This is a genomic window from Serratia sp. K-E0102, assembly GCF_029962625.1.
GTDB lineage: Bacteria > Pseudomonadota > Gammaproteobacteria > Enterobacterales > Enterobacteriaceae > Serratia > Serratia sarumanii.
Window position 1 is genome coordinate 3,732,402 of sequence record NZ_CP124754.1, and the last position, 461,373, is coordinate 4,193,774.

The 461,373-nt window shown below is 60.2% G+C and carries 414 protein-coding genes, 5 tRNA genes, 3 rRNA genes, 1 other RNA gene, 3 pseudogenes and 1 riboswitch (2 of these 427 running past the window's edge); of the genes and pseudogenes, 173 read left to right on the forward strand and 253 right to left on the reverse strand.

Annotated features, from left to right (window positions below; translation table 11 throughout):
• The 5 genes from maeB to SSARUM2_RS17845 all read right to left on the reverse strand — a co-directional run.
• Positions 1-1,792, reverse strand: partial view of an NADP-dependent oxaloacetate-decarboxylating malate dehydrogenase gene (gene maeB, locus SSARUM2_RS17825; RefSeq protein ID WP_033635475.1) — the 5' portion only. Its footprint begins 488 nt before the window's first position; the window shows 1,792 of its 2,280 coding nt (coding positions 1-1,792); it begins with the start codon at positions 1,790-1,792; its stop codon lies off the left edge, out of view.
• A 212-nt stretch (positions 1,793-2,004) separates the two neighbouring features.
• Entirely contained in the window at positions 2,005-2,178 is a 174-nt protein-coding gene (locus tag SSARUM2_RS17830; protein WP_033635476.1) for a hypothetical protein, read from the reverse strand.
• Positions 2,159-2,539, reverse strand: coding sequence for a DUF2570 family protein (locus SSARUM2_RS17835; RefSeq protein WP_033635477.1), 381 nt, complete (start codon positions 2,537-2,539; stop codon positions 2,159-2,161). The genes SSARUM2_RS17830 and SSARUM2_RS17835 overlap by 20 nt, the downstream gene beginning before the upstream one ends.
• Positions 2,536-2,937: a M15 family metallopeptidase gene (locus tag SSARUM2_RS17840; protein WP_021505638.1), complete on the reverse strand. Its 402-nt coding sequence runs from the start codon at positions 2,935-2,937 to the stop codon at positions 2,536-2,538. Before SSARUM2_RS17840 ends, SSARUM2_RS17835 begins: the two co-directional genes overlap by 4 nt.
• The gene (locus tag SSARUM2_RS17845) at positions 2,927-3,253 is read right to left on the reverse strand and encodes a phage holin, lambda family (RefSeq protein WP_004936551.1); all 327 of its coding nucleotides are present in this window, start codon (positions 3,251-3,253) and stop codon (positions 2,927-2,929) included. The genes SSARUM2_RS17840 and SSARUM2_RS17845 overlap by 11 nt, the downstream gene beginning before the upstream one ends.
• 292 nt (positions 3,254-3,545) lie before the next feature.
• Here SSARUM2_RS17845 and SSARUM2_RS17850 point away from each other — a divergent pair, with 292 nt between their 5' ends.
• Positions 3,546-5,045 carry a glycosyl hydrolase family 18 protein gene (locus SSARUM2_RS17850; RefSeq protein ID WP_049195469.1) on the forward strand — a complete coding sequence of 500 codons (1,500 nt, stop codon included), beginning with the start codon at positions 3,546-3,548 and terminating at the stop codon, positions 5,043-5,045.
• Between the two features lie 85 nt (positions 5,046-5,130).
• Here SSARUM2_RS17850 and SSARUM2_RS17855 read toward each other — a convergent pair whose 3' ends face one another.
• On the reverse strand, positions 5,131-6,072 hold the full coding sequence (locus SSARUM2_RS17855) for a LysR family transcriptional regulator (RefSeq protein WP_033635481.1): 942 nt from the start codon (positions 6,070-6,072) through the stop codon (positions 5,131-5,133).
• Between the two features lie 404 nt (positions 6,073-6,476).
• Here SSARUM2_RS17855 and SSARUM2_RS17860 point away from each other — a divergent pair, with 404 nt between their 5' ends.
• The 3 genes from SSARUM2_RS17860 to tkt all read left to right on the forward strand — a co-directional run bounded on the left by SSARUM2_RS17860 (position 6,477) and on the right by tkt (position 10,291).
• Positions 6,477-7,070, forward strand: a complete 594-nt coding sequence (locus tag SSARUM2_RS17860) for a lytic polysaccharide monooxygenase (protein ID WP_060438421.1) — start codon at positions 6,477-6,479, stop codon at positions 7,068-7,070.
• Between the two features lie 257 nt (positions 7,071-7,327).
• On the forward strand, positions 7,328-8,278 hold the full coding sequence (tal, locus tag SSARUM2_RS17865) for a transaldolase (protein WP_033635484.1): 951 nt from the start codon (positions 7,328-7,330) through the stop codon (positions 8,276-8,278).
• Between the two features lie 18 nt (positions 8,279-8,296).
• A complete protein-coding gene (tkt, locus tag SSARUM2_RS17870; protein ID WP_060418201.1) occupies positions 8,297-10,291 on the forward strand; it encodes a transketolase in 1,995 nt (664 codons plus the stop codon).
• A 50-nt stretch (positions 10,292-10,341) separates the two neighbouring features.
• On the opposite strand, the gene nudK is transcribed toward tkt, so the two are convergent.
• Complete coding sequence (gene nudK, locus SSARUM2_RS17875) at positions 10,342-10,917, reverse strand: GDP-mannose pyrophosphatase NudK (RefSeq protein WP_033635486.1); 576 nt, start codon at positions 10,915-10,917, stop codon at positions 10,342-10,344.
• Between the two features lie 235 nt (positions 10,918-11,152).
• Between nudK and SSARUM2_RS17880 the strand changes: the two genes are divergently transcribed.
• From SSARUM2_RS17880 to SSARUM2_RS17890, 3 genes are all read left to right on the forward strand, one after another.
• Positions 11,153-12,799 (forward strand): M60 family metallopeptidase, encoded by a 1,647-nt coding sequence (locus tag SSARUM2_RS17880; RefSeq protein ID WP_125460803.1) that lies wholly within the window; start codon positions 11,153-11,155, stop codon positions 12,797-12,799.
• Between the two features lie 260 nt (positions 12,800-13,059).
• Positions 13,060-14,736 carry a nitrate/nitrite two-component system sensor histidine kinase NarQ gene (narQ, locus tag SSARUM2_RS17885; RefSeq protein WP_060439484.1) on the forward strand — a complete coding sequence of 559 codons (1,677 nt, stop codon included), beginning with the start codon at positions 13,060-13,062 and terminating at the stop codon, positions 14,734-14,736.
• A gap of 161 nt (positions 14,737-14,897) precedes the next feature.
• Positions 14,898-15,530, forward strand: coding sequence for a response regulator (locus SSARUM2_RS17890; RefSeq protein ID WP_033635488.1), 633 nt, complete (start codon positions 14,898-14,900; stop codon positions 15,528-15,530).
• 32 nt (positions 15,531-15,562) lie between these two features.
• Here SSARUM2_RS17890 and SSARUM2_RS17895 read toward each other — a convergent pair whose 3' ends face one another.
• On the reverse strand, positions 15,563-15,841 hold the full coding sequence (locus SSARUM2_RS17895) for a helix-turn-helix domain-containing protein (RefSeq protein ID WP_004941750.1): 279 nt from the start codon (positions 15,839-15,841) through the stop codon (positions 15,563-15,565).
• A 293-nt stretch (positions 15,842-16,134) separates the two neighbouring features.
• Between SSARUM2_RS17895 and acrD the strand changes: the two genes are divergently transcribed.
• Positions 16,135-19,272 carry a multidrug efflux RND transporter permease AcrD gene (acrD, locus tag SSARUM2_RS17900; RefSeq protein ID WP_033635489.1) on the forward strand — a complete coding sequence of 1,046 codons (3,138 nt, stop codon included), beginning with the start codon at positions 16,135-16,137 and terminating at the stop codon, positions 19,270-19,272.
• 126 nt (positions 19,273-19,398) lie between these two features.
• Here the strand turns inward: acrD and ypfM are convergent, their stop codons facing one another.
• Positions 19,399-19,458 (reverse strand): protein YpfM, encoded by a 60-nt coding sequence (gene ypfM / locus SSARUM2_RS24380; protein ID WP_100396732.1) that lies wholly within the window; start codon positions 19,456-19,458, stop codon positions 19,399-19,401.
• Between the two features lie 284 nt (positions 19,459-19,742).
• On the opposite strand from ypfM, the gene SSARUM2_RS17905 reads away from it, so the two are divergent.
• The 6 genes from SSARUM2_RS17905 (at position 19,743) to SSARUM2_RS17930 (ending at position 23,881) form a co-directional block, all read left to right on the forward strand.
• Positions 19,743-20,174, forward strand: coding sequence for a GNAT family N-acetyltransferase (locus SSARUM2_RS17905; protein ID WP_033635490.1), 432 nt, complete (start codon positions 19,743-19,745; stop codon positions 20,172-20,174).
• Positions 20,175-20,705: 531 nt separating this feature from the next.
• On the forward strand, positions 20,706-21,257 hold the full coding sequence (locus SSARUM2_RS17910; protein ID WP_033648805.1) for a LuxR family transcriptional regulator: 552 nt from the start codon (positions 20,706-20,708) through the stop codon (positions 21,255-21,257).
• Between the two features lie 254 nt (positions 21,258-21,511).
• A complete protein-coding gene (locus SSARUM2_RS17915) occupies positions 21,512-21,898 on the forward strand; it encodes an ArsC family reductase (protein ID WP_033654592.1) in 387 nt (128 codons plus the stop codon).
• Complete coding sequence (gene dapE, locus SSARUM2_RS17920; RefSeq protein WP_033648807.1) at positions 21,895-23,022, forward strand: succinyl-diaminopimelate desuccinylase; 1,128 nt, start codon at positions 21,895-21,897, stop codon at positions 23,020-23,022. Before SSARUM2_RS17915 ends, dapE begins: the two co-directional genes overlap by 4 nt.
• Positions 23,019-23,693: a M15 family metallopeptidase gene (locus SSARUM2_RS17925; protein ID WP_033635494.1), complete on the forward strand. Its 675-nt coding sequence runs from the start codon at positions 23,019-23,021 to the stop codon at positions 23,691-23,693. The genes dapE and SSARUM2_RS17925 overlap by 4 nt, the downstream gene beginning before the upstream one ends.
• Positions 23,694-23,695: 2 nt before the next feature.
• Entirely contained in the window at positions 23,696-23,881 is a 186-nt protein-coding gene (locus SSARUM2_RS17930; RefSeq protein WP_004941720.1) for a YpfN family protein, read from the forward strand.
• A 30-nt stretch (positions 23,882-23,911) separates the two neighbouring features.
• Here the strand turns inward: SSARUM2_RS17930 and ypfH are convergent, their stop codons facing one another.
• The 6 genes from ypfH to dapA all read right to left on the reverse strand — a co-directional run bounded on the left by ypfH (position 23,912) and on the right by dapA (position 30,698).
• Positions 23,912-24,601, reverse strand: coding sequence for an esterase (gene ypfH, locus SSARUM2_RS17935; protein WP_049194842.1), 690 nt, complete (start codon positions 24,599-24,601; stop codon positions 23,912-23,914).
• Positions 24,602-24,721: 120 nt separating this feature from the next.
• Entirely contained in the window at positions 24,722-26,734 is a 2,013-nt protein-coding gene (locus SSARUM2_RS17940; protein ID WP_041036222.1) for a GNAT family N-acetyltransferase, read from the reverse strand.
• Positions 26,735-26,790: 56 nt separating this feature from the next.
• The gene (locus tag SSARUM2_RS17945) at positions 26,791-27,654 is read right to left on the reverse strand and encodes a neutral zinc metallopeptidase (RefSeq protein ID WP_033635497.1); all 864 of its coding nucleotides are present in this window, start codon (positions 27,652-27,654) and stop codon (positions 26,791-26,793) included.
• A 209-nt stretch (positions 27,655-27,863) separates the two neighbouring features.
• Positions 27,864-28,577 (reverse strand): phosphoribosylaminoimidazolesuccinocarboxamide synthase, encoded by a 714-nt coding sequence (gene purC, locus SSARUM2_RS17950; RefSeq protein ID WP_041036224.1) that lies wholly within the window; start codon positions 28,575-28,577, stop codon positions 27,864-27,866.
• 170 nt (positions 28,578-28,747) lie between these two features.
• Complete coding sequence (gene bamC / locus SSARUM2_RS17955) at positions 28,748-29,800, reverse strand: outer membrane protein assembly factor BamC (RefSeq protein WP_033648812.1); 1,053 nt, start codon at positions 29,798-29,800, stop codon at positions 28,748-28,750.
• Between the two features lie 16 nt (positions 29,801-29,816).
• On the reverse strand, positions 29,817-30,698 hold the full coding sequence (gene dapA, locus SSARUM2_RS17960; RefSeq protein ID WP_043147806.1) for a 4-hydroxy-tetrahydrodipicolinate synthase: 882 nt from the start codon (positions 30,696-30,698) through the stop codon (positions 29,817-29,819).
• A gap of 146 nt (positions 30,699-30,844) precedes the next feature.
• Here dapA and SSARUM2_RS17965 point away from each other — a divergent pair, with 146 nt between their 5' ends.
• Together SSARUM2_RS17965 and bcp are read left to right on the forward strand one after the other, a co-directional pair.
• Positions 30,845-31,414 (forward strand): glycine cleavage system transcriptional repressor, encoded by a 570-nt coding sequence (locus tag SSARUM2_RS17965; protein ID WP_015378708.1) that lies wholly within the window; start codon positions 30,845-30,847, stop codon positions 31,412-31,414.
• A 2-nt stretch (positions 31,415-31,416) separates the two neighbouring features.
• On the forward strand, positions 31,417-31,881 hold the full coding sequence (gene bcp, locus SSARUM2_RS17970) for a thioredoxin-dependent thiol peroxidase (RefSeq protein WP_033654587.1): 465 nt from the start codon (positions 31,417-31,419) through the stop codon (positions 31,879-31,881).
• Between the two features lie 43 nt (positions 31,882-31,924).
• On the opposite strand, the gene SSARUM2_RS17975 is transcribed toward bcp, so the two are convergent.
• The gene (locus SSARUM2_RS17975) at positions 31,925-33,001 is read right to left on the reverse strand and encodes an AI-2E family transporter (protein WP_033635501.1); all 1,077 of its coding nucleotides are present in this window, start codon (positions 32,999-33,001) and stop codon (positions 31,925-31,927) included.
• Positions 33,002-33,855: 854 nt separating this feature from the next.
• On the opposite strand from SSARUM2_RS17975, the gene SSARUM2_RS17980 reads away from it, so the two are divergent.
• Positions 33,856-34,068 (forward strand): hypothetical protein, encoded by a 213-nt coding sequence (locus tag SSARUM2_RS17980; RefSeq protein ID WP_033648813.1) that lies wholly within the window; start codon positions 33,856-33,858, stop codon positions 34,066-34,068.
• Positions 34,069-34,140: 72 nt separating this feature from the next.
• Here SSARUM2_RS17980 and SSARUM2_RS17985 read toward each other — a convergent pair whose 3' ends face one another.
• Positions 34,141-36,336 (reverse strand): TonB-dependent siderophore receptor, encoded by a 2,196-nt coding sequence (locus tag SSARUM2_RS17985; protein WP_120151026.1) that lies wholly within the window; start codon positions 36,334-36,336, stop codon positions 34,141-34,143.
• A 56-nt stretch (positions 36,337-36,392) separates the two neighbouring features.
• Complete coding sequence (locus tag SSARUM2_RS17990; protein ID WP_060423107.1) at positions 36,393-37,475, reverse strand: YncE family protein; 1,083 nt, start codon at positions 37,473-37,475, stop codon at positions 36,393-36,395.
• A 392-nt stretch (positions 37,476-37,867) separates the two neighbouring features.
• On the opposite strand from SSARUM2_RS17990, the gene SSARUM2_RS17995 reads away from it, so the two are divergent.
• The gene (locus tag SSARUM2_RS17995) at positions 37,868-38,320 is read left to right on the forward strand and encodes a GNAT family N-acetyltransferase (protein ID WP_033635504.1); all 453 of its coding nucleotides are present in this window, start codon (positions 37,868-37,870) and stop codon (positions 38,318-38,320) included.
• 20 nt (positions 38,321-38,340) lie between these two features.
• Here the strand turns inward: SSARUM2_RS17995 and SSARUM2_RS18000 are convergent, their stop codons facing one another.
• On the reverse strand, positions 38,341-38,958 hold the full coding sequence (locus SSARUM2_RS18000) for a LysE family translocator (protein WP_033635505.1): 618 nt from the start codon (positions 38,956-38,958) through the stop codon (positions 38,341-38,343).
• A 193-nt stretch (positions 38,959-39,151) separates the two neighbouring features.
• Here SSARUM2_RS18000 and SSARUM2_RS18005 point away from each other — a divergent pair, with 193 nt between their 5' ends.
• A complete protein-coding gene (locus tag SSARUM2_RS18005) occupies positions 39,152-39,613 on the forward strand; it encodes an Lrp/AsnC family transcriptional regulator (RefSeq protein ID WP_033635506.1) in 462 nt (153 codons plus the stop codon).
• A gap of 34 nt (positions 39,614-39,647) precedes the next feature.
• Here SSARUM2_RS18005 and SSARUM2_RS18010 read toward each other — a convergent pair whose 3' ends face one another.
• Positions 39,648-40,856, reverse strand: a complete 1,209-nt coding sequence (locus SSARUM2_RS18010) for an FAD-dependent oxidoreductase (RefSeq protein WP_049194848.1) — start codon at positions 40,854-40,856, stop codon at positions 39,648-39,650.
• A gap of 158 nt (positions 40,857-41,014) precedes the next feature.
• Complete coding sequence (locus SSARUM2_RS18015) at positions 41,015-41,554, reverse strand: Rrf2 family transcriptional regulator (RefSeq protein WP_004941666.1); 540 nt, start codon at positions 41,552-41,554, stop codon at positions 41,015-41,017.
• 339 nt (positions 41,555-41,893) lie between these two features.
• On the opposite strand from SSARUM2_RS18015, the gene SSARUM2_RS18020 reads away from it, so the two are divergent.
• The 4 genes from SSARUM2_RS18020 to SSARUM2_RS18035 all read left to right on the forward strand — a co-directional run bounded on the left by SSARUM2_RS18020 (position 41,894) and on the right by SSARUM2_RS18035 (position 44,727).
• Positions 41,894-43,363: a M48 family metallopeptidase gene (locus SSARUM2_RS18020; protein ID WP_033635508.1), complete on the forward strand. Its 1,470-nt coding sequence runs from the start codon at positions 41,894-41,896 to the stop codon at positions 43,361-43,363.
• Positions 43,364-43,383: 20 nt separating this feature from the next.
• Positions 43,384-43,737, forward strand: coding sequence for an arsenate reductase (glutaredoxin) (arsC, locus tag SSARUM2_RS18025; RefSeq protein WP_033648817.1), 354 nt, complete (start codon positions 43,384-43,386; stop codon positions 43,735-43,737).
• 200 nt (positions 43,738-43,937) lie between these two features.
• Positions 43,938-44,168, forward strand: coding sequence for a hypothetical protein (locus SSARUM2_RS18030; RefSeq protein ID WP_033644019.1), 231 nt, complete (start codon positions 43,938-43,940; stop codon positions 44,166-44,168).
• A gap of 13 nt (positions 44,169-44,181) precedes the next feature.
• A complete protein-coding gene (locus SSARUM2_RS18035) occupies positions 44,182-44,727 on the forward strand; it encodes a DNA-binding protein (protein ID WP_041036242.1) in 546 nt (181 codons plus the stop codon).
• A 7-nt stretch (positions 44,728-44,734) separates the two neighbouring features.
• Here SSARUM2_RS18035 and hda read toward each other — a convergent pair whose 3' ends face one another.
• The gene (gene hda, locus SSARUM2_RS18040) at positions 44,735-45,436 is read right to left on the reverse strand and encodes a DnaA inactivator Hda (protein ID WP_025159568.1); all 702 of its coding nucleotides are present in this window, start codon (positions 45,434-45,436) and stop codon (positions 44,735-44,737) included.
• 272 nt (positions 45,437-45,708) lie between these two features.
• Between hda and SSARUM2_RS18045 the strand changes: the two genes are divergently transcribed.
• Together SSARUM2_RS18045 and SSARUM2_RS18050 are read left to right on the forward strand one after the other, a co-directional pair.
• Complete coding sequence (locus tag SSARUM2_RS18045) at positions 45,709-46,224, forward strand: hypothetical protein (protein WP_049233030.1); 516 nt, start codon at positions 45,709-45,711, stop codon at positions 46,222-46,224.
• Positions 46,225-46,257: 33 nt separating this feature from the next.
• Positions 46,258-46,506, forward strand: a complete 249-nt coding sequence (locus SSARUM2_RS18050) for a GlsB/YeaQ/YmgE family stress response membrane protein (protein ID WP_033635514.1) — start codon at positions 46,258-46,260, stop codon at positions 46,504-46,506.
• A 36-nt stretch (positions 46,507-46,542) separates the two neighbouring features.
• On the opposite strand, the gene SSARUM2_RS18055 is transcribed toward SSARUM2_RS18050, so the two are convergent.
• The 3 genes from SSARUM2_RS18055 to upp all read right to left on the reverse strand — a co-directional run bounded on the left by SSARUM2_RS18055 (position 46,543) and on the right by upp (position 49,294).
• Positions 46,543-47,193, reverse strand: coding sequence for a YetF domain-containing protein (locus tag SSARUM2_RS18055; protein ID WP_033648818.1), 651 nt, complete (start codon positions 47,191-47,193; stop codon positions 46,543-46,545).
• A gap of 108 nt (positions 47,194-47,301) precedes the next feature.
• Positions 47,302-48,591 carry a uracil permease gene (gene uraA, locus SSARUM2_RS18060; protein WP_021504398.1) on the reverse strand — a complete coding sequence of 430 codons (1,290 nt, stop codon included), beginning with the start codon at positions 48,589-48,591 and terminating at the stop codon, positions 47,302-47,304.
• A gap of 76 nt (positions 48,592-48,667) precedes the next feature.
• Positions 48,668-49,294: a uracil phosphoribosyltransferase gene (gene upp, locus SSARUM2_RS18065; RefSeq protein WP_004941642.1), complete on the reverse strand. Its 627-nt coding sequence runs from the start codon at positions 49,292-49,294 to the stop codon at positions 48,668-48,670.
• Between the two features lie 255 nt (positions 49,295-49,549).
• Between upp and purM the strand changes: the two genes are divergently transcribed.
• The 4 genes from purM (at position 49,550) to SSARUM2_RS18085 (ending at position 52,307) form a co-directional block, all read left to right on the forward strand.
• Complete coding sequence (gene purM, locus SSARUM2_RS18070; protein WP_025303843.1) at positions 49,550-50,587, forward strand: phosphoribosylformylglycinamidine cyclo-ligase; 1,038 nt, start codon at positions 49,550-49,552, stop codon at positions 50,585-50,587.
• Complete coding sequence (gene purN / locus SSARUM2_RS18075) at positions 50,587-51,225, forward strand: phosphoribosylglycinamide formyltransferase (RefSeq protein WP_049194849.1); 639 nt, start codon at positions 50,587-50,589, stop codon at positions 51,223-51,225. The genes purM and purN overlap by 1 nt, the downstream gene beginning before the upstream one ends.
• 114 nt (positions 51,226-51,339) lie before the next feature.
• Complete coding sequence (speG, locus tag SSARUM2_RS18080) at positions 51,340-51,891, forward strand: spermidine N1-acetyltransferase (RefSeq protein ID WP_004941631.1); 552 nt, start codon at positions 51,340-51,342, stop codon at positions 51,889-51,891.
• A gap of 200 nt (positions 51,892-52,091) precedes the next feature.
• Positions 52,092-52,307 (forward strand): hypothetical protein, encoded by a 216-nt coding sequence (locus SSARUM2_RS18085; protein WP_060419990.1) that lies wholly within the window; start codon positions 52,092-52,094, stop codon positions 52,305-52,307.
• 119 nt (positions 52,308-52,426) lie between these two features.
• Here SSARUM2_RS18085 and SSARUM2_RS18090 read toward each other — a convergent pair whose 3' ends face one another.
• The 6 genes and pseudogenes from SSARUM2_RS18090 to SSARUM2_RS18115 form a co-directional block, all read right to left on the reverse strand.
• Entirely contained in the window at positions 52,427-52,693 is a 267-nt protein-coding gene (locus tag SSARUM2_RS18090; RefSeq protein WP_049213429.1) for a hypothetical protein, read from the reverse strand.
• A pseudogene (locus SSARUM2_RS18095) lies at positions 52,690-54,048 on the reverse strand (DUF637 domain-containing protein); the annotation flags it as partial. The gene SSARUM2_RS18090 and the pseudogene SSARUM2_RS18095, both read right to left, overlap by 4 nt.
• 165 nt (positions 54,049-54,213) lie before the next feature.
• Positions 54,214-54,597 (reverse strand): hypothetical protein, encoded by a 384-nt coding sequence (locus tag SSARUM2_RS18100; protein WP_043140454.1) that lies wholly within the window; start codon positions 54,595-54,597, stop codon positions 54,214-54,216.
• Positions 54,594-55,271 carry a deaminase domain-containing protein gene (locus tag SSARUM2_RS18105; RefSeq protein WP_220668750.1) on the reverse strand — a complete coding sequence of 226 codons (678 nt, stop codon included), beginning with the start codon at positions 55,269-55,271 and terminating at the stop codon, positions 54,594-54,596. The genes SSARUM2_RS18100 and SSARUM2_RS18105 overlap by 4 nt, the downstream gene beginning before the upstream one ends.
• A gap of 72 nt (positions 55,272-55,343) precedes the next feature.
• Positions 55,344-59,966, reverse strand: a complete 4,623-nt coding sequence (locus tag SSARUM2_RS18110) for a DUF637 domain-containing protein (RefSeq protein ID WP_060453045.1) — start codon at positions 59,964-59,966, stop codon at positions 55,344-55,346.
• A 60-nt stretch (positions 59,967-60,026) separates the two neighbouring features.
• Positions 60,027-61,694, reverse strand: coding sequence for a ShlB/FhaC/HecB family hemolysin secretion/activation protein (locus SSARUM2_RS18115; protein ID WP_060453046.1), 1,668 nt, complete (start codon positions 61,692-61,694; stop codon positions 60,027-60,029).
• A 376-nt stretch (positions 61,695-62,070) separates the two neighbouring features.
• Between SSARUM2_RS18115 and SSARUM2_RS18120 the strand changes: the two genes are divergently transcribed.
• Entirely contained in the window at positions 62,071-63,525 is a 1,455-nt protein-coding gene (locus SSARUM2_RS18120; protein WP_049194856.1) for an SIR2 family protein, read from the forward strand.
• Complete coding sequence (locus SSARUM2_RS18125; RefSeq protein ID WP_033654571.1) at positions 63,522-64,013, forward strand: TIR domain-containing protein; 492 nt, start codon at positions 63,522-63,524, stop codon at positions 64,011-64,013. The genes SSARUM2_RS18120 and SSARUM2_RS18125 overlap by 4 nt, the downstream gene beginning before the upstream one ends.
• A 69-nt stretch (positions 64,014-64,082) precedes the next feature.
• Here SSARUM2_RS18125 and pstB read toward each other — a convergent pair whose 3' ends face one another.
• Genes pstB through SSARUM2_RS18140 form a run of 3 tightly spaced genes read right to left on the reverse strand, consistent with a single transcriptional unit; the run spans position 64,083 to position 68,741 of the window.
• A complete protein-coding gene (gene pstB / locus SSARUM2_RS18130) occupies positions 64,083-64,895 on the reverse strand; it encodes a phosphate ABC transporter ATP-binding protein PstB (RefSeq protein WP_019452422.1) in 813 nt (270 codons plus the stop codon).
• 28 nt (positions 64,896-64,923) lie between these two features.
• Positions 64,924-66,573: a phosphate ABC transporter permease PstA gene (gene pstA, locus SSARUM2_RS18135; RefSeq protein WP_033648825.1), complete on the reverse strand. Its 1,650-nt coding sequence runs from the start codon at positions 66,571-66,573 to the stop codon at positions 64,924-64,926.
• Positions 66,570-68,741, reverse strand: a complete 2,172-nt coding sequence (locus tag SSARUM2_RS18140; protein ID WP_060453047.1) for an ABC transporter permease subunit — start codon at positions 68,739-68,741, stop codon at positions 66,570-66,572. The genes pstA and SSARUM2_RS18140 overlap by 4 nt, the downstream gene beginning before the upstream one ends.
• A 396-nt stretch (positions 68,742-69,137) precedes the next feature.
• Between SSARUM2_RS18140 and ppk1 the strand changes: the two genes are divergently transcribed.
• The 6 genes from ppk1 to SSARUM2_RS18170 all read left to right on the forward strand — a co-directional run bounded on the left by ppk1 (position 69,138) and on the right by SSARUM2_RS18170 (position 78,721).
• Complete coding sequence (gene ppk1 / locus SSARUM2_RS18145; protein ID WP_033648827.1) at positions 69,138-71,201, forward strand: polyphosphate kinase 1; 2,064 nt, start codon at positions 69,138-69,140, stop codon at positions 71,199-71,201.
• Between the two features lie 10 nt (positions 71,202-71,211).
• Positions 71,212-72,762, forward strand: coding sequence for an exopolyphosphatase (ppx, locus tag SSARUM2_RS18150; RefSeq protein ID WP_033635528.1), 1,551 nt, complete (start codon positions 71,212-71,214; stop codon positions 72,760-72,762).
• 181 nt (positions 72,763-72,943) lie between these two features.
• Entirely contained in the window at positions 72,944-73,126 is a 183-nt protein-coding gene (locus SSARUM2_RS18155; RefSeq protein WP_004941600.1) for a YfgG family protein, read from the forward strand.
• A 103-nt stretch (positions 73,127-73,229) separates the two neighbouring features.
• On the forward strand, positions 73,230-74,663 hold the full coding sequence (mgtE, locus tag SSARUM2_RS18160) for a magnesium transporter (protein ID WP_033654569.1): 1,434 nt from the start codon (positions 73,230-73,232) through the stop codon (positions 74,661-74,663).
• Between the two features lie 185 nt (positions 74,664-74,848).
• Positions 74,849-78,175 (forward strand): diguanylate cyclase, encoded by a 3,327-nt coding sequence (locus SSARUM2_RS18165; protein ID WP_060453048.1) that lies wholly within the window; start codon positions 74,849-74,851, stop codon positions 78,173-78,175.
• Between the two features lie 192 nt (positions 78,176-78,367).
• The gene (locus tag SSARUM2_RS18170) at positions 78,368-78,721 is read left to right on the forward strand and encodes a DNA-binding protein (RefSeq protein ID WP_033635531.1); all 354 of its coding nucleotides are present in this window, start codon (positions 78,368-78,370) and stop codon (positions 78,719-78,721) included.
• A gap of 9 nt (positions 78,722-78,730) precedes the next feature.
• Here SSARUM2_RS18170 and alkA read toward each other — a convergent pair whose 3' ends face one another.
• The gene (alkA, locus tag SSARUM2_RS18175; protein ID WP_060439454.1) at positions 78,731-80,221 is read right to left on the reverse strand and encodes a DNA-3-methyladenine glycosylase 2; all 1,491 of its coding nucleotides are present in this window, start codon (positions 80,219-80,221) and stop codon (positions 78,731-78,733) included.
• A 164-nt stretch (positions 80,222-80,385) separates the two neighbouring features.
• Here alkA and yegD point away from each other — a divergent pair, with 164 nt between their 5' ends.
• Positions 80,386-81,738: a molecular chaperone gene (gene yegD, locus SSARUM2_RS18180; protein WP_033648831.1), complete on the forward strand. Its 1,353-nt coding sequence runs from the start codon at positions 80,386-80,388 to the stop codon at positions 81,736-81,738.
• 51 nt (positions 81,739-81,789) lie between these two features.
• Entirely contained in the window at positions 81,790-82,356 is a 567-nt protein-coding gene (locus tag SSARUM2_RS18185; RefSeq protein ID WP_060453049.1) for a GNAT family N-acetyltransferase, read from the forward strand.
• Here the strand turns inward: SSARUM2_RS18185 and SSARUM2_RS18190 are convergent.
• Complete coding sequence (locus SSARUM2_RS18190) at positions 82,353-82,970, reverse strand: pyridoxamine 5'-phosphate oxidase family protein (RefSeq protein WP_060439452.1); 618 nt, start codon at positions 82,968-82,970, stop codon at positions 82,353-82,355. The genes SSARUM2_RS18185 and SSARUM2_RS18190 overlap by 4 nt on opposite strands.
• Before the next feature lie 61 nt (positions 82,971-83,031).
• Complete coding sequence (locus SSARUM2_RS18195; RefSeq protein WP_041036271.1) at positions 83,032-83,985, reverse strand: aldo/keto reductase; 954 nt, start codon at positions 83,983-83,985, stop codon at positions 83,032-83,034.
• 272 nt (positions 83,986-84,257) lie between these two features.
• Here SSARUM2_RS18195 and SSARUM2_RS18200 point away from each other — a divergent pair, with 272 nt between their 5' ends.
• The 6 genes from SSARUM2_RS18200 to baeR are packed head-to-tail and all read left to right on the forward strand — an operon-like array spanning position 84,258 to position 95,243.
• Positions 84,258-85,511 (forward strand): MdtA/MuxA family multidrug efflux RND transporter periplasmic adaptor subunit, encoded by a 1,254-nt coding sequence (locus SSARUM2_RS18200; RefSeq protein WP_049234949.1) that lies wholly within the window; start codon positions 84,258-84,260, stop codon positions 85,509-85,511.
• A complete protein-coding gene (locus SSARUM2_RS18205; protein WP_060453050.1) occupies positions 85,511-88,630 on the forward strand; it encodes an MdtB/MuxB family multidrug efflux RND transporter permease subunit in 3,120 nt (1,039 codons plus the stop codon). The genes SSARUM2_RS18200 and SSARUM2_RS18205 overlap by 1 nt, the downstream gene beginning before the upstream one ends.
• Positions 88,627-91,707, forward strand: coding sequence for a multidrug efflux RND transporter permease subunit MdtC (mdtC, locus tag SSARUM2_RS18210; protein ID WP_047570975.1), 3,081 nt, complete (start codon positions 88,627-88,629; stop codon positions 91,705-91,707). The genes SSARUM2_RS18205 and mdtC overlap by 4 nt, the downstream gene beginning before the upstream one ends.
• 10 nt (positions 91,708-91,717) lie before the next feature.
• Positions 91,718-93,148 carry an MFS transporter gene (locus tag SSARUM2_RS18215; RefSeq protein ID WP_060453051.1) on the forward strand — a complete coding sequence of 477 codons (1,431 nt, stop codon included), beginning with the start codon at positions 91,718-91,720 and terminating at the stop codon, positions 93,146-93,148.
• Entirely contained in the window at positions 93,145-94,527 is a 1,383-nt protein-coding gene (gene baeS / locus SSARUM2_RS18220) for a two-component system sensor histidine kinase BaeS (RefSeq protein WP_033635541.1), read from the forward strand. Before SSARUM2_RS18215 ends, baeS begins: the two co-directional genes overlap by 4 nt.
• Positions 94,527-95,243, forward strand: a complete 717-nt coding sequence (gene baeR / locus SSARUM2_RS18225) for a two-component system response regulator BaeR (protein WP_033635542.1) — start codon at positions 94,527-94,529, stop codon at positions 95,241-95,243. Before baeS ends, baeR begins: the two co-directional genes overlap by 1 nt.
• A 7-nt stretch (positions 95,244-95,250) precedes the next feature.
• On the opposite strand, the gene SSARUM2_RS18230 is transcribed toward baeR, so the two are convergent.
• On the reverse strand, positions 95,251-95,640 hold the full coding sequence (locus SSARUM2_RS18230; protein WP_060453052.1) for a type II toxin-antitoxin system VapC family toxin: 390 nt from the start codon (positions 95,638-95,640) through the stop codon (positions 95,251-95,253).
• Positions 95,641-95,643: 3 nt separating this feature from the next.
• Positions 95,644-95,907, reverse strand: a complete 264-nt coding sequence (locus SSARUM2_RS18235) for an AbrB/MazE/SpoVT family DNA-binding domain-containing protein (RefSeq protein ID WP_004941563.1) — start codon at positions 95,905-95,907, stop codon at positions 95,644-95,646.
• Positions 95,908-96,246: 339 nt separating this feature from the next.
• Here SSARUM2_RS18235 and SSARUM2_RS18240 point away from each other — a divergent pair, with 339 nt between their 5' ends.
• The 12 genes from SSARUM2_RS18240 (at position 96,247) to gutQ (ending at position 106,896) form a co-directional block, all read left to right on the forward strand.
• On the forward strand, positions 96,247-96,585 hold the full coding sequence (locus SSARUM2_RS18240) for a YegP family protein (protein ID WP_033648841.1): 339 nt from the start codon (positions 96,247-96,249) through the stop codon (positions 96,583-96,585).
• 180 nt (positions 96,586-96,765) lie between these two features.
• The gene (yegQ, locus tag SSARUM2_RS18245) at positions 96,766-98,118 is read left to right on the forward strand and encodes a tRNA 5-hydroxyuridine modification protein YegQ (protein ID WP_033635545.1); all 1,353 of its coding nucleotides are present in this window, start codon (positions 96,766-96,768) and stop codon (positions 98,116-98,118) included.
• Positions 98,119-98,584: 466 nt separating this feature from the next.
• Positions 98,585-99,490: a lipid kinase YegS gene (yegS, locus tag SSARUM2_RS18250; RefSeq protein ID WP_033635546.1), complete on the forward strand. Its 906-nt coding sequence runs from the start codon at positions 98,585-98,587 to the stop codon at positions 99,488-99,490.
• 289 nt (positions 99,491-99,779) lie between these two features.
• On the forward strand, positions 99,780-100,829 hold the full coding sequence (gene fbaB, locus SSARUM2_RS18255) for a class I fructose-bisphosphate aldolase (RefSeq protein ID WP_033635553.1): 1,050 nt from the start codon (positions 99,780-99,782) through the stop codon (positions 100,827-100,829).
• 337 nt (positions 100,830-101,166) lie between these two features.
• Positions 101,167-101,694, forward strand: coding sequence for a hypothetical protein (locus SSARUM2_RS18260; RefSeq protein ID WP_033648847.1), 528 nt, complete (start codon positions 101,167-101,169; stop codon positions 101,692-101,694).
• Positions 101,695-101,952: 258 nt separating this feature from the next.
• Complete coding sequence (locus tag SSARUM2_RS18265; RefSeq protein ID WP_004941528.1) at positions 101,953-102,501, forward strand: PTS glucitol/sorbitol transporter subunit IIC; 549 nt, start codon at positions 101,953-101,955, stop codon at positions 102,499-102,501.
• A gap of 15 nt (positions 102,502-102,516) precedes the next feature.
• On the forward strand, positions 102,517-103,497 hold the full coding sequence (locus tag SSARUM2_RS18270; protein WP_033635556.1) for a PTS glucitol/sorbitol transporter subunit IIB: 981 nt from the start codon (positions 102,517-102,519) through the stop codon (positions 103,495-103,497).
• A 22-nt stretch (positions 103,498-103,519) separates the two neighbouring features.
• Positions 103,520-103,882, forward strand: a complete 363-nt coding sequence (srlB, locus tag SSARUM2_RS18275; RefSeq protein ID WP_021504438.1) for a PTS glucitol/sorbitol transporter subunit IIA — start codon at positions 103,520-103,522, stop codon at positions 103,880-103,882.
• A 10-nt stretch (positions 103,883-103,892) separates the two neighbouring features.
• Positions 103,893-104,672, forward strand: coding sequence for a sorbitol-6-phosphate dehydrogenase (gene srlD, locus SSARUM2_RS18280; protein WP_033648848.1), 780 nt, complete (start codon positions 103,893-103,895; stop codon positions 104,670-104,672).
• Between the two features lie 46 nt (positions 104,673-104,718).
• Positions 104,719-105,075, forward strand: coding sequence for a transcriptional regulator GutM (gutM, locus tag SSARUM2_RS18285; protein ID WP_060439442.1), 357 nt, complete (start codon positions 104,719-104,721; stop codon positions 105,073-105,075).
• Between the two features lie 83 nt (positions 105,076-105,158).
• Positions 105,159-105,932, forward strand: a complete 774-nt coding sequence (locus SSARUM2_RS18290; protein WP_033635559.1) for a DNA-binding transcriptional repressor — start codon at positions 105,159-105,161, stop codon at positions 105,930-105,932.
• Positions 105,925-106,896, forward strand: coding sequence for an arabinose-5-phosphate isomerase GutQ (gene gutQ, locus SSARUM2_RS18295; protein ID WP_047570967.1), 972 nt, complete (start codon positions 105,925-105,927; stop codon positions 106,894-106,896). Before SSARUM2_RS18290 ends, gutQ begins: the two co-directional genes overlap by 8 nt.
• Positions 106,897-106,935: 39 nt before the next feature.
• Here the strand turns inward: gutQ and SSARUM2_RS18300 are convergent, their stop codons facing one another.
• The 4 genes from SSARUM2_RS18300 to SSARUM2_RS18315 form a co-directional block, all read right to left on the reverse strand.
• Positions 106,936-107,394: an inhibitor of vertebrate lysozyme family protein gene (locus tag SSARUM2_RS18300; RefSeq protein ID WP_033648850.1), complete on the reverse strand. Its 459-nt coding sequence runs from the start codon at positions 107,392-107,394 to the stop codon at positions 106,936-106,938.
• Positions 107,395-107,478: 84 nt separating this feature from the next.
• Positions 107,479-108,279 carry a bifunctional hydroxymethylpyrimidine kinase/phosphomethylpyrimidine kinase gene (gene thiD, locus SSARUM2_RS18305; protein ID WP_033648851.1) on the reverse strand — a complete coding sequence of 267 codons (801 nt, stop codon included), beginning with the start codon at positions 108,277-108,279 and terminating at the stop codon, positions 107,479-107,481.
• On the reverse strand, positions 108,279-109,070 hold the full coding sequence (gene thiM / locus SSARUM2_RS18310) for a hydroxyethylthiazole kinase (RefSeq protein ID WP_060431325.1): 792 nt from the start codon (positions 109,068-109,070) through the stop codon (positions 108,279-108,281). Before thiM ends, thiD begins: the two co-directional genes overlap by 1 nt.
• Positions 109,071-109,105: 35 nt before the next feature.
• A riboswitch (TPP riboswitch) is annotated at positions 109,106-109,202 on the reverse strand.
• 91 nt (positions 109,203-109,293) lie between these two features.
• Entirely contained in the window at positions 109,294-109,908 is a 615-nt protein-coding gene (locus SSARUM2_RS18315; RefSeq protein WP_049194890.1) for a TetR/AcrR family transcriptional regulator, read from the reverse strand.
• 217 nt (positions 109,909-110,125) lie between these two features.
• On the opposite strand from SSARUM2_RS18315, the gene SSARUM2_RS18320 reads away from it, so the two are divergent.
• The 5 genes from SSARUM2_RS18320 (at position 110,126) to SSARUM2_RS18340 (ending at position 114,669) form a co-directional block, all read left to right on the forward strand.
• Positions 110,126-110,389, forward strand: coding sequence for a YtcA family lipoprotein (locus SSARUM2_RS18320; protein ID WP_060439440.1), 264 nt, complete (start codon positions 110,126-110,128; stop codon positions 110,387-110,389).
• A gap of 10 nt (positions 110,390-110,399) precedes the next feature.
• On the forward strand, positions 110,400-111,422 hold the full coding sequence (mdtN, locus tag SSARUM2_RS18325; RefSeq protein WP_282488501.1) for a multidrug transporter subunit MdtN: 1,023 nt from the start codon (positions 110,400-110,402) through the stop codon (positions 111,420-111,422).
• Positions 111,423-111,426: 4 nt separating this feature from the next.
• A complete protein-coding gene (locus SSARUM2_RS18330; RefSeq protein WP_060453053.1) occupies positions 111,427-113,391 on the forward strand; it encodes an FUSC family protein in 1,965 nt (654 codons plus the stop codon).
• Between the two features lie 70 nt (positions 113,392-113,461).
• Positions 113,462-113,887, forward strand: a complete 426-nt coding sequence (locus SSARUM2_RS18335; RefSeq protein ID WP_060439435.1) for a GNAT family N-acetyltransferase — start codon at positions 113,462-113,464, stop codon at positions 113,885-113,887.
• 101 nt (positions 113,888-113,988) lie between these two features.
• Positions 113,989-114,669, forward strand: coding sequence for a class I SAM-dependent methyltransferase (locus SSARUM2_RS18340; protein WP_060439433.1), 681 nt, complete (start codon positions 113,989-113,991; stop codon positions 114,667-114,669).
• On the opposite strand, the gene SSARUM2_RS18345 is transcribed toward SSARUM2_RS18340, so the two are convergent.
• Positions 114,646-115,875 (reverse strand): MFS transporter, encoded by a 1,230-nt coding sequence (locus SSARUM2_RS18345; RefSeq protein ID WP_060453054.1) that lies wholly within the window; start codon positions 115,873-115,875, stop codon positions 114,646-114,648. The two genes, SSARUM2_RS18340 and SSARUM2_RS18345, sit on opposite strands and share 24 nt — an antisense overlap.
• A 95-nt stretch (positions 115,876-115,970) precedes the next feature.
• Here SSARUM2_RS18345 and SSARUM2_RS18350 point away from each other — a divergent pair, with 95 nt between their 5' ends.
• Positions 115,971-116,420 (forward strand): helix-turn-helix domain-containing protein, encoded by a 450-nt coding sequence (locus SSARUM2_RS18350; RefSeq protein WP_033648951.1) that lies wholly within the window; start codon positions 115,971-115,973, stop codon positions 116,418-116,420.
• 6 nt (positions 116,421-116,426) lie between these two features.
• On the opposite strand, the gene SSARUM2_RS18355 is transcribed toward SSARUM2_RS18350, so the two are convergent.
• Together SSARUM2_RS18355 and SSARUM2_RS18360 are read right to left on the reverse strand one after the other, a co-directional pair.
• Positions 116,427-116,687 carry a DUF1158 family protein gene (locus SSARUM2_RS18355; RefSeq protein WP_060439428.1) on the reverse strand — a complete coding sequence of 87 codons (261 nt, stop codon included), beginning with the start codon at positions 116,685-116,687 and terminating at the stop codon, positions 116,427-116,429.
• A 55-nt stretch (positions 116,688-116,742) separates the two neighbouring features.
• Complete coding sequence (locus tag SSARUM2_RS18360; RefSeq protein ID WP_060439427.1) at positions 116,743-117,123, reverse strand: putative T6SS immunity periplasmic lipoprotein; 381 nt, start codon at positions 117,121-117,123, stop codon at positions 116,743-116,745.
• A gap of 212 nt (positions 117,124-117,335) precedes the next feature.
• Here SSARUM2_RS18360 and rluF point away from each other — a divergent pair, with 212 nt between their 5' ends.
• Positions 117,336-118,205, forward strand: a complete 870-nt coding sequence (gene rluF, locus SSARUM2_RS18365) for a 23S rRNA pseudouridine(2604) synthase RluF (protein ID WP_039568501.1) — start codon at positions 117,336-117,338, stop codon at positions 118,203-118,205.
• Between the two features lie 116 nt (positions 118,206-118,321).
• Here rluF and SSARUM2_RS18370 read toward each other — a convergent pair whose 3' ends face one another.
• From SSARUM2_RS18370 to SSARUM2_RS18385, 4 genes are all read right to left on the reverse strand, one after another.
• On the reverse strand, positions 118,322-118,774 hold the full coding sequence (locus SSARUM2_RS18370) for a DUF943 family protein (RefSeq protein ID WP_072270156.1): 453 nt from the start codon (positions 118,772-118,774) through the stop codon (positions 118,322-118,324).
• The gene (locus SSARUM2_RS18375; protein ID WP_033655342.1) at positions 118,767-119,570 is read right to left on the reverse strand and encodes a DUF3289 family protein; all 804 of its coding nucleotides are present in this window, start codon (positions 119,568-119,570) and stop codon (positions 118,767-118,769) included. The genes SSARUM2_RS18370 and SSARUM2_RS18375 overlap by 8 nt, the downstream gene beginning before the upstream one ends.
• A 181-nt stretch (positions 119,571-119,751) precedes the next feature.
• Positions 119,752-122,814: an autotransporter outer membrane beta-barrel domain-containing protein gene (locus tag SSARUM2_RS18380; protein ID WP_049213330.1), complete on the reverse strand. Its 3,063-nt coding sequence runs from the start codon at positions 122,812-122,814 to the stop codon at positions 119,752-119,754.
• A 195-nt stretch (positions 122,815-123,009) separates the two neighbouring features.
• The gene (locus SSARUM2_RS18385) at positions 123,010-123,324 is read right to left on the reverse strand and encodes a hypothetical protein (protein WP_041036313.1); all 315 of its coding nucleotides are present in this window, start codon (positions 123,322-123,324) and stop codon (positions 123,010-123,012) included.
• A gap of 175 nt (positions 123,325-123,499) precedes the next feature.
• Between SSARUM2_RS18385 and SSARUM2_RS18390 the strand changes: the two genes are divergently transcribed.
• Positions 123,500-124,132 (forward strand): response regulator transcription factor, encoded by a 633-nt coding sequence (locus SSARUM2_RS18390; RefSeq protein WP_060439424.1) that lies wholly within the window; start codon positions 123,500-123,502, stop codon positions 124,130-124,132.
• Positions 124,129-125,910, forward strand: a complete 1,782-nt coding sequence (locus SSARUM2_RS18395) for a hybrid sensor histidine kinase/response regulator (protein WP_033654272.1) — start codon at positions 124,129-124,131, stop codon at positions 125,908-125,910. The genes SSARUM2_RS18390 and SSARUM2_RS18395 overlap by 4 nt, the downstream gene beginning before the upstream one ends.
• 14 nt (positions 125,911-125,924) lie before the next feature.
• Here SSARUM2_RS18395 and SSARUM2_RS18400 read toward each other — a convergent pair whose 3' ends face one another.
• Positions 125,925-126,758, reverse strand: a complete 834-nt coding sequence (locus SSARUM2_RS18400) for an enoyl-CoA hydratase/isomerase family protein (RefSeq protein ID WP_060420034.1) — start codon at positions 126,756-126,758, stop codon at positions 125,925-125,927.
• A 122-nt stretch (positions 126,759-126,880) separates the two neighbouring features.
• On the opposite strand from SSARUM2_RS18400, the gene SSARUM2_RS18405 reads away from it, so the two are divergent.
• Entirely contained in the window at positions 126,881-127,243 is a 363-nt protein-coding gene (locus SSARUM2_RS18405; RefSeq protein WP_060439422.1) for a helix-turn-helix domain-containing protein, read from the forward strand.
• 206 nt (positions 127,244-127,449) lie between these two features.
• Here the strand turns inward: SSARUM2_RS18405 and SSARUM2_RS18410 are convergent.
• Positions 127,450-127,584, reverse strand: a pseudogene (locus SSARUM2_RS18410) (type II toxin-antitoxin system Phd/YefM family antitoxin); the annotation flags it as partial.
• Positions 127,585-128,230: 646 nt separating this feature from the next.
• Here SSARUM2_RS18410 and SSARUM2_RS18415 point away from each other — a divergent pair.
• Together SSARUM2_RS18415 and SSARUM2_RS18420 are read left to right on the forward strand one after the other, a co-directional pair.
• A complete protein-coding gene (locus SSARUM2_RS18415; RefSeq protein WP_060453104.1) occupies positions 128,231-132,007 on the forward strand; it encodes a hypothetical protein in 3,777 nt (1,258 codons plus the stop codon).
• Between the two features lie 653 nt (positions 132,008-132,660).
• A protein-coding gene (locus SSARUM2_RS18420) for an IS3 family transposase (RefSeq protein WP_120151028.1) occupies positions 132,661-133,781 on the forward strand; the annotation gives its coding sequence in 2 pieces (ribosomal slippage) (positions 132,661-132,913 and positions 132,913-133,781; 1,122 coding nt in all).
• Between the two features lie 28 nt (positions 133,782-133,809).
• Here the strand turns inward: SSARUM2_RS18420 and SSARUM2_RS18425 are convergent.
• The 3 genes and pseudogenes from SSARUM2_RS18425 to guaB form a co-directional block, all read right to left on the reverse strand.
• A pseudogene (locus tag SSARUM2_RS18425) lies at positions 133,810-133,902 on the reverse strand (integrase); the annotation flags it as partial.
• A gap of 306 nt (positions 133,903-134,208) precedes the next feature.
• Positions 134,209-135,786 (reverse strand): glutamine-hydrolyzing GMP synthase, encoded by a 1,578-nt coding sequence (guaA, locus tag SSARUM2_RS18430; protein WP_060423171.1) that lies wholly within the window; start codon positions 135,784-135,786, stop codon positions 134,209-134,211.
• Between the two features lie 102 nt (positions 135,787-135,888).
• Positions 135,889-137,352: an IMP dehydrogenase gene (gene guaB / locus SSARUM2_RS18435; protein ID WP_033635581.1), complete on the reverse strand. Its 1,464-nt coding sequence runs from the start codon at positions 137,350-137,352 to the stop codon at positions 135,889-135,891.
• Positions 137,353-137,522: 170 nt separating this feature from the next.
• Here guaB and xseA point away from each other — a divergent pair, with 170 nt between their 5' ends.
• On the forward strand, positions 137,523-138,899 hold the full coding sequence (xseA, locus tag SSARUM2_RS18440; RefSeq protein WP_031299944.1) for an exodeoxyribonuclease VII large subunit: 1,377 nt from the start codon (positions 137,523-137,525) through the stop codon (positions 138,897-138,899).
• A gap of 3 nt (positions 138,900-138,902) precedes the next feature.
• On the opposite strand, the gene SSARUM2_RS18445 is transcribed toward xseA, so the two are convergent.
• Both SSARUM2_RS18445 and SSARUM2_RS18450 read right to left on the reverse strand, forming a co-directional pair.
• The gene (locus SSARUM2_RS18445) at positions 138,903-141,269 is read right to left on the reverse strand and encodes a glycoside hydrolase family 31 protein (RefSeq protein ID WP_060453055.1); all 2,367 of its coding nucleotides are present in this window, start codon (positions 141,267-141,269) and stop codon (positions 138,903-138,905) included.
• Positions 141,270-141,280: 11 nt separating this feature from the next.
• Positions 141,281-142,591, reverse strand: coding sequence for an MFS transporter (locus SSARUM2_RS18450; protein WP_033635583.1), 1,311 nt, complete (start codon positions 142,589-142,591; stop codon positions 141,281-141,283).
• Between the two features lie 358 nt (positions 142,592-142,949).
• Between SSARUM2_RS18450 and SSARUM2_RS18455 the strand changes: the two genes are divergently transcribed.
• The 3 genes from SSARUM2_RS18455 to SSARUM2_RS18465 all read left to right on the forward strand — a co-directional run bounded on the left by SSARUM2_RS18455 (position 142,950) and on the right by SSARUM2_RS18465 (position 145,461).
• A complete protein-coding gene (locus SSARUM2_RS18455; protein WP_033654276.1) occupies positions 142,950-144,032 on the forward strand; it encodes a LacI family DNA-binding transcriptional regulator in 1,083 nt (360 codons plus the stop codon).
• Positions 144,033-144,094: 62 nt separating this feature from the next.
• Positions 144,095-145,120 carry a M4 family metallopeptidase gene (locus SSARUM2_RS18460; protein ID WP_033648910.1) on the forward strand — a complete coding sequence of 342 codons (1,026 nt, stop codon included), beginning with the start codon at positions 144,095-144,097 and terminating at the stop codon, positions 145,118-145,120.
• Positions 145,120-145,461, forward strand: a complete 342-nt coding sequence (locus tag SSARUM2_RS18465) for a protealysin inhibitor emfourin (RefSeq protein ID WP_033648911.1) — start codon at positions 145,120-145,122, stop codon at positions 145,459-145,461. The genes SSARUM2_RS18460 and SSARUM2_RS18465 overlap by 1 nt, the downstream gene beginning before the upstream one ends.
• 4 nt (positions 145,462-145,465) lie before the next feature.
• Here the strand turns inward: SSARUM2_RS18465 and SSARUM2_RS18470 are convergent, their stop codons facing one another.
• The 22 genes from SSARUM2_RS18470 to trmJ form a co-directional block, all read right to left on the reverse strand.
• Complete coding sequence (locus SSARUM2_RS18470; RefSeq protein WP_060439414.1) at positions 145,466-145,687, reverse strand: zinc ribbon domain-containing protein; 222 nt, start codon at positions 145,685-145,687, stop codon at positions 145,466-145,468.
• Between the two features lie 12 nt (positions 145,688-145,699).
• The gene (locus tag SSARUM2_RS18475) at positions 145,700-146,656 is read right to left on the reverse strand and encodes an AEC family transporter (protein WP_047730075.1); all 957 of its coding nucleotides are present in this window, start codon (positions 146,654-146,656) and stop codon (positions 145,700-145,702) included.
• A 99-nt stretch (positions 146,657-146,755) separates the two neighbouring features.
• Complete coding sequence (der, locus tag SSARUM2_RS18480; protein WP_004941442.1) at positions 146,756-148,246, reverse strand: ribosome biogenesis GTPase Der; 1,491 nt, start codon at positions 148,244-148,246, stop codon at positions 146,756-146,758.
• A 131-nt stretch (positions 148,247-148,377) separates the two neighbouring features.
• Positions 148,378-149,559: an outer membrane protein assembly factor BamB gene (gene bamB / locus SSARUM2_RS18485; protein WP_033648914.1), complete on the reverse strand. Its 1,182-nt coding sequence runs from the start codon at positions 149,557-149,559 to the stop codon at positions 148,378-148,380.
• Between the two features lie 11 nt (positions 149,560-149,570).
• Positions 149,571-150,191: a YfgM family protein gene (locus tag SSARUM2_RS18490; protein WP_033635592.1), complete on the reverse strand. Its 621-nt coding sequence runs from the start codon at positions 150,189-150,191 to the stop codon at positions 149,571-149,573.
• Between the two features lie 13 nt (positions 150,192-150,204).
• Entirely contained in the window at positions 150,205-151,479 is a 1,275-nt protein-coding gene (hisS, locus tag SSARUM2_RS18495; protein WP_033635593.1) for a histidine--tRNA ligase, read from the reverse strand.
• 139 nt (positions 151,480-151,618) lie between these two features.
• A complete protein-coding gene (ispG, locus tag SSARUM2_RS18500; RefSeq protein ID WP_016929756.1) occupies positions 151,619-152,740 on the reverse strand; it encodes a flavodoxin-dependent (E)-4-hydroxy-3-methylbut-2-enyl-diphosphate synthase in 1,122 nt (373 codons plus the stop codon).
• Between the two features lie 47 nt (positions 152,741-152,787).
• A complete protein-coding gene (gene rodZ / locus SSARUM2_RS18505) occupies positions 152,788-153,762 on the reverse strand; it encodes a cytoskeleton protein RodZ (protein WP_060453056.1) in 975 nt (324 codons plus the stop codon).
• The gene (gene pilW / locus SSARUM2_RS18510) at positions 153,752-154,501 is read right to left on the reverse strand and encodes a type IV pilus biogenesis/stability protein PilW (RefSeq protein ID WP_060453105.1); all 750 of its coding nucleotides are present in this window, start codon (positions 154,499-154,501) and stop codon (positions 153,752-153,754) included. Before pilW ends, rodZ begins: the two co-directional genes overlap by 11 nt.
• Before the next feature lie 98 nt (positions 154,502-154,599).
• Positions 154,600-155,796, reverse strand: coding sequence for a bifunctional tRNA (adenosine(37)-C2)-methyltransferase TrmG/ribosomal RNA large subunit methyltransferase RlmN (locus SSARUM2_RS18515; protein ID WP_004941426.1), 1,197 nt, complete (start codon positions 155,794-155,796; stop codon positions 154,600-154,602).
• 232 nt (positions 155,797-156,028) lie between these two features.
• Positions 156,029-156,454: a nucleoside-diphosphate kinase gene (gene ndk, locus SSARUM2_RS18520; RefSeq protein WP_004941424.1), complete on the reverse strand. Its 426-nt coding sequence runs from the start codon at positions 156,452-156,454 to the stop codon at positions 156,029-156,031.
• 162 nt (positions 156,455-156,616) lie between these two features.
• Entirely contained in the window at positions 156,617-157,447 is an 831-nt protein-coding gene (sseB, locus tag SSARUM2_RS18525) for an enhanced serine sensitivity protein SseB (RefSeq protein ID WP_060443639.1), read from the reverse strand.
• Positions 157,448-157,536: 89 nt separating this feature from the next.
• Positions 157,537-158,832 (reverse strand): aminopeptidase PepB, encoded by a 1,296-nt coding sequence (gene pepB, locus SSARUM2_RS18530; RefSeq protein WP_060453057.1) that lies wholly within the window; start codon positions 158,830-158,832, stop codon positions 157,537-157,539.
• 300 nt (positions 158,833-159,132) lie between these two features.
• Entirely contained in the window at positions 159,133-159,333 is a 201-nt protein-coding gene (gene iscX / locus SSARUM2_RS18535) for a Fe-S cluster assembly protein IscX (RefSeq protein ID WP_049234866.1), read from the reverse strand.
• 32 nt (positions 159,334-159,365) lie between these two features.
• Positions 159,366-159,701: an ISC system 2Fe-2S type ferredoxin gene (gene fdx / locus SSARUM2_RS18540; RefSeq protein WP_004941417.1), complete on the reverse strand. Its 336-nt coding sequence runs from the start codon at positions 159,699-159,701 to the stop codon at positions 159,366-159,368.
• Positions 159,702-159,703: 2 nt separating this feature from the next.
• The gene (hscA, locus tag SSARUM2_RS18545) at positions 159,704-161,554 is read right to left on the reverse strand and encodes a Fe-S protein assembly chaperone HscA (RefSeq protein WP_033648918.1); all 1,851 of its coding nucleotides are present in this window, start codon (positions 161,552-161,554) and stop codon (positions 159,704-159,706) included.
• A 32-nt stretch (positions 161,555-161,586) separates the two neighbouring features.
• Positions 161,587-162,108 carry a co-chaperone HscB gene (gene hscB, locus SSARUM2_RS18550; protein ID WP_060453058.1) on the reverse strand — a complete coding sequence of 174 codons (522 nt, stop codon included), beginning with the start codon at positions 162,106-162,108 and terminating at the stop codon, positions 161,587-161,589.
• A gap of 62 nt (positions 162,109-162,170) precedes the next feature.
• Positions 162,171-162,494: an iron-sulfur cluster assembly protein IscA gene (iscA, locus tag SSARUM2_RS18555; protein ID WP_004941410.1), complete on the reverse strand. Its 324-nt coding sequence runs from the start codon at positions 162,492-162,494 to the stop codon at positions 162,171-162,173.
• 54 nt (positions 162,495-162,548) lie between these two features.
• On the reverse strand, positions 162,549-162,935 hold the full coding sequence (gene iscU, locus SSARUM2_RS18560) for a Fe-S cluster assembly scaffold IscU (protein ID WP_033635600.1): 387 nt from the start codon (positions 162,933-162,935) through the stop codon (positions 162,549-162,551).
• A 24-nt stretch (positions 162,936-162,959) separates the two neighbouring features.
• Positions 162,960-164,174, reverse strand: a complete 1,215-nt coding sequence (gene iscS, locus SSARUM2_RS18565; RefSeq protein ID WP_033654284.1) for a cysteine desulfurase — start codon at positions 164,172-164,174, stop codon at positions 162,960-162,962.
• A 54-nt stretch (positions 164,175-164,228) separates the two neighbouring features.
• A complete protein-coding gene (iscR, locus tag SSARUM2_RS18570) occupies positions 164,229-164,723 on the reverse strand; it encodes a Fe-S cluster assembly transcriptional regulator IscR (protein ID WP_004941404.1) in 495 nt (164 codons plus the stop codon).
• 193 nt (positions 164,724-164,916) lie between these two features.
• Complete coding sequence (trmJ, locus tag SSARUM2_RS18575) at positions 164,917-165,651, reverse strand: tRNA (cytosine(32)/uridine(32)-2'-O)-methyltransferase TrmJ (RefSeq protein ID WP_025303916.1); 735 nt, start codon at positions 165,649-165,651, stop codon at positions 164,917-164,919.
• 119 nt (positions 165,652-165,770) lie between these two features.
• Here trmJ and suhB point away from each other — a divergent pair, with 119 nt between their 5' ends.
• Positions 165,771-166,574, forward strand: coding sequence for an inositol-1-monophosphatase (gene suhB / locus SSARUM2_RS18580; protein WP_049234860.1), 804 nt, complete (start codon positions 165,771-165,773; stop codon positions 166,572-166,574).
• Positions 166,575-166,629: 55 nt separating this feature from the next.
• Here suhB and SSARUM2_RS18585 read toward each other — a convergent pair whose 3' ends face one another.
• Positions 166,630-167,652: a nickel/cobalt transporter gene (locus SSARUM2_RS18585; protein ID WP_016929766.1), complete on the reverse strand. Its 1,023-nt coding sequence runs from the start codon at positions 167,650-167,652 to the stop codon at positions 166,630-166,632.
• Positions 167,643-168,278, reverse strand: coding sequence for a DUF1007 family protein (locus tag SSARUM2_RS18590; RefSeq protein ID WP_033651572.1), 636 nt, complete (start codon positions 168,276-168,278; stop codon positions 167,643-167,645). Before SSARUM2_RS18590 ends, SSARUM2_RS18585 begins: the two co-directional genes overlap by 10 nt.
• Positions 168,279-168,460: 182 nt before the next feature.
• Between SSARUM2_RS18590 and csiE the strand changes: the two genes are divergently transcribed.
• A complete protein-coding gene (csiE, locus tag SSARUM2_RS18595) occupies positions 168,461-169,726 on the forward strand; it encodes a stationary phase inducible protein CsiE (protein ID WP_049234857.1) in 1,266 nt (421 codons plus the stop codon).
• Here csiE and SSARUM2_RS18600 read toward each other — a convergent pair whose 3' ends face one another.
• Both SSARUM2_RS18600 and glyA read right to left on the reverse strand, forming a co-directional pair.
• The gene (locus SSARUM2_RS18600) at positions 169,727-170,872 is read right to left on the reverse strand and encodes a 3-phenylpropionate MFS transporter (RefSeq protein WP_060453060.1); all 1,146 of its coding nucleotides are present in this window, start codon (positions 170,870-170,872) and stop codon (positions 169,727-169,729) included.
• Between the two features lie 156 nt (positions 170,873-171,028).
• Positions 171,029-172,282 (reverse strand): serine hydroxymethyltransferase, encoded by a 1,254-nt coding sequence (gene glyA / locus SSARUM2_RS18605; RefSeq protein WP_004941389.1) that lies wholly within the window; start codon positions 172,280-172,282, stop codon positions 171,029-171,031.
• Positions 172,283-172,639: 357 nt separating this feature from the next.
• Between glyA and hmpA the strand changes: the two genes are divergently transcribed.
• Positions 172,640-173,830, forward strand: a complete 1,191-nt coding sequence (gene hmpA, locus SSARUM2_RS18610) for an NO-inducible flavohemoprotein (protein WP_060453061.1) — start codon at positions 172,640-172,642, stop codon at positions 173,828-173,830.
• A gap of 37 nt (positions 173,831-173,867) precedes the next feature.
• Here the strand turns inward: hmpA and SSARUM2_RS18615 are convergent, their stop codons facing one another.
• From SSARUM2_RS18615 to purL, 15 genes are all read right to left on the reverse strand, one after another.
• Complete coding sequence (locus SSARUM2_RS18615; protein WP_041036352.1) at positions 173,868-175,052, reverse strand: cytochrome c; 1,185 nt, start codon at positions 175,050-175,052, stop codon at positions 173,868-173,870.
• Positions 175,049-176,959 carry an FAD/NAD(P)-binding protein gene (locus SSARUM2_RS18620; protein ID WP_041036354.1) on the reverse strand — a complete coding sequence of 637 codons (1,911 nt, stop codon included), beginning with the start codon at positions 176,957-176,959 and terminating at the stop codon, positions 175,049-175,051. Before SSARUM2_RS18620 ends, SSARUM2_RS18615 begins: the two co-directional genes overlap by 4 nt.
• Before the next feature lie 85 nt (positions 176,960-177,044).
• The gene (patD, locus tag SSARUM2_RS18625; protein ID WP_033648927.1) at positions 177,045-178,469 is read right to left on the reverse strand and encodes an aminobutyraldehyde dehydrogenase; all 1,425 of its coding nucleotides are present in this window, start codon (positions 178,467-178,469) and stop codon (positions 177,045-177,047) included.
• A gap of 35 nt (positions 178,470-178,504) precedes the next feature.
• Positions 178,505-179,311 carry an ABC transporter permease gene (locus SSARUM2_RS18630; protein WP_004941378.1) on the reverse strand — a complete coding sequence of 269 codons (807 nt, stop codon included), beginning with the start codon at positions 179,309-179,311 and terminating at the stop codon, positions 178,505-178,507.
• Complete coding sequence (locus tag SSARUM2_RS18635; RefSeq protein WP_041036356.1) at positions 179,301-180,245, reverse strand: ABC transporter permease; 945 nt, start codon at positions 180,243-180,245, stop codon at positions 179,301-179,303. The genes SSARUM2_RS18630 and SSARUM2_RS18635 overlap by 11 nt, the downstream gene beginning before the upstream one ends.
• A gap of 1 nt (position 180,246) precedes the next feature.
• Positions 180,247-181,275 carry an ABC transporter ATP-binding protein gene (locus SSARUM2_RS18640; protein ID WP_033648930.1) on the reverse strand — a complete coding sequence of 343 codons (1,029 nt, stop codon included), beginning with the start codon at positions 181,273-181,275 and terminating at the stop codon, positions 180,247-180,249.
• A 53-nt stretch (positions 181,276-181,328) separates the two neighbouring features.
• Positions 181,329-182,483: a putative ABC transporter substrate-binding protein YdcS gene (ydcS, locus tag SSARUM2_RS18645; protein ID WP_033648931.1), complete on the reverse strand. Its 1,155-nt coding sequence runs from the start codon at positions 182,481-182,483 to the stop codon at positions 181,329-181,331.
• Positions 182,484-182,556: 73 nt separating this feature from the next.
• Positions 182,557-184,020 (reverse strand): gamma-aminobutyraldehyde dehydrogenase, encoded by a 1,464-nt coding sequence (locus SSARUM2_RS18650; protein WP_060453062.1) that lies wholly within the window; start codon positions 184,018-184,020, stop codon positions 182,557-182,559.
• Between the two features lie 115 nt (positions 184,021-184,135).
• A complete protein-coding gene (locus tag SSARUM2_RS18655; protein WP_004941365.1) occupies positions 184,136-185,059 on the reverse strand; it encodes a LysR substrate-binding domain-containing protein in 924 nt (307 codons plus the stop codon).
• 218 nt (positions 185,060-185,277) lie between these two features.
• The gene (gene glnB / locus SSARUM2_RS18660) at positions 185,278-185,616 is read right to left on the reverse strand and encodes a nitrogen regulatory protein P-II (protein WP_004847623.1); all 339 of its coding nucleotides are present in this window, start codon (positions 185,614-185,616) and stop codon (positions 185,278-185,280) included.
• 11 nt (positions 185,617-185,627) lie between these two features.
• On the reverse strand, positions 185,628-187,250 hold the full coding sequence (locus SSARUM2_RS18665; protein WP_025303930.1) for an NAD+ synthase: 1,623 nt from the start codon (positions 187,248-187,250) through the stop codon (positions 185,628-185,630).
• Between the two features lie 129 nt (positions 187,251-187,379).
• On the reverse strand, positions 187,380-188,720 hold the full coding sequence (gene glrR, locus SSARUM2_RS18670) for a two-component system response regulator GlrR (RefSeq protein ID WP_049194940.1): 1,341 nt from the start codon (positions 188,718-188,720) through the stop codon (positions 187,380-187,382).
• Positions 188,717-189,589: a two-component system QseEF-associated lipoprotein QseG gene (qseG, locus tag SSARUM2_RS18675; protein ID WP_072270159.1), complete on the reverse strand. Its 873-nt coding sequence runs from the start codon at positions 189,587-189,589 to the stop codon at positions 188,717-188,719. The genes glrR and qseG overlap by 4 nt, the downstream gene beginning before the upstream one ends.
• 3 nt (positions 189,590-189,592) lie before the next feature.
• The gene (locus tag SSARUM2_RS18680; protein ID WP_033635614.1) at positions 189,593-191,029 is read right to left on the reverse strand and encodes a HAMP domain-containing sensor histidine kinase; all 1,437 of its coding nucleotides are present in this window, start codon (positions 191,027-191,029) and stop codon (positions 189,593-189,595) included.
• An 887-nt stretch (positions 191,030-191,916) separates the two neighbouring features.
• Positions 191,917-195,810, reverse strand: coding sequence for a phosphoribosylformylglycinamidine synthase (gene purL / locus SSARUM2_RS18685; RefSeq protein WP_170310567.1), 3,894 nt, complete (start codon positions 195,808-195,810; stop codon positions 191,917-191,919).
• Between the two features lie 274 nt (positions 195,811-196,084).
• Between purL and mltF the strand changes: the two genes are divergently transcribed.
• Positions 196,085-197,545: a membrane-bound lytic murein transglycosylase MltF gene (gene mltF, locus SSARUM2_RS18690; protein ID WP_041036366.1), complete on the forward strand. Its 1,461-nt coding sequence runs from the start codon at positions 196,085-196,087 to the stop codon at positions 197,543-197,545.
• Here the strand turns inward: mltF and tadA are convergent, their stop codons facing one another.
• A complete protein-coding gene (gene tadA / locus SSARUM2_RS18695; protein WP_033648933.1) occupies positions 197,546-198,052 on the reverse strand; it encodes a tRNA adenosine(34) deaminase TadA in 507 nt (168 codons plus the stop codon). It abuts the gene before it with no gap.
• Between the two features lie 117 nt (positions 198,053-198,169).
• Here tadA and SSARUM2_RS18700 point away from each other — a divergent pair, with 117 nt between their 5' ends.
• On the forward strand, positions 198,170-199,234 hold the full coding sequence (locus SSARUM2_RS18700; protein WP_033654295.1) for a DUF2157 domain-containing protein: 1,065 nt from the start codon (positions 198,170-198,172) through the stop codon (positions 199,232-199,234).
• A gap of 24 nt (positions 199,235-199,258) precedes the next feature.
• Here SSARUM2_RS18700 and yfhb read toward each other — a convergent pair whose 3' ends face one another.
• The 3 genes from yfhb to murQ are packed head-to-tail and all read right to left on the reverse strand — an operon-like array spanning position 199,259 to position 202,198.
• A complete protein-coding gene (yfhb, locus tag SSARUM2_RS18705) occupies positions 199,259-199,915 on the reverse strand; it encodes a phosphatidylglycerophosphatase C (protein WP_060453064.1) in 657 nt (218 codons plus the stop codon).
• Positions 199,916-199,918: 3 nt separating this feature from the next.
• Positions 199,919-201,286, reverse strand: a complete 1,368-nt coding sequence (locus SSARUM2_RS18710) for a PTS transporter subunit EIIC (RefSeq protein ID WP_049234851.1) — start codon at positions 201,284-201,286, stop codon at positions 199,919-199,921.
• An 18-nt stretch (positions 201,287-201,304) separates the two neighbouring features.
• Positions 201,305-202,198, reverse strand: a complete 894-nt coding sequence (gene murQ, locus SSARUM2_RS18715) for an N-acetylmuramic acid 6-phosphate etherase (protein WP_049234850.1) — start codon at positions 202,196-202,198, stop codon at positions 201,305-201,307.
• A gap of 167 nt (positions 202,199-202,365) precedes the next feature.
• On the opposite strand from murQ, the gene SSARUM2_RS18720 reads away from it, so the two are divergent.
• Both SSARUM2_RS18720 and SSARUM2_RS18725 read left to right on the forward strand, forming a co-directional pair.
• Positions 202,366-203,214 carry a MurR/RpiR family transcriptional regulator gene (locus tag SSARUM2_RS18720; protein ID WP_033648938.1) on the forward strand — a complete coding sequence of 283 codons (849 nt, stop codon included), beginning with the start codon at positions 202,366-202,368 and terminating at the stop codon, positions 203,212-203,214.
• Between the two features lie 51 nt (positions 203,215-203,265).
• On the forward strand, positions 203,266-203,526 hold the full coding sequence (locus SSARUM2_RS18725) for a YfhL family 4Fe-4S dicluster ferredoxin (protein ID WP_039568565.1): 261 nt from the start codon (positions 203,266-203,268) through the stop codon (positions 203,524-203,526).
• Between the two features lie 45 nt (positions 203,527-203,571).
• Here SSARUM2_RS18725 and acpS read toward each other — a convergent pair whose 3' ends face one another.
• The 7 genes from acpS to lepA form a co-directional block, all read right to left on the reverse strand.
• Positions 203,572-203,952, reverse strand: a complete 381-nt coding sequence (gene acpS, locus SSARUM2_RS18730; protein WP_004929169.1) for a holo-ACP synthase — start codon at positions 203,950-203,952, stop codon at positions 203,572-203,574.
• The gene (gene pdxJ, locus SSARUM2_RS18735; protein WP_025303943.1) at positions 203,952-204,683 is read right to left on the reverse strand and encodes a pyridoxine 5'-phosphate synthase; all 732 of its coding nucleotides are present in this window, start codon (positions 204,681-204,683) and stop codon (positions 203,952-203,954) included. The genes acpS and pdxJ overlap by 1 nt, the downstream gene beginning before the upstream one ends.
• Before the next feature lie 71 nt (positions 204,684-204,754).
• Positions 204,755-205,486, reverse strand: a complete 732-nt coding sequence (gene recO / locus SSARUM2_RS18740; RefSeq protein WP_004929165.1) for a DNA repair protein RecO — start codon at positions 205,484-205,486, stop codon at positions 204,755-204,757.
• 6 nt (positions 205,487-205,492) lie between these two features.
• Complete coding sequence (era, locus tag SSARUM2_RS18745) at positions 205,493-206,401, reverse strand: GTPase Era (protein ID WP_004929162.1); 909 nt, start codon at positions 206,399-206,401, stop codon at positions 205,493-205,495.
• Positions 206,398-207,078 (reverse strand): ribonuclease III, encoded by a 681-nt coding sequence (gene rnc, locus SSARUM2_RS18750; RefSeq protein ID WP_004929158.1) that lies wholly within the window; start codon positions 207,076-207,078, stop codon positions 206,398-206,400. The genes era and rnc overlap by 4 nt, the downstream gene beginning before the upstream one ends.
• A gap of 236 nt (positions 207,079-207,314) precedes the next feature.
• Positions 207,315-208,292: a signal peptidase I gene (gene lepB / locus SSARUM2_RS18755; protein WP_033635624.1), complete on the reverse strand. Its 978-nt coding sequence runs from the start codon at positions 208,290-208,292 to the stop codon at positions 207,315-207,317.
• Positions 208,293-208,324: 32 nt separating this feature from the next.
• Positions 208,325-210,124: a translation elongation factor 4 gene (gene lepA / locus SSARUM2_RS18760; protein WP_033648940.1), complete on the reverse strand. Its 1,800-nt coding sequence runs from the start codon at positions 210,122-210,124 to the stop codon at positions 208,325-208,327.
• Between the two features lie 519 nt (positions 210,125-210,643).
• Here lepA and SSARUM2_RS18765 point away from each other — a divergent pair.
• Positions 210,644-211,480, forward strand: a complete 837-nt coding sequence (locus SSARUM2_RS18765; protein ID WP_049233112.1) for a hypothetical protein — start codon at positions 210,644-210,646, stop codon at positions 211,478-211,480.
• On the opposite strand, the gene rseC is transcribed toward SSARUM2_RS18765, so the two are convergent.
• From rseC to rpoE, 4 genes are read right to left on the reverse strand one after another with little or no spacing between them, the layout of a single operon-like run.
• Complete coding sequence (gene rseC, locus SSARUM2_RS18770; RefSeq protein WP_033635627.1) at positions 211,477-211,953, reverse strand: SoxR-reducing system protein RseC; 477 nt, start codon at positions 211,951-211,953, stop codon at positions 211,477-211,479. The genes SSARUM2_RS18765 and rseC overlap by 4 nt on opposite strands.
• Positions 211,950-212,909: a sigma-E factor regulatory protein RseB gene (gene rseB, locus SSARUM2_RS18775; RefSeq protein WP_033635628.1), complete on the reverse strand. Its 960-nt coding sequence runs from the start codon at positions 212,907-212,909 to the stop codon at positions 211,950-211,952. Before rseB ends, rseC begins: the two co-directional genes overlap by 4 nt.
• Complete coding sequence (gene rseA, locus SSARUM2_RS18780) at positions 212,909-213,562, reverse strand: anti-sigma-E factor RseA (RefSeq protein ID WP_016929795.1); 654 nt, start codon at positions 213,560-213,562, stop codon at positions 212,909-212,911. Before rseA ends, rseB begins: the two co-directional genes overlap by 1 nt.
• A gap of 30 nt (positions 213,563-213,592) precedes the next feature.
• The gene (gene rpoE, locus SSARUM2_RS18785) at positions 213,593-214,168 is read right to left on the reverse strand and encodes an RNA polymerase sigma factor RpoE (protein WP_004929136.1); all 576 of its coding nucleotides are present in this window, start codon (positions 214,166-214,168) and stop codon (positions 213,593-213,595) included.
• Positions 214,169-214,382: 214 nt separating this feature from the next.
• Between rpoE and nadB the strand changes: the two genes are divergently transcribed.
• Positions 214,383-215,984 carry an L-aspartate oxidase gene (gene nadB, locus SSARUM2_RS18790; RefSeq protein ID WP_019452310.1) on the forward strand — a complete coding sequence of 534 codons (1,602 nt, stop codon included), beginning with the start codon at positions 214,383-214,385 and terminating at the stop codon, positions 215,982-215,984.
• A 38-nt stretch (positions 215,985-216,022) separates the two neighbouring features.
• Here the strand turns inward: nadB and SSARUM2_RS18795 are convergent, their stop codons facing one another.
• Positions 216,023-216,802 (reverse strand): methyltransferase, encoded by a 780-nt coding sequence (locus SSARUM2_RS18795; RefSeq protein ID WP_060453065.1) that lies wholly within the window; start codon positions 216,800-216,802, stop codon positions 216,023-216,025.
• Between the two features lie 99 nt (positions 216,803-216,901).
• On the opposite strand from SSARUM2_RS18795, the gene srmB reads away from it, so the two are divergent.
• Positions 216,902-218,224 (forward strand): ATP-dependent RNA helicase SrmB, encoded by a 1,323-nt coding sequence (srmB, locus tag SSARUM2_RS18800; RefSeq protein WP_025303951.1) that lies wholly within the window; start codon positions 216,902-216,904, stop codon positions 218,222-218,224.
• A 51-nt stretch (positions 218,225-218,275) separates the two neighbouring features.
• Here srmB and SSARUM2_RS18805 read toward each other — a convergent pair whose 3' ends face one another.
• From SSARUM2_RS18805 to grcA, 3 genes are all read right to left on the reverse strand, one after another.
• A complete protein-coding gene (locus tag SSARUM2_RS18805) occupies positions 218,276-219,031 on the reverse strand; it encodes an ankyrin repeat domain-containing protein (protein WP_060453066.1) in 756 nt (251 codons plus the stop codon).
• Positions 219,024-219,986: a DUF2974 domain-containing protein gene (locus SSARUM2_RS18810; RefSeq protein ID WP_060453067.1), complete on the reverse strand. Its 963-nt coding sequence runs from the start codon at positions 219,984-219,986 to the stop codon at positions 219,024-219,026. Before SSARUM2_RS18810 ends, SSARUM2_RS18805 begins: the two co-directional genes overlap by 8 nt.
• 183 nt (positions 219,987-220,169) lie before the next feature.
• A complete protein-coding gene (gene grcA / locus SSARUM2_RS18815) occupies positions 220,170-220,553 on the reverse strand; it encodes an autonomous glycyl radical cofactor GrcA (protein ID WP_004929114.1) in 384 nt (127 codons plus the stop codon).
• 346 nt (positions 220,554-220,899) lie between these two features.
• Here grcA and ung point away from each other — a divergent pair, with 346 nt between their 5' ends.
• A complete protein-coding gene (gene ung, locus SSARUM2_RS18820; RefSeq protein ID WP_033635636.1) occupies positions 220,900-221,583 on the forward strand; it encodes a uracil-DNA glycosylase in 684 nt (227 codons plus the stop codon).
• Between the two features lie 56 nt (positions 221,584-221,639).
• On the opposite strand, the gene grpE is transcribed toward ung, so the two are convergent.
• Positions 221,640-222,224, reverse strand: coding sequence for a nucleotide exchange factor GrpE (gene grpE, locus SSARUM2_RS18825; RefSeq protein ID WP_025159545.1), 585 nt, complete (start codon positions 222,222-222,224; stop codon positions 221,640-221,642).
• A 125-nt stretch (positions 222,225-222,349) separates the two neighbouring features.
• Between grpE and nadK the strand changes: the two genes are divergently transcribed.
• The 3 genes from nadK (at position 222,350) to bamE (ending at position 225,555) form a co-directional block, all read left to right on the forward strand.
• Positions 222,350-223,228 carry an NAD(+) kinase gene (gene nadK, locus SSARUM2_RS18830; protein ID WP_019452304.1) on the forward strand — a complete coding sequence of 293 codons (879 nt, stop codon included), beginning with the start codon at positions 222,350-222,352 and terminating at the stop codon, positions 223,226-223,228.
• Positions 223,229-223,314: 86 nt separating this feature from the next.
• A complete protein-coding gene (gene recN, locus SSARUM2_RS18835) occupies positions 223,315-224,976 on the forward strand; it encodes a DNA repair protein RecN (protein WP_038870807.1) in 1,662 nt (553 codons plus the stop codon).
• A gap of 240 nt (positions 224,977-225,216) precedes the next feature.
• Positions 225,217-225,555: an outer membrane protein assembly factor BamE gene (bamE, locus tag SSARUM2_RS18840; RefSeq protein WP_004929101.1), complete on the forward strand. Its 339-nt coding sequence runs from the start codon at positions 225,217-225,219 to the stop codon at positions 225,553-225,555.
• 118 nt (positions 225,556-225,673) lie between these two features.
• Here the strand turns inward: bamE and SSARUM2_RS18845 are convergent, their stop codons facing one another.
• Positions 225,674-225,958, reverse strand: coding sequence for an RnfH family protein (locus SSARUM2_RS18845; RefSeq protein ID WP_004929098.1), 285 nt, complete (start codon positions 225,956-225,958; stop codon positions 225,674-225,676).
• Entirely contained in the window at positions 225,951-226,385 is a 435-nt protein-coding gene (locus tag SSARUM2_RS18850) for a type II toxin-antitoxin system RatA family toxin (protein ID WP_033648948.1), read from the reverse strand. The genes SSARUM2_RS18845 and SSARUM2_RS18850 overlap by 8 nt, the downstream gene beginning before the upstream one ends.
• Positions 226,386-226,546: 161 nt before the next feature.
• Here SSARUM2_RS18850 and smpB point away from each other — a divergent pair, with 161 nt between their 5' ends.
• Both smpB and ssrA read left to right on the forward strand, forming a co-directional pair.
• Entirely contained in the window at positions 226,547-227,029 is a 483-nt protein-coding gene (smpB, locus tag SSARUM2_RS18855; protein WP_033654311.1) for an SsrA-binding protein SmpB, read from the forward strand.
• A gap of 49 nt (positions 227,030-227,078) precedes the next feature.
• Positions 227,079-227,442: a transfer-messenger RNA gene (gene ssrA / locus SSARUM2_RS18860) on the forward strand.
• Positions 227,443-227,576: 134 nt separating this feature from the next.
• Here the strand turns inward: ssrA and SSARUM2_RS18865 are convergent.
• From SSARUM2_RS18865 to SSARUM2_RS18875, 3 genes are read right to left on the reverse strand one after another with little or no spacing between them, the layout of a single operon-like run.
• A complete protein-coding gene (locus tag SSARUM2_RS18865; protein WP_060439379.1) occupies positions 227,577-228,713 on the reverse strand; it encodes an HlyD family secretion protein in 1,137 nt (378 codons plus the stop codon).
• Between the two features lie 9 nt (positions 228,714-228,722).
• Positions 228,723-229,067 (reverse strand): DUF3302 domain-containing protein, encoded by a 345-nt coding sequence (locus tag SSARUM2_RS18870; protein WP_060423316.1) that lies wholly within the window; start codon positions 229,065-229,067, stop codon positions 228,723-228,725.
• Positions 229,068-229,105: 38 nt separating this feature from the next.
• Positions 229,106-229,759 (reverse strand): DUF3313 domain-containing protein, encoded by a 654-nt coding sequence (locus SSARUM2_RS18875; protein WP_060439377.1) that lies wholly within the window; start codon positions 229,757-229,759, stop codon positions 229,106-229,108.
• Positions 229,760-229,894: 135 nt separating this feature from the next.
• Between SSARUM2_RS18875 and SSARUM2_RS18880 the strand changes: the two genes are divergently transcribed.
• A complete protein-coding gene (locus tag SSARUM2_RS18880) occupies positions 229,895-230,830 on the forward strand; it encodes a LysR family transcriptional regulator (protein WP_060423319.1) in 936 nt (311 codons plus the stop codon).
• A 54-nt stretch (positions 230,831-230,884) separates the two neighbouring features.
• Here SSARUM2_RS18880 and SSARUM2_RS18885 read toward each other — a convergent pair whose 3' ends face one another.
• The 3 genes from SSARUM2_RS18885 to SSARUM2_RS18895 form a co-directional block, all read right to left on the reverse strand.
• The gene (locus SSARUM2_RS18885) at positions 230,885-232,546 is read right to left on the reverse strand and encodes a DUF2534 family protein (RefSeq protein ID WP_060439375.1); all 1,662 of its coding nucleotides are present in this window, start codon (positions 232,544-232,546) and stop codon (positions 230,885-230,887) included.
• Between the two features lie 71 nt (positions 232,547-232,617).
• The gene (locus tag SSARUM2_RS18890; RefSeq protein ID WP_185744072.1) at positions 232,618-233,034 is read right to left on the reverse strand and encodes a DUF2946 domain-containing protein; all 417 of its coding nucleotides are present in this window, start codon (positions 233,032-233,034) and stop codon (positions 232,618-232,620) included.
• 117 nt (positions 233,035-233,151) lie between these two features.
• Positions 233,152-233,604 carry a GNAT family N-acetyltransferase gene (locus SSARUM2_RS18895; RefSeq protein ID WP_080437573.1) on the reverse strand — a complete coding sequence of 151 codons (453 nt, stop codon included), beginning with the start codon at positions 233,602-233,604 and terminating at the stop codon, positions 233,152-233,154.
• A 98-nt stretch (positions 233,605-233,702) separates the two neighbouring features.
• On the opposite strand from SSARUM2_RS18895, the gene SSARUM2_RS18900 reads away from it, so the two are divergent.
• Positions 233,703-234,437: a methyltransferase domain-containing protein gene (locus tag SSARUM2_RS18900; RefSeq protein WP_049232519.1), complete on the forward strand. Its 735-nt coding sequence runs from the start codon at positions 233,703-233,705 to the stop codon at positions 234,435-234,437.
• A 62-nt stretch (positions 234,438-234,499) separates the two neighbouring features.
• Here SSARUM2_RS18900 and SSARUM2_RS18905 read toward each other — a convergent pair whose 3' ends face one another.
• Positions 234,500-234,997 carry a GNAT family N-acetyltransferase gene (locus SSARUM2_RS18905; protein WP_033649791.1) on the reverse strand — a complete coding sequence of 166 codons (498 nt, stop codon included), beginning with the start codon at positions 234,995-234,997 and terminating at the stop codon, positions 234,500-234,502.
• An 85-nt stretch (positions 234,998-235,082) separates the two neighbouring features.
• Here SSARUM2_RS18905 and SSARUM2_RS18910 point away from each other — a divergent pair, with 85 nt between their 5' ends.
• Positions 235,083-236,009 carry a LysR substrate-binding domain-containing protein gene (locus SSARUM2_RS18910; protein WP_049232518.1) on the forward strand — a complete coding sequence of 309 codons (927 nt, stop codon included), beginning with the start codon at positions 235,083-235,085 and terminating at the stop codon, positions 236,007-236,009.
• On the opposite strand, the gene SSARUM2_RS18915 is transcribed toward SSARUM2_RS18910, so the two are convergent.
• Positions 236,004-236,519, reverse strand: coding sequence for a DUF1543 domain-containing protein (locus SSARUM2_RS18915; RefSeq protein ID WP_049232516.1), 516 nt, complete (start codon positions 236,517-236,519; stop codon positions 236,004-236,006). The genes SSARUM2_RS18910 and SSARUM2_RS18915 overlap by 6 nt on opposite strands.
• A gap of 120 nt (positions 236,520-236,639) precedes the next feature.
• Here SSARUM2_RS18915 and SSARUM2_RS18920 point away from each other — a divergent pair, with 120 nt between their 5' ends.
• Positions 236,640-236,822: a DUF2158 domain-containing protein gene (locus SSARUM2_RS18920; RefSeq protein ID WP_025303973.1), complete on the forward strand. Its 183-nt coding sequence runs from the start codon at positions 236,640-236,642 to the stop codon at positions 236,820-236,822.
• A gap of 32 nt (positions 236,823-236,854) precedes the next feature.
• Here SSARUM2_RS18920 and SSARUM2_RS18925 read toward each other — a convergent pair whose 3' ends face one another.
• Both SSARUM2_RS18925 and SSARUM2_RS18930 read right to left on the reverse strand, forming a co-directional pair.
• Positions 236,855-237,133 carry a GNAT family N-acetyltransferase gene (locus tag SSARUM2_RS18925; RefSeq protein WP_033654325.1) on the reverse strand — a complete coding sequence of 93 codons (279 nt, stop codon included), beginning with the start codon at positions 237,131-237,133 and terminating at the stop codon, positions 236,855-236,857.
• 1 nt (position 237,134) lies between these two features.
• Positions 237,135-237,365 (reverse strand): (4Fe-4S)-binding protein, encoded by a 231-nt coding sequence (locus tag SSARUM2_RS18930; protein ID WP_033654326.1) that lies wholly within the window; start codon positions 237,363-237,365, stop codon positions 237,135-237,137.
• Positions 237,366-237,557: 192 nt separating this feature from the next.
• On the opposite strand from SSARUM2_RS18930, the gene SSARUM2_RS18935 reads away from it, so the two are divergent.
• On the forward strand, positions 237,558-237,971 hold the full coding sequence (locus tag SSARUM2_RS18935; RefSeq protein ID WP_033635670.1) for a DoxX family protein: 414 nt from the start codon (positions 237,558-237,560) through the stop codon (positions 237,969-237,971).
• Positions 237,972-238,021: 50 nt separating this feature from the next.
• On the opposite strand, the gene smrA is transcribed toward SSARUM2_RS18935, so the two are convergent.
• A complete protein-coding gene (smrA, locus tag SSARUM2_RS18940) occupies positions 238,022-238,594 on the reverse strand; it encodes a DNA endonuclease SmrA (RefSeq protein ID WP_033635671.1) in 573 nt (190 codons plus the stop codon).
• Positions 238,595-238,778: 184 nt separating this feature from the next.
• On the opposite strand from smrA, the gene SSARUM2_RS18945 reads away from it, so the two are divergent.
• Positions 238,779-239,114, forward strand: a complete 336-nt coding sequence (locus SSARUM2_RS18945) for an MbeD/MobD family mobilization/exclusion protein (RefSeq protein ID WP_033635672.1) — start codon at positions 238,779-238,781, stop codon at positions 239,112-239,114.
• A 67-nt stretch (positions 239,115-239,181) separates the two neighbouring features.
• Positions 239,182-239,628 (forward strand): DUF1198 family protein, encoded by a 447-nt coding sequence (locus SSARUM2_RS18950; RefSeq protein WP_025303978.1) that lies wholly within the window; start codon positions 239,182-239,184, stop codon positions 239,626-239,628.
• A 25-nt stretch (positions 239,629-239,653) separates the two neighbouring features.
• Here the strand turns inward: SSARUM2_RS18950 and SSARUM2_RS18955 are convergent, their stop codons facing one another.
• The 3 genes from SSARUM2_RS18955 to SSARUM2_RS18965 form a co-directional block, all read right to left on the reverse strand.
• Positions 239,654-239,992 (reverse strand): DUF2002 family protein, encoded by a 339-nt coding sequence (locus SSARUM2_RS18955; protein ID WP_016929830.1) that lies wholly within the window; start codon positions 239,990-239,992, stop codon positions 239,654-239,656.
• 91 nt (positions 239,993-240,083) lie between these two features.
• Positions 240,084-241,265 carry an MFS transporter gene (locus tag SSARUM2_RS18960; protein ID WP_072270160.1) on the reverse strand — a complete coding sequence of 394 codons (1,182 nt, stop codon included), beginning with the start codon at positions 241,263-241,265 and terminating at the stop codon, positions 240,084-240,086.
• A gap of 98 nt (positions 241,266-241,363) precedes the next feature.
• Positions 241,364-242,260 (reverse strand): LysR family transcriptional regulator, encoded by an 897-nt coding sequence (locus SSARUM2_RS18965; RefSeq protein WP_060439369.1) that lies wholly within the window; start codon positions 242,258-242,260, stop codon positions 241,364-241,366.
• Between the two features lie 105 nt (positions 242,261-242,365).
• Between SSARUM2_RS18965 and SSARUM2_RS18970 the strand changes: the two genes are divergently transcribed.
• Complete coding sequence (locus tag SSARUM2_RS18970; protein ID WP_060453069.1) at positions 242,366-243,748, forward strand: MFS transporter; 1,383 nt, start codon at positions 242,366-242,368, stop codon at positions 243,746-243,748.
• Positions 243,745-244,125: a DUF4440 domain-containing protein gene (locus tag SSARUM2_RS18975; protein ID WP_039568646.1), complete on the forward strand. Its 381-nt coding sequence runs from the start codon at positions 243,745-243,747 to the stop codon at positions 244,123-244,125. Before SSARUM2_RS18970 ends, SSARUM2_RS18975 begins: the two co-directional genes overlap by 4 nt.
• Positions 244,126-244,320: 195 nt before the next feature.
• On the opposite strand, the gene asr is transcribed toward SSARUM2_RS18975, so the two are convergent.
• On the reverse strand, positions 244,321-244,671 hold the full coding sequence (gene asr / locus SSARUM2_RS18980; protein WP_004928953.1) for an acid resistance repetitive basic protein Asr: 351 nt from the start codon (positions 244,669-244,671) through the stop codon (positions 244,321-244,323).
• A gap of 230 nt (positions 244,672-244,901) precedes the next feature.
• Between asr and SSARUM2_RS18985 the strand changes: the two genes are divergently transcribed.
• Entirely contained in the window at positions 244,902-245,210 is a 309-nt protein-coding gene (locus tag SSARUM2_RS18985; protein ID WP_004928950.1) for a YqjD family protein, read from the forward strand.
• Between the two features lie 61 nt (positions 245,211-245,271).
• Here SSARUM2_RS18985 and SSARUM2_RS18990 read toward each other — a convergent pair whose 3' ends face one another.
• Complete coding sequence (locus tag SSARUM2_RS18990; RefSeq protein WP_060439365.1) at positions 245,272-246,705, reverse strand: PLP-dependent aminotransferase family protein; 1,434 nt, start codon at positions 246,703-246,705, stop codon at positions 245,272-245,274.
• Positions 246,706-246,800: 95 nt separating this feature from the next.
• Here SSARUM2_RS18990 and SSARUM2_RS18995 point away from each other — a divergent pair, with 95 nt between their 5' ends.
• From SSARUM2_RS18995 to nrdF, 5 genes are all read left to right on the forward strand, one after another.
• Positions 246,801-247,232: a carboxymuconolactone decarboxylase family protein gene (locus SSARUM2_RS18995; RefSeq protein ID WP_041036428.1), complete on the forward strand. Its 432-nt coding sequence runs from the start codon at positions 246,801-246,803 to the stop codon at positions 247,230-247,232.
• Positions 247,233-247,505: 273 nt separating this feature from the next.
• Positions 247,506-247,736 (forward strand): glutaredoxin-like protein NrdH, encoded by a 231-nt coding sequence (nrdH, locus tag SSARUM2_RS19000; protein WP_033635681.1) that lies wholly within the window; start codon positions 247,506-247,508, stop codon positions 247,734-247,736.
• 9 nt (positions 247,737-247,745) lie between these two features.
• On the forward strand, positions 247,746-248,150 hold the full coding sequence (gene nrdI / locus SSARUM2_RS19005; protein WP_049211738.1) for a class Ib ribonucleoside-diphosphate reductase assembly flavoprotein NrdI: 405 nt from the start codon (positions 247,746-247,748) through the stop codon (positions 248,148-248,150).
• On the forward strand, positions 248,132-250,276 hold the full coding sequence (gene nrdE, locus SSARUM2_RS19010) for a class 1b ribonucleoside-diphosphate reductase subunit alpha (protein ID WP_072270161.1): 2,145 nt from the start codon (positions 248,132-248,134) through the stop codon (positions 250,274-250,276). Before nrdI ends, nrdE begins: the two co-directional genes overlap by 19 nt.
• An 8-nt stretch (positions 250,277-250,284) precedes the next feature.
• Positions 250,285-251,256, forward strand: a complete 972-nt coding sequence (gene nrdF / locus SSARUM2_RS19015) for a class 1b ribonucleoside-diphosphate reductase subunit beta (RefSeq protein ID WP_033635683.1) — start codon at positions 250,285-250,287, stop codon at positions 251,254-251,256.
• A gap of 62 nt (positions 251,257-251,318) precedes the next feature.
• Here nrdF and SSARUM2_RS19020 read toward each other — a convergent pair whose 3' ends face one another.
• The 3 genes from SSARUM2_RS19020 to SSARUM2_RS19030 all read right to left on the reverse strand — a co-directional run bounded on the left by SSARUM2_RS19020 (position 251,319) and on the right by SSARUM2_RS19030 (position 253,423).
• Entirely contained in the window at positions 251,319-251,522 is a 204-nt protein-coding gene (locus SSARUM2_RS19020; protein WP_033654334.1) for a DUF1289 domain-containing protein, read from the reverse strand.
• A gap of 64 nt (positions 251,523-251,586) precedes the next feature.
• Positions 251,587-252,327: an SDR family oxidoreductase gene (locus SSARUM2_RS19025; RefSeq protein ID WP_048321886.1), complete on the reverse strand. Its 741-nt coding sequence runs from the start codon at positions 252,325-252,327 to the stop codon at positions 251,587-251,589.
• Positions 252,328-252,478: 151 nt separating this feature from the next.
• Positions 252,479-253,423 carry an MBL fold metallo-hydrolase gene (locus tag SSARUM2_RS19030; protein ID WP_060439361.1) on the reverse strand — a complete coding sequence of 315 codons (945 nt, stop codon included), beginning with the start codon at positions 253,421-253,423 and terminating at the stop codon, positions 252,479-252,481.
• A gap of 206 nt (positions 253,424-253,629) precedes the next feature.
• Here SSARUM2_RS19030 and SSARUM2_RS19035 point away from each other — a divergent pair, with 206 nt between their 5' ends.
• Positions 253,630-254,601 carry a patatin-like phospholipase family protein gene (locus tag SSARUM2_RS19035; RefSeq protein WP_033649775.1) on the forward strand — a complete coding sequence of 324 codons (972 nt, stop codon included), beginning with the start codon at positions 253,630-253,632 and terminating at the stop codon, positions 254,599-254,601.
• Positions 254,602-254,699: 98 nt separating this feature from the next.
• Here the strand turns inward: SSARUM2_RS19035 and SSARUM2_RS19040 are convergent, their stop codons facing one another.
• Positions 254,700-256,055 (reverse strand): 2-hydroxycarboxylate transporter family protein, encoded by a 1,356-nt coding sequence (locus SSARUM2_RS19040; RefSeq protein ID WP_033635692.1) that lies wholly within the window; start codon positions 256,053-256,055, stop codon positions 254,700-254,702.
• 326 nt (positions 256,056-256,381) lie between these two features.
• Here SSARUM2_RS19040 and SSARUM2_RS19045 point away from each other — a divergent pair, with 326 nt between their 5' ends.
• Positions 256,382-257,974: a sensor histidine kinase gene (locus SSARUM2_RS19045; RefSeq protein WP_060453071.1), complete on the forward strand. Its 1,593-nt coding sequence runs from the start codon at positions 256,382-256,384 to the stop codon at positions 257,972-257,974.
• Between the two features lie 32 nt (positions 257,975-258,006).
• Positions 258,007-258,693, forward strand: coding sequence for a response regulator (locus SSARUM2_RS19050; RefSeq protein ID WP_033635694.1), 687 nt, complete (start codon positions 258,007-258,009; stop codon positions 258,691-258,693).
• 16 nt (positions 258,694-258,709) lie between these two features.
• Here SSARUM2_RS19050 and SSARUM2_RS19055 read toward each other — a convergent pair whose 3' ends face one another.
• On the reverse strand, positions 258,710-258,868 hold the full coding sequence (locus tag SSARUM2_RS19055; protein ID WP_154610457.1) for a hypothetical protein: 159 nt from the start codon (positions 258,866-258,868) through the stop codon (positions 258,710-258,712).
• Between the two features lie 232 nt (positions 258,869-259,100).
• Between SSARUM2_RS19055 and proV the strand changes: the two genes are divergently transcribed.
• The 3 genes from proV (at position 259,101) to proX (ending at position 262,474) form a co-directional block, all read left to right on the forward strand.
• Entirely contained in the window at positions 259,101-260,303 is a 1,203-nt protein-coding gene (gene proV, locus SSARUM2_RS19060; protein WP_033635695.1) for a glycine betaine/L-proline ABC transporter ATP-binding protein ProV, read from the forward strand.
• Positions 260,296-261,402, forward strand: a complete 1,107-nt coding sequence (proW, locus tag SSARUM2_RS19065) for a glycine betaine/L-proline ABC transporter permease ProW (RefSeq protein WP_060439359.1) — start codon at positions 260,296-260,298, stop codon at positions 261,400-261,402. The genes proV and proW overlap by 8 nt, the downstream gene beginning before the upstream one ends.
• 70 nt (positions 261,403-261,472) lie before the next feature.
• Complete coding sequence (gene proX, locus SSARUM2_RS19070; RefSeq protein ID WP_033635697.1) at positions 261,473-262,474, forward strand: glycine betaine/L-proline ABC transporter substrate-binding protein ProX; 1,002 nt, start codon at positions 261,473-261,475, stop codon at positions 262,472-262,474.
• A gap of 29 nt (positions 262,475-262,503) precedes the next feature.
• On the opposite strand, the gene SSARUM2_RS19075 is transcribed toward proX, so the two are convergent.
• Positions 262,504-263,382 carry a LysR family transcriptional regulator gene (locus SSARUM2_RS19075; protein WP_033649770.1) on the reverse strand — a complete coding sequence of 293 codons (879 nt, stop codon included), beginning with the start codon at positions 263,380-263,382 and terminating at the stop codon, positions 262,504-262,506.
• Positions 263,383-263,487: 105 nt separating this feature from the next.
• Between SSARUM2_RS19075 and SSARUM2_RS19080 the strand changes: the two genes are divergently transcribed.
• The 7 genes from SSARUM2_RS19080 (at position 263,488) to emrB (ending at position 270,803) form a co-directional block, all read left to right on the forward strand.
• A complete protein-coding gene (locus tag SSARUM2_RS19080) occupies positions 263,488-264,687 on the forward strand; it encodes an MFS transporter (RefSeq protein WP_060453073.1) in 1,200 nt (399 codons plus the stop codon).
• Between the two features lie 121 nt (positions 264,688-264,808).
• The gene (locus tag SSARUM2_RS19085) at positions 264,809-265,555 is read left to right on the forward strand and encodes an AzlC family ABC transporter permease (RefSeq protein WP_060439355.1); all 747 of its coding nucleotides are present in this window, start codon (positions 264,809-264,811) and stop codon (positions 265,553-265,555) included.
• Positions 265,545-265,892 (forward strand): L-valine transporter subunit YgaH, encoded by a 348-nt coding sequence (gene ygaH, locus SSARUM2_RS19090; RefSeq protein WP_033649768.1) that lies wholly within the window; start codon positions 265,545-265,547, stop codon positions 265,890-265,892. The genes SSARUM2_RS19085 and ygaH overlap by 11 nt, the downstream gene beginning before the upstream one ends.
• A gap of 161 nt (positions 265,893-266,053) precedes the next feature.
• A complete protein-coding gene (gene mprA / locus SSARUM2_RS19095) occupies positions 266,054-266,572 on the forward strand; it encodes a transcriptional repressor MprA (RefSeq protein ID WP_004928879.1) in 519 nt (172 codons plus the stop codon).
• 27 nt (positions 266,573-266,599) lie between these two features.
• Positions 266,600-268,051: an efflux transporter outer membrane subunit gene (locus SSARUM2_RS19100; protein ID WP_033635706.1), complete on the forward strand. Its 1,452-nt coding sequence runs from the start codon at positions 266,600-266,602 to the stop codon at positions 268,049-268,051.
• A gap of 23 nt (positions 268,052-268,074) precedes the next feature.
• Positions 268,075-269,247, forward strand: a complete 1,173-nt coding sequence (gene emrA, locus SSARUM2_RS19105) for a multidrug efflux MFS transporter periplasmic adaptor subunit EmrA (RefSeq protein ID WP_033649764.1) — start codon at positions 268,075-268,077, stop codon at positions 269,245-269,247.
• 17 nt (positions 269,248-269,264) lie between these two features.
• Entirely contained in the window at positions 269,265-270,803 is a 1,539-nt protein-coding gene (gene emrB / locus SSARUM2_RS19110) for a multidrug efflux MFS transporter permease subunit EmrB (protein WP_060453074.1), read from the forward strand.
• Positions 270,804-270,861: 58 nt separating this feature from the next.
• On the opposite strand, the gene SSARUM2_RS19115 is transcribed toward emrB, so the two are convergent.
• On the reverse strand, positions 270,862-271,950 hold the full coding sequence (locus SSARUM2_RS19115) for a tRNA/rRNA methyltransferase (RefSeq protein ID WP_004928870.1): 1,089 nt from the start codon (positions 271,948-271,950) through the stop codon (positions 270,862-270,864).
• Between the two features lie 207 nt (positions 271,951-272,157).
• On the opposite strand from SSARUM2_RS19115, the gene trxC reads away from it, so the two are divergent.
• The 4 genes from trxC (at position 272,158) to pssA (ending at position 277,586) form a co-directional block, all read left to right on the forward strand.
• A complete protein-coding gene (gene trxC / locus SSARUM2_RS19120) occupies positions 272,158-272,577 on the forward strand; it encodes a thioredoxin TrxC (RefSeq protein WP_004928868.1) in 420 nt (139 codons plus the stop codon).
• 114 nt (positions 272,578-272,691) lie between these two features.
• Positions 272,692-273,381 (forward strand): tRNA-uridine aminocarboxypropyltransferase, encoded by a 690-nt coding sequence (locus SSARUM2_RS19125; RefSeq protein ID WP_033635710.1) that lies wholly within the window; start codon positions 272,692-272,694, stop codon positions 273,379-273,381.
• A gap of 48 nt (positions 273,382-273,429) precedes the next feature.
• The gene (locus SSARUM2_RS19130) at positions 273,430-276,078 is read left to right on the forward strand and encodes a bifunctional acetate--CoA ligase family protein/GNAT family N-acetyltransferase (RefSeq protein WP_033654341.1); all 2,649 of its coding nucleotides are present in this window, start codon (positions 273,430-273,432) and stop codon (positions 276,076-276,078) included.
• A 152-nt stretch (positions 276,079-276,230) separates the two neighbouring features.
• Positions 276,231-277,586, forward strand: a complete 1,356-nt coding sequence (gene pssA, locus SSARUM2_RS19135; RefSeq protein ID WP_060439353.1) for a CDP-diacylglycerol--serine O-phosphatidyltransferase — start codon at positions 276,231-276,233, stop codon at positions 277,584-277,586.
• Positions 277,587-277,622: 36 nt separating this feature from the next.
• Here the strand turns inward: pssA and SSARUM2_RS19140 are convergent, their stop codons facing one another.
• The 6 genes from SSARUM2_RS19140 to gmhB all read right to left on the reverse strand — a co-directional run bounded on the left by SSARUM2_RS19140 (position 277,623) and on the right by gmhB (position 285,475).
• Positions 277,623-278,933 (reverse strand): MFS family transporter, encoded by a 1,311-nt coding sequence (locus SSARUM2_RS19140; protein ID WP_033654343.1) that lies wholly within the window; start codon positions 278,931-278,933, stop codon positions 277,623-277,625.
• A 513-nt stretch (positions 278,934-279,446) separates the two neighbouring features.
• Positions 279,447-279,562, reverse strand: a 5S ribosomal RNA gene (gene rrf / locus SSARUM2_RS19145).
• Positions 279,563-279,666: 104 nt separating this feature from the next.
• Positions 279,667-282,574: ribosomal RNA gene (locus SSARUM2_RS19150) — 23S ribosomal RNA — on the reverse strand.
• 239 nt (positions 282,575-282,813) lie between these two features.
• Positions 282,814-282,889: transfer RNA gene (locus tag SSARUM2_RS19155), tRNA-Glu, on the reverse strand.
• A gap of 88 nt (positions 282,890-282,977) precedes the next feature.
• A 16S ribosomal RNA gene (locus tag SSARUM2_RS19160) occupies positions 282,978-284,519 on the reverse strand.
• Together the 16S, 23S and 5S rRNA genes with 1 tRNA gene alongside form the textbook arrangement of a ribosomal RNA operon.
• A 392-nt stretch (positions 284,520-284,911) precedes the next feature.
• Complete coding sequence (gene gmhB, locus SSARUM2_RS19165) at positions 284,912-285,475, reverse strand: D-glycero-beta-D-manno-heptose 1,7-bisphosphate 7-phosphatase (RefSeq protein WP_060438372.1); 564 nt, start codon at positions 285,473-285,475, stop codon at positions 284,912-284,914.
• 188 nt (positions 285,476-285,663) lie between these two features.
• Here gmhB and metN point away from each other — a divergent pair, with 188 nt between their 5' ends.
• The 6 genes from metN to proS all read left to right on the forward strand — a co-directional run bounded on the left by metN (position 285,664) and on the right by proS (position 291,258).
• Positions 285,664-286,695 (forward strand): methionine ABC transporter ATP-binding protein MetN, encoded by a 1,032-nt coding sequence (gene metN / locus SSARUM2_RS19170; protein ID WP_004932012.1) that lies wholly within the window; start codon positions 285,664-285,666, stop codon positions 286,693-286,695.
• Positions 286,688-287,341 (forward strand): methionine ABC transporter permease MetI, encoded by a 654-nt coding sequence (locus SSARUM2_RS19175; protein ID WP_004932010.1) that lies wholly within the window; start codon positions 286,688-286,690, stop codon positions 287,339-287,341. Before metN ends, SSARUM2_RS19175 begins: the two co-directional genes overlap by 8 nt.
• 39 nt (positions 287,342-287,380) lie before the next feature.
• Complete coding sequence (locus SSARUM2_RS19180; protein ID WP_033635716.1) at positions 287,381-288,196, forward strand: MetQ/NlpA family lipoprotein; 816 nt, start codon at positions 287,381-287,383, stop codon at positions 288,194-288,196.
• A gap of 114 nt (positions 288,197-288,310) precedes the next feature.
• The gene (gene rcsF / locus SSARUM2_RS19185) at positions 288,311-288,715 is read left to right on the forward strand and encodes an Rcs stress response system protein RcsF (RefSeq protein ID WP_025304011.1); all 405 of its coding nucleotides are present in this window, start codon (positions 288,311-288,313) and stop codon (positions 288,713-288,715) included.
• Positions 288,712-289,419 carry a tRNA (N6-threonylcarbamoyladenosine(37)-N6)-methyltransferase TrmO gene (gene tsaA, locus SSARUM2_RS19190; RefSeq protein ID WP_060438373.1) on the forward strand — a complete coding sequence of 236 codons (708 nt, stop codon included), beginning with the start codon at positions 288,712-288,714 and terminating at the stop codon, positions 289,417-289,419. Before rcsF ends, tsaA begins: the two co-directional genes overlap by 4 nt.
• A 120-nt stretch (positions 289,420-289,539) precedes the next feature.
• Positions 289,540-291,258, forward strand: coding sequence for a proline--tRNA ligase (gene proS / locus SSARUM2_RS19195; protein ID WP_033655309.1), 1,719 nt, complete (start codon positions 289,540-289,542; stop codon positions 291,256-291,258).
• Positions 291,259-291,318: 60 nt separating this feature from the next.
• On the opposite strand, the gene nlpE is transcribed toward proS, so the two are convergent.
• Genes nlpE through SSARUM2_RS19210 form a run of 3 tightly spaced genes read right to left on the reverse strand, consistent with a single transcriptional unit; the run spans position 291,319 to position 292,997 of the window.
• Positions 291,319-292,002: an envelope stress response activation lipoprotein NlpE gene (gene nlpE, locus SSARUM2_RS19200; RefSeq protein WP_033655310.1), complete on the reverse strand. Its 684-nt coding sequence runs from the start codon at positions 292,000-292,002 to the stop codon at positions 291,319-291,321.
• Positions 292,003-292,031: 29 nt separating this feature from the next.
• Complete coding sequence (gene arfB / locus SSARUM2_RS19205) at positions 292,032-292,445, reverse strand: alternative ribosome rescue aminoacyl-tRNA hydrolase ArfB (protein ID WP_049233542.1); 414 nt, start codon at positions 292,443-292,445, stop codon at positions 292,032-292,034.
• A 3-nt stretch (positions 292,446-292,448) separates the two neighbouring features.
• Positions 292,449-292,997, reverse strand: a complete 549-nt coding sequence (locus SSARUM2_RS19210; protein ID WP_025304016.1) for a YaeQ family protein — start codon at positions 292,995-292,997, stop codon at positions 292,449-292,451.
• 213 nt (positions 292,998-293,210) lie between these two features.
• On the opposite strand from SSARUM2_RS19210, the gene SSARUM2_RS19215 reads away from it, so the two are divergent.
• Positions 293,211-293,411 (forward strand): YaeP family protein, encoded by a 201-nt coding sequence (locus tag SSARUM2_RS19215; protein ID WP_004931993.1) that lies wholly within the window; start codon positions 293,211-293,213, stop codon positions 293,409-293,411.
• A complete protein-coding gene (rof, locus tag SSARUM2_RS19220; RefSeq protein WP_004931991.1) occupies positions 293,398-293,661 on the forward strand; it encodes a Rho-binding antiterminator in 264 nt (87 codons plus the stop codon). The genes SSARUM2_RS19215 and rof overlap by 14 nt, the downstream gene beginning before the upstream one ends.
• 50 nt (positions 293,662-293,711) lie before the next feature.
• On the opposite strand, the gene SSARUM2_RS19225 is transcribed toward rof, so the two are convergent.
• From SSARUM2_RS19225 to SSARUM2_RS19255, 7 genes are all read right to left on the reverse strand, one after another.
• Positions 293,712-294,026 (reverse strand): c-type cytochrome, encoded by a 315-nt coding sequence (locus SSARUM2_RS19225; RefSeq protein ID WP_033635721.1) that lies wholly within the window; start codon positions 294,024-294,026, stop codon positions 293,712-293,714.
• Complete coding sequence (tilS, locus tag SSARUM2_RS19230; RefSeq protein ID WP_060438374.1) at positions 294,026-295,357, reverse strand: tRNA lysidine(34) synthetase TilS; 1,332 nt, start codon at positions 295,355-295,357, stop codon at positions 294,026-294,028. The genes SSARUM2_RS19225 and tilS overlap by 1 nt, the downstream gene beginning before the upstream one ends.
• Positions 295,358-295,413: 56 nt before the next feature.
• A complete protein-coding gene (dtpD, locus tag SSARUM2_RS19235; RefSeq protein WP_049213637.1) occupies positions 295,414-296,865 on the reverse strand; it encodes a dipeptide permease DtpD in 1,452 nt (483 codons plus the stop codon).
• 68 nt (positions 296,866-296,933) lie between these two features.
• Positions 296,934-299,072: a lysine decarboxylase CadA gene (gene cadA / locus SSARUM2_RS19240; protein ID WP_043139919.1), complete on the reverse strand. Its 2,139-nt coding sequence runs from the start codon at positions 299,070-299,072 to the stop codon at positions 296,934-296,936.
• A 95-nt stretch (positions 299,073-299,167) separates the two neighbouring features.
• A complete protein-coding gene (gene cadB / locus SSARUM2_RS19245; protein ID WP_033649814.1) occupies positions 299,168-300,511 on the reverse strand; it encodes a cadaverine/lysine antiporter in 1,344 nt (447 codons plus the stop codon).
• 369 nt (positions 300,512-300,880) lie between these two features.
• Positions 300,881-302,434 (reverse strand): lysine decarboxylation/transport transcriptional activator CadC, encoded by a 1,554-nt coding sequence (cadC, locus tag SSARUM2_RS19250; protein ID WP_060429307.1) that lies wholly within the window; start codon positions 302,432-302,434, stop codon positions 300,881-300,883.
• Between the two features lie 89 nt (positions 302,435-302,523).
• Positions 302,524-302,913 carry a VOC family protein gene (locus SSARUM2_RS19255; RefSeq protein WP_060388405.1) on the reverse strand — a complete coding sequence of 130 codons (390 nt, stop codon included), beginning with the start codon at positions 302,911-302,913 and terminating at the stop codon, positions 302,524-302,526.
• 227 nt (positions 302,914-303,140) lie between these two features.
• Between SSARUM2_RS19255 and SSARUM2_RS19260 the strand changes: the two genes are divergently transcribed.
• Entirely contained in the window at positions 303,141-303,593 is a 453-nt protein-coding gene (locus SSARUM2_RS19260) for an SgcJ/EcaC family oxidoreductase (RefSeq protein ID WP_072270112.1), read from the forward strand.
• A 27-nt stretch (positions 303,594-303,620) separates the two neighbouring features.
• Here SSARUM2_RS19260 and SSARUM2_RS19265 read toward each other — a convergent pair whose 3' ends face one another.
• The 18 genes from SSARUM2_RS19265 to rpsB form a co-directional block, all read right to left on the reverse strand.
• The gene (locus SSARUM2_RS19265) at positions 303,621-305,759 is read right to left on the reverse strand and encodes a lysine decarboxylase LdcC (protein ID WP_060452445.1); all 2,139 of its coding nucleotides are present in this window, start codon (positions 305,757-305,759) and stop codon (positions 303,621-303,623) included.
• 111 nt (positions 305,760-305,870) lie between these two features.
• Positions 305,871-306,830 (reverse strand): acetyl-CoA carboxylase carboxyl transferase subunit alpha, encoded by a 960-nt coding sequence (gene accA, locus SSARUM2_RS19270; RefSeq protein ID WP_004931972.1) that lies wholly within the window; start codon positions 306,828-306,830, stop codon positions 305,871-305,873.
• A gap of 12 nt (positions 306,831-306,842) precedes the next feature.
• On the reverse strand, positions 306,843-310,331 hold the full coding sequence (gene dnaE, locus SSARUM2_RS19275; RefSeq protein WP_060452447.1) for a DNA polymerase III subunit alpha: 3,489 nt from the start codon (positions 310,329-310,331) through the stop codon (positions 306,843-306,845).
• Positions 310,332-310,413: 82 nt separating this feature from the next.
• Positions 310,414-311,007 carry a ribonuclease HII gene (gene rnhB / locus SSARUM2_RS19280; protein WP_060438376.1) on the reverse strand — a complete coding sequence of 198 codons (594 nt, stop codon included), beginning with the start codon at positions 311,005-311,007 and terminating at the stop codon, positions 310,414-310,416.
• Positions 311,004-312,152, reverse strand: coding sequence for a lipid-A-disaccharide synthase (lpxB, locus tag SSARUM2_RS19285; RefSeq protein WP_033635734.1), 1,149 nt, complete (start codon positions 312,150-312,152; stop codon positions 311,004-311,006). Before lpxB ends, rnhB begins: the two co-directional genes overlap by 4 nt.
• A 3-nt stretch (positions 312,153-312,155) precedes the next feature.
• Positions 312,156-312,944 (reverse strand): acyl-ACP--UDP-N-acetylglucosamine O-acyltransferase, encoded by a 789-nt coding sequence (gene lpxA, locus SSARUM2_RS19290; RefSeq protein WP_004931964.1) that lies wholly within the window; start codon positions 312,942-312,944, stop codon positions 312,156-312,158.
• A gap of 3 nt (positions 312,945-312,947) precedes the next feature.
• Positions 312,948-313,403 carry a 3-hydroxyacyl-ACP dehydratase FabZ gene (gene fabZ, locus SSARUM2_RS19295; protein ID WP_004931962.1) on the reverse strand — a complete coding sequence of 152 codons (456 nt, stop codon included), beginning with the start codon at positions 313,401-313,403 and terminating at the stop codon, positions 312,948-312,950.
• A 160-nt stretch (positions 313,404-313,563) separates the two neighbouring features.
• Positions 313,564-314,586: a UDP-3-O-(3-hydroxymyristoyl)glucosamine N-acyltransferase gene (gene lpxD / locus SSARUM2_RS19300; RefSeq protein ID WP_033635735.1), complete on the reverse strand. Its 1,023-nt coding sequence runs from the start codon at positions 314,584-314,586 to the stop codon at positions 313,564-313,566.
• Positions 314,587-314,589: 3 nt separating this feature from the next.
• Positions 314,590-315,087, reverse strand: coding sequence for a molecular chaperone Skp (skp, locus tag SSARUM2_RS19305; RefSeq protein WP_004931958.1), 498 nt, complete (start codon positions 315,085-315,087; stop codon positions 314,590-314,592).
• 156 nt (positions 315,088-315,243) lie between these two features.
• Positions 315,244-317,670 carry an outer membrane protein assembly factor BamA gene (gene bamA / locus SSARUM2_RS19310; protein WP_033635736.1) on the reverse strand — a complete coding sequence of 809 codons (2,427 nt, stop codon included), beginning with the start codon at positions 317,668-317,670 and terminating at the stop codon, positions 315,244-315,246.
• A 35-nt stretch (positions 317,671-317,705) separates the two neighbouring features.
• Positions 317,706-319,061, reverse strand: a complete 1,356-nt coding sequence (rseP, locus tag SSARUM2_RS19315; RefSeq protein WP_004931952.1) for a sigma E protease regulator RseP — start codon at positions 319,059-319,061, stop codon at positions 317,706-317,708.
• A 27-nt stretch (positions 319,062-319,088) separates the two neighbouring features.
• Entirely contained in the window at positions 319,089-319,931 is an 843-nt protein-coding gene (cdsA, locus tag SSARUM2_RS19320) for a phosphatidate cytidylyltransferase (protein WP_033644875.1), read from the reverse strand.
• Positions 319,932-319,940: 9 nt separating this feature from the next.
• Positions 319,941-320,699, reverse strand: a complete 759-nt coding sequence (gene ispU, locus SSARUM2_RS19325; protein ID WP_033635737.1) for a (2E,6E)-farnesyl-diphosphate-specific ditrans,polycis-undecaprenyl-diphosphate synthase — start codon at positions 320,697-320,699, stop codon at positions 319,941-319,943.
• Between the two features lie 277 nt (positions 320,700-320,976).
• Positions 320,977-322,173, reverse strand: coding sequence for a 1-deoxy-D-xylulose-5-phosphate reductoisomerase (ispC, locus tag SSARUM2_RS19330; protein ID WP_049195375.1), 1,197 nt, complete (start codon positions 322,171-322,173; stop codon positions 320,977-320,979).
• A gap of 157 nt (positions 322,174-322,330) precedes the next feature.
• A complete protein-coding gene (frr, locus tag SSARUM2_RS19335; RefSeq protein ID WP_004931943.1) occupies positions 322,331-322,888 on the reverse strand; it encodes a ribosome recycling factor in 558 nt (185 codons plus the stop codon).
• 119 nt (positions 322,889-323,007) lie between these two features.
• Entirely contained in the window at positions 323,008-323,733 is a 726-nt protein-coding gene (gene pyrH, locus SSARUM2_RS19340) for a UMP kinase (protein WP_004931940.1), read from the reverse strand.
• A 148-nt stretch (positions 323,734-323,881) separates the two neighbouring features.
• The gene (gene tsf / locus SSARUM2_RS19345; RefSeq protein ID WP_033654122.1) at positions 323,882-324,733 is read right to left on the reverse strand and encodes a translation elongation factor Ts; all 852 of its coding nucleotides are present in this window, start codon (positions 324,731-324,733) and stop codon (positions 323,882-323,884) included.
• A 129-nt stretch (positions 324,734-324,862) separates the two neighbouring features.
• Positions 324,863-325,588 (reverse strand): 30S ribosomal protein S2, encoded by a 726-nt coding sequence (rpsB, locus tag SSARUM2_RS19350; RefSeq protein ID WP_016929891.1) that lies wholly within the window; start codon positions 325,586-325,588, stop codon positions 324,863-324,865.
• A 345-nt stretch (positions 325,589-325,933) separates the two neighbouring features.
• Here rpsB and map point away from each other — a divergent pair, with 345 nt between their 5' ends.
• The 4 genes from map to SSARUM2_RS19370 all read left to right on the forward strand — a co-directional run bounded on the left by map (position 325,934) and on the right by SSARUM2_RS19370 (position 330,851).
• Entirely contained in the window at positions 325,934-326,728 is a 795-nt protein-coding gene (map, locus tag SSARUM2_RS19355; protein ID WP_004931936.1) for a type I methionyl aminopeptidase, read from the forward strand.
• A gap of 73 nt (positions 326,729-326,801) precedes the next feature.
• On the forward strand, positions 326,802-329,465 hold the full coding sequence (gene glnD, locus SSARUM2_RS19360; RefSeq protein ID WP_033649826.1) for a bifunctional uridylyltransferase/uridylyl-removing protein GlnD: 2,664 nt from the start codon (positions 326,802-326,804) through the stop codon (positions 329,463-329,465).
• Positions 329,466-329,507: 42 nt separating this feature from the next.
• Positions 329,508-330,332 (forward strand): 2,3,4,5-tetrahydropyridine-2,6-dicarboxylate N-succinyltransferase, encoded by an 825-nt coding sequence (dapD, locus tag SSARUM2_RS19365; RefSeq protein ID WP_004931932.1) that lies wholly within the window; start codon positions 329,508-329,510, stop codon positions 330,330-330,332.
• 129 nt (positions 330,333-330,461) lie between these two features.
• Entirely contained in the window at positions 330,462-330,851 is a 390-nt protein-coding gene (locus tag SSARUM2_RS19370; RefSeq protein WP_004931929.1) for a DUF3461 family protein, read from the forward strand.
• Positions 330,852-330,908: 57 nt separating this feature from the next.
• Here the strand turns inward: SSARUM2_RS19370 and SSARUM2_RS19375 are convergent, their stop codons facing one another.
• The 5 genes from SSARUM2_RS19375 to SSARUM2_RS19395 form a co-directional block, all read right to left on the reverse strand.
• Positions 330,909-331,361, reverse strand: a complete 453-nt coding sequence (locus SSARUM2_RS19375; RefSeq protein WP_016929894.1) for a flavodoxin — start codon at positions 331,359-331,361, stop codon at positions 330,909-330,911.
• A gap of 33 nt (positions 331,362-331,394) precedes the next feature.
• Positions 331,395-332,165: a tRNA pseudouridine(65) synthase TruC gene (truC, locus tag SSARUM2_RS19380; protein WP_060438377.1), complete on the reverse strand. Its 771-nt coding sequence runs from the start codon at positions 332,163-332,165 to the stop codon at positions 331,395-331,397.
• Positions 332,166-332,225: 60 nt separating this feature from the next.
• Positions 332,226-334,574, reverse strand: coding sequence for a penicillin-binding protein 1C (gene pbpC, locus SSARUM2_RS19385; protein WP_047570726.1), 2,349 nt, complete (start codon positions 334,572-334,574; stop codon positions 332,226-332,228).
• Between the two features lie 49 nt (positions 334,575-334,623).
• Positions 334,624-340,599 (reverse strand): alpha-2-macroglobulin, encoded by a 5,976-nt coding sequence (locus SSARUM2_RS19390; RefSeq protein ID WP_060452449.1) that lies wholly within the window; start codon positions 340,597-340,599, stop codon positions 334,624-334,626.
• Positions 340,600-340,745: 146 nt separating this feature from the next.
• Positions 340,746-341,072: a YqcC family protein gene (locus SSARUM2_RS19395; protein ID WP_033638567.1), complete on the reverse strand. Its 327-nt coding sequence runs from the start codon at positions 341,070-341,072 to the stop codon at positions 340,746-340,748.
• A 178-nt stretch (positions 341,073-341,250) separates the two neighbouring features.
• On the opposite strand from SSARUM2_RS19395, the gene SSARUM2_RS19400 reads away from it, so the two are divergent.
• On the forward strand, positions 341,251-342,489 hold the full coding sequence (locus tag SSARUM2_RS19400; RefSeq protein WP_060422201.1) for an MFS transporter: 1,239 nt from the start codon (positions 341,251-341,253) through the stop codon (positions 342,487-342,489).
• Positions 342,490-343,099: 610 nt separating this feature from the next.
• Here the strand turns inward: SSARUM2_RS19400 and syd are convergent.
• Positions 343,100-343,648, reverse strand: coding sequence for a SecY-interacting protein (gene syd, locus SSARUM2_RS19405; protein WP_033649801.1), 549 nt, complete (start codon positions 343,646-343,648; stop codon positions 343,100-343,102).
• 63 nt (positions 343,649-343,711) lie between these two features.
• Between syd and queF the strand changes: the two genes are divergently transcribed.
• From queF to xni, 3 genes are all read left to right on the forward strand, one after another.
• A complete protein-coding gene (queF, locus tag SSARUM2_RS19410; protein ID WP_033649800.1) occupies positions 343,712-344,557 on the forward strand; it encodes an NADPH-dependent 7-cyano-7-deazaguanine reductase QueF in 846 nt (281 codons plus the stop codon).
• Positions 344,558-344,749: 192 nt separating this feature from the next.
• Positions 344,750-346,114 carry a nucleotide 5'-monophosphate nucleosidase PpnN gene (ppnN, locus tag SSARUM2_RS19415; protein ID WP_019455737.1) on the forward strand — a complete coding sequence of 455 codons (1,365 nt, stop codon included), beginning with the start codon at positions 344,750-344,752 and terminating at the stop codon, positions 346,112-346,114.
• A gap of 52 nt (positions 346,115-346,166) precedes the next feature.
• Positions 346,167-346,925 carry a flap endonuclease Xni gene (xni, locus tag SSARUM2_RS19420; protein WP_033635747.1) on the forward strand — a complete coding sequence of 253 codons (759 nt, stop codon included), beginning with the start codon at positions 346,167-346,169 and terminating at the stop codon, positions 346,923-346,925.
• A 39-nt stretch (positions 346,926-346,964) separates the two neighbouring features.
• Here xni and rlmM read toward each other — a convergent pair whose 3' ends face one another.
• The 4 genes from rlmM to SSARUM2_RS19440 form a co-directional block, all read right to left on the reverse strand.
• Positions 346,965-348,068: a 23S rRNA (cytidine(2498)-2'-O)-methyltransferase RlmM gene (gene rlmM, locus SSARUM2_RS19425; protein ID WP_033635748.1), complete on the reverse strand. Its 1,104-nt coding sequence runs from the start codon at positions 348,066-348,068 to the stop codon at positions 346,965-346,967.
• A complete protein-coding gene (locus SSARUM2_RS19430) occupies positions 348,061-348,456 on the reverse strand; it encodes a DUF423 domain-containing protein (RefSeq protein ID WP_004931896.1) in 396 nt (131 codons plus the stop codon). The genes rlmM and SSARUM2_RS19430 overlap by 8 nt, the downstream gene beginning before the upstream one ends.
• 51 nt (positions 348,457-348,507) lie before the next feature.
• The gene (locus SSARUM2_RS19435) at positions 348,508-349,425 is read right to left on the reverse strand and encodes a transcriptional regulator GcvA (RefSeq protein ID WP_025304049.1); all 918 of its coding nucleotides are present in this window, start codon (positions 349,423-349,425) and stop codon (positions 348,508-348,510) included.
• 386 nt (positions 349,426-349,811) lie between these two features.
• Positions 349,812-350,036: a YgdI/YgdR family lipoprotein gene (locus SSARUM2_RS19440; protein WP_025304050.1), complete on the reverse strand. Its 225-nt coding sequence runs from the start codon at positions 350,034-350,036 to the stop codon at positions 349,812-349,814.
• A gap of 196 nt (positions 350,037-350,232) precedes the next feature.
• Between SSARUM2_RS19440 and csdA the strand changes: the two genes are divergently transcribed.
• Both csdA and csdE read left to right on the forward strand, forming a co-directional pair.
• On the forward strand, positions 350,233-351,438 hold the full coding sequence (gene csdA / locus SSARUM2_RS19445) for a cysteine desulfurase CsdA (RefSeq protein WP_043147957.1): 1,206 nt from the start codon (positions 350,233-350,235) through the stop codon (positions 351,436-351,438).
• Between the two features lie 19 nt (positions 351,439-351,457).
• A complete protein-coding gene (gene csdE, locus SSARUM2_RS19450; RefSeq protein WP_033654114.1) occupies positions 351,458-351,892 on the forward strand; it encodes a cysteine desulfurase sulfur acceptor subunit CsdE in 435 nt (144 codons plus the stop codon).
• On the opposite strand, the gene tcdA is transcribed toward csdE, so the two are convergent.
• Together tcdA and mltA are read right to left on the reverse strand one after the other, a co-directional pair.
• Positions 351,883-352,689 (reverse strand): tRNA cyclic N6-threonylcarbamoyladenosine(37) synthase TcdA, encoded by an 807-nt coding sequence (gene tcdA / locus SSARUM2_RS19455; protein WP_060438379.1) that lies wholly within the window; start codon positions 352,687-352,689, stop codon positions 351,883-351,885. The two genes, csdE and tcdA, sit on opposite strands and share 10 nt — an antisense overlap.
• Positions 352,690-352,773: 84 nt before the next feature.
• Positions 352,774-353,910, reverse strand: coding sequence for a murein transglycosylase A (mltA, locus tag SSARUM2_RS19460; protein WP_047570717.1), 1,137 nt, complete (start codon positions 353,908-353,910; stop codon positions 352,774-352,776).
• A gap of 216 nt (positions 353,911-354,126) precedes the next feature.
• Here mltA and SSARUM2_RS19465 point away from each other — a divergent pair.
• The 3 genes from SSARUM2_RS19465 (at position 354,127) to SSARUM2_RS19475 (ending at position 354,479) form a co-directional block, all read left to right on the forward strand.
• Positions 354,127-354,203: transfer RNA gene (locus SSARUM2_RS19465), tRNA-Met, on the forward strand.
• A 58-nt stretch (positions 354,204-354,261) separates the two neighbouring features.
• A tRNA-Met gene (locus tag SSARUM2_RS19470) sits at positions 354,262-354,338 on the forward strand.
• Between the two features lie 64 nt (positions 354,339-354,402).
• A tRNA-Met gene (locus SSARUM2_RS19475) sits at positions 354,403-354,479 on the forward strand.
• Between the two features lie 90 nt (positions 354,480-354,569).
• Here SSARUM2_RS19475 and amiC read toward each other — a convergent pair.
• Positions 354,570-355,823, reverse strand: coding sequence for an N-acetylmuramoyl-L-alanine amidase AmiC (gene amiC / locus SSARUM2_RS19480; protein ID WP_033635752.1), 1,254 nt, complete (start codon positions 355,821-355,823; stop codon positions 354,570-354,572).
• Between the two features lie 221 nt (positions 355,824-356,044).
• Here amiC and argA point away from each other — a divergent pair, with 221 nt between their 5' ends.
• Complete coding sequence (argA, locus tag SSARUM2_RS19485) at positions 356,045-357,388, forward strand: amino-acid N-acetyltransferase (RefSeq protein ID WP_049232224.1); 1,344 nt, start codon at positions 356,045-356,047, stop codon at positions 357,386-357,388.
• A 37-nt stretch (positions 357,389-357,425) separates the two neighbouring features.
• Here argA and recD read toward each other — a convergent pair whose 3' ends face one another.
• From recD to rppH, 12 genes are all read right to left on the reverse strand, one after another.
• The gene (recD, locus tag SSARUM2_RS19490; RefSeq protein WP_060438380.1) at positions 357,426-359,276 is read right to left on the reverse strand and encodes an exodeoxyribonuclease V subunit alpha; all 1,851 of its coding nucleotides are present in this window, start codon (positions 359,274-359,276) and stop codon (positions 357,426-357,428) included.
• A complete protein-coding gene (gene recB, locus SSARUM2_RS19495) occupies positions 359,273-362,824 on the reverse strand; it encodes an exodeoxyribonuclease V subunit beta (protein WP_060438381.1) in 3,552 nt (1,183 codons plus the stop codon). The genes recD and recB overlap by 4 nt, the downstream gene beginning before the upstream one ends.
• Positions 362,821-365,709: a pitrilysin gene (ptrA, locus tag SSARUM2_RS19500; protein ID WP_060438801.1), complete on the reverse strand. Its 2,889-nt coding sequence runs from the start codon at positions 365,707-365,709 to the stop codon at positions 362,821-362,823. Before ptrA ends, recB begins: the two co-directional genes overlap by 4 nt.
• 231 nt (positions 365,710-365,940) lie before the next feature.
• Entirely contained in the window at positions 365,941-369,312 is a 3,372-nt protein-coding gene (gene recC / locus SSARUM2_RS19505; protein ID WP_060438382.1) for an exodeoxyribonuclease V subunit gamma, read from the reverse strand.
• Positions 369,313-369,344: 32 nt separating this feature from the next.
• A complete protein-coding gene (locus tag SSARUM2_RS19510) occupies positions 369,345-369,701 on the reverse strand; it encodes a prepilin-type N-terminal cleavage/methylation domain-containing protein (protein WP_060438383.1) in 357 nt (118 codons plus the stop codon).
• Positions 369,691-370,137 carry a YgdB family protein gene (locus SSARUM2_RS19515; RefSeq protein WP_049194757.1) on the reverse strand — a complete coding sequence of 149 codons (447 nt, stop codon included), beginning with the start codon at positions 370,135-370,137 and terminating at the stop codon, positions 369,691-369,693. Before SSARUM2_RS19515 ends, SSARUM2_RS19510 begins: the two co-directional genes overlap by 11 nt.
• Positions 370,134-370,712, reverse strand: a complete 579-nt coding sequence (locus SSARUM2_RS19520; protein WP_041036506.1) for a prepilin peptidase-dependent protein — start codon at positions 370,710-370,712, stop codon at positions 370,134-370,136. Before SSARUM2_RS19520 ends, SSARUM2_RS19515 begins: the two co-directional genes overlap by 4 nt.
• A complete protein-coding gene (locus SSARUM2_RS19525; RefSeq protein ID WP_049212619.1) occupies positions 370,706-371,209 on the reverse strand; it encodes a prepilin peptidase-dependent protein in 504 nt (167 codons plus the stop codon). The genes SSARUM2_RS19520 and SSARUM2_RS19525 overlap by 7 nt, the downstream gene beginning before the upstream one ends.
• A gap of 174 nt (positions 371,210-371,383) precedes the next feature.
• On the reverse strand, positions 371,384-372,178 hold the full coding sequence (gene thyA, locus SSARUM2_RS19530; RefSeq protein ID WP_060427140.1) for a thymidylate synthase: 795 nt from the start codon (positions 372,176-372,178) through the stop codon (positions 371,384-371,386).
• Between the two features lie 7 nt (positions 372,179-372,185).
• Positions 372,186-373,058 (reverse strand): prolipoprotein diacylglyceryl transferase, encoded by an 873-nt coding sequence (gene lgt, locus SSARUM2_RS19535; protein ID WP_033649501.1) that lies wholly within the window; start codon positions 373,056-373,058, stop codon positions 372,186-372,188.
• A 222-nt stretch (positions 373,059-373,280) separates the two neighbouring features.
• A complete protein-coding gene (ptsP, locus tag SSARUM2_RS19540; RefSeq protein WP_033635762.1) occupies positions 373,281-375,527 on the reverse strand; it encodes a phosphoenolpyruvate--protein phosphotransferase in 2,247 nt (748 codons plus the stop codon).
• 12 nt (positions 375,528-375,539) lie between these two features.
• A complete protein-coding gene (rppH, locus tag SSARUM2_RS19545; RefSeq protein WP_004931849.1) occupies positions 375,540-376,067 on the reverse strand; it encodes an RNA pyrophosphohydrolase in 528 nt (175 codons plus the stop codon).
• A gap of 696 nt (positions 376,068-376,763) precedes the next feature.
• Here rppH and mutH point away from each other — a divergent pair.
• From mutH to SSARUM2_RS19565, 4 genes are all read left to right on the forward strand, one after another.
• On the forward strand, positions 376,764-377,450 hold the full coding sequence (gene mutH, locus SSARUM2_RS19550) for a DNA mismatch repair endonuclease MutH (protein WP_033635764.1): 687 nt from the start codon (positions 376,764-376,766) through the stop codon (positions 377,448-377,450).
• Positions 377,451-377,553: 103 nt separating this feature from the next.
• Positions 377,554-378,270, forward strand: coding sequence for a TerC family protein (locus SSARUM2_RS19555; RefSeq protein WP_033635765.1), 717 nt, complete (start codon positions 377,554-377,556; stop codon positions 378,268-378,270).
• A 159-nt stretch (positions 378,271-378,429) separates the two neighbouring features.
• Entirely contained in the window at positions 378,430-378,648 is a 219-nt protein-coding gene (locus SSARUM2_RS19560; RefSeq protein ID WP_033635766.1) for a YgdI/YgdR family lipoprotein, read from the forward strand.
• Positions 378,649-378,854: 206 nt separating this feature from the next.
• Positions 378,855-379,895 carry an NADP(H)-dependent aldo-keto reductase gene (locus SSARUM2_RS19565; RefSeq protein ID WP_060438385.1) on the forward strand — a complete coding sequence of 347 codons (1,041 nt, stop codon included), beginning with the start codon at positions 378,855-378,857 and terminating at the stop codon, positions 379,893-379,895.
• Positions 379,896-379,928: 33 nt separating this feature from the next.
• On the opposite strand, the gene lplT is transcribed toward SSARUM2_RS19565, so the two are convergent.
• The 3 genes from lplT to SSARUM2_RS19580 form a co-directional block, all read right to left on the reverse strand.
• The gene (gene lplT, locus SSARUM2_RS19570) at positions 379,929-381,113 is read right to left on the reverse strand and encodes a lysophospholipid transporter LplT (RefSeq protein ID WP_033635770.1); all 1,185 of its coding nucleotides are present in this window, start codon (positions 381,111-381,113) and stop codon (positions 379,929-379,931) included.
• The gene (aas, locus tag SSARUM2_RS19575) at positions 381,110-383,266 is read right to left on the reverse strand and encodes a bifunctional acyl-ACP--phospholipid O-acyltransferase/long-chain-fatty-acid--ACP ligase (RefSeq protein WP_033635771.1); all 2,157 of its coding nucleotides are present in this window, start codon (positions 383,264-383,266) and stop codon (positions 381,110-381,112) included. Before aas ends, lplT begins: the two co-directional genes overlap by 4 nt.
• A gap of 348 nt (positions 383,267-383,614) precedes the next feature.
• Positions 383,615-385,873 (reverse strand): molybdopterin guanine dinucleotide-containing S/N-oxide reductase, encoded by a 2,259-nt coding sequence (locus SSARUM2_RS19580; protein WP_060452451.1) that lies wholly within the window; start codon positions 385,871-385,873, stop codon positions 383,615-383,617.
• Positions 385,874-386,093: 220 nt separating this feature from the next.
• On the opposite strand from SSARUM2_RS19580, the gene galR reads away from it, so the two are divergent.
• From galR to SSARUM2_RS19595, 3 genes are all read left to right on the forward strand, one after another.
• The gene (galR, locus tag SSARUM2_RS19585; protein ID WP_033649496.1) at positions 386,094-387,113 is read left to right on the forward strand and encodes an HTH-type transcriptional regulator GalR; all 1,020 of its coding nucleotides are present in this window, start codon (positions 386,094-386,096) and stop codon (positions 387,111-387,113) included.
• A 159-nt stretch (positions 387,114-387,272) separates the two neighbouring features.
• Positions 387,273-387,617, forward strand: coding sequence for a type II toxin-antitoxin system RelE/ParE family toxin (locus tag SSARUM2_RS19590; protein ID WP_041036518.1), 345 nt, complete (start codon positions 387,273-387,275; stop codon positions 387,615-387,617).
• Positions 387,618-387,622: 5 nt separating this feature from the next.
• Positions 387,623-387,925, forward strand: a complete 303-nt coding sequence (locus SSARUM2_RS19595; protein ID WP_004931828.1) for a helix-turn-helix domain-containing protein — start codon at positions 387,623-387,625, stop codon at positions 387,923-387,925.
• Positions 387,926-387,952: 27 nt separating this feature from the next.
• On the opposite strand, the gene lysA is transcribed toward SSARUM2_RS19595, so the two are convergent.
• Positions 387,953-389,215 carry a diaminopimelate decarboxylase gene (lysA, locus tag SSARUM2_RS19600; RefSeq protein ID WP_060452456.1) on the reverse strand — a complete coding sequence of 421 codons (1,263 nt, stop codon included), beginning with the start codon at positions 389,213-389,215 and terminating at the stop codon, positions 387,953-387,955.
• A gap of 133 nt (positions 389,216-389,348) precedes the next feature.
• Here lysA and SSARUM2_RS19605 point away from each other — a divergent pair, with 133 nt between their 5' ends.
• Positions 389,349-390,272 carry a LysR family transcriptional regulator gene (locus SSARUM2_RS19605; RefSeq protein ID WP_033649494.1) on the forward strand — a complete coding sequence of 308 codons (924 nt, stop codon included), beginning with the start codon at positions 389,349-389,351 and terminating at the stop codon, positions 390,270-390,272.
• Between the two features lie 27 nt (positions 390,273-390,299).
• Here SSARUM2_RS19605 and SSARUM2_RS19610 read toward each other — a convergent pair whose 3' ends face one another.
• Positions 390,300-391,208, reverse strand: a complete 909-nt coding sequence (locus SSARUM2_RS19610; RefSeq protein WP_015378928.1) for a LysR family transcriptional regulator — start codon at positions 391,206-391,208, stop codon at positions 390,300-390,302.
• A 108-nt stretch (positions 391,209-391,316) separates the two neighbouring features.
• On the opposite strand from SSARUM2_RS19610, the gene SSARUM2_RS19615 reads away from it, so the two are divergent.
• The gene (locus tag SSARUM2_RS19615) at positions 391,317-392,201 is read left to right on the forward strand and encodes an MBL fold metallo-hydrolase (protein WP_039567352.1); all 885 of its coding nucleotides are present in this window, start codon (positions 391,317-391,319) and stop codon (positions 392,199-392,201) included.
• A gap of 68 nt (positions 392,202-392,269) precedes the next feature.
• Positions 392,270-392,917, forward strand: a complete 648-nt coding sequence (locus tag SSARUM2_RS19620; RefSeq protein ID WP_039567349.1) for a DsbA family protein — start codon at positions 392,270-392,272, stop codon at positions 392,915-392,917.
• A 32-nt stretch (positions 392,918-392,949) separates the two neighbouring features.
• Here the strand turns inward: SSARUM2_RS19620 and SSARUM2_RS19625 are convergent, their stop codons facing one another.
• Complete coding sequence (locus SSARUM2_RS19625; RefSeq protein WP_282488506.1) at positions 392,950-393,657, reverse strand: tetratricopeptide repeat protein; 708 nt, start codon at positions 393,655-393,657, stop codon at positions 392,950-392,952.
• A 205-nt stretch (positions 393,658-393,862) separates the two neighbouring features.
• Between SSARUM2_RS19625 and SSARUM2_RS19630 the strand changes: the two genes are divergently transcribed.
• Positions 393,863-395,590, forward strand: a complete 1,728-nt coding sequence (locus tag SSARUM2_RS19630) for an ABC transporter ATP-binding protein/permease (RefSeq protein WP_049212612.1) — start codon at positions 393,863-393,865, stop codon at positions 395,588-395,590.
• A 36-nt stretch (positions 395,591-395,626) separates the two neighbouring features.
• On the opposite strand, the gene agaF is transcribed toward SSARUM2_RS19630, so the two are convergent.
• From agaF to agaR, 6 genes are read right to left on the reverse strand one after another with little or no spacing between them, the layout of a single operon-like run.
• Positions 395,627-396,061 (reverse strand): PTS galactosamine/N-acetylgalactosamine transporter subunit IIA, encoded by a 435-nt coding sequence (gene agaF, locus SSARUM2_RS19635; protein WP_033649491.1) that lies wholly within the window; start codon positions 396,059-396,061, stop codon positions 395,627-395,629.
• A gap of 10 nt (positions 396,062-396,071) precedes the next feature.
• Positions 396,072-396,965 carry a PTS system mannose/fructose/sorbose family transporter subunit IID gene (locus SSARUM2_RS19640; protein WP_033635783.1) on the reverse strand — a complete coding sequence of 298 codons (894 nt, stop codon included), beginning with the start codon at positions 396,963-396,965 and terminating at the stop codon, positions 396,072-396,074.
• Positions 396,955-397,734, reverse strand: a complete 780-nt coding sequence (gene agaW / locus SSARUM2_RS19645; protein WP_033635784.1) for a PTS N-acetylgalactosamine transporter subunit IIC — start codon at positions 397,732-397,734, stop codon at positions 396,955-396,957. Before agaW ends, SSARUM2_RS19640 begins: the two co-directional genes overlap by 11 nt.
• Before the next feature lie 14 nt (positions 397,735-397,748).
• Complete coding sequence (agaV, locus tag SSARUM2_RS19650) at positions 397,749-398,225, reverse strand: PTS N-acetylgalactosamine transporter subunit IIB (RefSeq protein ID WP_019455696.1); 477 nt, start codon at positions 398,223-398,225, stop codon at positions 397,749-397,751.
• Position 398,226: 1 nt separating this feature from the next.
• Complete coding sequence (locus tag SSARUM2_RS19655) at positions 398,227-399,510, reverse strand: D-tagatose-bisphosphate aldolase, class II, non-catalytic subunit (RefSeq protein ID WP_049212611.1); 1,284 nt, start codon at positions 399,508-399,510, stop codon at positions 398,227-398,229.
• 23 nt (positions 399,511-399,533) lie between these two features.
• Entirely contained in the window at positions 399,534-400,307 is a 774-nt protein-coding gene (agaR, locus tag SSARUM2_RS19660; RefSeq protein WP_033649488.1) for a transcriptional repressor AgaR, read from the reverse strand.
• Positions 400,308-400,810: 503 nt separating this feature from the next.
• Between agaR and SSARUM2_RS19665 the strand changes: the two genes are divergently transcribed.
• Positions 400,811-402,031, forward strand: a complete 1,221-nt coding sequence (locus SSARUM2_RS19665; protein WP_049194773.1) for an MFS transporter — start codon at positions 400,811-400,813, stop codon at positions 402,029-402,031.
• Between the two features lie 183 nt (positions 402,032-402,214).
• On the opposite strand, the gene SSARUM2_RS19670 is transcribed toward SSARUM2_RS19665, so the two are convergent.
• Both SSARUM2_RS19670 and SSARUM2_RS19675 read right to left on the reverse strand, forming a co-directional pair.
• On the reverse strand, positions 402,215-402,328 hold the full coding sequence (locus SSARUM2_RS19670; protein ID WP_049232362.1) for a YmiA family putative membrane protein: 114 nt from the start codon (positions 402,326-402,328) through the stop codon (positions 402,215-402,217).
• A 387-nt stretch (positions 402,329-402,715) separates the two neighbouring features.
• Complete coding sequence (locus SSARUM2_RS19675) at positions 402,716-404,368, reverse strand: multidrug ABC transporter permease/ATP-binding protein (protein WP_033654093.1); 1,653 nt, start codon at positions 404,366-404,368, stop codon at positions 402,716-402,718.
• A 367-nt stretch (positions 404,369-404,735) separates the two neighbouring features.
• Here SSARUM2_RS19675 and SSARUM2_RS19680 point away from each other — a divergent pair, with 367 nt between their 5' ends.
• Positions 404,736-405,287: a tyrosine-type DNA invertase gene (locus SSARUM2_RS19680; protein WP_033649485.1), complete on the forward strand. Its 552-nt coding sequence runs from the start codon at positions 404,736-404,738 to the stop codon at positions 405,285-405,287.
• 228 nt (positions 405,288-405,515) lie between these two features.
• On the opposite strand, the gene SSARUM2_RS19685 is transcribed toward SSARUM2_RS19680, so the two are convergent.
• The 17 genes from SSARUM2_RS19685 to SSARUM2_RS19765 form a co-directional block, all read right to left on the reverse strand.
• Positions 405,516-406,199: a response regulator transcription factor gene (locus SSARUM2_RS19685; protein ID WP_004931798.1), complete on the reverse strand. Its 684-nt coding sequence runs from the start codon at positions 406,197-406,199 to the stop codon at positions 405,516-405,518.
• A gap of 45 nt (positions 406,200-406,244) precedes the next feature.
• Entirely contained in the window at positions 406,245-406,940 is a 696-nt protein-coding gene (locus SSARUM2_RS19690; protein ID WP_033649483.1) for a response regulator transcription factor, read from the reverse strand.
• A 50-nt stretch (positions 406,941-406,990) separates the two neighbouring features.
• Positions 406,991-407,518 carry a fimbrial protein gene (locus tag SSARUM2_RS19695; RefSeq protein WP_033649482.1) on the reverse strand — a complete coding sequence of 176 codons (528 nt, stop codon included), beginning with the start codon at positions 407,516-407,518 and terminating at the stop codon, positions 406,991-406,993.
• A 57-nt stretch (positions 407,519-407,575) separates the two neighbouring features.
• A complete protein-coding gene (locus SSARUM2_RS19700; RefSeq protein ID WP_079656753.1) occupies positions 407,576-408,637 on the reverse strand; it encodes a fimbrial protein in 1,062 nt (353 codons plus the stop codon).
• Positions 408,638-408,644: 7 nt separating this feature from the next.
• A complete protein-coding gene (locus tag SSARUM2_RS19705) occupies positions 408,645-411,194 on the reverse strand; it encodes a fimbria/pilus outer membrane usher protein (protein WP_033649481.1) in 2,550 nt (849 codons plus the stop codon).
• Between the two features lie 105 nt (positions 411,195-411,299).
• A complete protein-coding gene (locus SSARUM2_RS19710; protein WP_033635793.1) occupies positions 411,300-411,977 on the reverse strand; it encodes a molecular chaperone in 678 nt (225 codons plus the stop codon).
• Between the two features lie 97 nt (positions 411,978-412,074).
• Positions 412,075-412,596: a fimbrial protein gene (locus tag SSARUM2_RS19715; RefSeq protein WP_033635794.1), complete on the reverse strand. Its 522-nt coding sequence runs from the start codon at positions 412,594-412,596 to the stop codon at positions 412,075-412,077.
• Between the two features lie 482 nt (positions 412,597-413,078).
• A complete protein-coding gene (locus tag SSARUM2_RS19720; RefSeq protein ID WP_033635795.1) occupies positions 413,079-413,627 on the reverse strand; it encodes a tyrosine-type DNA invertase in 549 nt (182 codons plus the stop codon).
• Between the two features lie 554 nt (positions 413,628-414,181).
• Positions 414,182-414,424 carry an acyl carrier protein gene (locus SSARUM2_RS19725; RefSeq protein WP_033649480.1) on the reverse strand — a complete coding sequence of 81 codons (243 nt, stop codon included), beginning with the start codon at positions 414,422-414,424 and terminating at the stop codon, positions 414,182-414,184.
• Between the two features lie 11 nt (positions 414,425-414,435).
• Positions 414,436-415,689, reverse strand: a complete 1,254-nt coding sequence (locus SSARUM2_RS19730; RefSeq protein ID WP_060452460.1) for a beta-ketoacyl-[acyl-carrier-protein] synthase family protein — start codon at positions 415,687-415,689, stop codon at positions 414,436-414,438.
• 2 nt (positions 415,690-415,691) lie between these two features.
• A complete protein-coding gene (locus tag SSARUM2_RS19735; RefSeq protein WP_060452462.1) occupies positions 415,692-417,071 on the reverse strand; it encodes an efflux transporter outer membrane subunit in 1,380 nt (459 codons plus the stop codon).
• Positions 417,068-419,020: an ABC transporter permease gene (locus SSARUM2_RS19740; protein WP_060452052.1), complete on the reverse strand. Its 1,953-nt coding sequence runs from the start codon at positions 419,018-419,020 to the stop codon at positions 417,068-417,070. The genes SSARUM2_RS19735 and SSARUM2_RS19740 overlap by 4 nt, the downstream gene beginning before the upstream one ends.
• Positions 419,010-420,149, reverse strand: coding sequence for an efflux RND transporter periplasmic adaptor subunit (locus SSARUM2_RS19745; protein WP_079656757.1), 1,140 nt, complete (start codon positions 420,147-420,149; stop codon positions 419,010-419,012). The genes SSARUM2_RS19740 and SSARUM2_RS19745 overlap by 11 nt, the downstream gene beginning before the upstream one ends.
• 28 nt (positions 420,150-420,177) lie before the next feature.
• Positions 420,178-422,301 carry an ATP-binding cassette domain-containing protein gene (locus tag SSARUM2_RS19750; protein WP_060452464.1) on the reverse strand — a complete coding sequence of 708 codons (2,124 nt, stop codon included), beginning with the start codon at positions 422,299-422,301 and terminating at the stop codon, positions 420,178-420,180.
• Between the two features lie 19 nt (positions 422,302-422,320).
• Positions 422,321-423,265 (reverse strand): hypothetical protein, encoded by a 945-nt coding sequence (locus SSARUM2_RS19755; protein ID WP_060446093.1) that lies wholly within the window; start codon positions 423,263-423,265, stop codon positions 422,321-422,323.
• Positions 423,265-423,930, reverse strand: coding sequence for a DsbA family protein (locus tag SSARUM2_RS19760; RefSeq protein WP_060452466.1), 666 nt, complete (start codon positions 423,928-423,930; stop codon positions 423,265-423,267). Before SSARUM2_RS19760 ends, SSARUM2_RS19755 begins: the two co-directional genes overlap by 1 nt.
• A 175-nt stretch (positions 423,931-424,105) precedes the next feature.
• Positions 424,106-424,309, reverse strand: coding sequence for a DUF4762 family protein (locus SSARUM2_RS19765; protein ID WP_033635804.1), 204 nt, complete (start codon positions 424,307-424,309; stop codon positions 424,106-424,108).
• Positions 424,310-424,736: 427 nt separating this feature from the next.
• Here SSARUM2_RS19765 and SSARUM2_RS19770 point away from each other — a divergent pair, with 427 nt between their 5' ends.
• The 3 genes from SSARUM2_RS19770 to lldD all read left to right on the forward strand — a co-directional run bounded on the left by SSARUM2_RS19770 (position 424,737) and on the right by lldD (position 428,746).
• On the forward strand, positions 424,737-425,657 hold the full coding sequence (locus SSARUM2_RS19770) for a LysR family transcriptional regulator (RefSeq protein ID WP_033654085.1): 921 nt from the start codon (positions 424,737-424,739) through the stop codon (positions 425,655-425,657).
• A gap of 323 nt (positions 425,658-425,980) precedes the next feature.
• Positions 425,981-427,564 carry an L-lactate permease gene (locus SSARUM2_RS19775; protein ID WP_060424027.1) on the forward strand — a complete coding sequence of 528 codons (1,584 nt, stop codon included), beginning with the start codon at positions 425,981-425,983 and terminating at the stop codon, positions 427,562-427,564.
• A gap of 42 nt (positions 427,565-427,606) precedes the next feature.
• Complete coding sequence (gene lldD, locus SSARUM2_RS19780) at positions 427,607-428,746, forward strand: FMN-dependent L-lactate dehydrogenase LldD (RefSeq protein ID WP_033654083.1); 1,140 nt, start codon at positions 427,607-427,609, stop codon at positions 428,744-428,746.
• Position 428,747: 1 nt separating this feature from the next.
• Here the strand turns inward: lldD and SSARUM2_RS19785 are convergent, their stop codons facing one another.
• Both SSARUM2_RS19785 and SSARUM2_RS19790 read right to left on the reverse strand, forming a co-directional pair.
• Positions 428,748-429,557, reverse strand: a complete 810-nt coding sequence (locus SSARUM2_RS19785) for a MoaF C-terminal domain-containing protein (RefSeq protein WP_033635808.1) — start codon at positions 429,555-429,557, stop codon at positions 428,748-428,750.
• Between the two features lie 36 nt (positions 429,558-429,593).
• Complete coding sequence (locus SSARUM2_RS19790; RefSeq protein WP_060452468.1) at positions 429,594-430,859, reverse strand: MFS transporter; 1,266 nt, start codon at positions 430,857-430,859, stop codon at positions 429,594-429,596.
• 654 nt (positions 430,860-431,513) lie between these two features.
• Here SSARUM2_RS19790 and SSARUM2_RS19795 point away from each other — a divergent pair.
• Positions 431,514-431,945 carry a glyoxalase/bleomycin resistance/dioxygenase family protein gene (locus SSARUM2_RS19795; protein ID WP_060388381.1) on the forward strand — a complete coding sequence of 144 codons (432 nt, stop codon included), beginning with the start codon at positions 431,514-431,516 and terminating at the stop codon, positions 431,943-431,945.
• Between the two features lie 6 nt (positions 431,946-431,951).
• Here the strand turns inward: SSARUM2_RS19795 and SSARUM2_RS19800 are convergent, their stop codons facing one another.
• Positions 431,952-433,496: a BCCT family transporter gene (locus SSARUM2_RS19800; RefSeq protein ID WP_060452470.1), complete on the reverse strand. Its 1,545-nt coding sequence runs from the start codon at positions 433,494-433,496 to the stop codon at positions 431,952-431,954.
• Positions 433,497-433,654: 158 nt separating this feature from the next.
• Here SSARUM2_RS19800 and betI point away from each other — a divergent pair, with 158 nt between their 5' ends.
• Complete coding sequence (gene betI, locus SSARUM2_RS19805; protein WP_033649464.1) at positions 433,655-434,251, forward strand: transcriptional regulator BetI; 597 nt, start codon at positions 433,655-433,657, stop codon at positions 434,249-434,251.
• 9 nt (positions 434,252-434,260) lie between these two features.
• Here betI and SSARUM2_RS19810 read toward each other — a convergent pair whose 3' ends face one another.
• A complete protein-coding gene (locus SSARUM2_RS19810) occupies positions 434,261-436,030 on the reverse strand; it encodes an ABC transporter ATP-binding protein/permease (RefSeq protein WP_060452672.1) in 1,770 nt (589 codons plus the stop codon).
• A 181-nt stretch (positions 436,031-436,211) separates the two neighbouring features.
• Here SSARUM2_RS19810 and SSARUM2_RS19815 point away from each other — a divergent pair, with 181 nt between their 5' ends.
• Positions 436,212-437,069 (forward strand): AraC family transcriptional regulator, encoded by an 858-nt coding sequence (locus tag SSARUM2_RS19815; RefSeq protein WP_033635812.1) that lies wholly within the window; start codon positions 436,212-436,214, stop codon positions 437,067-437,069.
• Positions 437,070-437,103: 34 nt separating this feature from the next.
• Here SSARUM2_RS19815 and actS read toward each other — a convergent pair whose 3' ends face one another.
• Together actS and SSARUM2_RS19825 are read right to left on the reverse strand one after the other, a co-directional pair.
• Complete coding sequence (gene actS, locus SSARUM2_RS19820) at positions 437,104-437,856, reverse strand: amidase activator ActS (RefSeq protein WP_033635813.1); 753 nt, start codon at positions 437,854-437,856, stop codon at positions 437,104-437,106.
• 159 nt (positions 437,857-438,015) lie between these two features.
• The gene (locus SSARUM2_RS19825; RefSeq protein WP_033635814.1) at positions 438,016-438,693 is read right to left on the reverse strand and encodes a hydrolase; all 678 of its coding nucleotides are present in this window, start codon (positions 438,691-438,693) and stop codon (positions 438,016-438,018) included.
• Between the two features lie 272 nt (positions 438,694-438,965).
• Between SSARUM2_RS19825 and SSARUM2_RS19830 the strand changes: the two genes are divergently transcribed.
• The 7 genes from SSARUM2_RS19830 to betT all read left to right on the forward strand — a co-directional run bounded on the left by SSARUM2_RS19830 (position 438,966) and on the right by betT (position 445,612).
• Positions 438,966-439,829: a LysR substrate-binding domain-containing protein gene (locus tag SSARUM2_RS19830; protein ID WP_185744076.1), complete on the forward strand. Its 864-nt coding sequence runs from the start codon at positions 438,966-438,968 to the stop codon at positions 439,827-439,829.
• A gap of 119 nt (positions 439,830-439,948) precedes the next feature.
• Positions 439,949-440,440 carry a DUF308 domain-containing protein gene (locus SSARUM2_RS19835; protein WP_282488507.1) on the forward strand — a complete coding sequence of 164 codons (492 nt, stop codon included), beginning with the start codon at positions 439,949-439,951 and terminating at the stop codon, positions 440,438-440,440.
• Positions 440,441-440,575: 135 nt separating this feature from the next.
• A complete protein-coding gene (locus SSARUM2_RS19840; RefSeq protein WP_060438400.1) occupies positions 440,576-440,914 on the forward strand; it encodes a hypothetical protein in 339 nt (112 codons plus the stop codon).
• A gap of 259 nt (positions 440,915-441,173) precedes the next feature.
• Complete coding sequence (locus SSARUM2_RS19845; RefSeq protein WP_223182037.1) at positions 441,174-441,788, forward strand: 2OG-Fe dioxygenase family protein; 615 nt, start codon at positions 441,174-441,176, stop codon at positions 441,786-441,788.
• Complete coding sequence (locus SSARUM2_RS19850) at positions 441,785-443,017, forward strand: cysteine desulfurase-like protein (RefSeq protein ID WP_060452476.1); 1,233 nt, start codon at positions 441,785-441,787, stop codon at positions 443,015-443,017. Before SSARUM2_RS19845 ends, SSARUM2_RS19850 begins: the two co-directional genes overlap by 4 nt.
• Before the next feature lie 128 nt (positions 443,018-443,145).
• Positions 443,146-443,460: a hypothetical protein gene (locus SSARUM2_RS19855; protein ID WP_033638573.1), complete on the forward strand. Its 315-nt coding sequence runs from the start codon at positions 443,146-443,148 to the stop codon at positions 443,458-443,460.
• A 196-nt stretch (positions 443,461-443,656) separates the two neighbouring features.
• Positions 443,657-445,612, forward strand: coding sequence for a choline BCCT transporter BetT (gene betT, locus SSARUM2_RS19860; RefSeq protein ID WP_282488693.1), 1,956 nt, complete (start codon positions 443,657-443,659; stop codon positions 445,610-445,612).
• A gap of 166 nt (positions 445,613-445,778) precedes the next feature.
• On the opposite strand, the gene SSARUM2_RS19865 is transcribed toward betT, so the two are convergent.
• From SSARUM2_RS19865 to xerD, 6 genes are all read right to left on the reverse strand, one after another.
• Positions 445,779-445,852 (reverse strand) — tRNA-Gly (locus SSARUM2_RS19865).
• A 147-nt stretch (positions 445,853-445,999) separates the two neighbouring features.
• Complete coding sequence (lysS, locus tag SSARUM2_RS19870) at positions 446,000-447,517, reverse strand: lysine--tRNA ligase (RefSeq protein ID WP_033649459.1); 1,518 nt, start codon at positions 447,515-447,517, stop codon at positions 446,000-446,002.
• A 9-nt stretch (positions 447,518-447,526) separates the two neighbouring features.
• Positions 447,527-448,625 (reverse strand): peptide chain release factor 2 gene (gene prfB / locus SSARUM2_RS19875; RefSeq protein WP_096242572.1). Its coding sequence is split into 2 segments (ribosomal slippage): positions 447,527-448,549 and positions 448,551-448,625, totalling 1,098 coding nucleotides; the frame shifts between segments, so codons are not numbered across the junction.
• Positions 448,626-448,791: 166 nt separating this feature from the next.
• Entirely contained in the window at positions 448,792-450,525 is a 1,734-nt protein-coding gene (gene recJ / locus SSARUM2_RS19880) for a single-stranded-DNA-specific exonuclease RecJ (protein WP_060431440.1), read from the reverse strand.
• 6 nt (positions 450,526-450,531) lie between these two features.
• Positions 450,532-451,248, reverse strand: coding sequence for a bifunctional protein-disulfide isomerase/oxidoreductase DsbC (dsbC, locus tag SSARUM2_RS19885; protein ID WP_041036552.1), 717 nt, complete (start codon positions 451,246-451,248; stop codon positions 450,532-450,534).
• 26 nt (positions 451,249-451,274) lie between these two features.
• Positions 451,275-452,174 carry a site-specific tyrosine recombinase XerD gene (gene xerD / locus SSARUM2_RS19890; RefSeq protein ID WP_033638574.1) on the reverse strand — a complete coding sequence of 300 codons (900 nt, stop codon included), beginning with the start codon at positions 452,172-452,174 and terminating at the stop codon, positions 451,275-451,277.
• 106 nt (positions 452,175-452,280) lie between these two features.
• On the opposite strand from xerD, the gene fldB reads away from it, so the two are divergent.
• Complete coding sequence (gene fldB, locus SSARUM2_RS19895) at positions 452,281-452,799, forward strand: flavodoxin FldB (protein WP_033635825.1); 519 nt, start codon at positions 452,281-452,283, stop codon at positions 452,797-452,799.
• Positions 452,800-452,836: 37 nt separating this feature from the next.
• Here the strand turns inward: fldB and creD are convergent, their stop codons facing one another.
• The 5 genes from creD to sdhE form a co-directional block, all read right to left on the reverse strand.
• Positions 452,837-454,201, reverse strand: a complete 1,365-nt coding sequence (gene creD, locus SSARUM2_RS19900; RefSeq protein ID WP_041036554.1) for a cell envelope integrity protein CreD — start codon at positions 454,199-454,201, stop codon at positions 452,837-452,839.
• Between the two features lie 80 nt (positions 454,202-454,281).
• Positions 454,282-455,700: a two-component system sensor histidine kinase CreC gene (gene creC / locus SSARUM2_RS19905; protein ID WP_033654070.1), complete on the reverse strand. Its 1,419-nt coding sequence runs from the start codon at positions 455,698-455,700 to the stop codon at positions 454,282-454,284.
• On the reverse strand, positions 455,697-456,392 hold the full coding sequence (gene creB, locus SSARUM2_RS19910; RefSeq protein ID WP_049232287.1) for a two-component system response regulator CreB: 696 nt from the start codon (positions 456,390-456,392) through the stop codon (positions 455,697-455,699). The genes creC and creB overlap by 4 nt, the downstream gene beginning before the upstream one ends.
• Complete coding sequence (locus SSARUM2_RS19915; protein ID WP_033649453.1) at positions 456,392-456,814, reverse strand: protein YgfX; 423 nt, start codon at positions 456,812-456,814, stop codon at positions 456,392-456,394. The genes creB and SSARUM2_RS19915 overlap by 1 nt, the downstream gene beginning before the upstream one ends.
• A complete protein-coding gene (gene sdhE / locus SSARUM2_RS19920; RefSeq protein WP_004931679.1) occupies positions 456,795-457,061 on the reverse strand; it encodes an FAD assembly factor SdhE in 267 nt (88 codons plus the stop codon). Before sdhE ends, SSARUM2_RS19915 begins: the two co-directional genes overlap by 20 nt.
• A 320-nt stretch (positions 457,062-457,381) precedes the next feature.
• On the opposite strand from sdhE, the gene ygfZ reads away from it, so the two are divergent.
• Entirely contained in the window at positions 457,382-458,374 is a 993-nt protein-coding gene (ygfZ, locus tag SSARUM2_RS19925; RefSeq protein WP_049194803.1) for a tRNA-modifying protein YgfZ, read from the forward strand.
• A 38-nt stretch (positions 458,375-458,412) separates the two neighbouring features.
• On the opposite strand, the gene SSARUM2_RS19930 is transcribed toward ygfZ, so the two are convergent.
• Together SSARUM2_RS19930 and SSARUM2_RS19935 are read right to left on the reverse strand one after the other, a co-directional pair.
• Positions 458,413-458,910, reverse strand: coding sequence for a DUF2165 domain-containing protein (locus tag SSARUM2_RS19930; protein ID WP_033649451.1), 498 nt, complete (start codon positions 458,908-458,910; stop codon positions 458,413-458,415).
• Positions 458,911-459,060: 150 nt separating this feature from the next.
• Positions 459,061-459,735, reverse strand: coding sequence for a hemolysin III family protein (locus tag SSARUM2_RS19935; RefSeq protein WP_038871224.1), 675 nt, complete (start codon positions 459,733-459,735; stop codon positions 459,061-459,063).
• Positions 459,736-459,918: 183 nt separating this feature from the next.
• On the opposite strand from SSARUM2_RS19935, the gene SSARUM2_RS19940 reads away from it, so the two are divergent.
• Entirely contained in the window at positions 459,919-460,527 is a 609-nt protein-coding gene (locus SSARUM2_RS19940) for an HD domain-containing protein (protein WP_025304127.1), read from the forward strand.
• Between the two features lie 32 nt (positions 460,528-460,559).
• On the opposite strand, the gene rbsK is transcribed toward SSARUM2_RS19940, so the two are convergent.
• Positions 460,560-461,373, reverse strand: the 3' portion of a protein-coding gene (gene rbsK / locus SSARUM2_RS19945) for a ribokinase (RefSeq protein WP_033635835.1). It continues 113 nt past the right edge of the window; the window shows 814 of its 927 coding nt (coding positions 114-927); the start codon falls outside the window, past its right edge; the stop codon is at positions 460,560-460,562.

The window sequence follows — 461,373 nt, forward strand, 5'->3', positions numbered from 1 at the left end:
TGTCGGCGATAAAGGTGTTGCCGCTCGGCAGCAGCAGCGCGTTCATCGCGCCGGCGACGTGCGCGCCTTCACGGAAGCCGAACACGTTCTTCACCACATCGTAATGCTCGTGGTAGCTGCCGATGGTGCCGCAGATCATCGCGTCCGCTTCGCCGCGGTGCAGCATGATGGCGGCGATCAGCGTCGGGTTACCGATCACCGCGCGGCGCGCCTGCTCTTGCGAGACGCCGCGGCGTTTCATGATCTGGTAGTACTCGCCCCAGTATTCGTTAAAGCGCGGATCCGACTCGTTGTTTACCACTTCGAAATCCTTGCCCGGCGTCAGCTGCAGACCCAGCTTTTTCAGGCGCATTTCGATCACGCTCGGGCGGCCGACCAGGATCGGGAAGGCCAGCCCCTGTGACACCAGTTCCTGCGTGGCGTGCAGCACGCGCTCTTCCTCGCCTTCCGCCAGCACCACCCGCTTCACCTCTTTGCGCGCCTGCGAGAAGATCGGCTTCATGAACAGGTTGGTTTTGTAGACGAACTCCGCCAGCTTCTCGACGTAAGCGTCGAAGTCTTCGATCGGGCGCGTCGCCACGCCGGAGTCCATCGCCGCCTTGGCTACCGCCGGCGCGATCTTGACGATCAGGCGCGGATCGAACGGTTTCGGGATGATGTATTCCGGCCCGAAGGAGAGATCCTGGTCGTCATAGGCGGAAGCCACCACGTCGCTCTGCTCCGCCAGCGCCAGATCGGCGATGGCGTGCACGCAGGCCAGCTTCATCTCTTCGTTGATGGTGGTCGCGCCCACGTCCAGCGCGCCGCGGAAGATGAACGGGAAGCACAGGACGTTGTTCACCTGGTTCGGGTAATCGGAACGGCCGGTACAGATGATGGCGTCCGGGCGCACCGCTTTGGCCAGCGGCGGCAGAATTTCCGGTTCCGGGTTGGCCAGCGCCATGATCAGCGGATCGCGCGCCATGGTTTTCACCATATCCTGCGTCAAGACGCCCGGGCCGGAGCAGCCGAGGAAGATGTCGGCGTTCGGGATGGCGTCGCCCAGCGTGCGCTGGCCGTTATCCTCGATGGCGTAGGCGGCTTTGGTCTGCTCCATATTGGCGTCGCGGCCTTTATAGATGACGCCCTTGGAGTCGCAAACGGTGATGTTCTGTTGCCGCAGCCCCAGCGCCACCAGCAGGTTCAGGCAGGCGATGGAGGCCGCGCCGGCGCCGGACACCACCAGGCGTACGTCGGAGATATTCTTCTTCACCACGCGCAGGCCGTTGAGCACCGCCGCAGTGGTGATGATCGCCGTGCCGTGCTGGTCGTCGTGGAACACCGGGATCTTCATGCGCTCGCGCAGTTTCTGTTCGATGTAGAAACACTCCGGCGCCTTGATGTCTTCCAGGTTGATGCCGCCGAAGGTCGGTTCCAGCGCGGCGATAATGTCGATCAATTTGTCAGGGTTATGCTCATCCACTTCGATATCAAACACATCGATACCGGAAAACTTCTTGAACAAAACGCCCTTGCCTTCCATCACCGGCTTACCGGCCAACGCGCCGATATTGCCCAGACCCAGTACCGCCGTGCCGTTGGAAATCACCGCCACCAGGTTGCCGCGCGCGGTGTATTTGTAGGCTGCCAACGGATCTTCGGCGATCTCGAGGCAAGGCGCGGCGACGCCCGGCGAATAGGCCAACGCCAGATCGCGTTGGGTCGCCAACGGTTTGGTGGGGGAAACCTGGATCTTCCCTGGGACAGGAAACTGATGGAAATCAAGGGCACTCTGTTTGAGCTGTTCGTCCATTATGGATTCCTTTGTTTTTTGCTTTTATGTTGAGGTAAGGCTTTGAGGCTGCGCCCTGCCGTGGGCCGTGGCGCCCAAGTACAATGACAGGGCGCAGCCTTGAAGTATAGTGAGAGAAACATCACAAACTTTGAAGCGCGCCATAACCTTGGCCGAAAGACCGTTTTAAAAGTAAAAAAAGGATCGCGAGACGAGTCGAAGAAGCGCCGCCGTCAGCGTGGCGGCAGCGTGGCGCGCCAAGCGTTGAGCGTCTCCACCTGGCCGGCGCAAATGTGTAACGAGGTTTGTAACGCCAGGGTATAGCTTACCGCATCGCCCCAGGTCTCCCCTTGCAGCTGCGGTTGCTCACAGGGCGCGAACACCGATTCAGGGGGCAACAGCGGCACGGCCTGCGGCGCCGGCGGCCGGGCGCAGGAGCTCAAGCACAGCGCCAGGCAGAGGCTGAGCGGCGCAGGGATCGTTTTTAATCGCTTCACGGTATTTCCTCTGATAAGCCTCGTGTTGTTGGCGCAGCTGCCGTTCCTGCCGCTGCTGCGCCGCCATCAGCGCGCGGTTTTGCGCATCCTGGGTCTGCAGGGTGGCGATCAGCCCGGCCTGCTGCGCCAGGCTTTTCTGTAGCTCCGCCGCCTGTTGGCGCGCGGACGCCAACTGGTGCGACAGCAGCGAGCTGTAGCCGCCGAGGCAGATGGCCGCCAGCAACAGCAGCAGCAACCCGCCCTGCATCAGTTTTTGCAGCCAGCCGCTCATGCCGGATAGTCCCGGAACGCCAGCTGGAAGTGCGGGCCATCCTTGAGGGTTTTCCACTCGCCGCCCCATTCGACGTTGATGCCGCATTCACGCGCCGCGCGCCGCACCGCCACCGCAATCTGCGCGTAGTAATCCCACTCCCAGGAGACCACACCCGCCGGCATCGCCACCACGTCCACCGCGTGGCCGGTCAGATGGCGGCTGCGCAGCGTTTGGCTGCTGCCGGCGCGCACCATTTCCCGTTGGCGCGCCATGCTGCGCAGCCCCTCGCTGACGGAAAACGGCACCAGCGAATAACGCAGCGCCAGACGAATAACGCGCACCAGATCCGGGTGCACGCCGCGCAGGTTCTCTTCGCTGCGGGCGGTAAAACGAATCTCTTCGATGTCATTTAACATTTTTAAACCCCGTCTTTTTGCCGATGAACTTTTTAATTAAGGCGTTGATGTAATCTGCCCCCATAAAGCCAATCAGTACGCTGGCCAAATTCGCCCACTTTAATTCCAGGCCCATCAGCGCCAGCGCATCGCGCACCGTCCAGGCCAATAACGCGCACATCGCCGCATTCAATAAACGGCGCCGAATGCCCACGTTGCGGTAAGCGCCGTGCAATAGCGCCATAACGCCGGCCAAAATGGCGTTTAATACCGGCTGAAGATATTCACATACTCGCTGGACTATTAAGCCAACAGCGTCAGGCTCTATGCTGGACATAGCTCATCTCCTTTTTTATTTTTAATTAAATGCCAATCACGGCCGGTGGGACATCGGATAATCAGAATCTAGTTAAGGATGCTATTACAAAGCAAATGAATAAATACAGGCCCTATGGTCGAATTCATTCATGCTGAGCGTTGGCACAACGCATAAGCGCCAATGTTGACGGCAATGAATAAATTTTCATTGTTATCGTGATTTATTTCGACTTTCGTTTTCACGAAAAATAAACATTAATGGCTGCGGGAAATATGTCCCATCTTAAAAACATCCACTCTGGAGAAATACCATGTCCACACGCAAAGCCGTTATTGGGTATTATTTTATTCCGACCAACCAAATCAATAATTACACCGAGTCCGATACGTCCATCGTGCCGTTCCCGGTATCCAACATCACGCCGGCCAAAGCCAAACAGCTGACGCACATCAACTTCTCGTTCCTGGATATCAACAGCAACCTGGAATGCGCCTGGGATCCGGCCACCAACGATGCCAAGGCGCGCGATGTGGTCAACCGCCTGACCGCGCTCAAGGCGCACAATCCCAGCCTGCGCATCATGTTCTCCATCGGCGGTTGGTACTACTCCAACGATCTGGGCGTGTCGCACGCCAACTACGTCAACGCGGTGAAAACCCCGGCCTCGCGCACCAAGTTTGCCCAATCCTGCGTGCGCATCATGAAGGATTACGGCTTCGACGGCGTGGACATCGACTGGGAGTACCCGCAAGCATCAGAAGTGGACGGTTTCATCGCCGCGCTGCAAGAGATCCGCACCCTGCTGAATCAGCAAACCGTCGCCGACGGCCGCCAGGCGCTGCCGTATCAGTTGACCATCGCCGGCGCCGGCGGCGCCTTCTTCCTGTCGCGCTATTACAGCAAGCTGGCGCAGATCGTCGCGCCGCTCGATTACATCAACCTGATGACCTACGATCTGGCCGGCCCCTGGGAGAAGATCACCAACCACCAGGCGGCGCTGTTCGGCGACGCGGCCGGGCCGACCTTCTACAACGCGCTGCGCGAAGCCAATCTGGGCTGGAGCTGGGAAGAGCTGACCCGCGCCTTCCCCAGCCCGTTCAGCCTGACGGTCGACGCCGCGGTGCAGCAGCACCTGATGATGGAAGGCGTGCCGAGCGCCAAGATCGTGATGGGCGTCCCCTTCTACGGCCGCGCCTTCAAGGGCGTCAGCGGCAGCAACGGCGGCCAGTACAGCAGCCACAGCACGCCGGGCGAAGATCCGTATCCGGGCACCGATTACTGGCTGGTGGGCTGCGAAGAGTGCGTGCGCGACAAGGATCCGCGCATCGCCTCCTATCGCCAGCTGGAGCAGATGCTGCAGGGCAACTACGGCTATCAGCGGTTGTGGAACGACAAGACCAAAACCCCTTACCTGTATCATGCGCAGAACGGGCTGTTCGTCACCTATGACGATGCCGAAAGCTTCAAATACAAAGCGAAGTACATCAAGCAGCAGCAGCTGGGCGGCGTGATGTTCTGGCATCTGGGGCAAGACAACCACAACGGCGATCTGCTGGCCGCGCTGGATCGCTATTTCAACGCCGCGGACTACGACGACAGCCAGCTGGATATGGGCACCGGCCTGCGTTACACCGGCGTCGGCCCCGGCAACCTGCCGATCATGACCGCGCCGGCCTACGTGCCGGGCACCACTTACGCGCAGGGCGCGCTGGTGTCCTATCAGGGTTACGTCTGGCAGACCAAATGGGGTTACATCACCTCGGCGCCCGGCTCCGACAGCGCCTGGCTGAAGGTGGGCCGCGTAGCGTAAACCATAAAAAAACCCCGTAGCCGAGCGCTGCGGGGTTTTCATTGAGTTAACCGTTTGATTTTCGCGTCCCTTCGTCTCTATTCCTTCAGTTGTGGCACCAAGGATAGCCGCCATCCCGCACCACTTCGCGGCCCATCAGGCTGTAAACATCGCTTTTGCGCGTCAGCCGCTCATGCCACCAGTTAAACCCGGCGCCCTTGCTGGCCGGATGCCACGCCAGCCAAATCATTTCGTCGCCCTTTTGCATCTCCACCGGCACCGTCACCAGTTCGCCGCTGGCCAGTTCCTTTTCGATCAGCGACGGCGGCAGAAAAGCGTGGCCGATGCCGCGTTTGAGCAGCGCCAGGTTGCTTTCCACGTCGCACACCACCAGTTGGCGCTGCAAAGGCAACGTGCCGTGATTGCGTTTGGGCAGTTCATGGCTGCTGTCGGCGATCGCAACCACGATGTCGTTCAAGCGCTGCTTCTTGCACACCGGCTTTTTCTGCGCCGCGAACGGATGCGAGGGCGACACGCACAGCACAAAGTTGAGCTTGCCGAGCATCAGGGTTTTGGCCTGTACGCTGTCGGGGATTTGGCCGATGGCGATGATCAGATCCGCCCGGTTGTTCTTCAGCGCATCCCAGGTGCCGTTCAGCGCTTCCCGCTGCACCGAGATATTGGCGTTCGGGCAATGCTGAATATAGTCGCGGATATCCTGCGTCAGGGTCTCCAACGGGAAGAAGGTATCCACCGCCAGGCGGATATTATTGTCCAGCTTGGGGATGTTTCTTACCCGGCTTTCCAGATCCTGCACCGCATTTAATATCCAGCTGCCCTCCTGCAGGAGAAATTCCCCTTCATCCGTCAGGGTAATCATGGGGCCATTGCGATGAAAAAGTTTCACGCAGAGTTTGCTTTCAATATTGGAAACCCGATAAGAGATTGCCGAAGGCGTTTTATGCAGCGCCTCCGCCGCCATAGAGAAAGAGCCGGTGCTCTTAATGGTGCTGATTATTTTAATAGCGTCCAGGGATAATCTAGTCATACAAATTCCTCTTTAAAATAAAACAAGAAAAATGACACTAAATTCCCAAGGTGGTGGCGCACAAAAATCGATCAAATCGAACAAGGATACTCAAGGCAACAAGCAATATACTTCATAAATGAGAGCGCTATCTTAAATACTATTCATCACGACCTGATATAAAATTCATCATAGCGCTCTATTTTTGCATTGTGACAGTTAAATAAATTCAGCCTAACGATCAAAGATCGTCATCATAATAATTTTCGTTAATAGCCGTTAAAACATTCCGCTCTGCCGCACGACCAGAATGATAAAAATAAAACAAGCCGACAAGAAGGGTTATTTCCAATTACGTTATTAGCCTCTCATTTTGTCGGTGAAATACGCTCAACTTACAACATAATTTCAGTCAGGAGTGACTTATGAACAAAACTTCCCGTACCATATTCTCTCTGGGCCTGCTGAGCGCAGCCATGTTCGGCGTTTCGCAACAGGCGAATGCTCACGGTTATGTCGAATCGCCGGCCAGCCGCGCCTATCAGTGCAAACTGCAGCTCAACACCCAGTGCGGCAGCGTGCAGTATGAACCGCAGAGCGTCGAAGGCCTGAAAGGTTTCCCGCAGGCCGGCCCGGCTGACGGCCACATCGCCAGCGCCGACAAATCCACCTTCTTCGAACTGGATCAGCAAACGCCGACGCGCTGGAACAAGCTCAACCTGAAAACCGGCCCGAACTCCTTTACCTGGAAGCTGACCGCGCGTCACAGCACCACCAGCTGGCGCTATTTCATCACCAAGCCGAACTGGGACGCTTCGCAGCCGCTGACCCGCGCCTCCTTTGACCTGACGCCGTTCTGCCAGTTCAACGACGGCGGCGCCATCCCTGCCGCACAGGTTACCCACCAGTGCAATATACCGGCAGATCGCAGCGGTTCGCACGTGATCCTTGCCGTGTGGGATGTAGCCGACACCGCCAACGCCTTCTATCAGGCGATCGACGTCAACCTGAGCAAATAATCGGCCAAATGAGGCCATCTTTGAGGGTTCAGCCTGGCGCTGAACCCTTCTTTTTTTGGCTCTCGCGCCACCGCCCCCCTCGCCTCCCCCGCCGTAAACCGCGCCCCGCCTGGGTTTACTCGGCATTCATTGTTATTATCCATCGCAACAATCAGAAAAAGCGCATTTTCATTCCCGACCCGATGATGCAGTGTGTTCCCCCTATGATGAAAAAGGTTCTCATTTCCCTACGTTGAGCTTGGTCAAGGAGCTTATCAATGAATCAATTAGACGCACTCAAGCAGCTGACCACGGTGGTCGCCGACAGCGGCGATATCGAATCCATCCGCCAGTTCGAACCCCAGGACGCTACCACCAACCCTTCGCTGATCCTGAAAGCCGCCGCGCTGCCGCAGTACAAGGCGCTGATCACCGAAGCGCTGGACTATGCCCGCCGCCAGGGCGGCAGCAAGGAAACCCAGCTGATCAACGCCAGCGATAAGCTGGCGGTCAATATCGGCGTCGAGATCCTCAAAAGCGTGCCGGGCCGCATCTCCACCGAAGTGGACGCCCGCCTGTCGTTCGATCGCGGCATGTGCGTCGCCAAAGCGCGCAAGCTGATCGCCATGTATCAAGAACAGGGCATCGACAAATCGCGCATCCTGATCAAACTGGCTTCCACCTGGGAAGGCATCAAAGCCGCCGAGGAGCTGGAAAAAGAAGGCATCAACACCAACCTGACGCTGCTGTTCTCCTTCGCCCAGGCCCGCGCCTGCGCTGAAGCCGGCGTGTATCTGATCTCGCCGTTCGTCGGCCGCATCTATGACTGGTATCAGGCCAAACAGCCTGCCGCCGACTACGACGCCGAGCAGGATCCGGGCGTGAAATCGGTGCGCACCATCTATGAATACTACAAGCGTCATCGTTACCAGACGGTGATCATGGGCGCCAGCTTCCGCAAGGTTGAGCAGATCCTGGCGCTGGCCGGCTGCGATCGCCTGACCATCGCGCCGAACCTTTTGGAACAGCTGAAAAACAGCGACCAGCCGGTCGAGCGCAAGCTGACCCCGTCCACCGAGGGCTTCCACCAACCGGCCCCGTTGGCCGAAGCGGAGTTCCGCTGGCTGCACAACCAGGACGCCATGGCGGTGGAAAAACTCGCCGAAGGCATTCGCCTGTTCGCCGTCGACCAGCAGAAGCTGGAAGACATGTTGGCCGCTCAACTGTAACCGCACTGGAGTTTCGTTATGTCTTCTCGTAAAGAGCTTGCCAACGCCATCCGCGCACTCAGCATGGACGCCGTACAAAAAGCCAATTCCGGCCACCCGGGTGCCCCTATGGGCATGGCGGACATCGCCGAAGTCCTGTGGCGTGACTACCTCAACCACAACCCGACTAACCCGCACTGGGCTGACCGCGACCGTTTCGTGCTCTCCAACGGCCACGGCTCCATGTTGATTTACAGCCTCCTGCACCTTACCGGCTATGACCTGCCGATGCGCGAGCTGGAAAACTTCCGTCAGCTGCATTCCAAAACCCCGGGCCACCCGGAGTACGGCTACACCCCGGGCGTTGAGACCACCACCGGCCCGCTGGGCCAGGGCATTGCCAACGCCGTCGGCTTCGCCATCGCCGAACGCACCCTGGCGGCGCAGTTCAACCGCCCGGGCCACGACATCGTTGACCACCACACCTACGCCTTCATGGGCGATGGCTGCATGATGGAAGGCATCTCGCACGAAGTCTGCTCTCTGGCCGGCACCCTCAAGCTCGGCAAGCTGACCGCTTTCTACGATGACAACGGCATCTCCATCGACGGCCACGTCGACGGCTGGTTCACCGACGACACCGCCCTGCGCTTCGAAGCCTACGGCTGGCACGTGGTGCGCAACGTCGACGGCCACAACCCGGACGCCATCAAGGCCGCGATTGAAGAAGCCCGCAAGGTGACCGACAAGCCGTCGCTGCTGATGTGCAAGACCGTTATCGGCTTCGGTTCGCCGAACAAGGCCGGCACCCATGACGTGCACGGCGCCGCGCTGGGCGCCGCCGAAGTGGCCGCCACCCGCGAAGCGCTGGGCTGGAAATACGCCGCCTTTGAAATCCCGCAGGACATCTACGCCCAGTGGGACGCCAAGGAAGCCGGTCAGGCCAAAGAAGCGGCCTGGAACGACAAATTCGCCGCCTACGCGAGGGCCTTCCCGGAGCTGGCCGCCGAGTTCAAGCGCCGCATGAACGGCGAGCTGCCGGCCGACTGGAAAGCCGACGCCAAGGCGTTCGTGGAAAAACTGCAGGCCAACCCGGCCAACATCGCCAGCCGCAAGGCGTCGCAGAACGCGCTGGAAGCGTTCGGCAAGGTGCTGCCGGAGTTCCTGGGCGGCTCTGCCGACCTGGCGCCGAGCAACCTGACCATGTGGTCCGGTTCGAAAGCGCTGAACGTTGACCCGGCGGGCAACTACATTCATTACGGCGTGCGCGAGTTCGGCATGACCGCCATCACCAACGGCATCGCGCTGCACGGCGGCTTCCTGCCGTACTCGGCGACCTTCCTGATGTTCGTGGAATACGCCCGCAACGCGGTGCGCATGGCGGCGCTGATGAAGCTGCGCAACGTGTTCGTCTACACCCACGACTCCATCGGTCTGGGCGAAGACGGCCCGACCCACCAGCCGGTGGAGCAGTTGGCAAGCCTGCGCGTGACCCCGAACATGAGCACCTGGCGCCCGTGCGACCAGGTGGAATCGGCGGTGGCGTGGCAGTACGGCATCGAGCGCAACGACGGCCCGACCACCCTGGTGTTCTCGCGCCAGAACCTGACCCAGCAGCCGCGCAGCGCAGAGCAGCTGGCGAACGTGTACCGCGGCGGCTACGTGCTGAAAGACTGCGCGGGCACGCCGGACGTCATCCTGATTGCCACCGGCTCCGAAGTGGGCATCACGGTGGAAGCGGCGGACAAGCTGACCGCGGCGGGCCGCAAGGTGCGCGTGGTGTCGATGCCGTCGACGGACGCGTTCGACAAGCAGGATGCGGCGTACCGCGAGTCGGTGCTGCCGGCGGCGGTAACGGCGCGCGTGGCGGTGGAAGCGGGTATCGCGGACTACTGGTACAAGTACGTGGGGCTGAACGGCGCCATCGTGGGCATGACCACCTTCGGTGAGTCGGCGCCGGCGGAGCAGCTGTTCGCCGAGTTCGGCTTCACCGTGGACAACGTGGTGGCCAAGGCGCAGGCGCTGCTGAAGTAAGCGGCCTGGCACCAGCCAATAAGAAAGCCGGTCATCGTGACCGGCTTTTTTTATGCCATCACCCGATGGATCTGCAAATACTGCAGCAGCATGATGGTCTTGCCGTCTTTAATGCGGCCGTCGGCGATCATCGCCACCGCTTCGCTGAACGGCAGTTCGATCACTTCAATATCTTCATCTTCAATGCCGCCGCCGGCCGCGCGCCGCTCATCGTCATGGTATTCGGCGATAAAGAAGTGCACGATCTCGGTCACGCCGCCCGGCGACATGTAGGCTTCGAAGATTTTCTTGACCTCGCCCACCTGAAAACCGGTCTCTTCCACCGCTTCGCGGCGCGCGCACTGCTCCGGAGAATCGGCGTCCAGCAGGCCGGCACAGGCCTCGAGCAGCATGCCGCTCTCGTTGCCGTTGACATAGGTCGGCATGCGGAACTGGTTGGTCAGCACCACCGTGCCCTTGGCGCGGTTGTACAGCAAAATGGTGGCGCCGTTGCCGCGATCGTAGACCTCGCGCATCTGTTGCACCGAACCGCCGTTTTTGCGTTTCAGATCGAACGTATACTTATGCAGCACATACCAGTTGTCCGACAGCAGCTCTTTCTTCACATTCTCAATTTTCGACGACATGACCCTTTTTCCTTGAGTTGCAACCTGAAGATCATACCGCGATTACGCCGCGCCGCGGCAGACGATTTGCAACAAAACATCATCGGCCCCGGCGGCGGCCCGACCTGAAATCATCTTAAAGTAAGCACATCTAAGTAGCGGAAACCCTGAAAAAAAACCATAAGGGATAGCGCCAATATCATCCTAATAACACGCGCCTATTTTACTTTTCAACGCCTCTTTAGGGAAAACCAACGTGAAACTGACTCATCGCTGCTTGTTACCATTAAGCCTTTTATTGATGGCCAGCGCCGGCGCTCAGGCGGCGGACTGCGCCAACGTGCCGGAATGGGCGGCTAAAACCTACGCCATCAAAGGCACGCAGGTCATAAAGGACAATACGCTGTTCGCCAATAAATGGTGGGCAGAAAAACACCATATCCCCGGCGTAGCCGGTTGGGTCGGCGAACCCTGGCAAAACCTCGGCCAGTGTGCCGCCCAGGAGACTCCCTGGTGGCAAGCCTATGCCGAGCAGGAGGGATTCAACGATGCGCTGCGTTACATCGGCACCAGCCTGGATGCGCTGAATCAGGACGCCGAACAGGCGCTGGCGGACTCGCAAGATGCCCGCACGCCGCTGTATTGGCTCAAACGCACCATGCAGATGTACCCGTCAGACACGCCAAATGTCTACCGGCTGCCGATCGTTCACGCCGCCAGTTGGTACAACTCCTTGTATGGCAGCATGGCGCGCGGAATTTTCTTCTACACCCGCACGCTGGGGAATCAGGGCGACAGCGTCACGATAAAAGCCGGAACTATTCCGGCAGGCAGCTCATGTTTTGCGGCGACCAGCGCCCGTTTCGATAACGTTGACAACATCTACTCGAACAAACGAAAGCTTGATGCCAACAAGGAGACCACTTATACCTTCGCGCAAACCGGCGTCCTGGCCTTAGGCTGCAGCCATCCGCAAAAACAGCAAAACGGCGAATTTGTCCGGTTAGAGGTGAGCGGCGGTGGCGACAGTAACCTGCACATTCTCGGTCAGAATACGCAAGGCGACTGGGAGCAACAGAAGGCCGGCGCCGGCATCCTGGGCGGCGCCGTGTTGTATGACGGTAAATCCAACCACTTCGTACCGAAGAAAATCACCGACAAAACGCAGGAGATCATCAATAAATCGCTGGGGGAAAGCCTCAGCATCGCCGCGCTGTATGAAGCGGTGAACGGCATGGACGGCACCCACGAGATGTTCACGGCATCACAGGGTTCCCTGTTCCTCAACTACAGCAAATGCTGCAGCGCCGAATACCGCGAGGGCGCGGTCAACGTCGGTTTCTTCGCCGACAAGACCACCCGCGCCAACGCCGCCCACTGGGGACTCTGGCACGAACTGGGGCATGAGAACGAACCGCAGTGGGAATACAACGTATTCCCCGAAGTGCAGGTCAACCGTTATTCGGTACTGGCTTGCCGCCTGTTGTCGGAACGCAACGATTTCGACTATGGCCCAACCTGCAAACTGGGCGCCGACAAGGAGTGGGATCGGGATGCGGTGCGTAAGTTCCTCGCATCAGAAGTGCGCTATGACGAATTCCCGAAGAAGCAGCATGATGTCGCGCTGGGGTTTTTTACCCATCTGTTGCACGCTTATGATGAATCCTTCTTCCCGCGGATTAATCAGGAACGGCTGAAGCAGACTTTCGCGGCGCCGGGTAACACCATGCAGGATAAGTATAAATACGTTTTCGGCACGCCGCAGAAGGTCATCGACTTCAGCGTGGTCGTCTACAGCCGGGAGGCGGGGCAGGATCTGCGCGAGTACTTCACCCGCTGGGGGCTGCGCTTCAGCGACCACGCAGCGAAGCAGGTGGCCGCGATGAATCTGCCGACACCCTGAAGCGCGGCAATAAAGCGCCCCCAGAAACAGGGGGCCTTCTGCCTGATTTCATCCTCGCTAAAGGCAAATCTTCAGAGAAAACCGGCCCGCCGCTGAACATCGGCGGGCATTTCGCTATTCATTTGATTACACAACGACAATTGTTCCCGTTTTGTTGACAACTTGATACAAATCGCGGTGCAATTTAGTTGCAAAAGTTATAGTTTTGCTTTCGAATGAAACTGGCGAAGCGCCTCACCTGAGAGAAAAGGATTCCGTGATTGCTTGTTAAACGTTCCGTGACCGGCAGCCTGGCCAGAGCGCTGTTCGGCATCGTGATACTGTCGGTGCTCGCCACCGGGTTGGCGTTGACGACCGTCGCCGGCAGCCAGAGCGATGCCGAGGCGATCAACATTGCCGGTTCGCTGCGCATGCAAAGCTACCGCTTGGCCTTCGATCTCGAGCGGCAGAGCCCGGAGTTGGAGCTGCACCTGCAGCAGTATCGGCAATCTTTGCAGGCGCCCGCGTTGCAAAAGCTGGCGCGCTTTTACGTCCCGGCCGAGGTGCGCAACCACTATCTGGCGCTGCAACGAACATGGCAAACGATGGAGCGGCAGATCCGCGACGGGCAGGCGGCCGCCTACCGGGCTGAGGTCGCCGGCTACGTCAACCGCGTCGATCATTTCGTTTCCGCTCTGCAGCGTTATTCCGAGTTGAAACTCACCCTGGTGGCCGCCGTCAGCGTACTGGGCTACGCCGCCATCATCGGTCTGGTGCTGTTCTGCATCCGCTTTATGCGCCGCCAGGTGGTCACGCCGCTGCAGCATCTGGTCGACGCCAGCCAGCGCGTGCAACAGCGCGACTTTCGCCATCCGCAGCTGGACGTGGCGCTGCCGAACGAGCTCGGCGTGCTGTCGCAAACCTTCAGCGCCATGTCTGACGAGCTGGCCCGCCTCTATCAGTCGCTGGAGCTGAAAGTGCAGGAAAAGACCCAGCGCCTGCAGCAGGCCAACGACACGCTGGAGGTGCTCTATCGCTGCTCGCAGGCGCTGAGCGTGCGTCAGATCGATCAGCAGGCGTTCGAAAATGCGCTGCGCATCGTGCGCCAAAGTGAACGACTGCGCTGCATCCGGTTGAACGTGGCGGACGATCATGGCCAGTGGCAACTGAACGAAGGAGAGCCGGCGCCGGCGCAAACCTGGAGCGCGCTGCCGATCACCCAAGGCGATAAACTGCTGGGCGAGTTGCGATGGCAGCCCGAAGCGCAGCCGCCGCATCCTCACCTGATGCAGAGCCTGGCCAACATGCTGGGGCGCGGCGTCTACTTCAACCGGGCGCAAAAGCAGCACCAATATCTGCTGTTGATGGAAGAGCGTGGAACCATCGCACGCGAGCTGCACGATTCGCTGGCGCAGACGCTGTCGTTCCTGCGCATCCAGCTGACGCTGCTCCGGCGCGCCGCCGACGATCCGGCGGCGCAGGCGATTATCGACGATTTCGATCGCACGCTGGCCGATGCCTATCGCCAGCTGAGAGAATTACTGGCCACCTTCCGCCTCAACATTCAGGAGGCGGACCTGAATGCCGCGCTGGAGCAACTGTTGCAGCCATTAAAGGCGCTAACCCCCGCGCGGATTCAGTTACACTGTCGGCTGCCCTCGCAGGCGCTCAACGCCCAGCAGCAGGTGCACGCGCTGCAGATCGTGCGCGAGGCGGTGCTCAATGCCGTCAAGCACGCCGGAGCGAACGAGATCGCGGTATGTTGCGAGGTCAACGCCGCAGGCGACAACGTATTCAGCATTACCGACGACGGTTGCGGCATCGCCAGTCTGGAAGAACCGGAAGGGCATTACGGCTTGACCATCATGAGCGAACGCGCGGCGCGACTGGGAGGAACGCTGCGCATCCGGCGCAGAAGCGGCGGCGGCACGGCGGTCTGCCTGACATTCTCGCCCTGACCTTACGGCTGTTCACTCTGCGTTACGGTTGCCGCCGGCCTGAAGGCCGCCCGGAGAGGTTTGCGGTGCAGAATGCCGCTATTTTTGAAGAGACAGTCCCACTGTGAAGCACGCCTCCGGGCGCGTTTGAGTGGCTTTACTTGCTACAGGGAGCATATTTCATGGTGATGAAGCAATACCGAGTCATGATCGTTGACGATCATCCGTTGATGCGGCGCGGCATCAAACAACTGCTGGGACTGGATGCGCGATTTGGCGTGGTGGCAGAGGCCGGCAACGGCAGCGAGGCGGTTGCGCTGGCGCTGCAGCACGCTCCGGACGTGATCTTGTTGGATCTGAACATGAAGGGCATGTCGGGGCTGGATACGCTGCGGGCCCTGCGCGACGAAGGCGTGGACGCGCGCATCATCGTGCTGACGGTCTCCGACGCGCGCAGCGATCTGTATGCGCTGATCGACGCCGGCGCCGACGGCTATCTGCTGAAAGACAGCGAACCCGAACAACTGCTGGAGCACATCAGCGCCGCCGCCGAGGGCCAGAACGTGATCAGCGACGCGATGGCCGACTATTTGCTGGCGCGCAGCGAGCAGCGCGATCCCTTCGCCGCCTTGACCGAACGCGAACTGGACGTCCTGCAAGAGGTGGCGCGCGGCCTGTCCAACAAGCAGGTGGCGGCGCAGTTGCATATCTCTGAAGAAACCGTGAAGGTACACATCCGTAACATACTGCGCAAGCTGGACGTGCGTTCTCGCGTGGCGGCGACGGTGATGTACCTGGAGTACAAAAGCCACTGATCGCCCCGCCCCGGCCGATCCGCCGGGGCCGCTTACTCGATGGCGCTGAGCAGCGCCTGATGATGCTGGTGTACCCAGCTCTTGTTGAACGGCCCCCAGCTTTCCAACTGATAGAAACCGTCGTTGTTGCGCACGCCCTGCTGCACGAACTGCAGCTCGACGCCCATGCCGGGCAGCGCCTTCAGCACATCCTGCAACGTACGGCGCGGCCAGCCGGTCAGCGCCATCAACCGCGGCACATTGGGCCGCTCACTGTGGCTGATCAGCCAGCATAAATAAAGCCGACGGGCAAATACCGGGTTAATTCCCATGCCAAGCTCCTGCTGTAAGGTGAGGCCAGTTTTTACTTTTCGATTCCCTGCGGCGAAAAAATGCGCAAGGCCTTTGATAGTAATAAAAATGTCTTAATAGCGTACAATTACCGACGCCGATACGCCCACGCCGTTTTCCGCTACCGTTATTTACACTATCTCCTTTTTTTCTCCACGCTTTCCTCGGCTATCCCGAGTAAAGTGCAATAGCGCCGGAATCCTTCCCTGCCGCTGAAATGCATATTTCCGATGCGTTTTAAAGATAGAACAAGTCATAACGAGGTTCGCGCTGCATGGCCAATTTTTTTATTGATCGCCCGATTTTCGCCTGGGTGCTGGCAATTATTCTTTGCCTGACCGGGGCGTTGGCGATTTTTTCTTTACCGGTAGAACAATACCCGAATTTGGCGCCGCCGAACGTGCGCATCAGCGCAACTTACCCAGGTGCTTCGGCGCAAACGCTGGAAAACACCGTTACCCAAATCATTGAACAGAATATGACCGGCCTCGACAACATGATGTACATGTCGTCGCAGAGCACCAATACCGGCCAGGCGACCGTGACGCTGACGTTCGAAGCCGGCACCGATCCCAACGAGGCGATGCAGCAGGTGCAAAACCAGCTGCAGGCCGCGATCAAACGCCTGCCGCAGGCGGTGCAAAATCAGGGGGTGACGGTCTCGAAATCCGGCGACACCACGCTGATGATGGTGGCGTTCGTCTCCACCGATGGCAGCATGGACAGGCAGGACATCGCCGATTACATCGTCTCCAACCTGCAGGATCCGCTCAGCCGCATCAACGGGGTCGGCAGCATGGACGTGTATGGCTCGCAATACGCCATGCGCATCTGGCTCGATCCCAACAAGCTCAACAGCTACCAGTTGACCACCCAGGATGTGGTCAGCGCCATTCAGTCGCAGAACGCCCAGGTCGCGGTCGGCCAGTTGGGCGGCACGCCATCGGTCGATAAGCAGGCGCTGAACGCCACCATTAACGCCCAGTCGCAGCTCCAGACGCCGGAACAGTTCCGCCAAATCACCCTGCGGGTCAATCAGGACGGTTCGCTGGTGACGCTGGGCAACGTTGCCACCGTCGAACTGGGCGGCGAAAACTACAACTACCTCAGCCGTTACAACGGCATGCAGGCCGCGGGCATGAACATCAAGCTGGCCTCCGGCGCCAACGAACTGCAGACCGACCAGTTGGTGAAAGACAAGATCGCCGAGCTGTCGCAATACTTCCCGCACGGGCTGGAGGCCAAAGTGGCCTATGAAACCACCCCCTTCGTCAAAGCCTCGATCAAGGACGTGGTGAAAACGCTGCTGGAAGCCATCCTGCTGGTGTTCCTGGTGATGTATCTGTTCCTGCAGAACTTCCGCGCCACGCTGATCCCCACCATCGCCGTGCCGGTGGTGCTGCTGGGCACCTTCGCCATCCTTTCCGCCTGCGGCTTCAGCATCAATACCCTTACCATGTTCGCCATGGTGCTGGCGATCGGCCTGCTGGTGGACGACGCCATCGTGGTGGTGGAAAACGTCGAACGCGTGATGAGCGAAGAAGGCCTGCCGCCGCGTGAAGCCACGCGCAAATCCATGGGGCAAATTCAGAGCGCGCTGGTCGGCATCGCCCTGGTGCTGTCGGCGGTGTTCGTGCCGATGGCGTTCTTCGGCGGCACCACCGGCGCCATCTATCGCCAGTTCTCCATCACCATCGTTTCCGCCATGGTGTTGTCGGTGCTGGTGGCGATGATCCTGACCCCGGCCCTGTGCGCCACGCTGCTCAAACCGATCGCCAAGGGGCACCATCACGGCAAGCGCGGCTTCTTCGGCTGGTTCAACCGCATGTTCAACCGCAACGCCGAACGCTATGAGCGCGGCGTGGGGCGCATTCTGCACGCCAGCGGCCGCTACATGGTGATTTATCTGCTGTTGCTCGGCGGCATGGCGCTGCTGTTCATCAAGCTGCCGACCTCGTTCCTGCCGCAGGAAGACCGCGGCATCTTCACCGTACAGGTACAGCTGCCGGCGGGCTCGACCCTGCAGCAAACCTCTAAAGTGGTGGAAAAGGTTGAGCAGTATTTCCTCACCGAAGAGAAACAGGACGTGTTGTCGGTGTTCGCCATCATCGGCTCCGGGCCGGGGGGCAACGGCCAAAACGTGGCGCGTCTGTTCGTTCGGCTGAAAGACTGGGATCTGCGCACCTCGGGCGCCAACAGCTCGTTCGACATCATCGATCGCGCCACGCTGGCATTCAACAAGATTAACGAAGCGCGAGTGATCGCCAGCAGCCCGCCGGCGATCACCGGCCTCGGCAACTCCTCCGGCTTCGACATGGAACTGGAAGATCACGCCGGGTTGGGGCACGCCAAACTGATGGCGGCTCGCGACCAACTGTTACAGCTGGCGGCGCAAAATCCGCTGCTGTCGCGCGTGCGCCACAACGGCCTGGACGACAGCCCGCAGCTGCAGATCGATATCGATCAGCGCAAGGCGCAGGCGCTGGGCGTATCTATCGACGACATCAACAATACCCTCTCTACCGCCTGGGGTTCGACCTACGTCAACGACTTCGTCGATCGCGGCCGGGTGAAGAGAGTTTACGTGCAGGCCGCCGCGCCGTTCCGCATGCTGCCGGAAGACATCAACAAATGGTATGTGCGCAACAGCGCGGGCGGCATGGTGCCGTTCTCGGCCTTCGCCAGTTCACACTGGGAATACGGCTCGCCGCGGCTGGAACGCTATAACGGCAACTCGGCGCTGGAAATCGTCGGCGAGGCGGCCAACGGCGTCAGCACCGGCACCGCCATGGCGGAAATGGAAAAACTGGTCAGCCAGTTACCGACCGGCTTCGGGCTGGAATGGACGGCGCTCTCCTACCAGGAACGCTTGTCCGGCTCGCAGGCGCCGGCGCTGTACGCCATCTCGCTGCTGGTAGTGTTCCTGTGCCTGGCGGCGCTGTATGAAAGCTGGTCGATACCGTTCTCGGTGATGCTGGTGGTGCCGCTGGGGGTGATCGGCGCGGTCGCCGCCACCTGGCTGCGCGGCCTGGAGAACGACGTTTATTTCCAGGTCGGCCTGTTGACCATCATTGGGCTGTCGGCGAAAAACGCCATTCTGATCGTCGAATTCGCCAACGAGCTGAACCACAAAGGGCAGGATCTGATGTCCGCGACGCTCGACGCATCACGCATGCGTCTGCGGCCGATCCTGATGACTTCGCTGGCGTTCATCTTCGGCGTGCTGCCGATGGCCACCAGCAGCGGCGCCGGTTCCGGCAGCCAGCATGCGGTCGGCACCGGGGTGATGGGCGGCATGATCTCCGCCACCCTGCTGGCGATTTTCTTCGTGCCGCTGTTCTTCGTGCTGGTGCGCCGCCGCTTCCCGGGCAAAGCGCATCCGGCAGGCAATACGACGGCCGCCGGGGAGTGATAGCCTGGGCATAAAAAAAGCAGCGTCGGGTTACCGATGCTGCTTTATTTCGAACGATAATCTCGTTCCCAAGGTGTTTCAGTGACTTTCCAATGACTCAACCTTGCCATCTGCTTCAACGCTGTGTCAGTTGCCCAACATCTCATCAATGAAGTCTTTCCAGTTTCCTAATTCACGATCAACCATAATACTTTACAACCTCAATTATTTGACGAAGCGGATTCTACGCCTGTTTTTTGACCATGTGAAGGGAAACGGGAACGATGCCGGGCCCGGAAACCGGGCTTAGCGCACATTTTCGTATTTATCTGATCAATACTCAGTGCTGCTATTCCCTTGTGATATCAATTTCTCCGCGGTAGCGTGTAAAAGGTATAAAAATACGACAATGGAGCGCCGACATCCGCGGGTATCAGCGCGCCATTCGGCACTATGCCGCCGACCTCAGTCTTATTGGTTAGAGGAAAACGATGGAAATTATCACCGACCCGAACCGCCGCGCCATCGACTGGCAGCGGCTGTGTGAATTGCTGGAGGCCGCCGGGCTGGGCAAGCGCGATCCGCACACCCTGCGGCGCGTTTACCAACACAGCCAGTTTTGCTATTGGGGGTTTATCGGCGACGAGCTGATCGCCACCGCGCACGCCATCAGCGACCTGACCTCGGTGGCTTATCTGGCCGACGTGGCGATCGATCCGCGCTTTCAGGGGCAAGGGCTGGGGCGCCGGTTGATGGATCGGGTGATGCAAGATTTGGCGCCGCTCGGCAAGATTTTCATCTATTCCGTGCCGGAAAAACTGGCCTTCTATAAAAAGTACGGCTTTCATGATTTGACCACCGGCATGGTGTATGCGGACGGCGCCTCACTGCAACGGTTGCAAAACGGCGGTTATATCCGCTGATCATCTTGATCAAAATACTTTTCTCAGAAGAATACAGCTGACGATATGCTTGAGACAGATAAAACGCTTAGCCAAAACGCCCCAGAAAAAACACACACTCTCTTTTAACTTTTTATTTTCACTATTATTCACCTCTGTAACCATGAATGAGAAAACGTTTGAACTTCCTGTCAGAGATATTTCTTAGTCATTAGACCTCTTACAAAGATATCACGAACCAAAAGATCGGTAAAAACGATCGAATATTAATTTACGATAGGAATAATCTATGATATTTCCTTTTAATTCTCCTTGATTGATAGCTGGCATCTATTTAAAAACCTCTACCCCTCTTGCGGCACTTTTTATTAATCCTATTTATCTCTTGATTATCAATCAAATAAAAAACAAACTGACTAAACCAGCGGTATAGGTAAATGTTGAGATTCATCATCGGAAATAATTCAACATTTAATTATTTCGATTATTTCTATTTTTATACTTTAAGATAACCGTCGCCACCGGGAATAAAAAATAAAGGATTATAATAATATGAAGATCGATATTTTCAGCGAATGTACCTATACCATTATCGGTATCAGACAACTGATAAATCAAACATGGTCAGAAAAAAACACGCCAGCCGACTTTAACCGCAGAAGGGTCTGCTTTATCGATGTCACCCTCGCCAATTTTGAAGCGCGTTACCGCGATGAATATGCCAACCCCAAAACCTACAAAATAGTCATTATTACCGACTGTCCACATGAGATGGTGATTGTCGACAATAAGACCATTATATTATCAAACCTTATATCTTTAAGCCGTTTCAGCCACCTGATCGGCGATTTATATACGCGCTACAGTCACTATACCGAGCCGCCGCAGCTCTCCCGGCGTGAGTCCCTTTTCCTGTCGGAGTGGTCGACGGGAAAATCGCTGACCGATATCAGCAACGCTATGAATATAAGAAACAAAACCGCCAATCATTACAAATCGAGAATCATGAAAAAGCTTGGCGCCAGCAGAATAAAACCGCTGTTGCATATTACCCGCGTACGGTGTTTAACCGATCGATTAAATATAAAAATTAATAAAGAATAGTTCCTCTGAGCCCAGATCCGCATTGGCGGCTGAACGCGTTCGCCGACGTCTTTTACAAGCACCGTCGGCGAAGTCTGCCGTTCAACCACATTGCCAACTTCTCTCCCTGGTGCTCAATCGCATCTCGCGCGCATCGTTGTCTGGATCTCGCCGCCGCTTTACTGGCATTATCTCTGCTATCGCCGGGCGGCGAGAAGGCCTAAGACCGCGCCCGCCGCCCAGTATCGACTCGACGAGACAGGTAGCTTTACGCCATGGCAAACAAACCGCAACAGACAACGCTGACGATGTACGGCATCAAAAACTGCGACACCATCAAGAAAGCCCGCCGCTGGCTGGAAGATCAGGGCGTGGCCTATCATTTTCACGACTACCGCGCCGACGGCCTGACCGAACAGCAGCTGCGCGGTTTCGTCGCGCAACTGGGTTGGGAGCCGCTGCTCAATACCCGCGGCACCACCTGGCGCAAGCTGGATGAAGCGCAGCGCAACGCCTGCGATAACGCCGACGCCGCCATCGCGCTGATGCTGGCGCAGCCGGCAATCATTAAACGCCCGCTGCTGGACGACGGCAACGGCCGCGCCCTGCTCGGTTTTAACGCCGACACTTACCAGCAATTTATCGCCGAGGTCGCCGTATGACTTGCCCGGTTATCGAACTGGCCCAGCAGCTGATCAAGCGCCCTTCCCTCAGCCCGAATGACGAAGGCTGCCAGCAACTGATGATCGATCGTCTGCAGGCGATCGGCTTCACCGTCGAAGCGATGGACTTCGAAGACACCCAGAATTTCTGGGCCTGGCGCGGCGAAGGGCAAACCCTGGCGTTCGCCGGGCATACCGACGTGGTGCCGACCGGCGATGAAAAGCGTTGGGACAACCCGCCGTTTGAACCGGCGATCCGCGACGGCATGCTGTATGGCCGCGGCGCGGCGGACATGAAAGGTTCATTGGCCGCAATGGTGGTGGCCGCGGAACGCTTTGTCGCCGCCAACCCGGATCACCGGGGCCGCCTGGCATTCCTGATCACCTCAGATGAAGAGGCCAGCGCCACCCACGGCACGGTTAAGGTGGTCGAAGCGCTGATGGCGCGCAACGAACGGCTGGATTACTGCCTGGTCGGCGAGCCGTCCAGCACCGAGCGCGTCGGCGACGTGGTGAAAAACGGTCGTCGCGGCTCCATCACCGCCAACCTGCATATCCACGGCGTACAGGGGCACGTCGCCTATCCGCACCTGGCGGACAACCCGGTGCACCGTGCCATGCCGGCGCTGAATGAACTGGTGGCGATCGAATGGGATCGCGGCAACGAGTTCTTCCCGCCGACCAGCATGCAGATCGCCAACGTGCAGGCCGGCACCGGCAGCAACAACGTGATCCCGGGCGATCTTTACGTGCAGTTCAACTTCCGTTTCAGCACCGAGCTGACCGACGCGATGATCAAGCAGCGCGTGGAAGAGCTGCTGGAACGCCACCAGCTGAACTACAGCATCGAGTGGCGGCTGTCCGGCCAACCGTTCCTCACCTCGCGCGGCGCGCTGGTGGATGCGGTGGTCAACGCCGTCGAGCACTATTCTGAACTGACGCCGCAGTTGCTGACCACCGGCGGCACCTCCGACGGCCGCTTTATCGCGCAGATGGGCGCGCAGGTGGTGGAGCTGGGGCCGGTCAACGCCACCATCCACAAGGTCAACGAATGCGTCAACGCCGCGGATCTGCAGCTGCTGAGCCGCATGTATCAACGCATCATGGAGCAATTGGTCGCATGATCAACGCAGAGATGCTCACCGGCCGCTCAACCGAACACCTGGCGCCGCTGAGCGGGAACCATCGGCTGCAGCCGCAGGCGGTCAACGCCTTCCTGGCGATGCAGCAAGCGGCGCGTGAGGCGGGATTCGATCTCCAGCCCGCCAGCACCTTCCGCGATTTCGACCGGCAGTTAGCGATCTGGAATGGCAAATTCTGCGGCCAGCGGCCAGTATTAGATAAGGACAGCCGCCCGATCGACGTCGCGCCGCTGCCCGCCGCCGAGCGCTGTGAGGCGATCCTGCGCTGGTCGGCCCTGCCGGGCGCCAGCCGCCATCACTGGGGCAGCGATCTGGATGTGTACGATCCGTCGCTGCTGCCGGAAGGGAAAAAGCTGCAGCTGGAGCCGTGGGAATATGAAGAAGGCGGTTACTTTGCGCCGCTCAACCAGTGGCTGACGGCCCATATGGCCGAGTTCGGTTTCTACCGCCCCTTTACCGAAGACAGCGGTGGCGTGGCGGTAGAGCCGTGGCATCTGAGCTACCGGCCGCTGGCGCAAGAAGCCGAGCATTTGCTGACCCCGGCGCTGTTGCTGGCGGCCTGGCAAGACAAGGAGGTCGCCGGTGCCGAATGGCTCGAACGCCATCTGCCCTCGATTTTTTCGCGTTTTATACGCAGTGAAGTAAAGGAGTAGCTATGCAATGGTTAGCTGATTACTGGTGGATTATCCTGCTGGTTCTGGTGGGAATGGTCGTCAGCGGCATCAAGGAACTGCGCCGCGTCGACGTGAAAAGCTATCTGGCCAACAAGCCGGAGATACCGCCGCACCGCGACAATAATGCCCAGTGGGATGACGAAGACGACTGGCCGAAAAAGAAATGACACCAGGGCGCTTATCGGCGCCCTGAGTTTTTAGCGAAAGGCGATCAGCTCGCCGCGCTTGCCGGACAATGCTTCGTCCCAGTAGCGCTGCGGCACATAATAATGCAGCCTTTCCAGCGCGGCGTTCATCATGCCCTGGTTGATCGCGTGCCCGACGTTTTCCTCTACGTCCAGCGTGAAATCGGCGCCGCCGGCCCGAAGCGCTTCCGCCGCCGCGTGAGCGTGTTGCACCGCGATCACCGCGTCCTCTTCACCGTGGATCAAATGCACCACGCTGTCGCCGAAAGCCTGCTCAGGCAGCTGGGCGAAACGCCCGCTGAACGCCACCACGCGCCCGGCCAGCCGGGTTTCCGCTTTCAACGCTTCCAGCGCCATAATGGCCCCTTGCGAGAACCCCACCAGCGCCGTGCCGGCATAGCCCACGCCGCTCAGCTGCTGCCAATGGCGCACCACCGCCACAAACTGCGGCATCACGTCTGCAATACGGGCCGCGCGGTTCTCTTCGGTCACGTCCTGCACCGAAAACCACTGGCGCCCGGCGCCGTTGCCAAACGCTTCGGGGCCACCGATGCTCACCACCTGCGCCTGAGGAAACTCTTTGGCGAAGTAGCTGCCGATCTCCCCCATCGCCACCGGGTTGTCGCCGACACCGTGAAACAGCAAGATCAGCTGCGCCGCCGGGGTCGCCGGGCTTTGGACAACGAAATGCTCATGTTTCATCGATGACTCCTTAATAGTAACCAAACCTGGTGCGAGGACAGTCGCCGCCGCACCGCTGACAGTGACTATACGCCGTTGAGAAAGCGGGAAAATCGGGTTTTATTGAGCGAGTTGTTCAATTTATTGCAACGACTGCGCCCAGTCGCGCCAGTAGCGGCAGTGCTGCGCATTCAGCTGTTCCAGCGCCTGCGCCGTTTCATGCCGCCAGTGGCGCAGCAAGGCTTTCTGGCCGCTGACGCCCGCCTGCTCCGCGCAGGCCGCCGGGGATTGCCGCCGCTGCAGATGGCCGCGCAGCGCGGGCAGCGGCAGATTGCTGGCCAACAGCAAACGCTGCAATGCCCCCAGGCTGGCCTCCAGCGGCCGGTGGGCGAAAGCGAACCCGGCCAGCTCACGCCAGTCCTCTTCGCCGAGCGACGTATCGCCGTCGTCGCCCGGGATCGCCAGCGCGAGCTCGATGCGCTGCCGCAGCCAGGGCCAGTCGCGCGCCAGATGCTTGTGCGCCGCGTGTCGCAGCGCCTCCCCTTGCTCGCTCAAGGGCAAAATAGCCATCGCGGTATAGCAGCCGCTGCTGGCCTCCGGTTTGCTGCCGATACGCACCAGCTCGAAACCACAGGATTGCCAAAAGCGCCACAGCGGCTCGGTATAGCCGAAGCTGACCGACAGGAAATCCAGCCCCTGCGCCTGGCGGCGTTGCCGTTCGATCAGCTGACGCGCGATACCCTGCCGCCGCAGCGCCGGCAGCGTCGCGATGCGGGTAATGCGCCGTGAACGCAGCGTCGGCGCCCACCATTGGCCGCCGTGCGCCGCCAGCGACTGCGCCACCAGGTTGCCGCGCGGCCGACGGCGGCCGGCCCACACATCGTGCGCCAACTCGGTGCTCAAGCCGCCTTCGTCCACCAGCCACACGGCGCCGACCACCTCTGGCCCGGCCTGCGCCAGCCCGTAGTGCATGCCGGGCGCATCCATCAGCCTGCGCAAGTCCAGCGGCGAGGTGCGGTAATGCGCGCTGCTCAGCAGGGCGTAGAAACGCGCCAGCCGCTGCGGATCGGCGCACAGCTCACGCTGCTCTGCTTGGCTGTAATCGATCGCCTGGCCATCCGCCGGCCAGGCGGGCAGCTCATTGAACAACAGCGCATTGTCCGTGACCCGTTCCAGCGCATCGCCCTGTGCCCAGCGCATCGGCTGTTGCAGGCTCAACGCCTGATAAGACGGCAGCCCGGCGCAAAACTTCAGCAGAAAACCGCGGCCGGTGCCCTCATACCCCTGCACCGTAGTGGTCAGCAGCACGCGCGGGAAATAACCGATCAGCTGCTGCAACAGCGGCGCGGGGATCGCCGCCGCTTCATCCACCAGCAGCCAGCCCACGGCGCCGACGTCCCCCTCCCGACACTGCGCCAGCAAGGCATCAGGCGCCCAAAACTGTGCGCGCCCCTGCGCCCATTCCCCGGCCACCTCCGTGGCGGCGCGGCTCGGCCCGGTGATCCAACAGGTCAGCGGCGACTGCGCCACCAGCATGCCGGCCAGCGTCGATTTGCCGCGGCCGCGGGCGGCGGTCAGCACCCACACGCCGGATTCGGCCTGCAGCAGCGCCGTCAAGATCGCCTGTTGCTCCCCGGTCGGCCGGCCATCCGGCGGCAGCCAACCCTCGCGCGCCGGCAGCTCGGCGAGCGTCAGAGGCTCATCCTGCCGCCAGATCGTCACTTCTCGGTCTTCGGCCAGGTGCTGCTGCAGATGGTGAATGAAATGCGGGGTGGTGATCGGCTGTGGGCAATCGCTCCAGCGCAGGCTGTCGCCGTCCGGCAGCTGAGGCCATTGCCGCCAGGGCGGCGTCAGCAGCAGCAGCCAGCTGCCGGCGCGCAGTGCGCCGCACAGCGCCGCCAACGCCTCCACGTCCAGCGATTGGCCGGCGTCGAATACCGCGTGCAGCCGCTCCTGCCCCAGCAGTTGGCGCACCGCGCCGCTCGCCAACGCCGTCAGGCCGGGCGGCGGGTTTTCCCCCACCCACGGCCAGTCGCCCGGCAGCGTCGCCGCCAGCCGCTGTGCCTGTTCGCGGCACCAGCCGGGTTCACCGCTGAGCACCAGCAGGCGCCGGATGCCCTGCCGTCGCATGAGTTGTTGCACTGCCTGTAACATAAGGCTGTATCTCAATCCGAAAAAAATGCCGGAGTCAGGCTCCGGCACTTGAGGCGTTAACGGGATGCAAAGGTGTTGCAGGTATTGGGATCGCCGCTGTCGAAGCCCTGCTTAAACCAGGTGTAGCGCTGCTGCGAGGTGCCGTGAGTGAAGCTGTCCGGCACAACGCGACCCTGACTCTGCTGCTGCAACCGATCGTCACCAATCGCCTGCGCGGCATTCAGCGCCGCCTGCAGATCGCCCTCTTCCAGCATCTGCTGCTTCTCGGCGTATTTGCCCCACACCCCGGCGAAACAGTCAGCCTGCAGCTCCATTTTCACCGACAGACGGTTCACTTCCGCCTGGCTGGCACCCTGCTGCATCTGGCGCACCTTGGGCTCGATGCCCAACAGGTTCTGCACGTGGTGGCCGACTTCGTGCGCCACCACATAGGCCTGAGCGAAATCACCGCCGGCGCCCAGCTTGGTTTTCATGTCCTGATAAAAAGACAGATCGATATACACCGTTCTGTCACCCGGGCAGTAGAACGGCCCCATTGCCGCCTGACCGGTGCCGCAGCTGGTGCGCGTCACGCCGCGATACATCACCAGCTTCGGCGGTTGATAGGTTTTGCCCATGCGCTGGAAAATCTCTTTCCAGTTGTCCTCGGTCGAGGCCAGCACCACCGAGGTGAATTTGGCCAGCTCATCATCTTTCGGACTGATGTTGGCGCTCTGTTGTTGCCCCTGCGGCGCAACGTTACCGCCGTTCAATAGCGGCGACAGATCGATGCCGTAATAGCCGGCCACCAGCACCACCACCAGAATGACGATGCCGCCCTTGCCGCGCACCGGCACGCGGAAGCCGCCGCCGCCCAAACCTGAAGATTGCCCGCGACGATCCTCAACATTGTCACTTTCCCGACGCCCTTGCCAACGCATAAATATACTCCAGATATTTCCCCTGCTCGTTGAAGTTGCGCCGCGATGGTAAGCGCAAAGGCAGCTTCAAGCCTGAGTGGGATAGGTTTTAGTCATCTCGCATCCATTATTATAAATGGTCTGCCGCAGAGGAAATGTAGAAATTTTCTGGAAAAACGCAGAATAGCGGGACGATCCGGCCGGATCGCCCCGAATGGCGGTGCCGACGCTTAGTCGAGCTTCACGCCGATGCGGCGCGCCACTTCTTCATAGGCTTCGATCAGGCCGCCCAGGCTTTGACGGAAACGGTCTTTGTCCATCTTGTCCAGGGTGTTTTTGTCCCACAGGCGGCTGCCGTCCGGCGAGAACTCATCGCCCAGCACCACTTCGCCGTTGAACAGGCCGAACTCCAGCTTGAAGTCGACCAGGATCAGGCCGGCGTCGTCGAACAGCTGGGTCAACACGTCGTTGGCGCGGTAGCTCAGCTCGCGCATGCGCGCCAGATGCGCTTTGCTCACCCAGCCGAAGGTTTCGCAGTAGGATTCGTTGACCATCGGATCGTGCATGGCATCGTTTTTCAGGAACAGATCGAACAGCGGCGGGTTCAGCATCAGGCCTTCTTCGATGCCCAGACGCTTCACCAGCGAACCGGCGGCGCGGTTGCGGATCACGCATTCCACCGGCACCATGTCCAGCTTTTTCACCAGCACTTCGTTGTCGGACAGCAGACGCTCCATCTGGGTCGGGATGCCGGCTTCTTCCAGTTTGCTCATGATGAAATGGTTGAACTTGTTGTTCACCATGCCTTTGCGATCGAACTGCTCAATGCGCTGACCATCCAGTGCTGACGTATCGTTGCGGAACTCCAACACCAACAGATCGGGATTCTCGGTGGTGTAAACGGTTTTTGCCTTTCCGCGATACAGCTCAGCTAGCTTTTGCATCTTACTTACTCCAGTGATGTATCCCCGATGTCTCCCGAGCGCGGCCCGAAATTAGGGGGTATAGAATTGACCTAATGAATTCTTTGGCGTGCCGGGCACTATTGTGCCAAACCTGCGACGCAAACGATACCGTATAGACAAAACAAAAAGGGGCCGCAGCCCCTTTTCGATTAGTTAACGCTGGTTTTACTGAAGGCAGACTGGAATGCCGCCACCAGTGCGTCGTTTTTCGACTGGGTTAGCGGTTTGCCTTTCGGATCGATGAATTGCAGGCTGGTGCGGTTGTTGAGATCGCCGACCTGCAGCTTGTAATCCCCTTCCGCCAGTTCAGGATCCTTGACGCCCAACGCATCCCAATCGCTGCTGCTCAGGGACTTGTAGGTCACGGCGACGGTGCCCTGCGGACGGCTGCGGTCACCCACTTTCATCCCCAGTTTTTCGAGCGCCGGCGGCAGGCGATCCCACACCACGGTGTACGGGCCGCGCACCACCAGCATCGGCAGGCCGGTGTCATCGGCGCCGCTCTGCACGTCCAGCGCGCCGAAGCGGCTGGCGGTCTGGCTGCTCGCCAGGTTGTCCTGCTTGTCCAGGCCTTCGATCAGGGTGTTGATCATCATGCCGTTGTAGCGCTGGATCTCAGACTGATCGGTCACCTGTTCGGTCTTGCCCTGCTGCTGCAGGCCAACGCTTTTCACCACCAGCGCCTGCTGGTAGCCCTGTTGCTGCACGCTGATCTGATAACGGCCTTCGTACTGGTTGTCTTCGTCCAGACGGTTCCACTTCACCCAGTCGGTGGTCAGGGTCTGACCGGCGTCCTGGCGCGAAGCGATCGCGATGTTCTTCGCCTGCAGCAGGCTGACCACGCGCGACCACAGGTTCTGGTTCTGCGGGCTGTTTTCCAGCAGCAGCGTGCCGCTGTCGCCAGCGTATTGCGCGCGAGAACCGCTCAGCAGCGCCAACGGCTGCACCGGCGGACGAATGTCCAACTGCTTGCCGACGTTGCCTTGCAGCGTCGTGGCGGGAACGTCATAGTTGCCGCTCTGCACCGGCAGGATCATGCCGGACGGCGCGTTCAGCGCCTTGAGCGGAGCCGCGTCGAGGTAGGCCTCGTCGCCGCTGACCTGGCGCTTGTAGCGCTGATCGCTGCTGCAGGCCGCCAGCATCATCACCAAAGAGATGCCCACTACTTTTGCTACCGTCGACTTTTGCAATGAATAAGCCATCAAATTTCCCTTAGAGTTACAGCAAACCGACGCTTTTCAGCGCGCGCTCCACCACCGGGCGGGCGGCTTCGCTCAACGGCGTCATCGGCAGACGCAGCGTATCGGTTGCCATCAATCCCAACGCCTTACAGGCCCACTTCACCGGAATTGGGTTTGCTTCTACAAATAGATCCTGATGCAACGGCATCAAGCGCTGATTTAAGCGGCGCGCGTCGGCAAACTTGCCCTGCGCCGCCAGCGCGCAAAGTTCCGCCATCTCGCGCGCGGCCACGTTGGCCGTCACGGAAATCACCCCTTTGCCGCCCAGTTGCATGAAGTCCAGCCCGCTGGCGTCGTCGCCGCTCAGCAAAATGAAATCTTCATCGTCAACCAGCACTTGGATCTGACTAACGCGACTTAAGTTCCCCGTCGCTTCTTTTACAGCAACAATATTCTTGATTTTCGCCAGCCGAGCGATGGTCGGCGGCAGCATGTCGCAGCCGGTGCGCGAAGGCACGTTATACAGGATCTGCGGCAGCTCGGTGCTCTCGGCGATCGCCTTGAAGTGCTGATACAGCCCTTCTTGCGTCGGCTTATTGTAGTACGGCGTGACCGTCAGGCAGCCCACCACGCCGGTGTTGGCGAAACGGGTGGTGAGCGCGATGGCTTCGGCGGTGGCGTTGGCGCCGGTGCCGGCGATCACCGGAATGCGGCCGTCGGCCAGCTCCAGCGTCTGCAGCACCACGTCAACGTGCTCGTCATGGGCAAGCGTTGCGGACTCGCCGGTGGTCCCTACGGAAACGATCGCCGCGGTGCCACTGGCTACATGATAATCGATCAATTTTTTCAGGCTCGCGCGATCGACAGCACCTTTGTCGTCCATCGGCGTAACCAGTGCAACAATACTTCCCGTAAACATTGGCCGTCCCCTCCACAAACAAGTCACTCATGGTACTTTTGCTGCCTATCCAAAAGCAAGCGCACAACCGCGTTGTAAGCGCTTGGCAGGCGGTTTTTTTTATGTTTACCATGGTAACCCCATTAAGCACGACAGGAAGCGCTATTTTGCCTCAGTCAGACGAACACTATCTCGTGATTACCGCGCTCGGCGCCGACCGCCCCGGAATCGTCAATACCATCACCCGCCACGTCAGCAGTTGCGGATGCAATATCGAAGATAGCCGTCTGGCCATGCTGGGAGAGGAGTTCACGTTCATCATGCTGCTGTCCGGCAGCTGGAACGCCATCACCCTGATCGAATCCACCCTGCCGCAAAAAGGCGCGGAGCTGGATCTGCTGATCGTGATGAAACGCACAAACTCGCACGAAAGGCCGCCGATGCCGGCCACGGTGTGGGTGCAGGTGGAAGTGAAGGACTCGCCGCACATCATCGAACGCTTTACCGATCTGTTCGACTCCAGCCAGATGAATATCGCCGAACTGGTCTCGCGCACGCAGCCGGCGGACGGCGACCTGCCGCCGCAGCTGTATATCCAAATCACCGCCCACAGCTCCGGCGATCGGGACGCCTCAAATATTGAGCAAGCCTTCCATCGCCTATGTACAGAATTGAACGCGCAAGGCAGTATTAGCGTGGTGAACTATCCACAGCATGACGAGAAAGATGGAGAGTAGTGATGAGCCCATTGAAAGCCGGTGACACAGCGCCGAAATTTAGTTTGCCTGACCAGGACGGTGAGGAAATTAATTTGGCCGACTTCCAGGGACAGCGAGTTTTGGTTTACTTCTATCCGAAGGCGATGACGCCGGGCTGCACCGTGCAAGCCTGCGGCCTGCGGGACAACATGGACGAATTGAAAAAGGCCGGCGTCGAAGTGCTGGGCATCAGCACCGACAAACCGGAAAAACTGTCGCGCTTCGCCGAAAAGGAGCTGCTCAACTTCACGCTGTTGTCTGATGAAGATCATCAGGTGTCGCAACAGTTTGGCGTGTGGGGCGAGAAAACCTTCATGGGCAAGACCTACGACGGTATTCACCGCATCAGTTTCCTGATCGATGGCAAAGGCAAGATTGAAAAAGTGTTTGATGATTTCAAAACCACCAATCACCACGACATCGTTTTGAACTACCTGCAGCAGTAAATCTCACGAAGCGCAGCGGCCTGCTGCGCTTCGTTATTCCCTCTCAGCCGGCCTCGTCTTCCACCTCGACCCGCAGTTCATCCGGCCAGGCATGGATCACCGCCTTCACCAGCGTCGCCAGCGGAATGGCGAAAAATACCCCCCAAAAGCCCCACATCCCGCCGAACACGATCACCGACAGGATAATCACCAGCGGATGCAGGTTGACCGCTTCGGAGAACAAAATGGGCACCAGCAGGTTGCCATCCAGCCCCTGCACCACCAGATAGGCGACGATCAGCGTCCAAAAATCGGCGCCTACGCCCCACTGGAACAGCGCCACCACCACCACCGGAATGGTGACCAGCACCGCGCCGATGTAGGGGATCAACACCGAGAAGCCCACCAGCACCGCCAGCAACAGCGAGTAGCGCATGTCCAGCACGGCGAACACCAGGTAGGTCGCCACGCCGACAATCACCATCTCCAGCACCTTGCCGCGAATGTAGTTGGTGATCTGCTGATTCATCTCGTTCCAGACCTGCCCCGCCAGGCCGCGATTGCGCGGCAGCACGCGGCGCACCGCGTTCAGCAGCTGCTCTTTGTCTTTCAGCAGGAAGAACATCATCATCGGCACCAGGATCAGGTAGATAGCCAGCGTCAGCAGGCCGACCAGCGACGCCAGCGAGAATTTCACCACCGACTCGCCCATGCCGGACAGCCGGCTGCGCAGGTTTTCCGCCATCATGTCGATGATGCCGGCATCCACCAGCGCCGGGTAACGCTTCGGCAGCGTCGCGGCAAAGTTATAGAACTGATTGAGCATGCCCGGCAGATCGCTCATCAGATTGATGCCCTGCTGCCAGGCGGTTGGCGCGACGACGAACACCAGCAGCATGGCGACGCCCGCGAACACCAGCAGCATGATGCTCGCCGCCCAGGTGCGTGAACAGCCGATGCGCTGCAGGCGCGCGGTCGGCCACTCCAGCAGATAGGCCAGCACGATGGCGACCAGCAACGGGGTCAGAATGCCGTGCAGAAAATAGAGAATGAGGAAGCCGGCGACCAGGATCACCAGCAGCGCGATAGCCTGCGGATCGGTGAAGCGGCGGCGGTACCACTGTAATAACATCTCCAGCATCAGAGCGGGCTCCTCGAGGTTTGACGGGCGGGCATGGCGATTCCTGTGATGGGCGTGATTAAAGCATAGATAGAACGGGCGCACGCGAGGTGTGCAAAGCACTCAGAGTACTCAAAGTTCGCCATACATCAACCGCAATTTGGCTGATTTTATCCCGTGGGCAGGCGATCGGCGCAAAAATCCGCAGACGCGGCGACAGGCGCGGTGAGCGGCCCCGAACGGGGCCGCGGAAGATTACAGCGAGGTACCGATAGAAAGGGGCGAACCGACCGCCAATGCGAACAACAGCACACAGCCAATCGCGATCGCCGCCGCCAGATCATTTTTCATTTTCCCATCCCCTGATGCTTAAACTGATTATCGTCACGAACTCTGTCGGTTCTTGCGTTGCGGCCTTTTCTGATGCACGTCATTAAAAACCCCCGCCGCAGCGGGGGAGAAAACGTTCTGGTGCATCAAGTGTTACAAGGAGGTCATGAGGGATTGCTAACCCTAAATGACTATTTCAAGCTAGGATTATTCCCAGAGCATGGCAAGCGATCGCGTCGAGGTTATCCGCACTTTGAGATAAACCTCATAAAAAAATCCCGCACGGCAGCGGGATGAAGGGATGATAACGTCATGAATTTTTTATGCGGACAATGAGGCGGTATTGTCGTCATTTGGCGACAATACCGCGCCGGCACGGCGGTCACAAGGGAAATTTGGCCACGGTGAGGAAATCAGAATTTCGCCACTGCACGCGATCGTGGGCCCGCCAGCATCAACGAAAAAATGAGATTTTCGTCAGACAGCCGCCGGGCAAAAACCGGTAGCATGGCCGATATCATCCCAAACGCCGTAGGGGAAAAAAGATGAACAGCAAACCGTGTGAATTTGATGAAGCCATCTGTCTGGCGATCGGGCGTGGCGTTTGCGAAGTCGTGAAGATAGGGGATGAAATCAGCGTTTTCTCCCTGCTGGAAGCCATCGAGAGCTTCATCGAACGGCAGGCGCTCAGCGAAAGCGAAATCGCGGCGGCGGACGACGCGCTGGATCTGATCAGCGTGCTCACCCATCGGTCATAGTGAAAAACGATCCCCCGGTGACGAAGAAACCGACGGCCCATCACATGTGGGCCGCCGTCGTTTCTGTATCGCTTAGAAGTCGTAAGTTACCGACGCTTTCAGCGTTCTCGCCTGTCCCTGGAAGACGTAAGTGCCATTGCTTTCTACGCCGGACCAATACTTCGCGTTCGTGACGTTGTCCAACCCCACACGCCATACCAGCGTATTTTGATCCTCATTCAAACGCATGCGATAGCGAAGACCGAGATCCAGGGTCGTGAAACTATCGAGCTTTTTGGTATTGGCGGAGTCGGCATATTGCGAACCGGTATGCCGCACTTTCGCCGTCGCCGTCAGGCCATCGACCGGCCTGATATCGTATTCCGCCCCCAGCACCGCGTAGAAGTGCGCTACGCCGATAGCGTCTTTGCCATCGTTACGGCCGCCCTGGGTTTTGGTCAGCTCGGGCGAAAGCCAGGTAGCGCTGCCGTTAAGGCGCAGGCCGAAGGCCGGTTCGCCAAATACATTCAACTCCACGCCGCGGTTACGTTGCTCGCCGTTCAACGTGTAGTAGTTGTTGCTGTCGATCATGGTGGCCGGCTTTTTGATTTCAAACAGCGCCAACGAGCCGCCCACGCGTTCGAAATCAACTTTCACGCCCACTTCATTTTGCTTGGAACGGGCGATACCGGTACTCTGCCCGAAGTTAGCCGCCTCTTTCGGCGCAATGCCGCCAGGCTGCAACGCCTCGGTATGGTTGGCATAAAGCGACACCGTTTCCCACGGCTTGTAGACCAGCCCGAACGTCGGCATCCAGCGGCTTTGCGTATAACGGGAGGCGGTATCCTCCAGGCCGGTGGCGTTGCTGTAATTACGCACCACCACTTTCTGATGGCGCGCCGCCGCCGTTAACAACACCCGGTCGCCGAAAAAGCCCAACGTATCGCTGAACAACCAGCCCTGCGTCCGGTTACGCGCCGTGGTCAGCGGATCGCTGTAGTTGCCGCCGAAATAGGCGTTGTCCGGTATTGCGACATCATGGTTATCGTAGATATTGGTCGTCGGATTGTTGGCGGACATGCGCCACGCGGTTTTGTCGCGTTTAATCTGCGCGGAATAGCCGACGTTGACCCGATGCGAAACCGCCCAGGTCGTGAACTTGCCCTCAAGCCCCGCCATGCCGCTGAAAGCGTCAATAATGCGGTTGGTGTCCAGGCGCCCAACCGTGGCGTCGCCGTTGGCGTTGATGAGCTTCGGTGCGCTGTAAACACCGGTTTCATGGCCGTGCTGCGCGCCCAAGCCGGCATAGGCCTTCCAGTCGCGGGTTAAATCATATTCCGCTTTCGCCATGCCGAATTCGTTCTCGATATCGCTGTAGCCCCACTGCTGACTGTAATTTTTACGGGTGTCAGGCACCGCGGGTATCACATCGATGCCGCTGATGTTGACCCCCATCGTTCCCCCATGGAAAGTCTTTTTCTGATAACCGAAGTCCAACGATGAACGGAAACGATCGCCGCGATAGTCCAGCCCAACCGATGCCAGCGTCGTGCGCCGCTTATCATCCTCAACCGCCGTTTCACCCTCACGGTGCACCAGGTTGACGCGAGCGCCAAACTGGTTGTCGTCACCAAAACGGCGGCCCAGATCCAGCGTGCCGCCCACCTGAGAATCGGAGGTGTAGTCGAGGCCGATCTGGGTGGTCGGCGTTTCTTCCGCCCGCTTCGGTTCAAGATTGATCATGCCGCCAACGCCGCTGGAAGCCAGGCCGTTCAATAGGGCGTTCGCCCCTTTGAAGATCTCCACCCGCTCCAGCATCTGGGTATCCATCACCTGGCGCGGCACCACGCCCGGCAGCCCGCCCATCGTCATGTCGTCGCCGTCCAGTTGGAAACCGCGGATACGATAGGTTTCGGCGAAGTTACCGTACCCCTGCACCGCCTGTACACCCGCGTCGTTGCTGACCACGTCGGCGATGGTCTTCGCCTGCTGATCCTGTACCAGCTTCGCGGTATAACCTATGACGTTGAACGGAACGTCCATCGCTTTCTGTTCGCCCAACATTCCCAGGCGGCCGCCGTGGGCGACCTGTCCATCCAGATAGGCGGGAACCAAATCATTGCCGCCGGAGTTGAAATCGCCGTGTTTTTCGGCCCGGACAACCAGGGTGTCCTCCTGGTTTTTCTTGGCGTCGCCGTCTGCGGCCAGCGCCCCCTGGCTCAGCGCGACAATAGTCAGCGCCAGCAGCGTTTTACGTAAAGGGAAATTCGTTGTACTGGTGTTGTGCATAATTCACTCATGAATGAGGATAAAAGTTAAATGGCCCGTCGCCGGGCCGATGGGGCTTATTTATTCAACGCGATGCGAACCACGCTGTCCGGCCCCTGAGTGGAATGATCTTTGTTAAACGGCTGTTTGACCGTAACGAACAATGTCTGGCCGTCTGCCGACAGCAGCAAGCTGTTTGGATTCGGCGGCAGCGGCCAGCGCTGTTTCACCGCATAGGTCGTCGCATCCAGGCTCAGCACATTGCCGGATTCACGCTGCGAGATGTAAATTTCGTTGCGCCGTGGATTGAAAACGACAGCCAAAGAGTCGCCCACATCAAGCCGCTTCAATAACTTCCCGGTGTGAATATCCAAGACCAGCGTGGTCTTCGCCTTGGAGTTGTCGGTGACGAACAAACGACCGGTAGCCTCGTCCTCCGCCATATTGAGCAGCAGTGCGGGTTGGTCTCCCAATGGTTTCCAGCGTTTTTCGATGCGGTTGGAACGCGGGTTGATCACCAGGATCTCGCCGCTGCCATTGGCGGCATACACGCGTTGGGTCTGTTCGGAGTAATGCAGGCCGGTCATCCATTTGCCGGTATTTTTAATGCGCGTTTTCAGCTTGAGCGATTCAGCGTCAACCACCCAAATTTGCGCCGGGTCGGCCACCGCCCCCACATACAGCGTGTTGTCGTGAGCCAGAATTTGGCGCGCACCATACGGCAACCCTTTCTCATTGCGCTCGCTGAACAGCAAACGCCCTTTCACCTTACCGTCGGCGGCGCCGATTGCGCTGATGCCGCCGTCCAGCGAATTGCTGACATACAGGGTTTTCCCATCCGCAGCGGCCTGCATGGCGAAATTTTTCAGATCGGTATGCGTCGTGCCAAGGGTTTTCAGGGTCTTGGCGTCCAGCTTATAGACCACGCCACCCTGTACATCTTTAAAACTTTCGGCGCTGGCGACGTACAGCGCATCTCCCCCTGGCGTCAGCGCCATTTCATACAAGCCATAAGCCAGTTGGCGTTTGACGATGCTGTCGGATTGCGCCGCTTGCGCCAGAGGTTGCACGGCAGGGGAAGAGGAAGAGGTTTGGTGCGGCGTGCAGCCGCTGAGCGCCATCCCCGTCAGCAGGGCGAGCACAGAGGTTTTCATTTTCATCGGGGAAATCCTTGACCATTCAAAACGGTGTTTACGGCGGGCTCTGCAGTTTAGTTTTGAGCTTTCTCATCACGAGAAATGAGCGCCACCGCGCGTCTCAGTGTTTCCCTGTGAATCAACTATCACGCTAATGCAGGCTAATAACTCCTTCGTGCGCCCGCGAACAACAAAGAGAATGAGAAACATACTCATTATTATTTACGCAATCAAGCGTAATTATTTTCCTTCCTTCTCTAAAAGTCATGGCGACATCTCGTATTATCAAAACCAATACGCCAGCTATCGATCCCGGTGCCGTGCATGGTTATCTCGCCTTACACCGTCGATAAACGGCCTCACCCTGCGTACAGGCACTTAACAACGAGCGAGCAGACAACAGGAGAAGCCCCCTCATGACAACCCCTGCCCCACGGGAGTGGCAGCGTGCGGACTATCTCGTCAGCACCGATCCCGCTCTGCTGGATCTCGATGCCATCCATGCATTTCTGACCCGTTCGTCATGGGCGGAAGGCATTGATAAAGAGACCGTCCGCCAGTCCCTCGCCCACAGCCTGTGCTTCGGTTTGTATCACGGCGCCAGGCAGATCGGTTTCGCCCGGCTGGTTACCGATTACGCCACTTTCGGCTATCTGTGCGACGTGTACGTGCTGGAAACGTACCAAAAAAGCGGGCTGGGTCTGTGGCTGGCGGAATGCTGCCAGGCCCATCCGCTGATGGCGACGCTGCGGCGAGTCATGCTGGTCACCAGCACCGCCCCCTGGCTCTATGAAAAAGTGGGCTATAGCGCCATCAACCGCCCCGACTTTGTCTGGCAGATCGCCCGGCCGGACATCTACCGACGATAGGTGTTTTCGCTGACCAGGCGCTATTTCAGCGCCTGCTCGGCCAGCAGCCCGAGGGCGATGACGATCATCGCCGCGCCGGAGATGCGCCCCACCACCTTCGCGGCCTGTGGGCGCGTGCGCAGTACCGACTGCGATCCGAATCCCACCAGCAGATACACCAGGCCGCAGCTGATCAAATGCACGACGCCCAACGCCAGCATCTGCATCGGCACCGACCATTCGGCCCGGGCGTCGGTAAACTGCGGCAGCAGCGCCAAAAACAGCAGAAACACCTTGGGGTTCAGGCCGCTGACGCACACGCCCTTGCCGGCCCAGCGCAGCCAGGAATCGGAACGCTGATCTTCACCGGCGCCGGGCACCGGCGGGTGCAGCAGCATGTTGCAACCGATCCACAAGAGGTAAGCCGCTCCCAGCAAGGTAAGCGCCGTCAGCGCCAGCGGGTTGCCGACCAGCAGCGCGCCGACGCCCGCCACTACGATCGCAATCATCAACAAATGGCCAAACAGCAAGCCGGCGACGGCGGGCACCACCACCCGGCCGCGAATGCCCGCCGAGATCACATAGGCCCAATCCATACCCGGCGTGATCACCAACAAAATCGATACCGCCCAAAAAGCGGCGAACAGAGCGAGCGTCATACCGCCGCCCTCTCAAACGCGCTGCGCCACACTGAACAGAGAACCATTGCGCTTTCCTCGTGGAAGAAGAACGGCCCCGCCTGCCGCGGCGGCCGTCAAAACCGTTCAACAGATGGCAAGAATATCCTCAAGGGATTAAAATGTGCTTTCAATTACTTGCCTGAAATCGGCATAACAGGGTAAATTCTTCTAAATGGATAAGATTGATCGCAAGATTCTTGCTGAACTGCAGGCCGACGGCCGTTTGTCGGTGACCGAGCTGGCCGAGCGGATCGGGTTGAGCGTATCCCCCTGCCACCGCCGGGTGCGGGCGTTAGAGGAATCCGGGGTGATCAGAGGTTACCGCGCCCAGCTCGATCCCGGCAGCCTGGGCTATAACTTTTCCGCCCTGGTGTTCGTCACCATGCGCGAAGGCGATCGCCGCGCCGTTGAAACCTTCGAAAACGCCATGATGGACATTCCGCAGGTGGTGCAGGCGCAGCGGCTGTTCGGCGATCCCGACTACCTGCTGCACGTGATCGCCCGCGATCTGCCCGCCTTTCAACAGCTTTACGACGAGAAACTCTCCGCTCTGCCGGGCGTGCAGCGCCTGAGCTCCACGCTGGTGATGAAGACCGTGGTGCCGGAGCGCTCGTTCCTGCCGCTGGGAAAATGACGACGGGAGCGTTGCCGCTCCCGTTTTGACTTCTTTAAGGCACAATCACGAAATCCGGATTGGCTACGGCGAACAGCGCCTCGCGATCCGCCGCCGGTGGATAAATCCACTGCGTGTTGATCTCCTGCTTAATCTTTTTGCCTTCCTGACGGGTAAAACGCACCTGGCGATCCCAGCCTTCGGTATACAGCGCGCCCCAGGGCCCCAGATCCAGACAGGTCACATACTTCGGCTGGCTGTACGGGTGCGTCGGCAATCCCGCCAGCTCCGCCGCCGCATTGTGGCCGGCCACGCGGCCAAGGCTCATCGCATGCTGGCAGGTCATCAGGTTGTGGTTGCCGAGATCGTCGGTCGCCGCCTTCACCGTATCCCCGGTCACGAAAATGCCCGCCGCCGCCGGCGCGCGCAGGAAGGCGTCGCCGATCACCCGGCCGCTGCCGTCGCGCTCGCCGGGGATCTGCTCGGTCAGCGGATGCGCCCGCACGCCCGCCGCCAGGATCACCGTGTTGGCAGCGATGCGCTCACCGTTCGACAGCATCACCCCCTCGGCGTCGATGGCCGAGACGCGCAGACCGGCCCGCGCTTCCACGCCGCACTCCGCCAGCGCCTGGCGTATCACTGCCCCCGGCTCCGCCCCCATCCCGGCGCCCACTTCCGGCGCGCTATCGACGATCACCACGCGCACGTTCTCGTCTTTGCCCAGCGCATCCCGCAGCCGCTGCGGCATCTCCGCCGCGCTCTCCAGCCCGGTCAGCCCCGCGCCCACCACCACGGCGGTGTTGCGCGCGGGCGTCGAGGGTTTGGCCGCCAGCGCTTTGATATGGGCATCCAAACGCTGCGCGCTTTCCAGCGTATCGACGTTGAAACCGTATTCGGCAAAGCCCGGCACCGCAGGCACGGAGAGCCGACTGCCGGTGGCCCACACCAGGCGGTCGTAGACCAGCTCAAGAGATCCCCCCGTCGCCAGCGCCACCGTGAGCGTTTTGGCGGCGGCGTCGATGCGTTCTACCGTCCCGGCCAGGTGGCGCACGCCGACGGCGGCGAGCTGCGCGGAAATGTCCGGGTTCATGTTTTCCAGCACCGCTTCATACAGGCGCGGCCGGATGGTGACCGTGGGCGTCGGCGAAACCATGAGCACCTCGATCTCGTCATGCTTACCGGCGATGTTAATGGCGCGCATGGCGGACACGGCGGCCCAAAAACCGGCAAAACCGGAACCGGCAATCACTATTTTCTGCGTCATGGGATGACTCCTTCATACAGGGTTAACCGGGCGATAAGGCTGCCCGCAAGTTTTCGGATGAACGATGCCGTTCCGCTCCCGTAACAGGGTGCAGAAGGCCCGCCCGCCCCTTCCGAAGAGGCGGGAAAAGTGTGTTTCGCTTTAAGGAAAGGCGGTTGTTAGGTCTTGGCGCGCGCCGTTTTGCCGCTGCGCGCGGTGCGCTCCGTCATGCGCTCGTCGAGCCAGAGGTTGACCTCACCGAAGAAGCCCTGCGGCGCCTTGCGGCCAAAGCGGGCCGCGACGGCGCCGAGGGTCTGCGCCGCCAGCGCGTCGCGCATCGCTTTCTCCGCCTGCAGCATCACCGCGTGGATGGCACATTTGCCGGAAACCGCCCAATCCGGCGGGGAATCGTCGAACACCGCACAGCGCCCGCGCACCTCCTGGCAATCGAACAGCGGCTTGTGCCCTTCGATGGCGTCGATGATCTCCAGGAAGCTGATCTCGTCCGCCGGGCGCGCCAGACGATAACCGCCGCGCACCCCTTCACTGGCGGCGACGATCCCTGCCTTTTCCAGCTTGGGGAAAATCTTGGCCAGAAAGCTGGGGGAGATGCCTTGCAGCTCGGCGAGTTCGCGGCTGCTGAGCGCGCGCTGGTTATCGCCGACCAGCCACAGCAGGCAGTGGATGCCATATTCAACGCTGGTTGTGATGTACGCCATGTGTCCGTTTTCGACCGTCAATGAATCTTCAATAACGCAGACTATATGAGTCTGCGTTTCTCTTGTCAATAAAACACGGACAAAGTTGATCCGTGTTTTATTCGGAATGCATGCCGCCAGCGACGAAAAAACGCCCTTCAAAATGAAAAATAAAACTTTTTTGCCCGATCCGCGCCCGGCTAACGTTTCCTTGTCGCCTGCGGCTGACTATGATGTGATGGGTGCCGCCGCCGCGGTTTGTGAGCCGCCGCACTTTCGCGCGGATTGCGCCGCGGGAATAAAGAACTCTTGTCTGCTGCTGACGTCTTAGAAATGATTATTTAAGGGAAACGCCTGACTATGACCAACCGGTTGACCAAAACCGCGTTAGCGGTGCTGCTGCTCGGCACGCTGAACGCCACCGCCCTGGCGCCAGCACAGGCGGAAAGCCAGGATCAGTTGCCGGATATGGGCACCTCCGCCGGCGGCACCCTGAGCATCGGACAAGAGCTGGCGATGGGCGATTTCTACGTGCGCCAACTGCGCGCCAGCGCCCCGCTGATCAACGATCCGCTGCTGAGCCAGTACATCAACCAGTTGGGCAACCGGCTGGTGGCCAGCGCCTATTCGGTGCGCACGCCGTTCCATTTCTATCTGGTGCGCAACGACGAGATCAACGCCTTCGCCTTCTTCGGCGGCAACGTGGTGCTGCACTCCGCGCTGCTGCGCGTCAGCGACAACGAAAGCCAGCTGGCTTCGGTGCTGGCACACGAAATCTCGCACGTCACCCAGCGCCACCTGGCGCGCGCAATGGAAGATCAGCAGCGCAACGCCCCGCTGACCTGGGTGGGCGCGCTCGGCTCCATCCTGCTGGCGATGGCCAACCCGACTATGGGCATGGCGGCGCTGAGCGGCACCCTGGCCGGCACCCAGCAGGGCATGATCAGCTTTACCCAGTCGAACGAACAGGAAGCCGACCGCATCGGCATTCAAGTGCTGCAGCGTGCCGGATTCGATCCGGAAGCGATGCCCGACTTCCTGCAGAAGCTCTCGGATCAGTCGCGCTACGCCTCCAAACCGCCGGAAATGCTGCTGACGCACCCGCTGCCGGACAGCCGCCTTTCCGACGCGCGCAACCGCGCCAACCAGATGCCGAAACACATCGTGCAGTCTTCGCAGGATTACCTGATGGCCAAGGTGCGCGCACTGGGCATGTACAGTTCGGAGGGCTATGGCCTGAACGAAGAGCTGCTCGGCTCGCTCAGCAAGGGCAATGTGCGCGAACAGGCGGCCGCCAAATACGGCCGCGCCATCCTGTTCTATGAAGCGAAAAAATACGACGACGCGCGCAACATCATTCAGCCGATGCTGGCGCAGGATGCGAAAAACGTCTGGCTGATCGACCTGATGACCGACATCGATCTCGGCCAGAAACGCGCGCCGCAGGCCATCGCCCGGCTGCAGGCGGCCAACGCCGCCCAGAGCAACAACCCGGTGCTGCAGCTCAACCTGGCCAACGCCTATGTCGAAGGCAACCAGCCGGCGCAGGCCTCGAAGATCCTGAACCGCTACACCTTTGCCCATCCGGACGATCCGAACGGCTGGGATCTGCTGGCGCAGGCCAGCGCCGCCCAAGGGCTGCGCGATGAAGAACTGTCGGCCCGCGCCGAAAGCCTGGCGCTGACCGGCCGGCTCGATCAGGCCATCGGCCTGCTCAGCAATGCCAGCTCGCTGCAGAAACTCGGCAGCCTGAAACAGGCGCGCTACGATGCGCGCATCGACCAGCTGCGCCAACTGCAACAGCGCTTCCGCCAATACCAGCGCAGCTGATGCAACAAGGAATGAACGCCATGAAAAACGTCACGATTTACCACAACCCGCGCTGCTCCAAGAGCCGTGAAACCCTGGCGCTGCTGGAACAGCACGGCGTCGATCCCAAGGTGGTGCTGTACCTTGAAACGCCCCCGTCGGCCGATGAGCTGAAAAAGCTGTTGAAGGAACTGGGCTTCACATCGGCGCGCGATCTGATGCGCAAGAAAGAAGACCTGTACAAGGAATTGAAGCTGGCGGACGACAGCCTGAGCGAAGAACAGTTGCTGGCGGCGATGACGGCGAACCCGAAACTGATCGAACGCCCGATCGTGGTGAAAGGCAGCAAGGCGCGCATCGGCCGGCCGCCGGAGCAGGTGCTGGAGATTTTGTAAACGGTCAACCCGCCTCTTATTGAGCCGTAACATACCAATAGCCCTGAACAGGGCTATTTTTAATTGTTTGTTATATAAATACTTTTCATCATCCTCAACTTCTCCTGTTGCTATGCTGCACAAATGCCGAGCCTCACGGCAAGACAGGCGTTGACAACCGTCAACACCCCCACTACCCTAATCGCATCACTGGACGAGCGATGAAAAAACACCCAGACAAGCATATCCAGGCGGCATTAGCTTACGCCCTTTCTCAGGGGTGGCATTTTCGCCCCAGCAAAGGGCACGCATTTGGACGACTGCATTGCGCCTTTGCCGGACATCAAGAACATATGATGAGCATCTGGAGCACGCCGAAAAATCCAGAGGTACATGCCAAACAGATTCGGCGCAAAGTCGATCACTGCCTGGCGCTGTCGCAGAAAAAATAACCGGAGAATCACCATGACGCTCTTTCATTTCTCATTGACGCTAGATGGAGTGACCGCCGATACCACCGGGTTGGAGGATGCGCTGCATGCAGCGGGATGCGATGACGCGCTGATCTGTTTCTACGGTAAAACCGTCTACCTGGAGTTCGATCGAGAAAGCGATAATTTTGCGCACGCGATTTGCAGCGCCATCAGTGATATTGAGTCTGCAAATATTGGCGCCAAGGTGATATCGGTAGACTCCAGCCTGGTGGGATTAAGCGATATTGCCGAGCTCACTGAACTGTCGCGTCAGGCGATCGCGATGCTAAAAGACGGGACTCGCGGCCCCGGCGGCTTCCCTTCCCCCATTCAACGGCTCGGCGGCACCTCACCGTTATGGCGCTGGGCTGACGTGGCGGCCTGGTTGGCGCAACAAGGGAAAATCGACCCACGGCTTGCAGACAATGCGCAGTGTCTGGAACATATCAATCTCGCTTTGCAACTGCGAAGCGATCGGCAACGCCAGCAGGTTGAGCACTACAGCTCCCTGCTGGAACATGCAGAAAAACAGGTTTGATGGCTCGCTACAGCCCCAAGATCTCTTTAACGAACGGGATGGTCAGCTTGCGCTGGGCGGTGATCGAGGCGCGATCGAGTTGATCGAGGGTCATAAACAGCGTGCGCATCTCGCGATCCAGCCGTTTCAACAGGAAGCGGCCCACGTCTTCCGGCAGCTCGAAGCCGCGCAGTTTGCCGCGCAGCTGCAGCGCCAGCAGTTTCTCTTCGTCCGACAGCGGCTGCAGCTTGTAGATCTGCCCCCAGTCCAGGCGCGAAGCCAGATCCGGCAAACGCAGGTTCAGCTGGCGCGGCGGGCGATCTCCGGTGATGAACAAACGGGTGCGGCCGGTTTCCAGAATGCGATTGTAGAGGTTGAAGATCGCCATCTCCCACTCTTCGTCGCCGGCGATGCATTCAATATTGTCGATGCAAACCAGCGCCAGCTGCTCCATGCCGTCCAACACTTCAGGCACGAAGTAGGCGCGCTTGTCGAGCGGCACATAGCCCACCGCCTCGCCCTTCTGCGAAAGCTCGGCACAGGCCGCATGCAGCAGATGGCTGCGCCCGCCGCCTTCACGCGACCAAAAATAGATATAGCTGCCATGTTCCTGACGGACGGCGGATTGGATCGCGGCTAATAGGGATGGGTTCTCGCCCGGATAAAAACTGGCGAAAGTTTCATCATCGGGAAGATAAAGTGGCAGTGAAAGCTGTGCCGGCGTATTCAGAGAAGCACCTCAACCAAAACTGGCAGAAAAACGTGGGCAGTTTAACACAGAAAACGGGCGCTGTTGAACCGGCAGGATCTTATGCCGCAATAGTGAGCAATGCCTAAGCGCCGCTTGATCGGCTGCGGTGTCCGCCAAGGCAAGAATTGTCCGATATCATTCCCTAACTCCATGCCTGCGCAGGTTAAATTTGTAATTTAAGTAAAATCTGACCTAGTATAGGTAGGCTAAATGCAATCACCATCAACAAGGTTTCTGCAAGGATATAGACGATGAAAGTATGGAATAAAGTGCTGTTGGCCTCCTTTATCGGGTTGTTGGTTGCCGGCTGTGATGACTCATCCAAGGTTGACGCCAACCTGGATAAAGCCAAAGACAGTGCCGAGCAGATGAAAGACGCCGCCCAGAAAAAAGCGGACGATCTGACGGACAAGGCGAAAGCAACGGCGGATGAAATCAAAAAAGAGGCCGCCACCCAGGCTGACCAGCTGAAAGACAAAGCCTCGGCGATTAAAGATGAAGCCGCCAAACAGGCGGACGCCATCACCAACGACGCCAAGGCCAAGGCCGCCGCGATCAAGGATGACGCAGGCAAACAAAGCCAGCAGCTGGTGGATCAGGCCAAGGTCATCAAAAACGACGCCATCAACGGCGCTAACGATCTGACCGAGCAGGCCAAGGCGAAGACCGAAGCCATCAAGAGCAGCGCCGAAAACAAAGCGCAAGAGTTGAAACAAGAGACCGATGCGGCGGTGAACGGCGATACGCAGCCGGCCACCCAGCAGTAAGCTATTCTCAGCCACAAAAGAAAGGAGCAGTAAATGGGGATTATTTCCTGGATTATCTTCGGCCTGATCGCCGGTATTTTGGCTAAGTGGATCATGCCCGGCAAAGACGGCGGCGGCTTTATCCTGACCATCGTGCTGGGGATCATCGGCGCCGTGGTCGGCGGCTATATCAGCACCTTCTTCGGCTACGGCAAGGTTGACGGCTTCAACTTCGGCAGCTTCGTGGTGGCGGTCATCGGCGCTATCGTGGTGCTGTTCGTGTACCGCAAAATTCGCAGCTAATATGATATTGGGGGGGCTGAGGCTCCCCCTTTTTCACTATTTGACCATGCGTCCGTCATTAAGAATGAACGCAGTTCTACCGTCCCAAAACTCAGCAATAAAAATATCTTTCGGCTCTATACCGTGTTCACGGATAGTTTGGCTCAACCACTCCTCATCTTTATTAATCTCCTGCAGCTCATAAGGCCTGGCCCTGCCATTTTTCATAATGATAATCGAAGGCAGCTCATTTCCCTCACATACCGCGGTGATCTGACCGCCCGGCTCAATTTGCGCATAGACAATCTCCTGAAAGGCGTGAATCCCCTGCGCATGCAGCTGTGAGGAAACGTTCAAGATGTCGATTTTATTTTTCTTGGCTAAAATATTTTCCATCAAAAAGCGGCCGTTTTTTATAATTGGTATCGGGTTGCCGATAGTGACCGAACGAAAGAAGTTGCAGTGTTTACTGATTGCATTCAACAGAGAAATTAGCCCTACCCCGATAAGCAGTACAACGACATACTGGTACAAGGGGATGCTGTCGCTATAGATAACGCCCCCAATAATGCCCCCGAGCACAAAGTTGCCGATAAAATCCACAGGGGTCATTTGCGATAGCTGGGTCTTTCCGGACAAGTTCAAGTGGGTGATAACAATGACAAAGCCAATAACAAATTTGAGCAAAATATATCCGTAGTACTCCATATCCTTTTCCTTTTAATCGATGTTGTTAATGCTATCAGCTACTTTATCCCAACGGATGTAAAGGCAGAAATACGAGTAAAAAGGGCAGCCCCTGGGCTGCCCTTTTCGTTACTTCTGCTCCGCCGGTTCGTCCGGCGCGTCGAGCACCTCTTCTTCCTTGCGGAACAGGCTGATGACCTTGAACAGCAGGCTCAGGCCGATACCCACGATGGTCGCCAGCGCCATGCCTTTCAGCTCCGCCGCGCCGATATGCACCTTGGCGCCGCTCACGCCGATGATCAGGATCACCGAGGTCAAAATCAGGTTTTGCGCTTTGTTGTAATCCACTTTGGACTCGATCAGCACGCGAATGCCCGAGGCGCCGATCACGCCGTACAGCAGCAGGGAAACGCCGCCCATCACCGGCACCGGCACCGCCTGGATCGCCGCCGCCAGCTTACCGATGCAGGACAGCAGGATCGCCAACACCGCCGCGCCACCGATCACCCAGGTGCTGTAGACCTTGGTGATGGCCATCACGCCGATGTTCTCACCGTAGGTGGTGTTCGGCGTAGAGCCGAAGAAGCCGGAGAACACCGTCGAAATGCCGTTGGCGAACATCGAGCGATGCAGCCCGGGATCGCGGATCAGATCTTTCTTCACGATGTTGGCGGTCACCACCAGGTGGCCGACGTGCTCGGCGATCACCACCAGCGCCGCCGGCAGAATGGTGAAGATGGCGAACCACTCAAAGCGCGGAGTGTAGAAGGTCGGCAGCGCGAACCAGTGCGCCTCGCGAATCGGAGTCAAATCCACCACGCCCATGAAGAACGACAGCGCATAGCCCACCAGCACGCCGATCAGGATCGGGATAATCGCCAGGAAGCCGCGGAACAGCACCGAGCCGAGCACCGTGACCGCCAGCGTCACCAGCGAAATGGTGATGGTGGTCGAATCGGCGCTGGTGCCTTCCGCCGGCAGCAGCCCCGCCATGTTGGCCGCCACGCCCGCCAACTCCAGCCCGATGACCGCGACGATCGCCCCCATCGCCGCCGGCGGGAACATCACGTCCAACCAGCCGGTGCCGGCCTTTTTCACGATCAGCGCCACCAGGCAAAACAGCACGCCGCACATGATGAAACCGCCCAACGCCACTTCGTAACCGAGCGGCAACAGCAGCAGCACCGGCGAGATAAACGCGAAGCTGGAACCGAGGTAGGCCGGGATCTTGCCTTTACAGATGAACAGATACAGCAGCGTGCCGATGCCGTTGAACAGCAGCACGGTCGCCGGGTTGATCTTGAACAGGATAGGCACCAGCACGGTGGCGCCGAACATGGCGAACAGGTGCTGGAAGCTGAGCGGAATGGTCTGGAGCAGCGGCGGGCGCTCGCTGACGCCGATGGCGCGACGGGTCATGTGTGCTTTTCCTCGGTTTATTGGTTTTATAGGTTTTAGTCAAAAAAAAGCCGACTCGTTAAGTCGGCTCAAATGTTTACTTGGTACCAAATATCTTGTCGCCCGCATCGCCCAGGCCAGGCACGATGTAGCCCTTGTCGTTCAGGCACTGATCGATGGAGGCGGTGTACAGCTCAACGTCCGGGTGCGCTTTCTCCAGCGCGGCGATGCCTTCCGGCGCCGCCACCAGAACCAGCACCTTGATGCTGTGGCAGCCGGCTTTCTTCAGCAGATCGATAGTGGCGATCATCGAACCGCCGGTGGCCAGCATCGGGTCGACGACCAGCGCCATGCGCTCTTCGATGTTGGAAACCAGCTTCTGGAAGTACGGCACCGGCTCCAGGGTTTCTTCGTCGCGGTATACGCCCACCACGCTGATGCGCGCGCTCGGCACGTGCTCCAGCACCCCTTCCATCATACCCAGGCCTGCGCGCAGGATCGGCACTACGGTAATCTTTTTCCCTTTGATCTGATCCACTTCAACTGGCCCGCACCAGCCTTCGATGGTGACTTTTTCCGTCTCCAGATCGGCGGTCGCTTCATAGGTCAGTAAACTACCCACTTCTGAGGCCAGCTCACGGAAGCGTTTGGTGCTGATGTCATTTTCGCGCATCAGGCCAAGCTTGTGTTTTACCAGCGGGTGTTTCACCTCAACGATCTTCATCATTTTTCTCCTATTAAGGTGGTTGCGGCCAAAAAAATCGCGGGATTATACCTCCTTTTTTTCACCGCGCCACCCACAATAGCCCGATCGGGATCAACAAAAGTTTGAATATCAGTATAGATGACGAAAAAGCGGAGCCGGTTCACAAGCCACTCGCAAACGTTTGCCTGCGCTGTTAGAATTGCCGCGCCTTATTCCGGAATCAACATCGGAAGCACAGTTTTCAAACCGCAAACCGTCGTGGGGAATCGCGCAGTGACCGACAAAACCTCTCTCAGCTATAAAGACGCAGGTGTCGATATCGATGCTGGCAACGCATTGGTAGACCGCATCAAAGGTGTAGTTAAACAGACCCGTCGCCCGGAAGTGATGGGCGGTCTGGGCGGGTTTGGCGCCCTGTGTGCGTTGCCGCAGAAATACCGCGAGCCGGTGCTGGTTTCCGGTACCGACGGCGTGGGCACCAAGCTGCGTCTGGCGATGGATCTGAAACGCCACGACACCATCGGCATCGATCTGGTGGCGATGTGCGTCAACGATCTGGTGGTTCAGGGCGCCGAGCCGCTGTTCTTCCTCGACTACTACGCGACCGGCAAGCTGGATGTGGACACCGCGGCCAGCGTGATCACCGGCATCGCCGAAGGCTGCAAACAGTCCGGCTGTGCGCTGGTGGGCGGCGAAACCGCTGAAATGCCGGGCATGTACCACGGCGAAGATTACGACGTGGCCGGTTTCTGCGTCGGCGTAGTCGAAAAATCCGAGATCATCGACGGCAGCAAAGTGCAGTCCGGCGACGCGCTGATCGCCCTGGGCGCTTCCGGCCCGCACTCCAACGGCTACTCGCTGGTGCGCAAGATCCTGGAAGTGAGCAACACCGATCCGACCGCCACCCAGCTGGAAGGCAAACCGCTGGCCGACCACCTGCTGGCGCCGACCAAGATTTACGTGAAGTCCGTGCTGGAGCTGATCGAGAAGGCGGACGTACACGCCATCGCTCACCTCACCGGCGGCGGCTTCTGGGAAAACATTCCACGCGTGCTGCCGGAAGGCATGCAGGCGGTGATCGACGAAGCCAGCTGGCAGTGGCCGGCGGTGTTCACCTGGCTGCAGCAGGCCGGCAACGTCAGCCGCCATGAAATGTACCGCACCTTCAACTGCGGCGTAGGCATGGTCATCGCCCTGCCGGAGGCCGAAGTGGAAGCGGCCATCGCGCTGCTGACCGCGGCAGGTGAAAAAGCGTGGAAAATCGGTAAACTGACCGCCTCTTCCGACGAACAACAAGTGGTCATCAACTGATGAAAAAGATCGTGGTGTTGGTCTCCGGCCAGGGGAGCAATCTCCAGGCGCTGATTGACGCCTGCCAGCAGGGCCGCATCGCCGCCGAGATCGTGGCGGTGTTCAGCAACAAGGCGCAGGCTTATGGCCTGCAACGCGCCGAGGCGGCGGGCATCGCCACCCAGGCGCTGGATGCCAAGGCCTATGCCGATCGCACGGCGTTCGACGCCGCGTTGGCGGACGCCATCGACCAGCACCAGCCCGATCTGGTGGTGCTGGCCGGCTACATGCGCATCCTCAGCCCGCAGTTCGTGCAGCGTTATGCCGGCCGCATGCTGAACATTCACCCTTCCCTGCTGCCGAAATACCCGGGGCTGCATACTCACCGTCAGGCCATCGACAACGGCGACAGCGAACACGGCACCTCGGTGCACTTCGTGACCGAACAGCTCGACGGCGGCCCGGTGATTTTGCAGGCCAAGGTGCCGATTTTCGCTGACGACGAAGAGGATGACGTGGTTGAACGGGTGCAAACCCAGGAACACACGATCTATCCGCTGGTGGTGAGCTGGTTCGTCGACGGCCGCCTGGCGATGCGCGATGGCGCCGCCTGGCTGGACGGCGAACGCCTGCCTGAGCAGGGCCACGCCGCCGACTGATGCGCGCATCCTGAACCTTGCCTAAACGGCGCCCACGCGGCGCCGTTTTTTTTTCGCCTTCATCCATTCTGTGAAGTTATACTTTGCACAATTTCACGGCACAGAGGAGCCCACATGTCCAGCACTGCCAGCGTCAGGTTACGCCCATTGGAACGGGACGATCTGTCGTTCGTCCACCAGATGGACAACAACGCCAGCGTTATGCGCTATTGGTTTGAAGAACCCTACGAAGCCTTTGTCGAGCTTTCCGATCTCTACGACAAACACATCCACGATCAGAGCGAGCGCCGCTTTATCATCGAGCACGAAGGCGCCAAGGTCGGCCTGGTGGAGCTGGTGGAGATCGATCACATCCACCGCCGCGCAGAGTTCCAGATCATCATCGATCCCGCCCACCAGGGCAAAGGCTATGCCAGCACCGCCGCCCGCTTGGCGATGGACTACGGCTTCTCGGTGCTGAACCTGTACAAGCTGTACCTGATCGTCGACAAAGAGAACCCGAAGGCGATCCACATCTACAGCAAGCTGGGCTTCAACGTGGAAGGCGAGCTGATCGACGAGTTCTTCGTCAACGGCGAATACCGCACCGTGCTGCGCATGTGCATCTTCCAGCCGCAATACCTGGCGAAGTTCAAAACGCCCAATGATAAGCCGCTGGTGAAGTGACGGTCAGCAAGAAAAAGAGAAAACCCGCGCAGGCGGGTTTTTTATTGGGAAATAAGTGGCTAGTATTAAGGCATGCTATTTTATCGTCAGGAAATAGTCTGATGAATGCGGAAATAAATAATATTTCCCGAGATAATTAATCGAACAATAATTCATATTGATAGTAAGAGTTACCCTCTACCTCTACAAAGGAAAATATAATGACGACCATCTCAAACCTGCTGCTTTTTATCGGTCTGGTCATGTTCGCCATAACCGCCGGCCTAAATACCTATAGCGGCTACGCCTCCGCAGATCCCAATAGCGCCCCGCTGTTTTCCCCGCTCTGGTGGACGCGCTGGTTCCCACTCTACGCCTCGGGCGCTGCGTTGCTGTTGATAGGGCTGGTATTGCGGTTTTCGGGGCGAGGACGATAAAAAAACAGAAACGGCTCCGAAGAGCCGTTTCCATACGTGGGTCAGCAGCCTCCATAAACGGTATTATTTACCTATTTATGATGCATAGCACGTTGCTGAAATAGGGGCGAAGCCATTTCCTAACTTATTTCCTTGATAATATTCTGTACGATAGGTGTAACAGCTGCTGTCAATTTTTCATTGTCAATAGTGAAGATCAAAAGTTCAATATCGCTTTCCGCATCAAGTAGCAACTGTCGTAACCATTTTTCCTCTATCGCTACAATACTGTTACCTGCGTTATCTATTTCTGATTGAACTTCAGCCACAGATAGTTTTCCCTCTAAAAAGGCCACACAGGAAAACCTAAGTTTTTTAATTACATCGGGATAAATCCACTCACTCATTTTTCACTCCTACGAAGGATTGTGATTATGATGTTACCATTGTTTTCAGTAACCACACCAATGTCACCAGCCCGATAAATTGTCCTTTGAATACCATTGGATATGCTTGTTTCAGTAACACCTGTTTTAATTACATGTTCAACTATATTTGGAGAAATGGTTTTTCCAGGTCCAATGGTTCCTGCTGGGGAACCTAAGCTTGTTGGTTGCATTCGGTCAACGGCATGTTGAGAGTAAAGACGATCACCTATACGTGCGTATTGACGTCCATCAACTGTTTTTTTCGGATAATTTTGCCAAGAGTCCCACGGAAGTTTCGTCTCACTTTTGGGCATGCGGTCTAGAGCAATTAATGTGTTTTTCTCGGCAGCTTTGGAAGTAGCTTTAAGCGTGTTACTAGTTATTTTTACACCCAGCTTACCTGCACCGGCGGCCCCAGCAAACAGCCCTAGCCCGGCCATCGTCAGTTTACCAAACTCCAGACCTGCACCAAAAGCGCCATCCACGCCGGCATGTTCGTACTTCGTCTTGAATGTCTCGATCCGCCCCAGGTATTCCTGTTTCACACTCTCTCCGATAATCGAGAATCGTTCATCGTTCTTTATCAGAGCTATTAATGCATCCGCGGCCTCGCGTGGATTACTGGCCACGGCGACCAAACCATCCACCGTATCGCTGATTTCAACCGGGATGCCCGAGACTACACCTGCCGCAAAGGCGCCATCCTGGGTATGGCTCGTTATTCCCCAGTTCGCCAACACAACCGCTTTATCGAGCGGCGATTTCGCGGCCGCCAAATCTTTCTCCATCAATTCTTGCTGTTTGTGGCTGAGATAGTTGTATCGGAACGCATTCTCACCACCGGTGGCGCCACTGTAAGCACCATCAGACTTGCCGGTGAAGACTGCGCCTGCGGCTGCGCCCAGCACTCGTGCCATCTGCGCCTGCTGTTCCGATTTCTTCTGCCACTCCTCCGGCTTGATGATATTGTCGCCCAATATCACCCCGGCCAGCTCCGCCGCCAGCGCCCCTGCCGCTGCGCCTTTGGCATTGCCCTTGCCGATTTCTGCGGCCACGCCCGCTAGAACGGCATGGCTTACGGCCCGGCCCGGTATATTGAGAACCTGACCGTTATCCCCGATCAGATTGGCGCCCTCGGCCTGAACCTGGCTGCCGATGTTCGCCAGCAGCGCATTGGTCAGGTTGTCCTTGAAGCTGCCGCCATTGATGGCGGTATTCAGGCTGGAGCTGATGACCGATTGCCCCGCTACACGCTGAGCAATCTTGCTCCAGTCGCCGTTGCTCAACTGCGGCAGTTTGACGTTGTTTGGATTGAGCGGTTTGCCCGCCGCGTCCTATCGGCGTTTATATGGAATACAACATCAAGAGAAAACGGCTCCGGAGAGCCGTTCGCATGGGCGTTAGATTTCCGTCAACCGTGGCCTATAGTGGTACTTTTTACCTTGGCTCATTTGCATGAGCAAAGCGTGCCTAACCTCAAACTGTTGGGAGCGGTGAGGTTACTCAGGCTTCTCAAGCAATCCAAGCAACTCCATATCATAAAGCAAATCGCTTTTTTCATCTTCGCCAATACCTTGAATTAGAGACTCAAGGTTTGTTTTTTCCAAAATGGAAGAAATTGAGTTTCGGTAATTATTCTCAACATCTTTTGGCCCTCTGCCGGCTATAAGGATGAGTGTAAACACTTTCAGCATTAACATTTCCACAGGCGATAACTGTGCATTTTCGTATTGATAAGATGCATACCCTATTTCTTCAATACCGTACTCCCAGGTCGTACCATTTTTATTAAAAGCATTAATGTGACTTCTACAACAGCTATAAAAGCAATCTAAATACTCAGCTCGCAATTCTTCATAAGTCATGCGTTCTTCATCCATCATTTCAATCTCCCAGGGATCAGCATTACGTCGTTATTGTCGAGAACCTCTACTTTTATTCCAGGGTATTTTTTCTGAAATTGCTCTACGACACCCAAGCAGCTCTCACATGCAGCACGTTCAGTGAAAATGGTGACTCTCCCCTCAGCTGATACATTGTTACCTAACTTATCAGCCAGGTTGTCCAGAATTTTGTACTCTGAATCTGTATTCCTAGATATGAGGATACCATCAGAACTTTTAATGGTTTCATATTTAAAGTTTTGGTTTCCATCACCTATGAAACTTTTTTCTGCTTTAGCTATCCTGCTGTGTGCCGCAAGTGTTTTCGGCATACCAGGAACATCGATTTGTGCAACAGCTGCATTTCCTTTTTTTCGGATTTTTTCCGCAAATGGCGCCCTAGCATCCAATACCTGCTGCCTAAACGCAGCAGCCTGTTGAACGGTCTTCTCATTGACCAGATACCCTTTCCAGGCGCTGGTTGGCCCTACCAGTTTGGATGACAGGTACTGGTTGCCGACGTTCGCTTTACCCATACCGGCAAACGTGCTGGCAATAGAGACCGCCATCACCGAGGCATTCACCCAGTCCGGCGACCACCCGGTCAACTTGCTGATTTGTTCTATCTGCTGGTTGCGAGCAAACAGCTGGCCGTCGGTTATCTGGTCGCCCAAATCATACGTGAATAACTTTTCGCTGTCATAGCCGGCAAACGCCGGATAGTTGCCGAAGCGCTGGCGCTCTTTTTATACCCAGTAATTGGCAATGAGGCCGTCTTCATCCCGCGTTGACGGGTACTTATTCATCAGGGCTTCAAACTGCTTGCGTTCGTCTGAGTTCAACGCCTCTTGCGTGGTGCAAGCTACTTTTCGGCATGAAGCCGCCATCAGACGCGCTTCTTTTTCCTTGTCACCCTTAGCCAACGCTTTAATGGCGTTGAGTTCTTCCTGATGCAACTGTCGATTAAAACGCTCGACAAACTCACCCGCATTTGCACCGCTGGTGGCACCTGCTGCTTTGGCGGTTACGATGGCCCCTGCAAAGGCGCCCGCTACGCGGCTGATTTGAGCCTGACGCTCTTGCCAGCCTTCACTTCTGACCAAATTATCATTGATGATCACCCCGGCCAGCTCCGCCGCCAGCGCCCCTGCCGCTGCACCTTTGGCATTGCCCTTGCCGATTTCTGCGGCCACGCCCGCTAGAACGGCATGGCTTACGGCCCGGCCCGGTATATTGAGAACCTGACCGTTATCCCCGATCAGATTGGCGCCCTCGGCCTGAACCTGGCTGCCGATGTTCGCCAGCAGCGCATTGGTCAGGTTGTCCTTGAAGCTGCCGCCGTTGATGGCGGTATTCAGGCTGGAGCTGATGACCGATTGCCCGGCCACCCGCTGCGCCACCTTGCTCCAGTCGCCGTTGCTCAGCTGCGGCAGTTTGACGTTGTTTGGATTAAGCGGTTTGCCCGCCGCGTCCTTGCTCCAGCCCATCGCGCTGTCGAAACCGTTGAGCGCGCCGCCGATCGCCATCGCCGTGGCGGTCGCCTTGACGTTCTCATTGCTACCCAGCGCCTGCAGGGTTTTTGACAGGTTGCCCTGGTTTTCCACCAGCGCCACCGCCGCCTGGGAGGCCAGCGAAGACATCCCGGCGGTGACCGCGCCGCTGGTTACCGCCCCGCCGCCCACGGCGCCGGAAACGCTGGAGGCCGCCGAGGCCGCCAGTGAACTGCCTGCGGTCACCGCCGCTGCCGCGATGGCGATCACCGCCGCCACCGCCGGGTTCAGGTGCTGGCTCTTGTAATCCCAGCTGTCGTAAGCGTCTTTGACCTTGCTCCACTGCACGTCGTTGCGCTTGTTCAGATCTTTGACCCAGGTGGTGCCCGGCGTATTGCCCAGGGCGTCGATGGCGCTTTGCAGCGCCTGGCCGTTTTTCACCTTCACATCGGCGCTGACGCCCTTGGCGGCCTCTACGGTCAAGGCGCCACCGGTATGAATGCTCGGCAGCACCCACTTATTGTCTTCGTACCCTTTATTGGCCTGCTTGATAAAGAAGCCTTTCGAATTGCTGACGGTCTGTTCGAAAGAGGTGTTTTTCACCGCGCGGAAGTTAACCTGGCCACGGGAGCTGGTCAGGCGTGCGTTTTGTCCAGCGGCGATTTTGCTGGCTTCATAGGTGCTGTCGTCGCGGCTCATCAGCGTGATATTGCCGGCGGCGGTAAACTCGGTAACCTTGTTGGTCACGTCGTGGCGGGTCTGCTTAACCTCGGTTTTCTTGCCCCACCATTTGCGCTTGGTTTCCTTTTTCTCGTAATGGCTGGACTCTTCCATCGCCTGGGCGTAGAGATAGCCGCCCTTGGCGGCCACATCCAACGCCCCTTTAGCCGTCAATTTAGTGGCCTGGAACAAGATACTGCCGTTGGAAATAACGGTCATCAGACCGCCCGCGTTGAGTTCACTGCCTTGTTGGGCCAGGCTTTCCGTATACTCGTTCCCCCCCTCCCGATAGGTATAATTTTGCACCGCGTCAAAACGCATGTTGCCGCCAGCGCTCAATGTCATATCACCACCAGACAACAATGCCGAACCACTGGCCGACAGCTCCTCGTTCGACGCCAACGTCAAGTTTTTCCCTGCACGCACAAAAGTGGTTAGGTGGCGATCGTCCCTGTTGTTGTCGTTGGTAGCATCAAGATACGAATAGCCCTGCGAACCCAACCAGAGATTACGGCCAGCATAGGCTGTAACATTACCATCCGAATAAAGATAAGCCCCCGGTGCGGCGATATCCATGCCGGCTGAAATCTGCAGACTGCGCATGCCGTTGATACTTGCACGCAATTCGGGCGTTCGGGATGAACTAAAATAATGGCTATAGCTTGGATTAACCGTTCTTAGCCCGAGAAGAACACTTTTTCCTGCGTTCAACACCATATCCAATGTTGCTTTCAGATAGGTTCCCGGCAGATCGATATTTTCACCGGCGATAATCGTGATGTTTTCTCTCACCTCTGCCTTACCAGGTGCGGCAAACGCCCGATTAAAATGCTGCTGGCCAGAGACACGTCCCGTACTTGTGAGTAGAGCCGACGGGGGCAATAAACGATCGTTATTGAAGATCGTGAAACTTTTTCCTGCCATGCCAGTGATGTTCCAGCCAACATGCAGTTCGGTGTCATTCAGTAAGATGTTTTTTCCTGCATTCACCGTCAGATCATTGGCAGTGATGTTGGCAAATGCCACGTTGCCATCGGGATGAAAATAGCGGGTTGTTATTGCTGAATGGCTTTTGATATCCCCTGAGCGGCTGATTAAATTAACCTGCGTACCCTGAAGCCTGCTTTGCCAAGCGTCGATATTGTTGATAGCCGTTATCGATAGCTCTCTTCCGGCAGACAATGCGGCCTGTCCAAGGCTGACCTGATCGTCCGCCTGGATAGTCAAGTCGGTACGTGCACCAACGCTATCGGTTAAAAATATTTTTCCTGCATGCAACAGAATATTATTAGCACCGAGTGTATCAACACGCGGGCTATTACCAACCTCTATTATATTAGAGGGATCGTAGGGCAATGGGGTATCTATATTAATGGTGTTTTTAACGTCAACGACTAAGTTATTTCCTGCGTTAATTAAGGACTGCTGGTACCCTTTCGCTTGCCAACTCTGCAACTCTTGCTGTTTGGTATAAGGTGCTTTTTCTGTGACATACAATAAATCCCAATCTCCCGGTGGCGCATCCTCATCACGCGCTATATCGCCGACACCAAAAGTTGCCGTTCCTAGCCGCCAATACAGGTCTTTTTGACCAAATTGCAGACTTTTCACGGTAAAGTCTTTCCCCGTCAATATCAGGTCTTTTTCAGCCTTGATGTTCGACTGATCGTTTAATAAAAAAGCGGCGTTGATATAAGCATTGCCGCCAGAGTTAATCACGCCAGGAATCCGTGATTGAACGAGCAGATACTCATCCCGCCCCACATTGACCGTATCGCTTTTCGACAAATTGATTTCACCAAACCAACTGCCTATACCGAAGTCCTTTAGTTCAGGCTCCAGCATCACTACGGCATCCACCCCCTGTCGCGTGCCGTAATAACTCCCCACGGAAGATTTATTAAACGCTTTGGAGTTACCTGGGATATTTTTCCACCCAGCACCCACGACATCTCGCACGTTGTTCAGTTGCTCCGTGCGTATAACCAAATCACCGCTATTAGTCTTGATGGTCGCGGAGCGGTTTTCAACCAGGCTAGCCTTGTTGCCCTGCGCATCCTTCTGGATCCACAGATTGCGATTGGCATGGATTTTGGTATCGGCACCTATGTTACGCACCGTATCGCTGAACACGCGAATATCGCGGCTGGCGGTAATTTGCCAGGCGTTGGTGAGCGTTGGGCTAGCCAGCGTAGCGTCCTGATCCGCCTGTACCACGCTCCATGGCGCCACAAGCAGCTCTTTCGCGCTGACGTTAAGGTCGGTCTTACTGTGCGTAGTGCCGTTAAGAGTGATTTTACCGTTCACGTTCAGCGTGATATCTCGCTGATTGGTGATAAGGTCTTTCAGGTTAACCCCTACCCCATTCTCATTGGCCACCAGGCGGATTTTGTTGGCATACATGCCGCCCAGTGCCTTGGTATCCACCGCCAGTTGGGGCTTAGCGCCTTCCCCGGCGATCGGTTTGATGCTGCCGTCCTTGAAGCTGATGCGGTTAGCGCCTTGGGTCAAAGACAGGCTGTTGGCGTTGATTTGCCCATTCACTTCGGTGGCGCGGCTGATGATGTCAACATAGTCGGCGCTATAACCGTCCAGCCCTTTACCGCCGATGGTGACGCCGCCTTTTTTCACCTCCAGCGCCTCCAGCGCGCCCTGCTTGTCGAACTGCGGTTTGCCGGTGGTTAACGTCACGCCTGGCGCGTTGATAAAGCCGCAGCCGTTGCAGGTGATGCCATTTGGGTTGGCGATCATCACGTTGGCTTTGTTGCCGAACACCTCGAGCTTGCCCTGCAGCTCGGAACGACTGCCTCCGGTGACTTCGTTGATGATAAGTTCTGCTGGCTTCCCTTTCAGATTCGGGTTGCCCTTTGCATTCTCAATAGTCACGCCCAGTTGGGTCTTGCCACCCTGGATGGCATTATTCAGCACCGCACCGGGCGCACCGACGTTAAAATCCTTGTAGGTATTGTGCGAAATCCCCGCCCCGTTCGGCGTAGCGATATTCACCACCGGCACGTCGCCCGGCTTGATAACCACCTGCGTATTGCCGTTAGCGGCGGTAATGCCGGCGGCGAACGCCGGGTGCAACGGCTGGAAAGCCGTCAGGTAGATCAGCAAATAGCTGGCGCCCCGCGCCAAAGGGGAAGTGGACTTATCCATATTCATTCCTTCGAAAGGATGTTGTTTTGAACGCCGAGGCGCTCCTGCTGTGTGCTGGCGTTATAACGTGACGGTGGCTTGCCAGTAGGCCACCCAACGATCCGGTTGCAGGCTGCCTGGGTGCGTCAGCGGTTTACCGACGGTGACCGCCTGATTGAACCAGCGGCCGCTTAGCGTGGCCCCCAGAGCCGCGCCGGCGACGCTGCCGCCGTCTATCAGCCCGGCGCGCCCCTGCAACCAGCCAGCGTCTAACGCGCCGGTGAAAGAAAGCTCCCCCAGCCCCGGCAACGTCTGCCATTGCCAGTTGAGTTCATTGCGCCAGTAGGCGCCGCGATTGCCGGTCAGGTACTGCTCTTTAAAGCCACGCACCGAGTATTGCCCGCCAATGGAAATGCGCTCGCCGGCATACAGGTTGTCTGCGCTGGTTTGCCCATAGGCCGAGGTCAGGTAGTAGAGAGAGGGGGCGAGCGGATAAAAGTAGCTGGCGCTGAGGCCAAGCTTGCGGAACTCGCTGCGCGGCGCCCCGTCGCGCTCAGGATCGTCGGCGGTGGCGCCCAGCATGCGCAGCCCGCGGCTTACCGTCGGGTTCAGCGTCATATAGCCGCCGCCCGCAGCCGCACTGTAATTGAGGCCCAGGCTGGCGACGCTGAGCCTCGGGCTGCTGACGCCCAACCGTTCCCCCGCCAGCTTATTTTCCGTGGTGCGCCGCGCCAGCCCGATATCGACGGCCAGCTTGCGTTTGCCATCCCGCAGCAACGTGCGGTTGGCGCCCAGACGCTGGGTCTGGTTGTTGCCCTGATAGCGGTAAGCCGCGCCGTTGAACGGCACCCGCTGGAAAAAATCGTTCCAGGCGTACTGGTAACTGAACAGCCAATAGCCGTAGGGTAAGGTGACACCGCCGTTCAGGCTGCGGCTGCGGTGATGCGGGCTGAAATCGTTATTGCGCGCTGCGGAAAGCGACCATTGATCGGCGAGGCGCAGTGGGTTATCCAGCGTGAAGGCGGCGTTCATCTGCCCGGTGCCGGTGCTTCTCTGGCCGCTGTTATCGGCGCCGAAAGAGAAAGAGACCGGCGCGCGCCGGGCGCCACGCAGCAAAACCACGTTGGAAAAGCCGGGTTGTTCGCCGGGTTGAATATCGATAGCCACCTGTTGCGATGGCAGGCGGTTGAGCTGCTCCATGCCCTGCTCAATATCGCGCAGATTCAATACGTCGCCAACCAGGCCGGGAAACGCCATTTTCAGCGCCAGCGTCTGCTCGCCGTTCTGCGTGATGGACTCGATTCGCCCTTCGCTGGCGCTCACGGTCAACACGCCGCGGGAGATATCCTGCTCCTGCAGCCAGGCCTGCGAGGTGACATAGCCGCGTTGCAGATAAGCATTGGTGGTTTCGCGCACCAGACGGTTGATGTGCTCTAGCGTCAGGCAGCGCCTTTGATACGGGCGAGCCAGGCTTTCCTTCACCGACCAGGAAAGATGTTCGGCGCCCTGAAAAACGATTTGCCTCACCGGCTGGCAAACCGCCCCTGCGGCGGCCGACACAGGCAGCGGCAAGGCCGGCAACTCAACGTTATTTTGCAGCGCCTCGCGTTGCTGCTGCGCCTGTTCCAGCAACGTTTTCTGCTGCTGGGTAATGCTGTCGCGGTCAGCAGGGCTGGTGATTTCCGCACACCACGCCGGAGCGCAGAGCGCCAAGAGTGCAGGCCAAATCCCGGGCTTCCATGCACACATTTAAACACATCCATTTACGTTAGTTTACATAGTTTATCGAAGTATATACATTTTACGCCGACGATCAATGATAATGAGAATTGTTTTTGTTTGATCGGGTTCACAACGTGGTTAAACATCAGGAATATATTTTGTCGAGCTTGCCGCCACATTTCCTGATGGCGGATATTATTAACACATGAATTAAAAACCCAAATAATTACCAATAATAAATTCAAGAGTTAAATAATACGCACAATATCGCTAAAAATAAAAAATAAAGTTTACAAAATTAACCCGCCGTCTTACCGTGATATTTTGTTTAATGCAATTATTCATGAAAGCCATAATTTACAACTAACCAATCAAGAACCTCGGACAATATCAGGATTTCCTAATGCCAGAACGTGATATAGAACTGTTTATTCGTGATTACGTTAATGATATCAAAGCCGGCAGCGCCGCGCTGTTTGCCGGCGCCGGGCTGTCCATACCCGCCGGCTTTGTCAGCTGGAAAGAGCTTATCGGTGATATCGCTTATGAATTGGGGCTGGATATAGAAAAAGAAAGCGACCTTATTTCTCTGGCTCAATATCATCTCAATGAAAAAGGCAACCGGCATAAGATAAATCAAAAAATAATTACAGAATTCGCTGAGCAAGCGGAAGAAACTGAAAATCATCGGATCATTGCCAGATTGCCGATAGCGTCACTCTGGACAACCAACTACGACGATCTGATTGAAAAAACCTATGCCCGTTATAATCGCGTCTGCGACGTTAAAACCACGCCGGAAAGTCTGACCAACAATATTCACAAGCGCGATGTTGTCTTATATAAAATGCATGGTGATTATAGAACACCCAACCAGGCGATTATCACCCGCGAACAATACGAAACTTACTCCCGTACACACCTTCCTTTTATCAACATGCTGATGGCGGAGTTGACCGCCAAAACCTTCCTGTTTATCGGTTTCAGCTTTGAAGACCCCAACCTGCAATACGTATTGAGTCGCCTTTACGCGCAGTACGGCGAAGGGAAAAGAAACCACTACTGCATCATGCGGCGCGTTCAGCCTGGCGACAGCGGCAGCGAGGATCAGGCGTCTTATGATTACAACAGCCGAAAACAAAGCCTGATGATCAACGATCTGCGCCGTTACGGCATTCAAACGCTGCTGGTGGAGGACTATCGGCAAATCACCGACCTGCTGTATGCCATCGAAACGCAATTCAAGAAAAGCACGGTGTTTATCTCCGGCAGCGCCGACAACTACCACCCCTATGCCCGTGAAGAGTCCATCCAGTTCATACACCGCCTGGCGCGCCTGCTTATCCGCAAACAGTACCGCATCGTCAACGGCTTCGGTTGGGGCGTGGGCACGGCGGTGATCAACGGCGCATTGGAAGCCATTTACGCCAGCGGGGGGAAAATCAGCGAAAGCCAGCTGGTATTGCGCCCTTTCCCCCAATTCGCCAGCGGGAGCATTACGCTGCCGGCACTTTGGCACGAATACCGCCAGAACATGATTTCGCTCAGCGGCATCGCGGTTTTTTTGTTCGGCAACAAGCGTAACGCCGAAGGCGAATGCGTGCTGGCCGACGGTTTATTGAAAGAGTTCCACATCGCTGCGGAACAAGGCTGCGTCTGCATTCCTATCGGTTGTACCGGCGGCGCATCCGCCGAGATCTACCGAAAAATCAAGGAGGAGATGAAAGACACCCTCTATCACCGCCATCCCGTCGCCATGAACCTGCTGGATCAACTTAACGAGCCGGGCAGCCTGGCGGAGAAGAAAACATGCCTGTTGGCACTTATCGATATCATTACTAAGGATAATCCTCGATGACCAGAAAATGTTTTTACAGTTTCCATTATGAGCCGGACAACTGGCGCGCTTCTCAGATACGCGAAATGGGCTCGCTGGAAGGTAACCGGCCGGCCACGGATAACGATTGGGAGGAAGTGAAAAAAGGCGGTGACGACGCCATCGCCGCTTGGATCAAAGGCCAGTTGGACAATCGGAGCTGCGCCGTGATTCTCGCGGGTAAAGATACCGCCAATCGCAAGTGGATCAACTTCGAAATCTGCGAAGCCTGGAAGAAAGGCATGGGCGTGCTGGTGGTATATATCCATAACCTGAAAGACAGCGCCGGCGAACAAGCCCGAAAAGGCAACAACCCGTTGGATCATATCAAGCTGGGGGATAGAAAGCTTTCCGGAATCGCCAAAGCCTATGATCCGCCTTATTTGACCAGCACCAATGTCTATAATCACATCAAGGAAAATCTGGCGGAGTGGGTAGAAGAAGCGATCCGCATTCGCGAAAATTACTGACGGCCGCCCTAAAGACGAAAGGCTGCATTATCCCGCAGCCTTTCGTTCGCTAGGGGTGCGGCACGTCTCTCACCCATACCGCCCGGTAATATAATCTTCGGTGCGGCGCTGGCGCGGCGAGGTGAAGATGGCGTCGGTGTCGTTGTACTCCACCAGCCGCCCCTGATGAATAAAGGCGGTGTAGTCGGAGACGCGCGCCGCCTGCTGCATGTTGTGCGTCACCAGCACCACGCTGTAACGCTGTTTCAGCGCGGAAATCAGCTCCTCGATGGTCAGCGTGGAGATCGGATCCAGCGCCGAGGTCGGCTCGTCGAGCAGCAACACTTCCGGCTCGATGGCGATGGCGCGCGCGATCACCAGGCGCTGCTGCTGGCCGCTGGACAAGCGGAACGCATTTTCACGCAGCCGATCCTTCACCTCATGCCACAGCGCGGCGGCGCGCAGCGAACGCTCCACCGCTTCATCCAGCAAGCGCCGGTCGCGCACGCCCTGCAGCCGCAGGCCGTACACCACATTTTCATAGATCGATTTCGGGAACGGGTTCGGCCGCTGGAACACCATGCCCACCCGCCGCCGCAGCGCCGCCACGTCGATCTGCGCGCCGGAGATCGCCGCGCCGTTCAGCTGCAGATCGCCCTCGATGCGGCAGTTGTCCACCAGATCGTTCATGCGGTTGAAACAGCGCAGCAGCGTCGATTTGCCGCAGCCCGAAGGGCCGATCAGGGCCGTCACCCGGTGCTTCGGAATGCGCAGCGAAATGTCGTGCAGCACCTGTTTGTCACCATAAAACAGGTTCAGTCCGTTGACCGCCAGCGCGGTCTGTTCATCGTCGAGATGCTGGACATCCAGCCGGGGCAAACTGCCTGGCGTCATCAAACCCATTACGCACTCCCCAAAAATAGCGTCATTGTTACTGCGACCATGCTCGGTACCGCTCCCTCAGCGAATGGCGGATACCCATCGCCGCCAGATTCAAACTCACCACGATCGTCACCAGCAGGAAGGCGGTGGCGAACACCAGCGGCCGCGCCGCCTCTACGCTCGGGCTCTGGAATGCCATATCGTAGATCTGGAAGCTCAAATGCATAAACTTCCGTTCCAGGTGCAGATACGGGAAAATCTCGTCCACCGGCAGCACCGGCACCGATTTCACTACCCCCACCAGCATCAGCGGCGCCGTCTCCCCGGCGGCGCGCGCCACCGCCAGAATCAGGCCGGTCATCATCGCCGGCGCCGCCATCGGCAGCACGATGCGCCACAGCGTCTCGGCCCGGCTGGCGCCCAGTGCCATTGAGCCCTGCCGCAGCGAGGTGGGAATGCGCGACAGCCCTTCCTCGGTGGCAACGATCACCACCGGCAGCGTCAGCAGCGCCAGTGTCAGCGCCGCCCACAGCACGCCGGGCGTGCCGAAGGTCGGGTTGGGCAAGGATTCAGGATAGAACAGCTGGTCGAGCGTGCCGCCTATCATATAAACGAAAAAGCCGAGGCCGAAGACGCCGTAGACGATCGAGGGCACGCCGGCCAGGTTGACCACCGCGATGCGGATCACCCGCGTCAGCAGATTGTTGCCGGCATACTCGTGCAGATATACCGCCGCGATCACGCCAAACGGCATCACCACGATCGACATCAGGATCACCATCAACACCGTGCCGAAAATGGCCGGGAACACCCCGCCTTCGGTGTTCGCCTCGCGCGGGCTGTCGGTGAGGAACTTCTTCACCTGCTCGCCCCAGTGCGCCAGCTTCTCGCTGGTGTTCATGGCGTTCGGGTACCAGGCATCGCGCACCTGGCTGAGCGGAATGGTCAACGTCTGGCCGTGCATATCGCGCAGCAGCAGCGCATCGCGCTGGCGATCGCGGTTCAGCCCCGCCAGGCGTTCGGACAGCAGCTGGTATTGCCGCTGCAGCTCCAGCCGCTCGGCCTTGATGGCGTCCTGCGCACGGGCGTCCAGCTTATCGTCGCGCTGCAGGCGCTTTTCCCGCAGCCGCAGCGCGTCAAACTGCTGATTGATGCGCGCCATATCGCGAAATTGAATGTCGTGCGCCTGGCGCGAGAGCGCGGCGATTTGCGGCAGCCGCTGCTGCAACGCCTGCCCCAGATTGCGGCCGGTCAGCGGTTGCCCGTCCTCCAGCAGCCCCGCCAGATAGCCGTAAGCGGTGCCGTGGCTGTCGCGCTCCAGCACCAGCAGGCTGCGCGGCGTGCTTTGGCTGCCGATGTCGCTGGCCAGCAAGGTGCGGAAATCCTGCCCTTCACGCTCGCGGTTACCGACCTTAATCAGATAGCGTTCGACGCTTTGCGCCTCGCCCGGCGGCGTCACGCCCGCCTCCGTCAGCTGGCGGCGCGAAATGCTTTGCTGCTGGTACAGCTCGCCGATCACCGTCACCGGCCCGGCACCGTTCTGATTCAGCTCGAACTGATAAACCGGGCTCGGCCAGAAATAGCGCATCCCCTGCCCGGCCAACAGCAACAGAATGCCGATCAGTGCCAACAGGCTGACGGCCACCGAACCGGCGGTCAGCCAAATCCACGGCGACCCGCTCTTCACCCAGTTCTTCATGGCGCCTCCTGATTTGGCGTGTAACGCTTGCGCAGCCGCAGGCGCACCGCCTCCGCCAGCGTGTTGAACACGAAGGTGAAGATAAACAGCACCAGCGCGGTCAGGAACAGCACGCGGTAATGGCTGCTGCCGGAGACCGCCTCCGGCATTTCGATGGCGATATTGGCCGCCAGCGCTCGCAGCCCCTGGAACAGGCTGCCGTCGATAATTGGCGTATTGCCGGTGGCCATCAGCACGATCATGGTTTCCCCCACCGCGCGGCCAAAGCCGATCATCAGCGCGGAGAAAATCCCGGCGCTGGCGGAAGGCAGCACCACCTTGATCACCGTCTGCCATTGGGTGGCACCCAGCGCCAAAGAGCCCTGGCTCAGGGTGGCCGGCACGCTGAACAGCGCGTCCTCCGCCAGCGAGAAGATGATCGGCACCAGCGCAAAGCCCATCGCCACGCCCACCACCAGCGCATTGCGCTGGTCGTAATTATCCCCCAGCCAGAAATGCAGCGGCTCACCGAACAGCGCGACCTCCAGCCGCGGCCCCAGGCTGAGCGCCAGCCACACCGTCAACGCCAGCAGCGGCAACAGCAACAGCAGATCGACACCCGGCCGGCAACGCGGCATAAAGCGATGGGTCAACGCGCCGCACAGCAGCACCGCCGCCGCCAGCAGCAGCGGCAACGCCAGCACCGCCAACAGGTATTGCTCGATGATCGGCGCCAGCCAAATGCCGGCCACCAGCCCGATCACCACCGTCGGCAACGCGCCCATCACTTCGATAGCCGGTTTGATCACCCGCCGCAGCCCCGGCGTCATAAAATAAGCGGTATAGATAGCGCCGGCCAGCGCCAGGGGAATGGCGAACAGCATCGCGTAAGCCGCCGCCTTGAAGGTGCCGAAGATCACCGGCATCAGGCTGAATTTCGGTTGATAACTGTCTTCGCCGGAGGTGGATTGCCAGACGTAGGCCGGCTGCGGGTAGTTCTCATACCACACCTTGCCCCACAGCGAACGCCAGGTGACGTCCGGATACGGATTGTCGAGCGCATAGCGCTGCCAGCCCTGCGCGCTCTCCAGCAGCAGGCCATCGCCGCGCGGCGCGAACGCCATCTGCCGCACCTCGGCGCCCAAGCGGGCATTCAGCAGCGGCTGCGGCTGAATGGCGGAGAACAGCGAAAAACCGCCGTCGGGCCGCAGAGTGGCGAACACCCGGCGGTAAGGCTCGGCCACCGTCAGCTCCCGCCCGTCGGCGCCGTGGTCGAAATGCTGCACCGGCGTCAGGCGCCAGCGCTGCTCTTTTTCTACTTCGAACCACTCGCGCAGATTGCCGTCGGCGCCCTTGATCAGCAGCGCGCTGCCGCCGGGCAGCGCCGTCATCTGATACGGGGCATGTTCGCCAAGGGTACGCGTTTCACGCAGCTGCAGCTGCGCGCCGTCGATCTGATAACGCGCCAGCCGGTTGCCGGTCAGCAGGTAAAGCTGGCGGCCATCCGGCGTCAGCACCAGTTGCTCAGCATCATGTTCCAGCGGGCGCTCGCTGAACTGCGGCGGCCGGTCGGGGCTGAAACGGCCGAACACCAGGCGCCGATCGTCGGTCACCCCGGCCAGCAGATACTGCCCGCGATGCGCATCCGCCAGCGTCATCAGTTTCAGCGGCTTGCGCTGTGGATCCAGCGCCAACGGCTGCTGCCCGAGCGGGAACAGCCACTGCGGCCGGCCGGTCTCCGCCGTCGCGAAATCCGCGCGCGCCACCACCAAGCGGCCGTCGGCCTGCGCCAGCGCAAACAGATCGCGCTCTCCGGCGGCCTGGGCAAGCAGCGCCGGTTTGGCCAGCAGCGTCTGCTGCGCCAGCGGCGCCTGGGGCTGGCCGTTCGGTGCCGGGGTCAGGCGATAAAACTGCCCCGCGCCCTGCGCGTCGATGCGGTAACCGACGCGCTGCTGCACATCCATGCCCAGCGCCAGCGCCGGGGCCGACGCCGCGATCGGCAGTGGCTGCGCCTGGCCGAGCGAGGCCGGTTTGAACAGCGGCAGCACCGCAAACAGCAGATAAACGAAGATCAGCATCAACGTCATCAGCACCATCAGCCCGCTGGCGGTCACTGCCGCCTGCACGCCGCGGTCGATGCGCCCGCGCATGCGATCTCGGGGATGTTGATTGGCCGTCGTCTGTGTCATGTGTCTCGCTGTCGCTGATGTAATCGGGCTTGCGCCGTAAGATAACCGGGCATCTTATGTCAGTTTTATGACGTTTGCATGACAAAGTTACCCTGCTTTGCCCAGGTTTTTTACACTGCAAACAGACAATATGGCGTCGGTATATTGCTGAAAAATGACCGTAAACACGCTTAATATCACCAAAAATGAGCCTGCTAATCGTCATTTCATGCTACTCACTTCACTGCCGGGCGTCCCGCCTCGGCGAAAATTTATTGCCGCCGAAAAATGCCGCGCGCCAACGCAATGGATATGTTGGACTTTCCTGTCAATCTCTCGCAATAATGATCAAGGACACTAGAGCGGCATCCGGGCGCTGCGTCCCGGATCCTATTCTAAATTTGAACTGGAGTGGCAATGGGTCAGGAAAAGCTCTACATCGAAAAAGAACTAAGCTGGTTATCCTTTAATGAACGCGTGTTGCAGGAAGCCGCAGATAAGAGCAATCCCCTGATTGAACGTATGCGTTTTCTGGGCATTTACTCCAACAACCTCGACGAATTCTATAAAGTCCGCTTCGCCGATCTCAAACGGCGCATCCTGATCAGCGAAGAGCAAGGCTCCGCCGGCGCCTCGCGCCACCTGCTGAAAAAGATCCAGGCCAAGGTGCTGAAAACCGATCAGGAGTTCGACGGCCTGTACAACGATCTGCTGCTGGAAATGGCGCGTAACCAGATCTTCCTGATCAACGAACGCCAGGTGTCCGAGAACCAGCAAATCTGGCTGCGGCAATATTTCAAACAGCATCTGCGCCAGCACATCACGCCGATCCTGATCAATCACGACACCAATCTGGTGCAGTTCCTGAAAGACGATTACACCTATCTGGCGGTTGAGATCATCCGCGGCGCGCGCATCGACTATGCGCTGCTGGAGATCCCGTCCGACAAGGTGCCGCGCTTCGTCAATCTGCCGCCGGAAGCGCCGCGCCGCCGCAAGCCGATGATCCTGCTGGACAACATTCTGCGTTACTGCCTGGACGATATCTTCAAGGGCTTCTTCGACTACGACGCGCTCAACGCCTACTCGATGAAAATGACCCGCGACGCGGAGTACGATCTGGTGACCGAAATGGAATCCAGCCTGCTGGAACTGATGTCCTCCAGCCTGAAACAGCGCCTGACCGCCGAGCCGGTGCGCTTCGTGTATCAGCGCGACATGCCGAACGAAATGGTGGAACTGCTGCGCGGCAAGCTGGGCATCTCCAACTACGATTCGGTGATCGCCGGCGGCCGCTACCACAACTTCAAAGATTTCATCAGCTTCCCGAACGTCGGCAAGGCCAACCTGGTCAACAAGCCGCTGCCGCGCCTGCGCCACATCTGGTTCGACGGTTTCCGCAACGGCTTCGACGCCATTCGCGAAAAAGACGTGCTGCTCTACTATCCGTACCACACCTTCGAGCACGTGCTGGAGCTGCTGCGCCAGGCGTCGTTCGATCCGAGCGTGTTGGCTATCAAGATCAACATCTACCGGGTAGCGAAAGATTCACGCATCATCGAATCGATGATCCACGCCGCGCACAACGGCAAAAAAGTCACGGTGGTGGTCGAGCTGCAGGCGCGCTTCGACGAAGAAGCCAACATTCATTGGGCGAAGCGCCTGACCGAGGCCGGCGTACACGTGATCTTCTCCGCGCCGGGCCTGAAAATCCACGCCAAACTGTTCCTGATTTCACGCCGTGAAGGCGATGAAATTGTGCGCTATGCTCATATCGGCACCGGCAACTTTAACGAAAAAACCGCGCGCATCTACACCGACTATTCGCTGTTGACCGCCGACTCACGCATCACCAACGAGGTGCGTCGGGTGTTCAACTTTATCGAGAACCCCTACCGGCCGGTCACCTTCGACAACCTGATGGTGTCGCCGCAGAACTCGCGCCTGAAGCTGTATGAGCTGATCGACAACGAAATCGCCAACGCCCAGGCCGGGGAACAGGCCGGCATTATGTTGAAAATTAATAATCTGGTGGATAAAGGGCTGGTAGATCGGTTATATACCGCGTCCGGCGCCGGCGTGAAGATCCGCCTGCTGGTGCGGGGCATGTGTTCCCTGATTCCCAACCTGCCGGGGATCAGCGACAATATTCAGGTGATCAGCATCGTCGATCGCTTTTTGGAACACGACCGGGTTTACGTTTTCGACAATAAAGGTGACAAACGGGTGTATCTGTCCTCCGCCGACTGGATGACCCGCAACATAGATTACCGTATCGAAGTGGCGGTATCGCTGCTGGATCCGGCGCTGAAACAGCGCGTTCTGGACATTCTGGAGATCCTGTTCAGCGATACGGTCAAGGCCCGTTATGTGGATAAAGAACTGAGCAACCAGTACGTGCCGCGCGGCAACCGCCGCAAAGTGCGTGCCCAGGTGGCTATTTACGAGTATTTAAAAGCTCTGGAACAACCAGGACAGTAGGCCAGCAACTATGCCGCTAAAAAACACTGCAACGAACAAACCGCAGGAAATCGCCGCCATCGACCTCGGGTCGAACAGTTTCCACATGGTGATCGCCCGCGTCGTCAACGGCGCCTTACAGGTATTGGGCCGTTTAAAACAGCGGGTGCATCTCGCCGACGGATTGGACAGCAACAACGTACTCAGTGAAGAGGCGATAGAACGCGGCCTGGCCTGCCTGGCGCTGTTTGCCGAACGGCTGCAGGGCTTCCCGGCGGATAACGTGACCATCGTCGGGACGCACACCCTGCGTCAGGCGGTGAACGCCGAAGTGTTCCTCAAGCGCGCCGCCAAAGTGATCCCCTATCCGATCGAAATCATCGCCGGCCAGGAAGAAGCGCGCCTGATCTTCATGGGCGTGGAGCACACTCAGCCGGAGAAAGGCCGCAAGCTGGTGATCGACATCGGCGGCGGATCCACCGAGCTGGTGATCGGCGAAGACTTCGAGCCGCTGCTGGCGGAAAGCCGCCGCATGGGCTGCGTCAGCTTCGCCCAGCTGTTCTTCCCGGGCGGCGAGATCAGCAAAAACAACTTCCGCCGCGCGCGGCTGGCGGCGGCGCAAAAATTGGAAACGCTGGCCTGGCAGTACCGCATTCAGGGCTGGCAGTACGCGCTGGGCGCCTCGGGCACCATCAAGGCCGCCCACGAAGTGCTGGTGGCGATGGGGGAAAAAGACGGTCTCATCACCCTGGATCGCCTGGAAATGCTCGCCGAACAGGTGCTGCAGTTCAAAAGCTTCAGTTCGCTGAGCCTGCCGGGGCTGTCAGAGGATCGCCAATCGGTGTTCGTGCCGGGGCTGGCTATCCTGTGCGGCGTGTTCGACGCGCTGGCGATCCGCGATCTGCGCCTGTCCGACGGCGCGCTGCGCGAAGGCGTGCTGTATGAAATGGAAGGCCGCTTCCGCCATCAGGACATCCGCAGCCGCACCGCCAAGAGCCTGGCCGATCACTACAACATCGACCGCGAGCAGGCCAAGCGGGTGCTGGAAACCACCGAGCTGCTCTACTCGCAGTGGATGGCGCAAAACACCAAGCTGGCGCATCCGCAGCTGGAAGCGCTGCTGAAATGGGCCGCCATGCTGCACGAGGTGGGGCTGAGCATCAACCACAGCGGCATGCACCGCCATTCGGCCTACATTCTGCAAAACTCCAACCTGCCTGGCTTCAACCAGGAACAGCAGCTGCTGCTGGCGGCGCTGGTGCGTTTCCATCGCAAGGCGATCAAGCTCGAAGAGCTGCCGCGCCTCAACCTGTTCAAGAAGAAGCACTACCTGCCGCTGATCCAGCTGCTGCGTCTGAGCACCCTGCTCAACAACCAGCGTCAGTCGACCACCACGCCGGAAACGCTGCGCCTGACCACCGACGACAACCACTGGACGCTGCGCTTCCCGGCCGGCTACCTGGCACAAAACAACCTGGTGCAGCTCGATTTCGAGCGCGAACAGGCCTACTGGAACGACGTCGTCGGCTGGAAGCTGCTGATCGAAGAAGAAGGCTCGCAAAACGAACAGCGCTCCGCCTGATCCCCCACCCCCTGCCAGACAGGGGGTTTTTCTTTCCGCCCTCGCCCCGTCAACCTAAACGAAGCCCTAATGCACCGCCCCGCACGCCGGAAAAAAATGGACAACTTTTGTCATCAGCGCCTAAAATCCGCTTACAAATTCTCGAGCGAATAACACAGGACACCGGCATACCGGGTGATATATGCGCAAGAAAACCACCGGACAGATGACGAAGATAGTGTTGTTTATCAGCTTTATCATTTTAGTCGGCCGACTGCTGTACGCCGCCGTGGTGGCGGTGCCTCATCATCAGGAAAAAAAGCAGGCCGCTGCGCAAAACGCCGCCGAAGTCAGCGCGCCGCAACAGGACGCCTCCTCTGAATAACCGCCGCACCCCGGCCGTTTCATAAAAATGACGCCGGCACCCGCTATGCTCTATCTTTTAATGAGCCTGCGTCAGGAACGCCGAGCGCCCGTAAAGGAACACCATGTCAGCCGCAACCCATAACGTCAAAAAAGTCGCTGAATACCGCCAGCGCATTCTCACTCTGCTGTTGAACAATAAGGAGTTGGTCGACGGCATTCTCGGCCGGCCAGGGGATGAACACGCCCTCAGCCAAAGCGAACTGCTGAACCAGACGGCGGAAATCACCGGTCTGTTGGACGATATGCACGCCGCCGACCTGGCGGACCTGCTGGAGGCGCTGCCGCAGGACGAACGTATGGCGCTGTGGCGGCTGGTGGGCAACAGCAAGCGCGGCCAGACGCTGGTGGAGGTCGCCGAACCGGTCTGGGACAGCCTGATCGAGGAAATGAGCGACAAAGACCTGCTCAAAGCGATCAAAACGCTGGACGTCGACGAACAGGCCTACCTGGCGCAATACCTGCCGCGTAACCTGATGGGCCGGTTGCTGACCTCGCTGGAGCCGGAGCAGCGCGCCCAGGTGCGCGAGATGAGCCAGTACGCCAAAGACAGCGTCGGCTGGATGATGGATTTCGAACTGGTGACGGTGCGGCCGGACGTCACGCTCGGCGCGGTGCATCGCTTCTTGCGCATGCGCAAAACCATTCCCGACGCCACCGATAAACTGTTCGTCACCGATCGCAAAAACACCCTGTTGGGCGAGCTGCCGCTGACCGCAGTGCTGCTGAACGATCCGGAGATCCCGGTGCGCGAAGTGATGGATAGCGATCCCGCCACCTTTCAGCCCGAAGACAAGGCCGACGAAGCGGCCGGCGCGTTCGAACGTTACGACCTGATCAGCGCCCCGGTGGTTGACGCCAAGGGAAAACTGATGGGCCGCCTGACCATCGAAGAGATCGTCGACGCCGTCAACGAAGAGAGCGACACCAACCTGCGCCGCATGGGCGGTTTGAGCCCGGAAGAAGACGTGTTTGCCCCGGTCAGCAAGGCGGTCAAGACCCGCTGGGCCTGGCTGGCGATCAACCTCTGCACCGCATTCATCGCCTCGCGGGTGATCGGCCTGTTCGAACACACCATTTCCCAGTTGGTGGCGCTGGCGGCGCTGATGCCGATCGTCGCCGGCATCGGCGGCAACACCGGCAACCAGACCATCACCATGATCGTGCGCGCGCTGGCGCTGCACCAGATCGAAGTCGGCAACATCTCGCGCCTGATGCTCAGAGAGCTGGGCGTCGCCATCATCAACGGCGTGGTGTGGGGCGGCATCATGGGCGTCATCACCTGGCTGCTGTACGGCGACGCGGCGATGGGCGGCGTGATGACGCTGGCGATGCTGCTCAATCTGCTGCTGGCGGCGCTGATGGGCGTAGTGATCCCGATGACCATGCTCAAAGTGGGCCGCGATCCGGCGGTCGGCTCCAGCGTGCTCATCACCGCGCTGACCGATACCGGCGGCTTTTTCATCTTCCTCGGCCTCGCCACCCTGTTCCTGCTGTAATACGCGAAAAGCCGGCCGCGCGCCGGCTTTTTCGCCATTCTGTCGCCGGGTTTGCGTTAACGCAGTAAAGTCGGCCATCCCGGTAGGTTTTCCTCTCGCGCTGTACTACCCTTTGCCAATAAATCGTCTTAATTCATCCACGTCATGAATCAAATCACTGACAGAGGCCATCGGTAAGGGTGTCTATGGAGATCAGCGCGCCGAACACGTTCGGCACCCACAAAGGCGTCGTGCTGACGCATTCCCTGTTAGTGGCGCTGGCGACGTTTCTGCTCGCCTTGCTGAGCCTGTCGCTGTCCAGCGAAGCCAGCCACTTCACCCCGCTGTGGTTTCCGACCGCCGCCGCGATCGCGGTGCTGTACCGCCACGCCCCGCGCCACTGGGGCCTGCCGCTGTTGGCCAGCGGCCTCGGCATCGTGCTCGCCAGCTTCTTGCTGTTCGGCGTCAGCGCCACGCCCATCAAGCTGGCCGCCATCAACCTGCTGGAAGCGGCGGTTTGCGCCCTGCTGTTGCGCCGCATGCTACACCCGTACGATCCGTTGAACGATCTCGCCAGTTGGCTGCGTTTTGTGGTGTGCGCGGTGATTTTTACCCCGCTGTTCAGCGCGCTGCTGGCCGCCAGCCTGGTGCCCGCGCCAGGCCAGCCTTTTTGGCAGCCGTTCGGTACCTGGTTCATTTCCGAAGCGATAGGGGTGCTGTCGCTGGCGCCGATCGGCCTCTCTTATAACCGTCGCACCCTGACGGCGCTGAACCCGTTTCCATTATTGCTGACGCTGATGGTTACGCTGGCTTTCAGCTTTATGGCGCTGACCTACCTGCCTTTTCCGTTCACGTTCGTGATTTTGCCGCTGCTGTGGGCAGCCATCGCACTGCCGCGTTTTGAGGCGTTCACCGTTTGCTTCTGCACCCTCTTGCTGATCACCGTGATGATTTCGCTGGGGTTGCTGCATTTCCAGGCTTCCGGCAAGCACCTTGGCGATCTCGGTCTGTACTTGCCGATGCTGCTGATTTTAATCCCGGCGCACGCGATGGCGGTGGTGATGCACGCCTTTCGGGTGGAAAAACAGCACATCGTCGAGAGCGAAAGCCGCTTTCGCAGCGCGCTGGAGTATTCCGCCATCGGCATGGCGCTGGTGTCGCCGCAGGGGAAATGGCTGCAGGTCAATCAGGCGCTGTGCGCGCTGCTCGGCTATACGCCTGAGGCGCTGCATAAGCTGACCTTTCAAGAAATTACGCATCCCGACGATCTCACCGCCGATCTCAGCCAGTTGCACGACCTGCTCGATGGCCATATCAGCAGCTACACCATGGAGAAACGCTACATCCGCAGCGACGGCCAGACCGTCTGGGCGCTGCTGGCGGTCTCGCTGGTGCGCGACGCCGAAGGGCTGCCGCTGTACTTCATCTCGCAGGTGGAGGACATCAGCGATTTGAAGCGCAGCCAGGCGGAAAACAACCGGCTGGTGGAGCGCATTACGCTGGCCAATCAGGTGGGCGGCGTCGGCATCTGGGAATGGGTGATGAGCCAGGAAAACTTCACCTGGGATCAGCGCATGTTCGAACTCTACGATCTCAATCCCGACCAAACGCCGACGCTGGCGCTGTGGCGCACCCTGTTGGTGCCGGAAGATCGCGACCGCACCGATCGCGAGCTGGCCGCGCTGTTGGCCGACCCCAAGCCTTTCGTCATGGAATACCGCATCGTGACCCGCCAGGGCAGCGTGCGCCATATTCGCGGCCAGGGCAACGTGATCCTCGACGATCAGGGCCGGCCGCTGCGCATGATCGGCACCAATATCGACATGACCGAGCTCAAGAGCCTCGCCGAAGCGCTGCACGAGGAGAAAGAGCGTTTGCACATCACCCTCGACGCCATCGGCGAAGGGGTGATCTCCACCGACAGCCACCTGCGCATTACCTTTATGAATCCGGTGGCCGAGCAGATGTGCGGCTGGCCGCTCGATCTGGCGATCGGTATGCCCGTCGCCGGCGTGGTGCGCCTGACCAACGGCAAAGACGGCCCGGAAATCGAAAACCTCACGCAATATCCACGGCAGTGGCCGGCGGATTACGCATTGGTGCTGCACAGCCGCGACGGGCGCTATTTCGACGTGCAGCAGTCTGTCTCACCGCTGAAAACCCTCGACGGTGAAACCATGGGCGCGGTGATGGTGCTGCAGGATGTCACCGCCTCGCGCGAACTGATGAAAAAGCTCAGCTACAGCGCCTCGCACGACGCGCTGACCGGCCTGCCGAACCGCGCCAGCTTCGAGAAGCAGCTGAAAGCGGCAATCGTCGCCGGCGGGGAACCGTCGCCGCCGCATTCGCTGGTGTTTCTCGATCTGGATCGGTTCAAGGCGGTGAACGACACCGCCGGCCACGCGGCGGGCGATGCCTTGCTGCGAGACATCGCCCAGCTGATGCGTCACCAGCTGCGCAACAGCGACTGTCTGGCCCGGCTGGGTGGTGACGAGTTCGGCCTGATCCTGTTCGACTGCCGGCTGGAGCAGGCCAAATCGCTGATGCAACAGGTGGTCAACCAAATCAGCCAACACCCGTTCTACTGGGAAGGGAAAATTTACCGCGTCGGCGCCAGCGCCGGCATCACGCGCATCGGCGGCGACGCCAAAAGCAGCGAACTGCTGGCCCAGGCCGACATCGCCTGCTACACCGCCAAGCACCACGGGCGCGGCCAGGTGTATCTGTATGAGGCACGACAAAAACAGCTGCTGGAGCGACAGCATGAATTACTGAGCCCACAGGAGGTACAGACGATCATCAGCGAGGGGCAGTTGCGGCTGTTGACCCGCGCGGCCGCGCCGCCGGCGACGCCGCTGTCGGCCGCTTTCCACCAGGTGAAACTGCAGGTGATGGCGCCAGACGATCGGCCGCTGCCGCACGAGGCGTTCATCGCCGCCGCGCAGCTGTACGGCCTGATGCCGGACATCGACCGCTGGACGGTGGCGCAGCTGCTGGTGCACTGCGCCGACGACATCAAGCGCAAGGGGCTGTCGCTCGCGTTGCCGCTGGCCACCGACAGCCTGCTGAACACCGACTTCCAGCGCGAGCTGACGGAAAGGGTGCGCGCTTCCTCGCTGCCGCCGCAGGCACTGTTGTTCAGCGTCGATGAGGCCGTGGTGCTGGAACACGCCGCGCAGTGCCGGGCGTGTCTTCGCGAACTGCAGCAGCTGGGCTGCCGGCTGATCGTCAATGGCTTCGGACATAACATCAATGCCTTCGATGAGCTGGGCGATCAGAAAATCGACATCATTCGCGTCGATGAACGCTTTATCACCAACGTGCACTGCAACCAGATGGATGAACTGATGGTCTCGATGCTCAACGGCGCGGCGCATCGGATCAAAGCGCAGACGCTCGCCGGGCCGGCCCACCAGCCGGTGACGCTGCAGGCGCTGCGCGATATCGGCGTCGATCTGGCGGATGGCGATCAGGTCGCGCTGGAGCAGCCGCTGGCGGTGTTGCTCAGCGACGGCTACTTCGGCATTCGCTAACCCCTCCCCCTCACCGGCGCCGTCTCGCGGGCGGCGCCGCACTCCCGTTATTCACATTGTGTTAACCCATGCGAGATTAGTGATATAAATAACACCTGAAGCTTAAACGATTAAATAAGATGAAACTCCCATGCGAACATCAGCGTATCCGTTGATTTTGCTCGACATGTGATGGCTCAGGGATAAGGGACTATGGAAAAGAAATGGTTTTCCGCCAGGGAACTGATGGGCAAGGCGGGGTTGCCTTCAACCCCGCAAGGGGTCAATTTGATGGCCCGGCGCGAAGGCTGGCTAAGCCGCCGCCGCAGCGGCGTGCAGGGCAAAGCGCTGGAATACCATATCGACAGCCTGCCGTACGGCGCGCGCAGCCTGTCGGCCTTGCGCGAGACAGACCCTCCGGGCTACGACGTCAAACGCCAGGATCCGATACGGGTCTGGATCGAGTATTACTACCACCTGACGCCGGCCGAGCGGGAAAAGCTGCTGGCGTTCCTGATGCGCGAGGGCATGAGCCGCCTGCTGCAGCTGATCGAGCCCCCCCGCTAGCCCGAATGCTCAATCCTCCCCTTCCGGCGCCCAGCCGTCGTTGTGCCACAGATGCAGCGTGGCGTAAGAGCGCCACGGGCGCCAACGTTCGGCATAGCGTTCGATCTGGCGCGGCGTCATGCCGGGAAAACGCTGTTTGATCAGGTAGTCGCCGGCCAGAAACACGTCCGGCCAAGACCAGGCGCGCATCGCGATATAGCTGGCGGTCCAGCTGCCGATGCCCGGCAGCGCGGTCAGCGCCCTGATGCCCTGGTCGATATCCAGCACGTTGTCGAGCTGCAGCCGCCCTTCGCCCAGCGCGCGGGCGATCTCGATCAGCGCCGCCGCGCGCTTCAGCTGCACCCCGAGCGGGCGCAGTGCTTCGGGCTGCAGCTGCGCCACCCGTTCGGCGCTGGGGAAAACGTGGGTAATGCCCTCGTGCGGCGCCGCCAGCGGCTCTCCCCAGCGTTCGGCCATCCGCCCGGCGAAGGTCGCCGCCATTTTCACGCTGACCAACTGCCCCAGCACCGCCCGCGCCGCCTGCTCGAAGCTGTTCACGCAGCCCGGCAGGCGCAGCCCCGGCGCATCGGCCGCCAGCGAGCCCAGCGCCTCATTGATGCGATCCGGCGCGGCGTCCAGATCAAACAGCAGGCGCACGCGGCGCAGCACCTCCGTCGTCACCAAACTGAGCGCCGGCGCGATCTCGACCCTGACCCGGTTGCGCGCTTCCTCCGGCTGCACGCTGACCCAGCCGCGATGTTCCGTGCCGCCCTGGTTGACGGCGATCGAACGCAGGTAGCGGCGTCCCTCGACTCGCTCCACGCCCTGCACGGCGCGCGCCTGCAGGAAATTCAGCATGCGATCCCAGTCATAGGGCGGCCGATAGCCCAGATGGAACACCAGCCCGCTGGCGGCGGCCCGCTCACCGCGCGCGCCGCCGCTGCGCAGCGCAGACGGGATCAGGCGATAGCGCGCCTTGAACAGCTCGTTGAAACGCCGCAGGCTGCCGAAACCGGCGGCGAACGCCACCTCGCTGAGCGGCAGATCGGTGTCCGCCAGCAGGCGTTTGGCCTGCAGCAACCGGTGCGACTGCGCGTAATCGATCGGCGAAGCGCCAAACTGTTCGGCGAAGATGCGCCGCAGGTGGCGATCGGAAATGCCGAGCCGCGCCGCCAGCGCTTCGCAGCTGTGTTCGGACAGATAGCCTTGCTCGATGAGCTGCACCGCCACCTGCGCATAGCGATTGCCCAGATCGATCAGCGCCAGGCCGGGCGCCAGCTCCGGCCGGCATTTAAGGCAGGGGCGAAAGCCCGCCAGCTCGGCCGCCGCCGCGCTCGGATAGAAGGTGCAGTTTTCCAGCTTCGGCGTGCGGGCGCTGCACACCGGGCGGCAATAGATGCCGGTGGAAGAGACGCCGACGAAAAAGCGGCCGTCGAATTTGCGGTCACGCGCGCGCAGCGCGTCGTACAACGCTTGCTGTTGAGTATTCATGGCAACGCTCGGGTTCGGTTTTTTCTGCATTATGGGGCTCGCCTGGCGCGCTGACGTGCGGAATTCGGACATTAAGTTAAGCATGCCGATGCCGCGCCCGCTAAATTTTTCGACACTCGCGCATTGGCGCATTGCCCGCCGGCTCCGTCTCGGGTAAAGTCGCCCCCCTTCATTGGCATGGGGACAAAAAAGAGATGTTTATTGGATTCGACTACGGGACAGCCAACTGTTCCGTCGCGGTGATGCGCGACCACGGCCCCGAGCTACTGACGCTGGAAAACAACGAACCGTATCTGCCTTCGATGCTGTGCGCGCCGACCCGCGAAGCGGTGAGCGAATGCCTGCACCGCCATTGGCAGGTGCCGACCGGCAGCGAAGAAAACCAGCAGCTGCTGCGCCGCGCCATCAGTTACAACCGCGAAGAGGACATTCCGGTCAACGGCGACAGCGTGTTGTTCGGCCTGCAGGCGCTGGCGCACTACATGGAAGATCCGGAAGAGGTGTACTTCGTGCGCTCGCCGAAATCCTTCCTCGGCGCCAACGGCCTGAAGCCGCAGCAGATCGCGCTGTTCGAAGACCTGGTATGCGCCATGATGTTCCACATCAAACGCCAGGCGGAAAACGTGCTGCAGACCGGTATCGAGCAGGCGGTGATCGGCCGGCCGATCAACTTCCAGGGCATCGGCGGCGAAGAGGCCAACCGGCAGGCGCAGGGCATTTTGCAGCGCGCCGCCGAACGCGCCGGTTTCAAAGCCATTGAATTCCAGTTCGAGCCGGTGGCGGCGGGGCTGGACTTCGAGGCGACGCTGAGCGAAGAGCAAACCGTGCTGGTGGTGGACATCGGCGGCGGCACCACCGACTGCTCGGTGCTGCTGATGGGGCCGCAGTGGCGCGACCGCGCCGATCGCCAGCAAAGCCTGCTGGGCCACAGCGGCTGCCGGGTCGGCGGTAACGATCTGGACATCATGCTGGCCTTCAAACAGTTGATGCCGCTGTTCGGCCTGGGCGGCGAAACCGCGAAAGGCATCGCCCTGCCGGCGCTGCCTTACTGGAACGCGGTGGCGACCAACGACGTGCCGGCGCAAAACGACTTCTACAGCGCCGCCAACGGCCGCGTGCTGCGCGATCTGATCCTCGACGCGGCGGAGCCGGAAAAGGTCAAACGCCTGCTGAAAGTGTACCAGCAGCGCCTGAGCTACCGACTGGTGCGCGCGGCCGAAGAGAGTAAGATAGCCCTGTCCGGCCAAACCGCCATCAGCGCGCCGCTCGGCTTCGTGCAGGCCGATCTGGCGGAGAGCATCAGCCAGGCTCAGCTCGCCGACGCCATCTCGCAGCCGTTGATGCGCATCCAGGAACAGGTCAGCGCCGCGCTGGCCAGTAGCCAGACCGCGCCGCAGGTGATCTACCTGACCGGCGGCAGCGCACGCTCCCCCCTGCTGCGCGCCGCGCTGCAACAGCAGCTGCCTGGCATTCCGATCGTCGGCGGCAACGACTTCGGCTCGGTCACCGCCGGGCTGGCGCGCTGGGCGCAAACGCTGTTCCGTTGACGGCCCAAGGGCGCGGCTCATCGCGCCCTTGCTCATTGGAGGCTATGCATCATATCAACCATCCTTACCCTCGACAGCGCCAGGCTGCGCCTGCGCCCCTGGCGCGACGAAGATCTACCGGCCTTCGCCGCCCTTAACGCCGATCCGCAGGTGATGCGCTATTTCCCCGCGACGATGACGGCCGAGGAAAGCCGCGCGCAGGCCGAACGCATCCGCGCCTTCATGCAACAACATGGCTGGGGGCTGTGGGCGGTGGAAGTGAAAGACGGTGCGCCCTTTATCGGGTTTGTCGGGCTGGCGCGGCCGAGCGACGATCTGCCCTGTTCCCCCTGCGTGGAGATTGGCTGGCGGCTGGCGGCGGCCCACTGGGGCAACGGCTACGCCGCTGAAGCGGCACGCGCGGCGCTGGCGTGCGCCTTCGACACGCTTCACTTGCCGGAAGTGGTGTCCTTCACCGCCGAAAACAACCAACCGTCGCGCCGGGTGATGACGCGCATCGGCATGCAATTTGACGGCGAAACCTTCCTGCACCCACGCCTGCCGGCGGGCCATCCGCTGCAAAAGCACGTCTTGTACCGGCTGAACCGGCAAACGTGGCGCGAACGCCGCGGCGATTAATACAGCGTATCCTTCAGCCGCTGCGGCAGCGCCTGGTCGTACTCCTCACCGTCGAAGCGCGTTTGGCTCACCGTGGCCAAGATATGGCCGGGGCTGGGCAGCGCCGAACGTTCGAGGCGGCTGCCCTCTTCCCAGAGTCCCGAACGCAAGATCGCCCGGCTGCACTGGAAGAACACCGCCTCCACCCGAATGCGCAGCACCGAACGCGGCAGCTGATTGCGGTGGGCGAAGCGCTGCAGCACCGCCGGCGCCACCACGATCTCCGCCCGCCCGTTAATCCGCAGCGTTTCGCCGATGCCGGGGATCAGCAGCAGCAGCGCCACCCGGTTGTCGTGCAGGATATTGCGCAGGCTGTCGATGCGGTTATTGCCGCGCCGATCCGGCAGCAGCAGGGTTTTCTCGTCTTCGATATGGATAAAACCGGCCGGATCGCCGCGCGGCGAGACATCCATGCCGTCCGGCCCGACCGTCGAGAGGGCGGCAAACGGCGCCGCCTCGATAAACGGGCGGTACGCCGGGTGGATATAGCTGACTTCTTTAAACACCGAGGGCGCGGCGGGTTTGCCGTACAGCTGTTCCAGCGTCGCGAGGTCGTTGATGGTATCGCCAGACATTGCAGTTTCCTGAATAAGTCATATTGACCCCTTCAGCATAGAGCAAAATCGCCGGCGGCTCTTACTCAGCGCTGGCGTGGTTCAGCGTCTGAATGTCGTCCGCATCCAGCGTCAGGCGGGTGGCGCTGACCAACTCATCCAACTGCGGCAACGAGGTGGCACTGACGATCGGCGCGGTGATGCTCGGGCGCGCAATCAGCCAGGCCAGCGAGACCTGCGCCGGGGAGCTGCCGTGCTTGCCCGCCACCTGATCCAGCGCCGCCAGAATGCGGAAACCGCGCGGGTTAAGGTAGCGTTCGACGATGCGATCGCCGCGCTGGCTTTTGCCCTCGTCCGCTTTGCTGCGGTATTTGCCGGTCAGGAAGCCGCTGGCCAGCGCGAAGAAGTTGATCACCCCGAGGCCATGGCGCTGCGCCACGCCTTCCAGCTCGGCCTCATACCCTTCGCGCGCATACAGGTTATATTCCGGCTGCAGGGTTTCGTAGCGCGCCAGCCCGTTGCTTTCGCTCACCCGCAGCGCTTCTTCCAGGCGATCCGCCTGATAGTTGGAGGCGCCGATCGCCCGCACCTTGCCGGCCTTGATCAGCGCATCGAACGCCGCCAGCGTCTCTTCCAGCGGCGTATCGCGGTCATCGTCGTGCGACTGGTAGAGATCGATATAATCGGTTTGCAGACGGCGCAGCGAGTCCTCCACCGCCTGCTGAATATAGCGCGGCGACAGCCCCTGTTTACCTTCGCCCATCGGTTTGCCCACCTTGGTGGCGATGATCACCTGGTCGCGCTTGCCGCTCTTCTTGAGCCATTCGCCGATGACGGTTTCCGATTCGCCGCCCCGGTTGCCCGGCGCCCAGCTGGAATAGACATCGGCGGTATCGATAAAGTTGAGCTGATTGTCCACCAGCGCATCCAGCAGGCTGAAAGAGGTCGCCTGATCCGCCGTCCAGCCGAACACGTTGCCGCCGAAGGTCAACGCCGGCACCTGAATGCCCGAACGGCCCAGTTGTTTCTTGCTCATCACAAAGGCTCCATGAGTTAAATGATTTGCCTGTTAATTATTAGCGCCAAACACAGGAAATCGTTAAAACGTATTGGCTATAAGCCGGAATAAATCACTTATAAACATAGCACGCTCAAATCACCCACTTATTAGGACAATGCTGACGGTTCCTCCATATTTCCTTCATTTTTATGCCGTCTTCGCTGGCTAAACTAGTATCCTGTAAGGAGTGTCATTTTTGTGGCAATGAGTGCCCGCACCCCTGCCTTTTGGAGAGAATTTTCGCCGCCATGAATGCAAAACCCCAACGCCGTTCCCTGATGCCGCGCCTGCTGGTTGCGGCCATCCTGGTCATCGCCGCCGTCTTCGCCTGGCGTTATTTTAACGCCGCTCAACCGCCGGCCGGCACGGCCCCGGGCGCGCAGCAGGCCGGCGGCAAAGCGGGGGCCGGTCGCGCGGCGGGCGGGCGGCGCGGCGCGCCGATGTCGCCGGTGCAGGCCGCGACGGCCACGCAACAGACGGTGCCGCGCTATCTTTCCGGCTTGGGCACCGCCACCGCCGCCAATACCGTCACCGTCACCAGCCGGGTCGATGGCCAACTGATGGCGATCCACTTTACCGAAGGCCAGCAGGTCAAAGCCGGCGATCTGCTGGCGGAGATCGATCCCCGGCCGTTCCAGGTTCAGTTGACCCAGGCTCAGGGGCAGTTAGCAAAAGATCAGGCCACGCTGGCCAACGCCCGGCGCGATCTGGCGCGCTATCAGCAGCTGGTGAAAACCAATCTGGTTTCCCGCCAGGAACTGGATACGCAAGCCTCGCTGGTGCAGCAGACCGAAGGCGCGATCAAGGCCGATCAGGGCGCGGTCGACAGCGCCAAACTGCAGATCACCTACAGCCGCATCACCGCGCCAATCGACGGCCGCGTCGGCCTGAAACTGGTCGACGTCGGCAACTATGTCACCAGCGGCAGCACCACCGGTCTGGTGGTGATCACGCAGACGCACCCGATCGACGTGGTGTTCACGCTGCCCGAAGGCAACATCGCCGATCTGCTCAAGGCGCAAAAAGCCGGGCCGGTGGGCGTCGAAGCCTGGGATCGCACCAACCAGAACAAGCTGACGACCGGTTCGCTGCTGAGCCTGGACAACCAAATTGATACCGCCACCGGCACCATCAAGCTGAAAGCGCGCTTCACCAACGAAGATGACGCGCTGTTCCCCAACCAGTTCGTCAACGCGCGGCTGCAGGTGGATACCCTGCACGATGCGGTGGTGATCCCGACCGCCGCGCTGCAGATGGGCAACGAGGGCAACTTCGTCTGGACGCTCGGCGAAGACAACAGGGTCAGCAAACATCGGGTCACCGCCGGCGTGCAGGACAGCCGGCAGGTGGTGATCAGCGCCGGCCTCAACGCCGGCGATCGGGTGGTGACCGACGGCATCGATCGCCTGACCGAAGGCATGCAGGTGGAAGTGCTCGCGCCGAGCGAAGCGCCGGCGGCGGCCAACGCCAAGCGCGAACCTGACGTTCAGAGGAAGTCCTGATGCAGGTGATGCCTCCCAACGCCGGCGGCGGTCCGTCCCGCCTGTTTATTCTGCGTCCGGTCGCCACCACGCTGCTGATGGTGGCGATATTGCTGGCGGGGATTATCGGCTATCGCGCGCTGCCGGTGTCCGCCCTGCCGGAGGTGGATTACCCCACCATCCAGGTGGTGACGCTGTATCCCGGCGCCAGCCCGGACGTGGTGACCTCCGCCATTACCGCGCCGTTGGAACGCCAGTTCGGCCAGATGTCCGGCCTCAAACAAATGGCGTCGCAAAGCTCCGGCGGCGCCTCGGTGGTCACGCTGCAGTTCCAGCTGGCGCTGCCGCTCGACGTCGCGGAGCAGGAAGTGCAGGCGGCGATCAACTCCGCCACCAACCTGCTGCCGACCGATCTGCCCTACCCGCCGATCTACAGCAAGGTTAACCCGGCCGATCCGCCGATCCTGACGCTGGCCGTGACCTCCACCGCCATGCCGATGACGCAGGTGGAAGACATGGTGGAAACCCGCGTGGCGCAAAAAATTTCTCAGGTGACCGGCGTCGGCCTGGTGACGCTGGCCGGCGGCCAACGCCCGGCGGTGCGCGTAAAATTGAACGCCGCGGCGGTCGCCGCCTATGGCCTGAACAGTGAAACCATCCGCGCCGCCATCAGCAACGCCAACGTCAACTCGGCGAAAGGCAGCCTGGACGGCCCGACCCGCTCGGTCACCCTGTCCGCCAACGACCAAATGAAATCCGCCGACGACTATCGCCAGCTGATCGTCGCCTATCAGAACGGCGCGGCGATCCGCCTGCAGGATATCGCCACCATCGAACAAGGAGCGGAAAACACCCGGCTGGCGGCCTGGGCCAACAAGCAACAGGCGATCGTGCTGAACATTCAGCGCCAGCCCGGCGTCAACGTCATCACCACCGCCGACAGCATCCGCGAAATGCTGCCGACGCTGATTAAAAGCCTGCCCAAGTCGGTCGACGTCAAGGTGCTGACCGATCGCACCACCACCATCCGCGCCTCGGTCAGCGACGTGCAGTTCGAGCTGCTGCTGGCGATCGCGCTGGTGGTGATGGTGATCTACGTGTTCCTGCGCAACGTGCCGGCGACCATTATCCCCAGCGTGGCGGTGCCGCTGTCGCTGGTCGGCACCTTCGCCGCCATGTACTTCCTCGGCTTTTCCATCAACAACCTGACGCTGATGGCGCTGACCATCGCCACCGGTTTCGTGGTGGACGACGCCATCGTGGTGATCGAGAACATCTCGCGCTACATCGAGAAAGGGGAAAAACCGCTCGACGCCGCGCTGAAAGGCGCCGGCGAGATCGGCTTCACCATCATCTCGCTGACCTTCTCGCTGGTGGCGGTGCTGATCCCGCTGCTGTTCATGGGCGACATCGTCGGCCGCCTGTTCCGCGAGTTCGCCGTCACGCTGGCGGTGGCGATTTTGATCTCCGCCGTGGTGTCGCTGACGCTGACGCCAATGATGTGCGCGCGCATGCTCAGCCACGAATCGCTGCGCAAGCAGAACCGGTTTTCCGCCGCCTCCGAACGCTTTTTCGAGCGGGTGATCGCGCGATACGGCCAGTGGCTGAAAACGGTGCTTAACCATCCCTGGCTGACGCTCGGCGTGGCCGTCGGCACCCTGGCGCTGACGGTATTGCTGTACCTGCTGATCCCGAAAGGCTTCTTCCCGGTGCAGGACAACGGCATCATTCAGGGCACGCTGGAAGCGCCGCAGAGCGTCTCGTTCAGCAATATGGCCGAGCGCCAGCAGCAGGTCGCGGCGCAGATCCTCAAAGATCCGGCGGTGGAAAGCCTGACCTCGTTCGTCGGCGTCGACGGCAGCAACGCCACGCTCAACAGCGGCCGGCTGCAGATCAACCTGAAACCGCTGAGCGAACGCAGCGAGCGCATTCCGGCGATCATCAGCCGCCTGCAGCAGCAGACGGCGCAGTTCCCCGGCGTGAAGCTGTATCTGCAGCCGGTGCAGGATCTGACCATCGATACCCAGGTCAGCCGCACCCAGTACCAGTTCACCCTGCAGGCGATGTCGCTGGACGATCTCAGCCTGTGGGTGCCGCAGCTGATGGATGAGCTGAAGCAAACCCCGCAGCTGGCGGACGTCACCAGCGACTGGCAGGATCAGGGGCTGGTGGCCTACGTCAACGTCGATCGCGATTCGGCCTCCCGCCTCGGCGTCACCATGAGCGACGTGGACAATGCGCTGTACAACGCGTTCGGCCAGCGCCTGATCTCCACCATCTACACCCAGGCCAACCAATACCGCGTGGTGCTGGAGCACGACGTCAGCGCGACGCCGGGGCTGGCGGCGCTCAATGAGATCCGTCTGAGCGGCAACGACGGCGCCGTGGTGCCGCTGAGCGCCATCGCCAAAATCGAAGAGCGCTTCGGCCCGCTGTCGGTCAACCATCTCGACCAGTTCCCGTCGGCCACCGTTTCGTTCAACGTCGCCGACGGCTACTCGCTCGGCGAGGCGGTCGACGCGGTCACCCAGGCGGAAGAAAATCTCAACATGCCGAGGGACATCACCACCCAATTCCAGGGGGCGACCCTGGCCTTCCAGGCGGCGCTCGGCAGCACGCTGTGGCTGATTTTAGCGGCGGTGGTGGCGATGTACATCGTGCTGGGCGTGCTGTATGAAAGCTTCATTCATCCGGTCACCATCCTCTCCACCCTGCCGACCGCCGGGGTCGGCGCGCTGCTCGCGCTGATGATGGCCGGCAGCGAGCTGGACGTGATCGCCATCATCGGCATCATCCTGCTGATCGGCATCGTGAAGAAGAACGCCATCATGATGATCGACTTCGCGCTGGCGGCGGAACGCGAGCAGGGCTTATCGCCGCGCGACGCCATCTATCAGGCCTGCCTGCTGCGTTTTAGGCCGATCCTGATGACCACGCTGGCGGCCTTGCTCGGCGCACTGCCGCTGATGCTGAGCACCGGCGTCGGCGCGGAGCTGCGGCATCCGCTCGGCGTCTGTATGGTCGGCGGTTTGATCATGAGCCAGATCCTGACGCTGTTCACCACGCCGGTGATCTACCTGCTGTTTGACAAACTGGCGCGCAACACGCATCGCCAGCCGGATACGCAGGAGCTGCCGTGAAATTCTTCGCCCTGTTCATTCACCGGCCGGTGGCCACCACCCTGCTGACGCTGGCCATCGCCATCAGCGGCGCGATCGGTTTTCGCCTGCTGCCGGTGTCGCCGCTGCCGCAGGTGGACTTTCCGGTGATTTCGATCAGCGCGTCGCTGCCGGGCGCCTCGCCGGAAACCATGGCGTCCTCGGTGGCGACGCCGCTGGAGCGCGCATTGGGCCGCATCGCCGGGGTTAACGAAATGACCTCGATGAGCTCGCTCGGCAGTACCCGGGTCATTTTGCAGTTCGATCTCGATCGCGACATCAACGGCGCCGCGCGCGATGTGCAGGCGGCGATCAACGCCGCGCAAAGCCTGCTGCCGACCGGCATGCCGAGCCGCCCCAGCTACCGCAAGGTCAACCCTTCCGACGCGCCGATCATGATCCTGACGCTGACCTCGGACACCTACAGCCAGGGGCAGCTTTACGATTTCGCCTCCACCCAGCTGGCGCAGAAGATCAGCCAGACCGAGGGCGTCGGCGACGTTTCCGTGGGCGGCAGCTCACTGCCGGCGGTGCGGGTGGAGCTGAACCCTTCGGCGCTGTTCAATCAGGGCGTGTCGCTGGACACCGTACGGCAGGCCATCGCCAACGCCAACGTGCGCCGCCCGCAGGGCGCCGTGGAAAACCCGCAGCAGCGCTGGCAGATCCAGGCCAACGACGCGCTGAAAACCGCCGAGGCCTACCGTCCGCTGATCGTTCATTACAACAACGGCTCGGCGGTGCGTTTGGCCGACGTGGCCGAGGTCAACGACTCGGTGCAAGACGTGCGCAACGCCGGGATGACCGACGCCAAACCGGCGATCATTCTGGCCATCAGCCGCGCGCCGGACGCCAACATCATCGAAACCGTCGATCGCATTCGCGCCGAGCTGCCCGCCCTGCAGGAGAATATCCCGGCCTCGATTAAACTCAGCGTCGCGCAGGATCGTTCGCCGACCATTCGCGCGTCGCTGGCCGAGGTGGAACAGTCGCTGGCGATCGCCATCGGGTTGGTGATCCTGGTGGTGTTCATCTTCCTGCGCTCCGGGCGCGCCACGCTGATCCCGGCGGTCGCCGTGCCGGTGTCGCTGATCGGCTCGTTCGCCGCCATGTATCTGTGCGGGTTCAGCCTCAATAACCTGTCGCTGATGGCGCTGACCATCGCCACCGGCTTTGTGGTGGACGACGCCATCGTGGTGCTGGAAAACATTTCCCGCCACGTCGAGGCCGGCATGAAACCGATCAACGCCGCGCTGCTGGGCGCGCGGGAAGTCGGCTTCACCGTGCTGTCGATGAGCGTTTCGCTGGTGGCGGTGTTTATCCCGCTGCTGTTGATGGAAGGCCTGCCGGGGCGCCTGTTCCGCGAGTTCGCCGTCACCCTGTCGGTATCGATCGGGCTGTCGCTCATCGTCTCGCTAACGCTCACGCCGATGATGTGCGCCTACCTGCTGCGCCACCAGCCGCCGCGTTCGCAGCGGCGGGCGCGCGGCTTCGGCAAAATGCTGCTGGCGCTGCAGCAGGGCTACGGACGCTCGCTGAACTGGGTGCTCGGCCACTCGCGCTGGGTGCTGGCGGTGTTCCTCGCCACCCTTGCGCTCAACGTCTGGCTGTATATCAGCATCCCGAAAACCTTCTTCCCGGAACAGGATACCGGGCGCCTGATGGGCTTTATCCAGGCCGACCAAAGCATTTCGTTCCAGGCGATGCGCGGCAAACTGGAAGACTTCATGAAAATCGTGCGCGAAGATCCGGACGTGGAAAACGTCACCGGTTTTACCGGCGGCTCGCGCACCAACAGCGGTTCGATGTTCATCTCACTGAAACCCCTGTCGGTACGCAGCGACGATGCGCAGAAAGTGATCGCCCGCCTGCGTGCTCGCCTGGCCAAAGAACCGGGTGCCAGCCTGTTTCTGATGGCGGTGCAGGATATCCGCGTCGGCGGCCGGCAGGCCAACGCCAGCTACCAATACACGCTGCTGGCGGACGATCTCGCCGCGCTGCGCGAATGGGAGCCGAAGATCCGTACCGCGCTGGCCGCATTGCCCGAGCTGGCGGACGTCAACTCGGATCAGCAGGATAAAGGCTCGGAGATGGATCTGGTCTACGATCGCGAAACCATGGCGCGCCTCGGCATTTCGGTGTCCGACGCCAACAACCTGTTGAACAACGCCTTCGGCCAGCGGCAGATTTCGACCATCTATCAACCGCTCAACCAATACAAAGTCGTGATGGAAGTGGCGCCGCCCTACACCCAGGACGTGAGCTCGCTGGACAAAATGTTCATCATCAACAGCGAAGGCAAGGCGATTCCGCTCTCCTACTTCGCCAGTTGGCGGCCGGCCAACGCGCCGCTGTCGGTCAACCATCAGGGGCTGTCCGCCGCCTCGACTATCTCCTTTAACCTGCCGGACGGCGGCAGCCTGTCGGACGCCACCGCCGCGGTAGAGCGCACCATGACTCAGCTCGGCGTGCCGTCTACGGTACGCGGCGCGTTCGCCGGCACCGCCCAGGTATTCCAGGACACCCTGAAGTCGCAGCTGATCCTGATCCTGGCGGCTATCGCCACGGTCTATATCGTGCTCGGCGTACTGTACGAGAGCTATATCCATCCGCTGACCATCCTTTCCACGCTGCCTTCCGCCGGCGTGGGCGCGCTGCTGGCGCTCGAGCTGTTCGGCGCGCCGTTCAGCCTGATCGCGCTGATCGGCATCATGCTGTTGATCGGCATCGTGAAGAAAAACGCCATCATGATGGTCGACTTCGCGCTCGAGGCGCAGCGCAACGGCGGCATCAGCGCCCGCGAGGCGATTTTTCAGGCCAGCCTGCTGCGTTTCCGGCCGATCATGATGACCACGCTGGCGGCGTTGTTCGGCGCACTGCCGCTGGTGCTGACCAGCGGCGACGGCGCGGAGCTGCGCCAGCCGCTCGGCATCACCATCGCCGGCGGCCTGGTGATGAGCCAGCTGCTGACGCTGTACACCACCCCGGTGGTCTATCTTTACTTCGACCGGCTGCAGGCGAAGTTCCGCCGCAACAAGCAACTGGCCCCGCTGCCGCATTAATGGCCGACCGATGCTGATGAAACACGCCGCCACGGTACGCTGGCAACTCTGGATAGTGGCATTCGGCTTCTTTATGCAGACGCTGGATACCACTATCGTCAACACCGCCCTGCCCTCGATGGCCGCCAGCCTGGGGGAGAACCCGCTGCGCATGCAGTCGGTGATCGTCTCGTATGTGCTGACGGTGGCGGTGACGCTGCCGGCCAGCGGTTGGCTGGCGGACAAGGTCGGCGTACAGCGGGTGTTTTTCAGCGCCATCCTGCTGTTCACCCTCGGCTCCCTCCTCTGCGCCCGTTCGGAAACCCTGAACGAGCTGATCGCCTCGCGCGTGCTTCAGGGCATCGGCGGCGCGATGATGGTGCCGGTCGGGCGCCTGACGGTGATGAAGATCGTGCCGCGCGAGCAGTACATGGCGGCGATGACCTTCGTGACGTTGCCGGGGCAAATCGGCCCGCTGATGGGGCCGGCGCTGGGTGGCTTCCTGGTGCAATACGCCAGCTGGCATTGGATTTTCCTGATCAACATTCCGGTGGGCATCGTGGGCGCCATCGCCACGCTGTTGCTGATGCCCAACTACCAAATGCAGACCCGCCGCTTCGATCTCAGCGGCTTTATCCTGCTGGCGATCGGCATGGCGTCGCTGACGCTGGCGCTCGACGGCCACAAGGGCATGGGGCTGTCCGGCGACGCCATCGCCGGCCTGGTGGCGCTGGGCGTGGCGGCGCTGTTGGGGTATGTTTGGCATGCCTACGGCAATAGCCGCGCCCTGTTCTCGCTGCGGCTGCTGCGCACCCCGACTTACAAGATCGGGCTGCTGGCCAGCCTGCTGGGGCGCATCGGCAGCGGCATGCTGCCGTTCATGACGCCGCTGTTTCTGCAGGTCGGCATGGGCTTCAGCCCATTCCACGCCGGGCTGATGATGATCCCGATGATCATCGGCAGCATGGGCATGAAGCGCATCGTGGTGCAGGTGGTCAACCGCTTCGGCTACCGTAACGTGCTGGTGGCCGCCACGCTGCTGCTGGCGCTGGTCAGCTTGAGCTTCCTGCTGGCGGCGATGCTCGGCTGGCTGTGGCTGCTGCCGGTGGTGCTGTTCTTCCAGGGGATGGTCAACTCGCTGCGCTTCTCGGCGATGAACACCCTGACGCTGAAAGATCTGCCTGACAGGCTGGCCAGCAGCGGCAACAGCCTGTTATCGATGGTCATGCAGCTGTCGATGAGCCTTGGCGTCAGCGTCGCCGGCATCTTGATCGGCAGCTTCGCCCATCATCAGGTGGTGGCCGATAGCCCAGCCATTCACAGCGCATTTATTTACAGCTACTGCTGTATGGCGTTGATTATCGCTCTGCCCGCGCTGGCCTTCGCGCGCGTGCCGGCCGATAGCGCGCCCAACCGCACGCTGACCAAAGAGCCGGGTACCGGCTCAACGAGGTTGCAATGAGGATAGGCATTACCGGGAAACTGTTCCTGGCCATTTTCGCTACCTGCATGCTGGTGTTGATCACCATGCATTGGGGGGTGCGCGTCAGCTTTGAGCGCGGCTTTATCGATTACATCAAGAGCAGCAACGAGCAACGCATCAATATGCTGAGCGAAGCGCTGGAGGAACAGTACAGCCACCATGGCAACTGGATATTCCTGCGCAACAACGATCAGGTGGTCTACCAAATCATGCGCTCGTTCGAGCAGAACAGCGACAGCAGCCACAATCTGCCGCCCAAGGGCTGGCGCACCCAGTTTTGGGTGGTGGACAGCCAGTTCAATCGTTTGGTCGGGCATTCTGGCCCCCTGCCGAAAGAGGGGCCACGCCACCCGATCCGCTACAACAACCAGATCGTCGGCTGGGTGCTCACCACCCCGGTCGAGCGCCTGACGCGCAATACCGACATCAACTTCGATCGCCAGCAGCGGCGCACCAGTTGGATTATCGTCGCGCTCTCCACGCTGCTGGCGGCGGCGGTGACCTGGCTGCTGTCGCGCGGCATGCTGGCCCCGGTCAAGCGCCTGGTGGCGGGCACCCACCGCCTGGCGGCGGGCGATTTCACCACCCGCGTGGCGGTCAGCAGCCAGGATGAACTGGGCCGGCTGGCGCACGACTTCAACCAGCTGGCCACCTCGTTGGAAAAAAACGAGCAGATGCGCCGCGCCTTTATGGCCGACGTATCGCACGAGCTGCGCACGCCGCTGGCGGTGCTGCGCGGCGAACTGGAAGCGCTGCAGGACGGCGTGCGCCAGCCGACGCCGGCGTCGCTCAGCTCGCTGCAGGCCGAGGTATCCACCTTGACCAAACTGGTCGACGATCTGCACCAGCTGTCGCTCTCCGATCTCGGCGCGCTGGCCTATCGCAAATCGTCGGTGGACTGCGTGCACCTGCTGCAGATCGCCGTCGCCGCCTTTCGCGAACGCTTCCGCGCCAAAGGGCTGGAGATCGTCACCCATCTGCCGCCCCAGGCGCCGCTGTTCGGCGATCCCGATCGCCTGAACCAGCTGTTCAATAACCTGCTGGAAAACAGCCTGCGTTACACCGACGCCGGCGGCCGGCTGGAGATCGGCGCCGAGCTGCAGCCGGGGCGGCTGCTTCTCTACTGGCAGGACAGCGCGCCGGGCATCAGCGATCAGCAGCTGACGCGCATTTTCGAACGTTTCTACCGGGCGGAAGGTTCACGCAACCGCGCCAGCGGCGGTTCAGGGCTGGGGCTGGCGATCTGCCACAACATCGTGGAAGCGCACGACGGGAAAATCCGCGCCGAGCATTCGCCTTTAGGCGGCGTGCGCATTACAGTAGAATTTGCTACTCCGATAAAAAATAAGGCGCCCTGATGGACATTCAGAATCAACCCGTGCAGATCATGATTGTTGAAGATGAGCCCAAGCTGGGCCAGCTGCTGGTGGATTATCTGCAGGCGGCGGGCTACGCCACCCGCTGGCTGACCAACGGCAACGAGGTGGTGCCGACCGTGCACCAGCATCCGCCGGCGCTGATCTTGCTCGACCTGATGCTGCCGGGCGCCGACGGGCTGACGGTGTGCCGCGAGCTGCGCCGCTTCAGCGACGTTCCGATCGTGATGGTGACGGCGAAAATCGAAGAGATCGACCGCCTGCTGGGGCTGGAGATCGGCGCCGACGATTACATCTGCAAACCCTACAGCCCGCGCGAAGTGGTGGCGCGGGTGAAAACCATCCTGCGCCGCAGCTATCGGCCGCAGGAGAGCGCGCGGGAAGATGACCTGCTGCACATCGATGAACCGCGCTTCCAGGCCAGCTATCAGGGGCAGTTGCTGGATCTGACGCCGGCGGAATTCCGCCTGCTGAAAACGCTGGCCAGCCAGCCGGGCAACGTATTTTCTCGCGAGCAGCTGCTGAACAACCTGTACGACGACTACCGGGTGGTCACCGACCGCACCATCGACAGCCACATCAAAAACCTGCGCCGCAAGCTGGAACTGATCGACGGGGAAAAATCCTTTATCCGCTCGGTATACGGCGTGGGCTACCGCTGGGAAGCCGAGCCCTGCCGGCTGGTGAATGGGGTTTAGGGGGAAATCAGCGCGTCCAGTCTTCAACCGCCAACCCGGGCACCATGGCGAATGCGCGATCGTTGGTCACCAACGTCGCGCCACGGCTCTGCGCGTGAGCGGCGATCAGTTGATCCAGCGCGCCCATGATTTTGCCTTTTTTCTCCATGTTCGCGCGCATTTCACCGTAGCAGCGGGCGGCCTCGCTATCCCATGCATAGACCGTCACCGCGGCAAGAAAGGCCTCGACCACGCTTTGCAACGCCTTGTTCCGCCGTTTAGCCACACCGTAAAGCAGTTCCGCCTCCGTGACGCAGGAAATACATACGGCAGAAGGCGGGAGCTTTTCCATGACGTTAAGCACCTGCGGATGCTGCCGAAACAAGTGGCTGACGGTGTTGGTATCAAACATGTACATCGCCTACTCTTCCTCTGAGAATGGATCGCGGTCTGCAACCCCTTGCTGACGATCTTCCGCGCCAAGAAACTCTTGCGGCACCGGCGTTTGGGCGATAATGCTCAGCAGCGGTGCCCAGCTGTCCGGCTTTGCCGGATATTTGGATAAAATCACGTTGCCCTCCCGATCGCGACGGATATAGACACGATCCGTATCAAATTCAAATTCCACCGGTAACCTCACCGCCTGATTTCTGCCGTTTTTAAACAGCTTTGCGATTCTTTCCATCTCGACAACCTCCACAGCAGGCATAGGCCAAAGCATATGCCTGTAGCGTGTCGATGCCAAGATGTATCGCTCATTTTTCATCCATATTGACGAAACGGCCAAACCGTAACGCACAATCTCACGGGGTGAAACCCTGTTCCCCTTGTTATGCGGCGCACTGCGCAATCACCGCGCCTTCCCTTAGCTTCCCGTGCGGCGCCAGGTTCACCGAATGAAAACTCCGCGCCGGCGCAAAAAAACTGCGTATTTTTTCGACTAAGCTGCTGTGAGGTTTAGCCGCCGATTTTCAAGCGATTGGCTACACTTACATCACGAATCGGAACCTACAGGAGAAGAACCATGGCAATCGGTCATTATGAGCTGAAAAAAGCAAAGAACGGGCAGTACCACTTCAACCTGAAAGCCAGTAACGGCGAGAGCATTCTGGCCAGCGAAATGTACGCCAGCAAAGCCTCGGCGGAGAACGGCATCGCTTCGGTGCAGACCAATTCACCGCACGAAGCGCAGTACGAACTGAAGCACAGCACCAGCAATCAGCCCTATTTTGTGCTGAAGGCAAAGAACCATCAGGTGATCGGCGTCAGCGAAATGTACAGCTCCGAAAGCGCCGCTAAAAACGGTATCCAGTCGGTGATGAAAAACGGCCCGACCACCGATATCCGCGATTTGAGCGCCTGATCTTTCCCTTTCTCCCGCGCGGTGGCCCGCCGCCGCGCATTTTCCGTTTGACCAAGATCAATCTCCCCTGAATAAATCCGGTTAACTGCTGATTTCTTGCCGCGCTGCGGCTACAATTCCCCGCTTTTACTGCGCCATCAGGTGGCGTGGTGCTGACCTGAAATCAGACCGAGACACACTATGTTTACACCGGAACTTCTCTCCCCGGCCGGAACGCTGAAAAACATGCGTTACGCCTTCGCGTACGGCGCCGATGCGGTTTACGCCGGCCAGCCGCGCTACAGCCTGCGGGTGCGCAACAACGAGTTCAACCACGAGAATCTGGCGCAGGGCATCAATGAAGCCCATGCGCTGGGCAAAAAATTCTACGTGGTGGTAAACATCGCCCCGCACAACGCCAAGCTGAAAACCTTCCTGCGCGATCTGAAGCCGGTTATCGATATGGGCCCGGATGCGCTGATCATGTCCGATCCCGGCCTTATCATGATGGTGCGCGAAGCCTTCCCGCAGATGGATATCCACCTGTCGGTGCAGGCCAACGCCGTTAACTGGGCGACGGTGAAGTTCTGGCAGCAAATGGGCCTGACCCGCGTGATCCTCTCGCGCGAACTGTCGCTGGAAGAGATCGCCGAGATCCGCGCCGAAGTGCCGGACATGGAGCTGGAGATCTTCGTGCATGGCGCGCTGTGCATGGCCTACTCCGGCCGCTGCCTGCTGTCCGGCTACATCAACAAGCGCGATCCCAACCAGGGCACCTGCACCAACGCCTGCCGCTGGCAGTACAAAGCGGAAGAAGGCAAAGAGGACGACACCGGCAATATCGTGCACCTGCACGAGCCGATCCCGGTGCAAACCGTCGAGCCGACGCTGGGCATCGGCGCGCCGACCGACAAGGTGTTCATGCTGTCTGAAGCGCAAAAGCCAGGCGAATATATGAGCGCCTTCGAAGACGAACACGGCACCTATATCATGAACTCCAAGGATCTGCGCGCCATCCAGCACGTGGAGCGTCTGACGCAGCTCGGCGTGCACTCGCTGAAGATCGAAGGCCGCACCAAATCCTTCTACTACTGCGCCCGCACCGCCCAGGTCTACCGCCGCGCCATCGACGACGCGGCCGCCGGCAAACCCTTCGATCCGACTCTGCTTACCACGCTGGAAGGCCTGGCGCACCGTGGCTACACCGAAGGCTTCCTGCGCCGCCACGTGCACGAAGCGCAGCAGAATTACGACTACGGCTCCTCGCTCTCCGAGCGCCAGCAGTTCGTCGGCGAATTCACCGGCGTGCGCCGCGATGGCTGGGCGGAAGTCGACGTGAAGAATAAGTTCGCGCTCGGCGACAGCGTCGAGATGATGACGCCGGGCGGCAACGTGGTGTTCACCCTCGAGAGCATGCAAAATAAGAAAGGCGAGCCGATTGAGGTGGCGCCGGGCAACGGCCATATCGTTTATTTGCCGATCCCGCAGGATATCGATCTCAATTATGCGTTGCTGATCCGCAATTTGGCGGAAGAAAATAGCGCCGGGGCATAAAAATGAATCGCCGTCATTCGGCGGCGATTTTTAGCAAATATTAGAATTGGATCACATCAATGTGCGCGCAGCTTGGTTACTATCACGCTGCTTAAAACGAACAACGAAAATATTTGCATAGCAATACTAGGAACCACCTCCTTAGCCGGCCCAATCTCCCTTGGGCTGGCTTTTTCTTTATGGGTGCGCCTATTTTTTTCGCCGCGCCGATTTCCATAACTTATTCCCGTTATCCGTTTTAATAATAATAATCACGTCGCCTCGATATATAAATAACGCTACAGCGATTAATCCTCTCGTCTTTAAAACCTGGCTTATTTCCGGGTAAAATTCAGATAAATTCGCCTTGTTTCTTATTCACTGAACGCCGGGAAATAACCAGAATTAGCTGAATATTCTGATGGCCTGGTGGCGGCAGCTGGTTTATCTTGAGGCATTCTTGGTTTTCCGCCGGAGGATATCGGCAATGCCTCAACACTCACATGCGCCCGCCCTGCTTATCATCAACGGCAAAGGCGCCGGTAACGAAGAGCTGCGTCAGGCGGTCAAACGCCTGCGCGCAGAGCAAATCACGCTGCACGTGCGCGTGACCTGGGAGCACGGCGACGCCGCGCGCTATGTCGCAGAAGCCACGCAGCTCGGCGTCGGCACCGTCGTCGCCGGCGGCGGTGACGGCACCATCAACGAAGTGGCCGCCGCGCTGGTGCAACTGCCGGCGCACAACCGGCCGGCGCTGGGCATCCTGCCGCTCGGCACCGCCAACGACTTCGCCATGGCCTGCAACATCCCCCCTTCGCCGGAACAGGCGCTGCAGCTGGCGATCAAGGGCCGCTCGGTGCCGATCGATCTGGCGAAGGTCAACGGCGAGCGCTACTTCATCAACATGGCCACCGGCGGCTTCGGCACCCGCATCACCACCGAAACGCCGGAGAAGCTGAAGGCGGCTCTCGGCGGCGTGTCCTACTTCGTGCACGGCTTGCTGCGCATGGATACGCTGCAGGCCGACCGCTGTGAAATCCGTGGGCCGGACTTCCGCTGGGCCGGCGAGGCGCTGGTGATCGGCATCGGCAACGGCAAGCAGGCCGGCGGCGGCCAGGAGCTGTGCCCCAGCGCGCTGATCAACGACGGCCTGCTGCAGCTGCGCCTGCTGATCGCCGATGAGCTGCTGCCGGCGCTGGTCGCCGCCCTGTTCAACGACGAAGAGAGCAACAGCATCCTCAGCGCGGCGCTGCCGTGGCTCGAGATCGACGCGCCGCATGAGATGACCTTCAACCTCGACGGCGAACCGCTCAAGGGTCGCCATTTCCGCATCGAAGTGCTGCCGCAGGCCATCGAATGCCGCCTGCCGCCTAACTGCGCCCTGCTGGGCTGACCTTGTCGGGCGCAGCCGCTGCGCCCGACACCTTGCTGTTCCCAATCGCCCAGCAGAACACCGAGTGGTTCGAGATCGAATAATCAATCGCTTAGCGCGCCGGGGGCGATCGTCCCCGCGTATTTGGCCTCGCAAATGGCATTTCCTCTCAATCGCATCTATTGTTTGTCCTTGCCGGATCCAGTTCGGTAGTATCGCTTTACAGCTTCAATCACCGCTTTTTTACTGCGCCGGTGGTCAAAAACCCTTGCATTGCCGGTGTATGAAGAAGCTTAATCGGGAGTGAACCATGACTGATATTGTGCAGTTGCTAGGAAAGGAAGCGGAAGATCTGCTGCAACACCGCTGTACCACTATCCCCGCCGAGAATCTCTACCTGCCGGGCGACGACTTCGTTGACCGCGTAATGATCGATAACAACCGTCCCAACAGCGTGCTGCGTTCGATGCAAACCCTGTTCAACCACGGCCGCCTGGCCGGCACCGGCTACCTGTCGATCCTGCCGGTCGATCAGGGCATCGAGCACTCCGCCGCCGCCTCGTTCGCCGCCAACCCGCTGTATTTCGATCCGAAGAACATCGTCGAGCTGGCGATTGAAGCCGGCTGTAACTGCGTCGCTTCCACCTACGGCGTGCTGGCGTCGGTATCGCGCCGCTACGCGCATAAAATTCCGTTCCTGGTCAAACTCAACCACAACGAAACGCTGAGCTACCCGACCCAGTACGACCAGACCCTGTACGCCAGCGTCGAGCAGGCGTTCAACATGGGCGCAGTGGCGGTCGGCGCCACCATTTACTTCGGCTCCGAGCAGTCGCGCCGCCAGATCGAAGAGATCTCGATCGCCTTCGAGCGCGCGCATGAGCTGGGCATGGTCACCGTGTTGTGGGCCTATCTGCGCAACCCGGCATTCAACAAGGACGGCGTGGACTACCACTCCAGCGCCGATCTGACCGGCCAGGCCAACCACATCGCCGCCACCATCGGCGCCGACATCGTCAAACAGAAAATGGCGGAAAACAACGGCGGCTACCGCGCGGTGAAATTCGGCTATACCGACGATCGCGTCTACACCAAGCTGACCACCGATCACCCGATCGATCTGGTGCGCTACCAGTTAGCCAACTGCTACATGGGCCGCGCCGGGCTGATCAACTCCGGCGGCGCCGCCGGTGAGAACGATCTGCAGGAATCGGTGCGCACCGCGGTGATCAACAAACGCGCCGGCGGCATGGGCCTGATCCTGGGGCGCAAGGCGTTCAAGAAATCGATGAAAGACGGCGTGGCGCTGATCAACGCCGTGCAAGACGCCTACCTGGACAAGAAGGTCACCATCGCCTGATGTGACGGACCGCCTGTCCTCAAGCCCGGTTCGCCGGGCTTTTTTGTGCATCGAGGGAGGTCTTGACAAGGAAATAATGCAACCGAATGTATTTTATGAGCAAAAATAAGAGCTGGTTTTTATTTGATCTCCCTGGGCTTTTTTTATTCCAAATATGCGAAAGAGAACGACATAAATCATTAAAGATTGAAAGTTAACCTTATCAAACTTCAAATTCCCCACCTTTTCCGAAAACACAAAAACTTAGCGCATTAATAATTATTATAGTTCATTGTTATTTATGGACTTTTGACTAAATTTTACGCTAGTTAACCCACATTTTTATGGTGGTGCCATCATGAAAGTCAATATTGTAATCATCTCCCTGCTCATCCTTTCGCTATCGTCTTGCGCGCTATTTAAATCTCCGGCCTCTAGGCATGAGTTGAAACCTGGAGAAACGTATTGGTTTGACTATGACTCAACAAGAAGCAGCGCCATTTATATTCCCGCAGACTCAAATATCAAGTACTGCGTGGCTCCACCGCCTGATGTCGCGCAGTCCGTTATTGCCGCGCTGAAAGCTGAAATGAGCACGGAACAAATTCAAAAAGTCAGTGGCGATGCAGAGTTCAGCACCGCCGTAGTCGATCTGGCTCGGCGTACCACCACGGTAAATTTTATCCGCGATACGTTGTATCGCGTCTGCGAAGCCAGACTACAAGGCCCGCTCACCGCGACGGAAAAAGAAATTTTCCTGGCCGCGATAGCCGCCGCCAAAGATATGGCAATCGCTGAAAAAGACAAACAAAAGCAAGAACTGGCCCAAACGGCCGAAAGAAACGGTGCTTCCGTAGAGACAATACAAAAGATTCTCGAGCAGTAACAGAAACACGCTAACAACGGCGATTTCCGTATACCCCCTACCCAAAGCCCGGTTCACCGGGCTTTTTTGTGCCCGCGCTCTCCCCCTCATGCCACAGACCTTCTCTTTCTTTCACCTTAAACTTTCAAAATAAAATGTTTATCTTTCAAATTGTGATCTATTTAAAACAAATGGCCCAACAAAGTGACTACTATAAGGCCCATGGCGACAGAGCCGCCGTTCGCTCCAGGCCATATCAGTCCATTACAGGAGAACATAATGATTGAGCTAATCACCCACGGCGCCGAGTGGTTTATCGGCCTGTTTCAGAAAGGCGGTGAAGTGTTTGTCGGCATGGTGACCGGCATTTTACCTTTGTTGATCAGCCTGTTGGTTATCATGAACGCGCTGATCAAATTTGTTGGCCAGGAACGTATCGAACGATTGGCGCAGCGCTGCGCGGGCAACCCCGTGTCGCGTTATCTGCTGCTGCCGCTGATCGGCACCTTTGTCTTCTGCAACCCGATGACCCTCAGCCTGGGGCGCTTCATGCCGGAGAAATACAAGCCGAGCTACTACGCGGCGGCCTCCTACAGCTGCCACTCGATGAACGGCCTGTTCCCGCACATCAATCCGGGCGAACTGTTCGTTTACCTCGGCATCGCCAGCGGCCTGACCACCCTCGGCCTGCCGCTCGGCCCGCTGGCGGTGAGCTATTTCCTGGTGGGGCTGTTCACCAACTTCTTCCGCGGCTGGGTCACCGATCTCACCACCAGCCTGTTCGAACGCAAGATGGGCATCCGTCTGGATCGCCAGGTGCAACTTTAATTCGTGGAGTGCAGCATGAGTGCTTATATCCGTATTGAAAAAGGCGCCAGCGGCTGGGGCGGCCCCCTGGAGCTGCCGATCGAGCCCGGCAAGAAAGTGGTGTACATCACCGCCGGCACCCGACCTTCGATCGTCGATCGCCTCAGCGAATTGACCGGCTGGCCGGCCGTCGACGGCTTCAAAGAAGGTGAACCGCCGGCGGAAGAGATCGGGGTGGCGGTGATCGACTGCGGCGGCACCCTGCGCTGCGGTCTGTATCCGAAACGCCGCATTCCGACGGTCAACATCCACGCCACCGGCCAGTCCGGCCCGCTGGCGCAGTTTATCCTCGAAGACATCTATGTCTCCGGCGTGCGCGACCACAACATCAGCCGAATCGAAGCGGCAGATAGCCAGCCCGCCGCCACCGTTGCAGCGCCGCCCAAGGCGCGCGACTACGACACCAGCAAGAAGATCACCGAGCAAAGCGACGGGCTGCTGGCGAAGGTCGGCATGGGCATGGGATCGGTGGTGGCGGTGTTCTTCCAAGCCGGGCGCGACACCATCGACACCGTGCTGAAGACCATCCTGCCGTTTATGGCGTTCGTCTCGGCCTTGATCGGCATCATCATGGCCTCCGGCCTCGGGGACTTTATCGCTCACGGCCTGACGCCGCTCGCCAACAGCCCGATCGGCCTGGTGACGCTGGCGTTGATCTGCTCATTCCCGCTGCTGTCGCCGTTCCTCGGTCCCGGCGCGGTCATCGCCCAGGTGATCGGCGTGCTGGTCGGGGTGCAGATCGGCCTCGGTCATATTCCGCCGCAGCTGGCGCTGCCCGCGCTGTTCGCCATCAACGCGCAGGCCGCCTGCGACTTCATTCCGGTCGGCCTGTCGCTGGCGGAAGCCAAGCAGGACACCGTGCGGGTCGGCGTGCCTTCGGTGCTGGTCGGCCGCTTCCTGACCGGCGCGCCGACGGTGTTGATCGCCTGGGCCGCCTCGGCCTTCATTTATCAATAAGCTGATTTCCTGGGGGACGTTTATGCACACCATTTTTCACACCACCATCACGCAGATCGGCGGCTGCGCCCGCGACGCGTTGCTGGACAACATGCTGATCACCTTCCGTGAAGGCGCGCCGGCGGATATCGAAGAGTTCTGCTTCATCCACCGCCACGGCGCGACCGCCGGCGAGCTGCAGGTCGGCGGCGTGATGGAACTGGCGCAGCGGCGCTACGCCATCACCGCCGTCGGCAGCGTCGCCACGCAGAATCTGCGCGAGCTGGGCCACATCACCGTGCGCTTCGACGGCGAAGCCGAAGCCGAATTCCCCGGCTCGATCCACGTATCCGGCCCGACGCCGACCGATATCCCGTTGGGCAGCACGCTGTCATTTATCGCATAAGGAGTAGACCATGTCTGAAGTAGCTGTAGTGATTGGCGGCGGCCAAACGTTAGGCGCCTTTTTGTCCCACGGGCTGGCGCAGGCCGGTTATCGGGTGGCGGTAGCCGATCTGAACGCCGATAATGCCAATCAGGTGGCACAGCAGATCAACGAAGCGTTTGGCGCGGGCAGCGCCTGCGGTTTTCAGGCCGACGCCACCGACGAGCAGAGCGTGATCGCGCTGGCGGCGGCGGTTGACCGGGCATTCGGCCAGGCCAACCTGCTGGTGTACAGCGCCGGCATCGCCAAGGCGGCACCGATCACCGATTTTCCGCTGGGCGACTTCGATCGCTCGCTGCAGGTGAACCTGGTGGGCTATTTCCTCTGCGCCCGCGAGTTCTCGCGCCTGATGATCCGCGACGGCATCGCCGGGCGCATCATTCAGATCAACTCCAAGTCCGGCAAGGTCGGCAGCAAGCACAACTCCGGCTACAGCGCCGCCAAGTTCGGCGGCGTGGGGCTGACGCAGTCGCTGGCGCTCGATCTGGCGGAGTACGGCATTACCGTGCATTCGCTGATGCTCGGCAACCTGCTGAAGTCGCCGATGTTCCAGTCGCTGCTGCCGCAGTACGCGCAAAAACTGGGCATCGCGCCGGATCAGGTGGAGCAGTACTACATCGACAAGGTGCCGCTGAAGCGCGGCTGCGACTACCAGGACGTGCTGAACACCCTGCTGTTCTACGCCAGCGACAAGGCCTCTTACTGCACCGGCCAGTCGATCAATATCACCGGCGGCCAGGTGATGTTCTGACGCCATCGACGCCCCCTTCCGCGCAAGGGGGCCTAAGGAGAACCCCATGACTCAAGCTCTGATCGCCTTCGCGCTGCTGGCCTGGCTGCTGCAAATCGCCTTTGGCTGGTGGCAACTGCAGCGCTTCAACCGCGCCTTCGACGGCCTGTGCCGGCTGGGCGCCGTTGGCGTCGGCCGTTCCGGCGGCCGCTTCCGCCCGCGAGTGGTGCTGGCGCTGGCCTTCGACGCCGATCGACGGGTGTGCGGCAGCCTGTTGCTGCGCGGCCTGACCGTTTTCGCCCGGCCCCGCCCGCTGCCTCGATTGCACGGTTTGCATCAGCGGGATTTGCACCCGGATGTGATCTTCCCCGAGGATCGCGCATGCCAGTCTGCACTAACGTTAGCGATTGAACCCAAATCGTGATATTTTCACATTAAAAGACATTACCTTTCATAGTGAATTATTCAGCGAGGGGAAATGCCCAACTCTTGTGAACGGGAATCGCGATGAAACCAAAGCAGCGGCAGGCCGCTATCCTTGAATATCTGCAGCGGCACGGCAAAACGGCAGTGGATGCCCTGGCCGAGCATTTCTCCACCACCGGCACCACCATCCGCAAGGATCTCACCCTGCTGGAAGAAGAAGGCGAGGTGATACGTACCTACGGCGGCGTGGTGCTCAGCCGCGACGACGGCGATCAGCCGATCGACCGCAAAACCCATATCAACACCGAGAAAAAACGCCACATCGCCAGCGCCGCCGTGGCGCTGATCGCCGACGGCGACTCGCTGATCTTCGACGCCGGCAGCACGGTGCTGCAGATGGTGCCGCACCTGGCGCAGTTCAATAACATCACGGTGATGACCAACAGCCTGACCATCGTCAACGCGCTGGTGGAGCTGGACAACGATCAGACCATCCTGATGCCCGGCGGCACCTACCGCAAAAAATCGGCCTCGTTCCACGGCAGCCTGGCCGAATCGGCGTTTCAGCAGTTCAGCTTCGACAAGCTGTTTATCGGCGCGGACGGCGTCGATCTCAACGCCGGCGTCACCACCTTCAACGAAGTGCACAACGTCAGCAAAGCGATGTGCGAAGCCGCCGGCCGCATTATTCTGTTGGTAGACTCCTCGAAATTCGGCCGCAAGAGCCCGAACGTGGTGTGCGAACTCAGCGCCGTCGACACGCTGATCACCGACCGAGACATCAACCCCGATTACCTCGCCGCCCTGCAGGCGAAAGGCATCAATATCCTTCTGGTAGGAGACCCCGATGAGTAACGCCAACGCCCTGCTCGCCTTCGCCCGCGAAACGCTGGAGATCGAGCTGACCGAAGCGCAACGCCTGCTGGCGCGCCTGGACGACAACTTCGTCAGCGCCTGCGAACTGCTGCTGAACTGCCGCGGCAAAGCGGTGATTTCCGGCATCGGCAAATCCGGCCATATCGGCAAGAAAATCGCCGCGTCGCTGGCCAGCACCGGCACGCCGTCGTTCTTCGTGCACCCGGCGGAGGCGCTGCACGGCGATCTCGGCATGATCGGCGCCGACGACGTGGTGGTGTTCATCTCCTACTCCGGCCGCGCCAAAGAGCTGGATCTGATCCTGCCGCTGCTGGCGGAGAACGGCATTCCGGTGATCGCCGTCACCGGCGGCAAAGAGTCGCCGCTGGCGCTGGCCGCCGCCTGCGTACTGGATATCGGCGTCGAGCGCGAAGCCTGCCCGATGGGGCTGGCACCGACCTCCAGCGCGGTCAACACGCTGATGATGGGCGATGCTCTGGCGATGGCGTTAATGCGCCAGCGCGGTTTCAACGCGGAAGATTTCGCCCGCTCGCACCCGGGCGGCAGCCTGGGGGCGCGCCTGCTGAACCGCGTGCATCACCTGATGCGCACCGGCGATCGCCTGCCGCGCGTGAGCGAAAGCGCCAACGTGATGGAGGCGATGCTGGAGCTGAGCCGCACCGGGCTCGGGTTAGTGGCGGTCTGCGACGCGCAGCAGCGGGTGGTGGGCGTGTTTACCGACGGCGACCTGCGCCGCTGGCTGGTGAAGGGCAACAGCCTGCAGGATCCGCTCAGCCCGGCGATCACCCGCCCGGGCTATCGGCTGCCGGAGCAGTGGCGCGCCGGCGAGGCGCTGGAGGCGCTGCACGAACAGCACATCAGCGCGGCCCCGGTGGTCGATATGGACGGCGTGCTGGTGGGGGCGCTCAACCTGCACGATCTGCATCAGGCCGGCATCGGCTGATCAACGCCGGGGGCGCCGTCACCGGCGCCCCCGGTCAGATCATTTCCAGTCGGGATTGTTCTCGAACTGCTGCTTCAGCAGCGCTTTCATGTCGTCATCCGGCTTGCCGAGCCACTGATACTTGGCGTATTTCTTCGGATGGTCGACGGCTTCCGGCCGGTCTTCCACCGCCACTCGCACGCCCCAGGCCTGGGATTTGTCCGCGCTGAACGCCACGATCAAAAAGTTGTTGCCGCAGTCGTGCGGTTTGCACAGATTGCCGACCAGATACTCTTTGCCCTTCCAGCTCAGGTTCTGCGCCGGCGTCGAGGTGCCGACGCCCTTGCGCGCCCAGCCCGGCATCCGCGCCTGGCCTTTCACCATGTTTTGCCAGCTGGCCTGATACCCCGGCTGCTGAATCAAATCCGACGTGGTGACGATCTGCTGAGCAAAGCTGCCCGCGCTGAAGCTGAGCAGTGCGCCGAAGAGGGCGCAACGCAGCGCCTGGTGTCCCGTCATAGTCCTTCTCCCTAGGTTAAATCAGGTTTCGCCCGTCAAACCGGGCCTGAACTAGTCAGACCACGGTTGCGGCAAAAAGTTGACTCACCACCAGGCGTGGAAATGATGCACCGGCCCGATGCCGTGCCCCACTTCCAGCGTGTCCGCCTGTTGCAGCGCTTGTTGCAGGTAGTCCTTGGCGGCGGCCACCGTGGCCGCCCAGTCGGCATGGCGCGGGCGCAGCGCCGCCAGCGCGGCCGAGAGCGTGCAACCGGTGCCGTGGGTGTGGCGGGTGGCGACGCGCGGCGCGGTAAAGCGCTGCTCGCCTTCTGCGGTAAACAGCCAGTCCGGGCTCTCGCTTTCGCTCAGGTGGCCGCCCTTCATCAGCACCGCCCGGCAGCCCATCGCCAGCAGCGCCCGCCCCTGCTCGCGCATCTGCGCTTCATCTTCCGCCGGCGCGCACGCCAGCAGCGCCGCCGCTTCCGGCAGGTTCGGCGTAATGATCGACACCAGCGGCAACAGCTCGCGCCGAATAGACGCCACCGCCTCCGGCGCCAACAACGGATCGCCGCTTTTCGCCAGCATCACGGTGTCCAGCACCACGAACTCCGGCCGGTAATGGCGCAGCCGTTCGGCCACCGCCTGCACAATGTCGGCGTTGGCCAGCATGCCGATCTTGACGCTGTCGATGCGCACGTCGCTGAACACCGAGTCCAGCTGCGCGGCGACGAACGCCGGATCGATGTAATACACCGACTGCACGCCGCGGGTATTCTGCGCCACCAGCGCGGTGATCACCGAGGTGCCGTAGGCGCCAAGCGCCGAGAAAGCCTTCAAATCGGCCTGAATGCCGGCGCCGCCGCTGGGATCGGTGCCGGCGATGGTCAGGGCGTTAATGCGTTTCATCACAGATCCTCCCCGCGCAGCTGATACAGGGCATCGAGGAACGCCGGCGTAAAGCTGCCCGGCCCGCCGGCCAGTCTGGCCGCGAGGCCGCCGCAGTGGGACATCACCCGGCAGGCGGTCGCCACGTTGTCCAGGCGATCGCCCGGCAGGGCGCAAAACGCCGCCACGACCGCCGACAGCGCACAGCCGGTGCCCACCACCCGCGTCATCAGCGGGGAACCGCCTTCGATCGCCCAATCGCGTTGGCCGTCGGTGACGTAATCCACCGCGCCGGTGACCGCTACCACCGCGCCGCTGCGCTGCGCCAGCTCACGCGCGGCGGGCAAGGCCGCCAGCGAATCGTCGCCGCTGTCCACGCCGCGGCCGCTGGCCAGCAACCCGCTGAGCGCCATGATTTCCGAGGCGTTGCCGCGTATCGCCGCCGGTTTCTCGTCCAGCAGCTGTTTGGCGAAGGCGGTGCGGTAGGAGAGCGCGCCGACCGCCACCGGATCCAGCGTCCAGGGCTTGCCGGCCCGATTGGCGGCGGCCACCGCCGCCCGCATCGATTCGGCGCGCAGCGCATTGAGGGTACCGACGTTGATCAGCAGGCCGTCGGCCAGCGCGCTGAACTGCGCCGCCTCTTGCGGCTCCACCACCATCGCCGGGGAGGCGCCGAGCGCCAATAGCACGTTGGCGGTCAGCGATTGCACCACTTCGTTGGTCAGGCAGTGGATCAGCGGAGGCCGCTGTTGGAATTGGGTCAGACAGGCCGCGGCGCGCGCGCCGGGTAGTGCATCAGGTCGAGCGATCATATTCCTCCCAACCGGCGTTCAAGAAGGCGGCGCCGGCTGGGCGGCCGTGACTTCCCTACGCTGGCATTATCCAGATCAGGTAATACGGGTATTTCTCAGCCTTCACGTAGAAGGGCACCCCGAGTCATGAAAATCAATAGGTTGTGATCAACGTTGCGTTAATCCCTGCAGGGGATCATGCCAGCGGCGGCGCGGACAAACAAGCGAATAAATTGGCTCGCGCCTAAGCGATGTTCCCCTCTTTTCCCGCCAGATACAGGCTCAGCACGCCGGGCAGCTCCGCCAGCGTGAACGCCACGCTCTGCGGCGCTGTCTTGAAGATATGGTGCAGCGTGCCGGCCACCAGGCTTTGCAACAGCCGGGTTTGCTGCAGGATCTCCGCTTCGGCGGTTTCGGGGCGGCGCAGCTGCAGCACTCTGGCGATCAGCGCCAGGAAGCTGGACTTTTCGTCCGGGAGGTTCATTTCCCGCATCACCGGCAGGTAGTCGGTGTGCTCGCGCAGGTACTGCGCATAGGGTGAAAACAGCCGCTGGATTACCTCTTCAGCGGAGAGGCGCCGCCACTCGTCGTCACTGGCCAACGCCATGTCGCGGATCAGCGCCTCGACCGACTCGGTATGCCGATCCGCCAGCGCCTTGATCACTGCGTGACGATCGGGAAAGAAGTGATACATCGAGCCGATGGAGGTTTTGGCGTGCTTGGCGAGCCGCTGCATGCTGAGCGCCGCCAGCCCGTCCTGCGCCACGATCGCCGCCGCCGAATCCAGAATGGTTTGTACGCGTTGCCGCCCTCTTTCCTGCTGCGGCTCTCGCCCGGTGATGTGTTCGTCGATTTGCATATTCGTTTCTGCCCGCTGTCATCAACGCATTATACCCATTTGCCGCCGCGAAGGCAGGGCGACACAAAAAACTAGATCAATACCTCTAGTTTAGAGTAGAGTATTTATTCTAGTTTACCCTGACGCAAGCGTGGGGAAGACAAACAGTGACCTCACTCACTGAAAAAGAGTCATTTCATTCGGCCCGTCGCCCAAGCCAATCGCCAGAGAATGCCCTATGCCCGACAAAAAACTGCTTATCACCTGCCTGACCGCGCTGTTGCTCACCGGGTGCTCGCCGGCACCGTCGATAGTGGTGTTCGGCGCTTCGTTCCCCGACTGGCTGTTTTGCCTGTGCGGCGGCGTGGCGGGCATGGTGGCGATCCACCTGCTGCTGCGCACCCCGGAAAAACGCGTCTGGCTGGCGCCGCAGCTGCTGACGTATCCGGCGCTGACCGCGCTGATCGCCATGCTGATCTGGTTACTGGTTTTCCCCCACTGAGACTGACGCCATGACCCAACCACAAATCTCCAACAAGCGCAGACTGCTGGTGCTTACCATCCTGGCGTTGACGCTCATCGTGGCCGCCGTCGTCGTCTGGCGGGTGGAAAACGCCCCCACTACCGACGATGCCTACGCCTATGCCGACACCATCGACGTAGTGCCGGAGGTGAACGGCCGCATCGTCGAGATGCCGATCCGCGACAACCAGGAAGTGCGGCAAGGCGATCTGCTGTTCCGCATCGATCCGCGCCCTTACCAGGACGCGCTGGCGGCCAGCGAAGCGCGCCTGATCACTCTGAATGAGCAGATCAAGCTGACGCAGCGTTCGGTCAACGCGCAGCAGTACAACGCCGAATCGATGAACGCCATCGTCAAACGCTCGCAGGCGCTGGTGGCGCAGGCGACCGACACCCTTAACCGCCGGCAGAAGCTGCTCGGCAAGAACTACGTTTCGGCGGAAGAAGTGGAAACCGCCCGCACCTCCCAGCGCTCGGCGCAGGCGGAGCTGCAGGCGAAACAGGCGGAAGCCGCCGTCAGCGGCGTCGAAGCCCTGGTCGCGCAGCGCGCCGAAGTGCAGGCCGACATCGCCATCGCCAAGCTGAATCTGGAATTTACCGAGGTGCGAGCGCCATTCGACGGCCGCATCGCCTCGCTGAAAACCACCGTCGGCCAATATGCCTCCAGTGCCAAACCGGTGTTCACGCTGATTGACACCCGCCGCTGGTACGTAGTCGCCAACTTCCGCGAAACCGACCTGAAAGGCGTGCACCCTGGCGTGCCGGCCACGCTGTATTTAATGAGCGACGCCGGCCAGACATTCAGCGGCAAGGTGGAGTCGGTCAGTTACGGCGTACAGCCCGACGACGGCGGCACCGTGCTGGGCGGGCTGCCCAACGTGTCGCGCAACATCAACTGGGTGCACGTTTCGCAGCGCTTCCCGGTCAAGATCGCCGTAGAGGCTCCCAACCCGGCGCTGTTCCGCGTGGGTGCTTCGGCGGTGGCGAAGCTGAACCTGCGCCATGAAGAGTAAAACGATGTCTCGCGGCTGGCTGTCCCGGTTGATCGACGAGCTGCGCCCTTCGGACAGCCGCATCAACCTGGTGATCCGCGCCCTGCTCTCCAGCGCGATCGCCATCGTGATCTCGCAGACGCTGCAGGTGCCGTGGCTGGCGCTATCGCTGATCGCTGTCTTCTTTATCACGCAGTCCAATATCGTGATCACCCGCGCGATCGGTATCCTGTTTTTCGTCAGCTCCACGCTGGCGATCGGCGCCGCTATCCTGGTGCTGAAGTTCACCTATGACTACCCGATGCTGCGCATTCTGCTCTCCAGCGCGCTGTTTTTCCTCAGCGTGTTCCTGATGCGGGTGACCAAGGTCGGAGTGCTGTTCTTCCTGATGGCGCTGGTGGTGATCTACACGCAAAGCTTTGTCGATCTCACTCCGCAGGCGGAAGTGGTGATACGGCTGGTGCTGTGGGTATGGGTGGCGATCAACTACGCCATTCTGCTCACCCTGATCGTCAATACCCTACTGCTGCCGGCCGAACCGCTGAAGCAGCTAAAGGGCCGGATGATCGCGGTGTTGGACGAAACCCGCGCTATGTTGGCCCACGGCGGCGAGACGCGCGATCTGAGCGCCATCTCGCAGCATGCCACCGAGCTGCATAAGCTACTGCGCTTCTCGGTGATGCGCAGCGATCGCTGCCGCGCCAACGAGCCCGGTTATCTGGCGCTGATCACCCTGGTATTGCAGCTCAATATCCTGGCCTACCAGCTGCCGCCGGCTTTCGGCACGGCCGCACGTAAATTGGCGCAAGAGATAGATGCCGCCTGCCGAGAACTGCAAACCGCGATAAGCCACGACAGCGCGCTGCGATTTTCCGTCGCGATCGCCGGCAGTGACGATCCGCAGGTGCCGGCGCCGCTCAATGAAATGGCCGGCCTCCTGCAAATCTACGCCAACCGCAGCGACTACGCCGACGCACTACAGGCCGCGCCGCCGCCGAAAGTGCCCTTCTTTGCCCCCGACGCCCTTACCAACCCGGTTTACATCCAGTTTTCGTTGAAAACGCTGCTGACCGTGCTGGTGGCCTACGTGTTTTATACCGCCGTCGATTGGTCCGGCATTCATACCATCATGCTGAGCTGCCTGATCGTGGCGCAGCCCAGCCTCGGTGCCACGCAGCGGCGGGCGCGGCTGCGTCTCGGCGGCGCGGCGATCGGCAGCCTGCTGGCGCTGATCTCGGTGGTGTGGATCATGCCTCACCTCGACAGCCTCGTCGGCTTGCTGCTGCTGACGCTGCCGGTGATCGCCCTCTCCGCCTGGATCGCCGCCGGTTCCGAGAAGATAAGCTATGCCGGGGTACAGATCCTGTTCACCTTTTCCCTGGCACTGCTGGAAAGCTTCGGCCCGGTCACCGAGTTGACCGAGATCCGCGATCGCCTGATCGGCATCGTGCTGGGGGTGGGGTTCGCCACCTTCATTCACGCCACGCTGTGGCCGGAATACGAAGGGGAGTCGCTGCGGCAGCAGGTCGCTAACCTGCTGCGGGAATTGTCGCGCTTCCTCGGCGGCGAGAACACAAACGCCATCGGCATCTGGCAAAAGATCGAGGGCTGCGAAGCGGTGGTGGCCCGGGTGACGCTGGAGCCTACCTGGCAGTTGGCGGATGATAACCATGAAAGCTTCACCCGGCATATCCAACTGATCTTCAACCAGACGCGCAGCCTGTTGCTGACCAGCGAAAAGCTCAACACCTATCTGGCAGGCAGCGGCGCCGCGCTGTCCGTGCAGGAACACGAGGCGCTGCTAGAGGTCCAACGCCAGGGCGGGCACGTTCTCGCCGAGTATGCGGCGCAGCTTGCCAGCGCACCGCAAGCGCTGCGGGCGCCCGACTTTCATCCACCGCTGGCCGCCCTGCATGCCGACACCGTGCGCCACCTGGCTCAGGAGTTAAGCGACGGGCTCAATCGCCTGCCCGCCTGGGGTGACGCCTAGCATTTTCCGTTTGTGGCCGTGCACGCCCGGCGCAATGCGCTATAGTGAGCACAAACCACCGGGAGATGCCATGCAGATAAGACCTTATCAAGAAACCGATCGCCCCTTCCTGCGCACGCTGTACTTGGCGTCGCGCAAGGCGGCGTTCGGCTGGCGCGATACCTCAAACTATCAGTTGGAAGATTTCGACGGCGCGACGCTGGGCGAAGCGATTTGGGTGGCGGAAGACGGCGGCACGCTGCTGGGATTCGTCTCCATCTACCGCGAAGACAACTTCATTCATAACCTGTATGTCGATCCCCATCAGGCGCCGCGCGGCGTCGGCAGTGCGCTGCTGCAGGCGGCGGAAGCTACCTTCACCGCCACCGGCTCGCTGAAATGCCTGGTGAAGAATGAAAAGGCACTGGCGTTCTACCGCAAACACGGCTGGCGCATCATCTCTACCGGCAACGACGGCGAAGAAGATTATTACCTGATGCATTCGCCGGCCCGCTAACGCCGCCTTTCCCGTCACAGAACTCATTAATGATAATGGATTTCATTATCACTTAAGCATACCCTTCCTTGTCTCTCTCAATGAACTTTGCAAGGAAGGTTATGCAACATCAAACGGATACACGCTTCCCCGATGCCGCGGCGGCGGACTACGATCGCCGTATTCTGACCCTGGTGCCCGGCTATCAGTTTGCTCAGGCGCTGCTGACGGCGACGCTCGCGCAGACGCTGCCGAATGACGCCATGCTGTTGCTGACCGGCTGCGGCACCGGCAGCGAACTGTCGGCGCTGGCCGCCGCCAACGCCAGCTGGCGTTTCAGCGCAGTGGAACCCTCCGCCGGCATGCTGGCGGCCGCGCGCGCCAAAGCCGAAGCCGCGGGTTATGCACAGCGGGTGAGCTTCCAGCCCACCTTGCTGCAACAAGCGCCGCAAACCCGCCACGACGCGGCGGTGTGTTCATTGGTGCTGCACTTTATCGCCGACGATGGCGCCAAACTGGATTTCCTGCAGCAGTTGGCGCAGCGCCTTTCCCCCGCCGCGCCGCTGCTGCTGTTCGACTATCAACCGGATGGCCTGCCCGCCAGCCACTACCAACACTGGCTGCAAAGCGCCGGGCATTCCGCGGCGCAGGCGCAGGAGGTGATCGAACGCACCCGCCGCAACTGGCACCCGATGACGGCGGCACGCAGCCGTCTCCTCTTGGCGGAAAGCGGCTTCACCGCGCCTCAGCAGTTGTGCGGTGCGCTGGGCTTCCAGCTTTCACTGCTCCACCGCCGCCGCTGAGGGCGGCATGCCGCGCAGCGTCAGCCGCCAAAACAGCAACGCGCTCAGGCTGACGCCCGCCCCCAGCCAGCAGACGCCGCTCCAGCCCGCCCAGGCATACATATGGGTGCCGGCAAAGGCGCCCAGCGCGCTGCCGACGGCGTAAAACAGCATGTAGCAGCCCACCAGCCGGCTGTGCGACTGCGGGTTGGCGCTGAAGATCATGCTCTGGTTCAGCACGTGGATCGCCTGGCCCGCCAGATCCAGCAGCACAATGCCCGCCACCAGCCAAACCAGGCCGCTGCCGAGCAAACCGAGCGGCAGCCAGGCCAGCGTCAACAGCAGCAGACACACGCCGCTGGCCGCCTGCCCCAGCCCGCGATCCGCCAGACGCCCGGCGCGTACCGCCGCCAGCGCGCCCACCGCGCCGACCAGGCCGAACGCCCCCACCGCGGCATGGGTGAAGTTGAACGGCGCCTGGCTCAGCGGCAACACCAGCGAACTCCAAAAGAGGCTGAAAGCGCCGAACATCAGCAGCGCCAACATGCCGCGAATTTGCAGCGTGCGGTCATGCAGCAGCAGGGTCAGCATTGAACGCAGCAGCGCGGGATAGCTCAGCGTACTGGGAGCGGTGCGCGGCGCAGGTAGCAGGCGCGACAGGATCGGCAGCAATACCAGCGTCACTCCGGCAGAGAAGAAGTACACCGTGCGCCAGCCGCCGACGTCCGCCAGCGCGCCGGACAGGGTGCGCGCCAGCAGCAACCCCAACACCACTCCGCCCTGCGCCGCACCAACCACCCGCCCGCGCTCCTGCGGCGCCGCCAGTGCTGCGGCGAAAGCGATCAGCCCCTGCGTCATGGCGGTGCCCAATAAGCCTACCAGCAACATCCCTACCAGCAGCCAGGGCGCGCTGTGCGCCCAGCCCACCAATAGCAGCGCGCCGATCAGCCCCAGCTGTTGCCCCGCCAGCAACCAATGCCGGTTCAGCCGATCCCCGAGCGGCACCACCAACAGCAGCGCCAGCGCGCAGCCCAACTGAGTCACGCTGATCACCATGCCGACCGCCGCCAGGCTGATGGAAAAATCATGGGCGATAGCGTCCAGCAGCGGCTGCGCATAGTAAACGTTGGCCACGCTAAAGGTGCTGGCGGCGGCCAACAGCAGCACCAGAGGGGCCGGCAGGCGCCCCAGCGCCGCACAGGGGGGATCCAGCAGTTTGTCGCTCATCGCACACCTCAATCTGGTTTCATTATTAAACCCAATGAACTTTAGGCGCAGAGGTTTTATAATGCAACCAGAATGTGCAGCTGGAGATAACCGTCGTGAAACGTAAAAGCCTGGAAGACGCGCCGTGCCCGGTGGCGCGCACGCTGGATGTGATTGGCGACTGGTGGTCGCTGCTGATCGTGCGCGACGCCTTCGACGGCGTCACCCGCTTCAGCGAATTTCAAAAAGGGCTGGGGATGGCGAAGAACATCCTTGCCACCCGCCTGCGCGCGCTGGTGACGCACGGCGTGCTGGAAATCGTGCCCGCCGCAGACGGCAGCGCCTATCAGGAATATGTGCTGACCGAGAAAGGCCGCGCGCTGTTTCCGGTGATCGTCGGCCTGCGCCAGTGGGGGGAAGATCATCTGTTTGCCGAGGGAGAAGCGCACTCAACGCTGGTGGAAAGCGACAGCGGCCGCCCCGTCCCGCGCCTGACGCCGATCGGCAGCGCCGGGCAGACGCTCACCCCGCTGAATACCCGGGTGGTGAAGGTGGAGGAACGGTGATGAGAGTTAGTGGCGGTGCCCGCAGCTCCCCCGCTGAAAAACCTGGCGGATAAAGAGCCATTCCAGACACCCGGCCAGCAGATAAACCGCGCCAAAAACGAGCGCACCAAACCATTCCGTATCGTTAAAATGGAAAAACCCACTGGCGTCAATCAGCCAAGCGGTTTGATTCTGGTTTAGCCTGGGTACAGGAAAAAGCTTTATTGTCAGCACAGCCAGCCCAACAACAGCCAATACGTTAGCGAGCAACAGGGCAAGTTTTTTCATAGCCTTTCATTCTACAACCTAACGCAGTCCAACAAACTAAACCTAAGAACATGCGTTAATGGTTAACCCTCAGGTTGCCCCGTTCGTCGGAGACAACCATAAATGCGGCGGTAATCAAATGCGAACCTTCGGGTGTCTGTATATCGTAGGCGACGGAATAACGCTTCCCTGGCCGAAAAGCATAGTCGAATACCGGCATGCACCTCCCCGGCTCAACGAAGAAAACGTCATTATCGATAGCTTTAATGAGCTTATCGCCTGATTCGCTATAAATCTGAACGAAGCGGATATTATCCCCCGCCTTCATAGAAGAAAGAATGCAGACATGGTTATCTTTGGCAGTGACGGCAGCGGGGAAGCGCGGAGTCAGCTTATCGCCAGGCCCCGGACAGCCGACCAGGAAGCAGGCCGTGAATAGAACCACATATTTTTTCATGCTACCCATTCCTTATACGCGGCTCTGTATACCGCAGAGGCTCCCTATCGGCTAATGCTCATTCATCACTGTCTGAATTGTTTTATTATCCTAACCCGCTTAAAAAAAGAATCTATACCTTAACGTCTAATGTGAATCACGATCGGAAGCCATAACGATTCGCTTCGCAGCGTCATCCGGGTAATGTATAGTCCGCGTTTTACGGAGATCCCATGCTGACTAACTCATCCATTCGTTTGAACAAATACATTAGCGAGAGCGGTATCTGCTCACGCCGCGACGCCGATCGATACATCGAACAGGGCAACGTTTTCATCAACGGTAAACGCGCCACCGTTGGCGCTCAGGTATTTGCCGGGGATGTGGTGAAGGTTAACGGTCAGTTGATCGAACCGCGCAATGAAGAAGATCTGGTGCTGATCGCGCTGAACAAGCCGGTCGGCATCGTCACCACCACCGAAGACGGCGAGCGCGACAACATCGCCGACTTCGTCAACCACAGCAAACGCATTTTCCCGATCGGCCGTTTGGACAAGGATTCGCAGGGGCTGATCTTTCTGACCAACCACGGTGACCTGGTCAACAAGATCCTGCGCGCCGGCAACAATCACGAGAAAGAGTATCTGGTGACGGTCAACAAGCCGGTGACCGACGAGTTTATTCGCGGCATGGGCGCCGGCGTGCCGATGCTGGGCACGGTGACCAAAAAGTGCAAGGTAAAGAAAGAGGCGCCGTTCGTGTTCCGCATCACGCTGGTGCAGGGGCTGAACCGCCAGATCCGCCGCATGTGCGAACACTTCGGCTACGAGGTCACCAAGCTGGAACGCACGCGCATCATGAACGTCAGCCTCAAAGGCTTGCCGCTGGGCGAATGGCGCGATCTGAGCGATGACGAGCTGATCGAGCTGTTCAAACTGATTGAAGGCTCTTCATCCGAGGCCAAACCGGCGAAGAAGGCCCCGGCCAAATCCGCCGCGGCGAAAAAACCGAGTGCCGGCGGCCCCAAAAGCGCCGACAAAGCCGCTGCGCCGGCCGGCCGCAAGCGCTTTACCCAGCCAGGGCGCAAGAAAAAAGGGCGTTAAACGCCCTTTTACCCTCGCTCAGCCCGCACTTGCGTGGGCTTGGCGAGGGCGAAAGCCTGAGCGCCACTTAGACGAGTCTGATTGAAAGCGAGGAAAAACTCAGAGGGTAAGAGTCACTATTTTTTTAACAGCGTGGTCTTACCGTCAGGCTCTTGAGCGAAAGTCTTCCCATCCAGACTGATAAAAACTCTTTTATTAACATCACCATTAATAATCATCGCTATATCCTTATAGATACATTTATTCTTGGTATCACCCTCGCTAAGACAATGATAGTCATCAATACTTCCATCATTGCTGCCAGTCGGAGCGGCAACATAGCCGTCAAAATTCATTACGGCAACGGTAAAATGATTCTCGTCCTTGATAATATGATACTTATCCTGAAGTTTATCTTTATTATCATTCCACCAAGATATTTTACCTTCCGTGGTCAGCGGAAGGTATTGAACATAAACAGCAGCACCATCAACCCGCACAACATTAGCCGGCCTGACAAGCACCCAAACCAACCAAAGAGCCGCTACGGCGACCAAAGAAAAGAACGCAACCTTTTTTTTGTTAAGCATAGTTTTCACCTGTCACTATTATTTTCGCGCCAAAGTTGGTGAAAAAGGGTCTAAACGCGAACTCTTTATACCTTTGAAGTACAAACCAAATCCTGAAAAACCCAATAGAACTAAACTTTAATTTACTAATATCTTCTTTATCTAACCCAAAATGATCCTGAGCTTTATAGCTAATCACAGCAGTATATTTATTATCTTGAAAAAACAAAGAATCAATACTGATCTCTGTACTATTGACCTCATGTACACTGACTCCCATTCCATTTATGCAGTCTTCCCAGCGAACATACTTTGGCAAACGGCTTTGTGATAACTGAAGAGTAAATGCATCTTTATTCAACTGATATGAGTTAAAATCAAAGGTATCGAGAACACTTTTAATTCGAATTAGCGTACTATTTTCTGATTTATCGCTCAGTATCAGCCTTTTATAGGCCAAGTCCATTTGAACATCTTGAAAGTCAGTTCCGTTATTGTACTGCATATGATTGAAAAGTTTAACTATCAACCCTTGATAAACGCCAGTAAAAGAAAAGTATCTCGATGCAGCTCTCAGCTCATCAAAAAGCATTGCAACCGCCTTTTCTTTTCCAGCTGCCGGAATATTTCGCGTTGCCGGATGGTCATAGGGCGATTTATAAGTACTCCAATCGATAAACGTTGATACTTGCCCCAAACGATATCGTTGCTTAAGTGTACGTTCATCCATATCGCCATATTGCATATCATCAGCAAAACGGTCGTTAAAAGGCTTCTTGCTGGTGAAAATCGTTAACGGCCTTGTCAAGTCACGCATTGGAAAATCAGTCCCTTGCCCATGCTAAGAAGAACATTAATCATACAGGCAATCCCGCCCTGCTCATATCGGGAAATGTCTTAGCGCCCCCTTACGCAGGCTCACGGGAAACTTAATGTTCACCATAAAAAAGGCCCGCATCAAGCGGGCCAGTCAGTACCAGAGAAGTCTAGAGGAAGAATCAGAACGACCAGCGCAGGTTGGCGTTGACCGAATTAACGCGGGTATCGGCGCCGAACTGCCCCTGATAGCCTACATCCAGCGTCGCGGCGCGCGACAGTTTCACGCTCACGCCGATATCGCCCACCATCACGTTGTCATCCACGGCCTGGCCCTGAGTGACGAACGCGTCGCTGCCGGCAAACGCCATGCGCGATGAGGTGTTCTTATCGCCGTAGGCGTGTTGCCAGCCGAGCGAGCCATAAAGGCTGACGTTCTTCGGCAGTTCGGTCACGCCGCGCACCCCGAGCGTGGAGTAGAAGGTGTTCATCGTTTCATTGCGCACGCTCAGCGCCGCCGCGCCCCCCGTCTCCTGGAAGCTGTCGGTATGCAGGCGGATATAGCTCAGGTTAATGAACGGTTCGACGTTCATCTCCGGCTGGCCGAAACGGTAACCCGCTTCGGTGAACGCCAGCAATGAGTTGGCATCGTAGTCCGACTTCAGCCGATCCGAGAAGCCGCTGAAATCGACGTTGCGCTTGCCTTCGATCTTGTGCCAGGTGTAACCCAGCGCGCCGCGCAGCGAGAACGCATCCTGCTGCCCCGCCGCATACAGGCCGAGGTGGTAGTTGTCGGTATCGGCCTTGGAACGGCGGCTGTCGACGTCGTAGTCGCCGCGGCTGTAACCGAAGTAGCCGCCGATGCGCACGTTATGGTCCGCCAGCTTGCGATCCGCCCCCAACAGGAAGCCGGTGGTGTTGCCATCCAGTTTACCCACGTTGCCGTTGCCGCTGTTTTTGCCCCAGGAACTGAAGGTCTGCCCCCAGACGCCGCTGTTTTGCGCCTGCGCCGGTTGCACCAGCGACATCGCCAACGGCGGTATCGGCAGGCTGTCGTTGTCGAACAGGCGCAGCATGCGCTGGTTCAGCACGTTGAACAGCTGGGTGCTGCCGGCGATCAGGTTAGACTGCATCGATGGATAGACTTCACCGGACAGCTGATTGAACGCCTCGCGCGCTTCCGGCGCGCTCAGCAGCAGCAGCGAGTTGTACAGCGCCAGCGAAGGGCCGTTCTGCACCAACGTCGAGAGCGCACCGGCGGTATTCCACTGGTTGCCGCTCTCGGCCACCGTTTGGAAAATGCCCGGCTTGCCGCTGCCTGGATTCTCGCCCCCCGGATTTTCACCGCCTGGGTTTTCCCCGCCCGGATTCTCGCCCCCCGGATTTTCACCACCTGGGTTTTCACCGCCCGGATTCTCGCCCCCTGGATTCTCACCGCCTGGGTTTTCCCCACCCGGATTCTCGCCGCCAGGGTTTTCACCGCCCGTGTCTTTCTGCGCGATGGTCAGATCCACGGCGTTGGGGCTGTGGTTCAACGCCACATCGAGGAAGGCAGACTTAGAGACCGCCGCCGCGAATTGGCCGTCAATGCCGCCGTCCGAGGTCAGAATGCGGTAGCTTTGGCCGGTTTTATAGCTGGTTTGCGGATCCAGCGCCGTGACCTGCACCTTGGCCTGATCGCTAATGGTGGTTTTGCCCGCCACCAGCAACTGGTCGCTGCGGCCGTCACCGGCGATATCGACGTCATAGAAGGATTCGCCGATAAAATTCAGGTAGCGTTTCAGCGTCAGCGTGCCGATATTGCCGTCGCCGGGCGAAATATGGCCGCCGGACTGGATCTCGGTCTGGCCCAGCGTGCCGTTGCCGCCCAATGTGCCGCCGGCCTTGATCGACGCGGCGCTGCTGTAGCCCTGCCCGTTATTGACGTCGGAACCCGCCGTCGCGTTGAGGATCAGCGTGCCGCCGTTCTCTGCGCTGAGGGTTTGGATCTCGAAGATGTCGTCTTCTTTCTGGGTATTGATGTCGCTGGCGATGATGAGCTTGCCGCCGCGCGCGGTGACGTTGGCCTGCAGCTCAGAGAGATCGCCGTTCAGCGTGGTGTGCCCGGCGCTGTTGATCACCTCGCCTTCGCCGCTCATCTTGTTGCTGAAAACGTAATTGCCGTCGGTATGGTTAAAGTACACATAGCTGCGGAACAATCCGCCCCGCAGGGCGATCGCCGTCTGGGCATCGATGGTGCCTGCGGCGCCCGCCGCGCCGAGCGTCGGCTCGGTCAACCCGGTGCCGGTGTCCATGTTGCCGCGGCTGCCGATAATCAGCGCGCCGCGGTTCGAGCCGGAGCCGGTCTTGCCCAGCACCACTTCGTTGCCGCCGGCGGAGAATGTCCCGCCGTCCATGACCGCCAACACGCCGTTGCCGTAATCGCCGACGTTGACGCTGCTGCCGCTGGTAAACCGTGAGCCGTTGCCGGCGATCGTCAACTCGGCGGTTTTACGCGCGCCGGAGACGCCCGCCACTTCGATGCTGCCAACGCTGACCGCACCGCCGTTCAGCACGTCCAGATCGCCGTAAAGCGTGAGCGCGCGGCCGACGTTCCATTGGGAATTGGCCCCGGTGACCGTGGCTTTCGGGCTCAGCGTATCAGTCTCGCCCGGCCCGCTACCATTGCCGATGCGCGCGTCAAAGGCGGTGTTCAGCACCGCGCCGTCTTCGATCGCCAGCGTGGATCGTGCCCCTAAATCGGTGCCGACGCTGAGAAAATTGCTGGTGACGCGAGAACCGGCGCCGGTGGCGATCAGATGGCTGTCGTAGCCACGCGTGGTGCCGACCACGATCTCTTTCGCGCTGGCCAGCGCGCCGTCTTCAACCCGCAGGGTGCCCCGCCCCAGATTCAGGCCGCCGCGCAGCACGAACTGATCGTTCACCGCGTTCAGCTCGGCGTTCGGCCCGCGGACCGTGACCAGGCTTTCATGAATTTGGCCGTTGAACATCCGGCCGATATTGATGTTATAGGCGCTGATCTTGCCATTATCGATCAGCAGGTTGCCGCTTTGATTACGGCCGACGTAAACGTCCCCGGTGTAGGCCAATGATTCGGTAATTTTTGCGTCGCCATCAAAAATGGCATCATCTGCGCGAGCGATATCGGCGGGCGCCAGCATCAACAGCGGCGCAGAAAATAGAGCGAGGTAAAGTTTGGAAAGCGGTGTTTTAACCGCTAAAGGATGCGATGTCTTGTCATTCACGGGCTATCTCCGTACTCGTTGGCGTGATGGCGCGAAATTTATTGTTATAGGGAAACTCAATGCACTAGAGGAGGTGTAAGGCGTTATTTCGCGCACGCCGGTTTAGTGATCGTCGAAGCAAAAGCTTATTGCCCCCCGGCGCTGACGCTCCGACGATGGAAAACCAGGAAGCGGCAATACCGCCCCCAAAGCGAATTATTTATGCGTGACCACCGGCGTACAGGTCGGCGCGCTCAGCGACGGCGACGAACCTAAAATTCCCGGCATCATCAGCGACGAGCAATCGAAAATGCGGCCTTTTTCCGTGGTGGCGCGATAAGAAAGTTTTTGCCCGCCCAGCGCATCCGGCGGTGCGCCATTGACATTGGTCACGGTAATTTCGTCCGATGAGCCCAGGCCCAGCATTTTGGCGGTTTCCGCCTGCAGTAATGGAATGGCCTGATCGGTTTTCAGGGTGGAACAACCGGCTATCATCATCGTAACGGTTAAAGCGATAAGTGGTTTTTTCATAAATTATCCTTTATAACCAATCAGTTAAAATTATCGATTGGCTTTATGTTTTCTCTTATCCAAATCCTCGAATAATATATTTCCCTTTCCTAAACGAAAAAACCCTCCTAAAGTAGGGAGGGTTGATAATAATTCATCAGACCTATCTGAACTGTGAAGGCGAAAGGAGAATCCTTTGGGGCAGGATTATGTGTTGGTCGTTGATGACCATCCATTGGTAGCAAGCGGTATCGCTAACTTTCTCAGCACGCATTGCCGATTCAAACAGGCACATGTGGTGACCAATGAAGAAAATTGCTACCGTCATATTAGGGAAAATGGCCCACCGCGTTTACTGGTGATCGATTTTTGGCTCTCTTCCGGTACGGCGTTGAAATTACTCAAAGAAGTAAAACAACGTTATTCTCAGGTGCGTATTTTGGTGGTCAGCGGCGACGAAAATAACGATATCTGGCAGAAAGTGCACAATGCCGGCGGGCATGGGTTCGTATTAAAAAATGAACCCCCGGAATTATTCGCCAGAGCGGTTTTTGCGTTGAATAATAATCAGGAGTGGTTCCCGGAAGGAAATGAACCCGCCATTAAAAATAGTCATGAACATTTAAATAAATTCAATTTAACGCCGAGACAAATCGACGTATTGACTATGATGCTGCGCGGCCTGCCGAATAAAAGGATCGCGACGCAGCTGTCTATTTCCGAACCCACCGTGAAAGAGCATATCAGTAATATCTTGAAAAAGATCGGCGTCAACAGCCGGGTAGAAGCCATCACGCTGTTGCACGGCAAACGGGATCCGTCGCAATGAAGTTTTTCCAGAATTTACAAAATGATGGCATCTCCTCACGCGCGCAGATCCGCCTGCTGGACAACACCTTCATGCGGTTGGTGTTCAGCTTCACTGCCGTGCCTTTCGTCGGCATCCCGTTCGCCATCTGGATTTATTTGCTGGGGGATGAACTCGGCCCAACCATTGCCTGGATCATGGTTTACCTGCTATGCGCCGTGGCGATCAGAATATGGCATCGGCGCTACCAACGCGAGGCCAAAGAAAATGATGAAGACGCCGTGCTGCGCCGCTGGCTGCCGCGCATTAATAAGGTGGCGTTTATTCACGGATTGGGGATCTCATCACTCTATTTAATTACCCCGCAGACCCATAACTTTGACTTTTTCCTGCTGCTCAATATCAGCATCGCCGCGATCGTCGCCGCCAACGCAACGCATCTGACGCCCGTCATCAGCACCTTTACCCGCTTTTTCTTCGCCTCCTGGGGGCTGCTGAACCTCGGCATCATCTGGCGGCTGGAAGACGTGATGTTCATCGTGCTGATGCTGAACTTGCTGTACGGCTTTGCCATTTACCGCCACGCGTTAACCTCGCATGCGTTCTTTATCCAGCAGGCGTTGCTCGAGGAACAAAGCTCGCGCCTGGCGGAGCAGTTCCGCCAGGCCAAAGAGGAGGCGGAACAGGCGCTGCTGGACAAGAACCAGTTCCTGACCACCGCCAGCCACGATCTGCGCCAGCCGGTGCACGCCATGGGCTTTCTGATCGAAGCCATCATCCACAAAAACCGCGACGACAGCCTGACGCCACAGCTGCTGGATCTGCAGCAGAGCGTGCGTTCGGTGCATTTGATGTTCAATTCACTGCTCGATCTCAGCAAGATCGAATCCGGCAACGTGCGCACCGCCGCCACCCATGTGGATATCGGCGCCCTGCTCGACTCGGTGATCACCCTGTTCCGCGAAGAGGCCAACAGCCGCGCCCTGGCGCTGCGCACCTGGCGGCCTAAACGGCGCATCAGCGTGATGGGCGATCCGCTGCTGGTGCGGCAATCGTTGATCAACCTGATCCAAAACGCCCTGCGCTACACGCAACGGGGCGGCGTGCTGATCGCCATCCGCCCGCGCGGCGCCGAGTGCCTGGTGGAAGTGTGGGACACCGGCGTGGGCATCGCCGACGAAGAGAAAAGCAAAATCTTCTCCCCTTACTACCGCCCCGAACTGGCGTGGAAAATCGACAGCGCCGGCCACGGGCTGGGGCTGGCGGTGGTGGCGCGCTGCGCCAAGCTGATGAAGGTGAAGTACGGCATGCACTCCGTCGAAGGCAAAGGTTCGCGCTTCTGGATGCGCTTCACGCAATACATCGGCGAAGACAAAGCGCCGGAAACCGCGGCCGCCTACGACAACACCGCCACGCCCATCCGCTATGCGCCGCTGCGCGGCGCCTGCCTGGTGGTGGACGACGATCCCTTGGTGACCTCCGCCTGGGAGAGCCTGATGAGCACCTGGGGCATCACCGTGCGCTGCGCGGCCTCCGCCGAGGAAGCCTTCGCCATTGTCGACGACGGTTTTACGCCGTTCGCCGTGCTGTGCGACCAGCGCCTGCGTTCCGGCGAGAGCGGTTTCGACATCCTGAAAGCGCTGTTCGAACGCCTGCCGGACGTGAGCGGCGCCATGGTCAGCGGCGAGTTCAACTCACAGATATTGCAAGAGGCCGAGCAGGAAGGCTATCTGGTGCTGCGCAAACCGCTGGAACCGGCCAGGCTGCATGCGCTGCTGACGCAGTGGGGGGCGGGCTAGCGCGCGGCGGTGCCTTAGCGGGCAAGATGCCGCAGCAGGCCTTCAAGGTTGCGCTCCCCCTCCGGGGTTTGCGCACCGGCCTTCAGCCCGCCGCGAATCAACCGCTCCGCTGCCGGGCGTGCGAACAATCCCGCCCAGGCGTCGTGCTCGCGATAAAAACCGGCCTGCAGATCCGGCGCAGGCATCGCCTGTTTGGCCGCCGCAATCACGCCCTCTGGCAATGCCGCGATATTGCGCGCTAACCGATCGACGAAATCATCAAGCTCGGCGGCTGGCAAGGCACGGTTAATCCAGCCATAACGCTCTGCGGTAGCGGCATCGAAAAGCTCGGCGCCCAGGATCACTTCCAGAGCGCGGCCGCGCGTCATTCGGCTCGTCAGATACTGCGTCGCGCCGCCGCCGGGCGTAATGCCCATCAAGGCCTCGCACTGGGCCAGTCCCGCCGTTTCCCGTGCAGCGAAAGCCATATCGGCCGCCGCCACAAACTCGGCGCCGCCGCCGCGCGCCAGCCCGGCCAGCTTAACGAGAGTGACCTGCGGCTGGCTGCGCAGCAGTTCGCCAAACGCCTGGAACGGATTAAGCCCCTCCGGCGCGTTGCTCGCCAGTTCGTCGAAAGCGTGCGGCTCATCGATCAAGGTCATGTCGACGTGAGCAATAAAGAACGCTGGGTTCGCGCTCTGGAACACCAACACCCGCGTATCCGGATCGTCACGCACCGCGAGCAATAAACGGCTGATTTCCGACATCAGCGCCACATCAAGAACGTTTACCGGTGGGTTATCGATAGCGATCGTCATCACGCCGTGTGCATGAGACAGCCTGAGTTTGCTGAAATCTGTATCTGTCATCTCAATGTCCTTTCACCTGGGGTACAAGTGCGGGTTATTCGCGCCGTTTATCGAATGGTATACTTTGCATACCTGGCGTCAATTACGCACCTTAAGCATCCCAGGGATGCGGGAGGATACCGATGGATAAGACCGATGTTGTTTACCGCGCCGACTGCCCGAGCCGCATCGTGCTCGATCAGATTGCCGATAAATGGTCCATGATGGTGCTGGAAGTACTGCGCGAGCCGCAGCGCTTCAACGCCATCAAGCGCCGTCTGGATGGCGTCACGCAACGCGTGCTGACCCAGACCCTGCGCAAGCTGGAACGCAACGGCATGGTGCATCGCAAAGTGTTGGATGGGCGGGTACTTGGCGTCGAGTATTCGCTGACGCCGCTCGGCAAATCCCTGCAGGGGCCGTTCTCGATACTGTTCGATTGGACGTTAGGGAATATTGAGGCGATTCAGGAGTGCCAACGCAAGTATGATGAGCAGGGCGGGTGATGCGGTCCCCCATAGTCTTTCACTTGCAGGAAAACGAGGGTTAGGCGCCATAGAGCTATCAGGCCATGATGAATCGCTTAAACAGCAGCTGCTGGATGTCCTGATGGTATGACAATGGGGTCACAATACAGTGCCTTACGGTACGCGTGTACTCAAAGGCCACCTGCTGTTCCACTGCAATCCCTTGATGTTGAGCACTGTAATGTTTAAAGCCCATCCAACAGCAGTTCCTTCGAGGACACACGCCCTTCCGCTTTATCCTTCTCTGACAGCATCAGCAATTTCAGCAGAGCAATGGCGTTCTCTCGCTCCTGCAACTGCTCATAGGATTCTATAACGTAGTTGATGGTCTCTACTTTCATCGTATCCCCAGGCGCTATCAATCATACCAAGGTCTGAACATAGGCCATATTTCGACCACAAACAATAATCTGCTTTACCCATAACTTACCTCAATGGCTGACAACAGGCAGAAAAGATATGGCCATATAAAGAAAAACCCTCTGTAAAAACAGAGGGTTTCATTCACTACGGGCTAGTTACGAACAGGCCGCGGGAAGTGTCAAATCACTCCCACTCGATTATTTATAGTCATATAACGTCCATATTTATCAATGAATTATAAATGTATGAACCAGAAGTGCCATGATTGATACCATACTTCGAACTAAAGGCCCGGGCTTTTTCTTCACGAACGGACTGGAAAGCGCGGCTCTCAAGCATCTCGAGACGATTCAGGTGCTCCGCATCTAGCAGAAATCATGCGGATGGCGGCCCAACAGCATCTCCGCTGGATCGCGCGAGTTCACGCTCGTGCCGTGGCGACCGGCGCTGGAGCGCCAGCTCGGCAAGCCAGTCGCCGGCATCATGCGTGGCGACGGATCAACTGGCAGTTCGGTCGCGTCCGTGGCGGACCAACTATCGCTTGACTGCTCTTTGTTCTCCCGCATGATATCCAATATTTTGATGAAAGGGGGTTGGGGGACGATGTTCGAAATTACTGGCGCACAAGTCGCCGACCTCAATGACGCCGATCTGCGGACACTCGTCGCACGTCTCGCCTTGGCAGAATTGCGGGCGCAGGGTTGCCCCAGTTCGTCGGTAACGGCTGGCGGCAATCAGGATGCGGCCGATGGCGGGCTTGATGTCCGGGTCGAGTGCCCGTCCGCACTGCTGATGCCGGATTTCGTGCCGCGCCAGCACACAGGGTTTCAGGTGAAAAAGCCCGACATGCCGGCGAGCGCAATCCGCGATGAGATGCGTCCTGGCGGCGTACTACGGCCGGTCATCGCCGAACTCGCCGCTCGCTCGGGCGCCTACATCATCGTCAGCGCGCAAGGGTCGGTCGCAGACAAGCCGCTGAGCGATCGTCGCGATGCGATCCGGGCGCAGCTCGACGATCTGCCTGAGGCCGGGCAGTTGCATAGCGACTTCTACGATCGCGACCGGCTGGCGACATGGGTCAATCACCATCCCGGAATTGCCGCCTGGGTCCGCACGCGGCTCGGCATCGGTATGTCGGGCTGGAGCAGCATCGGCGATTGGTGCGGCGTCGGCGTGAGCGAGGAGACGCCCTATCTCTTCAACGATAAGGCCTGCCTAACCGATGAGCGAACGAACGACCGCGAGCAACTCACCATCGGCGAGGGTATCGCACGGCTTCGCGTCTCTCTGACCAAAGCTCGCCAATGTATCCGGTTGATCGGCTTGTCCGGTCTCGGAAAGACTCGTCTCGTGCAGGCACTGTTCGAGGATGGTGTGGGCGAGGTGCCGCTCGATCCGGGGCTCGCCGTCTATACCGACTATTCGGCGGAGACTGACCCGACCACACGGGACATGGCACGCCAGCTGGTGATCGCACGGCAACGTGCGATCCTGATCGTCGACAACTGCAACCCGGCGACGCACAGCGAACTAGCCCGCATCTGTTCGGAAGCGGGTAGCCAAGTCAGTCTCTTAACTGTCGAATATGATGTTCGCGACGACGAGCCCGAGCGTACCGAGGTCTTTCGCCTGCAATCAGCATCGTCCGAAATGGTGGAGCTGTGGCTGGAAAAGACCTTCCCCAATGTGACGCAGGTCGACCGGCGAACCATATCGGAGTTCAGCGACGGCAACTTCCGCGTGGCGCGCGCTCTCGCCGACACGCTCGGAAAAGGCGAGACCCTGGGAAAGCTCAAGAGCCGCGACCTCTTCGAGCGGATTTTTCATCAGCGCAACGAGCCTGACCGGGATCTGCTTTCCGCTGCCGAGGACCTTGCCCTGCTCTATTCGATCGATGGCGAGGACACTTCGGAAAGCGGTGAACTTGCGCGGATCGCCGCTATTCGCGGTGTTCCCGTGGTGACGATATATGCGGCACTGAATACGCTTCGACAGCGGGGGATCGCGCAGCTGCGGGGACGGTGGCGCGCTATCCTGCCGCATGCGATCGCCAACCCGCTCGCCGGTTTCGCCCTTGAACGCATGCCGCCGACCGATTTCGATCGCTTCTACGCGTCGCTTACAACGCGGATGCAGAAGTCCCTTTCGCGCCGCCTCGGCTATCTGCACGACAGCGCTGAGGCGCGGGCCGCGGTCGAGCGCTGGCTCCGTGCCGACGGGCCACTCGGCGATCTTGCGGCATTGGGAGAAGACGGCCTTCAGATCATCGCCAACATCGCTCCGGTTGCACCCGATACCGTGCTCGCGAGGATTGAGCGTGATATTGCCGGCCCAGATGGCGGCGAGATAATCGATCCGCAGTCGAACAACCGGTGGCAATGGATACGGTTGATCAAGCTCCTCGCTTACGATCCGCCGCTGTTCGACCGCGCGGCAACCTTGCTTACGCGGTTCCTTTCCGCTGAATCGCCCGACCACCACAACAACTCGGCGTCGGACATGTTCGCCGAGCTGTTTCACCTGCACCTGTCCGGCACCAAGGCTTTACCAGATCAGCGGCGAGCGCTCGTGCGCCGGTTCGCGCAATCGGGTGATCCGGCTTTGGCGCGCTGCGCCGGAGTCGCCCTCGATGCGCTGCTAAAGGCGCACCATTTCAGTTCATCCAGCGACTTCGACTTCGGCGCCCGGTCACGGGACTATGGTTGGCATCCGCCGACCTATGGTGACATCTGGGCCTGGTACAACGGCGCAGTCGATCTGGCGGTCGAACTATCGCCAATCATCGAAAACGCCAGGGACCACCTTGCCCACAGCGTAAGAGAGCTGTGGCACTTCGGCGCCTGCCACGATGCGCTTGAACGGGCAGCGACCCATTTTTCTTCCGAGCGACCTTGGATCGAGGGGTGGATCGGCTTCCGCACAGCGCTGCGCTTCGAGGGCGACGCGATGCCGGATGAGGTGCGCGCCCGTCTCGTTGCACTCATCGAACACCTAAAACCCACCGTTCTTCTCCATCAGGCCCGTGCGGTCGTACTGGGGCGCAACAGTTTCGGTTGGGATGTGGCTGATGGCGACGCGGATGACGGCGACGTCATGAAACCCTATGAGCGCGCCTCCAAGCAGGCGAAAGAGATCGGCACCGCACTCGCGCACGACCCGGAGACGCGCGCTGCCTTCATCGCCGAACTGCTCGTCGAACAAAATCCGCAGCGCGCCTATGAATGCGGCATTGGTCTGTCGGATGGTGCCGCCGATCTTGATGCGATGTGGTGTGAACTGCTGGACCTCTTCTCCGCCGCCGAGGCGGACAGCCGGAATGCGACGGTGCTGGGCGGGTTCATCTATGGCGCGCACGCCAAGGCCTCGGCCTTTGCCAACGCTACGCTAGAGAATGTGATCCAGAATCCCGATCTTGCCGCGAGTCTGCCGTATCTTCAAGCGTGTGTTGCTATCGATACCCAAGGCATAGCGCGGCTTCGGCGTGCGATCGAACGTGGCGTCCTTTCGGCGTGGAATTTTCAAAGCATCGCCAATGGTAGTGTCGGGGAGTCTCCACCCGACGCGCTTGGCCTGCTACTCACCGACATCGGCAATTTGGCCGACGGCGTCGAGATCGCACTTGATATATTGCACATGCACTTCTACCGCGATCGGGAAGAAGGCCGCCAACGTGCGCCATCCTTGATCGCTGTTGGCCGTGAGCTGCTACTGCGCACTGACTTCAGAAAGAAGCAGTCGTTGCGCGATTTTGGGCTGCATACCGTTATTCGGGTCTGCTGCGCCGGACCCGATGGAGAGGCGACATTGCGGGAAATCTGCGCTCGCGTCCGGGCCGGACTGGAGACCGTCTATCTCTCGTCCTACGATCTTGGTTATGTCCTGAAAGCGCTCTTCGAGACCCATCCCCTGATCGCACTCGACGAATTCCTGCTCCCCGAACTCAGGCCGAGAAATCGGGGGCTGTTTGAGGGGGACTCCGGGTCTGGCACGCCGGTGGAAGATGTCGGCGCCGAGACCCTTGTTCAGTGGGCGAATATCGATCCGGATCGACGCTATCCGCTGCTTGGCAAAAGCATCCCCATGTTCAAGCGGCAGCAGGGCGAAGAGGAGAATGCTGTCTCCAGGCTTTTCCTGGAAATATTGGGCCACGCGCCAGACAAGAGGGCGTTCCTCGGCGATGTCTGGTCGCGGCTTCATCCGCGCAGCTGGAGTGGCTCGCTCGCCGATATCCTGGTTCGACGTCGCGCGGCTATCACAACGCTGGGTGACAATGTTGGAGGCGAGGTTCGGCAATGGGTCACCGACATGCTGCCCGAACTCGAACGCTGGATCGAACATGAGAGCAAGCGCGATCGGGAAGGCGAGCAGAGTTTCGAATAACCACTGATCCGTGCATCCCCAGCGGGGCTCTGACGCTGATCGCGGCTTCCGCGGAGTCTTAGGCCAGGCGCGCCGCCCTTTGCATTTCTGCCCGACGGCTTCGCGCAGGGCGAATGGCTGGTTTTGGGGGAACAGCCATTCAAAACACGATAGGCGAACGACTTAAGCTGGTCGACAGCCGACGCCTCGTAACCATCAGCTATTTCTACGCCTCAGCTCCGAGCAATAGAGTGTCCCCGCCGCGGAGAGCCTTTCGGCATCGATTAAACTCAAGCCGCAATGCGTTCTTTCCGCTCGCGGCTTCTTCATAGATGAGATGGCACCCGGGCTTCTGAAGCGCCGCGCTGCAAGTCCAGATGCTGGCCCTCTGTGGAGACCCATGCGTAGCCGATTCGCTGTTTCATTGATACAACCGGGACGTTGAAAACTTGACGAGAATATTAACTCGCCAATAGGGGTTCCGATGGTCTCGGATGCCATTTTTTAGCGTGTTCAGAAAACCACCGTTTTGTGGATAGATTTTGAAACACTGCCAGTTTCTAACGAAAACTTCACTCTGCGGAAAGGATTCGCAAGATGGTCTGATCTGCTCCCCGTTGATTAATACACCGCGATATTAGTAATGTCTTCATAAGCCACATGAGGACAACCCCATGAAGAAGCGCTTTTCCGACGAACAGATCATCAGTATCCTCCGCGAGGCTGAAGCTGGGGTTTCTGCCCAGGATCTCTGCCGTAAACATGCCATTTCAGACGCTACCTTTTACACCTGGCGTAAGAAGTATGGCGGTATGGAGGTGCCCGAGGTTAAGCGTCTGAAGTCACTTGAGGAAGAGAACGCCAGACTCAAGAAGCTGCTTGCTGAAGCCATGCTGGATAAGGAGGCACTTCAGGTGGCTCTGGGGCAAAAGTACTGACGACAGGCCAGAAGCGGGAAGCCGTTGAGTTTATGTGTGATGCGACCGGTCTGTCGCAACGTCGTGCCTGCAGGCTTACAGGTTTGTCCCTGTCGACCTGCCGCTATAAGGCTCAGCGTCCGGCGGCTGATGCGCATTTATCAGGGCGCATCACTGAGCTGGCACTTGAGCGCAAGCGCTTTGACTACCGCCGTATCTGGCAGTTACTGCGCCGTGAAGGCCTTCAGGTTAATCACAAACGCGTGTACCGCCTTTATCATCTCAACGGGCTGAGCGTAAAACGCAGACGACGTCGTAAAGGACTGGCAACGGAACGTCTGCCGCTGCTCCGCCCGACAGCGCCCAACCTGACATGGTCGATGGATTTCGTTATGGACTCGCTGGCCACCGGTCGCAGGATAAAATGCCTGACCTGTGTGGACAACTTCACGAAGGAGTGTCTGACAATTACCACCGCATTCGGGACTGCAGGTGTTCAGGTCACGCGTATTCTGGACAGCATTGCACTGTTTAGAGGTTATCCGGCGACGATAAGAACTGATCAGGGGCCGGAGTTCACTTGCCGCGCACTGGATCAATGGGCCTTTGAGCATGGTGTTGAGTTGCGTTTAATCCAGCCGGGCAAGCCAACGCAGAACGGATTTATAGAGAGCTTTAACGGACGATTTCGCGATGAATGTCTGAATGGGCACTGGTTCAGCGATATCGTTCACGCCAGGAAAATCATTTATGACTGGTGGCAGGATTATAACGAGTGTCGTCCACATTCGGCACTGAATTATCAGACGCCATCAGAGTTTGCAGCACGGTGGCGAAATGGAAAAAGTGAAGATAAACAAACCGACACTACTAACTGACGGTTGTATCTAATACTGGGGGCAGGTCAGGAGTGACCGCAACATACAGACCATCACGATCATTAACTTTATAGAGTTTCTCCTTCGGCTTAAGGTGACGCAGCCTGGTGCCAGTCAACATGGTTTATTGTTTTCCTTTATCACTTAATGCCATGTTGTAAAAAGTTCAGAAAAGCAATTTAACCATCTGTTTTTAATTTACTTATAAAAAATAAACACCATAACTCAACCGACATTTATCACATGGCGCTTTTTCAAATCTGAATTTGAAACCAGAGAGATACCATCAGAAATTCCATTGAAAAAACCGTGCTCCCGTTGCTAACAGCTGCCAGAAAGTTCCAGACACACAAAAAAAAAGCCCGCAGTTACGCAGGCTTAGAGGTAATTTACTGCTTTTACGTGCAGGCTATTGCCAGACGCGAAATCATTCCCACTCAATCGTCGCCGGTGGCTTGCCGCTAATGTCGTACACCACGCGGGAGATGCCGTCCACTTCGTTGATGATGCGGTTGGAGACGCGGCCGAGGAAGTCATACGGCAGGTGCGCCCAGTGCGCGGTCATGAAGTCGATGGTTTCTACCGCACGCAGGGAGACCACCCAGTCGTATTTGCGGCCGTCGCCCATCACGCCGACCGAACGCACCGGCAGGAACACGGTGAACGCCTGGCTGACTTTGTTGTACAGGTCGGCCTTGTGCAGCTCTTCGATGAAGATGGCGTCCGCGCGGCGCAGCAGATCGCAGTACTCTTTCTTCACTTCGCCCAGCACGCGCACGCCCAGACCCGGGCCCGGGAACGGGTGACGGAACAGCATGTCGTACGGCAGGCCCAGCTCCAGGCCGATCTTGCGCACTTCGTCTTTGAACAGCTCTTTCAGCGGCTCGACCAGGCCCAGCTTCATCTCTTTCGGCAGGCCGCCCACGTTGTGGTGCGACTTGATCACGTGCGCTTTGCCGGTGGCGGAAGCGGCGGATTCGATCACGTCCGGGTAGATGGTGCCCTGTGCCAGCCATTTCACCTGCTCTTGCTTGCAGGCTTCTTCGTCGAACACTTCAACGAACACGCGGCCGATGATTTTACGCTTGGCTTCCGGCTCGTCCACGCCCGCCAGTGCGGTCAGGAAGCGGTTTTCCGCTTCGACGTGCACGATGTTCAGGCCGAAGTGGTCGCCGAACATTTCCATTACCTGCTTGGCTTCGTTCAGGCGCAGCAGGCCGTTATCGACGAATACGCAGGTCAGGCGTTTGCCGATGGCGCGGTGCAGCAGCATCGCGGTGACGGAGGAGTCTACGCCGCCGGACAGGCCGAGGATCACGTGGTCTTCACCCACCTGCTCGCGGATGCGCTCGACCGCATCTTCGATGATGGTGGCCGGGGTCCACAGGGCTTCACACTGGCAGATGTCCAGTACGAAGCGCTCCAGCATGCGCTGGCCCTGACGGGTGTGGGTCACTTCCGGGTGGAACTGCACGCCGTAGAAGCGTTTTTCTTCGTTGGCCATAATGGCGAACGGGCAGGTGTCGGTGCTGGCGATGGTCACGAAGTCGGACGGGATCGCGGTCACTTTGTCGCCGTGGCTCATCCACACGTCCAGCAGCGGTTTGCCGGCCGGGCTGATGGCGTCTTCGATGTCGCGCAGCAGCGCGCTCTCTTTGACGATTTCCACCTGCGCGTAGCCGAACTCGCGTTCGGTGGAACCCTGCACATGGCCACCCAGCTGCATCGCCATGGTCTGCATGCCGTAGCACACGCCCAGCACCGGCACGCCGGCGTTGAACACGTAGTCCGGGGCGCGCGGGCTGCCGGCTTCGGTGGTGCTTTCCGGGCCACCGGAGAGGATGATGCCGCTTGGGTTGAATTCGCGGATCTGCTCTTCGCTAACGTCCCAGGCCCACAGTTCGCAGTAAACGCCGATTTCGCGCACGCGGCGGGCGACCAGTTGGGTGTATTGCGAACCGAAGTCCAGTATCAGGATGCGATGCTTATGGATATTTTGTGTCATGTGAGGCGAATTCCAGCAACAAGAGAAAAAGAGCGAAAATGTGTGTTTCGGGATGGGGCTTAACGCCCCACCCCGGCCTCTCACTCAGGAGAGGTTAAGGCATTAGCCCATGCGGTAGTTCGGCGACTCTTTGGTGATGGTCACGTCGTGCACGTGGCTTTCCTGAATGCCGGCGCCGCTGATGCGCACGAACTCCGCCTTGGTGCGCAGATCGTCGATGGTGGCGCAGCCGGTCAGGCCCATGCAGGAGCGCAGGCCGCCCATCTGCTGGTGCACGATGGCTTTCAGCATGCCTTTATAGGCGACGCGGCCTTCGATACCTTCCGGCACCAGTTTGTCGGCGGCGTTATCGGTCTGGAAGTAACGGTCGGAAGAGCCTTTGGACATCGCGCCCAGCGAGCCCATGCCGCGGTAAGATTTGAACGAACGGCCCTGATACAGCTCGATTTCGCCCGGGGATTCTTCGGTGCCCGCCAGCATGGAACCGACCATCACGCAGGATGCGCCCGCGGCGATCGCTTTGGCGATGTCGCCGGAGAAGCGAATGCCGCCGTCGGCGATAACCGGGATGCCGGTGCCTTCCAGCGCTTCCACCGCGTCGGCGATGGCGGTGATCTGCGGTACGCCCACGCCGGTCACGATGCGGGTAGTACAGATGGAGCCAGGGCCGATACCGACTTTCACCGCGCTCACGCCGGCTTCAGCCAGCGCTTTGGCGCCCGCTGCGGTCGCGACGTTGCCGCCGACGATCTGCAGATCCGGGTATTTGGCGCGGGTTTCGCGGATGCGCTGCAACACGCCTTCGGAGTGGCCGTGCGAGGAGTCGATCAGCAGAACGTCAACGCCTGCCGCCACCAGCGCGTCAACGCGCTCTTCGTTGCCGGCGCCGGCGCCGACCGCCGCGCCCACGCGCAAACGGCCGTGCTCGTCTTTACAGGCGTTCGGTTTGCGTTCCGCTTTCTGGAAGTCTTTAACGGTGATCATGCCCAGCAGGTGGAAGCTGTCGTCCACCACCAGCGCTTTTTCTACGCGCTTTTCGTGCATCTTCTGCAGCACCACGTCGCGCGCTTCACCTTCTTTCACGGTGACCAGGCGATCTTTCGGCGTCATGACCGCGGTGACCGGCTGGGTCAGATCGGTCACGAAGCGCACGTCGCGGCCGGTGATGATGCCGACCAGCTCATTGTCTTCGGTGACGACCGGGTAACCGGCAAAGCCGTTGCGCGCGGTCAGCTCTTTCACTTCCTGCAGCGTGGTGGATGGGGTAACGGTCTGCGGGTCGGTGACTACGCCGCTTTCATGCTTCTTCACACGGCTGACTTCTTCAGCCTGGCGCTCGATGGACATGTTTTTGTGGATGAAGCCCAGGCCGCCTTCCTGCGCCAGCGCGATGGCCAGGCCGGATTCGGTAACGGTATCCATGGCTGCGGACAGCATAGGGATGTTCAGGCGGATGGTTTTGGTCAGTTGGGTGCCGAGCTCTGCGGTGTTAGGCAGAACCGTGGAGTGGGCTGGAACCAGGAGGACGTCGTCAAACGTCAGAGCTTCTTTAGCGATACGTAGCATGGGCAATATCTCACCAGGGTGGGCTGTGAAAAAGATAAAATATTGCCGCGGCATTATACAGAGCGGAATCGGTTGCCTCCAGCACTTTCTTACAAAAAGTCTTGATTACCTTTTTCAGCCATGTAGTATCGACCAATTAAGTGATTGTTTTGAAATTTGATCTGGGTCACATGTCGCTACCTGTTTCGCCTTCCATTTTTACCGTAAGCCGCCTCAATCAGACGGTTCGCCAACTGCTGGAAATGGAAATGGGGCAGATTTGGCTCTCCGCCGAGATCTCCAACCTCTCCCAGCCCGCCTCCGGCCACTGGTATTTCACGCTGAAAGACGATCGCGCCCAGGTGCGCTGCGCGATGTTCCGCAACAGCAACCGCCGCGTCACCTTCCGGCCGCAAAACGGCCAGCAGGTCCTGGTGCGCGCCAGCATTACGCTGTATGAACCGCGCGGCGACTACCAGCTGATCGCCGAGAGCATGCAGCCCGCCGGCGACGGCCTGCTGCAGCAACAGTTCGAGCAGCTGAAACAGCGCCTGAGCGCCGAAGGGCTGTTCGATCAGCAGTTCAAGCAGCCGCTGCCCGCTCCGGCCAAACGCGTCGGGGTGATCACCTCCGCCAGCGGCGCGGCGCTGCACGATATTCTGCAGGTATTGCAGCGGCGCGATCCGTCGTTGCCGATCGTCATCTACCCCACCTCGGTGCAGGGCGCGGAAGCGCCGATGCAGATCGTGCGCGCCATCGAGGCCGCCAACCGCCGCGACGAATGCGACGTATTGATCGTCGGCCGCGGCGGCGGTTCACTGGAGGATTTGTGGAGCTTCAACGACGAACGCGTGGCGCGGGCGATCTTCGCCAGCCGCATTCCGATCGTCAGCGCCGTCGGCCATGAAACCGACGTCACCATCGCCGACTTCGTCGCCGATCTGCGCGCGCCGACCCCTTCCGCCGCCGCCGAACTGGTCAGCCGCAATCAGCTTGAGCTATTGCGCCAGCTGCAGTCGCAGCAGCAGCGGCTGGAGATGGCGATGGATTACTATCTGGCGCAGCGCCAGCAGCAGTTCACCCGCATTCACCACCGTTTACAGCAGCAGCATCCGCATCTGCGCCTGGCGCGCCAGCAGACGCTGCTGTTCAAGCTGCAGCGCCGGATGGAAGACGGCATGCAGCAACAGCTGCGCCTGGCCGCCCGCCGCAGCGAACGCGCCCAGCAGCGGCTGGCGCAGGTGCAGCCGCAGGGCCGCATTCACCGCTACCAACAGCGCGTACAGCAGCAGGAATACCGCCTGCAGCAGGCGATGGAGCGGCAGCTTAACGCCTACCGCCAGCGCTTCGGCGTGGCCTGCAGCCAACTGGAAACCGTCAGCCCGCTGGCGACGCTGGCGCGCGGCTACAGCGTGACGCAAACCCCGCGCGGCGAGCTGCTGAAAACCACCAAGCAGGCGCAGGTCGGCGAACTGCTGAAAACCCGCCTGCAGGACGGCTGGGTGGAAAGCGAGGTGAAAACCATCACCGTCGCCAAGAAGCCGCGCAAGAAACGCGCGGCCGAGTAACCCCTACTCCAGCGTAAAACGCTCGCCCGGTTCACCGTTCACCCACAGCGCGCGCATTTCGCCTTCCGGCAGGCTGAGCGCCAACGTGCGCCAGGCCGGGCGGAAACGCCCTTCCGTCGTGATATCCAGCATGATGCGCTGATGGTCGCAGCGCATTTCCCAACGCAGCCATAGCGCATCGCCCTGTCGCCAGCCTTCGCTTTCACCGTCGTCCTCAAACAACAGCCCGCTGCTTGCGCCGCAGCCCTTGAGCGGAAACAGCCGCAGTTCGCGCCGATCGTCGGCGGCCACGTCCACATGCGCCAGCCGCTGCGACAGCGGCAGCGCCGCCCCGGCGCGCACCAGCAGCGGCAAACGCTCCAGCGGCGCCGCCAGCGTCACCGTCTGGCCGCCGCCGAACCATTGGCCGCTGTAGAAGCAGTACCAGCCTTCGCCGTTGTCCGGCAGATACACCGAACGCCGGCGCTGCCCCGGCTCCACCACGCTGGCCACCAGCAGATCGCAGCCGATCAGAAAATCGTCGTTCTCGCCGAAGGTGCGCGCATCCTGTTCATGATCGAGGAAGGTCGGGCGCAGCATCGGCTCATCGTCGGCGCAGGCCTGCCACAACAGCGTGTAGAAATACGGCAGCAGTCGGTAACGCAGGTTGATCGCCTCGCGCACCGCCGGGGTGGCGGCCGGGTACATCCAGGGCTCGTTGACCGTGGCGTCGTCGTTCCAGGAGTGGATGGTGAAACGCGGATGCATCACGCCGTTTTGCACCCAGCGCACCAGCAGCTCCGCATCCGGTTTGTCGCCGGAGAAGCCGCCGACATCGTGGCCGAGGTTATACAGCCCGGACAGGCTCATGCCCAGCCCCATGCGGATGTTGTAGCGCAGCGTCTGCCAGCTGGTGCGGTTGTCGCCGCTCCAGGTCTGCACATAGCGCTGCATGCCGGCGCAGCCGGAGCGCGAGATCAGGTACGGCCGCTTCTGCGGCGCAAAGCGCTGCTGGGCCTCCATCGAGGCGCGCATCATCAGCAGCGGCATCACCGGGCGGATGTGCTTGATGGCGATCGGCCGCCCGAAGCCGTGGCAGCGCGTTTCGCCGTCCCACACTTCGTACTCGTTGTTGTCGTTCCAGGTCGAGTCGATGCCCATCTCCAGCAGCTGCTGCGTGACGCCCTGCTGCCACCAGCGCACCGCCGCCGGGTTGGTGAAGTCGAGGTGCGATCCTTCGTCGTCCCAGAAGCTGGAGCGCTCGGGCGCGTCGCTTTGCGAATCGCGGATAAACAGCCCCTGCGCCGCCACCTCCTGATACTGCGGGTGATCCTGCAGCAGGCACGGCTTGATGTTGGCCGCCAGCCTGAGGCCGGCGTCGTGAAACGCCTGGCTCAGTTGCTTGGGCTGCGGCACCTTGTCGTAGTTCCAGTTGAACACGTAGCGCTTGTTGTTGATCGAGGTGTAGCCCGACGACAGCTGGAAGGAGTCGCAGGGAATGGCGTGTTGACGGCACAGCGCGATGAACTGCTGCAGCTGCTGCTGGGCATCCGGCGCGTCGGTGTAGTGCATGGTCGAACCGCTGTAGCCCAGGCTCCACTTCGGCCCGAAGTGGGTGCGGCCGGTCAGGCGCACGAAGGCCTTAGTGACGTCCAAGACCTTCGGCCCGAGGAACAGGTAGTAATCCAGATCGCCCGCTTCGGCCTGATAGCGGCGATAGGCCGCGTGGTAGTTGTCGATCTCGTTGCCCAGATCCAACCAGCAGCTGCTCAGGTTGTCGTAAAACAGGCCGAAGCTCGCCTCCGGCCCGCGGGTGATGGTGAACGGAATGTGCTTGTACAGCGGATCGGTGCTGGCGGCGTTGTAGCCCATGGCGTCCAGGTTACGCATCTCGAAGCGGCGGCCGGTGCGCTCCAGATCGCCGGCCTTCTCCCCCAGGCCGTAATAACGCTCATCGGCGAAACGCCGCTGATAGTGCGCCACGCCGTCGCCGTGCGCATTGAGCAGGTAGGCGCTGGTCGGCCGATCCGCCGCCAGCGGCCGCCATTCGCCGGCGGCGTTGCAATATTCCCATTCCAGCCACAGCGGCTGATGCACCGTCACGCGCAGCAGCGGCGTGCTGACCACCAGCCGATCGCCCTCCTGGCGCAGCTGGTAGCCCGGCAGGCTGAAGCCGGCGACGCTGAGCCGATCGCGCCCCTCCCAGGGCACATCTTCCTGCGGCGCGATGCTCCAGGTACGATCCAGCGCCAGTTCGCCCTCACGTTTGATCAACACGCGGAACAGACCGTCTTCCAGCACGTACAGGCAGAAACGGTGGCGTTCATCGACCAGCAGCTCAACGTGGTCGGCATGCTGCGCCGCCAGCGTCCAGTTTTTCAAGGTTTTCATAAGCATTCCACTTAGCTGTGTGAAGGTGTTTTCTTACCGCCGCGTTCGGCGATCAGGGCAATCAGGAACAGGGCACCGATCAGATCGAAGAAGCCCATGGCGATGAACAGCGGGTTGAAGCCGATGGTGTCGGATACCGCGCCGATCAGCAGCGTGAACAGGAAGCTGGCGATCCAGGCGCTGGATCCGCGCATGCCGTTGACCGTCGCCATCTGGTTTTTATCGAACGACTCCACCACCAGCGCGCTGAGCATGCAGGAGATCACCTGGTGGCCGAAGCCGCCGATCGAGATCAGCGCGATCGCCACATAGGGATCTTGGGTGATCGCCACGAACGCCAGCGACACCATCAGGAAAGCGCCGGTCACCGAGCTGGCGACCACCGAGTTGACGCGGCTGCAGCCGAACCATTTGCGGTACAGGGTGGTGAGATAGCCGCTGGCGACGCTGCCGATATCCGCCGCCAGAAACGGCAGCCAGGCGAACATCGCGATCTGTTTCAGATCCATGCCGCGTTCGGTGGCCAGGTACAGCGGCACCCAGAAGCTGAATACCGCCCAGGCCGGCTCGGCGAGAAAGGCCGGGATGGCGATGCCGTAAAACTTCTTGTTCTTGCACAGGCTGGCCAGCGAGGTGAGGAACGGCAGCTTAGGCAGCACCGGTTCGTTGTCTTCGCGGATCAGATCCAGCTCTTGCTGGCTGAGGTTCGGGTGCTGCTGCGGCGAGTGGTAGAACAGCCACCACAGCACCACCCAGATCAGCGCCAGCCCGCCGGAGAACAGGAAGGCGCCCTGCCAGCCGAAAGAGACGTGAGCGATGACGATGATCGGCGGCGCCAGCATGGCGCCGATGGAGAAACCGACGCCGGCCCAGCCGGCGGCGATCGGCCGCTCCTTCTTCGGGAACCAGTCGGAGATCGCCTTGGCGTTGGCCGGGGTGGCCGCCGCCTCCGCGCCCCCCATGAAGAAACGCAGAATGGCCAGTTGCAGCCAGCTGCCTGCGCCGGCGTGCAGCATGCATACCACCGCCCAAATACCGGCGCAGATCAGAAAGCCCATCTTCAGGCCGATAACGTCGATCAGCCAGCCGCAGATCGGCTGAAACACCGTGTAAGCCAGTTGGAACGACGCCACCACCCAGGCATATTGCTCGGTGCTCATGTTCAGGCTGGTTTTCAGCTCCGGCGCCAGAATGCCCAGCGAGTTGCGGGTGATGTAGTTGACCGTGACACCCAGCAAGAACAGCGCCAGCATCCACCAGCGCAGCGATTTGAACTTGCGCCGGCCGCTCTGCGCGACCGCCTGATTGATCTCCACACTCATCGGTTCTCTCCCCGCGGCCGCCGGCTACGGCGACGCGCGTTTTGGTAGGGTACGTTGTGCTATCAAACACGGGGCGGTGAAAACGGGTCGGCGCCATATCATTGGCCGACAGACAATCACAACCCCATGATTTATTTTTGTTTTCATTTTCGCACACCGTTAAAATTGGACTGACAGGTCGCTAAAATTGGTGTACCAATGCAGACTACTCAGCGAGAGCGCGCAGCGAAACGCTGTTTTTTGCAAAGATTTTCACAGGCGGGTGAAAAAATAGTCATAATGACCAAGAAATCCGGTCAAGACGCTGAAAATCTGCAATGAAAATATTCTCACGGACGAATTTGAAGGAGATCACAGAATGAACGGAAAGCTGAAAATTCAGGAGATCGCTCGCCAAACCGGGCTGTCGATCAGCACCGTTTCCCGCGTGCTGGCGGGCAAGGCCAACACCAGCGCCGAGGCGCGCCGCAAGGTGCTGGACTGTGCGCAGCAAAACGGCATTCTGCAGGGCATTTCCAGCGGCCGACTGATGCTGAACAACGTGATGGTGTTCGCGCCGCAGCGCGCGTTCGACGTGCGCACCGACATCTTCTACTACAAGGTCATTCAGGGTATCGCCGCCGCGCTGATGGAGCACGAGGTGCGCATCCGCTACTGCGGGCTGGAAGAGCAACACAGCGACGGCGCGCTGTTTCTGGAAAAAATGAGCGACCCGCACACCGAAGCGGCGCTGATCATCGGCATCGACGACGAGCATATCCACACCCTGGCCGCCGATCTGCACAAGCCCTGCGTGCTGATCAACTGCAGCGATCGGCAGATGCGGCTGGACAGCGTCTCGCCGGATCATCAGCTGATCGGCGACTATTCCGCCAGCTACCTGTTCCAGCAGGGGCACAGCCATATCCTCAATCTGCAATGCCTGCGCCGCCACACCATGGAACTGCGGCTGGCGGGCATCCGCCAGGCCTACGCCCGGCATCATCTGCCGTTCGACGACGGCCGCCATCTGATCACCACCTCCGGCTTCGGTGGCGAAGAGGCCGAGCAGGCGCTGACCACCTATCTCGATGGCATCCACGGCCACTCCCCGCTGCCGACGGCGATCCTGGCCGGCGGCGACTACATGGCGGTCGGGGCGGTCAAAGCGCTCAACAAGCGGGGGCTGAGCGTGCCGGGCGACGTCTCGGTGATGAGCACCGACGGCTTCAATCTGGCGGAAATCCACGATGTGCCGCTGACCTCGGTGCAGGTGCCGCGCGACGAACTGGGTTACGAGGCGATCCAGCTGCTGCAGCGGCGCATGCTGCGCGCCGACGCGCCGCCGTGCAATCTGCTGCTGCACGGCCGGCTGGCGGTGCGCGCCTCGGTGCGACGCATCAGCCCGCACAAGACCGCGCCGGCGGTGAGCACGCATGACCACAGGCTTTATGACGAGTAGGCTACACTTAGGCACAGTGCATTCATTCGATGAGGTAAAATTTTTGCCTAAGGAGAGCCACTATGCCAGCCCAGCGCATGCGTTCCGTCATTCCTCCCTACATGCTGCGCCGCATCATTGAACACGGCAACGCCCCGCAGCGCGACTGCGCGCTGCACACGCTGAACCACGTACAAAGCCTGCTCGGCAACAAGCCGCTGCGTTCGCCGACCGAGAAAAACGCCCGAGCCGGCGAAGCGCTCCGCGATATCTACGACGCCCAGAACGGCACCCAGCTGCCCGGCAAACAGGTGCGCAAAGAGGGCCAGCCCAGCAACCACGATGTGGCGGTGGACGAAGCCTACGACTATCTCGGCGTCACCTACGATTTCTTCTGGCAGGCCTACCGCCGCAATTCACTGGATAACCAGGGGCTGCCGCTGGTCGGCAGCGTGCACTACGGCAAGGAGTACCAGAACGCCTTCTGGAACGGCCAGCAGATGGTGTTCGGCGACGGTGACGGCGAAATCTTCAACCGTTTCACCATCGCCATCGACGTGGTCGGCCACGAGCTGGCGCACGGCGTGACCGAGAGCGAAGCCGGGTTGATCTACTATCAGCAGTCCGGGGCGCTCAACGAGTCGTTGTCCGACGTATTCGGCTCGTTGGTCAAGCAGTTCCACCTGCAGCAAACCGCCGATAAAGCCGACTGGCTGATCGGCGCCGGGCTGCTCGCCGAGGGCATCAAAGGCAAAGGGCTGCGCTCGATGTCGGCACCCGGCACCGCCTACGACGATCCGCTGCTGGGCAAAGACCCGCAGCCCGCCAGCATGAAGGATTATATCCAGACCAAGGAAGACAACGGCGGCGTGCACCTCAACTCCGGCATCCCCAACCGCGCCTTCTACCTGGCGGCGACGGCGCTGGGCGGCTTCGCCTGGGAGAAAGCCGGTTACGTCTGGTATGACACGGTGTGCGACAAAGCGCTGCCGCAAAACGCCGACTTCGCCACCTTCGCCCGCACAACGGTGAAACATGCGCAGGCGCGTTTCGATCAGAGCGTGGCGGACAAGGTGCAGCAAGCCTGGCATCAGGTGGGGGTGGAATAATGAAACCGCTGCCGACGCTCAATCAGGATACGGTCATTGAGCTGGCGCGCGAGGGAGGCTTCGCCTACATTCCCAAACTGGCGGGCCAGCGCCGCATCGCGCTGGCCGATATCACGCCGGAGCAGCGGCAGCGCCTGAATCAGTTGCTGAACCAGACGCTGCCCTATGCGCAGGAAGAAGGCCAGCCCAGCTCCCCCGGCTGCGGCGACCAGCGCTACTACCGCGTGCAAATCAACTACACCAGCCCCACCCTGAGCACTGAGATCGTGCTGTTAATCCCGGAAAGCAGCGCGCCGCAGGCGCTGGTGGATCTGTGGAAAACCGGCCAGGTGGATGAGTGAGGGCTTACAGCGGCTGATAGCTGAAATTCACCCGTTTTTTGGAGATCAGCCCGTGCCCGTTCTGGCACAGGTAATCCACCGCCCCGCAGGCTTTCAATTCTTGCAGCGGCTGCCCGCACTCCGGGCAGCTCGCCAGCTGCCGATAATCGCGCTGGCAGGCTGCACAATGGTAGTGACCCGCTACCCACTTCATGGTCTGACGGCATTGCGGACAGTGCGCTTCCATAACGACTCCAGGTTAAATCGCGCCCCATGAGCGCAAGAAATAAATCCCCAACGCGGTGGTGAAGAACGAACCGACGGTGGTGATGGCGATAATGTTGGCCGCCAGCGTGGCGTTGCCGCCCATGGCGCGCGTCATCACATAGCTGCCCGACGCGGTCGGCGTGGCGGAAAACAGGAAGATAATGCCCAGCGCAGCCCCCTGAAACCCGCACAGCCAGCCGGCCAGCGTCATCAGGCACGGCACCAGAAACAGCTTGGCCGCCGACGACAGCGCCGCCACGTTGGACGAACGGAACATGGCGCGAAAATCCAGGCTGGCGCCGGTGCACAGCAGCGCCAGCGGCAGCGACAGCGCAGAGATATAGCTGCCGGTCTGGCGGATCACGGTCGGGATGCCCAGCCCGGTTTGCGCGTACAGCAGCCCGCACACCAGGCCGATGATCAGCGGGTTGGTAACGATGCTGCGCAGCAAAGACAGGTGGCTGATTTTCTTGCCCTGCCCGCCCTGCAGGCTGCGCGTGAGGGTGATGACCGACAGCACGTTGAACAGGATCACCGTCACCGTCAGGTACAGCGAAGCGAGCGCAATGCCTTCGCTGCCGTAGGCGGTCATGGCGTAGGCCAGGCCGACGATGGCGGTATTGGCGCGGAAACCGCCCTGCACGAACACCCCGCGCTCACGCGGTTCTTTCACCAACCACTTGGCGGCCAGCTCCAGGAGCAGGAAGGTCGCCAGCGTGCCGACCGCTCCGAACAGCACCAGCGGCAGGTTGCCGAGCAGCTGCGGGTGGTTGGTGGCGATGCTGAAAAACAGCAGGCACGGCAGCGCCAGATTGAACACCAGGCGGGTCGCGCCGTCGACAAAGCGGTCATCCATCAGGCGCCAATGGCGCAGCAGGATCCCCAACAGCATCATCAGCAGATTCGGCACGGTGACGTTGAACGCAAAACTCCAGGTTTCCCAGGACATGGTGTTCCTTCAGGCAGGCGAGGTAATCTTCAGATAATAAAACGATTTCGGGCCAATAAAAAAGGGGCGCGGCATCACTGCCGCGCCCCTCATGAGCGATTACTTGCTCTTTTTCAGGTGGCTCATCAGGCGCTTGCGCTTACGCATCTGGGTCGGCGTCAGCAGGTTGCGTTTGCCGGCGAACGGGTTGTCGCCCTCTTTGAACTGGATGCGGATCGGCGTCCCCATCACGTTCAGCGAGCGGCGGAAGTAGTTCATCAGGTAGCGTTTGTACGAATCGGCCAGGTCGCTGACCTGGTTGCCGTGGATCACCACGATCGGCGGGTTGTAACCGCCGGCGTGGGCGTATTTCAGCTTCACGCGGCGGCCGCGCACCAACGGCGGCTGGTGATCGTCAACCGCCATCTGCATGATTTTGGTCAGCATCGAGGTGTTTACGCGGCGGGTTGCGCACTCGTAGGCTTCCTGCACCGATTCGAACAGGTTGCCGACGCCGCTGCCGTGCAGAGCGGAAATGAAGTGCACGCGCGCGAAGTCGACGAAGCCCAGACGCAGGTCGAGCATCTCTTTCACGTGCTCGCGATCTTCTTCGCTCATGCCGTCCCACTTGTTGACCGCAATCACCAGTGAGCGCCCACTATTGAGGATAAAGCCGAGCAGCGAGAGATCCTGATCGGAGATGCCTTCACGCGCGTCGATCACCAGCAGCACCACGTTGGCGTCTTCAATCGCCTGCAGGGTCTTGATCACCGAGAACTTCTCGACGGTTTCAGTCACCTTGCCGCGTTTACGCACCCCGGCGGTGTCGATCAGCACGTATTCGCGTTCGTCACGCACCATCGGAATGTAGATGCTGTCGCGGGTAGTGCCCGGCATGTCATACACCACCACGCGCTCCTCGCCGAGGATGCGGTTAGTGAGCGTAGACTTACCGACGTTCGGACGGCCGACGATCGCCAGCTTGATCGGCAGATCCTGCGGGTTGAACGCTTCTTCCGGCTCTTCGTCTTCTTCGCCTTCCAGCGTTTCGCCGTTTTGCTCGGCCCAGTAAGCGGCGTTGGCCTCTTCCTCGGTCAGCTCGACGTCTTCCGGTTTTTCCGGCACGAACGGCACCAGCACGTGTTCGATCAGTTGGGTCACGCCACGGCCGTGGGAAGCGGCGATAGCGAACACTTCACCCAGGCCGAGCGAGTAGAAATCGGCGGTGGCGGTGTCAGGATCCAGACCGTCGGTCTTGTTGGCCACCAGGAAGGTCGCCTTCTGGCGGCTGCGCAGGTGCTGGGCGATGCCCTGATCCGCCGGCATCAGGCCGGCGCGGGCGTCGACCATGAACAGCACGATGTCCGCCTCTTCGATCGCCAGCAGCGACTGACCGGCCATGCGCGTTTCGACGCCGTCTTCGGTGCCGTCGATACCGCCGGTATCGACAATGATAAATTCATTGCCTTCGATTTCAGCACGACCATACTTGCGGTCACGCGTCAGCCCCGGGAAATCCGCCACCAGCGCATCGCGCGTATGGGTTAAACGGTTGAACAAGGTGGATTTACCCACATTCGGGCGCCCGACCAGCGCGACGACAGGTATCATTGTTGAAGCCTCATTACTTAATAATCAATGCGTTACTGCACTGTGGATAGACACCAGCGGTGCAGCTTATAAAAATACGAAACGGCCCCTGAACACTCAGGAGCCGTTTTCAAGCCTTGCGACGAGCGGCGTTAGCGGGTGAAAGCGTAAACTTTCCCGCCGCGAGCCTGGATGACCAGCTTGTCGCCGGCCACCATCGGCGCAGACAGGAAGCCGGAGCTGTCCACTTCCTGCTGGGCGACAAAACGGCCATCGGTGGTGTTGATCCAGTGCAGATAGCCTTCGGCGTCACCGGTCACCAGATAACCATTATACATCACCGGCGGCGTCAGGTTGCGGTGCAGCAGATCGCTCTGCGTCCACACGGTCACGCCGCCTTCGGTGCTGAGCGCGACTACGCGATCGTTCTGGTCGATCAGGTAGATGCGGCCCGCGTCGACGATGAAATCGTTCACCGAACCCAGCTCGCGTTTCCAGATAATCTGGCCGGAACGCAGATCCAGCGCCGTCAGGTTGCCGTTGTAGCCCAGCGCGTAGACCACGCCGTCAACGATCACCGGCGTGGTGTCCACGTCATTCAGGCGATCGATTTCGGTCGCGCCGCTCGGCTGAGAAATACGCTGTTGCCAGATCAGTTGACCCTGCTGCATCAGCACGGCGCTGACGCGGCCGTTGTCACCGCCGACGATGGCGGCGCCAAAGGCGACGGCCGGCGCGGATTCACCGCGCAGCGACAGCGAAGGCATGTCCAGGTTAACCGTCCATTTCACCGCGCCGTCGGCTTCGTTCAACGCCTGCAGCATGCCGTTGGAGGTGTGCACCAACACCATGCCGTCGCTGACAACCGGACGGGAGATCGCTTCGCCGGCCACTTTGGTCTGCCAGGCGATGGCGCCGTCGGCGGTGTTCAATGCGTAAACCACCGCTTTTTCGCTGCCGACGTAAACCTTGTCACCCGCGACCGTCAGGCCGCCGGACAGCAGCGCAGACAGGTTGCTGGAGAAGAAGCCGGTCTTCTCGGAGAGATTGACCTTCCACTTCTCGTTGCCGCTGTCGGCGTCCATCGCTTTCACGATGCCGAAGCGATCGGCGGCGTAAATGGTGCTGTCCTGATAGGCCGGACGCAGGTGGGAGTAATACTCACCGATGCCGTCGCCCACCGAGGTGCTCCACGCCTTGCTCGGCGTAAACTGATTTTCAACTTTCGGCAACGGCGACATGGTAACCACGTCTTCTTCGCTGTTAAACAGCGAGCAACCACTCAGCAAGGCAGCGGAAACCAGTCCGACCAAGAGTGTTTTACGCAATTGCATGGGAATTCCCCTTAGCTGGACAAGTTATTCAATTTCATGCGCAGCAGAACCTGCAGCGCCTGAGAAGCGTTGGACTCAATGCCTTTGCTGTAAGCTTCGCGCGCGCCTTTGGCGTCGCCCTTGGCCAGCAGCACATCGCCGCGCACATCCTGCATCATCGCCGCCCAGCCTTCGCCTTTCACGCCATCCAGCGTTTTCAGCGCTTCATCCAGCTTTTTCTCCTGCAGCTGGACGCGCGCCAGACGCAGGTCGATCATCGCCAGCAGGTTGTCGTCTTTGGTCTGGCCCTGCGCCAGCGCCAATTGCTGTTCCGCCTTGGCGAAATCATTCTGTTCGACAAAGTGCTTGGCCAACTGCAGCGCGGCCAATACGCCGTAGCTGTTGCCGTTAGCCTGGACAAATTTCTCCGCGGCAGCCACGTCATCCGGCTTGCCGGCCGCCAGACGATCGCTGGCTTCCTGATAGGATTGCGACGCAGCCATCATGTTGGAGTTTTCATGGCTCTGCCAGTAACGCCAGCCAACCAGGGCACCAATTCCGAGCACCACGCCCACCGCCAGCGCTTTGCCGTTCTCGGCAAAGAACCGACGCAGTGCGTCGACTTGTTCGTTTTCAGTGGTATAGACTTCCACGGTGTCCTTCTCCTTAACCTAACATCAAAGCCAGACGCGCAGCGACTTCGCTTTGCGCCAGCGTTTCTTGTTCACCACTGCGCAGGTCTTTCACCACCACCTGCTGCGCCGCCACTTCGCTCTCACCCAGGATCAGCGCAATGCGCGCGCCCCATTTGTCCGCACGGGTGATCTGCTTCTTGAAGTTGCCGCCGCCGTAATTGGTCATCAGCTTCAGCTGCGGCGCCGCGTCGCGCACCTGTTCAGCCAGCTGCATCGCCGCGCTCTGGGTGCCCGCGCCGGAAGAGATGACGTACACGTCGATAGCCGACGGCGCCTTGAATTCCGGGTTAACCGCCTGCACCAGCAACACCAGGCGTTCGAGGCCCATGGCGAAACCGACCGCCGGGGTGGCGCGGCCGCCCAGTTGCTCGACCAGGCCGTCGTAACGGCCGCCCGCGCAGACGGTGCCCTGCGCGCCCAGGCTGGTGGTCACCCACTCAAACACGGTGCGGTTGTAGTAATCCAGACCGCGCACCAGGCGCTCGTTAACGGTATATGGGATACCTGCCTGCGCCAAAAGTTCACACAGACCGGCGAAGTGAGCACGGGATTCTTCATCCAGGTACTCGGACAGGCGCGGCGCGTCGTTCAACAGCGCCTGCACCTCAGGATTCTTGGAGTCCAGCACGCGCAGCGGGTTGCTGTACATGCGGCGTTTGCAGTCTTCGTCCAGCACCTCAACGTGCTGCTCCAGGAACGCCACCAGCGCGTCGCGGTAGTTGGCGCGCGCCTCCAGCGAACCGATGGAGTTCAGCTCCAGCTTGACGTGCTCGGCGATGCCCAGCGCTTTCCACCAGCGGGCCGTCAGCAGGATCAGCTCGGCGTCGACGTCCGGGCCTTGCAGGCCGAACACTTCCGCGCCCAGCTGATGGAACTGACGGTAACGGCCCTTCTGCGGGCGCTCGTAGCGGAACATCGGGCCGATGTACCACAGACGCTGTTCCTGATTGTACAGCAGACCATGTTCGATGCCGGCGCGCACGCAGCCGGCCGTCCCTTCTGGACGCAGCGTCAGGCTTTCGCCGTTGCGGTCTTCGAAGGTATACATCTCTTTTTCCACGACGTCGGTCACTTCACCGATCGCGCGTTTGAATAACGGGGTCTGCTCTACAATCGGCAACCGGATTTCGCTGTAACCGTAGCTGCCCAGCACCTGCTTGAGGGTGCCTTCAATACGCTGCCATAATGCCGTTTCTTCCGGCAGGTAGTCGTTCATGCCGCGAATGGCTTGAATGTTCTTTGCCACGTGAGTTCTCTGTCCGTTGTCTGTAAAAATGAACCTGATTATAGGGACTTTGCCGCCCGGTATTCAACGCGGATGCGGTTTTCTGCCCTTCAGGTTCATAAACAAGCGGGCCAACAGGCCCGCCGTGTAGCGATAACGCTTATTTTTCCAGCAGGTTGACCGTGATGCGGTTGCTTTCGTCCATCATCGCGGCCTTGGCGCGAATTTTCGCTTCCAACTGGTCGATCATCTGTTCGTTGTCGAAACGCTCTTTCTGGCGCACGCCGTCTTCATAGAAGCCGCTCTTCTTGTGGCCGCCGGTCACGCCCATGGTGGACACCAGCGCTTCGCCCGGGCCGTTCACCACGCAGCCGATGATCGAAACGTCCATCGGCGTGATGATATCTTCCAGGCGCTGCTCCAGCGCGTTCACCGTGCCGATCACGTCGAACTCCTGACGCGAACAGGTCGGGCAGGCGATAAAGTTGATACCGCGCGCGCGGATGCGCAGCGACTTCAGGATATCGAAACCGACCTTCACCTCTTCGACCGGATCCGCCGCCAGCGAGATGCGCAGGGTGTCGCCGATGCCTTCAGACAGCAGCATGCCCAGGCCGATGGCCGATTTGACCGACCCGCTGCGTGCGCCGCCGGCTTCGGTGATGCCCAGATGCAGCGGCTGATCGATGCGCGAGGCCAGCAGGCGGTAAGACTGCACCGCCAGGAACACGTCCGACGCCTTGACGCTGACCTTGAACTGGTCGAAGTTGAGGCGATCGAGGATGTCCACGTGGCGCATGGCGGACTCCAGCAGCGCTTCCGGCGTAGGTTCTCCGTACTTTTCCTGCAGGTCTTTCTCCAGCGAGCCGCCGTTGACGCCGATGCGAATCGGGATGTTCTTGTCGCGGGCGCAGTCCACCACCGAGCGAATGCGCGATTCGTTGCCGATGTTGCCCGGGTTGATGCGCAGGCAGTCTACGCCGTATTCGGCAACCTGCAGCGCGATGCGATAATCGAAGTGGATATCGGCGACCAGCGGCACGTTGACCTGCTGCTTGATCAGCTTGAACGCCTCGGCGGCGTCCATGGTAGGAACCGAAACGCGGACGATGTCGACGCCCACGCGCTCCAGCGCTTTGATCTGATTAACCGTTGCTTCAACATCGGTGGTACGGGTGTTGGTCATCGACTGCACGGCAATCGGCGCGCCATCACCAATAGGCACCTTGCCGACGTAAATGCGTGTAGATTTTCGACGGTTGATGGGCGCTTGGTTATGCATTACTTACTCTCCATTGCTGCTCTGACATCACGACCGGTGCCGCGCGATTACTGCGCGGCGACGGTCAGGCGAGCAACACGGTTTGACTTAACGAACCGGCTTAAATCAACCGGTTTACCCTGATACTGGATCTGAACTGCCGCCGGCGCGCCGATGGTCAGTTTATACGGCGCAGTGCCGGTCAGGTTCAGCTTGCCACCCTGCTTCTGGGTGCCGCTGAACAGCGTCTTACCGCTCGAGTCGGTCACCTGCAGCCAGCAGTCGGCAGAGAAATCCATCACCAGCGCATTCGGATCGGCCGCCGGCGCAGCCACGCCCGCATCGGCGGTCGGCAACGGCGCTTGTGCCGCCGGCGCGGTTTCCGGCAGGGTGGTCTGGCTTGGCGACACCACGGCAGGCTGCTGCTGAGCCGCACTCGGCGCCTGGGCGGTCGCCGCCGGCGCCTGAGCCGCTGCGCCAGTATCGGCCGGCGCGGCGCTGTTGTCGGTCAACGGCACGTTGGTGCCGGCATCGGCATTGCCGTCGGTCAGCGGCACGGACTGCCCTTCGTTATTCTGCGAAAGCTGCGCGGAGGACTGATCGGCCATGGTGGCGATCTCTTCCTGCTGGGCCTTGTGGTTTTGCCACCACCAGGCGCCGGTCAGGCCGATCACCACGAACACGATAAGCCAGGTGAAGCTCATCAGCCAGCCGTCGCGTTTCTTGCGGCGCTTGCCCAGCGAGAAGCTTTGCATCGGCGCCACTTTCGCCATCTTCAACGGCGCCTGCTTGGCCAGCATCGGCAGCAGTTCGTCTTCCGGCAAATGCACCAGCTTGGCGTAGGAACGGATGTAGCCGCGCACGAAGGTGGACGCGAGGTCAGCGGACACGCTGTCTTCCTCGATATCGCGCACGGTGGACATTTTGAGACACAGGCGTTCTGCAACGGTCTGTTGGCTCAGCCCGAGTTGCTCACGGGCCTGACGCAGGCGCTGGCCCGTCGTCATGGATACGGTTTTATCTTGGGAGGCTTCAGTATTCATTAGCTAAGAACTGCTGGTACTGTTTGGATTGTGGAAAACTTCGCGCTAGCTGCTTGCCATAGCGTTGAACGCTATCCTGACGGCCGGCTAACGCGGCGAAACGAATCTGTAACCATAAGCTGCTGGCGCTGGCCGGCAGAACATGCTGATAAACATTCAATAAAAGTTGCGACTGGGCGCGCTTCCCTTCTCCAAATTGCTTTTCGGCCTCCGCCAACAGCGGAGTGCCTTTGTCCGGATCGACTTTCAGCGCGCGGCTCAACAGCGTGCGCGCCTCATCGTTTTGTCCGGCCTTGAGAAAACAGTAACCTGCGTTTTCCAGGCTGTCGGCGACCTGGCCATAATCGGGCGCCAGCGCCGCAGCGCTAAACTGCTGTTGCGCCGGTACATACTGCCCTAAACCGCAAAGAAACGCACCGTAATTATTCAATACGGTGCCATTGCCCGGCGCAAGTTTGAGCGCTTGCCGATAACGCTGTTCGGCCGCGGCATTTTCACCGATCCGCTGTTCATAGAGCGCCATGCCCAACTGCGTGCGGTAATCCTGCGGGGCCGCGTCCAGCGCCTTTTCCAGGTTCTGGCGCGCGGCGTCCATATCGCCTTGCTGCAGGTACTCCAAGCCCAGCTGCAACCGCGTTTGGCTCGCCTCAGAGACTTGCGCTTCCTTTTCCGGCGCTGAACCGGAACACCCGGCCAACAACCCGGCCGCCAGCCACACACCCCACAGTTTCAGCTTCATGCCCGCATTCATTTCCTTATCGGCCGTCAGCTAACGCCCGCCAGCGACACGCTTTCGCATAACAGGCTGTTAGATAACAAAAAATGGTGCTATAGGATTCAGACCGCCCGTACGTTGATAGGTTCCCCGGCCATTTTCTTCTTCAGGGTACGCTTGGTACGGTCGATCACTTCACCCGCCAGTTGCCCGCAGGCGGCGTCGATATCGTCACCACGGGTTTTACGAACAATAGTCGTAAAGCCGTATTCCATCAACACCTTGGAGAAACGATCCACCCGGCTGTTGGAGCTGCGGCCGTAAGGGGCGCCCGGGAACGGGTTCCATGGGATCAGGTTGATCTTGCACGGCGTGTCTTTCAGCACTTCCGCCAGCTGATGCGCATCGTCGGTGCTGTCGTTGATATGATCCAGCATCACGTACTCGACGGTCACGCGGCCCTGGTTGGCGTTGGATTTCTCCAGATAGCGGCGCACCGCGGACAGGAAGGTCTCGATGTTGTACTTGCGGTTGATCGGCACGATCTCATCGCGGATGGTGTCGTTCGGCGCGTGCAGCGAGATCGCCAGCGCCACGTCGATCATGTCGCCCAGCTTGTCCAGCGCCGGCACCACGCCGGAGGTAGACAGGGTCACGCGGCGTTTGGACAGGCCAAAGCCGAAGTCGTCGAGCATGATTTCCATCGCCGGCACCACGTTGTTCAGGTTGAGCAGCGGCTCGCCCATCCCCATCATTACCACGTTGGTGATCGGGCGTTGGCCGGTCACCTTCAGCGCGCCGATGATTTTCGCCGCGCGCCACACCTGGCCGATGATTTCCGACACGCGCAGGTTGCGGTTGAAGCCCTGCTGCGCCGTCGAACAGAATTTGCACTCCAGCGCGCAGCCCACCTGCGAGGAGACGCACAGCGTCGCGCGGTCGGCTTCCGGGATGTACACGGTTTCGACCTGCTGATCGCCGACTTTAATCGCCCACTTGATGGTGCCGTCGGCCGAACGCTGTTCTTCCGCCACTTCCGGCGCGCGGATTTCCGCCACGCGTTGCAGCTTGCCGCGCAGGACTTTGTTGATGTCGGTCATCTGCTCGAAATCGTCGCAGCAGTAGTGGTAAATCCACTTCATCACCTGATCGGCGCGGAACGGTTTCTCGCCCATTTCGGCGAAGAACTCGCGCATTTGCTGGCGGTTCAGGTCCAGCAGGTTGATTTTGGCCGCAGCCGGTTGCTCCACGTTAACGGAGGGGGTAGTCAGCGAATTATTTTCAGACACGGTGTGCTCGGACGTGATGGGTTCTAACATAATGATCTCTGGCCTCGTTATTACACGTTATGGCGCTAAAGAATGGACAGTAAGTTGTGCATTTCAGCCCGCATGATTCGGGTGGCGGCACTAAAAACACGCCCCTGACAAGTCGTCTTATCAGGGGCGCGGCATTGTACAAATTTTAGTAGCGGGTGGCTACGGCTGAAAGGCATTCAGGGCATTTTTATTGTTTCAGCCGGTGAATGCCTGGCTATCAGCAACGGCACGATTAACGTGCGCAGATTTCGCTTTCGTTGAAGAAGTAAGCGATTTCGCGCTGTGCGGATTCAACGGAGTCGGAACCGTGAACGGCGTTAGCGGTGAAGCTGTCCGCGTAGTCGGCACGCAGGGTACCGGCCAGCGCGTTGTCCGGGTTGGTTGCGCCCATGATGTCGCGGTTGCGCTGCACGGCGTTTTCAGATTCCAGAACCTGCACCATGATTGGGCCGGAGGTCATGAACTCAACCAGACCGTCGAAGAATGGGCGGCCTTTGTGCTCAGCGTAGAAGCCTTCAGCTTGCTCGCGAGTCAGACGCAGCATTTTAGCGGCGATGATTTTGAAACCGGCGCGCTCGAAACGAGCGTAGATAGCGCCGATGTCGTTGTTGGCTACAGCGTTTGGTTTAACGATGGAAAAGGTACGTTCTACGGTCATGATGGCCTCTGTATGACTTCCAAAACAGGCCGGTCTGCAATGTTGCCGGCCTTCTCAAGTGGCGCAGATTATATGTGCGCCGTTAACGCTTGCCTACGGGAAAATCAACATTTCATTAAAAAAATATGATCTTCATGATTCATTTTCGACCACGCGGCGGCGCTACTGGGTCTTGTCGGTAGACGGGATCAAATTGCGCAGCCAACTGCCCCAGCGGCGCTGATAAAACGGCTGCGTATGGGAGATCAGATAGTGGCTGATGCCGCGCTCGTTCTCCGACACCAGGCAGAAATCCACCGGTTCGTCGTTCGGCGCCGTTTCGCTGGCGACGCTGCCGGCCTCGTTGATCAACGCTTCGATCTCCGCCGGCTCGGCGTCCACTTCCAGCCCGATCAGCAGATTCGGCTTCTCGTCCGCCGCCTGATCGTGCATCAGCGCCAGAAACGCGCGGCGCACCGGCTTGCGCTGGCTGAACAGCGTGGTCAACGCATCCACCATCGCCGACGGGTACTCTTCGGGCTGCCCCAGCAGGATTTGGGTCTCTTTATCGACGTAATGCTCCACCGGTTTGGCGACGCCGCCGGTCGCCAGCAGCATCGCCACCTCTTCCGGATAGAACTCCTTGCCGTACTCCGCCTTCGGGTTGAGGAACAGATCCGCACCCTGGGTGATTTCGAACAGCACCCGCGCCGGCATGGCGATGAACGGCTGTTCGTCCTCAACGGCCTTCTGCAGCGCTTCCAGCGAGGTGAAGAACGGAATGATGCTGCCGCCGTCCTGCTTCTCCCAATGCTGGATATTGACCGGCGTATCCGCGTTCAGCGCGATGTCGCCGTCCTGCTGCACCTGCTCGCTGTCGCCGAGGATCAGCACCGTGGCGTCGAGCAGTTCACGGAAGAACGCCGGGCGGTGGGCCGGCTCCGTCACCGCCAGCTTCAGCAGGCGTTCAAGTTCGTTCTCGCTCGGGGCGGCATCGTGATGATGGGCACTCATGGCAAACTCCAGGGATCAAATAGCGAGGCCCAGCATGCTGGGCCCCGAAGATAATGCGCATTCTAGCGCCCGACGCGGCGGGCGTTCAATTATTTGGCTTTGCTCAGCAGCAGGTTGGCCAGGGTACGCACGCCCAGACCGGTCGCGCCGGCCGACCACTGCTCCACCGCGCCTTTGCGGTAGGTGGCGGAACAGTCGATGTGCAGCCAGCCTTGCTGGTAATTCTTGACGAAATGCGACAGGAAGGCCGCCGCGGTGCTGGCGCCGGCGGTGTAGGCCGGGCCGGCCACGTTGTTCAGCTCGGCGAAGTTGGACGGCAGTTGGCTGCGGTGGAACTCGGCCAGCGGCAGACGCCAGAACGGCTCTTGCTCGGCGGTGGCGCTGTTCAGCAGCTCCTGCGCCAGCGCGTCGTCGAAGCTGAACAGCGCATGGTAGTCGTTGCCGACCGCGGTTTTCGCGGCGCCGGTCAGGGTGGCGCAGTCGATAATCAGCTGCGGGTTCTGCTCAGAAGCGTCGATCAGGCCGTCGGCCAGCACCAGGCGCCCTTCCGCATCGGTGTTCATCACCTCAACGGTTTTGCCGTTGCGGTAGCGAATGATGTCGCCCAGTTTGAAAGCGTTGCCGCTGACCATGTTGTCGGCGCAGCACAGGTACAGCTTCACGCGCTGCTTCAGGCCGCGCGCCGCCGCCAGCGCCAGGGCGCCGGTGATGGTGGCCGCACCGCCCATGTCAGCCTTCATCGAATCCATAAAGGCGCTCTGTTTCAGGCTATAACCGCCAGTATCGAAGGTGATGCCCTTGCCGACCAGGCAGGCGAACACCGGCGCATCCGGGTTACCGGTCGGGTTGAAGTCGAGCGCCAGCAGCACCGGCGGACGCTCGGAGCCGCGGCCGACGGTGTGGATGCCGGCATAGTTCTGCTCGCGCAGATCTTCGCCCTTGGTGATGCGGTAGCTGACGGCATCGCAGCCGACGTCGCACATCAGATCGACGGCGCGGGTCGCCAGTTGCTCTGGCCCCAGCTCTTCCGCCGGCATGTTGATGGTGTCGCGCACCCAGTCAACGATCTTCAGGCGCTTATCCAGCTCCTGACGCGCGGCTTCCGGCAGCTCGGCCCATTCGACGTTGCGCTGCCCTTTCGGCCCGCGGTAACCCTGCCAAAACGCCCAGCTGTTTTCCAAGTCCCAACCGTCGCCGGCCAGCTTGACGTTTTTGATGCCCTGACCGTCAATTTTGCGGCCCGCACGCTGGATCGCGCCCAGCTTGTCGGCGCCGGTCAGGTGGATGGTCATCCCTTCGCCGTTGGTGCTGAGCAGCGCTTTTTCGCCCCAACGGGCGTCGGCAGGTTGTTGCGACAGCGTGACCTGCATGAATTCTGTTGTCATAGCCTTCTTACTCCGGATGTTCCCTTTATTATTTCATTAGGGCTTTATTGCATACCCTATGGATTTCAAATTGCAGCTAGGCGCCCAGCGATCTCATCCCCAGGAGCTTACTCAGGTAAGTGACTGGGGTAAGACAAATCTGCCGGGAGCAGATTTGAACGCTGCTCGCAGCGGCCCCTTGGGGCGTGGCCCACGGATGGGCCACGTAACTACGTGCAGGTAACAACGCTGCGGTTTGAAAGACGACGGGTATGTCGGATACAAAATAAACGGGCCGCCCATGGCAGCCCGTTACGCTATTTACTCCGCTTCATCTAACCAGACCAGCAGGATCGCTTCCAGTATTTTTTCGTTGGAAGCCTGCGGATCGTCGTCGAACTCTTCCAGATCGCAGATCCACTGATGCATGTCGGTAAAACGCACGGTTTTCGGATCGGTGTCCGGGTATTGGTCGTACAGGGCTTCGCCGATTTCACGGCTGTCGATCCACTTCAGTCCCATTATGATCTCCGGGTTGGCGCTGCGGCTAACAATTAATGCTCACGCGCGTGGTTGACGGTGTAGCGCGGCATTTCGACCACCAGATCTTCGTCGGCGACCAGCGCCTGGCAGCTCAGACGGCTTTCCGGCTCCAGCCCCCAGGCCTTGTCCAGCATGTCGTCTTCCAGCTCGCTGCTCTCTTCCAGCGAATCGAAGCCTTCACGCACGATGCAGTGGCAGGTGGTGCAGGCGCAGGATTTCTCGCAGGCGTGCTCGATTTCAATGCCGTTGCGCAGCGCAACGTTGAGGATCGACTCCCCTTTTTCGGCTTCCAGAACCGCCCCTTCCGGGCAAAGATCTTGATGGGGCAGGAAAACAATTTTAGGCATGGTTAAACCTCATCCACAGAATGGCCAGCCAGCGCGCGGCGAATGGAAGCGTCCATGCGGCGCGCGGCAAAATCTTGCGTTTGTGCATCTAATGTTTTGATGGCGTCTTCGATAGCGGCGGGATCTTCACCCTGCACCGCCTGCTGCAACGCCTGGGTCGCGGCGGCGATCGCCTGGCTTTCCGCCTCGCTCAGCAGCGCGGCGTCGCTGGCCAGCGCGCCCTGCAGGCTTTCCAGCACCCGCGCGGCTTCCACGCGTTGCTCCGCCAGCTTGCGCGCGCCCACGTCGCTTTGCGCGTTGGCCATCGAATCTTTGATCATGCCGGCGATTTCGCTGTCCGACAGGCCGTACGACGGCTTCACCTGGATCGAAGCTTCGACGCCGGTGGATTTCTCCATCGCGGTGACGCTCAGCAGACCGTCGGCATCCACCTGGAAGGTGACGCGAATGTGCGCGCCCCCGGCAGGCAGCGGCGGCAGGCCGCGCAGCGTGAAACGCGCCAGCGAACGGCAGTCCTGCACCAGCTCGCGCTCGCCCTGCAGCACGTGGATCATCATCGCGCTCTGGCCATCTTTAAAGGTGGTGAATTCCTGCGCGCGCGCCACCGGAATGGTGGTGTTGCGCGGGATCACTTTCTCCACCAGACCGCCCATGGTTTCGAGGCCCAGCGACAGCGGGATCACGTCCAGCAGCAGCATATCGCTGTCCGGCTTGTTGCCCACCAGAATGTCGGCCTGGATCGCGGCGCCGATGGCGACCACTTTATCCGGATCGATCGACGTCAGCGGCGTGCGGCCGAAGAAGGCGCCCACCTGCTCACGCACCAGCGGCACGCGGGTGGAACCGCCGACCATCACCGCTTCCAGCACCTCGTCGGCGGCGACGCCGGCGTCTTTCAGCGCGCGGCGGCAGGCCATCAGCGTGCGTTTCACCAGCGGGGCGATCAGCGCTTCGAACTGGGCGCGGGTCACCTCGCCCTGCCAGCCGGCCACCTCGACGCGCACGCTGTCGGCATCGCTCAACGCGATTTTAGCGGCGATGGCGGCGTCCAGCAGCTGGCGCTGCACGCCGTGGTCGCTGCGATCGGCCACGCCGGCCTGCTCGCGCAGCCAGTCGGCCAGCAGGTGATCGAAGTCGTCGCCGCCCAGCGCGGAATCGCCGCCCGTGGCCAGCACTTCGAACACGCCGCGGCTGAGGCGCAGAATGGAGATATCAAAGGTGCCGCCGCCCAGATCGTAAACCGCGATCACCCCTTCCTGGCCGGAGTCCAGCCCGTAGGCGATCGCCGCCGCGGTCGGTTCGTTCAGCAGGCGCAGGACATGCAGGCCGGCCAGACGCGCCGCGTCTTTGGTGCCCTGGCGCTGCGCGTCGTCGAAGTAGGCGGGAACGGTGATCACCACGCCATCCAGCTCCCCTTCCAGCGCCGCTTGCGCGCGCGCGGACAGGGCCCGCAGGATATCGGCGGAGACGCCGACCGGGTTAACCGGGCCGCCGGCGGTGACGATCAGCGGCAGGCCGTTGTCGCTGGCCTGGAATTGATACGGCAGGTTCGGGTAACGTTGCTGCACGTCCGCCAACGAGCGGCCCATCATGCGCTTGATGGAGCTGACGGTATTGGCCGGATCCTGCGCCGCCTGTTGGCGCGCCTCCCAGCCGACGCGCTGCGCATCCGCCTGATAATGCACCACCGAAGGCAGCAAATGGCGGCCCTGTTCGTCGGCCAGCGTTTCCGCTTGCCCGCTGCGCACCGTGGCGACCAGCGAGTTGGTGGTGCCTAAGTCGATGCCGGCGGCCAGACGTCGCTGGTGCGGCGCGGCGCTGAGGCCAGGCTCACTAATTTGTAATAAGGCCATGTTGAAGCTTCCACAATCAGAATCAGAAGGTGTTACTCAAAACCCAGCAGTTTTTCTTCGAGTTGTTCAACCTGTTGCTGGAGTTTGTCCAAAAAGCGCAGCTTGCGCACGGTGTCGGCGGCGTCCGCCCACAGCTCGCCGTCCAGCTGCTGCAGCATCAGCGCGCTGCGCTGTTTGATGGAGACAGCCAGCCGCGCGCCGAAATCGGCCAGCAGGCTTTCCGCCTCCGGCTTGCGCTCAATGGCGTCGAGCTCTTCGCGCAGCTCCAGCTGTTCCATCAGAAATGCGGTGTCGCGCATCGTATGCTGTTCGTTACCCAGATCGAAGCCGTGCAAAGATAGCATATACTCCGCGCGTTTTAACGGGTGCTTCAGCGACTGGTAGGCTTCGTTGATGGTCGCCGCCTGCTGCAACGCCATCAGGCGTTCGCGCTCCGGCTGGTTGGCGAAACGATCGGGGTGAAATTGGCGCTGCAGATCCTGGAAGCGGGACGCAAGCAGGCTGCCGTCCACGGTGTAGCGAACTGGCAGCCCGAATAAAGTAAAGTAATCCATAGCGTGCTCTGGGCGTTAGCGGATGAAGTTCCCCCGCCGAAACGGGGGAGCACGATGGACTGTCAGACGTTGAAACTCTCGCCGCAGCCGCATTCGCTTGAGACGTTCGGGTTGTTGAACTTGAAGCCTTCGTTCAGGCCTTCCTTAACGAAATCAAGCTCGGTGCCGTCAAGGTAAACCAGGCTCTTGCCGTCGATGATCACCTTGATGCCTTTGTCTTCAAACACGATGTCGTCATCGTTGGCTTCGTCAACAAATTCCAGCACGTAGGCCATTCCGGAGCAGCCGGAAGTTCGCACTCCCAGACGCAGGCCGAGACCCTTGCCGCGGTTCGTCAAAAACGCCTGAACACGCTGCGCAGCGCTGTCGCTCATGGTAATAGACATCACAACCTCACACTTCAAATCAAAGCCCGGCGCGGCCGGGCCGACTCAGACAAATTACTCGGCGCTATGCTTGCTCTTATAGTCGGCAATCGCTGCTTTGATGGCGTCTTCAGCCAGGATCGAGCAGTGAATTTTGACCGGCGGCAATTCCAGCTCTTCGGCGATCTGGGTGTTTTTGATCGCTTCAGCCTGATCGAGCGACTTGCCTTTCATCCATTCGGTCACCAGCGAGCTGGAGGCGATGGCGGAACCGCAGCCGTAAGTTTTAAAGCGCGCGTCTTCGATGATGCCTTCATCGTTAACCTTGATTTGCAGCTTCATGACGTCGCCGCAAGCCGGCGCCCCTACCATGCCGCTGCCGACGGTAGGATCTTCGTTGTCGAAGGAACCCACGTTGCGCGGGTTTTCATAATGATCGATTACTTTTTCGCTGTAAGCCATGACCTTGCTCCTGAAACCTGAGAATTAATGATGCGCCCATTCGATGCTGTTGATGTCCACGCCCTGCTTGAACATCTCCCACAGAGGAGACAGATCGCGCAGACGGCCGATGGATTTACGCACCAGTTGAATGGTGTAGTCGATCTCTTCTTCCGTGGTGAAACGCCCCAGGGAGAAACGGATCGAGCTGTGCGCCAATTCATCGCTCATGCCCAGCGCGCGCAGCACGTAGGACGGCTCGAGGCTGGCGGAGGTACAGGCTGAACCGGAGGAAACAGCCAGGTCTTTCAGCGCCATGATCAGCGATTCGCCTTCAACGTAGTTGAAGCTGACGTTCAGGATGTTCGGTGCGCCGTGCTCCAGATCGCCGTTCAGATACACTTCTTCCATATCTTTCACGCCGTTCCACAGACGATCGCGCAGGGTGCGCAGACGCGCCATCTCTTCGGTCATCTCTTCTTTGGCGATGCGGTAAGCTTCGCCCATGCCGACGATCTGGTGGACAGGCAGGGTGCCGGAACGCATGCCGCGCTCGTGACCGCCGCCGTGTATCTGCGCTTCGATGCGGATGCGCGGCTTGCGGCGCACGTACAGCGCGCCGATGCCTTTCGGGCCATAGATTTTGTGGCCGGAGAACGACATCAGATCGACTTTCAGCTTGCTCAGATCGATAGGCAGTTTGCCCACGCTCTGGGTGGCGTCAACGTGGTAGATGATACCGCGCGCGCGGCACATTTCGCCGATCGCTTCGATGTCCTGCACCACGCCGATTTCGTTGTTGACGTGCATGATGGAGACCAGAATGGTGTCATCGCGCAGCGCCGCTTCGAGATCCTGCAGGCTGATGATGCCGTTGCTCTGCGGCGCCAGATAGGTCACTTCGAACCCTTCGCGCTCCAGCTGACGGCAGGTGTCCAGCACGGCTTTGTGTTCGGTTTTGCTGGTGATGATGTGCTTGCCTTTTTTCTGGTAGAAATTGGCAGCGCCTTTGATCGCCAGGTTGTCGGATTCGGTCGCCCCGGAGGTGAAGACGATTTCGCGCGGATCGGCGCCCACCAGTTCGGCGATTTGGTTACGGGCGATGTCTACCGCCTCTTCCGCCTGCCAACCGAAACGGTGGGAACGGGAAGCCGGGTTGCCGAAAGTGCCGTCCAGGGTCAAAAACTGCATCATCTTCTCAGCAACGCGCGGGTCAACCGGCGTCGTTGCTGAGTAATCCAGATAAATCGGTAATTTCATTGCTCTTGTGCTCCGTACATCACTTCCAAAAACTAAAATAATTTCGCCAGCTGCTTATGCGCGCAGATTAACGTTGATAGTTTCTTGCGGACGACCGTTGGCCGTGCGGCGCGTATCGTTGTTTTGACGATCCGCCACCACCAGCACTTCCTGGTTGTTGACCAGTTCTGCCAGCGTAATGTTGTTCAGGAACCCGCTGATGCGCTCGCTCAGATCGCGCCACAGGGCGTGGGTCAAGCAGCGATCGCCGCCCTGACAGCCTTCTTTGCCCTGGCACCGGGTTGCATCTACCGATTCATCGACGGCAGTGATGACAGCGCCAACGGCGATCTCACCCGCGTCTTTACCCAGCAGATAACCACCGCCCGGGCCGCGCACGCTGGCCACCAGGCCATTCTTGCGCAGACGGGAGAATAATTGTTCCAGATAAGAGAGCGAAATACCCTGGCGTTCGGAAATGTCCGCCAGTGGCACCGGCCCTTCCTGGGAATGCAGCGCTACGTCGAGCATAGCGGTTACGGCATAACGGCCTTTGGATGTCAGTCTCATAGCTCAATGGTTACCTGTTGGTCAAATATGGCCGAAAGTCTGACATTCCTGAGTAAAACAGTCAACTATTTAACCTAGTAATTGACTCAAGTATTAGCACGTTTTGAACTTAGCAAGAACAAAGGTATATAAAATACATGTTATAACCTTTGGATAACTAATACTATTGTCACCCGCCGCTATGCCACATCAATTAATTACCTTGATGTTTATCCTGTTTCTCGATCGACGTCAGCATGCCGCGCAGGATATTCAGCTCCTGCCCTTCCGGGCGCGCGCGGGTGAACAGCCGACGCAGGCGGCTCATCACCTGGCCCGGATGGGACGGGCGAATAAAGCCGGTGCGCTGCAGCGTCTGCTCCAGGTGCTGATAGAAACGCTCGAGGTCATCCACCAGCGGATACGGCGTCTCTTCCAGCTGCGGCGCGCCCGCCTGTTGGCGATCGAGGTAAGCCACGCGCACTTCGTACGCCAGGATCTGCACCGCCATCGCCAGGTTCAGCGAGCTGTAGTCCGGGTTGGCCGGAATGGCGACGTGGTAGTGGCACTTCTGCAATTCATCGTTGGTCAGCCCGACGCGTTCGCGGCCGAACACCAGCGCCACCGGCGCGTGCTCGCCCTCGTGCACCGCGCGCACGCCGCATTCACGCGGCTCCAACATCGGCCACGGCAAGGTGCGAGAACGGGCGCTGGTGCCCACCACCAGGCTACAGCCGGCGATGGCGTCATCGAGGGTGTCGACGATAGTGGCGTTGCCGATCACGTCGCTGGCGCCGGCGGCCAGGGCGATGGCCTGAGAATCGGGTTTGATCAGCGGATTAACCAGATAAAGGTTGGTTAAACCCATGGTTTTCATGGCTCTGGCGGTCGAGCCCATGTTGCCGGTATGTGAAGTCTCTACCAGAACAATGCGGATATTGTGCAGCATACAAACTCTGAGCGTGGCGGAAAATCGCAGCATCTTAACACAGCCATAGGCAATTTGCCGAACAGCTGCTATACTTCGCGCCGTTTCCTGTTCTTTAACATCCTAGTTGGAAGATACCCATGCATCCGATGCTGACTATCGCCGTGCGCGCTGCGCGCAAGGCCGGTAACCTGATTGCCAAAAACTACGAAACCCCGGACGCTGTAGAAGCGAGCCAGAAAGGGACCAATGACTTCGTCACCAACGTCGATCGCGATGCAGAGCATCTGATCATCGACGTCATCCGCAAGTCTTATCCGCAACACAGTATCGTGAGCGAAGAACGCGGTGAGCTGATCGGCGAAGATCGCGATGTGCAATGGGTGATCGATCCACTGGATGGCACTGCAAACTTCATCAAACGTTTCCCTCATTTCTCCGTTTCCATCGCCGTACGCATCAAAGGCCGTACTGAAGTGGCCGTGGTTTACGATCCGATGCGCAACGAACTGTTCACCGCCACTCGCGGCCAGGGCGCACAGCTCAACGGCTACCGCCTGCGCGGCACCAACGCCAAAGATCTGGATGGCACCATCCTGGCGACCGGCTTCCCGTTCAAGGTCAAACAGCACGCAACGCCTTACATCAACATCGTCGGCAAGCTGTTCACCCAGTGCGCAGACTTCCGCCGCACCGGTTCCGCGGCGCTGGATCTGGCCTATGTGGCCGCCGGCCGCGTAGACGGTTTCTTCGAAATCGGCCTGAAGCCGTGGGACTTCGCCGCGGGCGAACTGCTGGTGCGTGAAGCCGGCGGCCTGGTGACCGACTTCGTCGGCGGCCACAACCACTTCAGCTCCGGCAACGTGGTGGCAGGCAACCCGCGCGTAGTGAAAGCCATGCTGGCCACCATGCGTGAAGACCTGAGCGAAGCGCTGAAGCGTTAATCGCCAGAAGCGAGTCGAAAAAAGCGCTGCATCAGCAGCGCTTTTTTTATGCCCGTTAGCGGGAGAAGGGACGGATGCCGCCGCCGAATTCCGGCTGCGCGCTGACGTACAGCAACAGCCCGGCGGCCAGCAGGATCAGGCCGCCGGCCAGCGCCAACGCCCCCCAGGCCACCGCGCTCCAGGCGGCGGGCGCGCGCGAACGGCTGAGGCGCACAGCCAGCCGGCGGCTGTAATGTACCAGCAGCGCCAGCATCGAGATGGTCAACGAGGTGCCGAACGCCATCGCCAGCGCGGAGATCACTCCCCAGCCGAACACGCCGATCACTTTGGAGAACAGCAGCACCAAAATCGCCCCCGAACAGGGGCGCATGCCCATCGCCAGCACGATGGCGGCCTGAGTGCGCCAGTCGCTTCCCGCCTGCAGCTCGCTGTCGCTCGGCAGATGCCGGTGGCCGCAGCCGCAATTGGCGCTGTGCACATGATCCGCCGCCAGCGGCGTCAGGCTGTTGATGCGTAGCGCCGGCGCCGGGCGCATCGCCTTGATCGCCGCAAACAGGCGTTTCAGCGCGCGCCAACTCAGCAGCACGCCAAGCAGCATCACCAGAATAAAGCTGCCCTTCTCCAGCCAGAAACTGCTTTGGTGCAGTTGGCGCGAAGAGAGCTGCAATACCACCAGCATCAGCGTGACCAGCGCGATCGCTACCCCACCCTGCACCAGCGAGGCGGCGAAGGTCAGCTTCAGGCTGCTTTTCAGCCGCGCCGGATGGGTAGCCAGGTAGGTGGCGATCACCACTTTGCCGTGGCCGGGGCCGAGCGCATGCAAGACGCCATAGCCGAGGCTGAACAGCATCAGCGCCAGCCCGGCCTGCTGCGGCGCGGCCTTCACCTGCTGCAACAGCCCCGCCATCTGCTGGTGCAGCGCTTTTTGCCACACCACGCTCTGCATCAGCAGCTGCGGCCAATAGTGCCACGCCAGCAGCGCGGCGGCCGCCAGCGCCAGCGTGAACGGCAGCAGCGGCCACAGGCCGAAGGCCCAGTGGCGCCGGCTCGTCGTCGGTTGCGAGAGATTTAACGACATTGCAGCGTCACCCGCTGGGCGAACTGCTGCCCCAGCGCCAGGTCTTCACCGGGCGAGTCGTTCTTGTCGAGCGACAGCGCATAGGCCTGCAGCGACGCATTCGGCTTCGGCGTCATCAGCTTGTAGCTACACAGCTGCGCCATCTCCGGCGGCAGATGCAGCGCATTTTGGTCTTTATAGGTCATATCCACGAAATAAGTCGGATCGTAAGTCGAAAGTTCGAACGGCTTGCCCGCCAGCGGCTGCGGCTCGGCCAACGGCAGCACGAACTCCAGCACCGCCTGGTTGCCCTGGCGCGACAGGTGATATTCGCTGGGCAAGTTCAGGTATTTCACCGGTTTGCCGTCGCGGTAAAGATCGGTGAAATAGTGCTGCCCCAGCACGTTGGCCATCACTTCCGCCGCCAGCTTTTTCCACACTTCCGAATCGCTCTTGGCGTTTTTCGCATCGTAGAGCAGATCCGCCGAGGTGATTTCATCCATCACCCACACCATTTTCAGGCCGACCAGCCGCTGGTCTTTGGCGACGAAGGTGGTATTCATGTCGATAAAGCTGTGCGGATGAGCGATCGCACCGGCGCTGAACACGGCGCCGAAGGCAGCTAAAAGACGACGTAACTTCATCATTATCCTGTCTTACCTGCATTTGTTATAACGTAACACAAATAGATGCCTGACGGCCCGCCTCTCCCGGCGATATTTGTGACGAAAGTTGTAAGCCGAAGTAAAAGCCGCGCGGTAATCCTGCCGTCACAAAGCCTTTTGCTATGCTTAGGCATAATCGCAACCTTTTATGCCGGAAGGTGATAATGAGCCTGGACACCTCTCCCGTGCCCGAGCTCTCCGGACAACAACGGCGCTGCCATCTGCTGCTGATGCTGTACACGCCGGAGCCCGAGTTACAGCTGGAGACCCTAAGCCGAATCAACGGCGTCGCCCCCCCGATAACCCGGCAAGATATAGCCGAGGTGGCCAGTGAAATCCAGCGTTTCCATCACCTGGAGATCGCCGTCGATCCCGACCATGGCTACCAACTGCGGGGCAGCGTGCTCGACCAACGCCTGTGCCTGATCCACTGGCTGCGGCGGGCCCTGCGCTGCAGCCCGCGGTTTGTCGAAGGCGATTTCGCCCCGCGCCTGCGGCAAGCGCTGGCGATCGATGCCACCCCGGCGTCTGCGCTGACAGAGGCGATCGACGCCTGCGAGCCGCTGCTCAGCCGCCACTTCGATGCGCGCGACCGCCAATTCCTGCAGCATTACCTGCTCTACTGCGCCTGGCAAAATCGCCTGCAGCAGCATCCGCGTTTCGACGCGGTTCAACGCGACTGGCTGCGGAAAAAGCCGGAACAGCAAGCCGCCGCCTGGCTGCATCAGACCTGCAACCGGCTGTTTAACCAGCCGCCGCAGGCAGACGAGCGCGATTTTTTGGCGCTGACCTTCACCATGTTGAAAAATCACAGCTACCACAGCAACGACTCAGCGCAAGAGCGGAGATTGATGGTGGCGATCGACAGCATGGTCGAGCGCTTCCAGCAACTTTCCGGCATGGCCTTCAGCAGCAAGGCGGAGCTGGTCAGCCAGCTGTTCGCCCATCTGGCGCCGGCGCTGGAGCGCTGCCGTTTCGCCATCGGCATCGACAATATGCTGCTGGAAGAAGTGGTGCGCAAATACCCGCGGCTGATGCGCACCACGCAGGAAGCGCTGAAACCGCTGGAGCAGGAGTACGGCGTGCATTTTTCCAACGAGGAGGCGGGTCTGGTGGCCATCAGCTTCGGCGCCTGGCTGATGCAGGACAACGCGCTGCAGGAAAAGCAGGTGCTGCTGCTGACGCTGGACAACCCGCAGCTGGAAGAGGAAGTGGAATATCAGATCCGAGAGCTCACGCTGCTGCCGCTGAACATCAAGTACCTGCCGCTGAGCGACTATCTGCGCGGCGGAGCGCCGCAGGGCATCACGCTGGTGATCACCCCTTATGCGGCGGTGCACAGCGATCCGCACCCGCCGCTGATCTATACCGAACTACCGCTGGAAACCCGGCAGCGCCAGGCGATCCGCGCGCTGCTGGAAGCCCCTTAATCAGCGGCTGACGCTGACCGCCGGCGGCCGGATGAACAAGGCCGGCACCGCGACCGCCGCCATCACCCAGAATACCCCGCCCTGCCAATGTTCGAACAGGAACCCGGCAATGACCGTCATGACGGCGATGCCGCCGCCCATCGCCAGCGCCGAATACACCGCCTGCAGTTGGATCACCTCTTGCCCCTGACGCGCGGCGATAAAGCGCATCGCCGCCAAATGGCAGACGGTGAAAGTGCCGCAGTGCAGGATCTGGATCAGCAGCAGCCAGCCCAGCTCGGTGCTGTAGGCCATCAGGCTCCAGCGCAACACGCCGCAGCAGGCGGAGAGCAACAGCAGGTTGCGCGCATTCCAGCGGCGGAACAGCACGTTGCTGCTGGCGAAAATAATCACCTCCGCCACCACGCCCAGCGACCACAGATAGCCGATGGTCGAGGCCGAATAGCCGGCCTCCTGCCAGTAAATGGAGCCGAAGCTGTAGTAGCCGGCGTGCGCCCCTTGCAGCAGCGTGACGCACAGCAGGAAGCGCCAGACCGGCCCTTCTTTCAGCAGCGCCCACAGCGAACTTTCGGTTCCGCTGTGCGTGCGCGCTTCGCCCTGCGGCATGACGCTCGGCTTCAACAGCATGCCCAGCAGCATCGCCAGCACGCTGAAGATCAGGCTGTAGAGAATGGCGTTATGGCCCCATACCGCTACCAGCTGCCCGGTCAGCGCCGAGCCGATGACGAACGCCAGCGAGCCCCACAGCCGCACCCGGCCGTAGTCCATACGGATCTGCTTTTGCCAGGTGGCGGCCAACGCGTCGGTCAGCGGCACCAGCGGCGAGAAGAACAGGTTGAAACCCGCTATCACCAGCATCAGCCAACCCCAGCCGTTGCCGAAACAGAAACCGACCGCAAAGGCCAGGGTCAGCAGCGCCAGCAGGCGCAGGGCGGAGACTAAATGAGAGGGATCTTTAACGCGGGGCGCAATCAGTAAGCTGCCGAGGAAGCGGGCCACCAAGCCGGCGCCGAGCAGCATGCCGATGGTTTCGGGCGCGATGCCCTCGCCTTTCAGCCACACGCCCCAGAACGGTAAGAAGATGCCATAGGAAAAGAAGTAGGTGAAATAACTGAGCGCGAGCCAACGCGTGGATTGCAGAACCATGATCCCTCCGGAGTGAGGGCAATACTTTGACAGAGCTCACACCGACCCGCAATCTTCATTCCACTTCAATGCGTTAGAGTGCCAGACAGCTCACAGTTTGCCGCGAGCGGCCACAAAAAAACCCGCCGCAGCGGGTTTTGTCGGGCGAAAGCGGGATTACGCGTAAACCGGCAGGCGGGCGCAGATATCCAGCACTTTCTTCTTGGTGCGTTCGATGGTGGCTTCATCGTTGATGTTGTCCAGCACATCACAGATCCAACCGGCCAGTTCGCGCACGTCGGCTTCTTTGAAGCCGCGACGGGTGACGGCCGGGGTGCCGATACGCACGCCGGAGGTGACGAACGGGCTTTTCGGATCGTTCGGCACGCTGTTTTTGTTGACGGTGATGTTGGCGCGTCCCAGGGCGGCGTCCGCTTCTTTACCGGTCAGGTTTTTGTCGACCAGATCCAGCAGGAACAGGTGGTTATGGGTGCCGCCGGAGACCACTTTGTAGCCGCGCTGCAGGAACACTTCCACCATCGCCTTGGCGTTGACCGCCACTTGCTGCTGGTAAACCTTGAACTCAGGCTCCATCGCTTCTTTCAGCGCCACCGCCTTGCCGGCGATCACGTGCATCAGCGGGCCGCCCTGGCCGCCAGGGAACACGGCGGAGTTCAGCTTTTTGTACAGCTCTTCGTCGCCGCCCTTCGCCAGGATCAGGCCGCCGCGCGGGCCCGCCAGGGTTTTGTGGGTGGTGGTGGTGACGATGTGCGCGTGCGGTACCGGGTTCGGGTAGACGCCGGCGGCGATCAGGCCCGCTACGTGCGCCATGTCGACGAACAGGTAAGCGCCGATGCTGTCGGCGATTTCGCGCATTTTGGCCCAGTCAACCACGCCGGAGTAAGCGGAGAAGCCGCCGATGATCATTTTCGGCTTGTGGGTTTGCGCCTGCTTGGCCAGATCGTCATAGTCGATTTGGCCTTTGTCGTCGATGCCGTAAGGCACCACGTTATACAGTTTGCCGGACAGGTTGACCGGGGAACCGTGGGTCAGGTGGCCGCCGTGCGCCAGGTTCATGCCCAGAATGGTGTCGCCCGGCTGCAGCAGCGCGGTGTACACGGCGAAGTTAGCCTGGGAGCCAGAGTGCGGCTGCACGTTGGCGTAATCGGCGCCGAACAATTCTTTGGCGCGATCGATAGCCAGCTGCTCAACGATATCCACGTATTCGCAGCCGCCGTAGTAACGCTTGCCCGGATAGCCTTCAGCGTATTTGTTGGTCAGCTGGGAACCCTGAGCCTGCATCACGCGCGGGCTGGTGTAGTTCTCAGACGCGATCAGCTCGATGTGCTCTTCCTGACGCACCACTTCCTGCTCCATGGCACGCCACAGTTCCGCATCGTAATCGGCAATGTTCATTTCACGCTTTAACATCCGGCATCTCCTGACTTAAATCAGCTAACTAAAAAATCACCAAATAACTACCCGTTTGGGTTCTGGGCCACAGTGTAAACCGTTTCGCCCCACCGAAGATAGGTCTTGACAGAGGTTTTTACGCAAACGATTGGCATAAGGTGGCGCAAGGCTTTGATCCGCTAAACGCCGCCGTTTATCAACGGACATTTCCTCATGCGAACGATGCGCTTTTTTCATGTTCTGTGAGCGCGATCGACGCCCGAAGAACACCGCAACGAAAACAAGGGTATTTACAAGCGACGCGGAACCCAATAAGATGCATTTAAAATACATCATTACAATTATCGTCAAGATCCCAACCCAAGGAGCGCTTCCATGCTGGATAGCCAAACCATCGCCACCGTGAAATCCACCATTCCCCTGCTGGCTGCGACCGGGCCGAAGCTGACCGCCCACTTTTACGATCGCATGTTCGCGCACAACCCTGAATTGAAAGACATTTTCAACATGAGCAACCAGCGCAACGGCGATCAGCGTCAGGCGCTGTTCGACGCCATCTGCGCCTATGCCGCCAACATCGAGAACCTGGCGGCGCTGCTGCCGGCGGTGGAGCGCATCGCGCAGAAGCACACCAGCTTCAATATCCAGCCGGAGCAGTACAACATCGTCGGCGGTCACCTGCTGGCGACCCTGGACGAAATGTTCAGCCCGGGTCAGGAAGTCCTGGACGCCTGGGGCAAGGCCTACGGCGTGCTGGCCAACGTATTTATCCAGCGTGAAGAACAGATTTATCAGCAGAGTGAAACCGACAACGGCGGCTGGCGCGATCTGCGCGCGTTCCGCATCCTGAAGAAACAGCAGCAGAGCGACGTGATCTGCAGTTTCGTGCTGGCGCCGGTGGACGGCGGCCGGGTGGCGGACTTCAAACCGGGGCAGTATCTGGCGGTCTACATCAAGCACGACAGCCTGGAACATCAGGAAATTCGCCAGTACTCGCTGACCACCTCGCCGAACGGCGAGTTCTACCGCATCGCGGTGAAGCGCGAAGATCAGGGGAAAGTGTCCAACTACCTGCACCAGCAGGCGCAGGAAGGCGACGTGATCTACATCGCCCCACCGCACGGCGACTTCTTCCTCGACGTGGCGCCGACCACGCCGGTGGCGCTGATCTCCGCCGGCGTCGGCCAAACCCCGATGCTCGGCATGCTCAACACCCTGCACGACAGCCAGCATCAGGCGCAGGTCCACTGGCTGCACGCGGCGGAAAACGGCGGCGTGCACGCCTTTGCCGATGAAGTGGCGGATATTGCCGGGCGCATGCCGAATCTGAGCCGCCATGTGTGGTACCGCGAGCCGGGCGCCGATGACGTGGAAGGCCGCGACTACCACAGCCGCGGATTGATGGATTTGAGCGCCCTGCAAGGCAGCCTGGCCGATCCGCAGATGCACTATTACTTCTGCGGCCCGGTGGCCTTCATGCAGTTCGTGGGCAAACAGCTGCTGGAAATGGGCGTAGAGGCCGAACGCATCCACTACGAATGCTTCGGCCCGCATAAGGTGCTGTAATGCTTGCGGAGCGCGGCCGTCAGACCGCGCTCCCTCTTCATTTCGCCTGTAGCTGGCGCGCGTCCTGCACCTGCTGCACCGTCACCGGCGCCGCCTGGTTGCCCCAGCTTCCCCGCAGATAGCTCATCAGATCCGCCGCCTGCCGATCGTTCAACGCCCAGCCGTAAGCCGGCATGTCGAACGCCATCGCCTGCTGCGTGATCGGCGTATGCGCCCCCTCCAGCACCACCCGCAGCGCGGTCAGCGGATTGTCCGCCGTTACCGTGGCATTGCCCGCCAGCGCCGGAATGGCGAAGTCAGTGCCCTCCCCCTTGTTGCCGTGGCAGGTCGAGCAGTACATCGCGTAGGTCGCCTTGCCGCCCGGGTTATCCGCCTGCGCGGCAGGCGCAGCGGCTTTGGCGGCGGTGTCCGGCGCCAGGCTGCGCAGGTACACCGCGATGGCGTTCAGATCGCCGTCGCTGAGGTACTGCGTGCTGTGGGTCACCACCTCGCTCATCGGCCCGGCGACCGCCGCATGGCGGCTGCGGCCGGTTTTCAGCAGTGCCGTCACCTCTTCCGGCGGCAGGCCGCGCAGATTGGAGGCGTACCAGCCGTCCAGCTCGGCGCCGCTCAGGAACACCGGCTCCTTGCCGTCCAGCCCCTTCTCCTGCATCGCCCAGCCGCGCGGCGTGTGGCAGCTGCCGCAATGGCCCGCACCCTGCACCAGGTAGGCGCCGCGGTTCCACTCGGCGCTTTGTTGCGGATCCGCCTGATACGGCTGGTCGTCGTGGAACAGCTGGTTCCACACCGCCAGCGGCCAGCGCATCGACAACGGCCAGCTGATGTCGCTGGCGCGGTTGGCCACGTTCTGCGCCGGCACCTCATTCATCAGATAGTCATACAGCGCGCGCATGTCTTCCGCGCTCATTTTGGCGTACGAGGTGTACGGCATCGCCGGGTAGAGCCGGTGGCCGTCTTTGGCTACCCCCTGGCGCATGGCGCGATCGAACTCTTCGAACGAATAGGCGCCGATGCCGTGCAGCTTGTCCGGCGTGATGTTGGTGGCGTAGATAGCCCCGAGCGGCGTCGGGAACTTCATGCCACCCGCCAATTCGGCGCCGCCCGGCGCGGTGTGGCAGGCGGTGCAGTCGCCGGCCTTGGCGACGTATTCCCCGGCCGACATCGCCTGGGCCGAGCCGCCGGCCGCCAGCAGGCTCAACAGGTACAGCGAACGCAGACTCATGCTCCCTCCTTGGCGGCAACCTTGCCGTAGGCCAGTTCGTTCACCGCGCGCCACGCCTGATCGATCGCCGAGTTGGCGTACGGGCTCCAGTCGGCATCCGAGTTGGCGATAACGATCTTGCCGATCGGCTGCCGCGCCGTTTCGATGATTTTCGTGGCCTCGTCTTCGTCGTCGAACAGCCCGTTGAGGAAGTAGGAGTAACCGTGCGACCAGCGGTTGACGGTGATCGCCTGAATATCGCGCTGATGGTCGAAACCGGCCTCGCCCAGCATGCCCTGCAGCTGTTCGCGGATCATCTGCTCGTGCACCTCGAACGGCGTGCCCAGCAGCAGCGCGCGCCCTTTGCGCGATTGCTCGCGCGGGCTGAGGCCGCTGCCCGGCAGCGTCGGCACGTAGACCATATGCAGGCCGATCGGTCGATCCGGATCGCGCGGGTGCTGATACCCGCCCATGCTCACCGGGTAATCCAGCTTCACGCGGCTGTACGGCGCGGCCGGCGAATAGATCTCGTGCACGCCCAGCTTGATGAACGGTTGCCAGTTGCGGATCACCACCTTGCTGTACACCAGCGGCGACTTGACGTTCTGCTTCAGCGCCTCCTGCTGCTCGTGCGACATCTCCGGCACCAGGTATGGGATCATCATGTTGTAGCCGGCCATCACCACCTGCCCGGCGCGCACCTTGGTCATCTTCTCGCCGGTCATGTAGGTGACTTCCACCTTGTCGCCAACGTTGGCCGCATGCAGCCCGGTGCTATTCAAACGCAGCTTCACCGGCGACTCCGGCCGATCGAGCTGGCCGTAGTCGAATTTGGCCAGCACCACGTCGTTCATGTCTTTGCCAGCCGGCGCCACCGCCGGGATCAATTTGCGCACCATCAGGCGCGCCAGCGTGGCGTTGCCGTCCGGGAAGTGGAACACGTAAGGATCGTCGAGATCCGCCTGCGACTCTTCGTCCAGCGGCGGCAGATTCATGCCGTCAAGGCCCGGCAGATCGCAGATGCGCGCATCGCTGCACGACGTGCCGTCGATGCCCACCGCCTGGAAATCGTTGGTGGTCTGCTGGAAATAACGGATCGCCAGCTCACTCAGGCCCACCTTCTCGCGCAGGAACTGGGTGTAGCTGTGGGTATCGAGCCACTCGACCTTCTGCTCCAGCGTCATCTCCGGCAGATAATCTTTCTTCACCGTATGCAGCGCGATCAACGCCTGACGATCGCTTTCCGGCAGCGGGAAATCGCCGATGAACGCTTCATAAGAGCGGCCGTTGAGACGATCGCGCGGAATGTCGTCCGCCACCGTGCGGCCCGGATCGCCGCTCACCACCTTGTCGACGCCGAAGTTCTTGCGATCGAAGTAAACCCCGCGGCTCAGGTTCAGATCCGGGTAGAAGGTGGTGTCAAACGCCTGCTCCAGCCGATCGATATCGACGCCGAGATTGCGCAGCAGCCCCATCGCCACCGGGCTGAAGTTGGAGCGCGGCGACTGCAGCGATTCACTGCCGCCGTAGCCGAGCAGCATGCCGTCGTCGGTGTTGAATTCGTTGCGCTTGGCGTGGCCGCCGAAGTCGTCATGGTTGTCGATCAGCAAAATGCGCTGCTGCTCACCTTTCAGCTGCTGCCAGAAGCAGGCGGCCGCCAACCCGCTGATGCCGGCGCCGACCACCACCAGATCGAACTCTTCAACGGCGGGCACGCTGCCGAAATCAAAGGTTTTGCCGTCGCGCCCCAGCTGGTGCGCATGCTCGAACGAGCCCGGATGGTTACCCCGCAGCCCGGTCAGCGCCGGCGGGTAGTACAGGGTTTGATTGGCGGTTTGCGGCGACGCGCGCAAGATTTGCAGCGGCGTCAACCCGGCGGCGATGGTGATCGCCACCCCGTTGAGAAAATCGCGTCGGGTGATACCCATATAGGCTTCCTTTCAATTTTTATTATCATCGGCCGGCCGGGGCCGGCCCGAAGGCCGCGCTATTGTGCGGATAATTATTGTAAAATCAATGTTTGAACATCACATGGCGAATGGCGGTGTAATCCTCCAGCCCGTACATCGACATATCCTTGCCGTAGCCGGACAGTTTCTGGCCGCCGTGCGGCATTTCGCTAACCAGCATGAAGTGGGTGTTCACCCAGGTGCAGCCGTATTGCAGGCGGGCGCTTAAGCGATGCGCGCGGCCCACGTCGCGAGTCCACACGGACGACGCCAGCCCGTAGTTGGATTCGTTCGCCCAGGCCAGCACCTGCTCTTCGTCGTCAAACGGCGTCACCGTCACTACCGGGCCGAACACCTCGCGCTGCACGATTTCATCCTCCTGGCGCGCACCGGCCAGCAGCGTCGGCTGGAAGTAGTAACCCGGCCCCTTCACCTTCTCGCCGCCGGTCACCACCTGCACGTGCGGCAACGCTTTGGCGCGCTCGACAAAACCGGCGACCCGCTCCAGATGCTGGGCGGTAATCAATGGCCCCAGCTCGGTGCTCTCGTCGTCCGGCGCGCCGATCTTCAGGCTGGCCACCGCCTCGCCCAGCCGCTTCACCAGCTCGGGATAAATGCTTTTCTGCGCGTAGATGCGGCAGGCGGCGGTGCAATCCTGCCCGGCATTGTAGAAACCGAAGCCGCGAATGCCGTCCACCACCTGCTGCAGATCGGCGTCGTCGAACACCAGCACCGGCGCCTTGCCGCCCAGTTCCATATGGGTGCGCTTAATGCCGGCGGCGGTGTGGGCGATGATGTGCTCGCCGGTGGCGATCGAGCCGGTCAGCGACACCATGCGCACCTTGTCATGCCCGGTCAACCGATCGCCGACGCTTGCGCCGCGGCCGAACAGCACGTTGAGCACGCCCGGCGGGAACAGCCCGGCGGCCAGTTCGGCCAGTTTGAAAGTGGTCAGCGGCGTCTGCTCCGAAGGCTTGATCACCACGCAGTTGCCCGCCGCCAGCGCCGGCGCCAGTTTCCAGGCCGCCATCATCAGCGGGTAGTTCCACGGCGCGATCGAAGCCACCACGCCGAGCGGATCGCGGCGGATCATCGAGGTATGCCCGGCCAGATACTCGCCGGCCGCCATGCCGGTCAGGCAGCGACTGGCCCCGGCGAAGAAGCGAAACACGTCGGCCACCGCCGGCAGTTCGTCGTTCAACACGCAGTGATAAGGCTTGCCGCAGTTGAGCGACTCCAGCCTGGCGAAGGTCTCGGCATGCGCATCGATCAGATCCGCCAGCTTGAGCAGATGCTCGGCGCGCTCTTTCGGCGTGGTTTGCCCCCAGGCGGCGAACGCGGCGTCCGCCGCCAGCACCGCGCGATCGACCTGCTCCGGGCTGGCCTCCGCCACCTGCGCGATCACTTCGCCGGTCGCCGGGTTATACACCGGCTGGGTCGCGCCCTGGCCGTTCACCAGGTGGCCGTCAATCAACAGTTGGCTTTGCATAGGGTTATCCTTTTATCAGAAGTCGGGTAAGGAAATTATTTGCCGCTGCCGGCGACGCTTTCCCCACCTTTGGTCAGGTAGTAAGCGCCGAGGATCGGCAGCATGGTCAACAGCATTACCGACAGCGCCACCACGTTGGTGATCGGCACATCGCGCGGGCGACCGAGCTGGTTCAGCAGCCACAGCGGCAGCGTGCGCTCATGGCCGGCGGTAAAGGTGGTCACGATGATTTCATCGAACGACAGCGCGAACGCCAGCATGCCCCCGGCCAGCAGCGCCGAGCCGAGGTTCGGCAAGATCACGTAACGGAAGGTTTGCCAGCCGTCGGCACCGAGATCCATCGACGCTTCGATCAGGCTGTACGAGGTGCGGCGGAACCGGGCGATGACGTTGTTGAACACGATTACCACGCAGAACGTCGCATGGCCGACGACGATGGTCAGGATGCCCGGCTCGATGTTCAGCGCCTTGAACGCCGCCAGCAGCGCCAGACCGGTGACGATCCCCGGCAGCGCGATCGGCAGCAGCAACAGCAGCGAAATGCTGTCCTTGCCGAAGAAATCGCGCCGATACAGCGCCGCCGCCGCCAGGGTGCCGAGCACCAGCGCGATGGCGGTCGCCAGGCAGGCGATCTGCGCCGACAGCAGCACCGCATCGAGGATGTCCTGCCGCCCGGCGGCGACGTTAAACCAGTGCAGCGTGAACCCCTTCGGCGGGAAGCTGAAAGCGGCATCCTCGGTGTTGAAGGCGTAGATGGCGATGATCGCCAACGGGAAATGCAGGAAGACAAGTCCGCCCCAGGCGGCCAGCTTCAGCCCTAAGGGCGCGCGTTCAGAGTGCATCGAAAGCCCCCAGACGTTTGACGATGGAAAGGTAGATGGCGATCAGGACGATCGGCACCAGCGTAAAGGCCGCGGCCATCGGCATATTGCCGATCGCGCCCTGCTGGGCGTACACCATGCTGCCGATGAAGTAGCCCGGCGGCCCCACCAGCTGCGGCACGATAAAGTCGCCCAGCGTCAGCGAGAAGGTGAAGATCGACCCGGCGGCGATGCCCGGCACCGCCAGCGGCAAAATGACGTGGCGGAAGGTCTGCGCCGGTCGGGCGCCCAGATCCGCCGAGGCGTGCAGCAGCGAAGGCGGCAGGCGCTCCAACGCCGCCTGGATCGGCAGGATCATGAACGGCAGCCAGATATAGACGAACACCAGAAAACGCCCCAGCCCCGAGGTCGACAGCGTGTTGCCGCCGATGCCGGGCACCGTCAGCAGCGAAGCCAACAGCGGCTCCAGCCCCAAGTGCTGCAGGAACCACTGCGCCACGCCGTCTTTCGCCAGCAGCAGGGTCCAGGCATAGGCTTTAACGATATAGCTGGCCCACATCGGCATCATCACCGCGATGTAAAAGAACGCCTTGACGCGGCCGCTGGTGTAGCGCGCCATGTAATAGGCGATCGGGAACGCCAGCACCGCGCTGGCCAGCGACACCAGCACCGCCATGGTCAGCGTGCGCAGGATGATGTCGTAGTTGGCCGGGTTGAACAGCGCCGCCAGGTTGGCGAAGGTCAGATCCGGCGTCACCGCCATGGTGAAATCGTCGAAGGTGTAAAACCCTTGCCACAGCAGCGTCAGCAGCGAACCGAGGTACACCGCGCCGAACCACAGCAGCGGCGGCACCAGCAGCAAAAGCAGATACAGCGTCGGCCGGCGATAGAGCCAGGTCGACAGCGCGCGCACGGTGCCGCCGCGCGCCGAGGGGGAATCGATGCTCATGTCCATCTCACCTCTCCTCCAGCAGCGGCACCATCGCCGCGCGCGGCCAGCAGGCGACGATCGGCTGGCCGATCTGCCGCTGTTGCCCTTCGGCGAGCCACTGCGGATTGGCCTGGCTGACCAGCAGCTTTTCGCCGCCGTTCAGCGCGATTTCATACCGCGTGGCCGCGCCCTGGTAATGGATTTCCTGCAGCGTGCCCTGCACCTGGATCTCGTCCTGCGCCGCGCCGCCCTGCTCCAGCAGGCGGATATGCTCCGGCCGGATCGAGAAGGTTCGGCTTTCGCCGAGCAGGCGCTGCGCCAGCTCGCTGCGCACCACGTTGGAGGTGCCGACGAATTCGGCGACGAACGGCGTCTTAGGCCGCATGTAAAGCTCGCGCGGCGTATCCACCTGTTCGATGCGGCCGTTATTGAACACCGCCACCCGATCGGACATCGACAGCGCTTCGCTTTGATCGTGGGTGACGAAGATAAAGGTGATGCCCAGCTGGCGCTGCAGCTTCTTCAGCTCGCCCTGCATCTGCTCGCGCAGCTTGAGATCCAGCGCGCCGAGCGGTTCGTCCAGCAGCAGCACCCGCGGCCGATTGACCAGCGCGCGCGCCAACGCCACGCGCTGCCGCTGGCCGCCCGACAGGTGCGCCGGTTTGCGTTCGGCAACGAAACCGAGCGCCACGCTCTCCAGCGCCTCTTGCGCCCGCGCCAGCCGCTCGCGTTTGGCGACGCCCTTCACCATCAGGCCGTAGGCGACGTTTTCCAGCACCGACATGTGCGGGAACAGCGCGTAATCCTGAAACACCGTATTCACGTCGCGCTGGTACGGCGGCAGGTTGGCGGCTTCCTGGCCGTGGATGCGAATCGAGCCGGAAGAGAGCTGTTCAAAGCCGGCGATCAGGCGCAGGCAGGTGGTTTTGCCCGAGCCGGACGGCCCGAGCATGGAGAAGAATTCCCCGTCCTGAATGTCGATGGATACCCGATCCACGGCGCGAACATCGCCGAAAGTCCGCGAAACATCGATGAATTGCACGGCAATGGTCATTTTCTGTGCTCCATACTGATGTAGTTCGGGCGCAGCGGGCTGCGCCCCGCGGCTTAGCGGCCGCCCATGATGGCGATGTAATCCTGGGTCCAGCGGCTGTACGGCACGAACTTGCCGCCCTGCGCCTGCGGCGTTTTCCAGAAGGCGATTTTGTCGAACTGGTTGAAGCCGTTGGTTTCGCAGCCCTTCTCACCCAGCAGCGCGCTGGCCTTGCAGCCCGCCGGCGAAGCCGGCACCGACCCGAACCAGGCCGCCACGTCGCCCTGCACCTTCGGCTCCAGCGACCAGTTCATCCACTGGTAGGCGCAGCTCGGGTGCTTGGCGTCGGCATGGAGCATGGTGGTGTCCGCCCAGCCGGTCACGCCCTCTTTCGGGAACACGGTGGCGATCGGCTGCCCCTCGCCCTTCAGGGCGTTGGCCTGATACGGCCAGGCGCTGGAGGCCACCACGCCTTCGTTTTTAAAGTCGCTCATCTGCACCGAGGTGTCGTGCCAGTAGCGGTGGATCAGCGCGTGCTGGCTGCGCAGCAGCTTCAGCGCCGCCTGATACTGCTCTTCGTTGAGCTGGTATGGATCGCTGATGCCGAGCTGCGGCTGGGTGGCCTTCAGGAACAGCGCCGCGTCGGCGATGTAGATCGGGCCGTCGTAAGCCTGCACCCGGCCCTGGTTGCTCTTGCCGTCCGGCAGGTTCTGCTGCTGGAAGATCACCGCCCAGCTGTCCGGCGGCGTCGGGAAGGTTTTGGTGTTGTACATCAGCAGGTTCGGCCCCCACTGGTACGGCGTGCCGTAGGTTTTGCCGTCCACGGTGTACCAGGCGCCGTTAAGCAGGCGCGGATCGATGTTCTTCCAGTTCGGGATCAGCGCGGTGTTGATCGGCTGCACCCGCTTGCCGAAGATCAGGCGCAGCGAGGCGTCGCCGGAGGCGGTCACCAGATCGTAGCCGCCCTTGGCCATCAGGCTGACCATTTCATCAGAGGTGGCGGCGGTCTTCACGTTCACCGCACAGCCGGTTTGCTTCTCAAACTGGGTGACCCAGTCGTAGTTTTTGTCGGACTGGCCGCGTTCGATGTAGCCGGGCCAGGCGATGATATCCAGCCGGCCTTCGCCTTTGCCCAGCGTCTGCGGTAGATCGGCCGCCTGGGCCAGGCCGCACAGCACGGTAAGACAGAGCGCGGAGACGGTGGTGGTGACTGCGGTAGTTTTTCCCATCGTAATTACCCCTGTGTTGCTTATCGGTATGCGGCAGGGAACGGCTGCCGCCTGATTTTTCTTGATATAACCGTTAGAAGCCGGCTTTGAACTTCGCCATTACGTGCCTGACAACGCTGTAATCCTGCAGCGAATCGCTGGACAGATCCTTGCCGTAGCCGGAGCGTTTCAGGCCGCCGTGCGGCATCTCGCTCGCCAAGGTGAAATGGGTGTTGATCCAGGTGCTGCCGTACTGCAGATGGGCGGCAATGTGCAGCGCCCGATCGATATTTTGCGTCCACACCGACGAAGCCAGCCCGTATTCCGAGTCGTTGGCCCACGCCACCGCCTGCTCCAGGTGTTCGAAGCGCGTGACGCTGACCACCGGGCCAAACACCTCGCGCTGCACGATTTCGTCGCTTTGCAGGCAGCCCGCCAGCAGGGTCGGCTGGTAGTAGAACCCCGGCCCGGAGTGGGCCGCGGCGCCGGTGATCAATTCGATATGCGGTTGGCTGAGCGCCCGCTCGACGAAGCTGGCGACGCGATCGCGCTGGCGGGCACTGATTAACGGGCCGATCTCATTGTCCTGATCGCGCTTGCGGGCGAAGCGCAGGCTGGCGACCGCCTCGCCCAGCGCGTCCACCAGCTTGGGATAGATGCCCGCCTGCGCGTAGATGCGGCAGGCGGCGGTGCAGTCCTGGCCGGCGTTGTAATAGCCGTAGGTGCGAATGCCGTTGACCACTTCGTCGAGATCGGCATCGTCGCAGACGATCACCGGCGCCTTGCCCCCCAGTTCCAGGTGGGTGCGCTTGACGCTTTTGGCCGCCGCCTGAAGAATTTTTTGCCCGGTGACGATATCACCGGTGACCGATACCAGCCGCACCTGCGGGTGCCCCACCAGCTGGCTGCCGACCCCTTCGCCGCCGCCGTAGACGATATTCAGCACGCCAGGCGGCAGGATCTCCTGCAGCGCCGGCCCCAGCGCCAGAATGGTCAGCGGCGTATGTTCAGAGGGTTTGAACACCACGGTATTGCCCGCCGCCAGCGCCGGCGCGATCTTCCACGCCGCCATCATCAGCGGATAGTTCCAGGGGGCGATCGAGGCCACCACGCCGATCGGATCGCGGCGGATCATCGAGGTGTGGCCCGGCACATACTCGCCGGCCAACTGCCCTTGCTGCGTGCGTACCGCGCCGGCGAAGAAGCGGAACACATCGACCGCCGCCGGCAGATCGTCATTGAGCGCCTGATGCAGCGGTTTGCCGCAGTTGAGGGCTTCCAGCTGCGCCAGCTGCGGCGCCTGCCGCTCAACGGCGTCGGCGATGCGCAGCAACAGGGCGGCGCGCTGGGCCGGCGTGGTGCGCGACCAGTGACCAAACGCCTGCTGCGCGGCTTTCACCGCGCTGCCGACCTGCGCCGAAGAGGCTTCGGTCAGGACGATCAGCGTCTCGCCGTTGGCCGGATTGACGATGCACTCCTGCTGGCCTTCGCCGTCGACCATCTGACCGTTAATGAACTGCTGACAGGACAAACCTGAGAGAACCTGCACATCTGCCATCGCCTGACGCCCCTAAGTGACAAAAACGTTAATCAAATGTGAATAAGTTAGTTTTAATCAGCCTAAGCGAGCCTCTGGCGGGCAACAAATTCTAAATACTGAACGCCGCGTTCGATTAAATCGAATGCTTAAGCCCGGCGGCGTGTTTGCTGCCGTTCTCGCGCGCGATGGTAAGGAACGGCGTCACCAGCTCCGGCCGCGCGCTGCCGCGCCGCCACGCCAACCCGATGTCCAGCGGCTCCAGCAGATCGTCCAGCTTGCGCGCCTCGATCATGTTGCCTTCCAGCGACCAGGCGCGGTACGCCATGTCCGGCTGGATGGAGACCCCCATCCCTGCCGCCACCAGGCTGCGCACCGCCTCGGTCGAGGCGGTCTTCATGGCGATCTCCGGCTTCAGCCCGGCGCGCGCCCAGATGCGCCGCGCGTGCACGTCCATTTCATCGGCGTTGAGCTGGATCAGCGGCTGTTTGGCCACGTCCGCCAGGCTGATACTCTCGTGCTCCAGCAGCGGGTGCAGCGGCGGCAACCACAGGCGATACGGCGAGTGCATCAGCACCTCGGTCTGCAGCGCGTCGCGGTCTTCGATGTTCGACAGGATCAGCACGCCGATGTCGATCTCGCCGCTGACCAACAGATGCTCGATATACGGGCGCTCGTCTTCAACCACCTGCACGGTGACGTTGGGATAGGCCGATTTAAAGCGCGTGAGCAGCTCCACCAGGAAGTAGCCGGCCACCAGGCTGGTGACGCCGACGGTCAGCTTGCCGGTCAGGCTTTCGGTGCCGATCTGCAGGCTGCGCTTGGCGTTGTCCACCGTCGCCAGGATCAGATACGACTGGCGCAGAAACTGGTGCCCCTGATGGGTCAGCGTCATGCCCTTGGCGTGGCGATCGAACAGCCGCACGCCGATCTCGGTTTCCAACTGCTGGATCGCCAGCGTCAGCGAAGACTGGGAGACAAACACCGCCTGGGCGCCGGCGGAGATCGACCCGGTTTCCGCCACCGCGATAAAGTGGCGGATTTGGCGTAACGTCATCATGGGGATGATTCCTCAAGCAAAAACATTGCGTTGAGTGTAGACGCCGGCCGTGAAGCGATCGGGCAAAGTATCAAAAACGCGATAGCGTTCGCTTTTTTAGAATGCCAACGGGCAAAAAGGGGGAAACGGCGAGGCTAAGAAGTGCGATGTGCGGGGGACAAAAAAAATGACAAGGGCGCAGCACGCTGCGCCCTGATGGCCGATGATCCTGCGGAGGATCAGATCGCTTCTTCGTCCTGCTCGCCGGTACGAATGCGCACCACGCGCGCCACGTCGAAGACGAAGATTTTGCCGTCGCCGATCTTGCCGGTCTGCGCGGTCTGCATGATGGTTTCCACGCAGGTGTCGACGATATCGTCGGCAACCACGATCTCGATCTTCACCTTAGGCAAAAAGTCGACCATGTACTCGGCGCCGCGGTACAGCTCGGTGTGGCCCTTCTGGCGGCCGAAGCCTTTCACTTCGGTAACCGTCATGCCGGTGATGCCCACTTCGGCCAGCGCTTCGCGGACGTCATCCAGTTTGAACGGCTTGATAATCGCGTCGATCTTTTTCATCTTCTTTCCTTTTACCAATTTTTGCGGCCAAAACCGGATGTGATGGGGTAGCGGCGGTCTTTGCCGAAGTTACGGGCGGTGATACGCGGCCCGACGGCGGCCTGACGCCGCTTGTATTCGTTGATGTCCACCAGGCGGATCACCTTGCGCACGATCGCTTCGTCGAACCCTTCGGCCACCAGATCGGCAACCGATTTGTCGCGCTCAACGTAGCCTTCCAGGATCGCGTCCAGGATATCGTATGGCGGCAGGCTGTCCTGATCGACCTGATCCGGCGCCAGCTCGGCGGACGGCGGACGATCGATCACCCGCTGCGGGATCACGTAGGAGACGGTGTTGCGGTATTCGGACAGCTTGAACACCAGCGTTTTCGGCACGTCTTTCAACACGTCGAAACCGCCGGCCATATCGCCGTACAGCGTGGCGTAACCGACCGCCATTTCGCTCTTGTTGCCGGTGGTCAGCACGATGCTGCGGCGTTTGTTGGACAGCGCCATCAGCACCACCCCGCGGCAACGCGCCTGCAGGTTTTCTTCGGTGGTGTCGCGCTCGGTGCCGGCGAACATCGGCGACAGCTGGCCCATAAAGGCGTCGAACATCGGTTCGATGGAGACGATATCGAACTCCACGCCGAGGATTTCCGCCTCTTCCTTGGCGTCGGCGATGCTGATATCCGCGGTATAGCGGAACGGCATCATCAGCGCCTGCACCTTGTCTTTGCCCAGCGCATCCACGGCGATCGCCAGCGTCAGCGCCGAGTCGATGCCGCCGGACAGCCCCAGCACCGCGCCTTTAAAGCCGTTTTTGGTCACGTAGTCGCGCACCGCCAACACCAGCGCCTGGTACACCTGCGCCAGCTGCGGCAGCTCGGCGGCCGGATCGGCCATCGGCACCACGGCCAGCTCGTTGAATTCCAGGCGGGTCACCTGCTCGTCGAAGGCCGCCAGACGGTGGGTCATGGTGCCGGCGGCGTCGAAGACCTTGGAGCAGCCGTCGAAGATCAGCTCATCCTGGCCGCCGACCTGATTGAGGTACACCAGCGGCAGCTGGGTGCGCTGGCAGTGGCCGGCCATCAGGGTTTTGCGGATATACGGCTTTTCGCGGTTATACGGCGAGGCGTTGATCGACAGGATAATTTCCGCGCCGGCCGCCTTGGCGGCGTCAATCGGCTCAGGGAACCACAGATCTTCGCAAATCAGCAGTCCCAGACGGTAGCCTTTCAGTTCCACCACGCAGGTGTCGTTGCCGGCGTGGAAATAGCGCTTCTCATCGAACACGCCGTAGTTCGGCAGCTGCTGTTTAAAGTAGCGGGTCAGCAGGCGGCCTTCGGCAAACAGCGACAGCGCGTTATACAGCTTGTCGCCTTCGCGCCACGGGTGGCCGACCAGGATCGCGGTCTCGGCGGAGGCCTGCTGCAGGCGCAGTAGCTGCGCGTCGCAGCGCTGATAGAAATCATTGCGATACAGCAGATCTTCCGGCGGGTAGCCAGACAGCGCCAGTTCGCTGAACATGACCAGATCGGCTCCCGCCTTCTGCTGCTCCTGCACGATTTGCAACATGCGTTCGGTGTTGCCTTCAATGTCGCCGACCAGCAGGTTCAGCTGGGCCAGGGCGATGGAAAGTGATCTGCTCATTTGTGTACGATCCCGCTTAATACGTTCCATGGTGCTCTACGCCGGGCGCGCCGCGGCAAAGAGAACGGAGTGTAAATCATTCCGCCGGATTTGTTGAGAACCTGCGTGGCAGGCACCGGCGGCAAACTGTCATTCTTTAAAATCGTTGGCGTCCAGCTCGTGGCGCGACAGCAATTTGTAAAACTCGGTGCGGTTGCGGCCCGCCATGCGCGCGGCCTGGGTCACGTTGCCCTTGGTGATCTGCAGCAGCTTGCGCAGGTAGTGCAATTCGAACTGGTTGCGCGCTTCGGCAAAGGTCGGCAGCGCGGTGTTTTCCCCTTCCAGCGCCTGCTCCACCAGCGCTTCGCCGATCACCGGCGCCGAGGTCAGCGCCACGCACTGCTCGATGACGTTGACCAGCTGACGCACGTTGCCCGGCCAGCTGGCGGTCATCAGCCGCTTCATGGCGTCGGTCGAGAAGCTGCGCACGAACGGCTTGTGCCGCTGGGCCGCTTCGCGCAACAGGTGGTTGGCCAACAGCGGGATATCTTCGGCGCGTTCGTTGAGCGCCGGGATCTTCAGGTTCACCACGTTGAGGCGGTAGTAGAGATCCTCGCGGAACTCGTTCTTCGCCATCGCCTTTTGCAGATCGCGGTGGGTAGCGGAGATGATGCGTACGTCAATGTCCAGATCGCGATTGCTGCCGAGCGGCCGCACCTTGCGCTCCTGCAGCACGCGCAGCAGCTTCACCTGCAGCGACAGCGGCATATCGCCGATCTCGTCGAGGAACAGCGTGCCGCCCGCCGCCGCCTGGAACAGCCCTTCGCGGCTGCTGACCGCGCCGGTAAAGGCGCCCTTGGCGTGGCCGAACAGTTCGGACTCCAGCAGCTGCTCCGGCAGCGCGCCGCAGTTGATGGCGATGAACGCCTTGCTGGCGCGCGGGCTGGCCGCGTGGATCGCCTGCGCCACCACCTCTTTACCGGTGCCGCTCTGGCCGTTGATCAATACGCTGACGTCCGATTGCGCCACCATTTTCACCTGCTCCAGCAGGCGCAGCATCAACGGGCTGCGGGTGACGATGTCTTCTCGCCAGGCATCGTCGCCGGCCGGGCTGGCCGACAGCGCGAGCGCCTCGTCGATGGCCTTGTACAGCGCATCGCGATCCACCGGTTTGGTGAGAAAGCTGAACACCCCCTGCTGGGTGGCGGCCACCGCATCGGGAATCGAACCGTGCGCGGTGAGAATGATCACCGGCATGCCCGGCTGATGTTTTTGGATCTCGGCGAACAGCGCCATGCCGTCCATCTCATCCATGCGCAGATCGCTGATCACCAGATCGATCTGTTCGCGCGCCAGCAGGCGCAGCGCTTCCTGGCCGCTTTCGGCGGTGGTGACGTGAAAACCTTCGCTGGTCAGGCGCATGCCCAGCAGCTTCAGCAGGCTGGGATCGTCGTCAACCAATAACAGGTTGGCCGGTTTGCGTGCGGTCATTGCGCGTGGGACTCCTTATTGGCAGGGTGCGGCGTATAGGTGTCTTCCGGTTCAACCGGCAGCGCAGTGCCCTTTTCCGGTTCGTCCTGCGGCTCAGCCCCTTTCGCGGCCGCGCCGTTTTTACCGGCGGCTTCGCCCTTTTGCGAGCCTGTGCCGTTGTCCGGTATTTCCCCTTGCAGCTGCTTGCGCGATGAGAGCTGACGCTCGATGTCGGTCAGGTTTTCCAGCTTGCGCGAGGTGTCCTGCAGCTGCGATTGCAAGCGCGCCTGGCTCTGGCGCAGCGAATCGATCTGGCTGTCGCTGCTCTCCTGCAGATGCTGATAGCGCGCTTTTTCATCGAACAGCGTGATCTGCAGCATCTGCTGCTGGCGCCACAGCTGCGTCAGCGGCCGCAACGAGCCGGGGAACTCCATTCGGTAGCTGTTGATCCTGTCGATCATCTGGCGGCGCTCGCCGGAAGTCGGCTGCGCGCTGCCCAGCAGGATACTCTGTTTGAAAACGCCGGACCAGCTGTCGCCAGGCACCGTTTTCGCCAGCGCGCGCGCCTGGGTCGACCCGATGCGATCGGCGCAGTCCATCGCGCGCAGCCAGTAGAGCGCGTTATCCAGCGCGTCCTTGTCGTCCAACTGCCACAGGGTATCGCAAGCCGCGGTGCGGTAATCGATCACCTTGGTATCCGGGATCGCCTCTTGCTGCTGAGCGTTCAGGCCGCCGCTGACGGCGCGATCGACGCAGCCCGCCAGCAACAGCGGCATAAAGAAGACGGCGCCCAACCAGCCGATCGGGCGTTTGCCGAGCGGCGTCCTGTGCGTGGCACGCGGTGAACCTTCGGTCTGTGAAAGACGAAGTCGCTTAGACCATGTGTACATTATTTATTCATTCTCGGCGGTTAACGGCAATTCAATGCGGAAGCAGACGTCTGCACCGGCGACCGTCGCCAGTTGCAGCTCACCGCGCATGCGACGGATACAGTCCTGAGCGATGCTCAACCCCAGTCCGCTTCCTTTTACCGCCCCTTTTCGCTGGTGACTACCCTGGAAAAAAGGCTCGAAAATCATGGCTCTTTCAGCCTCGGGGATCGGCGTGCCGGTATTGGCGACGTCGATTTGCACCCGTTGTCCAACCTGACGGCTGCGGATCCAAATGTTACCGGATTCCTTGCCGTAGTGCACCGCATTGGAATAGAGATTATCCAGCACGCGCATTAATAGCGTAGGCTCTGCCCAGCAGATTTCCGCCTCCAGCGCAATTTCGGTGGAAATCATCTTCGCCCGCGCCGGCAAACTGTGCGCGGCGACCACCAAATCGACCATTTCGCGCAGCTCGACGTTCTCATGTGCCGCCGGGCCATCGGCCAGTTTGCGGTTGTAATCCAGCAGCTGTTCAATCAGCTGCTGCAGATGGCGGCTGCTGTTGTCGAGGATCGTCACCACCTCTTTCTGATCGGAAGTCAGCGGCCCCGCCACCTCGTCGGCCAGCAGCTCGGTGCCTTCGCGCATGCTGGCCAGCGGCGTTTTCAGCTCGTGCGAAATATGGCGCAAGAACTCGTGGCGCTGCGATTCCAGCCACGCCAGCCGCTCGCTCAGCCAGATAATGCGCTGCGCCAGGGAACGCAACTCGCGCGGCCCTTTGAACGACGCGGTGCTGCCCAGCGCGCGCCCTTCCCCCAGACGGTTGATCATCCGCTCCACGGCCTTGACCGGCCCGATGATCATGCGGGTGAACAGCACCACCAGCAGCACGCTGACCAGGAACAGCAGCAGCGCCTGCCAGCCGAAGAACTGGCCGCGCTCGGCGATGGCCTGCTGCAGCTGCTGGCCGCGCGAGAACACCACCGCGCGCGTGGCCTGCACCATTTCGGCGTTGGAGCGCGAGAACGACTCGAGCAAGGCGGAAGCCTCTTGATCCGGCCCGCTGTTATGGCATTTGATCGCCGCCAGCTGGGTCAGCAGCTGGCGCAACGTTTGATAATAGCGCTCGTCCGGCAGAATCGGCGCATGGGCGTCCAGCATCTGCGAATACTGCTTGCGCTGGTTCTGATACAGCTTTTGCAGCGTGGGATCGACCAGCACGCAGTACTGACGATAGCTGCGCTCCATCTCCAGCGCCACGCTGGTCATCGCCTCGCTGCGCCGCGCGTCCACCAGCGTGGTGCGGTTGATGTCCGCCGCCTGCGCGCTGAGGTGATCCAGGCTCTGGTAGGCCTGATAGGCCAGCACCAGCAGCGGCAGCAGCACCAACAGGAAGGCCAGCAGCACCAATTGCCGCAGCGAACGGGGGAATAAACGCCATCTTTTCAACGAAATCATCTCATTCTCTCAGCTCTGTCACGATGCTAACTGACTCGCCGGAAAGAGAAAAGCCCGGCAAGGGAGAATCCTGAACGCGCAAGGAAAAAGCTGCGGGATCGGTGAACCGCGCCCATAGGCCTGGCCTGCCGACGGCATGCGGCCCCGGTAACATCAACCGGTGCGAAAACGAGAGTGTGGGGATAGCGTCTGCGTTCGAGGGCATAGGCAACGCAACAGGGATAAGCGCAGCGTTGAGAATTGACATCGGGGCAAGAAACTTGCCCCAACGCAAGGAAAGTGTGGATGCCCTTAAACCTCGTCCCCAGGGTGATGTAGCGCAGCGGCTGGCATCGAACAGGACGAATAGCATCCGTAAATATCCAGGATTGATGAACCCTTCATCACAGTTGGATACAGGCGGTGCCTCACTCCACGTGTCGCCCGATGCTTGATAAAGCCGCTTGCACGGTCTGTTATCGGTTTGGTTGGACGATAGGCACCATTTCTTTGGCATCATTCGGAGGCTTATGAGGCGATTTGCCGTCTAATTACGGCGCCGTCATAAAAAGGTGAATGAGCAGCCGCCGAGAATAATGCACGTTACGTGCCAACTTTGCAATAAAAATTATAACAATATGATTTTATTAAAAAATAAGATTATATCAGCAAATTTCTTTGTGCATCACGCCCCGATGAGCGATGAAAAAAACGCCGCGCTGTCGCCAAATGCAGACAACTAAAGCCAAACCCATTTACCATTAATAAAATCAAATAGTTAAATGTCTCCATTTAGCGACAGGAAAAATAGCGCCTGTCGCAAAATGCAGACACTGCCGCCAGACGGCGAACGCCGGCCATAAAAAAGGGCGCAATTGCTTGCACCCTCTGTACGGCGGTGGCCGTTTTTAGCCCAGCTGCTTACGGGCGTTGCGGAACATGCGCATCCACGGGCTGTCCTCGCCCCATTCTTCCGGGTGCCAGGAGTTGCTGACGGTGCGGAACACACGTTCCGGGTGCGGCATCATCACCGTGGCGCGCCCGTTGGCGCTGGTCACGGCGGTAATGCCGTTCGGCGAACCGTTCGGGTTGGCCGGGTAAGTTTCCGTCACCTGACCGGCGTTGTTGACGAAACGCAGCGCCACCAGGCCGTGGCTTTCCAGCGCGGCCAGATGCGCCGCATCGCGCACTTCGACATGCCCCTCGCCGTGGGAAACGGCGATCGGCATGCGCGAACCGGTCATGCCCTGCAGGAACAGCGACGGGCTGGCCGCCACTTCCACCAGGCTGAAACGCGCCTCGAAGCGATCCGACAGGTTGCGCACAAAGCGCGGCCAGTGCTCTGCGCCCGGGATCAGCTCGCGCAGGTTGGACATCATCTGGCAGCCATTGCACACGCCCAGCGCCAGCGTCTGCGGACGGTGGAAGAACGCTTCGAACTCGTCCCGCACCCGCTCGTTGAACAGGATAGACTTCGCCCAACCTTCGCCGGCGCCCAGTACGTCGCCGTAAGAGAAGCCGCCGCAGGCCACCAGCGTGTGGAAGTCCTGCAGATCGCGGCGCCCCGCCAGCAGATCGCTCATGTGCACGTCCACCGCGTCAAAGCCGGCGCGGTGGAACGCCGCCGCCATTTCAACGTGAGAGTTCACCCCCTGCTCGCGCAGCACCGCCACTTTCGGGCGAGCGCCCTTGGCGATATACGGCGCGGCGATGTCTTCCTGCGGTGCGAAGGTCAGCTTCACGTTCAGGCCGGGATCTTGTTCATCCTGCTTGGCCTGATGTTCCTGATCGGCGCACGCCGGGTTGTCGCGCAGGCGCTGCATCTGCCAGGTGGTTTCCGCCCACCAGGTGCGCAGCGTATTGCGGCTTTCGCTGTACAGCGCCTTGCCGTGTTGGGTGATGACGAAACGATCGCCGGCCTGCACGCTGCCGATGTGATGCACATTGTCGGTCAGACCGTGCTGAGCGAACGCCTGCTTCACGTCGTCGAGACGTTCGGCGCTCACCTGGATCACCGCGCCCAGCTCTTCGTTGAACAGCACCGCCAGCGCATCGTCGCCGAGGCCGTCGAGATTGACGTCCACGCCGCAGTGACCGGCGAAGGCCATCTCCGCCAGCGTCACCAGCAGGCCGCCGTCGGCGCGGTCGTGGTAAGCCAACAGCGCTTGATCGGCCACCAGCTGCTGCATGGCGTTGAAGAAGCCCGCCAGCTGCGCAACGTTGCGCACGTCGGCCGGCTTGTCACCCAGTTGGCGGTAAACCTGCGCCAGCGCGGTGGCGCCCAGCGCGTTATGGCCGTTGCCCAAGTCGATCAACAGCAGCGCGCTGTCGCCCTTATCGGTGCGCAGCTGCGGTGTCACGGTGTGGCGCACGTCCTCCACGCGGGCGAAGGCGGTGATGACCAGCGACAGCGGCGAGGTCATTTCACGCTGTTCGTTGCCTTCCTGCCAGCGGGTCTTCATCGACATGGAGTCTTTACCCACCGGGATAGTGATGCCCAGCGCCGGGCACAGTTCTTCGCCCACCGCTTTCACCGCTTCGTACAGGCCGGCGTCTTCGCCCGGGTGGCCGGCGGCGGCCATCCAGTTGGCGGACAGCTTCACGCGCTTCAGGCTACCGATCTCGGTGGCGGCCAGGTTGGTCAGCGCTTCCCCGACCGCCAGGCGGCCGGAGGCGGCGAAGTCCAGCAGCGCCACCGGCGCGCGTTCACCGAGCGACATCGCTTCGCCGTAATAGCTGTCCAGGCTGGCGGTGGTGACCGCGCAGTCGGCCACCGGGATCTGCCACGGGCCGACCATTTGGTCGCGCGCCACCATGCCGGTAACGGTGCGGTCGCCGATGGTGATCAGGAAGGTTTTCTCCGCCACGGCCGGCAGATGCAGCACGCGTTTCACCGCGTCGGCCAGCGTGATGTTCTCGCGCTGCACCGCCTCGCCGCTCGCCTGCAGGCGGGTGACGTCGCGGGTCATTTTCGGCGTCTTGCCGAGCAGTACGTCCAGCGGCATGTCGATCGGCTGGTTGTCGAAGTGGCGGTCGTTGAGCGTCAGATGCTGTTCTTCGGTCGCTTCGCCGATCACCGCATAAGGCGCGCGCTCGCGGCGGCAGATCTCGTCGAACTGCGCCATCTGCGCCGGGGCGATCGCCATCACGTAACGTTCCTGCGATTCGTTGCACCACACTTCCAGCGGGCTCATGCCCGGCTCGTCGTTGAGGATATCGCGCAGCTCGAAGCGGCCGCCGCGGCCGCCGTCGCTCACCAGCTCCGGCATGGCGTTGGACAGGCCGCCGGCGCCGACGTCATGGATAAACAGGATCGGGTTCTGATCGCCCAGCTGCCAGCAGCGGTCGATCACTTCCTGACAGCGGCGCTCCATTTCCGGGTTGTCGCGCTGCACCGAAGCGAAGTCCAGATCGGCGTCGGACTGGCCGGACGCCATCGACGAGGCCGCGCCGCCGCCCAGGCCGATATTCATCGCCGGGCCGCCCAGCACCACCAGCTTGGCGCCGACGGTGATTTCCCCTTTCTGCACGTGATCGGCACGGATGTTGCCGATGCCGCCCGCCAGCATGATCGGTTTGTGGTAGCCGCGCAGCTCAACGCCGTTGTGGCTGTTGACGCGCTCTTCATAGGTACGGAAGTAGCCCAGCAGCGCCGGACGACCGAATTCGTTGTTGAACGCCGCGCCGCCCAGCGGGCCTTCGGTCATGATATCCAGCGCGGTGACGATGCGTTCCGGCTTGCCGAAATCCTGCTCCCACGGCTGTTCAAAGCCGGGAATACGCAGGTTGGACACCGAGAAGCCCACCAGGCCGGCCTTCGGCTTGGCGCCGCGGCCGGTAGCCCCCTCGTCGCGGATCTCGCCGCCGGAGCCGGTCGCGGCGCCCGGCCACGGCGAGATCGCCGTCGGGTGGTTGTGGGTTTCCACCTTCATCAGGATGTGCGCGTCTTCCTGATGGTAATCGTAGGTGCCGGTCTCCGGCGCGGCGAAGAAGCGGCCGACCTGAGAGCCTTCCATCACGGCGGCGTTGTCTTTATACGCCGACAGCACATAGTCCGGCGTCTGCTCATAGGTGTTCTTGATCATTTTGAACAGCGATTTAGGCTGCTGTTCGCCGTCGATGATCCAGTCGGCGTTGAAAATCTTGTGGCGGCAGTGCTCGGAGTTGGCCTGCGCGAACATATAAAGTTCGATATCCGTCGGGTTGCGCCCCAAACCGGTAAAGGCATTCAGCAGGTAGTCGATCTCGTCCTGCGCCAGCGCCAGGCCGAGCCGGACGTTGGCCTGCTCCAGCGCGGCGCGCCCTGCGCCCAGCACGTCGACCGACTGATACGGCGCCGGCTGATGGTGCGCGAACAGCTGTTCGGCCTGTTGCAGTTCGCTGAAGACGGTTTCCATCATGCGATCGTGCAGCAGCGCGGCGAGCTGCCGCCACTGGGTTTCCGTCAGCTCGGGCGCCTTGACGTAAAACGCCAGGCCGCGCTCCAGGCGCACGACCTGCTGCAGACCGCAGTTGTGGGCGATGTCGGTGGCTTTGGAAGACCAGGGAGAAATGGTGCCCGGACGCGGCGTAACCAGCAGCAACCGGCCTTCGGGGGCGTGTTCGGCGAGAGAAGGACCGTACTTGAGCAGCCGCTGAAGCTTGGCGTGTTCTTCGGCACTGAGCGGTGCGCTAACATCGGCAAAGTGGACGTACTCGGCGTAGATATCACTGACGGGCAGGTGAGCGTCCTGGCAGCGGGACAGCAGTTTGGTAATGCGAAAAGCCGATAAAGCGGGCGAACCACGCAGAATTTCCATAATCAAAGTTCTCTCGTCTTCGAAGCGACGGATAAGACGCTTCATTGGGCGCAACAGGGGAAAACGCGCGTCATTATAGAGAATCCTCGCCGCCGACGAAACCGTTTGCGTAGGGATAATTGATAAAAGCGTGCCGCACCGTCGAATTGTCATAACGTGTCAATAAAGTTGCACACTGGCGTTTTGTTGCGCAAAATGCCCCCGCACTGGTGATTTAACCATGAGAAAAGTCGCGGTTATCGTCGCCGGCGTACCTGTGCCACCACTGGATAACTATTTGAAACGTCTTAAAATAAACTACATCCTCATCGGCGTTGTCACCCTGCTTCTGGCTCTCGCGCTGTGGCCCAATATCACCTGGCGCAGCGGCCCGGGCGGGCAACTCCAGGAGATCATTTCCCGCGGCGAGTTGCGTATCAGCACGCTGAACTCCCCGCTGACCTATTTCAACACCAAGCAAGGGCCGGGTGGGCTCGACTACGAACTGGCGAAGCGCTTCGCCAACTACCTCGGGGTGAAGCTGGTGGTGATCCCCCATCAGAACATCAATGACCTGTTCGACGATCTGGACGACGACGACGCCGACCTGCTGGCGGCGGGTCTGATCTACAACCAGGAGCGCCTCAGCCGCGCGCGCACCGGCCCGGCCTACTACTCCGTTTCCCAACAGCTGGTGTACCGGCTGGGCACCCCGCGGCCGAAAAGTTTCGCCGACATTAAAGGCAAGCTGGCGGTCGCTTCCGGTTCCGCGCACGTCAGCACCCTCAAGCAGCTCAAACAGGATAAATACCCGGATCTCGCCTGGGAGTCCTCCAGCGATCTCACCTCCAAAGAGCTGCTGGAGCGAGTGGCCGACGGCAAGCTGGACTACACCCTCGGCGATTCGGTGACCATCGCGCTGCTGCAGCGCATCCATCCGCAGCTGGCGGTGGCGTTCGACGTCACCGACGAAGAGCCGGTTACCTGGTATCTGAAACGCGACGGCGACGACAGCCTGTACGCGGCGATGCTGGACTTCTACAGCCAGATGGTGGACGACGGCACCCTGGCGCGGCTCGAAGAGAAATACCTCGGCCACGTCGGCAGCTTCGACTATGTGGACACCAAAACCTTCCTGTCGGCCATCGACTCGGTGCTGCCCAACTTCCGCCCGCTGTTCGAGAAGCACGCCAACGAGATCGACTGGAAGCTGCTGGCGGCCATCGCCTATCAGGAATCGCACTGGAATCCGCAGGCCACCTCACCCACCGGCGTGCGCGGCCTGATGATGCTGACCCGCGCCACCGCCGACGGCCTTGGGGTCAACGACCGCCTCGATCCGGAAGAGAGCATTCAGGGCGGCGCCCTTTACCTGCAGCGGCTGATGGCCAAGGTGCCGGACAGCGTGCCGGAAGACGAGCGCATCTGGTTCTCGCTGGCGGCCTACAACATGGGCTGGGGCCACATGCTGGACGCGCGCAAGCTGACCAAGACGCAAAAAGGCAACCCGGACAGCTGGGTCGACGTCAAGCAGCGCCTGCCGATGCTCAGCCAGAAGCGCTACTACCCGCAGTTGACCTACGGCTATGCGCGCGGGCGTGAAGCCTACAACTATGTAGAAAACATTCGCCGCTACCAGGTCAGCCTGGTGGGCTATCTGCAGGAAAAAGAGAGAAAGGCGGCGCAAGCGGCCGCCGAGCAGGAGGCGTTGGGGAAAGGCTACCCGACGGTGATGCCGGAACTGGCGCTCAACTACTGATTATTCCGGCTTATCCGCCGCCCGCTGCGCCAGCCTGAGCGCTTTTTTCTGTTCACGGCGCAGGCGGAAGAAATTGCTTAGGGTGGCGGCGCACTCCTCCGCCAGCACGCCCGAAACGATCTCCACCTGATGGTTCATGCCCGGATGGCGCAGAATGTCCACCAGTGAACCGGCCGCGCCGGTTTTCTCGTCGGCGGCGCCATACACCAGCCGGCGGATACGGCTGTGCACCATCGCACCGGCGCACATCACGCAGGGCTCCAGCGTGACGTACAGCGTGGCATTCAGCAGACGGTAGTTTTGCAGCACCGCGCCGCCCTGGCGCAGCGCCATGATCTCGGCGTGTGCGGTAGGATCGTGTCGGCCGATCGGGCGGTTCCAGCCCTCGCCGATGACCTGATTGTCCAGCACCAGCAGCGCCCCCACCGGCACCTCGCCCTCTTCCTGCGCGCGCAGGGCCAGCTGCAATGCCTGACGCATCCAGTACTCATCGTTATATTCAGTCATCGCATAATTCCTCGTGCGCTTTTGCGGCGGGCATTATACACACTAGCCCTCCTTTGTCGTAGCCGCCCGCCAATGGCTATACTGGCCGAATCAGCGTGTGATTCAGGGACAAGAAGCATGAAACTCAGTAAAAAGAACGCCGTCGTGGTGCGCAAGGCGCTGGACGGCTGGGTGGGAGAAGGCGCCTTGACGCCCGCACAACGGCAGCAGCTGCTGCAGCATGTGGCCGTGCAGCCTTTCGACTGGCGGCGGCTGGCGCGCTATGCGTTTCTTGCCGCGCTGGCCTCGCTGCTGATCGCCGTCACCAGCCTGTTCGCCGACAGCGAACTGCTTGCATGGCTCAGCGGACTGTTCCGCTTCGACGCGCCGGTACGCATGGCGATCGCCGGCGTACTGGCGGCGCTGGCCTACGTCTGGGCGCTGCGTCGCCGCCGGCGCCACCCGGAAAAACGCTACGGCAATGAGGCGGCGCTGTTTGTCGCCGTGTTGCTTACCGCCTGCGCCTTATGGCAGCTGGGGGTCTGGCTGGATAACGGCAGCGGCCGGGTTTCCGTGCTGCTGCTGTTCGCCGCGCTGCTGTACGGCACGATCGGCTGGTTCAGCCGCTCCGGGCTGGTGTGGTGGTTCGCCCTGCTGTCGCTCGGCAACGCCTTCGGCGCCGAGACCGGCTACCTGTCCGGCTGGGGCGCCTACTGGCTCGGCATGAGCTACCCGATTCGTTTTATCGCCTTTGGCGCGGTGCTGATCGCCGCCGCGCTGCTGCTGCGGCCGCTGTTGGCGCAACGCGGCCTGCAGCGGGTGTCGCTGGCGATGGGCCTGCTGTATCTGTTTATCGCCCTGTGGCTGCTGTCTATCTTCGGCAACTACGGCGACCTCGACAGCTGGTACCGCGCGCGCCAGATCGAGCTGTTCCACTGGAGCCTGCTGTTCGGGCTGGCCGCCCTCGCCGCCATTTGGCTGGGATTGAAGCATGACGACGCCATGCTGCGCGGCTTCGGGCTAACCTTCCTCGGCATTAACCTGTATACCCGCCTGTTCGAGTTTTTCTGGGACAGCATGCCGAAGACGATTTTTTTCGCGCTGCTCGGCCTGAGCCTGTGGGCGCTGGGGCATTATGCGGAGAAAATTTGGCAGTTGGGGCGCCAGCCGCACGACGTGACCGACGACCGATCGCGGTACTGATGGGCGGAATCCTCCGCCCTTGGCTTATTCCAGCTGCTGCAGCTCGCCCTGCTTACTTACCCGCCAGCGGTGCTCGCAAAAGAACAGCAGCGGATTATCCTGCTTGCTGTCGCTGTAACCGCTGTATAGTCTCAGCGGCGCACCGAGCCGCTGCTCCAGCTGCACCACTTTTTGCGTCCCCAGGCAGCGCAGAGTCAAGACCCAACCGCCGCAGCGGCGCGTGATGCGGCTGCCGATCAACCGCACGCGCGGCAGAAACGCCGAATCGCGATACACCTGCTCCACCAGCCGTTCCGGCGAGCCGGTGATCAGCCACACTTCGGCATCGTGCTCGTCCAGATACTGCCGCAGCCGCATTTGCACCACCGGAAACGCGGTCACCTTCTGGCGAAAGGCCTCGATAAACTGCCGCTCCAGCGCCTTGAGCTTCGCTTCGGAGCGCCCGAAAGTAATCGCCCACAGCAGCAGGCTCATCGGCCAACGCGCGGCGCGCCCCAGCAGCAGCAGCGCCAGGCCGATCGGCGGCAGCACCGGTATCACCAGCAGCAGGTTCAGCGGCAAACGGCGCAGCAGAAAGCGCAAGAAACTGCCGAACATATCCTCCTGATGCAGGGTGCCGTCCAGATCGAAAAAGACCACGCGGCGCCCCTCTGCGGCCGGTTGTTGCTGCTTGTCGCTCAAACGCTACTCCTCGGGATCGTTGAACCCCATCATCCAGGTGAAGAGAAAACCGGCGATAATCGTAATCAGCATCCCCGCCAGATACAACATCACCTTACCTGAGACGATGGTCAACGCCAAAGGCAACCCCGAAATGCCGAAGGTGATTACCGTCGCCACCTTCCAGTAGCTGATCAGCGCGCCGCCGACCGCACCGCCGAGGCAAGCGCCGATAAACGGCCGCCCCAGCGGCAACGTCACCCCGAAGATCAGCGGCTCGCCGATGCCGAGAATGCCGACAGGCAACGCCCCTTTGATCACCTTCTTCAGCCGCGCGTTGCGGGTCTTCAACAGCACCGCCAGCGCCGCCCCCACCTGCCCGACGCCGGCCATCGCCAGGATCGGCAGCAGCGGGTTGGAACCGTGCGCCTGCACCAGCTCGACGTGGATCGGCACCAGCCCCTGATGCAGGCCGGAGAGCACCAGCGGCAGGAACAGCCCCGAGAGCAGCGCCCCCACCAGCAGCCCGCCCTTGTCGATCGCCAGATTGGCGCCGTGGGCGATGGCGTCGGAGATAATGCCGCCGATCGGCTGCAGAATCAGGATCGCCAGCGAGGCGGTGACCAGCGTGGTCAGCAATGGGTTAAGGATCAGCTCGACCGATTCCGGCAGCAGCGTGCGCAGGCGTTTCTCCACCCAGCACATCAACGCCACCACCAGCAGCACGGCGATCACCCCGCCGCGCCCCGGCTGCAGCGCCTCGCCGAACAAGGTAATCTGCGCCAGCGCCGGGCTGGCGAGAATGCCCGCCATCACGCCGCCCATCGCCTGGGAGCCGCCGAACACCCGCGCGGCGTTGACCCCGACCAAAATGTTCATGATGGCGAACACCGCGCTGCCGAAGATCGCCAGCAACCCCAGCACGTTCGGGTAGTCCACCGCCAGTTGGCCGGCGATGTCGGGCCGTTTCAGCAGGTTGATGATGCCGGTGATCAGGCCCGAGGCGATAAACGCCGGGATCAGCGGAATAAAGACATCGGCCAGCTTTTTCAGCGCACCGCTCATCGGCGCAGCGTATTTTTGCTTGGCCTGCGCCTTGGTGCGGGCCGCGTCACCGACGGCGACGGCAGGCTGCGCGCTACCGCTCAGCAATGCGCGCATGGCGTCCACCACCTTGGCGGCGGCGCCCGGGCCAACGATAAACTGATGCTGCTCACCCTGTTTGATATAGCCCTTCACGCCGGACAGCTGCTTGAGAGCGGCCAGATCCAGACGCTGTTCGTCGCTGACCTCGACGCGCACCCGCGTCATGCAGTTCTCCAGTTTGAGGATATTGCCCTCGCCCCCCACGCCCGCCAGGATCTGTGTCGCCAATGCCGTTGTCTTGTCCATCGCCGCCCCCACCGTGAGTTAACGCGCCAGCGCCGCGCGCAGGTAGCCGTCGTGCCGCTGCAGCCGCTGCTGCGCCTCTTCGGCGCTGACGTCGGCCAGAATCATCAGGATCGCCGGCTTGACCTCGAAGCCGGTCTGCGCCAGCGCCGCCTCCGCCTGAGCGCGTTCGGCGCCGGTGGCCTCCACCACGATGCGGCAGGCGCGATCCACCAGTTTGACGTTGGTGGCCTTCACGTCCACCATCAGGTTCTGATAGACCTTGCCCAGCTTGACCATCGCGCCGGTCGACAGCATGTTGAGCACCAGCTTCTGCGCGGTGCCGGATTTCAGGCGCGTCGAACCGGTCAGCGCCTCCGGCCCCACCACCGGTGAAATCGCCACCTGCGCTTCATGCGCGATCGGCGAATCCGGGTTACAGGAGATGGCCGCCGTCGGGCAGCCCAGCCCGCGCGCATAGCGCAGTGCGCCAATCACATAAGGCGTGCGCCCTGAGGCCGCCAACCCCACCACCATATCGACGGCGGTGAGGTTCAGCGCCCGGAGATCGGCTTCGCCCAAAGCTTCGTCGTCTTCCGCCCCCTCCACCGCCTTGAGCAGTGCGCCCGGCCCGCCGGCGATCAAGCCCACCACCACGCCGTGCGGCACGCCGAAGGTCGGCGGGCACTCGGAGGCATCCAACACCCCCAATCGGCCGCTGGTGCCGGCGCCCAAATAAATCAGCCGGCCGCCGGCCTTCAACGCCGCCGCGGCCAAATCGACCGCCTGCGCGATCGCCGGCAGCACCTTTTCGATCGCCTCCGGCACCTTGCGGTCTTCCTGGTTAAAGCAGCGGACCATCTCCAGCGTCGACATCTCATCCAGCCCCATGGTGGCCGGGTTGCGGGTTTCCGATACCAGTGCGCCTAAGTTCATCTGTTCACCTTTGAATTTTTAATTCACAAATTTAAATCAATATTTGAATATTTTATTCAACAAAGCGAGCGCTATTTGCTATTTTAACGACGAGCTCACAAAAATTTTCACCGCGCGTTTTCGCCGCCTGCGTGGCAAAATGGCCGCTGGTTTCCAGGGAAAGATCAATGAGTACCCTTCTGCGCATACGCCAGATGTATCCGACACTGGCGCAAAACGACCGCAAGCTGGCGGACTTTTTGCTGAACAACGCCGAGCAGGCGCGCCATCTCAGCTCGCAAAAGCTGGCCGAGCTGGCCGGCATCAGCCAGTCGAGCGTGGTGAAGTTCGCCCAAAAGCTGGGCTATAAGGGCTTTCCGGCGCTGAAGCTGGCGCTGAGCGAAACGCTGGCCCAGCCGCAGGCCGAGCCGGTGGTGACCGTTCACAACCACATCCTCAGCAGCGACACGCTGAAAATCGTCGGTGAAAAACTGCTGGCGGAAAAGCAGGCGGCGCTGCGCGCGACGCTGGACATCAACAGCGAAGAGCGGCTGCATCAGGCGCTGGACATGCTGCGCCAAGCGCGCCGGGTGATGCTGATCGGCATCGGCGCCTCCGGGCTGGTGGCCAAGGATTTCTCCTTCAAACTGCTGAAAATCGGCGTGATGGCAGTGGCCGAACCGGACATGCACGTCCAGCTGGCGGCGGTTCAGGCGCTGGACAAACGCGATCTGCTGCTGGCTATCTCTTTCAGCGGCGAACGGCGTGAAATCAATCTGGCGGCGGAAGAGGCGCGCCAGGCCGGCGCCAGAGTGCTGGCGCTGACCAGCTTCTCTCCCAACGGCCTGCAGCAGCGCGCGGACCACTGCCTCTATACCATCGCCGAAGAGCCCCACACCCGCAGCGCGGCCATCTCTTCCAGCACGGCCCAGTACGCCCTCACCGACCTGCTGTTTATGGCGCTGATCCAGCACGATCTCGATCATGCCCGCGATCGCATCAAACACAGCGAACAGTTAATGAAAAAGCTGGTTTAACCGGTATAATGCCGCTGCGAAAATACCCCTGTTAATAATGAGAGATACATCATGGCCCTGCTAATCACACGCAAATGCATCAACTGCGACATGTGCGAGCCGGAATGCCCGAACCAGGCGATTTCGATGGGCGATGAGATTTATCAGATCGATACCGATCGCTGCACCGAGTGCATCGGCCATTATGATACGCCGACCTGCCAGCAGGTTTGCCCGATCGACAACACCATCATCACCGATCCGCAGCATCGCGAGACCAACGAACAGCTGTGGGACAAGTTCGTGGTGCTGCACCACGCCGATCGCATTTAATCCGCCGCAGGACTGACAAGGGCGCCACAGGCGCCCTTGCTATTTTCAGCTTTCGACGATCACCGTCGCGCAGGCGTAGCGCCGTTCGTCGGCCAGCGAAACGTGGATCGCGGTGACCCCCATCTCCCCGGCCAGCTCGGCGGCGCGGCCGTGCAAACGAATATTCGGCTTGCCCAGCGCATCGTTGAACACTTCGAACTGATTGAACGCCAGGCCGTTGCGAATGCCGGTGCCGAACGCCTTGGCGGCGGCCTCTTTCACCGCGAAACGTTTGGCCAGAAAGCGAATCGGCTGCTGGTGCTGCTGATACAGCGCCCACTCGGCGTCACTCAGCACGCGGCGCGCCAGGCGATCGCCGCTGCGCTCCACCACCGCTTCGATACGCGCCATCTCAACGATGTCGGTTCCCAGCCCGAGCACCGCCATTACCGGCGCGCTTCCCGCATCAGCACTTTCATGTCGGCAACCGCGGCCGGCAGCCCGCTCATCACCGCCTGGCCGATAATCGCATGGCCGATGTTCAGCTCGTGCATCTCCGGCAGCGCGGCGATCGGCTGCACGTTGTGGTAGGTCAGGCCGTGGCCGGCGTTGACCTTCAGCCCTTTCTCGGCCGCGTAGGCGGCGGCTACCGCGATGCGGCGCAGCTCGGCCTGTACCGCCAGCTCGCCCTGCGCTTCGGCGTAGGCGCCGGTGTGGATTTCGATATAGGGTGCGCCCACCGCCACCGCCGCGTCGATCTGGCGATGATCGGGATCGATGAACAGCGAGACCAGAATGCCCGCCTGCGCCAGGCGCTCGACCGCCACGCTCATTTTGTCCAGCTGGCCGGCGACGTCCAGGCCGCCTTCGGTGGTCACTTCTTCGCGCTTCTCCGGCACCAGGCAGCAGAAATGCGGCTTCAGCTCAATGGCGATGTCCAGCATCTCGTCGGTCACCGCCATCTCCAGATTCATGCGCGTCTGGATGGTCTGGCGCAGCAGGCGCACGTCGCGGTCGGTGATGTGGCGGCGGTCTTCGCGCAGATGCACGGTAATGCCGTCGGCTCCCGCCTGTTCGGCAATGAATGCCGCCTGAACCGGATCCGGGTATTGGGTTCCGCGCGCGTTACGTAACGTGGCGATGTGATCGATATTGACGCCCAGCAGCAAATCAGCCATGACAACCTCTAAATACGATTTTCAGTGCCAGCAGTTTACACGCGGGCGCAAGGCGGCAAAAGGGGAAAAGGTCAGGCGTCGTCGACCGGCGTATTCGGCTGTTTGCGCACGAACTGGCGGAACAGTTCGCGGCTCTTCAACGGCTTGCCGCCTAGATAGGGTTTCAGCGCCATACGGGTGAAACGCTTGGCGGCGCGCAGCGTCTCGGCATCGGGAAACTGCCGCTCCGCCAGCGCGCGCAGTTCGCGCCCGGTGAAGCTGTAGTGATCCACCACCAGGCTGGCGATAAAGCCTTTCTCTTCGCGGTAGCGGTAGGTCATGGCGTCATCCACCGGCAGGCCGCTGCCGGCGCAGTGCAGGAAATCGAGGCCGTAACCCAGGTGGTGCAGCAAGGCCAGCTCGAACTGGCGCAGCGCCTGCTCCGGCGAGCTGTCTTCCGCCGCCAGCGCCTGCAGGCATTGCAGATAGTCGAAGAACAGCACCGAATAGTTGGTTTCCTGCTCGAGCACGCGCGCCAGCAGTTCGTTCACGTACAGGCCGCTGTACAGCATCATGCCGCTGAGGGGTAAACCGAGGGAGACCGCTTCGGCGTTGCGCAGCGTTTTCACTTCGCCGCGGCCGCCCCAGCGCACTAACAGGGGGGTAAAGGGCTGCAGACAGCCCTTCAGATTAGAGCGGCGGCTGCGCGCGCCTTTCGCCAGCAAGCGCACCCGCCCATGACCTTCGGTAAACAGATCCAGCATCAGACTGGTTTCACTGTACGGCCGCCCATGCAGGACGAAAGCGCGCTCCCAGCCGTCCACGGATCGTTACTTCAGATCGTCAACATAGCCCAGGCTGCGCAGCGCACGTTCGTCGTCCGCCCAACCGGATTTCACTTTCACCCACAGCTCGAGATGCACTTTGGCGTCGAACATCTGTTCCATGTCCTGGCGCGCTTCGATGCCGATGGTTTTGATCTTGGCGCCCTTGTTGCCGATGACCATTTTCTTCTGGCCTTCGCGCTCGACCAGGATCAGGCCGTGCACATCGTAGCCGCCGCGATCGTTGGCCACGAACTGTTCGATTTCTACCGTCACCGAGTACGGCAGCTCTTCGCCCAGGAAACGCATCAGCTTCTCGCGGATGATCTCGGAGGCCATAAAGCGCTGTGAGCGATCGGTGATGTAGTCTTCAGGGAAGTGGTGTTCCGCTTCCGGCAGCAGCTTACGCACGATGCCGGCGATGGTGTCGACGTTCATGCCTTTTTCGGCGGAGATAGGCACCACGTCGAGGAAGTTCATCTGCTGGCTGAGGAACGCGATGTGCGGCAACAGCTTGGATTTGTCGGTGACGTTATCGACCTTGTTGATCGCCAGCAATACCGGGCAGCGCAGGCTGCGCAGCTTGTTGACCACCATTTCGTCGTCGGCGGTCCAGTTGGTGCCTTCAACCACGAAGATCACCAGTTCAACGTCGCCGATCGAGCTGCTGGCCGCGCGGTTCATCAAGCGGTTGATGGCGCGTTTTTCTTCGATGTGCAGCCCTGGGGTGTCGACGTAGATCGCCTGATAGGCGCCATCGGTGTCGATGCCCATAATGCGGTGACGGGTCGTCTGCGGCTTACGCGACGTAATGGAAACCTTCTGCCCCAGCAGTTGGTTCAGCAACGTCGATTTGCCCACGTTCGGGCGGCCGACGATGGCGATAAACCCGCAGTGTTGTTTTACTTCGCTCATTCAAGCTCCAGCTTTTTCAGCGCTTGTTCCGCTGCCGCCTGCTCGGCTTTACGGCGGCTCGAGCCGGTGCCCACCACGGGCTCGCTCAAACCACTCACCTGGCAGTGGATGGTAAACTCTTGGTCGTGCGCTTCACCGCGAACCTGCACTACCAAATAAGAAGGCAACGGCAGATGACGCCCCTGCAAAAACTCCTGCAGACGGGTTTTCGGGTCTTTCTGCTTATCACCGGGGCTGATTTCGTCCAACCGGCTGCGATACCAGTCCAAAATCAGACGCTCTACGGTCTGGATATCGCTGTCCAGGAACACGCCGCCGATCAATGCCTCCACCGTATCCGCCAGGATTGACTCGCGGCGGAACCCACCACTTTTCAATTCGCCCGGCCCAAGCCGCAGACATTCGCCCAGGTCAAACTCGCGCGCCATCTCCGCCAGCGTGTTGCCGCGCACCAGCGTGGCGCGCATGCGGCTCATATCGCCCTCGTCGACGCGAGGAAAGCGGTGATAGAGCGCATTGGCGATGACAAAGCTCAGAATCGAGTCACCCAGAAACTCAAGACGTTCATTGTGTTTACTGCTGGCGCTGCGGTGAGTCAAAGCCTGCAGTAAAAGCTCCTGCTGTTGAAAAGTGTAGCCCAGCTTCCGCTGCAGCCTGTTTATTACGATGGGGTTCATGAGTTACCAATAGATCAAGAATGCGTCAAAAACTTGCAGCATACGGAACAGGCCTGCTTCGCCGAAAGCCGATCCAAAGCTGTTTCGTTTGCAGTGGCTCCCAGCAGGGGCCAACTTTTTATCGCTCGAGAAAGTATTCTACAACGAGTGGAAACATAATGCTGTGTTTTATATCCCCTTAATCTTTCACGCCGCAGTAGGCTGCGGCGTGAAAATAACAGGGAATCAGTCAGCGATTAATGAATGCCGCCGATCCGGCTGAAACGCACGCCGGTAGGCCACTCACCTTCCTGCTTTTCAAAGCTCATCCAGATGGCCGTGGCTTTACCCACCAGATTCTTCTCCGGCACAAAGCCCCAGTAACGGCTGTCCGCGCTGTTGTCGCGGTTGTCGCCCATCATGAAGTAATGCCCGGCCGGCACCACCCACTCCGCCAGCGGTTTGCCCGGCTGTTGGTAGTAAGCGCCCACCCGATCCTGCGCGTCCGGCACGGTCAGGATACGATGCGTGACGTTGCCGAGGCTTTCCTGGCGCTCGCGCATGCGAATGCCGCCCGGCGGCACGTTATCGCTCAGCGGGATCTGGTAGAAGCCGTTGCTGGCCTCGCCCATGCCGCTGCGGCTGAACAACTGCACGAAGTCGCTCGGCTGCGCGTCGGCGTAGGTCACCGCCAGCGCGGTATCGCAGGACTGCCCACTGTTGCAGGACGGCTGCACCGTAACGCGCTTATTCACCGGATCGTAAGTAATACGGTCGCCCGGCAGGCCGATCACGCGCTTGATATAATCCAGTTTCGGATCCAGCGGATATTTAAATACCGCAATATCGCCGCGCTTCGGATGGCCGGTTTCAATGAGCGTGGTCTGGGTAATCGGATCTTTAATGCCGTAGGCATATTTCTCCACCAGAATGAAATCGCCAATCAACAGCGTCGGCATCATTGAGCCGGACGGGATCTGGAACGGTTCGTAAATAAACGAACGCACCACAAAGACCAACAGCAGCACCGGGAACACCGATGCGCCGGTCTCCACCCAGCCTGGCTGCTTCGCCACTTTCGCCAGCGTTTTATCGTCTACGGCGCCCGCGGTCTGTGCGTTGACCGCCGCGATCTTCGCGCGGCGGGCCGGCGCCCATTTGAAGCGCTCGAAGCACCAGATGATCCCGGTGACCAGGGTGGCCAACGCCAGGATCAGGGCAAACATATTCGCCATGCAAACTCCCTCGTTTCGCGAACTCGTCGCGGTTACTTGCCGTCTTTACCGACGTGCAGAATGGCCAGGAACGCTTCCTGCGGCAGCTCGACGTTGCCGACCTGCTTCATGCGTTTCTTACCGTCTTTCTGTTTCTGCAGCAGCTTTTTCTTACGGCTGACGTCACCGCCGTAGCATTTCGCCAGCACGTTTTTACGCAGCTGCTTCACGGTGGAACGCGCGATGATGTGCGTGCCGATCGCCGCCTGAATCGCGATGTCGAACTGCTGACGCGGGATCAGATCTTTCATCTTCTCCACCAACTCACGGCCGCGATACTGCGAGTTGTCGCGGTGAGTGATCAGCGCCAGCGCATCCACGCGCTCGTTGTTGATCAGCACGTCCACGCGCACCATGTCGGAGGCCTGGAAGCGCTTGAAGTTGTAATCCAGCGACGCATAGCCGCGCGACGTGGACTTCAGGCGGTCGAAGAAGTCGAGCACCACTTCCGCCATCGGGATTTCATAGGTCAACGCCACCTGGTTGCCGTGGTAGACCATGTTGGTCTGCACACCGCGCTTCTCGACGCACAGGGTGATGACGTTACCCAAGTATTCCTGCGGCATCAGCATGTGACATTCGGCGATCGGCTCGCGCAGTTCCTGGATGTTGTTCAACGGCGGCAGCTTGGACGGGCTGTCGACGTAGATCACTTCTTTGCCGGTGGTTTCCACTTCGTAGACGACCGTCGGCGCGGTGGTGATCAGATCCAGATCGTATTCACGCTCCAGACGCTCCTGAATGATCTCCATGTGCAGCAGGCCGAGGAAGCCGCAGCGGAAGCCGAAGCCCAGCGCGGTGGAACTTTCCGGTTCGTAGAACAGGGAGGCGTCGTTGAGGCTCAGCTTGCCCAGCGCATCGCGGAAGGACTCATAATCGTCGGAGCTGATCGGGAACAGACCGGCGTACACCTGCGGCTTCACTTTCTTGAAGCCCGGCAGCGCTTTATCCGCCGGCTGACGCGCCTGCGTCAGGGTATCGCCCACCGGCGCGCCGAGGATGTCTTTGATCGCACAGACCAGCCAGCCCACTTCGCCGCAGTTCAGCACGTCGCGATCGACCTGCTTCGGCGTGAAGATGCCCAGGCGGTCGGCGTTGTACACCTGGCCGGTGCTCATGACCTTGATCTTGTCGCCCTTGCGCAGCGTGCCGTTCTTGACGCGCACCAGAGACACGACGCCCAGGTAGTTATCGAACCAGGAGTCGATGATCAGCGCCTGCAGCGGCGCATCCGGATCGCCCTGCGGTGGCGGGATGTCGCGCACCAGACGCTCCAGCACGTCGGGCACGCCGACGCCGGTTTTGGCCGAGCAGCGCACCGCATCGGTGGCGTCGATGCCGACGATGTCTTCAATTTCCTGTGCGGCGCGATCCGGATCGGCGGCGGGCAGGTCGATTTTGTTCAGCACCGGCACCACTTCCAGATCCATTTCGATCGCGGTGTAGCAGTTGGCCAGCGTCTGGGCTTCGACGCCCTGACCGGCGTCCACCACCAGCAGCGCGCCTTCGCAGGCCGCCAGCGAGCGGGAAACTTCATAGGAGAAGTCAACGTGGCCGGGGGTGTCGATAAAGTTGAGCTGATAGGTCTGCCCATCCAGCGCCTTATAATCCAGCGTCACGCTCTGCGCTTTGATGGTGATGCCGCGCTCGCGCTCCAGATCCATGGAATCGAGCACCTGCGCGGCCATTTCACGGTCAGACAAGCCGCCGCAGATTTGGATAATGCGGTCAGACAGCGTCGACTTACCGTGGTCAATATGGGCAATAATGGAGAAATTTCGTATATGCTTCATTATAAAAGTTTTTCTGCCTTGGTATTTCTGAATTACTCGCCTATAGAAACCCGCATGGACCTAAAGCGACAGTGAATGGGTTAGGCCGTCTTGCACCTGAATCGCTGCATTCTACATGCCACACCACTGAAAACCTAGCGATCGGTGCAGTGAAGGCATTCTATTATGCGCCGCTAAATGTTACAGGGCGCCCCGGCGGGTGAAAACAGATGTTAACGCGGACGATACGGCCTGAACCCAAGGCTTGCCGGTGATTCGTGGCCGCCAAACTCCGGCGCTAATACATAACCGGCCGCAGCGCAATAAACCCTCTCCGAAATTATAAAAAAAGAATATTTGGATCAACCTCTTAGATTTCCATCTCACCCATCTTCCTTTAGGAAAAACCCCATATACGCCACCACCGCCCCTCGGATAGAAAGGGCATGAACTCCGCGACAAAACATTATTCAGGGCACTACATCGGCAGCCCACCGGGGTTCACCAGCATATCTGCGTACGTTGATTGGAAGGTGCATTATGATCGATAAAGGGCAAATGCTGAGCCGGCACGATTTTTCAAAGGTCAACTGGGGCATTCTGGCGGCGGCGGCGCTGCTGTTTAGCGCGGGGGCGGCGCTGTTGGTGCTGCCGCTGCTGAGCAGCATTGATGAGAGCGAGGTCATCACGCTATTGCAGGCCGGCGCGGGCACGATTTTACTCGGTTGTACGCTGCTGGCGCTGCGGCACTATCTGCGCCCGACGCTGACCTATCGCCTGTACGAGCACGGCGTGCGGGTCTTTGACGGCCACCATCACAAAGAGCGCTTCATCCCGTTTGAGAAGATCGGCGATATCTATCGCTTTCGCGGCGGCCAGGCTTTTGGCGGGCTGTTTGACGTCACGGCGTTCCGCGCCGGCGCGGATCAGCCCTGGTGTACGGTTTTCAGCAATGTCGCCCATTCGTGGCGGCTGGCGGACGTGATCGTCGACCAACAGCTGCAGCAGCGCGGGCCGCTGGCGCTGAATGCGCTCTATCAAGGGGAGACGGTGTCGTTTCACACCGTTGAGGGCGACGCGCGCTGGCTGTGGCAACTGCTGCTCGGCAAGCGGCAAGGCACGCCGACCGAAACGCTGCGGCTGAGCGCCACCTTGCTGACCACGGAGCGGGGCAACGTGCCGCTCGAGCAGATCCGCGCGGTGGAAAACCATCCACAGCGCGGCATCCGTTTGCTCGACGGCCAGGGAAATGTGCTGTTCGCGATTAACTACGATTCGCTGCTCAGCGCCGATCTGTTCATCGCGCTGCTGGAGCATATGATCCACAACCGCATCCCCGCCTATCACAACCCGGCGATGACGCGGCCGTCGGTTTAAATCAGCGGGGAATTTTCCGCCTGCATGCGCATCGCGGTAGGCGGCAACCCAATCTGCAGCACCACCGGCTGATAATCGGCCTGCTCGCCCAGACGCCGGGCCAACCGACGCGCCAGCATAAAGGCCGCCGCGCCGCCCAGTACGGCGCCGACGGCCGCCGAGGCGTCGCTGCCGAAACAATATTGCAGCAACGTGCCGCCCAGCATCATGCCCAGCAGCGGCGTCAGGTAAACCAGCATGGCGGAGCGCAGCAGGCTGCCTTCCGCAATGCCGACCTCGACGCGCTGCCCAGGTTCGAGCGGCTGATCGATATGCACCTGCAGCTGATGCTCGGTTTCCGGCACCAGCTCGTTCAGCGCGCGCGCGCCGCAGCCGGAACGCGCGGTGCAGCTGCCGCAGCCGGCCTTGGGTTCACAGCGCAGCAGCGCTACGCCCTGTTGCCACGAAACCACCGTGGCCCACTCTTTCATCATTGCGGCGATACCTTGAAAGAAATGCTGTCGGCGATGCGCTTGGCCGTAGCCGGCGGCAATTCGCCCACGATAGTGATTTCGTTGCCCGCGCGCACTTCGGTCTGAATGGTGCGGCGCCCCTGACGGTAGTATTGCTGCCCGGCTCCGCTGCCCGCCGGGCTGACGTTGACCGAGAAGCTGAACAGGCCGTCGCTGTAGAGCCGGGATTCAACCGGCACGGCGACGTTCGGCAATTTGCGGCGATTGCGCGCCACCTCGTCCACCCCGGCCGGCAGCCAGCCGGTGCTCCAGCTGAGCTTGACGTTTTCCACCGCCGGCAGCGACAGCAGCGGCGGCAGGTTGGCTTTGAGCAGCCCCTGCATCGCGCCCTGCACGTCGGCGCCGACCGCGAAGGAGATCACCCGATATTGCTCCAGCGTTTCGCCGTCGCGATCGAGCAGATCCACCCGCAGCGGCAGCTTGGTGTCCTCGTCCATCCAGACGATATAGCTGTAGCGGGAACCGTCGCGCGCCACCACGCGCAGCACTTCACACGGCCGATCGGCGATGCGGGTGCTGCCCACGGAGATAAAGTCGTAGTACTTGGCCAGGCGGGTGAAATCGGCATAGACGATCGCCGGCAGCGCATCGACGATGTGATCGCCAGTGAGCGTGAACGGCTCCAGGCCGGGTTCGAAGTAGCTGATCCCGCCGCCGCGCTGCAACACTTCGCGGCGCGGGCCGTCCATATGCAGCAGCTGGCCGAGCGGCACATTGCCGATCACCGCATGGCGATAGCGCAACGACTCGATTCCCTGCTTGCTGATGCTGATGTAGGCGAGCTCGTAATTGAGAGAACGGCTGGCGCTGCTCATCTGTTGCAATAACGCCCCGGACGCAGTTGGCTGCGCCGGGGCGATGCTGGAATAGAGCAGGCTGCCCGTCAATAAACAAACGGAGAACCAGATTTGCTTCATTACTGCTGTTGCATTCCTAAAGACTGAGTTCCGGGAACCTGAATGGCGGCCTGTTGCGGGTTGCCTTGCTCAAGCTGCAGCTGATCCGAATGCAGGCGACGTTGCAATTCATAGTCCTGCAGCATGGCGTTGATACGTTTGCGCTGTTCCTGCACCTGCTGCTGTTGGCCGCTGCCGGTGGAGAAACTGTCGGCCGGGACGCCCAGGCTGACCGGCGAGGCCTGGCCCATGATCGGCAGCGTGGTGAAGGCCGGCGATTCGGACGCGTTCGATGGCGCAGAAGGCTGGTTGTACTGCTGCACGCCGACGATCACCGCCAGCGACACGCAGGCCGCCATACCGATTTGCGTAATCTGGCTCGCCCAGGGACGCACTTTGTCCCAGAACGGCATTTTCTGCCAGGTGTGAGGCTGCGGCTGAGATTCCTGAACGGCGGAAGGCACCAGCCGAGCGGGTTCTTTCTCAAGTGCAGCGGCTACGCGATCGGCGATGTCGAGATGCATCACTTGCCCGACATCACCTCGCAGTGTGTCACGTATCAGGTGATAGCTCTGCCAGCTTTGTTGAAGCGTTCGATCTTGCGACAGAGAACTCAACAGCTCGCTGTCGAACGATTCACCATCCATCAGAGCGGAAAGCTTTTCTTTCTGCATGCCTAAGTACCCTTCCTGTGCCCGCCATTGCTAACGCTGGATCAGCGGTTGAACTTTATTATCGATAGCTTCCCGGGCGCGGAAAATACGCGAACGTACGGTTCCGACCGGGCAATCCATGATGGCGGCTATCTCTTCGTAGCTTAGACCATCCAACTCCCGCAGGGTAATCGCCATGCGAAGATCCTCGGGGAGCGACTCAATGGTACGGAAAACTATCTGTCTCAGCTCTTCTGACAACATTAAGTTCTCAGGGTTCGAAATTTCTTTCAGTGCGCCCGCACTTTCGTAATTTTCCGCATCGTTGGCGTCCACATCACTGGATGGCGGACGGCGCCCCTGAGCAACCAGATAATTCTTTGCCGTGTTCACGGCGATTCGATACAACCAGGTATAAAAAGCGCTGTCGCCACGGAACGATTCCAGTGCGCGATAGGCCTTGATAAACGACTCCTGCACCACATCGGGCACATCGCCCTGCGGCACATAGCGGGAAACGAGACTCGCCACCTTATGCTGATAGCGCACTACCAGTAGGTTAAACGATTTCTGATCGCCCTTTTGGACCCGCTCGACCAGAACTTGATCCGTTAACTGCTCGCTCATCCGAGGTAAACTCTCCCCAAATCCGTCTCCACGCGTAAAATTGTACTGCCAGCCATACATTATTTTCCTGAGCAAGCACTCGCTTGGAGTTCATATAGAACACGAAGTTCCATATCGCCATTGTTTTTTCTGTTGATGTCACCCTATCCGTGGCTTTTGCCCGGACAGTTAGGCTAACATGAAATTCACTCTTCTTCTGCACACATCATACGTTATGCAACCATCATCTGAACATGTAAGCGATGTACTGATCGTCGGCAGCGGCGCTGCGGGCCTGTCACTGGCGCTGCGCCTGGCGCAGCATTGCAAGGTTACCGTTCTCAGCAAGGGGCCGCTCAGCGAGGGAGCCACCTTTTACGCCCAGGGCGGGATCGCCGCGGTGTTCGATGAGACGGACAGCATTGCCTCACACGTTGATGACACTTTGATTGCCGGCGCCGGCCTGTGCGACAAAGAGGCCGTCGAATTCATCGCCGGCAACGCGCGCCACTGCGTGCAGTGGCTGATCGATCAGGGCGTGCTGTTCGACACCGAGGTCAACGCGCAGGGCGAAGAGCATTATCACCTCACGCGCGAAGGCGGCCACAGCCATCGCCGCATCCTGCACGCCGCGGACGCTACCGGTAAGGAAGTAGAGACCACGCTGGTGGGGAAAGCAAGCGCTCACCCCAATATTTGCGTGATGGAGCGCCGCAACGCGGTTGACCTCATCACCTCGAACAAAATCGGCCTGCCGGGCACCCGCCGAGTGGTGGGCGCGTACGTCTGGAACCGCGAACTGGAGCGGGTGGAAACCTACCGCGCCAAAACGGTGGTGCTGGCGACCGGCGGCGCGGCCAAGGTATACCAATACACCACCAACCCGGACATCTCCTCCGGCGACGGCATCGCCATGGCCTGGCGCGCCGGCTGCCGGGTCGCCAACCTGGAGTTCAACCAGTTCCACCCGACCTGCCTGTTCCATCCGCAGGCGCGCAACTTCCTGCTAACCGAAGCGCTGCGCGGCGAAGGGGCTTACCTGAAGCGCCCGGACGGCAGCCGCTTTATGCCGGATTTCGACCCGCGCGGCGAACTGGCTCCGCGCGATATCGTCGCCCGTGCCATCGACCATGAAATGAAGCGCCTGGGCGCCGACTGCATGTACCTGGACATCAGCCACAAGCCGGCGGAGTTCATCACCCAGCACTTCCCAATGATCCACGAGAAGCTGCTGACGCTGGGCTTCGATCTGACCCGGCAGCCGATCCCGATCGTCCCGGCGGCGCACTACACCTGCGGCGGCGTGATGGTCGATCAGCACGGCCGCACCGATCTCGACGGGCTGTACGCCATCGGCGAGGTCAGCTATACCGGCCTGCACGGCGCCAACCGCATGGCGTCGAATTCGCTGCTGGAGTGCCTGGTGTACGGTTGGTCGGCGGCGGAAGACATCCTGCAGCGCCTGCCGTTCATTCAGCAGGCCAAGCAGGTGCCGCACTGGGATGAAAGCCGGGTGGACGATGCGGACGAACGGGTGGTGATTCAGCACAACTGGCACGAGCTGCGGCTGTTCATGTGGGATTACGTCGGCATCGTGCGCACCACCAAGCGGTTGGAACGCGCCCTGCGCCGCATCAACACGCTGCAGGCGGAAATCGACGAGTACTACGCTCACTTCCGCATCTCCAACAACCTGCTGGAGCTGCGCAATCTGGTGCAGGTGGCCGAGCTTATCGTGCGCAGCGCCATGGCGCGCAAAGAGAGCCGCGGCCTGCACTACACGCTGGACTATCCGGATCTGCTGCCGGAAGCGCTGCCGACCATTTTGCAGCCTTAAACTCTGCGATAGGGCGCCTAATCGGCGCCCTTTTCTTTTCAGTAGAACAGGTAGAAGTCAGCGATCAACCGGCGGAAATCGTCGGTATAGCTGCCATCGGCCTGCTTGATCGCCAGCGCCTGCTCCCGCAGCGGCGTTTCCCGCCGCGTCAGCGCCAGCAGCACCCGGTGCAGCGGCGTATCGGCCCGATCGCTGACGTTCACTTTCGCCGCCGTCTGCCAGCCGCTTTGCTGCGCCAGACGTTCGAATTCGGCGCCGATGTCGTGCGGCAGCACCACGCAGAACGTTCCCTGTTCCGCCAACAGCTGTGCCGCACAGGCCAACAGTGCATCGTGCGTCAGGGTTTCGGTGTAGCGCGCGTTGTGGCGCGCCTGGTCGCGGCAGGCCACCGCTGGCTCGAAATAAGGCGGATTACTGACGATCAGATCATACTCAGCGGCATGCTGCTGCGCATAATGGTGAATATCCTGCGCATGCACGCGGATGCGCTGCGGCCACGGTGACTCCGCCGCGTTTTCGCGCGCCTGGCCGGCGGCGGCTTCATCCAGCTCCACCGCGTCAATGGTCACTTCGTCGCCGCTGCGCTGCGCCAGCATCAGCGCGATCAGCCCGCTGCCGCTGCCGATATCCAGCGCCCGGCGCGCCTGCCCCAGCGGCGCCCAGGCGCCGAGCAGCACCCCGTCGGTGCCCACTTTCATGGCGCAACGATCGTGGGCGACAAAGAATTGTTTAAAGGTAAAACCCCCGCGGCGCGGGGTAAAATCGGCTTTCGATCGCTTGCTCACACTCACCACCTGGCTATAAAACTGGCGTAGCATAAGGCAATCTGATCGGCGGGAAAAGAGCGGCTTTCCGCTTAAATAGGTGAAGATCGCGGCCAACCCGTCTATAATCGGCGCCCCAAGTAGAGGTAGACCATGACAGCAACCACTTTTTCCGAACTCGAACTCGATGATCGCCTGATCGACGCGCTGCGCGACAAAGGCTACGATCGCCCCACCGCCATTCAGGCCGCTGCGATCCCGCCGGCGATGGACGGACGCGACGTCTTAGGTTCGGCTCCGACCGGCACCGGCAAAACCGCCGCCTTCCTGCTGCCCGTGCTGCAGCACCTGCTGGACTTTCCACGCAAAAAATCCGGCCCGCCGCGCGTACTGATCCTGACGCCAACGCGTGAACTGGCGATGCAGGTCGCCGATCAGGCGCGTGAATTGGCTGCTCATACCTCGCTGGATATCGCCACCATCACCGGCGGCGTCGCTTACATGAACCACGCGGAAGTGTTCAGTGAAAACCAGGACGTGGTGGTCGCCACCACCGGCCGTTTGCTGCAATACATTAAAGAAGAGAACTTCGACTGCCGCGCGGTGGAAACCCTGATCCTCGACGAAGCCGACCGCATGCTCGACATGGGCTTCGCGCAGGACATCGAAACCATCTCCGCCGAAACCCGCTGGCGCAACCAGACGCTGCTGTTCTCCGCCACGCTGGAAGGCGAAGCGATCCGCGAATTCGCCGAGCGCATCCTGAAAGAGCCGGTGGAAGTGGAGGCCGATCCGTCGCGCCGCGAACGCAAAAAGATCCTGCAGTGGTACTACCGCGCCGATGACGTGCAGCACAAAACCGCGCTGCTGATCCACCTGCTGCAGCAGCCGGACGTGCAGAAATCGGTGATCTTCGTGCGCAAACGCGAGCGCGTGCACGAGCTGGCCACCTGGCTGCGCGAAGCGGGCATTAACACCTGCTATCTCGAAGGTGAAATGGTGCAGGCCAAACGCAACGAAGCGGTTAAACGCATGATGGATGGCCGGGTTAACGTGCTGGTGGCCACCGACGTTGCCGCACGCGGCCTGGATATCCTCGATATCACCCACGTGTTCAACTTCGACATGCCGCGCACGGCGGACACCTACCTGCACCGCATCGGCCGTACCGGCCGCGCCGGGCGCAAAGGCACCGCCATTTCGCTGGTGGAAGCGCACGACCATCTGCTGCTGGGCAAAGTGGGCCGTTACCTGAACGAGCCGCTGAAAGCGCGCGTGATCGACGAGCTGCGGCCGAAAACCAAGGTGCCGAACGAGAAGAGCAACGGCAAGCCCTCGAAGAAAGTGCTGGCCAAACGCGCGGAAGATAAAGCGAAGAACAAAGAAAAGGCCAAGGTGAAAGTGCGCCATCGCGACGCCAAAAACGTCGGCAAACGCCGTCAGGCGAAGGCCAAACCGGCCGGCGACGCGGAATAACCACCGCTGCCTAAGAAAAACCGCCTTCACAGGCGGTTTTTTTATGGGCGTTTACTGCTGCGCGTAGTGCGTGGCCAGGCGATGCCCCTGCAGCCATTTGTCCAGCTCGCGGAACTGCACCTTCAGCTCGTCATTCTGCAAATGCGCCGGCGTTTGCGAGAAATAAAACTGGAACACGACGCCCTGCTGGTTGCGTGCCCGGGCATCGGCCCCGGCCTGCAACAGCAGCAGCGCCAGGTGCGGCGCGTTAATCTTCGCCGCCAGATGCAGCGGGGTATCCCCCAGCCGGTCGCTCAAGGTGGTGTCCGCCCCGGCCGCCAGCAACATCCGCAGTTGCTCTTCGCGCCCGGCCAGCACCGCCGCCGCAAGCGGCGTGGCGCCGGTAACGGCATTACGCACGTTCACCTGTGCCCCTTTGGCCAGCAACAACCGCAGGTACTGCGCGTCTTGCAGCATCGCCGCGGTGTGCAGCGCGCTGTTGCCGTCCAGCCCCGCTGCCACCGGGTCTGCCCCGAGTGCCAGCAACGCCTGCACGCTACCCGGCTGCTGCGAAAGCACCGCCCACTGCAACAGCGTGACCTGCCGATCGCCCCGTTCGCGCAAGCGATCCTGCGTGGCCTGTGCACGGATACCCTGCGTATCGCCACGCGCCACCGCCTGAGCCAGCGCCAGATTGCTGCGACCGTCAAACGGCGAAATCTCCTGCCCCATCTGTTGCTCCTTAGCCATCATCAGTAAACCGGTCACCGCGACCAGCGCCAGTAAGGCTATCGCCAGCGCACGCCGCAAGCGACGACCTTCAGGCATTAGCCTTCGCCTCCCACGGCTTTTGTTCCGCCATCGAGCTTATCACCTTGTCGATGCCGTGCGCCGTCAGGCTGCGATCCAGATGCTTGCTCGGCCGCCAGTCATCGATGCCGGTCAGGGTATCGTTGTTGGCCAGGGTGATGTTGTGGCCGATGGCGTCCGGGATCAGCGAGGTCGATTCCTGGGTGCTGGTCAGCATGTCATATTGTTCGCTGTAGCGGCGAATGCCGCCGGCTTCGGCATCTTTCTTCGCCGCCGCCGGATCGATACCCAGGCGATTCAGGGTGTAATCCGAGACCCCAGCCGCGTTGAAGGTGACCGCGACGGTACCGGTCGCCAGCGCCGCCGTGGCCGCAAGGCCGCCGCCGAGCGAATGACCGGCGATCACCAGCGCATCGCCAAAGGCCGCCTTGGCGCTTTTGGCAGCGGCAACCGCCTGATTGTACTGCACATCGTCATAGCCCGTCGCCTGCCGCACGTTGCTCAGCCAGTCGCGCCAGTCGTTGGTGCCGGCGAACGCCAACACATACTGCTTGTCGTTGCTGTAAACCCCGGCCTGGAAACCGCTGCCCGCGTCGTGCAGGCTGGCGGGATCGATGCCGAAACCGAGCAGCGCGCTGTCGCTCAGGCGGTTGAACCCGGCGGCGCCCTGGCCGTTCAGCGAGTAAACGTCCTTGGCCAACAGCGCCAACGCATAATCACCTTCCTGCGATTGTTGCCCCCGGGTCACGCCCGGCACTGCCGCCGCCATCGGCGCCGCTGCGGAGAGATCGCCGACCAACGTATTCAACAGATTCTGCGCATTGAGCGTGTTCTGAGAAGGGGTGGCCACCGGCGCCGGACTTGCCGGCGCTGCCGCAGGCTGCGCCGCCGGTGCCGTCTCAGCGATGGCGCGAGGTGTAGGGATCGCGGCCACCGGAGATACTGCAGAGGTAAAACTTAAAGGCATACTCATGCCGACTCCTTGTCGATAGACTTTTTATTGAGCACCTGAATAGGTGCTGATTTAGCTATCGGCAGGTCGGATGAGTTCTGTATTAGAAATGCTTATCTTTGTACAGAATGTGATCCGCGTTCGGTTTTCGGCCGCCAAACGCAGAAAAGGGAGCCGAAGCTCCCTGATTGACTGCGCCGCAAATTACAGGCTTTCGGTAAAGGTGCGGGCGATAACGTCGCGCTGCTGTTCCGGTGTCAGAGAGTTGAAGCGCACTGCATAACCGGACACGCGGATGGTCAGCTGCGGGTATTTTTCCGGGTGCTTGACCGCGTCTTCCAGGGTTTCGCGACGCAGCACGTTGACGTTCAGGTGCTGACCGCCTTCTACGCGCACGGTCGGCTGCATTTCCAGCGGCACTTCACGGTATTCGATCTGGCCCAGGTCGCTCACCGCGACAACCTGATCTTCCGCGTAGTTGGCCTTGGCGCACACGCAGCGAGCTTCCGCTTTTTCATCATCCAGCAGCCAGAAAGAATTCACCAGCGCCTGGTCGTTCGCTTTGGTAATTTGAATACCGGTAATCATTATGTTGCCTCCGTACAAGGGCGTAAAAATTCACGTCGTGAGAAAACCCAATTCTGGTTTCGGCCATTTGGTAAAACCATTGTTGTCTTGTTGTTCTGTATACCAGCCTGACCGGGCCAGTTCCTTGATTAAAGTCAATTTTTACCGGGTAGGCACAGGGCGTGAAGGGGCAAATTTATGTTTTATATCAATTTTCCCGCTGCGGCAAAAACCAATTATTTTTGTAAATTTTCAAAAATAATTGCACACGACACGGCGGCGAGAAATGAAAAGCGGGTTTCACTGCGCGTGCCGAAACGGTAAGCTATAGCCCATGAATTGCTAAAGAAAACAAAGGAGAGCGTTTATGGCCACCTCCCTCACCTGGCATGACGTGATCGGCAAAGAGAAAGAGCAGCCCTATTTTGTTGAAACGCTCGCCTTTGTTGCCGCTGAACGCCAGGCCGGTAAGACCATTTATCCACCGCAGAAGGACGTGTTCAACGCTTTCCGCTATACCGAGCTGGCGGACGTCAAAGTCGTCATCCTCGGCCAGGATCCCTACCACGGCCCCAATCAGGCGCACGGCCTCTCTTTCTCGGTGCGCCCCGGCGTGCCGGCGCCGCCGTCGCTGGTGAACATGTATAAAGAGCTGGCGACTGATATTCCCGGTTTCGAACGCCCGGATCACGGCTATCTGCAAAGCTGGGCCGAACAGGGGGTGCTGCTGCTCAACACCGTGCTGACGGTGGAAGGCGGCCGCGCGCACTCGCACGCCAACCTGGGCTGGGAAACCTTTACCGATAAAGTGATCGCCGCCCTGAACGAGAACCGCGAAGGCGTGGTGTTCCTGCTGTGGGGCTCGCACGCGCAGAAGAAAGGCAACTTTATCGACCGCAACCGCCACCATGTGCTGAAGGCACCGCACCCGTCGCCGCTCTCCGCCCACCGCGGCTTCCTCGGCTGCCGCCACTTCTCGCAGGCCAATCAGCTGCTGGAGCAACAAGGGCTCACGCCGATCGACTGGATGCCGCGCCTGCCGCAGGCGTAGTCCAGAGACAAAAAAGGCACCCTCGGGTGCCTTTCTTTATGCCGTTGCCGGGGCGATTACGCCTTGGCTTTGGAGACCGCAACCATCGCAGGGCGCAGCAGGCGGCCGTTCAGCGTATAGCCTTTCTGCATCACCATCATCACGTGGTTCGGCTGATGATCGGCGGATTCCATCATGCTCATCGCCTGATGCACTTCCGGGTTGAACGGCACGTTGACGTCGCCGACGATCTCGATGCCGTACTTACGCACCACGTCCAGCAGCGATTTCAGCGTCAGCTCGATGCCTTCGATCATCGCAGCCAGTTCCGGATTGTTTTTATCCGCCAGATCCAGCGCGCGCTCCAGGTTGTCGATCACCGGCAGCAGATCGCCGGAGAATTTCTCCAGGGCGAACTTGTGCGCTTTCTCGACGTCCAGTTCGGCACGGCGGCGGATGTTCTCCGCTTCGGCTTTGGCGCGCAGCAGGCTGTCGCGCTCGTGCTGCTGAGCTTCCGCCAGTTGGGCTTCCAGTTCGGCGATACGCGCATCGCGCAGATCGACGCCTTCCGCCGCTTCCGGCAGCGTATCCTCGTGATGAGCGTGTTGTTCCATTTCTTCCGAGACTTGCTCGTTTGGCGTCTTCTGTTCTTTACTACTCATGAATATCTCCGCGTTTTAGCATTAATCTCGCAACTTGGCTTATTATGGGGATCAAAACCGGGGTTTCAAGTCAACCGGTCACAATGTGGGGCATAAACGGCTCCCGGTGAGGAAAATCACAACAAATGAATAAAAAATTCGCCTGTATTGGCATTGTTGGCCACCCGCGTCACCCTTCAGCGCTGGCAACCCACGAGATGCTGTTCCACTGGCTGGTCGCCCGCGGCTATTCGGTGATGGTCGAACGCCAGATCGCCCATGATTTAGGGCTGAAAGACGCCGTGACCGGCAGCCTGGCGGATATCGGCCAGCGCGCCGACCTGGCGGTGGTGGTCGGCGGCGACGGCAACATGCTCGGCGCCGCGCGCGTGCTGGCGCGCTACGACATCAAGGTGATCGGGGTCAACCGCGGCAACCTCGGCTTCCTCACCGATCTCGATCCCGACAACGCCCTGCAGCAGCTGGCGGACGTGCTGGAAGGCGAGTACATCGACGAACAGCGTTTCCTGCTGGAAACCATCGTGCATAAAGAGCACCAGCAGTGCCGCATCAGCACCGCCATCAACGAAGTGGTGCTACATCCCGGCAAAGTGGCGCACATGATCGAATTCGAGGTGTACATCGACGATCGTTTCGCCTTCTCGCAGCGTTCCGACGGCCTGATCATCGCCACGCCGACCGGCTCCACCGCCTACTCGCTCTCCGCCGGCGGACCGATCCTCACCCCGTCGCTGGAGGCGATCGCGCTGGTGCCGATGTTCCCGCATACCCTCTCCGCCCGGCCGCTGGTGATCAACGGCGACAGCACCATCCGCCTGAAGTTTTCGCAGATCGGCAGCGATCTGGAGATCAGCTGCGACAGCCAGATCGCGCTGCCGATCCAGGAAGGCGAAGAAGTGCTGATCCGCCGCAGCGATTTCCACCTGAACCTGATTCACCCGAAGGACTACAGCTATTTCAACACGTTAAGCACCAAACTGGGCTGGTCGAAAAAATTGTTCTAAAATCTGCGCCGGCCACTTTACTGTATATAAAACCAGTTTATACTGTATGAAACTACAGTTATGTGTTTATACACAGGAAGGTTCCCATGCTGGCGCAATTAACCATCAGCAACTTTGCTATCGTTCGTGAGTTGGAAATCGATTTTCAACCGGGTATGACGGCGATCACCGGTGAAACCGGCGCCGGCAAATCCATCGCCATCGATGCGCTGGGGCTGTGCCTCGGCAACCGCGCCGACGGCAACGTGGTGCGCCTGGGAGCCGCCCGCGCCGACATCTGCGCCCGTTTCTCGCTGGCGGACACCCCGTCCGCGCGCGAGTGGCTGGAACAGAACCAGCTGGACGACAGCAACGAATGCCTGCTGCGCCGGGTGATCAACGCCGACGGCCGTTCGCGCGGCTTTATCAACGGCACCGCCGTGCCGCTGTCGCAGCTGCGCGAGCTGGGGCAACGCCTGATCCAAATCCACGGCCAACACGCCCATCAGCTGCTGCTAAAACCGGAGCACCAAAAAGCGCTGCTCGACGCCTACGCCGACGAACCCGCCCTGCTGGCGGCGATGAGCCAGGCCTACCAACGCTGGCACCAGAGCTGTCGCGAGCTGGCGCATCATCAGCAGCAGTCCATCGAGCGCGAAGCGCGCAAGCAGCTGCTGCAATACCAATTGAAAGAGCTGAACGAATTCGCGCCGCAGGCCGGCGAGTTCGAACAGACCGACGCCGAGTACAAGCGCCTGGCCAACAGCGGCCAGCTGCTGACCCTCAGCCAGCAGACGCTGCAGCTGCTGGCCGACAGCGACGAGAACAACATGCTCAGCCAGCTCTACAGCGCCAAGCACCTGCTGCTCGAGCTGGCCGGGCTGGACGACAAACTCAGCGGCCTGCTGGACATGCTGGAAGAGGCCTCTATCCAGATCAGCGAAGCCAGCGACGAGCTGCGCCACTACGCCGATCGCATGGATCTCGATCCCAACCGCCTGCACGAGCTGGAACAGCGCCTGTCGCGCCAAATCAGCCTGGCGCGCAAACACCAGGTTGCGCCGGAAGAGCTGCCGCAGCTGCATCAGCAGTTGCTGGATGAACAGCAGCTGCTGTCGCAGCAGGAAAGCGACCATGAGCACCTGAACGAGGCGGTCACCCTGCATCACCAGCAGGCGCTGGCGCTGGCGGAACAGTTGCATCAGAAACGTCTGCATTACGCCGCCGAGCTGACCACGCTCATCACCGACAGCATGCAGGCGCTCTCCATGCCGCACGGCAAGTTCAACATCGACGTGCGTTTCGAGCCGCAGCATCTGAGCGCCGAAGGGGCCAGCCGCACCGAGTTCTGCGTCTCCACCAACCCGGGGCAGCCGCTGCAGCCGCTGGCGAAGGTCGCCTCCGGCGGTGAGCTGTCACGCATCGCGCTGGCCATTCAGGTGATCACCGCCCGCAAGATGGAAACCCCGGCGCTGATCTTCGATGAGGTGGACGTGGGTATCAGCGGCCCGACCGCCGCCATCGTCGGCCGCCTGCTGCGCCAGCTCGGCGAATCCACCCAGGTGATGTGCGTGACCCACCTGCCGCAGGTGGCCGGATGCGGGCATCAACACCTGTTCGTCAGCAAGCAGACCGACGGCACGGTCACCGAAACCCAAATGGCGCCGCTGGATAAACGCGCCCGGCTGCAGGAGCTGGCGCGCCTGCTCGGCGGCAGTGAAGTCACCCGCAATACGTTGGCGAACGCCAAAGAACTGCTGGCGGCATAAAAAAGCTCAACTTTTTCACTTTCCTGCGGTCTGACAGTGACGCTGTTGACCCGAAAGATATCTAAAGTGCGGCGCGGCGGCGATCCTAAGCCTCCTCAACGGCCTGAAACAGGCCAAGCGCTTGAGGTGCTGAAAGAAAGCCAACGCGTCGCAACTTGAAAGATGAAGGGTATAAAGGTTTCCAACTGCCGCAAGGTCTATTATCATCGGCATCCTATGCCCTAAAGGAATGTGATTACTATGCGCTGTAAAACGCTGACTGCCGCCGCTGTAGTTCTTGTGATGCTGACTGCAGGCTGTTCTACTTTTGAAAAGGTGGTTTATCGTCCTGACATCAACCAGGGGAACTACCTGACGTCGACCGACGTGGCGAAAATTCAGAAAGGGATGACCCAGCAACAGGTCGCTTACACATTGGGCACCCCAATGCTGCAAGACCCGTTCGGGACTCAGACGTGGTTCTATGTGTTCCGCCAGCAGCCTGGCCATGAAGACATCACCCAGCAGACGCTGACGCTGACCTTCGACAGCGCAGGCGTGTTGACCGATATCCAGAACAAACCGGCGCTGACCAAGTAATCGGCGCCGCCCGCTCTTCCGGCCCATGAGGGGGCATGGTGTTCCTCATGACAGTCGCAGGCTGCAACGCGGAAGAGAAAATCAGTTTCAGATAAAAAAATAAGGCGCTATAAGCGCCTTATTTTTTTGCCTTTTCTGCCCGTTGCCGGCGCAGCTCTTTCGGATCGGCTATCAGCGGCCGGTAGATCTCCACCCGGTCGCCGTCGTTCAGCGTATCGCCCAGCTTGGCCGGGCGGCTGTAGATGCCGATTTTGTTGCTCTTGAGATCGATATCCTGGCGCAGCTCCAGCAGGCCCGAAGCCTGGATCGCTTGCTCGACGCTGCTGCCCTCGGCCAGCTTCACCTTGCGCAGGTACTGGCGCTCCGGCAAGGCGTACACCACCTCGACCTGGATGTCAGACACTGTAGACCTCTTTCGCCCGCTGGGTGAATGCCTGCACCATGTTGCCCGCCAGCTCCTTGAACACTTTGCCGAACGCCAGCTCAATCAGTTTGTTGGTGAACTCGAAGTCCAGGTGCAGCTCCACCTTGCAGGCCTCTTCGCTCAGCGGCGTGAACTGCCAACCGCCCATCAGCTTGCGGAACGGGCCATCGACCAGTTGCATATTGATGCTCTGGTTATCCAGCAGCGTATTGCGCGTGGTGAAGGTCTTGCTGATACCGGCCTTGGCGACGTCCACCGCGGCGGTCATTTCGTTGGAGGTAGCGTTAAGCACCCGGCTGCCGGTGCAACCTGGCAGAAAATCGGGATAAGAATGAACATCGTTAACCAACTGATACATCTGCTCGGCGCTGAACGGCACTAATGCAGACCGACTGATCTGGGGCATATCATTTCCTGTGAGACATAAAACGTACAGATAATACCATTTATCTGGCGGCAAACAAAAAATCTGCTAAGGGATGAGGGCGCCAAAAATGCGAAAAATTGCGCAGGTGCTGAACGGGAAAGGATTTCTTTCGCTGAAGCATCCAGTATAATGAACGCACTATGACAAAGAAAAAAGCACACAAACCCGGTTCCGCCACCATTGCTCAAAACAAGCGCGCGCGTTTCGAATACTTCATTGAAGAAGAGTTCGAGGCGGGCCTGTCGCTGCAAGGGTGGGAAGTTAAATCGCTGCGTGCAGGCAAAGCCAACCTCAGCGACAGCTACGTGACGTTCCGTGACGGTGAAGCCTATCTGTTTGGCGCCACCATCACTCCGCTCAACGTGGCTTCGTCGCATGTGGTGTGCGATCCGACGCGTACCCGTAAACTGCTGCTGAAACGACGCGAGCTGGATACCCTGCTCGGCCGCGTCAACCGCGACGGTTACACGGTGGTGGCCTTGTCCCTGTATTGGAAAAATGCCTGGAGCAAGATCAAGATCGGCGTAGCCAAAGGCAAGAAAGAGCACGACAAACGCGATGACATCAAAGATCGCGAATGGCAGACGGCGAAAGCCCGTATCATGAAGCACGCCAATCGTTAAGCCGCTGGCTTATCGAAGTAAACTTCTGGTATACTGCACAAAGTTACTTGGGGCTGATTCTGGATTCGACGGGATTTGCGAAGCCCTAGGAGCATGCCGAGGGGCGGTTGGCCTCGTAAAAAGCCGCAACAAAATAGTCGCAAACGACGAAAACTACGCTTTAGCAGCTTAATACCCTGCTTAGAGCCCTCTCTCCCTAGCCTCCGCTCTTAGGACGGGGATCAAGAGAGGTCAAACCCAAAAGAGATCGCGTGGATGTCCTGCCTGGGGCTGAAGCGTTAAACTCAATCAGGCTAGTCTGTCAGTAGCGTGTCCATCCGCAGCTGGCCGGCGAATGTAAAGATTGGACTAAGCATGTAGTGCCGACGGTGTAGTAATTTCGGACGCGGGTTCAACTCCCGCCAGCTCCACCAAATACGTCGCCAGTGAACCAGATAGACCCGGCGATAATAGCGAAAAAGCCCACAACTTCGGTTGCGGGCTTTTTTGTGTTTGGCGTATTCCGAAGGCTCGCCCCACGGCCCGGGCTGTTCCGGGCCAATGCAGGCTAGTGATCCAGATAAAGATAATGCAGCCAGCTGGTCATGCGCAGCAGCACTTTGCGCATCACGGAGACGTGCTCGAAGTGCCCGGCATAGACCGCCGCCTGAGCGCTCACGCCGTCGGGCAAGTGAGCCAGATCCGGGTTGGCCGCCAGGTCAATCATCACGTACACCCCTTCCCGGCCCGGCGTGGCGCTCAGGCCCTGCAGTGCGCCGCTGGCCTGGTAGCTGCCGTCCGGTATCGCCGGCAACACCCGGCTTACGGTGCCGCCGTAAACCTGTCCCGGCAAGCCGTTGAACACCACCTCGGCCTGGTCCCCCTGCGCCAAGCGCAGGATGGCGTTCTGGCGGAACACCGCCACCACCTGGCGCTTTTGCTGCGGGATAAAGATCATCACCGGTTTGAACGGCAGGCGAACCGCCGCCGTGCCCGGCCGCGCCAGCACCTGCGTGACATACCCGTCGCTCGGCGCACGCACCACCGTTTGTTCCAGGTTGTAACGCGCCTCGGCAATTTGCGATTTCAGGCTGGCTATCGTGGCGTCTTCGCCGTCATAGCGCCCGGACAACCGCGCCTGTTCCTGTTGGAACTGAGCTTTCGCCGCCTGCAGCGCCGCGGATTGCGCCTGGTACTGCTGCTGCGCATGGCTGACGTCCTGCTCCGAGAACGGGTTGACCGGCATCGCCGCCCCTTTCGCATAGCGCTGGTAGTCCTTACGGGCACGCTCGTACTCCGCGTTCGCCCGCTGCACGTTGGCGGCGGACTCGCTGAGCGCCGCCCGGCGCGTTCTGATCTCCGCCTCGGCCCCGGCCAGATCTGCCTCCAGCCTGGTGAGCCGCGCACGGTAGCGGCTGTCGTCAAGACGGAACAGCACCTCGCCTTTGCGCAGCAGCACGTTGGTTTTCTCCGTCACCTCAACGATCATGCCCGAGACCTGCGGCACCATCGGCACCGACACGGCGATCTTCTGCGCCCGATCGCTGTACGGATGGTTGTAGTTCATCGTCAGAATCAACGCGCCGACGATAACGATCCCGCCAAGCACGGCGGTCGGCACGGTCCATTTGTTGACCGGAATGCGAAACAGTTTAAATACGCCGTAGCTCAGCGCCACGTAGCTGAGAATAATGAGCAAATCCATAGGCTACGCTCAACTTGCCGTGGGGCCGGGAACCGCCGTCGGCTTTTCCTGCAGGCGTTGCAATTCGGCTTCGAGCAGCGCGATGCGCGCCTGCAGATCCGTTGAAGGTTCTGCCTTCTCACTCATGCCCCAGCCGCGTTCCGGCCGATAGAGCGTTGCCCAGATCCACAGCAGCGGCCAAATGGCGTGCAGCGTAAACAGGCTGACCCAACCGGCAACGTGAATCGCATCTTGATGGGGGTGCCGGCGTTTTTTGGCCAGCAAATAGGGAATGTCATGAATAATAATGACGCCGTAGAATAAAATCAGGAATACCGCAATCAGTACGCCTAAAGCGAAATAGTTAAGAAACATGTAAATTCCTGGCTGAGAATAACGGAAATAAACGAGGTTTATAGCGTGTTATATTGTCTGATATCGTTGGCGATGGTATCGATGGCATTCTTCACGTCGGTGACTTTAAGCTGCGCTTTCTCGTTATTGAGATTTTCCCCCGAAGCCTTGCGCACCACTTTAATGACCGGCTGATTAGTCGCCGCATCGATAAACTCGCCTTCCATATAGACCGCGCTCTCCATGGTGCGGTGCCCGGTCACGCTTTGCGTCGCGGCAATCAGCAGGGTGATCGGCAAGACTTCATAGATCTGCAGCCCCTTCTTCTGCGTGTCTATCGCCGTGATGGCGCCGCGGAAAATCAGGGTATGCTCGCGCGGCATGTCCACCAGCGTAAAGTGGGTGCCCATCGCCTGCTTAAACTGCTGGTTGGTATAGTTCAGAATATTGTCGAGTGCGCGCTGGCTCACCATCTCGCTCGGTTTCGGCCGCGGGAAATAGATCATCGGTTGATAAACCAAATATTGATAACGCGAAAAATCGACGTTCTTATCTTTCCAATATAAAGCGTCTTTGCCGGACGCGGATTGACCTTTATTGATATCGTTATAATTGGCCAGAAAGGTCGAGTATTTTTCTTTTTCGGTCACGGCGGAAGAGCACGCGGCCAGTAATAACAGCGCAGGCAAAATAACCGCTCTTGTCACTTTCATTGACGGATTTCTCTTTATTTTGGTGGATAGCAAATAATCAAATCGAATGATACCCACCCGTCCGCGATAAGTCATATGACAATGCCGCCAAAGGTGTATATCATTTTTGATATACAAACTCACAAGAGCCGGCCAGTGAAAGAGAAAGACTTCCGCATTGAAGAACTCAGGATTGTCCGCGTCATTGCCGAAACGGCGAGCGTCAGCAAAGCGGCGCAGCTGTTGGACATGCCGCAGTCTAACGTGTCGCGCGCCCTCACCGCGCTGGAACGGCGGCTCGGGTTGGAACTGTTCCTGCGCGGCCCGCGTACCCTGGCGCTGACTGAATTCGGCGAGCAATTCTTGCGGCGCGCCTCACAGTTGCTGGACGAACACAGCGATCTGCTCGATATGTCCGGCACCTATAAACGCAGCCTGAACGGCATGGTCACGCTCGGCGCGCCGATAGGCATCCACGCTTTCCTGGCCCGTTATTTACTGCCGCCGCTGCTGCACGCTGCACCGGCGCTGGCTGTCGATCTGGTGACCCGCAACCCCGACGAACGCGAGAAAAAGTACGGCGCAGTGTTCGACAGCGACTGCGATTTGCTGATCAGCTTTTTCCAGCCGCAAAACGAAAGCCTGATCGCCAGGCCCTTCACCCGTTTTCGCGTCGGGCTGTTCGCCGCACCGGATTACATCGCCCGCTCGCCGCTGACAGCGCTGGATGAACTGCCGCAGCATCGCTGCATTACCTTGCGCATGCTGGGCGGCATTCGCAATACCTGGAGCGGCTACAGTGCGCAGGGGGAGTTGGTGCAGGTCGAGATCAACGGCGCCAGCGTTTGCGATAACATTCTGCCGGCGATCGAGCTGGCCAAACAGGGCCTGGGCATCGTCTACGCCCCGTACTATTCCGTCGCCGCCGAGCTGGATGCCGGCACACTGCTGCCCTGCCTGGCGCGCGAGCGCGGCATCGATATGCAGGCCTACCTGATCTACCGCCGGCGCGGCGTGTTGCCGCACCGCGTGCAGGTGACGATGGACAGCATCATGGAGAGCGTTAAGCTGCACGCGCACCGCCTGATGTAACAAGAAAAACCCCGCCGCAGCGGGGTTGAATGCTTTGCGTCGGCGAAAAATGCCTCAACGCCCCTCTTTCTCCCCCAGGAAGAAATACCACAGCGGAATGGAAAGCAGCAGGGTGAACACCAGCGTATACAGCAGCACCATCAGGCTCTGCATGATCACCATCTGGGCGCTCCAGGCGCCGATCGGCAGCTGGAATTGCTCGACGGTGCCGCCGAGGATCGCTCGGCCCATCACGCAGCCGACCGCCACCGCCACCGTCGCCACCGCAGTGCGGAACTTACGCACCTCGGCGCGGCGGGCGGCCGCTTCCGGCATTTCGTCCCGGTGGCCTTGCCGTAGGCCGCGCCAGCGCCACACGTCCACCAGCAGCAACGCCGCGAGGCTCACGCCCATCACCGGCAGGCAATAACCCAGTACGGCTGCCACCAGCAGCGTGCCGGTGCGCGCCGGCAGGGAAAGCGCCAGCCAGGCGGCAACCAGCGTATGCACCGGATGCTGCGCCCCCGCCGCCGGGCGGCGGATCCACCACATGCGGTAACCCAGCGCGACCATCAGGCACAGCCCAAGGCCGAACGCCGCCAGCAGCAGCTGATTCGGCACACCGAACAGAATGCCCATGTGGGCGTCGATGCCCCAGCGGGTCAGCTTGGCGATCAGCGGGAAAGTGTCGAACCGCACCTGGTCGACGACGGCGAAGCTTTGCGGCGCGATGGCAACCGCGTCCACCTGCGTCGGCCAGCTGCGATCCACTTCGGTCACCGTCCAGGCTTTGCCCTCGCCTTTCGGCTGGCGCAGCTCGACCTTGGCGGCGTCTATTCCAGCGGCGCGCGCAGCGTGCAGCGCCCGATCCCAGTCGCCGTTCAGCGCATTGCTCTGCGCGGCAGGGCCCATCTTCATGCCCGGCATCATCCCGCGGTGCTCGGCGTGCGGATCGGCCGGCGTCTGCGGCGCATCGGCCTGCAGGCTGGTGTTGACCTGCGGCGTCAGCCAGCCCAGGTTGGCCCGCAGCGCGTCGATGTTGCCGCCGGCCCACTGCGACCAGGTCAGCCCGGTAGCCGAGAAGAACAGCAGCCCGGCCAGCAGCGCTACGCCCAGCGTGATATGCCAATGGCGGCTGGCGGCGAAGCCCCCTTTCGCCCTTTTCAGCTTGCGCTTCGGCCGCGTCGCCAGCCACAGCGCCACGCCGCCCAGCGCGGCCACCCACAGCCAGGAGGCCGCCAGCTCGCTGTAGTTGCGCCCCAGATCGCCGAGCAGCAGGCTGCTGTGCAACTTATCCAGCCAGGTGCGCAGCGGCAGCACGCCGGAGGTGCCGTACACCGTCATATCACCCTTGATCGCCAGAGTGTAAGGGTCGACAAACAGCGCGCGCGACTCGGAAGCGCCCAGATCGGCACTCGCGAACTGTACGCGCGTGGTGTCCATTGCGCCGGGTGCCGGGCGCACGGCGTAAATGCGCACCTCGTCACCCATCGCGCGGCGGGCGGCGGCGATCTGGTCGGCCAACGATCTCGCCTGCCCGTGCGGTTCGGTGAAAAGCGCATCGCGATACAGCGCCTCTTCAAGCTGCGGCGTCAACACATACAGCGTGCCGGTCAATGCAGCGACCAGAATAAAAGGAGCGACCAGCAGGCCGATATAAAAATGCAGCCGTCTGATCAGGTTCAGCATCGCGCCACGCGGCGATGCGGCAGGTGGAGTTTTGGTTATTGAAGACATGGCCTTTCTCGTTTTTCAAACTGTGCGCGCAGGCAAACCGTCCGCAGCGATACGGACGGCGTTACCCATGATCAAGCAATAGGGAAAAACGGTTGGCCGGGCGGCCCGCGCGGGCTCGGCCGCAGAACAAGGCGCCGAATGGGTGGAGAAACGATGCGCGGGGCGCTAGGCAGGCGCGCGATGCGCGCCATCAGCCACAGCAGCGGGACGAATGTCCACAGCAGCAGCGGCACGTGGATCAGCAGCTCGCAATAGCCGCAGAAAATCATCTCCCCAGGATCCATGCCGTGGTGGCCGACATGCTCGGCGGCGGGCATCGTCATCGCGTGCATGTCGTGCGGCATAGCGGCGTCCGTCTGCGCCATGCCGCCCATCATCGGATGGTGCATCAGCGATTTCGACACCACCGGCGCCACAAACAGCAACAGCACCGCCATAATGGCGATGCAGGCGGTAAAGCGTTGCTGTAGCTGACGTGGCACTCTCATCGCGGCGGCGAATTAACCCGGTCGGTGGCGAACAAGCGGCCAGTGTAACCCGCGATGCGCGATGAGGTGAACGAAAAGAAAAGTCAGGTTGGTCTTACGCACACCTGGCGGCGGCGATCACAGCACCCGCGAATAGACCCGCGAGGCTTCGCCCCAGGGGTGATACCCGAGCCCGTTATAAACGAAGCCGCTGCGCTCGTAGTAGCCTTCCAGATCGGTGCACAGGTGCAGCTGCGGGAAGCCCAGCCGGCGGGTTTCCGCCGCCACATGCTCAATCAGTTTGGCGCCGTGGCCCCGGCCGCGCTGCGCTTCCTCTACATAGAGCGCACACAGCCAGGGATACAGTTCCCCGCGGCTGATAAAGTCGTTGGTGATGAGCCCCGCGCAGCCGAGGATCCGGTCATTTTCCATCAGCAGGTACCACTGCGGCAGCGGGTTGGCGGCGCCGAGGCTGCGGTTGATGGCGTCTTCATACATCATCAGCGTCTCTGCCGTGGCCCAGTGCCGCTGAAAATACGCAATGGCGCGCGGCGCCAGCTCGGGCGCTTGCCGCACCGAAATCATGTCCATCGTCATTCCCGTTATCCATGTTGTCAACGTAGAATTATGCAGCAATATGCACGGTATGGCAGCGGCATTCCGCCGCCGTCATTCACTAAGGAGTCATCATGACGCAAAACATCTATGACAATCAGGCCTTTTTCGACGGCTATGCGCAGCTCAGCCGCTCGCAGCACGGCCTGGACGGCGCGCCGGAATGGCCCGCCATCCGCCGCATCCTGCCGGATTTGCAGGGCAAAAGCGTGGTCGATCTCGGCTGCGGCTACGGCTGGTTCTGCCGCAGCGCGCGCGAACAGGGCGCAGCCAGCGTGCTGGGGCTGGACGTCTCGGAAAAAATGCTGGCCAAAGCGCGGGAGATGACCGCCGACGCGGGCATCGCGTATCGTCGGCAGGATTTGGCGCAGCTTCAGCTGCCGCCGGAAAGTTACGATCTGGTCTACAGCTCGCTGACGCTGCACTACCTCGAGGATCTGGCCGCGCTGTTCGCCACGGTTTACGCCGCGCTGAAACCCGGCGGGCAGTTCATCTTCACCGCCGAGCACCCGATCTACACCGCCCCGGCGCAGCAGGGCTGGCTGACCGACGGCAACGGACAAAAATCCTGGCCGGTGAACGGCTACCAGCGGGAAGGCCGGCGCGTTTCCAACTGGCTGGCGGAAGGTGTCATCAAGCAGCACCGCACGCTCGGCGGCTATATCAACCCGCTGGCGCAGCAAGGCTTTATCATCCAGCATTTGAACGAATGGGGCCCCAGCGCGCAGCAAATTGCCGCTAATCCGGCGCTGGACGAAGAGCAGGAGCGCCCGATGATCTTCATTCTCGCCGCCCGCAAACCCGCCTGATTGATCCGCAGTAAACCGTTCACATCACCACAGTTGGGGAGGCCGCCTCCCCCCAACGGCTATCATGCCGGCAGCGCCGCCCCGTGCGCCGCGAAGTGCGTCAGCGCCTCGCCTTCCATACGATAGCGCACCCACTCGCCCTGCGGCTGCGCGCCGATGCTGAGGTAGAAATCGATGGCCGGTTGGTTCCAGTCCAGCACGCTCCACTCCAGGCGGCCGCACTGCCGTTCGCACGCCAGCTGGGCGATGTGCCGCAGCAGCTTTTTACCGGCGCCCGCGCCGCGATGCTTCGGCGCCACGTACAGGTCTTCCAGATAGATGCCGTTTTTACCCAGCCAGGTGGAGTAACTCATAAAGAACACCGCATAACCCGCCGGCTCGCCGTTTACCGTACAAATCAGCGCTTCGGAACAGGCGCCCGGCCCAAACAGGCTGCGTTCGATATCTTCCACGCTGGCCAGCACCTGCTCGCGCGCCTTTTCGTACACCGCCAGCTCGATAATCATATCCAGAATCAGTTTGGCGTCGCTTTTTTGCGCCGGGTAAATCTCAATGGTCATGGCAAATCCTGAGTGTGTTGATGGCTGTGCTTGCCAGCATATCGCGCCTCAAATACTGTATGAACTGCATTTTCATCAACAGGTAATGAATATCATGCATCTGGATTTGAAACGCCTCGATCTCAATCTGCTGCTGGTGTTCGAAGCGGTGTATCGGCTGCGGTCTGTAACGCGCGCCGCGGCGGAGCTGGCTCTCAGCGCGTCGGCGCTGAGCCACGCGCTGATCCGGCTGCGCAAGGCGCTGGCGGACGAGCTGTTTTACCGGGTCGGCAACGACATGCACCCGACGGTGTATGCCGACAGCCTGGCCCCAACCGTCAGCGAAAGTCTGGCGCTGCTGGCCAAAGGGCTGCATCCGCGCCCGCGCTTCGTTCCCGCCGAAAGCCGGGAGAGCTTCACCTTCGCCATTACCGATTACACCGCCTTCGCGGTATTTCCCGCGCTGATGGCGCAGATGCAGCACCTGGCGCCGGGGCTGTCGTTCCAGCTGCGCTATTCCGAGCGCAAGGTGGCATTGAACGATCTGCTGGCGGGGCGCATCGACTTCGCGCTGGGCTTTACCGAAACCGACGGCGAAAGCTACCCGGAGATCGACGAAGTGAGCTGGCTGGAGGATGAGTATGTGGCGATTTGTTCACCCGCCTTCAGCGTAAAATACGGCGAGCTGACGCTGGAAAACTACCTGCGGGCGCGCCATCTGGTGGTGACGCCGTGGAACGAACAGCGCGGCGTCATTGACTACCAGCTCGATAAACTGGGGCTACAGCGCGATATCGCCATCCGTACGCCTTCGCTGCTGGGAGCGCCGTTCATCGTCGCCGACAGCGAACTGGTGATGAGCATGCCGCGCTACGCCGCGCAAAAATTGCGGCAGGCGGCGGCGCTGGCTATCCATCCCCTGCCGTTTCCGGTGCCGCCGTATCAGATCAAAATCTACCTGCACCGCAAAAACGGCCGGCCGGAGGCCTGCCGCTGGTTGCGGCAACAGCTGCAGGCGCTGTCGGCGCTATAACGCGGGTTCGCCGATCGGCAGATATCCCTGCCACAGCGGCCGGGCCGGTTTGCCGTGCGGGCTGGCCCGCAGATGCACGTGGTAGCCCTGCAGCGCCTGCAGCAGCAGGCAGTCGTCCACCTCAGCCAGGTCATCCTTGTGCTGCTGCGCGCTGTCCGTCAGCAGCACCCGTTTGGCTTTGTCCTTCGCCTCGTCGGCAGAGCGCGCCACAAACAGGCCGAACTGGTGCAATTCCGCCAGCTCATCGCTGCGGTAGCCGCCCACGTTGACGAAAAACAGCTTCTCTTCACCAGCGAACGGCGCAGGCTCCAGGCTCACGTCGTAACCGTCCGCCCAGTCGATGCGCGCATAGCCGTCGACATGCACCTTGCGCTTATCGCCGAACCACTTTTCACGCAGCAGCGGATACGCCTCTTCCGGCCGATCCGCCGCCGCGAACTGCACGTCGTGCAGCTCAATATTGGCGCCCGGCGCCGTACCGCCCACATAAAACATCAATAATCCCGGCATGTTAGTCTGCTCTCCTTGGTGATAATCGCTATATAAAATAATACATAGCGAAACATCTGCCAACGGCGGCGCCATTCTGTGTTATCAATAGGTGAGGTTTAATCTGTTGTGGAGGAACGCATGGCATTCAATATCGGTGATTTTGTTCAACGCACCACCGGCGGCCCAAAGATGACCGTGGTGGCGATCGACGGCGAAACCCTGGTTTGCAGCTGGAATGAACTGGGCAAAGAGCAGCGCACGGAGGTGCAGGCCAGCGACGTGGCGCTGTACCACGAAGACGGCGATTTCGGCGTCTGCTGAACGCTCGGGGCGCGCCGCGCCCCGTTATCGCGTCAGGCGCGAATGTCCTGATAGGCCGGCGTGGTATCGAACTCGTGTTTGGCGAACGGGCACAGCGGAATGATTTTACGCTGCTCCGCGCGCATTTTCTCCACCACCAGCGCCACCAGCTTTTTACCGACGCCCTGCCCCTTCAATGACTCATCCACCCAGGTGTGATCGATAATGGTCAGCTTGTCGCCGCTCGGCACGAAAGAGATCTCGGCGATCAGCTTGCCTTGTTCATCATTGATATAAAAACGCTTCTCGTCTGCCAGTATTTTATGAGCCATATTATTTCTCCCTATATTTCAGTGCGCCGCTGGGGCAGGTGTCGATGACGCGTTTCACTTCGGCCGGCTCGGCATTGTCCGGCATAATCCACGGGCGGCGATTCAAGGTAAAAATAGCCGCATTGCCACGCACGCAGTTGGCAGAATGGCGGCAAACTGCACGGTTAAAATAAACGTCAATCTTATCACCGGAATAACGGCGGTAACCGGCGGCGGTCAATTTCTCGTCCATCTTGGCCTCACATTGCCTGTTTTATTGTTTTTGCTCCGGGTTCAAGTATAGGCAATGCCGCCGGCTTCACCACGCGTCTCGCACACCGAAAAAAGTGGCGCAACCGCCCGTCGCCGCTAGAAAAAAACGTAAATTGTTCTAATCTTTATTCAGTAAGACAACATAATTCCGACAGTGGCTAAGGAGTTCGAAATGGGTGATAGCTCAAAAGACGGCGTCATTCTGCTGTCCCGCATATTACTGATGATTCTGTTTATCATTTTCGGCTGGATGAAATTGGTCAACTTCGGTGCGACCGTCACGGCGATGGAAGGCTATGGCACACCGATGCCTTATTTGGCGGCGATCGTTGCCGTGCTGGTGGAGTTTATTTTCGGCATCGCGCTTATTCTCGGTCTGTTTACTCGCCCTATCGCGGTCATTTTCGCCCTGTATGTTTTGGGCACCGCGTTTATCGGCCATCCGTTCTGGAAAATGACCGGCATGGAAATGATGGGCAACGAAATCAACTTCTTTAAAAACATCAGCATCATTGGCGGCTTGCTGTTGCTGGCGGTGACCGGCGCCGGCCGTTATTCGCTGGACTATAAAATATTTAATAAATAATTCATCGATGGCCGGCGACTCTCGCCGGCCATTTTATTTCCGCTATCCTTTCAACGGCTGCGCTTGGCGTGGCGCTCAAAGTTTTCCGCCCTGGCCTGCGCCGATTTTCGCAGCGTGACGTAGCAGGCGCCCTCGCCGCCGTCGCGCGGTAAGGCGCGGCAAAACGCCTGCACCTGTTCAAACTGCGCCAGCCATTTGGCGACGTAACTGCGCACGATATTCGGATGGCTTTCGTTCTGCCGCCCGCGGCCGTGCACGATCAGCAGCGAACGCAGGTTTTGCGCCTCCGCCTGCAAGATGAAGCGAAACAGCGCCTGCCGGCTGGCTTCGACCGACTGACGCAACAGGTTCAGCGACGCCTGCGGCGGGTAACGCCCGTTGCGCAGCTTGTCCAGCACGCCCTGCTGAATGCCTTCCCCTTTGAACTCCAGCGGCTGTTCACAGGGGATCACCTCGAGGAAATCGGTGCTGAGGAAGTTTTCCTGCCGCAGCCGCTGCGCTTCGCGCCGCGCGCTTTTGTCCAGCGTCTCCTGCGGCTTGAGGTACAGCGTCTGCCGCCCGCTCGCCAGCGGCACCACGTCCGCCATCGCCTGTTCAAAAAAGTCTTTTTCCTGCTCGCTCATCTTCCACCTCTCTTGAACGGCAGCCTTTACGGCCGGGAATGGGGTCGATTGTAAGACGCCTTGCCACGGTTGCAAGCCGGGAATTGTCAGCGGCATTTGTCTCATTTGTCGTCAACGGGTGAGCTTGCGAACAGTTTTCGCTATACTGCTAAGCCATCATTGAGTGCCGCAAAGGATCGAGCCCATGACAATGCGCGAGCTGGAAATCCAGTTTCAAAATGCGATGAATGAGTTGCAGAGCAGCTTCGAACGGCAACACCGCGAATGGCAGCAGAGCTACCAGGCGCTGCAGCAACTGCTGGAAGAAGCCAAACAGCGCGAAGCCGCGCTGCGGGCGCAGAATGAACAACTGGCGCGCAAACTGAGCACCGCCAGTTCGGTACCGGAGCAGCATGCGCTGGTGAAGCAGATCAAAATGCTCGGCGCCCATCTGGATGCGCTGGCCAAAGACGCGGCCACCTTCAATCACCACCTGCGCCAACAGGGCGCGGTCGGTAATTTCAGCGGCGAACAGCATTGATAGCGGGCGCTGTCGCACAGCGCCTCCCGCCCCTCTTCTGGCGTATTGAGAGTGTAATAAAGCCTAAATGACCTGGATCATCCTCGCCGCCCTGATCGTCGTATTTATCATCGGTTACCGCATCCTGACGTCCGACACCCGCAAAGCCATCGATTCGCTGGCCCATCTGCTGAGGGTCAAGCCGATGCTGATTGAATCGATGATCCAGGAGATGGGCGGCCGCCAAAGCCAGACCTTTATCCGCATGCTGAACAACGGCTACACCGAAGAGATGCACCAGGCGGCTTATCTGCTGTTCATCTACCTGACGTTCATCAAACAGGCGGACGACGAGCAGATTGCCCTGTGGCGCGACGTGCTGCTGCGCGCCGGGCTGTCGCCGGAGCTGCACGCCGAGCACACCGAAGCGGCGCTGTTTTACTTCGCCGAGCTGGATATCGATGCGTTTGAACTGGCGCAGTTCCGCCGCGCCTACAATGAGCGTTTCAACCGCGAAGCGTTGGCCCACGGCTGATCGCGTCCCCCGGGCGGGGGACCGATTACAGGAACATGCTGTAGAGGTAGCGCGACAGCGCTTCGCGCGAGCTGAAGCCGTGTGCGATGCCGTAACGCTGGTTCGGGGCGTCGCTGCTTAAATCCAGGGGAAACTCCAGATACTGCTCGCTGGTGCGCACCGGAGAGGTCGGCGTGGCGAAATGCACGCTTCTCTCTTTCAGCGCCGGGTGGATCACCAATGCGGTTCTGCCCATCCGCGCTTCGCGATTCACATACACGTAGTGTGTACCCTTGCGGTAGCCATAGGCCTGGTCGGTGACATAATCACGCTCAAAGCCGGTATTCTCCAACACTTTAGCCACTTCATCCGGCCGTAAATACATCGATTCCTCCTCTCATTCTGGACCGCTGAGCGACCTTACCGTAATCATTCACCGAAACAATGATTTTCTGGGGAGGAATCCGGGTTTCAGACTATTCCTGAATGGCTCGGCTGCGCTGCAGCAGACGCAGGGTGAGCAGCACCCCGAGCGCCACCAGCAGCGCCGCCGCCAGATAGATCGACGGCACGCCCGCTTGCCCAATCAGCAGCCCGGCCAGCGGCCCGGTGATGCCCAGCGCCAGATCGAGGAATGCCGAATAGGTGCCGAGCGCCGTGCCCTGGTTCTGCGGCGGCACCTGTTTCACCGCCTCGACGCCCAGCGCCGGGAACACCAGCGAGAAACCGGCGCCGGCCAGCAACGCGCCGGTTTGCACCATCCAGGGTTCGCCAGCCTGCCAGATCAACAGCAACCCGACGATCTCGACCAGAAACGACGCCAGCGTCACCTTCAGACCGCCGTGGCGGTTGATGACGTTGCTGAAGATCAGGCGGATGCCGACGAAGGCGCAGCTGAACAGCGTCAGCGAAAACGCCGCGCCGCTCCAACCTTTGTCGGCGTAGTAAAGGGTGATGAACGTGGCGATCACGCCAAAGCCGACGGTGCCCATCGCCAGCCCGAGGCCATAGGCCCAGATGCAGCCGAACACCGCGCGGAAAGCGATGCGCTGCCCGGCGGCGATCGAAACGTCCGGCTTGCCGCTCGCCAACAGCAGCGCCACCGCGACCGCCAGCACGATCAGCGCCGCCACCCCGGCCAATCCCCACTGCTGATTCAGGTACACGCCGAGCGGCGCCCCGGCCGCCATCGCCCCGTAGGTGGCGACGCCGTTCCAGGAAATCACCCGCGCGGTGTGCATCGCTCCGACCCGGCCGATACCCCACAGCGTGGAACCGGTGCTGGCGAAGCTTTCGCCGACGCCGAGAAACACCCGCCCCACGCACAGCAACAGCAGGCTGAGCCACGGGTAACCGTCAACGCCGAACGCCAGCGCATAAAACAGGCCGCTGGCGCCGCAGCACGCCAGGCCGAACAGCACCACCTTTTTCGGCCCCAGCTGATCGGCATAGCGCCCGGCGTGCGGGCGGCTGAACAGCGTGGCGAAGTACTGCGCGCTGATGATGAGGCCCGCCAGCACCGAATTGTAACCCAGGTGGTCATGCACAAATCCCGGCAGCACCGCCAGCGGCAGGCCGATGGTCAGGTAGCAGACGAAGGTGAACATCACCACGGACAGAATGCGTCGGTTCAGCTGGAGGTTATTTTCTGCGGTCATCGAAGGTGGCTCGCATCGGACGGGGTAGACAGAGATTGCCAGCATACCCCGATGGGATCTGATGATAAATGAGAGAGTTATAACGAATTATTATTTCGCTAACGGTTGGCCGCCACCCGCGCGCGCAGAAAATCGATAAACGCTCGCACCTTTTCCGGCACGTGGCGGGTATTCGGGTAGAGCGCGTAGATGCTCTGCTCGGGAAAACGGTGATCCGGCAGCAACCGCTGCAGCCGGCCGGCGTCGATTTCGGGCTGCGCCAGCCACGCCGGCAGCAGCGCCACCCCGGCGCCATGCAGGGCGAATGCCAGCAATGCCGCGGCGCTGTCGCCGGTGAGCGTCGCGGCGTCCGCCACCTTGAACAGCACCGCTTCGCGCTGCGGCGTGGCCACCTGCCAGCTGAGCGGCGAACTGAGCCGGCTGTGGGCGATCCACTGCGCCTGCGCCAGCTCGGTCAGCGAATGAATCGGTCGCTCGGCCAGATAACCCGGCGACGCCACCGGAAAAATGGCGAAACTGTCGATCAGCGCCGCGCGGTGGCTGGAATCCGCCAGCTGGCCCAGGCGGATCGCCACGTCAAAACGCTCCGAGATCAGATCGGCATGATAAGAAGAAGACACATGCTGGATGCGCAGCCGCGGGTGCTGCCGCGAAAACGCCGCCAGCGCCGGCACCACCACCTGCGCGCCGTACTCCGGCGTGCTGGTGATGCGCAGCACGCCGCTCAGCCCGTGATGATCGCGGCGCACGTCGTCCAGCACGTTTTCCGCCTCCTGCAGCAGCTGCAGGCTGCGCTGGTAAAAGCGTTCGCCGGCGTCGGTCAGCGACAGCCGCCGGGTGCTGCGCGCCAGCAGTGACACCCCCAGCTCATTCTCCAGCTGCTTGATGTTAAAGCTCACCACCGCCTTGGTTTGCCCCAGCGCCGCCGCCGCCGCGGTAAAGCTGCCCGCTTCCACTACCGCCGCAAAGATCGCCAGGCGCTGCAAATTCAGCATTTCGCCGCCCTTATTGTCAAAATCATTATGACAGTGTAATCGCCCGCCGCCGATTTATCCGCACTTTTCCCCCCGATACACTGCTCGCCTTCAACCGGAGGCACCATGTCTTATCGCAGCAAAGTGGCAATCGTCTATCTGCTCGGCTTTTTCGTCGATCTGATCAATATGTTTATCGCCAACGTCGCCTACCCCGCCATCGGCCAGGCGATGCGGGCGTCGGTCAGCCAACTGGCGTGGGTCAGCAACGGCTATATTCTCGGCCTGACGCTGGTGATCCCGCTCAGCGCCTGGCTGGCGCAGCGCATCGGTGGGCGGCGGGTGTTCCTGCTGTCGCTGGCGCTGTTCATGCTGGCCACCTTCGGCGCCGGCAACGCCGACAGCATCGGCGCGCTGATCGGCTGGCGCACCCTGCAGGGCATGGGCGGCGGCTTGCTGATCCCCATCGGCCAAACGCTGACCTATCAGCTGTACCGCAGCCATGAACGCGCCGCGCTGTCGGCGGCCATTATGTTGGTGGGGCTGCTGGCGCCGGCGCTGTCACCGGCGCTGGGCGGCTGGCTCGTCGATCGGCTGGACTGGCGCTGGGTGTTTTTCGCCAACCTGCCGCTGGCGGCCCTGGCCCTGGCGCTGGCGGCGCGATGGCTGCACGCGGAAACGTCGGCGACGGCGCGCAAACCGCTCGACGGCAAAGGACTGCTGAGCGCCTGCGCGGCGCTGACGCTGCTGCTGCTCGGCCTGACCCGGCTGAGCGAGGCCGGCCATCAGGTTTCCGGTGCGGCGCTGTTGGCCGCTGGCCTGCTGGTGCTGGCGTACTATCTGCGCCATAGCCTGCGCACCCCGCAACCGTTGCTGAACCTGCGGTTGGTCGGCGATCCGCTGCTGCGCAACGCCATGGCGGTTTATTTGTGCATTCCCGGCCTGTTCATCGGCGTCAGCCTGGTGGCGATGCTGTATCTGCAAAACCAGCTGGGGATGCCCGCCGCACAGGTCGGCGGCCTGATGCTGCCCTGGGCGCTGGCGTCGTTCCTGGCCATCACGCTGACCGGCAAAACCTTTAACCGCCTCGGCCCGCGGCCGCTGCTGATCGCCGGCTGCCTGTTGCAAGGCGCCGGCATGCTGACGCTGGCGCAGATCGACCAGGCCGGGCAACACGCGTTGCAGATCGCCGCCTTCGCCCTGATGGGGTTTGGCGGCAGCCTGTGCAGCAGCACCGCGCAGAGCAGCGCGTTCCTGCAGATCCCCGACGCTCAGCTGGCGGACGCCAGCGCGCTGTGGAACATCAACCGCCAGCTCAGTTTTTGCCTCGGCGTGGCGCTGCTCAGCCTGCTGCTGAATCTGCTGCTGACCGGGCTGCCGCCCGCGGCGGCCTACCGAACCTGCTTCATTCTGGCGGGCGCCAGCGTATTTATCCCGCTGCTGCTGTGCCTGCGCCTCGCCAACCGCGCCATCGTGCGCCAACTCAACGCTCAACAGGATGCTTTATGAACCCGTATTTTACCGAAGTGATCGACGCCCACATCGCCATTGAACGCTGGCTGGGCAAAGGGGCTGGAGAAGAGCAGGCGCTGCTGGCGCGCTTTACGCCGGATTTCAGCATGATCGCGCTGAGCGGCGCTCCGCTGGATTTTGCCGCGCTGTGCGCCTTTTTCCGCGCGCATCGCGCCGCCAAACCGGGATTGGAAATCGAGATAGAAGAGATGAAGCTGGTGGCCGAATGGCCGACGGGCGCGGTAGTCAGCTACCGGGAAAAACAGAGCCTGCCGGGGCAAAGCGCCACGCTGCGCTATTCCACGGTGGTCTTTGAACGTCAGCCCAACGCGCTCGGCTGGCGGCATTTGCACGAAACCGCCGCGGCGCAATAATTACAGAAAGCTGCCGGCCAAAAACAGTTCCCAACCGACGATCGCTCCGCACAGGGTTACCGCGCTGAAAATGACTTCAAACAGATAGCGATTGATCATCGTTCGTCGCCTCAAAAGAAGACACCCGGGATAACCGGGTGTCTGGAGTACGGGCTGGAGAGTGCGGAACCTTTCGGTTCCGCAAACATCACTTAATTAAGCTTTTTTACCGGCTTTTTTGTGGTGTTTTTTAGCGGCCTGAGCTTTCTGCACTGGCGCTTTTTTGTGGTGTTTTTTAGCTGCCTGGGCTTTCTGAGCCGGCGCTTTTTTGTGGTGCTTTTTAGCGGCCTGCGCTTTCTGGGCTGGCGCTTTTTTGTGATGCTTGGCTTTCTTGTGGTGCGTTGCTTTAGCCGGCGCTTTTTCAGCAGCAGCCGCTGGCGCAGCGGTAGTGGTGGTCGCAGCTGGCGCGGTGGTGGTAGCCGGAGCAGTAGCTGCAGTATCAGCAGCGAAAGCAACAGAAGACAGACCCATAGTGGCAGCAACGATCAGCGCTAATACTTTTTTCATCTTTACATCCTCAGAGTGTTGTTTCGGTAAGCTCCGGTGGAGCCGTTGAAACAGATACTAGTGGAATCAAACTGCCGCTTCCGTGAGTGATTGGTTTCGCCGAGTAACCAAATGTACAAAGCCCAGGCGCCGGCAAACACCTGCGTGACGGCGGTTTTTTTTCCGTGATCGGCCACGCAAATCGCGCCATGGTCTACACTTAAGAGACATGTGTCGAAATGGAGAGCTGAATGTTTAAGAAAGCGGAAAGAACAGAACGCGATATCGATCAGGACGTCACTCTGTTGGCCGATACGCTGGATGAAGTGTTGCGCGAGTCCGGTGACAAGACCAAAGAGGAACTGAAAGAGCTGCACAGCAAGGCGAAAGGCGTGCTGCGCGACGCGCGAGCGCGGTTCAATGGCTCCACCAGTCTGACACAGCATGCGCGCGATGCGGTTGATCAAGCCGATAGCTATGTGCGTGACAAACCTTGGCAGGGCGTAGGGATCGGTGCCGCCGTCGGCATCGTGCTCGGCGTGCTGCTGGCCCGGCGTTAACACCCCTGCAGTCATAAAGATAAAACAGATGTGCGTCTGGCCCGCGGAAATCGCGGGCCGTTTAATTTAGGCGTTTGAACAGCTGCGCCAGCCCCTGCACCGCCCGCTCCGTCTCCTCTTGCCGAGTGAAATTGGCAAACCCCAGCAGTAACCCCTGCCCTGCCGGATGATCGATTCGCCAGTCCGACAACGCCTGCGCCGCCAACCCCAGTTGCCAGGCTTGCGCCGCCAACGGCGTATCCGCCACCCCGTCACGTAGCCGGGCCAATAGCTGAATGCCGCCCTGCTGCGGCACCACCCTCAGCCACGCCCCCAGCTGCCGCTCCAACGCCTGCGTCAGCCACTCGCGCCGCTGGCGGTACAGCGGCCGCATGCGTTTCAGGTGGCGGTAGAAATGCCCTTGCCGGATAAAATCCGCCACGCCGGCCTGCAGCAGCGGCGGGCAACCGCAGCCACGCAGCCGACTGCTGCGCGCGAATGTCTCCGTCAGACCGACGGGCACCACCAGATAAGCCATGCGCAGCGCCGGGAACAGCGTTTTGCTGAAGGTGCCGGCGTACAGCACCCGCCCCTGAACATCGAGGCTCTTCAGCGGCGGCAGTGGCCGCCCGTGATAGCGAAACTCGCTGTCGTAGTCATCTTCCAGGATCCAGGCCCCGCGCTGCTGCGCCCAGTCGAGCAGCGCCATGCGCCGCGCCAGGCTGAGCGAGACGCCGAGCGGGCTTTGATGGGTCGGCGTCACCACCGCCAGCCGCGCCTCAGGCGCCGTCAGCATACCGGCGGCCACGTCCATGCCTTGTTCATCCACCGACACGGCGAGCGGCCTGACGCCGGCGGCCCGCAGCAGCGGGCGCGTAACCGGATAGCCGGGATCTTCTATCCATACCGCGTCGCCGGCGTGCAACAGCGTCTCCACCACCCAGTCCAACAGCGCCGGATAACCGGCGCAGAGGAAAATTTGCTCCGGCCGACAGCTGATGCCGCGCGACAAATGCAGATAATGGGCGATCGCCTCACGCAGCTCAGGCAGGCCGCCGGCCGGCGGCAGCGCCAGGGAAGCCACCGTGGAAGCGCGCAGCCGGCGGGCGACAATGCGCTGCCACAGCGCCCGCGGAAACGCATCCAGCGCCGGCACGCCCAGCTGGAAAGGCTGCAGCATGCCCTGCGGCTGCAGTGGATCCGGCGCTATCGCCGCCAGCGGCGGCGCGGCGGATACCGCGCCCGGCGGCACGTGCGGCAGCTGCGGTGAAACATAGGTGCCCGCTTGCCCGCGGCTCTGCAAGAAACCTTCGGCAATAAGTTGCGCGTAGGCGCTTTCCACCGTGGCGCGCGCCACGCCCAGATCGCTCGCCAACCCGCGCACCGAGGGCAACCGGCTGCCCGCCGCCAGGCTGCCCTGGGCGATGGCGTCTTTAATCCGCAGGTAAATCTGCCGGTACAGCGGTTCGGCGAGCCGACTGTCCAGCCGCAGCGAAGTCAGGAAAGATGGCATTATGGCCCGGTTAAATAATCATTTTATGGCCCTATAGCATAGACCATAAGGCCGCTAAAGTAGCGCCATGATTTCGTTACTACCGATTGAGGTTGACCATGATTAAGCAACGTTTGAACTATGCCGAATTGGCGCCCGCCCCGTACAAAAATATGGTGAGCGCGCTGATGGCGCTGGAGAAAGGCGCCCTGGACAAGGCGACCATCGAGTTGATGTTTATGCGCGTTTCGCAGATCAACGGCTGCGCCTACTGCCTGGATATGCACGGCAAAGCGCTGCGCGAAAGCGGCTTCAGCCATGCCAAGCTGGATACGCTGGCGGGCTGGCGCGTCAGCCATGAGTTCAACGAGCGCGAGCGCGCCGCGCTGGAATGGGCCGAGTCGGTGACGCTGATCGCCGCCACCGGCGCGCCGGACAGCGCTTTCGAGGCGCTGAAGGCGCACTTCAGCGATGCCGAGATCGCCGATCTGACCTTCGCCATCAGCATCATGAACGCCTTCAACCGGCTGGCGGTCAGCATGCGCCAGTAATGCGTTCTCTTCCCCCCTCCGCACTGAGAGGGGGAATTTCTCACCCGCAAAAATTTTTTCCCTCGCCTTTTCCAGCCCCGGCGCGGTCTGCGCCTTCATCCTTACAAAACACCATATATGGCGTGGTTGATAAAATAAATATCAACATATAGTATTTTATAGGTCAGCCGCAGGGAATGTCGTTCGGTTGATAACGCCGTCAGAAACGCCAGGAACAATGCTCCGTTATCTGACTTGTCCGCCTTTCCTTCAGTCTAAAGGTAAATGCGAATCATGAGCATTATTATTTACAGTAAGCCGGACTGTGTCCAGTGCAACGCCACCTATCGCGCATTTGATAAACAGGGGATTGATTATCAGGTGGTCGATCTCACCCAGGATCAGCAGGCGCTGAACCACGTTAAATCCTTAGGTTATCAGCAAGTTCCGGTAATTATCGCCGGAGACGATCACTGGTCCGGTTTCCGGCCGGACAAGATCGGCGCGCTGGCGCTCACCTGCTGAGGCCCGCCGATGAATCCGCTGGTTTATTTCTCCAGCAGCTCGGAGAACACCCATCGGTTCGTTGAGAAACTGGGCCTGCCGGCGATCCGCATTCCGATCGCCGGTGCCCACAGCAAATTGCTGATGGAACACCCCTTTATCTTGATCGTACCCAGCTATGGCGGCGGTAGCGCCGTCGGCGCGGTGCCGATCCAGGTGATCCGCTTTCTCAACGTTCCGCAAAACCGTTCATACCTGCGCGGCGTCATCGCCGCCGGGAACACCAACTTCGGCGCGGCGTACGGCATCGCCGGCGACATCATCGCCAAAAAATGCCAGGTGCCTTTTTTATACCGCTTTGAGCTGCTCGGCACTACGCAAGACGTTGAAAACGTTAGACAGGGAGTAACCGCATTTTGGCAACGACAGAACTGACCAGGCCCGAGACGGGCGCGCTGGATTACCATTCGCTCAACGCGATGCTCAATCTTTACGATGCGGAAGGCCGGATCCAGTTCGATAAAGATCGGCTGGCGGCGCGGCACTACTTCCTGCAGCACGTCAACCAAAACACCGTGTTTTTCCACAACCTGGAGGAAAAGCTGCGCTATCTGGTGGAGGAAGGCTACTACGAGCCGCAGGTGCTGGCGCAGTACGAATTCCCGTTTATCAAGCAGCTGTTTCAGCAGGCCTACGCCAAAAAATTCCGCTTCGAGACCTTCCTCGGCGCCTTCAAGTACTACACCAGCTATACGCTGAAAACCTTCGACGGCAAACGCTATCTGGAGCGCTACGAAGATCGGGTGTGCATGGTGGCGTTGACGCTGGCGGCGGGCGACACCGGACTGGCGCAGGATTTGGTGGAGGAGATGATTTCCGGCCGCTTCCAGCCGGCCACCCCGACCTTCCTCAACTGCGGCAAACGCCAGCGCGGCGAGCTGGTCTCCTGCTTCCTGCTGCGCATCGAAGACAATATGGAATCGATCGGGCGGGCGGTGAACTCCGCGCTGCAGCTGTCGAAACGCGGCGGCGGCGTGGCCTTCCTGCTGAGCAATATTCGCGAGGTGGGCGCGCCGATCAAGCGCATCGAGAACCAGTCCTCCGGCGTCATTCCGATCATGAAAATGCTCGAAGACGCCTTCTCCTACGCTAACCAGCTCGGCGCGCGCCAAGGAGCCGGCGCGGTTTACCTCAACGCCCACCACCCGGACATTCTGCGTTTTCTCGACACCAAGCGCGAAAACGCCGACGAGAAGATCCGCATCAAAACGCTGTCGCTGGGGGTGGTGATCCCGGATATCACCTTCGAGCTGGCGAAGAACAACGAAGAGATGTACCTGTTTTCGCCCTACGACGTCGAACGGGTGTATGGCGTGCCGTTTTCGGAGATTGCCGTCAGCGAGAAGTACCGCGAGATGGTGGACGACAAGCGCATCCGCAAGTCGCGCATCAACGCGCGCGAGTTCTTCCAGGTGCTGGCGGAGATCCAGTTCGAATCCGGCTACCCCTATGTGATGTTCGAGGACACGGTTAACCGGGAGAACCCGATCGCCGGGCGGATCAACATGAGCAACCTGTGTTCGGAGATCCTGCAGGTCAACCGCGCCAGCACGTATCACGAGGATCTGAGCTACGATCGCATCGGCAAGGACATCTCCTGCAACCTCGGCTCGCTGAACATCGCCAAAACCATGGACGCGCCGGACTTCGGCAAGGCGATCGAGACCGCGATCCGCGCGCTGACCGCGGTGGCCGACATGAGCGACATCCGCTCGGTGCCGTCGATCGCCGAGGGCAACCGCAGCGCCCGCGCCATCGGCCTGGGCCAGATGAATCTGCACGGCTACCTGGCGCGCGAGCGCATCTTCTACGGCTCGGAAGAAGGCATCGACTTCACCAACCTCTATTTCTATACCGTGGCCTATCACGCCATCCGCGCCTCTAACCGGCTGGCGATCGAGCGCGGCGGCGCCTTCGACGGCTTTGAGCATTCCCGCTATGCCAGCGGCGAGTACTTCGATAAGTATACCGAGCGCGACTGGCTGCCGCAGACCGAGCGGGCGCGCGAGCTGTTCGCCGCCGCCGGCATCGCCATTCCGAACCGCGACGACTGGCGCGCGCTGCGCCAGTCGGTGATGCTGCACGGGCTGTACAACCAGAACCTGCAGGCGGTGCCGCCGACCGGTTCCATCTCGTACATCAATAACGCCACCTCCAGCATCCACCCGATCGTTTCGCGCATCGAGATCCGCAAGGAAGGCAAGATCGGCCGCGTTTACTACCCGGCGCCCTACATGACCAACGACAACCTGGCGTATTACCAGGATGCCTATGAGATTGGCCCGGAAAAGATCATCGATACCTACGCCGCCGCCACGCAACACGTCGATCAGGGGCTGTCGCTGACGCTGTTCTTCCGCGATACCGCCACCACCCGCGATATCAACCGCGCGCAGATCTACGCCTGGCGCAAAGGCATCAAGACCATTTACTACATCCGCCTGCGCCAAATGGCGCTGGAAGGCACCGAGGTGCAGGGCTGCGTGTCCTGCGCGCTGTGAGGCAACTTATGACGACCGTAACATCGGCGCCGCTGGTGCGCGCCATCAACTGGAACATCATCGAAGACGACAAGGATCTGGAGGTGTGGAACCGCCTGACCTCCAACTTCTGGCTGCCGGAGAAGGTGCCGCTGTCCAACGATATCCCCTCCTGGGCCACGCTGACGCCGAAGGAGCAGCAGCTGACCATTCGGGTGTTCACCGGGCTGACGCTGCTGGACACCATCCAGAACACCGTCGGCGCGCCGGCCCTGATCGCCGATGCGCTGACGCCGCACGAAGAGGCGGTGTACTCCAACATCAGCTTTATGGAGGCGGTGCACGCCCGCTCGTACAGCTCAATCTTCTCCACCCTGTGCCAAACGCCGGACGTGGACGACGCCTACCGCTGGAGCGAGGAAAACCGCGCGCTGCAGAAGAAGGCCGGCATCATTCTGGCGCACTATCGCAGCGACGATCCGCTGCTGAAGAAGGTTGCCAGCGTGTTCCTCGAGTCGTTTCTGTTCTATTCGGGCTTTTACCTGCCGATGTACTGGTCAAGCCGCGCCAAGCTGACCAACACCGCCGATCTGATCCGCCTGATCATCCGCGACGAGGCGGTGCATGGCTACTATATCGGCTATAAATTCCAGAAAGGGCTGGAGAAAGTGGACGCCGCACGGCGCCGGCAGGTGAAAAACTTCGCCTTCGATCTACTGCAGGATCTGTACGACAACGAGGTGCGCTACACCGAGGAGCTGTACGACGGCGTCGGCTGGACGGAAGACGTGAAAACCTTCCTGCACTACAACGCCAACAAGGCGCTGATGAACCTCGGGTATGAGGCGCTGTTCCCGCCGGCGATGGCGGAGGTCAACCCGGCTATCCTGTCGGCATTGTCGCCAAACGCCGATGAAAACCACGACTTCTTCTCCGGCTCCGGTTCGTCTTACGTCATCGGCAAGGCGGTCAACACCGAAGATGAGGACTGGGATTTCTGAGGACTGGCTGGCCGTATCAGGAAAAGGCTTTCGCGGGAGTGCGACGTGTCGTGCTCCCGCGACTATGTGTTTTGCTTGAAGGCCGCACGCAGCTCAAGCCGCCGCCAGATGGCGCGTTTCTCCGCGTCGCCGGCGGTCGGCCAGGCGGCGATCTCCGCCCGCGTGCGCCGGCATCCCCGGCACTGCTGGGTTTCGTCGTCGATGCGGCACAGGCTGACGCAGGGCGATCTTACGCCGTGCTGGGATTGCTGATTGTCGCCCGCCATAAACCGCCCTTGATGTGATGTGTGCCGCCACAGGATACCCGATCCGGCGGCGGCGCGTCGTCAATCAGATGATGCCGCCGTTGGCGCGCAGGGTTTGGCCGTTGATCCAGCCGCCGTCGGTGCCGGCCAGGAAGGCCACCGCCGCGGCGATATCGTCCGGCGTTCCCAGCCGCTCCAGCGGCGCCATCTTCGCCAGCCGATCGATAAGCTCCGGCGTTTTGCCATCGAGGAACAAACCGGTGGCGGTCGGCCCCGGCGCGACGGCGTTTACCGTGATATTGCGGCCGCGCAGCTCTTTCGCCAGCACGCTGGTCAACGCCTCGATCGCCGCCTTGCTGGCGGCATACATGCCGTAACCCGGCTGCAGCAGCCCCACCACGCTGGAGGAGAAGTTGATGATACGGCCGTTGTCACGCAGGCGCTTCGCCGCTTCACGCATCGTGTTGAAGCTGCCTTTCAGGTTGATGTCGATCAGGCGATCCGCGTCTTCATCGCGCATGTCCGCCACCGGCGCCAACGCAATTACCCCCGCGTTATTGACCAGCACGTCGATGCCGCCAAACGCCTGTTCGGCGCTGTCGAACAGCCGGGCGACCGCAGATGCATCGCTGACGTCGGCTTTGACGCTCAAGGCGCGGCCGCCGCGCTGTTCTATCTTGCGCACCAGCTCATCGGCCGGCGCCGGGTTGCCTGAATAGTTAATGATGACGGTAAAGCCGTCGGCGGCCAGACGCTCGGCGATGGCGGCGCCGATGCCGCGCGATGCGCCGGTGACGATAGCGACGGGGGGAGTTTTCTGGTTCATCGGAGATCCTTAAAGAAAACGACGAGGGTAACGTTAATCATGCACTCTTTATCGCGGCGAATAAGCCCCGATTGTCTGGCATCATCATCCCAAATTATCGAACAATGCGTCTGGACTCGTTCGATGGCCGCCCAACGGACGGCCATCCCCGTTACAACGCGCCGTAATTCAGCGGCACCCAGCTGTACCCTTCTCCCTGGCGGTTCAGGTAGCCCAATCCCGGGAACGACAGGTGTGCGCCGCCCACCAGCTCGTTCTGCCGCGCGCTGTCGCTGAACACCCGCAGCCGTTGAGCGACCGCCGCCTTGGCGTCGCTGTCAAAGCTGATAGCCACCTTCGGATGCGGCATCTGCACCGCCGCCACGTGGATCAGATCCCCCAGCAACAGCAGCTTTTTGCCCTGGCTGGTCACCTGATAGACATTGTGGCCTGGCGTATGGCCGTGAGCGGCAAAGGCGGCGATGCCCGGCGACAGCTCACCGTCGCCGTTGAACGGCTTAAAGTGCCCCGCCGCCTGGTAAGGCTTGATCGCCGCCATGGCCTTTTCGAAATTGCCTTTGTTCTGCGCCTTGGCCTGTTTCAACCGGTCGGCGCTCAGCCAGAAGTCCGCATCCTGGCTGGCGGCGCGCACCACCGCATTGGGGAATACCGCCTTGCCGTCGTGCGTCAGGCCGCCGAGGTGATCCGGGTGCATATGAGTCAGGTAGATCTCATCCACCTGCTCAGGCTGATAGCCCGCCGCGCGCAGATTATCCACCAGCTTGCCCAGGCCGTCGCCCAGCAGCTGGCCGGCGCCGCTGTCGATCATCACCAGCTTGTCGCCGGTATTGATCAGATAGGCATTGACCGAGGTGACCACCGGCAGGCTTTGATGCCGCTCGGCCAACCCGGCGGCGATCTGCTGCGGCGTGGTGTTCAGCAGCAGTTTGTCCGCCGGCAGGCGAATAACGCCGTCGGACAACGCGGTCACTTCAAAACTGCCCAGCATGATGCGGTAAACTCCCGGCGTCGGGGTTTTGGCCTGCGGCGCGGCGGCGCCGGCCTGTAATGACATAACGGCCAGCGCCGCGCCCAGCAGACAACGTTTCCAGAACATGATGACTCCTTGCGAGAATTGAACAGCGCTAAGTATTGACGCAAAAATCCCGATGCGCCTGTTTAATAAATGCCTTTAATAAATATATAAATAATATATTTATTATGAATAGTTTTGTTTGCCGACTCACACAACCCCAATCAATATTTTCTCGCTCGCCACTTGGTTATTTTTCTTACTCCCTAAACCAAGAGTGAGGAAATATCATGAACTATCAATTCGAAAATCTGGTCTTTGAAGGCGGCGGCGTAAAAGGCATCGCCTATGGCGGCGCGCTGGAATTGCTGGAAGCCAAAGGCATCATGCCACAGATCAAGCAAACCTCCGGCGCCTCGGCGGGCGCTATCGCCGCGCTGCTGGTCGGCCTGGGCTGCAGCTCGGCGGACGTAACCAAAATTCTGTCGGCGATGGATTTTAAAAAATTCCTCGATTATAACGGCGGCTTTTTCGGTACGCTCCACGATGCCTATCGCCTGTTCAATCAATACGGCATCGCGCCCGGCGATTATTTCTATCAATGGTCGCGCGATATAATCAAGCAATACACCGGCAAGCCGGATATTACCTTCGAGCAGTTCGAAGCGATGAAAGCGGCGAAAGGGTTCAAATCGATTTACTTTATCGGTGCCAACCTCAACAGCGGCCAGCGCGAGGTCTATTCGCATCGCACTACGCCGCGCATGAAAGTGGCGGACGGCCTGCGCATTTCGATGTCATTCCCATTCGCCTTCGTGGCGAAGAACAACACCCTGGGCGACCTGTGCATCGACGGCGGCATGATCGACAACTACCCGGTGCGGCTGTTCGACTATGACTTCTCCGCCACGCCGCCTTACATCGACGCTTCAAGCCAGCGCATCAACACCCGCACGCTGGGCCTTCGCCTGGACTCCGCCGGCGAAATCGCCCAGGCAGCCGGGCAGGCAGGTCCGCGCACGCAGGTCAACAACCTGTTTGATTTCACCCTGGCGGTGGCCAACGTGATGCTGGACATCCAAACCAAGGTGCACCTGGACAGCGACGACTGGAAACGCACCGTGTATGTCGACACGCTTGACGTCGGCACGCTGGAGTTCGGCATCAGCGAGGAGAAGAAACGCGCGCTGATCGAATCCGGCCGCCGCGGCGTAGAGCGCTACTTCGCCTGGTACGACGCCGCCATGAAACAGGCGGCATAACCCCCATCCACCCCGCCCGCGCGTACGGCCGGCGCGCGGGCAAAAAAAATCCCCGCGGGGGCGGGGAAAGGCAAAGTAACGCTAAGGATTTATAGGAGTTATACGAAGAACTTGGCCAACACCAGCAGCGACAGCGAGACGTTGATAGCGCCCCCGATTCGGGTGGCGATCTGCGCGAACGGCATCAGCGACATGCGGTTGCCGGCGGTGAGGATCGCGACGTCGCCGGTGCCGCCCTGCCCGCTCTGGCAGCAGGAGACAATCGCCACATCGATAGGATGCATGCCGATTTTCTTGCCGACGAAGAAACCGGTCGCCACCAGCGCGCTGACGGTCGTGACGATCACGATCAGATTCTGTACGGTGAACGCGTCCACCAGCTCCTGCCACGGCGTGATGGCCACCCCGACCGCGAACAGGATCGGATAGGTCACGGCGGTGCGGAAGAATTTGTACACCACCTGCGAGCCTTCCTGAATGCGCGGCGACACCCCGTGCGCCAGCTTCACCGCCACGGCGGCGAACAGCATGCCCACCGGCGCCGGCAGGCCGATCAGACGGTGCAGCAACATGCCCACCATATACAGCAGGATGGCCAGCAGCGCGCCGCAGGCGATGGTGCTGACATCCACCTTGCCGCTGATTTTTTCCACCGCGTTCATGTCGCTGTCGCCCTGCTTGCTCGGCATCAGGCTGCCTTCGCCGGTCAGATGCGGATAACGCTTGCCCAACTGGTTGAGCAGGCCGGCGATGACGATGGCGGTCAGGCTGCCGAGCATCACGATCGGCAGAATGCGCCCCAACGCCACGCCCTGCTCCATGTGCAGGATCGCCGCGTAGCCCATCGACAGCGGGATCGCCCCTTCACCCACGCCGCCGGCCATGATCGGCAGGATCAGGAAGAAGAAGATCTGGAACGGCTCCAGGCCCAGCGCCATGCCGACGCCCATCCCCACCAGCATGCCGACGATCTCGCCGCACAGCATCGGAATGAAGATGCGCAGAAAGCCCTGGATCAGCACCTGGCGGTTCATGCTCATGATGCTGCCGACGATGATGCAGCAGATGTAGAGATAAAGAATGTTGGTCGATTTGTAGAACTTGGTGGTCGACTCCACCACCACGTCCGGCAGCAGGCCGTAGTGCACCAGTGCGGAAGGAATGAAGGTGGCGCAGATCGCCGCCGCGCCCATTTTGCCGATCAGCGGCAGGCGCTTGCCGAATTCGCCGCAGGCGAAACCGAAGAACGCCAGGGTAGCCACCATCACCACGATATCGCTCGGCAATTTGCCTTCCAGGCAGTCGAGCAGAATCAATACGCCGGCCAGAATAAAGAACGGTAACGGAATAATCCCTACTTTATAATTGTCCAGTATCCGCCACCATTTCTCACGCAGAGGAATATCGGCGGCCTTGTCTTTGGCTACGAGGTAAGAATCATCTGTTGTGCTCATAATCTGGCCTCTTATTAGTTTGTTCAGCCATCATAGAGAAGCGCACGGATTATCTGCTGTGATTATGTTCAAAGTTAAAAAGGGTTTTTAATGGTGGTTATGGTTTCTATGGGGTTAATTAAGATTATGTAAAAACCGGCGTGGTTTTAATGGTGTTAATGCCGTTTTTATTTTAAAGCTTATCAACTTTATCGCAGACGAACAATTCTCGTCCGGTTCACTTTAATCCCGTGTGAGCGATCACAAGTTGATCGGGCGCAATATTACAGACCCCGCTTCTCGTGATAGGGTAAGGCTTCAGGATCTCTTTACGGTGAAGCTCCGCCATGCGGCTCAAACTCTCATTTCAAATCAAGCTGTTTCTGTGCCTGGTGGCCTTCTCCTGCCTGCTGCTGACCTGCATCGGCGCCTACACCTATTACCAGCTGGATGCGCAGCTGCACCGCGATCTCGGCGCCCGCGCGCAGGTGCAGGCGCGGGAAATCGCCCTCATTCCTTCGCTGGTCGATGCGGTGGAAAACAACGACGCCGCCCGAATCACTGCGCTGATGAAAAAAATCCGCGCCAGCAGCGACGCCAGTTATATCGTCATCGGCGATAATCACGCCCGCCATCTTTATCATTCCGAATATGAAGGCCGTCTGGGCACGCCGATGATCGGCGGCGATAATAAAGAGGTGCTGGAAGGGAAAAGCATTATTTCCATTCGCAAGGGCGGCATCGGCGTTTCATTGCGCAGCAAGGCGCCGATCCTGGATGAAAATAATCGCGTGATCGGCATCGTTTCCGTCGGCTATTTGAAATCGCACATCGATAATTTAAATGCCAGGACGCTGACGCAAATTATCGGCTCCATCGTCCTGCTGCTGATCGCCCTGTTCGTCTTTTCCTGGCTGCTGTCGAAAAACCTCAAGCGCCAGATGTTCTGGCTGGAGCCGAAAGAGATCGCGCTGCTGGTGCGCCAGCAAAAAGCGCTGCTGGAAGCCATCTATGAAGGGGTGATCGCCATCGATCCGCAGATGCGGATCATCACCATCAACCATGCGGCGCGCGAGCTATTGGATCTGCACCAGCCCGCCGCCGGCTTGCTGGGCCGGCCGATCGGCGACGTCATTCAGGCGCAGCCGAACTTCTTCGCCGCCGCGCAGCTGGGCCAGGATACGCACGATGAGGTGTGCCGCTTCAATCACGTGCGGGTGATCGCCAGCCGAGTGCGCATCATGCAGGAGCAGGAGCTGCAAGGCTGGGTTATCAGCTTCCGCGACAAGAACGACATCAATACCCTGAGCAGCCAGCTCAGCCAGGTGAAACGCTATGCCGACAACCTGCGCATCATGCGCCACGAACAGCTGAACTGGACCGCCACGCTGGCCGGGCTGCTGCATATGCAGCGCTACGACGAGGCCATCCGCTACGTGGAGGCCCAGTCGGAGGGCGCGCAGGAGATCCTCGATTTCATCTCGCAGCGCTTCAGTTCGGCGGCGCTGTGCGGCCTGCTGCTGGGCAAATATTCCAGCGCCAGAGAAAAAGGCATCGAGCTGCGCTTCGATCCGGCCTGCCAGCTGCGGCAGATCCCGGCGGCGCTGAATGAGACCGAACTGATGTCGATCGTCGGCAACCTGCTGGATAATGCGGTGGAGGCGACGCTGCACTGCCCGGCCCCGCACGACGCGATCGAGCTTTATATCAGCGACGGCAGCGACGAGCTGGTGATCGAGGTGGCGGATCGCGGCACCGGCATCGCCGAGGAGATTCGTGATACGCTGTTTGAACAGGGCGTCACCACCAAAGCGGATAAAAGCGACCACGGCATCGGCCTGCATCTGGTCGCCAGCCACGTGGCGCAGGCGCACGGCAGCATAGAAGTGTCGGACAACGAGCCGCACGGCGCGATATTCTCTATATTTATCCCTAAATAAAACCCATAACCCGATTTTTTGAGCACCCGATTATGTCACACCAAGCACTGGACGTTCTGATCGTGGAAGACGAGCCGCAACTGGCGACGCTGCACGCGGAGTTCATCGAGAAAAATTTCAACCTGCGGGTGGTGGCTTACGCCGCCACGCTGGCCGAAGCGCGGGCCAAAGCCAATGCGCATCAGCCGCGGCTGATCCTGCTGGATAACTTTCTGCCGGACGGCCAGGGCATCGAGCTGATGGAAGAGCCGGCGGTGAAGAACCCCGCCTGTTCGGTGATCTTCATCACCGCCGCCAGCGACATGCACACCTGCAGCCAGGCGATCCGCAACGGCGCCTTCGACTACATCATCAAGCCGGTATCCTACAAGCGGCTGCGCAATTCGCTCGAACGCTTCATGCAGTTCGTGCAAACCCAGCGCACCTTCAAGATCATCGATCAGGACAACGTCGATGCGCTGTACAACCTGCAGTCGAAGCAGTTCTCCAGCGAGCCAAGCGCCAAAGGCATCGAAACCAATACCCTCGAGCTGGTGCAGGCGCTGTTTATCGCCCAGCCGGCGGTGGCGCATGCGGTGGAAGACGTGGTGGAGCAGGTCGGCATCAGCAAGACTACCGCCCGCCGTTATCTGGAATATTGCGTCGCCACCCAGTTCGTGCGGGTGGAGATGCTGTACGGCAATATCGGCCACCCGCGGCGGCTGTATCGCAAGGCCTGAGGCTGCCATCTGGCTGTCATATTACGGCGATAACATAGCGCCCGACGATATCCCCCTCGATATCGGCACCTGTCGTTAAAACTGATGAAATACTGATGACTTTTACCCGGCCTCTGGTCGGGTTTTTTATTATCCGAAACGGCAGGCGCAAAAGCGAAATATCCCATTGCTTCACGCCGCGTTATTTCCCTAAAAACCAAACCATTATGGCGAATAGCGGCCGTCAATTTCGAGTCATGGGCAAAATTACCATAACTAATTAAAACCTTGATGTAAACCACTAATATCCCATTTAAATGACATTGAGGGTTGTCTCAGATATTCACTGTGTTAGGGTAAAAAGCTCTTTTATTTTGCTAAGGACAGCCCATAACGCGTTAATTAAACCAGAGGAAACAGCAAATTGCATGGCAATTAAACTCGAAGTAAAGAACCTGTATAAGATATTTGGCGAACACCCGGAACGTGCATTCAAACTGCTGGATAAAGGTCTGACAAAAGATCGGCTATTTGAAAAAACCGGCTTATCGCTCGGCGTAAAAGACGCCACTCTGGCCATTGAAGAAGGCGAGATATTTGTCATCATGGGGCTCTCCGGTTCCGGCAAGTCCACCCTGGTACGCCTTCTCAATCGTCTGATAGAACCCACCCGCGGCCAGGTGCTGATCGACGGTGAGGACATCGCCAAAATATCCGACGCCGCGCTGCGCACCGTGCGGCGAAATAAGATCAGCATGGTATTTCAGTCATTCGCGCTGATGCCGCACATGAACGTCCTGAATAATACCGCATTCGGTATGGAATTAGCCGGCATACCGCTGCAGGAACGCCAGGAAAAAGCGCTGGATGCCCTGCGCCAGGTCGGGCTGGAGAATTATGCGCTGTCTTATCCCGATGAATTATCCGGCGGCATGCGCCAGCGCGTGGGATTAGCCCGCGCCCTGGCCAATAACCCGGATATATTATTGATGGACGAAGCCTTCTCGGCGCTCGATCCGTTAATTCGTACCGAAATGCAGGATGAGCTGGTGAAATTACAGGCCCAACATCAGCGCACCATCGTGTTTATTTCCCACGATCTGGATGAAGCGATGCGCATCGGCGATCGCATCGCCATCATGCAGGGCGGTGAGGTGATCCAGGTCGGCACGCCGGACGAGATCCTGAACAACCCGGCCAACGACTATGTGCGCACCTTCTTCCGCGGCGTGGACATCAGTCATGTATTCAGCGCCAAGGATATCGCCCAACGGCGCCCGGTGACGCTGATCCGCAAAACCCCCGGCTTTGGCCCCCGATCGGCGCTGCAGCTGCTGCGCGATGAGGACCGTGATTATGGTTATGTTGTTGAACGCGGAAAGAAATTTATCGGCGTAGTGTCGATAGAGTCGCTGAAAAAGGCGCTGTCCGCCAATCAAACGCTGGACGATGCCCTGCTCGAGGCCCCTGCCGCCGTGCCGGCCGACACGCCGCTCAGCGATCTGATTTCCCTGGTCGCCCAGGCGCCGTGCGCGGTGCCGGTAGTGTGCGAAGAACATAACTATCTCGGCATCATCTCCAAGGCCATGCTGTTGCAGGCGTTGGACAAGGAGGGCTCCGCCAATGAGTGATACTACGCAAACCCAAGATCCCTGGGCTACCGCACCGGCCGATACCGGCGCCGCACCCGCAAACGATGCCGCCGCCAACGCCGGCGACGCCTGGTCCAGCGCGCCGCCGCCGGCCACCCATGACGCCGCCGGACAAGGCGCCGATTGGCTCAGCAGCGCCCCGGCGCAGCCGGAACACTTCAGCCTGCTCGATCCGTTCCACAAGGCCTGGGTGCCGTTCGATACCTGGGTCACGCAGGGCATCGACTGGCTGGTGCTGCACTTCCGCCCGCTGTTCCAGGGCATCCGCGTGCCGGTCGACATGATCCTGAGCGGCTTCCAGCAACTGCTGCTGGGCATGCCGGCGCCGATCGCCATTCTGGTGTTCTCGCTGCTCGCCTGGCAGGTCTCGGGCATCGGCATGGGCGCCGCGACGCTGCTCTCCCTGGTCGCCATCGGCGCCATCGGCGCCTGGTCGCAGGCGATGGTCACGCTGGCGCTGGTGCTGACCGCACTGTTCTTCTGCATCCTTATCGGCCTGCCGCTCGGCATCTGGCTGGCGCGCAGCAAGCACGCCGCCAAAGTCATCAGGCCACTGCTCGACGCGATGCAGACCACCCCGGCCTTCGTCTATCTGGTGCCGATCGTCATGCTGTTCGGCATCGGCAACGTGCCGGGTGTGGTAGTGACCATTATCTTCGCGCTGCCGCCGATCGTGCGCCTGACCATTCTCGGCATCAAGCAGGTGCCGGAAGATCTGATCGAGGCCGCCGAGTCCTTCGGCGCCAGCCCGCGCCAGCTGCTGTTCAAGGTGCAGCTGCCGCTGGCAATGCCGACCATCATGGCCGGCGTGAACCAGACGCTGATGTTGGCGCTGTCGATGGTGGTCATCGCCTCGATGATCGCCGTCGGCGGGCTGGGCCAGATGGTGCTGCGCGGCATCGGCCGGCTGGACATGGGCCTGGCCGCCGTCGGCGGGGTCGGCATCGTGATCCTGGCGATCATTCTCGATCGCCTCACCCAATCGCTGGGGCGCGATCGCCGCAGCAAAGGCATCGGCCGCTGGTACCGCCGCGGCCCCATCGGGCTGCTGACTCGCCCGTTCATCAAGCAAGCCTGACGCTTTTCCCGCCGGCGGCTGCGGCCCCGGCGGGCTATGACACCACCACATCGAAAAAAGGGGAAACACTATGCGCACTACGGGCATCTGGGCTCTCGCCCTGACGACGCTGATTGGCTCACAGAGCGTGAGCGCGGCAGATTTACCCGGCAAGGGGATCGCGGTACAGCCGGTGCAAAGCACCATTTCCGAAGAGACCTTCCAGACGCTGCTGGTCAGCAAGGCGCTGGAAAAACTGGGTTACGACGTGAAAGAACCGCGTGAAGTGGATTACAACGTCGCCTACACCTCGATCGCCTCCGGCGACGCGACCTTTATCGCGGTCAACTGGGATCCGCTGCACGCCGATCAGTACAAGGCCGCCGGCGGCGACGCCAAGTTCTACCGCGAAGGCGTCTACGTCAACGGCGCCGCGCAGGGCTACCTGATCGACAAGAAGACCGCCGAGCAATACCACATCACCAACGTCGAACAGCTCAAGGATCCCAAGATCGCCAAGCTGTTCGACACCAACGGCGACGGCAAGGCCGATCTGACCGGCTGCACCCCGGGCTGGGGCTGCGAAGCGGTGATCAACCACCACATCAAGGCCTACGGCCTGAGCAACACCGTCGAGCACAACCAGGGCAACTACGCGGCGATGATCGCCGACACCATCACCCGCTACAAAGAGGGCAAACCGGTGCTGTATTACACCTGGACGCCGTACTGGGTCAGCGATGTGATGGTGCCGGGCCGCGACGTGGTCTGGCTGCAGGTGCCGTTCTCCTCTCTGCCGGGCGAGCAGAAGAACGTCGACACCAAGCTGCCTAACGGCGCCAACTACGGCTTCCCGGTCAACACCATGCGCATCGCCGCCAACAAGCAGTGGGCCGAAGCCAATCCGGCGGCCGCCAAGCTGTTCGCCATCATGAAGCTGCCGATCGCCGACATCAACGCGCAAAACCTGCGTATGCATGAAGGCCAGGCTTCGGAAGCCGACATCCAGAACCACGTCAACGGCTGGATCAAGGCGCACCAGGCGACCTTCGACGGCTGGGTGAAAACCGCCGCCGAGGCGGCGAAGCCGTAACCGATCGGGGGCGCCGCATCCGCCGCCCCCTACCCCGCCATATCAATGCCGCTGAACTGTAAAAAACGTGCGGCGGCGTTTGACAAGGGCTGCGGCCAGATGCAATACACCTGGCGTCGCGGCCCGTCTTCAATCGGAATCGACACCAGCGTGCTTAGGCGTTGCGCGGTCGAGATCGGTACGATGCCCGCCGCCAATCCGCGCCGCACCAGATTCTCCAACCATTCGATATGATCGATTTCAAAACTGACGTGCCGGCGGATGCCCGCCGCCTGGAAGGCGCGATCGGTTTGGCGCCGCGCACCGGTGCCGCTGTAGAAATCCACCAGCGGCACTTCCGCCAGCGCCTGCAGGTTCACCCGCTCGCGGTTGGCCAGCGGATGCTGCGGCGCCACCAACGCCACCAGCGGCTCATCGGTCAACTGCCGGTGCGACATCGGCAGCAAATCGACATCGCCGGGCCAGATGCCGACGAACGCCATATCGCACTTCTGCTGACGCACGTCCTCCAGCAGGGCTTCGCTCATGCCGACGTACAGGCGGATGTTCACCGCCGGATAGTGGCGATGAAACTTGTCGAGCTTTTCGGTCAGATCAATCGCGTTTATGGTTGAAATGGTGCCGATGGTCAAGGTGCCGGACACCGCATCCCCGGCGGCGGTCACCTCTTCCACCAGCGCCTGCTGCGCCGCCAGCAGCCGCTGCGCCGAGGGAATGAAAGCCTGGCCGGCGGGGGTCAATCGCACCCGACGCGAGGTGCGCTCAAACAGCGTACAGCCCAGCTCTTCTTCCAGTTTGGCGATCTGGTGGCTGAGCGCCGACTGCACCGTATGGCAGCGCTGCGCCGCCCGGGTGAAGCTCTGTTCCTCCGCCACCGCCAGCGCATAGCGGATCTGTTTCAGGTTCATGGCATCTATCTTGAAATGAGATAAATCAAATGAAAATTATACATTGGTTTCCGCAGACGCGTTGCCGGATACTGCGCGCTATCTTCTTCCCGTGATGAAAAAATCATGAACCAACAAAACGTCCACCCGGGCCTCAGCCCGGCGCTGACCGTGCTGATCGCCATCGCTACCGGCCTGGCGGTCGCCAGCAACTATTACGCGCAGCCGCTGCTGGAAACCATCGCCACCGGCTTCAATCTGTCGGTCAACCAGGCCGGCTTTATCGTCACAGCCGCGCAGCTCGGTTACGCCACCGGCCTGCTGCTGCTGGTGCCGCTCGGCGATATGTTCGAGCGCCGCGGGCTGATCGTTTTCATGACGCTGCTGGCCGCCGGGGGTATGCTGATCACCGCCACCTCCGCCACGCTGCCGATGATGATCCTCGGCACCGCGCTCACCGGGCTGTTCTCTGTGGTGGCGCAGATCCTGGTGCCGCTGGCCGCCACGCTGGCTCACCCGGAAAAGCGCGGCAAGACCGTCGGCATCATCATGAGCGGCCTGCTGCTCGGCATCCTGCTGGCGCGCACCGTCGCGGGCGCACTGGCGTCGTTCGGCGGCTGGCGCACCATCTACTGGGTCGCCAGCGTGCTGATGATCCTGATGGCGCTGATCCTGTGGCGCGCGCTGCCGCGCTATAAGCAGCACTCCGGGCTGAACTACCCGCAGCTGCTGGCCTCGATCTTCAGCCTGCTCTGCCGCACGCCGCTGCTGCGCACCCGCGCCATCCTCGGCGCCCTGTCGTTCGCCAACTTCAGCGTGCTCTGGACCTCCATGGCCTTTCTGCTCGCCGCGCCGCCGTTCAACTACTCCGAGGGGGTGATCGGGCTGTTCGGCCTGGTGGGCGCCGCCGGGGCGCTGGCCGCTTCACGCGCCGGGCATCTGGCGGATAAGGGCAAGGCCGGGCTGACCACCACCGTCGGCCTGCTGCTGCTGCTGCTGTCCTGGATACCCATCGCGTTGGCTAAACAATCGCTGTGGGCGCTGATCGCCGGCATCCTGATCCTCGATCTGGCGGTGCAGGCAGTACACGTCACCAACCAGAGCGTGATGTACCGCATCATGCCGGACGCGCGCAACCGCCTGACCGCCGGCTACATGACCAGCTACTTTATCGGCGGCGCCCTCGGTTCACTGCTCTCCGCCTCGGCCTATCAGCATGCCGGCTGGTACGGCGTGGCCGCCGCCGGCGGGGTGTTATGCCTGCTCAACCTGCTGACCTGGTGGCTCGGCAAGCACCACGATCCGCAGGGGCCGGCGACAATCTGATTATCGTGCAAATAGTAACTTAAGAAATTTATTAGCGGTGCAGGGTATAAACATTACTTACTCTCTGGTAATGTTCTGGCCATAAACTATTGAAGTCCTATCTACCCTGCGACCCACAACCATGCAAAGCCAAGCTGCAGACAGCCTCAATCCGCCCGCCGTCAGCGCCACCTTCGCCAACGGCGTCGTCGACAGTTTGCCGATCGTCATCGGGTATGTCCCGGTGGCGTTCGCCTTCGGCCTCAGCGCCGTCAAACTGGGCTTTTCCCCGCTGGAAAGCATTTTCTTCTCCTGCATCATCTACGCCGGCGCCAGCCAGTTCGTGATCACCGCCCTGCTGAGCGCCGGAATGTCGCTGTGGGTCTCCGCGTTGACGGTGATGGCGATGGACGTGCGCCACCTGCTGTACGGCCCGGCGCTGCGTCACCGCATCGTCTCGCGCATGTCACCCGGCAAAACGGCGATGTGGGCCTTTGGCCTGACCGATGAAGTTTTCGCCGCCGCGACCGCCAGGCTGATGCGCAATAACCGCAGCTGGAGCGAAAACTGGATGCTGGGCATCGCGCTCTGTTCCTGGCTCTCCTGGGTCGCCGGCACCGCGCTCGGCGCGCTGTTCGGCAACGGCCCGCTGGAGCAGTTCCCTGTGATCGAAGCCTCGCTGGCCTTCATGCTGCCGGCGCTGTTTCTCAGCTTCCTGCTGGCCGCCTTCCGCCGCCCGCAGAGCCTGACTATCGCCGCCGCGCTGGCCGGCGCGCTGCTCGGCGTAGTGATGTTCTCCATTCCGGTCGCCATTTTGGCCGGCATCGGCGCCGGCTGCATCGCCGCCCTGTTCCAGCCAGCCCCTGCGGAGGCCCCCCATGAACACTGATGTGCTGGCGATCGGTCTGGTGGTGGGCTGCGCCAATTACCTGTTCCGTTATCTGCCGCTGCGGCTGGCGCCGGCGCGCGCCCAGCCCGGCCTCAAACGCGGTAAAGCCGCCCTGCTGCTCGACAGCATCGGCATCGCCTCGATCTGCGCCCTGCTGGTGGTCTCCAGCACGCCGGTGGTGATGCGCGAACCGGACAAGCTGCTGCCGACGTTGGTGGGGTTCGCCGCGCTGGCGCTGTGCTTCTACCGCAGCAAAAGCATCATTCTGTCGACGCTGCTCGGCGCGACGGCCTTTGGCGTCACATTAAAGCTGTTAATGCTTTTCGGTCCGGGCTGACGCCGCTCCGATCGTTTGGCTTCACTTTGGCGTTTTCAGGCGCCACATCTTTACAAACACTGACAAATGACACGAATTGCTAAATTATCCGCACGGCTGAACATTTACATTATTAGTCACCGTCGTTACTATCTCGAACGAAATTAATGAGGCCCTAAATTATGGAAAGCTCGTTTGCCCCCATAGAACAAATGCTGAATTTCCGCGCCACGCGGCAGAAAGATTTCCCTTATCAGGAAATCCTGCTGACCCGCCTGTGCATGCACATGCAAGGCAAGCTGCTGGAAAACCGCAATAAGATGCTCAAGGCGCAGGGGATTAACGAAACACTGTTTATGGCGCTGATTACCCTGGATGCGCAGGAGAGCCACAGCATCCAACCTTCTGAGCTAAGCTCTGCCTTGGGCTCCTCGCGCACCAATGCGACCCGCATCGCCGATGAGCTGGAGAAACGCGGCTGGATCGAGCGCCGGGAAAGCGACAACGATCGCCGCTGCCTGCATCTGCATCTGACACCGCAGGGGGAAGAGTTTCTCAGTCAACTGCTGCCACCGCAGCACCAATGTCTGCATTTCCTGTGGTCCACGCTGACCGACGATGAGCAAAAACAGCTGGAACAGCTGACGCGCAAATTGCTGGCACGTCTGGATCAAATGGAAATCACAGAACAGTTACCCTAATTCACAATTTCTGTTCAGGTACCTATTATGCGATCCCCATTTAACTGGAGATTCACCCCGCTGTTCGCCGTGTTGCTGCTGGCCGGGTGTGCTTCGACCGATAATATTGCCCCGCAATCCACGCTGATGGATCCGCAGAGCCTGCAGTTGGCTCAGCCGAAAGTCAGTTCGCTGGCCGTCAGCCCGCAGTGGTGGCGCGCCCTCAAGGATCCGCAATTGGATACCCTGATGACGCAAACGCTGCAAAGCTCGCCGACCCTGCGGCAGGCCGCCGCCCGCGTGCGCGAAGCGCAAAGCGTGGTGGGTGAAGCCAGCGCCGCCAACGGGCCGAACCTGGATCTGAACGCCAGCACCCAGCGCCAGCGCGTGCCGCAAAACGTCAATATGGGGTTGGGGTATCCGCATAAGCCGATCTATTCAAGCTCCAACTCGCTGGGGTTGAACCTGGCGTACGAGTTCGACTGGTGGGGCAAATACCGCAACCAGGTGAACGCCGCCAAAGCGCAGGTCAACGCCGCGCGCGCCGAGCAGGAACAGGCGGCGCTGACGCTGACCAGCTCGGTGGCGTCCGCCTATTATCAGCTGCAGAGCAATCTGGCGCTCGAGAAGCTGCTGCAGCAGGAAGTGAACAACAATGAGCGCCTGACCGCGCTGCGCCAACAGCGCTATCAGGCCGGTCTGACCGGCGTCGACGTGCCGCAACAAACCCAGGCGCAGTCCGACGTCGCCAAGCAGCAGATCCTGCAGCTGCAGTCGCAGATCGAGCAGCTCCGGCACCAGCTCGCCGCGCTGGCGGGCCAGGGGCCGAACGCCATGCAGCACCTGCGTCAGGTGCCTTTGCCCGCAGACAACCTGATGGCGCCGCAGGGCGAGCTGACGGCGGATCTGCTGGGCAAACGCCCGGACATCGCCGCGCAACGCCAGCTGGTGGAGTCTTACAGCCAGCGCGTCAGCGCCGCACGTAAAGAGTTTTACCCCAGCCTGACCATTTCAGCCTTCGCCGGCCTGATGACCACCAATACCAGTGGCACCAGCCCGAATCTGTTTGAAGCGGCCAGCCAGGCCTGGAACGTGATGCCGGCGATTTCGCTGCCGATCTTCCACGCCGGGGCGCTGCGCAGCAAGCTGGGCGAGGAATCCGCGCTGTATGACGAAGCGGTGGAATCCTACAACCAAACCATCCTGAATGCGGTACAGGAAACCGCCGACGCCATCACCATCCAGCAGAGTTCTGCGCAACAGCAGCTGCAGGCGGCGTCCGCGGCCCAGTCGATGCAACAGGTGTATCAGGTCGCCAACGCCCGTTACCAGGCAGGGATTATCGGGCGCGACGATCTGTTGACCAGCCAGACGCAGCTATTGCAGCAGCAACAGGCGGAGTTGAATGCCAGCAGCAACTTACTGCAGGCGAAGATAGGACTGATCCGTGCGCTGGGCGGTGGCTATCAGGCCCCGGCCGCAGCGGATTCGAAAGCATAATAATATAAGGCTTGGAGAACACCATGAGCGCAAGCGCGGAAATCCAAAACCCGCAGCAGCCGAGCGGCAAAAAGAAGCAGCGTAAATTTTGGCTGCTGTTGCTGACGGTTATTTTCATTGTTATAGGGGTGGCTTACTTAGTGTATTGGTTCCTGGTGCTGCGTCATCACCAGGAAACCGACGACGCCTACGTCTCCGGCAACCAGGTGCAGATCATGGCCCAGGTGTCCGGCAGCGTGAACAGCGTCAATTTCGACAACACCGACTACGTCAAGCAGGGCGACGTGCTGCTGACGCTCGATCCGACCGATGCCGAGCAGGCGTTTGAACGCGCCAAGACCGGCCTGGCCAACAGCGTGCGTCAGACCCACCAGTTGATCATCAACAGCAAGCAATATCAGGCCAACATCGCCCTGCGCAAGACCGATCTGAGCAAGGCCGAGAACGATCTGAAGCGCCGCGTGGTGCTGGGCAGCGTTGACGCCATCGGCCGCGAAGAGCTGCAACACGCGCGCGATGCGGTCGACAGCGCCAAGGCCGCGCTGGAAGTGGCGGTGCAGCAATACAACGCCAACCAGGCGATGGTGCTGAATACCCCGCTGGAACAGCAGCCGGCGATCCAACAGGCCGCCGCGCAAATGCGCGACGCCTGGCTGGCGCTGCAGCGTACCAAAGTGATCAGCCCCATTACCGGCTATGTCTCGCGCCGCAGCGTGCAGGTCGGCGCGCAGATCGCCGCCGGTTCGCCGCTGATGGCGGTGGTGCCGGCCGATCACATTTGGGTTGACGCCAACTTCAAGGAAACCCAGATCGCCAACATGCGCATCGGCCAGCCGGCGACGGTGGTCAGCGACGTCTACGGCGATGACGTGGTGTATCAGGGCAAAGTGGCCGGTATCGACATGGGCACCGGCAGCGCCTTCTCGCTGCTGCCGGCCCAGAACGCGACCGGCAACTGGATCAAAGTGGTGCAACGTCTGCCGGTGCGTATTGAGCTCGACGCCAAGCAGGTGGCCGATCATCCGCTGCGCATCGGGCTTTCGACGCTGGTGACCGTCGACACCGCCAACCTGGACGGCCGCGTGCTGGCCGACGTGGTGCGCGACAAACCGCTGTACCAGAGCGACGCGCTGGCCTTGAACCTGGCGCCGGTTAATCAGCTGATCGCCGACGTGATCCATGCGAACGCCGGCTAAGCGCGCGGGAGGCCATCTTGCCACAGAAACCGCTTGAAGGCGCCCAGCTCGCCTGGATGACGGTCGCGCTCGCCATGGCGACCTTCATGCAGGTGCTGGACTCCACCATCGCCAACGTGGCGATCCCCACCATTGCCGGTAACCTCGGGTCTTCCAACTCGCAGGGCACCTGGGTGATCACCTCGTTCGGCGTGGCGAACGCCATCTCGATCCCGATCACCGGCTGGCTGGCGAAGCGCATCGGCGAAGTGCGGCTGTTCCTCTGGTCCACCGCGCTGTTCGTCCTCGCCTCCTGGCTGTGCGGCATCTCCAACAGCCTCGGCATGCTGATCTTCTTCCGCGTGATCCAGGGCGTGGTGGCCGGGCCGCTGATCCCGCTGTCGCAGAGCCTGTTGCTGAACAACTACCCGCCCGCCAAGCGGGCGATGGCCCTGGCGCTTTGGTCGATGACCGTTATCGTCGCGCCGATCTTCGGGCCGATCCTCGGCGGTTACATCAGCGACAACTACCATTGGGGCTGGATCTTCTTCATCAACATCCCGATCGGCGCCTTCGTGATCGTGGCGGCGATCGCGACGCTGAAGGGGCGAGAAACCAAAACCGAGATCAAACCGATCGACACCGTCGGCCTGGTGCTGCTGATCGTCGGCATCGGTTCGCTGCAGGTGATGCTCGATCAGGGCAAGGAGCTGGACTGGTTCAACTCGACCGAGATCATCACCCTGACCGTCGTGGCGGTGGTGGCGTTGCTGTTCCTGGTGGTCTGGGAGCTGACGGACGACCACCCGGTGGTGGATCTGTCACTGTTCAAGTCACGCAACTTCACCATCGGCTGCCTGTGCATCAGCCTGGCCTACATGCTGTACTTTGGCGCCATCGTGCTGTTGCCGCAGCTGCTGCAAGAGGTATACGGCTATACCGCCACCTGGGCGGGGCTGGCGTCGGCGCCGGTCGGGCTGATCCCGGTGCTGCTGTCGCCGATCATCGGTAAGTTCGGCAACCGGCTCGACATGCGCAAGCTGGTGACCTTCAGCTTCATCATGTATGCCGTGTGCTTCTACTGGCGCGCCTATACGTTTGAGCCAGGCATGGACTTCGGCGCTTCGGCCTGGCCGCAGTTCGTCCAGGGTTTCGCCATCGCCTGCTTCTTCATGCCGTTGACCACCATCACGCTGTCCGGCCTGCCGCCGGAACGCATGGCGGCGGCGTCGAGCCTGTCGAACTTTACGCGAACGCTGGCGGGTTCGATCGGTACCTCGATCACCACCACCCTGTGGACGCAGCGCGAATCACAGCACCATTCGCAGCTGACGGAGTTCGTCAATCCGTACAACCCGCAGTCGCAGGAGATGTACCGGCAGCTGGAGCAGCTCGGCATGAGCAAACAACAGGCGTCGGCCTACATCGCCAACGAGATCACCGCGCAAGGCCTGATCATCTCCGCCAACGAGATCTTCTGGCTGTCGGCCGGGGTATTCCTGGTGCTGCTGGCGCTGGTGTGGGTGGCGAAACCGCCGTTCAGCTCCGGCGGCGGTGGGGGCGGCGGCGCCCACTAAGCTTCAATAACGAAACGGGCGCCCTGAGGCGCCCGTTTTTTATCCGACGTAGAAAAGATTACGCCTGATTCTGACGCCACCAGTCCGCCAGCAGAATGCCGGTCGCCACGGAAACGTTCAGGCTTTCCACCTTGCCGGTGCCGCCGATCGAGACGTTCATGTCGCCCTGCTGCCAGGCGCTGTCGCTCAGGCCGTCACGTTCCTGGCCCAGCACCAGCACCATCTTGGCCGGCAGCTTGGCCTGCGCCAGCGCGGTGCCTTTATGGCTGGAGGTGGTAACGATGGTGTAACCCGCCTTGCGGAAGGTATCCAGCACCGACAGGAAATCGTCGGCGTTGATCGCCTTGATATGCTCAGCGCCGCCTTCTGCGGTACGCACCGCCGCGCCGGACTCCAGCAGCGCCGGATCCTGCAGCAGCACGCCGTTGACGCCGAAGTGGGCGCACGAACGAACGATGGCGCCCAGGTTATGCGGGTTGCCTACTTCTTCCAGCGCCAGCACGCAGTCGGTCGCCGGGGCGGTTTTCAGGTAGGTCTGCGCGTCCAGCCCCTGACGTTTTTTGATCAGGAAGCACACGCCGCCGTGGTGCTCGGTGCCGGAAGCCTTGGCCAGCTCTTCCTCATCCACTACGTGGTAAGCCTTGCGGTTGGCCGCCATCCAGCGCAGCGCTTCGCGGAAGCGCGGGGTGACCGACTGCACGAACCAGGCGCGCACGATCGCTTCCGGGCGGCTGGCGAACAGCGCCTGACAGGCGTTTTCACCGTAAACGCGGGTTTCTTCCGCGCGCTGGCGGCGCAGCTGCTCAGGATCGATAAAGCTTTTGCCGCTGATGCCGCCGTGATCGAACGCCGGCTCTTCATTCGGCGCACGCGAGACGGTTCTCCACGGCGACTCGTTGCCGCCGCGATCTTCAGAGCGCGCCGGACGGCGAGGACGATCGCTTTCACTGCGGCGGGAGTCGGCGCCGCGGCGATCGTTGCCGCCGCGCGCCTTGTCTTGACCGGTACGGCCCGAGCGCGCACCGTCAGCCGGACGGCCTTTGCCGGCCGGACGTTTATTCTTGTTGCGGTCGTCGCCGTTGTCGTCGTCACTGCGGACGTACATCACTTTGACTTTACCGTTCTTGCCACTAAATGAATCGTTCATTGTCTTCTCCACCAACGCGCAGGGCGCGAAGATTACCTGATGTTGGTGCACGAAGCCACCAACTTGCGCTAAAAGCTCCCAACTATCACATCCATTGAACAAACCTCATTGTTCATGCGCCGGGTTTTGCCGATAATTGTCAGCATTAAAGAAACATCTCCGCAACCGCGTTGCGGGGACCATGCTTTCTCTGTACCCGAGGTCAACATGAATACAGTTTGTGCAGCTTGCAATGCCACCAACCGCGTGCCGGAAGAACGTCTGGCGGACAACGCGAAATGCGGCCGCTGCGGCCATGAGCTCTTCGACGGTGAAGTGATCAACGCCACCGCCGCCACGCTGGACCAGTTGCTGCAGGACGATCTGCCGGTCGTGGTCGATTTCTGGGCGCCGTGGTGCGGCCCGTGCCGCAGCTTTGCGCCGATCTTTGAAGACGTGGCCGAAGAGCGCGCCGGCAAAGTGCGCTTCGTGAAAGTGAACACCGAAGCCGAGCCGGAGCTGAGCGCCCGTTTCCGCATCCGCAGCATCCCGACCATCATGGTGTTCCGTCAGGGCAAAATGGTCGATATGCTCAACGGCGCGATGCCGAAAGCGCCGTTTGACAACTGGCTCAACGAGTTAGTGTGATTCGGCAAGTATAGGCCGTATCCCGCCATCGCGCGCGAACGCGCCCCGATCGAGCCCGCCCCTCCCGGCGGGCTTTTTTCTGCGTTACAATGGCGGTTTTTCCCCAGGATCGTTATGACCGACAACGCCGTACTTCGCCTGCGCCAATTCCGTTTAGACCGCGCCACCCGCCCTTTTCTGGCGCGCGGTTGCCGGGTGGCGCGTTGTCAGGGTTGCCTGCTACCGCATAAAAACTGCCTGTGCGACACCATTCGCCCGCAGCAGGCCGGCAGCCGTTTCTGCCTGATCATGTTCGGCGCCGAGCCGCTCAAGCCCAGCAACACCGGCCGCCTGATCGCCGATATCCTGCCGGACACCCAGGCGTTTCTCTGGTCACGCACCGAGATCGATCCGGCCCTGCTGGCGGCCATCAACGATCCGGCGCGGCAGCCTTATGTGGTGTTCCCCGCTTCCTACGCCGACGCCGAACGGCCGGTGTTCAGCGAGCTGCCCGCCGGCGGCAAACCGCCGCTGTTCATCATGCTGGACGGCACCTGGGCGGAAGCGCGCAAAATGTTCCGTAAAAGCCCGTACCTCAATCAATTCCCGGTGTTTTCCCTCAACGTCGACGCGGCATCGGACTACCAGCTGCGCGAAGCCAGCCGCGCCGAGCAACACTGCACGGCGGAAGTGGCCGCCGCCCTGCTGCAACAGGCGGGCGATCTGCCGGCCGCCGACGGATTGAATCAGCATTTCCGCTATTTCCGTCAACAGTATCTGGCGGGAAAACCGACCCGGCCGGAGGCACCGGTCACAGCAATGTAGCCAGAAAGCGCCTAAAATCAGGCGTAACGTTGCCAAAAGGAGCCGTGCATGAGCCAGCGAGGGTTAGAAGCGCTACTACGTCCCAAATCGATCGCCGTGCTGGGCGCGTCGCAGCAGCCCGGCCGCGCCGGCAACCTGATGATGAGCAACCTGCTGGCCGGCGGTTTCGGCGGGCCCATCTTGCCGGTCACGCCGCGCTACAAGGCGGTATGCGGCGTGATGGCCTACCCCGACGTCGCCAGCCTGCCGCTGACGCCGGATCTGGCGATCATCTGCACCCACGCCAAACGCAATCTGGCGCTGATTGAAGCGCTGGGCCAACGCGGCTGCAAAACCGCCATCGTGCTCTCTTCGCCGCCGGAACAGTTCGCCGAGCTGAAGGCCTGCGCACAGCGCTACGCCATGCGGCTGTTAGGGCCCAACAGCCTGGGGCTGCTGGCGCCGTGGCAGGGCATCAACGCCAGCTTCTCGCCGGTGCCGATCCAAAAGGGCAAGCTGGCGTTTATCTCGCAGTCCGCCGCCGTGGCCAACACCATTCTCGACTGGGCGCAGCAGCGCGAAGTCGGTTTCTCCTACTTCATCGCGCTGGGCGACAGCCTGGATATCGACGTCGACGACCTGCTCGACTTTTTGGCGCGCGACAGCAAGACCAGCGCCATCCTGCTGTATCTGGAAAACATCAGCGACGCACGGCGCTTTCTCTCCGCCTCGCGCAGCGCCTCACGCAACAAGCCCATTCTGGTGATCAAAAGCGGCCGCAGCCAACAGGCGCAGCTGCTGCTCAACAGCCAGCTGGGGCTGGACGCCGCCTATGACGCCGCCATCCAGCGCGCCGGCCTGCTGCGCGTGCAGGATACCCACGAGCTGTTCTCGGCGGTGGAAACCCTCAGCCATATGCATCCGCTGCGCGGCGAGCGGCTGATGATCGTCAGCAACGGGGCAGCGCCGGCGGCGATGGCGCTGGACGAACTGCTCGGACGCAACGGCAAGCTGGCCACGCTGAGCGATGAGAGCCTGGCAAAATTGAGCGACGCGCTGCCGGATTTCATCCGAGCCGGCAATCCGCTCGACCTGCGCGATGACGCCACGCCGCAGCGCTTCCTGGCGGCAATCGAAGCGCTGCTCGACAGCCACGACTATGACGCGCTGCTGTTGATCCACGCGCCGAGCGCGGCGGCGCCGGGCACCGCCACGGCGGAACGGCTGATCGATGCGCTACATCGCCATGCGCGCGGCAAGCGCATCACGTTGCTGACCAACTGGTGCGGCGAATACTCTTCGCAAGAGGCGCGCCGGCTGTTTACCGAGGCCGCCATTCCCACCTACCGCACCCCGGAAGGCGCGGTGACCGCCTTTATGCATATGGTGGAATATCGCCGCAATCAGAAGCAGCTGAAAGAGACGCCGGCGCTGCCGATCGGCCTGACCGCCAACACCGCCGACGCCCACCGGTTGATCCATCAGGCGCTGGCCGAAGGCGCCACCCAGTTGGATACCCACGAGGTGCAATCCATCCTGCAGGCCTATGACCTGAGCACCCTGCCGACCTGGATCGCCGAGGACAGCGCCGAAGCGGTACACATTGCCGAACAGATCGGCTACCCGGTGGCGCTGAAGCTGCGTTCGCCGGATATCCCGCATAAATCGGAAGTTCAGGGCGTCATGCTCTACCTGCGCACCGCGACCGAAGTGCAGCGCGCGGCGGAGGCGATCCTCGACCGCGTGAAGCGCACCTACCCTCAGGCGCGCATTCACGGCCTGCTGGTGCAGAGCATGGCCAACCGCGCCGGTGCCCAGGAGCTGCGCATCGCGGTGGAGCAGGATGCGATTTTCGGCCCGCTGATCATGCTGGGCGAAGGCGGCGTGGAATGGCGCCAGGAAAATCAGGTGGCGGTCGCGCTGCCGCCGCTGAACATGGCGCTGGCGCGTTATCTGGTGCTGCAGGCGGTGAAAGGCGGCAAGATCCGCGGCCGCAGCGCGCTGCGGCCTTTGGATATCCCCGGGCTGAGCCGCCTGCTGGTGCAGGTCTCCAACCTGATCCTCGACTGCCCGGAGATCGCCCGGCTGGATATTCACCCGGTGCTGGCCTCCGGCAGCGAATTCACCCTGCTGGACGTTTCGATGCAGCTCGCGCCGTTCAGCGGCGATCCGCAGGCGCGGCTGGCGATTCGCCCTTATCCGCATGAGCTGGAAGAAACCATCGCGTTGAAAGACGGCAGCCAATGCCTGTTCCGCCCGATCCTGCCGGAAGACGAGCCGGCGCTGAAGCATTTCATTGACCGGGTGACCAAGGAAGACCTCTATTATCGCTACTTCAGCGAGATCAACGAGTTTACCCATGACGATTTGGCCAACATGACGCAGATCGACTACGATCGAGAAATGGCCTTTGTGGCGGTGCGCGCAGACGAGATCATCGGCGTGACCCGCGCGCTGTCCGATCCGGACAACACCGACGCCGAATTCGCCGTGCTGGTGCGTTCCGACCTGAAAGGCCTGGGCCTGGGCCGCCAGCTGCTGGAGAAAATGATCGCCTATGCGCGCGCCCATGGCCTGACCCGTCTGAGCGGCATCACCATGCCGAATAACCGCGGCATGATCGCGTTGGCGCAGCGGCTGGGCTTTGGCATCGAGGTGCAGCTTGAGGACGGCATCGTCAATCTGACGCTGCCGCTGCAGGCCGCCGACGCGCAGTGACCTGCGTCGCAATGCGCTACGAATCCACCACTTAACGCCAAAACATACGCACAATCGAGGCAACTAATGGTATTATCGCCCGATTATTCGGTTTAATGTTTTTATGCCTGTGGCGTTCCGGCCATCAATCATGAGAGAAGAAACGCACTGTGATGTTGTCAAAATTTAAACGTAGCAAACATCAACAACACCTTGCACAACTGCCCAAACTCCCCCAGACGGTTGCTGATGTTCGTACGTTGTACGCGCCGTCCGATTTTCGCACCACGCTGCTGGACGCCATCGCCAACGCTACCCAACGCATCTATCTGGTGGCTCTGTATCTGGAGCATGACGACGCCGGGCGCGAGATCCTCAACGCGCTGTATCAAGCCAAGCAGCGGCGGCCCGAGCTGGAAATCTGCGTGCTGGTCGACTGGCACCGCGCACAGCGCGGCCGCATCGGCGCCGCCGCCGCCAATACCAACGCCGACTGGTACTGCGCCATGGTCGGCCAACATCCCGAGCAGTCGGTGCCTATCTACGGCGTGCCGGTCAATACCCGCGAAGCGTTGGGCGTACTGCACCTGAAGGGCTTTGTGGTCGACGATACCGTGATCTACAGCGGCGCCAGCATCAACGACGTTTATCTGCATCAGCATGAGAAATACCGTTACGATCGCTACCAGCTGATCACCAACGAGGTGTTGGCCGATACCCTGATCGATTACATCAAGCAGCATCTGCTCACCGCCGGCGCCGTACAGCGCCTCGATCGCAGCGATCGGCCGAAAAGCCCGGAGATAAAAAACGAGACCCGCCTGTTCCGTTTCGCCCTGCGCCGCGCCGGCTATCACTTCCGCGGCAAGGCCGGCAACGATGAGTTGGCGGTGACGCCGCTGGTTGGGCTTGGCAAGCAAAGCGTGCTGAATAAAACCATTCATCACCTGATGTCGTGCGCCGACCAGAAACTGACGCTGTGCACCCCTTATTTCAACCTGCCGGCGCTGCTGGTGCGCAATATCATTTATCTGCTGCGCCAGGGCAAACAGGTGGAGATCATCGTCGGCGACAAGACCGCCAACGACTTCTATATTCCGGAAGACCAGCCGTTCAAAATCATCGGCGCGCTGCCCTACCTGTACGAGATCAACCTGCGCCGTTTTCTGAGCCGCTTGCAGCGCTATATCGACACCGGGCAGCTGATCGTGCGTCTGTGGAAGGATGGCGATAACAGCTATCATCTGAAAGGCATGTGGGTTGACGAAGAGTGGCAGCTGATTACCGGCAATAATCTCAACCCGCGCGCCTGGCGGTTGGATCTGGAAAACGCCATTCTGATCCACGATCCCAAGCAGGAAATGCGCGAGCAGCGGCAAACAGAACTGGAGTGCATCCGCACTCACACCACCGTGGTCGGCCATTATCAGGAGCTGCAAAGCATTCAGCAGTACCCAATCAAGGTGCGCAAGCTGATTCGCCGTCTGCGGCGTATCCGCATCGATCGGTTGATTAGCCGTATCCTGTAAGATCTACTCTGACCCCGGCCAAGGCCGGGGTTTTTATTACAGCTGTATTTCCTTGCCTTTGCGATGCAGCCGGAGCGAGACCAGCAACGCCAGCAGGCACATGCCGGAAACATACCAGAAGAAGGCATTTTCCACGCCGAACGATTTAAGCGACAGCGCGACATATTCCGCCGAACCGCCGAACAGGGCATTCGCTACCGCATAAGACAAGCCTACCCCTAACGCACGCACCTCCGGCGGGAACATCTCGGCTTTAAGCAGCCCGCTGATCGAGGTGTAAAAGCTGACAACGAACAACGCCAGTACGATCAGGCCGAACGCCATAAAGGGGTTGCTCACCCCTTTCAGGGCGAACAGGATCGGCACCGTCAACAGGGTGGCCAATGCCGAGAAGATCAGCATCGAGCTGCGACGGCCGATTTTGTCCGAGAACGCGCCTGCCGCCGGCTGCAGCAACATGAAGACGAACAGCGCGGCGGTCATGATGGCGCTGGCCAGCTTGGCGTCCATACCGGCGGTGTTCACCAGATATTTCTGCATATAGGTGGTAAAAGTGTAAAAGGTCAGTGAACCGGCGGCGGTAAAGCCCAACACCATCACAAACGCCTTGCGGTTTTTCCATAGCCCCGTCAGCGAACCGGCATCTTGGTGGTTACGTGTTTTCGCATCGGAGGTTTCATTCAGCGAACGGCGCAGGTACAACGCCACCACCGCCAACACGGCCCCCAAGGCAAACGGGATGCGCCATCCCCAGGCCTTCAGCTCTTCGCCGGACAATATCTGCTGCAGGATCACCAATACCAGCAGCGCCAGCAGTTGCCCGCCGATCAGCGTGACATACTGGAACGATGCGTAGAAGCCGCGCCGCCCCTTGATTGCCACCTCGCTCATGTAGGTGGCGCTGGTGCCGTACTCGCCGCCCACAGACAGCCCCTGGAACAATCGCGCGATCAGCAGCAGCGCCGGCGCCCAGCTGCCGATCGACTCATACGTCGGCAGACAGGCGATCACCAGCGATCCGGCGCACATCATGCAGACCGAAAGCAGCATTGAGTTTTTTCGGCCGTGTTTATCGGCAATGTAGCCGAACAGCCAGCCGCCGATCGGCCGCATAAAGAAGCCGGCGGCGAACACACCGGCAGTTTGCAGCAGTTGTGTCGTGCTGTTGCCCGCCGGAAAAAATGAGGCGGCAAAGTAGATTGAGCAGAAGGAGTAAACGTAAAAATCAAACCACTCCACCAGATTGCCTGATGAAGCCCCGACGATGGCAAAAATGCGTTTTTTGTTATCCAGCGCCCCCTGTTCGACGCCGCGTTCATCCTCAAGAACCGAGGTTGTTTCTGTCATGGTATTTTCTCCGAGCCATAGCAATGATGAAATTCGGCGTCCTGCCGCTCTGGTTGTTACTTTATTGTTATTTATAAGTTAACAGCCAAACTTAATAGCGGACGAAGAATATCTGGCGTTTGGAGGGACAATGCGCGGAATTTGTGATGAATATTAAACCGCACGCTGAAAGCTGAAGCGGATTGCAACGGGGATTTTCCGTTTTACGCATAGCAAAAAGCCCTGAACGTCAGTTCAGGGCTTTCGGCTTTATTTGATGCCTGGCAGTTTATGGCGGGCGTCCTGCCCGCCCCCCCTTCGGGCCGTTGCTTCGCAACGTTCAAATCCGCTCCCGGCGGATTTGTCCTACACAATTCCTCTCATCCTGAGACTCTCCCCTCCGGGGCCGCCGCGAGCGGCGTTAAGGCCCGTTCCCGACGGGCCTTTCGCATGCCCATGCTCGTGCAGAACGCCAGATAACAGACAAAACAAAAAGCCCCATGCTTTCGCATGAGGCTTGTTGTTTTATTTGATGCCTGGCAGTGTCCTACTCTCGCATGGGGAGACCCCACACTACCATCGGCGCTACGGCGTTTCACTTCTGAGTTCGGCATGGGGTCAGGTGGGACCACCGCGCTATTGCCGCCAGGCAAATTCTGTTTCATTCCAACCGCTTCACTTTCGTGTCGCCATCAGAACCAATCTCGGAACTTCGCTGAAAATATCTTCGTCTCTAAAACACCTTCGGTGTTGTAAGGTTAAGCCTCACGGATCATTAGTACTGGTTAGCTCAATGCATCGCTGCACTTACACACCCAGCCTATCAACGTCTTAGTCTTAAACGTTCCTTCAGGGGCCTTAAAGGCCCAGGGAAGACTCATCTTGAGGCAAGTTTCGCGCTTAGATGCTTTCAGCGCTTATCTTTTCCGCACTTAGCTACCGGGCAATGCCATTGGCATGACAACCCGAACACCAGTGGTGCGTTCACTCCGGTCCTCTCGTACTAGGAGCAACCCCTCTCAATCTTCCAACGCCCACGGCAGATAGGGACCGAACTGTCTCACGACGTTCTAAACCCAGCTCGCGTACCACTTTAAATGGCGAACAGCCATACCCTTGGGACCTACTTCAGCCCCAGGATGTGATGAGCCGACATCGAGGTGCCAAACACCGCCGTCGATATGAACTCTTGGGCGGTATCAGCCTGTTATCCCCGGAGTACCTTTTATCCGTTGAGCGATGGCCCTTCCATTCAGAACCACCGGATCACTAAGACCTACTTTCGTACCTGCTCGAGCCGTCACTCTCGCAGTCAAGCTAGCTTATGCCTTTGCACTAACCTCACGATGTCCGACCGTGATTAGCTAACCTTCGTGCTCCTCCGTTACTCTTTGGGAGGAGACCGCCCCAGTCAAACTACCCACCAGACACTGTCCTCACCCCGGATCACGGGGCCGAGTTAGAACATCAAACATTAAAGGGTGGTATTTCAAGGATGGCTCCACGCAGACTGGCGTCCACGCTTCAAAGCCTCCCACCTATCCTACACATCAAGGCTCAATGTTCAGTGTCAAGCTATAGTAAAGGTTCACGGGGTCTTTCCGTCTTGCCGCGGGTACACTGCATCTTCACAGCGAGTTCAATTTCACTGAGTCTCGGGTGGAGACAGCCTGGCCATCATTACGCCATTCGTGCAGGTCGGAACTTACCCGACAAGGAATTTCGCTACCTTAGGACCGTTATAGTTACGGCCGCCGTTTACTGGGGCTTCGATCAAGAGCTTCGCCTTGCGGCTGACCCCATCAATTAACCTTCCAGCACCGGGCAGGCGTCACACCGTATACGTCCACTTTCGTGTTTGCACAGTGCTGTGTTTTTATTAAACAGTTGCAGCCAGCTGGTATCTTCGACTGGCTTCAGCTCCATCCGCAAGGGACTTCACCTACATGCCAGCGTGCCTTCTCCCGAAGTTACGGCACCATTTTGCCTAGTTCCTTCACCCGAGTTCTCTCAAGCGCCTTGGTATTCTCTACCTGACCACCTGTGTCGGTTTGGGGTACGATTTAATGTTACCTGGAGCTTAGAGGATTTTCCTGGAAGCAGGGCATCAACTACTTCTGCACCGTAGTGCATCGTCATCACGCCTCAGGGTTAGTATGCAACCGGATTTACCAGGTCACACCCCCTACACGCTTAAACCGGGACAACCGTCGCCCGGCCAGCCTAGCCTTCTCCGTCCCCCCTTCGCAGTAACACCAAGTACAGGAATATTAACCTGTTTCCCATCGACTACGCTTTTCAGCCTCGCCTTAGGGGTCGACTCACCCTGCCCCGATTAACGTTGGACAGGAACCCTTGGTCTTCCGGCGAGCGGGCTTTTCACCCGCTTTATCGTTACTTATGTCAGCATTCGCACTTCTGATACCTCCAGCAACCCTCACAGGCCACCTTCAACGGCTTACAGAACGCTCCCCTACCCAACAACGCCTAAGCGTCGCTGCCGCAGCTTCGGTGCATGGTTTAGCCCCGTTACATCTTCCGCGCAGGCCGACTCGACCAGTGAGCTATTACGCTTTCTTTAAATGATGGCTGCTTCTAAGCCAACATCCTGGCTGTCTATGCCTTCCCACATCGTTTCCCACTTAACCATGACTTTGGGACCTTAGCTGGCGGTCTGGGTTGTTTCCCTCTTCACGACGGACGTTAGCACCCGCCGTGTGTCTCCCGTGATAACATTCTTCGGTATTCGGAGTTTGCATCGGTTTGGTAAGCCGGGATGGCCCCCTAGCCGAAACAGTGCTCTACCCCCGAAGATGAGTTCACGAGGCGCTACCTAAATAGCTTTCGGGGAGAACCAGCTATCTCCCGGTTTGATTGGCCTTTCACCCCCAGCCACAAGTCATCCGCTAATTTTTCAACATTAGTCGGTTCGGTCCTCCAGTTAGTGTTACCCAACCTTCAACCTGCCCATGGCTAGATCACCGGGTTTCGGGTCTATACCTTGCAACTAATCGCCCAGTTAAGACTCGGTTTCCCTACGGCTCCCCTATACGGTTAACCTTGCTACAAAATATAAGTCGCTGACCCATTATACAAAAGGTACGCAGTCACACCACGAAGGTGCTCCCACTGCTTGTACGTACACGGTTTCAGGTTCTATTTCACTCCCCTCGCCGGGGTTCTTTTCGCCTTTCCCTCACGGTACTGGTTCACTATCGGTCAGTCAGGAGTATTTAGCCTTGGAGGATGGTCCCCCCATATTCAGACAGGATGTCACGTGTCCCGCCCTACTCATCGAACTCACGACCTGTGCATTTTAGTGTACGGGGCTATCACCCTTTGCTGCGCGACTTTCCAGACGCTTCCACTAACACACAAGCCGATTCAGGTTCTGGGCTCCTCCCCGTTCGCTCGCCGCTACTGGGGGAATCTCGGTTGATTTCTTTTCCTCGGGGTACTTAGATGTTTCAGTTCCCCCGGTTCGCCTCATGCCACTATGTATTCATGACATGATAGTGTGTCGAAACACACTGGGTTTCCCCATTCGGGTATCGCCGGTTATAACGGTTCATATCACCTTACCGACGCTTTTCGCAGATTAGCACGCCCTTCATCGCCTCTGACTGCCTAGGCATCCACCGTGTACGCTTAGTCACTTAACCTCACAACCCGAAGATGTTTCCACCGTTCAAGTTGCAAACATTTGAGAGACTCTATGACAGGTTACTCTTCATTCCGGTACTTCTACGGAGGAATGAATTTCAGCCGTCATGTTTCAATTTTCAGCTTGTTCCAGATTGTTAAAGAGCAATATCTTAAACATGACTCGAAAGTCATCTTTAAGATATGGTGTATCGTCAGATACTGAAGACCGCCGCTTTCACCGGGTGGGTCGGAAGCTTGGCGTCCCCTAGGGGATTCGAACCCCTGTTACCGCCGTGAAAGGGCGGTGTCCTAGGCCTCTAGACGAAGGGGACACGACACCGTACTTTTATGACGCTTTTGCTCGTTACTTTTTCATCAGACAATCTGTGTGAGCACGCCACTCGAAGCAATATCTTTAGGTAAGGAGGTGATCCAACCGCAGGTTCCCCTACGGTTACCTTGTTACGACTTCACCCCAGTCATGAATCACAAAGTGGTAAGCGCCCTCCCGAAGGTTAAGCTACCTACTTCTTTTGCAACCCACTCCCATGGTGTGACGGGCGGTGTGTACAAGGCCCGGGAACGTATTCACCGTAGCATTCTGATCTACGATTACTAGCGATTCCGACTTCATGGAGTCGAGTTGCAGACTCCAATCCGGACTACGACGTACTTTATGAGGTCCGCTTGCTCTCGCGAGGTCGCTTCTCTTTGTATACGCCATTGTAGCACGTGTGTAGCCCTACTCGTAAGGGCCATGATGACTTGACGTCATCCCCACCTTCCTCCAGTTTATCACTGGCAGTCTCCTTTGAGTTCCCGGCCGAACCGCTGGCAACAAAGGATAAGGGTTGCGCTCGTTGCGGGACTTAACCCAACATTTCACAACACGAGCTGACGACAGCCATGCAGCACCTGTCTCAGAGTTCCCGAAGGCACCAATCCATCTCTGGAAAGTTCTCTGGATGTCAAGAGTAGGTAAGGTTCTTCGCGTTGCATCGAATTAAACCACATGCTCCACCGCTTGTGCGGGCCCCCGTCAATTCATTTGAGTTTTAACCTTGCGGCCGTACTCCCCAGGCGGTCGATTTAACGCGTTAGCTCCGGAAGCCACGCCTCAAGGGCACAACCTCCAAATCGACATCGTTTACAGCGTGGACTACCAGGGTATCTAATCCTGTTTGCTCCCCACGCTTTCGCACCTGAGCGTCAGTCTTCGTCCAGGGGGCCGCCTTCGCCACCGGTATTCCTCCAGATCTCTACGCATTTCACCGCTACACCTGGAATTCTACCCCCCTCTACGAGACTCTAGCTTGCCAGTTTCAAATGCAGTTCCCAGGTTGAGCCCGGGGATTTCACATCTGACTTAACAAACCGCCTGCGTGCGCTTTACGCCCAGTAATTCCGATTAACGCTTGCACCCTCCGTATTACCGCGGCTGCTGGCACGGAGTTAGCCGGTGCTTCTTCTGCGAGTAACGTCAATTGATGAACGTATTAAGTTCACCACCTTCCTCCTCGCTGAAAGTGCTTTACAACCCGAAGGCCTTCTTCACACACGCGGCATGGCTGCATCAGGCTTGCGCCCATTGTGCAATATTCCCCACTGCTGCCTCCCGTAGGAGTCTGGACCGTGTCTCAGTTCCAGTGTGGCTGGTCATCCTCTCAGACCAGCTAGGGATCGTCGCCTAGGTGAGCCATTACCCCACCTACTAGCTAATCCCATCTGGGCACATCTGATGGCAAGAGGCCCAAAGGTCCCCCTCTTTGGTCTTGCGACGTTATGCGGTATTAGCTACCGTTTCCAGTAGTTATCCCCCTCCATCAGGCAGTTTCCCAGACATTACTCACCCGTCCGCCGCTCGTCACCCAGGGAGCAAGCTCCCTTGTGCTACCGCTCGACTTGCATGTGTTAAGCCTGCCGCCAGCGTTCAATCTGAGCCATGATCAAACTCTTCAATTAAAAGCTTGATTTGCTTCCACTCGAGAAGCGATGCTCAAAGATTTACTGCATGAATTTTACTTCAGTTAGTCACTCTTCAAGACTTGATATTTTTTGCATCCGAAGATGCTGGATATCGTCTTGTGGAGTGCCCACACAGATTGTCTGATAAATTGTTAAAGAGCAGTGAGTTAGGCGCTTTCGCTTGCTAACTCGAGGTGGCGTATATTACGCTTTCCTCTTTCAGAGTCAACCCTAATTTTCAGGATTTTTTCTTTGCGACCCCCGGATACTCTGTGAAGTTGTTCACATGTTCCGTGTCGATGGAGGCGCATTATAGGGAGCCGGTTCAGAATGACAAGCGATAATATGCATTTTTTATCTGACCGCTCACTATTCATTCGTAACGCCTATTAAACCCGCTTTTTGATGGCTTCAGGCAGGTCCGCCAGGCTATTTAGCACCCAATCGGCCAGCTTTTCGCCCTGCTCCGTCACCGGCTTGCCGGTACGCACCAGCACCTTGGTGCCGACGCCGGCCGCGATCGCCGCCTGCATATCTTCCGGTTTATCGCCCACCATATAAGAAGCGGCCATATCGATGTTCAATTCCTGCTGTGCTTGCAGCAGCATGCCCGGCTGCGGTTTACGGCAGTCACACACCTGACGATACTCTTCTACTACCGCCTCCGGATGGTGCGGGCAGAAATAGATGCCGTCGAAGTCAACGTCGCGATCGGCCAGCGACCAGTCCATCCACTCGGTCAGGTACATGAATTGGTCTTCGCTGAATTTGCCGCGCGCAATGCCGGACTGGTTGGTCACCATTACCAGCGCGAAGCCCATCTTTTTGAGTTCGCGACAGGCGTCAATCACGCCGTCAATAAAGTGGAAGTTGTCGATTTCATGGACATAGCCATGGTCAAAGTTAATCGTACCGTCACGATCGAGAAAAATTGCTGGAACGCTTTGTGTCACCGCTTTGCTCCTGAGGGCCTGTATACGCTGACAGTATCGCATGTTTTACCCCACGCTGAGAACGCCGGAGAACGTCGCAGGTCGTTGACTTGGACGTCTAGACGCCTTAACATCTGATCCATACCTTGGTTCCACGCCGAGGTTTACTTTTATCTAGCCACGGGCAACCACGCTAAAATAAGAAGAATATGATTAAACTTTCTAACATCACTAAAGTGTTCCAGCAGGGTTCGCGCACCATTACCGCGCTCTCTGACGTGACCCTTCACGTCCCTGCCGGGCAAATCTATGGCGTCATCGGTTCCTCCGGCGCCGGTAAAAGCACGCTGATTCGCTGCGCCAACATGCTGGAGCGCCCAACGTCCGGCCAGGTGCTGGTCGATGGTCAGGATCTGACCTCGCTGTCGGAAAGCGAACTGACGCGCGCCCGTCGCCAAATCGGCATGATCTTCCAGCACTTCAACCTGCTCTCTTCCCGCACGGTGTTCGGCAACGTGGCGCTGCCGCTGGAGCTGGACAATACGCCGCGCGCCGAGATCAAAAAGCGCGTGACCGAACTGCTGGAGCTGGTCGGCCTGGCGGACAAGCACGACGCCTACCCGGCCAATCTGTCCGGCGGCCAGAAACAGCGCGTGGCGATCGCCCGCGCGCTGGCCAGCAATCCTAAAGTGCTGCTGTGCGATGAAGCCACCAGCGCGTTGGATCCGGCCACCACCCGTTCCATCCTGGAACTGCTGAAAGACATCAACCGCCGGCTGGGCCTGACCATTCTGCTGATCACCCATGAAATGGACGTGGTGAAACGCATCTGCGACCAGGTCGCGGTCATCAGCCAGGGGCAACTGATCGAAAAAGACAGCGTCAGCGAAGTGTTCTCGCACCCGAAAACCCCGCTGGCCCAGCAGTTCATTCAGTCCACATTACATCTGGATATCCCGGACGACTACGCCGCGCGCCTGTCGCCGGAGCGTCAGGGCGACCGCCAACCGCTGCTGCGCCTGGAGTTCACCGGCCAGTCGGTCGATGCGCCGCTGCTGTCTGAAGCCGCTCGCCGCTTCAACGTGAACAACAACATTATCAGCGCCCAGATGGATTATGCCGGCGGCGTGAAATTCGGCGTGATGCTGGCGGAGCTGCACGGCAGCGACGAAGACGCGCTGGCGACTATTAAGTTCCTGCAGGAAAATCAGGTAAAAGTAGAGGTTCTGGGTTATGTCTGAGGCAATGATGTGGTTGATGGCGCGTGGCGTGTGGGAAACCGTCATGATGACCTTTGTCTCCGGCTTCTTCGGTTTCGTGCTCGGCCTGCCGGTAGGTGTGCTGTTGTATGTCACCCGCCCGGGGCAGATCATCGCCAACAACTCGCTGTATAAAATCCTGTCCGGGCTGGTGAACATCTTCCGTTCTATCCCGTTCATTATCCTGCTGGTTTGGATGATTCCGTTTACCCGCATGATCGTCGGCACCTCTATCGGTCTGCAGGCGGCCATCGTGCCGTTGACCGTGGGCGCCGCGCCGTTCATCGCGCGCATGGTGGAAAACGCCCTGCTGGAGATCCCGTCCGGTCTGGTGGAAGCGGCGCGCGCCATGGGCGCCACGCCGATGCAGATCATCAAGAAAGTGTTGCTGCCGGAAGCCCTGCCGGGCCTGGTCAACGCCGCGACCATCACGCTGATCACCCTGGTGGGCTACTCCGCCATGGGCGGCGCAGTCGGCGCCGGCGGTCTGGGCCAAATCGGTTACCAATACGGTTATATCGGTTATAACGCCACAGTGATGAATACCGTATTAGTATTACTGGTAGTTTTGGTTTATCTGATCCAATTCTGCGGCGATCGCATCGTCAAAGCCGTTACCCATAAATAGTTTCACAGCATGTTAATGCGAGTCTAATGAGGAAGGGATATGTCGTTAAAATTTAAATCCATCGCGGCAATTGGCGCACTGATCGGCTCTCTGGCTCTGGCGGGCTGCGGCCAGGATGAAAAGAATCCGAACCACATCAAGGTCGGCGTGATCGTCGGCGCTGAGCAGCAAGTGGCCGAAGTGGCTCAGAAAGTGGCGAAAGAGAAATACGGTCTGGACGTTGAGCTGGTCACTTTCAACGACTACGTGCTGCCTAACGAAGCGTTGAGCAAAGGCGATATCGATCTGAACGCCTTCCAGCACAAGCCATATCTGGATCAGCAGATCAAAGATCGCGGCTACAAGCTGGTGCCGGTCGGCAACACCTTTGTTTACCCGATCGCCGGTTACTCCAAGAAAATCAAATCGCTGGACGAGCTGAAAGAGGGTTCTCAGATCGCACTGCCTAACGATCCGACCAACCTGGGCCGTTCGCTGCTGCTGCTGCAGAAAGTCGGCCTGATCAAACTGAAAGACGGCGTTGGCCTGCTGCCGACCGTGTTGGACGTGACCGAGAACCCGAAAAACCTGAAGCTGGTTGAGCTGGAAGCGCCTCAGCTGCCGCGTTCTCTGGACGATCAGCAGATCGCGCTGGCGGTGATCAACACCACCTACGCCAGCCAGATCGGTCTGACGCCGGCGAAAGACGGCCTGTTCGTGGAAGATAAAGACTCGCCTTACGTCAACCTGCTGGTTGCGCGCGAAGATAACAAAGATGCGGAAAACGTGAAAAAATTCGTGCAGGCCTATCAGTCTGACGAAGTGGACGCCGCCGCCAACAAAATCTTCAACGGCGGTGCGGTGAAAGGCTGGTAAGCGCTTATTCGCCAATTTTATTCCTATAATTGCAAGACGGGCCAAGGCCCGTCTTGTTATTTCCGCCATAGATTGCTTCAATAGCGCCACTTTCATTAAGGCAGAGGAATCTCAATGCGTGTTTTACCTCTCTGTTTGTTAGCGCTCGCGCTGGCCGGATGTTCATCGCAACGTATCGCGCCGTCCTCAACAAACAGCACCAGCAAGCCGACCACCACCGCCCCGGCCAAGACCACGCCGGCCGCCCGCCCCGCTCCGGTAAAACTGTACAAAAGTGCAGAAGAGCTCGTGGGCAAGCCATTCCGCGATCTGGGTGAAGTGTCCGGCGAATCGTGCCAAACCACCGTACAAGACTCCCCACCGAATCTGGCTACCGCCCGTAAACGCATGCAGATCCGCGCGTCTTACATGAAGGCCAACGCCGTGCTGCTGCACGACTGCCAGATTGTCAGCGGCGTCGCCGGTTGTTACCAGCAGGCCGTCTGCCAGGGCTCGGCGCTTAACGTCTCGTCCAAATGACCGAATTCGTTTTCGAGCAGATCGGCGTGATCCGCTCGCCATATAAAGAAAAATTCGCCGTTCCCCGCCAGCCGGGGCTGGTCGAAGACGGTGGCGGCGAACTGCTGCTGCTGCCACCTTACAACCAGGCGGAGGCGGTACGCGGCCTCAGCGATTTCAGCCATCTGTGGGTGATGTTCATTTTCCATCAAACCCTGGAAGGCGGCTGGCGGCCGACGGTGCGCCCGCCGCGTTTAGGCGGCAATGCCCGCATGGGCGTATTCGCCACCCGCTCCACTTTCCGCCCCAACCCGCTCGGCATGTCCCTGATCGAACTGAAAGGCGTGCGGATGAAAAACGGCGAAGTGGCGCTGGAGCTGGGCAGCCTCGATCTGGTCGACGGCACCCCGGTGGTGGACATCAAGCCTTATCTGCCGTTCGCCGAGAGCCAACCGCAGGCCCGCGCCGGTTTTGCCCAGGCCGCGCCCGCCGGCGATATGCCGGTGCATTTCGCGCCTCAGGCCGAGCAGCAGCTGCAGCAACATAAGGTGCGTTATCCGCAATTAAGGCGTTTTATCAGCCAGGTGCTGGCGCAAGATCCCCGTCCCGCCTATCGTAAAGGAGAGGACGTCGAACGGGATTACGCCGTCTGGCTGCTGGATTTCAACGTGCGCTGGCGCGTCGTGGACGGTCATACCGAAGTGTTGGCGCTCGACCCGCGTTAAAATTCCGCCGCCTCTCTTTTGGCGACCCGCTCGCGCTGGTAAACTAAACCACTTTTGTCACTTTTGGCCGCCACTCTGGCAGCCCGATGCAATTTGCAGTTCTAACGGAACCAAAACACCATGCGTACTAGCCAATATCTGCTCTCCACATTGAAGGAGACACCTGCCGACGCCGAAGTGATCAGCCACCAGCTGATGCTGCGCGCCGGGATGATCCGCAAGCTGGCCTCCGGTCTTTACACCTGGCTGCCGACCGGCCTGCGCGTTCTGAAAAAGGTTGAAAACATCGTTCGCGAAGAAATGAACAATGCTAACGCGATCGAAGTGTCCATGCCGGTGGTTCAGCCTGCCGATCTGTGGCAGGAAAGCGGCCGTTGGGAGCAATACGGCCCCGAGCTGCTGCGCTTCGTCGACCGCGGCGATCGTCCGTTCGTGCTGGGCCCGACGCATGAAGAAGTGATCACCGATCTGATCCGCAACGAGATCAGCTCGTACAAACAGCTGCCGCTGAACTTCTTCCAGATCCAGACCAAGTTCCGTGATGAAGTGCGCCCGCGTTTCGGCGTAATGCGTTCCCGTGAGTTCCTGATGAAGGATGCCTACTCCTTCCATACCTCGCAGGAGTCTCTGCAAGAGACTTACGACGCGATGTACGAAGCGTACAGCAAAATCTTCAGCCGCATGGGTCTGGATTTCCGCCCGGTGCAGGCCGATACCGGCTCGATCGGCGGCAGCGCCTCGCACGAATTCCAGGTGCTGGCAGACAGCGGTGAAGACGATATCGTGTTCTCCACCGGTTCCGACTTCGCCGCCAACATCGAGCTGGCGGAAGCGGTCGCGCCGGCGGCGCCTCGCGCGGCGGCCGGCGAAGAATTGCGTCTGGTGGATACGCCGAACGCCAAAACCATCGTTGAGCTGGTCGATCAGTTCCAGCTGCCGGTGGAAAAAACCGTGAAGACGCTGATGGTGCGCGCCACCGAAGAGAGCGGCCACAAGCTGGTTGCCCTGCTGGTGCGCGGCGATCACGAGCTGAACGAAGTCAAGGCCGAGAAGCTGGCGCAGGTTGCCACGCCGCTGACCTTCGCCACTGAAGAAGAAATTCGCGCCATCGTCGGCGCCGGCCCGGGTTCACTCGGCCCGGTCAACCTGCCGATGCCGGTGGTAGCCGACCGCAGCGTGGCGGCGATGAGCGACTTTGGCGCCGGCGCCAACGTCGACGGCAAACACTACTTCGGCATCAACTGGGAGCGCGATCTGCCGCTGCCACAGGTGGCCGATATCCGTAACGTGGTGGACGGCGACGCCAGCCCGGACGGTCAGGGCACGCTGCTGATCAAACGCGGCATCGAAGTGGGCCATATCTTCCAGCTCGGCACCAAGTACTCGGAAGCGATGAAAGCGACCGTGCAGGGCGAAGACGGCCGCAACCAGGTGCTGACCATGGGTTGCTACGGCATCGGGGTCACGCGCGTCGTGGCCGCCGCCATCGAGCAGAATCACGACGAACGCGGCATCATCTGGCCGGACGCCATCGCGCCGTTCCAGGTCGCTATCCTGCCGATGAACATGCACAAGTCGTTCCGCGTGCAGGCGCTGGCCGAAGAGCTGTACAACACCCTGCGCTCCCACGGCATCGACGTGATCCTCGATGACCGCAAAGAGCGCCCGGGCGTGATGTTCGCGGATATGGAGCTGATCGGCGTGCCGCACTCTATCGTTATCGGCGACCGCAATCTCGACAACGAAGAGATCGAGTACAAGAACCGCCGCGTCGGCGAGAAGCAAATGATCAAAACCGGCGAAATCGTTGATTTCCTGCTGGGCCAGATCAAACGCTAAGCGACGAATGCCAGAAAGTAAAAAACCCGCCTAGGCGGGTTTTTTTATATCCGAAATCGCTTATTTGCTGCTGCAGTTCTTGCTGCGGTCAAACACGATTTTGCCGTCCGGCACCAGCGCCTTCTCGGTCAGACCTTCCTCCATCGACGGCTGCACGCTGAAGTGCGCGCTGAACGTCAGGAATACCGGCTCGCCGGCGGTCTTGTATGCTTTGGCGTAACCTTGCTCCAGCGCGATGTTGTTGTCCACCGGGAAGGTTTTGCCGGTAGCGCAGTCCTTGAAGACCGCCGCGTCCGCCATATAGGTGTAGCTGCCTTTCAGCGTCATCGGCGTTTTAGGCAACGGCTTCTCAACCGGATCCAGACGGTAATTCAGCTTGGACTCGATCGGCACGCCGCTGCGATCCAGCATTTCCAGGCTCTTGCCCACCGGGCGGAAATAGCGTTTTTCGCCGTTGCTGTCGGTCAGCACCAGCTTATCCGCGGTGCGCGCCCATTTGCCGTAGTCGGCAAAGGTCTGATCGCCGTCTTTGGTGCCGCGATAGGTTTCCTGCAGCACGAAGGTGCCGTCCTCATCCAGGAACAGCGCCGTCTCCAGACCGCCGCAATCGGCGCAAGGCAACACCCCTTGATAGCTCTGCGGCATTGGCTGCAGCGGTTGTTCCTTCGGTTGATAATGATTGTTGCATCCCAACAACGAGAGTGCGCCTGCCGCGAGGAACAGGGCTACCGTAATTTTTTTCACAGTTATTCTCCTACTGTGTTCATGTATTCCTAAGTGCGAACCTTGCCACGCAGCGCCTTGGTGGCGCCTTTACGCGCCTTGCCTTCCAGGCGACGCAGTTTGGCCCCTTTTGTGGGCTTGGTCGCCTTGCGCGTTTTTTCCACCACCATCGCCTGCCGAATCAGCGCGGCCAGCCTGGCCAACGCCGCTTCGCGATTCAATTCCTGACTGCGATACTCTTGCGCCTTGATAATCACCACGCCATCGGCGGTAATGAGATGATGATTCAGCGCCAGCAGCCTTTCCTTATAATACTCTGGCAGGCTGGATGCCCGGATGTCAAAGCGCAAATGGATCGCCGTTGAGGTTTTGTTCACGTGCTGGCCGCCCGCGCCCTGCGCGCGGATCGCCGTCAATTCCAGCTCATTATCCGGTATGGCGATGTTTCTTGACAGTTCCAGCACCGGTTACACCTGTGCCTGCTGCCACTCGGCAAACTGGATTTCCAGACTATTCTGAGCATCGGACAGCCAAATAGTTCCCTCCTGCAACGTCGCCTGCAGCGTCATGGTGCGGCTGGCCAGCGCAGTCAGGCGCGCCAGCTGTTCGTCGTCGAGGAAACGCACGCTCAGGTTCTTGTAGCCGGCCACCTTGCCCTGCATTCCCTGCCACCACACGTGCGCGGCGCGCTCGCCGTAGGCGTACAGCACCACGCGCGGCGACTGGTTGCAAGCCTTGCGGATGCGTTTTTCGTCGGGCAACCCCATCTCGATCCACATTTCCAGCCCATTGTGGTCGTTGCGCTGCCAGATCTCCGGCTCGTCGTCGGCGCTCAGTCCTTTGGTGAACACCAGCCGCTCGTCGGCATGGCAGATCCAGGCCAACAGGCGCAGCATCATGCGCTGCTCGTTTTCGGACGGGTGTTGCGCCAGCGTCAGCGTGGCGTCGTGGTAGAAGTGACGATCCATATCAGCGATATTGACCGCGGCTTTATAAATGGTTGCTTTCAGCGCCATGGGTGACCTCGTTATTATCCGGCGACAGTGTACTTGATCAGGGCCGAACGCCGCCAGCGCGGCCCGGCCGCGGCAGTGCGAAAGGCGTGCCGGGGTGCTGATAACTCCATAACAGCTGTGCTATAGTCGTCTGGGATAGGATAAAACTCCAAGAGCCTGCGCCTCATCGCGATAGTAGTCTTGATGATGCAGAGGTTCTTAAGGGAGGAAACTGTGCAACAATACTGTGAGTTAGTACGCCGTACTTACGCCGAGATTGGCAGTGGAGATCTTGGCTACGTGCCCGATGCGCTGGCTTGTGCGTTAAAGGCATTGGACGATGTCGCAGCGAACGATGCGCTACCGTCCTCCGTTAGGGAACAGGCGGCCTTTGCCGCCGCTAACTTATTGGTGAGCGACTATGTTGATGAATGATGAGTACCAACCCATCAATTGCGATGACTACGACAACCTGGAACTCGCCTGTCAGCATAAACTTATTCTGAAGCTGGAGTTACGCGACGGAGAAGTGATCGAGGCCAAGGCGATCGACCTGCTGCAAAAGAAACGCGTTGAGTATCTGACCATCGAACAGAATGGCCAACAGCGCGACCTGCGTCTGGACCATATCAGCAGTTTCAGTCATCCGGAAATCGGTACCGTGGTCGTCAGTCTGTCGGACTGAGCAGCGGTAACCCCATCCCAACAGGGCAGCCCAACGGCTGCCCTCGTCATTTACGGCTTCAGGCTGGCGTAAAAGGCCGCCAGATCGGCGATATCGTCATCCGACAGCCCCGACACGTAGGCCTTCATCACCTCGGCCTGGCCGCCGTTGCGCTCCCCTTTCTTGTACGCCTGCAGCGCGTGCTGCAGGTACATGGCATTTTGCCCGGCCAGATTCGGGTACATCGGCACCGTCACCTTGCCCTGCGCACCGTGACACGCAGCACAGGCGGCGGCTTTCGCCTGGCCGGCCGCCGCATCCCCCGCCGCCAACGCCGGCAGGCTGAACAGGCCGGCGGCCAACAGCGTGATCCCCACAAACTTCATTATTGCTCCTCGTGATTATGATTTTTTTCCCAGCGCAGCCGCCACGGACGTTCACCTTCCGGCACCTGCCCCGCCTCACAGACGAATACGCCCAGCGCGGCGATCAGCTGCTCATCATAATAAATCAACGGGATGCGTTCACGCTGCCAGGGCGGGATCCCCAGCTCCTGCCACAATTTTTTTATCGGCCGCGAATGGGCGCGCCCCACGATGCGCACCGCGCCCTGCACGCCGCCGAAACGAATGCTGATCCGCTGCGACGGCTGCGGCGCGCGCAGCGCCAGCTCGCCCTCACCCGCGACAAGCCGCCCCAGCCCGTCCGGTAGCGCCAGCGGCTGATCAGGCTGCCAGGGCAGATGCACATCGCGCAGCGCCGCCAGCGGCGGCAACAGGTGCAACCGGCCGCGGAAACGGCGAATCTGATAGGCGCCGAGCTGCAGCTGCGGTTCGGCATCCTCCCGGCTGAGCGCCACCTCCTCCCACAGGCGCTGAAGCTGCTCACGCGCCGGCATGGTGACGTTAAACAACGCGATCCAGCGCCGCAGCAAGGCGAAGCGCCGCACCGGCGAACAGTCCGTCAGGCCGTCGATCGCCAATGAGCGATCCGCCGCCAACAGGCTTTGCAGCGGTTCTGCCAGCAGTTCGTCCAGCAGCTGCTCCTGCTCGGCGCACAGGCCGGCGCTGCGCGCCACCGCCGAGGCGAAGTGCGGCCAGCGCTGGTTGAGCTGCGGCAACACCTGCAACCGCAGGAAATTGCGATCGAAGCGCGTGTCCTGATTGCTGTCGTCATCTATCCAGGTTAAGGCGTGGCGTTGCGCGTAGTTTTCCAACGTCTGGCGTGAGCAACCCAACAGTGGCCGCAACAGCAGGTGCTCGCCCAACGCGGTGCGCGCCGCCATCGCCGACAGCCCCGCCGGCCCGCTGCCGCGCTTGAGCGCCAGCAGGAAGGTTTCGCTTTGATCGTCGAGGTGTTGGGCGGTGAGTAGCGCTTCGCCCTCCGTTAGCGCGGCGCTGAAGGCGGCATAGCGCGCCGCGCGCGCCGCCGCTTCGATGCCGCCCTGGCGGGCGTCCACCTGCACGTGCGTCACCGTCAGCGGGATCTGCCAGTCGGCGCAGCGGCTGCGGCAATGCTCAACCCAGCGGTCGGCGAAGGCGCTCAGGCCGTGATGCACATGCAGCGCGCGCAGTTGCATTCCCGGACGCCGGCGGCGCAACGCCGCCAGCACATGCAGCAGTACGCTGGAATCCAGGCCGCCGCTGAACGCCACCAGCAGCCGCTGCTGCGCGCCCAACTGGTCTGCCACCCGCGTCGTTAATTGATCAGTATTCATCGGTCGGCTTTGTCACTTCTACATAGCTGCACGTTAACCCCGCCTACCGTCATCAATCAAGCATTAACCGTCCGTGCCTGGCGCCGCGTCAGCAGCCACCAACCGCCCAGCACCGCGATCACCGCCAGCGCGCATCCGGCCGCTCCCCAGCCAATCTGGGCGAAAATGCGGCCATACGCCTGCATCGCCGCCCCCTCGACGTGATCCTCGGCGGTCTGGTTGGCGATGATGCCCGCCAGATAGTTGGCGATCGAGCCGGTCGCCAGCATATAGATGCCGGTCAGCACGCCGGTGGCGCCGGGGATATTCAGCCGGGTGATCTGCGCCATCGCCACCGGATCGATAAACAGTTCGGCGAAGCCCATCACCGCCAGGCCGGCGATCATCAGCCCCATCGATCCCGGCCCGTGCAGCCGCGTATTGAGTGCCATCAGCGTAAAGCCGACGCCGATCAACAGCAGACCGAAGGCGAACTTGCACCAGATGCGCAGCGTGCGATCGCCCGTACCGTCGCCGTTCGCCAGCCATGCCAGCGCCACGCCGCCCAGCATCACCGCGCAGGCGTTAACCGACTGGAACAGCGCGGTCGGCACCGTCCAGCCGAACCAGCGCCGATCGACGAAGTGATCGATAAACAGGCTGATGGAGCTGCCGCCCTGCTGGGCGAAAGCCCAGAACAGCGTGCCCAGCAGCATCAGCACAACAATCTGCCATAGCCCCCGGCGCTGGCCGGCGTCCGCACGCAGCATAATGCGTGCCACCAGCGCCACCGCCGCCACGCACACCAGCCCGAGCAAATAGCCGGCCCAGTCGTGCACAAACAGCAGCGTGAAGAACAGCGGCGATGCCAGCAGCGCCGCCAGCAGCCACCCCCAGTGCGGCAAACCCAGGCTTTTGGCGCGCATCAGCGGTGCATTCACGCCGCGGGTATGGCGGAAGTGGCGCCCGCCGAGCAGGAAGATCGCCAGGCCGGCGAACATGCCGATCCCGGCCAACGCAAAGCCGACGTGCCAGCCATAGCGCTCGGCCGCCAACCCACAGGCGATCGGCGCCAAAATGGAACCGACGTTGCCGGCGGCGTACAGCAGCGAGAAGCCCCCTTCGCGGCGCGAGTCGTGCGCCGGATACAGTTCGCCCAGCAGGCAGCTGATATTGGATTTGAACAGGCCGTAGCCGCAGATGATGATGGCCAGCGCCAGATAGAGCGACTGGGCGGAGACCGCGCTCAGGCCGAGTACGATATGCCCCAGCGTCATCAGCGCCGCGCCGGCGATCACCGCGACGCGATTGCCCAGCAGGCGGTCGGCGAGCCAGCCGCCCAAAATAGGAGTGACGTAAACTAACGAAGCGTAAGCGCTGTAGAGATCGATGGCGTGGCTGTCGGTATAGCCGAGTTGGTGGGTCAGATAGAGAATCAGTAACGCACGCATGCCGTAAAAGCTGAAATATTCCCAAATTTGTATGGCTACGACATAGTAGATTGCGCGCGGCTGTGAGGGTGTTTTCATGGAGGTCTCCCATCAGTCGGTGAACGGCAAAGGGGAAGCGCGAGCGCCTCCCCTGTTATTGGCTGCGGTTATTTCGCCTTCAGCACTTTCACCCGATAACGTCCGTCCGCCTGACGATAGGCGCCGTGAATATCGGTTTCAAAGCCCGGATAATGCGCGCCGATTTCGCACAGCATCTGCAGGAACTCCAGCACCGGCCGGCTCTCCTCGGTCAGCATTTCGCCCGGCATCACCAGCGGCACGCCCGGTGGGTATGGGAGGATCATATTGGCGTTGACCTTGCCGACCATCTCTTCCAGATAAACCTCTTCCACTTCGCCGTGCAGCTCTTTCTGGAACGCCTGGTATGGGTTCATCACCATGGTTGGCAGCACTTCGAACGCGCGGTACATCAGGTCCGGCAGGTTGTGCTGCTCCACCAGGCGGTGAATGTTCTGCGCCAGATCCTGAATGCGCATGTTTTCATAGAAATCAGGCGCTTCGTGATACAGCGAAGGCAGCATGTTTTTCACCCGCAGGTTCAGATCGAACGAGCGTTTGAAGTCGGTCATCGCGCGCAGCAGGCTGAGCGCCTTGGTTTTGTCGATGCCGATGCTGAACAGGAACAGCAGGTTGTACGGCCCGGTTTTCTCGACGATGATGCCGCGTTCGTCGAGGTATTTCGCCACGATGCTGGCCGGGATGCCGAACGGCTGCATCTCGCCTTCCTTGCTCATCCCCGGCGTCAGAATGGTGACCTTGATCGGATCGAGGTACATGTGTTCATTGTCGATGTTCTTGAAACCGTGCCAGGCGCTGTCGGAGCGCAGCGGCCAGCATTCCGGCTCATCGATATGCTCCGGCTGCCAGACGTCGAAGAACCAGCCGTCGGACTCGACTTTCAGGCGTTTGATCTCTTTGCGGAACTTGATCGCGCGTTCGATGGAGCCGTTGATCAGGCGCTTGCCGGCGTTGCCTTTCATCATCGCCGCGGCGGTTTCGGTCGACGCCACGATGCCGTAGTGCGGCGAGGTGGTGGTGTGCATCATGTAGGCTTCGTTGAAGGTTTCTTCGTTGATGTCGCCCTTCACGTGAATCATCGAAGCCTGCGAGAAGGCCGCCAGCAGCTTGTGGGTGGACTGGGTTTCATAGATCACCTTGCCCTCCACGCGGCCGCCGCTCATGCCGCACTTGCCTTTATAGATCGGGTGGAAGTTGGTGTAAGGCACCCAGGCGGAATCGAAGTGGATAGACTTTACGTCCAGGGTGTTCTTGATAAAGTCGGTGTTGTACAGCAGGCCGTCATAGGTGGAGTTGGTGATCACCGCATGCACCGGCCAGGTGGCGTTCGGGGTCTCCTTCACGCGTTTGGCGATGGTGGCGCGCTGGAACTCGCTCTGCGGAATGCCGCCGAGGATGCCGTAGGCGTTGCGGGTCGGGCGGAAGTAGATCGGCGTGATGTCGCTCATCATCATCAGGTGAGTCAGTGACTTGTGGCAGTTACGGTCAATCAGCACCGTGCTGCCCGCCGGCGCCGAATACATGCCGACGATCTTGTTGGCGGTGGAGGTGCCGTTGGTGACCATGTAGCTGCGTTCGGCGTTGAACACGCGGGAAATGTACTCTTCCGCCTCTTTGTGCGGGCCGGAGTGATCCAGCAGCGATCCCAGTTCGGACACCGAAATCGAGATATCCGACTTCATGGTGTTCGGGCCGAAGAAATCGTAGAACAGGCTGCCCACCGGGCTTTTCTGGAATGCGGTGCCGCCCATGTGGCCCGGCGTACAGAAGGTGTATTTGCCTTCGCGCACGTATTTGAACAGCGCCTTGGTCAACGGCGGCAGGATGGTGTCGATATACTCGTCGGTATTCTGTTTGATCTTGGCGGCGATGTCGGTTGCCGCGCCGAGCGCATATTCGAAGAAGCGCACCTGCATGCGCAGATCGTTCAGGCTGACGTCCAGCGTCGAATAGGTGTTGGCGAACGCGTACAGCGGCATGTACTCGTTCAGCTGGCTGATCTCTTCGCACAGCTCCAGGTTGTATTTGTCCCAGTCGAAGATCACCCCGCACAAGCGGGCGTTGTTCTCGATCAGTTTCAGCAGGTCTTCGCGATCGTTAGGGTAAACGATGCGGAAATCCAGACTTTCCAGCGCCTGATGCAGTTCACGGATAGGCTCTTCTTTGAAGTAGACACCCATGTGATTCATGATGGCGATAACGTTCATATGCATTTCTCCTGGCAAAGCAAGCCCCTTCCCGTCGCGGCTGACAGGTCGGAAAGAAAGGGGCTGGGTAAATTCAGTCGGTCAGCGGACGCGAATCAGTGCGCTTTGGCCGTGGTGTTTTCATCGACCGCCGCGGCGTTGGCAGCCTGGCGGGTATTCATTTTCCGGGCGTAGAACATCAGGATAATCAGGCTGATGATAAAGGTGCCGGACAGTTCGAATGAGTTGGCGCCCATCAGCGCGATGAAGCAGAAGCCGCAGCCGCACACCGAAGCGATCAGGCTCAGCAGGTTGCGCACGTTGACCCCTTCGAAGCGGATCAGGTCTACGCAGGAGTAGAAGTAAGGCAGCATGGTCAGCAGCACCGCGATGCCGGTCAGCTCGCCGAACAGGTCGGACGCTTTGCCGCCGGCGGAGCTCATCAGGGTGATCAGCACCATCAGCGCGGTCATTTTGCAGCCGGCCAGCAGCAGGCCTTTCTTCGGAATGCCATTTTTATCCAGCTCGCCGTACACTTTCGGGAAGTTGCCGTCGTTGGCGGCGCGTACCCCGGCCTGGCCGACCAGCATCATCCACGAACCGAGCGACGTCAGGCAGGCGAAGGCAGTGAAGGCGGAAACCATCGGTGCGGCCCAGTTACCCATAATCGCCGAGGCGCTGATGGCGAACGGCGCGCCGCTGGCGGCCATTTCAGACGCCGGGAACATACCGCTGATCACCTGAGTGGCGGCGATGTAGATAATGCCCGCCAGGCCGGTGCCGAGCATGGTTGCCAGCGGCACGGTGCGTTTCGGGTTTTTCACCATGCCGGTGCTGACCGCTGCGGATTCCACGCCGATAAACGCCCACAGGCACAGCAGGATACTTTTGATGACCGCATGGCTGTCGGTGGTGCCGGAGGTATTCCAGTTAGCCTGATAGGTGGCGGCGTCAAACCAGTGCCAGCCGACGGTGGCAGTCACGATCACCGGGATCAGCACCAGCACCAGGCCCAGGGTGGTCAAACGACTGACCCAGGTTCCGCCCAGCATGTTGACGAAGGTGAAGATCCACACGATAGCGATACAGGCGATGCCGGCAGGTACCGGGTTGTTCAGCGCCGGGAAGAAGGTGGAGAGATAAGAAACGGCGGTAATGCCGATGGCCAGGTTACCGATCCAGTTGGCATGGTAATAAAGCACGCCGGTCTGGAAACCGAAGGCCGGGGAAATTTCACCCGCGTAGGCGATAGGGCCGCCCTGCTGCGGGTTTTTGGTGGCGAGGCGGGCATACACATAGGCCAGCGACATCGCCCCGATAATCGAGATCACCCATCCCCAGATGGCGATAGATCCGAGACTCGCCAGGTTGGCGGGCAATAAGGCAATCCCGCTCCCCATCATATTACCGGCGACGACGCCGGTGCAGGCAATAAGCCCTATTTTCTTGGGTGAAGCCATGGTCAGTTTCTCCTGATTTACGTTTCTTATAAGCCACACCCATAAATAAAAGATTTTAATGAGCCGGCTTGATAGTCAGGATGCTAACCATCGGGGGGAATAAAGTCCTAAAGATAAAGTGAGATTACGCTCATGATCATACAAATGATAACCTGAGGTTTTTCATTAACACATCAAGATAAAAAGATAAGCTAAAGAAAAGATAAACATCATTTAAAAACAACAATATGACAAGGTTAATGACGCATAACAAACGGCAAAAAAGAAATAATATCGCGCAGCAAAATAATACATTCACGCAACATGCCTTCACCAATAAATAACGCCGCCATGATTCCCGGAGAATAATGGCGGCGTGATATCGGTTAATTATTGGCGCTGATAGTTATTTAAATAAGGCACCACGTTGGTCAATGACGTCTGGAATACGCCGTTGGTGATCCAATGCAATGTGTCTTCGCCGGGGCGAAGATTGAATGCGGTAATATAAGAATCCGCCGCCAAATGGTTCTGCCCCTGCATTTCATACACCTTGCCCAGCAGCACATAATTCAGCCACGACATTTGCAATTCAATCCCCAGATCGATCGCCCGGTGCGCCTCGTCAATGCGCCCCTGCGTCAATGCATCTACCGCCAGAACTTGCTGCATGATTGGCGTGTTTTTCAATTCGGGGATCGTCGCCAGATGGCTGATATCGGCGCGCAATTGCGCCAGGGCCTGGCTGTCGAACGGTTGATAAGAATTACGCAGCAGATCCACCAGCGCCTTTTCGGCCAGCAGGTAATGGAAGTTCGGCGCGCTTTTAATCAGCTCGCTCAGCTGGGCGCTGGCGCGGGTCAACGAATCGGCGTCGCCGTGGATCAGCAACTGGTGCGCCTGGTAGAAACGCTGCAGCAACGGCCCGTTGTCGGGCAGCAGCTGCGCCAGGCGCTGCTCCAGCTGTGGCGGCCAGGGCTGCTTCAGCGCAGCGGACAGGCTGGAGAGGAAGTCGGTCTGGATCTTCAGCTGGTTATCGGCGGTAATAAAGTAACGCTTGTCCAGCATGACTGAGCTGTCGGCGTTATCCACCAGCCGCACGGACAGGAAACACTGCTGGGCGCGGTAGTGGCGCTGATTGACGAACTCGATATACAGCGACTTGCCCGAGTTGCTGGGGCCGGAATAGTTGTAGTTGGTCTGGTCGTGTACCAGGAAGGTCGAGTAGGTGTTCAGCGAATCGGTGATCAGCTCGCTGACGCCCACCACATAAGAGAGCTGCGGCATCCAGTTACTGCAGCTCTCGCCGCCCTGGATGCGAATATCGATATCGCGCGGGTTGAGCAGCACCGGCATGGTGGATACCGGCACGCGCTGCGACAGCGTGGCGATGCCGACAAACGCCACGCAGACGCTGAGCGCCGCCAGAAACGCCAGCCACACCCAGAAGGTCGAGCGACGATAAAAACGCGGCTTCTTTTCGCCGGGCGCGGCAGGCGGTGCGCTTGTCCGGCGCGGCGGCACATACGGCGTCTCGTCTTCCTCGCTGCCGTCTTCCGGCTCATGCATGATCACCGCGATCTGCGGCGCCTGTGCGGGAGCGGGTTGCGTCTCCCCTTCTTCACACCAGATCACCGACGTCGCCAGCTTATACCCGCGCTTGGGCACGGTGATAATGTATTCCGGGCTGTCGCTGTCACCGTCTTTCAGGTATTTGCGCAGCTCTGAAATACATTGGGTCACCACATGGTTGGTGACGATATTGCGCTTCCAGACGTTGTCGATCAGCTCGTCGCGGCTCAGCACCACGTCGGGATGCCGGGCGAAATAGCACAGCATGTCGATCAGGCGCGGTTCCAGCGTTTTTTGGCGTCCGTCGCGGCTGATGGTGTTGTCGGCAGGGGTAACCAGCCACTCCCCGACGCGAAAAGCAGGCTCTTGCATGGCGGAAATAACTCTGTAGGCATGTAGGGCAAGGGCGCGATCATAGCATAACCGCCCCCGGCTGTGGCCGCCGGGAGGCGATTAAGCCGTTAACTCTCGTATAATTCTAACGGTAAACCATCGGGATCGCTGAAAAAGGTAAAACGGGATTGGGTATAAGGATCGACGCGTACCGGTTCGCAGGCGACGCCGGCCGCCTGCAGATGGGCGATGGCCTGGCCAATGTCGTCAACGCTGAACGCCAGATGGCGCAGGCCGCAGGCCTCCGGGCGGCTGACGCGGGCCGGCGGCGAAGGGAAAGAAAACAGCTCGATAGTGTATTGCCCGTTGAGCGCCAGATCGGCTTTCCAGGAGCCGCGCTCCTCGCGGTAGACTTCGCTCAGCAGGGTAAATCCGAGAATGTCGCAGTAAAAATGCTTACTGGCGGCGTAGTCCGCGCCAATGATCGCGATATGGTGTACCTGACGTAACGCCAGCATGGCAGCCTCTCCTGTTCGGTCTGATGAGGCAAGGTATCCGGCGGCGGTGATGCCGTCAACGGTCAATCTTATCTGCTGTTCTCCCCCATTTGCGCTCTCATACAATCCCGCCGTAACATTCAAATTATTTTTGATAATTACAATACGAAATTATATTAGTATTGAATTTATTTGCCGCCTATTCACGCAATGACGGCAACAAAACTCACCTGAATAAAGGAACAGGTATGAAAATGCGCCCCGGCGTCATCGGTTCGTTAATGTGTATTTCCACTTCGGTTTGGGCAACGACGGCGCCCGTTTGCGTAAAAACAGACCGGCTCCAAATCGAGGGGTTGTTCGAGCGGTGGAATACCGCTTTACAGAGTGGAGAAGCGCAAAAAGTCGCAAATACTTATCTGGACGATGCGGTGTTGCTCCCCACGCTTTCCAACAAGATGCGGCTGACGAATGCCGAACGGGTGGATTACTTCAGACATTTTCTGGCGAAAAGACCGGTGGGCAACATTAAAAGCCGCACCATACGCCTTGGCTGCAACACCGCGATAGATACCGGCATCTATGCCTTTACGTTCGCAGACAAATCGACGGTATCGGCGCGTTATACCTTTACCTATGCCTGGGACGGTGACGAGTGGAAAATCTCCACTCATCACTCCTCCGTCATGCCGGAAAGCTGACCGCCGGAAACCGCGCTACGCCCGATATCAGGAAGGCTTCAACACCTTCACCAGATAGCGCCCGTCCTCCGTCAGTCTGGCGCCGTGGATGTCGGTTTCAAAACCGGGGTAACGTTCGCCGATCGAGCACAGCATCAGCAGAAAATCGAGTACCGCCCGGCTCTCTTCGGTGATCATTTCCCCCGGCATCACCAGCGGCACGCCCGGCGGATACGGCAGGATCATATTGGCCGCCACCTTGCCCACCAGCTGATCCAGCTCGCAGGTTTCCACGTTGCCGCGCACCTGCTCCTGGAACATCTGGTGCGGCGTCAGCTTCATTTCCGGCAGCACGTCGAACGCCCGCTGCATCAGGCGCGGCAGATCGTGCTGGCAGATCAGGCGATGAATGCCGGCGGCCAGATCCTGAATGCGCATGTTGCGATAGAAATCCGGATCCTCGGCGTACAGATCCGGCAGCATGTTCTTCACCCGCAGATTGAGATCGTAGGCGCGCTTGAAGTCGGTCAGGCCGCGCAGCAGGCTCATCGCCTTGGTTTTGTCGATGCCGATGCTGAACAGGAACAGCAGGTTGTACGGCCCGGTCTTCTCCACCACGATGCCGCGCTCGTCGAGGTACTTCGCCACCAGCGCCGCCGGGATCCCTTCCTCCTCCAGCGCGCCCAGCTCGTTCATGCCCGGCGTCAGGATCGTCACCTTGATCGGATCGAGGTACATGTGATCGCGATCGGTCTGGCCGAAGCCGTGCCAGTTGTCGTCCGGATCCAATGGCCAGCATTGCGCCTCATCGATCTCTTCCGGTTGCCAAATGTCGAAGAACCAACTGTCGCTCTCCTCGCGCAGCCGCTGCACTTCACGGCGAAAATGCAGTGCGCGCTCCACCGAGCGGTTGATCAAGCGGCGCCCCGGGTTGCCGCGCAGCATGGCGGCCGCGGTCTCCATCGACGCCACGATGCCGTAGTGCGGCGAGGTGGTGGTGTGCATCATGTAGGCTTCGTTGAAGGTGCTCTCGTCGTAGTCGCCTTTGATATGAATCATCGAGGCCTGCGAGAAGGCCGCCAGCAGCTTGTGCGTCGACTGGGTCTCGTAGAAAACCTTACCGGGCACCCGCTCGCCGCTCATGCCGCTCTTGCCGTCGTAAATCGGATGGAAGTTGGTGTAAGGCACCCAGGCGGAGTCAAAGTGGATCGATGGCACCTCCAGCGTCTGCTTGATGTAGTCGGTGTTGTACAGCAGGCCGTCATAGGTGGAATTGGTGATCACCGCATGCACCGGCCAGGTGGCGTTCTCGGTCTCCTGCACCCGGGCGGCGATGCTTTCGCGGGTGAACTCGCGCTGCGGAACGCCGCCGAGGATGCCGTAGGCGTTGCGCAGCGGGCGCAGATAGATCGGCACGATATCGCTCATCATCAGCAGGTGGCACAGCGATTTGTGGCAGTTGCGGTCAATCAGCACGGTGCTGCCGGCCGGTGCCGAATACATGCCGACGATCTTGTTGGCGGTGGAGGTGCCGTTGGTGACCAGATAGCTCTGCTCGGCGTTGAAGGTGCGCGCGATATACTCTTCGGCCTCCAGGTGCGGCCCGGTGTGATCCAGCAGCGAACCGAGCTCGGTAACCGAAATCGAGATGTCGGCCTTCAGGGTATTGGCGCCGAAAAAGTCATAGAACAGGCAGCCCACCGGGCTTTTTTGAAACGCGGTGCCGGCCATGTGGCCCGGCGTGCAGAAGGTGTACTTCCCTTCGCGCACATAGTTGAACAGCGCCTTGGTCAGCGGCGGCGTAATGGTATCGATGTATTCCGCGGTGTACTGCTGGATGCGCTGCGCGATATCGTCCGCCGCATTCAGGCCATACTCGAAGAAATAGAGCACCATGCGCATTTCATGCAGGCTGACGTCGAAGGTGGAATGGGTATTGATAAAGGCGTACAGCGGCAGGTATTCATTCAGCTCGTTGATTTCGCTGCACAGCTCCAGGCTGTAGTCGTCCCAGTCGAAGATCACCCCGCAGATGCGGGCGTTGGCTTCGATCAGCTTCAGCAGATCACCGCTGTTTTTGGGGTACACCAGCTGGAATCCCATGGCGGCCAGCGCCGCGTGGAGCTCGCGGATCGGCTCATCTTTGTAGTAGACGCCCGTCGGGCCCATGATGGCGATGATATTCATCGGCAGCTCCTGTCAGTTAACGGCCAAGTCTCTATAACACCACGAAAATCCGGTGGTGTGTAGCCAAAAAAAAACCGCCCGGAGGCGGTTTCTTGCAGCGAAGCACAGAACTCAGCAGTAGCCGTAGTTCATCAGACGCTGGTAGCGGCGGTTGAGCAACTCTTCGTCGTTCAGGCCGTCCAGATCTTTCAGATCGGCCAGCAGCTGCGCTTTCAGCGCGGCGGCCATTGCCGGCACGTCGCGGTGCGCGGAACCCAGCGGCTCCGGGATCACCGAGTCGATCAGCTTCAGCTCTTTCAGACGCGGCGCGGTGATGCCCATCGCTTCTGCGGCCAGCGGCGCCTTATCGGCGCTCTTCCACAGGATGGAGGCGCAGCCTTCCGGCGAAATCACCGAGTAGGTGCTGTACTGCAGCATGTTCACCTTATCGCCCACGCCGATCGCCAGCGCGCCGCCGGAGCCGCCTTCGCCGATGACGGTGCAGATGACCGGCACGTTCAGGCGCGACATCTCACGCAGGTTGCGCGCGATGGCTTCGGACTGGCCGCGCTCTTCCGCGCCCACGCCCGGATAAGCGCCCGGGGTATCGATAAAGGTGATGATCGGCATCTTGAAGCGCGCGGCCATTTCCATCAGGCGCAGCGCCTTGCGGTAGCCTTCCGGCGCCGGCATGCCGAAGTTGCGGCGGATCTTCTCTTTGGTTTCACGGCCTTTCTGGTGCCCGATGATCATCACCGGGCGGCCATCCAGGCGCGCAATACCGCCGACGATCGCTTTGTCGTCGGCGTAAGCGCGATCGCCCGCCAACTCTTCGAAGTCGGTAAAGATGTGTTTGATATAATCCAGGGTATAAGGACGGCGCGGGTGGCGTGCCAATTGGGCAATCTGCCAGGCCCCAAGATCGGCAAAAATCTTGCGCGTCAGCTCAACGCTCTTTTCACGCAGGCGCTGAACCTCTTCGTCCAGATTAATATCTAATTTTTCGTCTTGACGGCTGACTGCAGTCAGCGAGTCAATTTTCGCTTCCAGCTCTGCAATCGGCTGTTCAAAATCAAGAAAATTCAGACTCATAGCATTCCTATTTTAGTCAAATTCCAAGTCCACCTGCTCATTGCCTACCAACGTCCGCAAGTCGATCAACAAGCGGTCGGTGGGCGTCACGCGCCAGGTTGCGCCAAAACGCAGCTTGGCTCGCGCATCTTCCCGTTGATAGTAGAGATGCACTGGAATCGTCCCCGAGCGATGGGGTTCCAACGACTGACGGAGACGGTTCAAAAGCTGGTCATCAATTTGCCTGTCAGTCAGCGAGATAGCAAGCCCGCGAGCGTATTTTTCCCGGGCTTCACTGATGTCCATTACCTCGCGGGCCATCATTTTAAGCCCGCCGCTAAAGTCATCAAAGCTGACCTGTCCACTGGCGATAAGGATACGGTCTTTTTCCAACAAATGCTGGTATTTTTCTAACGCTTCGGTGAATAACATCACTTCCAGGCGGCCCGAACGGTCATCCAATGTACAGATGCCGATGCGGTTGCCGCGCTTGGTCACCATCACCCGCGCGGCGACCACCAGCCCGACGGCGGTGGTCATTTTGCCCCGATCCGTCGGGTGCATGTCTTTCAAACGCTGGCCACCGGCGTAACGTTCGATCTCCTTCAGGTACTGGGTGATCGGGTGGCCGGTCAGGTACAGCCCCAGCGTCTCCCGTTCACCGTCCAGCACCACCTGCTCCGGCCAGGGCGCGATATTGGCGTAGGATTGCTCCACCTGCTCCGGCGCTTCCGCCAGCACGCCAAACATATCCACCTGGCCGATCGCTTCGGCTTTCGCATGCTGATCCGCCGCTTTCAACGCGTCGCCGAGCGAATTCATCAGCGCGGCGCGGTGCGGCCCGAGGCGATCGAACGCGCCGGACATGATCAGTTTTTCCAGAATGCGGCGGTTCAGTTTCTTGATGTCTGAGCGCGCGCAGAGATCGAACAGGTCTTTGAAGTAACCCTGCTCGCCGCTGTTGCGCGCCTCGATGATGGCTTCGATCGGCCCTTCCCCCACGCCCTTGATGGCGCCTATGCCGTAAACGATCTCGCCGTCGTCGTTGACGTGGAAGTGATACAGGCCGCTGTTGATGTCCGGCGGCAGGATCTTCAGCCCCATGCGCCAGCATTCGTCCACCAGCCCCACCACCTTATCGGTGTTGTCCATATCGGCGGTCATCACCGCCGCCATAAACTCGGCCGGGTAGTGCGCTTTCAGCCACAGCGTCTGATACGACACCAGCGCATAGGCGGCGGAGTGCGATTTGTTGAAGCCGTATCCGGCGAATTTCTCCACCAGGTCGAAGATTTTCACCGACAGTTCGCCGTCGATGCCGCGCGCTTTGGCGCCATCTTCAAAGCCGCCGCGCTGCTTGGCCATCTCGACCGGGTTCTTTTTACCCATCGCACGGCGCAGCATGTCCGCGCCGCCCAGCGTATAGCCCGCCAGCACCTGGGCAATCTGCATCACCTGTTCCTGATACAGGATGATGCCATAGGTGGGTTCCAGCACCGGCTTGAGCGACTCGTGCTGCCACTGGATGTCCGGGTAGGAGATCTCTTCGCGGCCGTGCTTGCGGTCGATGAAGTTATCCACCATCCCCGACTGCAGCGGCCCCGGACGGAACAGCGCCACCAGTGCGATCATGTCTTCGAAGCAGTCGGGCTTCAGACGTTTGATCAGGTCTTTCATGCCGCGCGATTCAAGCTGGAACACCGCCGTGGTTTCCGAGCGCTGCAGCATGTCGAAGCTTTTCTTGTCGTCGAGCGGAATGGCGGCGATGTCGATCGGCTCCAGCCCGGTCTTGGCGCGCCGGGCGTTGATCATCTCCAGCGCCCAGTCGATGATGGTCAGGGTGCGCAGACCGAGGAAGTCGAACTTCACCAGCCCGGCGTATTCCACGTCGTTCTTATCGAACTGGGTCACCGGGTGCTGCCCTTCGGCGTCGCAGTACAGCGGCGCGAAGTCGGTGATTTTGGTCGGCGCTATCACCACGCCCCCGGCGTGTTTACCGGCGTTACGCGTCACCCCTTCCAGCTTGCGCGCCATGTCGATCAGCGCCTTGACCTCTTCGTCTGCCTCGTAAATTTCCGGCAGCTGCGGTTCGGCGGCGAAGGCTTTTTCCAGCGTCATGCCCGGATCCGGCGGCACCAGCTTGGAGATGCGATCGACGAAGCCGTACGGGTGCCCCAGCACGCGGCCCACGTCGCGGATAACCGCTTTCGCCGCCATGGTGCCGAAGGTGATGATCTGCGATACCGCTTCGCGGCCGTACATCTCCGCCACGTGCTCAATTACCTGATCGCGCTTCTCCATGCAGAAGTCGACGTCGAAGTCGGGCATCGAGACACGTTCCGGGTTCAGGAAACGTTCGAACAGCAGGTCGAACTCCAGCGGATCGAGGTCGGTGATTTTCAACGCATAGGCCACCAGCGAACCGGCGCCGGAACCGCGCCCCGGGCCCACCGGCACGTTGTTGTCCTTCGACCACTGGATAAACTCCATCACGATCAGGAAGTAGCCGGGGAACCCCATCTGGTTGATCACCTTCAGCTCGACGTCCAGACGCTCGTCGTATTCCGGGCGGCGCTGCGCGCGCACTTCAGGATCGGGGAACAGGAACTCGAGACGCTCTTCCAGCCCCTCTTTCGATTTGAGTACCAGGAAGTCCTCGGTGCTCATGTCGCCGGTCGGGAACTGCGGCAGGAAGTATTCGCCGAGGCGAATGGTGACGTTGCAGCGCTTGGCGATCTCGACGCTGTTCAGCAGCGCTTCGGGGATGTCGGCGAACAGCTCGCACATCTCGTCTTCGCTGCGCATGTATTGCTGCGGGCTGTAGTTGCGCGGCCGCTTGGGATCGTCCAGCGTAAAGCCGTCGTGGATGGCGACGCGAATTTCATGGGCGTCGAAGTCATCTTCCACCAGGAAGCGCACGTCGTTGGTGGCCACCACCGGCAAACCGCGCTCGGTGGCCAGCGCCACCGCCGCATGCAGGTAGTTCTCTTCGTCCGGGCGGCCGGTGCGAATCAGTTCCAGGTAGTAACAGTCCGGGAAGTGCTGCTGGTAGAAGTCCAGACACTGATCCACCTGCGCCTGGTTGCCGCGCAGCAGAAACTTGCCGACGTCGCCCTGACGCGCGCCGGAGAGCAGAATCAGCCCTTCGCGATGTTCAATCAGCCAGTCGCGATCGATGAGCGGGCCGGCGGCGCCGTAGCCGCGCTGATAGGCGCGGGAAATCAGCAGCGTCAGGTTCTGGTAGCCTTCGTTGTTGCTGGCCAGCACCGTCAGCTGAGCCAGCTCGTCGCCCAGCTCTTCGCTTTGCACATGGAAATCCGCGCCGATGATCGGTTTGATCCCGGCGCCGTGCGCGCTGCCGTAGAACTTCACCAATCCACACAGGTTGGTGAAATCGGTGATTGCCAGAGCAGGCATGGCTAACGCGGCGGCTCTTTTCACCAGCGGTGCCGTCTTGGCCAATCCATCAATCATGGAGTAGTCACTGTGGACGCGCAGGTGAATAAAACGAGGTTCGGCCATCTCCAGATACCTGATTGAAGGGGCTCAGCAGGCTGAACCCGGGTTAATGCTATCGTCGGGCCTGGTCAACCAGGCCCGCAGGCTACAGCGCCAGCGCCCTTTTCACCGGCGCGAAGCTGCGGCGGTGATGCTCGGTGGCGCCCAGCGCGGCCAGCCGCTCCAGGTGGAAGGCGGTCGGGTAACCCTTATGCTGCGCGAAACCGTAGTCCGGGAACTCGCTGTCCAGCGCGGCCATTTCACGATCGCGCGTGACCTTCGCCAGAATGGACGCCGCGCTGATCTCCGCCACGCGGCTGTCGCCCTTCACCACCGCCTGCGAACGCATCGGCAGGTTCGGGCAACGGTTACCGTCGATTAAAACCATGTCCGGCGCGATATGCAACCCGGCCACCGCCCGCTGCATCGCCAGCATGGTGGCGTGCAATATGTTCAGTTGGTCGATTTCCGCCGGCTCGGCGCGCCCCAGGCTCCAGGAGAGCGCCTTGGCGACGATTTCGTCATACAGCGCCAGGCGGCGTTTTTCACTGAGTTTCTTGGAATCCGCCAGCCCGACGATCGGCTGCGCCGGATCGAGGATCACGGCGGCGGTGACCACCGCGCCGACCAACGGCCCGCGGCCCACTTCGTCCATGCCGGCAATCAGCGTGGCAGCGGGATAGATAAAGGGTTCAATCATGCTTTCGCCAGCTCCAACACAGCCTGAGCGGCCTGTTCGTCCGCACCGCAACGGATGCTTTGGTGCAAGGTAAGGAAAGTCTGTTTCAGCGCTTCGGTTTGCGGGCTCTCTTCCAGCAGCGGCATCACGGCGGCGGCCAGTTTGTCCGGCACGCAGTCATGCTGCAGCAGCTCGGTAACGATCTCGCGCCCCGCCAGCAGATTCGGCAGCGAAACGTAAGGCGTTTTCACCAGCTTCTGCGCCAGCCAGAAAGTGAACGGCTTCATGCGATAGCCCACCACCATCGGGCACTTGGCCAGCATGCACTCCAGCGCCGCCGTGCCGGATGCCAGCAGCGCCGCGTCGCTGGCGATCATCGCCTCGCGCCCCTGGCCGTTCAGCAGGTGTACGGTCAGATCCGGCGCCACTTCCGCCTTGATGCGCTCAAACTGCTCGCGCCGTTTGGCGTTGACCAGCGGCACCACCACTTCCAGCTCGGGATAACGGGTGCGCAGCAGCTGCGCGGTCTTGAGGAAGTCGGCGCTCAGCATCTCGACTTCGGCGCCGCGGCTGCCCGGCAGCAACGCCAGACAGCGCGCCTGCGGATCGATGCCAAGCTGAGCGCGCGCCGCCAGCCGATCGGGCTGCAACGGCATGGCGTCCGCCATGGTGTGGCCGATAAACCGGCAGGGCACGTTGAAACGATCGTAAAACGCTTTTTCGAAAGGGAGAAAGGCCAGCACCAGATCGGTGGCTTTGCCAATTTTGAAAACGCGCTTTTGCCGCCAGGCCCACACGGAAGGGCTGACGTAGTGAATGGTACGGATACCGCGCTGCTTGAGGCGGCCTTCCAGCGTGATGTTGAAGTCCGGCGCGTCGATGCCGACAAACACGTCCGGCCGCAGCTCGCCGAAGCGGCGGGTAAGATCCTTGCGGATCTTCAACAGGCGTGGCAAACGCTCGAGCACTTCCACCACGCCCATGACCGCCAGCTCTTCCATTTCGTACCAGGCTTCACAGCCTTCGGCCTGCATCAGCGGGCCGGCGACGCCAACAAAACGCGCGTCGGGTATCTGCGCCTTGAGCGCGCGGATCAAACCGGCGCCGAGAATGTCACCGGAGGTTTCTCCGGCGACCAATCCGATAGTCAATGGACGATTCGACATAACTCAGCGAATGATACCGCGGGTGGAACGGGTAAAGAAATCGAGGTATTGCTGCACCACCGGCTGTTCTTTGGCCAGGGCTTCGATTTCCGCTTTCGCTTCATCCAGCGTTTTCTCGCTGCGATACAGGATCTTGTAGGCGTTGCGGATCGCCTGCATTTCATCCTTGTCAAAACCGCGACGCTTCAGGCCGACCGCGTTGACGCCGAACGGCGTCGCGTGGTTACCCTGAGCGATGACGAATGGAGGCACGTCCTGAGCGACGCCGGAACAACCGCCTACCATCACATGCGCGCCGATAATGCAGAACTGGTGGATCGCCGTCATGCCGCCGATGATGGCGTGATCGTCGATTTCCACATGCCCCGCCAGCGTGGCGTTGTTGGCCAGCACGCAAGCGTTGCCGACCACGCAGTCGTGGGCGACGTGCACGTTGACCATCAGCAGGTTGTCATTGCCCACTTTGGTCAGGCCGGTGCCCTGCGCGGTGCCGCGGTGAATGGTCACGCTTTCGCGGATGCGGTTGCGATCGCCCACTTCAACGCGCGTCGGTTCGCCCGCGTATTTCAGATCCTGGTTCACTTCACCGATGGAAGCGAACTGATAAATCTGGTTATCGCAGCCAATCTTGGTAATGCCGTTCACCACCACGTGGGATTTCAGCACCGTGCCGGCGCCGATTTCCACCTGGGAGCCGACGTAGCAGAAAGGGCCGATATGCACGTTGGCGCCGATCACGGCGCCTTCTTCGACTATCGCGCTAGGATGGATAAAGGCGGTTTGGTCAATCACGGATTAAGCCTCCCGGCTGCGGGCACACATCATGGTTGCTTCGCAGACAATTTTACCGTCAACGGTCGCCACGCCTTTGAAGCGAGTCAGGCCGCGGCGAGTTTTCTCGAAGGTGACTTCCATGACCATCTGATCGCCTGGCACCACAGGGCGTTTGAAGCGTGCTTCGTCGATACCGGCGAAGTAATACAGCTCGCCCGGCTCCAGTTTGCCGACGCTTTTAAACGCCAGGATACCGGTGGCCTGCGCCATGGCTTCCAGAATCAATACGCCTGGGAAAATCGGTTTGCCAGGGAAGTGGCCCTGGAAAAACGGTTCGTTCACCGATACGTTCTTCACCGCACGCAGATATTTGTGCTCTTCAAACTCGAGGACGCGGTCGACCAGCAAGAACGGGTAACGGTGAGGAAGCAGATCCAAAATTTCTGCAATATCCAGAGTATGAGTGTCAGTAGTCAAAATACTCTTCCTGTCTCTAAAAACTGATGGCATCAACAACACGGCCTGCGCTGACCCCAAAAGGAGATCATCATGCAGGCCGCAAATTAACATCTCTTTGCGCTTTTGGTCTCACGACCAACGCGTTTCGTTTTGTACCCGCGAAGGCGGGCGGCAATGATTAGTCTTTTCCGACTTTACGTTCGACAGCTTTCAAGCGTTTGCTGATCTCATCGATATTCATCACCAACGCAGCGGTTTTACGCCAAACCTTGTTAGGCTGCAACGGAATGCCCGAAGAGTATACCCCAGGTTCGGTGATTGGTCGCATAACCATTCCCATTCCGGTAACAACAACCTTGTCGGCAATTTCCATGTGACCGTTGATCACGCTGGCACCGCCGATCTGGCAGTAGCGGCCGATTTTCAGGCTGCCGGCCATGATCACACCGCCGGCGACGGCGGTATTGTCGCCAATCACGACGTTATGTGCAATCTGGCATTGGTTGTCGATGATAACACCATTCCCGATTTGGGTGTTATCCAAAGCGCCGCGGTCGATGGTGGTGCAGGCGCCGATTTCGACGCGATCGCCGATAATCACCGTGCCCAACTGAGGGATTTTGATCCACTCGCCGCGCTCGTTCGCATAGCCGAAACCGTCCGCGCCGATCACGGTGCCGGACTGGATCAGGCAGCGCTGGCCGATTTCAACCGCATGATAAATCGTAACGTTCGCCCACAGACGCGTTCCCGCGCCGATGCGCGCGTGTTTGCCGATGAAGCAGCCCGGGCCGATAACCACGTTATCGCCAAGCACCGCACCCGACTCAATCACCGCGTTCGCCCCAATGGCGACGTTCTGCCCCAGTTGCGCTTCAGGCGAGACAACCGCGCTTGGCGCAATATCCTGCGCCGGCGCCGGCGTGGTGTCCATCAGCTGCGCCATGCGCGCGTAGGTCAGGTAAGGGTTTTTAACCACCAGCGCCGCAGTACGGCAGTGTGGTAAATCCGCTTCGGTAAGCACCACGGCGCTTGCCTGGCAGGAAGACAGCTGCTCTTGATAGCGGCTGTTTGACAAAAACGTGATTTGGCCAGGCTGTGCCGAATGCATAGAAGCAATGCCGGTGATGACGAGATCGCCATCACCGTGCAATTGTGCATCCAACTGCTGCGCTAAATCAGCCAGTCGAATTGAAAGCATGTGTTATTTAACCTGTTTCAGCACGTCAGCAGTGATATCTTTGGAAGAGTCTGCATAGGCAACGGCGTTGGCGTCGATCACCACGTCATAACCGCCTTTGCTGGCGACAGATTTCACAGCGTCCTGAATGCGGCTCAGGATCTTGTTACGCTCTTCCATCTGGCGACGACGGTTGTCCTGCTCGAAAGCCTGGGCTTTCTGAGAGAACTGCTCGCGCTGCGCCATCACGTCTTTTTCCAACTTGCTGCGATCGCTGGCTTTCATGGTAGCGCCGTCACGCTGCAGACGTTGCATTTTGGTCTGCAGGCTACGTTCCATGTTCTGGAGTTCGCTTGCACGGCCTTTAAACTCGTTTTCCAGCTGTTTAGCGACCGCTTCGCGGGCCGGCAGCTGTTGGAAAATGCTGGAGACGTTAACGACAGCGATCTTATCTGCTGCCTGAACGCCAGCTGAAGCAGCCATTGCTAAACCGAGGCCTGCGGCACACAACCACTTTTTCACTATAAACTCCTTACCATCACCCATTTGTGTCATATGACACTGAAGTACACAATTTGCCAGACTTATCCCACCAAACAATGAGAATCATCTCCCTCTGCCGGCGGGCGCCTGGCCATTGCGATTCTTAATAACTTTTATGCCCAGAGGCGAGACCCGTTACCAGGTCTTACCGATGTTAAACTGGAACTGTTCGGACTTGTCGCCTTCGTATTTCTTGATCGGGTTGGCGTAAGAGAACACCAATGGCCCCAGCGGCGACATCCACTGCAGCGCGATACCGGCGGAAGAACGAATATTGCTGGCCTTGCTGTAGTCCGGCACGCCGTACATCAGCGTTTCGTTGGTATTCTTCCACTTGGTATCCCACACGGTACCGGCATCGATGAACAGCGACGTCCGCACTGAGTTGGCGTATTTCTCGCTGATGAACGGCGTCGGGGTGATCAGCTCCAGGCTGGCGACCGCCATGGCGTTACCGCCCACCGCGTCATCCGAGCTACAGATGTTCTGACGCGTGGTCGTGCTGCCGGCGTTGAACTGACACTGGTACGAGTTGGAATTGTAGTACACCGCCTTCGGACCAATGGTGTTGGACTGGAAGCCACGCACGGTGCTAGAACCACCGGCGTAGAAGTTCTCGTAGAACGGCATTTCCTTGCCGCCCAAGCCATCCGCGTAACCCAGACGGCCACGGCCCAACAGCACCCAGGTGCGATCGTCGTTGATCGGCACGTACTGTACGCTGTCCAGCGTCACCTTGTAGTATTCGTTGTCCGAGCCCGGAATGGTGACCTTGCCGTTCAACGTGGTGCGGTTACCCGACGTCGGGAAGTAGCCGCGGTCTAGGTTGTTGTAGGTCCAACCCAGGTTCAACGTAAAGTCGTCCGTCGAGTAGCTGGCGCGGTCGGTCTTGTTCGCATCCACGCCCATCGAGTCGAGGTAACGCCACATGGCGATCTGCGGCTGCATGTTCGACAGGCCGTTGTGGACGTAGCCCAGGCCGGTACGCAACGAGTTGTTTTCGTTGATCGGGAAGCCCAGCGTGCCGTCGATACCGTAACTCTTGTTGGTATAGTCCGACAGATCCGCGTCATCCGCCTTAAAGTCGTTGTAGAAGATGCGGCCGCCCAGGCTCACACCGTCAACGGTGAAGTACGGGTTGGTGACCGACAGTTCCGTATAGGTCTGGTAGTCGTTCTTGGTGCCGCTGATGCCCACCGAGTAGCCGGTACCCAACCAGTTATCCTGCTGCACGCCCGCCTGGAAGCTGACGCCGCTCTCGGTGCCGTAACCGACGCCGAAGTTGAAGGTACCGGTGTTGCGCTCTTTCACCTTGTAGGTGACGTCGACCTGATCGGCGGTGCCCGGCACGCGCTGGGTTTCCACGTCAACCGTTTCGAAGTAGCCCAGACGGTTCAGACGCTCCTTACCCTGCTCGACCTGCTCGTTGCCGAGCCAGGCGCCTTCCATCTGGCGCATTTCGCGACGCAGTACGGAATCCTTGCTGGTGTCGTTGCCTTCGAACTTGATGCGACGCACGTAGAAGCGGTTGCCCGCGTCGACGTTGACGTGCAGTTTGACGGTTTTATCCGCGTCGTTGATCTCAGGCTGAGTGCCGACGCGCGGGTAGGCGTAACCATAACGGCCCAACATCGTTTTGATGTTGTCTTCCATTTTGGTCACCTTGCTGCCGTTGTACAGCTCGCCTGGCTCGATTTTGGTGATCTGAGCGACTTCCGCCGAGTGGCCGGCCAGGTTGCCGTTCACGACAACATCGGAAAGCTTGTACTGATCGCCTTCGGTGATGTTGATGGTGATGTAGATGCCTTTTTTATCCGGCGTCAGGCTCACCTGGGTAGAATCGATGTTGAAGCGGGCATAGCCGCGATCCAGATAGAAGCTGCGCAGGGTTTCGAGATCGCCCGCCAGTTTCTGTTTCTGGTATTTGCGATCGCCGACCAGGTTCCACCACGGCACTTCGTCACGCAGCTGGAAGCGCGAGATCAGTTCGTCGTTGGTGAAGGCATGGTTGCCGACGATGTTGATTTGTTGAATCTTGGCGGAGACCCCTTCCGTGAACACCAGCTTCAGGTCAACACGGTTGCGCGGCAGCGGCGTGACTACGGCTTTCACCGAGGCGCTGTATTTACCGACGCTGTAGTAGAAGTCTTCCAGCCCTTTTTCAATGCTGGAGATCGTGGTGCGGTCGAGCGCCTCGCCCACCCGGACGCCGGAGGCTTCCAGGTTCTGCTTGAGCATGTCATCCTTCACCGACTTGTTGCCGGAGAAAGTGATGCTGGCGATGGTAGGACGTTCCTTCACCTGCACGATCAAGGTATTACCATCGCGCAGTACGCGCACGTCCTCGAAGTTGCCGGTGGCAAACAAGGCACGGATGGTATTACTGATGTCATCGTCAGTGACGGTATCGCCGACGCGAACCGGCATGTTGAGTAACGCCGCACCGACGGCGACTCGCTGCAGGCCTTCGAAATGAATATCTTTCACTACGAACCCGTCTGCACCGTATACGGTGGCGCTGCCAAACAGCAGCGACGCTATGAGCAACTTTTTCATCGCCATCGTTGTTATGCGTTCTTCCTAACCTATCCCCGCCCCTAGAGGCGGGAAAAATCATTGAAAAGTGCAAGACCCATCAACAACACCAGCACGATCGAACCTATGCGGTAGCTGTAGTCCTGTACTCGCTCGGAAACCGGCCCACCCTTCAGCTTTTCTATCGCCAGGAAGAGGAGATGCCCACCATCTAACACCGGTAATGGGAACAGGTTGATGATACCCAGGTTGACGCTAATCAACGCCAGGAACATCAGATAATACACGAACCCGACTCCGGCTGACGCCCCTGCACCCTGTGCAATCGAGATCGGGCCACTCAGGTTGTTCAGCTTTACATCACCGGTTATTAATTTGCCCAGCATGTTGACCGTCAGCCGCATCAGCTGCCAGGTCTTGTCGCCGGCCTGATACAGCGCCGGGAACGGTCCATACTGGCGAATCGTTTTATACTCGTCCGGCAGCGGCAGCACCTTTGGAATGATGCCTGCAAACCCCACCGATTTGTCTTTTCCCACCGGCTTTGTATCCGGTATCAGCGTCAAAGACAAGGGGGCGCCGTTTCTTTCAATCTCCAAAGCCAGCGGTTGCCCCGGGCCATCGTGGATACGCTTCACCAGCGTCTGCCAACGACCCAACGGCTGACCATCGACTTTAACGATCCTGTCCCCCGCTTGTAAACCCGCCTTTTGCGCCGCCGAGTTAGGCTGCACTTCCGCCAACACGGATTCTATCTGCGGGCCGCGCGGCATAATGCCCAGCGCGACAACGGGATCCTGCTTGTCCGGTTCAAAGTTCCACTGGCGCAAATCCAGGGTTTTGGTCACCACCTGCGAAGAGCCGAACGGCGCGACGCCGACTTCGGTTTGCGCATCGCCAATCTTCGCCACCAGCGCCAGACGAACTGATTCCCAATCAGGCGTTTCGATGCCGTCAACCGACTTTAGTTCCATGCCAGACGAAATTTCGGCCTTGGCGGCGATGGATTGCGGCGCGATTTCGCCGATCACCGGACGGAAACTCGGCACGCCGATGATGAACACCAGCCAATAGGCAAGGATAGCAAACAGGAAGTTGGCGATGGGGCCGGCGCTGATGATGGCCGCGCGCTGCCAGACGGTTTTGTTGTTGAAGGCCTGATGGCGCATTTCCGGCGCCACCGACTCCACGCGCTCGTCCAGCATCTTCACGTAGCCGCCGAGCGGAATCAAGGCGATGACGTACTCGGTGCCCTGGCGATCGGTGCGGCGCCACAGCGCCCGGCCGAAGCCGATGGAGAAGCGTTCAACGCGCACGCCGCAACGGCGGGCAACCCAAAAGTGTCCGAACTCGTGCACGGTGATCAAAATACCGAGCGCAATCAGAAACGCCACCAGGTTCCAAAGCACGCTGACCATCATCCCTCACTTTCCGTCATCGACGGATTAAAACACCAACAGCATCAGGCAGGCAAACACCGGCACCGCCGCGGTCAGGCTGTCGATACGATCCAGTATGCCACCGTGACCGGGGATCAAGTGACCGCTGTCCTTGATGCCCGCTTCGCGTTTGAACATGCTTTCGGTCAAATCGCCCAGCACCGAAGCCAGCGCGGCGATCACCGAACAGGCCAACAGCGTGGTCGGCACCACGTTCAGCGGCGCGTAACGGCCGAACAGCCAGGAAATGACCGCCGACGTCAGCAGCCCGCCAATCAGCCCTTCCCAGGTTTTACCCGGAGAGACCTTCGGCGCCAGCTTATGCTTGCCGAACAGCTTGCCGAACATATAGGCGCCGGAATCCGCGCCCCACACCAGCAGCATCACGTACAGCAGCCACCAGGCGCCGGTAAACGGGTTTTGCTCGTAGCCGAACTGGCGCAGCGCCAGCATGCCCCAGAAGAACGGCACGATGGTCAGCAGGCCGAACAGCAGGCGCAGCGGGCGCGAATTGCGCCAGATGGCGGCCGAGCCGGGGTAGAACAGCACCAGCAGCAGCGCCGCCAGCCACCAGGCCAGCGACAGCCACAGCGAGCCGCTTATCTGCGGCACGGATTGATGGTAAGCGGGAACGCTGAGCATCATCAGCGCCAGCAGAAAACCGCACAGTATCGCCAGCCAGATGCGCTGCGAACGGGAGGTAAAACCGGCCAGTTGGCCCCACTCCCAGGCTGCTAACATGCACACGACGAGCGTTACCAGAGCAAAGGCCAGCGGCGGCAACAGGAACAGCGCCGCGATAACGATCGGGATTAAAATCAGAGCAGTTATGAGGCGATACTTCAGCAAAAGTTCTCCCTAGGACGCATCGGCGCCGATAGGTGTTGTTCCCCCGAAGCGGCGCTCACGTTGTGCAAATGCATTCAGCGCACCTTCAAAGACAAGTTCATCGAAATCAGGCCAGAGCACATCAGTAAAGTAAAGTTCAGCATAGGCGATTTGCCACAGCAGGAAGTTACTGATGCGATGCTCGCCACCGGTGCGGATAACCAGATCCACCGGCGCCAGGTCGCTCATGCAAACCCGCTCGTTCAATAATTCCTCGCTGATCTGATCCGGGTGCAACTCCCCCACCCGTACCCGTTCGGCCAGTTCCCTTACTCCCTGAATGATATCCCAACGGCCACCGTAGTTGGCAGCGATATTGAGCGTCAGGCCATCGTTATTTTCCGTCAGTGCTTCAGAGCGGCGGATCCGCTCCTGCAAACGCGAGCTGAAGCGGCTGATATCGCCGATCACCCGCAGCCTGACGTTATGTTTATGCAGGCTTTTTACTTCACTATCCAGAGCACGGACAAAAAGCTCCATCAGGGCGGAGACTTCCTGCACCGGACGGTTCCAGTTTTCGCTGCTGAAGGCATAAAGCGTGAGCGCATCTAAATGGTGGCTGGCGGCAAAACTGACCGCGCGGCGAACCGATTTCACCCCTGCTTTATGACCGAAGACACGTAACTTGCCCTGACGTTTGGCCCAGCGTCCGTTACCGTCCATGATAATGGCGACATGGCGCGGCCCCGGGGAAGATGGATTAGCCTCTTGTTGGTTTGCGGACGACATAACTCGTACTTATTTCCTCAATAGAAATATAACTGCCTTTCCGGAACATCAGGCCCTTACGCGCAAAAAAAGCCGTGTGCCCGACACGGCTTTCAGCCAGCCCTCGCGATGCCCGGCGCAGCCGGGCCGCCATTGGCGCACAAGGCGCCAATCAGGCCATAATTCAACGGTATAACCGCTGACAGGTGGCGCAGACTATACCACCTCAGCGGGGCATGAACAAACGGCCCCGCTGCGGCACGCGTGAATTACGAGCAAAATCGGATAATCGCCGTCCTCAACCGCGCAACGCGCGAACGCGCTCCTCGGCGGCGGCGCGCGCCTGGCGGTCAATGTCTAAGACCGCTTCGATGCTGGTCGGTTCCTGCAGCGCGAGGCGCTCCACCACCTGGCGGTTGACCGCCGCAATGTCGGTGAAGCGAATCTGCTGCTGCAAAAATGCCGCCACGGCGATTTCGTTGGCCGCGTTCAGCGCAGTGGTCGCCGCCTGGCCGGCATCGAACGCTTCAATCGCCAAATACAGGCAAGGATAACGCTCGCGCTCCGGTTCGGCGAAGGTCAACGAACCGATGCGACAGAAGTCCAGCGCCTCCACGCCGGAGTTCACGCGCTGCGGATACGCCATCGCGTGGGCGATCGGCGTGCGCATATCCGGCGTACCCAGCTGCGCCAGCACGCTGCCGTCGGCATAGCGCACCATCGAGTGAATCACCGACTGCGGATGCAGGATCACTTCCATTTGCTCGGCCGAGGCGTTAAACAGCCAGCGGGCCTCAATGTATTCCAGACCTTTGTTCATCATGGTGGCGGAATCCACCGAGATCTTGCGCCCCATCGACCAGTTCGGGTGGGCGCAGGCTTGATCCGGGGTCATCGCGGCGAACTGCTCCAGCGGCGTGGTGCGGAACGGGCCGCCGGAGCCGGTAAGCACGATGCGCGAAACACCATGACTGTCCAGGGAAGAGTATCCCAACTGACGCTGAATGCTCTCAGGCAAACTCTGAAAAATCGCGTTGTGCTCGCTGTCGAGCGGCAGCAACTGCGCCTGGCTTTGCCGCACCGCATCCATAAACAGACGGCCGCAGGTGACCAGCGACTCTTTGTTGGCCAGCAGCACCTGCTTGCCTGCGCGGATCGCCGCCAGCGTCGGCAACAGCCCCGCGGCGCCGACGATGGCCGCCGTCACTTGATCGACGTCGTCCAACGCCGCCAGTTCGCAGGCCGCTTGCTCCCCGGCCAATACCTCGGTAGCGACGCCGTTTTCCGCCAGAATGGCGCGCAGCTCGCGCGCGGCGCTTTCATCCGCCATCGCGGCGAAGGCGGGCCGAAATTCCATGCATTGCTGCGCCATGACCGCGACGTTGCGGCCGGCCACCAGCGCTTTGATCGCAAAACGGTCGGGATTCGCCCTGACCACGGCCAGGGTGCTGGTCCCTACCGAGCCGGTCGAGCCAAGAATGGTCAGTTGCTTCATGAGTTCACTCTGAATAACTGTCTGATGAGATCGGAGGTGTTCCAGTGTGGAACCTTGGACACCGCTTGTCCATGATCTTTCAGTACGATGAAACGGGATCTGCGCCACAAAAAACAAAGCGCCGCCCAGGCGACGCTTTTTTTCTGCGCGATGCTGATTAGAAATCCATCAGCTCTTTTTCTTTCTCCGCCAGCGCGGCGTCGACCAGCTTGATGTAAGCGTCGGTCATTTTCTGAATCTCGTCTTGTGAACGACGTTCTTCGTCTTCGCTGATCTCTTTGTCTTTCAGCAGCGCCTTGACCTTGTCGTTAGCGTCGCGACGCACGTTACGCACCGCTACGCGGCCCTGCTCGGCTTCGCCGCGCACGATCTTGATCAGATCCTTACGACGTTCTTCGGTCAGCGGAGGCAGCGGAACGCGAATGTCAGAGCCGGCGGAAGACGGGTTGAGGCCCAGATCGGAGCTCATGATCGCTTTCTCAACGGCCTGGCTCAGGCTGCGGTCGAACACGTTGATTTTCAGCGTGCGGGAGTCTTCCACGGTCACGTTGGCCAGCTGGCGCAGCGGCGTAGCGGCGCCGTAGTATTCCACCATGATGCCGTCCAGAATGCTTGGAGAAGCGCGGCCGGTGCGGATCTTGCTGATTTGGTTTTTGAATGCTTCTACGCTTTTTTCCATGCGTGAATCAGCATCTTTTCTGATTTCATTAGTCACGTTGCAAACCCTTGGAAGCTGGTTACTTGGCAGGCGATACTCAAGTATAGCCCGTAATCGTACTCGGAGAGCGCGCGGCGCCTGGCGTCACGCGCACCAAAAAAGGGGTGTGAACAGCCTTATTTGCTGATCAGCGTACCTTCGTTCTCACCCATCACCACGCGGCGCAGCGCGCCAGGCTTGTTCATGTTGAACACGCGGATCGGCAGACCGTGATCGCGGGCCAGCGTAAACGCCGCCAGATCCATCACTTTCAGCTCGCGCTCCAGCACGTCCTGATAGGTTAATTGTTCATACAGCGTCGCATCCGGGTTTTTCACCGGATCGGCGGAGTATACGCCATCCACTTTGGTGGCTTTCAGCACCACGTCCGCTTCGATCTCGATGCCGCGCAGGCAAGCGGCGGAATCGGTGGTGAAGAACGGGTTACCGGTACCGGCGGAGAAGATCACCACGCGGTTGTTGCGCAGCAGGCTGATCGCCTCTGCCCAGCTGTAATTGTCACACACGCCGTTCAGCGGGATCGCCGACATCAGGCGGGCGTTCACATAGGCACGGTGCAGTGCATCACGCATAGCCAGGCCGTTCATCACGGTAGCCAGCATTCCCATGTGGTCGCCCACTACGCGGTTCATGCCGGCTTGCGCCAGGCCCGCGCCGCGGAACAGGTTCCCGCCGCCAATAACTACACCGACCTGAATTCCCAGTTCGACCAGCTCTTTCACTTCCTGAGCCATGCGATCCAAAACGCTGGCGTCGATACCAAAACCTTCTGCACCTTGCAGGGCTTCGCCACTCAGTTTAAGCAGAATACGCTGATATACGGGTTTTGCATTGGTTGCCATGGTGTTCTGTCCTAAGAAGCAGTATTAGTATTGGGGATTTCAGCCGATGAAACGCGCCTGAGGTGAGCATCACGCTGCAGGGCCTGCCACCGGTGTAATTCTGGCTGGATAGTATGGAACCGCCAGACGGCGGTTCCATCGACAGTCATTAAGACTGTTTGCTCATCGCGGCAACTTCAGCAGCGAAGTCGGTTTCGACTTTCTCGATGCCTTCGCCCACTTCGAAGCGAATGAAGTTGGTCACGTCAGCGTTGTGCTCTTTCAGCACCTGAGCAACGGATTTGCTCGGATCAATAACGAAAGGCTGACCGGTCAGAGAAACTTCGCCGGTGAATTTCTTCATGCGGCCTTCAACCATTTTCTCTGCGATTTCTTTCGGCTTGCCGGACTGCATGGCGATGTCCAGCTGAACCTGGTACTCTTTTTCTACCACTTCAGCAGACACGTCTTCCGGCTTAACGAACTCTGGCTTGCTTGCCGCAATGTGCATTGCGATTTGCTTAACCAGCTCTTCGTCAGCGCCTTTAGCCGCAACCAGAACGCCGATACGCGCGCCATGCAGGTAGCTGCCCAGCACTTCGCCTTCCAGGGAAGCAACGCGACGAATGTTGATGTTTTCGCCGATTTTTGCCACCAGCGCTACGCGCTCTTCTTCGAACTGTGCTTTCAGCACGTCAACGTCAGTGATTTTGCCGGCCATGGCCGCATCCAGCACTTTGTCGGCGAACGCCTGGAAACCGGCGTCTTTCGCTACGAAGTCAGTCTGGCAGTTAACTTCCAGAATGATGCCGTAGTTGCCTTCGATCTTGGTTTTGATCACGCCGTCAGCAGCTACGTTGCCTGCTTTTTTAGCGGCTTTGATCGCACCGGACTTACGCATGTTTTCGATTGCCAGTTCGATGTCGCCGTTGGATTCAACCAGCGCCTTCTTGCAATCCATCATGCCAGCGCCGGTACGCTCGCGCAGTTCTTTTACCAGGGCAGCGGTAATATCAGCCATTTATTTTTCCTCGGTTATCTCGCGTGGAGACAGTTCTCATTCAGATAAGCAAAGGGGGCCTTAACAGGCCCCCCTAACCAACATATGTCAATACCTGGTTAATAAGGGCTCAGTGACGAGCTTGCCTTATTATTCAGCTTCTACGAAGCCTTCTTCCGCCTGAACGGCCAGATCTTGAGAACGACCTTCACGCACAGCGGCAGCAACGGCAGTCAGGTACAGGTTTACTGCACGGATTGCGTCGTCGTTACCAGGGATGATGAAGTCAACGCCGTCTGGGTTGGAGTTGGTATCAACGATAGAGAATACCGGGATACCCAGGTTGTTGGCTTCTTTGATCGCGATGTGCTCGTGATCGGCATCGATAACGAACAGTGCGTCTGGCAGACCGCCCATATCTTTGATACCGCCCAGGGAGTTTTCCAGCTTGGCCAGTTCACGAGTGCGCATCAGCGCTTCTTTCTTGGTCAGCTTGTCCAGGGTGCCGTCTTGAGACTGGATTTCCAGATCTTTCAAACGCTTGATGGACTGACGAACGGTTTTCCAGTTAGTCAGCATGCCGCCCAACCAGCGGTGGTTCACGAAGAACTGGTCACAGCTGTTAGCAGCGTCTTTTACCGCTTCGCTTGCTGCGCGCTTGGTACCTACGAACAGGATCTTGCCTTTACGGGAAGAGATCTTGCTCAGTTCAGCCAGAGCGGCGTTGAACATTGGTACGGTCTGCTCCAGGTTGATGATGTGAACCTTGTTACGAGCGCCGAAGATGAAAGGCTTCATTTTCGGGTTCCAGTAACGGGTCTGGTGACCGAAGTGAACACCAGCCTTGAGCATGTCGCGCATGGAAACAGTTGCCATGATTAAACCTCTATAGATTAATTGGGGTTATGCCTCCACGTATCCCATAACGCCGACCCTGGCGGCGACAAGTCACCTCAGGGCACCCCGGCGGATGTGCCGATACGTGTGTGTTATTTACACAAAATGAGTGCAGTTAAAGTATTTTCGGCCAATTCCTGCCAGGTCACAAGAACCAAGTCGCGGATCGCCGGCGCGCTTTATACCATAAACCCGCCGCCGACACCAACTTTTGTTGCTTTGCGCCGGGCATCGGGAAATGAAATTTGGCAGCCCCCGGCCGGGCTGATACCATAAGTCACTGCTTCTTATTGTCGACGATAACGACACCTGCGGACGAATTTCATGGCAATCTCAATTAAAACACCTGATGACATCCAAAAAATGCGCGTGGCCGGCCGCCTGGCCGCCGAAGTGCTGGAAATCATCGAGCCGCACGTCAAACCTGGCGTGACCACCGGCGAGCTGGACCGTATCTGTCACGAGTACATCACCAACGAGCAGCAGGCTATTTCCGCCTGCCTCGGCTATCACGGCTTCCCGAAATCCGTGTGCATCTCGGTGAACGAAGTGGTGTGCCACGGCATCCCGAGCGACGACAAAACGCTGAAAGACGGCGACATCGTCAATATCGACGTGACCGTGATTAAAGACGGCTTCCACGGCGACACCTCAAAGATGTTCATCGTCGGCAAACCGACCATTCTGGGCGAGCGCCTGTGCCGCGTCACTCAGGAAAGCCTGTATCTGGCGCTGAAGATGGTCAAGCCGGGCATCCGCCTGCGCACCCTGGGCAAGGCTATCCAGCAATTCGTCGAGGCCGAGAAATTCTCCGTGGTGCGCGAGTACTGCGGCCACGGCATCGGCGAAGTGTTCCACGAAGAGCCGCAGGTGCTGCACTATGATGCCGACGACGGCGGCGTGGTGCTGCAGGCGGGCATGGCCTTCACCATCGAACCGATGGTCAACGCCGGCGACTACCGCATCCGCACCATGAAAGACGGCTGGACGGTAAAAACCAAAGATCGCAGCTTGTCGGCGCAGTATGAGCATACTATTGTGGTCACTGATAACGGCTGCGAGATAATGACGTTGCGCAAGGATGACACCATCCCCAACATCATTACGCACGAGATGTAAGCACCGCGGCGCACGCCGCGTGCAGAATATCACCAGGCCGGCTTTTGCCGGCCTTTTTTATGGGCTGCGCACTATGTCTGACAATCTCCTTCAACAGGCGGCCCCGGCCGTGCCGATGCCGCCCGCCTCCCCCAGCACCTACGGCGACGAAGAGCTCACCTGCCCGATGCTGAAACAGCGGCTGGAGCAGTTCCAGCTGTGGCTGGCGGCGGCTTTCGACGCCGGCTCCAGCGCCGAAAGCCTGGTGGCGGCGCGCAGCGACTTTATCGATCGCCTGCTGCGCCGGCTGTGGACGTTCTACGGCTTCGAAGATATCCCGGAAACCGCGCTGGTGGCGGTCGGCGGCTACGGCCGCGGCGAACTGCACCCGCTGTCGGACATCGACGTGCTGGTGCTCAGCCAGCGCCGGCTGACGGAACAGCAGTCGCAGCGGGTCGGCGAATTCATCACCCTGCTGTGGGATCTCAAGCTGGAAGTGGGCCACAGCGTGCGCACTCTGGAAGAGTGCCTGCTGGAAGGGTTGGCGGATCTGACCGTGGCCACCAACCTGATCGAATCGCGTATGATCTGCGGCGACGTCGCGCTGTTCCTGCAGATGCAAAAACATATCTTCAGCGACGGCTTCTGGCCTTCGCCGCAGTTTTTCCACGCCAAGATCAACGAGCAGCAGGAGCGCCATCAGCGCTACCACGGCACCAGCTATAACCTGGAGCCGGATATCAAAAGCAGCCCCGGCGGCCTGCGCGATATTCACACGCTGCTGTGGGTGGCGCGCCGCCACTTCGGCGCCACCTCGCTGGACGAAATGGTCGGCTTCGGTTTCCTCACCCAGGCCGAGCGCAACGAGCTGAACGAGTGCCAGAGCTTCCTGTGGCGCATCCGCTTTGCACTGCACCTGGTGCTGCCGCGTTACGACAACCGCCTGCTGTTCGATCGCCAGCTCAGCGTGGCGCAGCTGCTGCGCTATGAAGGCGAAGGCAACGAGCCGGTCGAGCGCATGATGAAAGACTTCTACCGCATGACGCGGCGCGTCAGCGAACTGAACCACATGCTGCTGCAGCTGTTCGACGAGGCCATTCTGGCGCTGGACGCCACCGAGAAGCCGCGCCCGCTGAACGACGATTTCCAGCTGCGCGGCGATCTGATCGACCTGCGCGACGAAACGCTGTTTATCCGCGAGCCGCAGGCCATCATGCGCATGTTCTACCTGATGGTGCGCAACCGCGAGATCAAGGGCATTTATTCCACCACCGTGCGCCAGCTGCGTCACGCGCGCCGCCACCTGAAGCAGCCGCTGTGCACCATTCCGGAAGCGCGCGATCTGTTTATGGCCATCCTGCGCCATCCCGGCGCGGTATCGCGCGCACTGGTGCCGATGCACCGTCACAGCGTGCTGTGGGCCTATATGCCGCAGTGGGGCAAGATCGTCGGGCAGATGCAGTTCGACCTGTTCCACGCCTATACCGTCGATGAACACACCATCCGCGTGCTGCAGAAGCTGGAGAGTTTCGCCGACGACCAGACTCGGCCGCGCCATCCGCTGTGCGTGGAGCTGTATCCGCGCCTGCCGCACCCGGAACTGCTGCTGCTGGCGGCGTTGTTCCACGATATCGCCAAAGGGCGCGGCGGCGACCACTCGATCCTCGGCGCGGAAGACGTGGTGGAGTTCGCCGAACTTCACGGCCTCAACTCGCGTGAAACCCAGCTGGTGGCCTGGCTGGTGCGCTGCCACCTGCTGATGTCGGTCACCGCGCAGCGCCGCGATATCCAGGATCCGACGGTGATCCAGCAGTTCAGCAGCGAAGTGCAGAGCGAAACCCGCCTGCGCTATCTGGTATGCCTGACGGTGGCCGACATCTGCGCCACCAACGAAACCCTGTGGAACAGCTGGAAGCAGAGCCTGCTGCGCGAGCTGTATTTCGCCACCGAGAAGCAGCTGCGCCGCGGCATGCAAAACAGCCCGGATCTGCGCGAACGCGTGCGCCATCACCGCCTGCAGGCGCTGGCGCTGCTACGCATGGACAACATCGACGAAGAGGCGCTGCACCGCATCTGGAGCCGCTGCCGAGCCGACTATTTCCTGCGCCACTCGCCGAATCAGCTGGCCTGGCACGCCCGCCACCTGCTGGCCCACGATTCCACCCAGCCGCTGGTGCTGGTCAGCCGCCAGGCGACGCGCGGCGGCACCGAGATCTTCATCTGGAGCCCGGACCGCCCCTACCTGTTCGCCGCCGTCGCAGGCGAGATGGATCGCCGCAATCTGAGCGTGCACGACGCGCAGATCTTCACCAACCGCGACGGCATGGCAATGGACACCTTTATCGTGCTGGAGCCGGACGGCAGCCCGCTGGCGCAGGATCGCCACGCGGCGATCCGCCAGGCGCTGCTGCAGGCCATCACCCAGCGGGAGTATCAGCCGCCGCGCGTGCGCCGGCCCTCTTCCAAGCTGCGCCACTTCAGCGTGCCGACCGAGGTCACTTTCCTGCCGACCCATACCGATCGCCGCAGCTACCTGGAGCTGACCGCACTCGACCAGCCCGGCCTGCTGGCGCGGGTGGGCGAAGTGTTCGCCGACCTTGGGCTGTCGCTGCACGGCGCGCGCATTTCCACCATCGGCGAGCGGGTCGAGGACTTGTTTATCCTGGCCGACGGCGAGCGGCGCGCGCTCGACCAGGAAACGCGCAGAAAGTTGGAGCAACGGTTGACAGAGGCCCTCACCCCAAACGATAAAATGTGATACAAGTAACTTTTTACCGACAACATCAGGAAAGAGAACAGCATGCAGCAATTACAGAACGTTATTGAAAGCGCCTTCGAGCGCCGTGCGGACATCACCCCGGCGAACGTAGACACCGTAACGCGCGAAGCGGTAAACCAGGTGATCGGCCTGCTGGACAGCGGCGCCCTGCGCGTCGCCGAGAAGATCGACGGTCAATGGGTCACCCATCAGTGGCTGAAGAAAGCCGTGCTGCTCTCTTTCCGCATCAACGACAACAAGGTGATGGACGGCGCGGAAACCCGCTACTACGACAAGGTGCCGATGAAATTCGCCGACTACGACGAAGCGCGCTTCCAGAAGGAAGGTTTCCGCGTCGTGCCGCCGGCCACCGTGCGCCAGGGCGCGTTCATCGCGCGCAACACCGTGCTGATGCCGTCTTACGTTAACATCGGCGCCTACGTCGACGAAGGCACCATGGTCGACACCTGGGCCACCGTCGGTTCTTGCGCTCAGATCGGCAAAAACGTTCACCTGTCCGGCGGCGTCGGCATCGGCGGCGTGCTGGAGCCGCTGCAGGCCAACCCGACCATCATCGAAGACAACTGCTTCATCGGCGCGCGCTCCGAAGTGGTGGAAGGCGTGATCGTGGAAGAAGGCTCGGTGATTTCGATGGGCGTATACCTCGGCCAGAGCACCCGCATTTATGACCGCGAGACCGGCGAAATCCATTACGGCCGCGTGCCGGCGGGTTCGGTGGTGGTTTCCGGCAACCTGCCGTCGAAAGACGGTTCCTACAGCCTGTACTGCGCGGTGATCGTCAAGAAGGTCGACGCCAAAACGCGCGGTAAAGTCGGCATTAATGAGTTATTGCGCACTATCGACTAAATTGAAATAGCGGGTGATTCACCCGCTATTTTTTTGTCTGCGTTTCGCTGGCAGTCACAGTCGCAGACCTCGCTTTCCGCCATAATCGCAGTCGTGGAATATAACGATCACATCTAAAGAGGGCGCAGTATGTACGATAACTTGAAGAGTTTGGGCATCAATCAACCGGAAGACGTCGATCGCTATAGCCTGCGTCAAGAGGCCAACAACGACATCCTCAAGATCTATTTCCGCAAGGACAAGGGCGAGTTCTTCGCTAAAAGCGTGAAGTTCAAGTACCCGCGCCAGCGTAAAACCGTGGTGGCGGACAACGCCGGCCAGGGCTACAAGGAAATTCACGAGATCAACCCGAACCTGCGTTACGTGATCGACGAACTGGATCAGCTGTGCCAACGCGATCAGGTGGAAGTGGATCTGAAGCGTAAAATCCTCGACGACCTGCGCCATCTCGAAGGCGTGGTGTCGCACAAGATTGCCGAGATCGAAGCCGATCTGGAAAAACTCACCCGCGGCAAGTAATGCGGATCGGTTGATCCGCATCATCGCCAAGGCGCCCTTTCGCGGCGCCTTTTTACTTTACGATTGCAGCAGCGTGCCCCACTGCTCGACCCACGGGCAAGCGGCCACTTCCGGCTCCGGCTGTTCCATCGCATCGATCTCCAGCACTTCGCCAACGCGGGTGGCGCCCTGCTCCTGCAGCAGCGCGTCGAACGCGCGCCCGGCGCCGCAGAAGTTGTCATAGCTGCTGTCGCCGAGGGCGATCAGCCCATAGCGCAGCTCCGGCTGGTAGCCGACCTGATCGCGAATGGCGTGGAACAGCGGCGCGATGCTGTCCGGCAGATCGCCCTGCCCGGTGGTGGAGGTAATCACCAGCGCGTAGTGCTGACGATAATACTGCCAGGCCTCCAGCGTGCCCTCTTCGAACAGTTTGACCTCATGGCCCTGTTCGCTGAGGATGTTTTGCGCCTCTTCCGCCACCAGCAGCGAATTGCCGTAGACCGTTCCCACGAAGATACCAACCTGAGCCATGGCTCCTACTCCCTTCATTACCTTTAAAAATTGTCAGCTATCCTGACCGTTAGCCGCGCTAAACTCAACCCCGGCAAGTTCAGGGAATACTCCCGCCCATCCGAACTGCGTCATCACCCCTTGCCAGTCTTCGTCCCAGCGCGCCGTCACCCGCAGCGGCTCGCCGGTCACCGGGTGCGTCAGCTGCAGATGGCTGGCGTGCAACATCAGGCGCGAGCAGCCGAAATGCTGCGCCATGCCACGGTTCTGCCGCAGATCGCCGTGCTTGCTGTCGCCGATGATCGGATGGCGAAGATGCGCCATGTGGCGCCGCAGCTGGTGCTTGCGGCCGGTTTCCGGCTGCAGCTCCACCAGGCTGTAGCGCGCGCTGTCGTAGCGGCCGACGGCCACCGGCATCTCTACCTGCGCCAGCGGCCGGTAGTGCGTCACCGCCGGCTGCGGCCCTTTATCGGCATCGGCATGTTTATCGGCGATTTTGTCCAGCTCCGCCGTCAGCGGGTAATCGAGGGTCGCCCCCTCCTGCACGTAACCGCGCACCACCGCATGGTAGGTTTTCTGCACCTGATGCTGCTCGAACTGCTGCGACAGCAGGCGCGCCACCTCGCTGGAGAGCGCCATCAGCAGCACGCCGGACGTCGGGCGATCGAGACGGTGCACGGTAAAGACGTGCTGCCCGAGCTGATCGCGCACCGTCTGCATCATAAAGCGGGTCTCATGACGATCCAGCCAACTGCGGTGCACCAACCAACCCGACGGCTTGTTCACCGCCACCAGGTGTTCATCCTGATACAAAATCTCAATCACATCGCTTTCCCAGGTAAATAGCCGTTTCGGGCGCGAGTATAACAGGCGTGCGGCTCAGCGCTAGTTCACCCATTCGATGGTCACCAGCCGCGTATCGGCGCGGCCGCGATCGTCCACCGCCCGAATGCGGTAGCGCCCGTTGTCGATCGGCCGCCAATCGATCGGCTTTTTGCTGGCGCTGCTGCCGAGATAGATATCGTCGACGAACCAGTACACCGTCTTGCTGTCGGCGTCCGTCACCGCGTTGAAGGCGATTTTATCTCGCCCCTGCTGCGATTGGCGCAGGGTATAGGTGGTGTTTTTCAGCGGCGAAGTGATGCGCGGCGCGTTGCCGCCGACGGCGATGCCGTTGTCCTTGCAGCGGTTGACCGGCGGCGCCCGCTTCGGCAGCCCGGCCTGGGCGAACACGTTGGCCAGATCGGAAGGCCAGAACTCAAAGATTTCGGTGCGGGTCTGCGCCGCGTCATACGGCGGGCAAACGACCTCGCCGCTGTGAATATCCAGCACCACCGGCCGATAGACGCTGTCGACCTTGATCGGCGACTTGCCGGGAATGAACCAGGTCTTGCCCTTCTGCTGGCACCACGGCGTCGGCAGATCGCCGCTGGCGAGGCAAATATCCACCCGCCGCAGCCGTTGGGGGAACGGGTGCTTCGGTTCCCGCAGGCCGGGGTAGCTGGCATTGACGCTGTCGATGATGTTGAAGAACAGCGGCGCGGCCGCCTCGGCGCCGACCAACGCATTGTTGCCGCGCCCGTCGAAGTTGCCTTCCCACACCACCAGCACGTAAGGGCCGAAAATCCCGACGCTCCAGGCGTCGCGAAAGCCCCAGGAAGTGCCGGTCTTCCAGTACACCGGCAGCGAAGAAGAACGCTGCGCCAGCGTATCGCCCGGCCGCCGGTGCTGGCGCAGCATATCCAGCGTGATGAAACTGGCCTCCTCGCTCAGCAGCCGCACCGGCGTCGATTCGGCCTCGTTCAGTTGCATACGAAGCGGCCGCAGCTCGCCGCGGTTCGCCAGCAACGCATACAGCTTCGCCAATTCCTGCGCCGTCACCTCGCCGCCGCCCAGTACCAGCGACAGCCCGTAGTGGCTTTCGTTGGCCATATTGGCGACGCCGGTCAGGCGCAAAAACTGATAAAAGGTCGGCTGGCGCAGCTGCGAGGCAACATACACCGCCGGGATGTTGCGGCTGAAATTCAGCGCGTCGGTGGCGGTCACCGGGCCGAGAAAGCGCCGGTCGAAATTTTCCGGCGCATAGGCGCCGAACGACGAAGGCACGTCCTTCAGGATGGTCATCGGATGCAGCACGCCCTGCTCCATGCCCAGCGCGTAGATGAACGGTTTGAGCGTCGAACCCGGCGAGCGTTTGGCGTTGGTGCCGTTCACCTGCCCCTGGATCGGCCGATTGTAATAGTCCGCCGATCCCACCAGCGCGCGCACCCCCATATCGCGGCTGTCCACCAGCAGCACCGCGGCGTTTTGGATGCCGCGGCTGCGGTTGCGGGCGATAAAGGCATTGACCTGCCGCTCAACCAGCCGCTGCAACCCGGCGTCCAGCGTGGTGTCGACGCGGGTATCGCGCTGCACCAGTTGCTGCGTCTGCTGGCGCAGCTGTTCGATAAAGTGCGGCGCGATATAGGGCACTTGTTCGGGCTGGCGCAGCGCCAGCGGCAGGCGGAACAGCGTTTGCTGGCTGGCGTCGGTGGGGTAAACCCGCTGCCAGCGCTGGAACAGACGGTTGCGCGCCTGGGTCAACGCGGCGCCGAGCACGCCGGTTTTCGGCTCCAGACGGTAGCTGGGCGACTGCGGCAGCACCGCCAGCGTCAGCGCCTCCGGCAGGGTCAAATCCTTCGGCGACTTGGCGAAATAGATCAGGCTGGCGGCGCCGATGCTTTCGATGTTGCGGCCGTAAGGGGCGTAATTCAGGTAGGCTTCCAGGATATCGCGCTTGGAGTAGCTCAGTTCCAGCTGCACCGCACGCAGCACCTGTAGCAGCTTGCCGCCCGGCGTGCGGGTGTTGAGATGCCAGCGCATGCGCGCCAGCTGCATGCTGATGGTCGATCCGCCCTGCATTTTGCCGCCGGCGACATAGCTGCGCCAGAAGCCGCGCATCAGGCTGACGGGGTTAAAACCGGGGTTGTAGTAGAACCAGCGGTCTTCGTGCAGCAGCAGCCCGCGCACCGCCAACGGCGACACCTGCTCCAGCGGCGTCCACAGCCGGTAGCGGTCGTCGTTGGCCAGGGTGATGCGCAGCAGCGCGCCGTGCCTGTCGTAATAGACGGAAGACTGCGGCAGCCCCTGCCACAGGGGCGGATGCGGCCACAGCCGAATCGCAGCCAGCAGCAGCGCCAGTAAAAACACCGCCATCAAGCCGTTTTGCAGCACGCGCCCGGTCAGGATCTTCATACGTTCTCACCACCCCGGTGCCAGACGCTGGCCTGGCGCCGGAGCCGGCCTAGTCGTTGCCCGCCGGCACCACCACCAGCTTGCCGCCGCCGGCCGACATCGCCTGTACTTCACGATCGTACATGGCTTCGCCGTAGGCCGGTGGAACAATAAAGCTGCCGGTATTGGTGGCCTTGATCTGATAGACGAACTCCTGCACCTCGGTGCCGGCGCTGCCATAGATAATCACCCGATCTTCACGGATATCGCTGTAATCCGGCGCCCAGGTGGAGCCGGTAGCGGCCAGCGGCGACTGCCAACCGCCGCGGTCTTCGCTCTCCTCGCCGGCATCGGCCGGTTCCGGCGGCGTTTGCTGCACCACTTCGAACCCGCCCGGCAGCAGATCGACGATCGCCAGGTTGCTCTGCCCCTCTTTCGAGTTGGCGCGCACCTTCAGATGGACGTTGATCTTCTGCCCCAGCGTCACCTGCGTCACCGGCTTGCCCTGTTCGTCGGTGTAATCGCGGACGATCTCAATGCCGCGCGACAGCGCTTTTTGCGGCGCATTCAGGTCGTAACCGGCCTGCGTCACCACATACCAGGCCGGCGCGCTGCCGCCGTTGGTGAAGCGCACCGCGGTGGCATCGGCGTTGAACTGCCCCTGAACAAACAACCCCTGCAGCTCACTGATGCGCTGCGGCTCACCGCCGCTTTTGCCTACCTGCACGATGCCCAATGCATCCGCATTGGCGGATTGCGCCGCCACCTGGGCCGAATAGCTTTCCAGCGCCAGAATGCTCATCGCGGAGGAGTAGGTGGTGTAACGCTCTTCTTTCAGCGCCTTGACCATATTCTCCAGCACCTGCGGCGGGATCGACGCCACCTTCTCCGGGAAGTGACGGGTAATCAGATACAGCCGCGTCGCATCCTGCACCAGCGGATCGAAATAATTCTGCGTCCACCAGGCGCTGTCATACGCCTTGCTCAGCTGCTGCCAGCTCGGTTGCAACAGCGCGGCGGCTTCGTCGTCCATCTTCAACAACCGATAAGAAGAAGCCAGATACAGCGCGCTCAGATCGGTTTTCCACCCTTCGCCATAGCGTTTTTGCAGCGTATCCTGCACCGCCGCCAGCGAGTTGGTGGTCACTTCGCCTTGCAGCGTCAGCAGGTAAACCGCCCAGCTGCGCAGGCGCAGCAGATACAAATCGTCGAATCCGCTGGCCGCCAGCTCGCGCAATGCGCCGTTGGCCTCGTCCAGCATGCCTTCCGGCAGGGCGTAGCCCGCCGCTTTGGCTTCGAGCAGATACTGCACCACATAAGGCGTGACGAAAGGATCGGCATCCGGCGACGAACGCCAGGCGCCGATCGCTCCGCTGTCGTTCTGGCGCGCGCGCAGCACGCCAAGCAGGTTGCGCAGTTGCTTGCTGACTTCCGCCTGGCTCAGGCTGCTTTTCATCTCGGGGTGGCGGCTCTGCAGCATCAGCGGAATGGAGCGGCTGACGATCTGCTCGGAACAGTAATACGGGTAATCCGCCAGGTATTGCGCCAGCCCGCTGGTCAGCACCAGCGGCGAATTCGACACCGCCGCCCGGCGCTGCGCGAAAGCGTCAAACATCTGGCGCAGGCCATCGACGTTCTGACTGCCGCCGCTCATGCGCCCCATCACCGACTGGGTACGGTACGGCGCCGCCGGCCGCACCGAGGTGCTGACAGTGCGGCGGCTGGCCTGGTCGCCGTAACGGGCGTCGAACACCAGCGGCGCATCGCCCAGCACGGCTTTGGCGCGCAGGCGGAAAGCGATCACGCCTTCGCGTTTTTCCGCCAGCGTCAGGCTTTGCGTCGCGTTGCCCACCACCTCCAACTGCTGCGGCGGCGTCAGCAGGACATTGATAGCCACCGACTGACCGTTCAGCCCGTCGAGGTTGTTGCTGACGCCCACGCTGACGTCGAACTCGTCACCCGGCGCCACCATCGCCGGCACGTTCGGCGTCATGATGAAATTGTCGCGCACCGTGGCGGCGGTTTGCGCCTTGCCGATTTTCTCCGGGGTCACCGAAATCGCCATCACGCGGATCTTGCCGTTGAAGTAGTCCGGCACCGGGTAAACGAACTGCTTCTCGCCGCTGACCTCGGTAATGCCGGACCAATAGGCCACCGGCTTGTCGCGCTTGCGCTTGAACGGGTTGAGGTTGAGATCCAGCCCCTCACCCGCATCGCCGCCCGGCGCCGCGGTCAGCGCCATCAGCTTGCTGAACTCCGGCAGGATCAGATCGAGGATCTGCGAGCTGCTCACGTTCAGTTCGCGCTTGCTGAAGAAGAACTCCAGCGGATCCTTCAGGCGGTAGCGCGCCACCTGCAGAATGCCCTCATCGACGGCGAACAGCGCCACCTGCTGCAGCGCGTCAGTCTTGACCGTCATCGTCAGGTTTTCACCCGGCTTGATGACCTCCTGCGCCGTCACCTCGAGGCTGTTTTGCCGCGCCTTGGTGCTGATCTTGAACGGCATCACGCCATAGCTCAGCGGGCTCATGAAGATCTCGCTGGAGTTGATATCGCGCACGAACTGCACGTTGATGTAGCCGTTGCCCTCCATGCCGGCCGGCACGCGGATCTTCTGCACCGAGCTGGTGGTGTCGGTGTGGAACCACTGCCAGGCGTAAACCCTGTCCTTCTCGATGGTGATCAAGCCGCTGCCGGTATAAGGCGCGTTGATCGCCACCTCGATCTCTTCGCCCGGCTGGTATTCCGCCTGGTTCAGTTTCAGCTTCAGTTCGGCGTTGCGATCCAGCGAACGGCTCAGGTTGGCGTTGCCGGCCACGCTGTAGGCGACGCGGTTGAGCGTTTTGCCCTGCGCATCTTCAATCACCAGCACGAAGTCGCCCGGCTTATCGGTCGCCAGCCGCAGATCCGCGCCCTGCCCGCTCAGCGCCAGCGGCTGTTCCGACAGCTGCACTTCCTTCATCTTCGACTGGTATTTGTAAACGCCCGAATCCTGTTTGGTCAGTACCGAAATGTATTTCTGCTCGATCAATACCTGCTTCAGATTCGGCAGGGCGATCTGTTGCAGATTCGGATCGATGGCGATCACGTTCAGATGCCGTTCCGCGTCGCGGTTGATGTAGCCCAGATCGCCGTCCGCCTTCACCCCGATCAGGTAATCGTAAGGCGAAACCAGCGTGCGGGCGGTCGCCGCCACCGAGCGCCCGCCGCCGGCGACGAACGCCTCCGACAGCAGCTGCAGCTGATAAGTGGCGTCGGCGTAGGATTTCAGATCGAGCGGGATATCGGCCGCGCCGTGCTCATCGGTGGTGCGATCTTCCAGCTCGGTTTCGAACCCGTCGCTGTTTTGCCGATTTTCATAGAACGCATAATCCGGGAAGCGATCGAAGCTCGGATACATCGGCCGCAGCGTCAGCCTGGTGCTCACGCGGCGATCCTGCGCCGGGGTGCCGAACAGGTTCTGCACATCGATGCTGGCCTTCAGCTCGGACGGTTTGACCCAGCCTTGCTGGCGGTTCGGCGTCAGCGCCAGCTTCACTTTCAGCTGATCCGGTTCAAACTCCTTCACATTGACCGCGGTATGGCCGAGCAGCGTGGAGGTATCGTTGTTTTTGCCGATCAGATACAGATAGACGTTCCACTCGCCGGTAGGCGAGTTTTCATCGGTGGTATAGCTCAGCTCATTGAAACCGCTGGCGCCCAGCGTCAGCGGCACGGTGGTCATCAGCTTGTCGCGCGGATCGCGGATTTCGGCGCGCACCGGCACGCCGGCCAGGCCAACGCCCCAGTCGGCGGCGCGGGTGATCAGGCCGATGTTAAAGGTATCCCCCGGCCGATAAACGCCGCGATCGGAGAACAGGTAACTGCTGAGCGTGCGCGGATCGGTCGGCGTTTGTTCACCGGCGACGTCGAAGCGCGAGAAGTCCAGCCCGCGATCGTTATAGCTGCCGGTCGGCAGGAAGGAGACATCCCCCTCCTTTTCCACCAGGAACATCACCGGCTGGCGCTCGTTGGTGTACACGTCGAGCGCCGGGAAACGCACGTGGCCGTCGGCCCCGGTGATTTGGCTGAGCAGCGTCACGCCATTTTTGGCCACCACCGACACGTTGGCGCCGCTGACCGGCGCGCCGCTTTGAATCGACTGCACAAAGACGTCGCGCGTCTTATCCTGCGAGCTCTTGGCGACGATGCCCAGATCGGTCACCACCACAAAGCGCGAATCGCCGACGTCGGGCTGATCTTCCCCGGTATTCTCGTCCGGTTCCTGTTCTGGCTCGGCGCCCGCCTCTTCCGCCGCCGGTTTCCGGTTCGGCTGCCATTCGGACAGCGTCAGCAGGAATACTCCGCGATGGGAACTGGCGTTGGTGGAGAGATAACGGGAGAGATCGATGCCCTGATAGTTCACTTCCCCCGGCCGCTCGTTGTTGAGCGCCGTCTGGTATTTGAAATGCTCGGTGAAATATTCGTCGTTGAGCCGGTTGAATTCCGTGGACGAGTATTCCCGGCTTTTGAAGGAGACGATGTGCTGCAACTGGCTCGGGATCACCCGCTTGATGTCCAGCCGCAGGCCCGCCACGTTGCGCGCCGCCACGCTGATCTGTTTGTCGCCGTTGACCGACAGCAGCGAGCCTGCGGACATGAACTGCAGCGATTTCGGGAACTCCGGCACTTCGACCACTCGATAAACCTTCTTCGGCATTTTGTAACCGCCGACGGAGACCAGCTGGTTGTCTATCTCGATCAGCACGAAGCGGTGCGCCGGAGCTTCAAAGCGGAAGCTGAACTGCGGCTGGTAGGCCTCTTCCGCCTCGTTAAGCGTCAATGGCAATGCCGTCGCCTGCGCCAGCACGTTTTTGCCGACGCTGTCGACCGTCCATTGATAGAAATCTTCAGCATCGTTGGCGGTCTCGGCATCGCTCGGATCGTGCTGCGGCAGCAGCCAGGCTTTGGTGGCCCGCGCCAGCTCTTTATCCTTCACCGCATCGCTGAAGCCGACCACCAGCGCACGCTGCCCTTGGCCGCCGTCGGTATCCACCACCTGGGCGCTGGCGTCGCTCAGCGCCAGGCTGTACAGCGTCGGTACTTTGACCCAGTTGCTTTTCGCCTCAGCGACCGCATTGCCGGCCGCCGTCGATTTAACGCCTTTGCCGACGGTCAGATGCACAGCACCGCCCTGATCCAGCGCCTGCAGCGGCTCGGAATGCACCCAGGCGTTCAGTTTTTTCTCGTCATAGACCAGGGAGAAGTTCAGCTTTTTCTCGGAGGAAGCGCTGCCCTCCTTCAATCCCAGCGAAATCTGTTTTTCAAAGCTGGCGACGTCGACCGGCGCATTGAACTGCAAATTGAAAATCGCGCTGCGTTTCTGCGCATCTTGCGGATCGCGGTAATACTCGGCCTGCCCCAGGCGGTAATCGAACGCGGGCACGGTGAAGGCATAGCGGGTTTTGGCGAGCTTGACCTGCGGCGCCAGCAAGGTGGCGGGCTCGAGGGTTACGTCATATTTCGCGCCCATCGGCAGCGGTTTTTTCGGCGTGAACACCAGCGTCGACTCATTGCGCCACGCCCACTGCCCTTCTGCAGCCGGTTTGAGGATGATGCCGGCGCTCACGGTTTTGCCCACCGCGCTTATTGCCGCGGCCGAGCCGCTGAAGGTCAGGCTCACCGTTTGCGGCGCCTGCCGGGCGGCGGCGTAGTCTATCGGCTCGGGGTTGGCCAACTCGGCGCTGATCTCCTGAACCGCCATCGGCGCCGGTTCGATGGGCTGAGGCCGGTTTTGCCACCAGTGCCAGCCGTAAAACGCGCCGCCTGCGGCGCCAGCCAACAGCAGCAGGCCTAGACCAATCGCTTTCGGGTGTTTATCCACGCCGCTTTCGAGCCGCAAAAAACCGCGCGGCAGCGCAGCCCACCAGGCCGGCGCACGCCAGCTGAGGTTGCCGACCAGCGGTCTCAGCAACCGCCCCAACAGCGACAACGCCCCACCCAGCAGGCGGCAAACGCCCTTAACCAGGGTAAAAGGCAAACGCAGGATAAACCTTAATAAATCCATTATTGCAGCACCTCATCATCCTAATGCAGCCCCCGGTCAACCGCCGCGGTTCAACCGAGCCGAAAGACGCCTTCGGCTCTCCTGCCCGGCATCCGCGCGAGTACTCTACACTGCCGGGCGGCAAAAATCTGCGCGCCGCCGGCGAATTACGGCTCTTTATTCAACATCAAATCCAGCTGTTGCAGCAGCACCAGCAGCGGCAGGCTGCTCGGTTCACGATCTTTCAACGCCTCTTCGAAATAAGGCGTAATGGCGAAGCGCGTCGGCAGCGGCGCTTCGGCGTCCAGCAACGCATACATGCGCGGCAAGAACACCCACTGCAGCCAGGCTTCGGCCGACATGCTGTCGATGCAGAACGGCTCGGTGCTGGAGAAGGCCTCATGATCAGGCGGCGCGGCCTGCCACAGCGCCAGATCGCGCATGGATTGTTCAATCGCCTGCAAACTGCGGCGCACCTGGTTATGTATACTCATCTGCATTCCCGATCTCTTTTCATCATGGTATTCAGCGCGCTGGCTGAAAGGCGGCAAAGCATAGCATTTTTATAGCCCAAATTCGGCGCGTCTGAGACAGCCCGCCGTTTTTATCTGGTGGCGTCCGCCGCCGCGCGGCACAATAGGCCCACCGAGTTCACCACACAGATAAAGATTCATGTCCGTAATAACAGAGAAAAAAAACCACGCGACGCCCGGTAAGGCCATGCTGGCTTCGGTCACCGGTTACGCCATGGACGGGTTTGACCTGCTGATCCTCGGCTTTATGCTGCCGGCCATCAGCAGCGAATTGGGATTAACCTCATCGGCCGCCGGTTCGCTGGTCACCTGGACGCTGATCGGCGCGGTGCTGGGCGGCGTGATCTTCGGTCACCTCAGCGATCGCTTCGGCCGAATCCGGGTGCTCACGATCACCATCCTGATGTTTTCCCTGTTCACCGGCCTGTGCGCCGTGGCGCAAGGATATTGGGATCTGCTGGCCTATCGCACCCTGGCGGGCATCGGGCTGGGCGGCGAATTCGGCATCGGCATGGCGCTGATCGCCGAAGCCTGGCCGGCGGAGAAGCGCAACCGCGCTTCGGCTTACGTCGGCATGGGCTGGCAGTTGGGCGTGCTGGCGGCCGCCTTCCTGACGCCGCTGCTGCTGGAACACATCGGCTGGCGCGGCATGTTTTTGGTCGGCCTGCTGCCGGCGCTGGCGTCATTCCTGATCCGCCGCACTCTGGGCGAACCGGAGGAATTCGTACGGCAGAAAGACGCTGGGCAATCGCTCTCCTTCCTGCAGCGTTTGCGCCTGCTGTTCAAGGATCGCGCCACCAGCAGGGCCAGCATCGGCATCTTCATTCTCTGTTCGGTGCAGAACTTCGGTTACTACGGCCTGATGATCTGGATGCCGACTTACCTGGCGAAAAACTTTGGCTTCTCGCTCACCAAGTCCGGCCTGTGGACGGCGGTGACGGTGGTCGGCATGACGTTCGGCATCTGGCTGTTTGGCGTGCTGGCCGATCGCTTCGCCCGCTGGAAGATCTTCGTGTTTTATCAGATCGGTGCCGTGGTGATGGTGATCGGCTATGCCCAGTTGAGCGACCCGACGCTGATGCTGTTCGCCGGCGCCGTGATGGGCATGTTCGTCAACGGCATGATAGGCGGCTACGGCGCGTTGATTTCCGATACCTATCCGGTGCAGGCGCGCGCCACCGCGCAGAACATCCTGTTCAATCTGGGGCGCGGCGTCGGCGGCCTGGGGCCATTGGTAATCGGTGCGCTGGTGACGCAAGTGTCGTTTACCGCGGCCATCAGCCTGCTGGCGGCGATTTATCTGCTGGATATCTACGCCACGCTGTTCCTGCTGCCGAAAAAACAGGGCGCAGGCGATACGCTGGGCGCGATTGGTTAACGCTGAAGAGGGATTAAGGCAGGGCCGCACGCGCGGCGGAATGGAACAAAAAGTTGGGGGCACTGCGTTAACAGTGCCCCCGGTTCGTTTTATAGCTATCCCGCTACACAGCGTGCTCCCTGCTCAATCCTTGAAAACTTTTCCTGCGGCCATCCTGACCAAGCGATCCTTGCATCATCCTGCAGCATCGTCCTGACGCGGTTCCTCAGCCTTCCTGACCCGCCGACAGTCCTGTGCCGGCTCTCAATCTCCGTCCTGGAGGTGTCCCTGGTTTCTATCCTGAAACATCCTGGGCATCTCCTGACGCCATCCTTCGCTCTTGCCTGAGCGCATCCCTTTCTTCTTCCTGAAGCTGCATCATCCTGATGCTTTCCTGCTCCGCCGGTTCCGTTCCGGTAACGATAAGATCGCTTAAATTCCCCGGAATCACAAGGGTTTGGGAGGTGTCTCACACTAAATTAAGCCTAAGAGTTATCCTAAAGAAATTCTAACCAATTGATCTGGATAACAATAATCTCATCGCCTGGAGAAAGGCGGGAAAAATTAAGAGCGATCTCTCACAGCCCGTGTGAGAGATCTCGCACACGGGCGACGGCGAATCCGTCGCCATTCAGTCCAGCACCGGGCGCAGCGCATCGAGGAAATTCCCCAGCGTCGCCGCCAGCAGGGTACGCTTATCGCTGCCGAACTGTTCCAGCACCACGTTGCCACTGACGTTGCACAACGACACCATCGTCATCTCGGATTCGGTGGTCGCAAGGAACAGCGTTGGCGGCAGCTTGAGGCGCTTTTGCGTCACCAGATGGCCGATCAGGTTCTCCTGCAGGCGGATAAAATCCTCTTCGCTCCAGACCTGCAGCAGGCTCAGACGATGCTCGCCGAACTGCGCGCTCATGTCGCCGGCGTATTGCTGCGTGTAGAAACGGTGCGCGTCCGGCTGCAAACGCAGCTCCAGCGCGGCTTCTACCTTTTCCAGCGTCGCCGCCGGTTCGAAAGGCTGTGGCAACCACAGCACTTCGTCCTCGCGGTTCTCCACGATGCAGGGCGACGGCACGCCGTACAGCGCCTGGCTGGCCGGCGCGTGACCGCGCTCTTGCTGCCACAACTCGACATAGCGTTGAGTGAATTCACGCAGAGCGTGCGATACATCATGGTCCATATTCTTTCCCGCATACGTTAAACTGACGGCCATTGTACCTATCTCTGACCAAGGTGACAGCAGATGTCCTCATATCAAGACCACCAGGCCCTGTCGGGGCTGACGCTGGGCAAACCCACCGCCTACCGCGATCGCTACGACGCCTCGCTGTTGCAGGCGGTGCCGCGCAGCATGAACCGCGAGCCGCTGGGGCTGTACCCCGATAACCTCCCCTTCCACGGCGCGGACATCTGGACGCTGTACGAGCTCTCCTGGCTGAACGCCAACGGGCTGCCGCAGGTGGCGGTCGGTGAAATCAGCCTCAACGCCGACAGCCTGAACCTGATCGAATCGAAAAGCTTCAAGCTGTATCTCAACAGCTTCAACCAAACCCCGTTCGCCGATTGGGAAACGGTGCGCAGCACGCTGCAGCGCGATCTGTCCGCCTGCGCCCAGGGCGAGGTGAGCGTCACCCTGTTCAGCGTCGAGCAGTTGGAAGGCACGCCGATCGCCCGCCTGGCCGGCGACTGCATCGATCAGCAGGATATCCGCATCGACAATTATGAGTTCAACGCCGACTACCTGCTGAACGCCGCCGGTGAAGAGGTGGTGGAAGAGCAATTGGTCAGCCACCTGCTGAAGTCCAACTGCCTGATCACCCATCAACCGGACTGGGGCTCGGTGCAGATAAGCTACCGCGGCGGCAAGATCGATCGCGAAGCGCTGCTGCGCTACCTGGTCTCCTTCCGCCACCACAACGAATTCCACGAGCAGTGCGTCGAGCGCATCTTTAACGATTTGATGCGCTACTGCCGGCCGCAAAGCCTGACGGTTTACGCCCGCTACACCCGCCGCGGCGGGCTGGATATCAACCCGTGGCGCAGCAACGTCGAATTCGCCCCCGAGCGCGGCCGCCTGGCGCGCCAATAAGTGCGAAACATTGCTCAACAACTGAGCTAACGAGCGGTTTATGTTGGTAAAAGCGCAGGGACGGCGGTAAGGTTAAAACGAGGCTGCGGCCGGGCGGAGCGCCCGCTGCGCCGCAGCACGCCAACCATAACGAGATGCTGTTTTGCTGCGTATGGATTACTACCGCCCCGCACCGGGTGCAAAGGAGTTACCTTGATTACACACATCAGCCCGCTTGGCTCTATGGATTTATTGTCGCAGTTGGAAGTAGACATGCTGAAGCGCACCGCCAGCAGCGACCTGTACCGCCTGTTCCGCAACTGTTCGCTGGCCGTGTTGAACTCCGGCAGCCAAACCGACAACAGCAAGCAGCTGCTGTCGCGCTATGAAACCTTCGACATCAACGTGCTGCGCCGCGAACGCGGGGTGAAGCTGGAGCTGGTCAACCCGCCGGAAGAGGCGTTCGTCGACGGCCGCATCATCCGCTCGCTGCAGGCCAACCTGTTCGCCGTACTGCGCGACATCCTGTTCGTGCACGGCCAAATCGCCAGCGCCGGCCGTTTCCAGCACCTGAACCTGGAAAACTCGGCCCATATCACCAACCTGGTATTCTCGATCCTGCGCAATGCACGCACGCTGCATCTGGATGAAGATCCCAATATGGTGGTGTGCTGGGGCGGCCACTCGATCAACGAGAACGAATACCTGTACGCGCGCAAGGTTGGCAGCCAACTGGGCCTGCGCGAGCTGAACATCTGCACCGGCTGCGGGCCGGGCGCGATGGAAGCGCCGATGAAAGGCGCGGCGGTCGGTCACGCGCAGCAGCGTTACCGCAACAGCCGTTTCATCGGCATGACCGAGCCGTCGATCATCGCCGCCGAGCCGCCAAACCCGCTGGTGAACGAGCTGGTGATCATGCCGGACATCGAAAAGCGCCTGGAAGCCTTCGTGCGCATCGCGCACGGCATCATCATCTTCCCGGGCGGCGTCGGCACCGCCGAAGAGCTGCTGTACCTGCTGGGTATCCTGATGAACCCGGAGAACAGCGAACAGGTGCTGCCGCTGATCCTGACCGGGCCGAAAGAGAGCGCCGATTACTTCCGCGTGCTGGACGAGTTCATCATGAACACGCTGGGCGATGCCGCGCGCCGTCACTACACCATCATCATCGACGATCCGGCGGAAGTGGCGCGGCAGATGAAGAAAGCCATGCCGCTGGTGAAGGAAAACCGCCGCAACACCGGCGACGCCTACAGCTTCAACTGGTCGATCCGCATCGCACCGGATCTGCAGCTGCCGTTCGAGCCGACCCACGAGAACATGGCGAACCTCAACCTGTATCCGAACCAGCCGCCGGAGCAATTGGCCGCCGCGCTACGCCGCGCGTTCTCCGGCATCGTGGCCGGCAACGTGAAGGAAAACGGCATCCACGCCATCGAGCAGTTCGGCCCGTACAAGCTGCACGGCGAGCCGCAGATGATGAAGCAGATGGACAGCCTGCTGCAGGGCTTTGTCGCCCAGCACCGCATGAAGCTGCCGGGCAGCGCCTATGTGCCCTGCTACGAAATCGTCGCCTGACCCTCAATCCCGGGCGGCGTAACGGCCGCCCCGTTTTTTGACCTTGCCGCCCATGATGATACACCTACTGATTGTCGACGCCCTGAACCTCATCCGCCGCATTCACGCCGTGCAGGGTTCCCCTTGTGTCAACGCCTGCCGCCACGCGCTGCAGCAGTTGATCCAGCACAGCCGCCCGACCCACGCGGTGGCGGTCTTCGACGAGGACGATCGCCGCGACAGCTGGCGTCACCAAATTCTGCCGGACTACAAGGCCGGGCGTTCGCCGATGCCGGAAAACCTGCAGCAGGAGATGCCGCAGCTGCGCGAGGCCTTCGCCGAACTGGGCGTCGCCAGCTGGCATTCTCCCGGCAACGAGGCGGACGATCTGGCGGCCACGCTGGCGGCGAAGGTCGCCGGCGGCGGCCACCAGGTGACCATCGTCTCCACCGACAAAGGCTACTGCCAGCTGCTGGCACCGAACGTGCAGATCCGCGATTACTTCCAGAAACGCTGGCTGGATATGCCTTTCGTGCAACAGGAATTCGGCGTGCAGCCGCAGCAGCTGCCGGACTATTGGGGGCTGGCGGGGATCGGCAGCAGCAAGATCCCCGGCGTGGCCGGTATCGGGCCGAAAACCGCCGTGCTGCTGTTGCAGCAGTCGGGCAGCCTGGATGGGCTCTATCAGCAGCTGGAACAGGTGCCGGAGAAATGGCGCGGCAAGCTGGAGCGGCACCGCGAGCTGGCCTACGTCAGCAAACAAGTCGCCACGCTGCGCACCGATCTGTCGCTGGACGGCAACCTGCAGCAGCTGCGCCTGCCGATACCATAAGGGCGCTGCAAGCAGCGCCCTTCATCAGGCTTAACGCGATTAATCGCGCTCGTCGCGCCGACCCGGCACCGCCGACCACATGCGGCGCACGTGTACGGTGATCTCTTCGCGGTCGTGATACAGCTGCTTGGCATGCACTTCGACGCTGACGCCGGCAGCGCCCAGCGCTTCGCGGATGCTCATCAGGTTCTGCGACACTTCCTCGTAGCGCTTTTTCATCGGCAGCTTGAGGTTAAAAATCGCTTCGCGGCACCAGCCTTTCACCAACCACTGGATCATCAGGCTGGTTACCTTCGCCGGCTTCTCCACCATGTCGCACACCAGCCAGTAGATCTTGCTGCTGTTCGGCTCGAACTTGAAGCCGTCGGCGCGGTGGTGCGTCACCTGGCCGGTTTCCATCAGGCTCGGCGCCATCGGGCCGTTATCCACCGAATGCACCATCATGCTGCGTTTCACCAGCTGATAGGTCCAGCCGCCCGGGCAGGCCCCCAGATCGACCGCGTGCATGCCGCTGGCCAGACGTTCGTCCCACTCGTCGGCGGGGATGAACACGTGGAACGCTTCTTCCAGCTTCAGCGTCGAACGGCTCGGCGCATCGGCCGGGAAGCGCAGACGCGGAATGCCCATGTAGAACGGCGAGTTGTTGTTGCTGTAGGAGTAACCGACGTAGCAGCAGCCCGGCGCGATGAAGAACACGTGCACCACCGGGCGAGTGGGGTTCTCGCGCGCCATCAGCACCTTCTGCTCGCGCATCGCGGCGCGCAGCGGCACCGTCAGCTTGCGGCAGAACTTCATCAGCTCTTTGCTTTCGTTGGTGTCCGGCACTTCCACCCGCAGCTCGCCGCCGCGATCAACCACGCCGATCAGCATGCCGACGATCGGCGATACCCGATCTTCCGGCGGCAGATCGCGCAGCAACTCACCCACCACGATCATCTGGCGGGCGAAAATCAGTTCGCGGAACGGAATTTCCCGCGCCAGGCGATCGGCATCGTCCGGCTGATAGCATTCGAACAACACGTAACCGCTGTGCTCTTTTACCCGCGCAAAGCCGAAAATTTCCCGCTGGGCGGCTTTGTCGGTGATCTCCGCCGCACACTCTTTTTCAAAGCCAGGGCGGCAGTACAACGCAATCTTATTCATGGCGCTCGGCCTTTTTCCTCAGACGCAAAGCGCCAATCAACATCAATATCCAGCCGATCAGGAAGCACACGCCGCCAACCGGCGTGATGTATACCCAGACCTTCAGGTGCGACAGCGCCAGGCAATAGAGGCTGCCGCTGAACAACACGGTGCCGAACGCCAACAGCGCTCCGCTCCAGTAAAACCACAGGCTCACGCGGCGCTGCATCGCGACCGCCAGCGCCAGGATGGCCAGGGTGTGGAACCCCTGATACTCCAGCCCGGTGCGGATCCAGGCCATTTCGTTGGCGCCGAGCGTGCCGCTTAATACATGCGCGCCGAATGCGCCCAACGCGACAAACACAAAGCCGCTGATAGCGGCGAAAACCAGCATGGAACGGCTGCTCATCGTGATTTATCCCATTTAAAATCACCGGCCGCGGCAAGGCGGCGGCCGGTCTTATTGTTCGTAGCGGAAGCGGAACTTCTCTTGTTCGCTGGCGGCGCGCGCCAGGATCCACTGCCGGAAGGCGGCTATTTTACCCAGTTCTGCCTGGCTGTCATGACATACCAGATAAAAAGCGTTTTTACTGACCAGCACATCGTTGAACGGGCACACCAGGCGACCGGCTTCGATCTCGGTTTGCGCCATCACATTGTTCACCAGCGCCACGCCCTGGCCGTGCACCGCCGCCTGCACCACCATCGCGCTATGGCTGAAGATCGGCCCCTGCTGCACATTAATGTGCTGCAACCCCAGCTGGCGCGTATAGGCCAGCCAGTCGCGGCGTGAAACGTCATGCAGCAGCGTATGATAAGCCAGATCCTCTGCGGTTTTCAGCGGATGATCGCCGGTCAGCAGGCTCGGCGAACACACCGGCAGCAGATATTCCGCATACAGGCGCTCGGCGCGCAGCCCCGGCCAGTTGCCGCGGCCGTAGAAAATCGCCACGTCGACGTCGTCCGCCAGCTTGTCTTCTTCGCGATCCACCGCCTGGATGCGCACGTCGATCCCCGGATAAGCTGAGTTAAAGCCGGACAGGCGCGGCACCAGCCACTGAATGGCGAAGCTCGGCGGCAAACTGACGGTCAATGCCCCCTTGGCGCTGCGCGCCTGCAGCTTGCGCGTCGCCTCGTTGATCGAAGAGAAGATCTCCTTGATATCGAGGTAGTAACTTTGCCCCTCTTCGGTCAGCAGCAGCGAGCGGTTACGCCGGCGAAACAGCTTCAGCCCGAGGAAGTCCTCCAGCGACTTGATCTGGTGGCTCACCGCGGCCTGGGTCACGAACAACTCTTCCGCCGCCTTGGTGAAACTCAGGTGGCGAGCGGCCGCATCGAACACGCGCAGCGCATTGAGGGGAGGTAAGCGTTTAGACATTAAATTAGCTACTTTTGTGTAACATTAATCCGAATGATTCGGCGCCGAAAATCGGGCAGCTTTGTGTGGCAAGCCATCGGTAAACGCTAACGGCGTATTGCCATTAGTTTTTTTAATCCGAGCCATTATAATTTGTCCGTTGAGGATGCGCCAGCAAATACCTATAGTGGCGGCACTTCCCGGGCCGGAACGAAAAGGGAGTGGGTGTCGAGGACGCCGATGAACTTTTGGCTTGTGGTTGTGATGTTGTGTTTGCAAATTGTCCGGCGATTCCGGACATGGTAGCTAGGCTACTGTTTTTTCACTTCCTGTACATTTACCCTGTCTGTCCATAGTGATTTTATGCAGCACCGCAAAACTTGCGGTGCTTTTTTTTTGCCTGACGGTTACTGGTTGCTTTCAACCATCTCTTTCACATCGGCGCGGTTGATCTGCTGCTCGACGCCATTGGCGTCTTTATAGCTGATCATGCCGGTATCGTTGTCCACTTTAGGCTTGCCGTCAGCGACAATGGTGCGTCCGTCATTGGTATGCATCACGTAGTTGCTGGAACAGGCGGCCAGGGTGAACGTAAGCATCAGGGCAGAGAGAACTGCGGCTGTTTTCTTCATTGAGGACTCCTTTTTAGTTTTAAATGCTGATAAATACCTTTTATGTGTATAGATGCGATTAATAAGCGCACATTTAATAGCATAACAAACTTTCCCAATTTTGCCAGGCGATAAGTCCTAATAGGCAGGATCGCTTGTCTCCGGCGGCAAAATAGGACAGGATCCCCCATCGACTCAAGCCAGTGACAATCAGGGTATGACGCCTTTTAACCCCAGCCTTTTTCGCCAACAGTTTCCCGCGCTCGCGCAGGACGGCATCTATCTGGACAGCGCCGCCACCGCGTTAAAACCGCAGGCGGTGATCGACGCCACGCAGCAATTTTATCGCGATGACGCCGCCACCGTGCACCGCAGCCAGCATCGGGCGGCGCAGGATCTGACCGCCCGCTTCGAGCAGGCGCGCGGCCAGGTGGCGCAGCTGATCAATGCGCCGTCGGCCGACGACATCGTCTGGACGCGCGGCACCACCGAAGCGATCAACCTGGTGGCGCAGAGCTACCTGCGTCCGCGTCTGCAGCCGGGCGATGAAATCCTGGTGAGCGAAGCGGAACACCACGCCAACCTGATCCCCTGGCTGATGGTGGCGGAACAAACCGGCGCGCGGGTGGTGAAACTGCCGATCGGCGCCGATCGGTTGCCGGATTTGACGCAGCTGCCCACCCTGCTCAACGACAAAACCCGCCTGTTGGCGCTGGGGCAAATGTCCAACGTCACCGGCGGCTGCCCGGATCTGGCGCCGGCGATCGCGATGGCGCATGCCGCCGGCGCACGCGTGATGATCGACGGCGCACAGGGCGTGGTTCACGGCCCGGCCGACGTACGGCTGCTCGACATCGATTTCTACGCCTTCTCCGGCCACAAGCTGTATGGCCCGACTGGCATCGGCGCGCTGTACGGCAAAGCCGAGCTGCTGGCGCAGATGGCACCCTGGCAAGGCGGCGGCAAGATGCTGACCCAGGCATCGTTCGACGGCTTTGCCCCGCAAAAGCCGCCGCACCGCTTCGAAGCCGGCACGCCAAACATCGCCGGCGTGCTGGGGTTGGCCGCGGCGCTCACTTGGCTCAGCGAACAGGACATGGCGGCGGCGGAGCGCTACAGCCGCGAGCTGGCGGACCAGGCGGAACAGCGGTTGGCGCAGTTGCCGGGCTTTCGCAGCTTCCGCAGCTCCGGCTCCAGCCTGCTGGCGTTCGACATCGCCGGCGTACACCACAGCGACATCGTCACCCTGCTGGCGGAGCAAGGCATTGCGCTGCGCGCCGGCCAACACTGCGCGCAGCCGCTGATGGCGGCGTTGGGCGTCAGCGGCACACTGCGCGCGTCGTTCGCCCCCTACAATACGCAACAGGACGTCGATACGCTGGTCAGCGCGTTGACTCACGCCCTCGATCTGCTGGCCGACTGACTTGATTCCCGGAGACGCTATGCTCGCCCCCCATCCTTTTGGCCGAGAGGTCACCGCCGAGGCGTTGATCGCCACCTTCAGCGCGCTGAAACAGTGGGAAGATCGCTACCGCCAGCTGATTATGCTCGCGAAACGGCTGCCGCCGCTGCCGGAGGCCTTGCGCAGTGAAGAAATGGCGTTGAGCGGCTGTGAAAACCGCGTCTGGTTGGGGCACCAGTTGCTGGAAGACGGCACGCTGCACTTCTATGGCGACAGCGAAGGCCGCATCGTGCGCGGCCTGCTGGCGGTGCTGCTGACCGAAGTGGAAGGGAAAACGCCGCAGCAGATCGCCGCATTGGATCCGCTGGCGCTGTTCGACCGGTTAGCGCTGCGCGCCCAGCTGAGCGCCACCCGCGCCGGCGGCCTGGCGGCATTGGCCGCCGCCGTCAAGGCGATCGCCGCCCGTTACGCCTGACGCGCCGCCTTCGCCACCATCTTTTTCAGCGCGTGCGACACGGCGACGAAGCCGAAAGTAGCGGTGACCATGGTCGCCGCGCCGAACCCCGCGCTGCAATCCATTCTTTTCGGCCCTTCCGCCGTGCTACGTGAAGCGCACACCGAACCGTCCGGCTGCGGATAAACCAGCGGCTCGCTGGAGAAGACGCAGTCGATGCCCAGCTTACCCTTGCCGTTTTTCACCACGTTGAAATCGTGCTTCAGCCGCTCGCGCAGCTTGGCGGCCAGCGGATCCTGGATGGTTTTCGCCAGATCGGCCACTTCGATCTTGGTCGGGTCAATCTGCCCGCCGGCGCCGCCGGTGGTCACCACCGGGATCTTGAAGCGGCGGCAGTATGACAGCAACGCCGCCTTCGGCCGCACGCTGTCGATCGCGTCGATGACGTAGCTGAAGTTATGGTTCAGCAGCTCGGCGACGTTGTCCGGGGTGATGAAATCGTCGATGCAGGTCACCCGGCATTCCGGGTTAATCGCCAGGATACGCTCCGCCATCACCTCGGTTTTCGATTGCCCGACGTGTTGGCGCAACGCGTGGATCTGGCGGTTGGTATTGGTGACGCAAACATCATCCATGTCGATCAGGGTGATGGCGCCGATGCCGGTGCGCGCCAGCGCCTCAGCCGCCCAGGAACCCACGCCGCCGATGCCGATCACGCAGACGTGCGCCTGCGCGAACACCGCCAGCGCCTGCTGGCCGTACAACCGCGCCGTGCCGCCGAAACGCTGCAGATAGGCTTCCGAATAAGCTGTGCTCATAACGCTTTAATTACCTTCGTAATGCAAATGATAAGGGCCGGAAAATCCGGCCCTTGCGGGTCACTCTTTTCACGCCGTATGCGTTTACCGGGTGGCCAGCAACGAACCGCCGCCGTTTGACTGATTGGCGCTGAACAGCTGACCGCCGCCGTTGTTCTTCAGCACCCAGACGCGGCCGTAGTGGTTGTAGTACCCCGCCGAGTGGCCGGCATCCGGCCCGATGCCCTGATACATGTCAAAATGCTGGCCCTTGATGGCGCCGCCCACGTCGAGCGCGACCATCAGACGCATCTCGTATTTTCCCGTGAATTTACCCTTGTTGTCCAGCAGCGGCACTTCGGCCAGCAGCGTGGTGCCCGCCGGGATCAGCGAACGATCGGAGGCCACCGAGGCTTTGGCGATCAGCGGCACCGCGCTGGCACCTCTCACCGGCGCAAAAGCTTCCGGGCGGAAAAACACGAACGATGGGTTTTGCTCCAGCAGCTCACGCACCTCTGCGGCGCTGTGGGTATCCGCCCACTGACGGATCGCCTGCATCGACATGTCCGCCTTGGCCACTTCGCCGCGATCGATCAGCACCTTGCCGATGCTGCGATAGGCGTGGCCGTTCTTGCCGCCGTAGCCGAAGAACACCAGCGGCTGGCCGTTGCCGTAGTCGACATAGCCGCTGCCCTGGACTTCCATCATGAAGTTGTCCATCAGCGAGTTGGTGTAAGCGATGATATAGCGATCGTCGAGCGCGCCGGAATAGATGCCCGCGCGATCCGGCAAGCGGCCCCTGCCCTTCGGCGGCATGCGGTACAGCGGATAGCGGAACTCGCCCTGTTGGGTATAGCGCGCCTGTACCACCGGCGTGTAGTAGCCGGTAAACTGCACGTTGCCGTAATTGTCGACGCCTTCCATCTGGTAAGCGCTGAGGCCATACTGGCTCAGCATGCGCGTGTCGGCGCCGGACGCCATCCAATTTTGTACCGCCTGATAGGTGCCGTTGTTGCGGTTGAACAGCGAAGGCGACGCGTACTTGATCTCCATCAGCTGATCCGAATAATCCTTGGCGTTGACCGGCGAACCTTTGGCGTTGGGCTGATTGACCAGCTCCAGCGACTGATCCAGACGGCCGTCTTTATATTGCTGACCCCGATCGGTCGGCTTGGACGAACAGCCCGCCAACACCGCCACCATCAACCCGCCCAGCAGGTATTTGCCCCAACGTCCTTTCATCGCGCACACTCTCAAACTGATATGATCTACCGGCTGAACGATAACAAACGCTCATTGATAAAGGAATCGCTGCAAATAAAAAAAGCCGCACGGAGGATAGTGATGAAAAAGAAGGCAAATTGCGGGCAAATTCAGCAGAAAAACGGGTTTAGGCCAATAAAATGCAAAAAGGGTTTGCAACAAAACGCATGGAGAGTATAGTGCGCATCCATCGGACGCGGGGTGGAGCAGCCTGGTAGCTCGTCGGGCTCATAACCCGAAGGTCGTCGGTTCAAATCCGGCCCCCGCAACCAACCGATGCCGCAGCGGCGGTATTTTGCGTTTGGCTTCGATAACAAAGTATTACACGGACGCGGGGTGGAGCAGCCTGGTAGCTCGTCGGGCTCATAACCCGAAGGTCGTCGGTTCAAATCCGGCCCCCGCAACCAACCGAATGTCGTACCAGCGGCATAACATGCACGGTGGTTCGTAGTAATACAGCACCAAGACGGACGCGGGGTGGAGCAGCCTGGTAGCTCGTCGGGCTCATAACCCGAAGGTCGTCGGTTCAAATCCGGCCCCCGCAACCAACTCTTGATGACAACAGACAAGCACCCTGACGGGTGTTTTTTTGTATCTGCAATCCGCGAAACTAGCCGGACTCGCGCCCGGCCCTGCTTCTATCGGCTCGCCAGCGCGCCGCCGTTGGCGAAATAAGCCTTGATGCCCGCCAGAATCGACTCCGCCACCTGCTGCTGGAAATGGCTGGTGCGCAGCTTGCGCTCCTCTTCGATATTGCTGATAAACGCCGTCTCCACCAGGATCGACGGGATATCCGGCGCCTTTAACACCGCAAAACCGGCCTGATCGACGCGATTCTTGTGCAGCCGGTTGATTTTCCCCATCCGATTCAACACTTCCTTGCCGAACTTCAGGCTGTCGTTGATGGTCGCGGTCTGGATCAGATCGAACATGGTGTGGTCGAGATAACGGTCGCCGCTCTTGCTGACGCCGCCGATTTGGTCCGAGGCGTTCTGCGTCTGCGCCAGGAACTTGGCCGCCGAGCTGGTGGCGCCCTTGGTGGACAGCGCGAACACCGACGAACCGCGCGCGGCGCGGCTGGTGAAGGCGTCGGCGTGAATCGAAACGAACAGATCCGCGCGCTGCTTGCGCGCCTTGGCGACGCGCACCTTGAGCGGGATAAACACGTCTTCGTTGCGCGTCATGAACACTTTCATGTTCGGCTCGCGCTTGATCATGGCGCTCAGCTTGCGGGCAATCTGCAACACAATGTCTTTCTCGCGCGTCTTGTACTTGCCGATAGCGCCGGGATCTTCGCCGCCGTGGCCGGGATCCAGCATGATGACGATCGGCCGATCGCGCCCCGCCTTGCCGGCCTGCGGCGCTTCCGGCGGCAGCGTGCGCTCCAGATCGCCCTTGTTGTAATCTTCCAGTAACGCCAGCAGCGGATCATACTCCTCGCCGCCGCTGCTGCCCTTGGTCGGATAGAGATCCATCACCAGGCGATTGCGATACTCCGGCACCGGCGCCAGCGTAAAAATATGCGGGCTGACGCTCTGCTTGAGCTCCAGCACCAGCCGCACGGTATTCTGATCGAACTGGCCGACGCGCGCCTGCTTGAGATACGGATCGTCGGCGCGCACCTGCCCGGCGATGCCTTTCAGCACGCTGTTGAGGTGGACGCCTTCGATATCCACCACCACGCGATCGGGATTGGTCAGGGCAAACTGCTTGTATTTCAGCTCGACGTTGGATTCCAGCGTGACGCGGGTATAGGTGGAGGATGGCCAGACGCGCACGGCGATCACGTGCGATGACGCGGCGAAGCCCGTGCGACTCACACTCAGCAACCAGCTGGCGGCAACGCCCTGTAATAAACGACGGCGGCCCAGATTGTGATTAGAGTTTGGCATGCGGCTCCGGCAGTAATAGCTGTTTACAACAGATGAAAAAAACATCAATAAAATGGGGATGCCGAAAACTTTAACCAATCATTCCAGCCCTGTCATCAGAAAATCTTTTTATGGTTTTTCAATTTATTAACGATTTAGCGCCCTTAGCGCACTCTTCATGATGATTTCTCGCTTGCCATCGGCGCCATAAAAGAATAAAAATACAAAAATACCGTATAAATATGCAAAAGAGGTTTGTCGTGAAGGAACGTAGTACAGAGCTGGTGCAAGGATTCCGTCACTCAGTCCCCTATATCAACGCCCACCGCGGCAAAACGTTTGTCATCATGCTCGGCGGGGAAGCCATCGAACACGAGAATTTCTCCAACATCGTCAATGATATCGGGCTGCTGCATAGTCTGGGCATTCGCCTGGTGGTGGTTTACGGCGCGCGGCCGCAGATCGACGCTAACCTGGCGCAGCATAACTTTGAGCCGATCTACCACAAGCACACCCGCGTGACCGACGCCCATACGCTCGAACTGGTCAAGCAAGCTGCCGGTTTGTTGCAGCTCGACATCACCGCCCGGCTGTCGATGAGCCTCAACAATACGCCGCTGCAGGGCGCGCATATCAACGTGGTCAGCGGCAACTTCATCATCGCGCAACCGCTGGGCATCGATGACGGTATCGACTACTGTCACAGCGGCCGCATTCGCCGCATCGATGAAGACGCGATCCACCGCCAGCTCGACAGCAACGCCATCGTGCTGATCGGCCCGGTCGCGGTTTCCGTTACCGGCGAGAGCTTCAACCTGACCTCGGAAGAAGTGGCCACCCAGCTGGCAATCAAGCTGAAAGCGGAAAAAATGATCGGCTTCTGCTCCTCGCAGGGCGTGACCGACGCGGAGGGTAACATCCTTTCCGAGCTGTTCCCCAACGACGCGCAAAAGCGTCTTGAAGAGCTGGAAGAAGGCGGCGATTACCATTCCGGCACCGTGCGCTTCCTGCGCGGCGCGGTGAAAGGCTGCCGCAGCGGCGTGCGCCGCAGCCACCTGATCAGCTATCAAGAGGACGGCGCGCTGGTGCAGGAGCTGTTCTCGCGCGACGGCATCGGCACCCAAATCGTGATGGAGAGCGCCGAACAGGTGCGTCGGGCGACGATCAACGACATCGGCGGCATCCTGGAGCTGATTCGGCCACTCGAGCAGCAGGGTATTCTGGTGCGCCGTTCGCGTGAACAGCTGGAGATGGAAATCGACAAGTTCACCATTATCGAACGCGACAACCTGACCATCGCCTGCGCGGCGCTGTACCCGTTCTTGGAGGAAAAAATCGGTGAGATGGCCTGTGTGGCGGTACACCCCGATTACCGCAGCTCATCGCGCGGCGAGATGCTGCTGCAGCGGGTAGAAAATCAGGCGCGGCAGATGGGGCTGAAGAAGCTGTTCGTGCTGACCACCCGCAGCATCCACTGGTTCCAGGAGCGTGGCTTTACCCCGGCGGAGGTCGACGTGCTGCCGATGCAGAAACAGGCGTTGTACAACTACCAGCGCCGCTCCAAAATTCTGCTGGCGGATCTGTAATCCCTGCGGGCGCGGCCGTTGCCGCGCCCCTCAGCGCTTATTCCGTCGCCTGCAGCCGTTCAGCCAATCCGCTGCGGCGCTGGGTCGGCGTGCGAATGGCCCGCAGCAGCACCGCCTCCGTAGCGTACAGCGAAAGCAGCTTACGCGCGCGAGTGATCGCGGTATAGACCAGCTCACGCGTCAACACCGGCAGGAAGTGATTCGGCAACACCAGCACCGTATGGTCAAACTCCGATCCCTGAGATTTGTGCACCGTCATCGCATAAGCGGTTTCATGCGCCGGCAAACGGCTTGGCTGTACCGACTTGATGCTGCCGTCGGGCAGTTGGAAATGCACGCGCAGATCGCCGTGCTCATCCGGCAACGTAATGCCGATATCCCCATTGAACAGCCCCAGCGAGCTGTCATTGCGGCCGATCATCACCGGCCGCCCCTGGTACCAGCGGCCGAGCACGCCCGGCTTGCGGTCAATTAAACCGGCACGCTGCAGCCCGAGCTCAATGCGCTCGTTCAGGCCGGCGACGCCGAACGGCCCTTCACGCAGCGCGCATAGAACCTGGAAACGGCCAAAGGCCGCCAGCACCGTCGCCGCGTCCGCCCCTTCTGCGGTCAGCCGCAAATAGTCGCGGTAGCCCGCCACGCAGGCATCCAACAGCGCCTGATACTCTTCGCTCGTCGCCAGCGCATAGCCCGCAACATCACCGAAACTGCCGTTTAATGCCGCCAGCGCGCGATCCCCCGCTCCGGCGTTGACCGCCAACGCCAGCTGACCGATGCCGGAACGGGCGTCGAAGCGATAGCTCTTGCGCAGCAGGCACAGGCTGTCGCGCACCGCCGCTTCCGCGTCGGCCTGCTGCCCCGTGAGCGAACAACCGGTCAGGCGGCTCAGCTCAGCGGCGCGCGCATCGCTGTATCCCTGCTCGGCAAAACGGCAAATATCGCCCAGCACCGCGCCGGCCTCCACCGAAGCCAGCTGATCGCGGTCGCCGAGGAAAATCACCCGCGCCCGATCGGGCAGCGCGGCAATCAGGCGCGCCATCATCGGCAGATCGACCATCGAGGCCTCATCCACCACCAGCACATCCAAATGCAGCCGGTTGCCACGGTGATAACGCATGCGCTGACTGTTCGGTTGCGCCCCCAACAGACGGTGCAACGTCGCCGCCTCCGTCGGGAACAGCGCCTGCTGCGCCGGGGTCAACGCCAGCTGGCGGCTGGCGCTGCCAAGCGACTCCGTCAGGCGCGCCGCCGCCTTACCGGTCGGCGCCGCCAGCTGAATGCGCAAGCGCGCGCTTTCATCCAGCTGCACCAGCGCCGCCAACAGTTTGGCGACGGTGGTGGTTTTACCGGTGCCCGGCCCGCCGGAAATGACCGCAATGCGCCGCGTGGCGGCCACCGCGGCGGCGATTTTCTGCCAGTCGGGCTCGTCGCTCGCGGCGCCGAACAAGCTGTCGAGAATGGTGCGCAGCTCAGCCTCCGGCACCGCCAGCGACTCGCCTTCGCCGCCGATAAACGCCGCCACTTCGCCTTCGTTTTGCCACATGCGCTGCAGATACAGGCGCGGCCCGCGCAGCACCAGCGGCGTAGCGCCGCTGCCGTCCCCGACCGCCGCGCTGGCCGCCAAACGCTGCTGCCAACGCGCGCTATCCGGCCGCCCGGCCGCCTCCCACACCGCCAGCGCCAACGCCGGCTGGCGCCCTTCAAACAGCGTGTCCGCCTGCAGCTGCTCCAGCATCAGGCAGACGTGACCGGCCCCCGCCTCTGCGCTCAGGCAGGCGGCGGCCAGCAAAATATCGGGCTCGTCTTCGCTCGCCACCACGCGGGCGAACTGCACGTCCAGCGGGCGCAGCACGCCAAGCGCCACCGCCTGCTCCAGCAGTGCGATCATGATCCTTCCTCCGTCGCCGCAGCTTCGCCGCTGAACAAGCGATCCATCCCCTCCACCAGCTCAAGCTCGGGGAGACAGGTGAAAATGCCGTTGCCCGGGTGCGCCGCATCCACGCCGCGCAGGAACAGATAAATCACCCCGCCAAAATGGCGCCGATAATCGTAATCCGGCAACCGATGACGCAGATAACGATGCAGCGCCAGCGTATACAGCTGGTATTGCAGATCGTAACGATGCTCCGCCATCGCCTGCTCCATGGCCGGCCGGGTATAGGCGCTACTGTCTTCCCCCAGCCAGTTGGACTTGTAGTCCAGCAGGTAGTATTTGCCCTGCCAGCAGAACACCAGGTCGATAAAGCCTTTCAGCATGCCCTGCACCTGATGAAAATCTAGCGCCGGGCAGCGGGCGGAAAGCGGATCGTAACGCTTCACCAGGGCATCGAGCGCCTTCGCCTGCAACAACCGGTTAATCGGCAAATAGAACTGCAGCTCGGCCTGCTTGTGCTGCGGCGTCAGCGCCGACAACGTCACGCCGCTGTCGTCGAGCGGCGTATTGAGCAACACCTGCATCCACGCCAGCAGAATCGGCTGCCAGTGCTCGGCAAATCCTTGCTGTTGCAGCTGTTCCTGCAGCCACTGTTCGTCCAGCGGCTGGGTGAAGTCCAGCGTTTCAAACAGGCTGTGCAGGAAGGTGCCGGGCGTTGCGCCGCGCGGGAAGGTATGCGGTGTGAGCGCTGGCTCACTCTCCTCACCCCGCTCGCCCGCGGCGTCGACATCCAGACGCGGCAGCAGATCCTGCATCAGGCTCGAACCGTGCTGTTGCAAACCGGTATAGCTGGTCACCCGCCAAAAATCCTGGATCCGTCGGGTAAAGTTTTTCGCCGCCAGCGTAGCGGCCAGCGATGCCTGGGGCTGCCAGGGCGCCTCGTCCGGCGGTTCCACCAGCGACAGCGCGATGCCGCCGCCCGCCAATTGCTGCAGGCGCTCCTGCAGATACGCGGCGTCGCCGGCCTGCCCGCCCTGCACCAGATAACCCAATGCGCTGCGGTGCAGATCGGTATCGCCCTGTTTCTTGCGCGTGCCCTGGAACAGCGGCGCGATGCCGATGCTGCAGTGGTACACCGAGCGGGTCAGCGCCACGTACAACAGGCGCAGGTCTTCTGCCAACCGCTCTTCCTCCGCCCAGGCCTGGCTCTCTTCATTGGCGTCGAGATCCAGCAACGCCTGGAAGCTATGGCGATCGTGATACAGCGCCTGCTGCTGCTGGCGAAAATTGCCGACGAACGGCAGCCACACCAGATCGAACTCCAGCCCCTTGGATTTATGAATCGTGATCACCTGCACCAGATGCCGGTCGCTCTCCAGCCGCAGTTGCTGATTATCGGACTGGCGATTAGGCTGGGCGATCTGCTGTGCCAGCCAGCGCACCAGCGCATGTTCGCTGTCGAGTTGCGCCGCCGCCTCTTGCAACAACTCCCCCAGATGCAGCACGTCGGTCAAACGACGCTCGCCACCGGCGCTGGCCAGCAGGTTCTCCGCCAGCTGGCGCGCTTTCATCACCTCGCTCAGCATCGGCAACACGCCGCGGCGCAGCCAGAGCGTGCGGTAATCATCGAATTCGTTAACCAGCTCGTCCCAGGCACGCTCATCGCGGCTCAGGCCGTCCAGCGTCGGCGCGTCCAGCCCCATCAGCCCGGTGGCCATGGCGCTGCGCAGCGTGCGCTCCTGCTCCGGCGCCAACACCGCCTGCAGCAACCACAGCAGGTCTTTGGCCTCCGGGGTGTCGAACACGCTGTCGCGGTTGGACAGGTAGACCGACGGAATGGACAGCGCGCTCAGCGCATCGCGCACCAACGCCGCCTCATTGCGGCTGCGCACCAGCACCGTGATATCGGAAGCTTGTACCGGCCTTGGCTCCTTGCCGCCCTGCAGCCACGCCTGGCCCTGCTGCCCGGCGCTGAGCCAGTCGCGAATTTGCGTGGCGCACAGGCGCGCCATCAGCTGTTGGTAATCACTTACACCGGCGCCTTCCCCCTGCTGCAGCCAGAACTGCATCGCCGGTTGCGGCTTGCCGTGCAGGTCAAACGCCAGCCCTTGGTTCTTTTCCGTCGCGCTGACCTCGATAAAGGGGATTTGGCCGAACAGGAAAGGTTTTTCTACCTGAGAAAACAGGTGATTAACGCTGGCGACCATCGACGGCGACGAGCGCCAGTTGGTCTCCAGCGTATAGTGGGCGCTCACCTCTGAGCGCGCCCGCATGTAGGTAAAGATATCGGCACCGCGGAAGGCGTAAATCGCCTGCTTGGGATCGCCGATCAACAGCAGGCCGCAATCGGGCCGGCCGACGTAAAGCTTTTGGAAAATGCGATATTGCTGCGGATCGGTGTCCTGGAATTCATCGATCATCGCCACCGGATAGCGCTGACGGATCGCCTGCGCCAGCTGTTCGCCGCCGCCGCTTTGCAGGGCGCCGTCCAAACGGCTAAGCAGGTCGTCAAACCCCAGCTCGGCGCGCTGGCGCTTTTCTTGTTGAATGGAAGTGCGGATCTCGCTGAGCGCGCGCGCCATGATCAGGTCGCGCAGCGTCAAGGGTTCATCGAACAGCTCGTCGATCGCCGTGAACAGCGCATGCCGCGGCGGCTCGCCTTTCTTGGTCTTCTCCAGCAGCACCGACTGGCGAAATTTATCCAGTTCCTTCGGCAACTGGTAGTCCTGAGTCTCCTGCCCGCTCCATTCGCCGACCTTGTTCAGCCAGTTCGGCAGGTGTTTACTGCTGTAACTGCGTTTATCGACGCCGGACTGGGCGATCAACGCCTCCAGATCGCCCGCCACCGCACGCCATTGCGCTTTGATGGCATCGATGCGCGCGACGATCTGCTCGTGGCGCATCAGGACGGTTTCTTCGTCCTTCGGCGGTCGGCGCAGCGCCGGCGCCTCACCGTGCAGATAGCCGGAGAGATCGGCCAGCAACGCTTCCGGGCCACTCCACTCCTGGCTGACCGCACGCGCCACGCCCAGCGGCAACGGATAGCAGTGGCGACGCCAGAAATCGGCACAGGCCTGCCGCCGCAGCGGCAACTCGTCCTGCACCAGCGTTTGTTCAAACAGCATGCCGGATTCGAAGGCGTTGTGCGTCAGCATTCGTTGGCAAAAGCCGTGAATGGTGTAGATCGCCGCTTCGTCCATCTGCCGCTCCGCCGCCAGCAGCTGCGAGGCGGCGTCGGTCAAATCGTCAATTTCAGCCATCAGCGCCGAAAACAGCGGGTTGGCGCTGACGCCCCGCACGCAAGCGATGCGCAGCCCGTGGATATTGTCGCGGATACGCCCGCGCAGCTCCTCGGTGGCGGCCTCGGTAAAGGTCACCACCAGAATTTCTTCGACCGTCAGCGGGCGAGGAAACGCCGCTTCACCGCCCAACCCCAGCAGCAAACGCAGATACAGCGCGCCGATGGTAAAGGTTTTGCCGGTGCCCGCCGACGCCTCGATCAGGCGTTCGCCGAACAGCGGCAGCGTCAGCGGCTCCAGCCTCTGCGGGGCAGTTTCCGTCATGGCGTCGCCACTTTGCGCGGCAAGATCTGCTGCAATGCAGACGCGTTCGGATAGGTGACCCAGCCCTTAGGCGCCGCGTAATCCGCCTTGTCTTGCCCGCTGCCGCTCACCTGCGACAGCACCGCCAGCCCCTGTGGCTGGATCACCGCCTGGTGGAAATAATCCGCCAGTTTGGCCGGCGTCAGCTGTTGCACCTGCGCGATCAGCTTCTGACGGGTATCGAAGGCGAAATTGCCGCGATCGAAATCGTTGGCGAACCGGCTGGCCTCTTCGCTCAGGGTTTGCGGCCGCTGCTTCAGCTCATTGATCAGCGCCTGTTTGTACTGCTCAAAGTCCGCTTCGCTCATGTCGCGCAAGCGTTTCTCGGTTTTCGGATAGAAATCCTGATAGCGCTGGTACAGGTAGGCCGGCTGTTTGCTGTTGCTCTGCAACAGGAAGCCCACGCCCCATTGGCGCCCCACCGACATTGGGAAGGCGAAGACCGCATACCCCAATTGCTCCTGAGTGCGCAGCTGGCTATAGAACCACGGCTGAATAATCTGCCCCAGCATGGAGCTGTAGGCCATGCCGGCCACTTCGTCGTAGCCGGTCGGCACATAGACCGCCGCCAGCGCCGAATCGGTGCTGCTGCCCACCTGTTGCAGGTTGGCAAGCTGATTCTTGTCCACCACCACGTCTTCGCCGTGCCACCATTCGATGCCGGTACAGCCCAGGCGATGTTTCAGCGTCGACGCCAGCGTGTCGACCTGCTGCTTGCTCATGTTGCCCACCACCAGCAGCTCCGGCGTAGCCTCGGCCAGCAGGCTGTCGCGATAGGCCAGCACGTCTTTCAGCGTCAGCGTCTTCAGCACTTCGCGGCGTTCGCTGCGTTCGGAATACGGCACGCGGGAAACCATCTGCACCGGCTGAATGGCCAATTCAAACGCCTTGCCCTTCTCGGCGGCGTCCAACTGCTCCAGATACCAGGACTTGGCCTGCGCCAGCTGATCTTCCGTCGGCGTGAAGCTGGAATAGCCTTCGATCAGCGCCGTCAGCAACTGCGGCAGGCGCTGGGTAAAGCCGTTGGCATTAAACATCAGGCCGTTGTTCGGCGAGGTCGAGAAGCTCAGCCCGCCAACCGATGCCTGATAGCTCAGCTGATCCAGCGCGAGGCCGGCCAGATAATCCGTCAGCGAGAACAGCACCTGGTTGCGCGCGGAATCCATAGTCTTGGCGTTGCGGAAAGCGACGGTGACGTCGGCCTTCGGCTCATCGGCGAAGTAACGGCTCGGCATGTACAGCACGCGCAAACCGGGGTTATCCACCACCATTTCCGGCTTTTTGAACTCGTGCGACGGCTTGGTCAGGGTAAAGTCATCCGGGATGTACGGATTGAGCGTCGGTAACGACAGGGAAATCCCACTCCCTAACTGCTGCCACTGCGTAAAGCGCTGCGGCGTGATTTTGTCGACCTGGTAAGGCGCATTGACGAAATAGGCCGTCTTGTTGTGCGGCTCATCCGGACTGACGAACCAGATGCGGGCGTTTTGCGGCGTCATGCCGTCCAGGCGTTCGGCGATCGCCTTAGGATCATAGCGATCGGCTAGGTAAGGCGCGTCCAGCGCATGTTCAACCGGCACGCGCAGCATGGTGTCCACCAGCCATTCGATATAGTCCATGTCGCGCGTGATCGACGGATAACGGAAATCCAGGTTGAGAACATGCGAGATTTCGTCGAAGTAACTTTGCTTGATGCCTTCGCTGCGCAGCATTTTCAGGTAGTTGAAAATGGCGGCGACGACCTCGTCGCGCTTGGCCAGGCCTTTGTCGGTCAGTGAAACGCTGATGGCGAAGACGCCGCCGTTGCGATCCACCATCGGATCGGCGCCGGCATTGATGGCGTCCGCCAGCCCCTGCTTCTGCAGCCAGTCAGACAGGGTGTTTTTACTGCGGTTGCCGATCAGGTAGCTGATGTAGGTATCGGTTTTGCTGCGAAACGCGGCGCTGTTGTTATCGATGCGAAACTCGACCTTCAACTGTTTGCGCGGCTGTGCCGGCACATAGTGAATGATGATGCCCTGCTGTTCCGGCGTCACGGCCGGCACGGTGATCGGCGGCACGGTGGCGTCGTGATTCGGCACGCGGCCAAAGGTTTTCGCCGCAATATCAGCCAGCTGCGGCAGCGGCTGATTGCCGTACAAAACGCCCATCATCAAATTGGCGGAATAGTAGCGTTTATAGAAGCCGGTCAGCTCATCGTGCAGCTTGCTGTCCGGCTTGTCTTTCAGCGTATCGAGATTGCCGCCGGAGAAGCGCGCGCTCGGGTGCGCCGGGTTAAGGGTTTCCGCGCCCACCTGCGCCATACGCATACCGTCGCGCGAACGCGCCATCGTCAACTCGGCGTTAACCGCGTTGCGCTCACGGTCGGCATTGCCCGGATCCAGCAGCGGCTCGGCAATGGCGTCGGCCATGCGATCGACCGCCGGCTCCAGCGCGTCATTTTCCACTTCCAGATAGAAGGCGGTGCGATAAGAAGCCGTGCTGGCGTTGTGGCTGCCGCCATGCTTTTTCAGGAACTCGGACAGGTTTTCCGGCTCTGGATAGCGCTTGGAGCCCATCAGCACCATATGTTCCAGATAGTGCGCCAAACCCAGTTGGCTGTTCGGATCTTCAAGCGAGCCGACCGGCAATGCCAGCGCCGCCAGCGATTTCGGCGCCTGGGCATCGGACACCAGCAACACCGTCATGCCGTTAGTCAATTTGATCGCCTCATACTGACGCGGATCGTGTTCGCTTTTGTTGATCTTCTCCGCCAGCGGTTGCCATCCTTGCGCGGCCCAACTCAACGGCGCCCAACACATAGCCAATAATACCAGCCCGGTGATACGGGCCAACTGTCTGCGCATATCCAAAATAAACCCCTATTCTGACGTCGCTGCGCCCACTCCCTGACGGTGGCGACGTTCATCAAAACCACATAACCAAATCTGTACTCACCGGGTTCTTCGCCAATATGGCGACCCGAACTCGGCGGGTATATGCCTGTACGTTATGTAAGACCGGGAATGACCCCAATGGTTGAATATAACCTTCGTTATTTTTACCACCTACCGCCGCACAGCACCACCGGGGGATTGTTACCCCAGGTTATGCCGCGCCACCGGCAGCAGATAACGCTCTGTTTCGGCCAGTATTTGCGCTAAGTATTCATTATCCAATTGGCGAAACACTCGCTGCACGTAGGGATCTTCCCCTTCTCCGGGAATGCGCTGATCGCCCTGCCAGGCCTGCAGCAATTTGGCGCGCGCCTTGATTTGCGCGTCTTCCTCCCAGTCGATTTGCTGCGTTTCCGGCAGATAGCACTGACTCAGCCACGCCCAGCCGCTCTTGTTCAGCAACAGCAGCGGCTGACTCAGACCGCGCTGATAGCCCGTCAGCAGTTCCGCCAGCTGCGCCTGTGCCTCTTCAGGCGCCAGCGCGGCAAAGCGCCAGGCGGAGTTCTTGCGGCCATACATGCGGCTCTCGCCGGTGCCGCCGGCGCAGCAGTACACCAGGTGCTCCAGCCACAGCAATATGCCATCCACCGCCGACAGCGTCGCGGGCCGCCAGCGCAACAGGCCGTCACCCTGCACCTGATGCAGCCAGCCGCTGAGGCGCACGCCGGCGATATCGATATCCAGCTCCAGGCTATGGCTCTCTGCGCGTTCCGCACGCACCTGCTCGGCCAGTTCGCTCATCTCTTCCTGCTGCTTTTGCCAATAAATTTCGCCGAAGGCGCCATAGGGCAAGCCGCCGCCGGCGCGCACCCGTTGGAACAGCCGTTCGGGATCGTCGCCGTCGATCAGCGTATTCAGCAGTTGGCTGTTGAACTGGTAGCGGCTGAGGTTATCCAGCGTGAAGGGCTCTTCGTCCGGCAACTCGGTCTCTTCCAGGATAAAACTGACGCCCAACCGCAGTTGGAAAAACGCGCGAATCGGATGGCGGTAAAACCGCAGCAGTTCATCCAGCGATATTTGCTGCAGCGCTTCGGCGGGCAGCGGCTGGTTGAACGCCGGATGCGCCGCACCGCGCCCATCGGCGGCGGGCAGCCACTCGGCGGCATAGCTTTGCTCCTCCGAGCCCGGCAAGAAGTTCTCGGCGGCGAACGGCATGCGCGCGTGCCACTTCAGCAAGTGCTCACCAACCCGCCGGGCGCTGTCGTCTGCGCTAAGCTCTTCATCTCCCGGCAGGCAATAGCTTTGTTCCAGGTACTCCAGCAGCTCGGTGACCAGTACCGAAGGGTAGCGCGGGCTGTTGTCCTGAATGGAACGGCCGATGAAACTGATATACAGCCGCTGCTGAGCGGACAAAATCGCTTCCAGGAACAGATAACGGTCGTCATCGCGTCGGCTGCGGTCGCCGCGTTTGACCTGCTGCGCCATCAGATCGAAACCCAGCGGCGGCAGCGTGCGCGGATACACGCCGTCGTTCATGCCCAGCAGGCACACCACCTTGAACGGAATGGAACGCATCGGCATCAGCGTACAGAAGTTGATTTGCCCGGCGAGGAAGCGCTGGCTGATGCGCTCCTGATCGAGACGCGCCGCCAGATCGTCCCGCAGAATGGTCAACGGCACCTCATCGGGATAGCGCGCCGCCAGGCCAAAATTAATGGCCTGCTGCCACTGCTGTTCGATCAGCGCCAGCACCACCTCGGTGTCGCTGTCCGCAGCGAAGAAAGCATCCAGCAGTTGCCGGCAGAGCGGCAGCCACGCCTCGAGCGGGCGCGCTTCGCTCAAGATTTGCCGCCAGTGGCTGAGCTGCGCCAGCAGGTCTGCCAGCTGCCCCGCCAGTTCGGCGACCAATCCGCTCGATTCGTCGTAAGGCAAAATGCCCTGCCAATCGCCGGCATTGCTGTCCATCGCGTAGCCAAGCAACATGCGCGTGATGCCAAAGCGCCAGGTATGTTGGCCGGTGGCGGGCAGATCCAGTTCGCGCACGTTATCGTCGTCCAGGCCCCAGCGCACGCCGGATTCACCGACCCAATGGCGCAGCAGGCGCAGCCCCTCTTCGCCAATGGCGAAACGGGCGGCCAGGGCCGGCACCTCAAGCAGCGCCAGCACCTGTTCCGAGGTAAAACGGCTTTGCGGCAGATCGAGCAGTGAAATGAACGCCTGCAGCGCAGGATGCGCCTGGCGCGCTTTACGGTCGGAAATGGCGAACGGCAGGTAGCGCTCGGCAGGGACATTGCCGAACACTGCCTGAATATAAGGCGTGTAGCTGTCGATATCCGCGACCATCACGATGATGTCGCGCGGCGTCAACGACGGATCCTGCGCCAGCATGGTCAGCAGTTGATCGTGCAGCACCTCCACTTCCCGCTGCGGGCTGTGGCAGGCATGCAGGCTGAGGGAGCGGTCGTTCTCATCCAGCGGACGTTTGCTGAAGCTGCTTTCCAGCGTTTCCGCGGTAATACCGATCACCGCATGGTCTTCCAGCTCCAGCATGTCGCGCTGAACGGCGTGCAGCATGGTATCGGCCGGGATATCGACAAAGGCGTCAACCTCTTGCGCCCCTTCCATCTGCGACAGCAGATAGAGGTGATCGCGCCCCAGCTTGCCCCAAGAGGCCAGCAGCGGGTTGCTGAGCTGCTGCTGGCCTTCGGCGTCAAACAGGCGCGCCGCGTCATCCGGCTGGCGGAACAGCCCGTGCTCACGAGCCTGGTGGTAGTGACGGCGCTTGCGGCTCTGCAAGCGAGCCAGGAAAGCGTAATCCTGAATGTCGCCCCAGTAATAGCGACAGGGGTTGGTGAACATCAGGTGGATATCGATATGCCGCCCCAGCGCCTGCAGCGCCTCCAAATAGACCGGCGGCAACGCCGAGATGCCGCAGATAAACACCCGCGGCGGCAAACCGGGCGGACAGGTTTTTGCCTGCTCCAGCGCGTGGATAAAGCGGCTGTACAGATTGGCGCGGTGCCATTCCGGCTGCCCCAGCTCGCGCGTGTACTCCACCAATCGTGCCCAGAGTGGTGCCTGCCATTGCTGAGCCTCCGCCAGGCCGTCGATGCGCTCACCGCGCTGCCAGCTCTCCAGCCACTGCGGGCGATAAACCAAATATTGGTCGAACAGGTCGGCGACCCGGCCGGCCAACTGGTGAATCTTGCGCTTGTCACCGTCATCGGTCAGATAGTGCTGCAGTGGCGCAAACGCCGGCTGAGTCAGCATCTCCGGCAGCAACCACATCAGCTTCCAGGTCATGGCGTCCTTGCTGAAGGCGCTCTCTTTCGGGATATCCGGCAACACCCGGGTGAACATGTCCCAAATAAAGGTCGCCGGCAGCGGAAACGCAATATTGGCGGCGATGCCGAACTGTTCCGCCAACTGCATCTGCAGCCATTGCGCCATACCGGGGCTCTGCACCAGCACCACTTCCGGTTGAAAAGGATCGGCCAACGGATCTCTGGCTATCAGCGCGCTGGTCAGCGTTTTCAACAAATCCAGCTGATTGGAATGATAAACCGTGAACATCAAGGCTCCTTTAAAACAAAAGACATACCGGCTTAAAAGCGGGTGCAATACCAGCGACTCAGCGTCGCCCACTGCCGCTGCGGCGTTTGGACTCTAATCGTCAATCGGCGGCAATCACTCTCCGCATCGTCAAGCGCCGTCTCGCGTCGCCAACCTTCCGGCGGCGATTCGGCCTCGAGCCGCCCGGTGACGGCGAACGCTTCTAACTGCTGATGCGCCAGCGCCCAGGCTTGCCGGTAGTGCCACTGGCGCTGAAACGACTGCAACAGCACCTGATGATACTGTAACAAGCCAAGCAGCGACACCGAGAACAGCAAGGCCGCCACCAACACTTCCGGCAGGCTGAAGCCGTTGCGGGATAGCCGCCCTGCCCGAGCGTTAGCCGTCACAGTCGGTCAGCCTTTTCTCTGGGCAAAAATCCAGCCGACCGCCCGGCTGAGCTTGCACCTTGCCAGCGGTCTCTGCGCCGTTAAAGGTGCCCCACTGATACAGCCAAAGCGGTTCACCGCCGCGCATCTCACCAAGGCCGCGTATCGTCACAACGCCCGCTCTGGCAGACAGCCGGGCGCAGGCCGTCAGTTCCGCGCGCTGCCTGCATAACCAGGCCGCCGCACTCAGCTCGGCGCGTGGCCAGCGCTGGCCCATGCCCCAACTCAGCGCCGAAGCGGCCTGATTATAAGCCTGAAGGTAACGCTGCTGATCGGCGGCCAGTAACAGCGCGTTATCCAACTGCCGATGCTGAGCGTTAAGCAACATCAGCCCCAGCGCCAACAGCAACATCACCGCCGCCAGAGTGCTACCGCCCCGCTGGGTTCGCCAATTCATGGCAGCGCCGCCATTTCGACGCTCGCACTCAGGCTGCGCCGGATACGCGTATCGCTGGCGGAGCGCCCCGCCAGCGTCAGGCGAGCCAAGGTCGCGCCATGATCGCCCCGCTCGATCGCCACATGAAACCGCTCAATGCGCACTTCGTCATAATCGAGCAAACGCTCCCAGCCACCGCCATCGCATTGGCTCACGCCGCGCTGCCCTTCCAAGCCGCCATTGCGCAGCCGGTAACCGAAATAGCCCGCATCCTCGCCCGAAGCGAGCCATTGCCCGCTGCGAGCGATGTCGTAGGCAACGATAACGCAACTGCCCGCCGCTTCTCCCGATGCCTGACCGATCAGCAACGGACGGCCGGCGCACTGCCCGGCGCAAAAACCGGCGCGGCGCAGATCTTTCTCAATGCCGAACGCCAGTTGCCGCAGCGTTGACTCCAGCCGAAAGTGCTGGCTGACGACCACGCTTTGCTGGCGCAACAACGGATAGGTTTTCGCCGCGCCGAGCGCGATCACGCTGCCGAAGACCAACGCCAACATCACCTCCGGCAAGGTAAAACCGCGTTCTAAAGTCAACATAGCGCAATGCCTCTGACCCGCTGCCCTTCGCTGCACAAACGCAGCCGCCCACGGGCGGACAGCACCAGCCGCAGGCTGCCTGCGTCGTTGCTGAGAAGGATGTGCCCCGCCTGCGCAGTATTGCGCAAACCGTAAAACCCAATCTCTTTGCCGGTGTAGCCGCTCAAAGCGACGTCACGATAAAACGGCGAGAAAACGGCGCCTTCGGCGGAAGCGCAATCCGTCGGCGGCACGCCACCGCCCAGACACCAGGGCGTGCCGTTCTTGAACCACAGCAGCGTCGCGCGGTTACGCCAGTTGGCGTCCGCCTGCAATCGCAGCAAAAACGCCAGCAGCTGCTGAGCCGTGTGTTCCAGCCGCAGCGCTTGCTGATGATAACGCCATTGCCCGACGCCCCAGCCGGTGAGCATGCCGGCGATCAATATCGCCGCCAACAGCTCAATCAGCGTCATGCCACGCTGGCGATCATCGATGTTCGAGAGAGTATTGTCTTTCATGCCGCCAGTGTAAGGATCGCCACAATGCGGTAAAGCCGCATGCGTAATCGCTGCGGCAAGCTGCGCAATGTTTTATTTACGACGGCAGAGGACGACAAAAAAATGCGGCGCGGTGCGCAATGCGGATAAAAAAAGGGGGGCAATCTCTGCCCCCCTGGTGTGATGCGGTTAAGGTTAGATCGCGACCGGCGCCTTGATGGCCGGGTGCGGATCGTAACCTTCGATCTCGAAGTCTTCGAAACGGTAATCGAACAGCGAAGCCGGCTTGCGTTTGATCACCAGTTTCGGCAACGGACGCGGTTCACGCGTTAGCTGCAGCCGAGTCTGTTCCATGTGGTTGCTGTACAGGTGGGTATCGCCGCCGGTCCAGACGAAATCGCCCACTTCCAGATCGCACTGCTGCGCCATCATATGCACCAGCAGCGCGTAGCTGGCGATGTTGAACGGCAGGCCGAGGAACACGTCGCAGGAACGCTGGTACAGCTGGCAAGAGAGCTTGCCGTCCGCGACGTAGAACTGGAAGAACGCGTGGCACGGCGCCAACGCCATCTGATCCAGCTCGCCGACGTTCCAGGCGGAAACGATGATGCGGCGCGAATCCGGATCCTGCTTCAGCTGTTGGAGCACGTTGCTCAGCTGATCGATCTGACGGCCGTCCGCCGCGCCCCAGGCGCGCCACTGTTTGCCGTACACCGGGCCGAGATCGCCGTTTTCATCGGCCCACTCGTCCCAAATGGTGACCTTGTTGTCACGCAGGTAGGCGATGTTGGTATCGCCGTTCAGGAACCACAACAGCTCATGAATGATCGAACGAAGATGACATTTCTTGGTGGTCACCAACGGGAAACCTTCCTGCAAGTTGAAACGCATCTGATGGCCGAAAATCGACAGCGTGCCAGTGCCGGTACGGTCGGCTTTAGGGGTGCCCTCGGCGAGCACCTTGTTCATCAAATCCAGATACTGTTTCATTTGTCCCTCACGACATTTGTTGCTGCGGGCGACGACGGTACGCCCAAATCATCATAATAATACCGGCCACCACCATCGGGATGGACAGGATCTGCCCCATGCTGATCACGCCGTCGAACAGGCCGAGCTGGGCATCCGGCTGGCGGAATGCTTCAACGATGATGCGGAATGCGCCATAACCGATCAGGAACAGGCCCGAGACGGCGCCCATCGGCCGCGGCTTGCGAATAAACAGGTTCAGAATGATAAACAGCACCACGCCTTCCAGCAGCAGTTCATACAGCTGCGACGGGTGGCGCGGCAGTACGCCGTACTGATTCAATAACGGCAGCAAGGAAGGATCGGCAGCGGCGAGGGCCACGTCTTCGCTGCGCGAACTTGGGAACAGCATCGCCCAAGGGGTATCGGTGGTCACGCGGCCCCACAGTTCACCGTTGATGAAGTTGCCGAGGCGGCCGGCGCCCAGGCCGAATGGGATCAATGGCGCGATAAAATCGGAAACCTGGAAGAAGGTGCGTTTGGTGCGGCGAGCGAACCAGAACATCACCAGAATCACCCCCATCAAGCCGCCGTGGAACGACATGCCGCCATCCCAGACCTTGAACAGATAGAGCGGGTTATCCAGGAACAGCGGCAGGTTATAGAACAGCACATAGCCTACGCGGCCGCCGACGAATACGCCCAGGAAACCGGCGTAGAGCAGGTTTTCAACTTCGTCTTTGGTCCAGCCGCTGCCCGGCTTGTTGGCGCGGCGCACCGCCAGCCACATGGCAAAAACGAAGCCGACCAGGTACATCAGGCCATACCAATGCAGAGAAACCGGGCCAATGGAGAAAATGACCGGATCAAATTTAGGAAACGCCAGATAGCTATTGCTCATCTATCACCACAACATGTCTGTTATTTTTCCCCATGCGGGGGCGGCAGGTGCCAAGCGGCGGCGGAGATTGTCCCGCGTCTTGCAAGCAGCAGCATTGGCCGCTGCGGTGTGCAAGGCGACGAGCCTGCGCCGCACTGAGGTTGCGCATCATAACATAGGCTTAGCGCGGTCCGGTCCGGCAGGCCGAGAAAAGTTCTGTAAAAAAATCACAACGCGCGGCGGCTACCGGCCCCCGCGGATCAACCCGCCCATGCCGCGCCGCTCCATAAACGCCGCCACCAAATGGCGCACTTCGGTGGTCATCTGGGTGTTCAACACCCGCTGCGCCAACATTTCGGCGTCGGCAAGGTCGATATGTCGCAGCAGGTATTTGATGCGCGCCACGCTGCGGCCGTTCATGCTCAGGTTGCGATAGCCCATGCCCACCAGCAACAGCGCGCCCATGGGATCGCCGGCCAGTTCACCGCACAGGCTAAGCTGCAGCCCGGCCGCTTTCCCCTGCTCGGCGATCAGTTTCAGCACCTGCAGCATCGCGGGGTGCAAACTGTCATACAGCGAGGCGACTCGGGTATTGTTGCGATCCACCGCCAACAGGTACTGGGTCAAATCGTTGGTGCCGACCGAGATGAAATCAACGCGCCCGGCCAGATGCGGGATCAGGAAAATCATCGACGGCACTTCCAGCATCACGCCGATTTTCGGTTTCGGGATCGCATAGCCAAGCACCTCTTCCACCTCGCGCCCGGCGCGGTCAATCAGGCGTTTGGCCTCATCGACCTCTTCCAGGCTGGTGATCATCGGCAACAAAATGCCCAGATTGCCGGTGCCGGCGTTGGCGCGCAGCATCGCGCGCACCTGAATCAAAAAGATCTCCGGCTGATCCAGGGTGATACGGATGCCGCGCCAGCCCAGGCAGGGGTTCTCTTCGCTGATCGGCATATAGGGCAGCTGCTTATCGGCGCCGATGTCCAGGGTGCGCAGCGTAACCGGCTTGCTCGGGTAAAGCTGCAGCATGCCCTGGTACTGCGCGACCTGTTCCTCTTCGGAGGGGAAGCCGCTTTGCAACATGAACGGGATTTCGGTGCGGTATAACCCCACGCCATCTACCCGGCCGCCCAACAGCTGTTCATGTTCCGGGCTGAGGCCGGCATTCAGCATCACCTGAATGCGCTCGCCGCTTTTCAACTGCGCCGGCTGCTCGACGTCGTCTTCCGCCAGCTTGCTCAGTTCCAGCTCTTCGCTGATCAGCCGTTGATATTCCTGCACCAGCACCGGTTCAGGATCGACCAGCAGTTCACCGCGATAACCGTCGACGATCAGCAGCCGTTGGCTGAGCAGAGAAGGCTGGATGTCGGCGCCCATCACCGTCGGCACCCCCATCGCCCGCACCAGAATCGCCGCATGCGAGTTGGCGGCACCGTCGCGCACCACCACGCCGACCAGGCGATCCTGCGGCACTTCGGCCAGCAATGTCGCGGTCAGCTCATCCGCCACCAGCACAAAACGCGCCGGCCACTGGGTAGCGCCCTGAGTGGTGTCGTCGAGGTGGAACAGCAGACGCTGGCCCAGCGCGCGCAGATCGCTGCCGCGCTCGCGCATGTAGGTGTCCTGCAGTTTGGCGAACTGCTCGGCAAAGGCCTCTATCACCTGTTTCACCGCCCACTCCGCCACCGAACCGTTGTCGATTTCGGCGAACAGTTCGCGCTTGAGGCGGGCGTCGTTTAGCAGGTGAGAGTAAAGATCGAAGATCGCCGCGCTCTCCTTTTGCGAACTGGCGGCAAAACGCTTGCTGAAGCGGCGAAACTCCGCGCCGGCCTCTTCCAGCGCCAGCGTCAGGCGCTCGCGCTCGCTGGCGGTGTCCAGCGTCGAAGCGCGGTAAACCTGATCGAGCGAAGGCTGGCTGCTGTCCTGCCACCCTTCCGCCACCGCCACGCCGGGCGAGGCCGCCAGCGCGCGCACGCGCGTTTGGCGATACTGGCCGAAAATGGCGTTGAGCTGCGACTGTGACAGGATCCCGGCCATCTGCGTGGCCAGGGTGACCATGAAAGACTCTTCGCTTTCGTCGAACTGGCGCAGCTCGCGCTGCTGCACCACCAGCACACCCAGCAGCTGGCGCCGATGAATGATCGGCACCCCGAGGAAGGATCGGAAACGATCCTCTTTCACCTGCGGGACGTATTTGAAACTGGGGTGGCTTTGGGCATCGGCCAGGTTGATAGGCTCGGCTCTGCGGCCGACCAACCCGACGACGCCCTCGTCAAACGCCAATGCGATAGTGCGCCCGCGCGGCTTTTTCAGCCCGCGCGTGGCCATCAGGTAGTAGCAGCGGCGATCGTTGTCCGCCAGATAGATGGAACACACTTCGGTGTCCATCGCCAGACAGGTTTCATTGACCAGCAGATCCAGCGCATCCGTCAGACTGGCCGCCGCAGCCACCTTCTCTACAATTTCTCGCAAGCGCGTGAGCATAGTCGGCTTAACTTAACCTCTCTTTCGGCGATAAGCAGGAGCCTGCCGCGGCGCCGCCTGCTCTTGCATCGGCATCACGGTCACGGCGAATTCTTTCATCACCCGGCGGTAGACGTCGCGTTTGAACGACACCACCTGGCGTACCGGATACCAGAAGCTCACCCAGCGCCAACCGTCGAACTCCGGCGTGCTGCTGCGCTGCATATTGATATCAGCGTCATTGCACAGTAGCTGCAACAAAAACCATTTTTGCTTTTGGCCGATACAAACCGGCTTTGTGTCCCAACGCACCAAACGTTTCGGCAATTTATAGCGCAACCAGTTGCGGGTCGAAGCCAGGATGCGCACATCCTTTTTACTCAGCCCCACTTCTTCGAACAGCTCACGGTACATCGCCTGCTCCGCAGTTTCGCCAGGGTTAATCCCACCTTGGGGAAACTGCCAGGAGTGCTGACCGTAACGGCGGGCCCATAAGACCTGCCCCTGACGATTACAGATTACGATACCAACATTCGGGCGGTAGCCATCATCATCGATCACCGGACTACCTCGATAAGCTTAAATTCGCATAGATGTCCTGATTGTTTCACACAAGCTACAGGCGGTAAACCACTGCTTTACGGCGCTGCGGGCCGAATAACATTGGGATAACTCACAGATATAGGCAAAGTTATAAACATACCCTAGCCTTTCAGACCGGTTTTATTCACTTTTTCTGTGGATAGGTGTGTGCAGAACTCGAGGAATAAGCCGGTAAAACTCTCCCCCCCCAAAATCCCCCCTCAACACTAAAAATAAATATTTATTTTAAAAACATATAATTACACATTAACGCATCGTTATATACAGGGCAAAAATGTGATCTGTGCACGGTAAGGATCTTACCCTGGCGAAAGATCCACCAACGTCGTTTTTATCCACAGATTATCCGGGCAAGTTACGCACAAAACGGACAAATTCGTAAAAAACCGCCCGAGTCAAGGCTGTAAATTGAACCAGTGATCGGCAAAAATTTGGGTTATCCCAAAAATCTGTGGATAAATAGGTGTAAGATCCTGTTTATTGTCGGTGGCTTCAGGTGAACAAGCCCCGCCAGTGCATTGTCCACCACGCCAAGAAAGGAAAAAAGTCATGTAAAATCATGCTACTATTATTCTTTTCCCCAAGCGATGGCGGTTATCGCTCACCGTGCATAATTGCAGTACGTTTTTCAACCAAATTAGACAGGCTTGATTTATGGCGTTTTTATCCCCTTTGCCGCCCCCGCCGGAAAATGAACGGCAGCTGTTCGAGCGCGCTCAGGCGCTGGCCGGCGCCAGCTTTGGCGAACTGGCCGCTCGCGCGCAGCTGCCGATCCCCAAGGATCTGAAACGCGATAAAGGTTGGGTAGGCATGCTGCTGGAGCTGTATCTCGGCGCCATGGCCGGCAGCAAACCGGAGCAGGACTTTCCCGAGCTGGGCATCGAGCTGAAAACCATTCCTGTCGATGCCGCCGGCAAACCGCTGGAAACCACTTTTGTCTGCGTCGCTCCGCTCACCGGCAACAGCGGCGTCACCTGGGCCAACAGCCACGTTCGCTACAAGCTGGCGCGCGTGTTGTGGATACCGGTAGAAGGCGAACGCCAGATCCCGCTGGCCGAACGCCGCGTCGGTTCGCCGCTGCTGTGGAGCCCAAGCGCGGCAGAAGACGAAATGCTGCGCCGCGACTGGGAAGAATTGATGGATCTGATCGTGCTCGGCCACGTAGAGCGCATCACCGCACGCCACGGCGAAGTGCTGCAGCTGCGCCCCAAAGCGGCTAACAGCAAGGCGCTCACCGAAGCCATCGGCGAACAAGGGCAACCGATCATGACGCTGCCGCGCGGCTTCTATCTGAAAAAGAGTTTTACCGGCGCGCTGCTGGCAAGACATTTCTCAATCTAAGCGATTTCGTTTAACTCTGGTTTAGCTGCCCCTATCAGCGCCATGATAAACGCGTATAATTCACGCTTTGCATTTATTAAGTATTAATAAGGTGTGTCGAGCAATGTTCGAATGGATTATGGATCCCAATGCCTGGTTAGCGTTAGGCACGCTAACCATTCTTGAGATCGTACTGGGTATTGATAACATCATTTTTCTGTCGCTGGTGGTGGCCAAGCTGCCCAAAGCGCAACAGAACAAAGCTCGCCGGATCGGGCTGGCCGCCGCCATGCTTATGCGCCTGGCGCTGCTGGCTTCCATCGCCTGGGTGATCCGCCTGACCCATCCGCTGTTTACCGTGATGGAGCACAGCGTATCCGCTCGCGATCTGATCCTGCTGCTGGGCGGGCTGTTCCTGATCTGGAAAGCCAGTAAAGAGATCCACGAAACCATCGAAGGGTCGGAAGAAGAGCACCACACCAAGGTGCACAGCTTCTTCGGCGCGATCGTGCAGATCATGCTGTTGGATATTATCTTCAGCCTGGATTCGGTGATTACCGCCGTGGGCCTTTCCGACCATCTGTTCATCATGATGGCGGCAGTGGTGATCGCCGTCGGCGTGATGATGTTCGCTGCCCGACCGATCGGCGAATTCGTCAACCGCCATCCGTCGGTGAAAATGCTGGCGCTGGCGTTCCTGATCCTGGTGGGCTTCACGCTGATGCTGGAAAGCTTCCAGGTGCACGTGCCAAAAGGCTACATCTACTTCGCCATGTTCTTCTCGATGTCGGTAGAAGCGCTCAATCTGATGCGCAGCAAAAAAAATCGCGCGCCGGAATAACGCTATCTATATGAAAGCCGCCATTGGCGGCTTTCATCACTTCGTTGACCTCTCATTTCACTTTTTCTTATCAGATAAAGACTTATCTGAGACGCGCTTCGCCGAGAGTTTGCTAATCTTGAAAGAACATTATTTTCTGCATAATCGAGGATCCGCAGGATGAAAAAGTGGGTAATGGCAGTGTCTGCGCTGGTGATGGTGGCTGGCCTGGCGGGGTGTTCCAGCGACTACGTGATGGCGACCAAAGACGGCAACATGATCCTGACGCAAGGCAAACCGGAGATCGATGAAGATACCGGCCTCATCAGCTATAAAGACGAGAAAGGCAACCAGCGCCAGATCAACGGCGATCAAGTTTCTCAGGTTATCGAACGCTAATCACCGCCCGCCGGCTATCGCCCGTTCAAGCGCGGTAGCCCCCATTCGCGTCCGCACGGAATCCGCTTCCCCCATCTTCACCGCTTGGTTATAGTCAGGAAAGGCGACATCGCCGCCCGACGGACTCTGCGCCGTCTTCTGACATTGGGCTCCTGTTTCACCGGGCCGCGCGGCCCGTAAGCGCTAACAAGAAAGGAAGGCCGTTAATGCAATACCACCGTATTCCCCACAGTTCTTTAGAAGTGAGCGTGCTGGGACTGGGCACCATGACCTTTGGCGAACAGAACAGCGAAGCCGACGCCCATGCGCAACTGGACTATGCATTGGCCGCAGGCGTCAACCTGATAGACACCGCCGAACTGTACCCGGTACCGCCCCGTCCGGAAACCCAGGGCCTGACCGAAAGCTATATCGGCAGCTGGCTCAAGGCGCGCGGCAATCGCGAAAAAATCGTCCTGGCCAGCAAAGTCTCGGGCCCGGTGCGCGGCACCGACAGCAGCATTCGCCCGCAGCAGGCGCTCGATCGCAAAAACATCCGCGCCGCGCTGGACGCCAGCCTCAAGCGGCTGAATACCGATTATCTCGATCTCTACCAATTGCACTGGCCGCAGCGCGCCACCAACTGTTTTGGCAAACTCAACTATCAATACACCGACGACAAAGCCACGGTCACGCTGCTGGAAACGCTGGAGGCGCTGACCGAGCAGGTGCGCGCCGGCAAGATCCGCTATATCGGGGTTTCCAATGAAACGCCCTGGGGCGTGATGCGCTACCTGCAGCTGGCGGAGAAACACGAGCTGCCGCGCATCGTGTCGATTCAAAACCCGTACAGCCTGCTGAACCGCAGCTTTGAGATTGGCCTGGCCGAGATCAGCCAGCACGAAGGGGTGGAACTGCTGGCCTATTCCAGCCTGGCGTTCGGTACCCTGAGCGGTAAATACCTCAATGGCGCAAAACCGGCCGGTGCGCGCAATACGCTGTTCACCCGCTTCAACCGTTATTCAGGGCAGCAAACCCAGCTGGCGATCGCCGAGTACGTGGCGCTGGCCAAAAAACACGGGCTGGATCCTTCGCAGATGGCGTTGGCCTTCGTGCGTCAACAGCCGTTTGTCGCCAGCACCCTGCTGGGCGCCACCACGGTGGATCAGTTGAAAATCAACATCGACAGCCTCGATGTGGTATTGGATGAAGACGTGCTGCAGGCGCTCGAAGAAATCCATATCCGGTTTACCATTCCGGCGCCTTAATACAGCAAGGGCGCAGCCTGGCTGCGCCCCGTTTCACCGCCGCTGCGACCACCACAGCGCGCTAATCGCCAGCGCAAACACCACGCCAAACCCTACGCCGACGCCCACCACCGGCACGCCCAGCTTCACCACCAGCGAATACAGCGCCAGCATCAGCAACATGGCGGCGTTTTCACCCAGGTTTTGCACCGCGATAGCATTGCCGGCGCCGACCGAATGCTTGCCCCGCTCCTGCAGCAACGCATTGAGCGGCACCACGAAAAAGCCCCCCAGCATGCCGATGATCGCCAACAAGACATAGGCATTGAGCATGGTGGTTTGCAGCGCGAATACCGCGACCGCAACGCCGATCAGGATCCCGGCCGGCATGCAGCGCTTCACCGTCTTCAGCGTGACAAAGCGTGCGGCGGCGCCGGCCCCCACCACGATACCGACGGCTACCATGGCGTTCAGCAGCGTCGGCGTGGCGTTATCGGCGATGCCGAGCGCTACCGGCACCCACAGCACCAGCAGAAAACGCAGCGTCACGCCGGCCCCCCAGAACAGGCTGGTGCCGATCAAGGAAAAACGCGTCTGCCCATCGCGCCATAACGTGACGCAGGCGGTAAAGAAGCTGTTCGTCATGGCCCGCGGGCGCCAGGAAGCCCCCGGGCGTGCCGCCGCGAGGCGCGGAATATACAGGTTGGCGACCACCGCCCCCGCGTAAACCAAGGCGCAGACCGCCAGCGCCGCCACCACATGCCAGTCCGCCAGAATGCCACCGGCCACCGAACCGGTCAGAATGGCGGCGATAGTCGAGGCCTCCATCAGGCCGTTAGCCTTGACCAGCTTCTCGCCGCTGGTGATCTCGCCCAGAATGCCGTATTTGGCCGGCGAATACGCGGCGGCTCCCACCCCGACCAGGCTGTAGCCGAGGAACGGGTTTCCCCCAAAACAGATCACCAACGCCCCCGCCAATTTTAAGGCGTTGGCGAACATCATCACCCGCCCTTTGGCAAAGCTGTCGGCCACCTGGCCGACGAACGGCGCCAGGATGATGTAGGTGGCGACGAAGGCCATCTGCAGGATTGGCTGGCTCCAGTCCGGATACAGCTGCTGCTTGATCAACGCCAGCGTGGCGAACAGCAACGCATTGTCGCCGAACGCCGAGAGGAACTGCGCGCTGATGACGGCGATCATGCCGCGTGACAGCAAAGGGGACTCGGTCGAAGGATTCATCGGGCACTCTCCGGCTGTTCGGCCATATGACGCAGGGTGACGAAATCAGGTTTGCCGCTGCCGAGCACCGGCAGCGTTTTCAACAGGCGAATATCGCGCGGCACCGCCAGCTCCGGGCTGCCCAGCTCACGCGCCACCCGCAGCAATGCTTCACGAGTGATGGCGGGATCGGTGGTGAACAGCACCAGCGCCTCGCCTTTGCTACTGTCGCCTTTGGCCGTGGCGGCATGCATTTTTTCCGGCGACAGCCGTTGCGCCAGCAATTCGACGCTCTCCAGCGACACCATCTCGCCCGCCAGCTTGGCGAAGCGTTTCACGCGGCCGCGAATGGTGCAATAGCCCTGCTCATCCAGGCTGACGATATCGCCGGTGTCGTACCAGCCCGGCTGCAGCACGCCGTTCGCATCTTCCGCCGCCGGCGGTTCCAGCTCGCCGGGGCGCTCAACCCGCAGATAGCCTTTCATGATGTTCGGCCCCTTCAGCTGCAGGCGCCCGCCGTTATCGATGCCCGGCACCGCAATCAGGCGCGCCTCCATCTGCGGCATGATGCGGCCGACGGTGCCCACCTTGGTCGCCAACGGCACGTTAATGGACACCACCGGCGCACATTCGGTCACGCCATAGCCTTCCAGAATGCGGATGCCGTATTTGTCCTGGTAGATTTGTTTGGTGCTGTCCGCCAGTTTCTCCGCGCCGGCCACCACGTAGCGCAGGCGGGCGAAATCATACGGATGCGCGAAGCGCGCATAGTTGTTGAGGAAGGTCGCCGTGCCGAACAACACCGTGCAGTTGCGGTCATACACCAGCTCCGGCACCACGCGATAGTGCAGCGGGCTGGGGTAGAGGAAAATGCGGCTGCCGGTGATCAGCGGCGTAAGCAGCCCCACCGTCAGGCCGAACGAGTGGAACAGCGGCAGCGACGACATGAAACGGTCGCGCGGGGTGAAGTCGGCGATGGTGCGAATTTGTTCTACGTTAGCCAGCAGGCTGGCATGCGAATGCACCACGCCCTTGGGGTGGCCTTCGGAACCGGAAGTGAACAGGATCAGCGCCGCGTCCTCCGGGCGTTGCGGCAACGCCGCGCGCTGCGGCTGCAGCAAGTGCCGCAAAATCCACAGCTTGTCCGCCAGCGTAACGGTGTCTTTCAGATCTTCCAGATACACCCAGTTGGCCTGCGTCACCTGCTCCGGCAGGTGGGTCAGCTTGCCCTTCTCCAGAAACTGGCGCGAGGTGACGATGGTCTTGATGCCGGCGGCGAGCATCGCGCTGTTCAGGCCGTTGGCGCCGGCGGTGTAGTTGAGCATCGCCGGAATGCGGTTACGCAGCGAAGCGCCGAAGATCGCCGCCGCGGTGATGGTGGCGTTCGGCAACAGCAGCCCGACGTGTTCCCCTTCGGCGGTAAAGCGCTGCAGAATGCGGCTGACGCCCAGCGATTTCTTGATCAGCGTCTGGTAACTGTCTTCTTTGAAAGCGATGTCTTCGATACAGGGCTTGCGGCGCCCGTAGCGGTGCTGCGCCGCCAGCAAGGCATGGAACAGCGTCTGCGGTTCGCGCGTATCCATTCGCGCCCGCATCATGATCTGCATCAGCCGATCGCCCGCCAGCGCCCGGCGTTCACGCGCGCGCGGCGCTTCCGGCATCGGCAGCGTGGTCGGTGGCAAGATGCGGATGCTGATTTGCGGGAACCAGCGGATCTTGAACACCCCGGCCATTCGGCCGAACGGGCTGAACTCGGGGCCGTCGATCCGCACCGGCACCACGGTGGCGCCTGATTTAGCAGCGATAAACGCCGCGCCGTCGTAGATTTTCATCAGCGCGCCGGTCACGGTGATGCGCCCTTCAGGGAACACCACGATCGGCCGCCCCTGCTCGACCATGCGCACCAGTTGCTTGATGGCCATCGGCTTGGTGGGATCGAGCGAGACGAAATCAATGTAGGGCCGCAGCCAGCGCATAAACCAGCTCTCGCCGATGCTGGCGTAAACCGCAAACACCGGTTTAATCGGCAGGAACAGCGCCAGCAGCACGCCGTCGAGGAAAGAGACGTGGTTCGGCGTAATCAGCAGTTTTTGCCGCTCGAAGTGCTGAACGTCCCCTTCGACCCGTACCCGAAACAGCAGGCGAAACAGCGCGCGCAGCAGTGAAAAGATCATGCCCTTCTCCCTTGGCCATGGAGGCGTAAATCGTTGTAGGGAAAAGAATACTATATGGCAGGCAAAAAAAAACCTACGCATCCGCGTAGGTTGGTGCAATTGAAAATGGCTTCAACATACAGAGTATGCTGATTTCTCACCAATCAATACCTCTGGGATCACCTACTCTAGAGAGATGGCGTGCAGGAAACTACCGGCGAATCGCAAGAGTTCTGCTCCAAATGCAACCAGCTGTAAATTTCCCGCGATCTGCTGTAATAACTCAATGAAACTTAAACCTTCCCGCAGCGGCGAAAAAATAAATACAGCCGCGACGGCGAGCCGGTTATCCCGACGTGAAACCTTCACTCATCGCGCGCTGACTTCCACCAGGCAACTCATGGCGTTCGGCCCCTGCGTCAGCGGCGAGGTGCCGATATCCAGCGTCAGCACGTTCGGGTTGCCCGCCTGCTCGACCGGCCGGCGCTGCGCGTCGTAACCCGGCTCGAACCAGGCGCCGGTCGCCATCAGCACCACGCCGCGCGTCACGCCGTCGGTGAGGGAGGCCCCCGCCAGACAGCTGCCGCGCGCATTGCTGACCAGCACTTCGGCGCCGTCCGCCACGCCGCGCTGCGCCGCGTCCTCCGGATGCATATACAGGGTTTCGCGCCCGGCGGTCTTATTGCCCTGCGCCAGCGGCGCCGGATCCATCTGGCTGTGCAGACGATCGCTCGGTTGAATGGAGATCAGATGCAGCGGCCAGGTTTTGGCCTGCGGCGCCCCCAGCCACTCGACCGGCGGACGCCACTGCGGATGCGGAGCGAAATCCTCGTAGCGATAACCGGCGATCCGCTCGCTGAACAGTTCGATCTTGCCGCTGGGCGTCTGCAGCGGGTTAGCCTGCGGATCGGCGCGGAACGCGTCAAAAAACACGAACTCCTTGGCCGGCGCGGGCAGTTCGACATAGCCCCGGCGCCAAAAATCCTCAAACTCGGGCCAGGCGACGCCGGCGCGCCGCTGCGCTGCGCCGCATTGCCGATAGATATCTTCGATCCAGGCCCGCTCGCCGCGGTTTTCGGTAAAGCGCTCGCGATAGCCCAGGCGCTCCGCCAGATCGGCGAAGATATCGAAATCGTTGCGCGCCTGATGCTGCGGCGCAATCGCCTGATGCATCGCCAGCACGTAGCGATCGCGCGAGGAGCCGCCGATGTCGTTGCGCTCCAGCGAACTGGTGACCGGCAACACGATATCCGCCATTTTGGCCGCCGCCGTCCACCAGATATCTTGTACGATCACCGTATCCGGCTTCTGCCAGCCTTCCACCAGCCGGTTCAGCTGCTGATGGTGATGGAACGGGTTGCCGCCGGCCCAGTGCACCAGGTGGATATCCGGGTACTGCCGCGTCTCGCCGCAAAATTGATAGGTTTCGCCGGGGTGCAGCAGCATGTCGCAGATGCGCGCCACCGGGATCGCCAGCCCGGCCGGGTTTTCCCCTACCGGCATGGTCGGCGCGGGGGTGTCCACGCGCGGGTTGCCGACACCGTTCATCGAGCCGTGGCCGAACGAGAAGCCGCCGCCCGGCAGGCCCACCTGGCCCAACATCGACGACAGCGCGATCATCATCCAATAGGGTTGCTCGCCGCGGTGCGCGCGCTGTACGGAGTAGGAACAGGTGATAAAACTGCGCACGCCGATCAGCTGCCGCGCCAGCAGGGCGATGCGCGCCGCCGGAATGCCGGTAATGGCGCTGGCCCAGGTAGGCGTTTTCGCCACGCCGTCGCTCACGCCGTTCAGGTAATCCGCCAACTGTTGATAGCCCACGCAGTGGCTGTGCAGGAAGGCTTCGTCCTGCGCGCCCAGCCGCTGAATTTCGTAAGCCAGCGCCAGCATCAGCGCCACGTCGGTATTCGGCCGGATCGGGATCCACTCCGCGTTGACGAACCCGGGGCAATCATCGCGCATCGGGCTGATGTTGACAACCGGCGTGCCCTTGTGCGCCAGCTTTTGCAGCCAGGGTTTGAGCGCATGCTCCGCCGCGCCGCCGGAAGAGACCTGGGCATTTTTCAGCGCCAGCCCGCCAAACGCCACAAACAGCTCGCAATGCTCCACCACGCTTGGCCAACTGGTGACGCGCCCGGTCAACGGCGAGAAAGTGCCGATCACATACGGCAGGAAAAACTGCGCCGCGCCCCAGCTGTAGTTGCCCTGCTGATCGACCCCGCCGCCGCCGCTGAAATAGAACCGTCGCACCAGCGAGCGCGCATGATGCAAGCGCCCGGCCGACGACCAGCCATAAGAGCCGGTAAACAGCCCGGAGGCGCCGTAGCGATCGCGCACCCGGCGATTCTCCTGCGCCACCAAATCGAGCGCCAGTTCCCAGTCCACTTCGACGAAATCTTCCCTGCCGCGCAGCGTGCGGTCGCTGCCCTCGCGCTTTTGCAGCCACGAGCGGCGCACCGCCGGCTTGCGGATACGTTTGTCGGAGTAAACCATCGGTACGATGGAATCGAGCAACGGCGAAGGGTCGGGATCGTCGGCGAAGGGTTCACAGCGGATAAGCCGGCCGTCTTCAACCACGGCGGTATAGGCGCCCCAATGGGCGAGCTGCGGATAGCGTTTAATGGACATGGCGTTCTCGGCGCAAATCGGAATGCACAGACGTTACCTCAGCCCGTCGCCAGTGCCAACGTACAAATTGCGCTATCGTTCGGCGGCCGACGGTTATGCGCGCAGCCGCGAAAAGATTCTGCAACGGCCGCCACAAGTTGCGCACAACACCGCTTGCAGCCCCGGTTTTTTTCCGCAAAACTGGGGGATGTAAGCGATTACCCAGGATGTGTTGACTGATATGGCTACGATAAAGGATGTTGCCAGGCTGGCGGGTGTTTCCGTGGCCACGGTATCCCGCGTGATAAACAATTCCCCCAAGGCCAGCGAAGGGTCGCGCACCGCGGTGCTGGCCGCCATGGAACAGCTGCAGTATCACCCCAATGCCAACGCACGGGCGCTGGCGCAGCAGTCCACCGAAACGCTGGGCCTGATCGTCTCCGACGTTTCCGACCCCTTCTTCGGGGCGATGGTCAAAGCGGTCGAGCAGGTGGCCTACGCCACCCACAATTTTCTGCTGATTGGCAACGGTTACCACGACGCCGAAAAAGAGCGTCAGGCGATTGAACAGCTGGTGCGACATCGCTGCGAGGCGCTGGTGGTGCACGCCAAAAGTCTGAGCGATCGGGAACTTGGCGGCTGGATGCAGCAGATCCCGGGCATGGTGCTGATCAACCGCACGCTGCCGGGTTTTGAAACGCGCTGCGTGGCGCTCGACGATCGCTACGGCGCCTGGCTGGCGACCCGTCATCTGATCCAGCAAGGGCATCAGCGCATCGCCATCATCTGCTCCACCCACCAGATTTCCGACGCCACCGATCGCCTGCAAGGCTATCTCGACGCGCTGCAGGAGCACGGCATTGCGGTGGATGAAAAGCTGATCGCCTACGGCGAACCGGACGAGATCGGCGGCGAACAGGCGATGACCGAATTGCTCGGCCGCGGCCGCTCTTTCTCCGCCGTCACCTGCTACAACGATCCGATGGCCGCCGGCGCGCTTTCGGTGCTGAGCGACAACAGCGTCGACGTACCGGGGCAAATTTCGCTGATCGGTTTCGACGACGTACTGATTTCGCGCTACCTGCGGCCGCGCCTGACCACCGTTCGCTACCCGATCGTGGCGATGGCGACCCAGGCGGCGGAACTGGCCCTAGCCTTGGCCAATCGTCAACCGCTGCCGGAAATCACCAACATGTTCAGCCCGACGCTGGTGCGCCGCCACTCGGTCGCCACCCTCAACAACGCGCACGAACAGCCGTAATTCGCGCCGCCGCATGGGTGAGCCATCACCCATGCGCTCAGATTGCGCAGCCCGCCGCATTTCCCGCTTTTGGATTTTTTCCGCTCCCAGCATTCGTGCATATTGTTGGCACAATAATCTTTACACTATATAGTATAAACGCTATATTCGGAGCGCATCATGTGGCAAGTGGTGACCGTCGAACGGTTCGACGACTGGTTTTTAGCGCTGAACAACGCCCAGCAAACAAGCATCCTGGCGGCGATCTACAAATTGCAGACGTTCGGCCCGCAGTTGACGCGGCCGCATGCCGATACGCTGTATTTTTCCGACGCGGTCCGGCAGTTGAAGGAGCTGCGCGTTCAACACCGCGGGCGCCCTTTCAGGGTGTTTTTCGCCTTTGACCCACAGCGGCAAGCGGTATTGCTGTGCGGTGGCGATAAAACCGGCGACAAACGCTTTTACCAGCGCATGTTGCCCATCGCCGCCATGGAGTTTTCACATTATCTGGCAACCCGGAGGTAGTGCAGATGGCCAAACCTTTATCCCAACTGATCGATAAACTCGATCCCGCCGTCGTTGCCGCCGCCAGGCAAAAAGCGGACCAGGAAATTTTCGAGCTGCGGCTGGCGATGCTGAGGGAAGAGCTGGCGGTCTCTCAGGTTGAATTGGCGAAGCGGCTCGGCATCAGCCAACCCTCCGTCGCCAATTTGGAAAAGCGCGGCAGCGAAATAAAGCTGTCGTCGCTCAAACGCTATATCGAGGCCATGGGCGGCACGCTGTCGCTGGATGTGCAATTGCCCAATGGCCAACACCGCCGCATGACGTTGTGAAGCGAGCGCAAGGCGCCCGCCCGCTTATCAGATAAGCTCCAGCGCGATCAGCTCTTCGATGGTCTGGCGGCGGCGGATCAGCCGCGGTTCGCCGTTTTCGAACAGCACTTCGGGCAACAGCGGGCGGCTGTTGTAGTTGGAGGACATCGATGCGCCGTAGGCGCCGGTGTCGTGGAACACCAGATAATCGCCGATCTGCACCGGCGGCAGTTCGCGGGTTTCCACGCCGCCGCCCGCCTGCTGGGTGAACACGTCGCCGGATTCACACAGCGGCCCGGCAATTACCGTTTCGCGCAGCGCTTGCCGCGAGGTATCGCGCCCATCGGCCGGCAACAGCGAAATATGGTGATAGCTGCCGTACATTGCCGGGCGCATCAGATCGTTAAAACCGGCGTCCACCAGCACGAAGTGGCGGCTGCCCATGTCTTTTACCGCCCGCACCTCGGCCACCAAGACGCCCGCTTCCGCCATCAGGAAACGCCCCGGTTCGATCTCCAGCTGCACCGGATGCCCCAGATGCGCGGCGATGCGTTCACGCGCCCGGTTCCACAACCCGAAATAGTGTTCGGTATCGATCGCCTCTTCGCCGTACTGGTACGGGATAGACAGGCCACCGCCGGCGGAAATGGCGCTGATATCATGACCGAGATCGATCACCTGCTGCACCATCGCATCGCAGACGCGCTCCAGATGCTGGTAATCGACGCCGGAACCGATGTGCATGTGCACGCCGACAAGCTTCAGGCCGTAGCGGCGAATTTTCTCCACCGCCTGCGGCAGGTCGGCATACCAGATACCGTGCTTGCTGTTCTCGCCGCCGGTGTTGGTTTTCTGGCTGTGGCCGTGGCCAAAACCCGGGTTAATGCGCAGCCACACCGGGTGCCCTGCGGAAACCTGGCCGAGCTGCTCCAGCATGTCGATGGAACCGGCGTTGACCGGGATCTTCAATTCGCTGACGCGCGCCAGCGTCGCATGATCCAACACGTCCGCGGTAAACACGATTTCGCTCGGTTCGCCGCCCGGCTGAAAACCGGCCTGCAGCGCCCGCTCGATCTCGCCCAGCGACACCGAATCCACCTTCACGCCCTGCTCGCGCATCAAGCGCAAAATATGAATGTTCGAACAGGCCTTCTGTGCGAAACGGATAGTGTCGAAATGGCGCAGCTGAGCGATGCGCTGGCTGATGATGTCCGCATCATAGGCCCAAACCGGGCAGCCGAAGCGCTGCGGCAAGGCCAGCAGGTTGGTGGCGTTCAACGCGATGGAGGTGTCGTGCAACGGGCGTGGCATGGCGATATTCCCAATTCGAAAATGACGGCAGATAAAGCCATAGTGCCGCACGCTGAATCGGGTGGAAAATATCTATTTAGCCGCAATCTATTCATTTATGATATGGCTTTCCCCTTAACCGAGCGGCCTCGCCATGCACAGCATCTCTTTGCGGCAGATCGAAATCTTTCGGGCGGTGATGACCACCGGCAACCTGACCGAGGCGGCGGCCCTGCTGCAGACCTCGCAACCGACCGTCAGCCGCGAGCTGGCGCGCTTTGAGAAGCTGATCCGGCTGCAGCTGTTCGACCGGGTGCGCGGTCGCTTGTCCCCTACCGTGCAGGGATTGCGGCTGTTCGAAGAGGTGCAGCGCTCCTATTACGGCCTCGATCGCATCGTCAACGCCGCCGCCGGCATCCGCCAGTTTCAGCAGGCGCAGCTGTCGATCGTGTGCCTGCCGGTTTTTTCCCAATCGCTGCTGCCGGCGGTATGCCGGCCCTTTATCGAACGTTACCCGGAAGTCAGCTTCAGCGTTATCCCGCAAGAGTCGCCGCTGCTGGAAGAGTGGCTGTCGGCCCAGCGCCACGATCTCGGGCTGACGGAAACCACCCTGACGCCGGCGGGCACCGAGCGGGTGACGCTGATGACGTTGAACGAAGTGTGCGTGCTGCCGACGGGCCACCCGCTGCTGCTGAAAGATCGGCTGACGCCGCAGGACTTCGCCGGGCAGAACTTTATCAGCCTGTCGAGCACCGACAGCTATCGCCACCTGTTGGATGCGCTGTTCGGCGAGCAGGGCGTCGAGCGCCGCATGGTGATGGAAACACACAGCGCGGCATCGGTATGCGCCATGGTGAGGGCCGGCGTGGGAGTGTCGATCGTCAACCCGCTGACGGCGCTCGACTATGCCGGCAACGGCGTGCACGTGCGGCCGTTCAGCATCGACGTGCCGTTCACCGTCAGCCTGATTCGGCCGCTGCACCGCCCCTCGTCGGCGCTGGTGACGGCCTTTATCGACCACCTTCATCAGCAGGCCGCCACCTTTGTCGCCCGGCTGGCCGCCGCCGTCAGGCGCTGAAAGCGGCGTGGGAATATTGCCGCAGCATCAGCGCAGCGTCGCCTGCCACTGCGGATCGGTGGCGAACCACTCCACCAGAAAGTCCAGCATGGTGCGCAAGGTGGCGGGCATCTGGCGGCGTGAGGTATAGATGCCGTAGATGCCCATCGACTGCGGCCGGTAATCCGGCAACAGTTCGACCAGTTCGCCGCTGGCCAGCAGCGGCGCCGCCGAATAATAGGGCTGCATGGAAATGCCCGCGCCCTGCACCGTGCCGGCCATCAGCACCACCGACTCGTTGGCGCTCAGGTTGCCGCTGACCGCTACCGCCGATTTCACGCCCTGAGCATCAAAGTGCCACAGGCTTTTGCCGAAATAGGAGTAGGTCAGGCAGTTGTGCAACGCCAGATCCTGCGGTTGACGCGGGGTGCCGTGCGCCGCCAGATACGCCGGCGCGGCGCACACCACCGATGCGCAGGTGGACAGCGGGCGGGCGATCAGGTTGGGATCCAGCTCGTTGGTGATGCGCAGCGCCAGATCGATGCGCTCTTCCACCAGGTTCACCGCCCGGTTGTTCATCTGCAGATCGACCGCCACCTGCGGGTGACGCTTCAGATACTGAGCGACGGCCCCCACCAGCGCCGTTTGCCCGAGCGACTGCGAACAGGTGATGCGCAGCAGGCCGCGCAACTCGTCGCTCTGCCCTTCCTCCACCAGGTCGATCTCCCCCGCCAGCGCCAGCATTTGCCGGCAGCGCTCCAGAGTACGCTCACCGGCGTCGGTCAGACTAAGCTTACGGGTAGTGCGGTGCAGTAAACGCGCCCCGGCCCATTGCTCCATCTGCGCCAGGTAGCGCGTCACCATCGCGCGCGACATCTCCAGCGTTTCCGCAGCGGCGATCATGCTGCCGCGATCGACGATGGTGACAAAAACCTCTGCGGCGGTAATGCGATCCATGATTAGTCCGATTTATGCAACGAATAATTGCTTATTATCCGGTTTTTCTATCGCTTTATGCAACCTAACATCATTACAACATTAACCGATACCTAAGGACCTCTGCCCATGTTTAAGAAATCACTGTTAACTCTGGCCTTCACCGGCGTCGCCACCCTCAGCGCCTACGCCACCGCGGCCGATACCCTGACCATGGAAGTGTATAACCCGGGCGAGAAAAGCGTGTTCCCGGTGTCTTCCGAAATCATCAGCGGCAAACACGAAGTGGCGCTGATCGACGCTCAGTTCCAGCGTAACGACGCCGAAGCGCTGGTGAAAAAGATCAAGGCGACCGGCAAGAAACTGACCACCGTTTATATCAGCCACTCAGACCCGGATTTCTATTTCGGTCTGGACGTGATTAAAGCGGCCTTCCCGGAGGCGAAAATCATCGCTTCGCCAGGCACTATCAAGGACATCAACGCTACCAAAGACGGTAAAGTCGCCTATTGGGGCCCGATCCTGAAAGACAACGCGCCGAAAACCGTGATCGTGCCGCAGCCGCTGCAGGGCGACAGCTTCACCATCGACGGCCAGAAAGTGGAAGTGAAAGGCCTGAACGGCCCGACCCCCGATCGCACCTTCGTGTGGATCCCGGCGCTGAAGGCGGTAGTAGGCGGTGTCGCGGTCGCCGGTGACAATATCCACCCGTGGATCGCCGACAACCAGAGCGTGGAATCGCGCCAGCACTGGCAGCAGACGCTGAAAAACATCGAAGCGCTGAAGCCGCAGGTCGTCGTGCCGGGCCACTTCCTGCCGGGCGCAGCGCAAACGCTGGCATCGGTGCACTTTACCCAGAAATACCTGACCACGCTGGAAGCCGAGCTGCCGAAGGCCAAGGATTCCGCCGCGCTGATTGAGGCGATGAAAAAGCACTACCCGACGCTGAAAGACGAGTCGAGCCTGGAACTGAGCGCGAAAGTGCTGAAAGGCGAGATGAAGTGGCCGCAATAAGCGCCCGTGCGTGATTGAACCAGCCCTGGCGCCGCGGTGAGCTGCCGCGCGCCAGGCGAGGAGTAAAGATGACCGAAACCACTCTGCATTACATTTTCGATCCGCTGTGCGGCTGGTGCTACGGCGCCGCACCGCTGGTGAAAGCGGCTCAGAGCCTCCCTGGGCTGAAGATCGTGCCGCATGCCGGCGGCATGATGACCGGCAACAACCGCCGTCAGATTACCGACGAATGGCGCAACTACGTCATTCCGCACGACAAACGCATCGCCGAGATGACGGGCCAGCCTTTTGGCGAAGCCTATTTCAACGGCCTGCTGCGCGACACCACGGCAGTGATGGATTCCGAGCCGCCGATCACCGCTATCCTGGCGGCGGAAAAGCTGGCGGGGCGCGGGCTGGACATGCTGCACCGCATTCAGCAGGCGCACTATCAAGAAGGCCGGCGCATCGCCGATACGCCGGTGCTGGAAGCGTTGGCGAAAGAATTGGGGTTGCCTTCGGCGGCGTTTATCGCCGAAATGCGTTTCAACACCGGCGCGCCAACCGCGCAGCACATCGCGGAAAGCCGGGCGCTACTGGCCAAAGTGCAAGGCCAGGGCTTCCCGACCTTTGCGCTGCAGGACAGCGAAGGCCGTCTGCATCTGCTGCCGGCCGGCAACTATCTGGGTAACGTGGAAGCCTGGAAAAACCTGCTGGGCGCCGCCGCGCTGGCGTAACCTACCTTTCCCGCCCCGGCTGCCGGGGCGGGTCATTCGACCCGCACGAACCGCCCTTCCGCGCGCACGTTGTGACCGAACCCGCAATCCCCCCGCGTGTGCATCTCCAGCGCTTGCTCGCCAAATTCCAGCGTGACGTCGCAGACCTGCGCGCTTTCCGAGTCATGCTGATGGTAGACCGCTTTGCCGTGCTCAATTGGCAGCTCGGCGGTGAAGTCACCCATGTTCGGCCCGTAATACACCCCCATCTGCGGCATGGCGTAGCCGGAAAAATCGATCAGCCAGCGCTCGCCCTGCGGCTTCACCGCCACTTCGCTCCACACGCCGCGCCCGGCGTATTGCCAATACACGCCGCCCGGCCCCTGCGGCTGCGGCCGCTGCGCCAGGCGTTGGCGCAACAGGCTCATGTTGTGCTGCGATTTGTCATCGTGCGGCGCCAGCGCCAGGTAGGCCTGTGCCTTGAGCAATTCCCCGGCGCGCATCAGCGACAGCGCCACGTTGTTGTAGGCCGTGGCGATGGCCTGCTCGCTCAGGCCGCAAAACTCGCTCCAGGCCGCCTGATCGCGAAAGATGTCGGCAGCTTTGGCGTAATCCTGCCGCTGATAGGCCTTTTTTCCCAGTTCGGCGTAGCTCGCCACCTTTTGGCAGTCGGCGGCGATGTCCGGCTCGTCAATGTGCGCCCAGGCCCGGGCGCCGGCGAAGACGCCGCAGGTCAGCAACAGGGGAAACCAAGCCTTCATCGTTTATCCTTTCTGCAAAAATTCGGCGCCAGTATAACCGCCCGGCGGTGGAGTGTATGCCGCAATTGCGCCCGTCGGCGTGCCGCTGTCGATTCAGCCGCCTTATTTCAAACGGTTAGCGGAGTTAAAACTGCTTACAGTCGCGGTTTGTTTGTTACCGCCCCGCAGCCCATGCTGAACGAAATACCGCAATTATCGAGCCGTTATGAACGCAACCCCCTTGCAGAAACACGCCGTGTGGCAGCTGATCAAACCCTTTTGGGTGTCGGAGGAGCGATGGCGCGCCTGGATGATGCTGATCGCCATCGTCGTCCTGTCGCTCGGTCTGGTCTATATCAGCGTGCAGATCAACCAGTGGAATCAGGTGTTCTACGATGCGCTGCAGAACAAGAACTACCCGGTATTCAAGGCGCAGCTGTGGCGCTTTACCTATCTGGCGCTGATCTTCATCGTGCTGGCGGTCTACAAGATCTACCTGACTCAGGGGCTGCAGATGCGCTGGCGGCGCTGGATGACGGAAAAGTTCATGGAAAAATGGCTGGCGCACCAGGCGTATTACCACGCCGAGCAGCAGCAGATCGTCGATAACCCCGATCAGCGTATTGCCGAAGATCTCAACGTATTGACCCAATATACCCTGTCGCTGTCGCTCGGGCTGCTCTCCAGCCTGGTGACGCTGTTTTCCTTTATCGACATCCTATGGCACGTCAGCGGGCCGATGACCTTCGCGCTCGGCCAGCACGCCATCACGCTGCCCGGTTATATGGTGTGGTTCGCGCTGCTGTATGCGGTGCTGGGATCGCTGCTGATCTGGTGGGTCGGCAAACCGCTGGTCATACTGGGCTTCAACCAGGAACGGTATGAGGCAAACTTCCGTTTCGGCCTGATCCGCATCCGCGAAAACAACGACGCCATCGCGCTGTACCACGGCGAACCGCGCGAGGCGCAGCAGCTGGGCGACCGTTTTGACACCATTCGCAGCAACTGGTGGGCTATTATGCGCATCACCCGGCGGCTGAACATCGCCACCAACTTCTACGGCCAGTTCGCCATCGTATTTCCCCTGCTGGTGGCGGCGCCGCGCTACTTCTCCGGCGCCATTCAGATGGGCGGCCTGATGCAGATCGCCTCGGCCTTCGGCCAGGTACAGGGTGCGCTGTCATGGTTTATCGACGCATTTAACGATTTGGCGACCTGGAAAGCCTGCGTCAACCGTTTGGCCGGCTTCAACGCCGCCGTCGATCAGGTTCATCATCAGCCGCGCGGCATTCAGCTGCGGGAAGAGACCGCCCATCCGTTGACGCTGGATAACCTCAGCCTGAACTTGCCCGACGGCCAGCCGCTGCTGGCCGGCGCCGAGATGACGCTGCAACGCGGCGATCGCCTGCTGATCGTCGGCCCTTCCGGCTGCGGCAAGTCGACGCTGCTGCGGGCCATCGCCGGTATCTGGCCTTACGGCGCGGGCGCCATCGGGGTAGCGGCCAATGCCAACACGTTGTTCCTGCCGCAGCGCAGCTACATTCCGATCGGCACGCTGCGCGAAGCGTTGAGCTACCCGAGCCTGGCGTCGGAATACAGCGATCCGCAGCTGATGCGGGTGCTGGAAAACTGCCGCCTGAAACACCTGCAGCGCTGGCTGAATACCTCCGCCAACTGGAGCCACCGCCTGTCGCCGGGCGAGCAACAGCGGCTGGCGTTCGCCCGCGCCCTGTTGATTCGCCCGAACATCCTGTTCCTCGACGAAGCCACCAGCGCGCTGGACGACGAAACCGAACAGTTGATGTACTGCCTGCTGGTGGATGAACTGCCGGACGTGACGCTGATCAGCGTGGCGCACCGCAACAGCGTGGCGAAGTACCACCAGACCTGCTGGCGCTTCAGCCGCAGCGAAGATCAAGCGGCGCGCCTGGCGCTGAGCCCGCTGCCGGCATAACCCGCAGAGCCGGGCGCGGCGGCGCCCGGCGTTCGTTCAGATGCCGTCGGCCGGCACGTCTTCACATTTCACCCGGCGGCGCTCATGCCACAGGCTGGTCAGGCCGCGTTTGCCGCACGCCAGCGCCACCTCGCGAAACTCATCCAGGCTCAACCCGTCGCGCTCCAGCATCATTTCCGCCGCCAGCTGCATGTTGACGCCGGTCAGCACTTCGCAATCGCCCTGCGCATCCGCCAGTTCGCAGGCGCTGCGAAACGGCGAGCCGCCGAGCATGTCGGTGAGAAACACCACGCCGTCCGGCTGCGCCACCGCCGCCAGCGCCGAGCGCAAGGCGTCGTTGAGCTGCGCGGTGCTCATCTGTTCAGGGAAATCGACCGCCGCGCAGTGCGGCTGCGGCCCCACCACCTGCTCCACCGCCTGCAACAGCCCGGTGGCGAAGCCGCCGTGGCCGGTAATCACAATGCCTGGCATAGCCCACTCCTCACAAAATGCCGATAAATTTGCCCGCCACGCCGATCGCTACGGTGACGCCAATCAGCTTCACCGGCGAGAAACCGCGCTTCATCAGGAAGAAAATGAGCAGCGTGAAGCACAGCGGCAACAAGTTGGGCATCAACTTGTCCAGCACGTCTGTCTGCAGCGCCACCCTGGCTTTGCCGGCATGCATCACCAACGGCGTGGACAGATGCACATACGAGGCCACCAGTGCGCCGATCACCGTCATGCCGACGATCGACGCGGCGTGAGAAATGCGCCGGGTGTGGGTCTTCAACAGCGCCAGCGCGCTGGTGCCGGCCTGATAGCCGTAGTGCGCCAGCCCGAAGCGCAGGCCGAAGTGGAACAGGTTGAACAGCAGCAGGAAGACGATCGGCCCGAACAGGCTGCCCTCCAATGCCAGCGAAGCGCCTATCCCGGCGCAGATCGGCAGCAGCGTCAGCCAAAACAGCGCGTCGCCGATGCCGCCGAGCGGCCCCATCAGCGCCACTTTCACCGCGCGAATGGTGGAGATCTTCTCCTTGTTCTGCTCCATCGCCAGCACCAGGCCGGACAGGAAGGTGACGTCGAACGGGTGCACGTTGATAAATTCCATGTGCATCTTCATCGAGTTGGCCAGATCCTGCGGGTTGCGGTGGATCTTGCGCAGTCCGGGGATCAGCTGGTACAGCCAGCCGCCGGCCTGCATACGTTCATAGTTGAACGACGCCTGCAGCAGCAGCGAACGCCAGGCCATACGGTTGATGTCGCCGCGCGTCAGCGCGTCGGCGGGCTGGCTGTCCAGATAGTCGTCCTGCTCCACCTGGCTGGTGGCCAGCGCCTGCGCCATGCGTTGCTCGGCCTTTTGCGCCAGCAGATCGTCGGAATCGTTAAATGCCATCTTCGGCGTCCTCCTGCGGAGCGGGCCGGGCCGTCGCCTCTGCCGCGCCGCGTTGCGTGTTGAAGAAATCGATCAGGGCGATCGCCAGGGCGCCCAGCGCCACCGCCAGGATCGGCAGCTTGAGGAACGTGACCGAGATAAAGCCGAGGATAAAATAGGCCACGTAGGTTTTTTTCATCATCACCTTCATCAGCAGCGAGAAGCCGATCGCCGGCATCATGCCGCCCGCCACCGCCAGCCCGTCCAGCAGCCAACCCGGCGCCTTCTGCACCATGGCGCTGGCCGCATCGGCGCCGAAGTAAATCGGCAGGAACGCCACCACGAAATAGAAGATGAACAGGATGCCGATGCCGAGATAGTTCACCCGTTCGACGCCGCGCCAGTTCAGCTCTTTCACCATGCGATCGCAGCGGTGCATCATCGGCGAGAACAGCGTAAACAGCAGCGTGATGCAGCCCTGCACCGCAATCGAGAATGGCACCGCCACGCCGATCGCCACTTTAGGGTCGGCCTTGGTCAGAATGGCGAACGCGGTGCCGATCACCCCGCCGATCACCACGTTCGGCGGTTGGGCGCCCGCCAGCGGCACCATCCCCATCCACACCAGCTCCAGCGTGCCGCCCACCAGCAAGCCGGTGTAGACATCGCCCAAAATCAGCCCCACCAGCGGCCCCATCACCACCGGCCGATGGAAGTGGGTCAGGCCGTCGAACAGGTCCACCCCCGCCAGCCCGGCCAACAACGCAATCAATAACGCATCCGTCAACATGCTTTCCCCCTGGCTCAAAAGAGCAATTTGCCGATCGCCTCGCCCGCCTCATCCGGCACCCGGCGCACTTCGCACTCCACGCCCAGCGCCGCTAACGCGCGAAACGCGGCCACGTCGCCGTCGTCCAGCGACACCGTTTTGTGCACCTGCCGCTTCCCCTCGGCGAAGTGCATGTTGCCGACGTTGACGAAACGGATCGGCACCCCACCGCGCACCAGCGTCAACACATCCTGCGGCGTTTTGCACACCAGAAAAATCTTCTGCCGATCCGCCGCCTTGTGGATCACGTCGATGGTTTTCTGCAGCGTGAAGTAGCGGGTCTGCACCCCTTCCGCCACCACCATGTCCATCAGGTTCTGCTGCACCGGATCGGCGGCGGCCTCGTCGTTGGCCACCACCACCAGGTTGGCGCCGAGGGTGTTGGTCCAGGTCACGCCCACCTGGCCGTGCACCAGGCGATTGTCGATGCGGGTCATTAAAATGTTCGGCATGTCAGCGGCCCTCCGGGTAGCAGGCGGCGTGGTAATCGTCGAGCACCTGCGTCACTTTATGCAGCACCCACTCTTGCGGATCGGCGCTCAATTCGCCGGCGTTCAGCGCCCGCGCCTGATCCGGCAGGTACTGGCTGAGCAGCGCCAGCGGCGCCGGGCTGCGGCGCAGGTTGTCCAGCAGCCCGTCGACCGCCTGCTGCACCTGCGGCTGCGGCCAGTAGTAACGCACCCGATCGCTCAGGCTGTAGTGGCGATCGAGGTACTGTTGGTGCGGCGTGCCGTGGTAATAGCGGCTCCACTGCTGCGGCTGCTCGCGCATCACCTGCTCCAGCGTGGCGCACAGCTGCGCCGACTGGCGCTCCCCCAGCCATTCACGCTCGATGCGATCGAGGGCGAACAGCGCTTCGCGCAGCGCGAAGGTCAGCGCCGGCCCCACCTTCAGGATGGCGAAGTGATCGCGCACCAGTTGGCGGTAGGCCTGCGGCGGCTGATAGTCCGTGGAGTGCGCTTCATAGATCATGCCCGGCTGGCGTTCGATGAAATGGCTCAAGGCGTCGGCGCGCTGCGGCTGATAGCGTTCGACGCGGTGGTGATCGAACTCGACGCCCGGCTGCACCACCAGCGCGATGGCTCTCTGCCAGGCATCGTTCAGCTCGGCCTGTTGCCAGGCGATACGGTGCGTTTCCAGCGTTTGCGCCACCGCCTGCGGCGTGGTGACCTGCAGGCTCGCCAGCGCCTCCTGCGCGCCGCCCGGCACCGGCACTTCGGTGCCAATCACATAGACCGGCGCTTCGCCGCCGCTCTGCATCCAGGCCCGCTCCGCCACCGCGCACAAGCGCGCCGCACGCTCGGCGACCATGGCATCCCCCAGGGGCGAGGGATCGCCGGCGCACGACATGGAACAATCGAGGTGAATCTTGCGAAATCCGGCGCGAACGTAATCGTCGATCAAGGTTTCCGCCAGCGCCATCGCCTCCTGAGCCGGGCGATCTTGCCAGGCGTTGGGCCCCAGGTGATCGCCGCCCAGCCACACGCGATCGCGCGCCAGGCCAACCTCATCCGCCAGATGCCACAGCGCATCGCGGAACTGGGCCGCCGTTTGGCCAGTATAGCCGCCGAACTGATTGACCTGGTTGGACGTCGCCTCCACCAATACCGGCGTGCCGCGCGCTTTGGCCTGCCGCAGCGCGGCCTTCAGAACCCAGGGATGGGCGGAACAGACGGAAAAGATCCCGACCGGCATACCGGCCTTGTGCTGCTCGACAAGCTGTAACAACTGCTGCATGAAGCCCCCATGCAGGCGCCCTGCTACCGATCGGCGATGATGACCTCCACGCCCAGCTCGGTTAACGCCCGCTCGTAATCGTCCGGAAGACGGCTGTCGGTGATCAGCCGATGGATTTGTCCGGCTTCGCGAATCATGCAAAAGCTCTTGCGACCGAATTTGCTGGCATCCGCCACCGCGATAATCTCGCGCGCCACCTCGCACATCACGCGATTGAGGTGCGCCTCACCGGGGTGAGGCGTGGTAATGCCGGCGCTCAGATCGAACCCGTCGACGCCCAAAAACAGCTTGTCGAAGCGGTACTGACGCAATTGCTGCTCGGCGGCCGGACCGTAGAGCGAGTAAGAGTTGCGGCGCACGCTGCCCCCCAGCACCATGACCTCCACCCCGTCGTTTCCCGAAAGCTCGTAGGCAATGTTCAGCGCATTGGTCATCACCACCAGATCGCGCCGCCCCTTCAGGAACGGCACGATCTGCGTGGTGGTGGAGCCGGAATCGAGGATCAGCGCATCGCCGTCGCGCACATAGCCGGCCGCCGCGTTGGCGATCAGCGTTTTGACGTCGCGATTCAACCGCCCCTTGTCCCGCAGCGGCCGATCGAAAGCGAATTGCTGATTGAGCATCGCGCCGCCGTAAGCGCGCAGCGCACACCCTTTTCGTTCCAGAAAGCGCAGATCGTTGCGGATCGTCACCGTGGATACCGCAAACTGTTTGCTGAGCTGCTCCACGCGCACGCTGCCGTGCTCGCATAACAGATCGATAATGTGTTCACGTCGCTTTGCGGTATTCACTGGCATGAGCTGCGGTCCTCAGGTTTCCGGCATCGCCGGGGAGAAGATGGCTTTCGCTCTACTGCGCAGGCATTACAGCAAAGCGAAAGCAATGAAATTGTGATCGGGCTTACAGCCCGGTTTTAGCAAAAAAACCGTCAAAAAACCTTTCGAATCGAAACGGATCGAAAAGCCAAAAAGCGGAAGGGAGAAAAAGTGAAATGCCAGGATGGGCGAGAAGCCCGGAGCGCCGAGGTGCGGGCTGCGAGGAAAGCGAAAGCGGCGCCTGGCGCGCCCCGCGCCCTGACTTTTAGTTCACTCAGTGACCAGGATCACATAATGGCAATTATCCTGCGGCCGGTGGGGGTTAACCGCCGCCATCCCGCCGGGCCATCCCCTTGTCAGCGCGCGCCATCTTCCCTACACTTGCGATCGGATACCGTCGATTTGTCGGTACGTAAGCGTTAACGTCAATCAACGCATCATGCCATGCAGCACTGATTGACTGCATGCCCTGGTGCGAGGAACCCATGCCGCAACCCGCTTCACCCCCAGCGTCCACCGCGACCCCGCGTCGCCGATTACACCGCCCCGTTCTGCTGATCGTCGGCATTATGCTGATCGCGGCCAACCTGCGCGCCGCCCTGACCAGCGTCGGCCCGCTGCTGGAACAGATCCAGCAGCAGCTGGCGTTGTCCGCCACCGCCGCCGGCCTGATCAACTCGCTGCCGCTGATCCTGTTCGCCATCCTCTCGCCATTGACTCCGGCGCTGGCGAAACGCATCGGCATCGAGCGCACCCTGGGTCTCGCCCTCGCGCTGCTGGTCTGCGGCATCGCGCTGCGTTCCCTGCCGCAAGACGCCATGCTATGGCCGGGCAGCATCCTGATCGGCGCCGCCATCGCCTTCGCCAACGTAGTGCTGCCGACGCTGGTGAAAAGAGATTTCCCGCATCGCGCCGCCGCGATGATCGCCGCCTATGCGGCGGTGATGTCGCTGGTTGCCGCCATCGCCTCCGGCCTGGCGGTGCCGCTGGCTGCCCTGGCCGACCTCGGCTGGCGCTTCTCCTTACTGTGCTGGGGGTTGCCCGCGTTGCTGGCGCTGCTGGTGTGGCTGCCGCAGCTGCGACGCTCAGCCACTCCCGCCGCCAAAGCGCCGCAGCCGACGGAGCCACAGCGCTATCGCTCTCCCTGGGGCAGCGCGCTGGGTTGGCAAGTGGCGATGTTCATGGGGCTGCAATCGATCGCCTTCTACACCATCATCGGCTGGTTCAGCGCCTTTGCCGCCAGCTACGGCACCTCAGCTCAGCAGGCAGGTTTCGAGCTGTTCGTTTACCAGGTGGTGGCCATCGTCGCCAACTTTGTCATGGTGGTGATTTTGCCGCGCGCACACGATCAACGGGCGATAGCGTTGGGCAGCTCACTGCTGATCTTTATCGGCGTCGGGGGATTGTTGGTGCAACCCGCCAGTTCACTGGTGTGGCTGACGTTTGCCGGATTGGGGGCGGGGAGTTCGCTGGTGCTGGCGCTGTCGTTCTTTGGATTGCGCAGCCAGCATCATCATCAGGCGACGCTGCTGTCGGGTATGGCGCAATCCGTCGGTTATCTGTTGGCGGCGCTGGGGCCCACCCTATTCGGCCTGCTGCACGATCTGACGGCAGGTTGGCGTTTGCCGTTGATCGCCCTGCTGTGCCTGACCGTCTTGCAAATGCTGTTCGGCGCGCTGGCCGGCCGCCGCCGCGTGATCAGCTAACGCGGCTGCGCGATGGGGGCCGCGGCGGCTCAGAGTCGGTATCCTGCCATAAGTCTTCAATAAAGGCGCGCTGCTCATCGCTCAGCACCCATGACGGCGGAATTTTGGACTGTGCGCGACGCTCAGCGCCCTCACGGTTTTTAGCCTGCTTCTTGTTCACGAATCGCCTTCCTGCTTAACCTGCTAACTCAGTAACCAGTAAATCACGGCGGCGGTTAACAGCCAGAACAGCCCGCTACCGATAAATACACACAGCCATGCTCTACGTTTGATATCTGATCCATCCTTGCTCACCACAGCGCCCTCAACCAATAGATTAAACCATTCAAACCGTGATTATTGATCTATTTTAACGATCAATAAAGTGGCTTTTTCCTATGGAAATTTAAAAAACAGCTGCCAACCATAGGCCTGCATCACCGCCTCAGTAAGAACGACACCGTGGATATCACTGTTATCGGCAGGCGATAACTTGTATTGATAGGCGAACGAAGGTGCAGTGTGCCATACCTTGGAAGGTCGAAATTAAACCACTGGTAAATAATTCAACTATCAATTATTTGACTGCCCGTAAGCCAAATCGGCAACAGGCAGCGCTGGAGACGGGGGAGAAAATGAAGCGATGTACTGGGATCATGCGGAGAGAACACCGGCCCGTTTTGGTCTCGCTCGGGCCGGCGTGAGTTAACCGATTCTGCTGACGGAATCCCGGCTGGCGTGTTCACGCTCGCTGCCGGTCAGCTCACGTAAATGGCCTGAGCGCATCTCAAGCAACCGATCGGCGTGTTCGAAATAGTGATCGTCATGGCTGATGGCAAACACCGTTTTGCCCATCGCGCGCAGCTCCGGCAATAGTTCACGATAGAAAGTGCGCCGAAATTGCGGATCCTGATCCGCGGCCCATTCATCCAACAGCAAGATATCGCGCTGTTCCGCCACCGCCAGCAGCAAAGCCAGACGTTTGCGTTGCCCCTGCGACAGTTGCGGATTGGTCACCCTGGTGCCGTCAAACTGCAGTTTGCTTTTCATATTCAACCGCTCGAGCCAGATGGCGACCAGATCCGCATCGGGTTCGCCGCCTTCCGGCCCTTGCAAGCGATCGAACTGATGAAAATCGGTGAAAATCGCCGAAAACAGCCGCCGGTAGTCCGGCATATCCGCTGCGCTCTGTGCGACGCCATCCAGAACGATATGGCCGCTCACCGGCCGGTACAACCCGGTCAACAACATCGCCAGCGTTGACTTGCCGCTGCCGTTGCCGCCGATCAGAAAGACCAGCTCACCACGCCGCAGCGTCAGATTGAGCGGCCCGACGGCAAAACCGGGCTGCTGTTCCGTATCTGCATAGTGAAAAACCACGTCGCGCAGCTCCAGCGTCTGCCAGGAGCGACCAACGGCGGCAGGAAACGCCGGTTGATACTCGGCCAGGCGCAGCGTCTTCAGCTTGTTAAAGGCCACTTCGGCGCTGACCAGCGTCGGAAACGCTCCGACCGCTTGCAGTAATGGCGTGCGCAAAAACAGCAGCGTCAGTGAATAGGTGGCGGCCACCGCCGAGTCCGCCCATCCCAGACTGTTGGCCATAAAGAACACCAGCCCAATCGCGCCCAACATCATGATGTTTGACCAGTTGAGCGCGCTCAAATGGAAGGTATCGGCGCGAATGATGTGGTGGCGATAAGCTTGCGCATCGGGCTGATAGGCCTGTTCGTACAGCGCCTGCGCCCGCTTGCGGTTCAACGTCAGTTCCTTGCGGCCGTCAATCACCGACTCATAACGATGATAGAGACGTTCTTCCGACTCACGCAAACTGGCCATATGACGATAAACCCGTGATACCAGGCAGCCGCTGCCCACGACGGTCACCGCCACCCAGACTGCCGTGACCGCCAGCATTTTCGGCGATAGCCACCCCAGATAGGCCGCTGCCCCCAGGGTTAAAATCACCCCTTGTACCAGTTCAGGCAGGCGCACGAAGGCAACGGTGATATTGCGGATATCGCTGGACAGGCTGGCCAACAATGAGGCGCTGCCCAATTGTTCGAGGCGTTCAATATCGGTATCCAAAATGCGCTTCACTAACTGCCCACGCAGGCGATAGACGAAGTAATGGCCCAATGTCGTCAGCGCCAATTGCGAACCCAAGGTGACCGCTATCAACAATGCCAACAGGGCGAGAAACACCGGCAGCACGGCCAAGGCATCGCCGCCGGCGTCCATCAGGTATTGATTGATAAAAGCAATGATACCGATACCTAAGCCGGCGCTGGCCATGGTCAACGCCATGACAGCCAGAAATGGCCAACGATACTGGTGATAAACCACCCGTAGCAGTTCCATGAAAAAACCTCTGAAGTCGCGATCTGGCAGGCATTGTAAGCGGCGTGAGAATGAGATCAAGACGAATTCTCAACACAGTTTATCAAGCACCGTTCTGAGAGAGGCGGTATCCCCGTGGTCATCTGACGGGGGCAAAATTCCCATACGGCTCTTACAGGACGCTCAATATTCGCTGATTAAATAGCTTCCCGAAATAAATTAAATAAACATATATGAATCAAAAAGCCATTCACTTGAAAAATAAAACAATAAAAACCCATGCATTCACAAATGAAATTATTTATTTTCTTTGCCGCCTATTATGTTCCAATGCTTTAATAAAACATCATAATAGAAATCGCCAACATCTAAGACGCAGGAAGGGAAAATGAAAAAAAGGAAATTTCTTAGTCAGGTTGAAATTGAGCAATTGATTGCCGCTGTGAATGAAGGAAAAAATAGCATTCGAGATCGTTGTTTACTATTAATGTGCTTTATTCACGGCTTGCGGGTTAGCGAACTGCGTGCATTGCGCCTTCAGGATATTGACCTTACCTCCAATAGGATCCATATATCCCGGTTAAAAAACGGGTTTTCCGTTCAGCACCCCATTCAACCGCGAGAACGGCAGGCGCTGTTAAACTGGCTGGCCCAACGGGCGAACTATCCTGACGCTGAAGCGCCATGGCTATTCCTGTCGCGCCACGGCGGGCAGATATCACGTCAGCAGCTCTATCGGTTGATGAGAATGTATGGCGAGATGGCCGGCATTAGCGTTCAGGTCCATCCTCACATGTTGCGACATTCCTGCGGTTACGCCCTTGCGGATAAAGGGATCGATACGCGTTTGATTCAGGATTATTTAGGGCACAAAAACATCCAGAATACGGTGATTTACACCGCGACCAACGTAGAGCGATTCCGCACGATCAACATTTAACCTCACGACGAGAATAATTACGCAGCCCCGTCCTCCGTTAAACAACACATCGAGTGCTATGCAATATTCAGATGGGAGAGGCAGCCCGGCACGTCATCAACGGCCTACTCAGCAATATTTTAACGCCGAGCTGCTTTTCATGCATCGGCGCCAGGGATAGGCCACACTGGGTAAGCTTTTAACGGCAAGCCTGCCGATAAATCATAGCCCATACCGTTTCATTAAAGGTTAGGTGCCCTTTGACCATTTCCCCCCCAATTGCCGCGTAATATTGCCGTGCAGAGAAAACAGTTCGCTGTCATTCTTCACCTGCAGCTTACGCATGGCGCTGCATTTATGCGCGCTGATCGTCTTGATGCTGCGCCGTTGCAACTCGGCGATTTGCCGCAGGCTCATTCCGTTGAACAAAAAGGCCAAGACGTCGCTCTCACAGCGGGTCAACTTTCGCGTTGCCGCCTCCTCTCCGCTAACGGAAGGCGCCAGAAAAGCGCCTATCTGCGGGCTCAACACGCGTTCCCCAAGCAGCACGCGATTAAAAAACTCCGCCACCAGCGGCAAAGCGTCATCTCTGGCTACGATGCTAATATTGGGCTGGTTCAACAGACGCCCCACCTCTTCTGCATTCTGGCAGCGGGTATAGACGATCACCCGCAATTCGGGCAACTGCGTGCACAAGGCAAGCAACGTTTCCCTGCCCTGAGCGACCGTTTCATCTTCACCATCCATCTCGCTAATCAGCACGTCAGCCTGCTGATAGACCACGCTATCCGCCACCGCGCGGACGCTGGTTTCCTTTACGACGACTTTTGCCTGGGTTGGCAGCGTTTTTAAAAAACTCGCCAACCCCTCCAGCGTTAATGGGCATCTGTCCATTAATGCTATGTTCAGCGGCTGCTGACGCCATGAATGCATAATCTGCTCCTATGCTTGCTTACCCCAGAGGCATCGCACGCTTGCCTAGCGAACAAAAGACGAACCTTGCGCAGCCATCCATTTCCCCTGAAGATACAATTCCCCATCGCTGTGAAATCCCAACTTCAACATCGCATTGCGTTTATGCGTGCTGACGGTGCGAATATCACGGCACATCGTTAACGCCACGCTGGTCACGCTTTTACCGGAAAACAACTGGGTCAGCACATCCAGTTCCTTCGCCGTCAAAGGCTTGTCGGCTGTCGCCTCATGCAATTGACGCTGACGCACCCGATGGCTGAAACTGCTGCAGCCCGCCAAGACCTGTTGGACGCAATGAGTCAACGCAATGGCCGGCTCTTGCTTCAACATCAGGCCGCGGATGCCGGATGCGATCAGTTGCCGCAGCAGCCTGGGTTCATCCAATGCCGTACAAATAATTATCGCGGTGTCCGGCGAGCTTTCACGCACATCGGCAATCAGCCTGAAGCCGTCCAATACCAATTCTGATTTGCCGCACAAATCCATCACCAGTAAACGATGCGTGTGCTGAGTGAATAAGGCTCTCAGCGCCACCAGGTTCGTCACCTGTCGAACGTTGTCGGGCTGTAGACCGCAGGACTCAATCAATCGGTTTCTCATCCCCAACGCCGTGAGGGGGCAAGGTTCCATGATAGCCACGGCCCCCGTCGCCGCATTGCCGGCCGCCAAGGTTGTTCCATAGGGATAATTAATATTCATATCATCACCTTAAATCTGTCGTTAACCTTCCATCTAGGGCAGCCCTTTGTCTACTGATAGACGAAAGTGACCTGCAGAGCCCCTTCTATCGAACCGGGCGTTGAACCGCCATTGACGCTGAATGCCCGCGCCCGCAAATTGAATTTGGCTTCATTCGTCGCCCGATTAACTAACTGGGCCATACTCTTGCCATTGCCCAGGTTTGCCCCCTGGCTATTTTGCAATTCAATTTGCACTCGGCGAGAACTGCCGGTGCTTTTGTACAAGCTGGCACCTTCATCCGCAGCCGTTCCGCTGAAGGTCGCGACGACCGACGTGGTGGTGCTTGGGCAGTTTTTTAGCGTCAAAGGAAACTCCACCCACGGGCTAAAGGCACCGGAGGTCGCCAGTACGGCGGCAGAAATATCGTCCCCCAGATTGACCGAAACCGTGCCGTTCGCGCCGTCGATTTCACAGGGTGCCGCTTTGATGTTGCCGGTAATCACTATTTTTGATACGGCATGCGCCGACGGCATCGCCAGGAGAAACAGGCCCGCCAGCGCCAATTTGCAGCCAATACCGCTAAAAACCTTCCCCATAATCTGCTCCTTCTCGTTAAACGCCGGGCCCCCGGCGTGCTACCGTTGAAATATCCGTTATTGAATTTCTGCCTGAATGGTCGCCGTTGCATTGAATTGCCCCACGGCAGGAGGTTGGCCGGTGGTGTTGATCGGATATACGCTGATCCGTGAGCTGCCACTCTGGTTGGGATATTGGAAGTTATCGATCGGCAAGCGCCCGCTCTGAGGCCGAATAACATTGCCCTGCATATCCTTAATCATCACGCCAATGTCGCGATTGCTGGTCTTCAGAGCCTCGGGCATGCTGCCGTCCGCCTCACCGCGAAATGACAGGCTGACCTTGACGCCGGCGGAAATATTGCGGCAAGCCAGCGTCAGCGTTCTCTCTTCTGGCGTGACGCCGGACGCCATTGCCCCCTTGGTTTGAATATTCGACGTCAAGATATCGCCAAAATCGATCGTGACCGTTTGCGGACTGATTTCACAGCTCTGCGGCACGGTGACGGTGCCGCTCATGGAGATAGTGGAGACCGGCACATCGCTTTTCACCCCGCTCACCACGGAGACGTAGGTGTCTACCAGGCGGGTGCTGGGGATTGTGGTCACGCCAACGAAAGGGCGGCGGAAATACAGGTGAATTCGCCCGCGAGCACCGCTGTTGTAGGGCGTGCTGGCACAGGATTCGTCATCACCATCCATATCGGTCTTAAAGTTAGACTCATTGGTGAACGGTGCGGCAATAAACGCGTTGCGATACCCCGCAACGAAAACTTCGCTGGCCACGCCCAGGTATTCATTCAACGCGTAATACGTTAATCCCCCGCTGCTGAATACCGGCTCGCTCAGCAGCATTTTGGCGGTGACATAAGACGCCGTACGCGTCTGACATTCGCACTTCACCCGATAAGAACCGGGCAAATTCCAGTTGCCGCCGTCAGCATTCTTAATAATCCGCCCCACCACGTTTTGCGACGGGTCGGTTAAAACCGGGGAAAAAAGGAATGAAAACCCATGGGTCCCCGAAATAGGAACACACTGCCCGAAAGCCGCCTGCACCTGTGGTGCGCCCAACGTTGCGCACGCCAATAGCCCACCGACGATGATCCCTCGTTGAATCGATATTCCTGTCGCCATCATATGCACCTTATAAACACTGCCCGTTAACGAGGCGAATCCCACCGCTCTCGGGCTGATTAGCCAATTGATAGTTGGCCTGACATTGCTGAGCCGCGTCATTGCCCCACTTAACCCGCAACCGCCCGCTATCCGCCAGGCCAGCCAGATAAACCTGGCCGCCATCACCGACGATGGCTGCATTGTCAGAGGGGCTGTTGAGAGTGCTGACGGTGGCGCCGAACGGCACCGGAGCGCCGCTGCGCGTCAGCAAGGTCAGCAACACGCGGGCACCGACGTCCGGATTAAAGCGGGCGCGCACCACGGCGCCGCGAGTTGGGATCACCGTTTGGCTACTCAGCGTCATGTCGACGTCCTCTGCGAAAGATTCACCGTCCAATCCGACGATGTTGCGCCGGTAAGGCGTCAGGTAAGGCACAACCGCATAGCCGCGCCAGTCGGTGCTGACTCCGGTCTGGTTCAGTACATTCACCCCTGAAGCACCAGGCGCTTGCACCAACGCCACCGTATCGCCCAGCGGTTGGGAAAGCGTGATGCCGTTTTGGTGCACCAGAACGCCGCCCTGCACGCCGTAGTTCACCTGCCGGCGATGGCGATCGTAGCCGTACCCCAGGTTCAACTCGGCGAGAGAGCCTTTATAATCCGCCTGAATATTGCCGTTCGCCCCCACATCCCTGCCGGTATAGCCCTGGCTGATGCTGTAGTTCAGGTTGTTTCCCGGCAACGCCGTACCGCTCAACCCAAGGTTGTTGCTGGTGGCACCATTGCGACTGGCGTTCATACTGTAGGTGGCATAGCTGCCCGGCAGCCATTTGCTGAGCGGTACGCTGACGTTGAAAGCCACGATATGGTCACGAATACTGCTGCGATTGCCGTTACTGTCGTAACCGTTCTGGTTGAACGTGTAATTCAGCCCGTAACTGACCGCTTCCCAGCTGTTGTTGTAGCTGAGGCTGACAGACTGCGAACGGCGATTGTTATCCCAGTAGTCTTCGTTAAACAGGCTGAGCGACAGCGTTCCTCCCCGCTCCCACAGGCTTTGGCTCATCGTCAGCTCGGCGCGGCTCTTCTTGTGATCGCTATAGACGGCGCTGTTGCCGCCATAGCTCTCCAGCGCCTCCTGCAGGCTATAAAAGCCGCGCGTGGAGTAGCGGTAACTGGCCAAACTAAAGTTGGTGCCGGTTTCAATGAAGTTTTTACCGTAACGCAGACGCCATGATTGCCCCTGTTCCTTCGGCCGGGTTTCCTGCTTGGTCCAGGCTTGGGTGACATCGGCAGACAGCGCGCCTACCGCCCCCATGTTCTGCCCCCATCCCAGCGCCAAAGACTGATATTTACTGGCCGCCTGCACGCCGCCATACAACGTGGCCCCCCAAGGCAAACCGTAGATCCCGGTTGCCTGGCTGAACGGGCGTTCATCAACGCCGCCGCTGTATGACCGGTATTTCCCGCTGGTCAGGCTGTATTTAAACCGCCCTTCGCGCTGCAATACCGGCACCACGGCGTACGGCACAACAAAATGCTGCTCCTGGCCGTCTGCCTCACGCACGTTTACATTCAGGTCGCCGCTGCCACCCGTGGGATACAGATCGGAAATTTCAAACGCCCCCGGCGGCACATAGCTTTGATAAATCACGTAGCCGTTTTGCCGGATTATGATTTGCGCATTCGTGCGTGCGATCCCGCGCACTACCGGCGAGTACCCTTTCATGCTGTCCGGCAGGATATCGTCCTCAGAGGCCAACTGCCCGCCGCGGAACTGCACGCTATCGAACACATCGCTGGATGTTGTGCTGTCACCCAGGGTCAGGCGGCTTTGCAACGCAACGATATCGCGCTGCAGGTAGGTATTGATTGAGCGCCAGGAAGAAGAGCCACCGGAGTAATGATTCCAGATCGAATAGTTACGCAGGCGCCAGGCGCCCCAGTTGATGCCCGAGCGCAGATTGAGGTAATAGTTATTGTTGTTTTGCCGTTCGCTGGCGCGCATCTGGCTATTGGCGCCGCTGAAATTGTAATTGACCAACAGCGCCGGTATGCCGGAATCCCATTTATCCGGGGAAACGTAGTCGCGCGCATTCAAGCGCAGTGCCGCCTGCGGGATGCTCAAATTCAGCCTCAACTGATTGAACAGGAATGTCGAAGAGGCTTGTGGAATGGCCTGCGCCAAATTGACGCAACTCTCCCCAGGCACCATCGCCGGAAACATGGCAACCCTCACGCCCAATTCAGCTAATTTTTCAGTGCTGAAACAAGGTTGCAGCGTTTGTTTACCGCCGGCCCCTGGCATAAGCCGGAACTCGACGTCGAGGCTGTCTATCTGTTCGCCGTTCAGGTAAAGATCGACCCGATAGTTCCCGGGCGCCTGGCTACTGTTCTCCTCAAATACGGAGAGATCGGCGCCGCGCAGCGCCGGATTATCGATTTCCAGCAACGCCGGGTTGAAATAATCGCGCGCATAAGCCGTGCCGATCGGGCTCAGCAGCGCCACCTGGCAAGATATCAGGCCGGCAAGAACCGATCGCGCCCCTGGTAAACCAATGCAATTCGGGTTATTCATCCTTTTAACTCCCTGTCCCGATTGGCTCGGCCCGACGAAAAGCCAGGTAAGCCGAACACCTGCTCCAGCGTTATTCCGGAGCAAAAAACACGTACCGCAGCCCGGTTATAATGTGCTGGTGAAGGTCTGGCCGGTGCCGCCATAGTCATTGATGATTTGCCAGCTCAGACCGCCTCCTGCGCCATTCGCCGTCGGCAACGGGAAACTGGCGCTTGCCTGCGGTGCTACCATGGTGTTGCCGGTAATGGCGCGGCCATTCAGCTTCAAATTGAAAAAGGTGAGGTAGTAGGGTGAAGGGTTGGTCACCTGCAGACGATCGCCACTGCGCCGCCACGTCACTTTACCGGCCGCCTCCTCCAGATTGCCGGTGAGCCCCTGCGGGCGGTAAATCAACTTGATACGGGTCTTGATGGCGATTTGCAGGGTATTTTCTTTCTTTTCCACCGAGGGGATCGCCTTCACATTCAGCCAATACAGCGACTCTCTGTCCGTCGGTAAATTGCCGCCCGCACGTACCACGCGCAGCAGGTTATTTTGGCCGCCATCCAAGCGAAATAGCGGCGGTGTAATGATAAAAGGCGCTTTCGCGCTATCGCCTTCTTGCGCATCAACCCAGGATTGGATCAGATAAGGCATCGCATCCGGATTACTGATATTCAGAGCAGACTCTTTTTTGCCGCCGTCGTAGATCAGGCGCGTTCCCCCCACTACTACACCGGCCCGTACCGGAGTCCAAAGCGTCATCAGCAACGCCGCCGTCAGCACAAAGTATCCCGCTTTCATTCTCTTTCTTCCCGTTTCCATCACCGATGAATAAGAGCCAGAGAACACGCTCTCTGGCTCATTTTTCTAACTGTTCCGCCGCCGTAACGGCATGGCCTTACTGATAAACGATGGTGAAGTTGGCCGTAGCGTTGGCGCTACCGACGGAAACGTTGTCATAAGCGAAATAGCGCGCAACAAAGCCCAGAACGTTGTCTTTGTTCTCGGCCAGGGTATAGACGCGGGAATCGTTGCCGATATTTAACACGTTGCTGCCGTCGTCCAGCAGTTGCACGCCAATGCCGCCCGCGACCCCGGCGGTGCCAGCGCCGGTCAGTTGCAGCAGCCCGGACTGCCCCTGCACCTGAGTGCCGTCAAAACGCACGGTGGCGCCGGTGACGGTGGCCGGGCAATTTTTCAGCACCAGATTGAACGCCTTGGCGCCGGCGGTTTTAGACAGGGTGAACGCATCTTTGGCGATCTTGCCCAGAGCGACCTGCTTGTTTTTGGAATCCGCATCGACGGTGCAAGACTGATCGGTGATGGTGCCAGTAATATTCAGCGCGCCGTCGGCGGCAAATGCAGAAGTGGTAAATGCGGACGCGGTCAATATAGCTACAGCCAACAGATTCTTTTTCATTCTACTTTCCTTAAAATTATGCAAAATGTGCATGGGTTTATTTCCGACATATCCTTAATGTCATTCCTTTTATTTAGTTCCATGAATGGGAAACGTCTTAAGCCAAGTTGATTGATGGATTCTGGCTTATTCACCCAAACGATTCATTTTGAACTAAAGTGACTCCTTTGGACTTTTAAACCAATAAACGGACATTTGTCGGAATTTAAAACCAACCAATTGATGAATAACTGATAAATCAGACTAAAAAACCGAGGTGATAACGCAGTGATTTAAACTCGTGGGGTTTTGAGTAGGATTTTACTTAGATTGCCAGGGATGACACGGCATGCACAAAAAAACACAACGCATTGTTTTTAAATGATATTTATCTTTATCCTGGAAAGAAGGCATGGGAATATTGACATTGTTTTTACGCGTCCTTACAGTATGTTTCAGTTTAGTTCAAAGTGACTCCTTAACGTTATTAACTTAAATCACACTTACCAAATTTCCTTGAAGCGCTGCGCATTGCTGGCGGTATAAATCACCGTATTCTGGATATTTCGGTGCCCGAGGTAATCCTGAATTAAACGGGTGTCGACACCGCGATCCGCCAATGCAAATCCGCAGCCATGCCGCAGCATGTGCGGGTGCGCATTGACCTCCAACTTAGCCACCTTGCTGTAATGCCGAATCAACCCGTAAATACGTTGACGCGACAGGCGGCCGCCGCGATTGGAAAGAAACAGCCACTCCTGATCGGCCCAGCGGTGCCGCTGACGTTTATCCAACCAGCGCCGCAAACATTGTCTTTCGCGCAGATAAAGCGGATGCACGGTGGAAAAACCATTTTTCAACCGATGCACATAGATATTACCGCCTTCCAGATCGATATCCGACAAACGCCATCCCCCTATTTCACTGGCGCGGCACCCATGAATAAAACACATATAAATCAAACAATAATCGCGTTCTGGATTCTTTCCATGCAGCGTGACCTCAAGCAGTCTCTCCACTTCAGAAGGCGTCAGATGTTTACGATTAGACATACAACCTCATTACTTTGATAGGAAAAATGTGGCTGTCATTTTCCTTTTACATCACCACAATGGACACTCAGGGCAGCCCCTGACATATGGATAGGTTCCTGCATCCAGCGCGGAGTATAGCGGATTTGCCGAATGCGAACAGCGCGACAACCGTTATTCTCGCGGCCATCAATCGCCCCTGAGAATCGCTATCGTGAATAATCTGCGCAGCTTTCCGGCCGTATCATAAATAATGAGGCCGCACTGCCCCTATTTTCTTTAGCTTGCATTATCACTTACAAGCGCGATGTAGAGTGAGATTGATAAATTAACCGGCAAAACAAAGAATATTCCTAAAAAATATCGCCACATAATTAACACTCATCATTCATAACGCCACCAAGGGTTGAATAAAAAAACGCCATCACTGGCTCATATTAACCTGACAGATAAGCATTAATATTTATGGATATCGATAACTGAGTGAAGCAGGATGCGAAAAGAATGAAATGGACGTTACAACAGACGAAAAACCCAGGCCAGACCCTAGCGAGCGATCGCCTGGGGGGATGAAATTATTGACGGGTTATCAGGTGGCACAATTCGCCGAGGGTCAATTCAGGATGCTCGATAAGCATTTCCGCAGTGAGCGTAATGCCGAATTCTCGCCGAACCAACAACATCAGCTCCATATAATCCAGGCTGTCCAGCCCAAGCTGCTGTAGCGGCATATCCGCCGACAGCAGCGTTCTCTCCAGCCCTCGGGCTTCATGCAACATGCCGCAAATCGTCTCATATAACCGATGATATTTTTCCATGCGTTCTACCGTTATTCATAGTGATTGCCAAATACCAGCGCCGCATTGGCGCCGCCGAAACCGAAACTGAGGCTCATGACATTACGCAGACGACCATGCCGATGTCCTTCGCGAATATAATCGAGATCGCATGCGGGATCGGCTTCGTGCAAATGGCAGGTCGCCGGCATCATTTGCTGCTGTAACGCTTGCAGGCAGACGATCGCCTCAAAGCTGCCGGATGCGCCAAGCAGGTGCCCGGTATAAGATTTCGTGCTGGAAATCGGTGTGCGATAGGCATCGCGCCCCAGCGCCGCCTTGATCGCCTCGGTTTCGTTCACGTCGTTTTGCAACGTAGACGTGCCATGCGCATTGATATAGTCGATTTCATGGCTGCCGAGCCCCGCCTGCTCCAAGGCCCGTCGTAGGGTTTTCACCTTGGCCTGAGGATCCTTCGACGGCGCGGTAAGATCAAAAGCGTCTGAAAAGTTGCCGTATCCTTTGATTTCGCCCAAAATCGTCGCACCGCGCGCTAAAGCCGCTTCCCGTTCCTCAAGGCATAATACGGCGGCCCCTTCCGCCAGGACGAAACCGTTGCGTTCCCGGCTAAACGGGCAACTGGCTTTGGTGATATCCTTTTGCTCCCGGCTCAACAAACGCAACGCATCCATATTCCAGATCGCGCCGTTGCCGCGCAGCGACTCCGAGGCGCCGGCCAGCATCATTGAAGCGCGGCCGCAGCGTATCACCTCAAACGCATCGCCAATCGCGATGCCGCCGGTCGCGCAGGCCGCCGCCGGCGAGCCTTGATAGCCCCGTAGCAACCAATGCTGGCCGCATATGGCGGTCGCGATATTGGGCATCGCGTGAAAACAGCCAAACAGCTGCCCCAGCCCGGATTGCAGATAGTCCGCATTGTTTTGCATGATCTCATCCTGGCCGCCCCAGCCGCTGCCGATAATCGCTCCGCACTCCAACGACGAATAAAAGTGCGCGGGCCCAACAAAACTGGATGAAAACGCCATTTCGATCGCCTCCGCGGCGGCGGCAAGCGCCAGTCTGGCGAATCTGGGCAAGCGGCGGCTTACCCGCGCGGCAACGCCCTCCAGCGGCGGTTCGGCCTCCAGCAAAGCAAAAAAGCGCGCGTGGATCCCCGCCGCCGATTTATCGTGATAACGATAGGCCAGACGGCTGGCCATGATAGCCTGCCAGCTTTGCTGCGCATTGCCCCCCAGCGCAGTGACGGCACCGTAACCGGTAACCACTACGCGTCTTGTTTTCTCCATGCTTATTCTCCTTGCCCGGATGCGAAAGCCTCGTTGCCGCCCAACGCCAGCCAGAGTTGCATCGTGGCGTTCAGATAGCGGAATTGCAGTGCCGACAGCGAATTCTCGCTGGCCAACACCGCCTCTTGCGCATCCAGCAGCGTTTGCAGCGCAACGGAACCAGCCTGATATTGATGTCGCGCCAACGCCACGGCTTGTCGGCTCATCGCCAGATGCCACCGCTGATTGCCGATTTGCCGCTGTGCTTCCAGGCGTTGTCGCATGGCGTTGTCCACATCGGCCAGCGCACGGTAGACCGCATCGCGAAATTGAATCTCCGCCCGCTGCGCCTGCAACGCCGCTTTGTCGCTGGACAAGCGCATCTTGCGCCATTCGATAAACGGCAGCGTCAACGTGGCGCCCAGCGAGCGCGAAGGTTCACTGAACCACTGGCGGAAAAGTCCGTTGCCGGCATCCAACCCGGCCTCCAGGCTCAGCGCCGGATAAAAACTCAATCTTGCCGCCTCGGCACCGGCCAGCGCCGCTCTCAGACGGCGTTCTGCTGCCTGAACATCCGGCCGGCGCGCAATCACCCACGCCGGCTGACGCTGCGCGACAGCCACCTCGTCAAGCGGCAACGAACGCCGTTCGCTATAGCGCAGCAGCGGCGATCGCCCGAACAACAGTGCCAACGAGTTACGCGCATCTTCCCGCTGCCGCTCCAGCTCATGCAGCTGATTCTCTCGCGCCAACAAGCTTTGCTCCGCCTGCAACAGCTCGAATCGGCCAACGTCGCCGGCGGTGTGACGTGCCGCCACCAGCCGCAAAGTTTCACGCGCGATCGCCAGCGCCTGTTGCTGATGGAGGACTTGCTGATTCAAGTCGGCAATCTGCCAGTACCCGCGCGCGGTAGCACCGATCAAGGTCAACGCGGTATTGCGCCGGTCCAACTCCGAGGCGACGGCCAGCCATTCGGCCTGTTCGCGAATGCGCGCCAGCTTGCCCCATAAATCCAGTTCATAGCTCAGAGAAAGCCCTGCACGGTAGCTTTCCTGCGGCGTAGACGCGCCCCGCAACGCTCGGGTATTGCGGCCGCTCAGGCTGGCGGTGAAATCCGGCGTCAAGTTGCCCTCCGTTAATCCGGCCTCCAACATGGCCTCGCGCCACTGCAATCCGGCCAGCGCCAAATCCTGATTCGCGATCAGCACGCCATCGATCAGCGAGGAGAGTTGCGGATCATTGAAGTTTTCCCACCAGTCGACGCCCGCCCGCAGCGAACCGGAACGCTCATCGACCACGCGCCACTGCGGCGGCAACGACGGTGGCGCCGTGGCGTCGATCGGCCGCCCTCCGCAGGCGCTCAGCGACAGCATCACCAGCCCGTAAACCCAAAGTCGGCTCATTCTCGCGCCAGCGCCTCCACCGGCTGCAGGCGCGCGGCGGTGCGAGCCGGAAAGAACCCGAACCCGACACCGATCAACGCCGAAAATCCGCAGGCCAGGAGCAACGGCGGCCAGGTAAAGATCATCGTCACCTGCGGCGCCAATCCGCTCAGAACCCCTTTGACCAGCGCGGCGCAGGCGATCCCCAACACGCCTCCCAAGCTGCAGATCACCACCGCCTCAATCAAAAACTGCCGCATAATGTCCTTCTCGGCGGCGCCCACCGCCATTCGAATACCGATCTCATGGGTCCGTTCCGTCACCGAGACCAGCATGATGTTCATCACCCCCACACCGCCCACCAGCAGCGAGATGGCGGCAATCGCGGTAATCAACAGTTGCATGGAGCCTGAGGCGCGCTGAATGGATTGCGTCAGCTGATCGTCGGTCAACGTGAAGAAATCACGCCGCCCGTGTTCTACGATCAAACGCCGGGTCGCATCCCGTCCTGCCTCTTCCAGCGTCAGTTTTTCATTCACTCGCATCACAATGGATTCCAGCGGCATATCGCCGGCGATGCGGCCGGTCAGGGAGGTATAGGGCAGCCAGGCAAGCGGTTGAGAGCCGGCGTATTGAGCGCCGCGGCGCTGCGCGACGCCGATCACCCGATAAGGCACGCCCGCGATCAGCACTACCGCGCCTATAGGGTCTTGCCGGGAAGCAAACAGCGCCTGTTTCAGCAAGGGATCAATCACCGCTACCGGTGCGCGCTCACTCAGATCCTGCGCGGTAAACAAGCCGCCGGAAAGCAGGCGAATGCCCTGCGTGCGGAAATACCCTTCGCCGACGCCCATCACGGCAAGCGGCACCTGTTTGCCTTCGCGAACGGCCAGCAGTTGGGTGCCGATCACCGGCGAAACGCTGTCGACGTAAGGCAGCGCAGCCAATAATGCGGCATCCCGCTCGCTCAGCGAGCGCGCAAGGTCGGGCCGCGGTTTCTCCCACCCGAGGCCTGGGCGAATCTCCAGCGTGCTGGTGCCAAGCTGGCTGATTTCCTTGAGAATATTACGCCGCGTGCCTTCTCCGATGGCGATGGCGGAGACCACCGCCGCAATGCCGATAATGATGCCGAGCATCGATAGCAATGCCCGGACCCGGTGCCCCAGCAATGCCCGCCAGGCCATGCCGACGGCCTCTTTCAACGCCGCGCCCGGCGCCATGCGTTTCAGCGGCGCCGCCAGCGGTCGTTCGAACGTAGAAAGATGTCGGGAGGCTTCATGGCGACGATCCGCCACGATCTCGCCGTCGCCGATCTCAATGATCCGCCGCGCCTGTTCGGCGATCCGCCGATCGTGTGTCACGATGACGACGGTATGCCCGATAGCGTTCAGCTCGTGCAAAATGGTCATTAACGCCTGACCGCTGGCGCTATCCAGCGCACCTGTCGGTTCGTCGGCCAAAATAATTTCCGCGCCGTTCATCAGGGCGCGAGCAATACTGACCCGCTGCTGTTGCCCACCGGAGAGCTGCGCCGGACGATGACCGCCGCGCTGCGCCAACCCGAGCCGGGCCAGCAAATGCGCTGCCCGCAGGCGGCGTTCGGCGGCCGGCATGGCGGTATACAACGCCGGGATCGCCACATTCTCACCGGCGGTCAGATAGGGCATCAGGTGATAGCGCTGGAAGATAAAGCCGATATGCCGGCTGCGAAGCTGCGCCAGGCGATCGGCGTCGGCTTGCCCAATAGCCACCCCGTTGATGTGCACGTCGCCCTGAGAAGGTTTGTCCAGACAGCCGATGATGTTCATCAACGTCGATTTTCCGGAACCGGAGGCGCCGACGATAGCAACCATTTCCCCCCGTTGAATGCTCAGGGAAACGCGCTTGAGGACCGCAATTTTCTGCTCCCCCGCCTGAAACTCGCGCGAGACGTTATCCAACGCAATGATGGGAGCGGTGTTAACTGACATCAGCGCCCTCCTCCACATCAGGCTGTTGCTCCAGCAGCACCTGCTCTCCTGCGTTCAGCCCTTCCAACACTTCGGCATAGCGGCGATCGCGGGTACCGATACGCACGCGGCGCACCACCGTTTGCCCGCCTTCCAGCACCTTGACCTGATAGCTTCCTTCATCCAATGCCGCGCCCAGCGCAGCCATCGGTACCCGCACCACCCCCTGTGCGCGTTCGGTCATGATGAATACCTGCGCCGTCATCGAGGTGCGCAATCGACGCTCGCCGTTGGCGACGGCAAACACGCCGTTGTAATACACCGCCGCCGTTTGCTGGCTTGAATTCCTGCCCAGCGGGTCGGTTTCCAGCGCCTCCGCCGGCGCCTGCTGTATCGCGCCCATCGCTCCCTCATAGCGGCGGCGGGGATCGGCGGCGACGTAAAACCACAGCGGCTGCCCCGTCTTCACCTGCAAGATGTCATTTTCCGATATGCGGGTATGCACCATCATCGTATCCACGTCTGCCATCACCAAAATGGTCGGCGCGCTTTGCGACGAGACGATGGTTTGCCCTTCCTGGGTGACGATGCCCAGCACCTCGCCGTCGATAGGGGCGGTAATACGGGTAAAAGCCAGATTGGCCCTGGCGGTTTCCTGCGCCACTTCGGCCTGGACGATCTGCGACTCGTTCACTTTCAACTGCGCCAGTTGCGCGTCGTGCTGCGCCTGCGCTTTTTCCAAATCGCTGGCCACGCCGGCGCGGTCTCGCGCCAGCGCTCTTTGCCGCTTCAGCTCCAGCTGGTACTGCTTCAGCTGTGCCTGGCTCGCCAGTTTCTGCGCCTGTGCGCTGCGTAATTCAGCCTGTGACTTGCGCAGTTCGTTAAGCTGCAGCGTCGGATCGATCTCGGCCAACAGCTGCCCCTGGATCACCCTGTCACCCTGTTTGACATACAGTTTTTTCAACTGCCCGTTGACCTGCGCGCCCACGTTCACCTGCCGAAGCGGTTTCAGAATCCCGGTCGCCAACACGCTTTTTTCGATGTCACCGCGCTCAACGCGCGCCGTTTGCGGTGGTTGCGTGTCAGGGGGCCGATTCAGCAACGACAGCCCGCCAAGCAACGCCGCCAAAACGACCATCGCCAACACCACTCGCCGCCAGCGTCTCTTTCCGGGCACCTCACTCCACCTCTGCACAATCATTCATCCTGGCGTCGTCGGTGGGCTCAGCCACCAGCCGCCCCTGCGACATGCGCAAGACCCGATCGAATAACGGCAACAGCCGCGGATTATGGGTGACCGTCACCAGGGTTTTACGGTTTTCACGGCAATGCGCCACCAGAGCCGACATCACCGCCGCCGCGGTCTTTTCATCCAGATTCGCCGTCGGTTCGTCCAGCACCAACACCGGGCAACGGCTGTACATGGCGCGCGCCAGCAACAGACGCTGCCGCTGCCCCAGCGACAGCCCGGCATGGCTCTCCCGCACCAGGGCGTTCACGCCCCCCGGCAGCTGCGCCACCGCGTCCGCCAGCCCCAAACTGCGCAACGCCTGTTCCACCTGCCGTTGCTGGCCCGGCGCCGACGGCGCGAACAGCGTGATGTTCTGCAACACCGAGGCGTTGAACAGAATGTCCTCCTGGCTTTGCAGGAAGAACAGCCGCTGCGCGGCGGCACTTGCCAGTACGCGCCCATCCAGCGTCAGCTCCCCCTGCTGCGGCGTCAGCAGGCAGGCGAGCACCTTCAGCAACGTGCTCTTGCCCGCGCCGGAACCGCCGCAAATGGCGATGCACTCGCCACGCTCCAGCGTCAGCGACAAATCGCGCAACACCGGTTGACCGGCGTCGTAAGCGAAGGCCACCCCCCGATACGCCAACCGCGCGGCAAAATGGCTCACGCTTTCGTCCGCAGACTTGGCCCGAGCGGATACCGCAGGAAACAGATCCCGCGCGCGTTCATCGATGACGTGCAGCTGGTTTTTCTGCAAAACGGCAAAAAAGATCTTGCTGCTGTACGAAGTAAAGATTTCGCGCAAAAAGCTGTAGGCGAAGAATGCCCCCAGACTGAGTTCGCCCTCCTTGAGCAGCGGCAACGCCAGCAGCATGAACAACACCATCTCCAGACTGCCGATCAGCTGGTAAATGCTGCCTTTTATCTGTTCATAGATCTTTTGCTGCTGCAGGCAATTGAACAGCGAGCGGGCATGTTCGGCGAACCCTTCCTGCCGCTGGCCGGCCAGGCCGGCTGATTTGATGGTCGAAAACCCCTGGATGGTTTCCAGGATGAAGTCATTTTGCACCGCGCCTCGCACCTGCAGCTGCTGGGTGTAATGCCGATCGCGGTAGATGGCCCATACGCTGACCGCCCCCATCAGCAGCACGCCGACAACCGGCACCAGCGCCAGCATCGGGCTCAGGTAGCACATCACCGCCAGCGCGATGGCGCCGATGATCCAGTCGGTGCGCAGGCCGTTGTCCAGTTCGATTTTCTGGCCGGCGGCCATCTGCCAGCTGGTGAAACGGCTGAAGATCTCGCCGGGGGCGCGCTTGCTGAAGAAATTGAGTGAGTTTTCCAGCAGGCGAGAAAAACCGGCGGCGCCGTGCAACAACACGAAATTTTTGATGAAGCGTTCGGTGAGGGTGCGCGCAATCAGCGCCAACGCCGTGGACGCCACAAACGCCAGCAGATAATAGGCGTAGGGGAACGCGACCTCGCCGGCCATGGCGAACACCTGATTGATCGCGCTGGCGACCATCATCGGCATGATGAACAGCGTCAGTGAGATAAAAAACGTCATCGCCGCCAGGCGATAGATGCCGGCGATGCCGGCGGTATCCTTCAGGCTTAAGCTGGCGAAAGCGCTGCGGCGGTGGCTGCGCCGGGCCGGGACGGTGGCCAGCAAATCATCGCGATCCAGCACCAACGCATAACCGCTGATTTCCGCTTTCAGGGCGGCATACGGCAGCAGCTGCTGCCCCAACGCCGGGTTCATTACGCACACGTACCCCCCCTGGCGATACGCCAATAACACATAGTGGCCCGCGCCGTAATGCAAAATGGCCGGTAACGGCAGCGCCGCCAGATCCCGGTGCTCGAACGCCACCGGATAAGCCGGTAGCGCCAGCTCTCCCAAAATGGCGCACAGCGTCGCCAGCGAAGTGCCGTGCTGCGAAGCGGGATAACGCTCCCGCAGCTCCGTCAACGGTGCGCGAATGCCCTGAGTTTCCGCCAGCATGGCGATGCAGGCCAGCCCGCACTCATTGATTTCGCTCTGCAAGACCGGCGTAGGAAGGGTGTTTTCCATACGTTGTGATATCCCTGACTTATTCGTTAATAAAAAATAAAGAGTGCGAATGCCATAGCAACCAATCATCCGCATGCCGCCGGAGGGTTCGCTCGACGATCGCCGGCATGGCGCGGCCGACCCGATCTGCGGCGACAGGTTCTTCAATGTGAATGCGGATGCCGCGATCGAAATAAAGCGAATAGAACACCACCTGAGCCCGCAACGCCCGGGACAGCCGAACGATGCCGCTGTGCAAATGCGCCGGCCGGCCGAACAGATGGCAGGCCAATTTAGCCGCCACATCCTGATTGCTGTGCAGGGTGTAATCCGGCGTGATGTCGGGGAAGAGGATGATGTTGCGCCGATGTTCCGCCGCTTCCAGCATCGCCTGCGACAAGGTGCCGGCGATGTGCCGCGGATCGTCGTGAATCGAGCAATAGTCGAGCCGCTGCCGCCATTCGTCTTCCGGCGATCGCCGCGCAAACGCCTGCACATCGCCGGAAACGATCACCGTGGCCCGCCCGGGATAAACGCCCGCGCCGACCAGCGTCGCCAACACGTCGGAGACCGTATGCATCGGCGCCAGCAGCACCGGCACGCCCGCGCGATGCAGCGGTTCCACGACCTGATCAAGCTGCGCGGAACAGTGCGCCAAATGGCTCATCAACGCCGCATTGCGGGCAGAGACCGCCGCCATGTCCAGCCACTGCCGCCGCTGCATCAGCCAGGCGAAGTCCAGCTTGCCTTCACCCAACAGGCTTTGGCGGTTCGCCAGCGCTACCGCATGCCGGTGGCGAAAGCGGCGCTGCGGCCTGCTTCCCCTCAACCGCCGGCGCACCGCCAGCCACAGGCGATAGTCCACGCGCCGCAGCAGGGCACACGTCAGGCGGTTGCCCATCCCGGCACCGGCAGCCGATAAGCGGGCCATCGCGTCCAGGCCGTTGCGCCAGGCCAAATACCCCCGAACCGCGAGCAGGCGCATCAGGGGGCCAGCGGTTTATCGTGCTGCAACAGCGACAGCAACTGCTGGCTGAAAGCGGAAAACTCGCGATCTTGCAGCGCCAGCCATTTGCGATTGACGATAAAACTGGGGGTCGCGTTGATCTGGTAATAGCGGCTCACCGCCGTCATATGCGCCAACAACGCCTTGACCCGCTCTGACTCTCTGGCCTGCCGATAGGCAGCCTCATCGATACCGTTGGCCGTCAGCCAGGCGCTAAGCTGCTTGTCGTCCGTCAGGTTGAGGTTTTCTTTGATAATGGCGCGATAAGCGGCGGGGCGATGCTGTGCTTCGATCCCCATGATCGTCAGCGTGGCGAACAGGGGCGCAAAGGCCGCCATGCCGGCTTGACTGTCGTCGCTGAGGTGCAAGCGCACCAATTTGGCGCCCGCCGGCAAACGTTTTTCCAGCTCTGCCACGCCGCTTTCGTTGACTTCACAATAGTGGCAGGCGTAAGAGAAGACTTCGACAATGGTATTATCGTCTTGCAACGGGCTTTGTTCGATTTTTTCCGGGGAGATAAAACTCAGGCTTTCCGCCTCCGCCGGTTGCATGACGTAATGTTGAAAATAAAATGCGGTCAAAAAAGAAGAGGCAAAAATAATAACGAGCGTGTAGCCGATAAAAAGCAAGGGACGTTTATACATAACGGACGCATCCTGCGCATATATTAATATTCACCCGGCAGAGTGAATACATGAAAAAGAGTTAATACCGTAAATAATGAGAACGTAAGACGACTTTTTCGCCGGTATCAGGCGGCACAGCGCGAACGCTGCCCGCCTGCCCACCGCTAATCTAAATGCAGGGGGTCAACCCGCATCAGCTTGGCGTGGTTGGGTTAGACGGGCAGCTTGCTACCGGCGCCGGGTAATAAGACTTCTGTACGCCACCGAATTTGTTCGCACAGGTTTTCACCAGCTGGCAGGTGCGGTTGTTGCCGCTGCCCACCCAGGCAAATTCCTTGGTACAAACAAAAGTACCGCCGACGATGTTTTCCGCTTCTGACAGATTGATTTTTTTCATTACAATATCCTTATTTATATTAAAACATAAACACACTACCCATTACCCTGTCGGCAGACAGAGCAATCCTTCAATACATTTCAAAACTATTTAACCAATAACAATGAGAGCGCTTCGGGAAAAAGCATAGCCATCCCAAACGAGCAGATCAATACAATTATTTACACTGCAAGTTAAAGTTAATCGAATAAGTAACGCTCGATTACAGGACTATTCCAATTTAAATAAGACTAAAAACAAGAAAAGTAGACTAAAACCGGTTACACCAAGAAAAATAAAAAAGGATAATTCTCAGTAAAATGAAAAAACAAATAAGAAAAATTCAGATCCGACCAGTTGGTGACGACGTGCGACACGCTGAAAAGATTGCTTCCTGCCGCGCCGGATTTACACTGGGACAAAAGGACTCTCACTCTACAGGATGCCCATGCTCGCCACCCACGAATACGCCAACGACCTGATTCTGTTCGCCCTGATCGTCGACTGCGGCTCGTTCAGCAAGGCCGCGGAGAGCGCCGGCATCACCAGCTCGGTGGTCAGTAAACGCATCGGGCGGCTGGAAAAATCGCTGGGCGCCCGTCTGCTGTACCGCACCACGCGCAGCCTGACGCTGACCGAAAGCGGCCAGGCGCTCTACCAGCAGGCCAAAGAGATTGGCGCCAAAGTGCAGGAAGCACTGTACGCCGTCAGCGAAAAGAGCGAAGAGTTGACCGGCACCATTCGCATGTCGGTGCCGACCATTTCGGGCGAGCTGCTGCTGAGCGAGAGCGTGGCGGAATTTTGCGCTCTGCATCCCAGCCTGAAAGTCGAGATGCGGCTGGAAAACCGCTTTGCCGATCTGGTGGAAGAAGGCATCGATCTGGCGATCCGCACCGGCACCATGCCGGATTCAAGCCTGATTGCCCGGCCGATCTTCGATTCCCGCTGGGTGATCGTCTGCTCGCCGGGGTATTTGGAAAGCCACCCGGAACCGCGTTGCGCCGAAGACCTGCTCGGCCACAACTGTCTGACCTACACCTATCAGGAGAGCGGCACCGCCAACTGGCTGATGAAACGGCCGGGGCGCAACGACATCTACGAGCTGCAGGTTAACGGCAACCTGTCGGCCAACAATGCGCGGGCGATCCGCAAAGCGGTGATCGGCGGCCACGGCATCGCCATGGTGCCACGCTGCATGGTGTATGAAGATTTGCAGGACGGCAAACTGACGGAGATCCTGGCCGGCCACTGCGGCAAGGTATTGGGCATTTACGCCGTCTATCCTTACACCCGCAATCTGCCGTTAAAAACCCGTCTGCTGATCGAGCATATCATCGGTTCCTACCAAAATATCAGCCACTATTTTTGAATTTTCCTCGCTGATTATTTCCCCGCGGCCGCAAAAGGCCGCGGAGATTACGGCATTTTTGGACATAATCTATTGAACATTACCGCTTAATTAATGTGAGCCTGCGCATTCATCACACAATAACACTTTCTATCAATCTGATTTTTAAGCAGTTAACCCATCCCCTTCTACCGGCCAATTTCCCACCACCGGCGCCGTTCGCCGATGTTAAAAAAATACCGCATGGCATCGTCGTCGACGTTGTGATTAGAATGAAAATGTTGCGCTAATTAACCTTTCAGCTACATATCTCTGCCCATAAAAATAATAACCCTGAGGATCTTATGCCCCTGTTTTTCAGTATTGCGCCCATCGTCCTGCTGATTTGGATGATGACCAAAAGGAATGGCGTGCCCTCTTATCTCGCCCTGCCGCTGACGGCCGCCGTGGTCTACGCCGTACAGCTCCTGTGGTTCGATGCCTCGCTGCGGCTGCTGCATGCCAATATCATCACCGCGCTGGTATCGACGCTGACGCCGATCACCATCATCGCCGGCGCCATCCTGCTCAACAAACTGATGCAGGTAAGCGGCGCGGAGAACGTAGTGCGCCGCTGGCTGGAAACCATCAGCCCCAATCCCGTGGCCCAGTTGATGATTATCGGCTGGGCGTTCGCCTTTATGATTGAGGGCGCCAGCGGCTTCGGCACCCCGGCCGCCATCGCCGCGCCGATTCTGGTCGGGCTGGGCTTCAACCCGCTGCGCGTCGCCCTGCTGACACTGGTGATGAACTCGGTGCCGGTCTCCTTCGGCGCCGTGGGCACCCCCACCTGGTTCGGCTTTGCCAACCTCGGCCTGTCGGACGCCAGCCTGCTGGAGATCGGCCGGCAGACCGCGCTGATCCATTTTGTCGCCGGCTTCGTCATTCCTCTGCTGGCGCTGCGCTTTATCGTTTCCTGGCAGGATATCCGCCGCAACCTGCCGTTTATCCTGCTCAGCGTGCTGAGCTGCACCCTGCCCTATCTGCTGCTGGCCCAGGTGAACTATGAATTCCCGGCGCTGGTCGGCGGCGCCATCGGCCTGGCGCTGTCGGTGCTGCTGGCGCGCGGCGGCATCGGCCTCGCCCGCAGCGACAAACCGCAGAGCGCCGGGCAGGCGGTGCCGTTCATGCAGGTGGTCAAGGCCATGACCCCAACCCTGCTGCTGATTGCTATCCTGATAGTGACGCGCGTCCACCAGCTGGGCCTTAAAGCCTTGCTCAACAACACCGCGCTGCTGTGGCAGGAAAACCTCGGCTGGCTCGGGGAGCTGCGCATCAGCCGGGCGCTGATCGTCGAACTGCAGCAGGTGCTGGGCACCTCAGCCGCCGCCGGCTACAAAACGCTGTATGTCCCGGCGCTGATCCCGTTCCTGCTGGTGGTGCTGCTGTGCATTCCGCTGTTCCGTCTGAATGGCGGCCAGGTACGGCAAATGTTCAGCGAAACCGGCGGGCGCATCGCGCGGCCCTTTATCGCCCTGTTCGGCGCGCTGGTGATGGTCAACCTGATGATGCAGGGCGGCGACAACGCGCCGGTGATCCTGATCGGTAAAGCGCTGGCGGCGCTGACCGGCGAGAGCTGGCTGCTGTTCTCTTCGTTCCTCGGCGCGCTGGGATCGTTCTTCTCCGGTTCCAATACCGTTTCGAACCTGACCTTCGGCGGCATTCAGCAATCGATCGCCCAGAGCAGCGGCCTTGACGTCAACCTGACGCTGGCCTTGCAGTCCGTCGGCGGCGCCATGGGCAATATGGTGTGCCTGAACAACATTATCGCGGTCTGTTCGATCCTCGGGATCGGTAACGCCGAAGGCAAAATCATCAGAAAGACCGTACTGCCGATGCTGGCGTACGGCGGGATTGCGGCCGGTATGGCGGCGATCCTCACGCTCTGACTGACCACTCGTTATCGCAAGCAAGACAAGAAGGTAAACACTATGATCATCTCCGCGTCAACCGACTACCGGGCCGCCGCCCAGGCCAAACTGCCGCCGTTTCTGTTTCACTACATCGACGGCGGGGCCTACGCGGAGCATACGCTGAAGCGCAATACCGCGGATCTGGCCGATATTGCCCTGCGCCAGCGCGTGCTGCGCAATATGTCCGAACTCAGCCTGCATACCACGCTGTTCGGCGAGCAGCTGGCGATGCCGGTGGCGCTGGGGCCGGTGGGGCTGACCGGCATGTACGCCCGCCGCGGCGAAGTACAGGCCGCGCGCGCCGCGGCTAAAAAAGGCATTCCGTTCACGCTGTCCACCGTGTCGGTCTGCCCGATCGAAGAGGTGGCGCCGGCGATCGATCGGCCGATGTGGTTCCAGCTCTACGTGCTGAAAGATCGCGGCTTTATGCGCAATGCGCTGGAGCGCGCCAAGGCCGCCGGCGTGAAAACGCTGGTGTTCACCGTCGACATGCCGGTACCCGGCGCCCGTTATCGCGATGCCCACTCGGGGATGAGCGGCCCTAATGCCGCCCTGCGCCGCGTGCTGCAGGCGTTTGCGCATCCGCAGTGGGCCTGGGATGTCGGCCTGCTCGGCAAGCCGCACGATCTGGGCAACGTCTCGGCCTACCGCGGCAAACCGACCAGCCTGGAAGACTACATCGGCTGGCTGGGCGCCAACTTCGATCCGTCGATTTCCTGGAAAGATCTGGAGTGGATCCGTGAATTCTGGGACGGCCCGATGATCATCAAAGGCATTCTCGATCCGGAAGACGCCAAAGACGCGGTGCGCTTCGGCGCCGACGGCATCATCGTCTCCAACCACGGCGGCCGCCAGCTGGACGGTGTGCTGTCGACCGCGCGCGCCATGCCGGCGATCGCCGACGCGGTGAAAGGCGACATTACCCTGCTGGCCGACTCCGGCATCCGCAGCGGCCTGGACGTGGTGCGCATGATCGCGCTGGGCGCCGACAGCGTGCTGCTGGGGCGCGCCTTCGTCTATGCGCTGGCGGCGGCCGGTGAAGCCGGGGTGGCTAACTTGCTGGATCTGATCGACAAGGAAATGCGCGTCGCCATGACGCTCACCGGCGCGAAAACCATTGCGGAAATCAACGCCGGATCGCTGGTCAGAAACGCCTGAATCAAAGCGGCTGCACGCCTTCCGGGTAGGCGTTATAGCTCATCTTGCTGATGAAGGCCCCGGCCGGTGACACCAACACCCGGCCGGCGGCGTCCAGCCCGAGGAAGGTGCCGGTGCAACGCCCGGAAATAAAGTCGAAGAAGAACACCGAGCACACCGGGATGATCTTTTCCCGGAAGGTGAACAGGAACATCTCGTCCTCAAACTTGTAGTAGGTGGCGTAGTCCATGTCGCCGTGGCCGAATTGTTCGCCGCGCAGGTTTTGCCAGGCGTAGCGCTCAGTGTTGACATAGAAATGTTCGTAATAGTGGTTGGGGCTGTAGACGTTCAGCGTGCGATAGCCGATAAGCTCGCGGGTCAGATGCGGCGCGACGCCACCCGGCGTGGCGCCGACAATCCGGCCGACGTGGAAGCTTTGCTTGAGGCGGGACCCCTTTTCCACCGTCTGTTCCGGCAACAGCGTGCTGCGCACCAGCAGCGCCCGGCCGCTGTCACGATTGAGTACCAGCGTCAGGCACTCGTTGCCCGGCGACTGCAGCGGAATATTGAAGAAATAGCGCGCGGCGGAGGTTTGCACCTCTTCGTAAGCGTCCTCGCCGCTCTCCCCGCCCCAGGCCCACAGCACCCGCTGCCGATCGGCGCTGAAGCGCAACGTGATTTCCCCGCTGCTTTCAAAAGCGATCTGCAGCGTTTTGCCGCGCCAATCCTGAGTGCCCGGCAGCCGGTTAGTGTCGATACCGCGCGCAAAATCGTCGTAATTCTTCCAGTCCGGTTCGGCATTCTGATTCAGTACGGATTGTTCTGCTGACATCTTCGCTCTCCTTGATTGAATGGGATGAAAACCGCCTCAAACGTCGGCGACGCCCGCCGGTTTCACCGCTCTGCGGCTCACCACCGCAGGTGCAGTTTCATCGAGAAAACAACTCAGTACGCCGGCGCACACGGCGCCGGTAGCCGCCAGCCACATCACGCTGACCAGCCCATAGCGATCGGCGATCAGCCCGGCGATAAACGGCGCCAGACAGCCGCCAATCACCTCGCCAATCCCCATCACCAGCCCCAACGCGGTGGCGATGCGGGCCGGCGACACCGTTTCAGACGGGATGGTGGCCATAAACAGCGTGAAGCAGCCAAGGCCGGTATAAGACAGGAACACCAGCACGCCCAGCAGCCACGGGTTATCGACGTAGCTGAGGAACAGCGGGCAGCACACCGCCAGCAGCGAAAAGAAGATCAACGTCGGCTTGCGGCCAAGGCGATCGGAAATCGCCGGCACCGCCACGCCCCAGAACACCCAGGCGGCGCCGATGGCGCTCATGATGCCGCCCATCTTGCCTTCGCTGAAGCCGCGGTCGGTCACTAAAAAGTTGGGGGTGAAGGTAATGATGATCATGAACCAGGTGACGAACACGCAGGAGATCAGAATGCACAGCGCCACGTTCTTGATTTTAAACAGCTCGCCGTAAGCGGCCTTGTTCGCCGCCTTGCCGGCCGCCGGCGCGGCGCTGAAAGCGGGATCCTTCTTGCCATTCACATAGCGATAGATCAGCCACGCCAGAATGATGCCCGGTACGGCGGTCAGATGAAACGCCATGCTCCAGCCCCATTTCTGTGCCAGATAGATGATCAGCGGCGGCGCGATAATGCCGCCCAGCAGCCCCGGCGCCGCCCCCTGGATCAGCCCCATGTTGAAGCCACGGCGCTGCGGCTGCGATTTTTCCACCATCAGCGATTGCGCGATCGGCAGCACCGGCCCTTCGGCGATCCCCATCAGCGCGCGGAAGATCAATAACATGGCAAAGCCGCTGACCAGCCCCGACAGCGCGGAGAACAGCGAAAACACCAGGATCGACAGGATCAGCATCGGTTTACGGATATTAAAGCGATCGGCAATCGCCCCCAGCCCTGCCCCGGACAGTGCCCAGGTCAATGCCAGCACCGCCGACAGCGTGCCAAGATGCACGTTGCTCAGCTTCAAATCGGCGGCGATCATCGGAAACAGAAAAGAGATGGTCAGACGATCGACGAACACGCAGCCGAAAACGAAAAACAAAATGATCAGCAATCGGTTCTCTTCGCTCAATCGCGAGCGCTGTCCTGGCGAATTATTCATAGCGTCATTGGTCCATAAGTTAACTTATAAATGGCGAGCGGCCATGGCATAAGTCGGTTAAGCGCTCGGCCAAGAGAGATATTGGCCATCGGTCACGATAACAACTCATTAACATGTTAATGATATAAACTTATCTCAAGCTACGGGCATGTCAAACAGCCGTTGAAAACGGCGACGGAGAGGCAATTCAGGTATTTATCACAGAACGCGAATGACATGAAAATAAATCAACATCATGTTTTTACTGATTTAAATAAAATTAAGCGGCACTTTTTACTTTTATCGAAAAAGCCAAAATGCGCTGATTTATAAACAGGTTAATAAATAAAACTTAACTCCTGCTTATAAATGGACGGTATTTCCCTTTTCATCAGCCGCATTACCCCGCCCTCTTTATTATTTGAATCCGTTTGCTTTATAGCGGCTATAACGAGAACTATTAACTCCATTGTGTTAATCAATAATCACGCAATGACATTATCAATGCTGAATGATAATAAAAGCGCAGGCCGTGACGGGAATCACAAACAGACCGCCCCTTAACGCCCTGGTAGCGGGTTATTACCGGCGCGGCTAGCTTATGCCAACTCGATCCAACCCCGGATGGGAAAACAACGGCATGATAAGCGGCAGGCAACCAGCAAGGAGATGAACATGACGACAGCATTGACAAAAGCCGGTTTCTGGCGCAAAACCGCCGACTCTTCATCGCTGCGTGAGCCGCGCGTGCTGATTCGGGTCTACGTTGGCGAAGGCGAAATCGACCGCGCCATCGCCTTTTACGAGCAGCTGCACGGCGTAACGGCGGACATGCGCTTCGATTTTCCCGAGCATCGGCTGGTATTGGCGGCGGTGGGGCCGTTTCTGATCCTGGAAGGGGCGGAAGAGCAGTTGAGTCCTTTCCGCAGCACCGTCGGCACGCTGCTGGTCGATGACATTTATCCCTACCACCAGCGGCTGCTGGCCGCCGGCGCCGAGATTTTCTTCGGCCCGGTGGAGGTACCCACCGGCGCCTGTTTCAATGCGCGCCTGCCGGACGGCACGATTGTCGAGTACGTGCATCACCGGCCGCGCGCGGGCGAATAAACCGCCTCAGGGCAGCGCCGGCTTCATGGCGTAACGGCGCAGATCCTTGCGCAGGCTGATCATGTACAGCACGATCACCGCCGAGAACGGCAGGCCGCACAGCACCACCGCGGTCTGCATCGCGCTGAAACTGCCGGCGTACAGCAAGCCGGCGCATACCAACGTGGTGACCGCTGCCCAGAACACGCGCAGCCAGGCCGGCGCGTCATCATGGGCGGAGCCGCCCTGGCAGGAGAGGTTGGCTATCATCAGCGTGCCGGAATCGACCGGCGTCAGGAACAGCACGAAGCTGATCACCACCACAAAGCCGGCGGTCAGTTGGGTATAGGGCAAGTATTCGAACAGCTTGAACACCGCCATCGGCGGATCGCTTTGCGCCACCTGCCCCAGGATCGCCTGCCCGCCTTCCAGCACCAGACTGATGGCGGTATTGCCGAAGATCGACAGCCACGCCAGCGTGAAGCCCAGCGGGATCAGCAGCACGCCGAAAATCAGTTCGCGAATGGTGCGCCCTTTGGAGATGCGCGCGATGAACAGCCCGACGAACGGCGCCCACGCCACCCACCAGGCCCAGTAGAACAGCGTCCAGGCACCCTGCCATTGGCGAGCCTTGCCGTACAGATACATATCGAAGCTGCGGCTGACCAGCGAGGTGAGATAATCGCCGAGGTTCTGCAACATGCCGTTCAGCAGGTTCAGCGTCGGCCCGGCCAAAAACACGAACAGCAGCAGCAGGCACAGGAAGCCGACGTTGATGTTCGACAGCATGGCGATGCCCTTCTCGACGCCGGTGACCGCCGCCAGCGTGGCCACCACCATCATCACCACGATCAGCGCCAGCAGCACGCCGGTGCTTTGCGGGATGTCGAACAGATAAAACAGCCCGGAGTTCACCAGCAGCGCGCCGATCCCCAGGTTGGTCACCATCGAAATCACCGTCACCAGAATGCCGAAGCTGTCCACCAGATGACCGACACAACCGTGGGTGCGCTCGCCGAAGATCGGGTATAGCGCAGAACGTAGCGCCAGCGGCAGGCCGCGGCAATAGGCGAAATAGGCCAGCGCGGTGGCGATCAGCGCATACAGCGCCCAGCCGTGCAGCCCCCAGTGCAAAAAGGTCAGCGCCATCGCCTGTCGCGCCGCCTGCACGGTGCCGCCGCTGCCTTCCGGTGGCGACAGGAAGTGATCCAGCGGCTCATAGGCGCCGTAGTACACCAGCGCAATGCCGATGCCCGACGAGAACAGCATCGCCACCCACGAGGGATAGCTGAACTGCGGCGGCTCGTCATCCTGGCTGAGGCGAATATGGCCGAAGCGCGACAGCGCCAGCCAGAACACGAATGCCATGCAGGCAACCATCAATAACATGTAGTACCAGCCGAATACGTCGGCGACCCAGCTTTGCGCGGCGTTCAGCCACAGTTTGCTGGCGGAGGGGAACAGAACGACCAGCGTTCCCAGCAGCAGGATCACCGCCGCCGAGCCGAAAAATACCGGAACATTCAATCTGACAGGTTCTTCGTCAAGCGATGGGGGAGTTTCTGTTGTCATTGGCAGGCTTCCATGATGCGAAAGACAGACGATTTCAATGCAACTTTTAGTTAACATATTATCGCCATTTATTTGACATTTTCGCAGCATATAGAGTATTGATTGACCGTTCAATCAATCAAATCCAAAGTGTGATTGGCCTATCAGTTGAGGAAAATATGTACCGAAGAGACATTCCGGAACAGCGTAAGGAACAGTTGATTAACGCCGCCTTCGAGACCATTAATGTCGTCGGGCTGGCCGGCGTCACCCTGTCTCAGGTGGCGAAAGAAGCCGGGCTGTCGACCGGCATCGTCAGCCACTATTTTGGCGATAAAGAGGGGCTGCTGAGCGCCACCATGCGCAAAATCCTGCGCGACCTGCGCGATGCGGTGGCCGAGTGCCGCGCGCAGGCGGCAAGCGACAGCCAGTCACAGCTGTTCGCCATTATCCAGGGCAACTTCCACCCCAGCCAAACCAATGCCGTGTCCATGCGCGCCTGGCTCGACTTCTGGGCCGCCAGCATGCATCAGCCGGTGCTGCGCCGCCTGCAGCGCGCCAACGATCGGCGGCTCTATTCCAATATTTGCAGCCAGTTCCGCCGCGAGCTGCCGCTGCCGCAGGCGCGCGACGCGGCGCGCGGGCTGGCGGCGATGATCGATGGGCTCTGGCTGCGCGGCAGCCTGGCCGGCGACGAGACTGACCTGAAGCAGGACTGCCGCATCGCCTGCGACTACGTGATACAACGGCTCAAGGCCGCGCCATCGGCGGCGTGATCGCCTCCGTCAGTGTGGCTCCAGCTCTTCGCTGTACTGGGTTTGCCACATCGCGGCGTAGCGGCCGTTAGCCGCCAGCAGCGCCTCGTGCCCCCCGCGCTCGACGATCTCCCCCGCCTCCAGCACGATGATTTCATCGGCGTCCACCACGGTGGAGAGCCGGTGGGCGATCACCAGCGTGGTGTGGTTGCGGCTTACCTCGCGCAGGTGCCCCTGGATTTCGCGCTCGGTCTGGGTATCCAGCGCGCTGGTCGCCTCGTCGAACACCAGGATGGCCGGATTTTTCAGAATGGTGCGCGCGATCGCCACCCGCTGCTTTTCACCGCCCGACAGCTTCAGCCCGCGCTCGCCCACCCGGGTGTCGTAACCGTCGGGCAAACCGACGATAAAATCATGGATATGCGCCAGCCGCGCCGCCCGCTCGATTTCTTCATCGCTGGAGCCGGTTTTGCCGTAGCCGATGTTGTAGCGCAGCGTATCGTTGAACAGCACCGTATCCTGCGGCACGATGCCGATCGCCTGCCGCAGGCTGGCCTGGGTCAGTTGGCGAATGTCCTGGCCGTCGAGGGTAATAGCGCCGCCCTGCACGTCGTAGAAACGGAACAGCAGGCGCGACAGCGTGGACTTGCCCGCGCCGGAGGCGCCGACCACCGCCACCGTGTGGCCCGCCGGAATGGTAAAACTCACCTGCTTGAGGATCGGCCGCCGCGTGTCGTAACCGAAGCTGACCGCGTCGAACCGCACTTCGCCGCGATCGAGACGCAGCGGCTGCGCATCCGGGCTATCGACGATCTCACGCTTTTCCTGCAGCAGATCGAACATGTTTTCCATGTCGATCAGCGCCTGGCGCACCTCGGAATAAATAAAGCCGAAGAAGTTCAGCGGCTGATACAGCTGCAGCAGATAGGCGTTGACCAGCACGAAGTCGCCGACCGTCATCGTTCCCTGCGTAATGCCCTGCGCCGCCATGGCCATCATCACGATCAGCCCGATCGAAATAATGGCGGTTTGCCCCAGGTTGATCGCCGTAAAACTGAATTGGTTCTTGATGGCGGCGTATTCGTACAGCCGGCGCGACAGGTCGAAACGCTCGGCCTCGAACTCTTCATTGCCGAAGTACTTCACGGTCTCATAGTTCAGCAGGCTGTCGATGGATTTGCTGTTGGCGTCGGCGTTGGCCTTGTTGAGCTCGCGGCGAAAGCGGGTGCGCCAGCTGACCGCCAGCACGGTAAACAGGATGTAGCAGCCGACCGTCGTCAGGATCGCCAGCGCGAACCAGCCGTTCAGCATGTGCCACATGATCGCCGTGACCAGCGAGAGCTCGAACAGGATCGGCACGATGGAGAACAGCAGCCGCGACAGCACCGTGGACACCGCCTGGGTGCCGCGCTCGATGGACAACGACAGCCCGCCGGTCTGGCGCTCCAGATGGAAGCGCAGGCTCAGCGCATGCAGCTGGCGAAACACCCGCACGCCCAGCAGGCGCGTGGCGTTCTGGCTGACGTGAATGAACATCACGTTGCGCAGTTCCTCAAACAGCGCGCCGCCCACCCGCGCCACGCCGTAGGCGACGATCAGCCCCAGCGGCACCGCCAGCATTTTCGCCGTCTCACCGCTCAGCGCATCGACCATCGCTTTGTAGGCCAGCGGCACCAGCGTGGTGCTGACCTTGGCCGCCACCATGAACACGAAGGCCACCACCAGATACGCGCGCAGCCGCGGGTTGTCTTTCGGCCACAGGTAGGGCAGCAGGAATTTCAGCAAACGGGAACGATCCATCATGTAATATTCATCTTCTCGGTCGGGATCGCGGCGCACGGCCGCGCGGGGGTTATGAGTTTGGCCTGGCCGGCGGCGAACGCCGCAGCCATCCCGTTTTCCTGCGGCGGCAACTCAGCATCATCCGTCAGGAGAAGCGGCGGCGGCTCGGGCAAAGTTCAGGCATGGAGGAGACAATCACATGACCCAGACGTATGCAAAGCGCTTTGCGCAGGTCTTTGACTATATCGACCGCCACCTGGACGAGGCGCTCACCGTCGAAAAACTGAGCGAAGTGGCCCACTTTTCGCGCTTTCACTTTCAACGCCAGTTTAGCGCGTATTGCGGCATCTCGGTGTGGCGTTATATCCAGTGGATGAGGCTCAAACGCGCCTCGTACCGCCTGGCGTATAACCCGCTGGAGCCGGTGATTGACATCGCGCTGGACGCCGGTTTTCAAAACCCGGAGTCCTTCAGCCGCGCCTTCAAACAGGCGTTCAGCCAAACGCCAAGCCAGTTTCGCAAACGGCCGGCCTGGATCGATTGGCAGCAGCGCTTTCCCGAGCCGAAACACACAAGGAAACAACCCATGAAGGTAGACATTGTCGACTTCCCGGCCACGCCGGTGGCGATGATCGAACATCGCGGCCCGTCCGCGCTGGTCAACGAAACCGCCGCACGCTTTATCGAGTGGCGCAAAACCAGCGGCCTGTCGCCGGTCAGAAGCAGCCGCACTTACGGCATCGCACCGCACGATCCGGCCACCACCGAAGCGCAGGACTTCCGCTTCTTCATTTGCGGCGAGGTCACTGCGCCGATCCCCGAAGACAACGCCTTCGGCGTGGTGAACAGCACGCTGCCGGCCGGACGCTGCGCGGTGCTGCGCCATCACGGCTCGCTGGATGGGCTGTCTGAAAGCGCTCGTTATCTCTACAGCGAGTGGTTGCCGAACAGCGGCGAGGAACCGCGCGATTTTCCGCTCTATTTCCACTACCACAACTTTGTGCACGAGGTGGCGGAATATGAACTGGTGACCGATCTTTACCTGCCGCTGAAGTAACAAAAGTCAGGCTCCTCACGGAGCCTGACTGACGTCAACAGGACGGCGACGATCCCTGCGGCGGCAGATAACGCTGCGGATCGAGCGCGGTCGCGCGGTAGCGGATCTGGAAGTGCAGGAATACCGAATCGGTGCCGGTGCTGCCCATGGTGCCGATCTTCTGCCCCGCCTTCACATCCTGGCCGTTGCGCACCAGCGTGGTGTCGTTGTGCGCATAGGCGGTAATGAAGTCCTCACCGTGCTTAATCATGATCAGATTGCCGTAGCCGCGCAGCTGATTGCCGACGTACACCACTTTGCCCTTGGCGGAAGCGTAGATCGGCTGGCCGCGCTTGCCGGCGATATCGATGCCCTTGTTGCCGCCGTCGGAATTGGAGTACGCCTGCACGATCCGACCGCTGGTCGGCCAGCGCCAGCAGCGGGAAGCGCCCGGCGGCGGCGTTTGTTTGACGATTGCGGCGGAAGACGACTTTTTACGGCGCGTAGCGGCGGTTTTGGCCGGCGCGCTGCCGCTCAGCCGCAGTTTCTGCCCCACCTCGAGGCTATAAGGCGGACGAATTTTGTTGATTCTGGCCAGCTCGCTGACTTCACTGTCGGTGATCCAGGCGATGTAATACAGCGTATCGCCCCGTTTGACGGTATAGGTTTTGCCGGAATAACTGCCCTTCGGCAGTTTGTCATAGTCGCGGTTATAGGTGTTTTTGCCCGAACACCCGGCCAACAGCAGCCCCAATGCCAAACACACCGCCACGCGGCGCCACCCTGCCAGTTTGCTTCCTGTGCTCAAATCCTGTCCCCAGTCGTCGTTTCGGTTCTGATACGCGTCAGCCGCACAGTGTAACATTTGCGCCGGGTCAGTCAAAAAAGGGGGATAAAGGGGGGCGATAAACAACACGAAAATGGCGCCCTCAGGCGCCAAGCGAAAAACGAGCAGGCAAAGGACGTTTCAACGCTGCGAGTCCAGGATCTCGTTTTTCTTAATCACATCCTGCGCTTTGTTGTAGCTTTCAATCAGCAAGCGATAGTTCGGGAAGATTAAGGTGTAAACGTCTGCCCATTCAGCCGCATCCGCGCGATTCCAGGTTTGCTGAATTTCCGACGCGACGGCGGCGGTATCCATCGGCACCGCCCCGGCTTGCACCACGCGAGCCAAGGTGATTTCCTGAGCCATCTTGGAATAGGTGCCGGAGGCATCAACCACGGCAAACACCTGATAACCGGCGTCAATTGCGCTGATCGCCGGGAAAGCCATACAAACGCTGGTGATCGTACCTGCGATGATCAACTGTTTTTTGCCCGTGGCTTTCACCGCCGCAACGAAATCCGGGTTATCCCAGGCGTTTATCTGTCCGGTGCGAGCGACATACTGCGCATGGGGCGCACTTTCGTGGATTTCCGGAATCAATGGCCCATTTGGCCCCTGCGGCACGGAAGCGGTAGTAATGACAGGCATTTTCGCCAGAGTGGCGATTTTGGCGAGCGCTGTCGCATAACGGCGCAGATCGGGCATCGGCATATCACCGATCGTTTGAAACAAACCGCTTTGATGGTCGATAAGCAGCATTGCCGCATCGGCAGGGTTAATCACCGGGCGTTGATTATTAAAGTTGGCTGGAGAGCTCATATATCCTCACTTATTCATCCTGAAACCTTGTGGCGATTATTTAAGCGCCGGTCGGCGGCTAACTCGTCGTAACGACCAGAGATATTTCAACGCGCCCGGCGCCATATCATCAAATTCTGATGGTTTGAAGCATTTCAAATATTTACCATGCAATGAAATCTTCACTTTTCAAACTAGCAATGAATAGACAGGATAAACAGTAAGAAAATTGGGAATGAGTATTTCACCAATGGGAAGGTCAGATTTGTATGATAGATTTCAATGAAATGTTTATGTTTGCCAAAGTGGTTGAATGTGGTGGTTTTCTTGCCGCCAGCAAGAAATTCGGCATATCAAAATCCATGCTATCCAGAAAGATATCCAATCTTGAAAAGAGGCTTAACGTCAGGTTAATTCAACGTTCAACCCGAAAAATAATGATTACCGATATCGGAAAGGAATATTATCGCTACTGTATAAAAATGCTCACCGCCGCTGAAGAGGCGGATAATTTCATTATTAATAAAATCGAAAAACCCACGAGAAAAATAAGGATGACATGTTCAAACATGCTTATTGATCTTGGCTTGCCAGCTATTTTAACCAAGTTCATGTTGCAGTACCCCGAGGTCAGTCTGCATGTAAAGATATTCAACAGAGATGTTGATATCATTGCCGAAGGGTTTGATATCTCATTAAAAATTGTCACCGACGTGCCCAAAAACAGCAATCTGGTTATGCGGACCATTTGCACCATACCTTCTGCATTTATGGTGAGCGCATCAGCATTCGACAAATATGCTTTAAGCAAACCTGCGGATTTATCGAAAGTGCCCACGCTTGGCTGGCTGTCTTCACACGTCCAGGCTACCTGGACATTTCGTCAAGCCAAGCGCGAGATCAAAATCAACAGCGATCCATGCCTGGTGTGCGACGATATTCGCCTGATAAAAGATGCCTTGGTGGGCGGCGTCGGCGTTGGTTTTTTGCCGCTGGCGCTGGCGGAGCAAGAGTTGATGGCAGGAAGCCTGAAAACCGTTTTCGACGATTGGTCTGTGGAGGCGCATAAAATTGTCGCCATTTACCCCACCCGACAAGGCCTGCCTCCCGCTGTCAGAGTATTAATTGATTTCATTGTTGATGAATTCAATGGATAGCAGGCGATTTTTCAACCCATTACTGCCGCGGCATTTTCTCTTATATCCCCAATGGCGACTATGCTAGTAATCGACAGTCGTAGATTTCAGGATCGTAATACGCAAAATGGAGAACTATCATGTTGAACCTCGACCGCAATAATCTGCCCCTCCTGAGCGAAGAATTGCTCAAAAAGCAACGTACCACCCTGCTGATCATCGCCTTCCTGCTGCTGTTGAGCGGCGCCGGGCTGATTATCGCCATGATCGCCAACCGGGCGCAGAATACCTGGCCGATGATCGGCGGCATTCTGCTGGGCGTGGCCTACCTGATTATCGGCTATGTGTTCATCGCCAGCCCGCTGGCGGGCATTCTGGCGCTGGCGGTGTACCTCGCCGTGCTGTTCGCGCTCGGCGGTATCGCGCGCCTGGCGGCGGGCTACATGCGCCGCGGGCTGCCGGGCAACTGGCTGCAGTTCGTTATCGGCGTGCTCGATTTGATCATCGCCTGGATGCTGGTCGGCTCAGGCCCGGCGGCGTCGGTCACGCTGGTGACGGCGATCGTCGGCATCGAGATGCTGGTCAGCTCCTTTGCGCTGTTCCAGGCGGCGAATCTGTTTAAACGCGCCTGACGTTACCGGCCCGCCGCCGCGGGCCTCATCGCTTTGGTTGTTTGCAGATAAAACAAGGCGATACCCCCTCTGCTTGTCCGTGGTTATCTTCATCGGTAAGTGCCAATATAGGCGCAGACAAGGGAGCTGAAACCGATGACAACCCATTCCAACCCGTTGAACTCGCGGGAAGTCTGCCTGCAATTACGCCACTTCAATCAGGTAATCGGGCAACAATGCCGCAATATGGCGCGCCAAAAAACCACCTGTCCATGCTGCCTGACGGACATCGCCACCGGCTGCGACGCCGGTATCAAACTGTGTGGTCAACAGTTGGCCAGAGCCAACCCGCAAACCCCGTTATTCCGGCAGATTCGCAACTTGCTGCTCGACCTGCGCGCAGAAGCGATAGGGGTTCACAGAATAGACGTCCTGAACCGCACCAATAACGAAATATCCTGGCTGCTGCGCGAGCTGTATTTCGAGACGTTCTAAACATAAGGGCCGCGCGCTCATCGCTTCATACCTGTCGGTGCGGGCAAGCTGCCGCGCCGTTTCATCGTAGAGCCCGCCGACTTTTCGCTACTTTATCTCTCCGCGTTCACCCCACTTTACGACCGCCGTCACACCTCGCCACCGCCAAATTGCGTTGGTTATAGAGTCGTCTACAATTCAATCGAATTACCCCCTACAACATCAGAAATTATTATTATTAGAGGTGATTATGTTACAGAAACACGAAAATGTAATAAGTATGACTGTACTAAGCCCGCAAGCCACCCAACAACTGATGCCTTCGTTTTCCTCCTTGCCCCACACGCAACACGCCGACGGCAAATATCGCCTGCGCCGTTATTCGGTCGTTAAATACCTCAACCCCAACGTCGCCGAAGTGGGGCCACGCACCTTCATGCAGTCCGATCAGATCAACCATTTCCAGGGCAACGTGGTGCGCCGCTTCGAGCCTATCGACAGCGCCGTACTGCAGAGCGCCGGCATGGCGGAGATGTGCAACCTGTTTGCAGAAAGCAACGAGCTGCCGGAAGGCGCCGAGATTGAGATCCATCAGATGCGCGTGGTCGCCATCGAGAAAGACACCCAGGTGGCGCCGGAAGGCATTCACCAGGACGGTTTCGACCATATCGCGATGATCGCCATTCACCGGCACAACATCGTCGGCGGTGAAATTATGCTGTACGACGACAGCCACCACGATCCCTTCTTTAAAAAAGCGCTGGCGGACGGTGAGGCCGTGCTGCTGGCGGACAGCAAACTGTGGCACAACGCCACGCCGATCAACGCCGTGAACCCAACTGAGGAAGGCCATTTGGATCTCTTCGTCCTCACCGCGCGGGGAGAGAAAGCATGACCTTTACGCCCGAGCTCGCCCGACGCCAGTTCAGCGCCCTGTCTCAGCAAATCGACGGCAAACCGGCGATCTTTTTCGACGGCCCCGGTGGAGCGCAGGTTTCACGGGGCGTGCTGGAAAAAATGACGGACTACCTGGGGAAATACAACGCCAACCTGGGCGGCCACTACTTCTCCAGCCGGGTCACCGGCGAGGTGATGGGCCAGGCGCGAGAATCGGTGCGCGCCTTGTTAAATGCGCCGTCGCCCGACAACATTGTCTTCGGCATGAACATGACCACGCTGACTTTCCATCTCAGCCGCATCATCAGCCGCGACTGGCAGGCCGGCGATGAGGTCATCGTCACCGCGCTCGATCACTACGCCAACGTCTCCAGCTGGCAGCAGGCCGCCGCCGACAAAGGAGCCGTGGTGCATCAGATACCGCTGGAGAGCGCAGACTGTTCTCTCGACGCCGCAAAGGTGTGTGAACGCATCAACGCCAACACTCGCCTGGTGGCGGTCAGCTATGCCTCCAACGTCACCGGCAGCATCGTCGATATCAAAACCATCGTCGAAGCCGCGCATCGGGTCGGCGCGCAGGTGTATATCGACGCCGTGCACTATGCGCCGCACAACCTGATCGACGTGCAGGCGCTGAGCTGTGATTTCCTGGTGTGCTCCGCCTACAAGTTCTTTGGCCCGCACGTCGGCATGGCCTATATCGCGCCGCAGTGGTTGCAACGCTTGCGGCCATATAAAGTCGAGCCGGCCACCGACGTCGGCCCCGGCCGTTTCGAGACCGGCACGCAAAGCTTCGAGGCGCTGGCCGGCGTCGCGGCGGCGATCGACTATCTGGCGCAGTGGGGCACGCCCGGCGCGCCGTTAAGGCAGCGCTTGCAGGAGAGTTTCGCCGCCTACCACCAGCATGAAGAGGCGCTGTGCCGCCACTTTTTGCAACGGCTGCAGCAACTCGACGGCGTGCGGCTCTACGGCCATTCACAGGCGGACAGCGCGCGCCGCACGCCAACCTTCGCCCTGACCTTCAGCGGCCAGACGCCTGACGCAATCGTCCGTCATCTCGGGCAGCACAACATCTGCGCCGGCAGCGGGCATTTCTATGCGCTGGGCCTGATCCAGCAGTTGGGGTTACAGGACGGCGGCGTGCTGCGCATCGGCATGATGCACTACAACACCCAGAGTGAAATAGACACGCTGTTTAAAGTGATCGCCGAAGATATCCTCAGTTAACTCGCCACATCGGCCCGCTCACCTTATTGAGCGGGCCATCGCGCAACGCCGGGGGTAGAATACAGAGGATTTTATTTTAGAAATGGATTTTTACTTTGCGAAAATATGCAGTTATCGCCGCCGCGTTGATGATGTCTTCCTGCGCCACGCCGGAGAAATGGGAAGCGCAAACGGCAACCCCGACGCCCCTGGAAGCAGCCAGAGCCAGCTGCCGGCAAGCAGCTGAACAGCGCTATCCCGTCAGCCTGTCTTTGCACGCCAGCTCACCGGCCTTCTCCTCCATGACTATCAACGGCACGGAGATCCCCAACGCCGGTGGCGGCGCCTTTCCCTCGGACAGCAATGCAATGCGCAGAACAGAACACGTTAATGCCTGCATGAAATTGGAAGGATGGGAAAATAAAAATAAGGTGACGGGGTTATTGGCATTTTTATTTAACTAACGGCAACACGGAATAACTCGGAATTACCGCACTCAGGCAGCGGTAATTCCGCCCTATTGACCGACACCGACAGCCTGACTATTTTGCTACGATATAACAGGTTACACCTCTCCTCCATTCAGGGCGATAATCAAACAAATGGAATAAATTAATTTATGAGTGAGAAAGACACCCCCTAAAAAATCCGCAAAGCCATATCAACAAAGCGGTATTCTTCACCTCTGCAGTCCTCATTTTTCTTCTGGTCGCGTTCGCCGCCTTTTTCCCCGACGTCGCTGACAAGAACTTCAAACTTCTGCAGCAACAAATCTTCACCAACGCCAGCTGGTTTTATATTTTGGCCGTGGCGCTGATTTTGCTCAGCGTGACGTTTCTGGGGCTTTCCCGCTACGGCGACATCAAACTCGGCCCCGATCATGCGCAACCCGATTTTCGCTACCACTCATGGTTTGCCATGCTGTTTTCAGCGGGGATGGGCATCGGCCTGATGTTCTTCGGCGTGGCAGAACCGGTTATGCACTATCTTTCGCCGCCGGTCGGCACGCCCGAGAGCGTCGAGGCGGCCAAACAGGCCATGCGCCTGACCTTTTTCCACTGGGGGCTGCACGCCTGGGCGATCTACGCCATCGTGGCGTTGATTCTGGCCTTCTTCAGCTATCGGCATGGCCTGCCGTTGACCCTGCGCTCTGCGCTTTATCCGATCATCGGCGACCGCATTTATGGCCCTATCGGCCACGCCGTCGATATCTTCGCGGTCATCGGCACCGTATTCGGGGTCGCGACCTCGCTGGGTTATGGCGTGTTGCAGGTCAATGCCGGGCTTAACCACCTGTTTGGCGTGCCGATCAACGAAACCGTTCAGGTGATATTGATCGTGGTGATTACCGGGCTGGCCACCATTTCCGTGGTTTCAGGGCTGGAGAAAGGCATACGCTTTCTGTCGGAGCTGAACCTTGGCCTGGCGCTGTTGCTCCTGGCCTTGGTCTTGCTGTTGGGGCCAACCGTTCTGCTGTTGAAATCCTTTGTGGAAAATACCGGCGGCTATCTGTCCGAGTTGGTCAGCAAGACGTTCAACCTGTATGCCTATGAGCCGAAATCCAGTAACTGGTTAGGCGGATGGACGCTGCTCTATTGGGGGTGGTGGCTCTCCTGGTCGCCTTTCGTCGGTATGTTCATCGCACGAGTTTCCCGCGGCCGAACCATCCGCGAATTTGTCACGGGCGTGCTGTTCGTCCCGGCCGGCTTCACCCTCATGTGGATGACGGTGTTCGGCAACAGCGCCATTTACCTCATCATGGAAAAGGGCGCGACAGACCTCGCCGCTACGGTACAGCAAGACGTGGCGCTGGCGTTGTTTAACTTCCTGGAGCATTTCCCGTTCTCCAGCGTGCTTTCGTTTATCGCCATGGCGATGGTTATCGTCTTTTTCGTCACCTCCGCCGATTCCGGCGCCATGGTCGTGGATACGCTGGCTTCGGGCGGCTCCAGCAACACGCCGGTTTGGCAACGCATTTTCTGGGCGTCGCTGATGGGCATCGTCGCCATCGCCTTGCTGATCGCCGGGGGGCTCAGCGCGCTGCAAACCGTCACCATCGCCAGCGCATTGCCGTTCTCGGCCATCTTGCTGGTCTCCATCTACGGCTTGCTTAAGGCGCTGCGTCGCGATCTGACCAAGCGCGACAGCCAAAATATGGCCACCATCGCCCCCACCGCCGCCCGCAACCCCATTCCCTGGCAGCGCAGGCTGCGCAATATCGCCTATCTGCCAAAACGCTCGCTGGTTAAGCGCTTTATGGATGAGGTCATCCAGCCTGCCATGACGCTGGTGCAGGAAGAGCTGAGTAAACAAAACACGCTCAGCAGCATCAACGCCACTGCGGAAGACCGCATTCGTTTCGAGGTCGATTTGGGCGATGAGCTTAACTTTATCTATGAAGTCAGACTGCGCGGCTACAGTTCGCCGACGTTCGCTCTGGCCGGGCTGGATAACGATGAACAGCAAGCCGAGCAGCACAAGTATTATCGCGCGGAGATCTACCTGAAAGAAGGCGGCCAGAACTACGATGTCATGGGCTGGAATCAGGAGCAGTTGATCAACGATATTCTTGACCAGTACGAGAAACACCTGCATTTCTTGCATCTGGTTCGCTGAATGCCGACATGCCGTCCCCAGGGGCGGCATTTTTTTGCCCCGCTTTCTTCACCACAGTGCTGATGATGCGGTTGGAATGGCGGACAAACAGAAACAGCGCTTTATGAGCAAAGGATTGGTTCGGGATAACGTTTCGAAGAATCAGGATGTTTTCAAGAGGGAGTGCTGGAGCGGGTGAAGGGAATCGAACCCTCGTATGCAGCTTGGGAAGCTGCCGTTCTACCATTGAACTACACCCGCATCGGTGTGCGACAGGCATTATAACCGGTTATCGGCGGCGGGCAAGCGGAGATGGCGCGTAACTGCCGATGTTTTAAGCGGTTAAGTCCGGTGGGCGAAAAAAAACCGGCGCAGTTGCCTGCACCGGTGGTTGCACGCTAAACGGAATTATTTCTGTGGGCGCATCGCCGGGAACAGAATTACGTCGCGGATGGTGTGGCTGTTGGTGAACAGCATCACCATACGGTCGATACCGATGCCCAGACCGGCGGTCGGCGGCAGGCCGTGCTCCAGCGCGGTGACGTAGTCTTCGTCGTAGAACATCGCTTCGTCGTCGCCGGCGTCTTTGGCGTTCACCTGATCGGCAAAGCGCTGCGCCTGGTCTTCGGCGTCGTTCAGCTCGGAGAAGCCGTTGCCGATTTCACGGCCGCCGATGAAGAACTCGAAGCGGTCGGTGATTTCCGGGTTAACGTCGTTGCGGCGCGCCAGCGGCGACACTTCAGCCGGGTACTCGGTGATGAAGGTCGGCTGAATCAGATGGCTTTCTGCCACTTCTTCGAAGATCTCGGTCACGACGCGGCCCAGACCCCAGCTCTTCTCAACCTTGATGCCGATGGATTCGGCGATGGCTACCGCTTTGCCCATGTCGGCCAGGTCAGCCAGATCGGTTTCCGGACGGTATTTCTTGATCGCCTCGGTCATGGTCAGCTTCTCGAACGGCTTGCCGAAGTCGAACACTTCGTCGCCGTACTGCACCTGAGAGGTGCCCAGCACTTTCTCGGTCAGGGTGCGGAACAGCGTCTCGGTCAGCTCGATCAGGTCTTTGTAATCCGCGTAAGCCATGTAGAGTTCCATCATGGTGAACTCTGGGTTGTGACGCGGAGAAACGCCTTCGTTACGGAAGTTACGGTTGATTTCGAACACGCGCTCAAAGCCACCAACCACCAGACGCTTCAGATACAGTTCCGGCGCGATGCGCAGGTACATGTCGATATCCAGCGCATTGTGGTGGGTGATGAACGGACGCGCGGACGCACCGCCCGGGATCACCTGCATCATCGGGGTTTCGACTTCCATGAAGCCGCGTTCCACCATGAAGTTGCGGATAGCCGACATCACCTGCGAACGCACCTTGAAGGTGTTGCGCGATTCTTCGTTGGCGATCAGGTCCAGGTAACGCTGGCGGTAACGGGTTTCCTGATCCGCCAGGCCGTGGAATTTGTCCGGCAGCGGGCGCAGCGCTTTGGTCAGCAGACGCAGCTCGGTGCAGTGGATCGACAGTTCGCCGGTCTTGGTTTTGAACAGCTTGCCGCGTGCGCCGAGAATATCGCCCAGGTCCCACTTCTTGAACTGGTCGTTGTACACGCCTTCAGCCAGATCGTCGCGCGCGACGTACAGCTGAATGCGGCCGCCCACGTCCTGCAGCGTGACGAAGGATGCCTTGCCCATAATACGGCGGGTCATCATACGGCCGGCGACGGTCACTTCTACGCCCAGCGCTTCCAGCTCTTCGTTGTCTTTATCGCCGTACGCGGCATGCAGTTTGTCGGAGGTGGAGTCACGACGGAAGTCGTTCGGGAACGCAATGCCGTTCTCGCGCAGGCCGGCCAGTTTCTCGCGGCGGGACTGCAGTTCGTTATTGAGATCCAGCGCCTGATCGGCGCCCTGTACTTGTTGTTCAGACATTTCTATTCCTCATAACCCGGCTTTCAAACTTGCCTCAATGAATTTATCCAGGTCGCCATCCAGTACGGCCTGCGTGTTACGCGTTTCGACGTTGGTGCGCAAATCCTTGATGCGGGAGTCATCCAGCACGTAAGAACGGATTTGGCTGCCCCAGCCGATGTCGGACTTGTTGTCTTCCATCGTCTGCTTATCAGCATTTTTCTTTTGCATCTCAAACTCGTACAGCTTGGCTCGCAGCTGTTTAAACGCTTGATCCTTGTTCTTATGCTGAGAACGATCGTTCTGGCACTGCACCACGATGTTGGTTGGCAGGTGAGTAATACGTACGGCGGATTCGGTTTTGTTAACGTGCTGACCGCCCGCACCGGAGGCGCGGTACACGTCGATACGCAGATCCGCCGGGTTGATTTCGATATCGATATCGTCGTCGACTTCCGGGTAGATGAACACCGAGCTGAACGAGGTGTGGCGACGGCCGCCGGAGTCGAACGGGCTCTTGCGCACCAGGCGGTGAACGCCGGTTTCAGTGCGCAACCAGCCGAACGCGTAGTCGCCGATGATCTTGATGGTGGCGGATTTCAGGCCCGCGACGTCGCCGTCAGACTCTTCGATCACTTCGGTCTTGAAGCCTTTGGCTTCGGCCCAGCGCAGGTACATGCGCAGCAGCATGCTGGCCCAGTCCTGCGCTTCGGTGCCGCCGGAGCCGGCCTGGATATCCAGATAGCAGTCGGCGCTGTCGTATTCGCCGGAGAACATGCGGCGGAATTCCAACTGATCCAGCTTGCTCATCAGCTGATCCAGCTCGGCGACCGCTTCGTTGAAGGTCTCTTCATCGTCGGCTTCCACCGCCAGTTCCAGCAGCCCGCCGACGTCTTCGCCGCCCTGCTCCAGCTGATCGATGGTTTCAACGATGGCTTCCAGCGCGGCGCGCTCTTTGCCGAGCGCCTGCGCGCGCTCCGGCTCGTTCCAAACGTCCGGCTGCTCCAGCTCGGCGTTGACTTCTTCTAGGCGTTCCTTCTTGGCATCATAGTCAAAGATACCCCCTAAGAACCGCAGTCCGCTCGGACAGGTCCTGAATTCGGTTTTTTACCGGGTTAATTTCAAACATGGTTTCGTTCTTTTACGTTGATGTCGTCGATGGCGGAATGCCATTGGAACCGCTAATTCTAACGGATCCGGGCGGCAGTTTATAGCGAGTTGGTCAGTTTTTGTGGCGATCGGGAAGGATGCGGGGGATTGGAGAGCCCAATCCCCGAATTGTGTTCAATTTCGCCTCAGCGCGGCCAAAGATGCTGGATCAGCAGCTGCACGTTGCGGTTGCCGCGAAACTCGTTGACGTCGAGCTTGTAGGCCAGTTCGACCTCGCGCACGCTGCTGTCCGGCCACAGCGTGGTGTCCACGTTGAATGCGATGCCGTCGAGCAGCGGGCCGCCGCCGAGCGGCTCCACCATCAGCTTCAGGTGTTTCTCGCCCACCAGCCGCTGCTGCAGGATGCGGAACTTGCCGTCGAAGGTCGGTTCCGGAAACGCCTGCCCCCACGGGCCGCCCTCGCGCAGCAGCTCCGCCGTCGTCAGCGACAGCTCCTGCATCGCCAGCTCGCCGTCAGACCAGATCACCCCTTCCAGCATCGCCGGATCGAGCCATTCCCCCACCAGCTCGCCGAAGCGCTGGCGGAACTCGTCGAACCTGGCCTCTTCCAGCGACAGCCCGGCCGCCATCGCGTGGCCGCCGAACTTCATCATGAGCCCGGGGTTCAGCATATCCAGCCGCTCCAGCGCGTCGCGCATGTGCAGGCCAGGCACCGAACGGCCGGAACCTTTCAGGATGCCGTCGCCCGCCGGCGCGAACGCGATCACCGGGCGGTGGAAACGCTCTTTGATACGTGAGGCGAGGATACCCACCACGCCCTGGTGCCATTCCGGGTGATACATCGCCAGCCCGTAAGGCAGCTCGGTACTGGTGCGCTCCAACTGGTCGCACAGCTGCAGGGCTTCCACCTGCATGCCCTGCTCTATCTCGCGTCGCGTCTGGTTCAGCGCGTCGAGATCGTTGGCCAGCATACGCGCCTGCGCGATGTCATCGCTCAGCAGCAGCGCCACGCCGATCGACATGTCGTCCAGCCTGCCGGCGGCGTTAAGACGCGGGCCGAGAGCGAAACCGAGATCGTTGGCCGCCAGCTGGCGGGCATCGCGGTTGGCCACCTCAAGCAGCGCGCGGATGCCCGGACGGCATTTGCCGGCACGGATGCGGTTTAACCCCTGATACACCAGAATGCGGTTGTTGGCGTCCAGCGGCACCACGTCGGCCACGGTGCCGAGCGCCACCAGATCCAGCAGTTCCGCCAGATTGGGCATCGCCAGCGCGCGCTGCTCGAACCAGCCGCTGTCCCGCAGCCGGGCGCGCAGCGCCAGCATCAGGTAGAACGCGACGCCCACCCCGGCCAGCGATTTGGACGGGAAGGCGCAGCCGCGCAGGTTGGGATTGACGATCGCTTCGGCCGCTGGCAGGGTCTCGCCCGGCAGGTGGTGATCGGTCACCAACACCTGCATGCCTTTGGCGTGCGCCACGTCGACGCCGGCGTGGGAGGAGATGCCGTTATCGACGGTGACGATCAGCTCCGCGCCGCGCGCCGCCGCCTGCTCCACCACTTCGGGGCTCAGGCCGTAGCCGTCTTCAAAGCGGTTCGGCACCAGGTAGTCGACGGCTGCGCCGCCCATGCTGCGCAGCGCCAGCACCGTCAGTGCGGTGCTGGTGGCGCCGTCGGCGTCGAAATCGCCCACCACCATGATGCGGCGGCCGTCGGCCAGCGCCTGTTGCAGCAGGCTGACGGCGTCGTCGATGCCGTCCAGCTGTTGCCAGGGCAGCATGCCCTTGACGCCGCGTTCCAGCTCTTGCTCAGCCTGCACGCCGCGCAGGGCGTAAAGCCGGCGCAGCAGCGGCGGCAAACTGGCGGGCAAATGCGTGTCGTCCGCCGCCGGGCGGCGGCGTAGTTGCGTTTTAATACTCACCGGCGATTAACCACCGGCTTTGGTGGCGGCCTGGTGCGCATCCAGCATAGCGGCCATCTCTTTCGGCCCCTGATAGCCCGGGATCATCATGCCGTTTTCCAGGATGATCGCCGGCGTGCCCTGAATGCCGAACTGCACACCCAGTTCGTAATGCTTGCTGATGTCGGTTTTGCAGGTCGCCGGGGAGATGGCGTCGCCCTTCATGGCGGCGTCGAACGCCTTGGCCTTGTCTGCGGTACACCAGATCGACTGCATGTCTTTCTCAGCCTGGGAGGCCAGCCCCTGGCGCGGGAACGCCAGGTAGCGCACGGTGATGCCCAGATCGTTGTACTCTTTCATCTGCTGGTGCAGCTTGTGGCAGTAACCGCAGGTGATGTCGGTGAACACGGTGATCACGTGTTTCTCTTTCGGCGCCTTGTAGACGATCATCTGATCTTTCAGCGCGTCCATCTTGCTACCCAGCAGTTGGTTGGTCACGTTGACCGGCTCTTTGCCGCTGACGTCGAACAGCGGGCCCTGCAGGATATGCTTGCCGTCTTCGGAGGCGTACAGCACGCCGCTGTCGGTCAGCACGGTTTTCAGTCCATTGACCGGTGAAGGCTGCACGTCCGCCTGCTGGATGCCCAGGCTGGCGAGCGCTTTTTTGATCGCCGCGTCATCGGCATGGGCGGCGCTGGTCACCGAAGCCACCAGCAGTGAGAGCAGCATTAAACCTTTTTTCATTGTTCCAATCCTTTCGAACCCGCCGCTCAGGCGCGCGGGTGATGCTGTTGATGTAGCTGTTTCAGTCGTTCGGTCGCTACATGAGTATAAATTTGCGTGGTCGAGAGATCGCTGTGCCCTAACAACATCTGTACGACACGGAGATCGGCCCCATGGTTCAGCAAATGGGTGGCGAACGCGTGCCGCAACACGTGCGGCGACAGACGCTCGCTGTCGATGCCCGCAAGGATGGCATAGTGTTTGATGCGATGCCAGAACGTCTGTCGGGTCATTTGCTGGCAGCGGGTGCTAGGGAACAGCACATCCAGCGTCTGGCCGTTGACCAGCCACGGGCGGCCGTGCTCCAGATAATTTTCGATCCAGTAGACCGCCTCTTCGCCCAGCGGCACCAGCCGCTCCTTGTTGCCCTTGCCGATCACCCGCACCACGCCCTGGCGCAGGCTGACGTCGCTGATGCTCAGCCCCACCAGTTCGGAAACTCGCAGCCCGGTGGCGTACAACACTTCGAGCATCGCCTTGTCGCGCAGTTCCAGCGGCTGATCGACGCAGGGCGCCTGCAGCAGCGCATCGACCTGCGCCTCGCTCAGATCCTTCGGCAAACGCTGCGGCAGCTTGGGAGACGCCAGCTGCGCGGTGGGATCGTCGGCGCGCAGCTTTTCGCGGTACAGGTACTGAAACAGGCGGCGCATGGCGCTCAGCAAACGCGCGGAGCTGGTGGCCTTGTAGCCGCCGTCCACCCGCTCGGCGAGAAACGCCTGCAGATCCAACGCCTGCGCCTGCAGCAAGGCGGTGTTTTGCTGGCCAAGCCAGGTGCCCAGCGCCTGCAAATCCAGCCGGTAGGAGGCCAGCGTATTTTCCGCCAGATTGCGCTCAAGCCACAGCGCATCCAGGAATTGTTCAATCAGCGCATGGTCTTGCTGTTGCACGCGGTCCTCTCTTTGTTGCATTTCCACCCGAGCCATTATGCCTTAAGCCGACGCAAATCAGGTATACTCGCTGCAATTCTCTAAACGGCAACGTAACGGTTTACACATGAAGATTGGTCTGTTTTACGGCTCCAGCACCTGCTACACCGAGATGGCGGCAGAAAAAATCCGTGAGATTCTGGGTGAAGACCTGGTCGACCTGCACAACCTGAAAGACGTCTCTCCCAAGCTGATGGAGGACTATTCCATACTGATCCTCGGCATCCCGACCTGGGATTTCGGCGAACTGCAGGAAGACTGGGAAGCGATCTGGCCGCAGCTGCCGGCGCTGGATCTGAAAGGCAAAATCGTCGCCATGTACGGCATGGGCGATCAGCTCGGGTACGGTGAGTGGTTCCTCGACGCGCTGGGCATGCTGCACGATCACATCGCGCCGCTGGGCGTGCAGTTCATCGGCTTCTGGCCAACCGAGGGCTTCGAGTTCACCAGCCCCAAACCGCTGAGCGCCGACGGCAAACACTTCGTCGGCCTGGCGCTCGATGAGGTCAATCAATACGATCTGAGCGAAGAGCGCCTGCAGCAATGGTGCGAACAGATCCTGCTGGAAATGGAGCCGCTGCTGTAGCCGCTATCGGGCGCTCAACGCGCCCGATTTCCCCCGCTTATTTCCACAGACGGAAGCGTGGCTCGTCTTCGCCGGCCGGCGTCTCCTTTGCCAGACGCGCCGGATCGGCCACCTGATACCAGTCCAACTTGCGCGTCAACAGCATAATGCCCGCCAGAATGGCGAACAGCAGCCCCGCCCCCAGCACCAACGCATTGTCCTCCGACTGCAGCAGCAAATAGAGCACGCCGTACAACAGCAATAGGCTCGCGGCGAACAGCGCACCGCGCAGCTTGCCGCGCAGCACGGCGCTCAAATAGAAGCCGATCAGACCGCTGCAGGCGATACTGGCTGCTAGGTAAGCGAGAGCGAATCCCAGGTGTTCGGAGAAGGCCAGCAGAATCAGGTAGAACAACACCAGCGCCGCGCCGACCAACAGGTACTGAATCGGGTGAACCCGCAGCCCGGTCAGGGTTTCGAACAGGAAAAACGCCATAAACGTCAGCCCGATAAACAGCAGCGCGTATTTGACCGCGCGCTCGGTCAACTGATAGTGATCGACCGGTTCGACCAGGCTGGCGCTGAAGGCCGGCAGCTTGTCCTCGTCGATAATGCCATCGTCGTAATGGAACGCACTGTTGATGTTGTTGGCGAACCAGGTGCTGCGCCAGCGAGCGCTAAACCCTTGCTCCGTCACCTTGCGTTCGTCCGGCAGGAAGTTGCCGAGGAAATTCGGGTGCGGCCAGTTGCTTTGCAGCTGCAGCTCGCTGCTGCGCCCCAGCGGCACCAGCGACAGGCTGCTGGTGCCCGCCAGCGTCAGGGTGAAGTCGGCGCTCAGCCCCGCTTTTTGTTGCAGCGCCGCCAGCGTCAGCGGTGCGTGGATCCCCTGGCGCAACGATCCCACGCCGGTGCCCGGCTCAAACGCCACCGGCTGCGGCGTTGCCAGCGGGGAAATGCTCTTGATGCCGCGAGAGTCGCTCAGCGCCACCAGCAGGAACGGCTGGCCGACGGTCACGTTGGCGCGTTGCAAATCCGCCAGCTCCGGCTGGCCGAAACGCACCTTGAAGTTCAGCGGCCCCTGGTAAACCTGCGTCTGATAAATGCCCAACTTGCGCACTTCCACATTCGGCGCCCCCTGCACCTGAAGCGACTCCGGCAGCAAATAGCGGTGATGCTGCACCCGCTGCACCACCGTTTGCCCTTTCTCGTCTTTTTTCTCTTCTCGTTCGACATAAGGAATGACAATCAACGGGCCGAGCACGCGCTGCGCCCCGCTGGTGCTTTCGCTCACCTGCCCGACCACGCTTTGCCGATAGCCGCTGCGTTCGTCGATCACGCTCATCAGTTGGGCGATGGGGATCAACATCACCACCATCAATCCCAGCAGCGTGGTTATTTTCCAGAAAAGTACCGATTTCATCATGCTCGCTCCTCGTAGGTAATGAGGCCACGATAAAACCCGCAGGTGAAATCAGAATGTGGTTATGTGAAGGGAAGGTGAAGTCACAGCGATAACATGAACGTCGCTTCCACCCCGTGCGGCCGGCGATTGCGCAGGTGAATGCCGCCATGATGCAGACGGGCGACCTCCTGCACGAAGTTCAGCCCCAGCCCGCTGCTTTTTGGCCGTTCGGCGCGCGGCAACGAATAAAAGCGCTCGAACACCTTATCGAACGCATAGTCAGGAATGCCGCTGCCGTCGTCGCAAACGCTGATGCAGTAATGCTGTTCCCGCCGTTCGCCTCGCACGCTGACGCAACCGCCCGGCGGGGTAAAGTCGATCGCGTTGTCCAGCAGGTTGGTCAGCGCCTGGCTGATCAGCAACGCATCGCCGTTCAGCGTCACCTCCGCCAGCGCCTCCAGCCGCAACCTGACGCCGCGCTGCGTCGCCTGCGCCTCTTTGCCCGCCACCGTCTGGTCGATCAACGCCGCGATCGCGATGGGCGCCGTCTCCATTTCTGGCCGGCTCTCCAGCCGCGCCTGCACCAGCAGTTTATCCACCAGTTGTTGGATGCGCGCGCTTTGCTGCTCAATGTTGGTGAGAAAACGCCGAGCGGTTTCCGGCGGCGGCAGCTCCTGCAACAGCTCCGCCGCGCCCCTGATCGCCGCCAGCGGGCTTTTCAGCTCATGCGTCAGGGCATGCGCATATTGTTCGATATAGGCTTTGCCTTCCAGCTTCAGGCGCATGCTCTCCAGCGCCTGCGCCAGCTGGGTCAGTTCCCGGCCGCCCACTTTGGGCAATGGCGCATTTTCGCCCTGCGCCACCCCATCGGCATAACGCACCAGCCGGCCTATCGACCGGTTGATCCACCAGACGAACACCGCCCCGATCAGCAGAGCGATCCCCAGCAGCAACGCGCCGGCCCACAGAATGCGCCGTTCGCTGCGCTTGATCACCGGCGCCATGGTGCTGTTGGGTTTACCCACGGTGAGCACGCCGATAATGCGCCCTTGTTCTATCACCGGCGCGGCCACATACATCACCGAACTGTTTTCATCCTGCGGGTCGCTGCGGGTGCTGCGGGCGCCGTACTGGCCGCGCAGCGTTCGATAAACGTCATTCCAGCGCGAATAATCCTGCCCCTGCGCGCGGCCGGCGGAATCGAAGATGACCCGGCCCTGGGCATCGGTAAGATAGACGTGGTATTCACTGCGGTCCTTGCGGATGCCGGAAATGTTGGCGCCGATCGGCCGCTGATTCAGCTGCGTAAACGCCTGCGCCAGTTGGCCATGCGCCGCATCGCCGCGCTGCATGTCCTGACGGGCGATCTGCGCCAGCAGGTTGGCAGTGTCCACCAGCGTGCCTTCGGTAGCGCGCCGCACGCCGGGCTTCACTTCCTGGACGAAAATGCTCAGCACGAAGTACCCGGCCACCGCTACGATCAGAAAGTACCCCAGCAGCAGGCGCAGGCCAATTTTCATGGCTGGCGGCTCACGCTGTAGCCCAATCCGCGGTGGGTGTGGATCGGCGGTTCACCGGGTTCAACCGCACGCAGCTTGGCGCGCAGTGTTTTGATGTGGGTATCGACGGTGCGATCCAGGCTTTCTTCCGCCTGCGCCCAAACGCTTTCCATCAGTTGCTGCCGCGAGAACACCCGTCCGGGCGCCAACAGCAGCGTCTTCAGCAGCAGGTATTCGTAACGGGTCAGCGGCAGCGGCCGCTGATGGTAGGAGATGGTGGCCGCGTCTTCGTCGAGCGCGAAAGCGCCGAAATGGTAGGGCGCGCTCTGCTGCAGGCGCTGCTGCTTGTGCAGGCGACGCAAAATGGTGCGCACCCGCGCGCTGACCTCGCGAGGAGAGAACGGCTTGGCGACATAGTCGTCAGCGCCGATCTCCAGCCCGATCAGGCGATCCACTTCATCACTGCGGGCGGTGAGAAACAGAATCGGCAGGTCGGCCGCCTGAGCCAGCAGGCGGCGACACAATTCAAAGCCGTTGATATCCGGCAAACCGACATCGAGGATAGCGAGCGCGGGCGCGCCTTGCGCCAGCGCCTGCAACGCCGGTTCCGCGCGTTCGAACCAGCGCACCTCGAAGCCTTCGCTCTCCAGCGTGTAAACCAGCGTATCGGCAATGCTGGGTTCATCCTCCACCAACCAGAGTACGGGTTTCATCAGGGATCCTCGCCGTCACCCGCCGGCGGATACAGCAACAGCTGCCGCAGGTGGCGCCACTCCTCTTTGCTCATGCAGTCGGAAGCCAGCCACAGCCGGCGGCGCTTTTTGCCCTCCATCGGCAGCAGCGTCAGCAGCATGCCGTAACCCGGCATCCACGGTTTTTTCGCCAGCCGCCACTCGCGGCCGTGCCAGCTGAAGCGCCGGTCCGCCAGCAGCCGCAGCTCGCCCTGCGCCGCGGCGATGCGCTTCTGGCTGCGAATGCACTGAAACACCACCAGCGTCAGCAGCACCAGCCAGAGCGGGCCAAAACCTTCCGGCCAGGGCGAAATCAGGATCAGCAGGATCAACACGCCGTGGGTCAACAGTGAAAACAGCTGGGTGCGCCAGGAAATGCGGATATCACATCGCCACTGGGCCACGGTCTTTATTTCGCGTTTGGATCAGGGTCACCATTCTCTGCAGCTCGCCGTCCTGCGGCGCGCCATGATTCATCAGCCAGTTGAACAAATCGGGATCGTCGCACTCCAGCAGGCGGATAAACAGCGCCTTGTCCGCGTCATTCAGGCTGTCGTATTCGTACTCGAAGAACGGCATGATGGAGATGTCCAGCTCGCGCATGCCACGGCGGCAAGCCCAGTGAATACGTGCTTTGTTGTTAATATCCATGTTGTTATGACTCACCTCTTTTCAGCGCGGCAGCGCCAGCGCAGGGTTCAAATGACACACTGTATGGCAACGCCGTCGCAATATAATTCCATCAGCCGGGGATCTGTCTGCAAGGGTGCCCTGGCCGCAAGCCTATAGAGTAACAATTTGACATACACGCCGGGAAGGCGCTTTGCTGCGGAAAGCGTAATAAAGCGCAAAATGCCAAAAAAAGCGCACCCCGGCGCCGCGGCGCGAATAACAGTTTGCAAAGCCCGCCGCCTCTTTTACCATGGGTTCAATACCCTTCAGGTAAGCTAAACGTTGAGCAGGAACTTACTATGGCGCATAACATTCCATTCCCACCCCGTCAGCCCTCCGCTTCCACCCATCTGCCCCTGACGCTGATCTCGCTGGAAGATTGGGCGCTGGTGACGTTGAACGGGCCGGACACGGTGAAATATCTCCAGGGCCAGGTGACGGCGGACATCGACGCGCTGGCGGCCGATCAACACGTGCTGTGCGCCCACTGCGACGCCAAGGGCAAAATGTGGAGCAACCTGCGTCTGTTCCACCGTGGCGAAGGCTTCGCCTATCTGGAACGCCGCAGCGTGCTGGACAGCCAGCTGGCGGAAATCAAAAAATACGCGGTGTTCTCCAAAGTCACCATCGCCGCCGATAACGACGCGGTGTTGCTGGGCGTCGCCGGTTTCCAGGCGCGCGCCGCGCTGGCGGATCTGTTCGCCACGCTGCCGAGCGCCGAGCACCCGGTGGTGCAGGACGGCGAGACCACGATCCTGCACTTCAACGCGCCGGCGGAACGTTTTCTGCTGGTGACCCGCCCCACCGTGGCCGAACAGCTGATCGGCAAACTGCATGACCAGGCGGAGCTGAATGACAGCGGCCAGTGGCTGGCGCTGGAGATCGAGGCCGGTTATCCGGTTATAGACGCCGCCAACAGCGCGCAGCTGATCCCGCAGGCCACCAACCTGCAGGCGCTGGAAGGCATCAGCTTCAGCAAAGGCTGCTATACCGGTCAGGAGATGGTGGCGCGCGCCAAATTCCGCGGCGCCAACAAGCGTGCGCTCTACTGGCTGGAAGGTAAGGCGGCCCGCGCCCCGCAGGCGGCGGAAGATTTGGAGCTGCAGCTGGGTGAAAACTGGCGCCGCACCGGCACCGTATTGGCATCGAGCCAACTGGCCGACGGCAGGCTGTGGGTGCAGGTGGTGATGAACAACGATTTGGACGCCGACAGCAAGCTGCGGGTGCGCGAGGATGCCGCCAGCCAGCTGGCGATCAAACCGCTGCCGTATTCGCTGGCCGAAGAGAAATAATCCGTCGGCCGCAGGCGCCCTGCCTGCGGCCGTCTTCGTTACTCGTCCAACTCCCCGTCGCGCTGCACCAGATAAATCAGCACCAGAATGATGGTGACGAAGAAGCGAAACGCATCGGGCACGCCGTTCCACTGTTTCGACATCCACATGCCAAACCACTCGCCCCCAATCGACATAAAGCCGACCTGCCAGGTGAGGAAGCCCAGCGTCAGCCCCACTACCGCCAGCTTTTTCCGGCCGTTGAAAGCTTTAGCGGGCAGTTTCAGGCCGCACAGCAAGCGCAGGCCGCCGATCCAGCACAGCAGCGCGGTCAGGCTCTCCAGCGCAATGATGAAGATATAGCCGGCGTGATGCAGCCACGGCGTTTGTATCGAACGGTAGCCGATGGTGGCGTCGGGGAAAATGGTGTCCATCATAAAGACGTGGCGCACGAAGGCGAAGTTGGAGCCGTAATCGGTGATATTGCCGAAGGCCACCAGCGAAGCGAACAAAGCGATAGCGCAGACCAGCAGCGCTTTGGATAAGCGAACGATCATCGTGATGAGTCCTGAACAAAGTTTAGAGAAAGAGTATGCGGGCTCAGAAATGAAAGAACGGGCTTGCTGGATACCCGAAAGAAGCAAGCGCCTCTTTTTTAAAACAAAAGAGGCGCCCGTTCAATACGCATTCAGACGTAGCGATAACGTTTAGACGTAGAGGTAGATCGCCATGAAATGGCAGGCGCTGCCGCCGAGCACGAAGGCATGCCAGATGGCGTGGCCAAAGCGAATGCGCTTGGAGGCGTAGAAAATCACGCCGAGGGTATAGACCACCCCGCCTATCGCCAGCAGCGTGACGCCGCCGGCCTCCAGCCGCGTAACCAGCTGATAAATCACGATCAGCGACAGCCAGCCCATCGTCAGGTAGGTTACCAGCGACAGGGCTTCAAAACGGTGGGCGAAGGCCAGCTTGAACAGCACGCCGAGCAGCGCCAATCCCCAGATTACCGCCATCAGGCCCTTCGCCAACGGCGAATCCAGCCCTACCAGCAGAAACGGGGTGTAAGTCCCGGCAATCAGGAGATAAATGGCACAGTGGTCAAATTTTTTCAGCCAATGCTTGGCCTTCTGATGCGGGATCGCATGGTACAGCGTGGAAGCGAGAAACAGCAGGATCATGCTGCCGCCGTACAGGCTGTAACTAGTGATGGCCGTCGCATCCGCGCCGGTATTCACCGCCTGCACCAGTAGCAACACCAGGCCGACGATACCGAACACCAGCCCGATGCCGTGGCTGATGCTGTTGGCGATCTCTTCCGCCCACGGATAAGCCGCGGCGACAATCTTATTGTTCCCGGCTTTCACTACGTCCGTTTTCCCCATAACGCGCAACCCCTCAAAATGCCCTGCTTTGTGCGAAATTAACGCAAAGCAGCTTAACTGAGAATAATTCCAGTGTACACGTGTACGCTAAAATAAAAATGTGAACGCGTGTAACCATCGAAATCGCCCGTCTGGTGGTCTACAATCGTCAGGCTTCAACCCACCCACCTTGAGGTTTACACCATGTCATCCGCTGTACCCGCGTTAGATTTCGGCTCAATGACCCAGGTCATCCAGTTCCTGATGGAAATCGATAAGTTGAAAGGCGTGCAACGCCGCACCAAAGTGCTGGGCACCCAGCGCCAGGAAAACTCCGCCGAACACAGTTGGCACTTCGCCATCGCCGCCATGAGCCTGGCGCCCTACGCCGGTGATGACGTAGACATTCAGCGCGTGATCCAGATGGCGCTGCTGCATGACATTGTGGAAATCGACGCCGGCGACGTGCTGGTCTACGATCTGGCGGCCCGCGCGGCGATCCACGATCAGGAAGTGGCAGCGGCGCGCCGCCTGTTCGGCATGTTGCCGGAGGCTCAGCGCGAGTATTTCACCGCTTTATGGCAGGAATATGAAGATGGCGAAAGCGCCGATGCACGCTTCGCCTTGCTGCTGGATCGCACCATGCCGATGCTGATGAACCTGCACAATGAAGGCCAGAGCTGGGTGGAAAACGGCATCAGCCTGGAGCAGGTGCTGGCGCGCAATGCATCGATCGCCGACGTGCACCCCGAGCTGTGGCACCACATGGAGCAACACCTGCGGGATGCGCAGCGCAAAGGCTGGTTGAAGTAAGTGAACCGGGCTGCCGCGGCAGCCCTTCAACGTCAAGCGAACGCCCGTTGGCGTTCCAACGCCTCCTCATAGCTCGGCATCGATCCCGCCGCCCCGGCGCGCTCCACGCAGACCGCCGCGTAGGCGGCGGCGAAGCGCACCGCATCGGCTAACGGCACCTGATTCGCCAGCTGCGCCGCCAGGGCGCCGTTAAACGCATCGCCCGCGCCGGTGGTGTCTTTCGGCTGCGCCGGAAACGCCGGGATCAGCTCGCTGTTTTCCCCGTCCGAGAACAACGCTCCCTGCGTGCCCAGGGTCACGATCAGCAAGCGAATGCCCTTGGCGTGCAGCACCTGCGCCGCCTGGCGCGCCGAAGCCGCATCTCGCACCGGCACGCCGGTCAGTAACGTACACTCGGTGGCGTTGGGCGTCAGCATATCAACCTGCGCCAACAGGCTGTCCGGCACCGGCTGAAACGGCGCCGGGTTGAGAATGATGAACGTCTGCGCCTCGCGGGCGATGGCGATCACCTGCTCAATCGCCGGCAGATTGTTCTCCAGCTGGGTCAACAGAATGTCCGCCGCGGCGATCGCCGGCCGACACTGGCGCACCTCGTCTTCGCTGACCGTCAGGTTGGCGCCGGGATCGACGGCGATCATGTTCTCCGCCTCCTCACCGGCAACGTAGATAAGCGCATTGCCGGTCGGGCAATCGCCGGTCGAGAACAGCGTCACAGCATCGAAACCGGCGGCGGCGAGATGGCGCCGGGCAAAGGTGCCGAAGTCGTCGCGCCCCACCTTGCCGATATAATGCACCCGCGCCCCGGCGCGCAGCGCGGCGGTGGCCTGATTGGCGCCCTTGCCGCCC

Coding starts and splice junctions, on each gene's coding strand:
- SSARUM2_RS17835 (WP_033635477.1), bottom strand. CDS start 2,539: ATGAGCGGCTGGCTGCAAAAACTGATGCAGGGCGGGTTGCTGCTGCTG.
- SSARUM2_RS17840 (WP_021505638.1), bottom strand. CDS start 2,937: ATGTTAAATGACATCGAAGAGATTCGTTTTACCGCCCGCAGCGAAGAG.
- SSARUM2_RS17845 (WP_004936551.1), bottom strand. CDS start 3,253: ATGTCCAGCATAGAGCCTGACGCTGTTGGCTTAATAGTCCAGCGAGTA.
- SSARUM2_RS17850 (WP_049195469.1), top strand. CDS start 3,546: ATGTCCACACGCAAAGCCGTTATTGGGTATTATTTTATTCCGACCAAC.
- SSARUM2_RS17855 (WP_033635481.1), bottom strand. CDS start 6,072: ATGACTAGATTATCCCTGGACGCTATTAAAATAATCAGCACCATTAAG.
- SSARUM2_RS17860 (WP_060438421.1), top strand. CDS start 6,477: ATGAACAAAACTTCCCGTACCATATTCTCTCTGGGCCTGCTGAGCGCA.
- tal (WP_033635484.1), top strand. CDS start 7,328: ATGAATCAATTAGACGCACTCAAGCAGCTGACCACGGTGGTCGCCGAC.
- tkt (WP_060418201.1), top strand. CDS start 8,297: ATGTCTTCTCGTAAAGAGCTTGCCAACGCCATCCGCGCACTCAGCATG.
- nudK (WP_033635486.1), bottom strand. CDS start 10,917: ATGTCGTCGAAAATTGAGAATGTGAAGAAAGAGCTGCTGTCGGACAAC.
- SSARUM2_RS17890 (WP_033635488.1), top strand. CDS start 14,898: ATGGTGATGAAGCAATACCGAGTCATGATCGTTGACGATCATCCGTTG.
- SSARUM2_RS17895 (WP_004941750.1), bottom strand. CDS start 15,841: ATGGGAATTAACCCGGTATTTGCCCGTCGGCTTTATTTATGCTGGCTG.
- acrD (WP_033635489.1), top strand. CDS start 16,135: ATGGCCAATTTTTTTATTGATCGCCCGATTTTCGCCTGGGTGCTGGCA.
- SSARUM2_RS17905 (WP_033635490.1), top strand. CDS start 19,743: ATGGAAATTATCACCGACCCGAACCGCCGCGCCATCGACTGGCAGCGG.
- SSARUM2_RS17910 (WP_033648805.1), top strand. CDS start 20,706: ATGAAGATCGATATTTTCAGCGAATGTACCTATACCATTATCGGTATC.
- SSARUM2_RS17915 (WP_033654592.1), top strand. CDS start 21,512: ATGGCAAACAAACCGCAACAGACAACGCTGACGATGTACGGCATCAAA.
- dapE (WP_033648807.1), top strand. CDS start 21,895: ATGACTTGCCCGGTTATCGAACTGGCCCAGCAGCTGATCAAGCGCCCT.
- SSARUM2_RS17925 (WP_033635494.1), top strand. CDS start 23,019: ATGATCAACGCAGAGATGCTCACCGGCCGCTCAACCGAACACCTGGCG.
- SSARUM2_RS17930 (WP_004941720.1), top strand. CDS start 23,696: ATGCAATGGTTAGCTGATTACTGGTGGATTATCCTGCTGGTTCTGGTG.
- ypfH (WP_049194842.1), bottom strand. CDS start 24,601: ATGAAACATGAGCATTTCGTTGTCCAAAGCCCGGCGACCCCGGCGGCG.
- SSARUM2_RS17940 (WP_041036222.1), bottom strand. CDS start 26,734: ATGTTACAGGCAGTGCAACAACTCATGCGACGGCAGGGCATCCGGCGC.
- SSARUM2_RS17945 (WP_033635497.1), bottom strand. CDS start 27,654: ATGCGTTGGCAAGGGCGTCGGGAAAGTGACAATGTTGAGGATCGTCGC.
- purC (WP_041036224.1), bottom strand. CDS start 28,577: ATGCAAAAGCTAGCTGAGCTGTATCGCGGAAAGGCAAAAACCGTTTAC.
- bamC (WP_033648812.1), bottom strand. CDS start 29,800: ATGGCTTATTCATTGCAAAAGTCGACGGTAGCAAAAGTAGTGGGCATC.
- dapA (WP_043147806.1), bottom strand. CDS start 30,698: ATGTTTACGGGAAGTATTGTTGCACTGGTTACGCCGATGGACGACAAA.
- bcp (WP_033654587.1), top strand. CDS start 31,417: ATGAGCCCATTGAAAGCCGGTGACACAGCGCCGAAATTTAGTTTGCCT.
- SSARUM2_RS17975 (WP_033635501.1), bottom strand. CDS start 33,001: ATGCTGGAGATGTTATTACAGTGGTACCGCCGCCGCTTCACCGATCCG.
- SSARUM2_RS17980 (WP_033648813.1), top strand. CDS start 33,856: ATGAACAGCAAACCGTGTGAATTTGATGAAGCCATCTGTCTGGCGATC.
- SSARUM2_RS17985 (WP_120151026.1), bottom strand. CDS start 36,336: ATGCACAACACCAGTACAACGAATTTCCCTTTACGTAAAACGCTGCTG.
- SSARUM2_RS17990 (WP_060423107.1), bottom strand. CDS start 37,475: ATGAAAATGAAAACCTCTGTGCTCGCCCTGCTGACGGGGATGGCGCTC.
- SSARUM2_RS17995 (WP_033635504.1), top strand. CDS start 37,868: ATGACAACCCCTGCCCCACGGGAGTGGCAGCGTGCGGACTATCTCGTC.
- SSARUM2_RS18000 (WP_033635505.1), bottom strand. CDS start 38,958: ATGACGCTCGCTCTGTTCGCCGCTTTTTGGGCGGTATCGATTTTGTTG.
- SSARUM2_RS18005 (WP_033635506.1), top strand. CDS start 39,152: ATGGATAAGATTGATCGCAAGATTCTTGCTGAACTGCAGGCCGACGGC.
- SSARUM2_RS18010 (WP_049194848.1), bottom strand. CDS start 40,856: ATGACGCAGAAAATAGTGATTGCCGGTTCCGGTTTTGCCGGTTTTTGG.
- SSARUM2_RS18015 (WP_004941666.1), bottom strand. CDS start 41,554: ATGGCGTACATCACAACCAGCGTTGAATATGGCATCCACTGCCTGCTG.
- SSARUM2_RS18020 (WP_033635508.1), top strand. CDS start 41,894: ATGACCAACCGGTTGACCAAAACCGCGTTAGCGGTGCTGCTGCTCGGC.
- arsC (WP_033648817.1), top strand. CDS start 43,384: ATGAAAAACGTCACGATTTACCACAACCCGCGCTGCTCCAAGAGCCGT.
- SSARUM2_RS18030 (WP_033644019.1), top strand. CDS start 43,938: ATGAAAAAACACCCAGACAAGCATATCCAGGCGGCATTAGCTTACGCC.
- SSARUM2_RS18035 (WP_041036242.1), top strand. CDS start 44,182: ATGACGCTCTTTCATTTCTCATTGACGCTAGATGGAGTGACCGCCGAT.
- SSARUM2_RS18045 (WP_049233030.1), top strand. CDS start 45,709: ATGAAAGTATGGAATAAAGTGCTGTTGGCCTCCTTTATCGGGTTGTTG.
- SSARUM2_RS18050 (WP_033635514.1), top strand. CDS start 46,258: ATGGGGATTATTTCCTGGATTATCTTCGGCCTGATCGCCGGTATTTTG.
- SSARUM2_RS18055 (WP_033648818.1), bottom strand. CDS start 47,193: ATGGAGTACTACGGATATATTTTGCTCAAATTTGTTATTGGCTTTGTC.
- uraA (WP_021504398.1), bottom strand. CDS start 48,591: ATGACCCGTCGCGCCATCGGCGTCAGCGAGCGCCCGCCGCTGCTCCAG.
- upp (WP_004941642.1), bottom strand. CDS start 49,294: ATGAAGATCGTTGAGGTGAAACACCCGCTGGTAAAACACAAGCTTGGC.
- purN (WP_049194849.1), top strand. CDS start 50,587: ATGAAAAAGATCGTGGTGTTGGTCTCCGGCCAGGGGAGCAATCTCCAG.
- speG (WP_004941631.1), top strand. CDS start 51,340: ATGTCCAGCACTGCCAGCGTCAGGTTACGCCCATTGGAACGGGACGAT.
- SSARUM2_RS18085 (WP_060419990.1), top strand. CDS start 52,092: ATGACGACCATCTCAAACCTGCTGCTTTTTATCGGTCTGGTCATGTTC.
- SSARUM2_RS18090 (WP_049213429.1), bottom strand. CDS start 52,693: ATGAGTGAGTGGATTTATCCCGATGTAATTAAAAAACTTAGGTTTTCC.
- SSARUM2_RS18100 (WP_043140454.1), bottom strand. CDS start 54,597: ATGATGGATGAAGAACGCATGACTTATGAAGAATTGCGAGCTGAGTAT.
- SSARUM2_RS18110 (WP_060453045.1), bottom strand. CDS start 59,966: ATGGATAAGTCCACTTCCCCTTTGGCGCGGGGCGCCAGCTATTTGCTG.
- SSARUM2_RS18115 (WP_060453046.1), bottom strand. CDS start 61,694: ATGTGTGCATGGAAGCCCGGGATTTGGCCTGCACTCTTGGCGCTCTGC.
- SSARUM2_RS18120 (WP_049194856.1), top strand. CDS start 62,071: ATGCCAGAACGTGATATAGAACTGTTTATTCGTGATTACGTTAATGAT.
- SSARUM2_RS18125 (WP_033654571.1), top strand. CDS start 63,522: ATGACCAGAAAATGTTTTTACAGTTTCCATTATGAGCCGGACAACTGG.
- pstB (WP_019452422.1), bottom strand. CDS start 64,895: ATGGGTTTGATGACGCCAGGCAGTTTGCCCCGGCTGGATGTCCAGCAT.
- pstA (WP_033648825.1), bottom strand. CDS start 66,573: ATGAAGAACTGGGTGAAGAGCGGGTCGCCGTGGATTTGGCTGACCGCC.
- SSARUM2_RS18140 (WP_060453047.1), bottom strand. CDS start 68,741: ATGACACAGACGACGGCCAATCAACATCCCCGAGATCGCATGCGCGGG.
- ppk1 (WP_033648827.1), top strand. CDS start 69,138: ATGGGTCAGGAAAAGCTCTACATCGAAAAAGAACTAAGCTGGTTATCC.
- ppx (WP_033635528.1), top strand. CDS start 71,212: ATGCCGCTAAAAAACACTGCAACGAACAAACCGCAGGAAATCGCCGCC.
- SSARUM2_RS18155 (WP_004941600.1), top strand. CDS start 72,944: ATGCGCAAGAAAACCACCGGACAGATGACGAAGATAGTGTTGTTTATC.
- mgtE (WP_033654569.1), top strand. CDS start 73,230: ATGTCAGCCGCAACCCATAACGTCAAAAAAGTCGCTGAATACCGCCAG.
- SSARUM2_RS18165 (WP_060453048.1), top strand. CDS start 74,849: ATGGAGATCAGCGCGCCGAACACGTTCGGCACCCACAAAGGCGTCGTG.
- SSARUM2_RS18170 (WP_033635531.1), top strand. CDS start 78,368: ATGGAAAAGAAATGGTTTTCCGCCAGGGAACTGATGGGCAAGGCGGGG.
- alkA (WP_060439454.1), bottom strand. CDS start 80,221: ATGCAGAAAAAACCGAACCCGAGCGTTGCCATGAATACTCAACAGCAA.
- yegD (WP_033648831.1), top strand. CDS start 80,386: ATGTTTATTGGATTCGACTACGGGACAGCCAACTGTTCCGTCGCGGTG.
- SSARUM2_RS18190 (WP_060439452.1), bottom strand. CDS start 82,970: ATGTCTGGCGATACCATCAACGACCTCGCGACGCTGGAACAGCTGTAC.
- SSARUM2_RS18195 (WP_041036271.1), bottom strand. CDS start 83,985: ATGAGCAAGAAACAACTGGGCCGTTCGGGCATTCAGGTGCCGGCGTTG.
- SSARUM2_RS18200 (WP_049234949.1), top strand. CDS start 84,258: ATGAATGCAAAACCCCAACGCCGTTCCCTGATGCCGCGCCTGCTGGTT.
- SSARUM2_RS18205 (WP_060453050.1), top strand. CDS start 85,511: ATGCAGGTGATGCCTCCCAACGCCGGCGGCGGTCCGTCCCGCCTGTTT.
- SSARUM2_RS18215 (WP_060453051.1), top strand. CDS start 91,718: ATGCTGATGAAACACGCCGCCACGGTACGCTGGCAACTCTGGATAGTG.
- baeS (WP_033635541.1), top strand. CDS start 93,145: ATGAGGATAGGCATTACCGGGAAACTGTTCCTGGCCATTTTCGCTACC.
- baeR (WP_033635542.1), top strand. CDS start 94,527: ATGGACATTCAGAATCAACCCGTGCAGATCATGATTGTTGAAGATGAG.
- SSARUM2_RS18230 (WP_060453052.1), bottom strand. CDS start 95,640: ATGTACATGTTTGATACCAACACCGTCAGCCACTTGTTTCGGCAGCAT.
- SSARUM2_RS18235 (WP_004941563.1), bottom strand. CDS start 95,907: ATGGAAAGAATCGCAAAGCTGTTTAAAAACGGCAGAAATCAGGCGGTG.
- SSARUM2_RS18240 (WP_033648841.1), top strand. CDS start 96,247: ATGGCAATCGGTCATTATGAGCTGAAAAAAGCAAAGAACGGGCAGTAC.
- yegQ (WP_033635545.1), top strand. CDS start 96,766: ATGTTTACACCGGAACTTCTCTCCCCGGCCGGAACGCTGAAAAACATG.
- yegS (WP_033635546.1), top strand. CDS start 98,585: ATGCCTCAACACTCACATGCGCCCGCCCTGCTTATCATCAACGGCAAA.
- fbaB (WP_033635553.1), top strand. CDS start 99,780: ATGACTGATATTGTGCAGTTGCTAGGAAAGGAAGCGGAAGATCTGCTG.
- SSARUM2_RS18260 (WP_033648847.1), top strand. CDS start 101,167: ATGAAAGTCAATATTGTAATCATCTCCCTGCTCATCCTTTCGCTATCG.
- SSARUM2_RS18265 (WP_004941528.1), top strand. CDS start 101,953: ATGATTGAGCTAATCACCCACGGCGCCGAGTGGTTTATCGGCCTGTTT.
- SSARUM2_RS18270 (WP_033635556.1), top strand. CDS start 102,517: ATGAGTGCTTATATCCGTATTGAAAAAGGCGCCAGCGGCTGGGGCGGC.
- srlB (WP_021504438.1), top strand. CDS start 103,520: ATGCACACCATTTTTCACACCACCATCACGCAGATCGGCGGCTGCGCC.
- srlD (WP_033648848.1), top strand. CDS start 103,893: ATGTCTGAAGTAGCTGTAGTGATTGGCGGCGGCCAAACGTTAGGCGCC.
- gutM (WP_060439442.1), top strand. CDS start 104,719: ATGACTCAAGCTCTGATCGCCTTCGCGCTGCTGGCCTGGCTGCTGCAA.
- SSARUM2_RS18290 (WP_033635559.1), top strand. CDS start 105,159: ATGAAACCAAAGCAGCGGCAGGCCGCTATCCTTGAATATCTGCAGCGG.
- gutQ (WP_047570967.1), top strand. CDS start 105,925: ATGAGTAACGCCAACGCCCTGCTCGCCTTCGCCCGCGAAACGCTGGAG.
- SSARUM2_RS18300 (WP_033648850.1), bottom strand. CDS start 107,394: ATGACGGGACACCAGGCGCTGCGTTGCGCCCTCTTCGGCGCACTGCTC.
- thiD (WP_033648851.1), bottom strand. CDS start 108,279: ATGAAACGCATTAACGCCCTGACCATCGCCGGCACCGATCCCAGCGGC.
- thiM (WP_060431325.1), bottom strand. CDS start 109,070: ATGATCGCTCGACCTGATGCACTACCCGGCGCGCGCGCCGCGGCCTGT.
- SSARUM2_RS18315 (WP_049194890.1), bottom strand. CDS start 109,908: ATGCAAATCGACGAACACATCACCGGGCGAGAGCCGCAGCAGGAAAGA.
- SSARUM2_RS18320 (WP_060439440.1), top strand. CDS start 110,126: ATGCCCGACAAAAAACTGCTTATCACCTGCCTGACCGCGCTGTTGCTC.
- mdtN (WP_282488501.1), top strand. CDS start 110,400: ATGACCCAACCACAAATCTCCAACAAGCGCAGACTGCTGGTGCTTACC.
- SSARUM2_RS18330 (WP_060453053.1), top strand. CDS start 111,427: ATGTCTCGCGGCTGGCTGTCCCGGTTGATCGACGAGCTGCGCCCTTCG.
- SSARUM2_RS18335 (WP_060439435.1), top strand. CDS start 113,462: ATGCAGATAAGACCTTATCAAGAAACCGATCGCCCCTTCCTGCGCACG.
- SSARUM2_RS18340 (WP_060439433.1), top strand. CDS start 113,989: ATGCAACATCAAACGGATACACGCTTCCCCGATGCCGCGGCGGCGGAC.
- SSARUM2_RS18345 (WP_060453054.1), bottom strand. CDS start 115,875: ATGAGCGACAAACTGCTGGATCCCCCCTGTGCGGCGCTGGGGCGCCTG.
- SSARUM2_RS18355 (WP_060439428.1), bottom strand. CDS start 116,687: ATGAAAAAACTTGCCCTGTTGCTCGCTAACGTATTGGCTGTTGTTGGG.
- SSARUM2_RS18360 (WP_060439427.1), bottom strand. CDS start 117,123: ATGAAAAAATATGTGGTTCTATTCACGGCCTGCTTCCTGGTCGGCTGT.
- rluF (WP_039568501.1), top strand. CDS start 117,336: ATGCTGACTAACTCATCCATTCGTTTGAACAAATACATTAGCGAGAGC.
- SSARUM2_RS18370 (WP_072270156.1), bottom strand. CDS start 118,774: ATGCTTAACAAAAAAAAGGTTGCGTTCTTTTCTTTGGTCGCCGTAGCG.
- SSARUM2_RS18375 (WP_033655342.1), bottom strand. CDS start 119,570: ATGCGTGACTTGACAAGGCCGTTAACGATTTTCACCAGCAAGAAGCCT.
- SSARUM2_RS18385 (WP_041036313.1), bottom strand. CDS start 123,324: ATGAAAAAACCACTTATCGCTTTAACCGTTACGATGATGATAGCCGGT.
- SSARUM2_RS18395 (WP_033654272.1), top strand. CDS start 124,129: ATGAAGTTTTTCCAGAATTTACAAAATGATGGCATCTCCTCACGCGCG.
- SSARUM2_RS18400 (WP_060420034.1), bottom strand. CDS start 126,758: ATGACAGATACAGATTTCAGCAAACTCAGGCTGTCTCATGCACACGGC.
- SSARUM2_RS18405 (WP_060439422.1), top strand. CDS start 126,881: ATGGATAAGACCGATGTTGTTTACCGCGCCGACTGCCCGAGCCGCATC.
- SSARUM2_RS18415 (WP_060453104.1), top strand. CDS start 128,231: ATGTTCGAAATTACTGGCGCACAAGTCGCCGACCTCAATGACGCCGAT.
- guaA (WP_060423171.1), bottom strand. CDS start 135,786: ATGACACAAAATATCCATAAGCATCGCATCCTGATACTGGACTTCGGT.
- guaB (WP_033635581.1), bottom strand. CDS start 137,352: ATGCTACGTATCGCTAAAGAAGCTCTGACGTTTGACGACGTCCTCCTG.
- xseA (WP_031299944.1), top strand. CDS start 137,523: ATGTCGCTACCTGTTTCGCCTTCCATTTTTACCGTAAGCCGCCTCAAT.
- SSARUM2_RS18445 (WP_060453055.1), bottom strand. CDS start 141,269: ATGAAAACCTTGAAAAACTGGACGCTGGCGGCGCAGCATGCCGACCAC.
- SSARUM2_RS18450 (WP_033635583.1), bottom strand. CDS start 142,591: ATGAGTGTGGAGATCAATCAGGCGGTCGCGCAGAGCGGCCGGCGCAAG.
- SSARUM2_RS18455 (WP_033654276.1), top strand. CDS start 142,950: ATGAACGGAAAGCTGAAAATTCAGGAGATCGCTCGCCAAACCGGGCTG.
- SSARUM2_RS18460 (WP_033648910.1), top strand. CDS start 144,095: ATGCCAGCCCAGCGCATGCGTTCCGTCATTCCTCCCTACATGCTGCGC.
- SSARUM2_RS18465 (WP_033648911.1), top strand. CDS start 145,120: ATGAAACCGCTGCCGACGCTCAATCAGGATACGGTCATTGAGCTGGCG.
- SSARUM2_RS18470 (WP_060439414.1), bottom strand. CDS start 145,687: ATGGAAGCGCACTGTCCGCAATGCCGTCAGACCATGAAGTGGGTAGCG.
- SSARUM2_RS18475 (WP_047730075.1), bottom strand. CDS start 146,656: ATGTCCTGGGAAACCTGGAGTTTTGCGTTCAACGTCACCGTGCCGAAT.
- der (WP_004941442.1), bottom strand. CDS start 148,246: ATGATACCTGTCGTCGCGCTGGTCGGGCGCCCGAATGTGGGTAAATCC.
- bamB (WP_033648914.1), bottom strand. CDS start 149,559: ATGCAATTGCGTAAAACACTCTTGGTCGGACTGGTTTCCGCTGCCTTG.
- ispG (WP_016929756.1), bottom strand. CDS start 152,740: ATGCATAACCAAGCGCCCATCAACCGTCGAAAATCTACACGCATTTAC.
- rodZ (WP_060453056.1), bottom strand. CDS start 153,762: ATGAATACTGAAGCCTCCCAAGATAAAACCGTATCCATGACGACGGGC.
- pilW (WP_060453105.1), bottom strand. CDS start 154,501: ATGAAGCTGAAACTGTGGGGTGTGTGGCTGGCGGCCGGGTTGTTGGCC.
- SSARUM2_RS18515 (WP_004941426.1), bottom strand. CDS start 155,796: ATGTTAGAACCCATCACGTCCGAGCACACCGTGTCTGAAAATAATTCG.
- ndk (WP_004941424.1), bottom strand. CDS start 156,454: ATGACCGTAGAACGTACCTTTTCCATCGTTAAACCAAACGCTGTAGCC.
- sseB (WP_060443639.1), bottom strand. CDS start 157,447: ATGAGTGCCCATCATCACGATGCCGCCCCGAGCGAGAACGAACTTGAA.
- pepB (WP_060453057.1), bottom strand. CDS start 158,832: ATGACAACAGAATTCATGCAGGTCACGCTGTCGCAACAACCTGCCGAC.
- iscX (WP_049234866.1), bottom strand. CDS start 159,333: ATGGGACTGAAGTGGATCGACAGCCGTGAAATCGGCGAAGCCCTGTAC.
- fdx (WP_004941417.1), bottom strand. CDS start 159,701: ATGCCTAAAATTGTTTTCCTGCCCCATCAAGATCTTTGCCCGGAAGGG.
- hscA (WP_033648918.1), bottom strand. CDS start 161,554: ATGGCCTTATTACAAATTAGTGAGCCTGGCCTCAGCGCCGCGCCGCAC.
- hscB (WP_060453058.1), bottom strand. CDS start 162,108: ATGGATTACTTTACTTTATTCGGGCTGCCAGTTCGCTACACCGTGGAC.
- iscA (WP_004941410.1), bottom strand. CDS start 162,494: ATGTCTATTACCATGAGCGACAGCGCTGCGCAGCGTGTTCAGGCGTTT.
- iscU (WP_033635600.1), bottom strand. CDS start 162,935: ATGGCTTACAGCGAAAAAGTAATCGATCATTATGAAAACCCGCGCAAC.
- iscS (WP_033654284.1), bottom strand. CDS start 164,174: ATGAAATTACCGATTTATCTGGATTACTCAGCAACGACGCCGGTTGAC.
- iscR (WP_004941404.1), bottom strand. CDS start 164,723: ATGAGACTGACATCCAAAGGCCGTTATGCCGTAACCGCTATGCTCGAC.
- trmJ (WP_025303916.1), bottom strand. CDS start 165,651: ATGCTGCACAATATCCGCATTGTTCTGGTAGAGACTTCACATACCGGC.
- suhB (WP_049234860.1), top strand. CDS start 165,771: ATGCATCCGATGCTGACTATCGCCGTGCGCGCTGCGCGCAAGGCCGGT.
- SSARUM2_RS18585 (WP_016929766.1), bottom strand. CDS start 167,652: ATGTCGTTAAATCTCTCGCAACCGACGACGAGCCGGCGCCACTGGGCC.
- SSARUM2_RS18590 (WP_033651572.1), bottom strand. CDS start 168,278: ATGATGAAGTTACGTCGTCTTTTAGCTGCCTTCGGCGCCGTGTTCAGC.
- csiE (WP_049234857.1), top strand. CDS start 168,461: ATGAGCCTGGACACCTCTCCCGTGCCCGAGCTCTCCGGACAACAACGG.
- SSARUM2_RS18600 (WP_060453060.1), bottom strand. CDS start 170,872: ATGGTTCTGCAATCCACGCGTTGGCTCGCGCTCAGTTATTTCACCTAC.
- glyA (WP_004941389.1), bottom strand. CDS start 172,282: ATGTTAAAGCGTGAAATGAACATTGCCGATTACGATGCGGAACTGTGG.
- hmpA (WP_060453061.1), top strand. CDS start 172,640: ATGCTGGATAGCCAAACCATCGCCACCGTGAAATCCACCATTCCCCTG.
- SSARUM2_RS18615 (WP_041036352.1), bottom strand. CDS start 175,052: ATGAGTCTGCGTTCGCTGTACCTGTTGAGCCTGCTGGCGGCCGGCGGC.
- SSARUM2_RS18620 (WP_041036354.1), bottom strand. CDS start 176,959: ATGGGTATCACCCGACGCGATTTTCTCAACGGGGTGGCGATCACCATC.
- patD (WP_033648927.1), bottom strand. CDS start 178,469: ATGCAAAGCCAACTGTTGATTGACGGCCACCTGGTGAACGGCCAGGGC.
- SSARUM2_RS18630 (WP_004941378.1), bottom strand. CDS start 179,311: ATGCACTCTGAACGCGCGCCCTTAGGGCTGAAGCTGGCCGCCTGGGGC.
- SSARUM2_RS18635 (WP_041036356.1), bottom strand. CDS start 180,245: ATGGACATGAGCATCGATTCCCCCTCGGCGCGCGGCGGCACCGTGCGC.
- SSARUM2_RS18640 (WP_033648930.1), bottom strand. CDS start 181,275: ATGACCATTGCCGTGCAATTCATCGATGTTTCGCGGACTTTCGGCGAT.
- ydcS (WP_033648931.1), bottom strand. CDS start 182,483: ATGGGAAAAACTACCGCAGTCACCACCACCGTCTCCGCGCTCTGTCTT.
- SSARUM2_RS18650 (WP_060453062.1), bottom strand. CDS start 184,020: ATGGCAGATGTGCAGGTTCTCTCAGGTTTGTCCTGTCAGCAGTTCATT.
- SSARUM2_RS18655 (WP_004941365.1), bottom strand. CDS start 185,059: ATGATGACGTTACGCCAAATCCGCCACTTTATCGCGGTGGCGGAAACC.
- glnB (WP_004847623.1), bottom strand. CDS start 185,616: ATGAAAAAGATCGACGCGATTATCAAGCCGTTCAAACTGGATGACGTC.
- SSARUM2_RS18665 (WP_025303930.1), bottom strand. CDS start 187,250: ATGAGCAGATCACTTTCCATCGCCCTGGCCCAGCTGAACCTGCTGGTC.
- glrR (WP_049194940.1), bottom strand. CDS start 188,720: ATGACCGCACGCAAACCGGCCAACCTGTTATTGGTTGACGACGATCCC.
- qseG (WP_072270159.1), bottom strand. CDS start 189,589: ATGTACACATGGTCTAAGCGACTTCGTCTTTCACAGACCGAAGGTTCA.
- SSARUM2_RS18680 (WP_033635614.1), bottom strand. CDS start 191,029: ATGATTTCGTTGAAAAGATGGCGTTTATTCCCCCGTTCGCTGCGGCAA.
- tadA (WP_033648933.1), bottom strand. CDS start 198,052: ATGACTGAATATAACGATGAGTACTGGATGCGTCAGGCATTGCAGCTG.
- SSARUM2_RS18700 (WP_033654295.1), top strand. CDS start 198,170: ATGAAACTCAGTAAAAAGAACGCCGTCGTGGTGCGCAAGGCGCTGGAC.
- SSARUM2_RS18710 (WP_049234851.1), bottom strand. CDS start 201,286: ATGGACAAGACAACGGCATTGGCGACACAGATCCTGGCGGGCGTGGGG.
- murQ (WP_049234850.1), bottom strand. CDS start 202,198: ATGAACTTAGGCGCACTGGTATCGGAAACCCGCAACCCGGCCACCATG.
- SSARUM2_RS18720 (WP_033648938.1), top strand. CDS start 202,366: ATGAGTACCCTTCTGCGCATACGCCAGATGTATCCGACACTGGCGCAA.
- SSARUM2_RS18725 (WP_039568565.1), top strand. CDS start 203,266: ATGGCCCTGCTAATCACACGCAAATGCATCAACTGCGACATGTGCGAG.
- acpS (WP_004929169.1), bottom strand. CDS start 203,952: ATGGCGGTGCTCGGGCTGGGAACCGACATCGTTGAGATGGCGCGTATC.
- pdxJ (WP_025303943.1), bottom strand. CDS start 204,683: ATGGCTGATTTGCTGCTGGGCGTCAATATCGATCACATCGCCACGTTA.
- era (WP_004929162.1), bottom strand. CDS start 206,401: ATGAGCGAAGTAAAACAACACTGCGGGTTTATCGCCATCGTCGGCCGC.
- rnc (WP_004929158.1), bottom strand. CDS start 207,078: ATGAACCCCATCGTAATAAACAGGCTGCAGCGGAAGCTGGGCTACACT.
- lepB (WP_033635624.1), bottom strand. CDS start 208,292: ATGGCGAATATGTTTGCCCTGATCCTGGCGTTGGCCACCCTGGTCACC.
- lepA (WP_033648940.1), bottom strand. CDS start 210,124: ATGAAGCATATACGAAATTTCTCCATTATTGCCCATATTGACCACGGT.
- SSARUM2_RS18765 (WP_049233112.1), top strand. CDS start 210,644: ATGATCGATAAAGGGCAAATGCTGAGCCGGCACGATTTTTCAAAGGTC.
- rseC (WP_033635627.1), bottom strand. CDS start 211,953: ATGATGAAAGAGTGGGCCACGGTGGTTTCGTGGCAACAGGGCGTAGCG.
- rseB (WP_033635628.1), bottom strand. CDS start 212,909: ATGAAGCAAATCTGGTTCTCCGTTTGTTTATTGACGGGCAGCCTGCTC.
- rseA (WP_016929795.1), bottom strand. CDS start 213,562: ATGCAGAAAGAAAAGCTTTCCGCTCTGATGGATGGTGAATCGTTCGAC.
- rpoE (WP_004929136.1), bottom strand. CDS start 214,168: ATGAGCGAGCAGTTAACGGATCAAGTTCTGGTCGAGCGGGTCCAAAAG.
- nadB (WP_019452310.1), top strand. CDS start 214,383: ATGCAACCATCATCTGAACATGTAAGCGATGTACTGATCGTCGGCAGC.
- SSARUM2_RS18795 (WP_060453065.1), bottom strand. CDS start 216,802: ATGCTACGCCAGTTTTATAGCCAGGTGGTGAGTGTGAGCAAGCGATCG.
- srmB (WP_025303951.1), top strand. CDS start 216,902: ATGACAGCAACCACTTTTTCCGAACTCGAACTCGATGATCGCCTGATC.
- SSARUM2_RS18805 (WP_060453066.1), bottom strand. CDS start 219,031: ATGCCTGAAGGTCGTCGCTTGCGGCGTGCGCTGGCGATAGCCTTACTG.
- SSARUM2_RS18810 (WP_060453067.1), bottom strand. CDS start 219,986: ATGAGTATGCCTTTAAGTTTTACCTCTGCAGTATCTCCGGTGGCCGCG.
- grcA (WP_004929114.1), bottom strand. CDS start 220,553: ATGATTACCGGTATTCAAATTACCAAAGCGAACGACCAGGCGCTGGTG.
- ung (WP_033635636.1), top strand. CDS start 220,900: ATGGCCACCTCCCTCACCTGGCATGACGTGATCGGCAAAGAGAAAGAG.
- grpE (WP_025159545.1), bottom strand. CDS start 222,224: ATGAGTAGTAAAGAACAGAAGACGCCAAACGAGCAAGTCTCGGAAGAA.
- nadK (WP_019452304.1), top strand. CDS start 222,350: ATGAATAAAAAATTCGCCTGTATTGGCATTGTTGGCCACCCGCGTCAC.
- recN (WP_038870807.1), top strand. CDS start 223,315: ATGCTGGCGCAATTAACCATCAGCAACTTTGCTATCGTTCGTGAGTTG.
- bamE (WP_004929101.1), top strand. CDS start 225,217: ATGCGCTGTAAAACGCTGACTGCCGCCGCTGTAGTTCTTGTGATGCTG.
- SSARUM2_RS18850 (WP_033648948.1), bottom strand. CDS start 226,385: ATGCCCCAGATCAGTCGGTCTGCATTAGTGCCGTTCAGCGCCGAGCAG.
- smpB (WP_033654311.1), top strand. CDS start 226,547: ATGACAAAGAAAAAAGCACACAAACCCGGTTCCGCCACCATTGCTCAA.
- SSARUM2_RS18865 (WP_060439379.1), bottom strand. CDS start 228,713: ATGGATTTGCTCATTATTCTCAGCTACGTGGCGCTGAGCTACGGCGTA.
- SSARUM2_RS18870 (WP_060423316.1), bottom strand. CDS start 229,067: ATGTTTCTTAACTATTTCGCTTTAGGCGTACTGATTGCGGTATTCCTG.
- SSARUM2_RS18875 (WP_060439377.1), bottom strand. CDS start 229,759: ATGAAAGTGACAAGAGCGGTTATTTTGCCTGCGCTGTTATTACTGGCC.
- SSARUM2_RS18885 (WP_060439375.1), bottom strand. CDS start 232,546: ATGTCTTCAATAACCAAAACTCCACCTGCCGCATCGCCGCGTGGCGCG.
- SSARUM2_RS18890 (WP_185744072.1), bottom strand. CDS start 233,034: ATGAGAGTGCCACGTCAGCTACAGCAACGCTTTACCGCCTGCATCGCC.
- SSARUM2_RS18895 (WP_080437573.1), bottom strand. CDS start 233,604: ATGGACATGATTTCGGTGCGGCAAGCGCCCGAGCTGGCGCCGCGCGCC.
- SSARUM2_RS18900 (WP_049232519.1), top strand. CDS start 233,703: ATGACGCAAAACATCTATGACAATCAGGCCTTTTTCGACGGCTATGCG.
- SSARUM2_RS18905 (WP_033649791.1), bottom strand. CDS start 234,997: ATGACCATTGAGATTTACCCGGCGCAAAAAAGCGACGCCAAACTGATT.
- SSARUM2_RS18910 (WP_049232518.1), top strand. CDS start 235,083: ATGAATATCATGCATCTGGATTTGAAACGCCTCGATCTCAATCTGCTG.
- SSARUM2_RS18915 (WP_049232516.1), bottom strand. CDS start 236,519: ATGCCGGGATTATTGATGTTTTATGTGGGCGGTACGGCGCCGGGCGCC.
- SSARUM2_RS18920 (WP_025303973.1), top strand. CDS start 236,640: ATGGCATTCAATATCGGTGATTTTGTTCAACGCACCACCGGCGGCCCA.
- SSARUM2_RS18925 (WP_033654325.1), bottom strand. CDS start 237,133: ATGGCTCATAAAATACTGGCAGACGAGAAGCGTTTTTATATCAATGAT.
- SSARUM2_RS18930 (WP_033654326.1), bottom strand. CDS start 237,365: ATGGACGAGAAATTGACCGCCGCCGGTTACCGCCGTTATTCCGGTGAT.
- SSARUM2_RS18935 (WP_033635670.1), top strand. CDS start 237,558: ATGGGTGATAGCTCAAAAGACGGCGTCATTCTGCTGTCCCGCATATTA.
- smrA (WP_033635671.1), bottom strand. CDS start 238,594: ATGAGCGAGCAGGAAAAAGACTTTTTTGAACAGGCGATGGCGGACGTG.
- SSARUM2_RS18945 (WP_033635672.1), top strand. CDS start 238,779: ATGACAATGCGCGAGCTGGAAATCCAGTTTCAAAATGCGATGAATGAG.
- SSARUM2_RS18950 (WP_025303978.1), top strand. CDS start 239,182: ATGACCTGGATCATCCTCGCCGCCCTGATCGTCGTATTTATCATCGGT.
- SSARUM2_RS18955 (WP_016929830.1), bottom strand. CDS start 239,992: ATGTATTTACGGCCGGATGAAGTGGCTAAAGTGTTGGAGAATACCGGC.
- SSARUM2_RS18960 (WP_072270160.1), bottom strand. CDS start 241,265: ATGACCGCAGAAAATAACCTCCAGCTGAACCGACGCATTCTGTCCGTG.
- SSARUM2_RS18965 (WP_060439369.1), bottom strand. CDS start 242,260: ATGCTGAATTTGCAGCGCCTGGCGATCTTTGCGGCGGTAGTGGAAGCG.
- SSARUM2_RS18970 (WP_060453069.1), top strand. CDS start 242,366: ATGTCTTATCGCAGCAAAGTGGCAATCGTCTATCTGCTCGGCTTTTTC.
- SSARUM2_RS18975 (WP_039568646.1), top strand. CDS start 243,745: ATGAACCCGTATTTTACCGAAGTGATCGACGCCCACATCGCCATTGAA.
- asr (WP_004928953.1), bottom strand. CDS start 244,671: ATGAAAAAAGTATTAGCGCTGATCGTTGCTGCCACTATGGGTCTGTCT.
- SSARUM2_RS18985 (WP_004928950.1), top strand. CDS start 244,902: ATGTTTAAGAAAGCGGAAAGAACAGAACGCGATATCGATCAGGACGTC.
- SSARUM2_RS18995 (WP_041036428.1), top strand. CDS start 246,801: ATGATTAAGCAACGTTTGAACTATGCCGAATTGGCGCCCGCCCCGTAC.
- nrdH (WP_033635681.1), top strand. CDS start 247,506: ATGAGCATTATTATTTACAGTAAGCCGGACTGTGTCCAGTGCAACGCC.
- nrdI (WP_049211738.1), top strand. CDS start 247,746: ATGAATCCGCTGGTTTATTTCTCCAGCAGCTCGGAGAACACCCATCGG.
- nrdF (WP_033635683.1), top strand. CDS start 250,285: ATGACGACCGTAACATCGGCGCCGCTGGTGCGCGCCATCAACTGGAAC.
- SSARUM2_RS19020 (WP_033654334.1), bottom strand. CDS start 251,522: ATGGCGGGCGACAATCAGCAATCCCAGCACGGCGTAAGATCGCCCTGC.
- SSARUM2_RS19025 (WP_048321886.1), bottom strand. CDS start 252,327: ATGAACCAGAAAACTCCCCCCGTCGCTATCGTCACCGGCGCATCGCGC.
- SSARUM2_RS19030 (WP_060439361.1), bottom strand. CDS start 253,423: ATGTTCTGGAAACGTTGTCTGCTGGGCGCGGCGCTGGCCGTTATGTCA.
- SSARUM2_RS19035 (WP_033649775.1), top strand. CDS start 253,630: ATGAACTATCAATTCGAAAATCTGGTCTTTGAAGGCGGCGGCGTAAAA.
- SSARUM2_RS19040 (WP_033635692.1), bottom strand. CDS start 256,055: ATGAGCACAACAGATGATTCTTACCTCGTAGCCAAAGACAAGGCCGCC.
- SSARUM2_RS19045 (WP_060453071.1), top strand. CDS start 256,382: ATGCGGCTCAAACTCTCATTTCAAATCAAGCTGTTTCTGTGCCTGGTG.
- SSARUM2_RS19050 (WP_033635694.1), top strand. CDS start 258,007: ATGTCACACCAAGCACTGGACGTTCTGATCGTGGAAGACGAGCCGCAA.
- proV (WP_033635695.1), top strand. CDS start 259,101: ATGGCAATTAAACTCGAAGTAAAGAACCTGTATAAGATATTTGGCGAA.
- proW (WP_060439359.1), top strand. CDS start 260,296: ATGAGTGATACTACGCAAACCCAAGATCCCTGGGCTACCGCACCGGCC.
- proX (WP_033635697.1), top strand. CDS start 261,473: ATGCGCACTACGGGCATCTGGGCTCTCGCCCTGACGACGCTGATTGGC.
- SSARUM2_RS19075 (WP_033649770.1), bottom strand. CDS start 263,382: ATGAACCTGAAACAGATCCGCTATGCGCTGGCGGTGGCGGAGGAACAG.
- SSARUM2_RS19080 (WP_060453073.1), top strand. CDS start 263,488: ATGAACCAACAAAACGTCCACCCGGGCCTCAGCCCGGCGCTGACCGTG.
- SSARUM2_RS19085 (WP_060439355.1), top strand. CDS start 264,809: ATGCAAAGCCAAGCTGCAGACAGCCTCAATCCGCCCGCCGTCAGCGCC.
- ygaH (WP_033649768.1), top strand. CDS start 265,545: ATGAACACTGATGTGCTGGCGATCGGTCTGGTGGTGGGCTGCGCCAAT.
- mprA (WP_004928879.1), top strand. CDS start 266,054: ATGGAAAGCTCGTTTGCCCCCATAGAACAAATGCTGAATTTCCGCGCC.
- SSARUM2_RS19100 (WP_033635706.1), top strand. CDS start 266,600: ATGCGATCCCCATTTAACTGGAGATTCACCCCGCTGTTCGCCGTGTTG.
- emrA (WP_033649764.1), top strand. CDS start 268,075: ATGAGCGCAAGCGCGGAAATCCAAAACCCGCAGCAGCCGAGCGGCAAA.
- SSARUM2_RS19115 (WP_004928870.1), bottom strand. CDS start 271,950: ATGAACGATTCATTTAGTGGCAAGAACGGTAAAGTCAAAGTGATGTAC.
- trxC (WP_004928868.1), top strand. CDS start 272,158: ATGAATACAGTTTGTGCAGCTTGCAATGCCACCAACCGCGTGCCGGAA.
- SSARUM2_RS19125 (WP_033635710.1), top strand. CDS start 272,692: ATGACCGACAACGCCGTACTTCGCCTGCGCCAATTCCGTTTAGACCGC.
- SSARUM2_RS19130 (WP_033654341.1), top strand. CDS start 273,430: ATGAGCCAGCGAGGGTTAGAAGCGCTACTACGTCCCAAATCGATCGCC.
- pssA (WP_060439353.1), top strand. CDS start 276,231: ATGTTGTCAAAATTTAAACGTAGCAAACATCAACAACACCTTGCACAA.
- SSARUM2_RS19140 (WP_033654343.1), bottom strand. CDS start 278,933: ATGACAGAAACAACCTCGGTTCTTGAGGATGAACGCGGCGTCGAACAG.
- metN (WP_004932012.1), top strand. CDS start 285,664: ATGATTAAACTTTCTAACATCACTAAAGTGTTCCAGCAGGGTTCGCGC.
- SSARUM2_RS19175 (WP_004932010.1), top strand. CDS start 286,688: ATGTCTGAGGCAATGATGTGGTTGATGGCGCGTGGCGTGTGGGAAACC.
- SSARUM2_RS19180 (WP_033635716.1), top strand. CDS start 287,381: ATGTCGTTAAAATTTAAATCCATCGCGGCAATTGGCGCACTGATCGGC.
- rcsF (WP_025304011.1), top strand. CDS start 288,311: ATGCGTGTTTTACCTCTCTGTTTGTTAGCGCTCGCGCTGGCCGGATGT.
- tsaA (WP_060438373.1), top strand. CDS start 288,712: ATGACCGAATTCGTTTTCGAGCAGATCGGCGTGATCCGCTCGCCATAT.
- proS (WP_033655309.1), top strand. CDS start 289,540: ATGCGTACTAGCCAATATCTGCTCTCCACATTGAAGGAGACACCTGCC.
- SSARUM2_RS19210 (WP_025304016.1), bottom strand. CDS start 292,997: ATGGCGCTGAAAGCAACCATTTATAAAGCCGCGGTCAATATCGCTGAT.
- rof (WP_004931991.1), top strand. CDS start 293,398: ATGTTGATGAATGATGAGTACCAACCCATCAATTGCGATGACTACGAC.
- SSARUM2_RS19225 (WP_033635721.1), bottom strand. CDS start 294,026: ATGAAGTTTGTGGGGATCACGCTGTTGGCCGCCGGCCTGTTCAGCCTG.
- tilS (WP_060438374.1), bottom strand. CDS start 295,357: ATGAATACTGATCAATTAACGACGCGGGTGGCAGACCAGTTGGGCGCG.
- dtpD (WP_049213637.1), bottom strand. CDS start 296,865: ATGAAAACACCCTCACAGCCGCGCGCAATCTACTATGTCGTAGCCATA.
- cadA (WP_043139919.1), bottom strand. CDS start 299,072: ATGAACGTTATCGCCATCATGAATCACATGGGTGTCTACTTCAAAGAA.
- cadB (WP_033649814.1), bottom strand. CDS start 300,511: ATGGCTTCACCCAAGAAAATAGGGCTTATTGCCTGCACCGGCGTCGTC.
- cadC (WP_060429307.1), bottom strand. CDS start 302,434: ATGCAAGAGCCTGCTTTTCGCGTCGGGGAGTGGCTGGTTACCCCTGCC.
- SSARUM2_RS19255 (WP_060388405.1), bottom strand. CDS start 302,913: ATGCTGGCGTTACGTCAGGTACACCATATCGCGATCATTGGCGCGGAC.
- SSARUM2_RS19260 (WP_072270112.1), top strand. CDS start 303,141: ATGAAAATGCGCCCCGGCGTCATCGGTTCGTTAATGTGTATTTCCACT.
- SSARUM2_RS19265 (WP_060452445.1), bottom strand. CDS start 305,759: ATGAATATCATCGCCATCATGGGCCCGACGGGCGTCTACTACAAAGAT.
- accA (WP_004931972.1), bottom strand. CDS start 306,830: ATGAGTCTGAATTTTCTTGATTTTGAACAGCCGATTGCAGAGCTGGAA.
- dnaE (WP_060452447.1), bottom strand. CDS start 310,331: ATGGCCGAACCTCGTTTTATTCACCTGCGCGTCCACAGTGACTACTCC.
- rnhB (WP_060438376.1), bottom strand. CDS start 311,007: ATGATTGAACCCTTTATCTATCCCGCTGCCACGCTGATTGCCGGCATG.
- lpxB (WP_033635734.1), bottom strand. CDS start 312,152: ATGTCGAATCGTCCATTGACTATCGGATTGGTCGCCGGAGAAACCTCC.
- lpxD (WP_033635735.1), bottom strand. CDS start 314,586: ATGCTTTCAATTCGACTGGCTGATTTAGCGCAGCAGTTGGATGCACAA.
- bamA (WP_033635736.1), bottom strand. CDS start 317,670: ATGGCGATGAAAAAGTTGCTCATAGCGTCGCTGCTGTTTGGCAGCGCC.
- rseP (WP_004931952.1), bottom strand. CDS start 319,061: ATGGTCAGCGTGCTTTGGAACCTGGTGGCGTTTCTGATTGCGCTCGGT.
- ispU (WP_033635737.1), bottom strand. CDS start 320,699: ATGTCGTCCGCAAACCAACAAGAGGCTAATCCATCTTCCCCGGGGCCG.
- ispC (WP_049195375.1), bottom strand. CDS start 322,173: ATGAAGCAACTGACCATTCTTGGCTCGACCGGCTCGGTAGGGACCAGC.
- pyrH (WP_004931940.1), bottom strand. CDS start 323,733: ATGGCAACCAATGCAAAACCCGTATATCAGCGTATTCTGCTTAAACTG.
- tsf (WP_033654122.1), bottom strand. CDS start 324,733: ATGGCTGATATTACCGCTGCCCTGGTAAAAGAACTGCGCGAGCGTACC.
- rpsB (WP_016929891.1), bottom strand. CDS start 325,588: ATGGCAACTGTTTCCATGCGCGACATGCTCAAGGCTGGTGTTCACTTC.
- map (WP_004931936.1), top strand. CDS start 325,934: ATGGCAATCTCAATTAAAACACCTGATGACATCCAAAAAATGCGCGTG.
- glnD (WP_033649826.1), top strand. CDS start 326,802: ATGTCTGACAATCTCCTTCAACAGGCGGCCCCGGCCGTGCCGATGCCG.
- dapD (WP_004931932.1), top strand. CDS start 329,508: ATGCAGCAATTACAGAACGTTATTGAAAGCGCCTTCGAGCGCCGTGCG.
- SSARUM2_RS19370 (WP_004931929.1), top strand. CDS start 330,462: ATGTACGATAACTTGAAGAGTTTGGGCATCAATCAACCGGAAGACGTC.
- SSARUM2_RS19375 (WP_016929894.1), bottom strand. CDS start 331,361: ATGGCTCAGGTTGGTATCTTCGTGGGAACGGTCTACGGCAATTCGCTG.
- pbpC (WP_047570726.1), bottom strand. CDS start 334,574: ATGAAGATCCTGACCGGGCGCGTGCTGCAAAACGGCTTGATGGCGGTG.
- SSARUM2_RS19390 (WP_060452449.1), bottom strand. CDS start 340,599: ATGGATTTATTAAGGTTTATCCTGCGTTTGCCTTTTACCCTGGTTAAG.
- SSARUM2_RS19395 (WP_033638567.1), bottom strand. CDS start 341,072: ATGAGTATACATAACCAGGTGCGCCGCAGTTTGCAGGCGATTGAACAA.
- SSARUM2_RS19400 (WP_060422201.1), top strand. CDS start 341,251: ATGTCCGTAATAACAGAGAAAAAAAACCACGCGACGCCCGGTAAGGCC.
- syd (WP_033649801.1), bottom strand. CDS start 343,648: ATGGACCATGATGTATCGCACGCTCTGCGTGAATTCACTCAACGCTAT.
- queF (WP_033649800.1), top strand. CDS start 343,712: ATGTCCTCATATCAAGACCACCAGGCCCTGTCGGGGCTGACGCTGGGC.
- xni (WP_033635747.1), top strand. CDS start 346,167: ATGATGATACACCTACTGATTGTCGACGCCCTGAACCTCATCCGCCGC.
- rlmM (WP_033635748.1), bottom strand. CDS start 348,068: ATGAATAAGATTGCGTTGTACTGCCGCCCTGGCTTTGAAAAAGAGTGT.
- SSARUM2_RS19430 (WP_004931896.1), bottom strand. CDS start 348,456: ATGAGCAGCCGTTCCATGCTGGTTTTCGCCGCTATCAGCGGCTTTGTG.
- SSARUM2_RS19435 (WP_025304049.1), bottom strand. CDS start 349,425: ATGTCTAAACGCTTACCTCCCCTCAATGCGCTGCGCGTGTTCGATGCG.
- SSARUM2_RS19440 (WP_025304050.1), bottom strand. CDS start 350,036: ATGAAGAAAACAGCCGCAGTTCTCTCTGCCCTGATGCTTACGTTCACC.
- csdA (WP_043147957.1), top strand. CDS start 350,233: ATGACGCCTTTTAACCCCAGCCTTTTTCGCCAACAGTTTCCCGCGCTC.
- csdE (WP_033654114.1), top strand. CDS start 351,458: ATGCTCGCCCCCCATCCTTTTGGCCGAGAGGTCACCGCCGAGGCGTTG.
- tcdA (WP_060438379.1), bottom strand. CDS start 352,689: ATGAGCACAGCTTATTCGGAAGCCTATCTGCAGCGTTTCGGCGGCACG.
- mltA (WP_047570717.1), bottom strand. CDS start 353,910: ATGAAAGGACGTTGGGGCAAATACCTGCTGGGCGGGTTGATGGTGGCG.
- amiC (WP_033635752.1), bottom strand. CDS start 355,823: ATGCCAAACTCTAATCACAATCTGGGCCGCCGTCGTTTATTACAGGGC.
- argA (WP_049232224.1), top strand. CDS start 356,045: ATGCAAAAGAGGTTTGTCGTGAAGGAACGTAGTACAGAGCTGGTGCAA.
- recD (WP_060438380.1), bottom strand. CDS start 359,276: ATGATCGCACTGCTGGAGCAGGCGGTGGCGCTTGGCGTGCTGCGCCCG.
- recB (WP_060438381.1), bottom strand. CDS start 362,824: ATGACGGAAACTGCCCCGCAGAGGCTGGAGCCGCTGACGCTGCCGCTG.
- ptrA (WP_060438801.1), bottom strand. CDS start 365,709: ATGCGCAGACAGTTGGCCCGTATCACCGGGCTGGTATTATTGGCTATG.
- recC (WP_060438382.1), bottom strand. CDS start 369,312: ATGTTCACGGTTTATCATTCCAATCAGCTGGATTTGTTGAAAACGCTG.
- SSARUM2_RS19515 (WP_049194757.1), bottom strand. CDS start 370,137: ATGAATTGGCGAACCCAGCGGGGCGGTAGCACTCTGGCGGCGGTGATG.
- SSARUM2_RS19520 (WP_041036506.1), bottom strand. CDS start 370,712: ATGTTGACTTTAGAACGCGGTTTTACCTTGCCGGAGGTGATGTTGGCG.
- SSARUM2_RS19525 (WP_049212619.1), bottom strand. CDS start 371,209: ATGAAAGACAATACTCTCTCGAACATCGATGATCGCCAGCGTGGCATG.
- thyA (WP_060427140.1), bottom strand. CDS start 372,178: ATGAAACAGTATCTGGATTTGATGAACAAGGTGCTCGCCGAGGGCACC.
- lgt (WP_033649501.1), bottom strand. CDS start 373,058: ATGAGCAATAGCTATCTGGCGTTTCCTAAATTTGATCCGGTCATTTTC.
- ptsP (WP_033635762.1), bottom strand. CDS start 375,527: ATGCTCACGCGCTTGCGAGAAATTGTAGAGAAGGTGGCTGCGGCGGCC.
- mutH (WP_033635764.1), top strand. CDS start 376,764: ATGGCGTTTTTATCCCCTTTGCCGCCCCCGCCGGAAAATGAACGGCAG.
- SSARUM2_RS19555 (WP_033635765.1), top strand. CDS start 377,554: ATGTTCGAATGGATTATGGATCCCAATGCCTGGTTAGCGTTAGGCACG.
- SSARUM2_RS19560 (WP_033635766.1), top strand. CDS start 378,430: ATGAAAAAGTGGGTAATGGCAGTGTCTGCGCTGGTGATGGTGGCTGGC.
- SSARUM2_RS19565 (WP_060438385.1), top strand. CDS start 378,855: ATGCAATACCACCGTATTCCCCACAGTTCTTTAGAAGTGAGCGTGCTG.
- lplT (WP_033635770.1), bottom strand. CDS start 381,113: ATGAATCCTTCGACCGAGTCCCCTTTGCTGTCACGCGGCATGATCGCC.
- aas (WP_033635771.1), bottom strand. CDS start 383,266: ATGATCTTTTCACTGCTGCGCGCGCTGTTTCGCCTGCTGTTTCGGGTA.
- SSARUM2_RS19580 (WP_060452451.1), bottom strand. CDS start 385,873: ATGTCCATTAAACGCTATCCGCAGCTCGCCCATTGGGGCGCCTATACC.
- galR (WP_033649496.1), top strand. CDS start 386,094: ATGGCTACGATAAAGGATGTTGCCAGGCTGGCGGGTGTTTCCGTGGCC.
- SSARUM2_RS19590 (WP_041036518.1), top strand. CDS start 387,273: ATGTGGCAAGTGGTGACCGTCGAACGGTTCGACGACTGGTTTTTAGCG.
- SSARUM2_RS19595 (WP_004931828.1), top strand. CDS start 387,623: ATGGCCAAACCTTTATCCCAACTGATCGATAAACTCGATCCCGCCGTC.
- lysA (WP_060452456.1), bottom strand. CDS start 389,215: ATGCCACGCCCGTTGCACGACACCTCCATCGCGTTGAACGCCACCAAC.
- SSARUM2_RS19605 (WP_033649494.1), top strand. CDS start 389,349: ATGCACAGCATCTCTTTGCGGCAGATCGAAATCTTTCGGGCGGTGATG.
- SSARUM2_RS19610 (WP_015378928.1), bottom strand. CDS start 391,208: ATGGATCGCATTACCGCCGCAGAGGTTTTTGTCACCATCGTCGATCGC.
- SSARUM2_RS19615 (WP_039567352.1), top strand. CDS start 391,317: ATGTTTAAGAAATCACTGTTAACTCTGGCCTTCACCGGCGTCGCCACC.
- SSARUM2_RS19620 (WP_039567349.1), top strand. CDS start 392,270: ATGACCGAAACCACTCTGCATTACATTTTCGATCCGCTGTGCGGCTGG.
- SSARUM2_RS19625 (WP_282488506.1), bottom strand. CDS start 393,657: ATGAAGGCTTGGTTTCCCCTGTTGCTGACCTGCGGCGTCTTCGCCGGC.
- SSARUM2_RS19630 (WP_049212612.1), top strand. CDS start 393,863: ATGAACGCAACCCCCTTGCAGAAACACGCCGTGTGGCAGCTGATCAAA.
- agaF (WP_033649491.1), bottom strand. CDS start 396,061: ATGCCAGGCATTGTGATTACCGGCCACGGCGGCTTCGCCACCGGGCTG.
- SSARUM2_RS19640 (WP_033635783.1), bottom strand. CDS start 396,965: ATGGCATTTAACGATTCCGACGATCTGCTGGCGCAAAAGGCCGAGCAA.
- agaW (WP_033635784.1), bottom strand. CDS start 397,734: ATGTTGACGGATGCGTTATTGATTGCGTTGTTGGCCGGGCTGGCGGGG.
- agaV (WP_019455696.1), bottom strand. CDS start 398,225: ATGCCGAACATTTTAATGACCCGCATCGACAATCGCCTGGTGCACGGC.
- SSARUM2_RS19655 (WP_049212611.1), bottom strand. CDS start 399,510: ATGCAGCAGTTGTTACAGCTTGTCGAGCAGCACAAGGCCGGTATGCCG.
- agaR (WP_033649488.1), bottom strand. CDS start 400,307: ATGCCAGTGAATACCGCAAAGCGACGTGAACACATTATCGATCTGTTA.
- SSARUM2_RS19665 (WP_049194773.1), top strand. CDS start 400,811: ATGCCGCAACCCGCTTCACCCCCAGCGTCCACCGCGACCCCGCGTCGC.
- SSARUM2_RS19675 (WP_033654093.1), bottom strand. CDS start 404,368: ATGGAACTGCTACGGGTGGTTTATCACCAGTATCGTTGGCCATTTCTG.
- SSARUM2_RS19680 (WP_033649485.1), top strand. CDS start 404,736: ATGAAAAAAAGGAAATTTCTTAGTCAGGTTGAAATTGAGCAATTGATT.
- SSARUM2_RS19685 (WP_004931798.1), bottom strand. CDS start 406,199: ATGCATTCATGGCGTCAGCAGCCGCTGAACATAGCATTAATGGACAGA.
- SSARUM2_RS19690 (WP_033649483.1), bottom strand. CDS start 406,940: ATGAATATTAATTATCCCTATGGAACAACCTTGGCGGCCGGCAATGCG.
- SSARUM2_RS19695 (WP_033649482.1), bottom strand. CDS start 407,518: ATGGGGAAGGTTTTTAGCGGTATTGGCTGCAAATTGGCGCTGGCGGGC.
- SSARUM2_RS19700 (WP_079656753.1), bottom strand. CDS start 408,637: ATGATGGCGACAGGAATATCGATTCAACGAGGGATCATCGTCGGTGGG.
- SSARUM2_RS19705 (WP_033649481.1), bottom strand. CDS start 411,194: ATGAATAACCCGAATTGCATTGGTTTACCAGGGGCGCGATCGGTTCTT.
- SSARUM2_RS19710 (WP_033635793.1), bottom strand. CDS start 411,977: ATGAAAGCGGGATACTTTGTGCTGACGGCGGCGTTGCTGATGACGCTT.
- SSARUM2_RS19715 (WP_033635794.1), bottom strand. CDS start 412,596: ATGAAAAAGAATCTGTTGGCTGTAGCTATATTGACCGCGTCCGCATTT.
- SSARUM2_RS19720 (WP_033635795.1), bottom strand. CDS start 413,627: ATGTCTAATCGTAAACATCTGACGCCTTCTGAAGTGGAGAGACTGCTT.
- SSARUM2_RS19725 (WP_033649480.1), bottom strand. CDS start 414,424: ATGGAAAAATATCATCGGTTATATGAGACGATTTGCGGCATGTTGCAT.
- SSARUM2_RS19730 (WP_060452460.1), bottom strand. CDS start 415,689: ATGGAGAAAACAAGACGCGTAGTGGTTACCGGTTACGGTGCCGTCACT.
- SSARUM2_RS19735 (WP_060452462.1), bottom strand. CDS start 417,071: ATGAGCCGACTTTGGGTTTACGGGCTGGTGATGCTGTCGCTGAGCGCC.
- SSARUM2_RS19740 (WP_060452052.1), bottom strand. CDS start 419,020: ATGTCAGTTAACACCGCTCCCATCATTGCGTTGGATAACGTCTCGCGC.
- SSARUM2_RS19750 (WP_060452464.1), bottom strand. CDS start 422,301: ATGGAAAACACCCTTCCTACGCCGGTCTTGCAGAGCGAAATCAATGAG.
- SSARUM2_RS19755 (WP_060446093.1), bottom strand. CDS start 423,265: ATGCGCCTGCTCGCGGTTCGGGGGTATTTGGCCTGGCGCAACGGCCTG.
- SSARUM2_RS19760 (WP_060452466.1), bottom strand. CDS start 423,930: ATGTATAAACGTCCCTTGCTTTTTATCGGCTACACGCTCGTTATTATT.
- SSARUM2_RS19765 (WP_033635804.1), bottom strand. CDS start 424,309: ATGAAAAAAATCAATCTGTCAGAAGCGGAAAACATCGTCGGCGGTACT.
- SSARUM2_RS19770 (WP_033654085.1), top strand. CDS start 424,737: ATGCTCGCCACCCACGAATACGCCAACGACCTGATTCTGTTCGCCCTG.
- SSARUM2_RS19775 (WP_060424027.1), top strand. CDS start 425,981: ATGCCCCTGTTTTTCAGTATTGCGCCCATCGTCCTGCTGATTTGGATG.
- lldD (WP_033654083.1), top strand. CDS start 427,607: ATGATCATCTCCGCGTCAACCGACTACCGGGCCGCCGCCCAGGCCAAA.
- SSARUM2_RS19785 (WP_033635808.1), bottom strand. CDS start 429,557: ATGTCAGCAGAACAATCCGTACTGAATCAGAATGCCGAACCGGACTGG.
- SSARUM2_RS19790 (WP_060452468.1), bottom strand. CDS start 430,859: ATGAATAATTCGCCAGGACAGCGCTCGCGATTGAGCGAAGAGAACCGA.
- SSARUM2_RS19795 (WP_060388381.1), top strand. CDS start 431,514: ATGACGACAGCATTGACAAAAGCCGGTTTCTGGCGCAAAACCGCCGAC.
- SSARUM2_RS19800 (WP_060452470.1), bottom strand. CDS start 433,496: ATGACAACAGAAACTCCCCCATCGCTTGACGAAGAACCTGTCAGATTG.
- betI (WP_033649464.1), top strand. CDS start 433,655: ATGTACCGAAGAGACATTCCGGAACAGCGTAAGGAACAGTTGATTAAC.
- SSARUM2_RS19810 (WP_060452672.1), bottom strand. CDS start 436,030: ATGGATCGTTCCCGTTTGCTGAAATTCCTGCTGCCCTACCTGTGGCCG.
- SSARUM2_RS19815 (WP_033635812.1), top strand. CDS start 436,212: ATGACCCAGACGTATGCAAAGCGCTTTGCGCAGGTCTTTGACTATATC.
- SSARUM2_RS19825 (WP_033635814.1), bottom strand. CDS start 438,693: ATGAGCTCTCCAGCCAACTTTAATAATCAACGCCCGGTGATTAACCCT.
- SSARUM2_RS19830 (WP_185744076.1), top strand. CDS start 438,966: ATGTTTGCCAAAGTGGTTGAATGTGGTGGTTTTCTTGCCGCCAGCAAG.
- SSARUM2_RS19835 (WP_282488507.1), top strand. CDS start 439,949: ATGTTGAACCTCGACCGCAATAATCTGCCCCTCCTGAGCGAAGAATTG.
- SSARUM2_RS19840 (WP_060438400.1), top strand. CDS start 440,576: ATGACAACCCATTCCAACCCGTTGAACTCGCGGGAAGTCTGCCTGCAA.
- SSARUM2_RS19845 (WP_223182037.1), top strand. CDS start 441,174: ATGACTGTACTAAGCCCGCAAGCCACCCAACAACTGATGCCTTCGTTT.
- SSARUM2_RS19850 (WP_060452476.1), top strand. CDS start 441,785: ATGACCTTTACGCCCGAGCTCGCCCGACGCCAGTTCAGCGCCCTGTCT.
- SSARUM2_RS19855 (WP_033638573.1), top strand. CDS start 443,146: ATGATGTCTTCCTGCGCCACGCCGGAGAAATGGGAAGCGCAAACGGCA.
- lysS (WP_033649459.1), bottom strand. CDS start 447,517: ATGTCTGAACAACAAGTACAGGGCGCCGATCAGGCGCTGGATCTCAAT.
- dsbC (WP_041036552.1), bottom strand. CDS start 451,248: ATGAAAAAAGGTTTAATGCTGCTCTCACTGCTGGTGGCTTCGGTGACC.
- fldB (WP_033635825.1), top strand. CDS start 452,281: ATGAAGATTGGTCTGTTTTACGGCTCCAGCACCTGCTACACCGAGATG.
- creD (WP_041036554.1), bottom strand. CDS start 454,201: ATGATGAAATCGGTACTTTTCTGGAAAATAACCACGCTGCTGGGATTG.
- creC (WP_033654070.1), bottom strand. CDS start 455,700: ATGAAAATTGGCCTGCGCCTGCTGCTGGGGTACTTTCTGATCGTAGCG.
- creB (WP_049232287.1), bottom strand. CDS start 456,392: ATGAAACCCGTACTCTGGTTGGTGGAGGATGAACCCAGCATTGCCGAT.
- sdhE (WP_004931679.1), bottom strand. CDS start 457,061: ATGGATATTAACAACAAAGCACGTATTCACTGGGCTTGCCGCCGTGGC.
- ygfZ (WP_049194803.1), top strand. CDS start 457,382: ATGGCGCATAACATTCCATTCCCACCCCGTCAGCCCTCCGCTTCCACC.
- SSARUM2_RS19930 (WP_033649451.1), bottom strand. CDS start 458,910: ATGATCGTTCGCTTATCCAAAGCGCTGCTGGTCTGCGCTATCGCTTTG.
- SSARUM2_RS19935 (WP_038871224.1), bottom strand. CDS start 459,735: ATGGGGAAAACGGACGTAGTGAAAGCCGGGAACAATAAGATTGTCGCC.
- SSARUM2_RS19940 (WP_025304127.1), top strand. CDS start 459,919: ATGTCATCCGCTGTACCCGCGTTAGATTTCGGCTCAATGACCCAGGTC.